437 protein-coding genes, 2 tRNA genes and 5 pseudogenes (1 of these 444 only partly in view) are annotated in these 455,142 nt (G+C 64.0%); 228 read left to right on the top strand and 216 right to left on the bottom strand.

From position 1 onward, the window contains the following. The 5 genes from QA649_RS28105 to QA649_RS28085 all read left to right on the top strand — a co-directional run. On the top strand, positions 1–163 hold the final stretch of the coding sequence (locus QA649_RS28105; RefSeq protein WP_283020042.1) for a lytic murein transglycosylase. Its footprint begins 653 nt before the window's first position; only the last 163 of its 816 coding nucleotides appear in the window; the start codon falls outside the window, past its left edge; its stop codon occupies positions 161–163. Between the two features lie 151 nt (positions 164–314). Then, positions 315–536 carry a hypothetical protein gene (locus QA649_RS28100; protein WP_008137329.1) on the top strand — a complete coding sequence of 74 codons (222 nt, stop codon included), beginning with the start codon at positions 315–317 and terminating at the stop codon, positions 534–536. 12 nt (positions 537–548) lie between these two features. Then, positions 549–971 carry a hypothetical protein gene (locus QA649_RS28095; RefSeq protein WP_283020041.1) on the top strand — a complete coding sequence of 141 codons (423 nt, stop codon included), beginning with the start codon at positions 549–551 and terminating at the stop codon, positions 969–971. A 389-nt stretch (positions 972–1,360) separates the two neighbouring features. After that, entirely contained in the window at positions 1,361–1,807 is a 447-nt protein-coding gene (locus tag QA649_RS28090) for a MaoC family dehydratase (RefSeq protein WP_283020040.1), read from the top strand. 92 nt (positions 1,808–1,899) lie between these two features. Further along, complete coding sequence (locus QA649_RS28085; RefSeq protein ID WP_283020039.1) at positions 1,900–2,409, top strand: hypothetical protein; 510 nt, start codon at positions 1,900–1,902, stop codon at positions 2,407–2,409. 136 nt (positions 2,410–2,545) lie between these two features. On the opposite strand, the gene QA649_RS28080 is transcribed toward QA649_RS28085, so the two are convergent. Together QA649_RS28080 and QA649_RS28075 are read right to left on the bottom strand one after the other, a co-directional pair. Continuing rightward, on the bottom strand, positions 2,546–5,749 hold the full coding sequence (locus QA649_RS28080; protein ID WP_283020038.1) for a multidrug efflux RND transporter permease subunit: 3,204 nt from the start codon (positions 5,747–5,749) through the stop codon (positions 2,546–2,548). A 163-nt stretch (positions 5,750–5,912) separates the two neighbouring features. Further along, on the bottom strand, positions 5,913–7,157 hold the full coding sequence (locus tag QA649_RS28075) for an efflux RND transporter periplasmic adaptor subunit (protein WP_283020037.1): 1,245 nt from the start codon (positions 7,155–7,157) through the stop codon (positions 5,913–5,915). A gap of 200 nt (positions 7,158–7,357) precedes the next feature. On the opposite strand from QA649_RS28075, the gene QA649_RS28070 reads away from it, so the two are divergent. Then, positions 7,358–7,963 carry a TetR/AcrR family transcriptional regulator gene (locus tag QA649_RS28070; RefSeq protein ID WP_283020036.1) on the top strand — a complete coding sequence of 202 codons (606 nt, stop codon included), beginning with the start codon at positions 7,358–7,360 and terminating at the stop codon, positions 7,961–7,963. Position 7,964: 1 nt separating this feature from the next. On the opposite strand, the gene QA649_RS28065 is transcribed toward QA649_RS28070, so the two are convergent. The 4 genes from QA649_RS28065 to QA649_RS28050 all read right to left on the bottom strand — a co-directional run bounded on the left by QA649_RS28065 (position 7,965) and on the right by QA649_RS28050 (position 13,236). Beyond that, positions 7,965–9,458 carry an amidase gene (locus QA649_RS28065; protein WP_283020035.1) on the bottom strand — a complete coding sequence of 498 codons (1,494 nt, stop codon included), beginning with the start codon at positions 9,456–9,458 and terminating at the stop codon, positions 7,965–7,967. A gap of 158 nt (positions 9,459–9,616) precedes the next feature. Beyond that, positions 9,617–10,984 (bottom strand): MFS transporter, encoded by a 1,368-nt coding sequence (locus tag QA649_RS28060; RefSeq protein WP_283020034.1) that lies wholly within the window; start codon positions 10,982–10,984, stop codon positions 9,617–9,619. Positions 10,985–11,059: 75 nt separating this feature from the next. Next, complete coding sequence (locus QA649_RS28055; protein ID WP_283020033.1) at positions 11,060–12,589, bottom strand: aldehyde dehydrogenase; 1,530 nt, start codon at positions 12,587–12,589, stop codon at positions 11,060–11,062. Continuing rightward, a complete protein-coding gene (locus QA649_RS28050) occupies positions 12,586–13,236 on the bottom strand; it encodes a GntR family transcriptional regulator (RefSeq protein WP_283026114.1) in 651 nt (216 codons plus the stop codon). The genes QA649_RS28055 and QA649_RS28050 overlap by 4 nt, the downstream gene beginning before the upstream one ends. A 144-nt stretch (positions 13,237–13,380) precedes the next feature. On the opposite strand from QA649_RS28050, the gene QA649_RS28045 reads away from it, so the two are divergent. The 5 genes from QA649_RS28045 (at position 13,381) to rnz (ending at position 19,108) form a co-directional block, all read left to right on the top strand. Next, on the top strand, positions 13,381–14,154 hold the full coding sequence (locus tag QA649_RS28045) for an alpha/beta fold hydrolase (RefSeq protein ID WP_283020032.1): 774 nt from the start codon (positions 13,381–13,383) through the stop codon (positions 14,152–14,154). Between the two features lie 369 nt (positions 14,155–14,523). Further along, the gene (locus QA649_RS28040) at positions 14,524–15,741 is read left to right on the top strand and encodes a multidrug effflux MFS transporter (protein ID WP_283020031.1); all 1,218 of its coding nucleotides are present in this window, start codon (positions 14,524–14,526) and stop codon (positions 15,739–15,741) included. A gap of 15 nt (positions 15,742–15,756) precedes the next feature. Continuing rightward, positions 15,757–17,154 (top strand): guanine deaminase, encoded by a 1,398-nt coding sequence (gene guaD, locus QA649_RS28035; protein ID WP_283020030.1) that lies wholly within the window; start codon positions 15,757–15,759, stop codon positions 17,152–17,154. A gap of 15 nt (positions 17,155–17,169) precedes the next feature. After that, entirely contained in the window at positions 17,170–18,153 is a 984-nt protein-coding gene (locus tag QA649_RS28030) for an antibiotic biosynthesis monooxygenase (RefSeq protein WP_283020029.1), read from the top strand. Positions 18,154–18,205: 52 nt separating this feature from the next. Continuing rightward, positions 18,206–19,108: a ribonuclease Z gene (rnz, locus tag QA649_RS28025; protein WP_283020028.1), complete on the top strand. Its 903-nt coding sequence runs from the start codon at positions 18,206–18,208 to the stop codon at positions 19,106–19,108. A 16-nt stretch (positions 19,109–19,124) separates the two neighbouring features. Here the strand turns inward: rnz and QA649_RS28020 are convergent, their stop codons facing one another. Then, positions 19,125–19,970, bottom strand: a complete 846-nt coding sequence (locus tag QA649_RS28020; RefSeq protein ID WP_283020027.1) for an IclR family transcriptional regulator — start codon at positions 19,968–19,970, stop codon at positions 19,125–19,127. Between the two features lie 120 nt (positions 19,971–20,090). Here QA649_RS28020 and QA649_RS28015 point away from each other — a divergent pair, with 120 nt between their 5' ends. Genes QA649_RS28015 through QA649_RS27990 form a run of 6 tightly spaced genes read left to right on the top strand, consistent with a single transcriptional unit; the run spans position 20,091 to position 26,793 of the window. Then, complete coding sequence (locus tag QA649_RS28015) at positions 20,091–21,014, top strand: dihydrodipicolinate synthase family protein (protein WP_283020026.1); 924 nt, start codon at positions 20,091–20,093, stop codon at positions 21,012–21,014. 27 nt (positions 21,015–21,041) lie between these two features. Further along, positions 21,042–22,478 (top strand): FAD-binding oxidoreductase, encoded by a 1,437-nt coding sequence (locus QA649_RS28010; protein WP_283020025.1) that lies wholly within the window; start codon positions 21,042–21,044, stop codon positions 22,476–22,478. A 2-nt stretch (positions 22,479–22,480) separates the two neighbouring features. Then, the gene (locus QA649_RS28005; RefSeq protein WP_283020024.1) at positions 22,481–23,587 is read left to right on the top strand and encodes a four-carbon acid sugar kinase family protein; all 1,107 of its coding nucleotides are present in this window, start codon (positions 22,481–22,483) and stop codon (positions 23,585–23,587) included. Beyond that, positions 23,584–24,621 carry a 4-hydroxythreonine-4-phosphate dehydrogenase PdxA gene (gene pdxA / locus QA649_RS28000; RefSeq protein WP_283020023.1) on the top strand — a complete coding sequence of 346 codons (1,038 nt, stop codon included), beginning with the start codon at positions 23,584–23,586 and terminating at the stop codon, positions 24,619–24,621. The genes QA649_RS28005 and pdxA (QA649_RS28000) overlap by 4 nt, the downstream gene beginning before the upstream one ends. 13 nt (positions 24,622–24,634) lie before the next feature. Beyond that, a complete protein-coding gene (locus QA649_RS27995; RefSeq protein WP_283020022.1) occupies positions 24,635–25,765 on the top strand; it encodes an iron-containing alcohol dehydrogenase in 1,131 nt (376 codons plus the stop codon). Between the two features lie 56 nt (positions 25,766–25,821). Continuing rightward, the gene (locus QA649_RS27990) at positions 25,822–26,793 is read left to right on the top strand and encodes a tripartite tricarboxylate transporter substrate binding protein (RefSeq protein WP_283020021.1); all 972 of its coding nucleotides are present in this window, start codon (positions 25,822–25,824) and stop codon (positions 26,791–26,793) included. 88 nt (positions 26,794–26,881) lie between these two features. On the opposite strand, the gene QA649_RS27985 is transcribed toward QA649_RS27990, so the two are convergent. The 3 genes from QA649_RS27985 to QA649_RS27975 are packed head-to-tail and all read right to left on the bottom strand — an operon-like array spanning position 26,882 to position 30,919. Further along, the gene (locus QA649_RS27985) at positions 26,882–27,853 is read right to left on the bottom strand and encodes a G1 family glutamic endopeptidase (protein WP_283020020.1); all 972 of its coding nucleotides are present in this window, start codon (positions 27,851–27,853) and stop codon (positions 26,882–26,884) included. Positions 27,854–27,875: 22 nt separating this feature from the next. After that, positions 27,876–28,964 (bottom strand): phosphatase PAP2 family protein, encoded by a 1,089-nt coding sequence (locus QA649_RS27980; protein WP_283020019.1) that lies wholly within the window; start codon positions 28,962–28,964, stop codon positions 27,876–27,878. Next, entirely contained in the window at positions 28,865–30,919 is a 2,055-nt protein-coding gene (locus QA649_RS27975) for a BTAD domain-containing putative transcriptional regulator (protein ID WP_283020018.1), read from the bottom strand. Before QA649_RS27975 ends, QA649_RS27980 begins: the two co-directional genes overlap by 100 nt. Before the next feature lie 562 nt (positions 30,920–31,481). On the opposite strand from QA649_RS27975, the gene QA649_RS27970 reads away from it, so the two are divergent. The 4 genes from QA649_RS27970 (at position 31,482) to QA649_RS27955 (ending at position 32,877) form a co-directional block, all read left to right on the top strand. After that, positions 31,482–31,802, top strand: a complete 321-nt coding sequence (locus QA649_RS27970) for a hypothetical protein (protein WP_283020017.1) — start codon at positions 31,482–31,484, stop codon at positions 31,800–31,802. Between the two features lie 186 nt (positions 31,803–31,988). After that, positions 31,989–32,062 (top strand) — tRNA-Gln (locus tag QA649_RS27965). 219 nt (positions 32,063–32,281) lie between these two features. Then, positions 32,282–32,557: a type II toxin-antitoxin system RelE/ParE family toxin gene (locus tag QA649_RS27960; protein WP_283020016.1), complete on the top strand. Its 276-nt coding sequence runs from the start codon at positions 32,282–32,284 to the stop codon at positions 32,555–32,557. A gap of 11 nt (positions 32,558–32,568) precedes the next feature. Beyond that, entirely contained in the window at positions 32,569–32,877 is a 309-nt protein-coding gene (locus QA649_RS27955) for a HigA family addiction module antitoxin (protein ID WP_283020015.1), read from the top strand. A 2-nt stretch (positions 32,878–32,879) separates the two neighbouring features. Here the strand turns inward: QA649_RS27955 and QA649_RS27950 are convergent, their stop codons facing one another. From QA649_RS27950 to QA649_RS27900, 11 genes are all read right to left on the bottom strand, one after another. Continuing rightward, positions 32,880–33,701, bottom strand: a complete 822-nt coding sequence (locus QA649_RS27950; protein ID WP_283020014.1) for a hypothetical protein — start codon at positions 33,699–33,701, stop codon at positions 32,880–32,882. Then, a complete protein-coding gene (locus tag QA649_RS27945; protein WP_283020013.1) occupies positions 33,689–34,519 on the bottom strand; it encodes a terminase in 831 nt (276 codons plus the stop codon). Before QA649_RS27945 ends, QA649_RS27950 begins: the two co-directional genes overlap by 13 nt. Then, on the bottom strand, positions 34,474–35,223 hold the full coding sequence (locus tag QA649_RS27940) for a hypothetical protein (protein WP_283020012.1): 750 nt from the start codon (positions 35,221–35,223) through the stop codon (positions 34,474–34,476). Before QA649_RS27940 ends, QA649_RS27945 begins: the two co-directional genes overlap by 46 nt. A gap of 160 nt (positions 35,224–35,383) precedes the next feature. Continuing rightward, complete coding sequence (locus tag QA649_RS27935) at positions 35,384–35,548, bottom strand: hypothetical protein (RefSeq protein WP_283020011.1); 165 nt, start codon at positions 35,546–35,548, stop codon at positions 35,384–35,386. A gap of 267 nt (positions 35,549–35,815) precedes the next feature. Further along, on the bottom strand, positions 35,816–37,975 hold the full coding sequence (locus tag QA649_RS27930; RefSeq protein WP_283020010.1) for an AAA family ATPase: 2,160 nt from the start codon (positions 37,973–37,975) through the stop codon (positions 35,816–35,818). A 72-nt stretch (positions 37,976–38,047) separates the two neighbouring features. Then, complete coding sequence (locus tag QA649_RS27925; protein WP_283020009.1) at positions 38,048–38,305, bottom strand: hypothetical protein; 258 nt, start codon at positions 38,303–38,305, stop codon at positions 38,048–38,050. 396 nt (positions 38,306–38,701) lie between these two features. Then, positions 38,702–38,905 carry a cold shock domain-containing protein gene (locus QA649_RS27920; RefSeq protein WP_283020008.1) on the bottom strand — a complete coding sequence of 68 codons (204 nt, stop codon included), beginning with the start codon at positions 38,903–38,905 and terminating at the stop codon, positions 38,702–38,704. Between the two features lie 119 nt (positions 38,906–39,024). Continuing rightward, complete coding sequence (locus QA649_RS27915; protein WP_283020007.1) at positions 39,025–39,645, bottom strand: hypothetical protein; 621 nt, start codon at positions 39,643–39,645, stop codon at positions 39,025–39,027. Positions 39,646–39,676: 31 nt separating this feature from the next. Next, positions 39,677–39,949 carry a hypothetical protein gene (locus QA649_RS27910; protein ID WP_283020006.1) on the bottom strand — a complete coding sequence of 91 codons (273 nt, stop codon included), beginning with the start codon at positions 39,947–39,949 and terminating at the stop codon, positions 39,677–39,679. 49 nt (positions 39,950–39,998) lie between these two features. After that, complete coding sequence (locus QA649_RS27905; protein ID WP_283020005.1) at positions 39,999–40,190, bottom strand: DNA-binding protein; 192 nt, start codon at positions 40,188–40,190, stop codon at positions 39,999–40,001. A 287-nt stretch (positions 40,191–40,477) separates the two neighbouring features. After that, entirely contained in the window at positions 40,478–41,755 is a 1,278-nt protein-coding gene (locus tag QA649_RS27900; RefSeq protein WP_283020004.1) for a site-specific integrase, read from the bottom strand. Between the two features lie 27 nt (positions 41,756–41,782). On the opposite strand from QA649_RS27900, the gene QA649_RS27895 reads away from it, so the two are divergent. The 7 genes from QA649_RS27895 to QA649_RS27865 all read left to right on the top strand — a co-directional run bounded on the left by QA649_RS27895 (position 41,783) and on the right by QA649_RS27865 (position 47,394). Then, positions 41,783–41,924: transfer RNA gene (locus tag QA649_RS27895), tRNA-OTHER, on the top strand. Between the two features lie 181 nt (positions 41,925–42,105). Continuing rightward, positions 42,106–42,468, top strand: a complete 363-nt coding sequence (locus QA649_RS27890; RefSeq protein WP_283020003.1) for a DUF1428 family protein — start codon at positions 42,106–42,108, stop codon at positions 42,466–42,468. Between the two features lie 301 nt (positions 42,469–42,769). Beyond that, positions 42,770–44,023 (top strand): ABC transporter substrate-binding protein, encoded by a 1,254-nt coding sequence (locus QA649_RS27885; protein ID WP_283020002.1) that lies wholly within the window; start codon positions 42,770–42,772, stop codon positions 44,021–44,023. Positions 44,024–44,086: 63 nt separating this feature from the next. Beyond that, entirely contained in the window at positions 44,087–44,950 is an 864-nt protein-coding gene (locus QA649_RS27880) for a branched-chain amino acid ABC transporter permease (RefSeq protein ID WP_212337636.1), read from the top strand. After that, a complete protein-coding gene (locus tag QA649_RS27875; RefSeq protein WP_283020001.1) occupies positions 44,950–45,921 on the top strand; it encodes a branched-chain amino acid ABC transporter permease in 972 nt (323 codons plus the stop codon). The genes QA649_RS27880 and QA649_RS27875 overlap by 1 nt, the downstream gene beginning before the upstream one ends. Beyond that, positions 45,911–46,678, top strand: coding sequence for an ABC transporter ATP-binding protein (locus tag QA649_RS27870; protein ID WP_283020000.1), 768 nt, complete (start codon positions 45,911–45,913; stop codon positions 46,676–46,678). The genes QA649_RS27875 and QA649_RS27870 overlap by 11 nt, the downstream gene beginning before the upstream one ends. Continuing rightward, the gene (locus tag QA649_RS27865; RefSeq protein ID WP_283019999.1) at positions 46,675–47,394 is read left to right on the top strand and encodes an ABC transporter ATP-binding protein; all 720 of its coding nucleotides are present in this window, start codon (positions 46,675–46,677) and stop codon (positions 47,392–47,394) included. The genes QA649_RS27870 and QA649_RS27865 overlap by 4 nt, the downstream gene beginning before the upstream one ends. Here the strand turns inward: QA649_RS27865 and QA649_RS27860 are convergent. Next, the gene (locus tag QA649_RS27860; protein WP_283019998.1) at positions 47,376–48,050 is read right to left on the bottom strand and encodes a TetR/AcrR family transcriptional regulator; all 675 of its coding nucleotides are present in this window, start codon (positions 48,048–48,050) and stop codon (positions 47,376–47,378) included. The two genes, QA649_RS27865 and QA649_RS27860, sit on opposite strands and share 19 nt — an antisense overlap. Before the next feature lie 107 nt (positions 48,051–48,157). Here QA649_RS27860 and QA649_RS27855 point away from each other — a divergent pair, with 107 nt between their 5' ends. Further along, on the top strand, positions 48,158–50,446 hold the full coding sequence (locus QA649_RS27855; protein WP_283019997.1) for an arylsulfatase: 2,289 nt from the start codon (positions 48,158–48,160) through the stop codon (positions 50,444–50,446). A gap of 151 nt (positions 50,447–50,597) precedes the next feature. Here QA649_RS27855 and QA649_RS27850 read toward each other — a convergent pair whose 3' ends face one another. The 3 genes from QA649_RS27850 to QA649_RS27840 all read right to left on the bottom strand — a co-directional run bounded on the left by QA649_RS27850 (position 50,598) and on the right by QA649_RS27840 (position 55,541). Further along, entirely contained in the window at positions 50,598–51,161 is a 564-nt protein-coding gene (locus QA649_RS27850) for an invasion associated locus B family protein (RefSeq protein ID WP_283019996.1), read from the bottom strand. 64 nt (positions 51,162–51,225) lie between these two features. Beyond that, positions 51,226–54,372 carry an efflux RND transporter permease subunit gene (locus QA649_RS27845; RefSeq protein ID WP_283019995.1) on the bottom strand — a complete coding sequence of 1,049 codons (3,147 nt, stop codon included), beginning with the start codon at positions 54,370–54,372 and terminating at the stop codon, positions 51,226–51,228. Then, positions 54,369–55,541, bottom strand: coding sequence for an efflux RND transporter periplasmic adaptor subunit (locus tag QA649_RS27840; protein WP_145831503.1), 1,173 nt, complete (start codon positions 55,539–55,541; stop codon positions 54,369–54,371). Before QA649_RS27840 ends, QA649_RS27845 begins: the two co-directional genes overlap by 4 nt. A gap of 387 nt (positions 55,542–55,928) precedes the next feature. On the opposite strand from QA649_RS27840, the gene QA649_RS27835 reads away from it, so the two are divergent. The 6 genes from QA649_RS27835 (at position 55,929) to QA649_RS27810 (ending at position 61,793) form a co-directional block, all read left to right on the top strand. Further along, positions 55,929–56,168 (top strand): hypothetical protein, encoded by a 240-nt coding sequence (locus QA649_RS27835; protein ID WP_027571757.1) that lies wholly within the window; start codon positions 55,929–55,931, stop codon positions 56,166–56,168. A gap of 227 nt (positions 56,169–56,395) precedes the next feature. Then, complete coding sequence (locus QA649_RS27830; RefSeq protein WP_283026113.1) at positions 56,396–58,798, top strand: TonB-dependent receptor; 2,403 nt, start codon at positions 56,396–56,398, stop codon at positions 58,796–58,798. Positions 58,799–58,800: 2 nt separating this feature from the next. Next, on the top strand, positions 58,801–59,490 hold the full coding sequence (locus QA649_RS27825) for a Fe2+-dependent dioxygenase (RefSeq protein WP_283019994.1): 690 nt from the start codon (positions 58,801–58,803) through the stop codon (positions 59,488–59,490). Continuing rightward, positions 59,487–60,467: a tonB-system energizer ExbB gene (gene exbB / locus QA649_RS27820; RefSeq protein ID WP_283019993.1), complete on the top strand. Its 981-nt coding sequence runs from the start codon at positions 59,487–59,489 to the stop codon at positions 60,465–60,467. Before QA649_RS27825 ends, exbB begins: the two co-directional genes overlap by 4 nt. Positions 60,468–60,470: 3 nt before the next feature. After that, on the top strand, positions 60,471–60,935 hold the full coding sequence (gene exbD / locus QA649_RS27815) for a TonB system transport protein ExbD (RefSeq protein WP_283019992.1): 465 nt from the start codon (positions 60,471–60,473) through the stop codon (positions 60,933–60,935). Positions 60,936–60,944: 9 nt separating this feature from the next. Beyond that, entirely contained in the window at positions 60,945–61,793 is an 849-nt protein-coding gene (locus QA649_RS27810; protein ID WP_283019991.1) for a TonB family protein, read from the top strand. Here the strand turns inward: QA649_RS27810 and QA649_RS27805 are convergent. The 3 genes from QA649_RS27805 to QA649_RS27795 all read right to left on the bottom strand — a co-directional run bounded on the left by QA649_RS27805 (position 61,781) and on the right by QA649_RS27795 (position 63,881). Then, positions 61,781–62,203 carry a hypothetical protein gene (locus QA649_RS27805; RefSeq protein ID WP_283026112.1) on the bottom strand — a complete coding sequence of 141 codons (423 nt, stop codon included), beginning with the start codon at positions 62,201–62,203 and terminating at the stop codon, positions 61,781–61,783. The two genes, QA649_RS27810 and QA649_RS27805, sit on opposite strands and share 13 nt — an antisense overlap. A 63-nt stretch (positions 62,204–62,266) precedes the next feature. Next, positions 62,267–62,947, bottom strand: coding sequence for a site-2 protease family protein (locus QA649_RS27800; RefSeq protein ID WP_283019990.1), 681 nt, complete (start codon positions 62,945–62,947; stop codon positions 62,267–62,269). Between the two features lie 67 nt (positions 62,948–63,014). After that, positions 63,015–63,881, bottom strand: a complete 867-nt coding sequence (locus QA649_RS27795) for a LysR family transcriptional regulator (protein WP_283019989.1) — start codon at positions 63,879–63,881, stop codon at positions 63,015–63,017. A gap of 89 nt (positions 63,882–63,970) precedes the next feature. Between QA649_RS27795 and QA649_RS27790 the strand changes: the two genes are divergently transcribed. Further along, positions 63,971–64,870, top strand: a complete 900-nt coding sequence (locus QA649_RS27790) for a DMT family transporter (RefSeq protein WP_283019988.1) — start codon at positions 63,971–63,973, stop codon at positions 64,868–64,870. Positions 64,871–64,878: 8 nt separating this feature from the next. Here the strand turns inward: QA649_RS27790 and QA649_RS27785 are convergent, their stop codons facing one another. The 6 genes from QA649_RS27785 to QA649_RS27760 form a co-directional block, all read right to left on the bottom strand. Beyond that, on the bottom strand, positions 64,879–65,271 hold the full coding sequence (locus QA649_RS27785; protein ID WP_283019987.1) for a GFA family protein: 393 nt from the start codon (positions 65,269–65,271) through the stop codon (positions 64,879–64,881). A gap of 3 nt (positions 65,272–65,274) precedes the next feature. Then, entirely contained in the window at positions 65,275–66,432 is a 1,158-nt protein-coding gene (locus QA649_RS27780; protein WP_283019986.1) for a serine hydrolase domain-containing protein, read from the bottom strand. 27 nt (positions 66,433–66,459) lie between these two features. Then, positions 66,460–67,206 (bottom strand): SDR family NAD(P)-dependent oxidoreductase, encoded by a 747-nt coding sequence (locus tag QA649_RS27775; protein WP_283019985.1) that lies wholly within the window; start codon positions 67,204–67,206, stop codon positions 66,460–66,462. A gap of 121 nt (positions 67,207–67,327) precedes the next feature. Continuing rightward, positions 67,328–68,059 (bottom strand): SDR family oxidoreductase, encoded by a 732-nt coding sequence (locus QA649_RS27770; RefSeq protein ID WP_283019984.1) that lies wholly within the window; start codon positions 68,057–68,059, stop codon positions 67,328–67,330. A gap of 136 nt (positions 68,060–68,195) precedes the next feature. Then, positions 68,196–70,022: an IlvD/Edd family dehydratase gene (locus QA649_RS27765; protein WP_283019983.1), complete on the bottom strand. Its 1,827-nt coding sequence runs from the start codon at positions 70,020–70,022 to the stop codon at positions 68,196–68,198. A 138-nt stretch (positions 70,023–70,160) separates the two neighbouring features. Next, positions 70,161–71,261 (bottom strand): LacI family DNA-binding transcriptional regulator, encoded by a 1,101-nt coding sequence (locus QA649_RS27760; protein WP_283019982.1) that lies wholly within the window; start codon positions 71,259–71,261, stop codon positions 70,161–70,163. A 205-nt stretch (positions 71,262–71,466) separates the two neighbouring features. Here QA649_RS27760 and ugpC point away from each other — a divergent pair, with 205 nt between their 5' ends. The 14 genes from ugpC to QA649_RS27690 all read left to right on the top strand — a co-directional run bounded on the left by ugpC (position 71,467) and on the right by QA649_RS27690 (position 84,406). Continuing rightward, positions 71,467–72,534, top strand: a complete 1,068-nt coding sequence (gene ugpC / locus QA649_RS27755; RefSeq protein WP_018645714.1) for a sn-glycerol-3-phosphate ABC transporter ATP-binding protein UgpC — start codon at positions 71,467–71,469, stop codon at positions 72,532–72,534. Positions 72,535–72,586: 52 nt separating this feature from the next. Continuing rightward, entirely contained in the window at positions 72,587–73,906 is a 1,320-nt protein-coding gene (locus QA649_RS27750; RefSeq protein ID WP_283019981.1) for an ABC transporter substrate-binding protein, read from the top strand. 64 nt (positions 73,907–73,970) lie between these two features. Beyond that, positions 73,971–74,924 (top strand): sugar ABC transporter permease, encoded by a 954-nt coding sequence (locus QA649_RS27745; protein ID WP_283019980.1) that lies wholly within the window; start codon positions 73,971–73,973, stop codon positions 74,922–74,924. After that, positions 74,917–75,843 (top strand): carbohydrate ABC transporter permease, encoded by a 927-nt coding sequence (locus QA649_RS27740; RefSeq protein WP_283019979.1) that lies wholly within the window; start codon positions 74,917–74,919, stop codon positions 75,841–75,843. Before QA649_RS27745 ends, QA649_RS27740 begins: the two co-directional genes overlap by 8 nt. A gap of 66 nt (positions 75,844–75,909) precedes the next feature. Then, on the top strand, positions 75,910–76,896 hold the full coding sequence (denD, locus tag QA649_RS27735) for a D-erythronate dehydrogenase (protein WP_283019978.1): 987 nt from the start codon (positions 75,910–75,912) through the stop codon (positions 76,894–76,896). 29 nt (positions 76,897–76,925) lie between these two features. Then, complete coding sequence (locus QA649_RS27730) at positions 76,926–77,900, top strand: sugar kinase (protein ID WP_283019977.1); 975 nt, start codon at positions 76,926–76,928, stop codon at positions 77,898–77,900. 10 nt (positions 77,901–77,910) lie between these two features. Continuing rightward, a complete protein-coding gene (gene eda, locus QA649_RS27725; protein ID WP_130362361.1) occupies positions 77,911–78,561 on the top strand; it encodes a bifunctional 4-hydroxy-2-oxoglutarate aldolase/2-dehydro-3-deoxy-phosphogluconate aldolase in 651 nt (216 codons plus the stop codon). A 60-nt stretch (positions 78,562–78,621) separates the two neighbouring features. Then, positions 78,622–79,791, top strand: coding sequence for an acetyl-CoA acetyltransferase (locus QA649_RS27720; protein WP_283019976.1), 1,170 nt, complete (start codon positions 78,622–78,624; stop codon positions 79,789–79,791). A 119-nt stretch (positions 79,792–79,910) separates the two neighbouring features. Next, positions 79,911–80,117: a hypothetical protein gene (locus tag QA649_RS27715; protein WP_018645722.1), complete on the top strand. Its 207-nt coding sequence runs from the start codon at positions 79,911–79,913 to the stop codon at positions 80,115–80,117. 126 nt (positions 80,118–80,243) lie between these two features. After that, on the top strand, positions 80,244–81,443 hold the full coding sequence (locus tag QA649_RS27710; protein ID WP_283019975.1) for a CoA transferase: 1,200 nt from the start codon (positions 80,244–80,246) through the stop codon (positions 81,441–81,443). 128 nt (positions 81,444–81,571) lie between these two features. Continuing rightward, the gene (locus QA649_RS27705) at positions 81,572–82,708 is read left to right on the top strand and encodes a thiolase family protein (RefSeq protein ID WP_283019974.1); all 1,137 of its coding nucleotides are present in this window, start codon (positions 81,572–81,574) and stop codon (positions 82,706–82,708) included. Next, the gene (locus QA649_RS27700; protein ID WP_283019973.1) at positions 82,705–83,064 is read left to right on the top strand and encodes an OB-fold domain-containing protein; all 360 of its coding nucleotides are present in this window, start codon (positions 82,705–82,707) and stop codon (positions 83,062–83,064) included. The genes QA649_RS27705 and QA649_RS27700 overlap by 4 nt, the downstream gene beginning before the upstream one ends. Before the next feature lie 485 nt (positions 83,065–83,549). Next, positions 83,550–84,077 (top strand): carboxymuconolactone decarboxylase family protein, encoded by a 528-nt coding sequence (locus QA649_RS27695; protein ID WP_283019972.1) that lies wholly within the window; start codon positions 83,550–83,552, stop codon positions 84,075–84,077. Between the two features lie 26 nt (positions 84,078–84,103). Further along, the gene (locus QA649_RS27690; RefSeq protein ID WP_283019971.1) at positions 84,104–84,406 is read left to right on the top strand and encodes a nucleoside triphosphate pyrophosphohydrolase family protein; all 303 of its coding nucleotides are present in this window, start codon (positions 84,104–84,106) and stop codon (positions 84,404–84,406) included. A 71-nt stretch (positions 84,407–84,477) separates the two neighbouring features. Here QA649_RS27690 and glsA read toward each other — a convergent pair whose 3' ends face one another. From glsA to QA649_RS27670, 4 genes are all read right to left on the bottom strand, one after another. Further along, positions 84,478–86,325, bottom strand: coding sequence for a glutaminase A (gene glsA, locus QA649_RS27685; protein WP_283019970.1), 1,848 nt, complete (start codon positions 86,323–86,325; stop codon positions 84,478–84,480). 21 nt (positions 86,326–86,346) lie between these two features. After that, positions 86,347–88,422 carry a TRAP transporter permease gene (locus QA649_RS27680; protein ID WP_283019969.1) on the bottom strand — a complete coding sequence of 692 codons (2,076 nt, stop codon included), beginning with the start codon at positions 88,420–88,422 and terminating at the stop codon, positions 86,347–86,349. Positions 88,423–88,459: 37 nt separating this feature from the next. Continuing rightward, positions 88,460–89,626, bottom strand: coding sequence for a TAXI family TRAP transporter solute-binding subunit (locus QA649_RS27675; RefSeq protein ID WP_283019968.1), 1,167 nt, complete (start codon positions 89,624–89,626; stop codon positions 88,460–88,462). A gap of 168 nt (positions 89,627–89,794) precedes the next feature. Beyond that, positions 89,795–90,016, bottom strand: coding sequence for an acetyl-CoA carboxylase biotin carboxyl carrier protein subunit (locus tag QA649_RS27670; protein ID WP_283019967.1), 222 nt, complete (start codon positions 90,014–90,016; stop codon positions 89,795–89,797). A gap of 94 nt (positions 90,017–90,110) precedes the next feature. Between QA649_RS27670 and QA649_RS27665 the strand changes: the two genes are divergently transcribed. The 6 genes from QA649_RS27665 to QA649_RS27640 all read left to right on the top strand — a co-directional run bounded on the left by QA649_RS27665 (position 90,111) and on the right by QA649_RS27640 (position 96,359). After that, positions 90,111–91,085, top strand: a complete 975-nt coding sequence (locus QA649_RS27665) for a helix-turn-helix domain-containing protein (RefSeq protein WP_283019966.1) — start codon at positions 90,111–90,113, stop codon at positions 91,083–91,085. Then, positions 91,015–92,574, top strand: coding sequence for a carboxyl transferase domain-containing protein (locus tag QA649_RS27660; RefSeq protein WP_283019965.1), 1,560 nt, complete (start codon positions 91,015–91,017; stop codon positions 92,572–92,574). The genes QA649_RS27665 and QA649_RS27660 overlap by 71 nt, the downstream gene beginning before the upstream one ends. 256 nt (positions 92,575–92,830) lie before the next feature. Continuing rightward, positions 92,831–93,325, top strand: coding sequence for a hypothetical protein (locus QA649_RS27655; RefSeq protein WP_283026111.1), 495 nt, complete (start codon positions 92,831–92,833; stop codon positions 93,323–93,325). 389 nt (positions 93,326–93,714) lie between these two features. After that, positions 93,715–95,124 carry a pilus assembly protein TadG-related protein gene (locus QA649_RS27650; protein ID WP_283019964.1) on the top strand — a complete coding sequence of 470 codons (1,410 nt, stop codon included), beginning with the start codon at positions 93,715–93,717 and terminating at the stop codon, positions 95,122–95,124. Between the two features lie 9 nt (positions 95,125–95,133). Then, positions 95,134–95,694, top strand: a complete 561-nt coding sequence (locus QA649_RS27645; protein ID WP_283019963.1) for a TadE/TadG family type IV pilus assembly protein — start codon at positions 95,134–95,136, stop codon at positions 95,692–95,694. Continuing rightward, positions 95,694–96,359 carry a TadE/TadG family type IV pilus assembly protein gene (locus QA649_RS27640; RefSeq protein WP_283019962.1) on the top strand — a complete coding sequence of 222 codons (666 nt, stop codon included), beginning with the start codon at positions 95,694–95,696 and terminating at the stop codon, positions 96,357–96,359. The genes QA649_RS27645 and QA649_RS27640 overlap by 1 nt, the downstream gene beginning before the upstream one ends. A gap of 205 nt (positions 96,360–96,564) precedes the next feature. Here QA649_RS27640 and QA649_RS27635 read toward each other — a convergent pair whose 3' ends face one another. Next, positions 96,565–97,740 (bottom strand): patatin-like phospholipase family protein, encoded by a 1,176-nt coding sequence (locus tag QA649_RS27635; RefSeq protein WP_283019961.1) that lies wholly within the window; start codon positions 97,738–97,740, stop codon positions 96,565–96,567. Positions 97,741–97,963: 223 nt separating this feature from the next. On the opposite strand from QA649_RS27635, the gene QA649_RS27630 reads away from it, so the two are divergent. From QA649_RS27630 to QA649_RS27620, 3 genes are all read left to right on the top strand, one after another. After that, positions 97,964–98,746 (top strand): acetoacetate decarboxylase, encoded by a 783-nt coding sequence (locus QA649_RS27630; RefSeq protein WP_283019960.1) that lies wholly within the window; start codon positions 97,964–97,966, stop codon positions 98,744–98,746. A gap of 111 nt (positions 98,747–98,857) precedes the next feature. Further along, positions 98,858–99,874, top strand: coding sequence for a transporter (locus QA649_RS27625; RefSeq protein WP_283019959.1), 1,017 nt, complete (start codon positions 98,858–98,860; stop codon positions 99,872–99,874). Between the two features lie 63 nt (positions 99,875–99,937). Next, on the top strand, positions 99,938–101,281 hold the full coding sequence (locus QA649_RS27620; RefSeq protein ID WP_283026110.1) for a carbohydrate porin: 1,344 nt from the start codon (positions 99,938–99,940) through the stop codon (positions 101,279–101,281). Here the strand turns inward: QA649_RS27620 and QA649_RS27615 are convergent. The 3 genes from QA649_RS27615 to QA649_RS27605 all read right to left on the bottom strand — a co-directional run bounded on the left by QA649_RS27615 (position 101,278) and on the right by QA649_RS27605 (position 104,930). Further along, complete coding sequence (locus QA649_RS27615) at positions 101,278–102,573, bottom strand: MFS transporter (protein WP_283019958.1); 1,296 nt, start codon at positions 102,571–102,573, stop codon at positions 101,278–101,280. The genes QA649_RS27620 and QA649_RS27615 overlap by 4 nt on opposite strands. A gap of 109 nt (positions 102,574–102,682) precedes the next feature. Then, positions 102,683–103,879: an acetyl-CoA C-acyltransferase gene (locus QA649_RS27610; RefSeq protein ID WP_283019957.1), complete on the bottom strand. Its 1,197-nt coding sequence runs from the start codon at positions 103,877–103,879 to the stop codon at positions 102,683–102,685. Between the two features lie 280 nt (positions 103,880–104,159). After that, positions 104,160–104,930, bottom strand: a complete 771-nt coding sequence (locus QA649_RS27605; RefSeq protein WP_283019956.1) for an enoyl-CoA hydratase — start codon at positions 104,928–104,930, stop codon at positions 104,160–104,162. Positions 104,931–105,079: 149 nt separating this feature from the next. Here QA649_RS27605 and QA649_RS27600 point away from each other — a divergent pair, with 149 nt between their 5' ends. Together QA649_RS27600 and QA649_RS27595 are read left to right on the top strand one after the other, a co-directional pair. Beyond that, on the top strand, positions 105,080–105,607 hold the full coding sequence (locus QA649_RS27600) for a PaaI family thioesterase (RefSeq protein WP_283019955.1): 528 nt from the start codon (positions 105,080–105,082) through the stop codon (positions 105,605–105,607). A 70-nt stretch (positions 105,608–105,677) separates the two neighbouring features. After that, on the top strand, positions 105,678–106,298 hold the full coding sequence (locus tag QA649_RS27595) for a TetR/AcrR family transcriptional regulator (protein ID WP_283019954.1): 621 nt from the start codon (positions 105,678–105,680) through the stop codon (positions 106,296–106,298). Between the two features lie 110 nt (positions 106,299–106,408). On the opposite strand, the gene QA649_RS27590 is transcribed toward QA649_RS27595, so the two are convergent. After that, on the bottom strand, positions 106,409–107,317 hold the full coding sequence (locus QA649_RS27590) for a LysR family transcriptional regulator (RefSeq protein ID WP_283019953.1): 909 nt from the start codon (positions 107,315–107,317) through the stop codon (positions 106,409–106,411). A 102-nt stretch (positions 107,318–107,419) separates the two neighbouring features. On the opposite strand from QA649_RS27590, the gene QA649_RS27585 reads away from it, so the two are divergent. The 8 genes from QA649_RS27585 (at position 107,420) to QA649_RS27550 (ending at position 116,848) form a co-directional block, all read left to right on the top strand. After that, positions 107,420–108,916: a CoA-acylating methylmalonate-semialdehyde dehydrogenase gene (locus QA649_RS27585; protein WP_283019952.1), complete on the top strand. Its 1,497-nt coding sequence runs from the start codon at positions 107,420–107,422 to the stop codon at positions 108,914–108,916. 129 nt (positions 108,917–109,045) lie between these two features. Next, positions 109,046–110,191, top strand: coding sequence for an isobutyryl-CoA dehydrogenase (locus QA649_RS27580; protein ID WP_283019951.1), 1,146 nt, complete (start codon positions 109,046–109,048; stop codon positions 110,189–110,191). Continuing rightward, positions 110,188–111,255, top strand: coding sequence for an enoyl-CoA hydratase/isomerase family protein (locus tag QA649_RS27575; protein ID WP_283019950.1), 1,068 nt, complete (start codon positions 110,188–110,190; stop codon positions 111,253–111,255). Before QA649_RS27580 ends, QA649_RS27575 begins: the two co-directional genes overlap by 4 nt. A 25-nt stretch (positions 111,256–111,280) precedes the next feature. Further along, positions 111,281–112,168, top strand: a complete 888-nt coding sequence (gene mmsB / locus QA649_RS27570; protein ID WP_283019949.1) for a 3-hydroxyisobutyrate dehydrogenase — start codon at positions 111,281–111,283, stop codon at positions 112,166–112,168. 128 nt (positions 112,169–112,296) lie between these two features. Further along, positions 112,297–114,012, top strand: a complete 1,716-nt coding sequence (locus QA649_RS27565; RefSeq protein ID WP_283019948.1) for an AMP-binding protein — start codon at positions 112,297–112,299, stop codon at positions 114,010–114,012. Beyond that, positions 114,013–114,492 carry a MaoC family dehydratase gene (locus QA649_RS27560; RefSeq protein WP_283019947.1) on the top strand — a complete coding sequence of 160 codons (480 nt, stop codon included), beginning with the start codon at positions 114,013–114,015 and terminating at the stop codon, positions 114,490–114,492. A gap of 224 nt (positions 114,493–114,716) precedes the next feature. Continuing rightward, the gene (locus tag QA649_RS27555; protein ID WP_283019946.1) at positions 114,717–115,634 is read left to right on the top strand and encodes an SDR family NAD(P)-dependent oxidoreductase; all 918 of its coding nucleotides are present in this window, start codon (positions 114,717–114,719) and stop codon (positions 115,632–115,634) included. Positions 115,635–115,672: 38 nt separating this feature from the next. After that, positions 115,673–116,848 carry a TIGR03862 family flavoprotein gene (locus QA649_RS27550; protein WP_283019945.1) on the top strand — a complete coding sequence of 392 codons (1,176 nt, stop codon included), beginning with the start codon at positions 115,673–115,675 and terminating at the stop codon, positions 116,846–116,848. Positions 116,849–117,102: 254 nt separating this feature from the next. Here QA649_RS27550 and QA649_RS27545 read toward each other — a convergent pair whose 3' ends face one another. From QA649_RS27545 to QA649_RS27535, 3 genes are all read right to left on the bottom strand, one after another. After that, the gene (locus tag QA649_RS27545) at positions 117,103–118,182 is read right to left on the bottom strand and encodes a D-TA family PLP-dependent enzyme (RefSeq protein ID WP_283019944.1); all 1,080 of its coding nucleotides are present in this window, start codon (positions 118,180–118,182) and stop codon (positions 117,103–117,105) included. Positions 118,183–118,290: 108 nt separating this feature from the next. Beyond that, on the bottom strand, positions 118,291–120,102 hold the full coding sequence (locus QA649_RS27540; RefSeq protein WP_283019943.1) for an ATP-binding cassette domain-containing protein: 1,812 nt from the start codon (positions 120,100–120,102) through the stop codon (positions 118,291–118,293). A gap of 2 nt (positions 120,103–120,104) precedes the next feature. After that, positions 120,105–120,608: a YaiI/YqxD family protein gene (locus QA649_RS27535; protein ID WP_283019942.1), complete on the bottom strand. Its 504-nt coding sequence runs from the start codon at positions 120,606–120,608 to the stop codon at positions 120,105–120,107. Positions 120,609–120,716: 108 nt separating this feature from the next. Between QA649_RS27535 and QA649_RS27530 the strand changes: the two genes are divergently transcribed. Next, a complete protein-coding gene (locus QA649_RS27530) occupies positions 120,717–121,517 on the top strand; it encodes a hypothetical protein (protein WP_283019941.1) in 801 nt (266 codons plus the stop codon). A gap of 99 nt (positions 121,518–121,616) precedes the next feature. Here the strand turns inward: QA649_RS27530 and QA649_RS27525 are convergent, their stop codons facing one another. Then, entirely contained in the window at positions 121,617–123,989 is a 2,373-nt protein-coding gene (locus QA649_RS27525) for a xanthine dehydrogenase family protein molybdopterin-binding subunit (protein ID WP_283019940.1), read from the bottom strand. Positions 123,990–124,203: 214 nt separating this feature from the next. On the opposite strand from QA649_RS27525, the gene QA649_RS27520 reads away from it, so the two are divergent. From QA649_RS27520 to QA649_RS27510, 3 genes are all read left to right on the top strand, one after another. After that, positions 124,204–125,277, top strand: a complete 1,074-nt coding sequence (locus tag QA649_RS27520; protein WP_283019939.1) for a Ppx/GppA phosphatase family protein — start codon at positions 124,204–124,206, stop codon at positions 125,275–125,277. 1 nt (position 125,278) lies between these two features. After that, complete coding sequence (locus QA649_RS27515; RefSeq protein ID WP_283019938.1) at positions 125,279–125,962, top strand: RlmE family RNA methyltransferase; 684 nt, start codon at positions 125,279–125,281, stop codon at positions 125,960–125,962. 106 nt (positions 125,963–126,068) lie between these two features. Then, complete coding sequence (locus tag QA649_RS27510; protein ID WP_283019937.1) at positions 126,069–126,332, top strand: hypothetical protein; 264 nt, start codon at positions 126,069–126,071, stop codon at positions 126,330–126,332. 110 nt (positions 126,333–126,442) lie between these two features. Here QA649_RS27510 and QA649_RS27505 read toward each other — a convergent pair whose 3' ends face one another. Further along, entirely contained in the window at positions 126,443–127,933 is a 1,491-nt protein-coding gene (locus QA649_RS27505; RefSeq protein ID WP_283019936.1) for an MFS transporter, read from the bottom strand. A 425-nt stretch (positions 127,934–128,358) separates the two neighbouring features. Between QA649_RS27505 and guaB the strand changes: the two genes are divergently transcribed. The 3 genes from guaB (at position 128,359) to QA649_RS27490 (ending at position 131,626) form a co-directional block, all read left to right on the top strand. After that, positions 128,359–129,852 (top strand): IMP dehydrogenase, encoded by a 1,494-nt coding sequence (guaB, locus tag QA649_RS27500; protein WP_283019935.1) that lies wholly within the window; start codon positions 128,359–128,361, stop codon positions 129,850–129,852. A gap of 303 nt (positions 129,853–130,155) precedes the next feature. After that, entirely contained in the window at positions 130,156–131,178 is a 1,023-nt protein-coding gene (locus tag QA649_RS27495; RefSeq protein WP_283019934.1) for an NADP-dependent oxidoreductase, read from the top strand. Positions 131,179–131,329: 151 nt separating this feature from the next. Beyond that, on the top strand, positions 131,330–131,626 hold the full coding sequence (locus tag QA649_RS27490; protein WP_283019933.1) for a hypothetical protein: 297 nt from the start codon (positions 131,330–131,332) through the stop codon (positions 131,624–131,626). A gap of 9 nt (positions 131,627–131,635) precedes the next feature. On the opposite strand, the gene QA649_RS27485 is transcribed toward QA649_RS27490, so the two are convergent. From QA649_RS27485 to QA649_RS27440, 10 genes are all read right to left on the bottom strand, one after another. Beyond that, a complete protein-coding gene (locus QA649_RS27485) occupies positions 131,636–132,700 on the bottom strand; it encodes a LacI family DNA-binding transcriptional regulator (RefSeq protein ID WP_283019932.1) in 1,065 nt (354 codons plus the stop codon). A 245-nt stretch (positions 132,701–132,945) separates the two neighbouring features. Then, complete coding sequence (locus QA649_RS27480; RefSeq protein ID WP_283019931.1) at positions 132,946–133,974, bottom strand: succinylglutamate desuccinylase/aspartoacylase family protein; 1,029 nt, start codon at positions 133,972–133,974, stop codon at positions 132,946–132,948. Positions 133,975–134,036: 62 nt separating this feature from the next. Further along, a complete protein-coding gene (locus QA649_RS27475) occupies positions 134,037–134,381 on the bottom strand; it encodes a RidA family protein (RefSeq protein WP_283019930.1) in 345 nt (114 codons plus the stop codon). A gap of 54 nt (positions 134,382–134,435) precedes the next feature. Further along, entirely contained in the window at positions 134,436–135,233 is a 798-nt protein-coding gene (locus QA649_RS27470) for a transporter substrate-binding domain-containing protein (protein WP_283019929.1), read from the bottom strand. 35 nt (positions 135,234–135,268) lie between these two features. Next, positions 135,269–135,997 carry an amino acid ABC transporter ATP-binding protein gene (locus QA649_RS27465; protein ID WP_283019928.1) on the bottom strand — a complete coding sequence of 243 codons (729 nt, stop codon included), beginning with the start codon at positions 135,995–135,997 and terminating at the stop codon, positions 135,269–135,271. Next, positions 135,984–136,634 carry an amino acid ABC transporter permease gene (locus tag QA649_RS27460; RefSeq protein ID WP_271580204.1) on the bottom strand — a complete coding sequence of 217 codons (651 nt, stop codon included), beginning with the start codon at positions 136,632–136,634 and terminating at the stop codon, positions 135,984–135,986. The genes QA649_RS27465 and QA649_RS27460 overlap by 14 nt, the downstream gene beginning before the upstream one ends. A 10-nt stretch (positions 136,635–136,644) precedes the next feature. After that, the gene (locus tag QA649_RS27455) at positions 136,645–137,304 is read right to left on the bottom strand and encodes an amino acid ABC transporter permease (RefSeq protein WP_212337483.1); all 660 of its coding nucleotides are present in this window, start codon (positions 137,302–137,304) and stop codon (positions 136,645–136,647) included. An 8-nt stretch (positions 137,305–137,312) separates the two neighbouring features. Next, positions 137,313–138,608, bottom strand: a complete 1,296-nt coding sequence (locus tag QA649_RS27450; RefSeq protein WP_283019927.1) for an amino acid deaminase — start codon at positions 138,606–138,608, stop codon at positions 137,313–137,315. Between the two features lie 142 nt (positions 138,609–138,750). Next, positions 138,751–139,593, bottom strand: coding sequence for a metallophosphoesterase (locus QA649_RS27445; RefSeq protein ID WP_283019926.1), 843 nt, complete (start codon positions 139,591–139,593; stop codon positions 138,751–138,753). Between the two features lie 68 nt (positions 139,594–139,661). Continuing rightward, a complete protein-coding gene (locus tag QA649_RS27440) occupies positions 139,662–140,285 on the bottom strand; it encodes an acriflavin resistance protein (RefSeq protein WP_283019925.1) in 624 nt (207 codons plus the stop codon). A gap of 158 nt (positions 140,286–140,443) precedes the next feature. Here QA649_RS27440 and QA649_RS27435 point away from each other — a divergent pair, with 158 nt between their 5' ends. Next, the gene (locus tag QA649_RS27435) at positions 140,444–140,866 is read left to right on the top strand and encodes an MAPEG family protein (protein WP_283019924.1); all 423 of its coding nucleotides are present in this window, start codon (positions 140,444–140,446) and stop codon (positions 140,864–140,866) included. A gap of 35 nt (positions 140,867–140,901) precedes the next feature. After that, positions 140,902–142,200 (top strand): RsmB/NOP family class I SAM-dependent RNA methyltransferase, encoded by a 1,299-nt coding sequence (locus QA649_RS27430; RefSeq protein ID WP_283019923.1) that lies wholly within the window; start codon positions 140,902–140,904, stop codon positions 142,198–142,200. Positions 142,201–142,433: 233 nt separating this feature from the next. Here QA649_RS27430 and QA649_RS27425 read toward each other — a convergent pair whose 3' ends face one another. The 3 genes from QA649_RS27425 to QA649_RS27415 all read right to left on the bottom strand — a co-directional run bounded on the left by QA649_RS27425 (position 142,434) and on the right by QA649_RS27415 (position 144,006). Next, positions 142,434–142,643, bottom strand: coding sequence for a cold-shock protein (locus QA649_RS27425; protein WP_008141931.1), 210 nt, complete (start codon positions 142,641–142,643; stop codon positions 142,434–142,436). A gap of 266 nt (positions 142,644–142,909) precedes the next feature. Next, positions 142,910–143,242, bottom strand: coding sequence for a DHCW motif cupin fold protein (locus QA649_RS27420; RefSeq protein ID WP_283019922.1), 333 nt, complete (start codon positions 143,240–143,242; stop codon positions 142,910–142,912). 392 nt (positions 143,243–143,634) lie between these two features. After that, the gene (locus QA649_RS27415) at positions 143,635–144,006 is read right to left on the bottom strand and encodes a nuclear transport factor 2 family protein (protein WP_283019921.1); all 372 of its coding nucleotides are present in this window, start codon (positions 144,004–144,006) and stop codon (positions 143,635–143,637) included. A gap of 150 nt (positions 144,007–144,156) precedes the next feature. Here QA649_RS27415 and guaA point away from each other — a divergent pair, with 150 nt between their 5' ends. Further along, positions 144,157–145,755, top strand: coding sequence for a glutamine-hydrolyzing GMP synthase (gene guaA / locus QA649_RS27410; protein WP_283019920.1), 1,599 nt, complete (start codon positions 144,157–144,159; stop codon positions 145,753–145,755). Between the two features lie 486 nt (positions 145,756–146,241). Here guaA and QA649_RS27405 read toward each other — a convergent pair whose 3' ends face one another. From QA649_RS27405 to QA649_RS27375, 7 genes are all read right to left on the bottom strand, one after another. Then, positions 146,242–146,985 carry a hypothetical protein gene (locus tag QA649_RS27405; protein ID WP_283026109.1) on the bottom strand — a complete coding sequence of 248 codons (744 nt, stop codon included), beginning with the start codon at positions 146,983–146,985 and terminating at the stop codon, positions 146,242–146,244. Positions 146,986–147,596: 611 nt separating this feature from the next. Further along, on the bottom strand, positions 147,597–148,016 hold the full coding sequence (locus QA649_RS27400) for a cupin domain-containing protein (protein WP_283019919.1): 420 nt from the start codon (positions 148,014–148,016) through the stop codon (positions 147,597–147,599). Positions 148,017–148,108: 92 nt separating this feature from the next. After that, positions 148,109–149,545: an MFS transporter gene (locus QA649_RS27395; protein WP_283019918.1), complete on the bottom strand. Its 1,437-nt coding sequence runs from the start codon at positions 149,543–149,545 to the stop codon at positions 148,109–148,111. Between the two features lie 76 nt (positions 149,546–149,621). Then, entirely contained in the window at positions 149,622–150,023 is a 402-nt protein-coding gene (locus tag QA649_RS27390; protein ID WP_283019917.1) for a hypothetical protein, read from the bottom strand. A 223-nt stretch (positions 150,024–150,246) separates the two neighbouring features. Continuing rightward, a complete protein-coding gene (locus QA649_RS27385) occupies positions 150,247–150,780 on the bottom strand; it encodes a DUF1993 family protein (RefSeq protein ID WP_283019916.1) in 534 nt (177 codons plus the stop codon). Between the two features lie 178 nt (positions 150,781–150,958). Continuing rightward, positions 150,959–151,534, bottom strand: coding sequence for a cytochrome P460 family protein (locus tag QA649_RS27380; protein ID WP_283019915.1), 576 nt, complete (start codon positions 151,532–151,534; stop codon positions 150,959–150,961). 367 nt (positions 151,535–151,901) lie between these two features. Next, positions 151,902–152,942, bottom strand: coding sequence for a hypothetical protein (locus tag QA649_RS27375; RefSeq protein WP_283019914.1), 1,041 nt, complete (start codon positions 152,940–152,942; stop codon positions 151,902–151,904). 685 nt (positions 152,943–153,627) lie between these two features. Here QA649_RS27375 and QA649_RS27370 point away from each other — a divergent pair. From QA649_RS27370 to QA649_RS27350, 5 genes and pseudogenes are all read left to right on the top strand, one after another. Next, positions 153,628–155,337, top strand: a complete 1,710-nt coding sequence (locus tag QA649_RS27370) for a GMC oxidoreductase (protein WP_283019913.1) — start codon at positions 153,628–153,630, stop codon at positions 155,335–155,337. Between the two features lie 79 nt (positions 155,338–155,416). Continuing rightward, positions 155,417–156,547, top strand: a complete 1,131-nt coding sequence (locus QA649_RS27365; RefSeq protein ID WP_283026108.1) for an efflux RND transporter periplasmic adaptor subunit — start codon at positions 155,417–155,419, stop codon at positions 156,545–156,547. Further along, positions 156,544–159,723: a multidrug efflux RND transporter permease subunit gene (locus QA649_RS27360; RefSeq protein WP_283019912.1), complete on the top strand. Its 3,180-nt coding sequence runs from the start codon at positions 156,544–156,546 to the stop codon at positions 159,721–159,723. Before QA649_RS27365 ends, QA649_RS27360 begins: the two co-directional genes overlap by 4 nt. Positions 159,724–159,793: 70 nt before the next feature. Beyond that, positions 159,794–160,243 (top strand): DUF983 domain-containing protein, encoded by a 450-nt coding sequence (locus QA649_RS27355; protein ID WP_283019911.1) that lies wholly within the window; start codon positions 159,794–159,796, stop codon positions 160,241–160,243. 8 nt (positions 160,244–160,251) lie between these two features. After that, positions 160,252–161,905: pseudogene (locus QA649_RS27350) on the top strand (glutamine--tRNA ligase/YqeY domain fusion protein); the annotation flags it as partial. Positions 161,906–162,079: 174 nt separating this feature from the next. On the opposite strand, the gene QA649_RS27345 reads toward QA649_RS27350, so the two are convergent. The 13 genes from QA649_RS27345 to QA649_RS27285 form a co-directional block, all read right to left on the bottom strand. Next, positions 162,080–164,287, bottom strand: a complete 2,208-nt coding sequence (locus tag QA649_RS27345) for a xanthine dehydrogenase family protein molybdopterin-binding subunit (protein ID WP_283019910.1) — start codon at positions 164,285–164,287, stop codon at positions 162,080–162,082. Between the two features lie 4 nt (positions 164,288–164,291). Beyond that, positions 164,292–164,747 (bottom strand): (2Fe-2S)-binding protein, encoded by a 456-nt coding sequence (locus tag QA649_RS27340; RefSeq protein WP_283019909.1) that lies wholly within the window; start codon positions 164,745–164,747, stop codon positions 164,292–164,294. An 89-nt stretch (positions 164,748–164,836) separates the two neighbouring features. After that, entirely contained in the window at positions 164,837–165,754 is a 918-nt protein-coding gene (locus tag QA649_RS27335) for an NADP-dependent oxidoreductase (protein ID WP_283019908.1), read from the bottom strand. A 65-nt stretch (positions 165,755–165,819) separates the two neighbouring features. Then, entirely contained in the window at positions 165,820–166,737 is a 918-nt protein-coding gene (locus tag QA649_RS27330) for an NADP-dependent oxidoreductase (RefSeq protein ID WP_283019907.1), read from the bottom strand. Between the two features lie 198 nt (positions 166,738–166,935). Further along, on the bottom strand, positions 166,936–167,430 hold the full coding sequence (locus QA649_RS27325; RefSeq protein WP_283019906.1) for a DUF3788 domain-containing protein: 495 nt from the start codon (positions 167,428–167,430) through the stop codon (positions 166,936–166,938). Positions 167,431–167,505: 75 nt separating this feature from the next. Further along, complete coding sequence (locus QA649_RS27320; protein WP_283019905.1) at positions 167,506–168,219, bottom strand: NAD(P)H-dependent oxidoreductase; 714 nt, start codon at positions 168,217–168,219, stop codon at positions 167,506–167,508. A gap of 44 nt (positions 168,220–168,263) precedes the next feature. Beyond that, complete coding sequence (locus QA649_RS27315; protein WP_283019904.1) at positions 168,264–168,809, bottom strand: peroxidase-related enzyme; 546 nt, start codon at positions 168,807–168,809, stop codon at positions 168,264–168,266. A 35-nt stretch (positions 168,810–168,844) separates the two neighbouring features. Further along, the gene (locus tag QA649_RS27310; protein WP_258769889.1) at positions 168,845–169,480 is read right to left on the bottom strand and encodes a nitroreductase family protein; all 636 of its coding nucleotides are present in this window, start codon (positions 169,478–169,480) and stop codon (positions 168,845–168,847) included. A gap of 709 nt (positions 169,481–170,189) precedes the next feature. Then, positions 170,190–170,567, bottom strand: coding sequence for a cytochrome c family protein (locus tag QA649_RS27305; protein ID WP_283019903.1), 378 nt, complete (start codon positions 170,565–170,567; stop codon positions 170,190–170,192). A gap of 25 nt (positions 170,568–170,592) precedes the next feature. Continuing rightward, a complete protein-coding gene (locus QA649_RS27300) occupies positions 170,593–172,353 on the bottom strand; it encodes a GMC family oxidoreductase (protein ID WP_283019902.1) in 1,761 nt (586 codons plus the stop codon). Positions 172,354–172,364: 11 nt separating this feature from the next. After that, positions 172,365–173,159 (bottom strand): gluconate 2-dehydrogenase subunit 3 family protein, encoded by a 795-nt coding sequence (locus tag QA649_RS27295; protein WP_283019901.1) that lies wholly within the window; start codon positions 173,157–173,159, stop codon positions 172,365–172,367. A 485-nt stretch (positions 173,160–173,644) separates the two neighbouring features. Continuing rightward, the gene (locus QA649_RS27290) at positions 173,645–173,845 is read right to left on the bottom strand and encodes a hypothetical protein (protein ID WP_283019900.1); all 201 of its coding nucleotides are present in this window, start codon (positions 173,843–173,845) and stop codon (positions 173,645–173,647) included. Between the two features lie 73 nt (positions 173,846–173,918). Beyond that, a complete protein-coding gene (locus QA649_RS27285) occupies positions 173,919–174,209 on the bottom strand; it encodes a hypothetical protein (RefSeq protein WP_283019899.1) in 291 nt (96 codons plus the stop codon). A gap of 355 nt (positions 174,210–174,564) precedes the next feature. Here QA649_RS27285 and QA649_RS27280 point away from each other — a divergent pair, with 355 nt between their 5' ends. Next, positions 174,565–175,941, top strand: a complete 1,377-nt coding sequence (locus tag QA649_RS27280) for a helix-turn-helix domain-containing protein (RefSeq protein ID WP_283019898.1) — start codon at positions 174,565–174,567, stop codon at positions 175,939–175,941. Between the two features lie 278 nt (positions 175,942–176,219). Here the strand turns inward: QA649_RS27280 and QA649_RS27275 are convergent, their stop codons facing one another. The 4 genes from QA649_RS27275 to msrB all read right to left on the bottom strand — a co-directional run bounded on the left by QA649_RS27275 (position 176,220) and on the right by msrB (position 178,755). Next, positions 176,220–177,248, bottom strand: coding sequence for a transaldolase (locus QA649_RS27275; RefSeq protein ID WP_283019897.1), 1,029 nt, complete (start codon positions 177,246–177,248; stop codon positions 176,220–176,222). A gap of 121 nt (positions 177,249–177,369) precedes the next feature. Continuing rightward, entirely contained in the window at positions 177,370–177,624 is a 255-nt protein-coding gene (locus QA649_RS27270) for a DUF2171 domain-containing protein (RefSeq protein WP_283019896.1), read from the bottom strand. Between the two features lie 163 nt (positions 177,625–177,787). After that, complete coding sequence (msrA, locus tag QA649_RS27265; protein WP_283019895.1) at positions 177,788–178,300, bottom strand: peptide-methionine (S)-S-oxide reductase MsrA; 513 nt, start codon at positions 178,298–178,300, stop codon at positions 177,788–177,790. A gap of 2 nt (positions 178,301–178,302) precedes the next feature. Further along, a complete protein-coding gene (msrB, locus tag QA649_RS27260) occupies positions 178,303–178,755 on the bottom strand; it encodes a peptide-methionine (R)-S-oxide reductase MsrB (RefSeq protein WP_283019894.1) in 453 nt (150 codons plus the stop codon). 325 nt (positions 178,756–179,080) lie between these two features. Here msrB and QA649_RS27255 point away from each other — a divergent pair, with 325 nt between their 5' ends. Beyond that, complete coding sequence (locus QA649_RS27255; RefSeq protein ID WP_283019893.1) at positions 179,081–179,767, top strand: redoxin domain-containing protein; 687 nt, start codon at positions 179,081–179,083, stop codon at positions 179,765–179,767. 100 nt (positions 179,768–179,867) lie between these two features. Here the strand turns inward: QA649_RS27255 and QA649_RS27250 are convergent, their stop codons facing one another. After that, a complete protein-coding gene (locus QA649_RS27250; RefSeq protein WP_283019892.1) occupies positions 179,868–180,908 on the bottom strand; it encodes a LysR family transcriptional regulator in 1,041 nt (346 codons plus the stop codon). Between the two features lie 478 nt (positions 180,909–181,386). Between QA649_RS27250 and QA649_RS27245 the strand changes: the two genes are divergently transcribed. The 3 genes from QA649_RS27245 (at position 181,387) to QA649_RS27235 (ending at position 183,530) form a co-directional block, all read left to right on the top strand. Continuing rightward, positions 181,387–182,391, top strand: a complete 1,005-nt coding sequence (locus QA649_RS27245) for a helix-turn-helix domain-containing protein (protein ID WP_283019891.1) — start codon at positions 181,387–181,389, stop codon at positions 182,389–182,391. Between the two features lie 190 nt (positions 182,392–182,581). Next, complete coding sequence (locus QA649_RS27240) at positions 182,582–183,127, top strand: carboxymuconolactone decarboxylase family protein (protein WP_283019890.1); 546 nt, start codon at positions 182,582–182,584, stop codon at positions 183,125–183,127. 115 nt (positions 183,128–183,242) lie between these two features. Next, positions 183,243–183,530 (top strand): DUF488 family protein, encoded by a 288-nt coding sequence (locus QA649_RS27235; protein WP_283019889.1) that lies wholly within the window; start codon positions 183,243–183,245, stop codon positions 183,528–183,530. On the opposite strand, the gene QA649_RS27230 is transcribed toward QA649_RS27235, so the two are convergent. The 8 genes from QA649_RS27230 to QA649_RS27195 form a co-directional block, all read right to left on the bottom strand. Then, complete coding sequence (locus QA649_RS27230) at positions 183,527–184,024, bottom strand: OsmC family protein (protein ID WP_283019888.1); 498 nt, start codon at positions 184,022–184,024, stop codon at positions 183,527–183,529. The two genes, QA649_RS27235 and QA649_RS27230, sit on opposite strands and share 4 nt — an antisense overlap. 19 nt (positions 184,025–184,043) lie before the next feature. Continuing rightward, complete coding sequence (locus tag QA649_RS27225; protein WP_283019887.1) at positions 184,044–184,730, bottom strand: antibiotic biosynthesis monooxygenase; 687 nt, start codon at positions 184,728–184,730, stop codon at positions 184,044–184,046. A gap of 249 nt (positions 184,731–184,979) precedes the next feature. Continuing rightward, entirely contained in the window at positions 184,980–185,726 is a 747-nt protein-coding gene (locus QA649_RS27220; RefSeq protein ID WP_283019886.1) for a ferredoxin reductase, read from the bottom strand. After that, positions 185,719–186,324 carry a sulfite oxidase-like oxidoreductase gene (locus tag QA649_RS27215; protein WP_283019885.1) on the bottom strand — a complete coding sequence of 202 codons (606 nt, stop codon included), beginning with the start codon at positions 186,322–186,324 and terminating at the stop codon, positions 185,719–185,721. Before QA649_RS27215 ends, QA649_RS27220 begins: the two co-directional genes overlap by 8 nt. A 111-nt stretch (positions 186,325–186,435) precedes the next feature. Continuing rightward, a complete protein-coding gene (locus tag QA649_RS27210) occupies positions 186,436–186,849 on the bottom strand; it encodes a cupin domain-containing protein (protein ID WP_283019884.1) in 414 nt (137 codons plus the stop codon). Between the two features lie 139 nt (positions 186,850–186,988). Next, complete coding sequence (locus QA649_RS27205) at positions 186,989–187,543, bottom strand: DUF1003 domain-containing protein (RefSeq protein ID WP_283019883.1); 555 nt, start codon at positions 187,541–187,543, stop codon at positions 186,989–186,991. A gap of 187 nt (positions 187,544–187,730) precedes the next feature. Then, positions 187,731–188,012 (bottom strand): DUF427 domain-containing protein, encoded by a 282-nt coding sequence (locus QA649_RS27200; RefSeq protein ID WP_283019882.1) that lies wholly within the window; start codon positions 188,010–188,012, stop codon positions 187,731–187,733. 423 nt (positions 188,013–188,435) lie between these two features. Beyond that, entirely contained in the window at positions 188,436–189,320 is an 885-nt protein-coding gene (locus QA649_RS27195) for a LysR family transcriptional regulator (protein ID WP_283019881.1), read from the bottom strand. Positions 189,321–189,572: 252 nt separating this feature from the next. Between QA649_RS27195 and QA649_RS27190 the strand changes: the two genes are divergently transcribed. After that, the gene (locus QA649_RS27190) at positions 189,573–196,001 is read left to right on the top strand and encodes an AAA family ATPase (RefSeq protein WP_283019880.1); all 6,429 of its coding nucleotides are present in this window, start codon (positions 189,573–189,575) and stop codon (positions 195,999–196,001) included. Here QA649_RS27190 and QA649_RS27185 read toward each other — a convergent pair. Further along, a complete protein-coding gene (locus tag QA649_RS27185; protein ID WP_283026107.1) occupies positions 195,967–196,356 on the bottom strand; it encodes a response regulator in 390 nt (129 codons plus the stop codon). The genes QA649_RS27190 and QA649_RS27185 overlap by 35 nt on opposite strands. A gap of 589 nt (positions 196,357–196,945) precedes the next feature. Between QA649_RS27185 and QA649_RS27180 the strand changes: the two genes are divergently transcribed. The 12 genes and pseudogenes from QA649_RS27180 (at position 196,946) to QA649_RS27130 (ending at position 205,703) form a co-directional block, all read left to right on the top strand. Further along, positions 196,946–197,140 carry a hypothetical protein gene (locus QA649_RS27180; RefSeq protein WP_212459340.1) on the top strand — a complete coding sequence of 65 codons (195 nt, stop codon included), beginning with the start codon at positions 196,946–196,948 and terminating at the stop codon, positions 197,138–197,140. A 264-nt stretch (positions 197,141–197,404) separates the two neighbouring features. Continuing rightward, complete coding sequence (locus QA649_RS27175; protein WP_259235281.1) at positions 197,405–198,040, top strand: response regulator; 636 nt, start codon at positions 197,405–197,407, stop codon at positions 198,038–198,040. 331 nt (positions 198,041–198,371) lie between these two features. Beyond that, positions 198,372–198,833 carry a transcriptional regulator gene (locus tag QA649_RS27170; RefSeq protein WP_283019879.1) on the top strand — a complete coding sequence of 154 codons (462 nt, stop codon included), beginning with the start codon at positions 198,372–198,374 and terminating at the stop codon, positions 198,831–198,833. A gap of 277 nt (positions 198,834–199,110) precedes the next feature. Next, positions 199,111–199,419 (top strand): hypothetical protein, encoded by a 309-nt coding sequence (locus tag QA649_RS27165; RefSeq protein WP_283019878.1) that lies wholly within the window; start codon positions 199,111–199,113, stop codon positions 199,417–199,419. Positions 199,420–199,709: 290 nt separating this feature from the next. After that, positions 199,710–199,898, top strand: coding sequence for a hypothetical protein (locus tag QA649_RS27160; protein ID WP_283019877.1), 189 nt, complete (start codon positions 199,710–199,712; stop codon positions 199,896–199,898). After that, positions 199,895–200,103 (top strand): annotated as a pseudogene (locus QA649_RS42970) (hypothetical protein). Before QA649_RS27160 ends, QA649_RS42970 begins: the two are co-directional and overlap by 4 nt. Positions 200,104–200,834: 731 nt before the next feature. Beyond that, the gene (locus QA649_RS27155; RefSeq protein ID WP_283019876.1) at positions 200,835–201,902 is read left to right on the top strand and encodes an ATP-binding protein; all 1,068 of its coding nucleotides are present in this window, start codon (positions 200,835–200,837) and stop codon (positions 201,900–201,902) included. Positions 201,903–201,932: 30 nt separating this feature from the next. Beyond that, positions 201,933–203,849 carry a Na+/H+ antiporter NhaA gene (gene nhaA, locus QA649_RS27150; RefSeq protein ID WP_283019875.1) on the top strand — a complete coding sequence of 639 codons (1,917 nt, stop codon included), beginning with the start codon at positions 201,933–201,935 and terminating at the stop codon, positions 203,847–203,849. Beyond that, complete coding sequence (locus QA649_RS27145; RefSeq protein ID WP_283019874.1) at positions 203,846–204,244, top strand: host attachment protein; 399 nt, start codon at positions 203,846–203,848, stop codon at positions 204,242–204,244. Before nhaA ends, QA649_RS27145 begins: the two co-directional genes overlap by 4 nt. A 256-nt stretch (positions 204,245–204,500) precedes the next feature. Then, the gene (locus QA649_RS27140) at positions 204,501–204,626 is read left to right on the top strand and encodes a hypothetical protein (RefSeq protein ID WP_260384358.1); all 126 of its coding nucleotides are present in this window, start codon (positions 204,501–204,503) and stop codon (positions 204,624–204,626) included. Between the two features lie 56 nt (positions 204,627–204,682). Then, positions 204,683–205,411: a sensor histidine kinase gene (locus QA649_RS27135; protein ID WP_283019873.1), complete on the top strand. Its 729-nt coding sequence runs from the start codon at positions 204,683–204,685 to the stop codon at positions 205,409–205,411. Between the two features lie 28 nt (positions 205,412–205,439). Beyond that, entirely contained in the window at positions 205,440–205,703 is a 264-nt protein-coding gene (locus tag QA649_RS27130) for a hypothetical protein (RefSeq protein WP_283019872.1), read from the top strand. A gap of 674 nt (positions 205,704–206,377) precedes the next feature. Here the strand turns inward: QA649_RS27130 and QA649_RS27125 are convergent. From QA649_RS27125 to QA649_RS27115, 3 genes are read right to left on the bottom strand one after another with little or no spacing between them, the layout of a single operon-like run. Then, positions 206,378–206,800: an MTH938/NDUFAF3 family protein gene (locus QA649_RS27125; protein WP_283019871.1), complete on the bottom strand. Its 423-nt coding sequence runs from the start codon at positions 206,798–206,800 to the stop codon at positions 206,378–206,380. A 6-nt stretch (positions 206,801–206,806) separates the two neighbouring features. Further along, a complete protein-coding gene (amrS, locus tag QA649_RS27120; RefSeq protein WP_283026106.1) occupies positions 206,807–207,604 on the bottom strand; it encodes an AmmeMemoRadiSam system radical SAM enzyme in 798 nt (265 codons plus the stop codon). Between the two features lie 54 nt (positions 207,605–207,658). Further along, positions 207,659–207,907, bottom strand: a complete 249-nt coding sequence (locus QA649_RS27115) for a hypothetical protein (protein ID WP_283019870.1) — start codon at positions 207,905–207,907, stop codon at positions 207,659–207,661. A 479-nt stretch (positions 207,908–208,386) separates the two neighbouring features. Between QA649_RS27115 and QA649_RS27110 the strand changes: the two genes are divergently transcribed. Continuing rightward, positions 208,387–209,256: an NAD(P)-dependent oxidoreductase gene (locus QA649_RS27110; protein ID WP_283026105.1), complete on the top strand. Its 870-nt coding sequence runs from the start codon at positions 208,387–208,389 to the stop codon at positions 209,254–209,256. Between the two features lie 337 nt (positions 209,257–209,593). Here QA649_RS27110 and QA649_RS27105 read toward each other — a convergent pair whose 3' ends face one another. The 3 genes from QA649_RS27105 to QA649_RS27095 form a co-directional block, all read right to left on the bottom strand. Continuing rightward, positions 209,594–210,877, bottom strand: a complete 1,284-nt coding sequence (locus tag QA649_RS27105; protein WP_283019869.1) for a S41 family peptidase — start codon at positions 210,875–210,877, stop codon at positions 209,594–209,596. Positions 210,878–211,062: 185 nt separating this feature from the next. Continuing rightward, positions 211,063–212,232, bottom strand: a complete 1,170-nt coding sequence (locus QA649_RS27100) for a saccharopine dehydrogenase NADP-binding domain-containing protein (RefSeq protein ID WP_283019868.1) — start codon at positions 212,230–212,232, stop codon at positions 211,063–211,065. A gap of 421 nt (positions 212,233–212,653) precedes the next feature. Further along, on the bottom strand, positions 212,654–212,779 hold the full coding sequence (locus QA649_RS27095) for a hypothetical protein (protein WP_283019867.1): 126 nt from the start codon (positions 212,777–212,779) through the stop codon (positions 212,654–212,656). Positions 212,780–212,791: 12 nt separating this feature from the next. Between QA649_RS27095 and QA649_RS27090 the strand changes: the two genes are divergently transcribed. The 5 genes from QA649_RS27090 to QA649_RS27070 all read left to right on the top strand — a co-directional run bounded on the left by QA649_RS27090 (position 212,792) and on the right by QA649_RS27070 (position 216,428). Continuing rightward, positions 212,792–213,175, top strand: coding sequence for an SPW repeat protein (locus tag QA649_RS27090; RefSeq protein WP_283019866.1), 384 nt, complete (start codon positions 212,792–212,794; stop codon positions 213,173–213,175). A gap of 930 nt (positions 213,176–214,105) precedes the next feature. Next, positions 214,106–214,327 carry a hypothetical protein gene (locus QA649_RS27085; protein ID WP_283019865.1) on the top strand — a complete coding sequence of 74 codons (222 nt, stop codon included), beginning with the start codon at positions 214,106–214,108 and terminating at the stop codon, positions 214,325–214,327. Between the two features lie 11 nt (positions 214,328–214,338). Then, positions 214,339–214,761, top strand: coding sequence for a hypothetical protein (locus QA649_RS27080; RefSeq protein WP_283019864.1), 423 nt, complete (start codon positions 214,339–214,341; stop codon positions 214,759–214,761). A gap of 8 nt (positions 214,762–214,769) precedes the next feature. Next, on the top strand, positions 214,770–215,324 hold the full coding sequence (locus tag QA649_RS27075; protein ID WP_283019863.1) for a thioredoxin family protein: 555 nt from the start codon (positions 214,770–214,772) through the stop codon (positions 215,322–215,324). A gap of 243 nt (positions 215,325–215,567) precedes the next feature. After that, a complete protein-coding gene (locus tag QA649_RS27070) occupies positions 215,568–216,428 on the top strand; it encodes an aldo/keto reductase (RefSeq protein WP_283019862.1) in 861 nt (286 codons plus the stop codon). A gap of 301 nt (positions 216,429–216,729) precedes the next feature. Here the strand turns inward: QA649_RS27070 and QA649_RS27065 are convergent, their stop codons facing one another. The 5 genes from QA649_RS27065 to QA649_RS27045 form a co-directional block, all read right to left on the bottom strand. Beyond that, positions 216,730–217,572 (bottom strand): DUF1194 domain-containing protein, encoded by an 843-nt coding sequence (locus QA649_RS27065; RefSeq protein WP_283019861.1) that lies wholly within the window; start codon positions 217,570–217,572, stop codon positions 216,730–216,732. Between the two features lie 665 nt (positions 217,573–218,237). Continuing rightward, positions 218,238–219,113: a hypothetical protein gene (locus tag QA649_RS27060; RefSeq protein ID WP_283019860.1), complete on the bottom strand. Its 876-nt coding sequence runs from the start codon at positions 219,111–219,113 to the stop codon at positions 218,238–218,240. Positions 219,114–219,220: 107 nt separating this feature from the next. Beyond that, positions 219,221–219,748 (bottom strand): hypothetical protein, encoded by a 528-nt coding sequence (locus QA649_RS27055; RefSeq protein WP_283019859.1) that lies wholly within the window; start codon positions 219,746–219,748, stop codon positions 219,221–219,223. A gap of 50 nt (positions 219,749–219,798) precedes the next feature. Further along, a complete protein-coding gene (locus QA649_RS27050; protein ID WP_283019858.1) occupies positions 219,799–220,560 on the bottom strand; it encodes a hypothetical protein in 762 nt (253 codons plus the stop codon). 455 nt (positions 220,561–221,015) lie between these two features. Beyond that, positions 221,016–221,786: an alpha/beta hydrolase gene (locus QA649_RS27045; RefSeq protein ID WP_283019857.1), complete on the bottom strand. Its 771-nt coding sequence runs from the start codon at positions 221,784–221,786 to the stop codon at positions 221,016–221,018. Positions 221,787–221,998: 212 nt separating this feature from the next. On the opposite strand from QA649_RS27045, the gene QA649_RS27040 reads away from it, so the two are divergent. The 8 genes from QA649_RS27040 (at position 221,999) to QA649_RS27005 (ending at position 230,374) form a co-directional block, all read left to right on the top strand. Then, complete coding sequence (locus QA649_RS27040; protein ID WP_283019856.1) at positions 221,999–222,961, top strand: AraC family transcriptional regulator; 963 nt, start codon at positions 221,999–222,001, stop codon at positions 222,959–222,961. Between the two features lie 251 nt (positions 222,962–223,212). Continuing rightward, complete coding sequence (locus tag QA649_RS27035) at positions 223,213–223,509, top strand: hypothetical protein (RefSeq protein WP_283019855.1); 297 nt, start codon at positions 223,213–223,215, stop codon at positions 223,507–223,509. Between the two features lie 294 nt (positions 223,510–223,803). Further along, entirely contained in the window at positions 223,804–226,062 is a 2,259-nt protein-coding gene (locus tag QA649_RS27030) for a hypothetical protein (RefSeq protein WP_283019854.1), read from the top strand. A 171-nt stretch (positions 226,063–226,233) separates the two neighbouring features. Then, positions 226,234–227,493, top strand: coding sequence for a serine hydrolase (locus tag QA649_RS27025; RefSeq protein WP_283019853.1), 1,260 nt, complete (start codon positions 226,234–226,236; stop codon positions 227,491–227,493). Positions 227,494–227,685: 192 nt separating this feature from the next. Further along, complete coding sequence (locus QA649_RS27020; protein ID WP_283019852.1) at positions 227,686–228,567, top strand: AraC family transcriptional regulator; 882 nt, start codon at positions 227,686–227,688, stop codon at positions 228,565–228,567. A gap of 159 nt (positions 228,568–228,726) precedes the next feature. After that, positions 228,727–229,389 carry an SRPBCC family protein gene (locus tag QA649_RS27015; RefSeq protein ID WP_283019851.1) on the top strand — a complete coding sequence of 221 codons (663 nt, stop codon included), beginning with the start codon at positions 228,727–228,729 and terminating at the stop codon, positions 229,387–229,389. Next, entirely contained in the window at positions 229,389–229,751 is a 363-nt protein-coding gene (locus tag QA649_RS27010) for a metalloregulator ArsR/SmtB family transcription factor (protein ID WP_283019850.1), read from the top strand. Before QA649_RS27015 ends, QA649_RS27010 begins: the two co-directional genes overlap by 1 nt. A gap of 173 nt (positions 229,752–229,924) precedes the next feature. After that, positions 229,925–230,374, top strand: coding sequence for a GNAT family N-acetyltransferase (locus QA649_RS27005; RefSeq protein WP_283019849.1), 450 nt, complete (start codon positions 229,925–229,927; stop codon positions 230,372–230,374). Positions 230,375–230,486: 112 nt separating this feature from the next. Here the strand turns inward: QA649_RS27005 and QA649_RS27000 are convergent, their stop codons facing one another. After that, on the bottom strand, positions 230,487–230,987 hold the full coding sequence (locus QA649_RS27000) for a peptide deformylase (RefSeq protein WP_283019848.1): 501 nt from the start codon (positions 230,985–230,987) through the stop codon (positions 230,487–230,489). A 78-nt stretch (positions 230,988–231,065) separates the two neighbouring features. Here QA649_RS27000 and QA649_RS26995 point away from each other — a divergent pair, with 78 nt between their 5' ends. Beyond that, the gene (locus tag QA649_RS26995) at positions 231,066–231,650 is read left to right on the top strand and encodes a TetR/AcrR family transcriptional regulator (RefSeq protein ID WP_283019847.1); all 585 of its coding nucleotides are present in this window, start codon (positions 231,066–231,068) and stop codon (positions 231,648–231,650) included. A gap of 102 nt (positions 231,651–231,752) precedes the next feature. After that, the gene (locus QA649_RS26990) at positions 231,753–232,340 is read left to right on the top strand and encodes a DUF308 domain-containing protein (RefSeq protein WP_283019846.1); all 588 of its coding nucleotides are present in this window, start codon (positions 231,753–231,755) and stop codon (positions 232,338–232,340) included. Positions 232,341–232,531: 191 nt separating this feature from the next. On the opposite strand, the gene QA649_RS26985 is transcribed toward QA649_RS26990, so the two are convergent. After that, the gene (locus QA649_RS26985; protein WP_283019845.1) at positions 232,532–233,128 is read right to left on the bottom strand and encodes a phasin family protein; all 597 of its coding nucleotides are present in this window, start codon (positions 233,126–233,128) and stop codon (positions 232,532–232,534) included. A gap of 469 nt (positions 233,129–233,597) precedes the next feature. Further along, a complete protein-coding gene (locus QA649_RS26980) occupies positions 233,598–234,473 on the bottom strand; it encodes an alpha/beta hydrolase (protein ID WP_283019844.1) in 876 nt (291 codons plus the stop codon). Between the two features lie 291 nt (positions 234,474–234,764). On the opposite strand from QA649_RS26980, the gene QA649_RS26975 reads away from it, so the two are divergent. Then, entirely contained in the window at positions 234,765–236,552 is a 1,788-nt protein-coding gene (locus QA649_RS26975) for a vanadium-dependent haloperoxidase (protein ID WP_283019843.1), read from the top strand. A 557-nt stretch (positions 236,553–237,109) separates the two neighbouring features. Beyond that, positions 237,110–237,958: an ABC transporter substrate-binding protein gene (locus QA649_RS26970; protein ID WP_283019842.1), complete on the top strand. Its 849-nt coding sequence runs from the start codon at positions 237,110–237,112 to the stop codon at positions 237,956–237,958. Between the two features lie 148 nt (positions 237,959–238,106). On the opposite strand, the pseudogene QA649_RS26965 reads toward QA649_RS26970, so the two are convergent. Both QA649_RS26965 and QA649_RS26960 read right to left on the bottom strand, forming a co-directional pair. Continuing rightward, positions 238,107–238,241 (bottom strand): annotated as a pseudogene (locus QA649_RS26965) (transcriptional regulator); the annotation flags it as partial. A gap of 81 nt (positions 238,242–238,322) precedes the next feature. Next, a complete protein-coding gene (locus QA649_RS26960; RefSeq protein WP_283019841.1) occupies positions 238,323–239,144 on the bottom strand; it encodes a phosphotransferase in 822 nt (273 codons plus the stop codon). A 421-nt stretch (positions 239,145–239,565) separates the two neighbouring features. On the opposite strand from QA649_RS26960, the gene QA649_RS26955 reads away from it, so the two are divergent. Beyond that, positions 239,566–241,548, top strand: a complete 1,983-nt coding sequence (locus tag QA649_RS26955) for a GAF domain-containing protein (protein ID WP_283019840.1) — start codon at positions 239,566–239,568, stop codon at positions 241,546–241,548. A gap of 280 nt (positions 241,549–241,828) precedes the next feature. Here QA649_RS26955 and QA649_RS26950 read toward each other — a convergent pair whose 3' ends face one another. From QA649_RS26950 to QA649_RS26940, 3 genes and pseudogenes are all read right to left on the bottom strand, one after another. Continuing rightward, a complete protein-coding gene (locus QA649_RS26950; RefSeq protein ID WP_283019839.1) occupies positions 241,829–245,155 on the bottom strand; it encodes an adenylate/guanylate cyclase domain-containing protein in 3,327 nt (1,108 codons plus the stop codon). A 946-nt stretch (positions 245,156–246,101) separates the two neighbouring features. After that, a complete protein-coding gene (locus QA649_RS26945) occupies positions 246,102–247,277 on the bottom strand; it encodes a hypothetical protein (RefSeq protein WP_283019838.1) in 1,176 nt (391 codons plus the stop codon). A 268-nt stretch (positions 247,278–247,545) separates the two neighbouring features. Then, positions 247,546–247,700, bottom strand: a pseudogene (locus QA649_RS26940) (transcriptional regulator); the annotation flags it as partial. A 333-nt stretch (positions 247,701–248,033) separates the two neighbouring features. On the opposite strand from QA649_RS26940, the gene QA649_RS26935 reads away from it, so the two are divergent. Next, positions 248,034–249,254 (top strand): MFS transporter, encoded by a 1,221-nt coding sequence (locus QA649_RS26935; protein ID WP_283019837.1) that lies wholly within the window; start codon positions 248,034–248,036, stop codon positions 249,252–249,254. Positions 249,255–249,275: 21 nt separating this feature from the next. On the opposite strand, the gene QA649_RS26930 is transcribed toward QA649_RS26935, so the two are convergent. Next, positions 249,276–249,662 (bottom strand): ester cyclase, encoded by a 387-nt coding sequence (locus tag QA649_RS26930; protein WP_283019836.1) that lies wholly within the window; start codon positions 249,660–249,662, stop codon positions 249,276–249,278. Positions 249,663–249,678: 16 nt separating this feature from the next. Further along, entirely contained in the window at positions 249,679–250,569 is an 891-nt protein-coding gene (locus QA649_RS26925; RefSeq protein WP_283019835.1) for a LysR family transcriptional regulator, read from the bottom strand. A gap of 104 nt (positions 250,570–250,673) precedes the next feature. On the opposite strand from QA649_RS26925, the gene QA649_RS26920 reads away from it, so the two are divergent. Beyond that, positions 250,674–251,399, top strand: a complete 726-nt coding sequence (locus QA649_RS26920; protein WP_283019834.1) for an SDR family oxidoreductase — start codon at positions 250,674–250,676, stop codon at positions 251,397–251,399. Here the strand turns inward: QA649_RS26920 and QA649_RS26915 are convergent. The 3 genes from QA649_RS26915 to QA649_RS26905 form a co-directional block, all read right to left on the bottom strand. Continuing rightward, on the bottom strand, positions 251,396–252,268 hold the full coding sequence (locus QA649_RS26915; RefSeq protein ID WP_283019833.1) for a bifunctional helix-turn-helix transcriptional regulator/GNAT family N-acetyltransferase: 873 nt from the start codon (positions 252,266–252,268) through the stop codon (positions 251,396–251,398). The genes QA649_RS26920 and QA649_RS26915 overlap by 4 nt on opposite strands. A 52-nt stretch (positions 252,269–252,320) precedes the next feature. Further along, positions 252,321–252,734: a cupin domain-containing protein gene (locus QA649_RS26910; protein WP_283019832.1), complete on the bottom strand. Its 414-nt coding sequence runs from the start codon at positions 252,732–252,734 to the stop codon at positions 252,321–252,323. Positions 252,735–252,811: 77 nt separating this feature from the next. After that, entirely contained in the window at positions 252,812–253,213 is a 402-nt protein-coding gene (locus QA649_RS26905; protein WP_211403111.1) for an Ohr family peroxiredoxin, read from the bottom strand. A 148-nt stretch (positions 253,214–253,361) separates the two neighbouring features. Between QA649_RS26905 and QA649_RS26900 the strand changes: the two genes are divergently transcribed. Together QA649_RS26900 and QA649_RS26895 are read left to right on the top strand one after the other, a co-directional pair. After that, positions 253,362–253,820 (top strand): MarR family transcriptional regulator, encoded by a 459-nt coding sequence (locus tag QA649_RS26900; RefSeq protein ID WP_283019831.1) that lies wholly within the window; start codon positions 253,362–253,364, stop codon positions 253,818–253,820. 77 nt (positions 253,821–253,897) lie between these two features. Beyond that, entirely contained in the window at positions 253,898–254,641 is a 744-nt protein-coding gene (locus QA649_RS26895; protein ID WP_283019830.1) for a fumarylacetoacetate hydrolase family protein, read from the top strand. Between the two features lie 12 nt (positions 254,642–254,653). Here QA649_RS26895 and QA649_RS26890 read toward each other — a convergent pair whose 3' ends face one another. The 9 genes and pseudogenes from QA649_RS26890 to QA649_RS26850 all read right to left on the bottom strand — a co-directional run bounded on the left by QA649_RS26890 (position 254,654) and on the right by QA649_RS26850 (position 265,433). Beyond that, positions 254,654–255,835, bottom strand: a complete 1,182-nt coding sequence (locus QA649_RS26890) for a VWA domain-containing protein (RefSeq protein ID WP_283019829.1) — start codon at positions 255,833–255,835, stop codon at positions 254,654–254,656. Next, positions 255,832–258,057 carry a DUF5682 family protein gene (locus QA649_RS26885; protein WP_283019828.1) on the bottom strand — a complete coding sequence of 742 codons (2,226 nt, stop codon included), beginning with the start codon at positions 258,055–258,057 and terminating at the stop codon, positions 255,832–255,834. Before QA649_RS26885 ends, QA649_RS26890 begins: the two co-directional genes overlap by 4 nt. Before the next feature lie 16 nt (positions 258,058–258,073). Next, a pseudogene (locus QA649_RS26880) lies at positions 258,074–259,149 on the bottom strand (AAA family ATPase). Beyond that, positions 259,146–260,576, bottom strand: a complete 1,431-nt coding sequence (locus tag QA649_RS26875; protein WP_283019827.1) for a DUF5691 domain-containing protein — start codon at positions 260,574–260,576, stop codon at positions 259,146–259,148. Before QA649_RS26875 ends, QA649_RS26880 begins: the two are co-directional and overlap by 4 nt. After that, a complete protein-coding gene (locus tag QA649_RS26870; protein WP_283019826.1) occupies positions 260,569–261,957 on the bottom strand; it encodes an SWIM zinc finger family protein in 1,389 nt (462 codons plus the stop codon). Before QA649_RS26870 ends, QA649_RS26875 begins: the two co-directional genes overlap by 8 nt. Before the next feature lie 98 nt (positions 261,958–262,055). Then, complete coding sequence (locus QA649_RS26865; protein WP_283019825.1) at positions 262,056–262,418, bottom strand: MmcQ/YjbR family DNA-binding protein; 363 nt, start codon at positions 262,416–262,418, stop codon at positions 262,056–262,058. Positions 262,419–262,462: 44 nt separating this feature from the next. Beyond that, positions 262,463–263,506: a low specificity L-threonine aldolase gene (locus tag QA649_RS26860; protein ID WP_283019824.1), complete on the bottom strand. Its 1,044-nt coding sequence runs from the start codon at positions 263,504–263,506 to the stop codon at positions 262,463–262,465. Further along, a complete protein-coding gene (locus tag QA649_RS26855) occupies positions 263,506–264,753 on the bottom strand; it encodes a dicarboxylate/amino acid:cation symporter (RefSeq protein WP_283019823.1) in 1,248 nt (415 codons plus the stop codon). Before QA649_RS26855 ends, QA649_RS26860 begins: the two co-directional genes overlap by 1 nt. Then, entirely contained in the window at positions 264,750–265,433 is a 684-nt protein-coding gene (locus tag QA649_RS26850) for a GntR family transcriptional regulator (RefSeq protein ID WP_283019822.1), read from the bottom strand. The genes QA649_RS26855 and QA649_RS26850 overlap by 4 nt, the downstream gene beginning before the upstream one ends. Positions 265,434–265,551: 118 nt before the next feature. Between QA649_RS26850 and QA649_RS26845 the strand changes: the two genes are divergently transcribed. The 13 genes from QA649_RS26845 to QA649_RS26785 all read left to right on the top strand — a co-directional run bounded on the left by QA649_RS26845 (position 265,552) and on the right by QA649_RS26785 (position 274,510). Then, positions 265,552–266,187 carry a PadR family transcriptional regulator gene (locus QA649_RS26845; protein WP_283019821.1) on the top strand — a complete coding sequence of 212 codons (636 nt, stop codon included), beginning with the start codon at positions 265,552–265,554 and terminating at the stop codon, positions 266,185–266,187. 15 nt (positions 266,188–266,202) lie between these two features. After that, entirely contained in the window at positions 266,203–266,640 is a 438-nt protein-coding gene (locus QA649_RS26840; RefSeq protein ID WP_283019820.1) for a hypothetical protein, read from the top strand. After that, positions 266,604–266,846: a hypothetical protein gene (locus QA649_RS26835; RefSeq protein WP_349254031.1), complete on the top strand. Its 243-nt coding sequence runs from the start codon at positions 266,604–266,606 to the stop codon at positions 266,844–266,846. Before QA649_RS26840 ends, QA649_RS26835 begins: the two co-directional genes overlap by 37 nt. Before the next feature lie 291 nt (positions 266,847–267,137). After that, complete coding sequence (locus tag QA649_RS26830; protein ID WP_283019819.1) at positions 267,138–268,802, top strand: acetolactate synthase large subunit; 1,665 nt, start codon at positions 267,138–267,140, stop codon at positions 268,800–268,802. A gap of 211 nt (positions 268,803–269,013) precedes the next feature. After that, on the top strand, positions 269,014–269,361 hold the full coding sequence (locus QA649_RS26825) for a Lin0512 family protein (RefSeq protein WP_283019818.1): 348 nt from the start codon (positions 269,014–269,016) through the stop codon (positions 269,359–269,361). A 4-nt stretch (positions 269,362–269,365) separates the two neighbouring features. Continuing rightward, positions 269,366–270,058: a GNAT family N-acetyltransferase gene (locus tag QA649_RS26820; protein WP_283019817.1), complete on the top strand. Its 693-nt coding sequence runs from the start codon at positions 269,366–269,368 to the stop codon at positions 270,056–270,058. A 73-nt stretch (positions 270,059–270,131) separates the two neighbouring features. Further along, positions 270,132–271,316, top strand: a complete 1,185-nt coding sequence (locus tag QA649_RS26815) for a serine hydrolase domain-containing protein (RefSeq protein ID WP_283019816.1) — start codon at positions 270,132–270,134, stop codon at positions 271,314–271,316. Between the two features lie 95 nt (positions 271,317–271,411). Then, positions 271,412–271,621 (top strand): DUF2892 domain-containing protein, encoded by a 210-nt coding sequence (locus QA649_RS26810; protein ID WP_283019815.1) that lies wholly within the window; start codon positions 271,412–271,414, stop codon positions 271,619–271,621. Beyond that, positions 271,618–272,139: a sigma-70 family RNA polymerase sigma factor gene (locus QA649_RS26805; protein ID WP_283019814.1), complete on the top strand. Its 522-nt coding sequence runs from the start codon at positions 271,618–271,620 to the stop codon at positions 272,137–272,139. Before QA649_RS26810 ends, QA649_RS26805 begins: the two co-directional genes overlap by 4 nt. Before the next feature lie 3 nt (positions 272,140–272,142). Then, positions 272,143–272,490: a carboxymuconolactone decarboxylase family protein gene (locus QA649_RS26800; protein WP_283019813.1), complete on the top strand. Its 348-nt coding sequence runs from the start codon at positions 272,143–272,145 to the stop codon at positions 272,488–272,490. Positions 272,491–272,519: 29 nt separating this feature from the next. Continuing rightward, entirely contained in the window at positions 272,520–273,185 is a 666-nt protein-coding gene (locus tag QA649_RS26795; RefSeq protein WP_283019812.1) for a DUF429 domain-containing protein, read from the top strand. Between the two features lie 147 nt (positions 273,186–273,332). After that, positions 273,333–273,716 (top strand): hypothetical protein, encoded by a 384-nt coding sequence (locus QA649_RS26790; protein WP_283019811.1) that lies wholly within the window; start codon positions 273,333–273,335, stop codon positions 273,714–273,716. Positions 273,717–273,805: 89 nt separating this feature from the next. Beyond that, positions 273,806–274,510, top strand: coding sequence for a glutathione S-transferase N-terminal domain-containing protein (locus tag QA649_RS26785; protein ID WP_283019810.1), 705 nt, complete (start codon positions 273,806–273,808; stop codon positions 274,508–274,510). Positions 274,511–274,512: 2 nt separating this feature from the next. On the opposite strand, the gene QA649_RS26780 is transcribed toward QA649_RS26785, so the two are convergent. The 3 genes from QA649_RS26780 to QA649_RS26770 all read right to left on the bottom strand — a co-directional run bounded on the left by QA649_RS26780 (position 274,513) and on the right by QA649_RS26770 (position 276,521). Then, a complete protein-coding gene (locus QA649_RS26780) occupies positions 274,513–275,295 on the bottom strand; it encodes a sulfite exporter TauE/SafE family protein (RefSeq protein WP_283019809.1) in 783 nt (260 codons plus the stop codon). A gap of 3 nt (positions 275,296–275,298) precedes the next feature. Beyond that, on the bottom strand, positions 275,299–275,931 hold the full coding sequence (locus QA649_RS26775; RefSeq protein ID WP_283019808.1) for a TetR/AcrR family transcriptional regulator: 633 nt from the start codon (positions 275,929–275,931) through the stop codon (positions 275,299–275,301). Positions 275,932–276,149: 218 nt separating this feature from the next. Beyond that, positions 276,150–276,521 carry a tRNA-binding protein gene (locus QA649_RS26770; protein ID WP_026312471.1) on the bottom strand — a complete coding sequence of 124 codons (372 nt, stop codon included), beginning with the start codon at positions 276,519–276,521 and terminating at the stop codon, positions 276,150–276,152. Between the two features lie 105 nt (positions 276,522–276,626). Here QA649_RS26770 and QA649_RS26765 point away from each other — a divergent pair, with 105 nt between their 5' ends. Beyond that, the gene (locus QA649_RS26765) at positions 276,627–276,980 is read left to right on the top strand and encodes an ArsC family reductase (protein ID WP_283019807.1); all 354 of its coding nucleotides are present in this window, start codon (positions 276,627–276,629) and stop codon (positions 276,978–276,980) included. Positions 276,981–276,984: 4 nt separating this feature from the next. Here QA649_RS26765 and QA649_RS26760 read toward each other — a convergent pair whose 3' ends face one another. Further along, positions 276,985–277,626, bottom strand: a complete 642-nt coding sequence (locus QA649_RS26760) for a PAS domain-containing protein (protein WP_283019806.1) — start codon at positions 277,624–277,626, stop codon at positions 276,985–276,987. 341 nt (positions 277,627–277,967) lie between these two features. Between QA649_RS26760 and QA649_RS26755 the strand changes: the two genes are divergently transcribed. The 7 genes from QA649_RS26755 to QA649_RS26725 all read left to right on the top strand — a co-directional run bounded on the left by QA649_RS26755 (position 277,968) and on the right by QA649_RS26725 (position 284,441). Beyond that, the gene (locus QA649_RS26755) at positions 277,968–278,723 is read left to right on the top strand and encodes an ABC transporter ATP-binding protein (RefSeq protein ID WP_008551999.1); all 756 of its coding nucleotides are present in this window, start codon (positions 277,968–277,970) and stop codon (positions 278,721–278,723) included. Then, on the top strand, positions 278,716–279,462 hold the full coding sequence (locus tag QA649_RS26750) for an ABC transporter ATP-binding protein (RefSeq protein ID WP_283019805.1): 747 nt from the start codon (positions 278,716–278,718) through the stop codon (positions 279,460–279,462). The genes QA649_RS26755 and QA649_RS26750 overlap by 8 nt, the downstream gene beginning before the upstream one ends. A gap of 39 nt (positions 279,463–279,501) precedes the next feature. Beyond that, positions 279,502–280,719: an ABC transporter substrate-binding protein gene (locus tag QA649_RS26745; RefSeq protein WP_283019804.1), complete on the top strand. Its 1,218-nt coding sequence runs from the start codon at positions 279,502–279,504 to the stop codon at positions 280,717–280,719. Between the two features lie 67 nt (positions 280,720–280,786). Then, positions 280,787–281,650 (top strand): branched-chain amino acid ABC transporter permease, encoded by an 864-nt coding sequence (locus QA649_RS26740; protein ID WP_145641006.1) that lies wholly within the window; start codon positions 280,787–280,789, stop codon positions 281,648–281,650. Between the two features lies 1 nt (position 281,651). Next, positions 281,652–282,620, top strand: a complete 969-nt coding sequence (locus tag QA649_RS26735; RefSeq protein ID WP_283019803.1) for a branched-chain amino acid ABC transporter permease — start codon at positions 281,652–281,654, stop codon at positions 282,618–282,620. 154 nt (positions 282,621–282,774) lie between these two features. Then, on the top strand, positions 282,775–283,419 hold the full coding sequence (locus tag QA649_RS26730; protein WP_027574217.1) for a DUF47 domain-containing protein: 645 nt from the start codon (positions 282,775–282,777) through the stop codon (positions 283,417–283,419). Between the two features lie 14 nt (positions 283,420–283,433). Continuing rightward, positions 283,434–284,441 carry an inorganic phosphate transporter gene (locus QA649_RS26725; RefSeq protein WP_283019802.1) on the top strand — a complete coding sequence of 336 codons (1,008 nt, stop codon included), beginning with the start codon at positions 283,434–283,436 and terminating at the stop codon, positions 284,439–284,441. Here the strand turns inward: QA649_RS26725 and sugE are convergent. Beyond that, complete coding sequence (sugE, locus tag QA649_RS26720) at positions 284,434–284,748, bottom strand: quaternary ammonium compound efflux SMR transporter SugE (protein ID WP_283019801.1); 315 nt, start codon at positions 284,746–284,748, stop codon at positions 284,434–284,436. The genes QA649_RS26725 and sugE overlap by 8 nt on opposite strands. Before the next feature lie 159 nt (positions 284,749–284,907). Between sugE and QA649_RS26715 the strand changes: the two genes are divergently transcribed. The 9 genes from QA649_RS26715 to QA649_RS26675 all read left to right on the top strand — a co-directional run bounded on the left by QA649_RS26715 (position 284,908) and on the right by QA649_RS26675 (position 295,033). Continuing rightward, on the top strand, positions 284,908–286,530 hold the full coding sequence (locus QA649_RS26715) for a peptide chain release factor 3 (RefSeq protein WP_018646087.1): 1,623 nt from the start codon (positions 284,908–284,910) through the stop codon (positions 286,528–286,530). A gap of 253 nt (positions 286,531–286,783) precedes the next feature. Continuing rightward, entirely contained in the window at positions 286,784–287,362 is a 579-nt protein-coding gene (locus tag QA649_RS26710; protein WP_283019800.1) for a hypothetical protein, read from the top strand. A 194-nt stretch (positions 287,363–287,556) separates the two neighbouring features. Next, positions 287,557–288,489 (top strand): transposase, encoded by a 933-nt coding sequence (locus QA649_RS26705; RefSeq protein ID WP_283026035.1) that lies wholly within the window; start codon positions 287,557–287,559, stop codon positions 288,487–288,489. A gap of 193 nt (positions 288,490–288,682) precedes the next feature. Further along, a complete protein-coding gene (locus QA649_RS26700) occupies positions 288,683–289,267 on the top strand; it encodes an NnrU family protein (protein ID WP_283019799.1) in 585 nt (194 codons plus the stop codon). 69 nt (positions 289,268–289,336) lie between these two features. After that, positions 289,337–290,929 carry a class I adenylate-forming enzyme family protein gene (locus QA649_RS26695; protein ID WP_283019798.1) on the top strand — a complete coding sequence of 531 codons (1,593 nt, stop codon included), beginning with the start codon at positions 289,337–289,339 and terminating at the stop codon, positions 290,927–290,929. A 167-nt stretch (positions 290,930–291,096) separates the two neighbouring features. After that, the gene (locus QA649_RS26690) at positions 291,097–291,750 is read left to right on the top strand and encodes a tetratricopeptide repeat protein (RefSeq protein WP_283019797.1); all 654 of its coding nucleotides are present in this window, start codon (positions 291,097–291,099) and stop codon (positions 291,748–291,750) included. 43 nt (positions 291,751–291,793) lie between these two features. Beyond that, positions 291,794–292,351: a hypothetical protein gene (locus QA649_RS26685; protein WP_283019796.1), complete on the top strand. Its 558-nt coding sequence runs from the start codon at positions 291,794–291,796 to the stop codon at positions 292,349–292,351. 46 nt (positions 292,352–292,397) lie between these two features. After that, the gene (gene der, locus QA649_RS26680; RefSeq protein ID WP_283019795.1) at positions 292,398–293,780 is read left to right on the top strand and encodes a ribosome biogenesis GTPase Der; all 1,383 of its coding nucleotides are present in this window, start codon (positions 292,398–292,400) and stop codon (positions 293,778–293,780) included. Then, positions 293,777–295,033, top strand: coding sequence for a TCR/Tet family MFS transporter (locus QA649_RS26675; RefSeq protein ID WP_283019794.1), 1,257 nt, complete (start codon positions 293,777–293,779; stop codon positions 295,031–295,033). Before der ends, QA649_RS26675 begins: the two co-directional genes overlap by 4 nt. 192 nt (positions 295,034–295,225) lie before the next feature. Here QA649_RS26675 and QA649_RS26670 read toward each other — a convergent pair whose 3' ends face one another. From QA649_RS26670 to radA, 7 genes are all read right to left on the bottom strand, one after another. Beyond that, positions 295,226–296,452: an ABC transporter substrate-binding protein gene (locus QA649_RS26670; RefSeq protein WP_283019793.1), complete on the bottom strand. Its 1,227-nt coding sequence runs from the start codon at positions 296,450–296,452 to the stop codon at positions 295,226–295,228. A 167-nt stretch (positions 296,453–296,619) separates the two neighbouring features. Then, positions 296,620–297,768, bottom strand: coding sequence for a hypothetical protein (locus QA649_RS26665; RefSeq protein ID WP_283019792.1), 1,149 nt, complete (start codon positions 297,766–297,768; stop codon positions 296,620–296,622). Between the two features lie 80 nt (positions 297,769–297,848). Further along, entirely contained in the window at positions 297,849–298,589 is a 741-nt protein-coding gene (locus tag QA649_RS26660) for an SDR family NAD(P)-dependent oxidoreductase (RefSeq protein WP_283019791.1), read from the bottom strand. 66 nt (positions 298,590–298,655) lie between these two features. Further along, positions 298,656–298,799 (bottom strand): hypothetical protein, encoded by a 144-nt coding sequence (locus tag QA649_RS26655; protein WP_283019790.1) that lies wholly within the window; start codon positions 298,797–298,799, stop codon positions 298,656–298,658. A gap of 15 nt (positions 298,800–298,814) precedes the next feature. Then, positions 298,815–300,338 carry an amidophosphoribosyltransferase gene (gene purF, locus QA649_RS26650; protein WP_283019789.1) on the bottom strand — a complete coding sequence of 508 codons (1,524 nt, stop codon included), beginning with the start codon at positions 300,336–300,338 and terminating at the stop codon, positions 298,815–298,817. Positions 300,339–300,366: 28 nt separating this feature from the next. Further along, positions 300,367–300,996: a CvpA family protein gene (locus tag QA649_RS26645; protein WP_018646074.1), complete on the bottom strand. Its 630-nt coding sequence runs from the start codon at positions 300,994–300,996 to the stop codon at positions 300,367–300,369. Between the two features lie 166 nt (positions 300,997–301,162). Next, positions 301,163–302,608, bottom strand: coding sequence for a DNA repair protein RadA (gene radA, locus QA649_RS26640; RefSeq protein ID WP_283019788.1), 1,446 nt, complete (start codon positions 302,606–302,608; stop codon positions 301,163–301,165). 225 nt (positions 302,609–302,833) lie between these two features. Between radA and QA649_RS26635 the strand changes: the two genes are divergently transcribed. Together QA649_RS26635 and QA649_RS26630 are read left to right on the top strand one after the other, a co-directional pair. Then, positions 302,834–303,970, top strand: a complete 1,137-nt coding sequence (locus QA649_RS26635; RefSeq protein ID WP_283026103.1) for an ABC transporter substrate-binding protein — start codon at positions 302,834–302,836, stop codon at positions 303,968–303,970. Positions 303,971–303,984: 14 nt separating this feature from the next. Continuing rightward, positions 303,985–306,030, top strand: a complete 2,046-nt coding sequence (locus QA649_RS26630; protein ID WP_283019787.1) for a sensor domain-containing phosphodiesterase — start codon at positions 303,985–303,987, stop codon at positions 306,028–306,030. 11 nt (positions 306,031–306,041) lie between these two features. Here QA649_RS26630 and QA649_RS26625 read toward each other — a convergent pair whose 3' ends face one another. The 9 genes from QA649_RS26625 to QA649_RS26585 form a co-directional block, all read right to left on the bottom strand. Then, positions 306,042–306,767 carry a sulfite exporter TauE/SafE family protein gene (locus QA649_RS26625; protein WP_283019786.1) on the bottom strand — a complete coding sequence of 242 codons (726 nt, stop codon included), beginning with the start codon at positions 306,765–306,767 and terminating at the stop codon, positions 306,042–306,044. A 236-nt stretch (positions 306,768–307,003) separates the two neighbouring features. Beyond that, entirely contained in the window at positions 307,004–307,921 is a 918-nt protein-coding gene (locus QA649_RS26620; RefSeq protein WP_283019785.1) for a ribokinase, read from the bottom strand. Positions 307,922–307,930: 9 nt separating this feature from the next. Then, positions 307,931–308,377 carry a ribose 5-phosphate isomerase B gene (gene rpiB, locus QA649_RS26615; protein ID WP_283019784.1) on the bottom strand — a complete coding sequence of 149 codons (447 nt, stop codon included), beginning with the start codon at positions 308,375–308,377 and terminating at the stop codon, positions 307,931–307,933. 67 nt (positions 308,378–308,444) lie between these two features. After that, on the bottom strand, positions 308,445–309,239 hold the full coding sequence (locus tag QA649_RS26610) for a transporter substrate-binding domain-containing protein (RefSeq protein ID WP_283019783.1): 795 nt from the start codon (positions 309,237–309,239) through the stop codon (positions 308,445–308,447). A 20-nt stretch (positions 309,240–309,259) separates the two neighbouring features. Next, the gene (locus QA649_RS26605; RefSeq protein ID WP_018646066.1) at positions 309,260–310,015 is read right to left on the bottom strand and encodes an amino acid ABC transporter ATP-binding protein; all 756 of its coding nucleotides are present in this window, start codon (positions 310,013–310,015) and stop codon (positions 309,260–309,262) included. A 1-nt stretch (position 310,016) separates the two neighbouring features. Next, complete coding sequence (locus tag QA649_RS26600; RefSeq protein ID WP_283019782.1) at positions 310,017–310,685, bottom strand: amino acid ABC transporter permease; 669 nt, start codon at positions 310,683–310,685, stop codon at positions 310,017–310,019. 7 nt (positions 310,686–310,692) lie between these two features. After that, a complete protein-coding gene (locus tag QA649_RS26595; RefSeq protein ID WP_018646064.1) occupies positions 310,693–311,376 on the bottom strand; it encodes an amino acid ABC transporter permease in 684 nt (227 codons plus the stop codon). Positions 311,377–311,386: 10 nt separating this feature from the next. Further along, positions 311,387–312,286, bottom strand: a complete 900-nt coding sequence (locus tag QA649_RS26590; protein ID WP_283019781.1) for an NAD(P)-dependent oxidoreductase — start codon at positions 312,284–312,286, stop codon at positions 311,387–311,389. 55 nt (positions 312,287–312,341) lie between these two features. After that, positions 312,342–313,082 (bottom strand): FadR/GntR family transcriptional regulator, encoded by a 741-nt coding sequence (locus QA649_RS26585; protein WP_283019780.1) that lies wholly within the window; start codon positions 313,080–313,082, stop codon positions 312,342–312,344. A gap of 302 nt (positions 313,083–313,384) precedes the next feature. On the opposite strand from QA649_RS26585, the gene QA649_RS26580 reads away from it, so the two are divergent. Together QA649_RS26580 and QA649_RS26575 are read left to right on the top strand one after the other, a co-directional pair. Further along, the gene (locus QA649_RS26580) at positions 313,385–313,753 is read left to right on the top strand and encodes a GFA family protein (RefSeq protein ID WP_283019779.1); all 369 of its coding nucleotides are present in this window, start codon (positions 313,385–313,387) and stop codon (positions 313,751–313,753) included. Between the two features lie 97 nt (positions 313,754–313,850). Further along, positions 313,851–314,666, top strand: a complete 816-nt coding sequence (locus QA649_RS26575) for a DUF4886 domain-containing protein (protein ID WP_283019778.1) — start codon at positions 313,851–313,853, stop codon at positions 314,664–314,666. Between the two features lie 113 nt (positions 314,667–314,779). Here the strand turns inward: QA649_RS26575 and QA649_RS26570 are convergent, their stop codons facing one another. Further along, positions 314,780–315,550 carry an exodeoxyribonuclease III gene (locus QA649_RS26570; RefSeq protein ID WP_283019777.1) on the bottom strand — a complete coding sequence of 257 codons (771 nt, stop codon included), beginning with the start codon at positions 315,548–315,550 and terminating at the stop codon, positions 314,780–314,782. 41 nt (positions 315,551–315,591) lie between these two features. On the opposite strand from QA649_RS26570, the gene QA649_RS26565 reads away from it, so the two are divergent. After that, positions 315,592–315,810, top strand: coding sequence for a hypothetical protein (locus QA649_RS26565; protein WP_283019776.1), 219 nt, complete (start codon positions 315,592–315,594; stop codon positions 315,808–315,810). Positions 315,811–315,821: 11 nt separating this feature from the next. Here the strand turns inward: QA649_RS26565 and alr are convergent, their stop codons facing one another. Continuing rightward, complete coding sequence (gene alr, locus QA649_RS26560; RefSeq protein WP_283026102.1) at positions 315,822–317,090, bottom strand: alanine racemase; 1,269 nt, start codon at positions 317,088–317,090, stop codon at positions 315,822–315,824. 46 nt (positions 317,091–317,136) lie between these two features. Beyond that, entirely contained in the window at positions 317,137–318,648 is a 1,512-nt protein-coding gene (locus QA649_RS26555; RefSeq protein ID WP_283019775.1) for a replicative DNA helicase, read from the bottom strand. 547 nt (positions 318,649–319,195) lie between these two features. On the opposite strand from QA649_RS26555, the gene QA649_RS26550 reads away from it, so the two are divergent. Beyond that, on the top strand, positions 319,196–319,402 hold the full coding sequence (locus tag QA649_RS26550; protein WP_283019774.1) for a transcriptional regulator: 207 nt from the start codon (positions 319,196–319,198) through the stop codon (positions 319,400–319,402). A gap of 3 nt (positions 319,403–319,405) precedes the next feature. Here QA649_RS26550 and QA649_RS26545 read toward each other — a convergent pair whose 3' ends face one another. Next, entirely contained in the window at positions 319,406–320,656 is a 1,251-nt protein-coding gene (locus tag QA649_RS26545) for a class I SAM-dependent methyltransferase (protein WP_283019773.1), read from the bottom strand. A gap of 276 nt (positions 320,657–320,932) precedes the next feature. Between QA649_RS26545 and QA649_RS26540 the strand changes: the two genes are divergently transcribed. The 3 genes from QA649_RS26540 (at position 320,933) to QA649_RS26530 (ending at position 323,035) form a co-directional block, all read left to right on the top strand. Next, on the top strand, positions 320,933–321,853 hold the full coding sequence (locus QA649_RS26540; RefSeq protein WP_283019772.1) for a hypothetical protein: 921 nt from the start codon (positions 320,933–320,935) through the stop codon (positions 321,851–321,853). A gap of 106 nt (positions 321,854–321,959) precedes the next feature. Next, positions 321,960–322,556, top strand: coding sequence for a TetR/AcrR family transcriptional regulator (locus QA649_RS26535; protein WP_283019771.1), 597 nt, complete (start codon positions 321,960–321,962; stop codon positions 322,554–322,556). An 11-nt stretch (positions 322,557–322,567) separates the two neighbouring features. Then, complete coding sequence (locus tag QA649_RS26530; protein ID WP_283019770.1) at positions 322,568–323,035, top strand: PaaI family thioesterase; 468 nt, start codon at positions 322,568–322,570, stop codon at positions 323,033–323,035. A gap of 116 nt (positions 323,036–323,151) precedes the next feature. Here the strand turns inward: QA649_RS26530 and rplI are convergent, their stop codons facing one another. The 4 genes from rplI to rpsF form a co-directional block, all read right to left on the bottom strand. Beyond that, a complete protein-coding gene (gene rplI, locus QA649_RS26525; RefSeq protein WP_018645361.1) occupies positions 323,152–323,751 on the bottom strand; it encodes a 50S ribosomal protein L9 in 600 nt (199 codons plus the stop codon). 47 nt (positions 323,752–323,798) lie between these two features. After that, complete coding sequence (locus tag QA649_RS26520) at positions 323,799–324,776, bottom strand: DUF2232 domain-containing protein (protein WP_283019769.1); 978 nt, start codon at positions 324,774–324,776, stop codon at positions 323,799–323,801. A 131-nt stretch (positions 324,777–324,907) separates the two neighbouring features. Beyond that, positions 324,908–325,147, bottom strand: coding sequence for a 30S ribosomal protein S18 (gene rpsR / locus QA649_RS26515; RefSeq protein WP_007592020.1), 240 nt, complete (start codon positions 325,145–325,147; stop codon positions 324,908–324,910). A gap of 5 nt (positions 325,148–325,152) precedes the next feature. Beyond that, positions 325,153–325,650, bottom strand: coding sequence for a 30S ribosomal protein S6 (gene rpsF, locus QA649_RS26510; protein WP_020607995.1), 498 nt, complete (start codon positions 325,648–325,650; stop codon positions 325,153–325,155). Positions 325,651–325,992: 342 nt separating this feature from the next. Here rpsF and QA649_RS26505 point away from each other — a divergent pair, with 342 nt between their 5' ends. The 9 genes from QA649_RS26505 to gmk all read left to right on the top strand — a co-directional run bounded on the left by QA649_RS26505 (position 325,993) and on the right by gmk (position 334,609). Then, positions 325,993–326,697, top strand: a complete 705-nt coding sequence (locus QA649_RS26505; protein ID WP_283019768.1) for a TetR/AcrR family transcriptional regulator C-terminal domain-containing protein — start codon at positions 325,993–325,995, stop codon at positions 326,695–326,697. Between the two features lie 3 nt (positions 326,698–326,700). After that, a complete protein-coding gene (locus QA649_RS26500; protein WP_283019767.1) occupies positions 326,701–327,726 on the top strand; it encodes a fatty acid desaturase family protein in 1,026 nt (341 codons plus the stop codon). A 173-nt stretch (positions 327,727–327,899) separates the two neighbouring features. Further along, entirely contained in the window at positions 327,900–328,859 is a 960-nt protein-coding gene (gene fabD, locus QA649_RS26495; protein ID WP_283019766.1) for an ACP S-malonyltransferase, read from the top strand. Between the two features lie 12 nt (positions 328,860–328,871). After that, positions 328,872–329,609: a 3-oxoacyl-[acyl-carrier-protein] reductase gene (gene fabG / locus QA649_RS26490; protein WP_211403045.1), complete on the top strand. Its 738-nt coding sequence runs from the start codon at positions 328,872–328,874 to the stop codon at positions 329,607–329,609. Between the two features lie 315 nt (positions 329,610–329,924). Then, entirely contained in the window at positions 329,925–330,164 is a 240-nt protein-coding gene (locus tag QA649_RS26485) for an acyl carrier protein (protein WP_008130699.1), read from the top strand. A gap of 109 nt (positions 330,165–330,273) precedes the next feature. Continuing rightward, positions 330,274–331,539, top strand: a complete 1,266-nt coding sequence (fabF, locus tag QA649_RS26480; protein ID WP_283019765.1) for a beta-ketoacyl-ACP synthase II — start codon at positions 330,274–330,276, stop codon at positions 331,537–331,539. A gap of 125 nt (positions 331,540–331,664) precedes the next feature. After that, on the top strand, positions 331,665–332,945 hold the full coding sequence (gene mltG / locus QA649_RS26475; protein WP_283019764.1) for an endolytic transglycosylase MltG: 1,281 nt from the start codon (positions 331,665–331,667) through the stop codon (positions 332,943–332,945). Between the two features lie 113 nt (positions 332,946–333,058). Next, positions 333,059–333,946, top strand: a complete 888-nt coding sequence (locus tag QA649_RS26470; protein WP_283019763.1) for a YicC/YloC family endoribonuclease — start codon at positions 333,059–333,061, stop codon at positions 333,944–333,946. Positions 333,947–333,949: 3 nt separating this feature from the next. Continuing rightward, on the top strand, positions 333,950–334,609 hold the full coding sequence (gene gmk / locus QA649_RS26465) for a guanylate kinase (protein WP_260384276.1): 660 nt from the start codon (positions 333,950–333,952) through the stop codon (positions 334,607–334,609). Here gmk and QA649_RS26460 read toward each other — a convergent pair. Next, positions 334,542–335,732, bottom strand: coding sequence for a hypothetical protein (locus QA649_RS26460; RefSeq protein WP_283019762.1), 1,191 nt, complete (start codon positions 335,730–335,732; stop codon positions 334,542–334,544). The two genes, gmk and QA649_RS26460, sit on opposite strands and share 68 nt — an antisense overlap. 1,028 nt (positions 335,733–336,760) lie before the next feature. Here QA649_RS26460 and QA649_RS26455 point away from each other — a divergent pair. After that, on the top strand, positions 336,761–336,928 hold the full coding sequence (locus QA649_RS26455; protein ID WP_283019761.1) for a hypothetical protein: 168 nt from the start codon (positions 336,761–336,763) through the stop codon (positions 336,926–336,928). Positions 336,929–336,944: 16 nt separating this feature from the next. Here the strand turns inward: QA649_RS26455 and QA649_RS26450 are convergent, their stop codons facing one another. The 11 genes from QA649_RS26450 to lptF all read right to left on the bottom strand — a co-directional run bounded on the left by QA649_RS26450 (position 336,945) and on the right by lptF (position 347,253). After that, entirely contained in the window at positions 336,945–337,181 is a 237-nt protein-coding gene (locus tag QA649_RS26450) for a hypothetical protein (protein WP_283019760.1), read from the bottom strand. A gap of 56 nt (positions 337,182–337,237) precedes the next feature. Then, positions 337,238–337,414, bottom strand: a complete 177-nt coding sequence (locus tag QA649_RS26445) for a hypothetical protein (RefSeq protein ID WP_283019759.1) — start codon at positions 337,412–337,414, stop codon at positions 337,238–337,240. Between the two features lie 208 nt (positions 337,415–337,622). Then, entirely contained in the window at positions 337,623–338,039 is a 417-nt protein-coding gene (locus QA649_RS26440; protein ID WP_283019758.1) for a phosphonate metabolism protein PhnM, read from the bottom strand. Positions 338,040–338,244: 205 nt separating this feature from the next. Continuing rightward, positions 338,245–338,472, bottom strand: coding sequence for a hypothetical protein (locus QA649_RS26435; protein WP_283019757.1), 228 nt, complete (start codon positions 338,470–338,472; stop codon positions 338,245–338,247). Positions 338,473–338,554: 82 nt separating this feature from the next. Beyond that, positions 338,555–339,613 (bottom strand): alcohol dehydrogenase, encoded by a 1,059-nt coding sequence (locus QA649_RS26430; protein ID WP_283019756.1) that lies wholly within the window; start codon positions 339,611–339,613, stop codon positions 338,555–338,557. Between the two features lie 22 nt (positions 339,614–339,635). Further along, positions 339,636–340,493 carry a 16S rRNA (adenine(1518)-N(6)/adenine(1519)-N(6))-dimethyltransferase RsmA gene (gene rsmA / locus QA649_RS26425; RefSeq protein ID WP_283019755.1) on the bottom strand — a complete coding sequence of 286 codons (858 nt, stop codon included), beginning with the start codon at positions 340,491–340,493 and terminating at the stop codon, positions 339,636–339,638. After that, positions 340,493–341,506 (bottom strand): 4-hydroxythreonine-4-phosphate dehydrogenase PdxA, encoded by a 1,014-nt coding sequence (gene pdxA, locus QA649_RS26420; RefSeq protein WP_283019754.1) that lies wholly within the window; start codon positions 341,504–341,506, stop codon positions 340,493–340,495. Before pdxA (QA649_RS26420) ends, rsmA begins: the two co-directional genes overlap by 1 nt. After that, positions 341,506–342,432 carry a SurA N-terminal domain-containing protein gene (locus QA649_RS26415; RefSeq protein ID WP_283019753.1) on the bottom strand — a complete coding sequence of 309 codons (927 nt, stop codon included), beginning with the start codon at positions 342,430–342,432 and terminating at the stop codon, positions 341,506–341,508. Before QA649_RS26415 ends, pdxA (QA649_RS26420) begins: the two co-directional genes overlap by 1 nt. A gap of 68 nt (positions 342,433–342,500) precedes the next feature. Next, a complete protein-coding gene (locus tag QA649_RS26410) occupies positions 342,501–344,990 on the bottom strand; it encodes an LPS-assembly protein LptD (RefSeq protein WP_283019752.1) in 2,490 nt (829 codons plus the stop codon). Then, the gene (gene lptG, locus QA649_RS26405) at positions 344,990–346,087 is read right to left on the bottom strand and encodes an LPS export ABC transporter permease LptG (protein ID WP_260384270.1); all 1,098 of its coding nucleotides are present in this window, start codon (positions 346,085–346,087) and stop codon (positions 344,990–344,992) included. The genes QA649_RS26410 and lptG overlap by 1 nt, the downstream gene beginning before the upstream one ends. Continuing rightward, entirely contained in the window at positions 346,084–347,253 is a 1,170-nt protein-coding gene (lptF, locus tag QA649_RS26400; RefSeq protein ID WP_018645393.1) for an LPS export ABC transporter permease LptF, read from the bottom strand. Before lptF ends, lptG begins: the two co-directional genes overlap by 4 nt. A gap of 338 nt (positions 347,254–347,591) precedes the next feature. Between lptF and QA649_RS26395 the strand changes: the two genes are divergently transcribed. The 4 genes from QA649_RS26395 (at position 347,592) to QA649_RS26380 (ending at position 352,228) form a co-directional block, all read left to right on the top strand. After that, positions 347,592–349,091, top strand: a complete 1,500-nt coding sequence (locus QA649_RS26395; RefSeq protein ID WP_283019751.1) for a leucyl aminopeptidase — start codon at positions 347,592–347,594, stop codon at positions 349,089–349,091. Positions 349,092–349,095: 4 nt separating this feature from the next. Then, the gene (locus tag QA649_RS26390; protein ID WP_018645396.1) at positions 349,096–349,548 is read left to right on the top strand and encodes a DNA polymerase III subunit chi; all 453 of its coding nucleotides are present in this window, start codon (positions 349,096–349,098) and stop codon (positions 349,546–349,548) included. A 166-nt stretch (positions 349,549–349,714) separates the two neighbouring features. Then, on the top strand, positions 349,715–350,212 hold the full coding sequence (locus QA649_RS26385; RefSeq protein ID WP_283019750.1) for a hypothetical protein: 498 nt from the start codon (positions 349,715–349,717) through the stop codon (positions 350,210–350,212). 411 nt (positions 350,213–350,623) lie between these two features. Continuing rightward, entirely contained in the window at positions 350,624–352,228 is a 1,605-nt protein-coding gene (locus QA649_RS26380; RefSeq protein WP_283019749.1) for a gamma-glutamyltransferase, read from the top strand. Between the two features lie 57 nt (positions 352,229–352,285). On the opposite strand, the gene QA649_RS26375 is transcribed toward QA649_RS26380, so the two are convergent. Both QA649_RS26375 and QA649_RS26370 read right to left on the bottom strand, forming a co-directional pair. Continuing rightward, positions 352,286–353,077 (bottom strand): hypothetical protein, encoded by a 792-nt coding sequence (locus tag QA649_RS26375; protein WP_283019748.1) that lies wholly within the window; start codon positions 353,075–353,077, stop codon positions 352,286–352,288. Next, the gene (locus QA649_RS26370) at positions 353,074–353,946 is read right to left on the bottom strand and encodes a DMT family transporter (RefSeq protein ID WP_283026101.1); all 873 of its coding nucleotides are present in this window, start codon (positions 353,944–353,946) and stop codon (positions 353,074–353,076) included. The genes QA649_RS26375 and QA649_RS26370 overlap by 4 nt, the downstream gene beginning before the upstream one ends. Positions 353,947–354,107: 161 nt before the next feature. Between QA649_RS26370 and QA649_RS26365 the strand changes: the two genes are divergently transcribed. Then, a complete protein-coding gene (locus tag QA649_RS26365) occupies positions 354,108–354,641 on the top strand; it encodes an Lrp/AsnC family transcriptional regulator (RefSeq protein ID WP_283019747.1) in 534 nt (177 codons plus the stop codon). A 151-nt stretch (positions 354,642–354,792) separates the two neighbouring features. Continuing rightward, a complete protein-coding gene (locus tag QA649_RS26360) occupies positions 354,793–355,758 on the top strand; it encodes a tripartite tricarboxylate transporter substrate-binding protein (RefSeq protein WP_283019746.1) in 966 nt (321 codons plus the stop codon). Positions 355,759–355,834: 76 nt separating this feature from the next. Here QA649_RS26360 and QA649_RS26355 read toward each other — a convergent pair whose 3' ends face one another. The 3 genes from QA649_RS26355 to QA649_RS26345 all read right to left on the bottom strand — a co-directional run bounded on the left by QA649_RS26355 (position 355,835) and on the right by QA649_RS26345 (position 358,503). Next, positions 355,835–357,697 (bottom strand): ABC-F family ATP-binding cassette domain-containing protein, encoded by a 1,863-nt coding sequence (locus tag QA649_RS26355; protein ID WP_283019745.1) that lies wholly within the window; start codon positions 357,695–357,697, stop codon positions 355,835–355,837. 156 nt (positions 357,698–357,853) lie between these two features. Then, a complete protein-coding gene (locus QA649_RS26350) occupies positions 357,854–358,027 on the bottom strand; it encodes a hypothetical protein (RefSeq protein ID WP_283019744.1) in 174 nt (57 codons plus the stop codon). 224 nt (positions 358,028–358,251) lie between these two features. Next, positions 358,252–358,503 (bottom strand): hypothetical protein, encoded by a 252-nt coding sequence (locus tag QA649_RS26345; protein ID WP_027576269.1) that lies wholly within the window; start codon positions 358,501–358,503, stop codon positions 358,252–358,254. Positions 358,504–358,815: 312 nt separating this feature from the next. Between QA649_RS26345 and ndk the strand changes: the two genes are divergently transcribed. Together ndk and QA649_RS26335 are read left to right on the top strand one after the other, a co-directional pair. Further along, positions 358,816–359,238, top strand: coding sequence for a nucleoside-diphosphate kinase (ndk, locus tag QA649_RS26340; RefSeq protein WP_018645406.1), 423 nt, complete (start codon positions 358,816–358,818; stop codon positions 359,236–359,238). A gap of 44 nt (positions 359,239–359,282) precedes the next feature. Beyond that, complete coding sequence (locus QA649_RS26335) at positions 359,283–360,143, top strand: TerC family protein (protein ID WP_018645408.1); 861 nt, start codon at positions 359,283–359,285, stop codon at positions 360,141–360,143. 4 nt (positions 360,144–360,147) lie between these two features. On the opposite strand, the gene ppx is transcribed toward QA649_RS26335, so the two are convergent. The 4 genes from ppx to QA649_RS26315 all read right to left on the bottom strand — a co-directional run bounded on the left by ppx (position 360,148) and on the right by QA649_RS26315 (position 365,311). Next, positions 360,148–361,650 (bottom strand): exopolyphosphatase, encoded by a 1,503-nt coding sequence (gene ppx / locus QA649_RS26330; protein WP_283019743.1) that lies wholly within the window; start codon positions 361,648–361,650, stop codon positions 360,148–360,150. 15 nt (positions 361,651–361,665) lie between these two features. Continuing rightward, positions 361,666–363,858, bottom strand: a complete 2,193-nt coding sequence (locus QA649_RS26325; protein WP_283019742.1) for an RNA degradosome polyphosphate kinase — start codon at positions 363,856–363,858, stop codon at positions 361,666–361,668. A 141-nt stretch (positions 363,859–363,999) separates the two neighbouring features. Further along, complete coding sequence (locus tag QA649_RS26320) at positions 364,000–364,677, bottom strand: DnaA/Hda family protein (protein ID WP_283019741.1); 678 nt, start codon at positions 364,675–364,677, stop codon at positions 364,000–364,002. Between the two features lie 91 nt (positions 364,678–364,768). After that, complete coding sequence (locus QA649_RS26315; RefSeq protein WP_018645412.1) at positions 364,769–365,311, bottom strand: CDP-alcohol phosphatidyltransferase family protein; 543 nt, start codon at positions 365,309–365,311, stop codon at positions 364,769–364,771. Positions 365,312–365,467: 156 nt separating this feature from the next. Here QA649_RS26315 and purM point away from each other — a divergent pair, with 156 nt between their 5' ends. Further along, positions 365,468–366,541 (top strand): phosphoribosylformylglycinamidine cyclo-ligase, encoded by a 1,074-nt coding sequence (gene purM / locus QA649_RS26310; RefSeq protein WP_283019740.1) that lies wholly within the window; start codon positions 365,468–365,470, stop codon positions 366,539–366,541. Further along, positions 366,541–367,194 carry a phosphoribosylglycinamide formyltransferase gene (gene purN / locus QA649_RS26305; protein WP_283019739.1) on the top strand — a complete coding sequence of 218 codons (654 nt, stop codon included), beginning with the start codon at positions 366,541–366,543 and terminating at the stop codon, positions 367,192–367,194. The genes purM and purN overlap by 1 nt, the downstream gene beginning before the upstream one ends. Positions 367,195–367,284: 90 nt before the next feature. Here purN and QA649_RS26300 read toward each other — a convergent pair whose 3' ends face one another. After that, positions 367,285–367,491 carry a cold-shock protein gene (locus tag QA649_RS26300; RefSeq protein WP_008551638.1) on the bottom strand — a complete coding sequence of 69 codons (207 nt, stop codon included), beginning with the start codon at positions 367,489–367,491 and terminating at the stop codon, positions 367,285–367,287. 372 nt (positions 367,492–367,863) lie between these two features. Between QA649_RS26300 and QA649_RS26295 the strand changes: the two genes are divergently transcribed. Continuing rightward, the gene (locus QA649_RS26295) at positions 367,864–369,051 is read left to right on the top strand and encodes an autotransporter outer membrane beta-barrel domain-containing protein (protein WP_283019738.1); all 1,188 of its coding nucleotides are present in this window, start codon (positions 367,864–367,866) and stop codon (positions 369,049–369,051) included. A gap of 66 nt (positions 369,052–369,117) precedes the next feature. Here the strand turns inward: QA649_RS26295 and QA649_RS26290 are convergent, their stop codons facing one another. From QA649_RS26290 to QA649_RS26280, 3 genes are all read right to left on the bottom strand, one after another. Continuing rightward, positions 369,118–369,693, bottom strand: coding sequence for an AAA family ATPase (locus QA649_RS26290; RefSeq protein WP_283019737.1), 576 nt, complete (start codon positions 369,691–369,693; stop codon positions 369,118–369,120). Then, positions 369,690–370,802, bottom strand: coding sequence for a hypothetical protein (locus tag QA649_RS26285; protein ID WP_283019736.1), 1,113 nt, complete (start codon positions 370,800–370,802; stop codon positions 369,690–369,692). Before QA649_RS26285 ends, QA649_RS26290 begins: the two co-directional genes overlap by 4 nt. Positions 370,803–370,970: 168 nt before the next feature. After that, positions 370,971–372,011 carry a LysR family transcriptional regulator gene (locus tag QA649_RS26280; protein WP_018645419.1) on the bottom strand — a complete coding sequence of 347 codons (1,041 nt, stop codon included), beginning with the start codon at positions 372,009–372,011 and terminating at the stop codon, positions 370,971–370,973. 74 nt (positions 372,012–372,085) lie between these two features. On the opposite strand from QA649_RS26280, the gene QA649_RS26275 reads away from it, so the two are divergent. The 5 genes from QA649_RS26275 (at position 372,086) to QA649_RS26255 (ending at position 375,647) form a co-directional block, all read left to right on the top strand. Then, on the top strand, positions 372,086–372,697 hold the full coding sequence (locus tag QA649_RS26275) for a hypothetical protein (protein ID WP_283019735.1): 612 nt from the start codon (positions 372,086–372,088) through the stop codon (positions 372,695–372,697). After that, a complete protein-coding gene (locus QA649_RS26270; RefSeq protein WP_211403002.1) occupies positions 372,684–373,304 on the top strand; it encodes a GNAT family N-acetyltransferase in 621 nt (206 codons plus the stop codon). The genes QA649_RS26275 and QA649_RS26270 overlap by 14 nt, the downstream gene beginning before the upstream one ends. Before the next feature lie 25 nt (positions 373,305–373,329). Continuing rightward, entirely contained in the window at positions 373,330–373,893 is a 564-nt protein-coding gene (locus tag QA649_RS26265; protein ID WP_283019734.1) for an isochorismatase family protein, read from the top strand. A 30-nt stretch (positions 373,894–373,923) separates the two neighbouring features. After that, positions 373,924–374,091, top strand: coding sequence for a hypothetical protein (locus tag QA649_RS26260; RefSeq protein WP_283019733.1), 168 nt, complete (start codon positions 373,924–373,926; stop codon positions 374,089–374,091). 173 nt (positions 374,092–374,264) lie between these two features. Further along, a complete protein-coding gene (locus tag QA649_RS26255) occupies positions 374,265–375,647 on the top strand; it encodes an aspartate aminotransferase family protein (RefSeq protein WP_283019732.1) in 1,383 nt (460 codons plus the stop codon). Positions 375,648–375,831: 184 nt separating this feature from the next. On the opposite strand, the gene rnd is transcribed toward QA649_RS26255, so the two are convergent. Both rnd and QA649_RS26245 read right to left on the bottom strand, forming a co-directional pair. Further along, entirely contained in the window at positions 375,832–376,980 is a 1,149-nt protein-coding gene (gene rnd / locus QA649_RS26250; RefSeq protein ID WP_283019731.1) for a ribonuclease D, read from the bottom strand. 353 nt (positions 376,981–377,333) lie between these two features. Next, positions 377,334–378,233 carry a LysR family transcriptional regulator gene (locus QA649_RS26245; protein ID WP_283019730.1) on the bottom strand — a complete coding sequence of 300 codons (900 nt, stop codon included), beginning with the start codon at positions 378,231–378,233 and terminating at the stop codon, positions 377,334–377,336. Between the two features lie 103 nt (positions 378,234–378,336). On the opposite strand from QA649_RS26245, the gene QA649_RS26240 reads away from it, so the two are divergent. Next, positions 378,337–379,326 carry a zinc-dependent alcohol dehydrogenase family protein gene (locus tag QA649_RS26240; protein WP_283019729.1) on the top strand — a complete coding sequence of 330 codons (990 nt, stop codon included), beginning with the start codon at positions 378,337–378,339 and terminating at the stop codon, positions 379,324–379,326. A 137-nt stretch (positions 379,327–379,463) separates the two neighbouring features. On the opposite strand, the gene QA649_RS26235 is transcribed toward QA649_RS26240, so the two are convergent. From QA649_RS26235 to QA649_RS26220, 4 genes are read right to left on the bottom strand one after another with little or no spacing between them, the layout of a single operon-like run. Continuing rightward, complete coding sequence (locus tag QA649_RS26235; protein WP_283019728.1) at positions 379,464–380,798, bottom strand: ABC transporter substrate-binding protein; 1,335 nt, start codon at positions 380,796–380,798, stop codon at positions 379,464–379,466. 11 nt (positions 380,799–380,809) lie between these two features. Next, a complete protein-coding gene (locus tag QA649_RS26230) occupies positions 380,810–381,679 on the bottom strand; it encodes a carbohydrate ABC transporter permease (RefSeq protein WP_283019727.1) in 870 nt (289 codons plus the stop codon). Continuing rightward, positions 381,676–382,626 (bottom strand): sugar ABC transporter permease, encoded by a 951-nt coding sequence (locus tag QA649_RS26225; RefSeq protein ID WP_283019726.1) that lies wholly within the window; start codon positions 382,624–382,626, stop codon positions 381,676–381,678. Before QA649_RS26225 ends, QA649_RS26230 begins: the two co-directional genes overlap by 4 nt. Position 382,627: 1 nt before the next feature. After that, positions 382,628–383,479, bottom strand: coding sequence for a phosphodiesterase (locus tag QA649_RS26220; RefSeq protein WP_283019725.1), 852 nt, complete (start codon positions 383,477–383,479; stop codon positions 382,628–382,630). Positions 383,480–383,670: 191 nt separating this feature from the next. On the opposite strand from QA649_RS26220, the gene QA649_RS26215 reads away from it, so the two are divergent. Next, positions 383,671–384,204, top strand: a complete 534-nt coding sequence (locus tag QA649_RS26215) for a transposase (protein ID WP_283019724.1) — start codon at positions 383,671–383,673, stop codon at positions 384,202–384,204. Positions 384,205–384,346: 142 nt separating this feature from the next. Here QA649_RS26215 and QA649_RS26210 read toward each other — a convergent pair whose 3' ends face one another. After that, complete coding sequence (locus QA649_RS26210) at positions 384,347–385,819, bottom strand: protein adenylyltransferase SelO (protein WP_283019723.1); 1,473 nt, start codon at positions 385,817–385,819, stop codon at positions 384,347–384,349. A gap of 208 nt (positions 385,820–386,027) precedes the next feature. Here QA649_RS26210 and aspS point away from each other — a divergent pair, with 208 nt between their 5' ends. Beyond that, on the top strand, positions 386,028–387,899 hold the full coding sequence (gene aspS, locus QA649_RS26205) for an aspartate--tRNA ligase (RefSeq protein ID WP_283019722.1): 1,872 nt from the start codon (positions 386,028–386,030) through the stop codon (positions 387,897–387,899). Positions 387,900–388,060: 161 nt separating this feature from the next. Here aspS and QA649_RS26200 read toward each other — a convergent pair whose 3' ends face one another. Continuing rightward, positions 388,061–390,034: a hypothetical protein gene (locus QA649_RS26200; RefSeq protein ID WP_283019721.1), complete on the bottom strand. Its 1,974-nt coding sequence runs from the start codon at positions 390,032–390,034 to the stop codon at positions 388,061–388,063. A 246-nt stretch (positions 390,035–390,280) separates the two neighbouring features. On the opposite strand from QA649_RS26200, the gene QA649_RS26195 reads away from it, so the two are divergent. The 3 genes from QA649_RS26195 (at position 390,281) to QA649_RS26185 (ending at position 394,463) form a co-directional block, all read left to right on the top strand. Then, positions 390,281–392,593 (top strand): NADP-dependent malic enzyme, encoded by a 2,313-nt coding sequence (locus QA649_RS26195; RefSeq protein WP_283019720.1) that lies wholly within the window; start codon positions 390,281–390,283, stop codon positions 392,591–392,593. Between the two features lie 80 nt (positions 392,594–392,673). Continuing rightward, a complete protein-coding gene (locus QA649_RS26190; RefSeq protein WP_283019719.1) occupies positions 392,674–393,639 on the top strand; it encodes an IS5 family transposase in 966 nt (321 codons plus the stop codon). A 371-nt stretch (positions 393,640–394,010) separates the two neighbouring features. Further along, positions 394,011–394,463 (top strand): DoxX family membrane protein, encoded by a 453-nt coding sequence (locus QA649_RS26185; RefSeq protein WP_018645435.1) that lies wholly within the window; start codon positions 394,011–394,013, stop codon positions 394,461–394,463. A 2-nt stretch (positions 394,464–394,465) separates the two neighbouring features. On the opposite strand, the gene QA649_RS26180 is transcribed toward QA649_RS26185, so the two are convergent. The 4 genes from QA649_RS26180 to QA649_RS26165 form a co-directional block, all read right to left on the bottom strand. Then, positions 394,466–395,020: a dihydrofolate reductase gene (locus tag QA649_RS26180; RefSeq protein ID WP_283019718.1), complete on the bottom strand. Its 555-nt coding sequence runs from the start codon at positions 395,018–395,020 to the stop codon at positions 394,466–394,468. Positions 395,021–395,029: 9 nt separating this feature from the next. Then, positions 395,030–396,055, bottom strand: a complete 1,026-nt coding sequence (locus QA649_RS26175; protein ID WP_283019717.1) for a polysaccharide deacetylase family protein — start codon at positions 396,053–396,055, stop codon at positions 395,030–395,032. Between the two features lie 167 nt (positions 396,056–396,222). Then, the gene (locus tag QA649_RS26170; RefSeq protein WP_283019716.1) at positions 396,223–396,792 is read right to left on the bottom strand and encodes a glutathione peroxidase; all 570 of its coding nucleotides are present in this window, start codon (positions 396,790–396,792) and stop codon (positions 396,223–396,225) included. Positions 396,793–396,939: 147 nt separating this feature from the next. Then, complete coding sequence (locus tag QA649_RS26165; RefSeq protein WP_283019715.1) at positions 396,940–398,550, bottom strand: L,D-transpeptidase family protein; 1,611 nt, start codon at positions 398,548–398,550, stop codon at positions 396,940–396,942. A gap of 204 nt (positions 398,551–398,754) precedes the next feature. On the opposite strand from QA649_RS26165, the gene QA649_RS26160 reads away from it, so the two are divergent. The 3 genes from QA649_RS26160 to QA649_RS26150 all read left to right on the top strand — a co-directional run bounded on the left by QA649_RS26160 (position 398,755) and on the right by QA649_RS26150 (position 400,545). Next, entirely contained in the window at positions 398,755–399,303 is a 549-nt protein-coding gene (locus QA649_RS26160; RefSeq protein WP_283019714.1) for a CreA family protein, read from the top strand. Between the two features lie 680 nt (positions 399,304–399,983). Then, positions 399,984–400,148 (top strand): hypothetical protein, encoded by a 165-nt coding sequence (locus tag QA649_RS26155; RefSeq protein ID WP_283019713.1) that lies wholly within the window; start codon positions 399,984–399,986, stop codon positions 400,146–400,148. 34 nt (positions 400,149–400,182) lie between these two features. Continuing rightward, positions 400,183–400,545, top strand: coding sequence for a hypothetical protein (locus QA649_RS26150; protein ID WP_026312261.1), 363 nt, complete (start codon positions 400,183–400,185; stop codon positions 400,543–400,545). Between the two features lie 12 nt (positions 400,546–400,557). Here QA649_RS26150 and QA649_RS26145 read toward each other — a convergent pair whose 3' ends face one another. Both QA649_RS26145 and QA649_RS26140 read right to left on the bottom strand, forming a co-directional pair. Further along, positions 400,558–400,803, bottom strand: a complete 246-nt coding sequence (locus QA649_RS26145) for a DUF6719 family protein (RefSeq protein WP_283026100.1) — start codon at positions 400,801–400,803, stop codon at positions 400,558–400,560. Positions 400,804–400,870: 67 nt separating this feature from the next. Further along, on the bottom strand, positions 400,871–402,340 hold the full coding sequence (locus tag QA649_RS26140) for a PLP-dependent aminotransferase family protein (RefSeq protein WP_283019712.1): 1,470 nt from the start codon (positions 402,338–402,340) through the stop codon (positions 400,871–400,873). Positions 402,341–402,415: 75 nt separating this feature from the next. Here QA649_RS26140 and QA649_RS26135 point away from each other — a divergent pair, with 75 nt between their 5' ends. From QA649_RS26135 to kynU, 5 genes are all read left to right on the top strand, one after another. Continuing rightward, the gene (locus tag QA649_RS26135) at positions 402,416–403,141 is read left to right on the top strand and encodes a pyridoxamine 5'-phosphate oxidase family protein (protein ID WP_283019711.1); all 726 of its coding nucleotides are present in this window, start codon (positions 402,416–402,418) and stop codon (positions 403,139–403,141) included. Positions 403,142–403,194: 53 nt separating this feature from the next. Continuing rightward, the gene (locus tag QA649_RS26130; protein ID WP_283019710.1) at positions 403,195–404,472 is read left to right on the top strand and encodes an ArgE/DapE family deacylase; all 1,278 of its coding nucleotides are present in this window, start codon (positions 403,195–403,197) and stop codon (positions 404,470–404,472) included. Between the two features lie 378 nt (positions 404,473–404,850). Then, on the top strand, positions 404,851–405,660 hold the full coding sequence (locus tag QA649_RS26125; protein WP_283019709.1) for an alpha/beta hydrolase: 810 nt from the start codon (positions 404,851–404,853) through the stop codon (positions 405,658–405,660). A 34-nt stretch (positions 405,661–405,694) separates the two neighbouring features. Further along, on the top strand, positions 405,695–406,534 hold the full coding sequence (kynA, locus tag QA649_RS26120; protein WP_283019708.1) for a tryptophan 2,3-dioxygenase: 840 nt from the start codon (positions 405,695–405,697) through the stop codon (positions 406,532–406,534). Positions 406,535–406,553: 19 nt separating this feature from the next. Next, positions 406,554–407,756 carry a kynureninase gene (gene kynU, locus QA649_RS26115; protein ID WP_283019707.1) on the top strand — a complete coding sequence of 401 codons (1,203 nt, stop codon included), beginning with the start codon at positions 406,554–406,556 and terminating at the stop codon, positions 407,754–407,756. 115 nt (positions 407,757–407,871) lie between these two features. On the opposite strand, the gene QA649_RS26110 is transcribed toward kynU, so the two are convergent. After that, the gene (locus QA649_RS26110) at positions 407,872–408,660 is read right to left on the bottom strand and encodes a cobalamin-binding protein (RefSeq protein ID WP_283019706.1); all 789 of its coding nucleotides are present in this window, start codon (positions 408,658–408,660) and stop codon (positions 407,872–407,874) included. 118 nt (positions 408,661–408,778) lie between these two features. Here QA649_RS26110 and QA649_RS26105 point away from each other — a divergent pair, with 118 nt between their 5' ends. Next, entirely contained in the window at positions 408,779–409,177 is a 399-nt protein-coding gene (locus tag QA649_RS26105) for a PaaI family thioesterase (protein ID WP_283019705.1), read from the top strand. Between the two features lie 152 nt (positions 409,178–409,329). Further along, complete coding sequence (locus tag QA649_RS26100) at positions 409,330–409,935, top strand: GNAT family N-acetyltransferase (protein ID WP_283019704.1); 606 nt, start codon at positions 409,330–409,332, stop codon at positions 409,933–409,935. 79 nt (positions 409,936–410,014) lie between these two features. Here the strand turns inward: QA649_RS26100 and QA649_RS26095 are convergent, their stop codons facing one another. The 4 genes from QA649_RS26095 to QA649_RS26080 all read right to left on the bottom strand — a co-directional run bounded on the left by QA649_RS26095 (position 410,015) and on the right by QA649_RS26080 (position 412,669). Then, positions 410,015–410,320: a hypothetical protein gene (locus QA649_RS26095; protein ID WP_063683963.1), complete on the bottom strand. Its 306-nt coding sequence runs from the start codon at positions 410,318–410,320 to the stop codon at positions 410,015–410,017. Positions 410,321–410,423: 103 nt separating this feature from the next. Next, entirely contained in the window at positions 410,424–411,110 is a 687-nt protein-coding gene (locus QA649_RS26090; RefSeq protein ID WP_283019703.1) for a DUF2161 family putative PD-(D/E)XK-type phosphodiesterase, read from the bottom strand. A gap of 96 nt (positions 411,111–411,206) precedes the next feature. Then, a complete protein-coding gene (locus tag QA649_RS26085) occupies positions 411,207–411,887 on the bottom strand; it encodes an SDR family oxidoreductase (RefSeq protein WP_283019702.1) in 681 nt (226 codons plus the stop codon). Positions 411,888–411,910: 23 nt separating this feature from the next. Beyond that, positions 411,911–412,669 carry a tyrosine-protein phosphatase gene (locus QA649_RS26080; RefSeq protein WP_283019701.1) on the bottom strand — a complete coding sequence of 253 codons (759 nt, stop codon included), beginning with the start codon at positions 412,667–412,669 and terminating at the stop codon, positions 411,911–411,913. Positions 412,670–412,740: 71 nt separating this feature from the next. Between QA649_RS26080 and QA649_RS26075 the strand changes: the two genes are divergently transcribed. Continuing rightward, the gene (locus QA649_RS26075) at positions 412,741–413,067 is read left to right on the top strand and encodes an MliC family protein (protein WP_283019700.1); all 327 of its coding nucleotides are present in this window, start codon (positions 412,741–412,743) and stop codon (positions 413,065–413,067) included. Between the two features lie 110 nt (positions 413,068–413,177). Here QA649_RS26075 and QA649_RS26070 read toward each other — a convergent pair whose 3' ends face one another. Next, positions 413,178–413,381, bottom strand: a complete 204-nt coding sequence (locus tag QA649_RS26070; RefSeq protein ID WP_283019699.1) for a DUF2735 domain-containing protein — start codon at positions 413,379–413,381, stop codon at positions 413,178–413,180. A gap of 539 nt (positions 413,382–413,920) precedes the next feature. On the opposite strand from QA649_RS26070, the gene QA649_RS26065 reads away from it, so the two are divergent. The 4 genes from QA649_RS26065 to QA649_RS26050 all read left to right on the top strand — a co-directional run bounded on the left by QA649_RS26065 (position 413,921) and on the right by QA649_RS26050 (position 417,414). Beyond that, entirely contained in the window at positions 413,921–414,955 is a 1,035-nt protein-coding gene (locus tag QA649_RS26065; protein ID WP_018644727.1) for a glutamine synthetase beta-grasp domain-containing protein, read from the top strand. Between the two features lie 196 nt (positions 414,956–415,151). Beyond that, positions 415,152–415,853, top strand: coding sequence for a GrlR family regulatory protein (locus QA649_RS26060; protein WP_018644726.1), 702 nt, complete (start codon positions 415,152–415,154; stop codon positions 415,851–415,853). Positions 415,854–415,873: 20 nt separating this feature from the next. Further along, positions 415,874–416,560, top strand: a complete 687-nt coding sequence (locus tag QA649_RS26055; RefSeq protein WP_283019698.1) for a substrate-binding domain-containing protein — start codon at positions 415,874–415,876, stop codon at positions 416,558–416,560. Between the two features lie 32 nt (positions 416,561–416,592). Next, the gene (locus QA649_RS26050) at positions 416,593–417,414 is read left to right on the top strand and encodes a tetratricopeptide repeat protein (protein WP_283019697.1); all 822 of its coding nucleotides are present in this window, start codon (positions 416,593–416,595) and stop codon (positions 417,412–417,414) included. A gap of 1 nt (position 417,415) precedes the next feature. On the opposite strand, the gene QA649_RS26045 is transcribed toward QA649_RS26050, so the two are convergent. Then, positions 417,416–417,874 (bottom strand): hypothetical protein, encoded by a 459-nt coding sequence (locus tag QA649_RS26045; protein ID WP_283019696.1) that lies wholly within the window; start codon positions 417,872–417,874, stop codon positions 417,416–417,418. Between the two features lie 96 nt (positions 417,875–417,970). Between QA649_RS26045 and QA649_RS26040 the strand changes: the two genes are divergently transcribed. The 5 genes from QA649_RS26040 to QA649_RS26020 all read left to right on the top strand — a co-directional run bounded on the left by QA649_RS26040 (position 417,971) and on the right by QA649_RS26020 (position 424,885). After that, positions 417,971–418,120, top strand: coding sequence for a hypothetical protein (locus QA649_RS26040; RefSeq protein ID WP_007591825.1), 150 nt, complete (start codon positions 417,971–417,973; stop codon positions 418,118–418,120). 242 nt (positions 418,121–418,362) lie between these two features. Continuing rightward, positions 418,363–419,067 (top strand): hypothetical protein, encoded by a 705-nt coding sequence (locus QA649_RS26035; protein ID WP_283019695.1) that lies wholly within the window; start codon positions 418,363–418,365, stop codon positions 419,065–419,067. Between the two features lie 258 nt (positions 419,068–419,325). Further along, the gene (locus QA649_RS26030) at positions 419,326–421,833 is read left to right on the top strand and encodes an arylsulfatase (protein ID WP_283019694.1); all 2,508 of its coding nucleotides are present in this window, start codon (positions 419,326–419,328) and stop codon (positions 421,831–421,833) included. A 1,156-nt stretch (positions 421,834–422,989) separates the two neighbouring features. Beyond that, positions 422,990–423,367 (top strand): VOC family protein, encoded by a 378-nt coding sequence (locus QA649_RS26025; RefSeq protein WP_283019693.1) that lies wholly within the window; start codon positions 422,990–422,992, stop codon positions 423,365–423,367. A gap of 237 nt (positions 423,368–423,604) precedes the next feature. Then, positions 423,605–424,885: an amidohydrolase/deacetylase family metallohydrolase gene (locus tag QA649_RS26020; RefSeq protein ID WP_283019692.1), complete on the top strand. Its 1,281-nt coding sequence runs from the start codon at positions 423,605–423,607 to the stop codon at positions 424,883–424,885. Between the two features lie 78 nt (positions 424,886–424,963). Here the strand turns inward: QA649_RS26020 and QA649_RS26015 are convergent, their stop codons facing one another. Then, the gene (locus QA649_RS26015; RefSeq protein WP_283019691.1) at positions 424,964–426,556 is read right to left on the bottom strand and encodes a winged helix-turn-helix domain-containing protein; all 1,593 of its coding nucleotides are present in this window, start codon (positions 426,554–426,556) and stop codon (positions 424,964–424,966) included. A 133-nt stretch (positions 426,557–426,689) separates the two neighbouring features. On the opposite strand from QA649_RS26015, the gene QA649_RS26010 reads away from it, so the two are divergent. Both QA649_RS26010 and QA649_RS26005 read left to right on the top strand, forming a co-directional pair. Further along, positions 426,690–427,889, top strand: a complete 1,200-nt coding sequence (locus QA649_RS26010) for an ABC transporter substrate-binding protein (RefSeq protein ID WP_283019690.1) — start codon at positions 426,690–426,692, stop codon at positions 427,887–427,889. Positions 427,890–427,935: 46 nt separating this feature from the next. Next, entirely contained in the window at positions 427,936–429,108 is a 1,173-nt protein-coding gene (locus QA649_RS26005) for an FAD-dependent oxidoreductase (RefSeq protein ID WP_283019689.1), read from the top strand. A gap of 54 nt (positions 429,109–429,162) precedes the next feature. Here the strand turns inward: QA649_RS26005 and sulP are convergent, their stop codons facing one another. Next, positions 429,163–430,917, bottom strand: coding sequence for a sulfate permease (gene sulP, locus QA649_RS26000; RefSeq protein ID WP_283019688.1), 1,755 nt, complete (start codon positions 430,915–430,917; stop codon positions 429,163–429,165). A 354-nt stretch (positions 430,918–431,271) separates the two neighbouring features. Then, complete coding sequence (locus tag QA649_RS25995) at positions 431,272–432,387, bottom strand: LysR family transcriptional regulator (protein WP_283019687.1); 1,116 nt, start codon at positions 432,385–432,387, stop codon at positions 431,272–431,274. On the opposite strand from QA649_RS25995, the gene QA649_RS25990 reads away from it, so the two are divergent. Both QA649_RS25990 and QA649_RS25985 read left to right on the top strand, forming a co-directional pair. Continuing rightward, on the top strand, positions 432,352–432,720 hold the full coding sequence (locus QA649_RS25990; protein WP_283019686.1) for a heme-binding protein: 369 nt from the start codon (positions 432,352–432,354) through the stop codon (positions 432,718–432,720). The two genes, QA649_RS25995 and QA649_RS25990, sit on opposite strands and share 36 nt — an antisense overlap. A gap of 137 nt (positions 432,721–432,857) precedes the next feature. After that, the gene (locus tag QA649_RS25985; RefSeq protein ID WP_283019685.1) at positions 432,858–434,480 is read left to right on the top strand and encodes an ABC-F family ATP-binding cassette domain-containing protein; all 1,623 of its coding nucleotides are present in this window, start codon (positions 432,858–432,860) and stop codon (positions 434,478–434,480) included. Positions 434,481–434,631: 151 nt separating this feature from the next. On the opposite strand, the gene QA649_RS25980 is transcribed toward QA649_RS25985, so the two are convergent. From QA649_RS25980 to QA649_RS25960, 5 genes are all read right to left on the bottom strand, one after another. Then, positions 434,632–435,165 (bottom strand): transposase, encoded by a 534-nt coding sequence (locus QA649_RS25980; RefSeq protein WP_283019684.1) that lies wholly within the window; start codon positions 435,163–435,165, stop codon positions 434,632–434,634. Positions 435,166–435,270: 105 nt separating this feature from the next. Continuing rightward, positions 435,271–436,683, bottom strand: a complete 1,413-nt coding sequence (locus QA649_RS25975) for a S8 family serine peptidase (RefSeq protein WP_283019683.1) — start codon at positions 436,681–436,683, stop codon at positions 435,271–435,273. 37 nt (positions 436,684–436,720) lie between these two features. Further along, on the bottom strand, positions 436,721–437,563 hold the full coding sequence (locus QA649_RS25970; RefSeq protein WP_283019682.1) for a PA-phosphatase: 843 nt from the start codon (positions 437,561–437,563) through the stop codon (positions 436,721–436,723). Between the two features lie 41 nt (positions 437,564–437,604). Continuing rightward, a complete protein-coding gene (locus tag QA649_RS25965; protein WP_283019681.1) occupies positions 437,605–439,407 on the bottom strand; it encodes an adenylate/guanylate cyclase domain-containing protein in 1,803 nt (600 codons plus the stop codon). A gap of 549 nt (positions 439,408–439,956) precedes the next feature. Continuing rightward, complete coding sequence (locus QA649_RS25960; protein WP_283019680.1) at positions 439,957–442,164, bottom strand: alkaline phosphatase family protein; 2,208 nt, start codon at positions 442,162–442,164, stop codon at positions 439,957–439,959. 255 nt (positions 442,165–442,419) lie between these two features. On the opposite strand from QA649_RS25960, the gene QA649_RS25955 reads away from it, so the two are divergent. Next, a complete protein-coding gene (locus QA649_RS25955; protein ID WP_283019679.1) occupies positions 442,420–443,295 on the top strand; it encodes an MBL fold metallo-hydrolase in 876 nt (291 codons plus the stop codon). A gap of 56 nt (positions 443,296–443,351) precedes the next feature. Here QA649_RS25955 and QA649_RS25950 read toward each other — a convergent pair whose 3' ends face one another. Then, positions 443,352–443,600 (bottom strand): hypothetical protein, encoded by a 249-nt coding sequence (locus QA649_RS25950; protein WP_283019678.1) that lies wholly within the window; start codon positions 443,598–443,600, stop codon positions 443,352–443,354. Positions 443,601–443,846: 246 nt separating this feature from the next. On the opposite strand from QA649_RS25950, the gene QA649_RS25945 reads away from it, so the two are divergent. Beyond that, positions 443,847–444,305, top strand: a complete 459-nt coding sequence (locus tag QA649_RS25945) for a cupin domain-containing protein (RefSeq protein ID WP_283019677.1) — start codon at positions 443,847–443,849, stop codon at positions 444,303–444,305. 163 nt (positions 444,306–444,468) lie between these two features. Here the strand turns inward: QA649_RS25945 and QA649_RS25940 are convergent, their stop codons facing one another. Then, on the bottom strand, positions 444,469–445,431 hold the full coding sequence (locus QA649_RS25940; protein ID WP_283019676.1) for an alpha/beta hydrolase: 963 nt from the start codon (positions 445,429–445,431) through the stop codon (positions 444,469–444,471). A 116-nt stretch (positions 445,432–445,547) separates the two neighbouring features. Here QA649_RS25940 and QA649_RS25935 point away from each other — a divergent pair, with 116 nt between their 5' ends. The 4 genes from QA649_RS25935 to QA649_RS25920 all read left to right on the top strand — a co-directional run bounded on the left by QA649_RS25935 (position 445,548) and on the right by QA649_RS25920 (position 448,505). Continuing rightward, the gene (locus QA649_RS25935; RefSeq protein ID WP_283019675.1) at positions 445,548–446,225 is read left to right on the top strand and encodes a nitroreductase; all 678 of its coding nucleotides are present in this window, start codon (positions 445,548–445,550) and stop codon (positions 446,223–446,225) included. 136 nt (positions 446,226–446,361) lie between these two features. Continuing rightward, positions 446,362–446,565, top strand: a complete 204-nt coding sequence (locus QA649_RS25930; protein WP_283019674.1) for a hypothetical protein — start codon at positions 446,362–446,364, stop codon at positions 446,563–446,565. A gap of 351 nt (positions 446,566–446,916) precedes the next feature. Next, positions 446,917–447,864 carry a helix-turn-helix domain-containing protein gene (locus QA649_RS25925; RefSeq protein ID WP_283019673.1) on the top strand — a complete coding sequence of 316 codons (948 nt, stop codon included), beginning with the start codon at positions 446,917–446,919 and terminating at the stop codon, positions 447,862–447,864. Between the two features lie 50 nt (positions 447,865–447,914). Beyond that, entirely contained in the window at positions 447,915–448,505 is a 591-nt protein-coding gene (locus QA649_RS25920; RefSeq protein WP_283019672.1) for an NAD(P)H-dependent oxidoreductase, read from the top strand. A 6-nt stretch (positions 448,506–448,511) separates the two neighbouring features. Here the strand turns inward: QA649_RS25920 and QA649_RS25915 are convergent, their stop codons facing one another. Continuing rightward, a complete protein-coding gene (locus QA649_RS25915; protein WP_283019671.1) occupies positions 448,512–450,593 on the bottom strand; it encodes a methyl-accepting chemotaxis protein in 2,082 nt (693 codons plus the stop codon). A gap of 135 nt (positions 450,594–450,728) precedes the next feature. Beyond that, a complete protein-coding gene (locus QA649_RS25910; RefSeq protein ID WP_283019670.1) occupies positions 450,729–451,169 on the bottom strand; it encodes a DUF1810 domain-containing protein in 441 nt (146 codons plus the stop codon). 193 nt (positions 451,170–451,362) lie between these two features. Between QA649_RS25910 and QA649_RS25905 the strand changes: the two genes are divergently transcribed. Then, the gene (locus QA649_RS25905) at positions 451,363–452,313 is read left to right on the top strand and encodes a DUF2778 domain-containing protein (RefSeq protein ID WP_283026099.1); all 951 of its coding nucleotides are present in this window, start codon (positions 451,363–451,365) and stop codon (positions 452,311–452,313) included. 66 nt (positions 452,314–452,379) lie between these two features. Further along, the gene (locus QA649_RS25900; protein WP_018644685.1) at positions 452,380–452,637 is read left to right on the top strand and encodes a hypothetical protein; all 258 of its coding nucleotides are present in this window, start codon (positions 452,380–452,382) and stop codon (positions 452,635–452,637) included. A gap of 210 nt (positions 452,638–452,847) precedes the next feature. On the opposite strand, the gene QA649_RS25895 is transcribed toward QA649_RS25900, so the two are convergent. After that, positions 452,848–454,704, bottom strand: coding sequence for a tannase/feruloyl esterase family alpha/beta hydrolase (locus QA649_RS25895; protein ID WP_283019669.1), 1,857 nt, complete (start codon positions 454,702–454,704; stop codon positions 452,848–452,850). Positions 454,705–455,142 lie beyond the last annotated feature (438 nt).

The following is a 455,142-nucleotide window of genomic DNA, read 5'->3' as shown; positions in this document are numbered from 1 at the left end:
TTTCCTCAAGGCCCACGGCTGGCGTGCGGGAGCCGGTTACCAGCCGGGCGAACCGAATTTCGCTGCGATCGAGGCCTGGAATGCCGCCGGCGTCTATCAGAAGGCAATCGCCTTGATGGGTCGGCAGATCGACGAGGGGGGAGGGGCGGCGGCCTCGCGCTGACGAGAGCCCGTTTCGAACGTCCACTTCGCTCGAAAACGCTCTTACTCAGCAAGGCGTGATGCACTGGTGCGAGAAAGTTGTTGCACTTGGGAACCGACGGCACGAGGTTTGCTTTGATCCGTTTCAGGGCTGGGCATGAGGAGACTCAACTATGGCAACCCAGATCGTGATGGACCAGACTGGCGACACCCGCCACGAGTTTGATCCTGGCAATGCCGAAGCGCTGGCGCGAGCCGAGCAGCGCTTTCGGGAGCTGACCGGAGCCGGCTTCACCGCCGCCTTCCGAACCGGACCCGGCGAAGTTACCCGTATCAAGTCGTTCGATCCGACCGCGCAGGAAACGCTGTTCTATCCCCGCTTGGTCGGCGGCTGATCTGAGCTGCTCATGTTCGCGGCACTCTGGTTCCGCGCGCCCGCGCGTGCCCGGTTGCACGCGCTGCGCGAACTCTACCGGCGCTTCTTCGGCGAGAACACGCCCGATGCGCGGGGCCGCCGGCTGCTGGCCGAGTGGCTGACGCCGGAGCAGCGCGCACAGTTCGAGCAGCACCGGTATTTCGACGTCATCGGCTGCGATACCGGCAAGCGGTATCGCATTCATTATGGCACTGCCGCCAACGTCCACGAAGTCGACGATGTCGGTCACGCGACGATGGGGTGGTGCTTCGTCCCGTCAGGCTTCCTCGTGCCCGGCGACGTGATGCTGGCGCAGAAGATCGCGCTCGAGACGGACGAAAAGGGGGCGCTTGCGCTCGCCAACAGGTTTCCGCCCGCGACGCATTCAGAACATTTTTACCGGCGGCCGTTTTAGGGCGCCGGTGCGACGCACTCAGTAATGCGTGGTGCGATAGGCATCCAGCGCATGCGCCGCAAAGATGCCGATACTGCAGAGGGCGAGGAGGGCGGAGATCAGCTCGATCATAGCTCGTCCTCCCGTGGCGACTGCGCGACGAGGTTCTGGCAGCAGGCATAGTCGTAGATCAGGTCGAGGAGGAATTGCATGGTGGCCGTCCCTGTATTTATTTTGACAACGACTTAACCGGCCATCTGTTTCAGGCGTGTTTCGTCGCATCGGAAAAGAGGTTTCGCGGGGGAACCCTGGGCTGGCTTGTTCGCGGCGGAGCCGTTACATCGCAATTTCGCTAAATCCCTTGAACCGCGCACTCCCGGCAGTGGCGTACGATATTGCGAGGCAAAATCATGGCGCAGGTCGAATGGTTCGACGATCTCACCATTGGAATGCGGTTCAAGTCGCCCGAGGTGGTGGTCACCGAAGCGGACATCAAGCGCTTCGCCGCCGAGTACGATCCGCAGCCGATGCATCTCGACCATGAGGCGGCGAAGGAGACCCTGTTCAAGGGGCTGGCTGCCTCGGGATGGCACACTGCCGCGATTGCCATGAACCTCGCGATCCAGTCCCGCCCGTTTGGCCCGCATCCGCTGATTGGCGCCGGTGTTGATGGGCTGCGCTGGACCATGCCGGTGCGGCCCAACGACCGCCTGCATCTGGTCGGGGAGGTCATGAGCCTGACGCCTTCGAAGTCGAAGCCGCAGGGCATCGCGCTGGTGAAATGGACGATGTTCAACCAGAACGACGAGGAGGTTTACACCTTCACCCCGATCGCGATCGTACCGCGACGCGGGTAGGGCCTGGCCGTTGTCTCGCCCGCGGCCCGAAACCCTTGCGAGCGGTCGGCAGAGGTGGTCATCTCGGCGTGGGGAACGCGCTGGAGGCTGACATGCAACGATCTCTTCTCGCCGCCGGAATTCTCGTGGGCGCCTTGAGCGCAGCCTTGAGCTCGAGGCCCGCGCTTGCGCAACAATCCAAGGTCGGCGACTGGACCATCGAGAAGCGGACGCAGGACACGCATTGCAATGCGAGCCGCGGCTACAAGGACAAGGAGGACGAGAACCGCGACTACGTCATTGTCATCACCTATTCCGACAAGGCCATCGTCATCGTGATGATCTACGACGGCTGGGAGTGGGACAAGGTCGGCGAGATCCTCCGCGCCGATGTCGGCACCGATGATGCCGACATCATGAAGAAGGCGAAGTGGGAAGTCATGGACAAGACCACCGTGCGCGGCATCTTCGAGTACGACCAGTCGATCATGGACCGCCTCTCCAAGGCCAAGCGCCTCACGCTCGATTTCGAGGATGACGACGACGACAGCATCGAGATGCAGATCCCGCGCGCTGGCGAGGCGCTCGCCGCGCTGAAGTTCTGCGAGGAGAACCGGAAGTAACTTGCCGACGCCGGCCGCGAAGCCGGTTCGGTATTCGGCGTGCTCGCCTTTCACCGGGTCAACGAGACGGTCTTTCGCAAGACCGTGCTCGTTCTGTTGCTGATCTCGGGGATTTCCCTGATCTAACGCCTTCGACTTAGTGTCCCTGGACTTCGTGATGAAGCCCCTGAACCGGCGCTGCGCTGGTGTCGCTGCTGTGATGCACCAGCGGCTTGTTGCCGGTGATGGTTCTGAGCAGCACATAGAACACCGGCGTCAGGAACAGGCCGAACACGGTGACGCCGATCATGCCGGAGAACACCGCAACGCCCATCGCCCGGCGCATCTCCGAGCCGGCGCCGGTCGAGAGCACCAAGGGCAGCACGCCCATGATGAACGCCATCGACGTCATGAGGATCGGACGCAGTCGCAACCGGCTCGCCTCGATCGCCGCCCGGATCGGCGTGCGTCCGGCGAATTCGAGCTCGCGCGCGAATTCGACGATCAGGATCGCGTTCTTGGCGGAGAGGCCGACGAGCACGATCAGGCCGATCTGGGTGAAGACGTTGTTGTCGCCCTTGGAGAACCAGACGCCGAACATCGCGGCGAGCAGGCCCATCGGCACGATCATGATGATCGAGAGCGGCAGGGTCAGGCTCTCGTAGAGTGCGGCCAGCACCAGGAACACCAGCAGGATCGCCAGCGGGAACACCCAGATGCCGGAATTACCGGCGATGAACTCCTGATAGGTCAGGTCGGTCCATTCGAAGGCGAAACCGGGCGGCAGCGTCTCCGCTGCGATCCGCGTCGCCGCCTCCTGCGCCTGTCCCGACGAGAAGCCGGGCGCGGCCGCCGCGTTGATGTCGGACGACAGGAAGCCGTTGTAGCGGATCGCGCGCTCCGGCCCCGCGCTCTGGCGGATCTTGAGCAGCGCCGACAATGGCACCATGTCGCCGGAGGACGAACGCACCTTCAACTGCCTGATGTCGTCGGCGCGGGCGCGGAACGGCGCGTCGGCTTGGACTCGGACTGAATAGGTGCGGCCAAACTTGTTGAAGTCGTTGACGTAGTAGGAGCCCAGGTAGATCTGCAGCGTGTTGAACACTTCCGTCACCGGCACGCCAAGCTGCAGCGCCTTGGTGCGGTCGATGTCGGCGAACAGCTGGGGCACGTTGACCTGGAAGCTCGAGAACACGCCGGCGATCTCCGGCGCCTTCTGCATCGCCGCCATGAACGCCTTGGTCGCCTCGTTCAGCGCGTCATAGCCGAGGCCGGCGCGATCCTCGATCTGCAGCTTGAAGCCGCCGATGGTGCCGAGGCCGTTGACCGGCGGCGGCGGGAACATGGCGATGAAGGCTTCCTGGATCCCGGCGTATTTCTTGTTCAACTCGGCCGCGAGCGCGGGACCGCTGAGCGCGGGATCCTTGCGCTCGTCGAACGGCTTCAGCGTCGAGAACACGATGCCGGCATTGGACGAGTTGGTGAAGCCGGAGATCGACAGGCCGGGGAAGGCGACCGAGCTCTCGACGCCGGGCTGGGTCAGCGCGATGTCGCTCATCTTGCGGATCACCTCTTCGGTGCGGTCGAGCGTTGCACCATCGGGCAGGCGGGCGAAGCCGACGAGGTACTGCTTGTCCTGACCCGGCACGAAGCCGCTCGGGACCTGCTGGAACAGGAAGGCGGTGAGGCCGACGAGCACCACATAGAGGCCCATCACTGCGGCCTTGCCCGAAATGACCTTGGTGACAGTGCCGCTGTAGCTCTCCGACGAGTAAGTGAACGCCCGATTGAAGCGGCGGAAGAACAAGCCAAGGCTCTTCTCCATGATGATCGTGAGCTTGTCCTTCGGCTCGTTGTGCCCCTTGAGCAGCAGCGCCGACAGCGCCGGCGACAGCGTCAGCGAATTCACCGCCGAGATCACGGTCGAGATCGCGATCGTCAGCGCGAACTGCTTGTAGAACTGGCCGGTGAGGCCGGAGATGAAGGCCAGCGGCACGAACACCGCGATCAGCACCATCGCGATCGCGATGATCGGCCCGGACACCTCGCGCATGGCCTGATAGGTGGCATCGCGCGGCGACAGCCCGGCCTCGATGTTGCGCTCGACGTTCTCGACCACGACGATGGCGTCGTCGACGACGATGCCGATGGCGAGCACGAGGCCGAACAGGCTGAGCGCGTTGATGGAGAAGCCGAACACGTGCATCACCGCGAAGGTGCCGACGATCGACACCGGCACGGCCAGCAGCGGAATGATCGAGGCGCGCCAGGTCTGCAGGAACAGGATCACCACAAGCACCACCAGCGCGATCGCTTCCAGCAGGGTGTGGATCACGGCCTCGATCGAGGAGCGCACGAACTGGGTGGGGTCGTAGACGATCTGGTAGGACACGCCCTCCGGCATGTTCTTCTTGATCTCGTTCATGGTGGCGCGGACGTTGTCGGAGATCTGCAGCGCGTTGGAGCCGGGCGCCTGGAAGATCGGGATCGCCACCGCCTGCTTGTTGTCGAGCAGTGAGCGCAGACCGTATTCGGACGCGCCAAGCTCGATGCGCGCGACGTCGCGCAGGCGAACGACCTCGCCGCGCGTACCGGTCTTGACCACGATGTCGCCGAACTGTTCTTCGTTGGCGAGACGGCCTTCCGCATTGACGGAGAGCTGCAGGTCGATACCCCTAACGTTGGGGGAGGAGCCGACCACGCCGGCGGCGGCCTCGACGTTCTGCGCCTGGATCGCCTTGACGATGTCGCTGGCGGTCAGGCCATGCTCGGCCGCCTTCTGCGGATCGACCCAGACCCGCATCGAATAGTCGCCGGCGCCATAGAGCTGGACGTCGCCGACGCCGTCGATCCGCGCCAGGCGATCCTTGACATTGAGCACCGCGTAATTGCGCAAGTACGTCATGTCGTAGCGGCCGTTCGGCGACAAGAGATGCACGACCATGGTGAGGTCGGGCGAGGACTTCTTGGTGATGATGCCGAGCTGGCGAACCACGGCCGGCAGGCGAGGCTCGGCCTGCTGCACGCGGTTCTGCACCAGCTGCGTCGCCTTGTCGGGGTCGGTGCCGAGGCGGAACGTCACCGTCAGCGTCATCGCGCCGTCGGTGGTCGCCTGGCTCGACATGTAGAGCATGCCTTCGACGCCGTTGATCTGCTCCTCGATCGGCGTCGCCACGGTCTCCGCGATCACCTTGGGATTGGCACCGGGATAGGTCGCGCGCACCAGCACCGAGGGGGGCACGACGTCGGGATATTCCGAGATCGGCATCGCGAACAGCGAGATCAGGCCGGCGAGGAAGATCAGGACCGACAGCACGCCGGCGAAAATCGGACGATCGATGAAGAACTTTGAGAGATTCATGGTCTTGCCCCTGGGCAATATCGTGCGGTTCTCCGCCAACTCCCCCGTCATTCCGGGGCGTGGGCGAAGCCCGCGAACCGGAATCCAGAGGTGAAGTCATCGGAGTTTCAAAAGCTCGGGATTCCGGGTTCGCGCTATGCGCGCCCCGGAATGACGGCAGGTATCAACGTTGCACCACGTCCTGGTTACTGTGGTTGGAAGCCTGCTGCGGACCACGCGCGCCCATCGCCGCGATCTCGGTCTTGAGAAGGGCGCCCGGACGCACGCGTTGCAGACCGTTCACCACGATACGGTCGCCGGGCTTCAGCCCCTCGGTGACAATGCGCAGTCCGTCGACCGCACCGCCGAGCGTGATCGGCCGGTAGACCGCGCGGCTGTCGTCGCCGACCGCCATCACGAACTTCTTGTCCTGGTCGGTGCCGATCGCGCGCTCGTCGATCATCACCAATGTCTGCTGCTTCGGCTGGCCCATGCGCACGCGGGCGAACTGGCCGGGGATGAGACGCCCGTCCTCGTTGCGGAACACCGCGCGGACGCGGATCGTGCCGCTTTGGCCGTTGACCTGGTTGTCGATGAGCTGGATGTGGCCCTTCGCCGAGAGACCGCCCGACGTCGCCATCTCCACCGGGATCTGGTCGAGCTTGCCGCGTTGGCCCGAGCCGTCTGCAATCGAGTTCAGCGCGCGCAGCACGACCTCTTCGTCCGCATCGAAGGACGCGTAGATCGGATTGACCGAGACCAGCGAGGTCAACACCGGGGAGGCGGTGCCGGCGGCGACGAGATTGCCGACGGTGACCTCGATCTTGCCGACGCGGCCGTCCACCGGTGCGCGCACCTCGGTGTAGTCGAGATTGAGCTTTGCGGTCTGCAGCGTCGCTTCGGCCGCCTTGACGTTGGCAATCGCCTCGCGATTGGCGTTGTCGCGCTGGTCGTAATCACGCCGGGTGACCACGGCGTTACCGACGAGCTGCGCACCGCGCTCGAGCTCGCTCTGGGTGAACACGACGCGCGCTTTCGCAGCTTCGAGCTGGGCGGCGGCCTTGTCGACCTCGGCCGCATAAGGCGCCGGGTCGATCTTGAACAGCACATCGCCGGCCTTCACCAGCGCGCCTTCGGTGAAGTTGGTCGACAGGATCGCACCGGCCACGCGCGGGCGAAGCTCGACGCGTTGGATCGCCTCGAGCCGGCCGGAGAAATCATCCCACAGCACGGTCTGCTTGGGTTCGATCAGCGCGACCGTGACGGGGACGGCCTGTTCGGCCGCAGCCGCCGTTGCGGTCGCCTGCGCGGCATGGAAGTAGCGGCCGGTCGCGATCGAGCCGGCCACGGCGAGGGCGCCCACGATGGCGACGCCGCCGAGAAGGCGGCGGATACGGCCGGCGCGGGAGGTGTTTTGGGAGGGGGGCATTTGCGCGCTCCAGATATGTAGTGTTCACTACAGATGTGGATCTGGATATCGCAGCGCAAGATACTTATGTACCGTTCGCTAAGAAAATTGTAGCCGCTTACCGCAAGAATTGGAAGGCGAAAGAGAAAATAAAGCGAGAACAAGTAGATAGCATCGGGCGTTGATTGGGGCGAAGCGCCGATTGTGAGGAGACCAAAGACATGGGCATGGGACGCCCCCGCGAATTCGACGCCGAATTGGCGTTGGACCAGGCGATGGAAGTGTTTTGGCGCCATGGCTATGAGGGCGCCACGATCGCCCAGCTCACCGAGGCCATGGGCATCAACCCGCCCAGTCTCTACGCCTGCTTCGGCAACAAGGAAGGCCTGTTGAAGGCCGCGCTCGACCGCTACACCAAGCTGCGCGGCGCCTGGATGGACGAGGTGGTGGCCGCACCCACCGCCCGCGAGGTCGCCGAGCGGATGCTGATGGGCATCGCCGACAAGCAGACCGATCCCGCCAACCCGCCCGGCTGCCTGCTCGTGCAAGGCGGCATCGCCTGCGGCTCCGGCTCCGAGAACGTCCCCTTCGAGCTCGCTGCCCGCCGCGCCCAGAACGAAGACCAGCTCCGCGACCGCTTTGTCCGCGCCAAGGCGGAGGGCGATCTCAGGGAAAGCGCCGATCCCGCCGCGCTCGCGCGCTATGTCTCGGCAGTGTCGGTCGGGATGGGCGTGATGGCATCGTCCGGCGCTGATCGCGAAGCGCTGCGGCAAGTGGCTGATGTCGCCGTGCAGGCGGTCGAGGCGCAGTCGGCTGACCGAACCTGATTCATCGCGGCTGCGCCGGCGGCGCAACGAAGCCGCCGAACTCGCGTTCGATCAGTCCGGCCAGTGCAATCGTCGTGCGGTCCTCCAGGTAAGGCCCGATGATCTGGACGCCGATCGGCAGGCCTGACGGCGTGCGCTCGATTGGAACGGCGGTTGCGGGTAGTCCGCAGGTCGAGGCGGGATCTGCCCAGATGAAGCACGCGTCGGAGTAATTGTAGAGCTTGCCGTCGATGTCGAACTTCCGCGCGTCGAACGGCTCGGAATGGTCGTGTGGAAAGGCCGGCACGGCGGCGACGGGATAGATCACCGCGTCGAACTCGCGGAAGAACTGATACCACTTCTGTTGCAACTGAAGGCGGGCTGCGTCGCTCGCCAGCCACTCGCGATGGATCATGCCCCAGCCGCGGGCGCGCTCGGCTTGCAGACTGCGGTCGTCGGGCGCGAGTGCCGCGGCAATTTCTTGTGCTTCCGCGAGTGCGGCCGCTGTCAGGCGTGGACTCCTCGCGCCGTTCAGCAGCTTCATGTAAAGCCGCGCGGATTCGGCGAGATCGGGCAGCGACGTGCTCGCGCGTGCGACATGTGCGCCTGATCGTTCGAGCCGTTCGGCCAACCGTCCGATGGCCGAGCGCACGGCGTCCCCCGTCGGCATCAGCGGATGGGTGTCGATCACCAGGATCCTGAAATCCCCGAGATGCTCATGCCGCGAGGTGGGCAACGCAAGGCGATAGCCGACGCCGTCGCGTGTCTCGTCGGGGCCGGCAATCACGTCGAGCGCCAGCGCCAGGTCCGAGGCGGTGCGCGCCATCGGCCCGACGACGGCGAGATCGCCCTGGCCGGGCACGGGCGGCGCCGGCGGCAAACTATATCCGCGCAGCGGGACCAGGCCGAGGCTCGGCTTGTGTCCGAACACGCCGCAGAAATGCGAGGGCACCCGGATCGAGCCGCCGATATCCGAGCCGATCGAGAGCGGACCGAACCCTGCGGCCAGCGCCGCTCCGCATCCGCCCGAGGAGCCGCCGGGCGAGCGGCCGAGATCCCACGGGTTGTTCGTCGTCCCGTGGATCTCGTTGTAGCTCTGGAAGTCTCTGAGGCCGATCGGGATATTGGTCTTGCCGATGATGACGGCGCCCGCCGCCTTCAGCCGCGAGACGACGAGGGCGTCCTCGGCCGCTTGGAAATCCCTGAAGTGCGGAAAGCCCCACGTCGTCGGCAGGCCGGCAACGTTGAACGGTTCCTTCAAGGTCACGGGGATGCCGAGCAGCGGCAGCCGCTCGCCGCGGCCGAGCGCGGCATCGGCGGCGCGGGCGGCGTCTCTGGCGCGATCGAAATCACGAACAATGATCGCGTTGATCGGCCCGTCCAGCACCTCGATGCGGGCGATGGTGTGCTCGAGTAGTTCCGAGGCAGATATCTTGCGCGCGTGCAGGGCGCCGAGGAGTGCGCCGATCGAGCCGTAGGTCAGGTCAGTGGCGTCTGCGGTCATCACGCGCTCCATTGTGTCCCGCAGACCTTGTAGCCCGGATGGAGCGTAGCGCAATCCGGGACATGTCTCGATGCCGGACCCCGGATTACGCTATCGCTCCATCCGGGCTACGGAGACGCGCGCTGAAGCGGGCGTCTCGAACCATGCAGGCCGTGCTCGCCCGGCAGCTTTCAGGACGCTTCCTTCAGCACCGGCGCGGCGGATTCCTCCGCCTTCAGCTCCTCGAGACTGCGATGCCGTGGCTCAATGCCGAGCGCCCAGACCGTGATGATCTGCACGACCAAGAGTCCGATCATCAGCGCCATCACGCCGGCTACGCCGCGCGACTCGAACAATGACACGACGAGGAACGGCGTGACGATCGTGGCACCGCGCCCCAGCGTATTGACGATGCCCGAAGCGCGCAGGCGGACCTCGGTCGGAAACAGCTCGGGGATGTAGATGCCGAACAGCAGCGCGACCAGGACGTAGATCGGCACCGTCAGCGCGAAGCCCACGGCCGGCAGCAGGATCGGGTCGGAGATCATGGGGTAGAGAATGCCGAGCACGACCGCGATCAGCGAGGCGCCGATGATGGTCGGCTTGCGGCCCCAGCGGTCCGCGGTCAATGCACCGATGGCCGAGCCGATGGGCGCACCGAGCGCCATCAGCAGCGAATAGCCGAATGAGGTTGCGATCGAGAGGCCCTGCTTGACGAAGAACACCGGCAGCCAGGTCACGAAGCCATAGAGCAGGGTGTTGATCGTGATCAGGCAGACCGCGCCGACGATCATTCGCGACAGCAGGGGCGCAGTGAACAGCGTGCCGAGATCGGGGGCTACGGGGGCCGGTATCGTGGGCGTCGGCGCGGGCAGGGGCTGGCCCTGCGCGGCCTCCTTCTCGATGGCCTGCATCAAGGCTTCCGCCTCGGCGGTGCGTCCCACGGCTTCGAGCCAGCGCGGGGATTCCGGCAGCGACTTGCGCATGTACCAGACGACGAGCGCGCCGACGCCGCCGAGCACGAACATCGAGCGCCAGCCGAATTGCGGCACCAGCACGGATGCGATCAGCAGGGCCGCGGGCAGGCCGGTCACCACGCACACGGCGGTGAAGCCGAGCCATTTGCCGCGGGTGCGGGCGGGCACGAACTCGGTCATCGTCGAATAGCCGACGACGTTCTCCGCACCTAAGCCAACGCCCATCACGAAGCGGCAGGCGATCAGGAAGGCCATATTCGGCGAGAACGCCGCGGCGAGAGAAGCGAGGCCGAAAAGCAGCAAATTGAACTGATAGGTGAAGCGGCGTCCGTAACGGTCGCCGAGGAAGCCGGTGCCGAACGATCCCAGCATCATGCCGACGAAGGTCGCCGAGATGAAGGCGGCGTTCTGGGCAAGGGTCGAAAAGCCCGTCTTCAGCGTCACGCTGAGCACGGTCCCGGCGATATAGATGTCGAAACCGTCGAAGAACATGCCGATGCCGATCAGCAGCATGATGCGGCGATGGAATGGCCCGATAGGCAGCCGATCAAGACGGCCGCCTGCGTTCACCGATGTCGACATGTACGCTCTCCCTTGACTGTTGTTCTGGTTGATGCGGCCCGCCTTCTGTGAGCGATCTGCCGCGTGCAGTGTCTGCTAGTTGAGGCGCTTCTGATTGGCCGTGTCGCGGTACCAGTCGAACGGCTGCTCGTGGGTCGCGACCATCACGCTCTTGGTGTTGAAATGGTCGTTGAAGCTCTCGGTGCCGCATTCACGGCCGATGCCGGAATCGTCGACGCCGCCCCAGGGCGAAGCGGGGTCGAGCCGGTGGTGATCGTTGATCCAGACGATGCCGGCCTTGACGTTTGCGGCGACACGGTGGGCGCGCGCGACGTCGCGGGTGCGGATCGCGGCGGCGAGGCCGAAGGGCGAGTCGTTGGCTAACCGCAACGCATCGGCCTCGTCCTTGAACGGTGTCACCGAGGTGAAGGGACCGAACACCTCTTCCTGGAAGATACGCATGTCGGATTTGACGTCGGCGAACACCGTCGGCTCGACGAAATAGCCGTTCTCATGGCCCGGCACCTTCGCGGCAACGCCGCCGGTGACGAGACGCGCGCCGTCGGCGTGACCATAGCCGGCGTAGGCGAGAACGCGGTCGCGCTGCTTGGCCGAGATCACGGGACCCATTTGCGTGCTCGGGTCGAAGGGATCGCCAACGCGGATCATGCGGGTCTTGGCCTGCAGCTTCTCGACGAATTCGTCATAGATCGAGGCCTGGACCAGATGGCGCGAGGCGCAGACGCAGGTCTGGCCGGCGCCGATGAAGGCGCCGAATGCGGCATAGTTGACGGCGCGGTCGACGTCGAAGTCGTCGAACACCATCACCGGCGTCTTGCCGCCGAGCTCCATGGTCTGGTGCGCGAACACTTTTGCGGCCGCGCTGCCGGCGATGCGGCCTGCCTCGGTGCCGCCGGTCAACACCAGCTTGTCGATGTCGCCGTGCTCGGCCAGCATCTTGCCCGTGCTCTGGCCGAGGCCGAGGACGATATTGAAGACGCCGGGCGGAAGGCCCGCTTCGGTGAAGATCTGGGCCAGCTTCAGCGTCGTCAGCGGCGTGTATTCGGACGGCTTGACCACGGTGACGCAGCCGGTCGCCAGCACCACGGCGAGCGACTTGCACAGGATCATCAGGGGATGATTGAACGGCGTGCAGTTGGCGACGATGCCGATCGGCGTGCGCAGCGTGTAGTTCAGATACGCGCCTTCGACAGGGATCACGGAGTCGCGGCGCGACAGCGCGACGCCGGCAAAGTAGCGGAAGAAGTCGGGCAGGCGGGAGAGTTGGGCGCGGGTCTCGTTGACCGGGCGGCCGTTGTTGAGGGTCTCCAGCCGGTACAGGCTTTCGAGATTGGCCTCGAACGCATCGGCGAGCCTGTTGACCAGTCGGGCGCGCGCACGCGTATCCATGCCGCCCCAGGCCTTGCCTTCGAACGCGGCGCGCGCGCTTTTCATGGCGCGGTCGATGTCTTCGGCTGTCGAATTGGGAATGCGGGCGATCACGTCGCCGGTCGCGGGATTGCGGATGTCCAGCATTGCACCATTGCCGGCTTCGACTTCACGTCCGTCTATGAAATTGCCGTGGATTTCGACGTCGATCGACGCGGGTTTCGATGGGATGTTCATGACGACCTCTCTTCCACGATGACGGCGTTGCGCTTGAGCGCCGGCAGAACGCGTTTTTCAGTGGCCCCGATATGGGCCTTGATGATGCGCGCGGCGGTTCGCGTCTCGCGCTTCTGCATGGCGTCGATCAAAGCGACGTGCTCGGCGACGAGCTTTGCCGGATCGTGGCCCTTCAGATTGGAGATGCTGACCCGGACCAGACGGTCGGCCTGACCGATCAGGTCGCACAGCGCGGTGGCCATGCGGCGATTGCCGGACGCATGGGCGAGTGCGGTATGGAAGCTGCGATTGTAGGCGATGAAGTCTTCGTGGTTGCCGGAGAAGCGGCGGAATTCGTCGAGCGACTTCAAGACGCTGTCGGGCGCGCTCTCGATGGCTTCGGCGACGCAGGCCGGCTCCAGCGCAAGACGGAAGCGCAAGAGGTCGCGGGCGTCCGAAAGCGAGATCGGCGTGACCCGATAGCCCTGGCGCGGCTGCACCGTGACGAGGTGCTCGCGCTGCAGCCGCAGGAGTGCATCCCGGACCGGTTGCCGGCTCACGTCATAGCGCTCGGCGAGGTCCTGCTCGCGCATTTCACCTCCAGGCGCAAGACGACAAGCTAAAATATCAGACCTGAGGCGGTCATAGATATCTTCGCGCAAAAGCATCATATTTCTTGTCTCCTTGGCATTAATATCTCAGTCGTGATATTTCACGTCAAGAGCTGAAAGCTTGAATTCCCTGACAGTTGATTTATCAGTCAGGGCCTTCGGGGCGCGCGAACGACCGATGAAGTGAGGGAAAGACCGCACATGGACAGGCTTCTTGCCAACGGGACCGTCAACGCCGCGCAATCGGGCGAGGGGCCGCCGCTGTTCCTGTTCCACTCGCTGTTGTCGGACCGGGCGAGCTTTGATGCGATCGTGCCGGAGCTCGAGAGGTCGTTTCGCGCCATCGTGCCGGAGTTGCCGGGGTTCGGCCGCTCACGCGCGGTCGAAGGCGGCCTTGCTGCGGTCGCGGACCGGATGGCAGAGGCTGTGAAAGACGCCGCGGGCGGTGCGCCGGCGATCGTGCTGGGCAATGGCTACGGCGGCTTCGTCGCCTTGCAGATGGCGATCCGGCATCCTGATATCGCGAGCAAGCTCATTCTCGCCGACAGCGGTGCGGCGTTCTCCGAGCCCGGCCGCGAGGCGTTTCGCAACATGGCGAAGGCGTCGCGCGAAAAGGGGCTGCAGGCCATCACTGACGTCGCGATGCGGCGCCTGTTCGCGCCCGCGTTTCAGGAGCAGCACCCCGAGCTGATGCGGGACCGTCGTGAAGCCTTTCTGCGGACGGACCCCGACGTATTTCGCGCCGCGTGCGACGCGTTGGCGAGCCTGGATCTCCGCGCCGAGCTTGCCGCGGTCAAGGTTCCGGTTCTCGTTCTGGTCGGCGAGCACGACGAGGCGACGCCTCCGCCGATGTCGCATGAGCTGGTCGCCGCATTGCCGCGCGCCGAACTCAAGATCATTCCGGGTTGCGCCCACGTGCCGCAGCTTCAATCGCCGTGGCAGTTCCTCGAAGCGCTCGAGGGCTTCCTGATCTGATCTGTGCTTGGCGGCAGCGATGGCTTCCGAACGGTTAATGGCGAAGCGCGATGGCATTCACGATCGCCGATCATGCCGTCGTGTGCCTGTTTCGCCCGACGTGTCAAACGTCCGCGCCGACGAGCTTTGCGTTATGCGGAACGAAATTCTTCAATGATTTGTACTGTGCATGGGGTTGTTTTCGCATTTTTGTTTAAGCGCCTCCGGGGCCGCATCAGCCGTCGGAACCCGTATCGAGACGGCCACCCCTAAGAGTTTTTACACACAGTTCTGGCACGCTCCGCGCGTCAATATCCGCAACCTGCATCGTCGCCTCTCATTGCGCGCACGATAAAGACAGGACCCGCGGGGATCGAGGGGGCGTAAGCCATGACTGCACTAGCTTCGGACGCCGGTCGCGCCAGGGGTGGGATCGTGCCGATCCTGTTGTGCGTCGTGCCATTCAGCCAGATTCCGCTCGATGCCTATACGCCGGGCCTGCCGCAGATGGTGGTGGACCTCGCGACCGATTCCGCCTCGATGCAGAACACTGTCACCGCCTACATGCTCGGCATGAGTCTGGCCCTGGTACCTGTCGGCATCGCCTCCGACACGCTCGGCCGCCGCAACGTCCTGCTCGCGGGGCTGTCGGTGCTGATCGCGATGAGCATCGCCTGCGCGCTCGCTACCAGCGCCTCGCTGCTGCTGGGCTTGCGCTTCCTGCAGGGCATCGGCGGCTGTACCTGCCTCGTCGTCGCCTATGCTGTCGCCGCTGATTGCTTCCGCGGCCGCGAACTCACTGCGATCTCCGGCCTGCTGGGTGCCGCCTGGGGGCTTGCGCCGGTGCTGGCGCCGGCGGCCGGCGGCTTCATCGTCGAGCTGACCTCGTGGCGTGGCGTCTTCGTCGTCATCGCCATTGCCGCCGCCATCGTCGCCGCGATCGTCGTATTCCTTCTGCCCGAGACACTGCAGGCCGATCGGCGCGCGCCGTTCGATCCGCGCCGCACCGCTGGCATCTTGCGCGATGCACTGGTGCGTCCGGGCTTCCTGGCATTCGTGCTCGTCTTTGCTGCGGCAGCCAGCGCGCAGCTCGCGTTCGGCGTGGTCGCGCCGTTCTTCTACCAGACCGGCCTCGGCTATTCCGCCGCCATCTACGGCCTCGTCGCGCTCGGCCTTGGCGGCGTCAATCTCGCCGGCGAGCTCGGCTGCGCGCATTTCGCGCGCTTCATGCCGGCCCGCGTGATGGGCTTCGGCGCCTTTGCGCTGTTTCTCGCAGGCTCGGTGGTCCTGACCGTAACCGGCATGACCCTCGGTCTCGATTTCATGTCGATCACGATCGGCGGCGCGCTGGTGCTCGGCGGCTGCGGCGTGCTCTGTCCGATGATGTACGGCATGGCGCTCGGCCTGTTCGAGCGCGACCACGGCCTGATCGGCGGCCTCATCAGCGCGCTCTGCTATCTCGCCGTCAGCGGCGCCATGGCGATCGCGGCGGTGCTGCCCGAGGCAACGCAGGCACCGATCGGATGGCTCTATCTCGGCCTCTGCGCCGTCGCCGGCACGCTGCTTGCGATCTCGCTGCCCTCGGCGCGGCAGGCCACGCAACCTTAAGGAAGGAACCAGATCATGGCGACTGTTGGTATTCGCGGCACGTTCTTCGACTTCGTCGACGACCCCTGGAAGCATGTCGGCAACGAGCAGGCCGCAGCCCGCTTTCATCAGGATGGCCTCATGGTCGTCACGGACGGCGTCATCAAGGCGTTCGGCCCCTATGACAAGATCGCCGCCGCGCATCCAGGCGTTGAGATCACCCATATCAAGGACCGCATCATCGTCCCCGGCTTCATCGACGGGCACATCCATCTGCCACAGACCCGCGTGCTCGGTGCCTATGGCGAGCAGCTCCTGCCGTGGCTGCAGAAGTGGGTCTATCCGGAAGAGCTCAAATACCGGGATCGCAACTACGCGCGCGAAGGCGTGAAGCGCTTCCTCGACGCGCTGCTCGCCTCCGGCACCACCACCTGCCAGGCCTTCACCAGCTCCTCGCCGGTCTCGACCGAAGAGCTGTTCGAGGAAGCGGCGCGCCGCAACATGCGCGTCATCGCGGGCCTCACCGGCATCGATCGCAACGCGCCAGCCGATTTCATCGATACCCCCGAGAACTTCTATCGCGACAGCAAGCGGCTGATCGCGCAGTACCACAACAAGGGCCGCAACCTCTACGCCATCACGCCGCGCTTCGCCTTCGGCGCCTCGCCGGAACTGCTGAAGGCGTGTCAGCGCCTCAAGCACGAGCATCCGGACTGCTGGGTCAACACCCACATCTCCGAGAACCCGGCCGAATGCAGTGGCGTGCTGGTCGAGCATCCCGACTGTCAGGACTATCTCGGCGTCTACGAGAAGTTCGACCTTGTGGGACCGAAATTCTCCGGCGGCCACGGCGTCTATCTCTCCAACAACGAGTTCCGGCGCATGTCGAAGAAGGGCGCGGCGGTGGTGTTCTGCCCGTGCTCGAACCTGTTCCTCGGCAGCGGCCTGTTCCGCCTCGGCCGCGCCACCGATCCCGAGCATCGCGTGAAGATGTCGTTCGGCACCGACGTCGGCGGCGGCAACCGCTTCTCGATGATCTCCGTGCTCGACGATGCCTACAAGGTCGGCATGTGCAACAACACGCTGCTCGACGGCAGCATCGATCCGGCGCGCAAGGACCTTGCGGAAGCCGAGCGCAACAAGCTCTCGCCGTATCGCGGCTTCTGGTCGATCACGCTCGGCGGCGCCGAAGGCCTCTACATCGACGACAAGCTCGGCAATTTCGAGCCGGGCAAGGAAGCCGATTTCGTCGCACTCGATCCGAACGGCGGGCAGATCGCGCAAGCGTGGCACCAGTCGCTGATTGCCGACGGCGCTGGCCCGCGCACGATGGACGAGGCCGCGAGCATGCTGTTTGCCGTCATGATGGTCGGCGACGACCGCTGCGTCGACGAGACCTGGGTGATGGGCAAGCGTCTCTACAAGAAGAGCTGAAGCGGACGGCCGCCTATGAGCGCATCTCCTGACACAGCCGGCCAGCCGGTCGCCCTCGTCATCCAGCGCCGCATCGCGGACGATGGCTTTGCCGCATTCGCGCGGTGGAACGGCGAGGTGGGTGAGGTGCTCAAGACCTGGCCCGGCTTCCTCAGCCAGGAGGTGGTGCCGCCGCAGCCGCCCGCGCATGTGGACTGGGTGACGATCGTGCGCTTTGCGAGCCCGGCCGCCGCGCGCGCCTGGCTCCAGAGCGAGGTGCGGGCGAAGCTGATCGCGGATGTGCAACGCTTCTTCGTCGGCTCGGAGGATGTTCATATCCTGCCCGACACCGGTGTTCAGCGCGACAATGCAGTCTCCGCCGTGATCTCGTTCAAGGTCCCTGATGGGCTCGAGGACGCGTTCCTGAAATGGCAGCAGCGCATCCAGGCCGCCGAGGCCGAGTTCAAGGGGTTTTTGCGCCACAAGATCGAACGGCCGATTCCAGGCCTGCATGATGAATGGATCATCATCCTGTCGTTCGACAGCGATGCCAATCTCAATGCCTGGCTCGACTCGCCGTTGCGGCAGACGCTGCTGAAGGAGGGCGCGCGCTTCAACGCCGGCATGAATGTGAAGCGGGCGAGCTACGGCTTCAATTTCTGGTTCCCCGCTGGCAAGACGCAGGCCCCGGAGCAGGGGCCGGGCTTCATCTGGAAGAGCAACCTGATCGTTCTCCTTGTACTCTATCCCGTGGTGTACCTCTGGGGCTATTTCATCAGCAGGCCGCTGATCGACGTCCACGGCGTGCCGGTCTGGCTGTCGCTGTTCGTCGGCAATCTCGTCAGCACCCAGTTGCTCGGCTGGTGGCTCGTGCCCGCCGCCTTTAGGGCGCTCGGCTGGTGGGTGGCGCCGAAGGCGGCGATCAGTCGCCAGATCGCGGGCTACGTGCTACTTGCCGCGCTCTACGCCGCGTCGATGGGCCTGTACGCGCTGCTGCTCGCGTGGCATTGGGGACGGTGAGGCCGTCCACCGTATTGTCGCGGAGAGGGGCGGTCTCTGGACATCGACGACCATGTTCGCCCTGACATTTCTCGGCACCTCGGCGAGCGTTCCCTCGGCGGAACGCAACCATCCGGCTCTTCTGGTGGAAGCCGCGGGCCAGCGCCTCCTTGTCGATTGCGGTGAGGGCACGCAGCGCCAGCTGCTGCGCAGCGGCGCCGGCTTTCGACGGCTCGACCGCATCCTGCTCACGCACGCGCATCTCGATCACGTGCTCGGCATTCCCGGCCTGTTCTCGACACTGGGCTTGCGGCAAACCTCCGACGTGATGACCATTCACGGCGGGGAAGGCACGCTCGATCTCGTCATCCGCATGCTCGCGGGCTTGTGGGGCGCGGGCAGGGCGCCGATCCCTGTGCAGTTCGCAGCCCTGAGCGAAGGGCAGGTCATCGACGCCGGCGACTTCACCATCGACTGCTTTCCGGTTCGCCACCGCGACACCGACAGTTTTGGTTTTGTCTTCCAGAGCCCCGCGCGTCGGCATCTTCAGTCCGATCGTCTCGCGGCGCTCGGTGTCCCCGACGGTCCCTTGCGCGGCGAATTGGCTGCCGGGCGGCCAATCGTCATCGATGGCCGCGCGATCGATCCGGAGGATGTGCTGGGACCGCCGAGCGGCGGCAAAAAGCTCGTCGTGATCGGCGACACCGAGACGACGGATGAGCTGTCCAAACATGTTGCCGACGCCGACCTGCTGGTGATCGAGGCGACGTTCCTCGATCGCGACGCGCCGACCGCGCGGAATTACGGCCATCTCACCGCGGCAGAGGCGGCCTCCTTTGCGGCTGCAAACGGCGTCGGCCAGCTCGTGTTGACCCATATGTCAGGGCGCTACGAAGACGAGGAGATTCTGACTGAAGCGGCAAGGATCTTTCCGAGCAGCCGGATCGCCGCCGACTTCGACCATGTGGTCATCTAGTCGCCGCGCCCCGTGTTCAGCTCGACAATCCCGACTTGATCGCGAGATCCTGCGCCTGGTTCGTCACCTGCACCAGCCGCGGCAGCGCCTGGTCGCGAAAAGACGGCATGTCCATTCGCATCGCATCGACGGTGACGCTCAATCCGGCGATCACCAGACCCTGCGCGTCGAAGATCGGCGTTGCCAGCGTGCGCAGGCCATAGGCGTTCTCGCCGTCGGAGACGGCATGGCCCTTCTTCTTCACCTGATCGAGCCGGGCGAGCAGGGCATCGAGGTCGGTGAGCGTTCGCTCCGACAGCTTGACGCGGGGGCGCAGCTCGAGCCGCGTGATCTGCTCGTCGCGCGCCAGATGCGCCAGCATGACATGGCCGAGCGCGGCGCTGTACGCGGGGATGCGCGTGCCCGGCCGGCGATCCATCTTGTGGCGGTCGAGGCCGGCACCGACGCGCGCAAGATAGATCACGTCTCCGCCGTCGAGGATGCCGAGCGAGGCAGCGTCGCCTACCGCAGGCACGAGTTCGCGCAGCAGCGGCTCGACGATGGTCCGCAAGGATCCGTGCGACAGCACAGTGTAGCCGAGATCGAGACAAGCGACGCCGAGGCGGAACCGGCGGCTCTGCGGAACCGCCTGGAGGTATTCGAGTTCGATCAGGGTCTGGATCAGGCGGAACGCGGTGCCGCGATCGAGATCGGCCCGTGCGGCAATCTCACTCAGGGTGAGCTCGAAGGCCTCGCTGGTGAAACTCTTGAGCACGGCAAACGCTTTGCCGACCGAAGCGACGTAATTCTTTGGATTTTTCGGGGTCGCTGCAGGTTTGCGCTTTGTGGCCTTGCTCGCAGTCTTGCTATCAGTCTTGGCCATGCCCGAATGCCCCGCCATGACAGCCGCCCTTGACGCGGCGGCAGCCTGCTCTTACCAACGGGGCAGATCATAACAAATGTTCGCATTCCGAACAATATCGATTTGACGATCGGAGGAAGTTTGTCGACATCATCGCTGCACCCTCATGGCGTGTTCTCCGCCGCGTTGACGCCCCTCGACGCCGAGCTCGCCCCCGATCATGCGCGCTTCGTCGCGCATTGCCGTTACTTGCTGGACGAAGGCTGCGACGGCATCGCGCTGCTGGGGACCACCGGCGAGGCGAATTCCTTCTCCGCGGCCGAGCGCATGGCCCTGCTCGAGGCGGCGGTCGCCGCGGGCATCGCGCCGCAGCGGCTTCTCCCCGGAACGGGCGTCGCCGCGCTCACCGAGACCATTGCGCTGACGCGTCACGCGCTCTCGGTCGGTGTCGATACCGTGGTGATGCTCCCGCCGTTCTATTACAAAGGCGTCAGCGACGACGGCGTCTACGCGTCTTACAGCGAGGTCGTGCAGCGCATCGGCGATGCCAGGCTCAAGGTCGTGCTCTATCACATCCCGCAGATGTCGGCGCAGCCGATCTCGCACGCGCTGATCGAGCGGCTGCGCAAGACCTATCCGGCCATCTTCACCGGTATCAAGGATTCCTCGGGCGACTTCGCCAACATGACCGCGATGGTCGAGCGCTTCCCGGGCTTCTCGGTTCTCGTCGGGGCCGATCCGCTGCTGCTGCCGCTACTGCGCAAGGGCGGGGCAGGCTGCATCACCGCGACCTCGAACCTCATCGCGCGCGACCTTGCCTATGTCTACAAGCACTTTCGCGACAGCGATGATGACGCGGCGCTCAAGGCGGCGCAGGCGCGTATCGTGAAAGCGCGCGAGCTGGTCTCGCGGTTCCCGCAGATGGCCTCGCTGAAGGCGATCGTCGCCGAGCGCACCGGCCATGCCGGATGGCAGCGCCTGCGGCCGCCGCTGGAATCCTTGCCGTCGGCCCAGGTGAAAGAGTTGCTTGCGGATGCGGCTGCATTCGCAGCCGCCACCGTCTAGAGTCAGCCCGGACGACGAGGCGAACCGATGTCCGATGCTTTCCAGGATGCGCTGGCCGGGCTCGCCGCTATCGTCGGCGACAAGCACGTCGTCGCGTCCGGGCCCGACCAGGAGCCTTATGTGGTCGACTGGCGCGGGCGCTATCACGGCCGTGCGGTGGCGGTGGTGAAGCCCGGATCGACGGCCGAGGTCGCCGCAGTCGTCAAATTCTGCGCCGCGAGGCGGCTCGCGATCGTGCCGCAGGGCGGCAACACCGGCATGTGCGGGGCGGCGACGCCCGACGATCACGCCGGCAATGTCGTGATCCGGCTCGATCGGATGCGCACTGTGCGCGACGTCAGCCCGCTCGCCAACACCATCACGGTGGAGGCCGGCTGCATCCTCGCGGAGGTGCAGAACGCGGCGCGCGACGTCGATCGCTATTTTCCCCTGAGCCTTGGCGCCGAGGGCTCGTGCCAGATCGGCGGCAACATCTCGACCAATGCCGGCGGCACCGCCGTGCTGCGCTACGGTCCGACGCGCGATCTCGTGCTCGGCCTGGAAGTCGTGCTGCCCGATGGTCGCGTCTTCAACGGGCTGCGCGCGCTGCGCAAGGACAACACGGGATACGCGCTCAAGCAGCTCTTCATCGGCGCGGAGGGCACGCTCGGCATCGTCACCGCGGCGGTGCTGAAGCTTTTCGCGCCGCCGCGCAGCTCGGCCCTGGCGCTGTTGAAGCTGCAGGGCGTCGAGCAGGCGCTCGAGATCATGCAGCGCCTGCGCGGCGCAGTCGGCGACCGGCTCGGCAGCCTCGAGATCATGTCGCGCTCGCAGATCGAGGCGATCGCCGCGACGGTGCCGCATGTCACCATTCCCTTTGAGCTGACGACGCCATGGTATCTGATCGTCGAGCTGACCGACACGCTCGCAGGCGTTGACCTCAACGAGCCGCTGGCCGCCGTTCTCGCGGATGGGATAGAAGCGGGGCTCGCCGAGGACGCCATATTGGCCTCCAATCTGGCACAGGCAAAGGCGATCTGGGCTGTCAGGCACAGCGTGTCCGAAGGCAACAAGCGCAGCGGTTACGTGGTCTCGCATGACAGCGTGGTACCGCTGGAACGCCAGGCGGCTTTCGTCAATAATGTCGAAGCCCGGATCAAGGCGGCCGTCCCGCATGCGAATGTCGTGATGCACGGCCATATAGGCGACGGTAACATCCACGTCGTGGCCTTGATTGACCGGGTGCATTGCCAGGACCCGGAAGCGACGGCGAGGCTGGTGGCTGAGATCAACGAGATCGTCGATGACGAGACCGCGGCGCAGGGTGGGGCGATCAGTGCCGAGCACGGCATCGGCATCACCAATCGCGGCCGGCTCGCGCGTGTCGCCGATCCGCTCGATATCGAGCTGATGCGCGACATCAAGCGCTTGCTCGATCCGCGTGGCCTGATGAATCCCGGCAAAATCTTCAGCGCGGGAGCCTGACAATGACGACCGTCCGCCTGCTTGCCGACGATCTCACCGGTGCGCTCGACACCGCTGCGGAGTTCGTCGGCCTGTGCGGACCGTTCGACGTCACCTGGCCGGAGGCACCCGCGACGTCCGGCTCCGGGAGCCTCGCGATTGACAGCGGCACCCGCGAGCGCTCGAAGGCCGAGAGCGTCGAGATCGTCGGGCGGCTCGCGCCGCAGCTTCAGGGAGCGACGATCGCCTACAAGAAGGTCGACAGCCTCCTGCGTGGGGCGTGGGCGGCCGAGCTCGGCGCCTGCCTGCGCAGCGGCCACTGGGCTTCTTGCGCGGTCGCGCCCGCCTTCGACTATCAGGGGCGCCGCACCGCTGGCGGCCAGCAATTCGCCCGCACGGTGCAAGGCGAGTGGCATCGTGTCGGTGACAATCTGCTGGACCAGTTGAGACAAGACGGCATCGAAGCCCGGCAGGGCAGCCCCGATACGCTCTCGCAAGGCGGCGTTCAGGTGTTCGATGCCGAGAGCGACATCGACCTCGATCGCGTCGTCGAGATGGGACGGCGCATGCCGGGGCCCGTGCTGTGGTGCGGAAGCGGCGGATTGGCCGGCGCGCTCGCGCGGAGTCACCGTGCCGATGCGCCGAGCCAATTGAAGCTGCCGGTGCTGGGGCTGTTCGGCTCCGACCAGCCCGCGACTGCCTCTCAGCTGGCTGCGTGCGGCGAAGCGACGATCGCGCTTGCGGAAGGCGAGGGGGCGACGCGCGTCGAGCGCAAGCTGGAAGACGACCGCGTAGCGCTGGTGAAATACTCTCTCGCCGAAGGCCTGACGCGGGCAGAGGCGGCGCGTCGGATCGCGCACGAAATGGCGGCATTGATCACGGCGCTCGAACCGCCCGGCACGCTGATCGTTGCCGGCGGCGAGACCTTGAAGGCCGCCTGTGTTGCTCTTGGCGCGCATGCGCTCGAGGTCACGGGACGTATCGTTCCCGGATTGCCGCGCTCGATCCTGCAAGGCGGGCGCTGGGCCGGCGTCGACGTCGTTTCAAAGTCCGGAGCGTTCGGCAACAGCGAGCTGTGGCGCGACCTGCTCCGGGACAATCATCTGCTCAGAATGGAGAGTCCGATATGACCTCTCGTCATCTTGCCATCACCATGGGCGATCCGGCCGGGATCGGGCCGGAGATCATCGTCAAGGCCTGTGTCGGGCTGAAGGAGCGGATCGCGAAGGGCGATCTGCGCCTGCTCGTCATCGGCAGCGGCGCGACGCTCGGTGGCGCCAAGGCCGCGCTCGGCGCCGACATTGCGATCCCGGAGGTCACGGCCGATGATCCCGAATGGCCAAACCTCTGCTACCTGCAAGCCGACGCCGAGGGTGATCCGATCACGCCCGGCGTGCTCAGCGCCGATGGCGGACGCTTCGCCTACAAGGCGATCGAGCAGGGCGTGCGCCTGACGCAGGCCGGCCGCACCGCGGCCATCGTCACCGCGCCGCTCAACAAGGAAGCCCTCAACAAGGCGGGCTATCATTTCCCCGGCCATACCGAGATGCTGGCGCATCTCACCGGCGTGCGCGGCTCGGTGATGCTGCTGGCCCATGGCAACATGCGCGTCAGCCATGTCTCGACTCATGTCGCGCTGGAGGACGTGCCGAAGCGCCTGACGCCGGAGCGGTTGCGCATGGTGATTGATCTCACCAACGACGCGTTGCATCGCCTCGGCATTGCAAAGCCCAAGATCGCGATTGCCGCGCTCAATCCGCATGCGGGCGAGGGCGGCCTGTTCGGCCGGCAGGATATCGACGTGTCGGCGCCGACGATCGCGAAAGCGGTCGCCGACGGCCTCGACGTCGTCGGCCCGGTGCCGGGCGATACCATCTTCGTCAAGCTGCGCGCCGGCCAGTTCGATGCCGCGGTCGCGATGTATCACGACCAGGGGCACATCCCGGTCAAGTTGCTCGGCTTCCAGGTCGATCCCGCGACCGGCCGCTGGCAGGAGCTCTCCGGCGTCAACATCACGCTGGGTCTGCCGATCATCCGCACTTCCGTCGATCACGGCACCGCCTTCGACATTGCCGGCAAGGGCATCGCCAACGAGCACAGCCTGATCGAGGCCATCGATTATGCCGAGCGGCTCGCCGCCGGCGCCTCCGCAGCCAAATCATGAGATCGAACGCACGATGACCAACGCCTTCACGCCCATCGAAATCCAACGTCCCACCGTCCTGGAGTTCGGCAACGGCACCATCACCGCCGCGGCGCGCTTTGCCGAGCGGATCGGCGCCAGGCGGCCGCTGGTGATCTCCGATCCCTTCAATGCGCGCCGCGTCGATACGCTGGCACTGCCGGGCGCCGTAAAGGTGTTCGGCGACGTCAAGCCCGAGCCGGACCTGCCCAATCTCGAGAAGGCGGTGGCAATGGCGAAGGAGGCCAAGCCCGATCTCGTTGTCGGCTTCGGCGGCGGCAGCGCGATGGATCTCGCCAAGCTGGTCGCGGTGATGTGCACGTCTGACGTGCCCTTTGCCGACATCGTCGGGCCGGAGAAGGTCGCCGGCCGCAGCGTCGCGCTGATGCAGATCCCGACCACGTCGGGCACCGGCAGCGAGGCCGGCACCCGCGCGCTGGTCACCGATCCCGTCAGCCAGAACAAGCAGGCGGTGCAGAGCCGCTTCATGCTCGCCGACATCGCCATCGTCGATCCTGACCTGACCATGACCGTGCCGAAGGAGGTCACTGCGGCAACCGGCGTCGATGCGCTGGCGCATTGCGTCGAGGCCTACACCAGCCGCAAGGCGCATCCGACGATCGACCTTTATGCGCTCGAAGGCGCCCGGCTGGTCGGACGCTATCTCAAGCGCGCGGTAGCGGATGGCAGCGACCGCGAGGCGCGCGCCGGCCTGTCCCTGGCCTCGCTCTATGGCGGCTATTGCCTGGGACCGGTAAATACCACCGCGGGCCACGCGGTGGCCTATCCGCTCGGCACGCGCCATCATGTTGCGCATGGCCTCGCCTGTGCGGTGATCTTCCCGCACACGCTGGCCTTCAACATGCCCGCGGTGGAGGAGAAGACCGTTGCGGTGCTGGGTGCGCTAGGGCTGCCCCAGCAACGCGATCCGAATCTCGCATTCGAGGCGACCTACGCGTTCTGCAAGGATCTCGGCATCGAGATGCGGCTGTCCGCGCTCGGCGTGCCCAAAAACGACCTCGGCGTGATGGCCGATGAGGCGCACGCCATCCGCCGCCTGCTCGACAACAATCCACGCGATCTCGGCCGGGATGCGATCCTGAACATGTACGAGGTCGCGTTCTAGCTACGCCCCGCCGCGCGCGGCCAATCAACAACACGATGAAAGTAGAGGAAATTTCGATGAGATCGATGTGGCTTGGTCTTGTGTCGGCAGTGCTGCTGGCGACGTCGCCGGTGCAGGCGCAGGATGGCTATCCGTCCAAGCAGGTGACGGTGATCGTTCCGTTCGCCGCCGGCGGTACCGCTGATATTTTCGCGCGCATGGTCTCGAACCATTTGCAGGTGAAGCTCGGCAAGCCCTTCGTGGTGGAGAATGTCGGCGGCGCCGGCTCGATCCTCGGCGTGACGCGGCTGGCGAAATCGGCGCCGGATGGCATCACGCTCGGTCTTGCCAGCACCTCCGCGCTTGCGATCAATCCGTCGCTCTATGGCCCGAAGCTGAGCTACCAGCCGGACAAGGATTTGGTGCCGGTTGCCCAGATCAGCGTCGTGCCCAACGTGCTCGTAGTGAATCCCAACAAGGTCGCGGCGCGCACCGTGCCGGAGCTGATCGCCTACCTCAAAGCAAACCCGGACAAGGTCTCGTTCGGCTCCGCCGGCGTCGGCACCTCGCAGCATCTGGCGGGCGAGCTGTTTCAGCAGATGACCGGCACCAAGATGGTGCACGTGCCCTACAAGGGCTCGAGCCAGATGCTGACGGATCTGCTTAGCGGCCAGATCGATCTCGCCTTCGACAACGTGCCGCTGCTGCTGCCGCAGGTGAAGACCGGCCAGCTCGCGATGCTGGCGACGGCAACGCCCAAGCGCGCGGACTTCGATCCGCAGGTCCCCGCGGTCGCCGAATTCCTGCCGGGCTTCGAGGCCGTGGCCTGGCATGGCTTCTTTGTCCCTGCGGGCACGCCGAAGCCGATCGTCGAGAAGCTCTCCGCGGAGATCCGCGCCTTCATGCAGCAGCCGGAGACGGTGCAGAAGATGGCCGAGCTCGGTGCCACCGCGGTCGCGGTGGATTCGGAGCCGTTCGCAGCCTACATCGCCGCGGAAACGGCACGCTGGAAGAAGGTGATCGAAGCGGCGAACATCAAGCTGGAGTAGGCGCGCAGCGTTGCTGGTCTTGCGATACCCGAGACGGGACGGATCACGCCGCTTCTGCGCGGTCCGTCCCCAAACGTGCGTTGCCCGTTTACACGGCGGGATCCTGGAACGTGCAACTGACGCCGATCGGGCCGTTTGGAGTCTCCTGCCGCAGCTCCGGACGCGACACGATGACGGTGCGCTCAGGATCGGCAAAAGTCTCCCGCATCTCGATCATGAGCGCGTTGTCTTCGAGCGTCATCATGCGGCCCGATCCGATCGCTCCGTCCGCAGCGCGGGCCACGCAGTACCTGAAGTTTACGGGATCATAGTCTGGAAGCGGGAACAGATCGCGGCTCTTCGGGTCTGTCGGCCGCTCCATGACCCATTGCACGGATGATCCGAGCGGCTCGATTTCGCCAGGCGGTGGTGGGGCCAGAAACGAGCGGAACTCGCCGGTGCTCTGGTTCTTGATGAAATAGAGAATGTCACCGCTGACCTGGACCGCCAGGCCGGCGAGGATCTTATGGCCTGTCTCGATTGCCAAATTGTCGATCAACGTGATCGCTTGTGGCTCCGGTGGCGCTGCTGCCGACTTGCCGGTCGCCTCGTCCGGCTGCGTGTTGTGCCACCAATCCCACCACGCAAAGTGCTTGGGCTTGCGATCGGGCCAGTGGCCGGTGCCGATCTGAGGCAGGGAAACATTCGGTAGCACGCCGTTGCGGCCGTCGAGCCCCACCCACAGCAGCGATTTTGGATCGTCCGCGTGCGTCCCCAGGGCCGACACGGATGGCCGACGCACGTCCGGCACATTCCATCCGGCCGCCGCAAAGACGATCTGCTGGGGCCAGGGTGTGGAAATGAGCGCCCCCGACCAATTCAGCATCGATTGAAGCGCTCCCCCGGTGGACGGGGGATCGATGTCGGCGAAGGTCGGCTGCTTTGCCGAAAACGGGGCCGAGACGAGCTCTGTCCAGAACTGGAACAGCTCCGGCTCCGTGACAACATCCGGCTTTTGCGGAATGCCGTAGCGATCGAGCTCGGCGGGGGACGCATTGAGAAGGTCGAAGCCGGCGGGCACGACCTCGTAGAGGCCGCACCGATCAGTCCCGGACATTTTTCTCTCCCGCGGAGATGCCGGCGTCCTTCCCATCGTCGAACACGCCGGTGTTCTCCCACTCGGCCTTGGCGTTGTCGACGAGCTTCGTGAACTTCGGCAGATACTCCCTGTCCAGGAGAATCTTGTCGATGATCGCGCCTGCGAGCTTCACCCCGGCCTTCGTATCGGACGGATAGTGAAGCCCGGCGATTTCCCGGTTCCGCGAAATCCGGTCGGCAAGAGCGCCCAGCGTCTTGTCGATCGTTGTCCGCCCCGCGAAGCCCGGGATGGGATCGGAGAAGCCGAGAGTTTGCGGCATGACTTTGCTCAGAAGCGCTGCGAAGACGTGGGCCTGAGTGGCGTGACCGCTCGGGAAGGACGCATGCCCGCCGTGCTGGATCGGCGACATGAAGCCGGGGACCACCTGCGTGGGGCGCGGGCGATTGAAATGCGCCTTGTAGTGCATGGTGATCAGCGCGGTGAGCGCATCAGCGACGATCAGCATGCGCGAGGTCGCGGGGTGTGTCGTCGCCGTCGCGGACACGAGATGCAGGAACTTGCTGATGAACTCGTCGGCCTCGGTAACGATCTCATCCATAGCGGTCGCGCGTTCATTGACGGCCATGTTTCTCAATATGGCAATGTCGTCGTCGAGAGCCGCTGCCCATGGGGTTGGGCCCTTGCCGAGCAGGGCAAATTCGCCGAGCCGCTTGAGCCAATCTGCCTGGCTGGCAAGATCGGACATCACGACCCACGAATACCACCGTGTCGACCACAGCCTCATGCCGAAGCCGGTGGCATCGAACCTTGCGCCCTTGACGTCGCGCTCGCTGACGAACGGGCGATCGACGCGGTCGGCGAACATGGCACCGCCCGATCCGCTGGTGCCGCCGTATCCTCCATAGCCCCCGTAGCCTCCATAACCCCCGTAGCCGCCATAACCGCCGTAACCGCCATATCCTCCGTATCCGCCCGCCATATGAGCCTCCTCTGTCAGGACTTGTTGGTGTTGCCTTGGGTGGTTCCGTGCCGAAGTGCCGGGGCCAGCCGTGCGAGCGCGGCTTCGATGCGCGCCAGCGCCGGCTTCGGCCATGGTGACCTCGCGATCCATTTCATGTCGAGCTCGCCGGCCGTCATGAGTGGCCCCGCGAAAGTCTGTGCATCGTCGAGACGTCCGCTTTCCACGAGCGCAGCGACGAGAACGCGCAGGTTCACCTGGTTGCTCGGCAGCAGCGTCGCGACCCGCCTCGCGTGTTCGATGGCCGAGTTGAGGTCGTTCATGGCAAAGTGAGCCTGAGCCGAGATCATCTCCGCAAACCACGCGTGCCTGTCTCGCGGCGAAAGACGCAGATTGAACGCGGCATCGCCGAGTGCGTCTTCATAGTGTTCGCAGCGAACATGCACGGCGGCACGATATGCGAATGCGAGCGCGAGGTTCGGGGTGAGCTCGATGGCGCGGTCGAGCTGTTTGAGGGCGCCGACATGGTCGTGCTTGCATTGCGACAGCGTGTAGCCGCCGACGGCATTGGCGAGCGGATCGGCCGAATTGCGCTCCAGCGCTCGTTCGGCGAGCGCTCGCGCGGTGTCGAGCTCGTTCGGCGCATTCGCGGACCACCCGCGGGCCACGCGCTGCATGTGCCAGATGGCGCTGTAGGACAGAGGTGGCGCCCAATTGGGGCTGAGGATGTGCGCCCGCTCGAAGTTGGTGCGCGCCGTCACGAATGTCGTGTAGTCCGGGCTGAACATCTGGTCGTAGCCGACCAGGGCCAACTGGTAGGCATCGAGATCGTCGGGCCGTTTTTGCATTGCGCGATGTAGCTCCCGGTCGCGAACTTGAGGCGCCAGCGAGCGTATGACCTCGACGGCAATGCGGTCCTGCAGGTCGAAGACGTCGGCCGCAGTCCCGCTGAGGCGATCGACACGAACGACTTCGACCGTCTCGGCGGCAACGAGTTCGGTCGAGATCCGGATCTGGTCGCCGGCGCGTTGAATGCTTCCGTGCAGCAGATATTGCGCATTGAGATCGCGGCCGATCGCGCGCAGATCCGGTGTCTGCGACATCGGGATCATGGTCGACCCGCGCGAGATCACGAACAGCTCTTTCAGGCTCGACAGGGCCTGCACGACGCTGTCGACGATGCCGATCGTGAATTGGGGCTCGAGCGTCGGCGACAGCGCGCGGAAGGGGAGGACGGCGACCGATGGCCGGCTGGCGGCAAATCCGGCCAGGCCAAGTGCGGGGGCCGCCGCAGAAGATACGACCGGTCGCGTGACTGTCTCGGGTTGTTGCTGTCGCAGGCTGGCAATCAGCTCCTGCGTGAGCTTGTGCGGCTCGATGTCGTAGATGTCTTCTAGCTGGCGCCAGAGCCGCGCATAGATCGCGAGCGCGGCACCGATGCTTCCGGCCGCGATGTGGCTCCTGATGAGAACGCGAATGGCGCGCTCGTTCTCGGAATCCAACCGGTAGATGGCCTTTGCCGCAGCCTCCGCGGTGGGCGTGACATCGGCTTGGCCCTCATCGGGAAGCAGCCTCGTGAGGGCATCGATCAGCCGTTCGTGGATCAGCGGTCGCGTCTCTGCAAGCCAATCCGAAAATGCGGGATCGACATTCTCTAGGTCGTCGAGAATGTCGTCGGTCAGGCGTTCGTGTGCAAACAGGATGGGATGGACGACGCCGCGCTCGGCATCTGCGATGATTTCCGTCAGGTCACAAGCGACGTGTTCGATATCGAGTGCCACGTGCATCTGATCGGCATGGAAATGCGTGCAGCCGTGAGTCTTCAGTTCGCGTTGGATCTGGCTCAGCGATTGACGCAGCGAACCCTTGGCGAGCGGGTCTTCCTTCTCGCTCCAGAGCAGGCCGACCAGTTTCGTCCTGGGCAACTGGCGGGCGGAGGAGAGCATCATGTAGCCGAGAAGCGCTTGCGCCTTTCGGCCGAGCGCGATCTCGTGTCCGTCCACCGCTGCTGAAAATGTGCCGATGATATTCAGCCGGAGGCGGCCGGTCTCGCTTCCGCCTGTGGCCTTGTCGCCGCCAACTCCCGCCATCTCGTCCCATCCCCCGTCGACATCGTCGACGACAATGCAGGAGGGCAGGTCCCGGGAGCTTAGGCTTGGTGAAATGCAGATAATCGGTTCGCGTTGTCCGCGAAGCCAATGACGCGTGAGCTCAGGAATGCAGCCCGCCGGATCTGGTGCAATGCAGAAATCGTACATCTTGGGTTGTCAGACGGTCAAGGGTTGCTGAACGATCGGAATGCGACCTTGCGGGCAAAATGAAAATCGCTCCTCACTTGGAGCCGACGCGCGTGAAATGAGCGTGAATGGCGAGTTTTCGCTCACCTGCACCAAGCGCGCGATGCGGTCGCAAGCCGTCGGCAACTCACACGCGAGTACGGTCTGACCTGGTCGCCGGCCGACATGTGTCGCGGTCCGGCACAAGCTCAGCCAGTCCCGATCGGTATCGTGTGGTGGCAAGCTTGTGGTCTTCGCCGCGGGAAGCTTGCCGGTTCGCCCGATTCACGGGCCATTCACGTTGCGCTTCGCTTCGCCCGCCTATGGTTCGCCCGCGATCGCAGGATCGCGCAACTTGGCGAGGGAGAGGTGCATCATGACTGTCCTGCTGAGAAACACCTTCAAGGCCTGGATCGACCGCGCACCCGGGGCGCCGCCCAGGCTGATCATGATTGGCGACGTGCGGGTCCCGAGCAATGGCTGGCAGGCCCGCCTGACCAGGCGCTCACCGCAGGGGATCAATCCGAAGATCCTGATCCTCGACATGAATGCGGAGCAGCCCGCCGACGCCGCGCAGGAGGAGATCACCACGATCCCGCTCCGCTACGAGGAGAGCCCGCCGCAGGACGAATATGGTCAGGTGATGATCGCCCATGGCCGGGGCGAAATCGTCGTCAGCATCGGCCGCATGCATTAGCGGAAGGTTCGCTCCGATCGTATCCCGGTCCCATCATTGGGCTGAAGAGCCATCCACCGGAGCGCTTGCCAGCCCAGATGCGAGCGGGTAGAAGGCTGCCACGCCTGAGCCGTGATTTGCGCCAAACGCGCTTCCGGCCACAGTCGGACAAATCAGTAAGTCATTGAATTTGTTCGACTATTCCGTTGGGGAATGGTGTAACGGTAGCACAACAGACTCTGACTCTGTTTGTCTTGGTTCGAATCCAGGTTCCCCAGCCAGCGCCTAAAAAACTGAAATACCTAGCAAAATTTCGATTTTCATCGCTCCGATTTTGCGATTTTTATGTTGCGCCTGTTGCGCATAATTCCTTAGCGTTTTCAATGATTCCGCTGCACTCCCGGCAAATCGGCGCAACATGAGGCGCAACATGCGAGACACGGAAGGACTGTCAACTAATTGTTGACGCGCTGTAAGCTTTTTGCTTACATGCTGTCGGAATGATCAAGAGCTTCAAACATAAGGCTCTTGCCGAACTCTTCGAAAAGGGAACGGCGGCCAAGATCGATGCCAAGATGCACAAGCGCATCCTCGTTCGGCTCGACGTGCTCGACAGCGCGACGACGCCGCAGGATATGGACCGACCCGGGTATGATTTCCATCCGCTGCGTGGGTTGCCAAGACGCTATTCGGTGCACGTCAATGGTCCTTGGTGCCTTACGTTCGAATTCGAGGGAACCGACGCCTACCGCGTCGACTTTGAACAATATCACTGAGAGGTGCAGCCATGACCGAGTATAAGGCGATCCGAGACAGGAACCGCGCGCCTTCTCATCCTGGCGCGGCGATCGATGATATCCTCGCCGACGTACGGGTGTCTAAGACGCAGGTCGCAGACCGGCTCGGTATTTCTCGTCAGCATCTGCATGACATTCTTGCCGGAAACAAGCCGCTTTCTGCTTCGGTTGCGGTCAGGGTTGCGGCCCTATTCGGCGGCAGCGCCGAGTCTTGGCTGCGCATGCAAGCGGCCTACGATGCATGGCATGCAGCTAGAGAGGTAGACGTTTCACACATCAGGCGCCTCGAAGTCGCCTGATATCAAATCCGCAATTCCCAGCTTTCCGAGCTGCGCTGGTTCGCCACGTAGAAGCAGCCCTGCATCACCGAGAGTAGCAAATCGTCATGGTGCGATTGCGCCGCGTTCCAGGTGGGCCGGCCGGTCGACGTCAATTGCCGCTCGAAATTCTTGACCTCATCGCGGAACGCTTTCGCTGCGTCGGTGTCGCCGATCACATGAACTTGTCGGGCGTCGACCAGTGCTTCGTAGTGCTCGACCAGCAACGTTTTCGGCACCGACCACGACCGGCCGTCGGTCTTGATGAGTTCGTTTCCGCCCGTGATGGTGATCCGGTGCGGGTAGAGCATCTCGGCGTCGAAGAATTCTAAGGCGGCATTTCCGACGCCGGTTGAGTCGACCACCACGCGGGGCTTAACGCCAAGCGTATTTTCAATCCGCTTGAGCGCTTCCCGCGTCTCGCGGGCGACGGTGGCATAAGGTGTTTTCAGCGGGATCTTGTAGAGGTCGAGAACGCGATAGACGATCAGCTCTTTCTCGCGCGAGCGTTGCTTTTTGACATCGTCCAGCCATTGGCCCGTGCCGGTCACAACATGGTTGATGAGGCTGGCCGCGCTGTTGTCCGAGAGCTTCCCCAAGTCAACCGACAGCACCCAGCGATCGATTTCACGGGCGGGGATGTCGCCCGGTAGACGGGATTCGCTCTCTTTGCGTTGCTTCGACGCTTCGATCATCTCGGCTAGCGTGGGCATATTGATTTGACGGGCTCGAATATCACCCGGTAGACGTGCGTCATTCGTTTCTCGATCTTTCGACGCTTCGATCATCTCGGCTAGCGTGGGCATAGCAGGTTGAGTCCTTTCAGGTCGTTGTCGAACATTGCGTCAATGCCGGCTACATCAAAGGCGGCGTCTTCGGACGGCAGCCAGGCCAACTCGAATTCTTGGCTAAATTTCCGCTGGCCCAGCAATTGGCGCTGATCCTCGATAAACTGCGGGTCGGCACTGAGCCGTTTCGATTTCCACCACGGCACTTCGATGCGATGCCAGGACGGGTCACCGTTGTGCCAAAGGTCGTGCCAAAAATTCTTGTCGCCGTTCGGTGTGCTGAGAAGGATCGTTTGTGGGTTCTCGACGCCGGCCTGCATCGGGGCCAGCGCGGTCAGGATGTCGCCGGCATCAGGGATAAATCCAACTTCGTCGAGGACCAGGCAGGCCACGGCCGAAAGACCCCTTACCGTGGCGGGGTCACTTGGAAGGGCGATCACGCGGGATTTATTTTCGAGCTCAATCCGAGTCACGGAGTCGCCGACCAGGCACGGCGTGTTCGGGTCGGTGCGGGACAGCCGGTCGTGCAGCCCTTTTATGGCTCGCACAAACTCCGAACTCTGACGTTGTGCTGGGCCGCCTATGACGGAAAGGCTGCCCGGGATCGAGACGGCGGTTTGCAGGCCGATCAGGGCGGCCGTGGTGCTCTTTCCTGACTGCCGGCTACAGGACGCGGCAACCTTCCGCGGGCGCTTCCGTAGCCATGCCGACTGCCACCCCTCAGCGATCAGGCCGCAGTCCAAGGCGAAAAGGCTCGGGTCGACCAGGCGAGCGATGTCCAGTGCGATGCTCATGCGGGCGCCGGCACCGGACAGCGCGGCAATGGCACCGGGCATGGGGGCAATTCAGGCTCGGCGGACACTTCCACAAATTCCGCCTCTATGGGCTCTGGGGCGGCCGGCTGCGGCGGGGCTATCTGTGCGGCCGCTTCCGCTTCGCCCGCATGCAGCGCGGCCGCAACGGTCTGGCGGTGCTCTGCGGGGATGGTGGCCAGTGCGGCCAGGAGGCGCTTCCGGAACGACAGGTAGTCAGCGCTCAGCAACACGTGCTGATGCGTATGGCTGATCTGGGTGGCAGCAAACCGGCCGATGATCTTGGCGCCGAGCGTCAGGTTGCGCCCGATCGCCGCTTCGGCCGCGATGGCGCCCGTCACGTCGCCGCCGTCACGGCACTGGTCGGCCAGCATGAACAGGCGAGCGCGCTGCTTGATGACGGCCGCCAGGACGCCCTCGCGCTCGACGTCGGCAAGCTTGTCGTATCCAAGGCCGCTGTCATCGGCCGCTGCGGCCGTGAGCAGAGCGGCGCGCTGTTGCGGCGTCAGGTGGTTCTTGGCATGGGCGGCAACGCTCCTGGCCGGAACGCCGAAGCGCTGTGCGATGCTGGCGTAGGAATGGCCGGACACAATGGCCAGGTCGATCGCATCGCGCCCGTGCGGCGAAAGGCATACGCCACACCGGCCAGCGCCGGGCTTGAGTTTGGGGATGTCGGGATTTCTGCGCATGTGGGTGAGAATGTTGCGGATTTTTGTACCATATCGCATAAAACAGATTTACGCAACACCGGCGCAACACGACAATATAACTTATTGATATTATTTGTATTTTTTATAGACTAACAGATAGATATTCGGTTGTTCAGCCCGGAATGACGCGCAAACCGGGCCGAATCCCAGCATGTTTTGATGATTGTGTTCGCCCGATTCAAGCATCGTCCGCGACCGGCGGATAAGGCGTTCGAACGCCAAGCTCAGCGAGGATTGCCTGCACCTTCGCCCGTTCCTCCGGAAGCAGCACAGAGCGGTCGTCCAGCTCGGTCGCGAGCGCCATCGTCGTCCGCGTCACAAAATCCATGTCCGGCTTTTTCATTTTCATACTGTCAACCTTTTGTTGAAGTGCCGCTCGATTGCGACCAGTGCATCAGAGCACGGGACGGACCATACGTCACGACTTGATCTCAAGTATTTTTCGTTTAAGCTATTGAAATCGCTTATGTTTATTGTCAACATAACGAGGGCGCACACACAGGGGACAAAGGACAATGTCGGACAAATGTCGGACAAATGTCCAGGGACACGAGGGACAGACAAGACAACCACCCATAGGGGTTGTCCTTGTTGTCCTTGTCCGACCATTTCAGCGTACCGGAACGAGCGGTAATTGACCGGCCGGAATATTCGACACCGGCGGCGGAGCCTTTCCTGCCCCGTGGTCGATAATTCGGACAAATCCGTCAATGACCAGGATGATGCCTTCGGCGATCAGGTTCACTTGCCGATTGTGCAAATCTCGCGTCGGCTTGGCAGCGTCGGGTGACACTCCGCCGTGTTTGAAGCAGGCGTCCAGCCATTCATTGATTGTAACGCACCGCGCGCCACCCATTTCCGACCGCGACTGTCCTACCGCCTTAAGCGCCTCGCCGAGCGCCTGCAGCGCCAGCTTGTCGTGGTTGGTCAGCTTTTTCGGTTTGCCGCCAGCCAACCCTGCGATCCCCTCATTCAGGCGAGCCACGACAAGGCTATTTCCGGTGCTCTGATATTCGACCAAGCGATACCATCCGTCCGGGCCGTCTTTCATCTTTGCGCAACTGATCCGACCACGGCGCAGCGGATCGCGTTTCGGATCGCCGTCGCGCTCGACCAGGAACATGAAATCGGACGATGCGCCGAAATAGACCGAACCGTATGCCTCGCCAGATTTATTGACATGATGGACGCCAACGGCGACGCCTCCGCCGATCTCGCCCAATTGCTGCAGGCGCTCCATAAATCCAGTGATGGATTTTCCCTCGTTGAAATCCTCACCCGGCAACGCGCGGCCGACCGTGTCGACCACGGCCATTTTGAACGCGCGACCGGCGCCGGCAACGGCTGCTTTCAGATCCTCGAACTGGCTGGCGTCGCCAAGGTTCGCGGGCGACCGCATGAATATCAATCGATCGGTATCAGCGGTTATGCCGTGATGCGCCTTGAACGCGTCAACGCGTTCCCTGAAACCGCTGGCGCCCTCCCTGGCGATATACAGGACGTCGATCGGTTGGCCGGGCAATTTCGTGCCGTGCCACTCGGGCAGGCCGTAAACCAGATGCAGAATCAAATCGAAAATGATGAAGGATTTTCCGCCGGCATATTCGCCATAGAACAACCCGACTCCCTGTTCGGGAATCCATCCGTCCACAAGCCACTTCGCGACCGGCAAGCGGCGGAGGTCTGACAGCGTCTCGAACAGGAAGCGCGGCGCTGCATCGACCACGGCGGGCAGGTTGGCAATTGCAGGAGTCCAGTCGATTTTATCCCGGATCGTGTGCGGGCAACCGGCTTCATTGACCATGTGCCGCAGCGTGCCGATTCCGATACCGTCACCGGGAGTGTACGAATACCAACGGTTGAACGCCGATTTGTCGACGGTCCGACCGTGACAGATGCGGCTGAAAAGACTCAATCCGGGATCGTCACCGAATTCGTCACGCAATGCCATGCCAGCTTTGCGCCAACTCTCGTCATTGGTGATTTTGTTGTTCTCTATCATCCAATCCAGCGCGCGGCGCGTGTTATCGGGGCAGGCTTTTCCGCGCGGCGTTGCAACTGCGGCGCGTTCGCGCGGCGTTTCCCAATGCGGTGCCAGGATGGCGCGCAGGTCGGCAACGCCTGTCCACTTGTCCCAAGGCTGCTTGACGGTGACGGGCTGGGGCTCGCGCGATCGACCGCGCTTTAGCTTGCTCGCGTTCGGCCAATTCAGCGCGCCGGGAACGCGCCACACGTGTCCGATATCGTTCGCGGCGTCGGCGCCGGTCGCGCGCTTGATGGCGTTGCCGAACGCTTTCGCCTCATCGGGCGGCAACGGTCGGTCAAGGAATAGGAAGTGTTGCAAATTGCCGCTGCTCGATTCGATGATGCAATCGGCCGGCAGCGGTGATGTCGGGGCGGCCCTGCCCTTGTCCGAGTCGCCATCGATGACAAAGCCGAATACCGCGGCGATATCCTTTTCGGCGCGCGTGCCCGGTTCGACGTCAGACTTAAAGACAACGAGCGGCGCATAAACGTTGTGATGCGGCATGCCATCGAATTGCATCGCGGCCTGAGCCATGCCCTCATGGTCACCGATGGCGAAATGCTGCACGCTGGTGACGCGCTCGCCAGTGTCCGGGTCCTCACCGTAGACCGCTAGGCACAGTTTACCGTTGGGGACGTTGGCGCGGGCTGCGGCGTGGTGCAGATGCGAGAAATGGGTGCGGATAGCGGTGGGATCGAAATTGCTAGTTGCCACAGCAACGTTTTCACGGTATTGATCGGTCATTGATTTTGCAGCCTCCAACGCTGCGGATCACAAGGTTACAGAACCCCGCGCTGCCAACGCGGGGTTTTCTTTTCAGGCGCTCTTGGCGCGTTCGTCTTCTTGCCGCCTTTTCAGTCGCGGTTGCCATGCTTCCAACGCTTGCGCGGCTATCAACGCATTGATGTCCGGATCACCGATCCACTGCGCTGCGCGACCGTGATCAATTCGAACGGTTAGTTTGCCTTCCGGTGTCGAGTACAGGGCCAGTCGCTTGAACACGACATTGGCAATCTCGACGTCAAATCGCAGATCGTTGTAGTGATCACCCGTGTAGACTTGGACGATTCTCATCTTTTCATCTCCGAAACTTCGGCGGCGGCGGGGGAAATTTCGGGTTCGACTCGGGCGGCAACTGCCGGGGCGGCGGCAGGCGATAATCGCGGCAGAAGCACAAAAAGCTAAGGTTTTCCGCCAACTCTTTCGCGCGCCGGTGCCAGGCGCCAGGACTGTGCAGCACTTCCGCGCGATATTCGGCGCAATGCCTTTCGAGCAGCTCGGCCGCGTGTGCGATCGCGGCGTTAAGTTCATTCTCGCTTATCATCGACCTCTACCTCTTCCGGAAAACGCCACGCGCGAAATTCCTCTTGCTCGCGCTTGTCCGGAATGGCTCGCGACCGGTACTGGGGCGATTCCAGCGCGGCAGCAATCCACGAACGCCGCTTCGGCTTTGTGCGAGGCTTGCTCACGTCAGATCACCGACACGCCGACGGCTTTCGATTTTCCGCGACGATCGTCGAACTTGATCTCGAAGCGCACGTTCGTTCCGACGATGGGATCGATCTGCGGCGGAAACTCCGAGATGTGAGCGAAGAGATCCGGCCCGCCCTCGCTGTTGCGAATCCAGCCGAAACCGCGTTCCGAATTCCAAGAGATGATGCGTCCAACTTTCATTTTCTGATTTCCGTTCTGTGGGAGTGTGAATGAGGGGCGGCAGCGAGCGGAAAGTGAATGGCGGGCACTTCCGCTCGCGCCACGATCGGCGACGTCGGGGATCACGCCGCCGCAGCCCGTTAAGCGGCCGGCGTGATCACGGTCGCGTGCGTTTCGATCGGCGTGCCGAACGTGCTGCGCGCGGTCTGCCTGTGCATATCGCGACACTGCTTCGCAGCGTCCAACGCAGAGCGATCGGCGTCGACCTTGGCCATGGCCGCGGGATAGAGCGAACGGCGCACTTCGTCAGTGAGCCGCGCGTGCTGCAACTCGCCGAGGGAAGTCAATTCGCGAGGCGCGCGAGCCAGCGCCATCCGCGTTGCCTCCGAGTTTTTCAGAAGTGCTTGCTGCTGCGCTTCGGGCAGTCGCTGGAAGTTCGAACGCAGCTCGAAATCGATCTGTGCCGCGCCAGCCGTCGCCGGCTGCTCGATCAGCGGAAGAGACCGCACAATGTCCTGCTCGGCTGCCTTGATCGCGTCGTCGAGCGCGCGTGACTTTTCGAGATGCTTGGATAGTTCGTGCCGCTTGGCTGCGGCTTTCACGTCGCCCGAAAGCTCGTTGTTCAGATTGATGGTTTTATTCGCATCGAGAACGTCGATGCGATCGAGGAGCGCCTGCTTGCCGAGATTGGTAGCTTTGCGCACGGACACGTGTTCGCTTGCCGAGCGCATTGCTTCGTGGAGTTTCTGTTCGAATGACATTTTCCGTTTCCTGCTTTCTGGTGGTGGTGGATCAGGCAGCGTCGGGCACCTCGACCTTGCCGGCGTTGGTCGCTGCGGTCTTCGCGGCGGCGGCAAGGGTGGCGAATGCGGACTTTGCGCTCGTCACGTCGGTGCCGGAGCCGGCGGCGAGATTGTCGAATTTGCGGTTGGTCTCGACGACGATGCGGTCGACGTCGACCCCGAAAGCGGCGACGCTGCCGACGCCGGGACGCTCGGCCCAATGAAGCTGCGCGGCCACAATTTTGCGGTTGCCGCCAGTGCTAATGTCGCTGAGTACAGACATGGATGGTTCCTTCGATGTGGGTGGGTGGAGGAAATGCAGGCGTGCGGGATCAGGCCGCGTTTTCGAACGCCGCGAAGAAGATGCGCGGGTTCAGACCCCAGCGCCCGGCGACCTTTTTCGCGCCTGGCAGCTTGCCGGCTTCGAGCGCCGCGAATGTCGATTTTTCGGAACGGCCGATAAGCTCGCCGATGGCTCGCGCGCCCCAGATAATTTGCGGCGACGCGTCGTGCGGAATTTGCATTTGCGCGAGTCCTTTGATGGGCTCGCCGCGGCAAGGCCGAGAGCGAGCACAAATGTTGTGCTTCTTGCTCCCGACAGCATCCCGCCACCGTAAGGGGCCTACGGCATCCCGCCGCTGGTCCCGTAGAGAACTTGAACAGTCCGCAATCTAGCAGAATTCCATTGAATGTCAACGGTAAATGACAGTTAACCTATTGATTTACTTCACTTTTATGTTGACAAACGCCCCGCGCAAATACCCTAACGATTTGATCGCACTTGAAGATTTTCGACATGGAGGGAGTACAATTACCCGAATTTTCCCTCTGCCGCGGCCAGCTCCGCCGAGTCATCGCTGCGCGGAAATATGTGGCTGTACAAATCGCTCGTGATCGCGATGTTGCTGTGCCCGAGCCTTTCCGAAACGATCTTCAACGGCAGCTCGAGTCCGCCGTCGACCTTGCGATTAACGCACCAACTAGCAAAATGGTGGCGCAGGGCGTGCAACGTATATTTGGCAACGAGCACAGGCTTGCCATGCTCATCGTGAACGGCTTTTCCGTCGTCGTCGAGCTTTCGTGCCGTCACGCCGGCCTTTATCAGGATCGGGTCGAACCCGCGTTGCTGGATATTCGCATACGATTCGACGTTACCGGCGCCGCTCGGAAACGCAAAATGCAGCTCGCCAATTGCTTCGCCGTGCGCATCCTTCCGTCCTGTATCGCGCCGCGGACACTTCAACCTCCATTCCTTCAAAGCGGCCAGCGTAGTCGGTGGGATCGGCACGGTGCGCTCGCCGGATTCCGATTTGGGCGGCCCGATTTTGTTGTACGCGTCGGCTCTTTGCCGGACATGTAATTCACCCCGCTTGAAGTCCACATCTTCCCAGCGCAGGCCGCGCAACTCGGACGCGCGCAAGCCGCACCGGATCGCGACGAGCAACAACGGTCGCCACCGGCCATCAGCCGCTTTCAACATAGCGTCGATTTCTGCTGGTGTCGGAATGTCGACACCGATTTTCAATTTGCCTTTTGCGCGCCGCTCCGCCCTGCGTTCTTTGCCGCGTCGGCGATTTGCCTTGAGGCTGCGAACGACGTTGACGCCAACGTGACCGCGCTCCTGTGCATCTGCCAGCAGCGAGCCTAGCGAGCCGGTAACACGCTTCACCATGTCGGCGGTGCGCGGTTCGGCTTTCTCTTGCCCCGGCGCGGGCGTGCCCTTACGAAGCCGATCCTGCCATTCGCGAATGGTAGGGACCGTCAGGGCGGACAATTTCAGCCCACCGAGGTACGGCTCAATGTGCAGGTCAAGGTGCTGCTGGTACCCGTCGCGCGTGGTGCGTTCTAAATCACCGCACGCGTCGATCCAGTTCCGGCCGGCTTCCGCGACCGTGATGCTTTTCGAGGCGGGAACGTGGACGCCCTTGGAAATGTCGACCGCGACGGTCGCCAAATGCGCGACCGCTTCCTTGCGTGTTGCGAACGAAGGAGCATAGCGGCGCCGCTTGCCGCGGGCGTCTTTCTCACTGGTCGAATATTGCGCAATGTAAACGGTGGCGTTTTTCAGAACGCGCTTTCGTATCGACATGCAATCCCCCGCAACGCTGTTGAATGCCGGGGAGTATAGCGGAATTGCCGGGATGCGCAACAGATGCGCAACTGATTGGCTAACATGACATTGAAATTGTGAGAGATTTTGTCCTATGTGAAAGACTCTGACTCTGTTTGTCTTGGTTCGAATCCAGGTTCCCCAGCCAGTTCCGGGCGGTTTTCCCAGATCCTGATTTTGTCGGCTCCGGCCCCGGCGCCGTACCATTTTGGAAACCGGCATCTCGCCCTCGCTCGCGACGGTTTGCCTCAGTGGAAATGGCGTCTTCGACGTCGGGCCGCCGCGCGCCCCGTCGTCCTTGGGACACATACAACCCAAGGAGATCTGTGATGCCCTATGTCGATGGTTTCGTGCTGGCCGTGCCGAAGGACAAAATCGAGGCCTACAAGGCGCTGGCGCGAACGGCCTGTGCGATCTGGATGGAGCATGGCGCGCTCGACTATGTCGAATGCATCGGAGACGACGTTCCCTATGGCGAGCTGACGTCGTTTCCACGCGCGGTGATGGCGAAGGAGGAGGAGGTCGTGGTGTTCTCCTGGATCGTCTATCGCGATCGGGAGACGCGCGACGCCGTCAACAAGAAGGTGATGGCGGACCCGCGGCTCAAGCTCGGCGACATGCCGTTCGACGGCAAGCGCATGATCTATGGCGGCTTCACGACGCTGCTGCGGGCGAGCGACATGGCGGGCTGAATGCACGCCTCGTAGGGTGGATTAGCGCAGCGTAATCCACCATCGTCGCCCCGCGGAGATAAAAGTGGTGGGTTACGCCAAGCGGACTGCGCTTCGCGCAGCCGCGAGGCTAACCCATCCTCGGGTCGTCGACACCGTCGCTGCTTGCCTATGCATCATCGTCGCAGTCCGTTTCACCTTGCCGGTCGCAGGCCCGGCATGCCATCCTCCCGCAACCAGGCATAATCAAACGGAGGCGGGCGTTTCGCCCAGGCTCTCCAAAAAATCTTGGTTGGGGAAACCCTTTGGGAGGTCTGATTTCATGACATTGAAGCAGGTCACGGGGCTGCTTTGCGCGGCCGCGATGTCGCTTGCGCTCACGGCTGGTGCGCAGGCGCAGGACAAGGTCGTCAAGATCGGCGTGATCATGCCGATGTCCGGCGGCACCGCCTCGATCGGCGCGCATGCCAAGGCGGCGCTGGATGTCGCAACCGACATCATCAACAATGCCCATCCCGAGCTCGGCAATTTCCCGTTGGCGAAGAACGCCGGTCTTGCCGGCCTCGGCGGCGCCAAGGTCGAGGTGATCATCGCCGACAACCAGGGCAACCCCGCAACAGGCCAGAACCAGGCGCTGCGCCTGATCACGGAAGAGAAGGTCGCGGCCGTATTCGGCTCCTATCAGTCCGGCGTGACGCTGACCTCGAGCGCCATCGCCGAGAAGTACGGCGTTCCGTTCCTGAACTCCGAATCGGTCGCCGCCAACCTGACCGAGCGCGGCTTCAAATGGTTCTTCCGCACCACCCCGATCGCCACCGACTTCGCCAAGATCTATGTCGACTTCCTCGCCGACCTCAAGTCGCAGGGCGCCAAGACCGACAGCGTCGCGGTGGTCCACGACAACACCGAATATGGCACCTCGGTAGCGAACACGATTTCCGGCGCCTTCAAGGAGAAGGGCCTGCCGATCGCGCTCGACGTCGCCTATCCCGTCAACGCGACGGACCTGCAGGGGCAGGTGCTCCAGCTCAAGGACAAGAAGCCCGACGTCGTCATTATGATCAGCTACACGTCGGACGCGATCCTGTTCGCCAAGACCATGCAGTCGCTCGACTACAAGCCGGCCGTGCTGCTGGCCGATGACGCCGGCTACTCCGATCCGTCCTTCACCAAGGCGGTCGGTAAGATCTCGCAAGGCGTCTTCAACCGCTCGTCCTGGGTCGTGGGTCCGGCCGGCTCGCCGTCCGCCATCATCGCCGACATGTACAAGAAGAAGAGCGGCGAGGAGATGGATGACACGGTCGCCCGCCAGATGCAGGGCTTCTTCGTGCTGGCCGATGCGATCGATCGCGCCGGCTCGACCGAGCCCGCAAAGATTCAGGCCGCGCTGAAGGCGACGGACCTCAAGCCCGAGCAGCTCATGATCGGCTTCAAGGGCGTGAAGTTCGACGACAAGGGCCAGAACACCCTGGCCTCGGGCGCCATCATCCAGCTTCAGGACGGCGAGAACTACGTCTCGGTGTGGCCGAAGGCCAATGCCGCGAAGGCGCCGATGCTGCCCTACAAGGGCTGGTGATCATGCGAGGGCGGGACCTCAAGTCCCGCCTTTTTCACAAGGCTTGGTAGAGCAGCGCAGCTCATGTCCTTTGTTCTCGTGCAGGTGATCGTCGGCGGCCTTCTGCTTGGCGCCGTCTACGCCCTGTTCTCCTCGGGCCTTACGCTGGTGTGGGGCATGATGAACATCGTCAATTTCGCGCATGGCGACTTCGTCATGCTCGGAATGTACGTCGCCTATGTCGTCTACACCCTGATGGGAGGAGGGCCGCTTCTCGGCGCCCCGCTGGCGACGCTGGTGCTCGCCACGCTCGGAATAGTGGTCTATTTCGGCTTGATCCGCGACATCATGAAGGGGCCGATGCTGGCGCAGATCCTCGGCACCTTCGGCCTCGCGCTGCTGCTGCGCTATTCGGTGTTCTGGTGGTTCGGTGCCAACTTCCTGTCGATGCCGCCGAACATCGTGGGCGGCACCTACGCCTTTGCCGGCCTGCGCATCGAGGCCTCGCGGCTGCTCGCGGGCGTCGTCGCGCTCCTGGTGACGCTCGGGCTGCATCTCTTGCTGACGCGCACTTCGCTCGGCTCGAAGATGCTGGCGGTGGCGGAGGATCAGACTGCGGCCCAGCTCATGGGCATCCGGCCCGACACCATGCAGGCGATCGCCTGGGCGATCGCGGCCGGCGCCACTGGGCTAGCCGGCGCGCTGATCGCGAACTTCTTCTACATCGTGCCGACCGTCGGCGAGACCCTCGGCATCGTCGCCTTCGTCACGGTGTCGCTCGGCGGCTTCGGCAGCGTGCCGGGCGCGCTGGTTGCGGGACTTCTGATCGGCGTCATCGAGTCGCTGTCAGGCTATCTGATCGGCGCGATCTACAAGGACATCGTCGTCTATGTCCTGTTCCTGTTCTTCCTCTGGTTCCGGCCACAGGGCCTGATGGGGAAGATGTGATGCGGCGCTGGATCTGGCTTTCGGTCGTCGCAGCCTTTGCGATCGCCTATCCGCTGCTGCTGTCCTCGCCGTTCCAGCAGCGCCTCGGCGCGCTGGTGCTGCTGTATGCCATTGCGGCCTCCGCCTGGAACATCGTCGGCGGCTATGCCGGGCAGGTGTCGGTGGGGCATGTGGTGTTCTTCGGCTGCGGTGCCTATGCCGCGATGGGCGCTTACGCCAAGTTCGGCCTGTCGCCCCTGTTCGGCATTCCCGGCGGCATCGTGCTGGCGGTCGGGCTCGCCGCGATCGTCGGCGTGCCGACGCTGCGGCTGTCCGGCCACTACTTCAGCATGGCGACCATCGCGGTTGCCGAAACGATGCGGCTGATCGTGACCAACACCGAATGGCTAGGGGCGGCCGTCGGTCTCTCCGGTCCGACCGTGCCGCGCAACATCTTCGATCTCTCGTTCCTGTCGGCGCTGCCGTACTACTATCTCTTCCTCGCCATTCTCGCGATCACGCTTGCGATCACCTGGTGGATGACCAACAGCCGCATGGGATTTTACCTGCGCGCGATCAAGGATTCCGAGCGCGCCGCGCGCTCGCTCGGCGCGCCCGCCAGCCGCACGAAGCTCTACGCCTACATGCTGAGCGCGGCGCTGACCAGCGTTGCCGGCGCGCTCTATGCGATGATGTTCGGCTTCGTCGATCCCGAGTCCGGGCTCGGCATCCTGATCTCGGTGAAAATCCTGATCATGGCGGCGCTGGGCGGGGCGGGGCTGCTGTTCGGGCCGCTGGTGGGTGCGGCGATCCTGGTGCCGCTGGAGGAGATCTCCAACAGCTGGCTCGGCGGCAAGGGCGCCGGTCTCACCTTCGTGGTCTACGGCGCGATCATCGTGCTGATCGCGCGCTTCCAGCCGGGCGGCCTGCTCAGCCTGCTCAGCCGGCGCGGCAAGCCGAACACGGATAAGGGAGCAAGCCATGCTCCTTGAAGCGCGCGGCATCACAAAAGCGTTCGGCAGCTTCAAGGCGGTGGACGACGCCTCCGTGACGCTGGAGCAGGGCGACATCCTCGGCCTGATCGGCCCGAACGGCGCGGGAAAGTCGACCTTCTTCAACTGTCTCACCGGCGACCTCAAGACCACCTCCGGCCGCGTGCTGTTCGAGGGGGCCGACATCACCGACGTCGCGCCGGAGCAGCGCGCCGCCCTCGGGCTCGCCCGCACCTTCCAGGTGCCGCAGACCTTCGAGGGCATGACGGTGCTGGAGAACGTCATGATCGGCGCCTTCCTGCGCACCTCGCATCGCAAGGAGGCGGAGACCAGGGCGCGCGCCGTGCTGGAGCGCGTCGGCATGATCAGGCTTGCGGAGGCGCCGGCGCGCTCGCTCGGCACGCCCGGCCGCAAGCGGCTGGAGATCGCCCGGGCGCTTGCGACCGAGCCAAAAGTGCTGCTGCTCGACGAGGCCATGGCCGGCCTCAACGCGCATGAGGTGAGGCTCGCGATCGATCTCGTCCGCGACATCCATCGCTCCGGCATTACGCTCGTCATCGTCGAGCACATCATGGAAGTGATCATGTCGCTCGCAAGCCGCGTGATGGTGTTCCACCAGGGCAAGGAGATCGCGCGCGGCTCGCCGCGCGAGGTTACGTCCAATCCGGCGGTGATCGAAGCTTATCTTGGCAAACGCGCGGCCAAGGCGGCCGCGGGTCACACGCCGGTCGAGCTGATGGGCGGACCGGACCTATGAGCGGGGCGCTTCTCAGGATCGAACATCTCGAGGTGCGCTATGGCGACCTCATCGGCGTCTCCGACGTGTCGCTGGAGGTGCCGGAAGGCAGCGTCGTCGCGCTGCTCGGCTCCAATGGCGGCGGCAAGACCACGACGCTGAACGCGATCGCCGGCCTCATTCCCGTGCATTCGGGATCGATCAGCTTTCGTGGCGAGGAGATCGCGGGCCAGAAGGCCTTTGCGATCGTGCGCAAGGGGCTGGCGCTGTCGCCGGAAGGCTGGCGGCTGTTCGTTCAGCAGAGCGTCGAGAACAACCTCATGCTCGGCGCGACGCCGCTGCACGACAAATCGCGTCAGGCGACGCTGCTCGAGCGCGTCTACGAGGTCTTCCCGCGCCTGAAGGAGCGCCGCAACCAGCGCGCCGGCACCATGTCCGGCGGCGAGCGGCAGATGCTCGCGGTCGGCCGCGCGCTGATGAGCGATCCGAAGCTCTTGATGCTGGACGAGCCCTCGCTCGGCCTCGCGCCGGCCGTGGTCGAGTCGATGTATGAGACCTTTGGCCGCCTGCACCGCGAGGGGCTGACGATCCTGCTCGCCGAGCAGTCGATCGAGCTGGCGCTGGAAGTGTCGGACTTCGCAACCGTGCTCCAGGTCGGCAAGAGCGTACTGTCGGGCACCGCGGCCGCGCTCGCGGAGGACCCGCAGGTGCAGAAGGCCTATCTCGGCGTGGACTGACCGACCTCCGCCCGGAGCAGCAGCGACAGGCAGCCGGCGAGCCGCGTCTCCATCTCTTTCGAGCGAAGCTGTAGCGGTCCGGGATCGTTGAGGATCGCGTTCACCAGCGTGCCAAGCACGACCTGGAAGCCGAAGGCAATGCTGCGGGTTTTTGCGGCTTTGCGGCCCTTGCCCATGGCCGGGAGCAGGAGAGGGGTGGCACGCGCGGTCGTCGCCTGGGCGAGGGCCTTGAACGGCGTCCATTTGTCGGGATGGGTGTCGTCATGCTGAAGCGCGGCACGCAGCACACCTTCATGGTTGCGCATCCAGGCCACGATGCCGCTGACGATGATGTGGCAGAGCTGGTCAAGGCTCGCTTCCGGTGACGGCCTCTTGATCTCACCCAGCCGCTGCTCGCCGTCGCGCGCGGCCAGCGCCATCAGTGCATTGAAATAGGCCTCCTTGCTCTCGAAGCGGCTGTAGAAGGCGCCGACGGTGGCGCCGACTTCCGCGCAGAGCGTTTCGATCGAGAGCTCGGCAAGGCTGCGTGCCCGCAGCATGTCGGCGCCGGCGCGCAGCAGCGCCAGCGTCGTTTCGCGACTGCGCTTCTGCCGCGACGGGGCGACGCCCGGCAGGTTGAAGTCGCGAGACTCGGGCTCTTTCAGCGATGACCGCATCCGCGCTTGCATCTGCCTTAAATCATAATCATAATTCTAATTATAATTTAGGTTGGGGGGAGCCGCGGGTCAACCGCCTCATCGCCGGCTAAAACAGGGAGGGTGAGATGAGCGCAGGCAGCGGCACGCCGTTCCGCGGCACCGTCGGCAAGACGGTTGCGGACTCGAAACCCTGGTGGCCGGAGGCCGTGAAGCCGCCCGAGGGCGCGCCGAACATCCTGGTGGTGCTGTTCGACGACGTCGGCTTCTCCGATTTCGGCTGCTACGGCTCGGCGATCACCACGCCGACCATCGACAGGCTCGCCGCGGAAGGCCTGCGCTATTCCGGCTTCCACACCACCGCGATGTGCTCGACCACGCGCGCCGCGCTGCTCACGGGGCGCAACCACCATTCGGTCGGCGTCGGCTGTCTCGCCAATTTCGATTCAGGTTATCCCGGCTATCGCGGCAAGATCGCGCGCGAGGCGGGAACGCTCGCCGAGATGCTGCGCGTGCACGGCTACCGCAACTACATGGTCGGCAAATGGCACGTCACGCCGCTGACCGAGAGTGGCGCCACCGGCCCGTTCGACGGCTGGCCTTTGGGCCGCGGCTTCGATCGCTTCTACGGCTTCCTCGATGCCGAGACCGACCAGTATGCGCCCGAGCTCGTCTCCGACAACACGCATATTGATCCGCCCGGCACCTATGCCGACGGCTATCATCTGACCGAGGATCTGATCGACCAGGCCATCCGCTTCATCGGCGATCACCATGCCGACCGGCCGGAGATTCCCTGGCTCACCTGGGTCGCGCTCGGCGCGTGTCACGCGCCGCATCAGGCGCCGGCCGATATCATCAGGAGCTACGACGCTGCCTTCGCGCATGGCTGGGACGTCGAGCGCGAGCAGCGGCTCGCGCGCCAGAAGGCAATGGGGCTGGTGCCGCCGGAGACGCGGATGCCGGCGCGTAATGACGGCGTCAAGGCCTGGGAGGAGCATTCGGCCGACGAGCGCCGCGTCTTCACGCGCCTGCAGGCGGCGTTCGCCGGCATGCTCGACCATTCCGACCGGCATCTCGCCCGCCTCGTCGCGTTCCTGGAGACCGCCGGCATCCGCGACAACACCGTGATCATCGTGATGTCCGACAATGGCGCGAGTCAGGAGGGCGGGCCGCTCGGCTTCGTCAACGCGATGGGGCCGTTCAACTTCAAGCCGGAGCCGATTGCCGAAAAGCTCGCCCGCATCGACGATATCGGCGGTCCCGATACCCACAGCAATTTTCCGCATGGCTGGGCGATGGCCTCGAACACGCCGCTGCGGCGCTACAAGCAGAACACCCATGGCGGCGGCATCCGCGATCCCTTCGTCATCAACTGGCCCAAGCGCATCGCAGGCAAAGGCGAACTGCGGCACCAGTTCGTGCACGCCTGCGACCTTACGCCGACACTGCTCGAACTGATCGGCATTGAGGCGCCCGGCGAGATCGCCGGCAGCCCGCAGATGTCGCTCGAAGGCGAGAGCTTTGCGCGCTCGATCAATGATGCGTCCGCGCCGTCAAAACGCTCGCCGCAATATTTCGAGATGTTCGGCCATCGCGGCCTCTGGCAGGCCGGATGGAAGGCGGCTGCTTTCCACCCATCGGGGACGCCGTTCGAGAACGACAAATGGGAGCTGTTCCATCTCGACGAAGACTTCTCCGAGACCAATGACCTCGCGACCAAGGAGCCGGAACGCCTGGCAGCGATGATCGCGACATGGTGGGCGGAGGCCGAGAAGCACAAGGTGCTGCCGCTCGACGATCGCTTCGGGCCGCGCTTTGCCGAGAACGCGGCTCGCTTCCACGGTGCGCGCCACCATTTCGTCTTCCATGCCGGCATGGGCCACGTGCCGACCGATGTCGCGCCCGACGTGCGCAGCCGCAGCTACACGATCGAGGCGCATGTCGAGATCGAGGAGCAAGGCGCCGACGGCGTGCTGATCTCGCACGGCGATGCGACGTCAGGCTACAGCCTCTACGTCAAGGACGGCCACCTCGTGCACGACCTCAATATCGGCGGCAGTCACCAGATCGTGCGTTCGGACCGCAAGGTGCCGTCAGGCGCGTGCCGGCTTGGCGTGCACGTCGAACGTCTCGTGCGCAGGGAGCCGCCGGCCAAGGGCTCGCGCACCGGCGTCACCGCATACACGCTGCTGATCGACGGCGAGCCGGCGGGTTCGCTCCAGACCCAGCTGGGCTTCCACACCCTGATCTCGTGGTCCGGCCTCGACATCGGCCGCGACCGCGGCAGCCCGGTCTCGCATTACGACGCCCCGTTCGAATTCGAAGGGCGGCTGCTGCGCGTCACTGTCACCATGCACGACGACCAGAAGCTCGACGGCGATGCCGTCGGCAACGCGCAGATGGCGCGGCAGTGAAAGAGAAGGGCCTCGCTGCATCCGCGCTGTCATTGCGAGCGTAGCGAAGCAATCCAGACTGCCTCCGCGGAAAGATTCCTGGATTGCTTCGCGACGCTCGCAATGACGAGGTGAGAGAGGCGTGCACTCCAACAGGAAGCGGGAGCAGCCCCTACTTGATCTTGTCGTAGGCCGAAGCGAAATCGCCGAGCGGCATCGGGATCGCGATCGTCTCCTTGGCCATGTTCTGGAAGGAGACCTTGAGCTGCTTGCCCGACCGCAAGGCTGCGAGCATGTCGGCCGCGATCGGCGTCGAGGCGTAGCAGCCGCGGTTCTCGCAGGTCTGGATCTGGAGGTCGACCGTCTTGCCCTCGTCGACCTGGAGCTTGGCGCCGACCGGCAAGTTGAGGCCGAGCGGCAATTGCAGCAGCGCGATCGGCGTGCGGGTGTCGGGCGCGATGCGGATGTTGATCAGGATGACGGTCTGGCCGGTCTTGGTCAGCACCGCGTTCTGCTCCATCGCGCATTCCAGCGGCGCATCGCGGCTGACGCTGGTGCAGCGGACGACCCATCCCGCCTGCTGCGCACCGTCAGCCTGCGGCTGCGTTGGCGCAGGCGAGGGCTGCGCGGCCGGGGCAGGCGCTGCGTTCTTCTTGGCGCCCTGCTGGGCATGCGCGGCGCCCGTCGACAACAGGAGGGCAGCGGCGAGGGCGACAAGTCTGGATTGCATGGGCATGGCGAAACCGCGTTGGCGTGAACCGGGGGTCTCGCTGTAGCGTCGCGGGAGCCGCGGCGCAAGCTTACTCGGCGGCTTGCTTGACGCTGCCGTGCTCTTGCGTCTCGTGGCCTTCGCCGTCACCCGTACGGCCCCAGCCCGAGAACCAGTTGTTGAGCTCATCGAGATAGAGATAGACCACCGGGGTGGTGAACAGCGTCAACGCCTGGCTGACGATCAGGCCGCCGACCATGGCGTAGCCGAGCGGCTGGCGGATCTCGGCGCCGGTGCCGTGGCCGAGCATCAAGGGCACGCCGCCGAGCAGGGCCGCCATCGTCGTCATCATGATCGGGCGGAAGCGCAACAGCGCGGCCTGGCGGATCGATTCCGCCGGCGTCTTGTGCTCGTCGCGTTCGGCGGCAATCGCGAAGTCGACCATCATGATGCCGTTCTTCTTCACGATGCCGATCAAGAGGATGATGCCGATCAGCGCGATCAGGCTGAAGTCGAAGCCGGCCGCCATCAGGATCGCGAGCGCGCCGACGCCGGCCGAGGGCAGGGTCGACAGAATCGTGATCGGATGGATGTAGCTCTCGTAGAGGATGCCGAGGATCAGATAGACCACGACGAGGGCTGCGAGGATCAGGAGCGGCACGGTGCCGAGCGACTGCTGGAACGCCTGCGCGGTGCCCTGGAAGCTCGAATTCAGCGTCGGCGGTGCGCCGAGCTCGGCCATCGCCCGCTGCACGGCTTCGGTGGCTTGACCCAGTGCGGTGCCTTGCGCGAGGTTGAAGCTGATCGTGATCGCCGGGAACTGGCCCTGGTGGCTGATCGAGAGCGGGCGGACCGGATCGGTGGACCAGGTCGCAAAGGTCGACAGCGGCACCTGGTCGCCGGTCAGCGGCGATTTCAGATAGAGCTTGTTCAGGCTGTCGAGATTGCCCTGCATCTCCGGCAGGATCTCCAGGATCACCTTGTAGGTGTTGAGCTGGGTGAAATACTGCGTGACCTGCCGCTGTCCGAAGGCGTCATACAGCGTGTCGTCGATCAGCTGCGGCTGGATGCCGTAGCGCGATGCGGTGTCGCGGTTGATCTTGAGCTGGACCGTGGTGCCCTGCGTCTGCTGGTCGGTGGCGACGTCGCGCAGCTCCGGCAGCGTCTGCATCTTGGCGAGGATTTTCGGCGCCCACTCGTTCAGCTCGCCGAGGTCGGCGTCCTGCAAGGTGAACTCGAACTGCGTGCGCGTCGGCCGGCCGCCGAGGCGGACGTCCTGGGCGGCCTGCATGTAGAGCCGGGCCCCCTCGACCTTGTCGAACTGCGGACGCAGCCGCGCGATGATCTGCTGAGCCGAGGCCACGCGTTTGTCGCGAGGCTTCAGCGTGATGAATATGTTGCCGTTGTTGCCGGCGCGGCCGCTGCCGCCGACCGACATGGCAACGCTGGCAACGTCGGGATCGGCGAGGATGATCTTGCCGAGCTGTTCCTGGCGCCTGACCATCTCCTTGAACGAGATGTCCTGCGAGGCTTCCGAGGTCGCGGTGATCAGGCCGACGTCCTGCTGCGGGAAGAAGCCCTTCGGGATCAGCACGAACAGGTAGATCGACAGGCCAAGCGTGGCGAAGAAGATCGCGAGTGTGGTGCGCCGCCAGGCGAGGGCATGATCGAGCACGTATTCGTAGCCGCGCAGCATCGAATTGAAGGCGCGCTCGCTCCATTGATAGAAGCGGCCGTGCTGCACCTCGCCATGGGCGCGCAGGAAGCGCGAGGCCATCATCGGCGTCAGGGTCAGCGACACGAACATCGAGACGAAAATCGTCATCGCCAGCACGACCGCGAATTCGCGGAACAGGCGGCCGATGATGCCGCCCATCAGCAGCAGCGGGATCAGCACGGCGACCAGCGAGATGCTGATCGACACGATGGTGAAGCCGATCTCCTTGGAACCGCGGAAGGCCGCCGCCATCGGCGATTCGCCTTCCTCGATATAGCGCGTGATGTTCTCGAGCATCACGATGGCGTCGTCGACGACGAAGCCGACCGCGATGGTGAGCGCCATCAGCGACAGATTGTCGAGCGAATAGCCGACGACCCACATCAAGGCGCACGCGCCCAACAGCGCCAGTGGAACCGTGACGGTGGGGATGACGGTGGCCCAGAAGCTGCGCAGGAAGATGAAGATGACCATGACCACGAGGGCGATGGTCAGCAGCAGGGTGAACTGAACGTCCTCGACTGCGGCGCGGATGGTGGTGGTGCGGTCGCTGATGAGCTCGATCTTGATCGCGGGCGGGATCGCGGCCACGAGACGGGGCAGGGTCGCCTTGATCCTGTCGACCGTCTCGATGACGTTGGCGCCCGGCTGCTTGAAGATCACCAGGAATACGCCGCGCTTGCCGTTGGCCCAGGCCGCCTGCTTGGCGTCTTCGGCGCCGCTGACCGCCTGGCCAATGTCGCGGATGCGCAATGGGCCGCCGTTACGATAGGCGATGATGACGTCGTTCCAGTCCTTGGACTGGGTCAGCTGGTCGTTGGCGTAGATGGTATAGGCGCGCTTCTCGCCGTCGATATTGCCCTTGGGGCTGTCGACCGTGGTGATCGCGATCTGACTGCGCACGTCCTCCATCGACAGGCCCTTGGCGACGAGCTTCGCCGGATCGACCTGGATGCGGATGGAAGGCTTCTGCTGGCCGCCGATGAAGACCTGCGCCACGCCCGAGAGCTGGCTGATCTGCTGGGCGAGCTGGGCGTCGACCGCGTCGCTGACGCTGGTCAGGGGCAGTGTCTCCGAGGTCGCCGACAGCAGCAGGATCGGCGAATCGGCCGGGTTGACCTTGCGGTAGGTCGGCGGCGAGGGCAGGTTCTTCGGCAACTGGCCGCTGGCGGCGTTGATGGCGCCCTGCACGTCGTTGGCGGCGCCGTCGATGCTGCGGTTGAGATCGAACTGGATGGTGATCGACGCGGTGCCGAGATAACTCGTCGAGGTCATCTGGGCGATGCCGGGGATCTGGGCGAACTGGCGCTCCAGCGGCTGGGCCACCGACGAGGCCATCGTCTCGGGGCTGCCGCCCGGCAGATTGGCGGTGATCTGGATGGTCGGGAAGTCCACCTGCGGCAGCGGCGCGACCGGCAGCAGGGGATAGGCGACGAGACCGACGAAGAGGATGCCGGCCATCAGCAACGAAGTGCCGATGGGATAACGGATGAAAGGTGCCGAAATCCCGCCCTCGGTCATTCCCGTCGTACCTTGTTCTGCGCCGGATCCGAACTTGCCACCGCCGTCGAGACGAGGCTTCCGGGCTGCACCTTGAATTGACCGCCAGTGATCACCTGCTGCCCGGGCGTGAGCCCTTCGTCGACAACCGAACGGCCGTCGATGGCGTAGCTGACCTTGATCTTGTGCACTTCGGCCTTGTTGTCCTGATTGACGGTGTATGCGTAGAGGCCGTTGGTGGAATGCTGGACCGCGTCATCCGGAACCACGGTCGCATCCTTCAGCGTCCGCACCAGAAGGCGGGTCGAGACCGACTGCCCGGGCCACAGCGTGTGGTCCTTGTTGTCGAACACCGCCTTGAGCCGAATAGTCCCGCTGGTGGTGTCGACCTGGTTGTTGATGACCGCGAGCTTACCCTCGGCCAGCGTCTTCTTGCCGTCGGTGGTGAAAGCGATCACCTTGAGCGCGCCGGCCTTCTGGCCTTCGCTGATGTAGGGAAGCTGGTCTTCCGGCGCGGTGAAGATCACCGAGATCGGCTCGACCTGCGTGATCGTGACGATGCCGGTCTGTGTCGAGGCGTTCACGATGTTGCCGACGTCGACCTGGCGCAGGCCGGCGACGCCGGTGATCGGCGCCTTGACCTGGGTGTAGTCCAGCTGGGTCTGGGCGTTGGCGATCGCGGCTTCGTCGGCGGCGATCTGGGCGGTGAGCTGGGCGACGGTGGAACGCTGGGTGTCGACCCGCTGCGCGGTGGCGAATTCGCCGAGCTTCATGGCGCGCTGGAGCTCGAGATTGGCATTGGCCAGGCTAGCCTCGTCCTGCGCCTTCTTGGCCTTGGCCTGGTCGAGCGTGGCTTGATAGGGGCGGGGGTCGATCGAGGCCAGCAGGTCGCCTTCCTTGGCGATCTGGCCTTCGGTGAAGGCGATCTTGTCGATCTGGCCGTCCACGCGGGTGCGGACCTGGACAGTGTTGAAGCCCTGAACCGTGCCGAGACCGGTCAGATAGACCGGGAAATCGACCTTCTGGACCGGCGCCACGCTCACGGGAATGGCGGGCGCGCGCGGCGGACCTTTCTGTGCTGTCTGGGATTTTCCGGCGTCCGGCGAGCCGTATTTCTGCCAACCATAGTAACCCGCGGAGGCCACGGCCGCGAGGATCAGAATCCAGAGGATCGGCCGTGTTTTTTTCATGTCGGCTCGTGTCGGCTCTTGTGCCCTAGGTTACGAATTTTGGGGCAATCGTAGGGTTCCAGGGCGTTTGTATAATACACGCCAAGTTCCAGTGTAAACAGCACTATCGGGTGAGAAATCTAAACAATTGGAAAGCTTTGCACCGCCTAGGCAACGCACTGGCGCGCCGGTGTGCAGTGCTGCATTTTCCTGCCGCGAGCGATCAGCGAGTAGAAATGAGGCAATGCTCGCGGAGGATGTTGCGAGCGCGGCGGAACTGGCGAAGCATCTTGGTCAGGCCGTGGGATGCGCGCTTTGCAAGAACGGTTCTAAATTGCGCCGGCCGCGTTTCGATTGTCAGGAGAATCGGCATCGTCCATATCGGCGCCGCCACAAGGGGAGCACAGGATGGACGAGCTGAATGGCAAGCTGATCGCGTGCCAGATTCTGATCACGGGATTGATTGCGCGCGTTGCCAACGAGCAGCGCGATCCCTTGCGCTTCCTCACGGACTTCCGCGACGAGATCAAGGCCGTGGTCAATGGCGTCAACATCGCCGGCATGGACAGCACCGATCGTGTGCGCGCCGTCGCGCAGAAGACCGTCGACGAATTGTTCTCGCTGATGAAGCCGCCGAGCAGCGATTGATGCTGTGAGCGCCACCGCTGATTTCGCGGTATTTTTCGCGCGCGCTTTAGAATGAGTCCAATCTAACTTTAGAACCGTTTCAAACTTCAGTTTAGAATCGTTTTGATCTGGACTTATTCAAGGGTTCTCGCGGCTTGCGCGCATTGACCCACTATTTTGCCGCCGATACCAACAGCCCAATCGCTCGTCGAAGTGAGTGAGCGAACATGAAGATGGGGCGTGTTGTAATGGGGCAGGTGGTCGCACCGAAATCGTTGCGTTCGGTGGCAGCATTCGATCCGGTGGATGAAAAGTCTTCGGGCATTTCCGGCAAGAAGGTCTCGGCCGTCGCGAGCTTGATCGCGGTGGCGTCGGTCTCGAGCGGCGCGGAGGCGCAGCAGTCGAACCTGCCGCCGGTGACGGTCGATGCTCCGGTGCAGCGTCCGCGTCCGACGGCGTCGAAGCCGACACCTGATCAGATCCGCGCGCGCAACGCGCTTCGCCGCGCCGCGCAGCGGCAGCAGGCGTCCCAGCAGGCTGCTCCCGCGGCACCGGCCGGTGAAGTGGACCGCAATCCCTATTCCGATCCGGCCGCGCCCTACAAGGTCGACCACGTCCAGGCTTCGGGCAAATTTCCCGAGAAGATGCTGAACACGCCCAAGTCCATCACGGTGCTCAGCAAGGAAGTGCTCGAGGACAAGAACGCCACGACGCTGAAGGAGATCGGGCGCTCGACCGCCGGCGTGACGCTCGGCTCGGGTGAAGGCGGCAACGCGTTCGGCGACCGCTTCTTCATCCGCGGCTTCGACGCGCGCAACGACGTCTTCATCGACGGCATCCGCGATCCCGCGGTCTCCATCCGCGAGAACTTCTTCACCGAGCAGATCGAGATTCTGCGCGGTCCGGCATCCTCCTATGCCGGCCGCGGCACCGCCGGCGGCGCCATCAACATCGTCACCAAGCAGGCCGGCGACCGCAACTTCCAGCGCATGGATACCGAGTTCGGCACCGACCGGACCAAGCGCGTCACGCTCGACGTCAACCAGGTGGTCGACCCGACCTTCTCGGTGCGCACCGGCGGCCTGTTCCAGGACGCAAACGTCGCCGGGCGCAACTACGTGACCGACAATCGCTGGGGCACCTTCATCTCGACGAAGTACACCCCGACCAACGACATCAAGATCACGACGAACTACGTCCACACCGACCTCAGCGGCCTGCCGGATTTCGGCGTGCCTTATTACAAGCAGGGCAACGTGCCGGTGACGTCGGCCGGCATTCCGCGTGGTAACTGGTACGGCTTCCTCAACCGCGACTTCCAGACCGCGCGGCAGGATTTCGGCACCGGCACGATCGAGTACAAGGTCAACGAGGCCATCACCCTGACCAGCAAGGTGCGCGGCGAGCACTCGGTGCTGAACTACATCGGCACGCTGCCGCAGAATCCGGTGACGGTCAGCGGCAATCCGCTGCTCTGGACCACGACGGCGAGCGCGCAGAGCCGCTATCAGGCCGTCGACGTGTGGGCCAACCAGAACGAGGCCACGTTCAAGCTCGACACCGGCGGGGTCAAGCACACCGCGGTGTTCGGCGTCGAATATAGCAACGAGGATATCTCGATCGACCGCTACGCAGGTCTCTCGTCGGAGCTGGCCGGCTCGCCCTTCACGAGCACCGGTGCCATCTCGGGCGTCAATCTCTATTCTCCTCAATACACTTATCTCTCGGGCTTCGGCACGCCCTCGCTGGTTGGAAACCCGACGCGCTATGGCGTCAACACCAGCAGCGTCTACGTCATGGACACCGCGAACTGGCAGGACACCATCATCGTCAATGGCGGCGTTCGCTACGACGGCTACAGCCAGAGCGCGTCCACCAACTCGGCCTACCTCAAGCAAAACAACGATCTGGTCAATTACAACGTCGGACTCGTCTACAAGCCGATGTCGATCGGCAGCATCTATGCAGCCTATGCGACCTCGGCCAATCCGTTTGGATCGGAGCTTGACGCGACCGGCACCGACTACGGCGGCGTTCCCGCCAACTCGACCATCCTGCTCGGGCCCGAGCGCAACAAGGCGATCGAGCTCGGCACCAAATGGGAGCTTGCCGATCGCCACCTGCTGGTGACCGGTGCGCTGTTCCAGACCACCAAGGACAACGCACGCGAGACCGTCAATGGCCTGCTGACCTCCGGCGCTGCCTACAGGATCCAGGGTATCGACATCGAGGCGGAGGGCAAGATCACCGACCGCTGGAGCATCTTTGGCGGTCTGGTGCTGATGCAGTCGAAGGTCACGCAGAGCGGCGTTGCCTCGAATCTCGGATTGCAGCTTGCCAACATTGCCCACCAGTCGTTCAGCATGCTGACCAAGTACAAGTTCGACGACGGCTGGGAGCTCGGCGGCCAGGCGGTCTATCGCTCCAAGGTCTATGGCGGCACCTTCGCGGCCAATACCAACGAGCTGCCGAGCTATTGGCGTTTCGATGCGTTCGTCGAAAAGAAGATCGACCAGAACTGGACCATGAAGTTCTACGCGCAGAACCTGACCAACAAGCTCTATTACGACTCGTTCTATCGCAGCAACGTACCGTTCGTGGCGGTCGCACCGGGTCGGGCCTTCTACCTCGTGACGACGGCGAAGTTCTGATCATGTTGACGTGCCTGCCTGGCATCCTGAGCAAAGATGATGTGGCGGATTTCCGCCGCATCATGGACGCCAGCGCGTGGGAAGACGGCCGCTCGACCGCGGGGGCGCAGTCGGCCATGGTCAAGCGCAACGAGCAATTGCCGCCGGACAGCGAGGTCGCGCGCAAGCTCGGCAACCGCATCATCTCGGCGCTGACGTCGAACCCGCGCTTCATCGCGGCGGCGATCCCGCTCCAGATCTTCCCGCCGCTGTTCAACCGCTATGCGGCCGACAGCGGCCACCATTTCGGCCTGCATGTCGACAATGCGATCCGCGGCGACCGTCTGACCGGCCTTCGCATCCGCACAGACCTGTCGGTGACGCTGTTCCTCGCCGAACCGGAGGAATACGACGGTGGCGAACTTGTGATCGAGGACACCTACGGTTCGCACGAAGTCAAGTTGCCAGCCGGCGACTGCGTGCTCTATCCCTCGACCAGCCTCCACCTCGTCACGCCGGTGACGAGGGGAACGCGGGTTGCGTCTTTCTTCTGGCTTCAGAGCATGATACGGGACGATCAAGCCCGGAGCATGATCTTTGACCTCGACACCGCGATACAGGCGCTGGTGGAACGGCTCGGGCGTGACGATCCCGAAACGGTCAAATTGACGGGTATCTATCACAACCTCATTCGCTACTGGGCCGAAGTATGAAGACCACAACCTTCCAAGCCAGCCTTGCCGCAGCCGTCCTTCTGGCGGCCGCCTGGCTCGCATCGCCTGTTTCCGCCCAGACACAAACCCAGCCGGCCGCGCCGGCGCCGGCCCAGTCGAAGGCTCAGCCGGCTGCGCCCGCTCCGGCGGCAGCGCCATCGGCGCCTGCGGCTGCGCCCGTGACCGCCCCCGTGGCGGCGGCGCCTGCAGCTCCCTCGGCTGCCGCGGCTCCCATGGCCGCCGCACCGGCGGCTGCGAAGTCCGAGGCTGTATCCACTGCGCCGGCCATGAAGGAATTGTCGCCCTGGGTGATGTTCATGTCGGCGGACGTCATCGTGAAGGCGGTGATGATCGGGCTCGCCTTTGCATCGCTGATGACCTGGACGGTCCTGATCGCGAAGTCGATCGAGCTGTCGGTCGCCTCGGCCAAGCTGCGTTCGGCGCTGAAGAAGGTCGCGGAGGCACGCTCGCTCGCCGAAGCGCAGATGGCGCTCGGCGCCAAGGAGGGCATCCTGCCGTCGTTCCTGGCGGCGGCGCTGCGTGAGGCGCGGATGTCGGCCGGCCTGTCCAGCGATGCCGGCATCAAGGAGCGTGCAGCCTCCAGCTTCCAGGAGATCGTGCGCGCGGAGGCGCGGCGCATCCGCATCGGCATGGGCGTGCTCGCCACCATCGGCTCCACGTCGCCCTTCGTCGGCCTGTTCGGGACGGTCTGGGGCATCATGAACAGCTTCATCGGCATCTCGAAGTCGCAGACCACGAACCTCGCCGTGGTCGCCCCCGGCATCGCCGAGGCGCTGCTCGCCACCGCGATCGGCCTCGTCGCCGCCATTCCCGCCGTCATCATCTACAATCACTTCTCGCGCGTGACGAAGAGTTATCTCGAGCTGGTCAGCCGTGCCTCGGGCGCGGCGGCCCGGCTGCTCTCGCGCGATCTCGACCGCAGCCACGGCAGCGTGCATTCGCGCGCAGCGGAGTGAACCATGGCCGTCTCGCTCGCAGACAATGATGACGACGACGATTTCTCGGAAACGCATGAAATCAACGTCACGCCTTTCATCGACGTCATTCTGGTGCTGCTGATCATCTTCATGGTCGCAGCGCCGCTCTCAACGGTCGATCTGCCGATCGACCTGCCGACCTCGAGCGCTGTGCCGCAGAAGAAGCCGGACAAGCCGACCTATCTCAGCATCAGACGCGATCTGACGATCGCCATAGGCGAGGAGACCGTCCACCGCGCCGAGCTGACCATGACCCTCGACTCGATGTCCGACATGAGCAAGGACAAGTACCTCTTCCTGCGCGCCGATCGCTCGGTGCCTTATGGCGAGCTGATGGGGGTCATGGAGCTGTTGCGCTCCGGCGGCTACACACGGGTGAAGCTGGTTGCACTCGAGGGGCCTCCCACGGCGGCGGGAACGCCTGCCGCGGGCCCTGCGCAGCCTTAGAGGTCAGTCATGTCTGACGCCGAGCTCGAACCCAGATCGTTCCGAAGGCTCTGGATTTTGCCTGTCGCCCTTTGGACGCTGGCTGCCGTCGCGGCGGTCGCCCTCCATGTGGGTGGCGCTGCGCTCGCGCTCGCAAATCTGAAGGCCGACGACGGTGACGAAGGGCTGGGCGCCGCGGGCGCGGAGTTCGCGGTCGAGATGACGTCGCCGCCGGTTCAGGAGTCGGACAGGGCACCCGGGCCCCAGGATTCCGAAGAGCAGGAAGAGCGGCCGGAGATGCCCGAGCAGAAGGCCGAGGTCAAGGAGACGGATCTTCCCCAGGACCGGCCGCAACAGGTCGAGGAGGCCGATCGGCTCGTCACCGAGAACAAGCCGAAGAAGGAGCAGGACGACGATCCCAAGATCGCCGCCGTCGAAACGCCGGCCATGGAAGCCGCGCAGAAGTCGATTGCGATGGAGCGGCAGACCTTCGAGGACGCAACCCGCGAGGCCGAGAAGGCAATGGCGCCGGTGATGGGTATCGGCAAGGACATCCTGAAGGTGACCGCTGACTGGAACCGCAAGATCAGCGCGCATCTTTCGGCGCACAAGGTCAATCCGGAAGGCAAGGACCCCAATAACGAAACGGCCAAGGTGAGCTTTGCGCTCAACCGGATGGGCAACGTGCTGTCGGTCGATATCGTGACGTCATCAGGCGACAAGGCCTATGATGCCGCCGCGATCGCCATGGTCCGCAAGTCCGACCCGTTCCCGCAGCCGCCGGCCGCGCTGACCGAGGATCGGATCGAACGCACCGTCGACATCGTGTTCAAGCCGGCGGACGAGAAGAAAAAGAAGAAGTCGGCTCAGCGCCAGTAAAACCGGATCCCGACATAGACCACCACCAGGCAGGCGAAGATCAGCGCCACCGGCAACGGCCGTTTCTGGGTTCCAGCGGCCGTGCCAGCCCCGAAAAAGCTGGTCGTCTTCGGCTTCGGTGCGGGCCGCCGGAAAGCGGTAACATTGTCCGCTGCCGGCTCGGCCTGGCGGGGGCGGACATCGGGCGGAGTTCCCCCGCCACCCATCTCGGCATAATAGGCCTTGTAGATCGCGGTGATGGTGGCCTCGGTGGCTTCGCCCTCGCTCATCTGCGCCAGCAGGTTCTTGTAGCTGCTGAGGAACTCCTGGGCCTCCGGAGGCAGCGCGGATGCCCCGTTGAGCTTGGCCATCATCTTCCAGGTGGCGAAATCGGCGCGGGCACGGGTATCCGCGCGTCGCGCGATCAGCATATCGGCAGCTTTGACCAAGTCGGCCTCTGGCCCTTCGGCGTGTGTTCGGAGTGGTCTGTTCAACTACGCATTGCCGGTCAGGAAGAGAACAGCCTGAATCACATAACCGGTCAACGTTCGCAGTATTGCTGAAATAACATCAAGATTTAGACCGAACTGCGAGCCCGCGAGCGGCAGCAGGATCAAGAGGCCGATCAGGATCAGCATACCGAACGGCTCGAGTCGGGCCAGCGGCAGAGCCAGGGGACGGGGCAGCAGCCCGACCGCGACGCGCCCGCCGTCGAGCGGCGGGATCGGCATCATGTTGAAGACGGCCAGGATAGCGTTGATGACCAGCGCATTCTTGAGATTGTCGAAGATCCACTGGGCCGACGCCGCCGGTGCCAAGGGCAGGGCGTGAAGGGCGAGGGCTGCTGCGAGCGCCAGCAGGATATTGGTCGCGGGCCCGGCCAGCGCCACCCAGACCATGTCGAGCCTGGGGTTGTTGAGCTTGCGGAAATTCACCGGCACCGGCTTGGCATAGCCGAACAGGAACGGCGAATGCGCAAACAACAGCATCGCCGGCAGGATCAGGGTGCCGAACGGGTCGATGTGCTTGATCGGATTGAAGCTGACGCGCCCGAGCTGCCAGGCCGTGTTGTCGCCGAGACGGTGCGCGACGAAGGCGTGCGCGGCCTCATGGAAGGTGATGGCCAGCACCAGCGGCAGCACCCACACCGATACGTCATAGAGGGAAATGTTCACGACTCGTCTATCCCGGTTTGCTCGCGGCCTTGCAGCCGTCCAGCCAAACCGGCCGTGCAGCAACGCTTCAGGGCAGGATATGGGACGCCGGTTGCGAAATCCCAAGCTGTAAATGATCGGCCAGCAGGGCCGCCGGACGCGGCAGCTTGCGTGCGCGGTGGAGGCGGATGTCCGCTCCCGGCAGCGGCGGCAGGCCGTCCGATAGGATATGCAGGCGGGGCGGCAGGGTGCCGGCTTTCACGACCGTAATCGCAAGGCCCTGCGCCGCGATGGCTTCCACTGCGGTAAGCGTGCGGCTGACAAAGGCAAGGCGCCAGGGCAGGCCGGCGGCTTCGAGCGCGTCCGCGGCCCATTGCCGGAACAGGCAGCCGGGCGGGTAGAGCGCAACGGCCAGCGTGTCGTGCGGCCGGACCGAATATGACGTCGCGGCGGCCCAGACCGCCTGCTCGCGCCGCAACAGCTCGCCATCGCCGTGTCCTTCCGGATGCATGGCGATCACGAGGTCATAGGCCTCGCCGAGCCGTGCCGGCATCGTTGCCGTCAGTCCGGTCTCGACCTCGACCCGGATCTCCGGATGGACTTTGGCAAAGCGCGCCAGCAATGGCGGAACGACGATCGTGCCGTAATCGTCCATCACGCCGAGGCGAACGACGGCCTCGTGCTTGCGCGCGCGGAGCGCATCGACCGCCTCGGCATTGAGGTCGAGCAGCCGCCGCGCATAGACGAGGAGCTCCTGACCGGCCGCGGTCAGCGCGGCGCCGGCCCTGGTGCGCTGAAACAGTTTTGCGCCGAGCCGCTCCTCCAGGCGCCTGATCTGCACGCTGACTGCCGATTGGGTCCGGTTGAGCGTCGCGGCTGCGCGCGTGAACGAGCGATGCTCGGCAACAGCGAGAAAGACCTTCAGCAGATCGGGATCGAGCAGAGGCGCGGTCATGACGAAAGCTTATCCTGGCATGACGAAAATTCCATTCCCTGTTTCGGCGCGCCTCCTATGCTGCTTTCAAAGCATTACCGGGAGGAAGCGTGGGCGAGATTTTTGGCGTTCTGGCCGCGGTGCTGTCGAGCGCGCTGGGCGGGACTTCGATCGGCGCGACGCGCTATCTCGTGGGCGACATCGATCCGCTGGCGATCGGCTCGTTCCGGTTCGGCATCGGTTTTCTGCTGCTGTTGCCTCTCACGCTGCTGCGCGGTGATCGCTGGCCGGAGCGAGGCGACTGGGCCGCCGCCGTCGCACTCGGCATTCTTTTCTTTGCGTTGTTCCCGATCCTGTTCAACGCGTCGCTGATCTTCACGACCGCCGCGCGCGGCGCGCTCGCTCTGTCGACGCTTCCTCTGTTGTCGCTCGTGATCGGAGCCGCGCTCGGCGCCGAAGTTCTGACCTGGCGCAAATCGATCGGTGTCGTGATCGCGACGTCTGGCGTTGCGGTCGCGCTGCTCTCCGACCTCGCCTCGGCGCCGTCGGGCGCCTGGCGCGGCGATCTCCTGATGATGGCGGCCGCGCTGTGCATGGCGCTGTACGGCATCTGGTCAAAACCGTTGATCCGGCGCTCCGGCCCGATCGCGTTCACGACCATGAGCATGGCGGCGGGCGCGGTCTGCCTGGTCCTGCTCTCGTATGTCCGCGGCAGCTTTGCGCCGGTCGCAGGCTTCGGCACGCCGCAATGGCTGGCGGCTGCCTATCTCGGTGCCTTCGGCGCGGCGCTGACTTTCTATCTCTGGGCCTTTGCGCTGGAGCGCACGACACCCACGCGGGTCGCAATCTCGGTGACCGTCAATCCGATCACCGCGTCGCTGGTTGGCGCCTGGCTTTTGAACGAGCCGCTGCGCTGGAATCTGGCCGCCGGCATCGTCGCGGTATTCGCCGGGATCTGGATCGCAACGACGACGGGACGGCGCGTCGCAGCGGCTGGCGCTTCAGGTTAATCGCGACCTCAGGTCGGGATGGTCGTCTGATATTGCGTCAGGCCGTCGTCGAGCTTCAGCCACGCCAGCTTTTCCGAGACCCAGATGTGCTCGGTCGGCGCAAAGGCGTTGCGGTCGTCGAAGGTGGCGAGCGCCACACCGGCCAGCGTGCCGTTGCGGCGCCAGGCGAACAGCCGCGTGCCGCAGCGCTTGCAGAACACGCGGTCGATGTTCTCGGACGACGCATAGCGTGCGGTCTCGCCCTCGACGGTGAGCGCGCGCTGGTCGAATTGCGCGCGGGCAAAATAGGGCGATCCCATTGCCTTCTGGCAGATGCGGCAATGGCAGATGCGGACGTTGAGCGGCTCGCCCTCCGCCTTGAACCGAACCGCGCCGCAGAGGCATCCACCTTCCCGGATCATGGCTCAGGCCACCCGCCATTCGCCGACCTGGCGCGCCATGTTCCAGTTGAGATTGTCGAGATCGCCATCCATGTCGGAATTCCCGCGTCTGGTGTTGGTGAAGGCGGCCCAGCAGAAGCCGCCATGGGTGCGCACGGCAATCGTGCTGGTGCCCGGCAGGCTGCCATTGTGCCACCAATTGCCTAATTTGTTGACGCAAAAACCCTTGGCGTAGTCCGGGCTGTAGCCGGGCGCAGTGGTCATCAGCTCGATCGTGCGCGGCCGCAGGATGTTCGCCGGCCTCGTGTAGCCGTCGACATGCATCAGGAATTGTACGAGATCCGCCGGCGTCGCGATCCAGCCGCCATGGGAATCCATCCGCCGGACATTCATGCTGTAGGGATTTTCACCCTGGCCGTAATAGACGACTTCGCCAGCCTGGCGCTGGTCGCGGGTGTTGCCGGCGATCGTCATGTCGGTGATGCCGCAGCGTGCGAGCACGTCGGTGCGGACATGCTCGGCATAGGGCCGGCCGGTGAGCTTCTCGATCACGCGGCCGAGCACGCAATAGCCGAAATTGGAATAGGCGTAGCGCTGGCCCGGCGGCCGGTCCAGCGGCCGGTTGGCGAGCGTCCAGGCGATCAGCTCGGCATGATCCATCCGCGGATGGGTGAACATGGGGTCGCGGTTGTCGTTGCTCCAGCCGCCGGCGGTGTGGGTCAAGAGATGCTCGAGCGTGATCTGGTCGATGCCGGCAGAGTAGGGCGGCTGTCCATAATCGGTGCCGAGCAGCGCGCTAGGTCCGAACACGCGATCCGTCAGCTTCAGGCGGTTCTCCTCGATCAGGCGGAAGATCGTGACCGAGGTGATCATCTTGCTGACGCTGGCAATCCGGAACAGATGCCGCGGCGTCACGCCCTCGTTCCGCTCGACATCGGCAACACCGAAGGCGTCCTCATGGACAACAGTGCCGGCATAGCCGACCGCAACGGACAGTGCCGGCACGCCGTACTTGTCCATGAAGCTGTGCGCGAGCCGTGCCATGGCGCCGCGCTCGGCCGGCGAGGGCGGGCGGACGCTCGGCGGGTTGGGCGCGAGTTGCGCTGATGTCGCCGATGACAGCAAGGGCAGCGCGCCTGCGCCCGCTGCAAGCTTCACGAAATCCCGACGACCGAATTGCATGATCCGCCCCCCTCGGGCGGCCATGCCTCAGTAGGTCGCCCGTCCTCCGGAAATATCAAACACCGCGCCGGTGGAGAAGGCACAATCTTCGGATGCGAGCCAGCTCACCATCGCGGCGAGCTCTTCCACCAGCACGAAGCGCGCCTTCGGGATTTTTGACAGCATGAAGTCGATATGCTGCTGCGTCATCTGGTCGAAGATCGCGGTCTTCGCGGCCGCCGGCGTCACCGCGTTGACGAGAATGTCGTGTGCGGCGAGCTCTTTGCCGAGCGACTTGGTCAGCGCGATCAGGCCGGCCTTCGACGCCGAATAATGCGATGCGTTGGGATTGCCTTCCTTGCCGGCGATCGAGGCGATGTTCACGATCCGGCCGTATTTTTGCTTGAGCATCTCGGGCACGATCGCCTTGCAGACGATGAAGGGGCCGTCGAGGTTGATGCGCAGAACCTTGCGCCATTCCTCGAGATCGGTCTCCCAGACCGGCTTGTTGACGCCGGCGATGCCGGCATTGTTGACGAGGATGTCGATCTTGCCGAAGGCCTTGAGCGTCGCATCGCGGGCCTGCTCGACGGCCGCTGTATCGGTGACGTCGACCTTGAAAACTTTTGTCTCGCCGCCGATCTCCTTTGCGGCCTTCTCGGCCAGCGCGGCGTCGAAATCCCAGATCGCGACCTTGGCGCCGGAGGCAACGAAGCGCTCGGTGATGGCGCGGCCAAAGCCCTGCGCGCCGCCGGTGACGACAGCGACGCGGCCGTTGAGGTCGATCTTGTTCATCGAGAAACCCTCCCTATCCCTCATGGTGAGGAGCGCGCACTTGGCGCGCGTCTCGAACCATCGAGCCCGTGGCCCATCCCTCGAGACGGCGCAGTCGCGCCTCCTCGGGATGGGGAGCTGATCAGAGCATGTAGCCGCCGTCGACGACGAGGTCGACGCCGGTGGTGAAGGCGCTCTCGTCGCTGCCGAGATAGATTGCCATGTTGGCGATCTCCTCGGCGGTGCCGAGCCGGCCCATCTTCTGGCGGGAGATGAACATCTCCTTGCCCTGCGGCCCTTGCGCGGCGGCGCGGTCGAGCATCGAGGGGGTCTCGACGGTGCCGGGGCAGATCGAGTTGCAGCGGATGCCCTTGGTGATGAAGTCGAGCGCGACCGCGCGCGACAGCAGCGACACTGCCGCCTTCGACGAGCTGTAAACGTAGCGGTTGGCCGGCGGCCGCAGCGCGGCGCAGGACGAGATGTTCACGATGCTGCCGCCGCCGCCCGCGATCATGTCGGGCAGGAAGGCCCTGATGGTCCGGTGCATCGATTTGACGTTGAGGTCGAACGAGAAGTCGAAATCCTCTTCCGAGCATTCGAGGATGGTGCCGTGGTGCACGAAGCCGGCCGCGTTGAGCAGGATGTCGATCTTGCCGATCCGCTTGGCGAAGGCGTTGACGTCGGCGGTGTTGCGAACGTCGAGCTTTGCGACCTCGGCGATGCCTTCCTTGGTCAGGCCAGCGATGCCGGCCTCGTTGATGTCGGTGGCGATGACGGTTGCGCCTTCACGCGCGAATGCGATAGCGCAAGCGCGCCCGATGCCCGCTGCCGCAGCCGTGACGACGGCGCGCTTACCCTTGAGGCGGTCTGCCATTTTCTTGTTCTCCTCGATTTTCCTCATTGCCGTGACGCCGTAGCCCGGATGGAGCGCCAGCGTAATCCGGGATCCTGCGTTCGCGGATGGTGAACCCGGATTTCGCTACGCTCCATCCGGGCTACACGTACCTAACTCAGTGATTATCCCGCGCCACACCAAAGGTGCCGGCGACGTTCTGGTAGCGCGTGGCGAGCTCCATGCAGGCGCCGGTCGATTGCTGGCCGACGGTGTTGCGGTAGATCTCCTGCCACGGCGTCTGGTTCGGCGGATGCTTGAAGCCGCCATTGGCCTTGAGCTCGGCGTGGCGCTTCTTCAGCTCCTCGTCCGAGATCAGGATGTTGGCGCTGCCCTTGTTGAGGTCGATGCGCACCTTGTCGCCGGTCTTGAGGACCGCAAGCCCGCCATTGGCGGCGGCCTCCGGCGAAGCATTGAGGATCGAGGGCGAGCCCGACGTGCCGGACTGACGGCCGTCGCCGATGCAGGGCAGGGACAGGATGCCGCGTTTGATCAGCGCCGCCGGCGGCTGCATGTTCACGACCTCGGCGCCGCCGGGATAGCCGATCGGCCCGGTGCCGCGGATGAACAGCACGCAGTGCTCGTCGATGCCGAGCGAGGCGTCGTCGATCCGCTCGTGATAGTCCTCCGGGCCCTCGAACACGATGGCGCGGCCTTCGAAGGCGTTGAGGTCCTTCGGGTTGCTCAAGTAGCGGTCGCGGAATTCCTTGGAGATCACCGAGGTCTTCATGATCGCGGAATCGAACAGATTGCCCTTCAGCACCAGGAAGCCGGCATCTTTCACCAGCGGCTTGTCGTAGGCCCAGATCACGTCGTCGTCGGGCTTGGGCGCATCCTTGCAGTTCTCGCCGATGCCGCGGCCGTTGACGGTGAGGGCGTCCTCGTGGATGCGCTTGTGCTTCATCAATTCGCGCACCACGGCCGGCACGCCGCCGGCGCGGTGGAATTCCTCGCCGAGATAGAAGCCGGCCGGCTGCATGTTGACCAGCAGCGGCACGTCGTGGCCGACCTTCTGCCAGTCGTCGATCGACAGCTCGACGCCGATGTGGCGGGCCAGCGCGTTGATGTGGATCGGCGCATTGGTCGAGCCGCCGATCGCCGAGTTGATCACGATGCAGTTCTCGAACGCCTTGCGGGTCAGGATGTCCGAGGGCTTGAGGTCTTCCCAGACCATCTCGACGATGCGCTTGCCCGTCTCGTAGGCGATCTGGCCGCGCTCGCGATAGGGGGCGGGGATCGCCGCGCAGCCCGGCAGCGAGAAGCCGAGCGCTTCGGCAAGGCCATTCATGGTCGAGGCCGTGCCCATGGTGTTGCAATGGCCGACCGAGGGCGCCGAGGAGGCCACGATCTCCATGAACTCCTCATAGTCGATCTCGCCGGCCGCGAGCCGCTCGCGCGACTTCCAGACGATGGTGCCGGAGCCGGTGCGCTCGCCGTCGTGCCAGCCGTTCAGCATCGGGCCGCCCGACAGCACGATCGCGGGCAGGTTGACGGTCGCCGCAGCCATCATGCAGGCGGGCGTCGTCTTGTCGCAGCCGGTGGTCAGCACCACGCCGTCGAGCGGATAGCCGTAGAGGATCTCGACCAGGCCGAGATAGGCGAGGTTGCGGTCGAGCGCCGCGGTCGGGCGCTTGCCGGTCTCCTGAATGGGGTGAGTCGGGAATTCCATCGCAATGCCGCCGGCCTCGCGGATGCCTTCGCGGACGCGGTGGGCGAGCTCGATGTGGTGGCGGTTGCAGGGGGAGAGGTCATTGCCGGTCTGGGCGATGCCGATGATCGGCTTGCCGGACTGCAGCTCGGCGCGGGTGAGGCCGTAGTTCAAATAGCGCTCCATATAGAGCGCGGTCATGCCCGGATTATGCGGGTTGTTGAACCAGTCCTGCGAGCGAAGGTGGCGGCGGGCGCCGTTACCGGGCGCGTGCCCATTGGTTGGCTTTTTTGTCATTGTTGTTTTCTCCTGCAATGCAAACGCACTGGCGTCAGTCACCGGCGCAAATCTTGGGTTGTCGGCTTGTGCGATGCCCAACGGCGTGAGCAATGGTCTGCCTGCCCGTTGGCGGGTCGTTTCCTCACAAGTTCGATACTAGTCATGGCTGTTTGGTAACGCTACCATTTTGTTCGGTGCAGCGCCGCCCGATAGGGCCGGTCTATTGTCCGGGTGCCGTGACGACGAGCTTTGCCGCTCTATCACCCTGAAGCCGAGGTCGAGCACCGGCTGCGCCGGGCGCCGTCCCTCGATCGCCTCGATCAGCATGGTGGCGGCCGTCTTGCCCATCTCGTAGCGGTTGGTGCGCACGCTGGTGAGGGTGGGGACGGCGGAGGCCATGAATTCGAGGTCATTGAAGCCGACGATCGCGATCTGCTCGGGGACGCCGATCTCGCGGCGGCGGCATTCGAACAGCACGCCGAGCGCAAGGTCGTCATTGGCGCAGAACACCGCGTCGAGGTCGGGCTCGCGCGCCAGGAGGTCGGTGAACAGGGCGCCGCCGAGCGTCACCGAGGTCGGCGTCGCGGTCGTGACGACGAGGCGCTGCTCGAACAGGCCGGCGTCCTTCATGGCGGAGACATATCCGTCCAGCCGCCGCTGCACCCTGGGATCCATGCGTGCGCCGACGAAGCCGACCTTGCGGTGACCTTGCGCGAACAGGTGAGCAATCGCCGCGCGTGCTGCATCATAGTGGGAAAAGCCGATCATCATGTCGACCGGATTGGGGCCGACCTCCATGATCTGCACGATCGGGCAGTCGGCCGCCTCCAGCATCGCGCGCGATTCCTCGGTCTGGTCGATGCCGGTGACGATCAGCCCGGCCGGCTTCTGCGCCAGAAACAGGCGCAGCAGCTTCTCCTCCTGGAGAATACTGTAGCGTGTGTTGGACAACTGGATCGAGTAACGGCTGCCTTCGGAGGCGTCGTAGATGCCGCGCAGCACGTCGGAAAACACGTTGTTGGTGAGTGACGGAATCAAGACACCGATCACCTCGGTGCGCTGCGAGGCGAGGGCGCGTGCCGCAAGGTTGGGCACGTAGCCGAGCTCCTTGGCCGCGCTTTCGACCCGCGTCCGCTTGGCCACCGACAGCGCCTCGGGATTGCGGAAGAAACGGGACGCTGTAATCGGGCTCACGCCGGCAAGCTCGGCGACTTCCGCCAGCCGGATTTTGCCTGACTTGGTGCGTTTTCGACCCATTTGCTGCTCTTAGCATAGCCACTGTCGCAAACAAAGGATCGTTGACAGCGCTACCAGCAACGACTAACCAAAGACAAATTGCCAAAGCCGTACAAACTGCCGACAATGTCGCCTGCTATAGCGTGGGCTTCGTTCGGCGAAGTTCGGAAAAACAAGACGGTGGCGGCGCCAGAGCTGCGCTGCCTGAGTCGGAGGAGGGAGCTAGATGTCGTCTGTGCAAATCCGCGACGTGCGGAAATCGTTCGGCAATTTTGAAGTCCTGCACGGCGTCACGATTCCGATCGAGGACGGCCAGTTCGTCGTCCTGGTTGGCCCCTCCGGCTGCGGCAAGTCGACGCTTCTGCGCATGCTCGCCGGCCTCGAGAACATCACCTCCGGCACGATCTCGATCGGCGACCGCGTCGTCAACAATGTCCAGCCCAAGGAGCGGGACATTGCGATGGTGTTCCAGAACTACGCGCTCTATCCGCACATGACGGTCGCGGACAACATGGGCTTCTCACTGAAGCTGCGGAATGCCGGCTCCGACGAGATCAACAAGCGCGTCAAGCGCGCCGCCGAGATCCTCGCGCTGTCACCGCTGCTCGACCGCTATCCGCGCCAGCTCTCCGGCGGTCAGCGCCAGCGCGTCGCCATGGGCCGCGCCATCGTGCGCGATCCCCAGGTCTTCCTGTTCGACGAGCCGCTGTCGAACCTCGACGCCAAGCTGCGCGTCGCCATGCGCACCGAGATCAAGGAGCTGCACCAGCGGCTGAAGACCACCACCGTCTACGTCACCCACGACCAGATCGAGGCCATGACCATGGCCGACAAGATCGTCGTCATGCATGACGGCATCGTCGAGCAGATGGGCACGCCGCTCGAGCTCTACGACAAGCCGGAGAACCAGTTCGTCGCCGGCTTCATCGGCTCGCCCGCCATGAACTTCCTCAAGGGTCATGTGCGCGTCAACGGCGTTGCGACCTTCGAGGGACCGAACGGCGTCAAGCTGCCACTCAAGACTGCGCCGGCGGCTTCCGACGGCCGTCCCGCCGTCTACGGCGTGCGGCCCGAGCATTTCACCATCGCCGATGACGGTGCCGAGGCCGAGATCATCGTGGTCGAGCCGACCGGCTCGGAGACGCAGGTGTTCGCCAAGCTCGGCGGCGAGCAGGTGGTCGCGGTCTTCCGCGAGCGTCACCAGTTCAATCCGGGTGACAAGGTGCGGCTGAAGCCCGATCCGTCGCTGGTCCATCTGTTCGACGATGCGACGGGCAAGCGCATGAATGCTTAGCGCACAAGACGACAAGTCATAAGACAACAAAAAGCATTACAGGGAGGACGACATGCAAGACTTTACCCGCCGGTCTCTGCTTCAGGGCGGAACGGCTCTGGCTGCCACCGGCATGCTGACCGGGCCGGCACTGTTCGATTTCGCCAGGGCCTGGGCGCAGAGCGCGCCCTGGAAGGCGGAGCCGGGCGCCAAGCTGACCGTGATGCGGTGGAAGCGCTTCGTGCCGGCGGAAGACGATGCGTTCAACGCGATGGTGGCGGCGTTCAAGGCCGCGACCGGCACCGAGATGAACGTGTTCAGCGAGTCCTTCGAGGACGTGCAGCCGAAGGCCTCGGTTGCGGCCAACACCGGCTCGGGGCTCGATCTCGCCTGGGGCCTGCACACGCTGCCGCAGCTGTTCCCCACCAAAGTCCTGAAGATGAATGACGTTGCCGATTATCTCGGCAAGAAATACGGCGGCTGGACCGATGCGGCCGCCAAGACCTGCAAGCTCGGCGACGACTGGCTCGGCATTCCCGTTGCGACCAACGGCGGCTACATGACGTACCGCAAGTCGGCGCTCGACAAGGCCGGCTTCAAGGAATTCCCGAAGGACTTCCCCGGCTTCCTCGAGATGTGCAAGGCGCTCAAGGCGAACAACACGCCGGCCGGCTTCGCGCTCGGGCATGCCTCGGGCGACGGCAATTCGTGGCTGCACTGGGTGCTATGGGGCCACGGCGCCTATACGGTCGACCAGAACGACAAGATCATCATCAATTCGCCGGAGACGGCGAAGGCGCTGGAATATTGCAAGGCGCTGTATGAGAGCTTCATCCCGGGCACGGCGTCCTGGAACGACTCTTCCAACAACAAGGCGTACCTCGCCGGCGAGCTCTATTGCACGGCGAACGGCATCTCGATCTATGTGGCCGCCAAGACCGACGCGACCAAGAAGGAGCTCACCGAGGACACCTATCACGCGCTCTGGCCGGTCGGGCCGGTCGGCAAGCCGACCGAGCTGCAGCTCGCGCTGCCGATCCTCGCCTTCAACTTCACCAAATATCCGAACGCATCGAAGGCCTTCGTCGCCTTCATGCTGGAGAAGGAGAACTACGAGAAGTGGCTGGACGGCGCGCAGGGCTATCTGACGCAGACCCTGAACGCCTACGAGTCGGCGCCGATTTGGACCGCCGATCCCAAGAACGCCGTGTTCTCGCAGGCCTCCAAGCGCACGCTGCCGGCGGCCGGCATCGGCACGGTCGGTGAGAAGGCGGCGACCGCGATCGCCGATTTCATCGTCGTCGACATGTTCGCCAACTACTGCACCGGCGCCAAGGATGCGAAGGGTGCGATGGCGGAAGCCGAGCGCCAGCTGAAGCGAATCTATCGCTGACGGTCACGGGGCGGGCGGCCATCCGGCCGCCCGCTCGTCAACATTTCGATCAGGGATATCGGGCATGGCTGATGTCGCAATTCCCCGGGCCAAGCCTCAGATGAGCGAGGACAACGCCTGGACCCAGCTCAAACACAATCGCAACTGGCTCGGCTTCTGGTTCATGGTGCCGGCCATGGCGTTCCTGATCTTCTTCCTGGCCTATCCGCTGGGGCTCGGGATCTGGCTGTCCTTCACGGACACCCGCATCGGCAGGGTGGGGCACTTCGTCGCGACCGAGAACTATGAGTGGCTGTGGGACGATTCCATCTTCTGGCTGTCGGTGTTCAACACGCTGCTCTACACCTTCGTCGCCAGCGCCCTCAAATTCGCGATCGGGCTTTATCTCGCGCTGCTGCTGAACGAGAACATGCCGTTCAAGGCGATGTTGCGTGCGATGGTCCTGATCCCCTTCATCGTGCCGACGGTGCTCTCGGCGCTGGCGTTCTGGTGGATCTTCGACTCGCAATTCTCGATCATCTCCTGGTCGCTGAAGCACCTCGGCTTGATCAACCAGAACATCAACTTCCTTGGTGACACGACCTGGGCGCGTATTTGCGTGATCTTCGCCAATATCTGGCGCGGCGTGCCGTTCGTGGCGATCACGCTGCTTGCGGGCCTGCAGACCGTCTCGCCGTCGCTCTATGAGGCTGCAACCCTCGACGGCGCCACGCGCTGGCAGAATTTCCGATACATCACCTATCCGCTGCTGACGCCGATCATCGCTGTCGTCATGACCTTCTCGGTGCTGTTCACCTTCACCGACTTCCAGCTGATCTGGGCCATGACCCGCGGCGGCCCCGTCAACGCCACCCATCTGATGGCGACCCTGTCGTACCAGCGCGCGATCATCGCCGGGCAGCTGGGCGAGGGAGCCGCGATCTCCAGCGCCATGATTCCGTTCCTGCTGGCTGCGATCATGGTCTCTTGGTTCGGCCTGCAGCGTCGCAAGTGGCAGCAGGGAGAGAGCAATGACTGACCTGCCCACCCGATCCATCGATCTCAAGAACGTGCTGTCGGGCTCGTCGCCTACGGCCGATCACAGCGAGGGCATGAGCTACCTGCAGTCAGTACCACGCCGGATCGTGACACTGTATCTGCCGCTTGCGATCATCGTCATCGTCCTGCTGTTCCCGTTCTACTGGATGGCGCTGACGTCGGTGAAACCCGACGAGCAACTGCTCGATCTCGACAGGTACAATCCGTTCTGGACCTGGAATCCGACGTTCAAGCACTTCCACAAGTTGCTGTTCGAGAGCTACTACCCGCACTGGCTCTGGAACACGATGTACGTTGCCGTCTGTGCGACGGTGCTTTCGATCATCGCATCTGTACTCGCGGCCTACGCCATTGTGCGCTTGCGCTACAAGGGCGCCAATCTCGTCGGCGGGCTGATCTTCCTCGCCTATCTGGTGCCGCCGTCGATCCTGTTCATTCCGCTCGCCACGGTCGTGTTCCAGTACGGCCTGTTCGATTCGCCGCTGGCACTGATCCTGACCTATCCGACCATCCTGATCCCGTTCTCGACCTGGCTGTTGATGGGCTATTTCAAGACCATCCCGTTCGAGCTCGAGGAATGCGCCCTGATCGACGGGGCGAGCCGCTGGCAGATCCTGATCAAGATCGTGCTGCCGCTGGCGATCCCCGGCCTGATCTCGGCCTTCATCTTCTGCTTCACCCTGTGCTGGAACGAGTTCATCTACGCCCTGACATTCCTGCAGTCGACCAGCAACAAGACGGTGCCGGTTGCGATCGTCAACGAGTTCGTTGACGGCGACATCTACCGCTGGGGCTCGCTGATGGCGGGGGCGCTGGCCGGCTCGCTGCCGCTCGTCATCCTTTACGCCTTCTTCGTGGAGCATTATGTGTCGGCGATGACCGGCGCCGTGAAGGAATGATCGCGGGGCTTGCCTGAGGGCGCGTCAGGAGCGGCGCGTTCCGGCCAATAAGAAGGAGTTGAGCTCTTGCACATTCTGGTTCTCGGCGCCGCCGGCATGGTCGGCCGTAAATTCTGTGAACGGCTGCTGCGCGACGGCCGGCTCGGCAAGAGCGAGATCACGAAGCTCACCATGCACGACGTGGTCGAGCCGAAGAAGCCCGAGAAAGCCGGTTTTGCCGTCGAGACGGTGTCGGGCGATTTCGCAGTCCCGGGCGCGGCCGAGAAGCTGATCGCCGGCCGCCCCGACGCGATCTTCCATCTCGCCGCGATCGTCTCGGGCGAGGCCGAGCTCGATTTCGACAAGGGTTACCGCATCAATCTCGACGGCACGCGGATGCTGCTCGACGCGATCAGGCTTGCCGGCGGCGGCTACAAGCCGCGCGTGGTGTTCACGTCCTCGATCGCGGTGTTCGGCGCGCCGTTCCCCGATGCAATCGGCGACGAGTTCTTCCACACCCCGCTGCTCAGCTACGGCACCCAGAAGGCGATCGGCGAACTGCTCCTTGCCGACTACTCACGCCGCGGCTTCCTCGACGGCATCGGCATCCGCCTGCCGACCATCTGCATCCGGCCCGGCCTGCCCAACAAGGCGGCATCGGGCTTCTTCTCCAACATCCTGCGTGAGCCGCTGGCCGGCAAGGAAGCGGTGCTCCCGGTCTCCGAGGACGTCCGCCACTGGCACGCCACGCCGCGCTCCGCGGTCGGCTTCCTGCTCCACGCCGGCACCATGGACCTCGCCACCGTCGGTCCGCGCCGCAACCTGACCATGCCCGGCCTGTCGGCCACCGTCGGCGAGCAGATCGCCGCGTTGAAGCGTGTTGCCGGCGAAAAGGTCGCCGCCCGCATCAAGCGCGAGCCCGATCCCTTCATCGTCGGCATCGTCGGCGGCTGGCCGCGCAATTTCGATGCGAAGCGGTCGCGCGAGCTCGGCTTCACCACCGCCGAGAAGAATTTCGACGATATCATCCGCATTCACATCGAAGACGAGCTCGGCGGCAACTTCGTCGCCTGACCTAACCGATGAACAGCGTGGATATGACGATGGCGAGCGTTGCTTGCATCGGCGAATGCATGGTCGAGCTCCGGCAGGCCCAAGGTGGCGCGTCTGCCGGGCAGGGACAGGGCGGTGGCCTGTACTCACGCGGCTTCGGCGGCGACACCCTCAACACGGCCGTGTATCTCGCGCGGCTCGAGGTCAAGGTCGACTATCTCACCGCGCTCGGCGACGATGCCTTGAGCGATGAGATGATCGCGGCCTGGAATGCGGAGAGCGTCGGCACGCGGCGCGTCGTGCGGCTGCCGGGCAAGCTGCCCGGCCTCTACATGATCCAGACGGATGCCAAGGGCGAGCGCCAGTTCTTCCACTGGCGCGACAGCGCGGCGGCGCGGCAGCTGATGAGCCTGCCGGAGACCGACGAGCTGCTCAACTCGCTGATGAGCTACGACATCGTCTATCTCTCCGCGATCACGCTCTCGATCTACGATGCGGCCGGGCGCGATCGCCTGTTTGCGGCGATCAAGCGCGCGCGCCTGCTCGGCACCCGCTTCGTGTTCGACACCAATTTCCGCACCCGCGGCTGGCCCGATCGCGATGTCGCGCGCGAGGTGTTTGCCGCGGCCTTCGCGGCCGCCGACATCGTGCTGACCTCGACCGAGGACCTGCTCGCGCTCTACCCCGGCGAAAGCCACGAGCAGCTGATGGCGCGCATTCCGACGCCCGAGCTGGTGTTCCGGCTGGCCGAGCCGGTGAGCCTCTTGCGCTTCCCCGGCGGGACCCACGAGGTCCGCGCCGAGCCCATGACCAAGCCCGTGGTCGACACCACCGCCGCCGGCGACAGCTTCGCCGCGGCCTATATCGCGGCCCGGCTTACCGGCGCCGAGCCGGTCGAGGCCGCCCAGGCCGGCCATCGCCTCGCCAGCCTTGTGATCTGCTATCCCGGCGCCATCATTCCGGGCTATGCCATGCCGCCGAAGAAGCGGCACCGGCCGGCGGCCTCTCGCCAAGCGACCAAATGAATCGAGACCCATGACCACGTCTGCCCAACAGAACCACCTCGTCGCGCTGTTCAAGGCTGCGACCGTCATTCCCGTCCTGACCATCGAGCGTATCCAGGATGCCGTGCCGCTGGCGCGCGCGCTGGTCGCCGGCGGCGTCCGTACGCTGGAGGTGACCCTGCGCACCCCCGTTGCGATCGAGGCGGCGAGGGCGATGATGGCCGAGGTCCCGGAGGCGGTCGTCGGTATCGGCACGATCCTCAATCCGGCCGACTTCACCCGTGTCGAGAAGCTCGGCGTCGCGTTCGGCATCAGCCCGGGCCTGACCCCGGATCTCCTGAAGGCCGCAGCTCACAGCTCCCTGCCGTTCGCGCCGGGCATCGCCACGGCCTCCGAGCTGATGCTGGCGCTGTCCCACGGCTTCGACGTCGCAAAATTCTTCCCGGCCGAGCAGGCCGGCGGCATCAAGGGCCTGCGCGCGCTCGGCGGCCCGTTCCCGAACGTGCGGTTCTGCCCCACCGGCGGGGTCGGCGAGGCCAATGCGGCGACCTGGCTCGCCGAGCCCAACGTGGTCGCGGTCGGCGGTTCCTGGCTGTGCCCGACGGCGGAGATCAGGGCCGGGAACTGGGCCGGCATAACTGCCATCTGCCAGCGCACCCTCCAGGCCCTTAAACCTGCGTGAAGTCTTGCCATCCCTGGGCTAAGACTTAGCTCAGGTGAAAGACCCCAGGGAGAAGAGACCATGACCGCCAGCATCGTCGGATGGGCGCATACGCCGTTCGGCAAGTTCGACACCGAAACCGTCGAAAGCCTCGTCACCCGCGTCGCCAACGAGGCACTGGCGGATGCCGGCATTTCGGCCAGCGACGTCGACGAGATCGTGCTCGGCCATTTCAACGCCGGCTTCTCGCCGCAGGATTTTACCGCCTCGCTGGTGCTCCAGGCCGACCCGAAGCTGCGCTTCAAGCCCGCGACCCGCGTCGAGAACGCCTGCGCCACGGGCTCTGCCGCGGTGCATCAGGGCCTGCGCGCGATTGCCGCAGGTGCCGCCAAGATCGTGCTGGTCGTCGGCGTCGAGCAGATGACCCGCACGCCGGGGCCGGAGATCGGCAAGAACCTTCTCAAGGCCTCCTATCTGCCCGAGGACGCCGACACCGTCGGCGGCTTCGCCGGCGTGTTCGGCAAGATCGCCAGCTCCTACTTCCAGAAATACGGCGACCAGTCCGATGCGCTGGCGCTGATCGCGGCCAAGAACCACAAGAACGGCGTCGCCAATCCCTTCGCCCAGATGCGCAAGGATTTTGGCTTCGATTTCTGCCGCGCCGAGAGCGAGAAGAATCCTTACGTCGCCGGTCCCCTGAAGCGCACCGACTGCTCGCTGGTCTCCGACGGCGCCGCGGCGCTGGTTTTGGCCGATGCCGAGACCGCCAAGGCCATGAGCAAGTCGATCGGCTTCCGCGCCACCGCGCATGCCCAGGATTTCCTGCCGATGTCCAAGCGCGACATCCTGCAGTTCGAGGGCTGCACGGTCGCCTGGCAGCGCGCGCTGGAGAAGGCGGGCGTGACCCTGTCCGATCTCTCCTTCGTCGAGACCCATGACTGCTTCACCGTCGCCGAGCTGATCGAATACGAAGCGATGGGCCTGACGCCGAAGGGGCAGGGCGCCCGCGCCATCAAGGAAGGCTGGACGCTCAAGGACGGCAGGCTGCCGGTCAATCCGTCCGGCGGCCTCAAGGCCAAGGGCCACCCGATCGGCGCCACCGGCGTCTCGATGCATGTGATGACCGCGATGCAGCTCGCCGGCCAGGCGCCCGAGGGCATGCAGCTCAAGAATGCCAAACTCGGCGGCATCTTCAACATGGGCGGCGCGGCCGTCGCCAACTACGTTTCGGTGCTCGAGCCACTGAAGTAAGGTAGGGTGGGCAAAGGCGCGAAAGCGCCGTGCCCACCTTTTTCCTTGCGTTAGATCATGGTGGGCACGCTTCGCTTTGCCCACCCTACGGCTCCTGATTGATTGGCGAGACGCGCATCATGAGCAATGCCTACGAAGATTCACTTTCTCTCGAAGCACTGAACGATCGCATCGCGATCCTCGAGGACAATATCCGCCAGCTCATTGAGCAGGCCGCGGCGGCCTCCGGCGAGCAGAACGAGTCGCGGATCGCCGACCGCATCAACCAGCAGAATGACGAGCTCGAGCGGCTGCTGAAGATCCGGGAATCCCGCCAGAAGAAATAGCGGCCGATATCGCCGCGCGGCGCATGCGGCCATACCCCGGCCGCCCTTGCGCGCGCGGCGTCCCTGTCTTTAGCTGGACCGAAATCGCCGGGCTGCTTCCAGAGCCCGCGCAATCGGGAGCGAACGATGGGGCCGCTGAAGGGCATCAAGGTCATCGACATGACCACCGTGCTGATGGGACCCTATGCGACCCAGATGCTCGGCGACTACGGTGCTGACGTCATCAAGGTGGAATCGCTCGACGGCGACGTCACCCGCCTGATCGGCCCGATGCGCCATGCCGGCATGGGCCCGGTGTTCCTCAACACCAACCGCAGCAAGCGCTCGATCTGCCTCGACCTGAAGAAGCCTGCGGGGCGCGAAGCCGTGCTGCGCCTGCTGAAGGACGCCGACGTGCTGGTCTACAACGTCCGTCCGCAGGCGATGGCGCGGCTGCAGCTCGGCTATGATGTCGTCTCCGCAATCAACCCGCGCCTCGTCTATGCCGGGGTGTTCGGCTTCGGCCAGGACGGGCCCTATGCCGCAAAACCCGCTTATGACGATCTGATCCAGGGTGCGACCGCGCTCCCCGCGCTGATGGCGCAGACCGGCGACGGCGTGCCGCGCTACGTGCCGAACGCGCTGGTCGACCGCATCGTCGGCCTCACCGCGGTCGGCGCGATCTGCGCCAGCCTCGTGCATCGCGACCGCACCGGGCGCGGCCAGCGTGTGGACATCCCGATGTTCGAGACCATGGCCGGCTTCGTCATGGGCGACCACATGGGCGGGCTCACCTACGAGCCGCCGCTCGACAAGGGCGGCTATGCCCGACACCTCTCGCGCGACCGTCGGCCGTACAAGACCTCGGACGGCTATCTCAGCGTCATCGTCTACAACGACAAGCAGTGGGAGAACTTCTTCAAGGCCACGGAGCGCGACGATCTCCGCACCGATCCCAAATTCGCCACCTTCGCCGGCCGTGCCGCCAATATCGATGTCGTCTATGCCGAGCTCGCGCGCATCTTCGAGACGCGCACCACGGCGGAATGGATCGAGCTGCTGACGAACGCCGACGTGCCTGTGATGCCGATGCACGACCTCGCCTCGATCCTGCACGACGAGCATCTGGAAGCGACTGGCTTCTTCCCGGTCGTCACCCATCCGACCGAAGGTCCGATCCGCAGCATGAAGGTGACGGCAAGCTGGTCGGAGACCGAGGCCGAGCCTGTCAGGCTCGCGCCACGGCTTAACGAGCACGGCGCGGAGATTCTTCGTGAGATCGGTTATTCCGCCGACGAGATTGCGGCGATGGTCCGCGATGGCGTCACGCGCGCGGCACCGGAATAGAGGGAAGCGATGAAAACGACTCTCTCGTTCGTCATTCCGGGGCGGTCCGCAGGACCGAACCCGGAATCTCGAGATTCCGGGTTCGATGCTGACGCATCGCCCCGGAATGACAACAGAGAGAGCGTGCCATGAGCTTCATCACCGGCGTCGGCCTCACGTCTTTCGGCAAGCACGAGGGCTCGTCCTCGCTCGACCTGATGAGCAAGGCCGCCCAACTCGCGCTCGACGATGCCGGGCTGAAGCGCACCGAGATCGACGGCGTTCTCTGCGGCTACTCCACCGTCTCGCCCCACATCATGCTCGCCACCGTGTTCGCCGAGCATTTTGGCATTCGCCCGTCCTACGCCCATGCCGTGCAGGTTGGTGGTGCCACGGGCCTGGCGATGACGATGCTCGCGCATCATCTGGCCGTGGCCGGAGTCGCAAAGCATGTGCTGGTCGTTGCCGGCGAGAACCGCCTCACCGGGCAGAGCCGCGACGCCTCGATCCAGGCGCTGGCTCAGGTCGGCCATCCCGACTACGAGGTGCCGCTGGGGCCGACCATTCCCGCCTATTACGGCCTCGTTGCCAACAGGTACATGCACGAATACGGCGTGACCGAAGAGGACCTCGCCGAATTCGCCGTGCTGATGCGCGCCCACGCCTGCACCCATCCCGGCGCGCAATTCCACGATCCCATCGAGGTCGCCGACGTCATGGCCTCGAAGCCGGTGGCGATGCCCTTAAAACTGCTCGACTGCTGCCCGGTGTCCGACGGCGGCGCGGCCGTCGTCATCAGCCGCGAGCGAACCGGGGAGACGGGCGTCCGCATCCGCGGCTGCGCGCAGGCTCACACCCACCAGCATGTCACCGCCGCGCCCGCTCTCAGCGAGCTCGGCGCCGAGATCTCCATCGCGCGCGCGAAGGACGCTACGGCCCTTGCGATATCAGACGTGCGCTACGCCGCCATCTACGACAGTTTTACGATCACGCTCGCGATGCTGCTGGAGGATCTCGGCCTTGCCGGCCGCGGCGAAGCGGCCGCCCGCGTCCGCGCCGGCCATTTCGGCCGCGACGGCGCGATGCCGCTGAACACCCATGGTGGCCTGCTCAGCTATGGCCATTGCGGTGTCGGCGGCGCCATGGCGCATCTGGTCGAGGCGCATCTGCAGATGACGGGGCGCGCGGCGAATCGTCAGGTGCGTGATGCCTCGATCGCGCTCTTGCACGGCGACGGCGGCGTGCTGTCGTCCCATGTCAGCATGTTTCTGGAGCGGGTGCGATGAGCAAGCGTCTAGCGGACTGGACCAAGGGTGAAGAAGCCATCACCTACCAGGCCTGCACCTCATGCAGCCATGTCCAGTATTTCCATCGCGCCTTCTGCGCCGCCTGCGGCGCATCCGATCCGCGCGAGCAACGCGCCAGCGGCAAGGGCAGGGTCTACGCGACCTCGCTGGTCTGCCGCGCCGCCACGCCCGAGACGCGCGCGCACGTGCCCTACAACATCCTGCTGGTCGATTGCGCCGAAGGCTTTCGCATGATGGCGCATGGCGACAACGGACTCGCCATCGGCGATGACGTCACGGCTAGCTTCAGGCCGTTCGCCGGCAAGCTCGTGCCGTTCTTCACGAAGGGAACGTAGTGGGATCCGTCATTCGGGGGCGGTCATAGGACCGAACCTGGAACGGGTATTCTGGGCCCGGCCTGTGCGAGAGCCACCCCGGAATGACGAAAACACGCTTACGACGCTTAACTCAACGCCCGTAGAACAAGATGCTGGCGATGACGAGCATCGCCGTCACCGCCAGCATATGCGCGAGCGCTCCCGAGGCCGCCCCCTTGGTGGCTTCCTTCATGCCGTTTTCTCCCTAGACTTGGGCGTGACTCATCGTTGCGCGGCGAGCGCGCAAGACGGCCAATTGTTTTTACTCGGAACACCCCTTGCGAGTATCCGCCGCGATTTGTCCCCACGCGGCGAATATCGACTGTGTCAGGGTCGATCAGCAATGCGGCGGCATTTTGACTCGATGATGTTGCTCCTGCGTCCGCTCGCAATTACAGTTTCAGGGAACTCTCGCCGATGGCGACAAGAAGCATCAAAGGATCAGGGAAAACTTCAGGAAAATCATGGCCCGCATTCAGTACAGCGACCCGTCCAAGGCATCCGACCGCACCCGCGAAATCCTCGAGAAGAACCGCCACGCCAACATCTTCCGGATGATGGCGCACTCGCCGAGCTACTTTGAGCAGTACTGCCGTCTTGGCGGCGCGATCAGGCACAAGGGCGAGCTCGATCCGGTCGTGCGCGAGCTTGCGATCACGCGCACCGGTATCCTGTGCCAGGCTCCGTACGAGATCGTCGCGCACAAGCGCATCGGCAAGAATGTCGGCGTCACCGACGAGCAGAACGAGGCGCTCGAGAACTGGCAGGCCGCGACCTGTTTCAATGACGTCCAGCGCGCGGTGCTCGCCTTCACCGACGAGATCGTGAAGCTGAACAAGCCGACGGATGCGACCTTCAAGGCGATCGCGTCGAAGCTGACGCCGGCCGCACTGGTCGAATTGCAGCTCTCGGTCGGCTTCTACATCATGACGTCAAAGTTCCTGGAGACCTTCGAGATCGATCTCCAGCCCGTCACCGAAGTGGTGGGCTGATCCGAAATCCGCAGCGAGGGATGCTCATGACGATCGATGAATATGCGGCCTGGGCCGCGAGCGTTGCGAAAGTCGACGAGCATCCGTCCAACGAGCGGCTGTCCTATCTCGGCCTCGGCCTTGCCGGCGAATCCGGCGAGGTCGCCGACCACATCAAGAAGCTGCTGCGCGACAACTGGCTCGACCAGGCCGGTCTCGTCGACGAGCTCGGCGACGTCATCTACTACTGGGCCTGCCTCTGCGCGGCGACCGGCCAGAAGCCGTCCGAGCTGCTCGAAGCGAGCGCGAAGAAAATCAAGCGGCGGCTGAGCGAAGCCGCGAGTCGTTGAAGCAAGCTGTGAGCCGGAGACCCGGATCACCTCTCCCCGACGGGGAGAGGTGAAGAGCCTCGCTCAGCTCACTACGTCGACGTCAGAATATCCACCTTGGCATTGGCGACGATCAGGCGGTCGGCCAGCAGCCGCGCGAGGTTGCGCATGATGCACTCGCTGGCGCGTGGGTGCTGCTCGCGGAAACGCTCAAAGTCCTTCAGCGGCACTTCGAACGCCGTCGCCGCCATGTCGGCGAAGACGTCCGCCGAGCGGGTGGTTTCGATCAGCGCCATCTCGCCGAACGCCATGCCGGCGGTGAGCGTTGCCAACCTGACGCCGTCGGGCAGCGTGACATGCACAGCGCCGCTGCGCAGGAAGAACAGAGCGTCGGCGGGATCGCCGGTGGTGAGGATTTTTGCGCCGGACTGATAGGTCCTGACGGTGCAGATTGCGCCGAGCTCGGCCAGCTCTTCCGTGCTGAGGCCCTCGAGCAGCGGCTGTTCGGCCAGCTCGGTGGTCTCATGAAAGTCGATCGAGCCGCCATAGCGGTACACGATCTGGTCTTCGGCCCATTCGATCGCGGTGTCGAGCAGGTAGAAGTCGCGCACGTTCTTCAGCTCCGCCGTCCATTCCCGCAAGCTGTTCCACTCCTTGGAGGCACGCCTGACGCCGGATAGCACGACCGTCACATTCAGCGCCGCCAGATCCTCGAATGCTTCGGCGACGAGCCGTGCGCCGGCGCGCGTGGTCGAGGTCACGCGGTGGAGGTCGAAGATCACGAATTGCGGCCGCGGCCGCCCCGCAAGCCGGCGCGAGACATAGTCGACCGCCGACAGCGACAGCGTGCCGACCAGCTCGATGATCCGCACCTCCTGCTCGTGCGCCGCGAGGATCTCGCGCTCCTGGGGCCGGCGCACGCGTCGGGACGGGCTCTTGCCGATGTCGTAGTCAGCAATAACCGCGTTGCGCGCGTCGTCGCTGCGATTGAGCATGTGCAGATCGTAGTGCGAGGACAGCGCCTCGCAGACCTTGATGCCGCGCACGCTGTTGCCGTGCTTGTCGAGCTTCGGCGAATAGCTGCCGAGGCCGAGGCGGGCAGGGAGCGAGGCCAGAATGCCGCCGCCGACGCCGCTCTTGGCGGGGATGCCGATCCGGTAGATCCATTCGCCGGCATAGTCGTACATGCCCGACGACGTCATCACCGACAGCGTGCGCGAGATCGCGTACGGCGTCATCACCTGCTCGCCGGTCACCGGATTGACGCCGCGATTGGCGAGGGTTGCCGCCATCACCGCGATGTCGCGCGCGGTGACCAGCACCGCGCATTGCCGGAAATAGACGTCGAGCACGGCGGCGACGTTGTCGGAGATCACGGCGTTGGTCTTGAGCAGATAGCCGATGGCGCGGTTGCGGTCGCCGGTCTGGCTCTCCGAGTTGTAGACCGCTTCATCCACGGCGAGATCGCGGCCGGCAAAACGGCTGAGGGCGAGCCGGATCTGCTCGAAGGCCTCCGTGCCCTTGCTGTCGTAGATCAGGCCGGTGCAGGCGATCGCGCCGGCATTGACCATCGGGTTGAACGGATGGTTGTCGGAATTGAGCCGGATCGAGTTGAAGGGATCGCCCGACGGCTCGACGCCGATTGCGCTCTCGACCTTGCTCGCGCCCAGCAGGTCCAGTGCCAGCGCGAACACGAACGGCTTTGACATCGACTGGATGGTGAAGGGCACCCGGCTGTCGCCGACTTCATAGACATGACCATCCAGTGTGGCGAGGCTGATGCCGAAATAGGCAGGGTCAGCCTTGCCGAGTTCGGGAATGTAATCGGCCACATGGCCTGACGTTTCGGCCGAGAATTCGCTGAGACAATTGTCCAGAAACCGCAGCAAAGGCGGTTTCGAACGCGTCCAGGCGGTGGCGAGAGGCGATTGCGGTTTCATCGCCTCTCTTGTGCAACGCAATCAGGGCGCACGCAACCCGTCAGGCACCATGGCCTGCCGCCGGACCAGCAGCAGGGCGATCAAGACCGTGGGCGCGAGGATGGCAAGGCCAAGCAGCGTCACCTGCATCTGCGACAACGGCATGATCCCGCCGCCCGGGGTGGCCACCACGAAGCCGCCGATCACCAGCAGCACGCGGATCGGCCATTCCAGCGCGCCGGTGCCGCGCAAGTCCCCGACGAAAGGCTGGTAGCCCTGGATGCCGCCGCAGATGAACAGCGTGCCGAACGCAGCGAGCCCCATCAGGCCGAGGCCGGCGAGATAAGGGCTCGATCCCTGCAGCACCAGCGCCGGATTGAGCACGAAGAAGAACGGGATGAAATAGATGATGCTGCCGACCCACATCGATTCCCATCCCGTCTTCATCGCCGGCGAACCGGCGATGCCGGCCGCCGCGAAGGAGGCGATCGCGACCGGCGGAGTGATCGACGACAGCATGCCCCAGTAGAAGATGAACATGTGCACGGCCATGCGGTTGAGCCCGAGCTTCTCCAGCGCGGGCGCGACCAGAATGGCGAGGAAGATGTAGCAGGCCGTCGTCGTCAGCCCGAGGCCGAGAATGAGACTGGTGAGCGCGCACATGCCGAGCAGCAGGAACGGATTGTCGCCGGCGATGTGCAGGAGGTCGTTGGCGAGACTCGAGACAACGCCGGTCATCGAGAACGCGCCGATCAGCAGGCCGCAGCCGGCGAGGATGCCGACCAGCTCGACGAAGGTGCGCCCGTTGACCTCCAGGAACTTGCCGATTGTGCCCAGCGTCCAGCGCGTGTCCTTGGAGAAGAGCTGGTTGAGCACCAGCAGCAGCGCTGTGGCGTAGAACGGTGCATGGCTCTCGCGCTTGAAGTAGAGCAGCATCACGATCAGAAGCGCGATGACAAAGACGTAGTACCAGCCGTCCTTGATCGTATCCATGATGCGCGGCAGTTCGGAGCGCGGAATGCCCATCAGCTTGTGGCGCGCAGCATAGGCATCGACCTGCATGAACAGGCCGACATAATAGAGCGCGGCTGGAATGATCGCGGCAACCGCGACGTCGGCGTAGCTGACATTGAGGAACTGCGCGATGACGAAGGCGGTCGCGCCCATCACCGGCGGCGCCAGCACCGCGCCGGTCGAGGCGCAGGCCTCGATCGCGCCGGCATAGGAGGCGCGGAAGCCGCTCTTCTTCATGACCGGAATGGTCATGGTGCCGGCGGTCAGCACGTTGGAGATGATCGAGCCCGACATCATGCCGAGCAGCCCGCTGGCGAAGATGCAGACTTTGGCCGCGCCGCCGCGGAAGGTGCCGCACAGCGCGAAGGCGAGGTTGATGAAGAATTTTCCGGCGCCCGTCATCATCAGCGCGGTGCCGAACACCAGGAAGCCGATCACGGTGTCGGCGAAGGCCTGGATGGGAATGCCGAGCAGGCTCTCGCCCGAGAGCACGTGATAGGCGGTCGCCTGTTCCAGCGTCGACTGGGTGCCGCGGAACGGCCCGAGCCAGCCGGTTTCGGCGAACAGCGGGTAGACGGTGAAGGGGAGCACGCTCAGCAGCAGGCTCCAGCCGCCGGTGCGGCGCAGCGCCTCCATCAGCATCACCCACATCACGAGGCCTGCCGCAATCACGGTGTTGGGCGCGCCGCCGAATTCCCAGCCGGCCTCCGCCGCCTTGCGCACGTTCGACATCAGCAGCAATGCCGCCGCGAATGTCACGACGAAGAAGACGAGGTCATACCAGGGAATGCGGTCGAGCGGCGCGCGCTCCGTGCCCGGAAAGATCAGGAACGTGAACGGCAGCATCAACGCGATCAGGAGATAGAAATACTCCGTGTTGAGCTGGGTGTAGCCGACGAAGAAGCGCAGCGAGAATTGCTGGTTGATGCAGAGCAGGATGGTCGCTGCGGTCGCAGCGATCAGCGTCCAGCGCCACGAGCCGCGCAACGCGCGCACGCGCGTCACCTCCGCCTCCTGCATGTTGCCGGCCGCGCCGTGCGGATCGTCGAACACGATCCGCTTGGCCTCGTCCTTCGGGCCGGTGGAGGTGGAAGCAGAAGACATTATCGACCCCGCGCGTGGGCTGGTAACAGCTGGTGGACTATTCCTCGAACCCGTTCGGCATGTCGGCCTTGGCCAGCGCCGCGGCGCGGGCCTTCATCCAGCCGTCCAAGAAAGCCTTCTCATCCGACGGCGGATTGGACTTGCCGTATTCGGTCCAGGCCGCGGCGAGCACTTCCTGACGCTTGATCAGCTTGTTGTTGTGGGCGTCCTGCGCGTCGCTCCATTGCCCGGCTTCCTTCAGCGCCTTCACGGCGCCGGGATGCACCGGCACCACCCAGTTCTTGGTCTGGCGATCGGCGGCAAGGCCGCCGGCGCCGGGCGCGGAGTCCTTGTAGGCGTCGTAATTGACGATCATCGCCTTGGTGATGGCGTAGACCTGGTCGGCCGGTTGCGAGGCATAGGCGACGAAGATCGGGTAGGGGTAGTTGCCGAGCTCGACCGGCTTCTCCGGCGAGATGCCGGCGCCGCAGGTCGCGACCTGCGGAAAGAAGAACGAGCCGACCTTCTGCATCCGCGCCCAGCCCTCCTTGTCCTTGGCGGGCAGCGGCGGCCAGATCAGGCCGCGCGGCGAGGTCTCGGCTTCCTTGGCGGGGCCGGTGATGGTGGTGCCGAAGGCGGCATCGACGTCGTTGTTGATCAGCCCTTTCCACATCGCGCCGTAGCTTGCGAACTCGACCGCCTTGACGTCCTTCTGCGTCAAGCCGGCGAAGGCGAGCACCGCGAGCGAGTTCTGGTTCAGCGCGGGCGAGCCGACCACGAAGCCGACGCGCTTGCCTTTCAGGTCTTTCAGTTCTTTCACGCCGGTGTCGGCAGCGACGCCAAGCGAACCGCAATTGCAATCGACCGTCGAGAGCATGATCTGGAGCGGCTGCGGTCCCCATTCCTTGGAGCCGAACTCGAACACGCCTTCCTGCGCGAAATAGGTGCCCGATCCCATCGCCGCGGAGGCCGCGCGCTTGGCGCGTAGCGGCGCGAGGCGGGCGACGTCGTTGCCGGCCGGCAGCACACGCACGTCGGTGCTGTACTTGTCCTTCATCATCTTGCCGACGCCGACCGCGATATTGAAGCCGGCGGTGCCGGTGTCATAGGCAGTGAACGTCAATGTCGCCGGCAGCTTGATATCTTCGGCGAATGCATAGCGTGTAGACGCAAAAGAAATGCCCGCCACCAAGGCAGGCGCGAGCATGAGCAGCCCACGAAACATGTTTTTCCCTCCAAGGATCCGCGCTTTGCCGCGAGGATTTTCTTTCTTTGTTTGAAACAAGATTTTGTTTGAATCGGATCATGTCATCCGTATCGGACGATAGCAACGCCGTACCGCGCATGTAGGAATACGACTGACAGATTGTCGCGGAAACCTGGGATAACGCAGTCAGTTCGCGACGGTCGCGATCGCCTGTCCCTCGGCGACGAGATCGTCGAGCTTCACCAGAAGCGATGTGATCGTTCCGCTGGCGGGCGAGGGCACCGGGATCTCCATCTTCATCGCTTCGACGACCACAACGTCGTCACCATCCGCAACGGTTCCTCCAACTTGCACGGGAGTTGCGCAGATGCGCCCCGCGACTTCGGTGACGATCTTTATTTCTGGCATGCCATCGCCTTTTTGTTGTCGTCGCAAAATGCCTGAGGTAGCGTCGTCTGCAAGTGGAATTTAATTCCGCAGAGCGGAACAAACGGTAGGGATCATGGGACGACGTTCGGAGCGGTTGAGTAGGCAAGGTGCGCTCGCTGGCGAAGCCGGTGAGGGTGATGTCATCCAGGTGGTGTCGCGCGCGTTCGATGTGTTGCGATGCTTCGAGGGCCACGAGGCGCGGCTCGGCAATCTCGAGATTTCAAATCGCTGCGGCCTGCCGCGCTCTACGGTGTCGCGGCTCACGCACACGCTGACGCGCATGGGCCAGCTCGTCTATCTGCCGCGCGATCAGAAATATCGCATCGGCCCGAGCGCGGTGGCGATGAGCGCCTCGATGATGAAGGGCGCGCAGCTGCGCAGCATGATCCGGCAGCGGCTTCAGGAAGTCGCCGAGCAACTGCCGGGCACGGTCGGCTTCGTCGTGCCCGATCGCTTCCATCTCGTCTATCTCCAGTTCGCGCGCTCGGCCTCTGCGCTCGGCCTGCACGAGGGTACGGGCAGCCGCATCTCGATGGCCTCGACGGCGGCGGGCGCGGCCTACACCGCAGCGCTGGCGCCGGAAGTCGGCGATGCCTTCATCGCGGAGATGGAGCGCGAAGCGCCCGAGGCTGCGAAGATCCTGAAGCCTCGCATCGAGGCCAACCGGGAGTCGCTGCGCGAGCGCGGCTATGTCGTGGCCTGCGGCCTGTGGAGCCCGCATATCAACGGCCTCGCGGTGCCGATCTGGTCGCCGCAATATCAGACCTTCGTCGTCATCACGATCGGTCTTCTTTCGGCGATGTATGACGAGCAGCGTCTGCATGACGAGGTCGCTCCGCTCATGCTCGCGCTCGGCCGTTCGCTCGGCAGCCTGATGGAGGGCGCGGAAGGCGACGTCTTCAACAACCGCATCTCGCGCAAACCGGTCGCAATGGCCGTGCACAACAATAACAAGCCGATCAACTCGGAGGGAGTGAATGAACTGGAAGCCGGAACTCGACGAGCTCGCCCGGCGCGAAGCCTTCGCGCGGAAGATGGGCGGCGTTGACAAGGTCAAGCGACAGCATGACCAGGGCCGGCTGACTGTTCGGGAGCGTATCGACAAGCTGATCGACAAGGGCAGCTTTCACGAGATCGGTGCCGTGTCCGGCATCGGTGAGTACGATACAAGCGGCGATCTGAAGAAATTGACGCCGGCGAACTGCGTGTTCGGTCGCGCGCGCGTCGACGGCCGCACCGTCGTCGTGGTCGGTGACGATTTCACCGTGCGCGGCGGCTCGGCGGATGCGTCGATCTCGGCAAAGCCGCTGATGGCGGAGGAGATGGCGCACGACTTCCGCCTGCCCATCGTCCGCATCATCGAAGGCTCCGGCGGCGGCGGCTCGGTCAAGACCATCGAGACCAAGGGCGCGGCCAATTTGCCTGGAGGTATCGGCGGCACGCGCTGGTACCGCTTCACGACGGAGAATTTGTCGCGCGTGCCCGTGGTCGCGCTCGGCCTCGGCTCGGTTGCGGGCTTAGGCGCTGCGCGGCTTGCCGCCAGCCACTATTCCATCATGACGCGGAAGTCCGCGATGTTCGTCGCGGGCCCGCCGGTGGTGAAGGCGCTCGGGCAGGATCTCTCGAAGGAGGAACTCGGCGGCGCCGAGATCCAGACCCGCGCCGGCGCGGTCGATCATGCCGTCGACACCGAAGAAGAGGCCTTTGCCTGCGCGCGGCGCTTCCTCTCATACCTGCCGTCGTCGGTTTACGAACTGCCGCCGACCTTGCCCTGCGCGGACAGTCCCGAGCGCGGCGACGATGCGCTGATGAATGCGGTGCCGCGCAACCGCAAGCAGGTCTACAAGATGCGGCCCATCATCGAGTCCGTCGTGGACAAGGGCTCGTTCTTCGAGGTCGCCAGGAACTTCGGCAAGCCGATCATTGTCGGTCTCGCGCGGCTCGAGGGCCGGGCGGTGCTGGTGCTGGCCAGCGACAGCTTTCATTATGGCGGCTCCTGGACGGCGGACGCCTGCCAGAAGGTGGTGCGCTGGGTCGACTTCGCCGAGACCTTCCATCTGCCGGTCGTCTATCTCATGGACTGCCCCGGCTTCATGATCGGCCTCGATGCCGAGAAGGCCGCCACCATCCGTCACGGCGTCCGCGCCATGGCCGCGGTCAACCAGACCACGGTGCCCTGGTGCACCGTGATCCTGCGCAATGCCTTCGGCGTCGCCGGTGTCGTGCATCAGCCGGCCGACCGCTTCTCGATCCGCTACGCCTGGCCGTCGGCCTATTGGGGCTCGCTGCCGCTCGAGGGCGGCATTGAAGCGGCCTACCGCGCCGACATCGATGCCGCCGAGGACAAGGGCGCAAAACTGAAGGAGATCGAGGAGCGGCTGAACAAGCTGCGCTCGCCGTTCCGCTCGGCCGAGAAATTCTGGGTCGAGGAGATCATCGATCCCCGGAAGACGCGCTCGCTGCTGTGCGAATTCGCACGTCTCGCCGAGCCGCTGCGCAAGGCCGGCCCGCCGGAGAATTTTTCGATCAGGCCGTAAGGCCCGGCCTGTCGCAGCGAACACCACCGTCATTGCGAATGTAGCGAAGCAATCCAGAGTCCCTCCGCGGAAAGATTCTGGATTGCTTCGCTGCGCTCGCAATGACGGGTTCGTAAAGCCGAGCTTGATCCTCAGGGCGGCAACGTTCAGGCAATCTCCGCAACATCTGTAAACATCTTCGTCAACTTGCTGCGGCTGTCCGGGTCTAGGACGAGCCAAGACTTTGCGACAAGACTTTACGAATCGGGATTTACAGATGTCATTGAAGTTCTGGGCGACGCGCGTGGGTGTCGGCGTAATTTGCTTTTTGCTCGTCGGCGCGAGCCCGTTGCAGGCAGAGCAGGTGTTCGACAGCCTGGCCGGCGCATGGTCGGGCACCGGCACCATGAAGCCGTCGGACGGCCCGCGTGAAAAGGTTCGCTGCAAGGTGGCGTACAACGTCACGCGGCCCGGACGGTCGCTGACACTGGACCTGCGCTGCGCGAGCGATGCGTACAAGATGGCCCTGTCCGCCAACATCGAGCAGAGCGGGACGGAGCTTTCGGGAAACTGGTTCGAAAGCGAGTACCGCCAGGGCGGCAAGGTCTACGGCACGAACAAGGATGGCCTGATCGAGGCCCGGATTGAAGGAAACACGGTGGCCGCGCTGGTGACGATCCAGACCAAGGCCACGCATCAGTCCTTCCTGATGGAAGCTCCGGGCTCCTGGATGTCGGAGGTCGCAATCGAATTGAACAAGGAAGTGAAGTGACCTCGATCTCCGCCTGCGCGGAGGCGCCTCGCGTTTCGGCACACAATCAATTGGGGCACGTCCGGCGCCCCCATACCGCCATGTCCTTGATGCGCGCCTCGAAGTCGCCCGGCGACCGGGGGCCGTCCGTATTACGCGTCCCTGCACGCCATCGCTGCAATCTCCGGGAACCTGTTTAATTGGCGTTAATGATGCCCTCTCAATAAGACACATCTCAATTTGTTGCGGTCCATGTTTCTGGATTGCCCGTAAGCGTTGATTAAGAAGCCCATCCTCATAGTCCGCCCGTGATCAGGCGTGGAATGGGCTGAAAACCCCTTATTCCGCCCCGATCTCACCAGTTCAGGGATGTGTCGCTGCCGCAACGACGGCAATCAGGGTTAAGGGCAATGCTCCGCCGCGCAGTGCTTGGTTTCGCCAGAGACCGGAAGGCCAATGTCGCCATCATCTTCGCCCTGATGATGGTTCCGATCATCTTTCTCCTGGGCATGACGCTGGATTACACGCTGGCCTTGCGCAAGCGCGAGCAATTGAACGCGGCCGCCGACGCGGCCGCGATTGCAGCCGTGCGGCCGGCGATGTTGACTCAAAGCGACGCCACGGTCGTCAAGGCGACCGCAGCAGCCGTGTTCGCAGCGAAGGCCAATCTTTCCGGTCTGTCGGCGGTGCCTACGCCGACGATCACGGTCACCGATTCCGGGCTCTCGCGCAGCATCACGGTGTCCTACACGGCGGACTCGGTCAACAATTTCCCCGGCGTGCTCGGCAAGCAGACCTGGCAGATCGGCGGTTCGGCGACGGCGAAGGCGTCCAGCGCGCCCAACATGAATTTCTATCTGCTGATGGACGACTCGCCGTCCATGGGCATCGGCGCGACCACGGGCGACATCAGCAATCTCATCAAGTACACTGCCCCCGCGTACCAGACAGCGAAGCCCTCGCAGAACTGCGGCTTCGCCTGTCATCAAACCAATATCGCTCACGACGGCGGGACCATGGACAACCTCGCGATCGCACGATCCTACAATATCAAATTGCGGATCGATCTCGTGACGAGTGCCGTCAACCAGTTGCTCAATACGTGGTCGAACTGCCCGCAGTCGGGTATTTCGGGCGGCGTCATGCAGTGCATGGCGGCCTTGAACAACACCACCTACAAAGCAGCGCTCTATACCTTCGACCTGACTTTGAACGAACTGGCCAAGCTGACCACCCCGAGCCTTGCCGGAGCCCAGGTCAACAACATCTCGCTGATGCCGGTCGCCTACCAGAACTGCGTCGTTCCGACAACCAACTGCAAGACCGACAACGGCACAGATATCGCCGGCACGCTCAAAAGCATCAACGACATCATGCCCACTCCCGGGCTTGGCAGTAACGCGTCGGGAGATACGCCGCAGGAAGTGGTGTTCCTCGTCACCGACGGCGTCGAAGACAAGATCTCCGCGACTTGCCCCAACGCGAGCTTCGCCTCCAACAGTCGATGCCAGCAACCGCTCGACACGACGATGTGCACGACCATCAAGAACCGGGGCATCAAGATCGCCGTCCTCTATACCGAGTATCTGCAGCTCATTGCCGATCCCGCCACCGGTATCCAGAAAACGGATAACTGGTACATGACCTGGATCGACAAGTACGACCAGCCTACTTCCTCAACCGGCAAGATTGCGCAAAACCTCCAGGCATGCGCCTCGCCTGGTTTCTATAAAAGTGTTCAGACCGGCGGCGATATTTCCGCGGCCTTGACGGACCTCTTCATCAAGGTCGCGTCCAGCACGGCCAGCCTGGTGCAGTAGGGAAGCGTTATGACCGGTCCGGACGTTGCAACAACCAAGAGACGCCGCAATCGCTGCGCTGCTTTCGCGCGGGACAGCAGGGGCGCCACGGCCGTCGAATTCGCGCTCGTGGCCGCGCCGTTCCTCGCCCTCATCATCGCGCTCCTTCAGACCTTCCTCGTCTTCTTTGCCCAACAGCTGCTCGAAAACATCGCGCGTCAGTCGGCGCGCCTGGTCATGACCGGGCAGGTGCAGTCCGCGCAGATGACCCAGGCCGCCTTCAAGCAGAAGGTCTGCGATCAGATCTCGATCCTGTTCACCTGCAGTGGTCTGATGGTCGACCTGCAGGTGGCCAACTCGTGGTCCGGCGCCAACACCGCCATGCCGACCTTGACCTTCAACGCTTCGGGAGCCGTCACGAACACCTGGCAATACAGTCCGGGTGATGCCGGCGACATCGTCGTTCTCCGGGTGATGTACGTATGGCCCGTCATGCTGGGGCCGCTCGGTTTCAACCTCTCGAACCTTTCGACCGGCAACCGGCTGCTCATGTCATCGGCCGCGTTCCAGAACGAGCCAGGAGCTTCCTGATGATCGCCGCCTTGTCGTCTCGCGCTCGGCGCCTGCTAGCCGACGACCGCGCTGTTGCCGCGACGGAGTTCGCCATCGTAGCGCCGTTCATGCTGGTGCTCTACGTCGGCGGCGTCGAGCTCGGCAACGGGCTGGCGATGAACGTCAAGGTCAGCGCCACCGCGCACAGTGTCGCCGACATGGTCACGCAGAACACGTCGCTCAGCACGGCCCGCATGCAAGCCATTCTCGGCTCGGCGCAGGCGATCATGGCGCCTTATGCCGTCAAGGATTCCAGCGGGGCTTCGCTGATTACGATCACGGTGTCTCAAGTCTCCACCGACGGCAGTGGAAACGCGACCGTGCAATGGAGCGAGTCGACCAATACGTCGGCGGCGAGAAAGAAGGGGGACCCGATGACCTTGTCCTCGTTCACCGCACCTGACCCGAACAATCCCAGCAATAAGAACATCTCGCTCATTCTGAGCGAGGTGAGCTATAATTACACGACGAACCTTGGCTACACCATCGCCGGCACCGTGAAGCTGAGCGACAGCTACTACCTGTTCCCGCGCTGCTCGACGAACAGCCCAACCTCGTCGAGCTTTCCGTACTACGACGTGAAGTATTGGTCGACGTCGACGACCTGCACCTGCATCCAGCACTTGCAGCAGAAGAGCTGCTAAGGCGTCGCGCACGGCGGCGCCAGCCCGATCACGCTCTTCTGCGGGAATGGCGGAGGAGGGATTCGGAATAGTCGCATTATGCCCCTGTTTTGCCCGACGGGTCAAATGACCTGGCGGACTCGCCAAGTCATTGATCCGCCACGCCCAGTCTACTGTGCATGGGGTTGTTTTCGCACTTTTATATTTGAGCGCCCCGCGAAGCGCGCTAGGCGCTCTCCGTCTCCCGGTGCACGTCGTGCACCACGAGGCCCATGCCTTCGTCCGGCATCTTGATCCAGTCGCGGCGCTTCAGGGTGCGCTTGGTGTCCTCAAAGCCGCTCGTCCAGTGCTCGCGCATCGACGTGCCCGAGAATTCGTGATCCTTGGCGTCGCCCTCATAGGCCTTCTGCTGGTAGATCAGATGCAGGATCGCGATCTCCGGCATGTTGCGCAGGCTCGCTTTCAGCTGGCGCTCCTCCTCGGAGAGCTGTTCGTCCGGCAGCTTCGCCAGCGCCTTGTAGAGCAGGACCTTGAGGTTGTGCGTGCGGCGGTAGACGTCGGTGTTGTGCCGCGTGCGCGAGGAATACATGATGTCCTTGTGGCGGGCCATAACGTCCTGGATCGAGCGCGGCAGCACGCCGCGGGCGCTGAACAGGTCGACCTGAAATACCAGCGAATTGAGCGCGTCCTCCTGGTCGAGCAGGTGCTGCAGCGGCGTGTTGGAGACGATTCCGCCGTCCCAGAAATGATCGGTACCGATCCGCACCATCGGCAGCGCCGGGGGCAGGGCGCCCGATGCCATGATGTGCTCCGGACCGATCTCGTCATGGGCGTTGTCGAAATAGATGAAGTTGCCCGAGAGCACGTTGACCGCGCCGACGGCGAAGCGGACCTTCTTCTCGTTGATGAGGTCGAAGTCGACGAGCTCGCGCAGGCTCTCCTTCAGCGGCATCGTGTCGTAATAGCTGGTGGCGGTCTTGGCGCCGACCGGGCTGAACCAGGGGTTGACCTGATTGGGCGTGAAGAAGCCGGGCTGGCCGAGGGTGGAGGTCATCCACGCGCTGGTGAGGTTGCGCCACTGGCGGAAGACGTCGCCGTCGGGCGTGTAGTGCCAGATCTTGCGGTTGGTGATGCGCTCCCAGAAGATGCGCAGCGCCTCCAGCCGTTGCTCCGGCCGGTTGCCGGCGATGATGGCGGAGTTGATGGCGCCGATCGAGACGCCGCAGACCCAGTCGGGCTCGATGCCGGCCTCGTGCAGCGCCTGGTAAACGCCGGCCTGGTAGGCGCCGAGGGCACCACCGCCCTGCAGCACCAGCGCGACGCGGTCGCAGCGCTCGGGGCGCCAGCCGCGTGAGGGAGGCTGATGCGTTGAGTAGGTCGGCTCCGATGTGCGGGCGTCCATGGTGATGCCTCCTGCGTGTCTACAACGATTGCGTCCTGCGGTGACGGCGTGATGACAATTTCGGCGCCGATGCATCGCCTGCATGCGCGTCAACCGGAACGGGAATGCCGGCGGTCGTGGGCCTGACGGAAATCCTTCACATCGCAGTCAACGAGTGCGGCTAGCAATTTGCATCACCGCCTGACGCTGCCGGGCGGGCATCACAGACATCAGGAGACCAGCGATGCGCAGGGAAGATGTGCTGAGACTTCCGTCCATGCCGGCCGCCGGGCCGAGCTATCCGGCCGGGCCCTACCGCTTCGTAAACCGCGAATTCCTCGTCATCACCTACGAGACCGACCCGGACCTGATCCGCGCCGGCCTGCCTGAGCCGCTGGAGCCGATCGACCAGCCCATCGTTCACTACGAATGGATCAAGATGCCGGACTCCTCCGGCTTCGGCAGCTACACCGAATCCGGCCTCGTCATCCCCGCGCGCCTCGACGGCGAGGAGGTCAACTTCGTCTCGCAGATGTACCTGGACGACGATCCGCCGATCGCGGCCGGCCGCGAGATCTGGGGTTTTCCCAAGAAGTACGCCCATCCCAAGCTCGAGATCGTCAAGGACACGCTGACGGGCACGCTGGAGTATGCCGGCCAGCTCGTCGCGATGGGCACGATGGGCTACAAGCACGAGAGCATGGCCGGCAACGGCGATCTCACCCGCGCCACCCTGTCGAAGACGCAAATCAATCTGAAGATGATTCCGGGCGTCGACGGTCGTCTGGAAGTCTGCCAGCTTGTCGCGATCAACCTTGTCGACATCGTGCCGAAGGGCTCCTGGATGGGACCCGGCAGGCTGCACCTGGTGCCGCACGTCAACGCGCCGGTTGCGGACTTCCCGGTCCGCCGCTGCCTCGGTGCGCACCACTACATCGCCGACCTGACGCTGCCGTTCGGCCGTGTCGTGCACGATTATGTCAAGGAAGCCGAAGCAATGGCGGCGACGGGGCTGGCCGCAGAGTAGGGCGCCATCATCAAACTGTAACACTGGCGTAATTGAGTACCCGCGTGGAGCCGGGCGATGCCGTCAGCCATCGTCCGGCGACGGGGCATTTGTTGACGGTTGGGGCTATCCATGGCTGAGCCGGCGAAGCTTGTCAGCGCGATATCGGACACTGACCCCGCCATTCCCGGCCTGGTGTGGGCGTTCCGCCTGCACAGCGACGGCAGCGCAGAGGCGCTGCCGATCGACCGGCCGATCGAGTTCAGTCATGACGGCCGCCTCTGGCTGCATTTCAACCTGACGGACGCGCGCGTGCGTCCATGGATTGCGGCGTCCAGCCTGCCGCCGCTGGCGCGCGATCTGTTGCTTTCGCACGACACGTTCCAGCAGCTCCACGTCATCGATCATTGCGTCTACGGCGTGTTCTCCGATCTCGTCCGCGAGATCGACAGCGCGACGGAGGAGACCGCGTTCCTGCGCTTCGCCATGACCGAGCGGCTCCTGGTCAGCGGCCGCCATCAGGCGCTGTGCTCGGCGGACGCGACGCGGCGTGTGCTCGAAGGCGGCTATCGCGTCGACAATGTCGCCCATCTCCTGGAAAAGATCGTTGACGAGGTCGCCGACACGCTCGACCGAATGGTCGACAAGCTCGGCCAGGAGATCGACGATATCGAGGAACGCATTTTGGCGGATGAGGCCAAGTCCGAGATGCGCCGCAACCTCGGCCGCCTTCGCCGCACCTGCGTCCGGCTGCATCGTCAGCTCACCGGTCTGCGCGTGCTGTTCCACCGCCTCGACCAGAAGAACACCGACCACCTCTCGCCCGCGCTTCGTATCCACGCCGGCAAGCTGGCGCAGCGGCTCGACGGGCTCGATCACGACATCGTCGAGCTGCGCGAGCGCAGCCGCCTGCTCGAGGAGGAGCTGCGCTTCAAGAACGAGGAGGAGAGCAATCGCCACCTCCACACGCTCTCGATCGTGACCTCGCTCTTGCTGCCGCCGACGCTGATCACCGGCATCTTCGGCATGAACACCAAGGGCCTGCCGCTCACCGACGTCGAGACCGGATTCCTCTGGGCGGCGGTGCTGATGGCCTCCTCGGTCGGCGCGGCCTATCTCTTCATGCGGCGCACGGGCATTTTCAAATAGCGCGCGCCGATCGTGAGTTGGAGTACCCGAAAATCTCTGGCGGCCGCGGTCGCGCTGACCAGCATGGCGGCAAGCACGAGCGCACTTGCCGGTGCCAAGGACGAGAGCGCGGCGGAATGGCTGTTTCCAAAATGGTTCAACGAATGGCATGACGGCCTCGCCAACAAGGGCCTCAATTTCGGCGCCACCTATATCGCGGACAACATCGCCAACATTTCCGGCGGCGTGAAGCGCGGCGCCATCCATTTCGGCCGGCTCGATCTTTCGGTCGATGCCGATCTCGACAAGCTGGTCGGCTGGACCGGCGGCCGCTTCTACGCCAATGGCTTCGTGATCTACGGCCAGGGGCTCTCCCGCAACTACGTGCAAAACCTCGCCACCATCAGCGAGATCGAGGCGCTGCCCGACCAGCGGCTCTACAACGCCTATTTCGAGCAGAGCTTCTTTGGCGATCGCCTGAACATCAGGGCCGGTCAGCAGGCCGCCGACGTCGAGTTCTTCGACAGCCAGACCGATGACCTCTTCATCAACGGCACCTTCGGCTGGCCCGCGATCAAGGCGAGCAATCTTCCGGCCGGCGGCCCGGCGCCGCCGATCGCGGTGCCCGGCATCCGCATCAAGGCGGCGCTGTCAGACCAGATCACCGCCTATGGTGCAGTGTTCAACGGTGATCCCTCGGGTCCGGGCGATCAGGACCCGCAGATTCGCGACCATCACGGCCTCGCCTTTCGCGTCAACGATCCGCCCTGGCTGATCGGGCAGGTCCGCTTCAACTACGACATCGACTTTGGCGGTCGTCCGCTCGCCGGCAATTTCACCCCGGGCGCCTGGAAGCATTATGGCTCGTTCGACAGCCAGCGTTTTACCGCGGAGGGGCAATCGATCGCCGATCCCTCGGGAAGCGGCATCCCGGCAAAGCTTCGTGGCAACTACGGCATCTTCGCGGTGATCGAGCAGGTGCTCTACCGCCCGCCGCAGGTGAAGGAGAACAGCACCTCGGCCTCGCTCCCGGGCATCACGGCGTTCGGCCGCATCGCCTACAGCCCGCCGGACCGCAATCTGATCGACCTTTATCTGGACGGCGGCATCGGCTTCGTCGGCTTCACGCCCGGACGTCCGCTCGACCGCTTCGGCGTGGCGATGGCCTATATGCGGATCTCGAACACCGCGCGTCATCTCGACGTCGATACGAATGTCTACACCGGCGTGCAGGGGCCGGTGCGCAGCGACGAGACGCTGCTCGAGATGATCTACGAGGCGCACATCAAGCCGGGCTGGCTGATCGCGCCTTACTTCCAGTATGTGTTTCGCCCGTCCGGCGGCGTCCCGAATCCGAACGATCCGACCGGAACCTCGCGGATCGGTGACGCCGCAGTGTTCGGCGTCACCACCACGATCAGGTATTAGGCCATCGCCGGCTTCGGCTCGACCTTCGGCTGCCGCGACAGCGCCAGCACGATCAGCGCGGCGAACACGCAGAGCGCCCCCGCAATGAAGAAGGCGGGCAGATAGCTCTGATAGACCGTCCGCGAGAAGCCGGCGCCGAACGCCGCGGTGCCCGCGCCGAGTTGATGGCCGGCAAAAATCCAGCCGAACACCAGATTGGCGCGCTCTGGCCCGAATTTCTGCGCGGTCAGGCGCACCGTCGGCGGCACGGTCGCGATCCAGTCGAGGCCGTAGAACATCGCGAAGATCGACAGCCCATAGAATGAGAAATCGCTGAAGGGCAGGAAGATCAGCGAGAGCCCGCGCAGGCCGTAGTACCAGAACAAGAGCCAGCGGTTGTCGTAGCGGTCCGACAGCCAGCCCGACATGATGGTGCCGAAGAAATCGAAGATGCCCATCGCGGCAAGCAGGCTTGCCGCCTGGACCTGCGGGATGCCGAAATCGAGGCACATCGGAATCAGGTGCACCTGCACGAGGCCGTTGGTGGAGGCGCCGCAGACGAAAAAGGTTGCAAACAGGATCCAGAACGCGGTTGACTTCGAGGCGTCGCGCAGCGTGCCGAGCGCCACCGCCGTGATCGAGCCGTGGCTCACGGGCGGTGCGGGCAGGGGCTCGGTGCCATCGTCGCCGAACGGGCGCAGGCCGACGTCGCTCGGCCGGTCGCGCATCACGAGCAGGACGGCCAGCGCCGAAGCGCCGAGCATGATGCAGACGAAGCCGAGCGCGAGGCGCCAGCCGAAGCGTTCGGTCAGGCTTGCGAGCAGCGGCAGGAACACGAGCTGGCCGGTGGCGACGCTCGCGGTCATGATGCCGACCACGAGGCCGCGGCGTGCTGCGAACCAGCGCGTCGCGATGGTCGCGCCCAACACCAGCGCGGTCATGCCGGTGCCGATGCCGATCACGACGCCCCACAGCGCGATGAGCTGCCAGATCTCGGTCATGCCGAGCGAGAGCACCAGTGCCGAGACGACGATGAGCTGCGCCGTCAGCGTGACGTTGCGCAGGCCGTAGCGGTTGAGCAGGGCGGCGGCGAACGGCGCCATCAGCCCGAACAGGATGAAGCGGATCGACAGCGCGGAGGAGATCTGCGCCGTGCTCCAGCCGAACTCCTTCTGCAGCGGAACGATGAACACGCCGGGCGCGCCGACCGTGCCGGCGCTGATCAGCGCGGCAAGGAAGGTCACGCCGACCATCACCCAGCCGTAGTGGATATTGCGGCGGGAAAGCGCTGCCGCGAGCCAGTTCGAGATCATTGGGCCTCAATGTTGTTGGCGAGCCTCAAGGACCCGCGCCATCGTTGCAATCTGACACAGTTGAGGGAAGTCTGAAATGCCAGACTTCCCTCAATTTCGGACATTGGCGCTAATGCGTCTGGCGCTCCACCGCGATCGCGGTGGCTTCGCCGCCGCCGATGCAGAGCGCCGCGATGCCGCGCTTGAGGTTTTGCGCCTCCAGCGCATGCAGCAGCGTCACGATCAGCCGCGCGCCCGTGGCGCCGATGGGATGGCCGAGCGCGCAGGCGCCGCCATTGACGTTCAGCTTCTCTCTGGCGATGCCGAGATCGCGCTGCGCCGCCATCGCCACCACGGCAAAAGCCTCGTTGATCTCGAACAGGTCGACGTCGCCCGCGCTCCAGCCGACCTTGTCCAGCAGCTTGCGGATCGCCGGGATCGGTGCCGTGGTGAACCATTGCGGCTCCTGGCTGTGGGTGGCATGGCCCTTGATCTCGGCGAGAACAGGCAGGCCGCTCCGATCGGCAAGCGAGCGCTTCGTCAGCACTAGCGCGGCGGCACCGTCGGCATTGGCCGAGGAGGCCGCCGGCGTGATCGTGCCGTTGGCGCGGAACGCCGGCTTCAGCCCGGGGATCTTTGCGGGGTCAACCTTCAGCGGATGCTCGTCGTTGGCGATGATGCGGGGACCCGCCTTCTCGGTCAGCGTGATCGGCGCGATCTCCGCCTTGAACGCGCCGCCCTCGACCGCCTTGCGCGCGCGGCTCAGCGTCTCCATCGCATAGGCGTCCTGGTCCTTGCGGGTGAACTGATAGGCTTCCGCAGTCGCTTCGCCGAAATCGCCCATGGAGCGGCCGGTCTCGTAGGCGTCCTCAAGGCCGTCCATCATCATGTGGTCGATGATGCGGTCGTGGCCGACACGATAGCCGCCGCGCGCCTTGGCGAGCAGATAGGGCGCGTTGCTCATGCTCTCCATGCCGCCGGAGACGACGATCTCGGCCGAGCCGGCGCGGATGATGTCGTGCGCCAGCATGGTCGCCTTCATGCCGGAGCCGCAGACCTTGTTCACCGTGGTGGCGCCGGTGGCATCGGGAAGCCTGGCCGCGCGCGCCGCTTGCCGCGCTGGCGCCTGGCCTTGTCCTGCCGGCAGCACGCAGCCCATGAAGACCTCGTCGACTTTCTCAGGCGCGAGTTTTGCGCGCTCCAGCGCCGCCCCGATCACGTACGAGCCGAGCTTGTGTGCGGGGAGTGGCGACAATTCGCCCATGAATCGGCCGAGCGGCGTGCGGGCGGCGGAGACGATGACGACGGGATCGGCGGCTTCGGCCATAATGGGGCTCCCTGGCGATGATGTGTAAGATTATGGTCATCATATGATGCGGCGCAAAAAATGCAACCGCGCGAGGGATGAGAAAATGTCGTGGGTCGGATGAGATTTGCTCGTGCGAGCGAGGGAGGCTTACCTACGGCACACTGTCATCGCCCGCGAAAGCGGGCGATCCAGTATTCCAGAGGCCATGCGGCTAGAACCGAGAGGCTGCTGCGTACTGGATGCCCCGCCTTCGCGGGGCATGACACCGTCTTTGAGGGAGCGCCTTCGTTCCTCGCGCCTACCGCTTCCTGTTCACGAACGCGCCCATCAACCGTGTCGGCTCGTCCGTCAAAAACGACTCGCCGAACACCTTCACGCTGAGGTTCACCGACTCCGTCAGCGGCAATTCCTCCCACTGCCGCAGCAGCGCCTTCTGCGATCGCAGCGCCTCGGGGCCGCATTCGAGCAAGGCTTTCACCAGGTGTTCGATCTCCGCATCCAGCCCGCCCTCCGGCGCGACCTTGTCGACCAGCCCCCAGGCGAGCGCGGTGGCTGCGTCGATGTTTTCGGCCGTCATCACCAGCCATCGCGCGCGGGCCCAGCCGATCAGGCGCGGCAACAATGCGGCATGGATTACCGAGGGGATGCCGACGCGGACCTCCGGCATGCCGAAATGGGCATCGTGCGCGGCGATGCGGAAGTCGCAGGCCGCCGCCACTTCGAGCCCGCCGCCGAGGCACCAGCCGGGCATGCGCGCGATCACCGGGGCAGGGAACTGGCGCACGGCCTCGCAGAGATCGCGCAGGCGGCTGATGAACGCTTCTGCGGATTTCTGGTCGAGCCTGGCCATCTCCTTGATGTCGGCGCCGCCGATCATGCTCTTCTCGCTCTGGCCGCGCAGCACCACGGCGCGGATGCTGCGGTCGGTGGTGAGCCTTTGCAAACCTTCGCGCACCGCGTCGGTCATGGGCGAGCCCAGGATATTCAGCGAGCCGGCGTTACAGATCGCGACATGAACGACGCCGCGCGCATCGCGCGTGATGCCGCAGTGGTTGTTGAGCATTTCCATCGTGGATCTCGCCTTCTTGGACAGGCGCGAAGCGCGCCGGCCGGGATCACTTCCGGGCCGAAACGCCCTCCTTGTCAAGCGGCGGGAGGGGGAGTTGCAAGGCCGAAGTCCGCAGCATAGTATGATGTATATCATCCAAAGAGGCTGCCATGACCGGTGACGATCAACTCGACCTGTTTTCGCGCGCGCAACGGCGCGAGCGCGTGGTGGACTGGCAGGTGCCTGCGCCGGTCGCCAAGGTGGCCATGGGCCTGTCAGGCATGGACGCCATGCTCGGCATTCGCGATGGCCGTCTGCCTCCACCGCCGTTCGCAAAACTGATCGGCTTCACCATGGCCGTGGTTGAGCCGGGCCGGATCGTGATGGAACTAGAGCCGCGCGAGGATCTCGAAAATACCATCGGCCTGCTGCACGGCGCGACCGCCGCCGCCCTGATCGATACCGCCATGGGCTGCGCGATCTCGACCCGACTGGAAGCTGGGCAGTCGTCCGTGACCCTCGACCTGAAAATGACGTTCCTGCGCCCGCTGTCGGTACGTTCCGGGCTGATCTCGGCCGAGGGCAAAATCATCAAGCTGGGGCGCCAGACCAGCTACACCGAGGGTTTCGTTCGTGACGGCAAGGGTGCGCTGGCGGTCCATGCAACTGCAACCTTTTCCATGATCGGCAATGTCTGAACACGAATTAATTCACCGTCCGGTCCATTCCTGTGTTATGAGATGATCTCCGACATGCAATGAGACGTCCATGCGCTATTCCCGGGAACACAAGCAGGAAACCCACGACCGCATCGTGAAGAAGGCTTCGGTGCGGCTGCGCGAAAAGGGCGCGCACGGTATCGGCGTCGCCGACCTCATGAAGGAGGCGGGCCTGACCCATGGCGGTTTCTACGCGCATTTCGATTCCCGCGAGGCGCTGGTGATCGAGGCCTTTGCCTATGCGATGGACCGCTCGATGGAGCACTGGCGCAAGATCACCGGCGAGGCCTCGCCGGAGAAGCGGCTGGCGCTGATCGCCGAGGCCTATCTCTCGGCGCTGCACCGCGACAATCCCGGCCACGGCTGTTCGATCCCTTCGCTCGGCGCCGAGATCGCCCGCGAGAGCCCGAAGACGCGCAAAGCGTTTGCCGGCAAGCTCGACGAGATGATCGAGATGATGACCGACTACGTCCCGAACCAGCCGCGCAAGGCGGCGCGCAAGCAGGCGATCGCGACGCTGGCGACGATGGCCGGCACCATGCTGCTGGCCCGCATCGCCGGCTCCAGCGAATTGTCGGACGAGGTGCTGAAGGCGGGGCGGGACAGCGCGCTGGGCGGCGTGAAGCGGGAGCCGGTGAAGGTGGCACCGGCCAGGAAGAAGCAGAACTAGGCGAGATGCCGTGGGGCGGGCAAAGGCGCGGCAGCGCCGTGCCCACGTTCTTTCCATGATCCTGAGATTTGGTGGGCACGCTTCGCTTTGCCCACCCTGTGAGACCTGCGCTACCGCCCCGCAAACAGCGCCCGCTCGCGCTCCACGATCTCGCCGATGTAATCCGCCACCGCCCTGATCCGCGCGAGGTCCTTGCTGTCGGCGTGCATCAGCATCCAGAACGTTCGCGTGATCGAGATCTCCTCCGGGAGCACGGCCACCAGCTGCGGATACTCGCTCGCCATGAAGTGCGGCAGCACGGCGATGCCGAAGCCGGAGAGGGTGGCGTTGAGCTGCGCGATCAGGTTGGCGCTGCGGAAGCGCGCGGAGATGCGCGGTGACACCTGCGGCAGATAGTCGAGCTCCGGCGTGAACAAGAGCTCCTCGATGTAGCCGACGAAGCGGTGCTGCACCAAATCCTGCCGAGACTCGATCTTCGGGAAGCGGTCGAGATAGGCGGGGGCGGCGTAAAGCCCGAGGCGGTAGTCGAGCAGCTTGCGGCCGACGATGCGGCCTTCCTTCGGCATGGTCAGGCTGATTGCGATGTCGGCCTCGCGCTTGGAGAGACTGAACAACCGCGCGGTAGCCACAAGTTGCAGATCGAGATCGGGATACCGGTCGGCGAAGGGCGTCAGCCGCGGCGCCAGGAACGCGGTGCCGAACCCATCAGGCGCGCCGATCCGCACCGTCCCGGTCAGCCGCGCCACCGAGCCGCCGACCTGTTCCTGGTTGGCGACGATGGTCGATTCCATCGCTTCGGCGCTGTCGGCGACGCGCTGGCCGGCCTCGGTGAGGAGATAACCGGTTTTGCGCCGGTCAAACAGCTTGGCCGAGAGGTGCTTTTCCAGCCGGTCGACGCGGCGGATCACGGTGGCATGGTCGACGCCGAGCTGTTTTGCCGCAGCCGACACCGAGCCGCCCCGCACGATGGCCAGCACGAAGCGAAAGTCGTCCCAATCGATAGCGCCTTGATCCAGCATTTTCGCACATCTATGGTGCATTATCTCAGACTTGAATCCTATAAAATGCAGGTCAATAGGATTTGTCAAAGCGTTCAAGCTCGCCCTCAAGGAGATCATTCCATGCGTTCAGTCGGACATTTCATCGGTGGCAAGGAGGTCAAAGGTACCTCTGGCCGCACCGCCGACGTTTTCGAGCCGATGACCGGCGACGTGCAGGCCAAGGTGGCACTGGCGTCCAAGGCCGAGGTCCGCGCCGCCGTCGAGAACGCCCGCGCCGCACAGCCGGAATGGGCTGCGACCAATCCGCAGCGCCGCGCCCGCGTGATGATGAAATTCGTCGAGCTGGTTCAGCGCGACTACGACAAGCTCGCCGAGCTGCTCGCGCGCGAGCATGGCAAGACCGTGCCGGACGCCAAGGGCGACATCCAGCGCGGCCTCGAGGTCGCGGAATTCGCCTGCGGCATCCCGCATCTGATGAAGGGCGAGTACACCGAAGGCGCCGGCCCCGGCATCGACATCTATTCCATGCGCCAGGCGCTCGGCGTCGTTGCCGGCATCACGCCGTTCAACTTTCCGGCGATGATCCCGATGTGGAAGTTTGCCCCGGCAATCGCCTGCGGCAACGCCTTCATCCTGAAGCCGTCGGAGCGCGATCCCGGCGTGCCGATGCTGCTCGCCGAACTCATGATCGAGGCGGGCCTGCCGGCCGGCATCCTCAATGTCGTCAACGGCGACAAGGAAGCCGTCGACGCCATCCTCGACGATCCCGATATCAAGGCCGTCGGCTTCGTCGGCTCCACGCCGATCGCGCAGTACATCTACGAGCGCGCAGCCCAGACCGGCAAGCGCTGCCAGTGTTTTGGTGGCGCCAAGAACCACGCCATCATCATGCCCGATGCGGACATGGACCAGGCCGTGGACGCGCTGATCGGCGCCGGCTACGGCTCGGCCGGCGAGCGCTGCATGGCCGTCTCGGTCGCGGTCCCCGTCGGCAAGTCCACCGCCGACCGGCTCATGGAAAAGCTGATCCCGCGCGTTGAGGGCCTCAAGATCGGCACCTCGATCGATCCGTCGGCCGATTACGGTCCGCTGGTCACGCGTGAGGCGGTCGAGAAGGTCAAAGGCTACATCGACATCGGCATCAAGGAAGGCGCAACGCTCGCCGTCGACGGCCGCGGCTTCAAGATGCAGGGCTACGAGAACGGCTTCTATCTCGGCGGTTCGCTGTTCGACAACGTCACCAAGGACATGCGGATCTACAAGGAAGAGATCTTTGGCCCGGTGCTCTCGGTCGTGCGCGCGCATGATTACAAGGAAGCGCTGGCGCTGCCGTCGGACCACGACTACGGCAACGGCGTTGCCATCTTCACCCGCGACGGCGACGCCGCGCGCGACTTCGCGGCCAAGGTCAACGTCGGCATGGTCGGCATCAACGTGCCGATCCCGGTGCCGATCGCCTATTACACCTTCGGCGGCTGGAAGAAGTCGGGCTTCGGCGATCTCAACCAGCACGGCCCGGACTCGGTCCGCTTCTACACCAAGACCAAGACGGTGACCTCGCGCTGGCCGTCCGGCGTCAAGGAAGGTGCGGAGTTCTCGATCCCGCTGATGAAGTAAGGCTGTAGCCCAGCCCGTCATTGCGAGGAGCCCTTGCGACGAAGCAATCCAGACTATCTCTGCGGAGGGATGCTGGATTGCTTCGCTGCGCTCGCAATGACGATGGAGTGAAAAGGTAGGCCGCCCAGCATGCAATTCGCTCTGAACGAGGATCAGGTCGCGATTCGCGACATGGCGTTGGCGTTTGCGGCGGAGAAGATCGCGCCGCACGCGTTGCGCTGGGACGAGGAGAAGCATTTCCCCGTCGACGTCATGCGCGAGGCGGCAGCGCTCGGCATGGGCGGCATCTACATCCGCGACGACGTCGGCGGCTCCGCGATGTCGCGGTTCGACGCGGCGCTGATCTTCGAGGCGCTGGCGACGGGCTGCCCGACCACCTCCGCCTTCATCTCCATCCACAATATGGCGAGCTGGATGATCGATGCCTTCGGCAGCGACACCCAGCGCCATCAATGGCTGCCGAAGCTCTGCACCATGGAGCTGATCGCGAGCTACTGCCTGACCGAGCCGGGCGCCGGCTCGGACGCGGCTGCGCTGCGCACCCGCGCGGTGCGTGACGGCGACCACTACGTCCTCAACGGCCAGAAGCAGTTCATCTCGGGTGCCGGCGGCACCGATCTTTTGGTGGCGATGGTGCGGACCGGCGGCGACGGCCCCGGCGGCATTTCGACACTCGTGATCGACGGCAAGACGCCGGGCGTCTCCTTCGGCGCCAACGAGCGCAAGATGGGTTGGAACGCGCAGCCGACCCGCGCCGTGATGTTCGAGAACGCCCGCGTACCCGTCGTCAATCGCTTGAGCGAGGAGGGCGTCGGCTTCAGGATCGCGATGGCCGGCCTCGACGGCGGCCGCCTCAACATCACGGCGTGTTCTCTTGGTGGTGCCCAAACGGCGCTCGACAAGGCGCGCGCCTACATGAAGGAGCGCAAGGCGTTTGGAAAGCGGCTCGACGAATTCCAGGCCCTGCAATTCCGTCTTGCCGACATGGCGATCGAGCTGGAGGCCGCGCGCACATTCCTCTGGCGCGCTGCTGCCGCACTGGATCGCAAGGACCCCGACGCCACCATGTTGTGCGCGATGGCCAAGCGGTTCGGCACCGATGTCGGCTTCGAGGTCGCCAATCACGCCCTTCAGCTTCACGGCGGTTACGGTTACCTCAGCGAATACGGCATCGAGAAGATCGTGCGCGATCTGCGCGTGCACCAGATCCTCGAAGGCACCAATGAAATCATGCGGCTCATCGTGGCGCGCAAACTGATCGAGGGCGCGCGATGAGCGGAGCGGAAGAGGGCGATCTGGTCGCCCGCGTCGAGGGCGCGGCGGGCATCATCCGGCTGAACCGTCCCAAGGCGATCAACGCCGTCACGCTGGAGATGTTTCGCGACATCGAGAAAGCGCTCGACCGCTTCGAGGTCGATCCGGCCGTCAGTGTGATCGTGCTGGAAGGCGCCGGCGAGCGCGGCCTCTGTGCCGGCGGCGACATCCGCACGCTCTGGGAGAGCTCGAAGGTCAATGGCGATCTCGGCAAGATCCTGTGGCGCGAGGAATACATCCTCAATGCCCGGATCAAGAAATTCCCAAAACCCTATGTCGCCTTCATGGACGGCATCGTGATGGGTGGCGGCGTCGGCTTGTCCGCGCATGCCAGCCATCGCGTCGTCACGGATCGCACGAAACTCGCGATGCCCGAGGTTGGGCTCGGCTTTTTCCCCGATGTCGGCGGCACCTATTTGTTGTCGCACTCGCCGGGCGAGATCGGTACCTATTTTGGCCTCACCGGCCAGATCATGAACGGGCCGGATGCGATCCACGCGAAGTTTGCCGATTGGGTGGTGCCCGCCTTGAGGCTGCCCGAGCTGCGCGCGGCACTGACGAGGGTCCGTTCCGGTGCGACCGCCGCCGAGGTCGGCAAGCTCATCCAGGGCTTTGCAACCGGCGAGACGGCAGGGCCGGTCGCGGCGAAGGAGCCGGCGATCGACGCGCTGTTCGGCTTCGACCGCATGGAGGATATCGTCGCGGCGCTGAAGCGTGACGGTTCCGACTTCGCGCAGGCCACGCTGAAGACGCTCAACGAAAAATCGCCGCGCGGCATGGTGGTGACGCTGAAGCTGCTAAGGCTGGCGCGCACCGCGTCGAGCCTGGAAGAATGCCTGGTGCGCGAATATCGCGCCGCGCTGGAAGTCTTCCGCAGCGACGATTTCCGCGAGGGTGTGCGCGCCGCCGTGATCGACAAGGACCGCAGCCCGACCTGGTCGCCGCCGCGGATCGAAGATGTGACGCCGGACATGCTTGCGCCGTATCTCGCCGAGATCGGCGCCGACGAACTGAAGTTCAACTAACAACGCGACAGCGGAGGAAACGACAATGGCCACGATCGCATTCATCGGTCTCGGCAACATGGGCGGCCCGATGGCGGCCAATCTGGTCAAGGCCGGCCACAAGGTGGTGGCGTTCGATCTCGTCGAGGCCTCCCGCAACCAGGCCAAGGCCGACGGCGCCGGCATCGCCGACAGCGCGGCGGGCGCGGTGAAGGGTGCCGATGTTGTCGTCACGATGCTCCCCGCAGGCAAGCACGTGCTCGGCGTCTGGAACGAGGTCGTGCCCGCCATGGCCAAAGGCGCGCTGATCATCGACAGCTCCACCATCGACGTCGAGAGCGCGCGCCAGGCGCACGCGCTTGCCGCCAAGAGTGGCGTGCTTTCGGTCGATGCGCCGGTCTCCGGCGGTACCGGCGGCGCCAAGGGCGCGACGCTCACCTTCATGTGCGGCGGTGACGACAAGGCATTTGCGGCGGCAAAGCCCGTGCTGGAGAAGATGGGCAAGAAGATCGTGCATTGCGGCGGCGCCGGCGCAGGGCAGGCGGCCAAGATCTGCAACAACATGATCCTCGGCATTTCCATGATCGCGGTCAGCGAAGCCTTCGCGTTGGCTGAGAAGCTCGGGCTCTCGCATCAGGCGCTGTTCGACGTCGCCTCGACTTCCTCGGGCCAGTGCTGGTCGCTCACGACCTATTGCCCGGTTCCAGGTCCAGTGCCGACCTCGCCGGCCAATAACGACTACAAGCCAGGCTTTGCCTCCGCGCTGATGGTGAAGGACCTGACCCTGGCACAGGACGCCGCCAAGGCCGCGGGCGCGGCCACGCCGCTCGGCAAGCATGCGCAGGAGATCTATCAGTCTTTCGACGCAGCCGGGCAGGGCGGGGTGGATTTTTCCGGAATTATCAAGCACGTTCGCAGCCTCGCTGGAAAATAGCGGGGCTTCGTAGCCCGGATGGAGCGAAGCGAAATCCGGGATAATTCCGTCCGGAGCCCTGGCCGGCCCCGGATTGCGCTTCGCTCCATCCGAGCTACGCTCGAAGATCAATTCGACGGGCTCTGATCATGACGACATTCTTGGAAGCACGCGCGTTTCTTCTGGCTCACCGCACGGACTACGAGACAGCGGTGAAAGGCTTCCGCTGGCCCGATCCGGCTCCCTTCAACTGGGCGCTGGACTGGTTCGATGAGCTCGCGAAAGATGCCGAAGCAAAGGACCGTCCCGCGCTCTGGATCGTCGATGCTGCGCAGGACAAACAGACAAAACTGTCCTTTGCGGCGCTATCGCGCCGATCCAACCAGATCGCAAACTTCCTCCGCGCGCAGGGCTTGAGGCGCGGCGATCATCTTCTGCTGCTGCTCGGCAATGTGGTTCCGCTGTGGGAGACGATGCTCGCCGCGATGAAGCTCGGCGTCGTCGTGATTCCCGCAACCACGCTGCTCACCGCCGACGAACTGCGTGACCGGCTCGATCGCGGCAAGGCGAAGGCGGTCGTCGCAGCACAGGATCAGGTCGCCAAATTCGCAAGCCTTGGTGCCGAGAATGTCGTGCGTATTGTGGTTGGCGCGGGTTCGGATGGCTGGCTCGCCTATGACGAAGCGGAAAAGGCTTCCGAAAGCTTCACGCCCGACGGTCCGACCCATGCCGACGATCCGATGCTGCTCTATTTCACCTCGGGCACGACAGCAAAACCAAAGCTCGTCCGGCACAGCCAGCGCAGCTACCCCGTCGGCCATCTCTCGACGATGTACTGGATCGGCCTGAAGCCCGGCGACGTCCATCTCAACATCTCTTCGCCCGGCTGGGCCAAGCATGCCTGGAGCTGTTTCTTCGCGCCGTGGAATGCCGGCGCGACCGTGTTCGTGGTCAACCAGCCGCGCTTCGACGCCAAGGCGCTGCTCGCCACCATCGGCCGCTGCGGCGTCACCACGCTGTGCGCACCGCCGACGGTGTGGCGGCTGTTCATCCAGGAGAACCTCGCGTCGTTCAAGGTGGCCTTGCGCGAGGTCTGCGGCGCCGGCGAGCCGCTCAATCCTGAGGTGATCGACCAGGTGCAGGCCGCCTGGGGTCTCACCATCCGCGACGGCTACGGCCAGACCGAGACCACCGCGCTCGCCGGCAACTCGCCCGGGCAAAAGATCAAGATCGGCTCGATGGGGCGGCCGCTGCCGGGCTATCGTGTGCAGATCAGCGATGCCGACGGCAACCCCGCGAGGGAGGGCGAGGTGACGCTGGTGCTGGGCGATGACCGTCCCGCCGGACTGATGCAGGGCTATCAGGGCGACGACGGCAAATTGTCCGGTGCCGAAGGCGCGCTCTATCGCAGCGGCGACGTCGTGTTCGAAGACGCCGACGGCTATCTCACCTTCGTCGGCCGTTCCGACGACGTGTTCAAATCCTCGGACTATCGCATCAGCCCGTTCGAACTGGAGAGCGTGCTGCTGGAGCATGAGCTGGTCGCGGAAGCCGCGGTGGTGCCGAGCCCCGATCCGATCCGGCTCGCGATCCCCAAGGCGTTCGTGCTGCTGACCTCGGGCGCGGAACGCTCGCCGGAGACCGCGCTGTCGATCTTCCAGCACCTGCACACGCGCCTGGCGCCGTTCAAGCGCATTCGCCGCCTCGAAATCGTCACCGAACTGCCGAAGACGATCTCTGGCAAAATCCGCCGCGTGCAGCTACGACGGCTCGAACGCGATGATGATCGCGGCGATCCGCTGCGCGGCCGGGAATTCCGTGAGGAGGATTTTCCGGAGCTGCCGAAAACACGGAGTGAGACCTAAGTGAACGAAGTCTGGAAGAAGCCGCCGATTACCCTGGGCGCCTATCAAGCCATGGTCGGCAAGGAGATCGGCGTGTCCTCGTGGCACCTGATCGACCAGCCCCGCATCGACACCTATGCCGACGTGATCGAGGATCACCAGTTCATCCACGTCGATCCTGAGCGCGCGAAGAAGGAGACGGCGTTCGGCACCACCATCGCGCACGGTTTTCTGACGATGTCGCTGCTGTCGATCATGTCGTACGAGGTGATGCCCGTGATCGCGGGCACCACGATGGGGGTGAATTACGGCTTCGACAAGCTGCGCTTCATCTCGCCGGTGCGCTCGGGCAAGCGCGTCCGCGGCCGCTTTGTGCTGGCGGAAGCGAAGCTCCGCAAGCCCAATGAGCTACAGTCCCGTACCAACGTGACGGTCGAGATCGAAGGCGAGGACAAGCCGGCGCTGGTCGCCGACTGGCTTGGCCTGATCTATTTCGCCTGACCTGAGGCGTCGTTGCCGGGCTTGACCCGGCAACCCATCGCTGCTCAAAAAGCGACACGAGCGGGGTCTTACCCTCTCCCCTTGTGGGAGAGGGTGCCTCGCGGAACGCGAGGCGGGTGAGGGGTCTCTCTCCGCGAGCGCACCTGCCGAGAGAGACCCCTCATCCGGCGCTTCGCGCCACCTTCTCCCACAAGGGGAGAAGGGAAGAATAGAGATTCTTACCCATGGCAATCAGGTTCGACGGACGCGTCGCCATCGTCACCGGCGCAGGCAATGGTCTCGGACGCGCGCATGCGCTGGGGCTCGCCAGCCGCGGCGCCAAGGTCGTGGTCAACGATTTCGGCGGCGCGCGCGACGGCACCGGCGGCTCGCTGTCGCCGGCGGAGGCCGTGGTCGAGGAAATCCGCAAAGCCGGCGGCACCGCGATGGCCGACGGCGCCGACGTGTCGAATTTCGAGCAGGTCACCGCCATGGTCGAGCGCGCCACCAAGGAATGGGGCAGCGTCGACCTCTTGTGCGCCAATGCAGGCATCCTCCGCGACAAGTCGTTCGGCAAGATGGAGGCCGCCGATTTCCAGAAGGTGCTGGACGTGCATCTCGTCGGCACCTTCTATTGCTGCAAGGCCGCCTGGGCCGGCATGCGCGACCGCAATTACGGTCGCATCGTGCTGACGACCTCGTCCTCAGGCCTCTACGGCAATTTCGGCCAGGCCAATTACGGCGCGGCGAAATCCGGCATGGTCGGCCTGATGAACGTGCTGGCCGAGGAAGGCCGCAAGACAGACATCCGCGTCAACATCATCTCGCCGACGGCGGCCACCCGCATGACCGAAGAGCTGCTGCCGCCGCAGGCGCTGCAGCTGATGAAGCCGAACGCGATCACGCCCGCGGTCGAGTACATGCTGAGCGAGGACGCGCCGACCCGCACCATCATGGGCGCCGGTGCCGGCTCCTTCGCGGTGATCAAGATCGTGGAGAGTGAAGGCATCAACCTGCCGGAGTCCGAGTGGACGCCGGACGCGATCGCCGCGCATTTCGCCGAGATCAGCGACATGTCGAAGGCCAGGGCGCTGCAGGGCGCGTTCGAGCAGACGCAGAAGTACGTGGCGCAGGCCGCGGCGCGGGCGGGGATCAAGCTCTGACCGACGTCGCCGTCATCGGTGCCGGTCCCGCCGGGCTGATGGCGGCGGAGGTGCTCGCGTCAGGCGGCGCCCGTGTCACCGTCTACGACGCCATGCCGTCCGCGGGCCGCAAACTCCTGATGGCGGGCCGGGGCGGACTCAACCTCACCCACAGCGAGCCGCTGCCGCAGTTCATGGCGCGCTATCGCGAGGCGATGCCGAGGTTGCAAGCGGCAATCGAGGCATTTTCTCCCGACGCGTTGCGAGCCTGGAGCGAGGCCTTGGGCGAGCCGACCTTTGTCGGCACCAGCGGGCGGGTGTTTCCGAAAGCATTCAAGGCGTCTCCGCTGCTGCGCGCCTGGCTGCGGCGGCTCGATGCCGCCGGCGTCCGGTTCGCCTTTCGCCACCGCTGGACCTGCTGGGACGGCGAAGGGCGGCTGCTGTTTCGAACACCAGATGGCACGTCGGCCGTCGCCGCTCGCGCCACCGTGCTCGCGCTCGGCGGCGCGAGCTGGCCGCGCCTGGGCTCGGACGGCAGCTGGGTCGACATCCTCGCGGCAAAGGGCATTGCCGTCTCGAAGCTGCGGCCGGCCAATTCGGGCTTCACGGTCGCCTGGTCCGATGTGTTCCGCGACCGCTTCGAGGGCCAGCCGCTCAAGGGCGTGGCGCTGACGATCGGCACGCACACGGTGCGCGGCGAAGCGATGATCACGCGGAGCGGCATCGAAGGCGGCGCGATCTATGCACTGTCGGCCGAGCTGCGCGAGGCGGTGCTGAATCTCGGGCAGGCGCGGCTGGGAATCGCGTTGCGGCCCGACCTCGATGCCGCCGCTCTGACCTCGCGGCTGTCAGGCACGCGCGGCAAGCAATCGCTGGCAAACTTCCTGCGGAAGGCCGCGCAATTGTCGCCGGTCGGCATCGGCTTGATGCAGGAAACCGCCATCGCCTCCGGCCGTCCGCTGGCCGCGTTCTCGCCGGCCGAGCTTGCGGAACTGATCAACGCCATTCCGGTTCAGCTCACCGGTGTCGCGCCGATCGAGCGTGCGATCTCGACGGCGGGCGGGATCAGCTTTGATGAACTCGACGACGGCTTCATGCTGCACAAACTGCCCGGCGTGTTCGCTGCCGGCGAGATGCTGGATTGGGAAGCCCCGACCGGGGGCTATCTGCTCCAGGCGTCGTTTGCGACGGGTGTGGCGGCGGGTGGGGGTGTGTTGCGTTGGCTCAACTGCTAACCGCCGTCATTGCGAGCGCAGCGAAGCAATCCAGAATCTTTCCGCGGAGGTAGTCTGGATTGCATCGTCGCAAGAGCTCCCCGCAATGACGGCTGGGAGAGATGCGCGCCTATCTTAGAAATCGTAGGGTGGGCAAAGGCGCGAAGCGCCGTGCCCACCATCTTTCGCAGTTACGAAGAGAAGTCGTGGGCACGCTTCGCTTTGCCCACTCTACGGCAGTTTGCCGCTCGAAGGATGCGCGGGCGCTCCGGCACCTAGCGCAACTTCCCCCGTGCCGCCACCGGCAGCGTGCCGATGATCTCCTCGCCGCGCACCATCACCACCTCGTCCATCATATTGACGACGACGCAGACGTGGTTCGGCACGATGCGGACGACATCGCCGACATTCGGCCGGGTATTGCTGCGGGAGAGGTCGAGGAAGCCGTGCTCCTCGGCGAATTTTGCGATTCTGGCCTCGGGGTGTTCCAGGATCAGGCCGTGGCCGTCGAGGCCGCCGGTGTCGGTCGTCAGCGTCTTCGAGCCGGCATCGAGAATGCCGCGCTCGGGCGCGGCGCGGCTGACCACGGTCGAATAGATGTGCAGCGCGCAGTCGTCCCAGGTGGCCGATCCGGCCGCGACCTGCATGCGGTCGTTATAGATGTAGGTGCCGAAGCGATGCTCGGTGCCGCCCTTGAGCTTGCCAATGTTGACGAGATTCGGCGTGCCGCCGGTCGAGACGATTTTTGCATCGAGCCCGTGCGCGCGCACGCCGGCCAGCGCCTCGTCGTAGAACTTTTGCGCGTCGGCCCAGCCGGTCTCGGTCGGGTAGAGCATGAAGCCCGCAAACTCCAATCCCTTGGACGCGGCGATCTCGCGCGCCAGCGCAATCGCCTCGGCCGGCGTCTCGACGCCGGCGCGCTTGCGCCCCGTGTCGCATTCGACGACGACCGAGAGCGGACGGCCCGAGGCCGCGGCGGCCCTCGGCAGACCGGCAACGACAGTCGAATTGTCGGCCGCGACCGTCATGTTGGTCTTGGCATTCAGCGCGCCGAGACGCGCCATCTTCTCCTCGCCCAGCAGGTTGTAGCTGATCAGGATGTCGTCGATACCGGCATTGGCCATGATCTCGGCCTCGCCGATCTTCTGGCAGGTGATGCCCTTGGCGCCCGCCGCGACCTGCATCTTGGCGATGGTCGGGTTCTTGTGCGTCTTGATGTGCGGACGGTTGGCGATGCCGGCGTCGTCGCAGGCTTGCTGGATGCGCGCGATGTTGCGCTCGACCCTGTCCATGTCGATGACGGCGCAGGGCGTGCCGTATTCACGGGCAATCTTGGCGGCAAGGGGAGTGGTCATATGATCTCTCTATTTCCGGACCCGTAGGATGGGTAGAGCGAAGCGAAACCCATCAGAACCAATTTCCGTTGTGCGATGGGTTTCGCTGCGCTCTACCCATCCTACAAGCTAAGCTTGCTCTATCTCTTCTCTAAGCATTTCGAGTTCGAGCCAGCGCTCTTCGGCGGCAGACAGTTCATCATGCGCCTTGGCAATCGCAGCCGAGGTGTCGTCGAATTTCTTGCGATCCTTGGCGTAGAGGTTGGGATCGTCGAGCACGCGCTGCAATTTTGCAATATCGGCGTGAAGCGTTTCCATCTTCTTCGGCAAGGTTTCCAGCGCGTGCTTCTCGTTGAAGCTCAGCTTCCGTTTCGGCGCCGACGACGGAGCAGGCGAGCGCTCCTCTTTCTTCTCCGCAACCGGTTGCGCCTTCGCTGTCTCGCGCTTGAGGTCGGCGCCACGTTGCGCCAGCATGTCGCTGTAACCGCCGGCATATTCGATCCATTTGCCGTTGCCTTCAGGCGCAATCACGGAGGTGACGACGCGGTCGAGGAAGTCGCGGTCGTGGCTGATCAGGATGACCGTGCCGTCGTAGTCGCCAAGCATCTCCTCGAGCACGTCGAGCGTTTCGAGATCGAGATCGTTGGTCGGCTCGTCCAGCACCAGCAGGTTCGAGGGCTTTGCCAGCGCGCGTGCCAGCATCAGGCGGCCACGCTCGCCGCCGGAGAGCACCTCCACCGGCGTGCCGCGTTGCTCCTGCGCGAACAGGAAGTCCTTCATGTAGCCGACGACATGCTTCGGCCTGCCGCCGACCATGATCTGATCGCCACGGCCACCGGTCAGGGCCTCGGCCAGCGTCGACTTGGGATCGAGGCTTTCGCGATGCTGGTCGAGCGTGGCCGTCTCCAGATTGGCCCCTAACCGCACGACGCCGGAATCCGGCTGCGCGCCGCCGGTGAGCAGATTGACCAGCGTGGTCTTGCCGGCGCCGTTCGGGCCGATGATGCCGAGCCGGTCGCCGCGCTGGATGCGGGTCGAAAAGTTCTCGACGATTTTCCGCTCGCCATAGGCCTTGGTGATGCCCTTGGCCTCGATCACCAGCTTGCCGGATTGCTCGGCTTCCGCCGCCGCGAGACTGGCGGTGCCGGCGGTGCCACGATAGTTGCGGCGCTGGGCGCGTAGCTCGTGAAGATTGGCGAGCCGCTTGACGTTGCGCTTGCGCCGGCCCGAGACGCCGTGGCGCAGCCAGTGCTCCTCGTCGACGATCTTGCGGTCGAGCTTGTGCTGGTCGCGCTCTTCTTCCGCGAGCACCTCGTCGCGCCAGGTCTCGAACGAGGCAAAGCCGCGGTCGATCTGCTTGATCCTTCCGCGGTCGAGCCAGGCCGTCGCGCGCGAGAGATTGGTGAGGAAGCGGCGGTCGTGGCTGATCAGCACCAGCGCGCTGCGTCGGCTGTCGAGCTCCTGCTCCAGCCACTCGATGGTGGAGAGGTCGAGATGGTTGGTGGGCTCGTCCAGCAGCAATATGTCGGGCGAGGGCGCCAGCACGCAGGCGAGCGCGGCGCGACGGGCCTCGCCACCGGAGAGATTGTGCGGGTTCTCCTCGCCAGTGAGGCCGAGCTGCTCGAGGAGGTAGCGCGCCTGATGATGATCGTCGCCCGGCGCGAGCCCTGACTCGACATAGGCCAGCGTGGTCTTGTGGTCGCCGAAGTCCGGCTCCTGCGGCAGATAGCGGACGGTCGCGCCGGGCTGCACGAAGCGCGTGCCAGCGTCGGGCTCGACGAGGCCCGCGGCGATTCTGAGCAGCGTCGACTTGCCCGAGCCGTTGCGGCCGATCAGGCAGACGCGCTCGCCTGGTGCGACATTGAGCTCGACGCCCGACAGCAGCGGCGTGCCGCCAAAGGTCAGCCTGATGTCTTTCAGTTGGATCAGCGGCGGCGCCATGATCAGCCTTGGCTCAAATTCTGGCTCGTTGCGGCCGCGTCAGTGCGGCGGCGCTGGATCCGGCGCAGCGTCTGGTCGAGCGCCGAGAGGAAGGCGGAACGGTCGCGCGGCGCGAACGATCGCGGGCCGCCGGTGACTTCGCCCGCGGAGCGCAGATCCGTCATCAGGTTGCGCACCGCCAGCGTCATCCCGATCGACTCCTCGGTGAACGGCTTGCCGTTCGGGGCGATTACGTCGGCCCCACGCTTCACGCAGCGGCTCGCCAGCGGAATGTCCGATGTCACGACGACGTCGCCGGGCTTGGCCCGCTCGGCGATCCAGTCGTCGGCCGCGTCCATGCCGGCGCCGGCCGCGATGCGCTCGATCAGCGGGTCCTGCGGCACGCGGATGAAATTGCCGGCGACCACGCTCACGGACACGCCGTGCCGGAGCGCGACGCGGTAGATTTCGTCCTTCACCGGACAGGCGTCGGCGTCGACATAGATGCGGGTGGGGGCGTCAGTCATTCCGCCGCGTGGTACCCCATTCGGGCCGCAAAGGCGAGGGGATTGACCGCTGTTCCCCTGACCCTACGATCGGGTCCGAAACAACAAGAAATTTGGGGAAGGCCAGCCATGCCGAACCGGCTCGAAACCTACCGTGTCGAGGCCCACAACACCGCAAAACAGTCCGAAAACAAGATGCACGACGACACGGTGGCCCGCCGCTTCGGCTTCGAGGGCGGGCTGGTCCCGGGTGTCGATGTCTTCGCCTATATGATGCACGTTCCGGTGGCGCGCTGGGGACGCGACTTCCTAAGCCGTGGGCTGGTCGAGGCGCGCTTCATCAAGCCGGTCTATGACGGCGAGGCTGCCGATGTCGACGCCACCGAGCACAATGGCCTGCTGACGATCGAGGTGTTCAGCCGCACCACGCTCTGTGCCACCGGGACTGCGTCGCTGCCGGCAGCCCTGCCAGCGATATCGCTGAGTGACTATGTCGAAGTCCCCGCGATCGCCGAGCGCAAGCCGGTCAGCCCCGCTACCTTCGAGACCGGCAAGTGGCTCGGAACGGCGCCGCGCCGCTGGGCCGGGCAGGATGCGACCGACTATCTCGCCGATGTCAGGGAGACCGATCCGATCTTCGCGCGCGAGGGGGTTGGCCATCCCGGCTTGATTCAGCGCATGATGAACCGCGCGCTGACCGATAACACCATCCTGGGTCCGTGGATCCACGTCGGCAGCCGCATGCAGCTCTTGTCCGCCGCACGCGCCGGCGACGAGATCACCGCGCGGGCGAAAGTGATCGCGAACTACGAGAAGAAAGGTCACCGCTTCGTCGAGCTCGACGCACTGGTCGTCGCCAACGGCACGACGCCGCTCGCGCACTGCCTGCACACAGCGATCTACCAGCCGCGCGAGCAGGCGGCGGCTTGATGACCAACTTCGTCATTCCGGGGCGATGCGAAGCATCGAACCCGGAATCTCGAGATTCCGGGTTCGGTCCTGCGGACCGCCCCGGAATGACGAATGCCCTTACGCCGCTTTTCCCTTTGCGTCCTCGATCGTCCGCCACACCCGTTCCGGCGTCAGCGGCATGTCGATATGCTTGATGCCGTAGTCGGAGAGCGCGTCGAGCACGGCGTTCACCACGGTCGACAGGCTGCCGGCGCAGCCGGCTTCGCCGCAGCCCTTGCTGCCGAGCGGGTTGGTCGTGGCCGGCACCGGGTGGTCACCGACGGTCATGAACGGAACGTCCTCGGCGCGGGGCAGGGCGTAGTCCATCAGTGAGCCCGTGATCGGCTGGCCGCTCTCGTCGTAACGGACATGCTCCATCAGCGCCTGGCCAATGCCCTGGACCACGCCGCCATGGAGCTGGCCTGCGACCAGCAGCGGATTGATCACCGTGCCGAAATCGTTGACCGCGCTGTAGCGCACGATCTGAACCACGCCGGTCTCCGGGTCGATCTCCACCTCGGCGACATGGCAGCCGTTCGGGAAGGCGGAGGCGACCGGTTCGCTGGTGTGGTCGACGTCGAGCGAGTCAGGGACGCCCTCCGGCACCTTGCCGTCATGCAGCTTCTTGGCGAGCTCCATGATGTCGATGCTGCGGTCGGTGCCGGCGATGGTAAAACTGCCGTCGGCGAATTCGATGTCGGCCTCGGACGCCTCCAGCATATGCGCGGCGGCGCGCTTGCCTTTTTCGATGACGAGCTTTGCGGCCCCCACAATGGCCTGGCCGCTGGCCATGATCGAGCGCGAGCCGCCGGTGCCGTTGCCGGTGTGGACGATGTCGCTGTCGCCCTGCACCAGCTTCACGCTCTCGAAGGGCACGCCGAGTTGCTCGCACAGCACCTGCGCGAACGGCGTGGCATGGCCCTGGCCGTAATCGAGCGTGCCGGTGATGAGCTGCACGGTGCCATCAGGCTCGAACACGATCTTGCCGAGCTCGGGGCTCGGCGGCGCGGTGACCTCGAGATAGGAGCCGACGGCGATGCCGCGCAGCTTGCCGGCCTTCTTGCTCTCCTTCTTGCGCTTGGCAAAATTCTCGTGGTCGGAGATGTCGAGCGCCTTGCTGAACACGGCCTGGAAGTCGCCGCTGTCATAGGTGACGCCGGACGACGCGGCGAACGGCATCTGGGTCTGCTTGATGAAGTTGCGCTTGCGCAGTGTCAGGCGATTGATGCCCATCTCGTCGGCGGCGCGGTCGATCAGCCGCTCCATGTAGTAGTTGGCCTCGGGGCGGCCGGCGCCGCGATAGGCGCCCATCAGCGTGGTGTTGGTCAGCACCGTCTTGATGTCGACGCCCATCAGCGGCGTGCAGTAGACGCTGGAGAAATTCTTGCCGGTGTTGAGCGAGAGTGGGCCCGGCGCGACGCCGGTGATGTAGGCGCCGAGATTGCCGTAGCCGGACAGCTTTGCCGCGAGGAAATGCCCCTCGGCATCGAGCGCGAGCTCGGCATGGATCTTCTGGGCGCGGCCGTGGCTGTCGGAGAGGAAGCTGGTGGAGCGCTCGTCGAGCCACTTCACCGGCCGTCCCAGTGCCTTCGCCGCGTACAGGATGCACATGTACTCGGGATAGTTGATGTTCTTCATGCCGAAGGAGCCGCCGACATTGGCGGTGAGGATGCGCACCTTCTCGTTCGGCACTTTCAGGTTCTTGGCGAGGTTGGCGCGGTTGCCCGCAACGCCCTGCGTCGGCACCTGAAGCGTGTAGCGCTCGGTCTTCTTGTCGAAGGAGGCGAGCCCAACGCGCGGCTCCATCGAGACCACGGCGACACGGGTGTTCTCGATGTCGATCCTGGTGACGTGGGCGGCGCCGGCGAAGGCCGCGTTGACCTTGTCCATGTCGCCATAATGGTAGTCGAGCGCGACATTGTTCGGGATGTGGTCGTAAAGCTGCGGCGCGCCGGGCTGGGCAGCTTCCTCGGGATCGGTCACTGCCGGCAGCGGCTCGATGTCGAGCTCGACGGCCTCGGCCCCGTCGCGCGCCTGGGCCAGCGTCTCCGCCACCACGAAGGCGACGGGATCGCCGACGAAGCGGACCTTGTCGGTCGCCAGCGGCTGGCGGTTGGTCTGGAGCAGCGGCGAGCCGTCACGGCTCTTCAGCGGCAGGCCGCAGGTGAAGGGACCATAGCCGGCGGCATCGAGGTCCTTGCCGGTCCACACCCCGAGCACACCCGGCATCGCCTTGGCGGCGTCGATACCGATGCCGCGAATGACGCCATGGGCATGGGTCGAGCGGACGACCACGGCATAGGCTTGGCCGGGCAGGTTGAAATCGTCGGTGTAGCGGCCCTTGCCGCGGACCAGGGTGTCGTCTTCCTTGCGGCGGACGGGCTGACCGACACCGTATTTTTGCAGTGCAATAGCGTTTTCGAGCGTGGACGATTTGGTGTGTTCTTGCATGGAATCGACCTGAAAAGCCGGCAAATGCGCGATTTCGCGGGGCGCTTGGAGGGGGCCGGACCCCCTTCAGATAGCCCACGGACCCGTTCACGACAACGCACGAATGGGCATGGTCCTATGTGATGCGATGTTGCGCAGGCCTGCCGCGCTGCTAATGTTTCAGGCGAAAAAGCAATTCCAGATCGGCCCGACCGGCCGCGGAAAGACAGTTTGTATGAATGACCACACGCGGCTCCGCGACGGCCATGCGCCGCACGGTGAGCTGGAGGGGTCGATGGCGGCGGTGGCGTTGGCCACCGAACCGGCCGTCCCCGCGCAAGTCGCGGGAACCGGCGTCTACGCGGCGCTGGACCTCGGCACCAACAATTGCAGGCTGCTGATCGCCTGTCCGACCCAGGACGGCTTTCGCGTGGTCGATTCCTTCTCGCGCATCATCCGGCTCGGCGAGGGGGTCTCGGCGACCGGCTCGATCAGCGATGCCGCGATCGAGCGCGCCATTGCGGCCCTCAGCATCTGCCGCGACAAGATCAATCTGCGCAAGGCGCGGCGGTTGCGGCTGATCGCCACCGAAGCCTGCCGCGCGGCGGCGAATGCGGAGGGGTTCCGCAGCCGCGTCGCGGCCGAGACCGGCATCGAGCTCGAGGTGATCGACCGCGAGACCGAGGCCGCGCTCGCCGTGCTCGGCTGCTCGCCGCTGGTCGACCCCAGGGGACGCGGCGCCATCCTGTTCGACATCGGCGGCGGCTCGACCGAGCTGGTGCGGATCGAGCGCGATCCCACCAATCCGGAGCCGCGCATAAAAGCCTGGATGTCGATCCCTTATGGCGTCGTCACGCTCGCCGAGCAGTTCGGCGGCCGCGACGTGACGCCGGAGATCTACGCCGCGATGGAGCGCGAGGTCGCAAGCCATGTCGCGCCGTTCGCCGGGGAGCACGGCCGCGATCTCGCCGACATGCACCTGCTGGGTACGTCGGGCACGGTGACGACGCTGGCCGGCATCCACCTCAACCTGCCGCGCTACGACCGCCGCCGCATCGACAGCATCTGGATGAACGATTCCGACATCACCGCGACCATCAACAAGCTGCTCGGCATGAGCTACGAGGAGCGCGCCAACAACAGCTGCATCAGCGTCGAGCGTGCCGACCTCGTGCTGGCCGGCTGCGCCATCCTCGACGCCATCCGCCGTGCCTTTCCGCTGCCGCGCCTGCGCGTCGCCGACCGCGGCCTGCGCGAGGGCATGCTGGTCGAGATGATGCGCGAGGACGGCGCGCTCAGGAGCTGGTGAGATGGCGAAAGACACCACCGGCCGCTTGCACGTCCAGGTCAAGACCGGCGGCAAGCGCAAGCTGTCGTCGAAGCTGTGGCTGGAGCGGCAGCTCAACGATCCCTATGTCGCGAAAGCCAAGGCGGCGGGCTATCGCTCGCGCGCCGCGTTCAAGCTGCTGGAGATGGACGACAAGTTCCGGCTGCTGAAATCAGGCATGGCCGTGGTCGATCTCGGCGCCGCGCCCGGCGGCTGGAGCCAGATCGCCGCCAAGCGCGTTGGATCCGTGGAAGGCAAGGGCAAGGTCGTCGCGATCGACCTGTTGGAAATGCCCGAGATCCCCGGCGTCGATTTCGCGCAGCTCGACTTCATGGACAACGACGCGCCCGAAAAGCTCACCTCGATGCTGGGCGGCGGCGCCGACGTCGTGATGTCCGATATGGCCGCCAATACGACAGGCCACCGCAAGACCGATCAGCTCCGCATCGTCGGCCTGGTCGAGACCGCGGCCGCGTTTGCCTGCGACGTGCTCAAGCCCGGCGGCACGTTCCTGGCCAAGACCTTCCAGAGCGGCGCCGATGCCGAGCTGCTCGCCCAGCTCAAGCGCGACTTCGCAACGGTGCGGCATGTGAAGCCCGCCGCGAGCCGGCAGGACTCGTCGGAGCGTTACGTGCTGGCGACGGGATTTCGCGGCGTGAACGAGTAGCCCCATACTCTGCTTTCGCCGGGACGACGGCGAAAGCATTTGAACCAACCTCCGATCCGGCCACACAAAACAGGCAGCCAATGCCTGTCTGCAGCCGGACGTCCGAATGCATTTCTTCATCTATGAGGTCGGCTATCGCATCGTCGCGCTCGCGGCTTGCATCTGGTGCGGCCGCAGGGTGTGGGACGGCGCGATCGAGCGAAAAATCACGATGTACAATACGGATTGGCTGGACTGGTGGACGCCGAACCTGGTCTTTCAGCGAGACGCCATGCCAATCCGCTACTGGATGACGATGGTGATGGCGGCGGGCAGCTCGGTCCTGTGCTTCCTTGCGGTGATCCTCGGATACTACCAGCCGGGCACCTGAGACGGTGCAGCCCCACGCTCCGTCATTGCGAGCGCAGCGAAGCAATCCAGAATCTTTCCGCGGAGGGACTCTGGATTGCTTTCGCTTCGCTCGCAATGACGGGGAGAGACCTACCCCAGCCTTTGATCCCGTACGTCCTGCGTATCCTCCGTCGCCGTCTTGACGGCGGCGCTGGCCGCGCTCTTGGCGGCGCCCTTGCGGCTTGCGACCTCGACGGCCTTGCGGCCGGAGATCTCCTGGCCGGCATCGGCGGGCATCTGCCAGAAGAACCAGCTCGAGGTCGCTGAGGTCAGCGCGATCACGACGAAGGCTGGCATAAACACGGTGGCGTTGAGCTCGCTGACATGGCTGAGCCACATCGTCGTCTCCACGGATGCTGCGCCGACGGCAACGCCGGCGGAGACCGCGAGCTGCTGGTTGACGCTGACCAGCGTGGTGGCGCGGCTCATCTGCGGGCTTTCCACATCGGCATAGGCGACCGTGTTGATGGCAGTGAACTCGAGCGAGCGGAAGAAGCCGCCGACCACCAGGATCACCATGATGATCAGCAGCGGGGTCGTCACGGTGAACAGCGCGCAGACGCCGAGGAAGAAGGCGCTGATGATCGCGTTCACCGTCATCAAATTGCGGAAGCCGAAGGTGCGGATGATCCGCGCCGCCAGCGTCTTCATGCCCATGGCCCCGAGCGAAGAGGCGAAAGTGACGAGGCCGGAATGGAACGGCGACAGGCCGAAGCCGATCTGCATCAGGAGCGGCAGCAGGAACGGCAGCGCGCCGATGCCGAGACGGAACAGGAAGCCGCCGAGAATCGCCGCGCGCAGCGTCGGCAGCTTGAGCAGCGAAAAGTCCAGCACCGGTGACCCCGTCCGCCGCGCGTGCAGGACATAGAGCGTCATCGAGATCGCGCCGCCCACGACCAGTGCGGCCACCGTGCTCCAGGGCAGGAGGTTGAGTCCGGCCACGGAGAGACCGAAAGCGATGCCGGCAAGGCCGATGCCGGCGAGCACCATGCCGTAGAGATCGAACGGCTCCTGCGTCTCGCTCTTGATCGGATCGATGAACTTCAAGGCCATGAAGATGCCGAGCAGCCCGATCGGGATGTTGATCAGGAAGATCCAGTGCCAGGACGCGTAGGTCGTGATGAAACCACCGAGCGGTGGCCCGATCACCGGGCCGATCAGGGCAGGGACCGTCACCCAGGCCATGGCATTGACCAGCGCGCTCTTGTCGACGGAGCGCAGCAGCACGAGGCGACCGACCGGCGTCATCATCGCCCCGCCCATGCCCTGCAGGATGCGCGCGAACACGAAATCGGTGACCGAGGTCGAGAGCGCGCAGCCGACCGAGCCGACCATGAACACGCCGACGGCGATCGCGAACACCATCCGCGCGCCGAAGCGGTCGGCGGTCCAGCCGCTCGCCGGGATGAACACCGCGAGCGACAGCAGGTAGGAGGTGATCGCGAGCTTCAGCGTCAGCGGGCTGGTGCCGATGTCGGCCGCAATCGCCGGCAGCGAGGTGGCGATGACAGTCGAATCCATGTTCTCCATGAAGAGAGCAGTGGCCACGATCAGCGGAATGATGCGTTGCTTGTCGACCATGACGGATCGGTAATGAAAATCAGAAAGAGGGTGGACTTGCGGCTTATCACCGTCGCCTTGTGCGGACCATTGCGGATCAACGCATAGCACCTAAATCCTGCGTAACAACGGTGTGACCCTCCCTTCAGGGTTGCGCCCGATGGCGGGACACGTCGTTCAGCTCTTGCGTCATTCCCGGGGGCTCGCGGCTTCGGCGCGCCCCGGAATGACGGTGGGCATGGGCTATCCACGCCGAATTTACCCTAAAAAAGCCTGTGCATGGCTGGCCAACGGCTCGAATTGCTTTGATTCGTCACGCGGGCGTGCTATCGACCCGCGTCAACCCCACCGATGGGCTCCGATTCTTAAGGCGATGCCGCAAGGTTCGCCGAGGGCGGCGCTCATCCATAGCTATTTGCGGCAGGGCCGCAGGAAGGAGTTGGCAGATGGCCACGGTGCAACTTCAAGGCATCCGCGAAGCCTTTACGTTCGACGACGTGCTGTTGAAGCCGGGCCTGTCGGACGTCATGCCGGGCGAGGTCGACATCCGCTCGCGCGTCACCCGCGCCATTCCGCTCAACATTCCGATCATGGCCTCGGCCATGGACACGGTCACCGAAGCCCGCATGGCGATCGCCATGGCGCAGGCCGGCGGCCTCGGTGTCATCCACCGCAATTTCGATCCCGAGGGGCAGGCCGCCCAGGTGCGGCAGGTCAAGCGCTATGAGTCGGGCATGGTGGTGAACCCGCTCACCATCAGCCCTGAAGCCAGCCTCGACGACGCGCTCAAGCTGATGAGCGATCACGGCATCTCCGGCATTCCCGTCGTCACCGGTGCGAGCAAGACCACGCCGGGCAAGCTGGTCGGCATCCTCACCAACCGCGACGTGCGCTTTGCCACCGACCGCCGGCAAAAAGTCTCCGAGCTGATGACGCATGAGGGCCTCGTCACGGTGCGCGAGAACGTCAGCCAGGACGAGGCGCGGCGGATGCTGCACCAGCATCGCATCGAGAAGCTGCTCGTCGTTGACGAGCAGTATCGCTGCGTCGGCCTCATCACCGTGAAGGACATGGAGAAGGCGGTCGCCCATCCGCTCGCCTGCAAGGACGCGCAGGGCCGCCTGCGCGTTGCCGCCGCCACTACGGTCGGCGATACCGGCTTCGAGCGCACCGAACGCCTGATCGATGCCGGCGTCGATCTCGTCGTCGTCGACACCGCGCACGGCCATTCCCGCCACGTGCTGCATGCGGTGAACCGCATCAAGCGTCTCTCCAACTCGGTGCAGGTCGTCGCCGGCAACGTCGCGACCTCGGAGGGCGCGCAGGCGCTGATCGATTCCGGTGCGGATTGCATCAAGGTCGGCATCGGCCCGGGCTCGATCTGCACCACGCGCATCGTCGCCGGCGTCGGCGTTCCCCAGCTCACCGCGATCATGGATGCGGTCGAGGCTGCAAAGAAGTCCGACATTCCCGTCATCGCCGACGGCGGCATCAAGTTCTCCGGCGATCTCGCCAAGGCGCTCGCCGCCGGCGCCGACATCGCCATGGTCGGCTCGCTGCTCGCCGGCACCGACGAGACGCCGGGCGAAGTCTTCCTGTGGCAGGGCCGTTCCTACAAGGCCTATCGCGGCATGGGTTCGGTCGGCGCGATGGCGCGCGGCTCGGCCGACCGCTACTTCCAGCAGGACATCAAGGACTCGCTCAAGCTCGTGCCTGAAGGCATCGAGGGCCAGGTGCCCTACAAGGGTCCGGTCGGCAACGTCATGCACCAGCTCGCCGGCGGCTTGCGCGCCGCCATGGGCTATGTCGGCGCCAAGGACATGAAGGAGCTGCACGAGAAGGCGAACTTCGTCCGCATCACTGGCGCCGGCCTGCGCGAAAGCCACGTCCACGACGTCACGATCACGCGCGAGGCCCCGAACTATCCGGGCGGGGGTTAGTCGCTTCACACGCCGCTGTCATGCCCCGGCTTGACCGGGGCATCCAGTACGCCGCGGCTTCTCGGTTCGATCACAGCCGCCTCTGGAATACTGGATCGCCCGCCCCAGTGCGCAATTGCGCACAAGGCGGGCGATGGCATCGAGTTCGTGACGCGCACCTGCCACAAGCTCGTCATTGCGAGGAGCTCGCGACAAAATTGCGTAGCAATTTTGCGCTGATGCGACGAAGCAATCCAGAGCTTTTGTGTTGACGCGACTGGATTGCTTCGCTTCGCTCGCAATGACAGAAAAGTGGAGGAAGCCATGTCCCAAGGCAAACGCATCGTTCTCGCCGCGCGTCCCGTCGGCGAACCCAAACCGTCCGATTTCCGCATCGAGGAATTCGCAGTGCCGACACCCGGCGCAGGCGAAGTCCTGCTGCGCACGATCTGGCTCTCGCTCGATCCCTATATGCGCGGCCGCATGAGCGAGGGGCCGTCCTACGCCGCGCCGGTGCCGATCGGCGGCGTGATGGAAGGCGAGGCGGTCAGTGAGGTCGCGGCCTCGAACAATCCCGACTTCGCCAAAGGCGACATCGTCCGCATCCGCTCCGGCTGGCAGACCCATGCGATCTCGAACGGCAAGGGCCTGATCAAGGTCGATCCCAAGCTCGGGCCGATCTCGACGTCCATCGGTGTGCTCGGCATGCCTGGCATGACGGCGTATACGGGCCTGCTCGACATCGGCAAGCCGCAACCGGGCGAGACCGTCGTCGTCGCCGGCGCCTCCGGCGCAGTCGGCTCGGCCGTGGGGCAGATCGCGAAGATCAAGGGCGCACGCGCGGTCGGCATCGCCGGCGGCAAGGACAAGTGCGACTACGTGGTGAAGGAGCTCGGCTTCGACGAGTGCCTCGATCATCGCGAAACCGATTTTCCGGCCAAGCTGAAATTCGCCTGCCCGAACGGCATCGACGTCTATTTCGAGAATGTCGGCGGTGCCGTGTTCGAGGCGGTGTTCCCGCTGCTCAACCCGTTCGCCCGCGTGCCGGTCTGCGGCCTGATCGCCCATTACAACGACACCGAGGCCAAGCCGCCGAAATGGGCAGCATCCATGATGCGCGCGACCCTGACCAAGCGGCTGACCTTCCGCGGCTTCATCGTCTCCGACTTCGCCAGTCGCCACGGCGACTTCCTGCGCGACATGTCCGGCTGGGTCCGCGACGGCAAGGTCAAGTACAAGGAGTTCGTCACTGAGGGCCTGGACAGCGCCCCCGGCGCCTTCATGGGCCTGCTGAAGGGGGCCAATTTCGGCAAGCAGCTGGTCCGGGTCGGGCCGGACAAGGCCTGATCTGGCCGCATCCAGCCCCCATCGGGCGGTGGATGGTTAAGAAAGAGTCACCAAATGGTCACACCTGCCCGCAAAAGCCGCAGGTGTGACCGCGTGTTCATTGACGGACCGGCGAAGGCATTGAATCATCGCGCATATTTCAGGTGCTGCGATGTTAGAGATTGTTCTTTTCTGCGTAATCCTCCTGGCCGCCGGCTATTGGGCGACGATGTTCGTCATGGGCCGCCGCGACGACGTCATCCATGGCAAGTTCGTTCATGCCGAGGAGGAAGAGGGGGATTTCACGCCAGCCGCGATGCCGGCGCCGCCGCCGTTCCCGAAGCGCCCGGTGAAAGTTGCGCAGCGCGCCAGCATGCAGCCCGCGATCGCCGACTCCAAGCCGGTGGACAGCGCAACGCTGCAATCCCTGCTAGCTGCGATCCAGCAGGATCTCAAGACCGTCGCTTAAGTCCCGCGCTCAGACGCTGCCGCGCTCGATCAGGGACAATTCGACCGCGAGCCGCTGCTCGGCTGCCGGCGCGCCGGCGAGCCGGGCCAAAAGCAATTCCCCCGCAATCCGCCCCAGGGCCGTCGCATCGAACGAGATGGTGGTGAGGCCAGGCGTGATCTGGTCGGCGACGTCGTTGTCGCCGAAGCCGAGCACGGCGAGATCGCGCGGCACCGACAGGCCGCGGGCGCGGGCCTCGATCAGCGCGCCGGTCGCCAGCAGATCGTTGGCGCAGAACACGGCGTCGACCTCGCCGCCGCGCGCGAGCAGGGCGGTGAAGGCGGCACGGCCGTCGACGAGGCCCGTGATCTCGCCGACACCGATCTCATGGACGATCTCGAGGCCGAGCTTTGCCGCTGCCGTGCGAAAACCGTCGCGGCGGAGCGCGCCACGGCCGCTGTTGCGGCCGATGAAGGCGACGCGGCGATGTCCGGCCTCCGCCAGCCTCTGCGCCGCCATGGCGCCGGCATCCGCATTGGGCAGGCCGACCAGCATGTCGATGGGATCGCGCGGAAACGCCCAGGTCTCGATCACGGGAATGCCGAGCTCGGCCAGCGCTGAGCGGTTCTCCTCGAGCTCGATCACGCCGGTGAACATCACCGCGGCGGGGCGGATGCCGCGCAGCGACTGGATCATCGCGACCTCCTTGGCATAGGAGTAGGAGGTCTGGCCGACCAGCACCTCGAAGCCTTCCGGCTCCAGCGTCGCGGCGAAGCTGCGCACCGCGAGGCCGAACTGCTGGCTGAGGATGTTGGAGACGAAGGCGACGACGACGTTCGACCGGCCCGAGCGCAGCGCGCGCGCATGCGGGTTGGAGGCGTACCCGGTCGCCTCGATCACCTCGAGGATGCGCTCGCGGGTCTTTCGATTGACCTTCTCGGGGTGGCGCAGCACCCGCGACACCGTGATCGGCGCGACGCCGGCCCGCTCCGCTACTTCCTCGATGCGCGGCGGCCGTCCGGTCGCATTGCTGCGGCCGGGCGGCGCCGGAATGCGCACCACGTCGTCATAGCCTGGCTTTGCCGGATCGGTCATCGAATCCCTGAAGAGTCCAACATAGCTTAGAGCATGGTGAGATCAGAGTTCATTGCAACCTCGACGACGCTGCGCTCCCTCCCACGCTTGCGGGGGAGGGGTGGGGAGAGGGTGTCTCCGCGTCGGGATCGTCCAAGGCTTACGGACGAAATCCCCAAGAGGAGAAAACCCTCACCCGGATCGCTTTCGCGACCTCTCCCGCAAGCGGGAGAGGGGCAGCGAGTTCGCCGCGGCACCTGTTCACGTCACCGCGCAGGCAACTCCTCACGCGACAACGCACGGCCGACCTGGACGAGACAGTCGCCGCTCTGGCTGTCGGTGTGCAGCCGCTGCGAGATCACGATGCCGTCGGCGGGGAAGCGCAGCACCTCTTCGGCAAGCTCGGGACGCTCGAAGTCGTGATACCAGCCGGCGATGTCGCCGGCCTTGACCCGCGCACCGACGGTGACGGCGGGCTCGAACCAGCCACGGCGCGTCGCGAACACCGCCTGGGCGTGGCTCTGCAGCGCCAGCAGTTCAGTGGCGCGCTCGACCGGCGCATGCGGCCCCAGCACGGGCGCCTGGACGAGGCCGAGCGCGAGCAGCAGGCGATCGACCGCGCGCGCGGTGAACGCCATGGTCTGCGGCGTGACGGTGCCGCCGCCGCCGAATTCGCCCGACAGCCCGATCGCGCCGGCGCGCGCGGCCGCCGCCATCGAGGTCGGCGCCGTGGCGCCGTTCTCGGCGACGAAAGCGAAGGGCATGCCGAGCCCTTCCATCAGGCGCAGCGCGTGGCCGAACATCTCGGGCGGGCCCTGCCTTTCGATCAGCGCGCAAGGCACATGCGCCATCGAGGTGCCGCCGGAATGGATGTCGAACACGACGTCGTGGCGCGGAAACAGCTCGTGCTCGAGGAAATGCGCCAGGCGGAAGGTCGGCGTGCCCGCGGCATCGCCCGGGAAGGCGCGGTTGAGATTGCCCTCGTCGAGCGGCGAGCGGCGGCGCGCTGCCATCACGGCCGGCCAATTGGCGAAGGGCAGGATGGTGATCTCGCCCTTGATGTCCTTCGCGTTGAGCCGGCGGTACAGCCGCGTCAGCGTGATCTCGCCCTCATATTCGTCGCCGTGATTGCCGGCCATCAACAGCAGTTTTGGTCCGGCGCCGTTCTTGATCCGGAAGATCGGGATCTTGAGCTGGAAGTAGGGGGAGCGGTCGATCGAGAAGGGAATGCCGAGATGGCCGGACCATTTCTGGTCCTTCTCGAAGTCGATCTCGTGAAAAAGTCCGGTATGCATGGCTTGCCTCGAGGCCGCGTCGTCGCCGACGCCGGCCGAAGGTTGAAGAAAAAGCGGCGCCGTTACAGCAAGGCGACCGCGGTCATCTCGACGCGCAAATCGGGATCGGCGAGCCGGGCTTCGACGCAGGCGCGCGCCGGCGGGTTGGCCGGATCGATCCAGGCGTCGTAGACCGAGTTCATGGTGTCGAAGTCGGTGATGTGCGGCAGGAAGACGTTGACCGCGATCAGCTTGGAGCGGTCGGTGCCGGCTTCCTTCAGGAGCGCGTCGATCTTGGCCAGCACCTGCTGGGTCTGCGACACGATGCCCGCCTTGCGGTCATCTGCGACCTGGCCTGCGATATGCACCATGCCGCTTGCGGCGACGGCCTGGCTCATGCGCGAGCCGACGACGTAACGCTTGATCATCTCAATTCTCCTCGTGAAGGTCGGCTCCCGCTGATGCGGGAGCCGTGTGCGAGCTTACAGGGTCGGAAGCGACTGCTCTTCCTTGAACCATTTCAGCTGAAGTGCGCCGAGCTTGCCGTTCAGCTTGTTGAAGAAGATGTCGGTGTTGATCCAGTTGAGCAGGTTCTGCTCGCCCTGGCGCACGCCGACATGGGCCGGCGACTGGCGGATCAGGAATTTCAGCTCGACCTCCTTGGTCGGGTTCTGGTCCTGGACCTTCAGCGCAATGGCGCTGTTCTCCGCGAACGTGTCGGCCTGTCCGGCGAGATAGGCTGCGATAGCGGCCGGGGTGTCCTCGAAGCGCACCAGCTTTACCTTCGGGGCGTTGTCGGTGAGCCAGACGTCGAGCGTCGAGCCCTTGGCCACCGCAACGCTGCGGCCGTCGAGATTGTCGGGCTTCTTGCCGGTGGCTGAGGGAAGCGATTTTGCGCCATAGACGCCGAGATTCACCACGGCGTAGGGCTGCGAGAACATCACCTGCTGGGCGCGCTCGGGCGTTGCGCCGAGGCCTGCGATCAGCATGTCGATCTTGTCCGACAAGAGGCTCGGGATGCGAGCGGCGCCCGTCACCGGCACGAGCTCGAGCTTCACGCCCATGTCGGCGGCGATCAGTTTTGCAAGATCGGCGTCGAGGCCGGCGATTTCGCCCTTGTCGTCCTTGAAGCCCCACGGCGCGGCATCGGTGAGGATGCCGACGCGAATCTTGCCGGCGCCGAGCACGTCCTGGAGCTTGTCGGCCTTGGCAAGGTTCGGTGCGGCGAGAACGGCAAGCGCCGCGGCAGCGATGGTGAAGAGGGACTTCAACTTTCTCATAGCTCTCTCCTGGTGACGGATTTGGTGGACGATGATCATTTCGCGGAAGCGATGAAGCTTGCGAGCTCGGGAGTTTCAGGGTTGGCAAACAGTTTGGCCGGCGGTCCCTGTTCCCAGACGCGGCCCTGGTGCATGAAGACGATGCGGTTGGCGACGTTGCGGGCAAAGCCCATCTCGTGGGTGACGAGGATCATGGTCATGCCCTGCTTCGCCATCGCCTCCATCACCTTCAGGACTTCGCCGACGAGCTCGGGGTCGAGCGCGGAGGTCACCTCGTCGAACAGCATGAGGTGAGGGGACATGGCGAGGCAGCGCGCGATGGCGACGCGCTGCTGCTGGCCGCCGGAGAGCTGCTCCGGCCAGGCGTCGATCTTGTCGGAGAGGCCGACGCGGGTGAGCACATCCTCAGCCAGCGCACGTGCTTTCGCTTTCTCGATACGCCCGGTGAGCAGCGGGGCGAGCGTGATGTTGCGCTCGACCTTCAGATGCGGAAACAAATTGAAGGCCTGGAACACGATGCCGACGCGCTGACGGAATTTCTTCAGGTCAGGCATCTTGGCGTGGACCTTCTGGCCCTCGACCCGGATCTCGCCGGAATCGACGCTCTCCAGCGCGTTAATGCAACGGAGCAGCGTCGACTTGCCCGAGCCGGAGCGGCCGATGATGGTGACGATCTCGCCTTCCTCGACATCGAGCGAGACGCCCTTGAGCACCTCGACCTTGCCGAATGTCTTGTGCACGTCGCGGATTTCAACGAGAGCCATCGAGGCGGGCCTCCAGGGAGCGGGACCAGAGCGTGAGCGGCAGGCACAGCGCGAAATAGATCGCAGCGACCAGCGCGTAGGTGAGCAGCGGCTGGAACGTCGCCGCGCTCACCACCTGTCCGGCGCGGGCAAGCTCGACGAAGCCGAGGATCGAGGCGAGCGAGGTGCCCTTGATGAGCTGCACCAGGAAGCCGACGGTCGGCGGCAGCGACAGCCGCAGCGCCTGCGGCGCGATGATGTGGCGGAACTGCTGCCAGGCGGAGAGGCCGAGGCAGGCGCCGGCTTCCCATTGCGCCTGCTTCACGGCCTCCAGCCCGCCGCGCCAGATCTCGCCGAGGAAGGCGGCGGTGTAGAGCGTGTAGGCGACGGTCACGGCGACAAGCGCCGGCACCTGGATGCCGAGGAAAACCGGCATGCCGAAATAGAAGAAGAACAAGAGGCCAAGCAGCGGCACGCTCTGGATCACCTGGATGCAAGCCGCCATCGCCCAGCGCAGGCCCGCGAACCGGCTGATGCGGCCGAGCGCAAGCCCGAGCGCCAGCGGCGCGCCGAAGGCGAGCGCGAGCGCGACGAGTGCGACGGTCCAGCGCAGTGCTGCGAACAGCGAGACGAAATCGATGAGGGAGAAGGATCGCATCGCTGGTCCCTCAGCGCCGCCGCGGCCAGCGGAAGGCCGCCAGACTGATGATGGCGAACAGCGCCTTGAACGACATCGCCATCGCGAAATAGACCGCGCAGATCACCGCATAGACCTCGAAGCTGCGATAGGTGCGGCTCTCGATGAAGCCGGCGACATGAAACAGCTCGTCGGCGGCGACCTGCGAAGCGAGCGAGGTTCCGAGCAGCAAAAGGACGAACTGGCTGGTCACGGCCGGATAGGCGTTGCGCAGCGCCGGCGGCAGGATGATGTGGCGGAACACCTGCCAGCCCGACAGTCCGAGGCACTGGCCGGCCTCCACCTGGCTGCGGGGAATGGAATCGAGGCCGGCGCGAATGATCTCGACGGAGTAGGCGCCGAAATAGAGCGACAGCGCGACGGCGGCGGCCTCGAAGGCCGGCAGCTTCAGGCCGAAGTTCGGCAGCACGAAAAAGACGATGAAGATCTGGATCAGCGACGGCGTGTTGCGGAACAGCTCGATGTATCCGCGCACCAGCCAGCGCAGCGGCGTGATGCGCCCCTTCAGCGCGACCGCGCCGGCGATGCCGATCACGAGCCCGGCCAGCGCCGAGATCACCGTCAGCTCCAGCGTGACGATGGCGCCGTCGATGAGCTGGTTCTGATAGCGCCAGAGCGGCAGGAAATTCATCGCCGCTCTCAGCCGAACTGGGTGGGAAGGGCGCGCGTCACGACGCCGTCGACGTCGAGGCCGAAGATGACGCGCCAGCGGTCGAGACAGGTGCAGGGATGCGAGATGCCGAAGGCGATGATGTCGCCGACCGCAAGCGCACTCTCGGGCGCAACCGACAGGAACGCATGCTGGTCGTTGAGGCGGGTGACCGACAAGGTCTCAGCGAGCCCGTTCCGCTCGACACCGTCGCGGAAGATGCTGAGCGGCACCGGCAGTCCCTGATCGAAGGAAGCATCGCGCATGCCGAAGCCTGCAATCGCGAGACCGGCCTCCGGCCGCGACAGCACTTCGGCCCAGAGCGTCAGCGCGGGGCGAAAACTGTCGGACGCAGAGTGTCGTATGCCGTCGATGAGAAGACCGCCGCGCCGGTCGAGTTCGGCGAAGGCGCGGCCATAGATGCCGTGATCGGCGAAGAACAGCGCACCGGAGCGCAGCACGACGGTCGCGTTGCCGTCGGCCTGGGCGACTGGCGCGAGCGCGCGGGCCACGACATCGAAATAGGCCGAGCCGCCGGCGCTGATGATCAGCGGCAGGCGCGGCGCGGCGGCGCGTACCATGGCCAAGGCCTCGATGGTCCGTTTCATCAGCGCTGCGATCGCGTGCATGGTATTGTCGGCGTCGGGCGTGGCGACCGCGCCCTCGTAGGTCGCGACGCCGCCGAGCACGAGTCGGTCGGCCGCGAGCACCGCGGCAATCGTTGCCTCAATCGCGGCGCGGTCGCGCGCGCCGGCCCGGCCCGCACCGAGTTCGACCAGCACGGACAGCTCGCGCCGGTTCGCGACGCGCGCCGCCTCGGCCAGTGCTGCGACCGCTGCCGGTGAATCTGCGAAGGCGTGAAACTCAACGTCGGGATAGGCGCTGAGCAGCGCGCCCAGCCGCCGGCCGGCCGCGAGCCCGCCAATCTCGTTGGCGAGGAGCAGGCGCCGCTCGCCGCTCGCGAGCAGCACGGCGGCCTGCTGGATGTTGGCAACCGTCGTGCCCCAGGCACCAGCTACGCGCAGCGAGCGCGCCAGCTCCGGCGACATCGGCGTCTTGGCGTGGGGCGCGACGGCAACGCCGGCGCTCTTGCACCATTTCAGGAAGAGGTCGCGGTTGGCGGCGAAGGCGGCTTCATCAAGGGTGAGAGCGGGCAGGGCGAGATCGCCGCGCGCGGGCGACCAGCGCTGGCTGCCGATGTCCTCGGTGGCGACGCCATCGACCAGGGGAATGCCCCGAATGGTCGTCGAAAGGCGTTGGCTATCCCACCGGGACAAGAACTGCATCGTCGCTCCCTCAGCGGCCCTTGACCGCTGGAATGAACGATATGTTCGTATGACAACGTTGTCATTAGCCAAATATAGCCAATCTGGGGACAAATTCGATGCATTACGGTATTTAGATAGGGGTTCGTGCCATCGGATTGAGCTAATGCTCGCCGCCCATCTGGAGGAGGACTTCCTCGATATCGATGTCGGCCTGGCCTGCGGCCCTGACGTGGCGGACCTCGAAACTGTCCGGCCGGAAGCGGTACTCTACGAGGCCGGTCTCCTTGATCGCGATGCGGTCCTGGCGGGCATCGTTGATCCTGAAGCCCACCGACGGCGCCCAGACGTGGCGCGTATAGCGGAAGGTGAAGTCGCGGCGCTGATGCACGTGACCGCTGGCGATGAGGCGCAGATCGACACGCGCGAACATCTCGATCAACCGCGCCCGCGCCGGCTGCGGCACGTAGCGGATCGAGGTCTCCGGCGTCTCGGGATCGTCGGGCAGGTTGAGAAACAGCGGCTTATGCAGGAACAGCGCGACCGGCCCGCCGTTCACGCGCGCGATCTCCTGAGACAGCCAGTCGAACTGTTCGGTCTCGAAGGCGAGGCCTGAGTTCATCACCAGCGTGTTGAGGCCGATGAAGCGCCAGCCGGCGGCTTCGAACGACCAATGGTCTTCGCCGATGATGTCGCAGAACTGCCGACGATGCGCTTCCGTGACCGGCGGCTTCGGCGCAGGCCCGATCGCAGTCGGATTGTCGCCGATGTCGTGATTGCCGGGGATGTAGCGACAGGCGACGGGCAGGGCGTTATGCAGACCCTTCGCGAATTCAACATCGTCGCGGCTTGTCGGCCCGTCGAAGGAAACGTCGCCGGTGTTGATGACGAGATCGGGCCGCTCGGTGTCGATGTGCGCGCAGACACGATGGAAGTTTTCGATCAGGCCGGGGAAGCGCCGGCCGAGATGGGTGTCGGAAATCTGCGTGAGGCGAAATTCGGACATGGGTGAAGTATCGACCGGCGAAACGTCGGAACGATGACACGCGCGCAAAATCCGAGACCGAACAAAGTTTAAAGCACGCGATAACGGATCGTGTAGGCGTCCTGCGGAGCGACGCTGCCAGCCAGCGGCGAGGCAATGCGGTCGGCGAGGTGCCAGGGGCCGAACTCTACGGTGCGATGCGGCTCGGCAGGCAGGCGCAGGCGGAATTCGAACGTGCCCTTGCCGGGCAGGTTCACGACCAGCACGCGGTCCGCGGTGCGGTGGTTGAGCCCGACCGCGCCGCGCAGCACAGCGCGGCCGTCGGCGAGATCGCGCACGCCGTCGACCAGCGCCAGGGTCTGGTTGCGGTCGGTGTGCAGCTCGATCTGGCTGTCGTTCACCGCCGCCAGCGTCTCGCGGGGCATGCGGATCTCGAACTCGACTGCCGGCTTGGACGGGTTGAGGCCGAGATAGGCGAGCGCGGCGTGGCGCATGTCGTAGGCCGCAAAGGCGAGGAGGACGACGGCGGCGAGCGTGGCGAGGCCGTGCCTGGCGACGTCGCGCCAGGTTCGGTAGCTGAGGCGGAAATACACCGTCATCGCCAGCGCCACCGCGAGTGCCGTGGCGATACCTGCCAGCGCCGACATCACGATGCCGCGCCGGCCGTCCGAGGATTCGGCCAAAGTGCCCATCAAGCCGGACAAGGTGTTCATGGCGCTGGTCTCACCTTGCGCCCCAAAGGGGGCGAAATTGCTTTAACAATCAGCGGTTGGTCGCAAGAGCGGGAACACCGGTTCAACTCGCTGATTGTCAGCGTGAGAAGTCGCGGCTAATGACGGTCCGCGGCGATCCGCCTTACGGGAAAGTTCCGATGTCCGTCCAAATGGTCCTGCTGCCTGTCTTCGTGCAGGTCGGTCTCACCTTCGCGCTCCTGATCGGGATGGTCTTCGCGCGCCGCCGCTCGCTGGTCTCGGGCGAGACGAAGATCCGCGACATTGCGCTCGGCGAGCCGAACTGGCCCAAGGACGCCACCCAGATCGGCAATTGCTACCGCAACCAGTTCGAGCTGCCGGTGCTGTTCTACGCCCTGATCGCGCTGGCGCTGCCCTTGCGCCACGCCGATCTCTTCATCGTGCTGATGTCCTGGGTGTTCGTGGTGGCGCGCTTTGCCCATGCCGGCGTGTTCGTCTCCTCCAACGATCTCGGCCGCCGCTCCACGGTCTGGCTCGCCGGCGCGCTGGTGCTGCTGGCGATGTGGATCTATTTCGCGCTGAGAATGCTCCTGGTGATCTGAGCCTTATGCGCCGGATCTAATCTGAAAGATTTGAAATGACCCCCGCTGCCCGGCTGTCCGCAGCCATTGAACTGATCGACACCATCGAGAGAGACCGTGTGCCCGCGGCCAAGGCGCTGAAGGAGTGGGGCACCGCGCACCGCTTTGCCGGCTCGGGCGACCGTGCCGCCATCGCCGGCCTCGTCTGGGACGTGCTGCGCCGCTACGCCTCGAGCGCGTACCTGATGGACGCCGACACCGCGCGCGCGCGGTTGATCGGCATGCTCCGCCTCGAGCGCGATATGGATACGGCGACCATGGCCGCGTTGTTCGACGGCAGCCGGTTTGCGCCGACGCCGCTGACCGGGGCCGAGGAGGCTGCGCTCGCCTCGCGCTCCCTGAAGGACGCCCCTGCCGCTGTCGCCGGCGATTATCCGGAATGGCTCGATCCGCATTTCGCAAAGGTGTTCGGCGATACCCGCGCGGCGGAGACGGCCGCGATGGCGAGCCGGGCGCCGCTGGACTTGCGCGTCAACACGCTAAAATCCAATCGCGACAAGGTGCTGAAGGCGCTTGCTCATCTTCATGCGAAACCGACGCATTGGTCCGCAACCGGCCTGCGCATCGAGCTTTCGGCCGATGCGCGCAACCCCGGCATCCAGGCGGAAGAGGATTTCATCAAGGGCGCGATTGAAGTGCAGGATGAAGGATCGCAGCTTGCGGCCCAGTTCACCGCGGCAAAACCCGGCGAGCAGGTGATCGATCTCTGCGCCGGCGCCGGCGGCAAGACGCTGGCGCTCGCGGCCCTGATGCAGGGCAAGGGCCGGCTGATCGCGACCGACCGCGACAAGCGCCAGCTTGCCCCGATCCACGAGCGCCTCTCGCGCGCCGGTGTCCACAATGCCGATATCCGCACGCCCAAGGGCGAGGCCGATCCGCTTTCCGACATCCGAAGTTCCGCCGACCTCGTCGTGATCGACGCGCCCTGCTCGGGAACCGGAACCTGGCGCCGCAACCCCGACGCCAAATGGCGCATGCGTCCGGGCGCGCTGGAGATCCGCCTGCGCGACCAGGCCGAGGTGCTGGAGCGCACGGTTCCCTTGGTGAAGCCGGGCGGCCGCATCGCCTACATCACCTGCTCGGTGCTGTCGGAAGAGAACGGCGAGCAGGTGAGGGCGTTCGTCGGCCGCCATCCCGAGTTCACGGTGGTGCCGCCCGAGCAGACCGCGAGCGTGCTCTGGGACAAGGCCGAGGCGTTCGCCGACGCCGCGCTGCAGTCGGCCGAGGGCTGGCTGATGACGCCGCGGCGGACGGGAACCGACGGGTTTTTCGTCTCGGTGCTGAAGAGGGCGTAGGTCTCGTAGGGCGGGCAATGGCGCGCCCTTCGCGCGCTGTGCCCACCATCTCTCAAACATCTGAGAAGGACGTGGGCACGCTTCGCTTTGCCCACCCTACGGCACCACGGCACCAATGATCGACGTTGTCATTCCACCCAAAAAGCAAAAGCCCCGCAGACCGGTCCCGGTCGCGGGGCTTTCGAGTTCTGGCGTTCTGCCGGTACGTCCGTGGTCAGAACGCTGCGCCGGCGTTAGCCGACGCGGAGATTGTCAGCCGACGACTTGCCGCTGCGGCGGTCGGCGACGATGTCGAACGAGACCTTCTGACCCTCGTTGAGGGAGGAGAGGCCAGCGCGCTCGACGGCGCTGATGTGCACGAACACGTCCTTCTGGCCGTCGTCCGGCTGGATGAAACCATAACCCTTTTGGGTGTTGAACCACTTCACGGTGCCCATAGCCATGGGAATTTCCTTCAATTAGTTAGAGACAGTACGCACGTGGACCGGTACGCGTCGCTGCGCCCATAGCCCTGATGAGTCGATGTTTTGGAGAAGTCATCTGAAGCGTGCGCGCCTGTCTTAGACGAGGCGAAGCGGCCCAGTCGTTCGGCCAAGTATCGATGATCACAATATAGCGAGATATTTGGACTTCTTCAAGGCACCACCCGTGGTCCGGCGCGTCCCGGAACTTTGCTATTTTGCGGTGCAAATACACCGCGAGTCAGCCCTCAATCGACGATGAAAAGCGTCGCGCCGGTGGCCGTCGAGGACCGGTGCGCGGCGTCGCCGAAGTCCGAGACCTGGTAGCTCATGCCCGCCGTCAGCTTGAACTTGCGGCCGTCGCGCAGTTCCGAATCGAGCTCGCCCTTGACCACGAAAATGACGTGGCCGCGGTCGCACCAATGGTCGGCGAGATAGCCCGGCGAATACTCGACCATCCGCACCCGCAAGTCGCCGATATTGAGCGTGCGCCAGAGGGCCTGTCCGGTCTCGCCGGCATGTGTCGTCGGCGCAACCTTGCTCCAGTCGGTGACGGTGAAGGGGGAGGCGGGGAGTTTCATCGGGGGATCCTGTGTCAGAGCCGGCAGTGTTTTTGTTATCGCACGCCGCGCCCGCAGTCTCCGTCATTGCGAGCGTAGCGAAGCAATCCAGAAATGCATCCGCGGCGGCAGCCTGGATTGCTTCGCTGCGCTCGCAATACGCTTGTGGCACGCCCGCGCCTCGCTCTCGCTGTCATCGCCCGGTTCCCCGCTTTCGCGTGGAATGACAGCGGTGGGTGGGGCGCGCGCACTGTCCGCACATGCCAATCCCGTAGGGTGGGCAAAGCATCCGGCTTCGCTCGAATAGCGAAGGCGGATGCGTGCCCACGGCTCTTCGCGATCCGGAAAGAGCTCGTGGGCACGGCGCAAGTGCGCCTTTGCCCACCCTACGAGGGCTGCGGAAAGGCGAGCCGTCAGCCCGCCAAATGGTTCGCCGACCCCTGCACGATCAGCCCGGCATCGTTCACCCGCAGATACTCGCAGATCTTCTTGCCGCGCTCGTTGGCGTAGAACACCACGACACTGTCGGGGCTCACGAACACATCGATCAGCGAAAAGTGCAGCTCCGGCAAAAGCCCCAGTGCCTTGCCCCAATACGCCCGCAAGCTCTCCTTGCCGCGCACCGTTCCGCTGGCGTCGAATCCCATCACCGGAATCCGGTCCGAGGTCATCACGGCCGCCTCGTCATAGAGCTTCAGCACGCGTTCGAGGTCGCGCGCGTTCCAGGCCTCGACCCAGGTCCGGCCGAGCGCGGCGAGCGTTGATGGCTGATGGTGCTGTGACATGGCAAATTCTCCCTGATCGGCCCCTGTCGCTGGCGGGGCAAATTAGGTCAATAATACTTACCTATATCGATTTGTCCATGCCCAAAGAAGAATGTGGGCGCGTGGGCCAGCGCGGTTGCGGGGAGGGGCCGTGTCGCGTATCTGCTTGCCATGACAGCAGCACAGAACGACCGCTCCGCGTCGACGTCCTCCGTGGCCTCGGCGCATGACAAGATTCTCATCGTCGACTTCGGCAGCCAGGTGACGCAGCTGATCGCGCGTCGCGTGCGCGAGGACGGCGTCTATTGCGAGATCGTCCCGTTCAACAAGGCCGAAGCGGCTTTTCTGGAGATGAAACCGAAGGCGGTGATCCTCTCCGGCGGGCCGGAGTCGGTGCATGAAGCCGGCTCGCCCCGCGCCCCGCAGCTGATCTTCGCCTCCGGTGTGCCCGTGATGGGGATCTGCTATGGCCAGATGACCATGGCGGAGCAGCTCGGCGGCACCGTCGAGGGCGGCCATCACCGCGAATTCGGCCGCGCCGATGTCGAGGTGAAGGCGCAGAGCAAGCTGTTCGAGGACGTCTGGTCCTCAGGCAGCAAGAACCAGGTCTGGATGAGCCATGGCGACCGCATCACAAAAATGCCGCCGGGCTTCTCCGTCGCCGGCACCTCGCCGAACGCGCCCTTCGCGATCATCCAGGACGAGAAGCGCAAATATTACGGCCTGATGTTCCACCCCGAAGTGGTGCACACACCCGACGGCGCAAAGCTCATCCGCAACTTCGTGCGCAAGATCGCCGGCCTCACCGGCGACTGGACCATGCGCGCCTTCCGCGAGGAGGAGATCGCAAAGATCCGCCAGCAGGTCGGCAAGGGCAAGGTGATCTGCGGCCTGTCCGGCGGTGTCGATTCGGCCGTGGCGGCCGTGCTGATCCACGAAGCGATCGGCGACCAGCTCACCTGCGTCTTCGTCGATCACGGCCTGCTCCGCCTCGACGAGGCCAAGACGGTCGTCGACCTCTTCCGCCACCACTACAACATCCCGCTCGTGCACGTGGACGCGTCAAAACAGTTTTTGGGCGAGCTCGAAGGCGTCACCGATCCCGAAGTGAAGCGCAAGACCATCGGCCGCCTCTTCATCGAGGTGTTCGAAGCTGAAGCCAAGAAGATCGGCGGCGCCGACTTCCTCGCGCAGGGCACGCTCTACCCCGACGTGATCGAGAGCGTCTCCTTCACCGGCGGACCTTCAGTCACCATCAAGTCGCACCACAATGTCGGCGGCCTTCCCGAGCGCATGAACATGAAGCTCGTCGAGCCCTTGCGCGAGCTGTTCAAGGACGAGGTGCGCAAGCTCGGCCGTGAGCTCGGCCTGCCCGAAATCTTCGTCGGCCGCCACCCGTTCCCGGGCCCGGGCCTCGCCATCCGCTGCCCCGGCGACATCACCCGCGACAAGCTCGACATCCTGCGCAAGGCGGATGCCGTCTACATCGACCAGATCCGCAAGCACGGCCTCTACGACGAGATCTGGCAGGCTTTTGCCGTGCTGCTCCCGGTGAAGACCGTCGGCGTCATGGGCGACGGCCGCACATATGACTACGTCGTCGGCCTCCGCGCCGTCACCTCCACCGACGGCATGACCGCCGACTTCTACCAGTTCGACATGAAGTTTTTGGGCGAGACCGCCACGCGCATCATCAACGAGGTGAAGGGCGTGAACCGGGTGGTTTACGACGTGACCAGCAAGCCGCCCGGGACGATAGAGTGGGAGTAGTGCGTCCTGCTGATATCGCGTAGTTTAGCGTGGTCTGGTCGAGTTGTTCTCGCTTCCTTCGCATTGAGAATTCTGACCGAAGTAGTTGGCTTGGCTTATCCCGGTAGAAGTCCAAAATCCATTGCGTCTTCACTAATGAAGTATCGCAGCGCGTTGGATCGTACAGAAGGGCCGGGTCCCCAAAGCTTAGCTTCGAGCACCGGCAGGCGTTGGCGCAAGCGGCCCGAATTTGATTGGCCACGCTGTTCTTGGCCGTTGTTGGCTGAAACTGGCCATGATGGATTGGAACGAGAGTTTTAGTTTTCCAATTAGCTAAATGGCGGCGTGTGCACGACGTGTGTATCGAGAAGCCCAAGAAAATCGAGGGACAGCCAACTTGATCAGGCTGAATCGAACACGTTGCAGCGTCGCCAGGGCCCGCGGATGATTAGGGAAGCCGCGAGTTTGCACGGATCCTGTTCCGAGTGTCTTCGAAAGGACTACTCGCTACTCTTGCCCAACGGAGGCCGCCGCCGTAGTGCTCACCAAGAGACCCTGTTGCGAGTTGGGCGTTAGCTCGACCACCGCGGCGTTGGGGCTGCCCAGCTGAGCAACTTTGTCGGTAGTGATGAGATTAGTCACTCGCAATTCCTCCCGAGAGAGCTCATGTAAATCTTCCCACGGCGGAACGTTTAGCGACAGTGACAACAAATCACCCGCGCCGCCCATGTCGAAGGTGTATTTGGCGAGACGTCCGATATCGCGCTCAACGGTCATGAGATCATATGCGCTGTAGCTCGCGGCTCGAGCATTGTCAGCGCGGTCGCCCATCCAGATCTGATGCACGCGGACATGCGCTTGTTCAGGCACGTAACGCGACTTGCCCGACAGCAGCAGAAAAACGCACATGGATTCGCAGTAGGCCTCCGGCGACACGTGGGCGCGCTCGCCATGTGCGCCGGGGGTAAGCACGCTCGCCCCGACGGTCGTGAACATTTCGAGCGCCCGGAACCGCCGTCCGAGCGCGATCGCGTCGTTGACCGAGCCGCCGCCGGAATCCAGCACGACGGTTTCGCCCTTGAGCCGATAATCGCGTGCGAATGCATCGAAATCGCTTGGGGTCGCGGCGGTGACGATGCCGACTGCGCTGATCCATCCTCGGCAATTCGGCTGGCAAGCGACCCAGCTGAACTTCATGGGCAATTGGCGTTCCTCGAGGGCGGCGCCGGCGTACGCCGAGCGGCCCGGCATGGCCCCAAGGCCGAGCAATGCGATGCAACAGGTGGCGACGCTGAGCAACGTCCAAGCTCGGGTAGTCGCTCGGCGAGCGAGCATGAATCTCATTCCTGGGCTGGATATCGGGTGGAATGAACCGCGTCACAACGGCTTGGGTACACCGGCGACTCCTGGTGCCGCCGGGTTGGTCGGTACAGATCCAGAATCGAATCTTAGCCGGGACTGATGTTTGGTGCGCCATTGCGGGCCGGGGCCACGCATGTAGTGCAGCTCGGGTCGGTAGCTGTCGCGCACGTCCATAATCAGGTTGTGAATGACACTGGCGAGGTCGGAAGCAAACTCAGTCATCCTACGAGCAAAACATGAAAATGCGGTTGCACCCATTGTTATCATCGATGAACCTCTCCTATTTCTCTCGCCGCTAAACACATCGGCCGTTAGGCCCAAGCGTAGGCTCCGAGAGATGGGCCAAGCCATTGCACAGAGGTTGATCCCCCCCTGACCTTTGGCTGAGAAGAGCACACCAAGGCTTAGGCCCTGCGCACGAGGGCCCTGCGACTGATGGGAAGGTCGCAGGCCAGCCGCATGTGAAGACGGCCCTTGTTCATCTCAATGCGCCTGAAGGTTCATTTGATGGGCGTGGTCAGAGGGCCGTCGTAGGTATCGAGGACGAAGACAGCGAGCAGCTTTGCTGACTCGGTGTTGCTCGCGTTGCGGCTGGTCGAATGGATAGCGCCCGGCGGTTCGGACCAGCTCTCGCCTGCCCGATAGATTCGCGTCTCGCCGTCATTCACCTTCGACTCGATCGCGCCCGAAATCACATAGGCGTAGATGAAAGCCGACTTCGCGTGGGTGTGGGGCAGGGAGGCCGCGCCGGGCGCGTAATCGACTTCCACGGCGATCAGCGACTTGCCAGGGACATTGGGAATAGCCGCCTCGAAGTTCTTCGTGACGGTTTGCGCTTCGCTATCATGGGCGTTGGTGGGGCCGGCCATCGAGAAAACGAGGGCGGTGCAGGTGGCGGCGGTGATGATTCGGATCTTCATGGGCTTTCTCCTTCTGCCTATAGGTTGGTCTTCGTTCTTCATTTTTTCTCATCCCGGCCTTGCCGGCCTGCTGATTACGAACACCGAACGGGTCAGTCTCGCGGGATGAAGTCGACGTGGCGCCCCGGCTCGATAATGAACACCGCGAGCGTGGCAAGAACGCACGCGACCGCGGCGACAGCCATCGCCATGTGGAATCCTGAGAACAGCCGAGGACCGCCTTGCTGCAGGACGCCGCCGAGCAGGGCGATGGCGAAGAGGGACCCGGCGCGCGAAACTGCGCTGTTGACGCCAGATGCGGTTCCGGCGCGATCGGACTCGACGGAGGTGAGGACGAGGGTCGTCAACGGCGCGATCGTCAGGCTCATGCCCAGCGCCAGCAACAGGATGGGGGGGAAGATATCCGCCCAATAGGTCGCGTTTGAACTGACACGGAGCGCCATGGCGCATCCCAAGGCGACGACGGCGCCGCCGGCGAACAATGGCAAGCGCCGGCCGAATCCGCGGCAGAGCATGCCGGCGAGCGGTGAGATGACCGTGATCAGCACTTGCAGGGGAATGAAGGCCAGGCCCGCCACCAGCGTCGGCAGGTGCGCGCCCCGGATCATCACGAACGGGATCAAGGTTAGCACGACCGTGAACGCTCCGTAGAGGAGCGCGGTGAACAGGTTTGCGCCGATGACCGACCGCGAGGCGAAGAGGGACGGGGGCAGCATGGCGTTGTCGCCTAATCGCCGTTCGGTCACGATGAGGCAGGCTAAGCCGCCCAGACCGACGATTAGGGTGACGAGCACCCCAAAATTCACACCGGAACCGTTGGTCAGGCTGGTCAGCCCCGCGCCCAGCCCGCCGAGCCCGACTGTCGAAAAGACCGCGCCACCGATGTCGATCCGGGCGTGGCTGGTCGGGGAGTCCTTGGGTATCCACGCGGTACCGATAGCCAGCGCGCCGGCGACGACGGGCAGGAGCATCAAAAAGGTCGTCCGCCAGGAGCCGTGATCGAGGATCGCGCCGGCGATTGCGGGCGCGATGCCGCTGGCGACAGCCGCGGCGGCGGACCAGATGCCGACCGCACGTGCTTTTTTGTCGGCGGGAAAGGCCTGCCCAAGCACGGACAGGCCGTTGGGCAAGATCAAGGCTTCGCCCAAGCCTTGCAGGAAGCGGCCGACGATGAGTGGGGCGAAACTCGGCGCGAACCCGATCGCGGTAGCGCCCAGGCCATAGAGAGCGATCCCGGCGAGGAAGATCCGCTTCTGTCCGAACCGGTCACCCAGGGCGCCGGCGACCAAGGTCAAGGCTGCGAGCGGCAGGAGCTCGGCGTTCAACACCCACTGCAAGTCGAGTGGCGACAGGCGCATGTCTCGGCCAATCGCCGCGAGCGCGACGGTGACGACGGCGCTGCTGACGAACACGAGGCCGCTGCCCAGGCTCGACGCGGCGAGCACCTTCGTGCTGCCCTGCGCGCCAACAGCCTTAGGCTCGGTGAGCGCCAGGCTGCGGTCGGTCACGATCAGGGACGTGCTGCTCACGACCTAATCCTCAGGTTGGGTCGAGCGCTGCGCGGCGCGAGCTCGAAGCCGACGAGCTCGACGCCGGCACAGCCGTTCAACCCGCCGTGCGCGTGTCCAATCGCGAACGCGCCTCGACGGGCTTCTCCGGCGCGTTAAGGACTGACGTCGTGAGCAGGACGGCGGCGGCGAGGACCCAGTAGTACCAGGCGTCGAGCCCAACGAATTTGAAGGCAAACGGAGCGATGATAAACACGACCCCGACGGCGCGATCGACCCAAAGGTGGAGCCAGTAGGGAATGATGCGGACGAGCCCGGTGGGATGGTCGGTCAGGGCGGCCAAGAGTAGCGCCGCGACACCGACGACAACTGAAAGCCACATTGCGACCGGTCCGCTCTGGCCGAGCTTCAGCGCGAACGGCGCTCCGATCAAGACGATCGCGACGGGATAATCGATTAGGTAGGCGTGGATAGACTTGGTGATGAAGCGGAACGACATCAGTGACTCCTACGTTGTTGGTTGCTCGACCGGGTCCTTGCGACGCGGAGAGTGCATCCAGGCAAGAGGATGATCACCGCCTTATGCTGGCAGGCACCCCGCACAACGTCACAGGTCAGCCCGGTTAGATGCACAGAAAAGCTATGCCGGCACGCTAACCTTTGGAAATGTCCGGTCGTTATGGTTTCCATTCCACTCGCCCCGCGCCATGGAAGCGCGCCTCTTACGAGTAGTCACCGCCGCTTTGCTGAGTGAGGTTGCCGAGGTAGTCACGCTTCCCGATCGTCGCTCCAAGGTGCCGGAGGATCGCGTGCGCAATCGAGATGTGGAAGAAGAAGTCGGGCAGCACCAGGTGCCGGATGTAGTCTTCGCCGCCGAACCACCCGCGCACGATAGGCGGCGTCAGTTCGTATGTGTGGGACTGCGCGCCGGAAATCTCGTCGGGCTGCACGTTTTGAAGGAAACCGCGAGTCTCAAGGAGCCGCCTTTTTAACGCTGGATACATCATCGGGGTGTTTCTGGGTGCTGGCGGATCATGCTGCATCAACTTCGCCACATGCGCCTCGACCTTGTTGCAGCTTACGGAGAACTGTTCTCCGAAAGTAAGCATGTTGGGCGCGAGCCGCTCGCCAAGAATCCTCCCAGGCTCAAACGCCTTGGTCCGTTCAAGTGCTTGGGCGTGGTCGAGATAGTCGTCCATTACGTTCAGTCCATGCACCATGACAGGGACTGTGATGTCATAGACCGAGAAGGACACGCCGAACTCCATGCGCTCGTTTGTAGTCTGAAAGTCGGTCGGACCCGACAGGTCGATAACCGAAGTGAATGGTCACAATGACTCCTCCTGTCTCACGGCTTGCCACACCAGCTCGCCGGACTCGACAGTGGCCTCCGCGAAACAGCAGCAGGAGGAGAGCGCCTACGCATGCGGCCGCCTAGTCACGCAGGACGGGATATCCGTTCACGTAAATCCAGTCGGTGGCCTTGGCGGGCACATGGCACCCCTGGCAATCGGTGTGGTAGTCGGTAGAGGTAGTCTTGAGCGGCTTGTCCGCGTCGAACCACGACCATCCCCACCCGTCGCCCCACAACGGGTTGTCGGGATGCGTTCCCTTGTTGTCCTTCACCATGACGAACCAGCCCTTGAGCTTGTCGGCGTGGCTTACTGTGCCGGTGGTCATCTCGTTCGTCGAGGTCGCGAAGACCTCTTTCACCAGAACGGCGCCGTCCGGGAAGTGTCCCGTCTTTTGGTAGGCGTCGATCGCCCCCGGGGATGCGTAGACGGTGTGCATTTCCTTCGAGCCCTGGCCGCTGTCGGCGGCAATCGCCCAGCTCCCCAGCGTTTGGTAGACGGTTCGGTAGTCTGCCGGCACGCGCAGGTGCCCGGAGGCGTCCACCACTTTCGCGGTTGGGCCGGCCGGAGCCGCTCCGCTGATCTGAGCGAGCGCCGCCACGGTGCCGGCGACCAGCGAAATGGCGACAGCCAGGCCGACAGTCCTCGATAATTTCATTGGGCGCTCCTTTGCTGCCCGCGCACGGCACGGCGGCTCGGCGCAATGGCTTCAATCAATGTCGGGGCAGCCGCGTGTTCGGCCGACCAGTGGACCTCAGGATCGGACGCAGCCGGCGAAATGAGAAATTCCGTTTGGACATGCATTCGATAAGCGCGGGGTATCATTGCCTAAAAGCGCTGTGCGCGTGCGTCCCGTCTGACTTCGATCAACCGTCGAGGACGCCGTACAACACCGCCTTGAGGTCAAATGACAGCGAATCGGAGAGGTCAACCGCCACGTGAGCGGCGGCAGGCCACCCAGGTCGGGGATTCCCGCGAGCCTTGCGCAGAACGGCGTATGCGACCGCGATAATCACGTTCGCAAGTCACGAAGCCAATGCACCGATCCTGACGCCGCACATTCCCGCGATGATCGCGGCCGCGACGATGGCGCTCATCGCGACGCAGACACTCCAAAGGCGATTGGCATTACGTTCGTCTACACCGTGCGCGATCAGCACCACTCTGAGCCCTGAAGCAAGGTGGCTCAGGACGAAGAAGGCCCCGAGCGCGTAGTGAGGCAGCAGACGGATATTCCATGCGTCATGAATGAGCCCAGTCGGGGCTCCGATCGCGAAATTCCAATCTGTCGGTATGCCGAGAAAGCTTCGCGCGTAGACGAAGACCGAGTTCATGTGGCCGAGAATGTACACTGAGAGATAGGCTCCCGAAGCGACCTGATAGGTCCGCTGGGGGTCATGCGCTGCGGCGCTCCAGCGCCAGGCCAGAAAGAGGCCGGTGCCGATTTGGAAAAGCATGGCCGCCACCAACAGCGGTTCACCTACGGCAGAGCGATAAACCACGCGTCCGATCGTCATAACGGCCGCATGCGCATCCGGCCCTATCAGGCCGAACAGATGATTGGTGAGATGAAACACCACGTATAGGGACAGGACCGCGGCCGTCACCCCGTGGACCACCCGCCAGCCCCCGACTGCAGGCGCAGCTGCGGCGACCGGGTCTCGGGCAGACTGCGACCAGATCGCGATTGCGAGCCAAATCGCGCACCAGACGACCTCGTCGGGAATAGGGCTTTTGATCAAGGTCTGGACAACGCCGAGAAAGACATAAAGCGTTGGCGACACCACGCTGGCATAGGCGAGGCGTCTTGAACCGGGATTGGACGTCGGACGACAAGCCAGAGCGATCCCAAGAAACGGCACGACGAACGCCACGACCAGGATGAAGGTCGCGCTGACGATTGCGAACGGCGGCGGGCTTACGGCCTGCGTGCCGACGATGGCATGAAAAGCATTGAGCAGAAATGGATAACAAATCGCCGCCGCTGCGGGAACCAGAGCCAAATAGTCAAAGTACTTCTCAAGAAACCTCGTGCGGTTCTGCCGGCGAACGAATGCTTCCATCATAAACCTATAATGCCACAACAAAGAAACCAGCGTACGAGACGACTTCCAAGTCAGGTTTGAAAACTTGCCTACGCGTATTGCTGGCGGCCGTGCCGTCGAGCTAGTGAGTGCTCCGATCTGTGTCAAGGCAACGGGCGATGGTTGCTTCAGCCGAAGCTTCCGCAGAGTCTGGTCATCTCCTGAGCAATCTTCGAATGCGTTGGCGCGCAAAATGACCAATTCGTTCAAGAGGGGCTAGGTCGTGAAAATGCGTTTGAGTTATTCATGCGGATCATGAATGTCCACAGCGCCCCGCGCGCTTCTTGCCGTTCTCGTGCGTCATGTACGAACATCTCTCGGGGCTCACTGCACAAAGTTCGCGGCACCCAGTTGTGCAAGCCGCGACGGCATTCATTGCCGATTCAGCGACTGAACGCGGCTTAGAAGTCTCTGCAGAACGGAAACGTCACTTTCGCAAGCCATGCGGGCTCGTGGCATTCCTCGGTACGGCATCACGCCGCGCGGCGAGCGGCAATAACGATCGTCTATCGACTCCATGGCGAGAGGTGATTTCCCTCGCCGGCGTTGCATGGTCACTCTCGAAGCGCATGGTTCAATCAATCTCGGGATCAGGCACCGCGATGGCGCGCCGCCAGTCACGGGTGTTGATTGAACGACACAAATGGCGCGAAAGAGAAAGACGCTGATGTCCCAAAAAGCCTACGACATTGTCATTGTTGGTGCGGGCGCGGCCGGCTGCGTCGTTGCGAGTTATCTCGCCGTACACACCGATGCTTCGATCGCGCTGATCGAAGCGGGCGATACGGATCGCGATCCGTTCATCCACATTCCTGCTGGCTTCGCCAAAATACTAGCCCACGACCGGCATGTCTGGAAATACGAGACGGTTCCTCAGCACGGCACCAAGCGAGCATATCGTTCAGGCAAGGTGCTCGGCGGCGGCTCCTCGATCAATGCGATGTGCTACGTCCGTGGCCAAGTACGCGACTACGCCGCGTGGCAGGACGCGGTCGGCGACACCGGCAAATGGTCGTATGAAGACCTGCTTCCCGTCTTCATGGCGCAGGAAGACAACGACACCTTCCACGACGAATATCACGGCATCGATGGTGGTCTGGCGGTCCAGCTGCCCAAGGGCATCAACGAGCTGAACCAGTATTGCCTCAAGGCCTTCCAGGAATATGGGCTTCCCTATAACCCCGACTATAACGGCAAGAGCCAAGTCGGCGTCTCGCCGGTGCAGTCAACGGTCGGAAATCAGCGCCGGTGCAGCGCGGTCGACGCTTATCTGCGTCCGCACCTCGCCTCAGGCCGCATCACTCTTCTCACCGGCAAGACGGTCGCTCGCATCCTCGTCGAGAACAAGCGGGCTGTCGGCGTCGAGCTCATGGACAACGGCCTTGAGACGATCATGGCCGGCGAGGTTGCGCTGTCGGCCGGCACCGTCCATAGCCCGAAGATCCTTATGCACTCGGGCATCGGGCCGGCCGAGCAGCTGCGCCAGCACGGTATCGCGGTGATCGTCGATTCTCCGGAGGTGGGCGAAAATCTCCACGACCACGCGATCGTGCCGGTCCGTGCCTACGTAAAGGGCGATCTCGGCTATCAGGCAGCCGCGCAGGGCCTCGGCAGCGTGAAGGCGGGCCTGCGCTATTTCGCCACCAAGGATGGCCCGGCGTCAGGCAACGGCATCGAGACGGTTTCCCACTGGAATCCGTCCGACTTCACTGCCGATCCTACGATCCAATGCTATCACGTGCCTATCATCGCGGCCGATGGAATCAGCCCGACGGGCGATCGATCCGGCATCACCTTCGAACTCGTGGTGCTTCAGCCCAAGAGCCGTGGCTGGGTGCGGCTGGCCGACAGCGACCCGACGTCGATGCCGCTCATCAACCCGAACTTCATGGGTGAGGAAGAAGACCTGAGGGCCGCGGTGGAATCGGTGCGCGCAATCCGCAAGGTCATGGCGCAGGAGTCGCTGGCGCCGGTGATCGCGGAAGAGATCGAGCCCGGCCCGCGCATCCAGTCGGACGCCGAGATCGGCGAATGGGTGAAGCGTGCCGTGACGACGATGTTTCATCCGGTCGGCACGTGCCGGATGGGCCAGGATGCGCGAGCGGTGGTTGACGCAAGGCTCAGGGTCCGCGGGGTCGATGGCCTCCGGGTGATTGACGCCTCGATCATGCCGAACATCACTAGCGGCAACACGAACGCCCCGACCCAGGCGCTCGCGCGCCACGCCGCGGCAATGCTGGTCGAGGATCTGAACCGGACTTGGGGAGCTCCGGCGCAAGCTGGCGACGGCGCTGGCAGCAGTCTCCCAGCCCGTCAATCTCTCCTTGTCAATTGCAACATTCTAAGTCCTTGGGGAGACGGAAGTGAGTGTGCCTGACAGAACGGAGTATCCGGCTCCGGCGACCCGGCTCGATCGCGGTTCGTTTCGCCGCCTTGCACGATGCGGCGGCGCACCGATCGGTCTGCTGTTCGCGCTCGCGCTCGCTGGCTGCGACGAGAAGGCGCAATCGCAGGCGGCCGCGCCTCCGCCGCCGTCGGTGACGGTGGCACAACCGGTCAAACGGAGCGTCACCGACTGGGACGAGTTCACCGGCCGCTTCGAGGCGATCCAGGAGGTTCAGATCCGTGCCCGCGTCGGCGGCTTCGTTACCAATGTCGAGTTCAAGGACGGCGACATGGTTTATGCCGGCGACCTGCTTTACATCATCGACCCGCGGCCGTTTGAGGCGGTGGCCGAGCAAGCCAATGGCCAGCTTGCCGATGCCCGGGCAAAGACTGAGCTTGCTAAGCGCGAGCTCGATCGCGGGCTGAAGCTTGTCCAGACCAGCGCAGTCTCCGAACAGGTCGTCGACCAGCGCCGCCAGGCCTTGCAGGCCGCGAACGCCGCCGAGACTATCGCCGAGGGTGCGCTGAAGGCAGCCCAACTCAATGTCGAGTTCACGCATGTTGTGGCGCCGATCACCGGCCGCGTCAGCCGCCATCTCGTCAGTGTCGGCAATCTCGTCAGCGGCAGTGACAATGGCGCATCCACATTGCTGACCACCATCGTTTCAATGGATCCCATCTACATCTATTTCGATGTCGATGAGGCGACCTACCTGAAGAACAACAGACTGTGGTTCGAGGGCAAGAGGCCGAGCTCGCGCGACACGGCCAACCCCGTGCAGGTGACGCTCACCGGCGAGATGAAACCCTCGCATGAGGGCAAGATGGATTTCCTCGACAACCGGCTCGACGTGTCGACCGGCACGCTGCGCAGCCGCGCGATCATCCCCAACCACGATCTGTCCATTCTGCCCGGACAATTCGGTCGCGTGCGGCTGATCGGCTCCTCACCCTATGAACCGTTGCTGTTGCCGGATACGGCGATCGCGACCGACCAGTCGCGCAAGATCGTATTCGTGGTGAAGGATGACGACACGGTGGAAGCGCGAGCGGTCGAGCTCGGGCCTTTGGATGAAGGTCTGCGCGTAGTCCGTACGGGCCTCAAGCCGGAAGATCGCATCATCATCGACGGCATCCAGCGGGCCCGCGTCGGCGCCAAGGTCGCACCGAAGAAGGCCGAGAGCGGCGGCAAAAAGTCATGAATCTCGGGCGTCTTTCCATCAATCAACCCATCCTGGCGATGGTGCTGTCGATCGTGCTCCTGATCGTGGGAGCGATCGCCTACAGAACGTTGCCCGTCGCAGAGTATCCGGAAGTGGTGCCGCCGACCGTGGTAGTGACCGCGCAATATCCGGGCGCCTCCGCGCAGACCATCTCGGATACCGTCGCCGCTCCCATCGAGCAGCAGATCAACGGCGTCGAGGATATGCTGTACATGTACAGCCAGGCGACCTCGAATGGCCAGCTTACCATCACCATCACCTTCAAGCTCGGCACTGATCTCGACAAGGCGCAGGTGCTGGTGCAGAACCGCGTAGCAATTGCGCAGCCGCAATTGCCGGAGGAGGTGCAGCGCAATGGCGTCGTCACCAAGAAGGACTCGCCCGACATCCTCATGGTCGTGTTCATGCTGTCGCCCGACGATTCGCTCGACCAGCTATACATCTCCAACTATGCTTTGCTGCAGGTGCGCGACCAGTTGCTGCGGCTTGACGGCATCGGCGACATCCAGATCTTCGGCGCGCGCGATTATTCGATGCGGCTGTGGCTTGATCCCGACAAGATCGCGAATCTCGGCCTGACTTCGAACGATGTGGTTGCGGCGGTCCGCGCCCAGAACCTGCAGATTGCGGGCGGCCAGCTTGCGAGCCCACCGATTGCCGACCGCGCCTTCCAGCCGAATCTAACCTTCGTTGGCCGGCTGAAGGATCCGTCCCAATTCGAGGACATCGTCGTCAAATCGGGCCAGGACGGCCGCATCGTGCGCCTGCGCGACGTGGCGCGGATCGAGCTCGGCGCGCTCGACTATTCCACCAACAGCTTCCTGTTCCGCAAGTCAGCGGTGGCGTTGCGGGTGACGCAGCGGCCAGGGTCGAACGCGCTTGCGACCGCCAAGGGCATTAAGGACACGATGGAAAAACTGAAGGTCGGCTTCCCCAAGGGGCTCGACTACAATATCGGCTACAACCCCACCGAGTTCATCCGGCAGTCCATCAGCGAGCTGATCAAGACCATCTATGAAGCGATGGCACTGGTTGTCATCGTGGTGCTGGTGTTCCTGCAGGGCTGGCGTCCGGCGATCATCCCAATCGTGGCGATCCCGGTGTCGCTGGTTGGTACCTTTGCGGCCATGGCAGCCCTCGGCTATGGCATCAACAATCTCACGCTGTTCGGACTTGTGCTCGCAGTTGGCATCGTGGTCGATGACGCCATTGTCGTGGTCGAGAATGTCGAGCGGCATCTCGCGCAAGGCTTGAGCCGGCGCGATGCCGCGCTGAAGACGATGGAGGAGGTCGGCGGCGCGCTGGTGTCGATCGCGCTGGTGTTGTGCGCTGTGTTCGTGCCGACCGCGTTTCTCGGTGGCATTACCGGGCAGTTCTTCCAGCAGTTCGCGGTCACCATAGCGGTCGCGACAGCAATCTCCTGCTTCTGTTCGCTGACCCTGTCGCCGGCACTGGCTTCGCAGATCCTCCTTCCGCACGCGAAGAAGCGGCCACCGGCTGCCTGGAATTTGATCGCGCGCGGCTGGGAATGGTTTACCAGTCTGTTCAACCGCGGCTTTGATTGGCTGTCGCATTTTTATGCTGACGTCGCACGCTTCGTGATCCGGCATCGCGTGGTGATGCTGCTCGTCTATATGGTCCTGATCGGCAGCGCCGGCTGGCTGCTTGTCACCACGCCCCAAGGCTACATTCCGCCACAGGATCGCGGCTACGTGATCATATCGGCGCAATTGCCAGGCGCGGCATCGCTGGCGCGGACCACCGAGATCGTTCGCAGGATCGAGAGCATCGCGCTCGATACGCCTGGAATTTCGCATATTGCGGTCTTTGCAGGTCTGTCTGGAGCGACCCGCACACAGGCGAGCAACTCGGCGGCGTTGTTTCCGGTGTTCGAAGAACCGGAGGTGCGCCTCAAGAAGGGACTGAACGCGCGGGTTATCACGGCGGATCTGCGCAAGCGGCTGTCGGCCATCGAAGGTGCGTTCATCATCGTGATCCCGCCACCGCCGATCCCCGGCATCGGCACCGGCGGCGGCTTCACCATGCGCATCCAGGACCGGCAAGGCCGTGGTCCGAAGCTGCTGGCGGCGGCGACCGACGAACTCGTCGCAGCGGCGCGCAAGTCGCCGCTGCTCCTCGCCCCTACTGTGTTCTCGCCATTCTCCGCGAACACGCCGCAGGTCTTCGTCAACATCGATCAAGTCAGGGCGCAGAAGCTCGGCGTTCCCATCCAGAACATTACCGACACGATCCAGACCTATTTCGGCTCGACCTATGTCAACGACTTCAACCTGTTCGGCCGCACCTATCACGTCACCGCGCAGGCCGACCTGCCGTTCCGGAAGGAGCGTCCTGATCTTGCGCGGCTGCGGACCCGCAACGTCAATGCCGACACGGTGATGCTCGGCAGCGTCATAGATTTCAAGGACGTCGCGGGTCCCGATCGCGTCGCCCGCTACAATCTCTATCCGGCGGCCGAGCTGCAGGGCGAAGGCTTGCCGGGGACGAGTTCGGCGACCGCGATCGCCGCTATGAGGAAGCTTGCCGAGAATACACTGCCGAGTGGCGTTTCCTTCGAGTGGACCGACCTGTCCTATCAGCAGGTCACCGGCGGCAACACCGGATTGTTCGTGTTCCCGATCTGCGTGCTGTTCGTTTATCTGGTCCTGGCCGCGCAATACGGGAGCTGGAGCTTGCCGTTTTCTGTCATCCTGATCGTGCCGATGTGCTTGCTTGCCGCCACTATCGGGGTGCGCATCCTGGGCCAGGACGTCAACATCCTCACCCAGATCGGCTTCATTGTGCTGGTGGGATTGGCCGCCAAGAACGCGATCCTGATCGTCGAGTTTGCGCGGGACATCGAGCTCGAGGGCAAACCGCGCCTGGAGGCGGTGATCGAGGCTTGCCGGTTGCGACTGCGGCCGATCCTGATGACCTCGTTCGCCTTCATCCTCGGCGTGCTACCGCTGGTGATCTCCACCGGCTCCGGATCGGAGATGCGCCAGGCGGTCGGCGTCGCCGTCTTCTTCGGCATGCTCGGCGTCACGCTGTTCGGCCTGATCTTCACGCCGATCTTCTACATGGTGGTGCGCGACCTCGCGGAAGGCAAGAACGAGCGCAAGCCGACCCGGACGACGGCGGCTGCAGCGGAGTGAGTTGCGGTGACGCCGATGCGCGATGAAGCCGGAATAACTCATGCTGCCGTGTGAGGCAGGAGGACGGGCGATGGCCACGACAGTTGAAGGCAATGTTGGAAGTCACGACAACGACTGGACGTCTGCAGAGACTGCCGCGGGGCGTAACGTTAGCCTCTCCCTTTGGAGGGGCGTTCGAGGAAGGTGCCCGCGCTGCGGGCGCGGTCGCCTGTTTTTTGCGTTTCTCAAAGTCGACGACCACTGCTCTGTCTGCCGCCTCGATTTCACCGGCCACCGAGCCGACGACCTGCCGGCCTACTTAGTGATTGTCATCGTCGGACACGTCTTGATCCCGGTGATTCTCTGGATCGAGGTGGACTATGCACCGTCGCTGGCGTTTCAGCTTGGCGTCTATCTTCCGATTACAGCCTTGGCCTCGATAGTTCTCCTGCAGCCGGTCAAGGGCGCCGTCGTTGCACTGCAATGGGCGCTCAGGATGCATGGCTTCGGCGCGCACCCGCCCGACGAACTCCAGGCGTGAGGCGGAAGGTGCCTCAACAGAACGACGTCGGAGAAGCGGGCGCGAGCGCCAGCAATTTCGTCCGCGGCCTCATAGCGTCTGACGTCGAGACCGGCTGCACGCGTGTCGTGGTCACGCGCTTTCCACCCGAGCCGAACGGCTTCCTCCACCTGGGACACGCGAAGTCGATCGTCCTGAATTACGAGCTTGCGAAGGAATTCGGCGGCCGCTGCAACTTGCGCCTCGACGATACGAACCCGGCAAAGGAGAGGGTGGAGTACATCGACGCGATCAAGCGCGACGTCCAGTGGCTCGGATTCGATTGGGCGCAGGGCCTCCACTTCGCCTCCGACTACTTCGAGCAGCTCTACGCGTGGGCCTGCCATCTCGTTCGCATCGGCAAGGCCTACGTGGACGACCAGTCCGCACACGATATCAGAGAGGGCAGGGGGACATTGACGAGCCCTGGCCGGAACAGCCCGTTCCGCGACCGCAGCGTGAAGGAAAATGCTGAGTTGTTCGCGCGGATGCGCGCCGGCGAGTTCAGGAACGGCGAGCGGGTTCTCCGCGCGAAAATCGACATGGCGTCAGCGAACGTCAACCTGCGCGACCCGGTCATCTACCGTGTTCTCAACGCCAGCCATCCCCGCACCGGCACGGCCTGGCACATCTACCCGAGCTATGACTTCGCGCACGGCCAGTGCGACGCCATCGAAGGGGTGAGCCACTCGCTGTGCACCCTCGAGTTCGAGGATCACCGACCTCTTTACGACTGGTTCCTCGATAACCTCCCGGTGCCATCGCGACCCCGACAGTGAGTTCGCTCGCCTGGGTATTACGCATACCGTCCTCTCAAAACGCGTGCTGACGGAGCTAGTGCGCGACGGCCGCGTGGCGGGCTGGGATGACCCGAGGATGCCGACGCTTGCAGGCCTGCACCGACGTGGCGTGCCCCCCGAGGCGGTGCGTCGGTTCATACGCGGCATCGGAGTTTCGAAGGCCAACAGCACGGTCGACGACGGTGTCCTGGACGCAGCGATCCGGGATGTCCTTAATGAGCGGGCTCCCCGACGACTGGCGGTGCTCAAGCCGCTCAAGGTGACAATTGAGAACTACTATGTCGGCCGGATAGAGGAGTTAATTGCTCCAAACCACCCGGCGGACCCGGCCTTCGGGACGAGAGTCGTCCGGTTCTCCCGCGAGGTGTACATCGAGCAAGACGACTTCCACGAGGCACCACCACATGGTTTCCGGCGCCTCGCGCCGGGCCGCGAGGTGAGGCTCCGCTACGCCTACCTCGTCACTTGCCGTGATGTCGTGAAGGACGCAGCAGGCCGTGTGGTCGAGCTACGCTGCACCTACGACCCCGACAGCAGGGGTGGCGCCGGCGGGCGAAAAGTCGGGGCGACAATCCACTGGATCAGCGCCGTTGATGCTTTGCCAGCAGAGGTCAGGCTCTACGGCCGGCTCTTCTCAGCAGCAAGGCCGAGCCCGACGGACCTCGCGGCCGACCTCAACCCACATTCCATACATACGCTACGCGGCTGCCTCGTCGAGCGCGCAACCGCCTCCGATCCCCATGGCGAGGCGTTGCAGTTCGAGCGCCAAGGCTATTTCAGCCACGACGATGATTCCCGACCCGAACGGCTGGTCTTTAATCGAACCGCCTCGTTGCGCGAGAGCCCGGGAAAGCCACAGCCCCCCGGAGCAACTCCTTGCTACAACCCAAGCAGCGCCGTACTGTCTAAGGCCACTCCCTCGAGTGGTGCATCTCGCGGAATCATCCCATTTGGGGCCAGTCGGCTCCGGACAGTCATCCCGTGCGCGCTGCGACGCGCACGGGATGATGGGCAAGGACTATGACGACGACTTCAGCAAATCCGTGTCGAACGGCAGCCTGCGCAAGCGCTTCCCGGTGGCGGCGAAGATCGCATTGTTTACCGCAGCACTGACAATGGCCGTCGGGGCTTCACCAATGCCACCTGGAGCTTCTGCGTTCTTGATCAAGTGCGTCTCCACCACCGGCACCTCGTCGATACGCATCGGCAGATAGCTGTCGAAATTGCTCTGCTCGACGCGTCCATCCTTGAAAGTGATAGACCCATGGAGCGCAGCGGTCAGCCCGAAAAGCGTTCCACCCTCAACCTGTGCTTCGATCGTATCCGGATTGACGTACATGCCGCAATCAACCGCACAGACGATCCGCTTTACCTTGACAGAGCCGTCGGCCGCCACTTCGACCTCGGCGACCTGCGACAGGTAACTTCCAAATGCGAATTGTACCGAAATCCCGCGGCCATGCCGTGCGGGAAGTGGTGATCCCCACCTTGCTTTTTCCGCGGCAAGGGACAGAACACCAAGCGCTCGCGGATTGTGACCGAGCAATCCCTTGCGATAAGCGACAGGATCCTGCTTTGCGGCATGCGCGAGCTCATCCATGAAGCTTTCGACCACAAAAACATTGTGAGTCGGTCCGACGCCGCGCCAGAAAGCCGTCCGGACACCAGGGGGCTCGACCCGGACATAGTCGACGTGGATATTGGGCAGCGCATATGGCGGCTTGGCCGCCGCTTCTACGGCATCGAGATCCAATCCGTCCTTGAACCAATAGGGAACATAGCGAGCGGCGATTGAGGAGCCGGCGATCCGATGCGTCCAGGCAACCGGCTCGCCGACCGCATCAAGTCCGGCCGACAGTCGATCGAAGTAGTACGGCCGATACATATCGTGCTGGATGTCTTCCTCGCGGCTCCAGATCACCTTCACCGGGCCATCGACGTGCTTGGCGATCTTGACGGCCAGCACCGTGCCATCGGCCTCCAGTCTTCGGCCGAAGCCACCGCCAATCAGATGATTGTGAATCTTGATCGCATCCCTTGGCAGACCGCTGAGTTCGGCGACCAGAGACTGCGTGAGCGATATCGCCTGCGTCCCGACCCAAACGTCGCAACGATCCTTCTGCAGATGAACGGTGCAGTTCATCGGCTCCATCGCCGCATGGGCCAGGAAAGGCACCTGATAGACGGCTTCGAGCCGTTGCGCCGCTTGAGCAAGAGCCTTCCCTGCATCGCCATCTCTACGGGCAACTGCGCCCGGCTTTTTGGATTCCTCCTCCAATTGCTTGACGATATCGGCGTTGTTAACCGTGCCATTCGGCCCATCGTCCCACGTGATGGCGGCAGCCTCGAGCCCCTTCTTCGCCGCACCCATGTGATCCGCCACGACTGCAACAGCTTCATCGATATTGACCACCCGCCGGACGCCCTTCACTGCCAGCGCAGCCTTCTCGTCCACCATTTTCGCCTTGCCACCGAGCACAGGCGAAATAGCAACCGCGGCAACCTTCATACCCGGCAATCGTGCGTCGATGCCGTAGAGTGCGCGCCCATCGACCTTTATCGATGAATCTACGCGCTTCGCACGCGTGCCGATCAGGGTGAAATCCTTCGGATCCTTCAACCTAACACTTGCTGCGGGCGGCACCGGCAATTTCGCTGCAGCCTTCGCAAGTTCACCGTAGCTCAGATGCTTCGAGCCGGACGCATTGAACACGATGCCGTTCTTGGCATGGCAAGTCGCTGGATCGACATTCCACCGCTTGGCAGCAGTCGCAATCAGCAGATTACGACCCACTGCGCCTGCCTGACGCAGCGGCGTCCAGAAGGCACGTACGGAGGAGGAAGCACCTGTAGTTTGAATGTGCAGGAACGTGTTGGCGTAAAGTGCATCATTTGCCGGCGCATGCTGAACCTGAATCTGGTCAAGCTCCACTTCCAGTTCTTCAGCCAGAAGCATTGAGAGCGCCGTGTAAACCCCCTGTCCCATCTCGGCCATCGGCATCATCAGGGTCACGGGGCCGGTTGGATTGATCCGTATAAATCCATTCGGCGCAAAAGTACCCGTGACATCGTTTTCGACCACCCGCGAAGCAGGCGCCGCGAAGACGGACGCCGTGCTTGCACCGGTCAGCGCAAAACCAAGCAGCAAACCTGTGCCATGAAGAAAGGCGCGCCTCGACACCGCTGTTTCCTCGGCAATCCGCTCTCTCAGAATAGGCCCATCCATGATCTCAAGCTCCCGCGGCGTGCTTGATCGCAGCGCGGATGCGCTGATACGTGCCGCAACGGCACACATTGCCTGACATGCCGGCGTCGATGTCGTGATCGGCCGGCTTCGGCGTGTCCTTCAGCAGCGCCGCCGCCGACATGATCTGGCCGGACTGGCAGTAGCCGCACTGCACCACCTCCAGCTCCAGCCACGCCTTCTGCAAGGCCGCGCCCTGCGGCGTCTGGCCGATCGCCTCGATCGTGGTGACGGCGCTCTCGCCGACGCTGTCGACCGTGGTGATGCAGGACCGCGTCGCCGCGCCGTCGACATGCACGGTGCAGGCGCCGCACAGCGCCTTACCGCAACCGAACTTGGTCCCGGTCATGCCGAGCACGTCGCGCAGCACCCACAGCAGCGGGGTGTCGCCGTCGACGTCAACCTCATGGGGTGTGCCGTTGATCTTTAACATGAAAGCCATGACTGCCTCTTGGTAGCAGCGATTGATAGGATGCCGCCCGCCGACTGGACAGCGCCGGCCGGCCGCGTGCATCGATGGACGCGTGTCGCTCACGGACGAACGCGGATGACTGTCTTCCCGTTGCGTCGCTCGGTCGCGTTGAAGGTGGCGACAGCCTCGTCGAGGGTCGAGACGATGCCGATGTTCGTCCGCAGTCGTCCGTCCCGCACCCGCCGGACGATCTCACTCAGTTGGGCGCGATCGGACTCGACAACGAAGTCGACCGCCAGGCCGTCGGCGGGCCGCGCCTCGGTCGGACCGACGATGGACACCAGCGTTCCTCCGGCTCGAATCAGGCCTGCGGACCGCTTCTGGATGTCGCCGCCGATGACATCAAACACCAGATCGACTCTGCCGACGTCTTCCAGGGCGTCGTTCTCGAGGTCGACGAACTCTTTCGCGCCGAAGTCGAGCGCCTTCTGACGGTCGGCGGCGCGTCCGGTGCCGATGACGTGGGCGCCGGCCTCTCGTGCGAGTTGCGTCACCATCGACCCGACTGCGCCGGCCGCGCCGTGCGCGAGGACGCTCTGCCCCGCCCGGAGACGGCCGTGCTCGAACAGTCCCTGCCACGCGGTTAGGCCTGAGATCGGCAGGCTCGCGGCCACCGTGAAGTCGACGTCGCCCGGCAGCGGCGCGAGGTTGCGTGCCTCGATGGCTACATACTCCGCCAGGGAGCCGTCGCGATACCAGTCGGCGAGGCCGAACACCCGCTGACCTACCGACAATCCCGTCGTGCCGTAGCCGAGAGAGGTAACCACTCCGGCCAGCTCGTGGCCGGGGATCGACGGTGTTCGGTCACGGTCGCGGCGATCGGTCCAGGTCGGGGGCCACGTCAGCTCAGTCGGGACGAACCCCGACGCATGAATCTGAACGACGACGTCGTTTATCGCTGCCTGCGGCTCGGGCCGCTCCGCCAGCTTCATCCCGGCCGTTCCCGCAGCCTGGTCCGTTACAACGATCGCCTTCATGTGAATTGTCTCCTCGGTCATTTGTCTCTTTGGTGGAAGTGTCGCAGTGACAGGCGCATGTCGCCTCACGGACGAACGCGGATGATCGTCTTCCCGCTGATCCGCTTGGTCGGATTGAAAGCGGCGACGGCATCGTCGAGGGTCGCGATGTTGCCGATGTTCGTCCGCAGTCGTCCGTCCCGCACCCGCTGGACGATCTCACTCAGTTGGGCCCGATCGGACACGAGAACAAAGTCGATCGTCAGGCCATCGGCCGGCCGCGCCTCGGTTGGCCCGGCGATGGTCACCAGTGTTCCTCCGGCTCGAATCAAGCCTGCGGACCGTTTCTGGATGTCGCCGCCGATGACATCGAACACCAGATCGACTCCGCCGACGTCTTCAAGGACGTTGTTGTCAAGGTCGACGAACTCCTGCGCGCCGAAGTCGAGCGCCTTCTGACGGTCGGGGGCGCGTCCGGTGCCGATGACGTAAGCGCCGGCCTCTCGTGCGAGCTGCGTCACCATCGAACCGACTGCGCCGGCCGCGCCGTGTACGAGGACGCTCTGCCCCGCCTGAAGATGGCCATGCTGGAACAGCCCTTGCCATGCGGTCAGGCCCGGCATCGCCACGCTGGCGCCCACCGTGAAGTCGACGTCGCTCGGCAGTGGCGCGAGGTTGCGTGCCTCGATGGCCACATATTCCGCCAAGGTGCCGCCGCGATATGAGTCCGAGAGGCCGAACACCCGCTGTCCGACCGACAGCCCCGTCGTGCCGTAGCCGAAAGCGGTGACCACTCCGGCCAGCTCCTGCCCAGGGATCGACGGTGTTCGGTCACGGTCGAGGCGATCCGTCCAGGTCGAGGGCCACGTCAGCTCACCCGAGGTGAATCCCGACGCATGAACCTGAACGACGACGTCGTTTATCGCTGCCTGCGGCTCGGGCCGCTCCGCCAGCTTCATCCCGGACGTTCCCGCAGCCTGGTCCGTTACCACGATTGCTTTCATGGGAATTGTCTCCTCAGAGATTTATTGGTTCGGGGTAAATTACAGGCGCGGAAGGTCTTTTCGATCTCTCACGCAACTGTTTATCGGCTCGACGCCTTCCGCGACGACCTTGATGTCGAATTCCTGTGTGATGTCGGCTAGACCGCTGATCGCGTTCCTCGGAGCCATCGCGCGGCGAACCCAGCATTTTTGCGAACTTCAACCGCGCGACGGTGGCGGGCGCTTCAAAGTGAGAAGCTCCGCCACATCGTGCAGATCATCCGCCGATGAGATGGCAACTGTCAGCCATTTTCCGTCGATGTATGTTTTGGCTTCGTCATAGAGCTTGACCAAGTGCGGACGCCAGACATAACGCCGCTCCTCAAACTTCTCTCGTTCAGCTCCACCCATGACCACCACGGTCGAAAACAGCCGATATTCCGGCACCAAGGTGCAGAACGCCCTGGTCTTCTTGTAGCGCAAGGACCAACCGCGGTTTCTGCCACCGTAGAGCCAGTCCGGCGCGAAAACTCCAGGGTAGAATTCGACGATCCAGTTCCGCAGCTCGGTCCAATACCCGAACGACTTTGGTCCGATCCACTCGCGGACGGCACCGTCATCGGGCGGTGCTGATTTGTCGGTGATCCTGTCGCCGATTTTGGGAAGCGTCACGCCATCGGCGGCTGTTACTCTCGTTCCGATAGGTAAAATCATCAAAAGACCTCGTGTTCATGGTCCGGCGGAGGCCGGAGGATTATGATGCGGGCGTGCCTAGCGCTTGCGGCGCCCTTAGTGAGCTCCTGGTACGACGCTCTCCGGAGCATGGGGGTGTGCCTCGCGATGCGGTTTACCGGTGCCTGAGGGCACTGCAGGGCAGCCATCGACGCCTCGAAGCTGTCCCATGACAGTCAGATCGAGAGCGGCAAGCGCTTTCTCCCTCGCCAATGGAGCTTGCTCTCGGTCGAGGAACGCGGTGGCCTCTAGAGGGATAAATTGCTGGGTCTTCAGCCCAATGGAACTAAGTGCCAGCGACAGATATGGCGTGAGGAAGTCCGGCTGGTTGGCTCGGTCGCCGGTAAAGACGCCGCCAGAGGCGACGCCGATGAACACCGGACGATCCCGGAGCATTCCCACCTTTCCGGCGGGCGTCGACATCATCGTGCGACCGACGCGCAAGATTTGATCGATCCACGCTTTGAGGACCGAGGGAATAGCGAAGTTGTGCATGGGCGTTCCGATGACAACAACATCGGCCGCTTCGACTTCCCGGATAAGCGCTTCGGAAATATCCAGAGAACCCTTCGGCGGGGCGGCTAACGTGGCGGGCGACGCCAACGCGGCGGCATAGTTAGCCACGGTGTGGGGCAAGGGTTCGAACCCTAAATCACGCCGGGTAATGCTCGCCCCGGGCGCAACCTCGAGAAGCTTTTCGGCGATCGCGGCCGAAAGCTCACGGCTATGCGATTCTCGACGCGGACTGCTATCAATATGGAGAATGTGCATGCGATCGATCCCAATGGCTTCGACAAATTGCGAGGGGACAAAGCTCAGATCGAGCCGGCCGGCGCAACGGCAGGAAAGTCCTTCTCGGGATCGAACACGTTGTTGAAGAAATTCGTCAGGGAGTACATAGCCACCAGCGCGACGATCTCCATGACGTTCGCATCCGTGTAGCCCGCATTGCGCACGGCTTTCAGATCGGCGTCACTGACCTTGCCGCGGGTCTCGATGACTTTGCGCGCAAACTGGACGGCGGCGTCTCGCTTCGGGTCGCTTGCATGGCCCTTCCGAGCGAGAATGATTTCATCGGCCGGCAGCTTGGCCATATGGTCGGCCGTAAAGCTGTGAACTGTCAGGCAATAGTTGCAGCCATTCACTTCGGAGACAGCAAGGCCGATGCTGTCACGCGTCTTCACGTCCAGCGCCTTGCTCAAGGAGCCGAGCAGGGCGGCCCACGCGTTGAACGCGATCGGGCTATGCGCGAAGGTCGCCAGCATATTTGGGGTAAACCCGATGTTCTTGGTGATCGTGTCGAGGGTCGGTTTTGAATCGGCCGGCACCTGTTCCGGCTTTAGAGCTGCACTTCTTGGCATCGTAGTCTTCCGTAAGTTGTGGGCTTTACTAATACTCAAACGAGATCCAGCACGTCGGCGACCGGACGGCGCGGCTTCTGCGCCCAGTTTCCCGGACGCTCCGGCCCCACGGACAACAGCATGACCGGTACTTCGTCCTCGGCCAGTCCGAACTCGCGGTGCACCGCTTCGGCGTCGAAACCGATCATCGGCGTCGAACCCAAGCCCAGTGAGCGGGCCGCATAGATCATCGCCGCCGCGCCGAACGTGCCGGTGCGTACTGCCTCGTCGCGCTGGCGCTGCGGGTATTCCATGTACAGATCGCGTGCGGGGATTTCCCATTCCGGCACCATCTTTGCCGGCATAATGCCCGCTTCCACCAGCGGTGCCAGACGCTCTGGTACTACGCTGGAATCGGCCAACTGGCCGCAGACGATGAAGGTAACGGCTGCTTCGGTGATCGCGGGCTGATCCCAAGCGAGCGGACGCAACCGAGCCTTTGCTTCAGGCGTGCGTACGGCGATGAAGCGCCAGTTCTGCAAGTGGAAGGACGTCGGCGCGGTGGTACCGATTCTCACCAGCTCGCGGATTTGTTCGTCGCTCAAGGTGGCGGCAGGATCGAAGTACTTCGTGGCGCTGCGGCTCAGGATGCATTCGATGACGCCGTTGGTCATGGTGATTCCGTCAGTCATGGTGATTCCTATGGGTGAGGGGATAGGTTGAGGTACGAGAGTGCTTTCGCTTTCTCTGTTGAAAATGCTGCGGCGATGGGTCCGTTCGACATCTAGTGCCGGGAGCCATGGGTAGTTTCCGAAAGCGAAGGCAGAACAGTGTGACCTCGCTTCCAGAACTGGTGTCGGTCGGCGGCTTGACCAGTGACACATCAGCGTCCACTACGTTCGCGGTCGGACCGGCTGAAACCGCTTCGCTCATCTACGCGTGCGCCGCCACGGTGGCCGCGACCAGGGAGACCGCAACAACTGGGTCGACGGTCCTAGGTGATTTCATGGGGGGCTCCTTTGTTGCCCGCGCGCGGCACGGTGGCTCGACGCAATGGCTTCATGCGATGTCGAGGCGGCCGCGTGTCCGGCCGACCCGGTGGCCTCAGGATCGGACGCAGCCGGCGAAATTAGAAATTCCGTTTGATCATGCATTCGATAAGCGCGGGGTATCGTTGTCTAAAAGTGCTGTGCGCGTGCGCCCCGTCGGTCTGGACAGGGAAACGCATGGCGTAACCGCCGCTGCGCTCGAAGCACACAGGCGGCCACACTCGTAACGCATGGCGGTGAGCATTTCAGACAGAGCATCACGCAATTCCGACGCCTGCACACATTGGTCGGCGGCATCGATGTTTTGCGTGCGAATGCATGGCGTCTCGCTGACGCCTCGCTCAACGAGCCGTTACTTCAACGTAGCGAGATAGGCAACGAGGTCCGTCCGGTCCGTCGGGTTCTTCAGCCCTGCGTAGGGCATCCTGTTTCCGGGAACCACTTGCTGTGGCGATTCCAGATACGCATCGAGGATCTTCGTATCCCAGACAATGTCGGACTTCTTCATCGCGCTACTATAGCTGAAGCCGGGAACCGTACCCGCCTTCCTGCCGTTGATTCCCCCCAGGCCCGGCCCGGCGCGACTGGCATGATCTGTCGCATGGCAAGCTGCGCAAGCTTTGAAGATGGTTTTTCCGTGCTCGGCGTCCTGTGCGTAGCCGCGATTCGCGGTTGGTCCCGCAAGTACGAGCACCGCGATAAACGCGCCAATCTTTCCCGCGCTTTTCATAGGGAACGTCCTTTTTAGGTCGGGATCAGAGGTGGCGCGGCCGCGCCACATAATCGTTGAGGTCGTCGCCGAGTCGAAGCGCGAGAGCCCCTAGCGGGCCTGTCGGGTTGTAGCCTGCATTAAAGGGGTAGACGGATGCACCGACGACAAACAGGTTTTGCGCATCCCAGTGCTGCAGGTGAGGGGAGACGACGCTCGTCGCAGGATCGCTTCCCATAATCGTGCCACCAGTGACGTGGGTGGTCTGATACACGCGACTATCGTACGGCCCCTTGCGGGGGGCTGTCGGCGGTGCGATGTCGGCACCGGTCGCTTTGGCGATCTCGTCGATCTTTTTCGACAGATATACCGACATCTCGCGCTCGTTCTCGCGAACGTCGAACGTCATCCGCAAGAGCGGTTGCCCGTAGGCGTCGACATAGGTCGGGTCGAGGTCGACATAATTCTCCCGATGCGGATACCAGCTGCCATGGGCAGTTATGCTGAAATTATGGGCGTACCAATCGGCGTTGGCTTTTTTCCACTCCGCGCCCCATTTCGGCGTGCCGGGCGGCACAGCCCGGCTCGTAATCGGCCGTCCGTTCGTCACGTTGGCGTAGATGTAGCCGCCTCCGAAGAAGCCAAGACCGCTGTGGTCGAAATTGTCCCCGTTGAACTCGTCGATCACGGTCTGTGACGCACCGGACGCCAGGAACGGGTTGATCCAGCGGTCCTTGAAGAAGACACGCGTGCCGAACATCGTCTGGTGGCAGAAACTCTTGCCGACCAGCCCGTGACCAGTCTTGGGATTGTAAGGCGTCCCAATCCCCGCCATCAGCAGAAACTTGGTATTCGACATCGTGAAGGAAGAAAGTACGACGACGTCGGCCGGCTGTTCGTACTCCTCGCCGGTTACGCGATCGATGTAGCGAACGCCTCTCACGCGTTGTGCCTTACGATCATAAAGAATATCGAGAACATGCGTTTGCAGACGCAAGTCGAAGCTCTTGCGCTTTCTCAGCATCGGATAGAGCAGAACTTCGGGGCTAGCCTTGGCATTGGCTTCGCAGATGAAGCGCTCGCAATGGCCGCAGAACTGGCACTGACCAAGCTGCATACCATCGGGATTGGTGTAGGCCTCCGGCGAATTCGCCGCCGGCATGGGAAAAGGGTTGTAGCCTAGCTTCTTGGTTGCCTCGCTGAAGATCACGCCCGCTTCGGTGATAGGCAGAGCGTTTTGCGGAAACTCGTTCTGCCGTGGTGCCTCGAACGGATTTCCGCCCTCCTGCACCTTGCCACGCAGATTTCCTGCCTTGCCGGCAATGCCGAACAGCTTTTCGAACTGATCATGATAGGGCTCCATCTCTGCATAGGTGACGCCCCAATCCTGGATCGCCATTTCAGCTGGAATGGCCTTCTTTCCATAACGGTTCTCAAGGTGGGTACGCAAAACAGGGTCAGACTCGCTCCAGCGCCAGGTCTGCCCGTTCCAGTGATTGGCCGCACCGCCCATTCCTTCGCCGGGTTTGAACGCCTGGAGACGTCGTATCGGCAGCGCCGTTTCGCCGCCATTATGGCGAAGCGTGTAGGTCTGGACTGACCAATCCTGAAAGAGGTCACCATGCACGTCCCAGCGCAGCTCGTCGCGCTGCGACGGCAAGCTTGTTGCGGCGGTGTGGGTGCGGTCGATTCCCCGTTCAAGGACGACGACATCGACGCCCTTGGCCGTCAACTGGCGAGCAGCCAGCGCCGCCGTGAATCCTCCGCCAACGAAAACGACGGTGCGATGTTTCAAGCGTGTAGGCATGATTGTTTCCCTTAGGCGAAGTCGGCGATGGATTTCGGATCGGCGGCACCCGGGAAGGGCTTGCCACGGAAATCGACCATGTCCTGGGAATGAACCGCGGGGAGACCTGGATAGCCGATCGCCTTCCAAAAAACCTTGCCGACATTGCCGCCGTAAACGGGATCGGCGAAACAAGCTTGTTCAAATAGCGGATAGACGAGTTCGTTGAACCACGAGGCGAGCTGGACGCGCTCGTCTGTCACCTTGCCGTTGGCAATTTCATGGAGAAATCGGTCGGCACCACTCTCATCTAATTCACTAAAGGCCTTGCCATTGAGTTTCTGGCAGGCCGCATCCGCGGCAGCGAGGCCCGCCTTGAAAAACTGCTCGGGTGTGAGTGGCAATTGATAGCCCAGTTCAGGCTTACCCTCTCGCCAGGGGCCGCGCATATAGAGGCGCGCGCCCTTACCGAAACCGCCTGCCAGTTGTCGGTCGATGTAGGCTGCAAGACCGCAATCGACGCCGCCGGGTGTCAGCGTATCCGCAGGACACATCACGTTCACCATCACCTCGACGAAGCCGGCTTCGTCCGGGCCGAATGGCAGATAGCCGGGCACTGGCGACGGCAACTTGGCAGCGACAGTACTCGCGGAAGCATCCACGGATTGGGAGGAGGCGGGTTCGGATACTTCCGCGAGCGCCGTGGTTGTCGCCGCGGTTCCTATCAGGACACCCGGAGCCAGCGAAGCGGCGCCCGCGGCAGCGGCAACGCCGAGAAAGCCCCGACGGTTCGGATGGAAGGTTTTGTCGCTTTTGTCATTGGTCATCGGGGTTGCGGTCCACTTTTTTATCGCGGCATAATCGCGTGATCATCCATGTGCGAGTCCCTCTGTGCGGCGGAAGCGCGGGTCGCCTCATGCGGAGTTCAGTCTGCATGACGCGCGTTCGCGGTCGGGCCGGTTGGAGCCGCTCCGCTGATCTACGCTAGCGCGGCCACAGTGGTGGCGCAGACCCAAAGATCGGACGCAGCCGACGATAATGGAAATTATCTTTGGTCATGCATTCGATAGGCGGAGGTATCATCGTCCAAAAGCGCTGTGCGCGCGTGCGTCCCGTCCGTCTTCGATCCGCCATCGAGGAGCTCGCCGTACTCGAGGTGTCGGGCGGCGTAGGAAGACATGAAGGGGAACTTCGCGATCACCCATTTTCCATCGCGTCACAACGCTTCGAAAACGCCATGTGCCAGCCGCGATCCGTACCTTGGCCGGACAGCTCTTGCGGCACCTCCGTGTGGAGCAGGGCGAGGCGGCTTTTAGTAGGCGACTGCGAGCGCGCCGTCGCCGAAGGGCATTTCAAGCCGGTTCATTGCCGGATTGTCCAGGATACCGCCGCGGCAAGCGGGGCGAGCCGTGTGTCTGGACGAACGGCGACGGATGCGTGGTTCTTCGCGCATGCCGCTCATCGCCTCCGCAGCGTTGATAATCAAATTGAGGATTACTTGCTGTAGTTGCACCCGATCTGCTTGGACAGTCGGCTAGGGCCCTGCGAAGTGCGTCAGCACTGATACGCCGTTTCTCGTCACCTCGTCACGCGCCAGCTTGAGCAGGTCGCGGATCGCCCCATTGATCTACACACGCACCTTCTTCGGTGGCGCCTCCTTGAAGAGGCCGCAGCCCGCGGATCCGGTAGATCACGTCACTGGCTCGATAAGCGTCCCTCACGATGCAATCGAGCGCTTGTCGTACCTCGTCTAGGTCTGGCGGCCGATGAGCCAGAAAGTGCCGAGCGGCCTGAGCGTTAGCGACTATCGTCGCAATGCGCTGCGTCGCGTCAGCAATATTGTCTGACTCGGCGCCCACATATCCAGTGTCGATCATGGCGTTCTCCTTTGGATGTTCGGAGCGGAACACAAGACCGCGAAGATCTGTCCGACGGCTGAGCATGCAACAAATGGTCTAGCCACTCTTGGAGGGATTTGATCCGGACCGGAGGCCCTTGCTTTTTTACCCGGAATTTCGATCTATTGTTGCGTCGGGATCACCATTGCTAATTGGGTTCCGTTGCGGCGATTGCGGGGGCACTCCGCGCGGTGTACCTTGATGCTGGTGCGACAATGCTTTTTGGCATCGCGGTGCTTTGAGGGCGCCGTTCGCCACGGCAGCGCGTTTCGCCACAGTTTGAAACTGGTCGGCGCGCGCCAATGCTATAAGCTACCATCGCGAACCGGGTGCGATGATGGGACTCTCGGAGCGCTCTGCAAGCTCTCTCGGCACTATTGTGGGACACGCTGAACACGTTTGTTCTGTTGCCGAGGGGGCGACGCCTCCGCCGGGGATAGAAGCGGTATCAAGTTCTTGGCAAAGATCAGCAAATAAATACGGCCTCGATCCAATCGATAGCAAGGCGCCACGTATCCTGACGCCTGCTGAACTGAAAAATTTTTGCGAACCGCTCGATAAGCTCATCTTCAGCGCCCAACAAGAGATAGATCAATTGTACGGGGTTGTCCGCGAAGCTGGATATACCGTCTTGCTCTGTGATAACTCCAGCGTCGCAGTCGCGCATCGCGGCGAACAAATGCGGGCAAGGGAGTTCCAATACTGGGGAACTTGGCTCGGCGGCGTGTGGTCCGAGGAGGTGGAGGGCACAAACGGAATCGGCACCTGCATCATGGAAGAGCGGCCTGTCACTGTTCACAGAAGCCAGCATTTTAGGTCCAGACACATCAACTTGAGCTGCTCTGGTGCGCCAATCTTCGGGGTTGATGGGGGATTGATTGCAGTGTTGGACGTCTCTGCCGTCGATCCTGAACTCTCGGAACGAGCGCACGCGCTCACTGGTGCGCTCACACTGCGATCGGCGTGCGCGATAGAAGAGCGATTTTTTCGTGAGAACTTCCGTCGAGAGTGGATCGTCGCCATAGCGCCGCCGGAGAGAGGCGCTCAAGGCATGTTGCTGGCAATTGACAGCAACCAACGTATCATGGGCGCAAACCGGTTCGCGCGCACGTCCCTTATGCTCGATGATCTTGGACTACGGGCAGGTACCAGCTTGTGGTCGATTTTCGAGCGAAACGTCGACATTTTCCGGCACCGCGACCGGACCGATTTCTCTGTGCGGTTACTGATCGCCGGCAGCAATGATACTCGGCCCGCGCTTGTCACTCCACCCGATCGCCCCGTGACTGCCTCAAACAATCCAACGAGCCATGACCTGCACACGCGGCCGCGCCTGGGCTCGTTTGATGTTTCGACCCTGCCGCCAGCACAGCAAGCATGGGGCGGATTGTCGCCGGGCGCAATGCGTCGGGTGCGGGAATACGTGGAAGTGCATTTGGGCGAAGCTATCGATCTGTCGATGCTGGCTGGAGTTGCCGGACTATCAGTACATCATTTTGCACGACAGTTTAAGCAATCCGCCGGGGTGACGCCGCATGTCTACCTCACGCAAAAGCGCGTTGAGCGCGCCCAGGAGATGTTGGTTCGGACGGATCTTCCGTTAGCGGAAATTGCGTTCGCCGTGGGCTTTTTCGACCAGGGTCATCTAGCACGTCATTTCCGTCATTTGCTCGGTAAGACCCCTCGGGAGTTTCGGTGGTCGCAACGCTAGAAGCAAAGAGCGTTTGCATCGCCGAAGATTTGCTGAGGAGTAGGTCTGCCGTATGGCCACCACGCTACCGGAGACGCGATCGGGGAATCCGATGCAGCCTGACGCCGGCCTTCACTCCGCGAGAGCGACGCGCGCGACCGCGGCGAGATACGCTGGACGCACTGCAGCCCGAGATCCGCGAGCAGCCATGGGAGGCTTTGAGGCCTCGAGTTGTTCAGGTGGTGCATCACGATCATCACGGCTCTGCGTTCGCCGTCGGCTGCGGCGACGTCGCGGGCTCACAGGAGGCGTTCTGCGGTCCTGCGGCGGAGCGTCTTCAGATCGTTCGCGAGCTCGCGAATGCCCTCGGACAGCTTCTCGGTCGCCATCGCGTCCTCGTTCATGATCCACCGGAAGGTTGTTTCGTCCATCGGACCCGCGGGGTCCAGGTGTTTTATGTCGACGGCGTCTTCGCTCACGAACCAGTGGCAGATCCCGTCTTCCGCCGTACGAAGGGAGCGTGGCTCTGCGGCGGTGGGCGCCAAGACGCGTTTGAGCTCGCCCCCCTCGGACGCAAGCGCGTCCATGAGGGCTGGCGTGATCGCCAGCCGATCGCATCCGGCCAGCGCCTCGATCTGGCCGGTGTTGCGAAATGACGCCCCCATGACGATCGTCTCGATGCCGTTCGACTTGTAGTATCCGTAGATGTCCCGCACCGACCGGACCCCTGGATCCTCCGCGGCGTCGAAGTCCTTTCCACCAGACTTCTTGTGCCAGTCGTAGATGCGGCCCACGTACGGCGAGATCAGGAAGGCGCCAGCTTCGGCGCTGGCAATCCCCTGCGCCCGGTTCAACAGCAACGTCATGTTGCACTTGACACCCTCGCTTTGGAGGATCTCTGCAGCGCGTATTCCCTCCCACGTCGATGCGAGCTTGATCAGCAGGCGATCGGGTCCGACGCCGCGCTGCTTGTAGGCGTCGATAGTCTGGCGCGCCCTCGCGATCAATGCTCCGATATTGAACGACAGGTTGGCGTCCACCTCGGTGGACACAAAGCCTGGCACGAGTCGCAAGAGCTCGACGCCGACGGAGACTGCGAGCCGGTCGGCAGTCGCGGCGGCGACGCGTGCAGCGTCGCCGCTCCGTTTTCGTCCCCATGTCAACGCTTCTTCGACAATATTCGTGTACTCGGGATTGTCGATAGCTTTCAGGACGATCGTTGGATTCGTCGTGCAGTCTGCCGGCTTGAGACGCGCCACCGCACCAAGATCGCCCGTGTCGGCGACCACCGTTGTCATTGCGCGTAGTTGATCCAGCTTCGACGCCAAGGCCTTTTCCTCTCCAGTCGGCTCAAGCAGTGCATGCACCATGCCTGCGAAACGGTTTCCTGTCGTCGGTTCGCGCTTTTTTATGCCTCGCGCGTGGCCAGGGTCGTCGGGTCTTCTTTCGTCAGACGGGCTTTCCCGATTGCTCCTCTTCGAACGTCACCGCTACCGCCGCGTTTGCCGAGAGGCGAACCCTTTGCCCCTCGACGTCGGCGATCAGCCCGAGGTCGATGAAATGCGCGTGGCCCTTGTGCTGGCCCTCGCCGCTGTCGCGCTTGGCGAGCCTGATGCGACCGTTGGCGACACCGTCGACATTGCCGACGTGAACACCGTCCGCGCCGATCACTTCCATGTTCTGGACGATCTTGTTCGTGGTCATCCCGTCTCTCCTTGTGGTTTCGCCGGCTATGGCGAAGCTAAGCGTGCTCCGCCAGACGGAGACCCGCGGAAGCGCGGGTATTGGCGAGGGTGCGTCGCACCGCTCGTTTCACGAAGCGAAGTAAGGCTGCGTCCGGCACCGTCCACACGTCCCTGCGCCGCCCTCAGGCGGCGCTTCTGCGCGGAAGCTTCCACTGCGGGCGGACGAAGTGGCAGGTGTAGCCATTCGGGTAACGTTCCAGGTAGTCCTGGTGCTCGGGCTCGGCCACCCAGAAGTCGCCAGCGGGCGATACCTCCGTCACCACCTTGTCCGGCCACAGCCCTGAGGCCTCCACGTCGGCGATGGTGTCCTCGGCGACGCGGCGTTGTTCCTCGCTCGTGTAGAAAATCGCCGACCTGTAGCTCGCGCCTCTGTCGTTTCCCTGCCGGTTGGGGGTCGTCGGGTCGTGGATCTGGAAGAAGAACTCCAGCAGGTCGCGGAAGTTCGTCTGACCCGGGTCGAACGTGATCTCGATCGCTTCTGTGTGCGTGCCGTGGTTGCTGTACGTGGCGTTCTTGACGTCGCCGCCCGAGTACCCAACCTGCGTTGAGACGACACCGGGCAGGCGTCGCACCAGTTGCTGCATTCCCCAAAAGCACCCCCCTGCCAGGATTGCGCGTTCTGTAGTCGCTGCCATCGTCAGGCCTCCTGCTTTGCGAAGAGCTTTGCGTACGCGCCGTAGCCCTCGCTCTCCAATTGGTCGCGGTGGATGAATCTCAAGGAGGCCGAGTTCATGCAGTACCTCAACCCGCCCTTGTCGCGCGGCCCATCCGGGAAAACGTGGCCAAGGTGGCTGTCGCCGTGCTTGGAGCGAACCTCCGTCCGTGCCATGCCGTGCGAGCTGTCAACGTTCTCGACGACGTTTGCAGCCTCCAGGGGCCGCGTGAAACTCGGCCATCCCGTCCCGCTGTCGAACTTGTCGAAGGATGCGAAGAGCGGCTCGCCGGAAACCACGTCGACGTAGAGGCCAGGCTCCTTGTTGTCCCAGTATTCGTTGGCGAAGGGGCGCTCGGTCCCGGCGGTCTGCGTGACGCGGTACTGCTCGGGAGTCAACTTCGAGACGGCTTCGAGGTTTTTCCTGTAGATCGCCATTCGCCGTACTCCTCTTTGTTCATCATTGAGGATAGGCACCGGGTGGTCGACCGTCCAATCACCTCCGGCTATCGAAACGATGCCATGCGGATCGACACCTGGAGGTGTTTCAATCTGCCGGGACCGATTTATCGGCCCGGGCGACGGGTCTGGGAAATGCGGGAACAGGACTTTGAATCGGCGCTCGCCCGACTATTCCTAAAGATAATTCGTCAACGACTTCCATTCCAAAGTTGAATTTTAGTTTCCCGGAACGGACGGTCACCATGCAAGAAACATACGCGGACAGGTGCTGCGAGGGGCCCCGTTGGGGGGGAGAACCAGAATGGACGACGAAGTTTCGAAGGGGCGCCCGGTTAGTACGACAATCGAACCCTCCGCGGAGACCTTGAGCAGTTTTCGCACGCTGGATATCCGAACCGACCGGCTGATTTCATCATGGCTGAGAGAGGCGGGGGTTCCTGACGGCGCCCTGAAGGTGAACGAATCTGCGCCCGATTTCCTTCTCCCCGACGCAAATGGAAAGCTCGTCTTATCTTTGGAATTGCGACAAACTGCACCGTTGATCGTCACCTTCGTTTACGGGACATGGTCCCCATTGTGCGCAGCTGGACTACGGGTTCTTCACGGGGCCACCTCCAGAATCCGCGCTGCCGGCGCCAGAGCAATTGCCATAACGCCCGATACTGGAGACTTGCCACGCAATCTCAAATGCGATCACCGACTGGATCTGGAAATCCTCTCCGACCTGGATCTTGGGGTGAGCCTTTCGTTCGGCCTGGTGTCCGTGGTGCCAGCCGAGATAAAGAGCCGTCTCTTGCAGCGCGGCCTTGATCTCTCCGCTCCCCATGGCTTCTCCTTTTGGATGTTGCCAATGCCGGCCACCTATGTCCTCGACCAACGAGGGATCATCCGTCGAGTGTGTATCGGGCCGGGCTCCATCACGGGAGCGACGACCGAAACCGTGCTTGCTGCCCTGTCCGAATTGGATGGGCCTAAGCCTCGCCCTTAGGCTAACCGGAAACGGACGAATCAAATTCAGGAGGCTTCGCGTGGGTGACTGCAACTGCGTCGTGGGTTTGTCCCTCGGCCATCAACGACTTCGCGCCACTTTAGCAACGACGGTTGGATGCCCGCGACAAGCTCGGGCGTGAGGAGGCGGGACCGGGACCTGTGATCTGGATCGAGGAGCCTGCACCTTGTGCGTCAACCTTGCGAACATTGACATTGCTTGAGGCAGGGGCAGACGCGCAGCGGAGTTTGTCCAGTGCACTCGTCCAGTCACGAACACGAGCGACCTTGACAAAGGCGTCAAGCGCGGGCGAATACTGCCTCCCCGCCACGGCCAGAAGCTGCACCTCGCGCCGGACGGGGTCGCCCTCAATTGGAATAGCGGCGAGTGACGGCAGCCTTGGAGCGTGCTCTGGCGCCAGAATGGCCCCAAAACCGGCGGACGCCATTTCGGGAAGATGGCTTTCCTGATCGCTCCTGTGCACAACCTTGGGGCCTGGCTGGTCGGCAAAACAAGCCTGTTTGAATCGGCCGGCGACGTCGCATCCGACCCTTTCGAGAAATTCCACCTCATGCAAGTCTTTGAGCGGGATAACGGTTTGCCTCGCCATCGGATGTTTCAGAGACAAGACGAGCACGTACCGCTCCTCGAACAGCCGCCAGCGATCGATACGCTCAGGTAGCTCCACGGCGTCACCGACGAGTGCGGCATTGATCTCGCCATCCAAAAGCATCGCAATGAGCCCGTTGGCATCCGCCTCGCGCAGATCGACTCGCAGGTCAGGGATAATCCTGGCGACTTCCCGGAGCAATTCCGTAATGAGTGCGGCGGAGACTGACGGCACCAACCCGATCTTGAGCGGGGCGATTGTCTTCTTTTGATAGTCTCGCGCCTGAAGCCGTACCGCCTCGGCGGCGGCAAATATTTTCTCCAGTGTGGGCAAAACCATCTTGCCCAGCTCGGTGAGCTGGGTGAGGTGACGCTCACGGTGAATCAACGCGCCACCGAGTTCTTGCTCTAACTTTTGTACTGCCTTTGTCAGCGCGGGCTGCGTTACATTGCATTGCTCCGCAGCCCGCGTAAAATTGAGTGTCCTTGCTAGAGCTAAGAAATATCGCACCTGATAAAACTGGAGCTGCATACTCATACTCGAAAGACTTGCCCTCGTTCGGACCGTTCCAGTTCGTTGCCGTAACAGGCAGAGCCGATGGCAAAGCGGTTTGTCGCGGAGTTTCCGCGGAAACCGATATTGTGCGCCGGCTCGGAATTGTCGATCCGCGTCTTGCGCAAAGTGTTCTCACCGACGCTGTTTCCTATTAACGCCGCGGTTGCGTACAACATCATAGGCGAGACCAGTCATATGTCAGGGTTTGCGTCGGGATCGGCTCGGTCGTCTTTTCATCAAGTGCTTTTTGCTCATTAGGATCTCCTAAGGTCTCAGTTCTGAGACGTCGGAATGAGGGCGGCAAGCCCACGTTCGTCAAAGAGGTTCCCAGCTTCCACCCAGGCCGCCGGTCAGGGCGCAGACGCGCACCGTCTTTGCCATAAAGCAGTACCAAGATTTGCAATTGTCCTGTCCCAAGAATAGGACATCAGCTCACCCCGAGAGTCCGAAACAAATGTCCGATCGTCCAAATCTTGTATTGCCTCGATCCGATCTCGACGTACTGATGGCAACTTTCGATGTCGAAGTCATTGGGCTCATCGAGTGTTTGGTCAGTCCAGGTTGGCGCCTGTCATTCGAGAGCGCGGACGCGCCGGCTATCCACTACAATCTTTCCGGGACCGGACGAATGGTTGTGAGTGGTTTCTCCGCATTTCCTCTGGTACCTCACACCCTTGTCATCACACCGCCCAAGAAGCCGTTTCACATCGAGGTTGATGACCGCACAGCGGCCAAAACGGTGAATGTGGTCGAAGCTCAATGGGATTCTCGCTTCGGCGAGGGTATCCAGCGATTCGTCGCCGGGAACGTCGACCCGGCGGTGATGCTGATCTGCGGGTACTTTCGCGCCACCTACGGCTCGTCGATCGACCTCTTTGCTGACCTTTCCACGCCGATTGTCGAGCGCTTCGAACCCGACGACGAACTGGGGTCAAAGTTGCAGGCTGCGTTGGCAGAAATCAGCGGCCGGCAGGTTGGAATGCAGGCGATGACGACCGCCATCCTGAAGCAGGTGCTCGTCACGCTCATCCGTCGGAGTTTGAATTCGACCAGCGTTTGGCTCGAGCGCTTTTCTATCCTGAGTGACCGTCAAATCGCCCATGCGTTCGCCGATATGGTGGCGCGGCCATCGGCCGATCACTCCGTCATGGCCTTGGCGCAGAAGGCTGGCTTGAGCCGATCCGCATTCATGGCGCGGTTTGTGCGCGCAATCGGAAGTTCGCCGATGGTCGCGCTCCGGCAAATGCGGATGAAGCGCGCAGCCGATATGCTCGCAGCGAAGACATTTTCAGTTGAGCAGATCGCGCGGGCGGTCGGTTATAGGAGCTGCAGCAGCTTTCTCCGTGCTTTTCGCCAGGTGCATGGATACGTCCCGGCAGAGTCCGAGGGTAAGGGACGCTCCGCGGATGGTCAGCGCGGCGGGCCGGGCGCAGCTGAGGAAGAAGACCGGGAGACGTGACATTGGTGCGCCGGTCGGTGCTCAGTCGATGACCTGCTGTTATCGATTGCATGATCAAGAAACATGCCCGCCGCGGCGTGACGCGCGCTAGCTTTCGAGGCACTCCAGTGGCCACCACTGGCTCAGACGGTCGGAGTTAGTGACGACCTGCAACTGAATAATCGTTCGCGGTCTACGGTAGGAGGATCAAATGCCGCGTATTGCCATTCCGAAACGTGAGGACGCCCCCGCGGAGTCCAAGCCGATCCTCGACAACGTTGACAAGATGCTGGGCTTCGTACCCAACCTGCACCGCCTCATGTCGATCAGCCCTAACGCGCTCTCCGGCTGGGCTACCCTGATGGGATCGCTCGCGAAGACCCTGGACGTCAAGACGAGAGACGGGATCTCGCTGGCGGTGTCGGAGGCGGACGGGTGCGACTACTGCCTGGCCGCGCACAGCTTCATCGCGGGCAACGTGGCCAAAATCCCGGCGGACGAAATCGGGCTGAACAGGGAGGGCCGCTCGAGCGATCCCAAGCGCCAGGCTGCGGTCGCCTTCGCGAAGGCGCTCATCGAGACGCGCGGCAAAGTTTCCGACGCCCAGTTTGCAGCGGTCAGGGATGCTGGGTGGACAGACGCCAACATCGTCGAGATGATTGCGCTGACTGCCCAGTTCCTGTTGACCAACTTCATGAACAATGCGGTGCAGACCCCGATCGATTTTCCCAAGGTCAGTCCCGCGAGGGCAGGCTAACGCGAGGTACCTTCCTTTAGAGAGGGGAAGGCTGGTGAATCCAATGTCTCGACGGTCCCCGCGGCCTGGTGTCAAGCGCGTCAACAGCCGCCCGAGGCCTCGGACGGCATAAGGGGTGCTCGTCGACCGCATCTGGCCGCGCGGGCTCACGAAGGAGCATGCCAGCAGTAACGTGTGGAAGGACATCGCCCCGAGGGCAAGCCTCAGGACCTGCTTTGGCCCTGACCCGAAGCGCTGGCGCGAGTTTCACAAGCGATACTTCGAGGAACTCCGCGCCAATCACGCCGCAGTCGAGCACCTGACGGATCTTGTATCGACGGGTGAAGTCACGCTGCTCTTCGGCGCGCACGATACCGGGCGCAACAACGCCGTGGCGCTCGCGGACTATCTCGCGGCACACTAGTCGGGGTCGATGTACGGGATCGGAAGCTCGCTCAAGTCGTCGTCATAGCTTGCCGCCGGCGCGACGCCGACGTTATCGGTGGTGCGGATGTCGGCGCTGAGGCCGAGCGTCCGCCCGACGGGACACATGTTCGCAGCCTGCATCAGTTGGGTGCGCTCCTCGTCGCCAAGGTTTCCTTCGAGCCTGATGGAGCGCTCGAAGGAGTCGCGGCCGCCATCCCCGCCATGGTGGTACGACACGGCGACCTCGACGTGGGAAAGCGGGATTTTCTGCCTTCGCGCCTGCAGCCGTATCGTCATCGCCGTGCACGCCGCGAGCGAAGCGCTTAGCAACTCGTAGGGGTTCGCCCCCGCCGCCGTGCCGCCTCTGCCGTCGGGGCCGGCGATCGAGAACGCCGATGCGCCGGCACGGCCGTTAAGCGTGCCAGCGCCGTCAAGGTCTCCGGCCACCTCAGCCTGTGGGCGAGGAGCTCTATCGTCGTTCGAATTCGTCATCGTGCTTTCCGGAGCGGTGTCAGGTGTGGAGGGTCTCGCCGCCTTTGGCGTCTGCGTAGTACTGAGGCGCCTCGCGACGGTCGTATTTCCCGTAGTCGCGCACGATCCGCACTCTACGGACCCTTGCCTTTTCATTCGGCTCGGAAGCGTCCTCGTAGGCCTGCGCTGCAGCGGCGTCCTTCCAGGATATAAGGAGAATCAGCTCGCCGGGCGTGAGTATGGCGTCGAAGATGTCCCAGGACGTGCAGTCGGCGGCCCACGGGTTCAGGCCGAGCCACTCGGCGCAGTCGTACGGGTTGTTAGTCTGCTTCCACTCCGCGGGGCGTGTCGCGTTGATCAGCGTGACCGTCGTTCCGTCCCCGACTTCGGTCTCGTCGAGCCTCTGCTCCGTGAGGGCGTACCCCGGCGGCACTTGATTGTCAGCAGTGATCTGGCCGACTCGCAGGTGGTAGTCAGCGAGGATTTCGTCGCGGGCCTTCTGCTGAACCTCGTGATGGCGCACGTGGGTGCGCCAGCGGACGAGCGACTTTTCGTCCCGCCAGTTCGAAACCGAAAGGATCCAGCCCTCGCGGGTTAGGCTCTTGTAGCGGACGTTGTCGACGAAGCCATCGACCTGCTCCAGATCGGGGCGCAGCATCTTGGCGTTGTCGAGGTAATCATTCCAGTTCTCTTTATTCGGGAGGACTTCAAAAATCACTGAGAACATGTTGGTATCCCGCTCTTAGAGTGTGCGACGCAGTCGATTTCGATGTCGAATTGCCCAGGCTAGGCGCGCTCTTTACGGCAGAAGACCTCCAAGCTGTCATCATCGATCGTTTTGGCCAGCATCCACGCGGCTCCCGTTTCGTTCACTGTTGCGTCTTCTTGCATTCGGCGCGACCCTAATCGCCACAGGCCACGCGGATAATCTGGCCTTTGCGAAACTATCCTCTCGCAAAGCGAGAGGAGTCGTCTCTCAAGTGCCGTAGCGTTCGGTCTTGATCGCCCTCGCTTCCAGTCCCAAGGCGAGGGCGGCGTCCGCCGCGATGTCGACGAAGGCATTCGACCCGCACACGAAGGCGCAGCCGGGAGACATAGGCAGCCGTGCCGCGACGTCAGCGACCATCCTGGTGTCGATCCGCCTGCTGAAGTCGGTGCGGCGCGTCGCAGGCTCGCGTGTCAGCGCCAAGGCGAGCGCGAAATCGGGAAGCGAGCTCTCGAGCTCGAGGAGCTCGTCCCTGAACAGCACGTCACCCCAGGTCCTGGAGGAGAGCGACAGCGCGACAGGCACCGGCTCGCCGCTGGCCTTCCGATACCGGATCATGGCCATGAGCGGCACGACGCCGGAGCCGGCGCCGATCAAGAGCACTGGCTTGTTGGAAGGCCCCGGCCAGAGAAAGTGTCCGCCGAGCGGCCCGCGAAGCTCGATCATGTCGCCTACTTGGGCGACGTCGTGGAAGAACGGGGAGACCTCGCCGTCCGGGAGGCGCTCGATCGCCAGCTCGATCACCCTGGAATCGCTCGGGGCCGAGGCGATCGAGTAGCTGCGCATGGCAGTGTAGCCGTTGGGCGCGGTCAGCCGCACGTCAACGTGCTGACCGGCCGTATGGTCGAACGTTTCGGAGAGGCGGAGAAAGAAGCTTTTGATAGCCGACGTCCTCGTCGCAATCTCGACAATCGCGCAGCTCTGCCATTGCGCGGCTGCGGCAATCGCTTCAGTCATTCGTGTATCGCTGCTCATGCCACGGATCGCCGTACATGTGGTACCCTCGCAACTCCCAGAAGCCAGCCTCGTCACGTTCCGTGAACTGAAGCCCGTTCACCCACTTCGCCGACTTCCAGAAGTAGAGATGTGGCACGAGCAGGCGCGCCGGTCCCCCGTGGTCGCGCGGCAGCGGCTGGCCTTCGTACCTGAGCGCGACCATAGCCTTCCCCGTCGTGAGGTCCGCGAGTGGCACGTTGGTGGAGTATCCGTCGTAGCAATGTGCAAGCGCAAACGGAGTGGGTGCGGTAAGGCCAGCGTCGGCGAGGATGTCGTCGACGGCCACGCCCTCCCAGGCGGTGTTGAGCTTCGACCACGAGGTCACACAGTGGATGTCTCGCGTCATCCTGGTTCGAGGGAGCGCGTTGAACTCCGACCAGCTCCACGCTTTGACCGGACGAGGGCCGACCTTTAGCGTGAAAGTCCAGTCCGCGGACTCGATCTGCGGCGTGGGGCCGGCCGTTAGCACCGGGAAATTGTCGACGAGGTGCTGCCCCGGGGGAATCCGGTCCGATGGTTCGGATCCGGATTGGCGGCCTGTGAAACCGCGAGTGACCATGGTGGATTTCCTCCGTGCCGGCGCGTGGCATCAATCATCTGGCGGTCGCGAGCGGCCGGCGCCCGGACCGCGCGCGCACGGTCACGAACGCCGCGCGCCGCGGTCGCCGCCCTAGGGGAACGTCAGGCCGAAAGCGGCCGGATCGGGCTGCACGCCTTTCCGGGGGACTAAGAAGCGCTCCAGCCCACCCGGCACGAAGCTGAGCAGCAGGGTCGCCTGGTCGCCGACCACCTCGATCGTATGCGGCACACCGCGGGGAAGAGCTGCGTAGGCGCCCGGTCCCACCTCGACACGGGCATCGCCGACCCGCGCGATGAGCTTGCCCTGCACCACGTAGAGCAGCTCGTCCTCGCGCGAGTGGGTGTGCAGCGGCGGCTCCTCTCCGGCCCGCACCGTCCACATGACAGCGCCATATTCGCCTCCGGACTGGCTGCTCTCCACTTTCATCTCGATGCTCGAGCCTCCGCTCGAGGTCACTGTCTCGCCGCCGTGTGGCGGCGTGAGAACCGGCTGCTGGACTGACATTTGTAGACTCCTGATTGTTGGACCCTTATTCGACTTCGCAGTGGCGGCGAAGGGTCGCCGCTCACAACGTACCGTGAAACATGGTATTCCGGGCGGCGAATGGGAAATGACGTCACGCCATGAAGTCGATAGCCGCGCGTTATGACGGCCGTCCGCCTTCCGCATCGGGCTCGCGTGCACCCGACGCCGACCGCTCCAGCAGCTCGGTTAGCGTCCTGACGGCCTCCGTTAGCTTCAGGACTTCGCGCTCACGCAGTTGGTCGATCTTCTCGTGCAGCAACTCTATCTCGAGCTCTGCCTTCACATTGATCCGATAGTCGTTCTCCGCAGCCTTGCGATCAATGTCCTGCTGCCGGTTCTGACTCATCATGATGACCGGCGCGGCGTAGGCCGCCTGGAACGAAAGCGCGAGATTGAGAAGAATGAACGGGTAGGGGTCCCAGTCCCTCATGGCGCCGACCAGGTTGGCGGTTATCCAGACGAACAGGATCGTGCTCTGGACGATGATGAAGCTCCACGATCCCATGACGGTGGCGACCGCGTCCGCTATCCTCTGTCCCAGTGTCAGGCGCGCAACCGCCGCGGGCTCATCCAGGTCCTGAAGCCGAAGCGAGCGGCGTGCTCGCCGTAGGTCGGCGAGCAGGTCGTGCTCGGCCTGCTTCATGCTGTCCTGGTCTTCCGCCTTCTCTTCCACGCTACGAGGACCCGTTCCGCTCGATTGCGGGGTCGACGCGGCCAGTGCCCTGCCGCGATCTGATCGCGTCGTTCTGCCGTGGAGTTTCGCGGCGGTCTCTGCAATGGCGCCCCTGGTACCAGGCGCCGGCAAGCTCGTTCTCGCTCGGCTGCTGCCGCGCGCCGAGCCCGGCGGTCGTCGTCGCGCACTACCTGACGTCAACCCCGTTCCAGAAAGCCACGTAGTCCTTGATGTTCGCGGCCGCCGTCGACGGCTCCGGGTAGTACCACGCGGCGTCCTCGTTGGTCTTTCCGTCCACCACCAACGAGTAGTACCTCGCCATACCCTTCCACGGACAGCGGCTCGTCCTCGAACTCTGCTGTAGGAATTCCTTGCGGATGCTCCCGGGCGGGAAGTAATGAGTTCCCTCGACGACGACAGTCTTCTCCGATTCCGCTATCGTCGCGCCGTTCCAAGTCGCCGTTGTCATTTCCTGTTCCTGTCCTGCTACGTTGTCGCGATGACTCCGACGCTATTGCACGCCGCGGCCTCCGCGAAATAACGATCGGGAATGGATTGCATAGCGCTACGATACGCCGGGCCGCGCCACTGTGACGCAAGCGTCCCGACCGGTCGAGTTGGATGCCATCCGGAGCTCGCCCTCAGCCGCCCCAGGGCCTGCAGCACCTTTCATTCCGAGGCTGCCAGAGCAGCTGCCTCGGAAGAAACTTCAGGACGAGGGGACCGTTGCGGCGCAGCTGCTCGGAGGAGTGGAGACGGCCGTTGGCGCCCGGAATCGGTAGGGCGTCAGGCTGCGGATCGATTGGCTGAAAGCGGTTGGCCGCCAGCGCGCGCGTCGTGGTCATGCGGGCGCGCTCGCCACCTCCGAAAGGGTTGCATGCAGCATGCCCTTCTAGGGGACATCGACCGACCAGTCGCGAAGCCGCGCGACCTTGACGAAAGCGTCCAGCGCGGGCGAGTAGCGGCGCCCCTGCACAGCCAGCAGCCGCACCTCCCGCGAAACCGGGGCGCCTTCGAGCGGAATGCTCTTGAGCGTCGGAAGGTGCGGCATGTGCTCGGGCGCGAGTATCACGCCGAAGCCGGCCGCGGCCATGTGCTGCAGGTGCAAGTCGTGACCGCTGCAATAGCCGAGCCGGAGCGGCTCCTCGGGGAAATACGACCGTTGGATCTTCGGGGCGACGTCGCATCCGGCGCGTTCCAGCAAGACGGTCTCGCGGAGGTCGTCGATGCCGATCGAGGGACGGTTTGCGAGCCGGTGTGTCGGCGCAAGAACCACGACGTAGCGCTCCTCGAACAGTAACCAGTCATCGATGCGGGCAGGCATGTCCTGCACGTCCCCGACCATTGCGGCGTTGATGTCCCCCTCAAGCAAGAGGTCGACGAGCTTCTCCGCTGCGCCCTCACGCAGCTCGACGTGAAGCCCAGGGACTAACTTTGCGATCTCCGCGATCGGATCGAGGACGAGCGACGCCGAGATGGAGGGGGCGAGGCCGATCTTCAGTGGCGCGACCTCCTTGCGTTGGAACTCCTGGGCTCTGCGACGCACCGCCTCTTCCGAGGCCAATGTGCGCTCCAGCATCGGAAGGACTTCCTTCCCAAGGTCCGTGAGCTGCGTCAACTGGCGCTCGCGGTAGATCAACTGGCCGCCTAGCTCCTGCTCGAGCTTCTGAACCCCCTTGGTCAGGGCGGGCTGCGTGACATTGCACTGCTCGGCTGCGCGGGTGAAATTGAGTGTGGACGCGACGGCGAGGAAGTAGCGAACTTGATGAAGCTCCATGGATTGTTCTCTTTCCTTCCGGGTCGCAGTTGCGCTCCGAGTTCCCTTGGAACCAGCGGGCAGGGCACTTATTGACCCGTGTGCGCCGCCGCAGCGAGTAAAGCCCGGCAAATCGCTCCAAATTGCTGCTAAGAGAAGGAAGATCTCCGTCCGCGCATCCGGCAAAACTAAGGGACGGGAGGCCGCGCGTGTGGCGCACGAAGAGCTTGATCAGCCGACTTCAAGCCGAAGCCCGACGTCGGAGTCTGACAGATGGTGCAGCAGTCGCTGAACGTCGCGTACTCGGACGGTAGCTCTCAGGTGTTGTGGGAGGACGGCGAGCACGTGTTGAGCCGTGGCTGGCGACTGGACGACAATGGCAACCGGCTCGCCGTGCTGCTTGATGCCCGTGCCATCGACCAACCGTCCCGCTCAAGACTCGAACGCCTCGCTCACGAATTGAGCTTGAAGGATGAGCTGGACGCAGCCTGGGCTGTGCGACCGCTCAAGGTGGAGCGCGGCAGCGGCCGCACCATGCTGCTGGTGCTCGAGGATCCGGGCGGCGAGCCGCTCGCTAGGCTGCTCGGCTCACCGATGGATTTGGGAGGCTTCTTGGCCCTCGCGATCGGTGCTGCAACAGCTATAGGCAAGCTCCACCAGCGCGGCCTCATCCACAAGGACATCAAGCCAGCTAACATTGTGGTGCACTGCGCCGATGGACACGTACGGCTCACCGGATTTGGCATCGCATCGCGCCTGTCCCGCGAGCGGCAGGCGCCTGAGCCGCCCGAAACCATCGCCGGTACGCTCGCCTACATGGCACCCGAACAAACCGGGCGGATGAACCGCTCGATCGACGCCCGCAGCGATCTGTACGCCCTAGGCGTCACGCTGTACCAGATGCTCACGGGCGTCCTGCCCCTAACGGCGGCCGATCCCATGGAGTGGGTGCACTGCCATATTGCCAGAAAGCCGATTCCGCCAAGGGAGCGGTTGGAGAGTGTCCCGGCGCCCGTCTCGGCGATCATCATGAAACTGCTCGCCAAGACACCCGAGGATCGTTACCAGACCGCCGGCGGTATCGAGCGCGATCTGCGACGCTGCCTGGCGGAATGGGAAGCGCGCCGCCGCATCGATGACTTCCCGCTGGGCCTGCAGGACACGCCGAACGAGCTGCTGATCCCCGAAAAGCTGTACGGACGAGATCGTGAGATAGCGACGTTGCTTTCGTGCTTCGATCGCATCATCAACACCGGTGTGCCGGAGTTGGTGCTGGTCTCAGGATATTCCGGCATCGGCAAGTCCTCAGTCGTCGATGCACTACACATGGCGCTCGTGCCGCAGCGCAGCCTGTTCGCGTCTGGCAAATTCGACCAGTACAAGAGCGATATTCCTTACGCGACACTGGTGCAGGCTTTTCAAAGTCTCGTCCGGTCTCTCCTCAGCAAGGGCGACACCGAGTTGGCAAGCTGGCGGCACGTGCTTTTAGAGGCGCTTGGATCGAACGGGCGACTCATGATCGACCTCATACCCGAACTCAAGCTAGTCATCGGAGACCAGCCACCGGTTCCTGAGTTGCCGCCACAACAGGCACAAAGCCGTTTTCGACTCGTATTTCGGCGCTTCATTGGCGCACTTGCCCGCTCGAACCGGCCACTGGCGCTCTTCCTCGACGACCTGCAGTGGGTCGACGCGGCGACGCTTGATCTGCTGGAGGACCTGTTGCGGCCAGATTCGGAGCACCTCATGCTTATCGGTGCCTATCGCGACAACGAAGTCGCTGCGGCCCATCCGCTAACGAGAAAACTCGACGCCATCAAGACCGCTGGCGGAAAGGTCGCAGAGATCAAGCTGTCGCCGCTCGCCCAAGAGCACCTTGGGCAGTTGGTTGCGGACGCACTTCGCTGCGAGTTAGAGCGCGCAAAGCCGCTTGCGAAGCTGGTACAACTGAAGACCGGCGGAAATCCGTTTTTCGCCGTTCAGTTCCTGTCTTCGCTCGTCGAGGAAGGACTACTCAAATTCGATCATGATGGCGCGCGCTGGTCCTGGGATATCGACCGCATTGAAGCCAAGGGCTACACCGATAATGTCGCTGATCTTATGCTCGGCAAGCTAACCCGCCTGCCGACCGAGGCGCAGAATGCATTGCAGCAGCTGGCTTGTCTTGGAAACATTGCCGAGAGCACAGTCCTTTCGATGGTACTCGGGATTTCGGAGGAGCAACTCGATACGAGTCTGTGGCCGGCCCGCCATCAGGAGTTGGTCGAGCGTGTGGCAGGCGCTTACCGGTTCGTCCACGATCGCGTTCAGGAGGCCGCCTATGGGCTGATCCCGGAGCAACTGCGCGGCGAGGCGCACCTTCGAATAGGGAGACTGCTCGCGGCACGGACATCTCCGGAGAAGCGAGACGAGGCGACCTTTGAAATCGTTAATCAGTTCAACCGAGGTCTTGGTTTGATCACATCGGTCGATGAACGCGAGCAGGCCGCGGAATTGAACTTGGCAGCAGGCCGGCGCGCCAAAGCGTCGGCTGCATACGTTTCGGCGCTCAGTTACTTTATCACCGGTCGAGGCCTATTGGCAGAGGGATGCTGGGAGCGCCGGTGGGCGCTCATCTTCGCACTCGACCTCCATCGCGCCGAATGCGAGCTCTTGACTGGCGCGCTGTCGGACGCAGAAAGCCACTTGGCTGCATTATCTGCTCGCGTCACGGATATGGCTGATCGAGCGGATGTGGCGCGCCTCAGAATCGACCTTTACCTCACGCTCAATCAGCCCAGCCGCTCGGTTGCCGTCGGTCTCGAGTCCCTAAGGTACCTCGGCATCAGCTGGTCGCCGCATCCGACGGATGAGGAGGCGCGCCAGGCGTATCAGCATGTCTGGTCGGAGCTCGGCCGGCGCGCGACCGAGGAGCTGATGGCCCTTCCCTTGATGACCGACCCGGCAGCGCTCGCCGAGCTAGATGTCCTGAACCGGCTCTCTTCGTCGGCACAATACACCGACCTCAACCTCTACACGCTCGTCGTCTGCCAAATGCTGCGTCTTACCTTGGATCGTGGCAACAGCGACGCGTCTGCTGTCGCCTATGGCCGGCTTGGAATGATCGCCGGGCTGCGGTTCGGCGAGTACGAGGGCGCGTACCGCGTCGGGCAACTCGCTTGTGAGCTCGTAGAGCAGCGTGGACTATGGCGTTTCCAGGCGGGTGTGTACCTGAATTGCGGAAATATGGTCATGCCTTGGACAAGGCATATCAGAACATGCTGCGAACTCATTGGCCGCGCATTTGATGCGGCGCAGAAAACCGGCGACCTCGTGTATGCGGGGATCTGCTCCGGGCTGAGGGTCCTGAATCTTCTTGCAGTCGGCGATGCGCTTGCCGACATCGAACGTGAAGCTGAGAGGGTACACTTAGGCCACGTACAGCTTGGCACAAACCTCGAAATCATCGGTGTGGCACTCGCTATCGTACGAATGCTACGCGGCGCAACGGCAAGATTCGGCTCCTTGGATGACGGGCAGTTTGATGAGCAGCGAATCGAACGCGATTTCGCGAACACTTCGGACGTGACGGCCGGCCAATGCTTGTATTGGATCTGCAAGTTGCAGGCCCGCTTTTTGGCCGGTGACTATGCGACGGCGGTTGATGCTGCATCGATGGCGCAGCCGCTTCTGAGCATGTCCCTCACGATCATGGAGGCGGCCGACTATCACTTCTACGGCGCCTTATCGTACGCGGCGTTTTGCGATTCGATGCCCGCCGGCCAGCGGACGTCGACTCTGGAGGCCTTGGCCCCTCATCACCGTCAGCTCGCCAACTGGGCCGCGGCCTGTCCTGAAAACTTCGAAGACCGCGCAGCGTTGGTTAGTGCGGAGATTGCCAGGATTGATGGTCGCGCGTTCGATGCCATGAACCTTTACGAGCAAGCCATCCGTTCGGCACAGGCAAACGGCTTTGTCCACAACGAGGCGCTCGCCAAAGAGCTGGCGGCACGCTTTTACACCGCGTGCGGCTTCGATCAAATCGCGCACCTATATCTGAGAAACGCCCGCGACTGCTATCTGCGCTGGGGCGCGGACGGCAAGGTGCGCCAACTAGATGCGATGTATCCGCGCCTCAGGATGGAAGAGCCCGCACCTGCTTCGACAAGCACGATCGCAGCGTGTGTCGAGCAACTCGACCTCGCAACGGTGATCAAGGTGTCGCAGGCCATCTCGGCCGAGATCGTGCTGGAGAAGCTGCTCGAAATGCTTATGCGCACGGCGCTCGAACAGGCTGGCGCCGAACGAGGCTTGTTGATTCTTTCACGCGGAGCTGAGCAACGGATCGCCGCCGAAGCCACGACGGACGGCGATTCGGTGACCGTGCATCTGCGCGACGAGGAGGTGGCTGCGACAGTGCTGCCGGAGTCGGTGCTCCACTATGTCCTGCGCACCCGGGAAAGCGTTATTCTCGACGACGCGTCATCTCGCAATCCATATTCTGACGATCCCTACATCGTCGAGAATCATCTCCGTTCTATTCTCTGTTTTCCGTTAATCAACCAGGGAAGGCTTACAGGCATCCTCTACCTGGAGAACAATCTGACGCCCATGGCCTTTACGCCCGATCGCGTCGCCCTGTTGACGGTGCTTGCGTCGCAGGCGGCGATCTCACTCGAAAATTCGCGGCTTTATCGCGACGTCGCAGACCGCGAAGGGAAGATTCGGCGTTTGGTCGACGCGAACATCATTGGGATCATCATTGCCGACCGCGAGGGTCGAATTCTTGAAGCCAATGACGCGTTTCTACGTATCGTAGGATATGACCGTGAGGACTTGGTTTCGGGCCGCGTGCGCTGGACCGAGCTGTCCCCGCCGGAATGGCGCGAGCGGGACATGTTGACCCTGACGGAACTGAGCTCAACCGGGATGGTGCAGCCCTTCGAGAAAGAGTATTTTCGGAAGGATGGCAGCCGCGTTCCCGTGCTTATTGGCGCCGCTCTGTTCAGAGAAGGAGGCGACGAGGGCCTAGCATTCGTGCTCGATTTGACAGAGCGCAAGCGCGCGGAGGACCGCCTCCGCGTGCAACACACCGTCGCGCAGGTCTTGGCGGAAGCGGCCACGATCGAGGAGGTCACTCCGAGAATACTGCGGGCCATGGGCGAGTGTCTGGGATGGGACGTAGGCGCGCTCTGGCGTGTGGACCGGGAGGCCGAGGCGCTGCGCTGTGTCGAGCTTTGGCATAAAGCGTCGATAGAAATCCCCGAATTTGAAAGAGCCGATTGGCAGTTCACCTTCAATCCGGGGGTGGGACTACCGGGCCGGGTGTGGTCCAGCCTTAAGCCCGTATACATACCGGATGTCGTTCCTGATAAAAATTTGCCGCGCGGACCCATCGCCGAACGCGAAGGACTACACGCGGCCATCGGCTTTCCTATCCTGCTCGGGAGCGAAGTCTTGGGCGTGATCGAGTTTTTCAGCCGCGAGATCAAGCAACCCGATCAAGAGCTGCTCGACATGGTGGCCACCATTGGCAGCCAGATCGGTCAGTTCATTGAACGCAAGCGCGCCGAGGAAGCTCTGATGCGAAGTAAGGATTATTTGGCCGAAGCGCAGAAGCTGACGCATACAGGCAGTTGGGCTTGGGATCCCCGCACGGAACAGGTGCTGTATTGTTCCGAGGAAATGTTCCACATTTACGGCCTGGATCCACGGTCGAGCCTACCTTCTCGAGAAAACTTTCGACTGCAGATCCACCCCGAGGATCGCGAGTGGGTAAAGGAGAGATTTGAGGAGTCGCTTCGCAAAAAAATTGACACCTATGCCGAGTACAGGGTTGTGCTGCCAGACGGAACAGTTAGGCACATCAGTGCCTCAGGTCATCCGGTTCTCAACGAAGACGGCGAGCTCATCCAGTTTGTCGGTACCGCTGTAGATGTGACAAAGCGCAAACAAGCTGAGGAATCATTGCGGGAAAGCGAGGCGAATCTCGCCCACATGAACCGCGTGAGCACGATGGGAGAGTTAGCAGCCTCGCTGTCGCACGAAATCGCGCAACCGATCGCCAGCGCACGCAACAACGCGCGGGCGGCCCAGAATTTTCTGAAGATGCAGCCGCCGGACCTGGGCGAGGTCAGGGAAGCGCTTTCCTGTGTCGTCGGAGATGCTGATCGGGCAGGAGAAATCATCGATCGCATCCGAGAGCAAATCAAGAAAGCGCCGCCGCGAAAAGAGTGCTTTGACCTCAACGTGGCAATCAACGAAGTGATCGTATTGGCTCGAAGTGTGACCCTCAGGAATGGCGTTTCGGTCCAGACCCGGCTTGCAGAGGGACTAGTTTCGGTTCTGGGGGATCGCGTTCAACTGCAACAGGTCTTGCTGAACCTGATTCTGAATGCGGCTGAAGCAATGGGTTCGATGGAGGAGGGGGCGAGAGAGTTGTTGATCAGCACAGAGGAAGGCCAAGCAGGCGCCGTCGTGGCCGTGCGCGATTCTGGGCCGGGCATTGATCCGGAACATCTCGACCGGGTCTTTGACGCCTTCTACACCACGAAGCCCAATGGAACGGGCATGGGGCTGTCGATCTGCCGGTCTATCATCCGCGCTCATGGCGGCAAGCTATGGGCGGAGGCGAACGAACCCCGCGGCGCCGTGTTCCAGTTCACACTGCCGGGGGCGGAACGGGAGCTCACGACCCCTTCTCAGGCGAGCCTGCCGACCTGAGAGCCGCGCAAACGCATCGTGTGAGATGGTCCTCATCCACCGGCTTACGCAGGTAACACAAGACCCCATCGTTCAGGGCGCAAGCCCGATCAGCATCATTGGGAAAGGCCGTCACGAGGATTGTCGGTATCGCGTTGCCCGTGTCGATAAGATGCCGGTAGAGTTCGAGCCCGGTCATAGCAGGCATATGGATGTCGGCGATCAGGCAAGCTGTTTCGGCAAGCCGCGGGGAGGCGAGAAAATCCGCTGCAGACGCGAAAATTTCGACCGTATAACCCAGCGATCTCATGAGCCTGTACATGGACTCACGAAGGAACCGATCATCTTCGACGACCGAAACTAGTACCTTTTTCATCATACCGCCCATGGCCGTTCGCTGGACGCGTCTGCGGGCAGATAATTATCCAATTATAGTGACACTCACATTGCTTGATATCTGAGAGAATGCCACCAGTGGGCCGCCTGTGCCCCGTAAACTTTGGTTTATCTGGACGATGATTGCGAAGCCTATCCGGCATGACTTGCGATCGAGGCTTCGGCCGGACGAAAGCAGTCGAGGGATCGCAGCGGGCGAACTCTAGGACTCGCCCGAGCGCCCTAAGCCTTCGTATCATCGTCCCGCCCCCTTTGGATGTCCGAGCTCAACCCGCGCTCAATTGAGCCGTTGGTGACAATCCTCTTAGTTTTAGTGCATCCGAAATGCGCACAAGCCAAAAGGAGCAAACAATGACTTACCGCCTAGAAAGTCACGGGTCCGACAAGGCCGTGCGATGCGCAGTCTGTGAGGGCAAGTTTGGTCTCGTCCGGCATTATTCGTGGCGAACGCCGCTTTGCTCCAGGAAGTGCGTCGATCGCTTCAAGGCGCGCCGCCAAGGTGACCACAATTGGATGGGCTGGTTCCAATTCGCTTTCGACCAGTCGCCCGAAAACCGCGCGAGGGCGTCATGACGCTTCAGATCTCACAACGAGGCAAGGAATATTTGAAGGCCGCGCAGACTTTGCTTCACACTGCCAAAACCATGACGGACCAAGCCATTGCGGCTCAGCTTAGGGCTCTTGCCGACGACTACGAGCGGCGAGCCGAGAGGGCTACGCTCGACGATGCAGCTAAGGCGTTGGCTCGATCCGCCGAGCGCTGAATACGCGTGGCAAACATGAGCTGATGGGCAGCTTCCCTCAGCAGCTATCGGGCCGACTAGAGATCGAACTTTGACCGAAAGTCGACCCGACCGTCGGAGGGGAGCGAACTGTGTCAGCGCGCGTAAGGTTTGGAGTAGCCGGCGCGTATCCTTCAGAAAAAAGGGGCTGTTCAGGTTCCACGATTGGGATTAGAAATGCGCGGTCCGCCGGACCTGCAAACCAAGATGCAGGCTGATTTTCGTGATCTCTTCCGAGTGGCAGCGATGTCTGACGCAACCTCCACCGTGTTGGTCATCGACGACGATCCGGATCTCCGTGCGTCGGTCGGGCGCCTGCTGCGATCGCTCGGCATTGACGTTCAGCTATTTGCCTCCATTTCCGACTTCCTCAAGTCCGATCCACCGGATTGCCCCACCTGCCTGGTGCTCGATATCAGATTGCCCGGCCAAAGCGGCCTCGATTTCCAGCGCGAGCTGGCTGCGGCAAACAGGGAGATTCCGATCATCTTCGTCACAGGCCACGGCGACATACCGATGTCTGTGCAGGCAATGAAACGGGGTGCGATCGAGTTCCTGACCAAGCCGTACCGCGACCAGGATCTTCTCGATGCCATTCAGCTTGGCTTCGCCCGCGATCGTGCGCGGCGGGAGAATGACAAGGACATGGTCTCCCTTAGGCAGCGTTTCGCCTCCCTAAGCCCCCGGGAGCGCGAGATCGTAATTCAGGTGGCGCGCGGCCGCCTGAGCAAACAGATTGCCCACGATATCGGCATCGCCGAAGCCACGGTGAAGGTGCATCGCAGCAGGGCGATGCAGAAGATGCAGGCCGGTTCGCTTCCAGAACTCGGCCGGATGGCTGACAAGCTCAAGCTGGTGCCTGACATGCGGCAACGCTCTTAAAATGTGCGTTCTTGCTCGATGTGCTATTCGCACGGCCAAATGAGTTGAGCAGTCGAGCAATTTGCAAGCAAACCAGGAGAAAAGGCGGCGGGCGCTACGCCGCCGATATTCTCTTGCAACTGCTGGCTCGCGGTGATCCCGCCATAGCACTTACAATCTGTCCGCCCGATTGAAGCCGCGTCCCGGCTTGTAAATCTAGGTTTAGGCAGTGCAACCAAATCTGTCATTGCGCGCCACCCGCGTGGAATAGCTCGCAGCACTCCAAATCGTCAGATTACGGGTCACTAGCATCTTTGCGGGGATTAACCCTGCAAAAGCAAGCGAGGTCATTATGCGATCGACTGCAGCTTTCGGACGCATGGAGCAATTTCATCTCGAACCGAAGCTTGACGTCGGACGCGTCGTTCAGCGTCCGGATGCGGCCAGGCAACTCTTCGAGAGACGAACCGAACCAGCCGGCGCAACGCCAACAGAAGTGTCGTTCGGACCGTTTCGTCTGCTTCGAACGCAGTTCCTTTTGCTGGAAGGCGACAAGCCCGTGACTCTCGGAAGTCGCGCTCTGGAAATCCTGACTGCTTTGCTTGACCGCCACGGAGAGTTGGTCAGCAAGCAGGAGTTGATGGCTCGCGTTTGGCCCAATGTGTTCGTTGAGCCCGCCAATCTCACGGTTCATATGTCAGCACTGCGTCGCGCGTTGCGTGACGGCCAAGATAGGAATCGCTTCATCGTCAACATCCCCGGACGCGGCTACTGTTTCGTCGCCTCTGTCGTTATATCGGCTCACGAGAATTGAGCGCAACTGGCCGAAGCACCGAGAAATTCGGGTGAGGCATTACCGTTGTCGCGACAATAGCAGAGCAGCCGTTCACTGTAGCGAATACTCCCGTCAGCTCGCCAGGAAGGTGAGAGCGGCGCCCCCTCTTCCGGCATCCGAAATCGTCACTCGCTTTTTATAAGCCAAGGTTTATGTGGCGCAACTACAGCCGTACACCGAACAACCCACGTGCAATAGAAGACGACCGGCAGAAATGTAAGTCTCCTCGCAACAACTCGCGTTCTGGAGTCCGCTCATGAGGAGAATCACTGTTCTCATCGCTTCTGCTCTGATCAATGCATCTACAATTCCCGGACTTGCGGCGGATTCCACGTTAAACAAGGATGTTAACGTCGCTCGCGCGGTCTCGGCGACTGTAAGCAGCAAACCCGCTAATGCGGCCGACAACGAGAAGGCTTGTCGCGCCTACGCCGCCTCTTTTTATAAGTCCGCGATGCTGCGGCAAGCCGCTGCTGGCCGCGTCGACGGCGCGTGGGTGTTAATTGCGCTCGAGTCCGTGATTGAAGCTTTCAAACACCTGTCCGCGACGAAATGCGTCAGCTGACCCTCACTATTCTCTGACAATGCGATGCACGAGGTCTGCACATGATTATCTTCCCGCTCATAACCACCTGGATGTGGTTTCAAATCATCACCGCGTCACCGCTCCCATCTTCGGGCCGTCCGGTCGAGGACAGCTCTGACGCCAACGCCTCGTTGAGTTCCGTCGGAGTGTTATTTGAACGAGGTGGAACATGACCCAGGCCGATTTCACAGCTCCAACACGAAGAAGGTTTTCGCAGATCGCCGCGGCGCCGTATGAAATGAGTATCGTAATATAACAGGAGTGAAAACGTGGGTGACGTCATTCGATTTGCCTCAAGGTCCGAGAGGGAGGGAGCTAGCCTTATTCGAGAAGCCCGAGCGATCTACGACAGCGTCTTTCCGCCATCTGATCCCCTCCGCGAGCAGCGGGACAAGGTATCCGCAAGCCATATGCGCATCGGCGCAGACGTTGATCACGGCGAGGGGGGCCCATCATGATCGCGATCATCGCCGTGCTCTGCAGTTTGTCTTCTCCGGCAAATTGCCGCGAGCAGACCGTCACCACCTCGGACTTTGCTGACGTCTCGATGCAGTCCTGCTGATGGGCGCACCGCAGCTCGCCGACTGGATGAATCAGCATCCGACTGAGCGTCTTGCGGCATGGCGCTGCGTGATCGGTCAAAAGGACGGCCGGGGTACTTAGGGTGAAATGTCGACCAGCTCGCAAACTCGGAGCGTAATGTATCATGGCGTCGAGTTTCGGAAGATCGTTTCGTGGGTTTGTCCTTGCGGCTCGTCCGGTTGTTCGTCCGCAGGACTCGAGCTCGAAGACCTTGCGGACCGTTGGCAGTGGCGTGTTCAATTGGCGCGCCGCAACTGAAAGGCTGCCGGTCTCGATCGACATCAGCGATATCGCGTTCTCTTGGGCCGCTCGTAGGCAGCCTCTCATAGCGAATGTGGTCGAGCCAATGGCATACGCATTCGGCACGATTTGCTGAGATTTGGATTGCTTTACTCGCACTGACGTTCCTCGTCGGATACCAATTTGCCTCACGGAGGCGGACAGCTTCCCAAGTGCTCGGCGCGCGGCGATCCCCCTTCGCCGCGGTTCGCCCGCGGCCGGTCCTTCCCTCCCGGGGACCGGCCGCTCCTCCTCAGGGGCCGTCGGGCAACGGCGCTGGATCGGATAGGCATGGGGCACTTGAATCGACGAGTGTGGGAAGTCCAGTCGTCGAGCGTAAGACGGATGGAGATTCACCGCAGCGCGCCAGGCGTCTCTCAGCAATTCCGATAACGCTCGGCTATCGACTCCATGGCGAGAGGTGATTTTCCTTTAGACCGTCATAGACTCAAACTTCGAGCTGTCGTCGCCCGCTCTCGTGTACGGGCCGAAGTCGGCGTTCCGTTGAACGATCGCAAACTAGGAGGTCCGACATGCAGATCAAAGAGACGCCCGACGTTTCCTTCCCCGGCGTGGTCGAGAGCTCCGCGCTGGAGGACGTCGTCGTGCTCGCGGACAGCGCCGGCGTCTCGCTTGGAGCGCAGCGCGCATTCAGCGCGAGGGTGCGGAGCGTCCGCGATGATGGCAGCGGCCTCATCGCGTCCAGGTGCGTGGAGATCCCGCTCGTTGGCAGCGACGGCGAGATCTCCGGGGTCTTGTGTCTGACCGCCCCACAGCCCGACAGGCGCGGCGTGTTCTCCTCCCGGAGGCCGCAGGGGACGAGGGCGATCGAGGACGTGGCGCAGTTCGTGGTCCACGACATCAACAACCTTCTCGCTGTGATTGGCGGCGGCCTGCGGCTGCTCGAGTGCCAGAGCGACGCCGCACACCGAAAGGCCATCATCGGCAACATGCAGCACGCGATCGCGCGAGGAGCGCTGCTCAGTCGTCAGCTCCTCGACGTTGCGCGACCATACCCCGAGTCGATCGGCGGGTTCGTCGCAGGCAGCCGCCTCGCAGCGCTGGCGGGTTCGCTGGACCAGGCGTTGCGTTCCGACATCACGGTCCGCACCGATATCGCCCCTGATTTGTGGGACTTCGACGCTGACCCGGAGGAGCTGTACTTCGCGCTGCTGAACCTCTGCCGAAACTCGGCCGATGCCATGCCTGGGGGCGGCGCGATCACCGTCGCGGCGCGGAACGTCGAACCTTCCGGTGGCGTGGCCCGGGGATTCGTCGAGATCGTCGTCGCCGACGACGGGGAGGGCATGCCCGACGAGGTTCTCTCGCAGGCATTCACCCCGTACTTCACGACAAAGGCCGCGGGCAGCGGCACCGGCCTCGGGCTCCTCCAGGTCAAGCGCTTCGCCGAGGGACGAGGCGGCGCGGTCTGTATTGAGAGCGAGCGGGGTGGCGGCACGCTGGTGCGCCTCTTCCTCCCGCGCGTGCACGCAGCTGGGCTCCCCGGCCGTATCGTCGGCGCGGAGATTGCGTACACGCCGTCACCCAACGGCGGCGTATTCCACGTCGTCAACCCAGCGGCGGCTGCGCCGACCTCGTAGCCGGCGCTAACACCTGAGATCGGTTCAGCGATGCAGCTCATGATCCCGCCCGGCCGCCTCGACCGTCCGGTCGACCACGAGAGGGACCACGTGCTCGGTCCCACCGATGCCGAGATCACGCTTGTCGAGTACGGCAGCTACGCGTGCCCGCACTGCAGGGCTGCCAACGAGCGCATCGCGCAAGCACGCGACCAACTTGGTGACCGCGTCTGCTACGCCTTCCGCCACAGGCCGCTCACGGACAACAGCCTTTCGTTTCGGGCCGCCGAGCTCGCCGAGCTTGCCCGGACGCCCGAGGCGTTCTGGGCCGCGCACATCAAGCTGATGACGAGGTCGATGCAGCTCACAGAGGATGACCTCGTCGCGGTGGCCGCCGATCTTGGCGTGAACGCCAACTTCGCGCTCGGCGACAGCGACGCCGTGCGGCGCGCGACAGCGAGGGTGGAGGCGGACGTCGCAAGCTCACGCGCAAGCGGGGTGAGATTCACGCCGACCTTCTACATCAACCGCCGGCGCTACGACGGACCGTGGGACGAGAGCTCTCTCGTCGACGCGATGCTTGGCACGCTCGGCCACCGCGTCCGTACGGCAACCCTGGATTTCGCGAGCTGGGGGCCGTCCGCCGGCATTTTGCTGATCCTCGCGACCGTGGCCGCGATGGTCTTGACGAACTCGCCGATCGGGCCGTCGTTCGAGGCGCTCTGGCGCCAGGAGGTCGGCGTGAGCTTGGGCGACGCAGCCTTTCAGATGTCCATCCTCCATTGGGTCAACGACGGCCTGCTGACGATGTTCTTCCTCGTCGTGGGATTGGAAGTGAAGCGCGAGATGACAGTTGGTCATCTCGCAAGCCGCCGCTCCGCAGCGCTTCCGATCGCCGCCGCGCTCGGCGGCATGGTCGTGCCGGCGCTTCTGTACGCGCTGGTCATCCCTGCGGGGCCGTGGTCGCACGGGTGGGGCGTTCCGATGGCGACCGATACTGCGTTCGCGATTGCCTTGATCGCCGTGATGGGCGCCCGCGTTCCCGTCGAGCTGCGCATCTTCCTCACCGCGGCGGCCATCGTCGACGACATCTGTGCGATCGTCGTCGTCGCTGTGTTCTACTCCGGCGATATCCATGCGGCATACCTGGCCGCCGCCGCGGCGGTCGTCGTCGCGCTGGCGCTGCTGAGCCGGTCGAGAGTCTACCTTCTCTCGCCGTACATCCTGTTGGGCATCGCGTTGTGGACATTCGTCTACGCGGGCGGTCTCCACGCGACGCTGGCCGGCGTGGTACTGGCGCTGTTCGTTCCCACGCGCCCGCCCGCCAACCTGGCTGCCCTGATGACGCAGGCCAGCACCATCATCGCCTCCGAGGCCGGGCACGAGGGTGAGGTTCTCAGGCACGGCCCCTCCACTCCGGCGCTGCACGCGCTTGATGCAATCTTCGACAGACTTGAATCGCCGGCTGACCGGCTGCTGCGGCACGCCGGCGCGCGTTCGAGCTACGCTGTCCTCCCGATCTTCGCACTGGCGAATGCAGGGGTGGCGATCAATCCGGGCGTCTTTGTTGGGCATGGCTGGCTCATGGCCGCGATCGTTGCTGGCCTCGCCATAGGAAAGCCGCTCGGCGTCTTCCTCATGGCTGCTGCGGCCGTGCGCGCAGGCATAGCCGTCAAGCCGGCGGAGTACACGTGGCGGCAGTTGGCCGGGGCGGGAGCCCTCGCTGGTATCGGCTTCACGATGTCGCTCTTTATCGCCGGGCAAGCGTTTCCAAGCGCTTCCGACTTCTCGGCCGCCGAGATCGCTGTGTTCGCTGCGTCGATTCTTTCGGCCGTCGTTGGGACAGCCGTGCTCTGGGGAGCTTCGCGTCAGGAGCTTGTCGAAGAGGCGCCGCGGTGCGCCAGCATGCAAGTATCGCAGTCCGCGGGGGCGTTTATGCAGGATCGTGAACAGGAGATCTTTGAATGATTCTACCTGCCGGTACGACAGTTGCAGTCGCTGATGGCGCGACGGTCCGTCTATTCCGCAATACGGGTGTGAAACCTGGGGTGCATCTGGTCGAGATCACGGCGGCTCTGCCTGCGCCCACCCACTCGGGTGCGCGCCATCACGCCGGCTCCGTCAACCCCGATGGTAGGCGGCTTGACGAGGACGACTTCGCGGCAGCTACGGCTTCGTTCCTTAACAAGCTCAGCCTGGACGGGACCATAAAACACCTGGTCGTCGTATCCGACCCCAAGACCCTGGGGGAGATGCGCAAGCATTTCCACCGCGACCTGAGAGGCAAGATCATGGGCGAGTTCGCGAAGGACTTCAGCCGGCGTCCGCTCGAGGACATCGCCTCATTGATCGCTGACGCCTGAGCGCCTCTGTAAGCGGCTGCTGGCGCAAACCTGTCCAGTCATAACCCGCGCGAATAACTCAAAGTTTCGGCGACGACTACTGGTCTCGACCAATCTCAACCAAATCAACCGTCTAAATGGATCAGCAATGGACAAGATAGTCAAAGCTGCCTCTGGCATTCCAAGCAGCATCAAGAGGAAGCAAGGTTCTGCTGACCTCGGTGTCACGTTCCAATCTCTCGACTAACCGGAATCTCACATTAGGAGGAGCCTCCGCATGACCTATTACCTAATCGCCTCACGCGCCGCGATCATCTTCTGGACGAGCCTTGCAATGGTGCCAACCGAGATCCTCTTTGACGCGTTAAAGACCGAATTGGAGCGCCGCGGCGAGGAGCCATAGGGGGCCCTGCTTGGTCCTGCGGCACGTGCCAGAGAGAAAGATCGTTGGAGCCCGAAATGACAAAGCACATTGCACCGTTACCGAATCCCGATGGATCGTTGCTTCTTCGTGAGTTGAACCACAGAGTAAATAACGAGCTTACTAGCACTATCTGCACGATTTCAGCCAAAGCGGTGGCGTCGGATGACATGGCAGTCAAGGCGGCGCTCCTCGATGTGGTAGACCTTCTCCATGATTACGCTGATGTTCACAAGGCACTACGCATGCCGGATCCTGGGCACCTGACCGACGCCGCAAGGTACCTCCAGCATCTTTGCTTCTCCTTCACGAAATACCGACTGGACCGGCTGAGTATACGTCTCTTGTGTTCGGCGGATGATTTGCGGCTTGAGGGCGAACGCTGCTGGAAGCTTGGGTTGATCGTATCCGAGCTGCTCACCAATGTGGCACGACATGCTCGATTCGACGATAGACAGCCGGAAGCGAAAGTGAAGTTGCTGCTTGCAGGTAACGTCGTAAGGTGCGCGGTCTCTGACAATGGCTCGGCATCTGATCTCAGTGTGCGCGGTCGCGGGCTAACGATCGTCGGCGAGTTGGTCAGCAGTTTGGGTGGCCGCGTTCATCCGTCTTGCGCTGCCGAAGGGGCTTCCTTCCTTCTCACCTTCCCATTGACTGAATCCGAGCAACGTGCCGCCGGCGCAACTCATGTTGTCTTGAAGCGAAGGAAGGTGCGTCGTTCTCGCGGCTTGCAGGTCCCAGGAGCGGAAGATGCAGCGGCTGGCTAGGGCATCGTCCCACTGAAGAAGGCCGAAAATGCCCCAGGTCCATTTCCATTGCTCCGACACCAGGAAAGATTTCGTCGACTATTGCGGCGCCGTAGCGGACGATCTCGCTGAGGCGGGGGATCATGCGACGCGCGTCGTGGAATCCTTCACCTGCGAGCGCCGCTTCGATGATTTGCGTGACCGGGTTCTGCACGTCAGTGACGACCGAGGTGATGAGCTCTTTATTGTCCCCTTCACTTTCGTGCTCGGCAAGGCGCACCGACGTCAACATGCTCAGAACTCAGCCAGATGAGTGATCGCCCGCGTCGCAGAAGCGGCCCTGGCAGGTCTTGGCGCAAAGCGGACCTGTTTCGATAGAGCGCAGTAGTGGGGTGAGCGGTGTAGGGAACCATCGGACGAGCAAACCAGCGCCTTTCTGATCTCTGACGGTATATGAAGCTACGTCGTGCCATTACGAGCAGTGGCGATTTCCGCGACGTATGCAGGGCTATTCAGTTGATTGACTCCGATAGGTAGCGGAATCGCCAGTATTCCGAGCGGCACAAATTATTCTGTGAATTCAAGACCGAAAGATACGGCGGGTATACCGTCGGGATTTGTCCGTCAGACTTGAAGATTTGTGCTTGTAGATCAACGACGGAACGTCGTCCTAAATGATTGAGTGGGAGTAGGGCGGCCGGCTGCTATCGCGCAGTTTGGCGTAGTTTTGGTGAGGCTGTTCTCACTTTCTCTCATATCCGAGCGCGGACCCGAGTTGTGACCTCCACTTAACCCCGATCGGTGTCTGAATTCCACCGCGTCCACGACCCAGAGTATTGTGGCGCATTACAGCGTACAGAGTAGCCGGAGCCTGTGAGGCGACGCCTCAGTTTGAGGGATCGGCAGTAATTGGCGCAAAGCGGACATTCAGCCAGAGTCGCAAGCCCGAGATGGGCCACGGACATACACTCAATGCTGCCCTAACTTTCAACAAGTCACGTGAAAGAGTCCGATTCTCTTTTCGTGCGAGCGGTTGAACGTCCGGATGGCGTCGGGTGTCGGCTCTAACACGACCTCGCAGCCCTTTCTTTCGAAATAGGCTTCAGCTTCCGGCGATAGGTGCACGTTGCCCATCTGACCCGAGCCAATGACGACCTGGTCGCACCCTTTCTCGAAGAGAAACTTTGCCTCGTCTTCTGAAAGCACGTGCGAGGTACCATAAAGCCTCTTTGATAGCTTCTTTTTCCGCTTCACGACTTCGCCGGAAAGGCGAACGACCACGTCGTGCTCATACGTTTTTCCGTCAATCGTAATCGCGCCGAATATGGTGCTGTCAATCTTCATCGTGACCTCCTCATCAGACTCCCGCTCCAACAGGGCGACAGTGAGGCGGCCCAATGTCGGCGTCATCCGCGCTCAGGAGCGTTGCAGTTTGCCGATCCGGATCGGCACGCGCCGGCGCCCCCAGTTGCCCGGACGTGCGTCAAACAGGCCGGGGATCGCGGTGAAGCAAATGCCGCAGCGGCCGTCGCCGGTGAGCCGCCAAGTGATGATGTCATACCGGTCTCGGCCGATGACCCGCTCACCACAGCCTGGACAGTACGTGCTTTCGCCCATCTCGTCATGGACATTCCCGGTGTAGACGAAGTGCAGCCCAACCTTGCGCGCGATATCGTGAGCCGTCGTCAGGGTGGAAGCCGGTGTATGGGGCAGATCCAGCATCTTGTAGTCAGGGTGGAAGGCGGTGAAATGCAAGGGCACGTCAGGTCCTAGCCTTGCCATGACCCATTCGCTCAGCTTTTTCACCTCCTCCGGGCTGTCATTGTGACCCGGGATTAGGAGCGTCGTGATCTCGAACCAGACCTTCGTCCTGTACTTCAGATACTCGAGCGTCTCGAGCACGGCGCCGAGATGGCCGGTGCACAGGCGGTTGTAGAACTCCTCGGTGAACGCCTTGAGGTCGACATTGGCGGCGTCCATGAAAGTGTAAAGCTCCTCTCGCGCCGCCGCGTCAATGTAGCCCGCTGTGACCACGACGTTCTTGATCCCGCGGCCGCGCGCCACCTTTGCAACGTCCACGGCATACTCGAGGAAGATGACTGGGTCATTATAGGTGTAGGCGATGGAGCGCGAGCCCGTGGCAATTGCGGCCTCGACAACATCTTCCCGCGAGGCTGCGTCCTGGAGCCGGTCGAGCTCTCGCGCTTTGGAGATGTCCCAGTTCTGGCAGAACTTGCACGTCAGATTGCACCCGGCGGTACCGAAGGACTACACGGGAGTTCCGGGCAGATAGTGGTTCAGTGGCTTCTTCTCTATTGGATCGACACAGAATCCCGAGGAGCGGCCGTAGGTCGTGAGCACGATCCGGTCATCCTGCCGGCCACGCACGAAACATAAGCCACGCTGACCTTCGTTGAGCCTGCAGTGGCGCGGGCAGACATCGCACTGGATACGCCCGTCTTCGAGCCGGTGCCAGTAGCGGCCAGGAACGCCTTCCAAACGCTCGGGTTCGATCATAGAATCTGTCGCCTGGGCTCGCTGGATAAACCTCAGCCTCTTTGCTAACGGGCGTGGGAGAATTTCCGCCGGCCGGCCCACTGAGGGGCACGAACGCCCGCAGGTGTCGACTGAGCTTATTCCTGATAGGTGCAGATGGTAGCCGAACCGTGGACAATCTCGGCCGCTGAGTTCCAGGAGAGTTCCCAACGCTGCAGCATTGTTGCGGGCGACGCCCACGCTGTGCCGGCTCCTTCGTCTTGACGTTCAATCGTGACTAATAGCGGGCAGTGGCTTCTGCAGGCCTTCGAAGGTCCCGAAAGAGGGAAAACTTGCGGGGAGGGCCGCTTTGGCGGAAAGCGGACGTCTGACGAACGCGCGAGTTCAGCTAAGAGGACCCCAGGTAAGGTGTGCGAGCATTGGGATGTCTATCGACACTTGCCATACCGGAGTATACATGCCGCCGACGGCAGCCGATCATGGGCGGCCTAGAGGCTCTGATGTCATCTCTCAAAGGCAAGACGCTGTTTATCTCGGGTGCGAGCCGCGGCATTGGGCTTGCGATCGCGCTGCGCGCAGCTCGCGACGGCGCCAGCGTTGCGATCGCCGCGAAGACCGCTGAGCCGCATCCGAAGCTGAAGGGGACCATCTTTACCGCCGCCGACGAAGTGCGCGCGGCCGGCGGCAAGGCGCTGCCAGTCATCTGCGATATTCGCGACGAAGCCCAGGTGATCGGGGCTGTTGACAAGACCGTCGCCGAATTCGGTGGCATCGATATCTGCGTCAACAACGCCAGCGCCATTAGCCTGACCAACTCTCAGGCAACCGATATGAAGCGGTTCGACCTGATGATGGACATCAACACCCGCGGCACTTTCATGGTGTCGAAATACTGCATCCCGCATCTGAAGAGGGCGGAAAACCCGCACATCCTTATGCTGTCACCGCCGCTCGACATACAGGCGAAATGGTTCGAGCGCTCCACCGCCTATACCATGGCGAAGTTCGGCATGAGCATGTGCGTGCTGGGACTGTCGGCCGAGCTGAAGAGCGCTGGCGTCGCGGTCAACGCGCTGTGGCCGCGCACGACGATCGCTACCGCCGCGGTCGGCAATCTCCTTGGGGGCGATGCCATGATGCGCGCGAGCCGTACGCCGGAGATCATGGGAGATGCGGCTTATGTGATCCTCACGAAGCCGTCGCGCGAGTTCACCGGGCAGTTCTGCATCGATGACAAGCTGCTCTATGCCAGCGGAGTGCGTGACTTCGAGCGCTATCGCGTGGATCCCTCTGTCCCGCTGGCGCTGGACTTCTTTGTGCCCGACGACGACGTGCCGCCGCCTGGGGTTGCGGTAGCGCCCCCGCGCTAGCGCGCCGCGTTTGCCCAATGCATCGACCTCAGCCGGGGATCCGGAAATCCCGACCGGCGTAAGTTCGCCTGGTCCCTCGTTTTGATCGGTCCGATCCGTGCTTATCCTGGCAATGACCTGTATTGCGAACCGGGCAGGCCATTCTCTTATGGCAGCCCTTGGCGGGCGCAAACTGGACATTCGGCTGGCCCCGAACGTCTCACAGGGGCCACGAGCGGTACTAACTCTAGCCTGGCTGCCGTTGGAGCGAATGCTCTAGCAAGAAACGCAGCATTTCACTTGTGGCGTCCGGTCCTCGCGGATCAGGGTCAGAGCTGGCAGGTTTGCCTCCCGAGGATCAGGCCACGGATAGGACTGCGATTGCACGATTGAGTTGAGGATCACCTAGACCCATGGAGGCCGGGTCAGCTTGGACCTCGATCGTGGGGGCGACGCCAACGCCTTCCAGCCGCTCGCCGTCGACCTGCACGTCCCCGACCGCGAGCAACAGCAAGCCGCCGCCAACGAGGAATGCCGTCGCAGCGAGGACAGCTCCCTCGGTCCGGCTACCGATGACCTCGCCGAGCCGATATTTCTTGAAGCCATAGGCCAGGATCTCCTTGCCGCTGCGGGTGCCACCGTTGACCAGCATGGCGACAGGCTTGCGCCACTTCACGTTCGCGAGCTCGCTGGCGCCATTGCGATCAGTGACCTGCATCGTCGGCGCTCGCGTGTTGAACAAATCAAGATACTCGGGAATCGCGCCGCCCCAGCCATCTCGCAAGTCCCAGATCAGCGCGTCGGCGTCGTTCAGCGGACTCTGCGATAGAAGATGCTCGAGCGTCCGCTGATACGCGGAGCCAGCGTAGCACCAGACATGAACGTAGCCGATCCGTCGGCCGTTGGCCGGTATTATACGGGCACTGGCCTTCAGGCCGTCCAAGAACATTTTGTTGGGCTCAATTTCAACCGCAGTAACCGATAGTTGCTCAAACGCGCCGGCACGACGCAGCCCCAGCATAATTTCCTTGCCGACCTTGCCACGGAATGACTGTACCGGCTGAAACGGTGCACCATCGGCGAACACGATCACATCGCCAGCGAGCAGGCCGGCTTGTTGGGCCGGCGTGCCTTCTATGACACCGGTGATCAGGCTGCGGCCTTGCATGTCGATACGCGAGAGGACGCCAATGCCGGGATAGGAGATACGGCCACTCGGAAAAACGCGTTCCAGTCCGCGCCGCCTTAACGCACCAGCAAAGATATCGGAAAGCTGGTAGTACCCTGGTTCGTACGGTGTGTAGTAGCGGGTGTGCGAAGCATGCAACTCAGACAGCATGCTATTGATGACGCCAGCCAGCGCCTCTTCGGAGCTCGCCCGCGTGGCGTCCGGCAAGTAACGTTCCCGGACCGCCGACCAATCGAGCCCGTGCAGGTGCGGATCGTAGAACCGGTCTCGCACGGTCCGCCATACCTCCTCGAACGTGGCGATGCGTGCGGGCACGGCCTGGGACGTGGCCGAATCCGCTGCTTCTTGTTGCTCGGCCCACAACACCGTTGGAGTCAGAGCTGATGCCGCGGCCATGGACGTCAGCCGCAAAAAGTGGCGGCGCGACTGTGCTGAGTTGACTACCTTCTTCATCGTGAAACCTTGCGATGGAGCTCGTCGCTGTCCCGATAATCGGACATTCTCAGAGCCCAGAGGGGACGTCTCAAACGGGCCGAAAGCGGCCATTGAACCGGATTTGAGGCCGCGGACACCAGTCCGCGCTTTCGTTGGTTACGATCCGCGTAATCCAGCACGCTGCTGCAGTTCTGAGCATTACCTCAACGCGCGCTGAAGGTGAGGCCAGCGCGCTCCGTCAGACGCTTGCGCAACGCCGGACCCATCAGCGCGCCCGGCGTCCAGATGCCGCCCTCGCCCTGCACGTCGCGCACGAGGCAGAGAGCGCTCTCGGCGATCATCTTGCTGGTCGAGCCGTAGCCCGGATCGCGGTCACCCGTGACGACCGCCTCGACGTGTCTGCCATCCGGCAGCTCGCCCAGGAAGAGGATGTCGTAGAAGCCCTTCTCGCGCTCTTCCCGAGTCGGACCGGCGCCGGGTTTGAGACCGCCGATCCGGAACAGGGAAACCATCGTAGCGAACGTGTCCGTCGTCACGCTTGCGATTTCCCCAAATCCCGGCGCGACCATCATCTCGTCGTAAACGAAGTCGGTACCGTAGGGATGACCCAACAGGAAATTCGTGCGGTGCACGTTCTTGGTGTTGATCGGCGCCATAGGGAACGGCACGAGCCACATGTTCATCCTCGGGTCGTATTCGGGGATGAGGCCCGCTGGCTGAGATGGCCCGGTGAACCCCGGCGTCAGCGCGAAGGGATCGGTCAGCAGCCGGATCAGGGCCGGGTCGCGCGCGGCGGCGGCCAAGGTCGCCTGAGCGCTCGCCGCGGTGCCGCCGGACATGCCGCCTTTCACCTTGCGCAGGCGGGCTTTGACCCGCCGCGCCGGGCGTCCGAATTTCTCGCGCGCCTTCTCCTGCAACGTGAGCACGCCCAGATCGAATGGGATGGAATCAAAGCCGCAGGAGAACACGATGCGCGCGCCGGTCCGTTTAGCCTCTTCGTGATGGTCGTCGATCATGCGCCGCATCCAGGCTGGTTCGCCGCACAGATCAACATAGGCCGTGCCGGTGGCCGCGCAGGCCGCCACAAGCTCCGGACCGTGGAGCTGATAAGGCCCGACCGTCGTGACGATCACGGCCGCACGCTCGCACATCGAACGCAGGCTGGCCGCCTCGGCGGCATCCGCCTTAACCAAAGGCAAATCGTCCGGTGCGCCGATGTCGGCACGCACCTTCTGGAGCTTGTCGGTCGAGCGTCCCGCGATCGCCCAGGACGGCGCGTCGTCGCCGCGACAGGACGTCGCCAGATATTCGGCGATGAGACGGCCGGTGTAACCCGTCGCGCCATAGACGATGAGGTCGAAGTCTCGCTTCACGATGCTGGTCCTCCTCGAGGCCCGGGAGAGCGCTGTCCCTTACGGACCGGTCTTCCGCCGGCTGGATCACGTTAGCTGCCGGGCGCATTCATTCGATCGCCTCGTCGGCGCGGGCCGAGTAACGCCTAGGAGGTGGGGATGCCAAGCCATTTTGTGCTGTCCCGGAGCCCGGCGAGGACACGAGGACCCGCAGCAAGTGCCAATCGAGGGGCAGCCGCTTTCATTGAACCGCCCCATCGCGTTGACGGAGGATACCACGGTTCCTGTCTTGGAACGCGCAACTTCTGGCTGCAGTGAGGACGCCATTTTTACCGCGGGCGAGCCACTTCCGGTTTACCTCGATAAGCGGACAGTTTTCGGGCCGGTTGGCATGTCCCAAACGGGCCAGGAAGAGACTCGTGCACTGCAACAAACTGCATCGCTATTCGATCACGTCGGCGCGGCCGAGCAGCGACAGCGGCAGGCGCGGCAGGTCCACCGCTCCCTTGCTATTATGCCGCGGGCCGCGAGGGAAACCGGCGCGGCGATCATACGGTTGATTTGGCATGGAAAACCTCCAATGGAGGGTATCATGCAGAATTGGCTAGAGAATTGGACGAACGCAAAATTTTGTGACGTCGCGAACCTGATCCTCGGCGCGTTTCTGTTTGTTTCGCCCTGGATATTCGGTTTCGATGCCGGGACGGTCTCTCAAAACGCCAATATCACCGGTATAGCCATCGCGATCCTTGCGATTGCGGCGCTGGCGGCATTCGCGGTGTGGGAGGAGTGGCTGAACCTCATCGTCGGCTTGTGGGCGTTGGTATCGCCCTGGGTATTGGGCTTCCAGGGAACCACCGCGATGACGGTGCATGTGATCATCGGCGCGGCGGTCGCGATCCTGGCAGCGATCGAGCTCTGGATGATGTCCCAGATCCCGCCGCGGCTGACCACCGGCCGCTGAGAGGCTGAGGTCGTTTGGCTCATGGCATAGCTTCGCCGTCAGCAGCAAAACCATGTCCGGGCAACACGGACGGAGTCGTTGCTTCAGGGCATAGACGGATTGACGAAACCTCGGTGTGTCGAGGGAGGCAGCCGATATGCGGCAGGCGCTCGGCTCAATCGCCGGTGGCACCTGACAAGCTACTTTTGCGAACGATTGCCTGCAGAGCGGCTCGCGTTGTGCAAGCGGTCGGATGTCCCGGTTGGGTCATTCACGACCAGGTCGCGCCAATAGCAGCCTGGCCTAAGTCAGTCATGCCGCCGAAAGCGGAAGTAGATCCAGCACTAGCGGCGCGGCGGTCGCATACACAATGGCATCTTTTGGGTCCCAAGTTCAGGTGTGCCATGCAGGGATCTGAGTACGGTCAGGGCGTGCCAAGCGACGCTGGATATCATCAGTCAGAGATTTGGAAGCGACGTAGCAAAGATCGTGGCCGACTGCACGGACTCCTTGAGCGAGCCGAAGTCGGCCTGGCGCCCGCGCAAAGAGGCCTACCTTTCGATTTTGCCAACCAAGCCGGCATCGTCGCTTCTCGTCTCCCTTGCCGGCAAGGTCGACAACGCCGAGGCCATTCTGAACGACTACCGAAGTATCGGCGACGATCTGTATGGCCGCTTCACGGGTGGCCGCGCGCCGGGACCGTTTGATACTACCGCAAGCTCAGTGAGATCTTCGATGCAGCCTTGCTTGGGGGGCACTGGCTCGGCAACTCGCGGTGACGGTTTCTCACTTTCCGGCCTGACAAAGTCAGTTCCGCATTGCTTCAGTGGCCCCTTCGGAGCCGCCCAGCTCCGGCGTTCGCGATCGAATCTTCCTCTCTTGCAACTCCGCGGCGTCGGCCGGATACTGGATCGGAGGTCCTTGGCCATCAGCATTCCGAGGAGGGCGATCATGGCAATCCAGATCGTGATGGACCGTACCGGCGACAGCCGTCACCCTTTCAATCCGAGCGACGCGAAAGAACTGGCGAGGGCGGAAAAGCGCTTCAACGAACTGACCAACGCCGGCTTCACCGCCGCGGTCCGGAGCGGCCCGGGGCAGGTCTCCCACATCCGGTCGTTCGACCCGATCGCGGAAGAAACCCTGTTCTTTCCGAGGCTGGTCGGCGGCTGATAGGCAGCGCCATGTGGCGTCTTGAGCGGTCTCGCCCAGGCGAACGCTCGCGCTTGAGAGCGATAAGGGCTCTGTTCGTCGGGCACGGCGCGGAGAGAACTCCGGAAGGCCGGTCGCTGCGGCTCTTGCGCCACTGGCTGTCGCCGGCGCAACGGGTGCAGTTCGCGGAGAAAGGCTATTTCGAGGTCGTCGGCGGCGATACCGGCAGGCAGTACAGGATCTATGCCGGCGCCGCGACGAATGTGTGCGAGATCGACGAGAACGGCCGTCCGAAGGTGGGGCTATGTTTCCTGCCACTTGGCGATCTGCCGATCGGAGACGTAATGCTCGCGCAGAAGATCGCGCTGGAGAGCTGCGAGAACGGTGCGCTCGGGGTGGCCAGAAGATTCGCTCCGACCGGTTTCTCGTTTCGGCGAAGCCGGCTTATTGGCTGAGGTGCGATATGGTGGCAACAGCTACACAAGTTGTTCTTGATACGCTGGCGCCGGAATTTCGGCTTCCGGCCACCGACGGCAAGACTTACGCACTGGACGACGTTGCGGGCAAAAAAGGCACGGTCGTCGTCTTCATCTGCAACCATTGCCCCTACGTCAAAGCGGTGATCGACCGCATGATTGCGGACGCCTGCGTGCTGATGTCGGAGGGCGTCGGCTTTGCAGCGATTTGCTCGAATGATGCTGCGAGCTACCCCGGAGACTCGTTTGAGAATATGAAGCGTTTCGCGAAGGTCCATGATTTTCCGTTTCCCTATCTTCGCGATGAGACCCAGACAGTCGCACGGGCGTATGGGGCGGTCTGTACGCCGGACTTCTTCGGTTACAATGCCGACCGCAAGCTCAAGTATCGTGGCCGGCTCGATGAAGGCCGCACAACTCCGCCTCGCGCGGGAGCGCCCCGAGAGCTTGTCGAGGCCATGCGTGCGATTGCGACCACCGGTGTGGCGCCGGCTGACCAAAAGGCGTCTATCGGCTGCTCGATCAAATGGAAGGACGCATAAGACCGAGCCGTTGTCATGGCCTCCCACCTGCGGGATCTGAAGAGCACCCGCTCTCTAGGTTGAACCGACCTCGACCGCCCGAGCGGCCGGGACCGTCCATCGTTAGGCCAATGCGCAGTCTGGTTTCCCTTGAACTGCCGACCGACTCGGCAGATGCGGCCGTAGTGGCTATGGCGTAAGCTTGAAGCGCCATTGTCATCACACCAACAGCAAACGACGCTTTCGCCTTGGAGAGGTCCAGCGATGCCCGCAAATCATGAAACGCGCCCCTTGGGTCGAACGGGCATCCGTGTGCTGCCCTTGGGCATCGGCACAAACAAGTGGCGGCGTGCCGATCGCGGGGCCGTGCTGGAAACGTACAGGATCATTCATGATGCCGGCCCATGCATGATCGATACGGCCGAGATCTATTTCTCGGAGCGCGTCGTGGGTGATTGCTTGCGCGCCGGTCCCGCCGGCGCGGTGATAGCATCGAAGTTCCTTCCCTTTCCGGGCCGAACCTCTCCGCGCCGCCTGATAAGCGCGCTTGACGGTTCGCTCGCGCGCCTGGGTCTCAAGACAATCGATCTTTACTATGTCCATTATCCGCTGCCATTGATCGATGTGCGAGTGTTCGCCAAAGGCCTCGTCGAAGCGGTGAAGTCCGGCAAGGCACGCGCGGTCGGCGTGGCAAATTTCAGTGCGGAGCAGATGCGCCGCGTGGCCGATCACCTCGGAAGGGCAGGCGTTCGGCTCGCAGCCAATCAGGTCAACTACAGCTTGGTCCGACGAGCAGCGGAAACAAATGGGGTGCTCGAAGCCTGCCGTGAGCTCGATGTGGCGCTGGTCGCGTATTTTCCCCTTGCGTCCGGCCGCCTCACGCAGCCGTCGGACGGCATGGACGCGAAAGCGCTGCTAACTTGTCTCACCGAGATTGCCCGCGCGCATGATGCCAGCATCAGCCAGGTCGCCTTGAACTGGCTGTTGGCGCGCGACAGTCACGTGATTCCCATCCCGGGCGCGACCAAGCCTGATCACGCCAGGGTCAATCTCGATGCACTGAGTTGGCGGTTGAGTGAGACTGAGTTCGACGCGATCGACCGAGCCTCAGCACATGGCGGATGATTCCGGCGCCCATCAAGACCGCTGGCCAGGGTACCCGTTCGTCCACTCCATTATTTTGGAGTAACCGATGATGTCGGCTGGCGGCGTTGTAGGCCGTGAACCCATAAACGCGTCGGGCGGACGGCTTGCCTGAGTCCGCTGTGCCCCCCGATAGCCGACGTATTGTTGCATAGCAACGAAAACGACGCGATGGGCCACGAACGGACGTTAGCACCTCCAATGCTCCGGCGCGTGGGCGGCGACCATGATACCGCTGTCTAAAGTTTGTTCGTCCGGCGGCTCTGAATGATTGTCTCGACACTCACCGCCGGCCGCGCTCCTGCGATTTTTTTTCGCCGATCAGACAGGGCACCCGGGGCTCTTTCTCGGCGGCTGGGACGATCCCGCTCTCTGGCGTGAAGCCTGCAACTTCGCGAGCAAGCTTGGTCCGGATCGCTTCCTGGAATTTTTCGCGTTCTTTGATCGTCATGATGAAGGCGCCCGGCCCTCCGATCACGCAGTCCTCGTAATAGAGATCGAGATTCTCGATATCGGTCGTCGAGAGGGATGGCTCCTTCACCATGATCGGGAGGCCGTTGATAATGATGCCTTTCTCTAGGGCAGCGTCACGCGCGCCGGTTACGGGGGCTCCGTCGTTGTTCGGCCCATCGCCGGAAATGTCGATGACGCGCCGCAACCCGCGATACGGATTCTCTTCGAACAGTCGCAGTGCGAAATTAATCGCCCCGGAAATCGAGGTACTCGAACCTCGGCGAACCGGCGTTTTCATGATCTCGGCGGCCACTGCATCCGCCGATTCCGGACCGTCGATCATGCGCCAGGGAACGATGATCTTCTCGTCGCCCGACATCGACCACTCGAAATAGGTCACGGCCACCTTGCTGCCCGGAACGGCCCTCAGCGCCTGAAGGAAGTCTTTCGAGACGATGGCCTGTGCATAGCCCTCGCGCTGAATAGCAAGCTCGTCCATATCCATCGAATAGGAGACGTCGACGGCGATAACGAGCTCGACATTGACGGGCTCTACACTGTGGTTGGTGTTGGCGAATCGAGAGTTCGGGGTCGGCGCGGCAATGCCAGCAACGTCACCTCCGACCATCGCCCCCGCAACAAGCACCGCCCCGACCGAGACACACCAGCGCATGGCGGCCCTCCCGTCCTTTCACGAGCATGGTGACACCCAAAACGCGGCCCGAAAAGCGGAAACATGCAATTGTCGTCCTCGTTCGCAGCGATCGATGCGTGCTCTGGACGAAGAGTAGAAGCCCGGAACTGCCTCGTGCTTCCGGGTCGCGCCAACCCCAAAGGCGCTGCTTGTCCGGACACCGATGAGACTTCCCAGTTTCCAATTAGCAAGATGACTGAGCAGAATCTCGACGCCCTCGTTGCCTGGTTGTGCACCATTCCGCCGATCGAATAGAGGTGAAGCCGTTGGCGCAAAGCGGACCGAGCTGTCTAGGGACGGAGTGGTCCGGTGAGCGGTGCGAGCGATCACCTCATAAGCCAACCACGGTTTTCCTGATCATGACGGTATCGGAAGCAAAGGCGCGCGAGTGTGGCGGTGGCCCTTACGGCCAAGCACTCGCGTCCACCTAGTCGATTGACTCCGATACTTGCCGAAGGAGCCATTGCTCCGAGCGGCATGAATTTTCCTGTGAATTCAAGATCAAAACGTTAGCACGGATATACCGTCGGGATTTGACCGCCAGCTTTGACGAATTGTGCTTGCAAATCAACGCGGTAACGTCGTCCTAAATGATTGAGTGGGAGTAGTGGGGACGGCAGTGGATTCTGCCAGGTGACTTGGCCCTACTGGGGAGCTCTGTCGGAGAACGCGAATGTCCAATTCTCGTCCTCTTCCCGACGGTATCGCAGATTCATGCTGACGCCCGGAAGTATCTTTTTCCACATTGCGCTGAACGTTCGATACTTTCTGGGATCGAAGTTACCTGCTTCGCCTCTTGCCGTTAAACTTAGCAGGTAGCTTCCATGATCTTGTCGTTCAACAGCGAGTTCTCGCCACGTAGTCCTGCAAAAGTCGTGGACCATTGCATCAACGTTTCCTGCTTTCTTTATAGCTGTTACTCGGCGCAGCCCACAAATCTCTCGGAGTTGCTGGAGATATACGCCTTGTCCAGCAACAAGTCGGCTCACCTTTGCTTCACTTGTTTGTAGGACCGCCCAGCTATTGCTCGCTCCTAAAACAACTCCAACCGGGTTGTCAGTATCTGAAGCGGCGGGAAAAAATATCTCAATGACGTTCTCGACAAATTGCTTCCCTCTGCATGTACCAAAGTTCTTTCCCCTAATCGCGAAAAGAATTTGCTCGCCGACTGGATCCTGGGCGTGATGAAGGAGCACCGAAACATAGTTCTGATGAATTTCAACAACGCGCTTGCCAGATTCAACTAATAGGCCACCTTGTGCGTCTCGGCCTTTTATCAATCCTGATAACATCAATCCAAGTGGCAAATAGAATTCGGAGCCATCTTTCATCTTGTGCGCAAAAGGGCGAAAATATGCAAAAGCCTTGGCAAGCTGAGATAGGCGCTCGCTGGAATCTTTGTTGGCGATACTGGCTAAGATTTGCACGGGAGTATCAATTCGTATCTTTCGATTGTACCGCTCGCTATTCCACCTGATAAAATTGCGCCAAACTCCCAAGCAAAAGGAATAGTTGATCAAGAATGACAACCTAGGGAGTCCAAGGGCGTCAATTTGAGCGGACGCAGCATACAAATCTCGATAGCCCCAATCCACCGTCTCTTTCGATTGAGATCCGATGGCAGCCTTTATCTAGGAGTTTCGTGATCGCTCGTTACCCCGAGTTTGTTCGCGACGCGATTTTTGAACCTCGTTGCCCATTGATCCATGCCTTCGAGGCCTTCCGCGCCCAGGACCTGAGCGAGCGAGTCAATCGCGGGCCAAATCCGCGAGACGGGCATGCGAGCAAAGATCATTACATTTATCATATCGGAAGGGGTCATCGTCTCGCTGTCGCGCATGGCGACAAGTAGCCTTGAAACGAGACGCGATCGGCGCTCATAAAACGTATCTTCGGTTGTCTTGAAAGCAAATATGACTTCCTTACCGACAACGCTCTTTAAGCCGATAGGATAGTTTGCTTTGTAGATACGGGCGATGTCTTCTTCGCCGCAAGAAAGAAAACCGGTAACGATGCCGTTCTTGTCGGCGTCTTGGACGGCAGGCTCTCCCCCATTCTGCAAGACGGGCGTCTTGAAGCCGGTTGGCTTTCCATCTAACAGGTAGCCAACGACGGGCAATTCGGAATATGGAAGTTTGCTTGAAGATGACTCCATTTACGGCTCACTCAGCCCAGTGCAGTAGTCAATAGAACGAGAAATCTCGATCAGCGCGTTCCAAAGGGATGATTTGTCCGATATGACCTCATCCTCATATGTTTCGTATCGTATGCCAGTTTCCTTAAAAAAAGTCTGATCTCAGGTCTATCAAGATAACCGAGTGGGATGATGATTGCCGCCACATTCGTCTTATCAACGAGCGCTGGCGCTTCTGCTTGAATCTCAATCGTAGCTGCCGGTGGATCGAATTCTGGTGTTCTTCTTGACGCCAAAACGAGTCTGGCCCATGCCGTGAGCAGGGGCTGTTCACCTGCTTCGGTCGGCCATGCACAAAACTTGGCATTGATGTAATTCTTGTTGTCGCCGAAAAAACAGGTAACAAATTTCCCGATCGCCTTAAAATCCTTGGGAATTTCTAGGAAGTCAATGATTGCGCTAACTGTATTTGTTTCCATTAGAGCAGCAAAGAATTCGGAATATCTTCCCGAAATCAGCCCACCAGTGTCGAACGGAGCGACTCTCATCAGAGAAGGCAGCCCGGCGGCGTGGTAAGCTAACGAAACCTCGTTGATAACGGAGCCGCCCGATTTGAGCGTGTACGACGGCTTTCCATAGAAAAAGAAAATACTTCCGTCTCGGTCCGCGCGCGCGGTGATCGTTCGCTGTAGGGCGATTGCTGAAAAGGCTGTGCCATTCGTGCTGTGAAAAACTCCTATGTAGGGTGCGGAGTCGATTTCATTGTTCAGAAATTTTGTAAGTGTCACCGGCAAGACCTGCGCTACTTTTGGGCGAGTAAAAATATGCAGCACCCTAGGCTTGTGTTCAACAATATTCTAGAACTATTATCTTCTTAAGCGCCGTCTCCGCTCAAACGGAGCAAATAGAGACTGCGGGAGATCGCCGTCTCCAAAACCCCCGACTGGAGACGCGGCTTTGCGCCGGCCCCGGGGCTGCGCTTTTCCCTACGGAACGGGTCGTTCCGTAGGTTTCTTAGTCTTCTTGCGCGTGAGACGACAATCGCCAACTGGTGCCAACGACGACTGTTTGGCGTAGAGCAGCCAGCTCGTAGGATGGGTGGAGCGCAGCGAAACCCATCGCACTTGCAAAACGAAATTGATGGGTATCGCTGCGCTCCACCCATCCTACGATCTGCTGGCCTTTATGCCAGTGCGCGGGCCGGATGGTCATCTCGCAAGCGACCTCCCATCTTCCTCCGGGCAAACGTGCGGCTGCTCCCGACACCGACGCGCCGGGAGCAGGTTCGTCACTTCGCGAGCGCGGCCTTTTCGATCACCTCGGCGACTTCCTTCGCATGGACGACGAGCGAGGCATGGCTGCCGGCGACTTCCGTCGTCTGCGCCTTGATCCTGGCTGCGAACGACTTCTGGGCCTCGGGCGCGATCACCTTGTCCTTGGTGCTGATGACGTAGAACGTCGGCTTGTCGTGCCAGGCCGCGATGTCGACCGGCGCTTCGAACGCAACGTGATTGAGCGGAAGCTGCGAGTTGGCGAGGTGCGTCGCGATCTCCGGAGGAAGGTCAGCCGCGACGGCCGACGGAAACACCTTGGGGTCGATGTACAGATTGCCCTTCGCGTCGGGATGGATCGCATTGCCGCCTTCGGTTGGCGGGCCGGCCTTTGCCAGCGATGCCAGGGATTCGCCGACCTCAGGCGCGAAGGCGGAGACATAGACCAGCGCTGAGACCTTGGGATCGTTGCCGGCTTGCGTGATCACCACGCCGCCCCATGAATGGCCGACGAGAACGGTCTTGCCGTCCTGCTTCGCGAGCGCCTGCTTGGTCACGTCGACGTCGGCTGTGAGCGAAGTGAGCGGATTTTCCACCAGCGTGACGTTGTAGCCTTTCTTCGAGAGAATATCGGCAACGGGCTGCCAGCTCGTCTGGTCCACGAAAGCGCCGTGCACGAGCACGATGTTGCGGGCTGCTCCCTTGGGCAGTTCGGCGGAATGGACGGAGCCGACCAATGTCGTTCCGGCCAGGAGGACGGCGGCGGCTGTGAGAAGAATATGTCGCATTGATTGTTCCTGTTGGCATGTCGGACGGAAATGAGGTCCGGGGGAATGGTCGGGCGCTTCCACTGCGGTTTCTTCCATCCGCCGCTGGCGAAATGGTTGCCGCTCGTGACGTCGGCCCGCCGCGAGATGAACTAGTCCGCGGACTTTCCGGACGATAGGGATCAATCGTCCGGATGTTGTGTCCGATCGTCCGCCGGACTAACTTCGGCGTCATGGACATCCTCGCCCAAGTGCTCGATCGCGTTCGTCTCGGCGGGACGTTGCTGTTTCATTTCGAGCTCGGCCATCCCTGGAATCTGGAGCTGCCGGCGCGCCCCTACGCGCTGTTTCACTATCTCAGCCGGGGCTCGGCGACCCTCGCGCTCGGACAGGACCAGGAAATCCAGATGACCGAGGGCGATTTCGTCGTGATCACGCGCGGCGAGCCCCATGTGTTCTATTCGGATCGCGGGGCCACGCCTTTGCAGATCATGGATATCGATCGATCGTCGTCACGTCTTGGCGTCGTTCGTCACGGCAGCCGGAGAAAGCCGTTCTCGACCATGATCTGCGGCAACTTCACCGTCTCACGGCCGCTGTTCGGCAGCGTGCTGGAGCTGCTTCCGCCCGTGCTGCTGCTGAAGCCGACGGCGGACGGCGGCTGGCTCGAGGCGATCCTGCGCCGCATGGTGAGTGAGTCCGCGCTCGAACGTCCCGGCCAGCGCGTCGCGCTTTCACGGCTGACGGAAGTGCTGTTTGTCGAGGTGCTCCGAAGCTGGATCGCCTCTCTCAGTCCCGGACAAGGCGGCTGGCTCGGGGCAATCTCGGACCCGCATATCGGACCGGCGCTCAAGCTGATCCACGAAAATCCGGAGCGGTCCTGGACGCTGAGCGAGCTCGGCCAACGCGTGGGGCTCGGCCGCTCGGTATTTTCGGCGCGCTTCACCAAGCTCGTCGGGCAGTCCATGCACCGTTACGTGATCGAACGCCGGATGGCGGAAGCGGCATTCCAGCTCGAAACCACCGATGAGCCCATCGCACGGATCGCGAGCCGGGTCGGTTACGAGACGGCGGCGGCGTTCTCAAAACTCTTTCATCGACATCATGGCCTGTCGCCCGGCCGCTACCGGACCGCTCAACGCCTCGATGGAAGCCAGGGGCAACCGCGCGATGCGGACGTGAAAGTCTCCGATTGATCGCGCGTCAATTGGCGGGCTTGGCTCCGCCGCGCTTTCATCTCGCTCTCACCCCGGTGCCCAATTTGTCGCACCCCTCGCTGTGAAATCGTTCACACACACGCTCACATCAATCATGCCACAAAATACCTGCTGTGATTGTGCGTGGCAAATCGCCACCACATCAGCTGAAATGAGCTGCACACGCCAGAACGACATGTTGAAATAGCCTCCAATCGGCCATTCGGCCGATGGAGCTATGGAGACACGCTATGGCTGACAAACTCGGACAGAGCATGGTTGGTACGTGGACCAAAACCACGGCGGCTGCGTGCGCAGACAAATATCCCGCCAGCCTCACATTCTCGACCGGCACCTACCGCGGCCTGCGCGGCGAGGGGCAGGGCATGGTGTGGTGGGATGCGGGTATCTACCGTCTCGAAGACGCCAAAACACTCGTCGTCGGGACGGCGAACGATGAGCTTGTGACCTATCACATTTCACTCGAGGCCGACCGATTTGAGTTCACGGATTCAGAGGGCTGTCTTGTGACGTACCGGCGCGCCTGAAGCGCGATGAGATTTGGATGCATCGTCATCGCGCTTTAGGTTGTTGTTTGCGCATGATCTTTCCGGAAAACCGCTTCGCACTTTGCGCTAACGCGGTCCTTCGGGTCCGGATCATGCTCTAGGATTGCGCGCCGGATTTTTTTCACGCCCGATTTTTTACGCCCTGGCCAACAAGAAACTGGCTTCAACCGCCAACGAGCCCGCTGCTCATGTCGATCGCCTCCACGTTTTCAACGAGGAGATTACGACATGTGCAATTGCTCAGAGCATGAATCGAGCGGAAGCCTTTCGAAGATGACCGCGGCTTCGGTCGCGCCGGCCATGAAGCCGCTCGTTCCCCTGTCGCGCCAGATCAGTTTTGACGACGATGCCGGCGATCATGCGGCCTCGACCGATCTGCAGCCGATTCCGCCGTTCAGGCTCTGCAGGCTCGACTTCCGCGAAGGCTGCTACCAGATCAATTTCAGGCCGACGGCGAGCCTGGTGTCCTTCGAAGGCACGCTGCGCGTCGATCGCTCTGCGCCCGACGGCGGCGCGGACCATCTGATCGTCAGCGGCGATCTCTACTCGCGCCTGCCGGTGATCAAGCCGCCGATCCCGCCGATCCCGCCGTTACCGCCGATCCCGTCGATCCCGATCCCGCCGGTGCCGCCTGTGGGTAACAAGGACGAAGATGAAGCAGCGGCGGCCTCGGGGCTGACGAGCCTCGCCGGTTCGCTCAGCGCGGTCGACGAACCCGTCATTCCTTCTCCGATCCTGAAGCCGAGAATCCCCATATTTCCCCGCGCGCGCTATCATTCCTATCTCAGGGTGACCAGCGTGTCCGCGCCGGTTGCGGTCCCGGTGCCGAAGAAGTGCGAGCTCACGATCGTCGCCGAGCAGTTCAATTATACGCAGCCGCCGGCCGGCCAGTTCAAGGGAACGTTCCCGTCGACGCCGTCGCGCACCGTGACGATGAAGCTTTCAAAGATGCCGGCGCCGTTTCCGTTCTCCCTGACCGGCGGGCCGTTCTACCAGGGCCGGCTGTTCGAGGGCGGCGTGGACAAGGGCAGCATCACGCTCGCCTGGGTGTCGAAGTTCTTCCGCCGCTGCACGCTGGAGATCGACACGCTGGCCGGCGCCGTGCGGCCCGCACCCGTGCCAGATGGGGCGGGCGGCACGGAGTTCTTCGACACGGTCTTTGCGAAGACCGGCTGGCAGCTGACGGTCGTGCAGGACCAGCAAAACGTCCCGGTGCCGGCAGGCGTGGTGCCGACCAATTGCTGGAGCTCGGCGGATCTGCACGCGCTGATGACGAGCGTGCGCAATCCCGCGACCAATCTCGACAGCGAATGGCGCGTGCACATGATCGTCGTGCCCGCCAAGCTCGGCTGCTCGCGCGGCATCATGTACGATACGATCGGCGTGCCCCGCGAAGGCTGCGCCAGCTTCTCCGACGACGGCTATCCGGTCTCGGACTCCTCGAACTTTGGCCTTGCCGCCAACAAGAAGCAGCGCGACGTGCCGCGTGCGTTCCTGCGCAGCGCGACCCACGAGCTGACGCACACGCTGAACCAGATCCATCAGGAGCAGGAGACGGCGGCCGACAACTCGATCATGACCACGACGCCGAGCGTCGCGGACGTGCTCGGCGGTCCCGCGACCGGTGCGCCGGGCGTGTTCCCCGATCAGATCAAGCTCGCGCACAACACCAACGTCCGGCATCATCTCAACCACATGCCCGATCCCGTCATCCGTCCGGGCGGATGGCCGTTCGCAAGCTGGTTCCCGACCGGCGCGCCGCAAGCCGCCGACCGGCACGATTTCGAACCTTCCGAGCTGGCGCTGACGGTGACGGCCGCAACCGACCGCGTCGCGCTCGGCCAGCCGCTGGACCTGACCTGGACGATGACGAACACCAGCGGCGTGTCGCTGCGCGCGCCGAACGACGTCAGCATCGAGGCCTTGTTCGCTGCGATCACCGTCACCGACGGGGAAGGGCACGAGCGCCCCGTGCGGCCCTTCGTGATCCTGTGCGAGCACGCGAAGGTGGCCGAGCTCGAGCCCGGCAAGAGCGTGACGGCCTCGGCGAAGGTGTTTTGGAGCACGTCCGGTTTCGCGTTCGAGAAGCCGGGCCGCTACCGCGTCGAGGTCGCCGTATCGTGGTCGGCCCAGGGCGTGATGGTGGGCGTGCAGTCGGGCATCGAATTGTTCGTCGATTATCCGACCAGTTCAGCCGACAACCATTCGGCCAATCTCGTGCTGCATCCCGAGGTCGGCAAATGGGTGGCGCTCGGCGGCGATGCCTATCATCTCGGTGAAGCGTGCCGGCGGCTGCAGGCCCTGAGCCAGACCGAGGCGCCCGCAGCGATGGACGCCGGTGACGGGGCGCCCACGCCAAGCGTGCTCGCCGGCTTTGCCGACCTGCTGCCCGACCGTGCCAAGCTCGCGAGGTTACGCCCCGAGCTCACTGCCGATGCCGGCGGCCGCGCGCCACGCGGACCGGCGCGAGCATCGGCTCCCGGACGCAAACGTGCGACGAAGGCCAAGAAGCGCACGGGGCGACGAGGGTAGGGCGGATCGCCCAACCTGGTGAGACCATTGGCGCTTGAATGACGGCCGCACCTGCGACGAAGTCGTTGCAGGTGTGGCGCCTTGTTGCGCACGTGCCCAGCGCTTGCGTCGGATGTGCGCCATACCCGTCCATGCTACGACATCTGCATCGTTCCTCCGGAGCCAGTGTTGATGTCCGTCCAGCCCACCGCCGCCCACTCGACTGCCACCGCGACCGAGACCGATCCCGAAGCCCTCGGCTGGATGCGCGGCTTTCCGCCGGCACCGGAGCGGACGATCACTTTCCAGAATGGCTCGTTCCGCAGCTTCCCCGAACTGCGCTGGGCCTGGAGCAATGTGCGCCAGCTGGTGCCGACCGTGAATGTCTGGCGTGGGGCAGGGCCCGCATCGGTGTTGCCGCGCGAGGACCATGACATCGGCGCCGTCGCTTCGACGACGATGGACGGCCGCCCCATGACCTTCGCAAACATGCTGGAGGAGACCTACACCGACGGCATCGCGGTGCTGCATCGGGGCAGGCTGATCTATGAGCGCTACTTTGGCGCCTTGAAGCCGCACAAGCCGCATATCGCGATGTCGGTGACGAAGTCGTTCACCGGCGTGCTCGCGGGCATGCTGGTCACGGAAGGCAAGATCGATCCGCAGGCGCCGGTCACGGACTATGTACCGGAGCTGAAGGCCGGCGCGTTCGGCGATGCGCGCGTGCACGAGGTCATGGATATGACCACAGGGCTCGAATACACGGAAGTCTACACCGACAAGAACTCGCACGTCTGGGGCCTCAGGCGCGCCAACGGCATGGCGCCGATCCCGCCCGGTTATGACGGCCCGACCAATATTTTCGATTTCCTCGTCGCGCAGAAGAAGCAGGGCGAGCACGGCAAGGCCTTCGCCTACAAGACCGTCAACACCGACGTGCTCGCCTGGATCATCCGGCGCGCCAGCGGCATGACGCTGGCCGATCTGCTCTCCGAGCGCATCTGGCAGCCGATGGGCGCGGAGGAGGACGCGCATTATCACGTCGACCGCATCGGCACCGAGAGCGGCGGTGGCGGCCTGTCCACCAGCTTGCGCGATCTCGCCCGCTTCGGCGAGACCATGCGCAATCACGGCCGCTTCAACGGCCGCCAGATCGTGCCGCCACAAGTGGTCGAGGACATCGCCCGCGGCGGCGATCCCGAAAAGTTCAAGCCGGCCGGCTACACCACGCTGCCGGGGGCCTCCTACCGCAATCAATGGTGGGTCACGCACAATGAGCACGGCGCCTACATGGCGCGCGGCGTCTACGGCCAGGGTATCTATGTCGATCCCAGGGCCGAAATGGTGATCGCGCGCTACGCCTCGCACCCCGTCGCCGGCAACGCCGCCAACGATCCCGTGACGCTGCCGGCCTACATGGCGCTGGCGAAGCAACTCATGGCGGGCGGGTAGGCGCCTCCTGGTAGCCCGGATGGAGCGAAGCGTAATCCGGGACAGACCAACGCATCGCGCGCAACTGCCTGTGTGGTAAGAATCCCGGATTGCGCTTCGCTCCATCCGGGCTACGGGGCTGCCAAACCGCAAGATCGGTCGAGCGCGTCACGGCCGTCTGCGGCTAACTGCAGCCGCCACGGAGGAGGGACCATGAAGGCGGCGCTGCAGAACTATCAGGCCCGGATGCGGCGGGTGCTGGAGCATATCGACCGGCATCTCGACGATGATCTGGACCTGGAACGCTTGAGCGCTGTTGCAGCCTTCTCGAAATTCCATTTCCACCGGCAGTTCACAGCGACCTTCGGTCTATCAGTGCATCGCTACGTCCAGCTCGCCCGCATGAAGCGCGCGTCGCGTCAGCTGGCCTACAGTGACGCCCTTGATGTCACCGACATCGCGATGGATGCCGGCTACGACGCACCGGACGCCTTCGCCCGCGCCTTTCGGCAACGGTTCGGGCAATCTCCGTCGTCGTTCCGGAAATCGCCGGACTGGGAACCGTGGCTTGCGGCCTTCGGGCCTCTCGATATCGCCAGGAGCAAGCTCATGCAGAAGACGTTTACCAGCGACGACGTGACCATCCGCGATGTGCCCACCACGAAGGTGGCGATCATGGAGCATCGGGGCGACCCGGCGACGCTGCCGACCACCATCCAGCGCTTCATCGCCTGGCGCAGGAAAGCCGGCCTGCACCCCAGCACGAGCCCGACCTTCAATGTCTGGCGCTCCGAGCGGCGTCCGTCGACGCCCGCCGATTACAGCGTGGACCTCTGCGTCGGCACCGACCAGCCGATCGCGGCCAATGGCGAAAGGATCAAGGCCGGCGAGATCCCCGGCGGCCGCTGCGCCGTGCTGCGCGTCGTCGGCTACACCGACAATCTGGAGCCCGCCGCGCTCTACCTCTATCGCGACTGGCTTCCCGCCAGCGGCGAGGAGGCCCGCGACTTCCCGATCTATTGCCAGCGGCTGAGCTTCTTTCCGGAGGTGCCGGAGCATGAGACGGTCGCGGAGCTGTTCTTGCCGCTGAAATAGCGCGCTCGGACAGGCGCCTCACTCATACGCCTCCTGCCAGTGCGGGTAGGTGGTTTTGCCTCGCGAGGCGGATTGACGCAGCCAGTCCTAATATAAGTATTGACTTATATTAGATGAGGCCGATATTCATCCTCGCACAAAACGATGAGGAGCAACGCTATGGAGATCGACGTCGCCAGGGTCCTGGGGCTTGTCACGCGTTCGGTGAAGAATTTCGAGAAGGATGGAAAAGCGGCCAGTACGGTGACGCTGGCGCGGCTCTACGACACGAGCGTCGACGATCTCTGGGAGGCGGTCACCAGCCCGCAGCGCATTCCGCGCTGGTTCCTGCCGGTCGAGGGCGACCTCCAGCTCGGCGGACGCTACCAGCTCAAGGGCAACGCGGGCGGCACCATCACGGCCTGCACGCCGCCGACCCATTTCGCAGCGACATGGGAATTCGCCGGCGCGGTCAGCTGGATCGACGTCAAGCTCGCAGCAGAACGGAGCCAGGCGCGTTTGACGCTTGAGCACACCGCGATCATCGAGGATCATTGGAATCAATTCGGTCCGGGTGCGGTGGGCATCGGCTGGGACCTCGCACTTGCGGGACTCGAGCGATATGTTGCGACCGGAGCTACGGTCGATCACGAGACGGCCGAGGCATGGATGGGTTCGCCTGAGGGCAAGGACTTCATGACGATGAGCGGCGAATATTGGCGTGCGGCGCACGTCGCAAGCGGGGTGGACCCGGCTTCGGCCAAGGAGCGGTCAGATCGCACCATCGCGTTCTATCGCGGCGAGATGCCGCCCGACGTCGCACATCCGGGCACGGGAAGCTGATGCACGTGTTCGAAGTCCTTGCCGATCCCGTGCGCCGTCGCATCCTCGAGCTGCTTGCGCCCGGGGAGATGGCGTCCGGTGAGGTCGTCGAGGTGATCGGAGCAGAGTTCGGAATCACCCAGGCCGCCGTCTCGCAGCACCTCAAGGTGCTGCGAGAGAGCGGCTTCGCAACGGTTCGGGCGGAGGCGCAACGGCGCCTCTATTCGGTAGATGTCGCGGGGCTTCAGGCGGTGGACGCGTGGATCGGCCGGTTCAGGACATTCTGGGAGCCGAAGCTCGACGCGCTGGCAACCGAGATCGCGCGCGGCAAACGGGAGCGCCGCAACGCGCCGATCACCAAGCGGAGAGGGAAGAGGGCGTGAGATTGTAGGGCTCGTCAGGCGGATTAGCCGAAGGCGTGATCCGCCGCTTCTCATCGTACCGTGCTGATAGATGGCGGATTGCGCTCCGCTGATCCGCCCTACGGTCGCGCTTGAGCTCACCCGCCCTACGATTCGATGGTATCCTGCAAAACCATGATCCGCGGTGCCGCCACATGACCGAAGCCATCGTCCGCGCAGCAGCGGAGCAGGAACTGTCCGAGCTGCTGAACCTTTACCGGCACCTCCATCTGCACGATCCGCAATTGGAGCCCGCGGCCGCCGAGCGCGTCTGGTCGACATTGCTGACATCGGGCTTCATGACCGTGATCGTGGCGCAGGCGGGAAAGCAGCTCGTATCCTCTTGCACACTCGCGATCGTGCCCAACCTGTCGCGGGGCGGTCGATCCTATGGGGTGATCGAGAATGTCGTCACGCACGCCGACTACCGCCAGCAGGGGCTCGGCCGACGGGTCCTCGCTCATGCGCTCGATCTTGCCTGGCGGGAGGATTGCTACAAGGTCCTGCTGGCGACGGGGTCGCAGCGGAAGGCTACCCTGCGCTTCTATGAGGGCGCGGGCTTCGTGCGCGGCGGCAAGACCTATTTCGAAGTGCGCCGGCCCTAGCGCGTAGGGTGGATTAGCCCGCGGCTGCGCGAAGTGCAGTCCGGCGGCGTAATCCACCATTCTCTCGTTACGTCGTGCTCAAACTGGTGGATTGCGCTGCCGCCAATCCACCCTACGAACCCCGCGACAACTTCTCGAACTTCTTCACCAGCCGCTCCCGCTTCAGCCGCGACAGCCGTTGGATCCAGAATAGGCCGTCGAGCTGGTCGATCTCGTGCTGATGGCAGACGGCGCGCAGGGCCTCCGACTCCTCGGTCTGCAGATTGCCGTCGAGATCCCAGTAGTTGATCTGCACGCGGGCGTGGCGCTGCACCTCGTCGTTGACGCCGGGCATCGAGACGCTGCCCTCGCGGTGCATGATCATCTCGGCCGAAGCCCATGTGATTTCGGGATTGACGTAGGTCCGCGCGCCGTCCTTCGCGTCGAGCTCGAGCACCACGACGCGCAAGGGCACGCCGACATGCGGCGCCGTGATGCCGATGCCGGGCGCGGCGCGCATGGTGTCCAGCAGGTCCGCAGCAAGCTCGCGCAAGCCGTCGTCGAAGGCGGTGACGGGGCGGGCCGGCATTGCGAGACGGCGGTCGGGGTAGCGCACGATCGGACGAATGGTCATGGAAGGCTCCTACCACTCACGGATGGTTGAAGCACCCCATTCTTGACGTCCTACCAACTGGAAGGTAGTTAATCCGCCATGACCAACGTTTCCTCGACCGCCGATGACATCTTGGCCTGCGCGCGCAGCCTGATCATCGCGGGCGGCTATAACGGCTTCAGCTATGCCGACATTGCTGACGTCGTCGGCATCCGCAAGCCGAGCATCCACCACCATTTCGCCAGCAAGGTCGATCTGGTCCGCACCCTCGTGTCGCGTTACCGCGAAGAAGCGGAGGCGGGACTGGCTGCCCTCGAGCGCAATGTCCCTGATCCGCGTGAACAGCTCAAAAGTTACGTCGGGTATTGGGAAGCGTGCATCACCGATGCGACGGCGCCATTCTGCGTCTGCGCGCTGCTCGCCAGCGAGCTTCCGATCCTGCCGGAGGAGGTGGCGCTCGAAGTCCGTGCGCATTTTCGCGCGCTGGCGTCGTGGCTGACGTCGGTGATGGAGCGCGGCAAGCGGAAGGGGCGGCTTCACCTCTCGAGCTCAGCCAAGGTCGAAGCTGAAGGATTCATGGCAACCATTCACGGTGCGATGCTGTCGGCGCGCGCGTATGGCGATCCCAAAATGTTCGGCGTGATCACGGGCCCGCTGCTGGACCGGCTGTCCACCAGGCACTGAAGACATCGGCGAGACGACAACGACACGCCCGCAGGCGAGCTGGGGGCGGGGTGATTTGCTGCGTACGGAAACTACCAACTAGTAGGTAAAGGAGAGGGTGCAATGACGTATCATCAACAGGATCTCGTTCGTGCCGATCGCGAGCGATGGCTGAGGCAATACTACTTCATCCGGGCGGCGTTCTCCGTCGCCTGGGTCGTTGCCGCGTTTGCCATCGGGCCGTCGTCTGTGATCGCAGGCGCGTTGCTCGTCCTCTATCCCGCATGGGATGCGGCGGCGAATGTGGTGGATGCGCTCCGCAGCGGCGGCTTGAAACAAAACCGCACGCAGGCGCTCAACGCTCTGGTCAGCCTCGCGACCACCGGCGCGGTCCTCGTCGCCTTGCAGATGAGCATGAACGTTGTGCTCGCGGTGTTCGGGGCCTGGGCGATCCTGTCCGGATTGCTCCAGCTCGGGACGGCAATCCGTCGCTGGAAGAGTTTTGGAGCGCAATGGGCCATGGTGCTCAGCGGTGGCCAGTCGGCGCTGGCCGGCGGCTTCTTCATCTTTCAAGCCTCGACACCCGCGGTGCCGTCGATCGCGACCGTCACAGGCTATTCCGCCGTTGGCGCGGTCTACTTCCTGGTCTCGGCAATCTGGCTCAGCGTCAGCGAATGGCGTCAGCGCGCGAGGCAAGCTCAATTGGGATGATTGTGCTGTGTCCTGGCCTCGCATCGTACGATGACGGGGCTGGGATGCCGTCCAAACGCAGCGAGGACGTGCGTCAACCGTCGAGCATGCGGATGGCTCGCCAGGCATTTGGATCCGATTCGCGGGCGTCACAAGTTACAAGCGCGGCTGAGATTCCGCCGCGCACTTGCGCCATGATTGCGTAGCCGCGCCTAAGCAGCCTGCCGCGTGCGTTCGATGCTTTGAGTTATATGATTTCCGGCATCGTCAGCCATCTTCAGGGACAAGTCCGAGATCCGGCGGCTGGTATCCAAGGCGCTACTGATCGTGTCGCGCATCAGATCGGTTTGCACAGCCGCCCAATCGTGGGGAGTTCGGCAGCGCCAGAGTTCATTCATGCGGTCCATGGTCCTCTCGGTCTGCTGTCGAATGAAATCGAAGTACTCGCGCGAAGCAGCGTTCATTCCTTTGGCGACCGCGGTCGTAGAGTACATGATTGCTTCGGCATTGCGGACCGAGCGTTCCGCTGCCCGCTGCGCTTCGTTGCCGGTCAAACCGAACGTGCGACCTAGCTGATCCGTCGAGCGGCCCATCATTGCCGTGGCCATGTCGACGCCGAAGCGCCAAGCGTTTTGCAACATCTCGGTATTTTGTCGCAGGAGATGGCCGCTGGCTTGCGACACCTCCTCCCCGGCCTCGGCGGTAGCTAAGCCGATCCGTCTGGTCTGCTCAGCGGTCCTCTCGCCGGCGCGGCGGATTGTGTCCTCGGGGCGTTGGGTGGACTTTTCCTCTTGGCGTGGATTGGCCATTCGTTGCTCCATCGTTCTTGTGAGGTCGGATCCTATGCCCTCCGTCACAGGTACGATCCTTAGCGAGCAAACGTGAGCATTTCTGGACCGTTCCGGGCGAGCGATCTTTTAATCAATCCTCCTCCATTGCGCGCAGGAACGAGCGCTTCAACCTCCAATTATTCCTTGCTTGGCCCGTCAGCTCCGCGCTGAGGGGCAGATGTTTTTGGCCCTATATCTCAAGGCTCAGTAATGACCGCCGCTGAAACCGTACTGCTCATCGCTGCCTTGTTGTTGTCGCTATCGCGCTCGGTATGCGGAAGGATTATCCGATCCGGGGCCTTGTGCTTGCGTCCGGGTACTACTTCCCGACCGTCCGATTGGACGTGTGGTTGATGTCAGGTCCAGCCATACCGGTCTTGGGCGACTTGGTCAGCTACACTGTCGCGCCTATCATCTCGTGGGCCATATTGCCGGGAGCTGACCTCGCTCAGCGCGATGCAGCGCGAATTTCCGCGATGGTCTGTTCGGGAGCCTGGAGGTGAGGGTAGTGGCCGACGCCCGCAAGCACGTGCAGCTTCGCGCGAATGCGTTCGGCGAGCTCGACGCCCATGTCCTTCGTGATGTAGAGGTCGTCGCTGCCCCACACCACCTTCACCCGCGTCGTCAGCCGCGCGAGGTTCGCCTCGAAATGGTCCTGGTCGCGGGTGAACGAGGCGTAGTAGTGGTAGAAGGCATCCACGACGGTCATCCCGTCGCGGCTCCATGCGCTCGCCACGTCGTCGCGAAACGCCTGCGGGATATCGTAGTGCGCCTCCTTCGGCAGGCCACGAAAGAAGGTGTTCTGCAGGATCTCGTCGCGGCCGGCGTTCATCGCGGCACGGACATGGTCCGATGACGGCTTCGACTTCAGGGCCTGCAGGTTCTGCCACATCAGCCCGGGCCGGTTGAAAGGCGCGAAATCGCCGACGATCAGGCATCTCGCGATATCGGGCTCATCGAGTGCCAGGAGCAGGGCCGGCAGTGCGCCGATGTCGGTCGCGTAGATCGTGAGCTTCGTGCGATCGATGCCTGCTGCCACGATATAACCTTTCAGCACGCGGGCATAGTCTGCGGGTGCATAGGCGAAGCGTTCGACCGGCGGACGCGACGAGAAACCGAAGCCGGGCCAGTCGAAGCTGTGAACGTCGTGGTCGTCGGCCAGCGCGAGCGAAATGCCTGTCCACGCATGGACGGTCTCGGGAAAGCCATGCAGCAGAAGCGCGGTTCGCTTCGGCGCGTCACTGCGGACCAGCATCCTGCGTAGCGTGAGGCCGCCGTCGATCGCGATAGTCCCGATTTCCGGTCGTTCAGCTTGCCTCGACATGATGCTTTCCCGATCCCGCCGGCGAGCAATCGATGCAGGGTGCCCTTCATCTTATCGGAGACGCGCAGCGTCTCAAAGGCGACGTCATTGCTCCGGTGGGCACCTGCGTTGTGCAAAGACACGGCGGGCGGTGGTTCCCGCCGGTGCACAATTGGTCTGCTCGACTCACCATTGATCTGAGTCAATCTCCTCTGTGTTCTCCCGGTGAAATGATTTCGACTGCAGCATGCAAGTGATCGGACGGCTCCGGCGCAATTCTGCCGAAACTTTCCCGCGAGGGAGGAGGCCTCCATGGCTGACCATTCCACCGCTCCAACTGAATCCTGCCTGGCGTCGGCGAGCCCGTCGACCGCGATCACTCGCCGCTCGCTGCTTGGCGGGACCGGCATTGCGGTTGGCGCCGCCGTGCTTGCGTCTCCGCCGAGCATACCCGGGTTCGCCCCGGCGCTGGCGCAGCCCGTGAGCGCGGACGCCCGACCGCTCGACGCGGCGTTCAAACAACGGGCCTTCGAAGTCCGCGGGGTCTGTGCGGGCAACAACGAGAAAATTCCCATCGCGCCCCACCCGACGAATGGCGACGAGGCGCGCTACAGTAACAAGATCGGTTCCGATTCACGTGGCCTGCCGCACGACAAACGCGGCGAAGTGACACCAGAGGCGTGGCAGGCTCTCTATGCCGCCTGCCAGTCGGGCGATCCCGCCGATTTCGAAAAGATCCCGCTCGGCGGCACTCGCAAGCTGGTCAATCCCTTGGGCACGCTGGCAGTCAGTCTCAGCGGCATAAACCCTACTCAGATTGGAATACCCCCGGCACCGGCTCTTGCAAGTGCGGAGCGCGGCGGCGAGGCGGTCGAGGTCTATTGGCAATCCCTGCTTCGTGATGTTCCGCTGACCGAGTTGCGCGACGACACCTCCAATCGGGACGTGCTCGTAGCAACCGAGGAGATCAACAAGCTTGCCGATTTCCGAGGGCCGAAGTCCGGTGGGCGGGTCACGCCCGGCACACTGTTCCGCGCCAATGCGCTTTATTTCGACGCCGGCGACCCGAAGGGCCGCTCCGTCACGCCTCCAGGCGTTTTGGACGGTCCGCTGATCTCGCAGTTCCTGCTCAGGGACGCGCCCTATGCCGCGCAGTGGATCAGTGCCCAAGTTCGCACCGTGTCGCCCGCCAATGAATTCCTGACCGACTACGAGGAGTGGCTGGCGATCCAGAACGGCGCCGCACCGAAACGCCAGTTGCAGTTCGACGCGACACCGCGATACATCACGACAGGACGAGATCTCGCAGAGTATATCCACACGGGTCCTGCACTTGGGTGGGCGGCAGCGCTGCTCCTTGCAACCCCGGGAGGCGGGGCGGACAAACGCTACTCCGGGATCTATCCGCCTGCAGAGCCCGTGTCCTACCCCTCGAACCCGTATCGGAAATCGAAAACCCAGGTCCCTGCGGGTGCTACCTTCGGGTTGCAATACGTCCAGGCACTGCTCGCCACGGGGATCAGCAACTCCGTCCGCGCGGCTTATTGGCAGAAGTATTTCGTGCACAGGGCTGTGAGACCGGAAGCCTACGGCGCTCTGGCGCACCATCGCCTCGCCAATGGCGTGAGCGACTACCCGCTGCATGATGATTTCCTGAAATCGGAAGCCCTCGCTCGCAGCAAGGCCAAATACGGCACTTATCTGTTGTCGCAAACCTATCCGGAGGGCGCGCCCTTGCACTCCACCTATCCCGGCGGGGCCACGAGCGTCGGGGCCGTCACGGCAACCATATTGAAGGCGTTCTTCGACGAGAGCCGCGTCATCGCCAATCCGGTGCAGCCCGATCCGGCTGACCCGACAAGGCTCGTGCCCTATGACGGCCCACCGCTCACGGTCGGCGGAGAGTTGAACAAGCTCGCCGTGAACTTCGGTTTCGGACGCAATTGGGCGGGTATCCACTGGCGTTCCGACGCCTCCGCCTCAATGGCGATCGGTGAGGAAGTGGCCATCTGCATGTTGCGGGACGAGCGCGCGACCCTTCGCGAGCCGTTCGACGGCTTCTCCTTCACGCGTTTCGACGGTAGCCGCGTGACGATCTGACAGCAGACGGGCGGGCGTACGCTTACGCAATGTCAGCACAGAGGCTGCTTGAGTCTCCTTTCAGTCGCAAGTGCGGGGATTGCGGCCAGCGCTCTGTTGGGGCTCGCAGGTCTCTCTCCCCGGCACCGGCTCACGCGGTGATCTACTGCACGTATGTTGGTTATCCGGCGGGCTGCGTCGCGCGGGCCGATGTCGTGCTCAGGCCTCGACCTGTAGCGCGCTGCAGTCCGTCATAACGCCGGTGGCAACTAAACGGCGGTGTCAATCGAGTTGGAGTGCGGCGGTGCAGCTTTGTGACCCGCTAGGCCCGAATGCGAAGTATGGCGCGTCTCCGAAAAGGTCGGCTTGTCAGGGTGAACCGGAAGTGGCTCGGCTCCGGCCAGACCGACGCGATTGACCCATAGCGGTCTACCGGTGCTTGGGCTACCTTGCCTTTCAACGCTTCTTGCCTGCGCCGATGAGGTATTCGAATGAGGCGGCGAGAGTTTTGTCTGGGGCTGTCTGCCACAATGGCAGTGCTCCCGCAGTCCGCGAAGGCGCAGAAGCCGAGAAACCCGGTGATCGGCTGTCTCGCGTTGGGCTCGCTCGAAAATGGCCGCAAGACGTTCGAATGGGTGCGCGGCGGGCTAGCCGAAACCGGCTATGTCGAGGGACGCGATTTCGATTTGGAGCTTCGTGCTGCGGACTACCAGGCAGAGAGGCTTCGCGAGCTTGCCGCCGATCTGGTCGCGCGCAATGTCGCCGCTATCGTGGCGCTCACAACCCCCTCCACGGCGGCCGCACTCGCCGTAACAAAATCGGTTCCGATTGTGTTTCTCACTGGCGTTGACCCCGTCGCGAACGGCTTCGTCAGCAGTCTCAATCGTCCCGGTGGTAACGCCACAGGCATTTTTATCCTCGGCCAAACGCTCAGTACGAAGCGGCTGGAGCTGCTGCACGAGATCGCTCCGACGGCAAATGTCGTCGCGATTTTGATCAGTTCGTCCATTCCCGGCATAACGACGGAGCTGTCGGATGCGGCGGATCGCCTAGGCGTTCGAACGATCATCCAGGTTGCGAACAGCCGTGATGAGTTCGCGGCCGCGTCGAGGCAATGGTTCGAGACGACTGCCGCGCGCTTTATGTGCCTGGCGATGCCGTCTTCAACAACAATGCTGCCGCCGTTGTCGCCTTGGCCGCGAAGTATCGGATCCCAGCTATATATCCGTTTCGAGAATACGCGGCGGCTGGCGGGCTGGCCAGCTACGGGCCAAATTTCGCCGAGGGCTATCGGTTTATCGGAACCTATGCTGGTCGCATTTTGCGAGGCGAGCGGCCCGCCGAGTTGCCCGTGCAGCAAATCACGAAGGTCGAATTGGTCCTTAACGCCAACGCAGCCAAAGAACTGGGCCTCGAACTCCCATTGAGTTTGCTCGCCCGAGCCGATGAGCTGATCGAATAGTGCGCATAGTTGCGCCGCGAGTCCGGAAATGGCCCATCGCGACATACTGCACTGCCGCACGAACCCGGTTGCCATGGGAGCAAAGCGGACGTGGTCACCAGTCACGTTCATAGCTAACCGGCCTGGCCCGGATAGGGCGTGCCGGCCTTGTGCACGAAGCAGCCGTCGGAATTGGCGCTCATCATGTCGATGTCCGAGCATGTCGTGAGATCGCCAGGCGCGCGCGAGCCGACTTCGAGATAGACGGCCCTGTCTTGGAGTCTGATGCCGTCTGCCCCGAAGCCGACGCCGGGCAGCCGCATCGACGGCCGCGCGCGCAGATGCAGGGTTCAGTCCTGCGAGCGCAGGGTCGCTTCGGCTCGCTGCATCATCCGCCGCCATCGCTCGCTCGTCGGCCCGCCCATAATCAGGAAATAGCGGACGATCGCGATCGGCAGCCAGGGCTCCATCGCTTGCCTCAGCGCTGCGACCGGCTTGCCGGACAGCCGCGCGTATTCGGATTGCGCGGCTGCATTGACCGCAAGCGGCCGCTGCGGATTGTCGGTGACGTCGAGGGCAAACTCGGTCAGGCCGATGTGAGTGAGCCCATGATCGAGGGCCGCAGGCGCGCGGATCGCAAAGGTCCAGTCGATCAGCCGCGGACCGTCCGCCGTCATGATCACGTTGTTAGGATGGATGTCGCCATGGCACAGCCCGTCCCCCGGCTGCTGCAGGCGGTCGATCAGCGCGAGGATGCCGGAGGCGATGTGCTCAGGCACGATGTCGCCCGAGCGCCTGAAGGCGCGGTCCATCCAGCCGCGTAGATGGAAGGCCTCCGGCGGCGGCGGCATCCTGTGAACGCACAGGCCGAGGGACGCAAGGACTGCACCCGCCTGAGCGAAAGTCACGGTGCCGCTGCGCGTGACTTGCAGCAGTGTCGGTCCGTCCAGGCGGGCGAGCACGATGCCGAAGCGTCCGTCGAGCGTCACCTCGCCGAACACCTCCGGCGCAGGCATGCCGGCGGCAAAGACTGCCTGGGTCATCCGCGCCTCTCGCTGGCCGAGCCGCGGGGGGAAACCTTCCCTGAACAGTTTTACGACCTGACCCGGCGCCCAGGCGTGGATGTCCGCCGTGCCGCCCTGGTTGATCTTCTCACCGAGGGATCCCCGCATCGCCCGTCCTCCCGCCGGTCGCAATCAAACACCGACGGCGGGCAAAAGAGAACGCTTCCGCAATCCTGGCTGCCAGCCATGATCGTGGCTTGTCCCCGGGGCCGGCGTTTGCCAGAATCGCGACGCGCGGTTGGAGACAAGTCCGGTTATGGCCCGTGGTTGACCGCCGCTGTGGGCGTCGCACTCTCGCTTCCGAGAGGTGAGCAGAATAGCGTCATGCAGACTTCCCAGGGCAGCCTTTGACCCAGAGCCGACATCGGCCTGGCCGTTTGGCAAGGGGTAATTCTGGCTATACCTGCCCTTCCAGAATTGTGGCCTGACCCGATAAGATGCGCCTCCTGACCCCAGGGGGGAAGATTTGGCGCGGCCATCAAAAACGAGAGGCAAGAGGGCCGCGGCGAAAACCCGCAAGGCGAACTCTATGGGCGGCCGCAAAAAGCCCATTGAAAATAGGCGCCGCATTTCTCCGATCTCCGATGTGACCAAAGAGTTGCAGGAGGCCCGCGAGCAGCAAGCGGCTACGGCCGAGATATTGAAGGTCATCGCGAGTTCGCCATCCGAGGTGCAGCCGGTATTCGAGGCCATTGCGGCTAGCGCAAATCGTCTGATCGGCGGCTTCTCGACTGCGGTGCTGCGCTTCATCGACGGCATGGTGCACCTTGCAGCCTTTACGCCAACCAATCCGGATGCCGACGCCGTCCTGACGTCAAGGTTCCCGACATCGACGGCTACCTATCGACCTTTTGCGTTGGCGGCGCGCGGCGAGCCGGTCCAGATCGCGGACACCGAAGCGGCACCGGATGAAGAAGCCAAGCAGATTTCGCGCGCGCGGGGCTGTCGGAGCCTGCTGCTTGCACCTCTGATGAGCGGCGGCCAGGCGATCGGCACAATTGGCGTCACGCGTGCTACCCCGGGCGCATTTGCCCCTCATCACGTGCAACTGCTGCAGACCTTCGCCGATCAGGCGGTGATCGCCATCGAGAACGTGCGCCTGTTCAACGAGACGCAGGAGGCGCTGGAGCGGCAGACCGCGACGGCTGAAGTGCTGCAAGTCATATCCAGTTCGCCTGGCGACCTTGGGCCGGTGTTCGAGGCCATGCTGGAAAATGCCGTGCGCATCTGCCGCGCCAGTTTTGGGACGCTGCTCCTGTACGAAGGCGACAGGTTGCGGCGGGTGGCGCGAATGGCCGCGCAAAACGTGCCGCAATTGTATGCGCCCGACCAGGAAACGCCGCCACATTTCATCGCGCCGTTTGATGGGGCGCCTTCGCTGCGGCGCCTCGTCGAGACCAAGGCGCTGGTTCACATTGCCGATATTGCGACAGAGCATCCCGACGATCTGATCTACAAGGTCGCCGCAGCCCGCACCGTTCTGATTGTGCCGATGCTCAAGGAGAGCGAGCTTGTCGGCGCCTTTGCCGTCTACCGCAAGGAGGTGCAAGAGTTCAGCGACAAGCAGGTCGAGTTGCTGAAAAATTTCGCGGCACAAGCGGTGATCGCTATCGAGAATGCCCGGTTGCTCAACGAACTACGCATGCGCACGCGAGAGCTGTCGCAATCCCTCGAGGACCTCCGTACCGCGCAGGATCGCCTGGTGCAGACAGAAAAACTCGCTTCGCTCGGCCAGCTCACCGCCGGCATCGCGCATGAGATCAAGAACCCGCTCAACTTCGTCAACAATTTCTCGGCGCTGTCGGCGGAACTGACCGACGAGCTGAACGATCTGCTCAAACGCGCCGCGCTGACTGACAAGATGCAGGAGGAGGTCGATGAGTTGACCAGATTGCTGCAGGAAAACCTGCAGAAGGTGGTGCAGCATGGCCAGCGCGCAGACTCCATTGTCAAGAACATGCTGCTGCATTCGCGCGAGGGAAGCGGCGAGCAGCGGACTGCCGATATCAATGCAATCGTCGAGGACAGCCTCAATCTCGCCTATCACGGCGCGCGAGCAGAGAAGTCAGGCTTCACCATCACGCTGCGGCAGAACCTGGACCCGCGCGCTGGAGCGGTCGAGCTGTATCCGCAGGAGATCACACGGGCGCTGCTCAACCTAATTTCCAACGGCTTCTATGCCGCGACTAGGCGCAAGGTCGAGACGGGCGACGAGAGCTTTGAACCAGTTCTCAGCGCTTCCACGAGGAACCTTGGCACGACAGTCGAAATCCGTATTCGCGACAACGGCACCGGCATCCTGCCTGAAGTACGCGAAAAGATGTTCAATCCTTTCTTCACCACAAAGCCGACAGGGGAAGGAACGGGGCTCGGACTCTCGATGACCCATGACATCATCGTCAAGCAGCACGGGGGCCGGATCGACGTCGAGACTGAGCCTGGCGTCTTTACCGAGTTCATCATTACGCTGCCGCGCGACAACGGCATTGCCACCCGCCCGAGGTCCGAATGACCGCTTATGGCCCGTGGCTGACCTCAGCTCAGGGCGCCCGCGACGTCTGCTTGTTGAAGGTGACCCGAACAAGGGCATGAAAGCTGCCTAGGCAGCCTTTGACCCGAAACGGTAATTCCGACAGCATGGAGCGCATGGGGTGGCATTCGCATCCGATCCTTACACTTAGCGTTGCCGGCGACGCGCCGCGGATGACGCTTCATGAGATCACGGACCAGAGCCCGGCAAGCCTTGGAGTGCAGGCAAAGCACCTATCCCGTGACGAAAGACATGAACTGACTCAGGTCAGCTGTTCGAGCACCGCCCTGGCGTCCCTCAGGACCGGCGTGTCGAAGCCTTCGGTGAACGAGCGATATCGCAGCACGAGGAGATCATGAGCTTCCGCGCATTTGCCTTGGTCACGCCACAGGCAAGCGAGGCTGGTCGCAGCGCGCAGCCCTAACGTCTTCGCGCTCTGGCGCTCCGCCACAGCGAGGGCTCGATGATAATTCTGCTCTGCCGCTGCCTGGTCGCCTCGCGCATTCATCATGTCGCCTCGAAGTCGATGCAACTCGGCCTCACCGGACCGCTCTTGAGTCGTCTCGATGAGCTGCGCAGCCTCGACGAGACATTTCTGTTCCTCCTGAAGATGCCCGACCTTGGCGTGAGCCTCGGCGAGAAAGCAGAGCGCACGCGGCGTGTGCACCACAGCTCCGGCACCACGAAGCACCGAGAGCCCTTTCGCGAGCAAGGCGAGACCGTCCTGCGCCTGTCCAACGGCAGTCAATGAGCGACCATGTTGGAGAAGTCCGAGGCCCAACCAGAGCGGAAAGCCATGCTCGTTCGAGAGAGCCACCAGTTCTTCTGCATGCCGTAATGTGTCATGCGACATGCCGGCCGCCGCCTCCACTGCACACACCTTGCTCAACACAAAGGCCACCGTGAACGGATGGTCGAGCAAACGGGCTTCTAACAACGCCTCGTTGGCGCGCGCGCGTCCCTGATCGATATCGCCCAGAAGCGCCAACGTCACCGCCAGGTGACCCCGGCTCGCCGCGCGCGGATCGGCCACCGCTATGGCGGCGCAAATCGCGCGAGCGGCCGGATCTCTCAAGCCATCACACAGCTCGAGAAGGCCGCGCGCTGTCACAAACTCCCCGCGATAGTGGCAACTGGCGCCGTGGATATAGTGACCCAGCAGCAGAGTGGCTTGATCTTTTCTTGTCTCGCCCAATTTCTCCATCTGCTCGGCAAGGGACACCGCCAGGTCGTGCTCGGCACGAACCGAATGGAAACCCCATTGGAAATAGAGCAGCGGAGCGAGACGGTCCGGTCGATCGAACCGCTCAGCGAGCGCCCGCGCCCTGACAAGGGTATCGGCTACCGCCGGCGCCGAATACCCTCGGGCCGCCATCAGGGCCCGCCCGAGGGCAATCTCAAGGTCGAGCTCGTGCTGTGCGGGCCGCGACTCCTCGGGCATGTTCGCCAGCAATTCGAGCCCCTTCTGCAACTGCGCCACCGCTTCCGTCATCGCCGATCGCGCGACCGCCTGCTGGCCCGCTTTGAGCCGGTAGCCGACCGCCTTCTCGTTGAAACCGGCCTCCGTACAATGGTGGGCCATGAGTTGGGGCTGAGCGGCCACGATTTTAGGGAACTCGCTCTCTAACGTCGTCGCAACGCGAGCATGGATCTGCTGGCGTCGACCGCGCAGCATGGTGCTATAGGCTGCATCCTGCACCAGCGCGTGCTTAAAGGTGTACTCTGCATCGGGCGGGGTCCCCCGCTGGAAGACCAGTTCGGCGCTTACGAGCTGCGCCAAGGCCCCGTCCACCTGTTGCGGCGGCATGGCTGCGACGGCGCTGATCAGCTCATGCGAGAACGACCGCCCAAGGGCAGCTCCGATCTGCGCCATCTCGCGCACGGGCGCCAAGCGATCCAGCCGTGCCAGGAGCGAGGCGTGGAGCGAGGTAGGGATGGCAAGCCGAGGTACGGGTCCCCTCGCATCAAAGCGGTCGCCGGCGTCGGCCAACATGCCGCTCTCGATCACCGCCTTGGTCAATTCCTCGATGAACAGCGGTATGCCATCGGTCCGATCGACGATTCCTTCGACGATCTCTTGGGGCAACGCCTTGCCGCCGGTCACCCCCATGATCATCTCGGCGCGCTGTCGATGCGGGAGCCGACTGAGACTGATCAATGTCACGTGCGAGCGCCCGATCCAGGCTGGCGCGAACTCTGGCCGAAAAGTGATGATCAGCAAGACGCGGAGGGTGGCCACGCGATCGACGATGCGGTCCAACAGGTCGAGCGAGGTGGGGTCGATCCAGTGCATATCCTCGAACACCATCAGCACGGGCCGGCGCGCCGCCAGTCCCTCGAGCTGGGCCAGGAGAACCCCAAGCGTCTTCTCCTTGCGCTTCCGAGGGGTGAGGCTGAGAGGTGGATAGCTATTGCCGATCGGCACGGACAGCAGGTCCGCGATCAGAGGGACGGCCTCGCTGAGGTCAGCGTTTGCCTCCGCGAGCAACGCTTCGAGCTTGTCCAACCGTTGCCGGTCCGTATCGTCGCGCCGGAAACCCGCCGCCCGCTCGAGCTGTGAGATGGTCGGGAAAAGCGCGCTGTCCTGATGGTGCGGCGAGCAGAAACGGCGCAAACGGATATGTGGATCATCGCTCAGCCGCTCCAGCACGGTCTCGGCGAGGCGCGATTTGCCGATGCCGGGCTCACCCGATATCAACACGACCGAGCCATCGCCGCGTTTTATCTGCTGCCAGCGGCGCATCAGCAGCTCGATCTCTTCATCGCGCCCGAGCAGTGGCGTTCTGGCTACCCGCAAGGCCTCGAAGCGGCTATCGACCGCGTTCGCACCGATGACTCGCCAGACCGGCACCGGGGCGCTGAAGCCTGTGATGGACACGCTCCCGAGAGCGAGATACTCGAAGAGTCCACCGACGAGGCGGCGAGTGCTACCGTCGATGACAATCGTATCCGGCTCGGCCAGCGCCTGCAGACGCGAGGCCAGATTGGGGGTCTCACCGACCACTCCATGCTCCTGCGCTGCGCCATCTCCGATGAGATCACCGACGATCACCAAGCCCGTGGCAATGCCAACTCGCACTCGCAATCTTGCCGACGGGCCGACATCGAGTCCTGCCACGGCCGCAACCAATGCTAGTCCGGCGCATACTGCGCGCTCAGCATCGTCTTCATCGGCCCGCGGATAGCCGAAATATGCGAGCACGCCGTCGCCCATGTATCTGGCGACGAATCCGCCAGATTTTTCGATTTGCTCGGCACAGCAGCGGTGGTACTTGCCAATGATTTCCCGCAAGTCCTCAGCGTCGAGCCTAGTCGAGAGCGCTGTCGAGCCAACAAGATCAGCGAACATCACCGTGAGTTGACGTCTCTCGGCCGCGGTCCAAGGAGTACGCACGGGTCTCGGTCCGGTCTCAGCGAACTCCGCAATCGCGCGCAATATCTTCTTGCGATGGCCGAGCGAAACACCGATTTTTTCGAGGTCAAAGTCGGTCAGATCGCGCAGAACGCTTGGATCAATGTCGTTCTCGGCAAAGCGTTGCGCGTATTGCCCTAGGCCAAGGATGTTGAGCCAGTCCGCAATCTGCTGCATTGGCTCCCTCGACTGTCTGATTGACGGCGAGCCGGACTTTGGACCACGGCAAAGTAACGTTATCCCGATCCTTTCAGCATAGCATGCTTTAGCTCGTGGCGTTCGGCCGCGGCAGGCCCTCAATCCTTGCCAAAATGGTGCAACAGTACAGGCGCCCGCTACTAAGCCGCGAGTGGCACGATAAGAGCAACTGGATTGCCGTATGCGCCCGATTTCGGTGGCAACAGGCGAATTTTTGAAGACGCGGCTTCAGATCGCGCATCGAATTTGCGCAGCGCGGCAGAAGTCGCATTGCCATCAGGTCGACGGTTGTGCTCTCTTTGGCTGCGCGACCTCTGCTTATCATTTCAGCTCCAGCCGCTTGGTGGCCTCGAGAGGGAGCGCTGTCCCGGCGTTGATTCCGACGATTCGCGCCGGTCGCCTTGTTCATGAGTTCACCTGGAGTGGCAGCCATGGTGCAGAACCTAGTAGCCGGATTGGTCGTGGTGGCTTTGATTATCATGGGCGTGCTTGCCTACGCCCAGAAACATGAGGGGTGCGTGCACGGGCGCTCGCTCCAAACCTTTAAGCCCTGCGGATCAGTTGGCGTTGACATGTAGCGCTGGCCGCGACGCTGCGCCCAACCTCGCGCGATTTTGCGCCCATGATCCCGGGCGAAACCTGGTTCGCCTATTTCCGTCTGTGCGGGCCGAGCCGAGCCATTTCTTCAACCGAACGTGGGTTCTTGACAAACTGAGCAACTGATCAGGTGTCGCGTTGGGCTCGCTTCCAAAGTCTGTTCATGGCCCTAAGCTGCCTCTCGGTTTCAACGCCCTGACGTCGGCTTGCGGGGGGCGAGCGGACCGAGGACGAAAATCGCCGCGACGCCCGCTTATGACCCTTCGCGGACATATCGAAATCAAAAAAGACCAAAAGAGAGGCCGAGACGAGAAGCATCGCGGCTCAACTACGGAAGTCCTTTTGTCATCGTAAAGGGATTGAACCCACGTTCCGCGAGGGCAGCCCACGAAGCTGCGCCAAGATGTGACAATCGGAAATAGAGTCGCGGCTTGGTCGGGTCGGTGTCCAACACGAACCCCGTCGGTAACTCGCGGACAGTCGTGGCATAGAACCCACCATCGGGCGACCTCTGGGATTCGATTACAGCGATCAACGACTCTGCCCTCTCAGTCCTGCCGAGCAATTTCATCAAGAGAGCCATTTGGCCCGTCCCTTCGGTCCACACACCGTCCCGGTCTTCACCGTAAGAAAAGCCCCCGCCGACACTCATTCGCTGTTCGGCGGTCGTCATTGCTGATGAAAATGTCCCGGCCGCTCCGTGAAGCGCTGTTAAAGGCCAGATCTGAGCATCCAGAGCCAAAATCGGATTGTGCGTGACGCCGTCTTCAGCTGTCCCTGCGGCGAAACAGGCGCATGCCGAATCCCACATCGTATTTACGAAGTGCTCAGCAGCCGTTGCCTTATCACGCCAACGCGAATCGCCTGTACGGATCGCAAGAAGGCCAAACGCGGCGGCGAGGTCAGTATTATGTTCAGTCGATTTCCACGTCCGCACTTCCGGCGTCGGTTCGTGCCCAAACGTACCGCCCGTGAAACCGCCAGTACCGCGCGTATCGGCCCATTGCGCGACCCAGGCGCCAAGCCGTGCTGCACCATCGCGGAACCGAAAGCCGGTGTTCACATCATCAAGCGACAGCAACGCCAACATGGCCCATGCCATGTTACCATTGTCGCTGCCCACCTGATATCGATCCTCTAACCATTTGTTCTGAGCATTGTCCCACCACCCCGGAAGTTTGACGGGGCCATTCGCCGCCACACCCGCGGCGTAAGCGTTCCTGAGCCGTCCATCATGCCAGGTGCGGTCGTTGTCGATGGCCCAGAGAATCGCCGAGCCAATCCGATACGCTTTGTCTTGCTCACCGCAACCGACCAATGCGATGGCGGCTACCGCATTGTCATAGAGGTAGGCGGAGCCATGCAGAGGCCCCGATTCGACGGTCGGATAGCTGGGCAGGAACAACCGCTCTGATGGCGGTGCCTGATCAATTAGACCAGCGAGGTATCCGCACGCTGACGTTTTTGGTGCTGTTGAAGCCTGCAGTGGAGCGGCGGCCATCATGATTGCGAAAGTCGCGACGACCCAAGTGTGAAGGCAGAGCCCGCGACAACGGTAGAAGCAATAAGTGATTGGTGCCGGTAGCATTTCGCTGCCTCTCGCGCCTTTTCAACCAAGATAGGCTTTGGGACATCGGAAAGAAAGCCGGTCAGGATCGAGTAAGAACATCGCGCCTTCATCTTCAACGGCAGTTTATGGCCCATCGCGACATACTGCGCTGTCGCACGAACTCGGTCGCTCCAGGAGCAAAGCGGACGTAGTCACCAGTCACGCCCGGTGGCAGGCGCATCAGATTGACGCCGAAATCGGAAAGGCCGCCGGCATTGCTTAGACGCTTGCGAATGCGCTCGGCGTAAGGAGCGTCGAAGGGCGCTGGATAGCCCGAGCCGTGCGGACCGGCACAGTGGCGACGTCGATCTTGGGCATGGGAACGTTCCGTTCAAGATCAGCACGTTGAGCGCGCACCGGGCGGCGACCGTGCGCCATGATCGGCGAGCGTCCGAACGTGCTGCGACTATGTTGGCGGGAGGATGACATCATGCCAGTGTTTTGCCCGACGGGTCAAATCGCTTCCGGTCACCGCCAGTCACTGGCCTCGTAAGTCATTGATCCCACAGCTGTCGGCTACTGTGCATGGGGTTGTTTTCGTACTTTTTGCTGGCAGGTCACAAAAGCGTGCGGCAAAAAGGATGTGCCGCTGTCGGCCGGCGCAGTTCCCATTCGTCTTCCACCCAGACAAATCTGACGGGAGACCAAAAGATGCTTCGTTCCCACTATCGCTGGGTGATCGTCGCCGCGGGCGGCCTGCTCGGCTGCGTCGCGATCGGCGGCATGTTCTCGTTGCCGGTGTTCCTGCAGCCGATTGCCAAGGACACCGGCTGGTCGGTGACCGGCATCTCCAGCGCGATGACGATCGGCTTTCTGGCGATGGCGTTCACCAGCATGGCCTGGGGCACGGCAACCGACAGGTTCGGGCCGCTGCCGGTGGTGCTGACCGGATCGACCGTGCTGGCGCTGAGCCTGTTCGCCGCGAGCCACGCGACCTCGCTGATCGTGTTTCAGTTCGTGTTCGGCCTGCTGGTCGGCGCGTCCTGCGCGGCGATCTTCGCACCGATGATGGCGACGGTCACGGGCTGGTTCGACACCAATCGCAGCCTCGCGGTGTCACTGGTCTCCGCCGGCATGGGCATGGCGCCGATGACGATGGCGCCGCTCGCGGCCTGGCTCGTCTCCGGTCATGACTGGCGCACCTCGATGCAGATCATCGCGCTGGTGGTTGCCGCCATCATGATCCCGGTCTCGTTCCTGGTGCGCCGTCCGCCCGCGCTCGCGCAGGCCGCGGCGGCACCTGCGGACGGGGGCGCTGCGCAAAACGAGATGTCGATGGGCGAGGCGCTGCGCTCGCCGCAATTCTTCATTCTGCTTGCCACCAATTTCTTCTGCTGCGCCACCCATTCCGGTCCGATCATCCATACCGTCTCCTACGCCGTGAGCTGCGGCATCCCGCTGGTCGCTGCGGTGACGATCTACAGCCTCGAGGGGTTTGCCGGGATGGGCGGCCGCATCGCCTTCGGGCTTCTCGGCGATCGCTTCGGTGCCAAGCGCGTGCTGGTCTCGGGGCTGCTGCTGCAGGCGTTCGGCGCGCTCGCCTACGTCTTCGCGCATCAGCTCGCGACGTTCTACGCGGTCGGCGCCGTGTTCGGCTTCATCTATGCCGGCACCATGCCGCTCTATGCGGTGCTGGTGCGCGAGAACTTTCCGCTGCGGATGATGGGTACGGTGATTGGCGGCACGGCGATGGCCGGCAGCCTCGGCATGGCGACGGGCCCGCTCGCCGGCGGCCTGATCTATGACGCGTTCTCCAGCTACGCCTGGCTCTACATCGCCTCCTGGGCGATGGGCTTGGGGGCCTTCCTGATGGCGATGACGTTCCGTCCGTTCGCGAAGCCGCAAGGGGAGGTGGCGCCGGCGGCGGCATGAACGTGAGATCGAGGCGCGGCGTCAGAGCTGCGTCTCGATCGCTGTCTTGTCGATGATCGACCACACCTGCCGGATCTTTCCCTCGCGGAATTCGTAGAACACGTTTTCGCAGAAGGACACGCGCCGCCCGTTGACGGCAAGTCCAAGGAAAGTCCCCACTGGCGTGCAATCGAATCTCAGCCGCGCCGCGATCCCGGGTGGGTCCGACGCCAGCAGTTCGACGTTGAAGCGCAGGTCCGGGATCTCGCGAAAATCCTGTTCCAGCATCGCGCGATAACCGGAGAGCCCGAGCGGCCGCGCGTTGTGGACGACGTCGTCGTGCACGAACTGTCCGAGCGCCGGCCAATCCTGCCGGTTCAGGCAGGCGATGTAGCCGTGATAAATGGCGGCAAGCTCGTTCCTGGTCACGGCGGGTTCCTTCGGCTCATGCGCGCCGCTGCACGTGCTCGATCAGTGCGCGCAATTTTGGCGCCACGTTGCGGCGGCTCGGATAGTAGAGATAGAAGCCGGCGAAGGAGGGGCAATAGTCCTCCAGGATCGGCACCAGCTCGCCGCGCGCGATCGCAGGCCGGAAGCTCGCCTCCATGCCGAAGGTGATGCCGGCGCCGGCCACCGCGAGCTTGATCATCAGCGCCATGTCGTTGGTCGTGATCTCGGGTGCGACCGCGACGCTGAACTCTTTTGCGCCGTCCGAAAACTCCCAGCGATAGGGCGTGACGTTCGGCGCCGGACGCCAGCCGATGCAGCGGAAGGATGCGAGCTCGGACGGGTGAGAGGGCACGCCGAAGCGATCGCGAAAGGCCGGTGCGCAGACCGCGAGCTGGCGTTCGTCGCCGGCGATCGGCAGGGCGATCATGTCCTGCTCGATCACCTCGCCGAGCCGCACGCCGGCATCATAGCCGGCCGCGACGATGTCGAACTCCGCGTCGGTCACCGTGATGTCGAGCTGCACCTGCGGATTGGCTTCGGCAAAGGCGGCAAGGAACGGACCGGACAGGAAATGCTCGGCGATCGAGGAGACCGCAAGCCGCAACAGCCCGCGCGGCCGCCCGCCCAGCGCCTCGGTGTTGCCGAGCGCGGCGCGCATGTCCGCAATCGCAGGGGCGATCTCCGCATGCAGCCGTTCGCCGGCCTCGGTCAGGCTGACGCTGCGCGTGGTGCGCTGAATCAGTGCGATGCCGAGCGTTTCCTCCAGCCGCCGGATGGTCTGGCTCACGGCCGAGCGCGTCACGCCGAGACGGTCCGCGGCGGCGCGAAAATTCCGCTCTTCGGCGACCAGCGCAAAGACGGCGAGGGCATTGAGGTCGGTTTCCATCGGTTAGCGCAGCTTGCCAGCGTGGTTAGATATGATCGTCTTATCACAGCAAAGGCGTCGGTCCATCTTCCCGCAATCACTCCGAACGCAACGGGAAGATCCTCATGCCAATCGATAAAGTCATTCTCATCACCGGCGCCTCCAGCGGCATCGGTGCGGGCATTGCACGCGAGCTGGCCGCGGCCGGCGCCAAGGTCCTGCTGGGCGCGCGGCGCACCGACCGCCTGAAGGATCTCGCGTCCGAGCTGAACGCGGCCGGCGGCACGGCGCTCGCGCATCCGCTCGACGTCACCGACCGCGCCAGCGTCGCCGCCTTCGCCGATGCCGCGCGCGGCGTCTGGGGCCGGGTCGACGTCATCGTCAACAATGCCGGCGTGATGCCGCTGTCGCTGATGGCTTCGCTGAAGGTCGAGGAATGGGACCGCATGGTCGACGTCAACATCAAGGGCGTGCTCTACGGCATCGCCGCGGTGCTGCCGGAAATGGTGGCGCGCGGATCGGGCCAAATCATCAATGTCGCCTCGATCGGCGCCTTGAGCGTGTCGCCGACGGCGGCGGTCTATTGCGCGACCAAATATGCGGTGCGGGCGATCTCCGACGGCCTGCGCCAGGAGCACGACAACATCCGCGTCACCTGCATCCATCCCGGCGTGGTCGAGAGCGAGCTCGCCGATACCATCACCGACCCCGTGGCCGCAGCGGCGATGAAGACCTATCGTGCCATCGCGCTTCAGCCTGACGCGATCGCCCGCGCGGTGCGCTTCGCCATCGAGCAACCCGACGATGTCGACGTCAACGAGATCGTCGTGCGTCCGACGCGGACGACCTAGAGCCGCTTTTCGAAGAACAGGTCCGGGTAGGGATCGTCATTGAAGCGCGGAATCTCGCGCCAGCCGGTGGTGCGGTAGAGCTGGCCGGCCTCCGGCAGCGCGCTGTTGGTGTCGAGCCGCAACAGGGCGATACCGAGCTCGCGCGCTGCGACCTCAGTCGCGTCCATCAGGCGCCGGCCAAGCCGCAGCCCGCGCGCGGCGGGGGCGACCCAGAGCCGCTTGATCTCGGCATAGCCGTGGTCGGTTCCCTTCAGGCCCACGCAGCCGATCGGCAGCGTGTCCGACATCGCGACAATGAAGGTGCCGCGCGGCCGGCGCATGTCCTTGGCGTCGGGGTCGCGCGACAGCGAGACGTCGAAGCCCTGCTTGAAGCGGCGACCGAGGTCGGCATAGTACTCGCCGAGGCAATAGCGTGCCTGTTCGGATTGAGGATCGCTCTCATCCAGCGAAACGCGCTCTCGCGTCAATGCGGATGCGATCAGGTCCATCGCCGCCAGCAAGGCCTCGCGCTGCGCATGCTGCGCTAGGAATCCCTCGGCCTGCGCGTTCGAGAGCGCCTCGTAGGCCGCGAACTCGCGCCGGCCAGTGCGCGTCAGCTTTGCCACACGGCGGCGGGCGTCGTCCGAATGCGTACTGGTCTCGACCACTCCCTCGTCCTCGAGGCTGCGGAGCAGCCGGCTCATCAGCCCGGAATCGAGCCCGAGATAGTCGCGGATATCGGCGACGTCCGAACGCCCGTGTCCGATCGCATTGAGCACGCGCGCGGCACCTAGCGGGCGCCCGCGCCCGAGGAACGAGTTATCGAGTGCGCCGACGGCAGAAGTGACGGCACGGTTGAAGCGGCGGACGCGGGAGACGGGGTCGAGCATGATATCTGACTTTAGTCAGATATCATGCGCAGGTCAATCGGGGCGGCCGGCCTCACTTCGCCAGCGTCAGCAGCGGCTTGTCCTTGGCGACGATATAAGTGGCAAGCTCGCTCGCGGTCTCAGCGCCGACATTCTTCGCCGCATGCACCGTGCCGGCGGGGATGAACAGCACGTCGCCGGCCTTCAGCGTGACCGGCGGCTTGCCCTCGACGTCGTATTCGATGGCGCCCGTGAGCACGTAGATGATCTCTTCGCCTGGATGAGTGTGCCGGCCGAACGCCACGCCGGGAGCGAGGTCGACGCGTACCTGCACTGCCTCGCGCCCGGGCGAGCTGAGATCGTGGCGCTGCAGGTCGGTGCGCGTGACGCCGGCCTGCGCCGCTGCGGCCGGCAGGGTGAACAGGTTTGCCGCGAGCAGGACCGCGCTCGACAGCACGCGGAGGGTTCGCAGATGACGATGGCTCATGGTCGGCTCCTTGTGGTCACTGGATTGTCCGCGCCGCGCGGGCCCGGCCGATGCCGGCCGGTCCGCGTCGTGGCGCTTCAGACGAGAGTGGTGGTCACCTCGATGTTGCCGTGCACCGCCTTGGAGTACGGACAGATGCCGTGCGCAGCCTCGATCAGTTCCTGCGCCACCGCGCGATCGACGCCGGGGACGCTGACGTCGAGACGGGCGCGCAGGAAGAAGGCGCCGCCGGCGTTGTTCAGGTCGATCGCGGTGTCGACCGACGGCTCGCTCGGCAGCTTGACCTTGCGCTGCGCAGCGGCGAGCCCGAGCGCGCCGAGATAGCAGGCCGACCACGCGGCGGCGAACAGGTTTTCGGCGGCCGGGTGCGGCTGGGCCAGCTTAACGTTCAGGAAGCCGTCGCTGGAGTGCGCAGCGCCGTCGGCGCCCGAGGTGACGTGGGTCTTGCCAGTGAAGAGAACCTTCGCAGCGGATGTCATGGTCGTATCCTTCGGTTGAATTATTAATCGTATCCGATCTAATCGGATGCGCGTCGAAATAGTCCCGCTGCATTCCATGGTCAAGCTCTTCCGATTTAATCGGATGCGATTTATATAGGTCCGCAGATCACGAATTGCGGAGGTTCCCGTGGGCCGTTCCCCCAAAACTGCCGGCAAAGGCCGAAAACTATCGAATTTCCTGTGCTTTGCGGTCTATTCGGCCAATCTCGCCTTCGGCCGCGTCTATAAGCCCCTGCTGGATAAGGTCGGGCTCACCTACACGCAGTACATCGCCCTGGTGGCGCTGTCGGACGAGGACGAGCAGACCGTCGGCACGCTCGGCGAGAAACTGTTTCTGGAATCCAACACGCTGACGCCGATCCTGAAGAAGCTGGAGCAGATGGGGCTGATCAAGCGCCACCGCGATCCCGCCGACGAGCGGCAAGTGCGCCTCAGCCTGACAGCTGCGGGGCGCAAGCTGATCGAGCAGGATCTCGGCGACTCCGTGATCGAGGCGACAGGTCTTGGCGACGAGTTTCCGATGGTGCAGAAGACGGTGAGCCGTTTGCGCGACAATCTGCTGCGCGCGACCAAGGTCGACGACTAACGTATCGAGACACATAAATCGAGAGTTTCGGCCGCGGCACGTCCGTCGCCGAGGCTGGCCCTACTACGGAGGACATCGTGGGCAATGCGAGTGAAGCGGCGGACAGGTTGATCGCAGCGAGAAGCAGCAGACAGGCGGTCGACTGGCGCGACGTTCTCCCGTCGGATCGTGCCGGCGCCTACGCCATCCAGGATGCCACGCTTGCCCGGATCGGTCCGGTCGGCGGCTGGAAGGTCGGCGCGTCGGGCCCGGACGCCGAGCCCGTCTGCGCGCCGCTGCCGGCGTCGGGCCTGCTTCGCTCAGGCGCGCGGCTCGGCCCGGAATTCCGCCTGCGCGGTGTTGAGGTGGAAGTCGCGCTCAGGGTCGGGCGCGCGCTCGCGGCTGACGACGCCGCGTTGCCCGATCGCGAACTGGCACGTGCGTTCGACGCGGTCTATCCCGTCATCGAGGTGGTCGAGACGCGCCTCGAGGATTGGACGAACAGCGCTCCCCTGGCCCAGCTTGCGGATTTGCAGAGCCACGGCGCGTTGCTGATCGGAGTAGCCGCGACAGTCAGCCCTGCTGCCATCGATCTGAGGAGCGTCGAGGCGGATCTCTCCATCGGCCAGGACATCAGCCGACGAACCGTTGGAGGCAATCCCGCAGGCGACATCTGGCGTCTGCTGCGCTGGCTCATCCGCCATTGTGCGGACCGGAGTGTGCCTCTCTTGCCGGGCCACATCGTCACGACCGGTTCCTGCACCGGCATGGTCTTCACAGAAGCGGGGACCAGCGCCCGCGCACGCCTTGTGGGGTTCGGCGAGGTTGCCGTCGACTTCTGAGGTCGCTGATCTCTAGCCCTCGGGCCGGATCAGCTTGATGTCCTGATCGGCAGCCCAGGCGGCGACGTCCTCGCGCTTCAGCGCCGTCGCCATCAGATCCGGAAACTGGTCCGGTGTGCAGGCGAACACGGGAATGCCGAGGTTTGCGACTTTTGCCGAGAGCACCGGGTCGTACGACGGATGGCCGGTATCGGTCAGCGCCAGCAGCACGATCACGTTGATGCCGCGCGTTGCGAGCCGGGCCAGCCGGTCGACCAGCGCATTCGCATCGCCGCCCTCGTAGAGATCGGTGATCAGGATCAGATGGGCTTTCGCCGGCCGCTCGATGCGCTCCTCGCAATAGGCGACGGCGCGGTTGATGTCGGTGCCGCCGCCGAGCTGGACGCCGAACAGCACCTCGACGGGATCGGCGAGCTCCTCGGTCAGGTCGACGATCGCGGTGTCGAAGCAGACGAGCTTGGTCGCGACCACCGGAAGCGAGGCCATCACCGCCGCGAAGATGGAGGCGTAGACGACGGAAGTTGCCATCGATCCCGACTGGTCGACGCAGAGGATGACTTCCTCGAGATCGACGATGCGGCGCTGCTGGCGCAGGAAGCCGATCAGCCGTTCGGGCACGACCGTGCGATGCTCCGCCTGATAATGGCGCAGATTGGCCTTGATGGTGCGCGGCCAGTCGATGTCGGCAAAGCGCGGGCGATTGGTGCGCAGCGACCGGTTCAAGGCGCCGCGGACCGCATCCGCCGTACGCCGCTCCAGCCGCTCCATCAGCTCGGCCACCACCTTGGCGATCACGGTGCGGGCGGTGTCCTTGGTCTTCTCCGGCATCACGCCGCGCAGCGCGACCAGATCGGCGATCAGGCTGACGTCAGCCTCGACGGTTGCGAGGAATTCGGGCTCGACCAGCATCTGGCGCAGGCCCTTGCGCTCGAAGGCATCCTTCTGGATCACCTGGACCACCGGCGCAGGGAAGAACTCCCTGATATCCCCGAGCCATTTTGCGACGCGCGGTGCCGAGCCGCCGAGCCCTCCGCGGCCTTTCTTCGGGGCCTCGTCGCCGTCACCATAGAGCGCCGTCAGCGCCTCGGACATGCGGCGATCGCTGGCGGACAGGGCAGGGCCGTTCTCGGTACCTTCGGCGTCGACGCCGAGGGCGAGTGTCCAGCGGCGGCTGCGTTCATCGGCCTCGCTCATCGCGCAGTTCCCGCTGTTAGGAGTTCGAGCACGCGGGCCTGATGCGCGGGCCAGAGAACGTTTGCGCCGGCAATCAGCCGATATCCCTTGGCGGCATCGGTGCCCCGCGCGAACAGAGCGTCCATCAATCGCCTGCGTTCGGTCCGGTCCAGCGCCGAGAAGACGCGGCGGAATAGCGGCAGGCTGGCGGTGAAAGCCTCTTCGTCCAGCGTCGTCAGCCAGGCATCGACGGTGCCGCGGAGCGTTGCATCGTGGATCAGCCGCTGGCCGGCGCCCTCGAAGAAACCTTCGAAGAAGCCTGCGGCGTCTGCAACGGGCGTGCCGGGCGAGAGCATTCTCGTCAGCAGGTCGGCCGCATGATCGGCGCTGAGCAGCTCGGCCTCGTAGAGCAGCCGCGCGGCCGTGCCGGCGATCAGGCGGGTCGCCTGATCGTCGTTCATGAGTGCCCGCAGCGCATCGCGCCAACCGGCGACGACGTCAGTCTCGATCTGGGCGAGCTGGATCGCGGCGTCGGCCGCAAGGAGCGCACCGCGCAGCTTGGCCGCCGCCGGCGCGTCGAGATTTCGCGCGGCATAGGGCAGGGCGAGCGCTGCCTGCACCACAATGCGCGGCATCAGGGCCGCCAGATGCTCGACCGTGCCGGCGCGCGCCTCGCCATAGCGCAGGATGTCGGCCATCGGCGGCAGCGCGTCCAGGAGAGACTGTCCGTCGCTCGTCAGCGCCGCCTTGGTCTCCAGGGCCGCGATGCCGAATTCGGTGGCTCGGGACAGGTCGGCGATCATGGCGTTGCGCACCAGCGTTGCCAGCGGGCCAAGCTCGGCCTCCTTGCCCATCGCCTCGATCAGGCGCCCGCCCGCGGCTTCCGCGATGGTCGAACCGTAGAGGAGGTTTTCCACCAGCCTGACCGCGAATTCCGGCTCCCAGCGCAACTGCCAGTTCTCGCGAAACGTCCCGCGGCTGCGCCCCGCATCCATCAGACGTCCCCAGGGCACATCGAGCGCGTTCAGCCGATGCAGCAGCGTCGAGCGCATCAGCCCGCTGTCGCTGCGCAGATCCAGCGTCAGCGGCCGCTCCAGCGCCTCCGGCTTCAGCCGCGTCGCCCTCTGCTGCCGCTGGAGATCTTCGAGCAGCGGCGCGAGCGGGGTCGCTGCCGGGATCGCACCGACACCCGCGCCGATCAGGAGCTCGGCGGAGATATCGTCCCACATGGCGCGCTCGCCATTGCAGAGGCAGGCGATCGCCGCCTCGCGCAGCTCTGCGAAACCCGGTGCGGGGCGCCCGCGCAGCGCTGCGAGTGCCGTGCCGAGACGCTGTGCCTCGATCACCGAGGCGGTCGATACGAAATGGCCGCGATCCCGCAGCACGCGCGTCACCTTGGTGAGCCACTCGGCGGCGCGATCGCGCTCGCGCATGTCCCAGACATGGGCGCACCATCCCGGCGCCACCACGCCCGCGCCATAGCCGCTCGCGCGCGCCAGGCGCGGCGCAGTCCACGGCGCCCATGTCGCCTTGATCTTCGTCTTCGGCCGGCCCTTCAGCAATTCGCGATCGGCGGCGAGGCTGCGGCGCTCGGCGAGCGCCGGCACGTGCCAGGCGCCGCACACGACTGCGATGGCGCCGTCGTATTCCTTCGCCGCCTTCGCGATCTCGATCCGCATATGCGCTTCGCGCGCGGCCTCGCGCGCCGACAGCGATTTTTCGTCGGCGCGTAACGCCGTCATCGCGTCGGCGACGGCTGCGAACACCGGCCCCGTCGCAGGATTCTCCTCGATGACGTCGGACCACCAGGACTCGCCGTCGTCATAGCCTGCGGCGGTCGCGAGCGCGCCGATCGGATCGTGACTGACCGGATCGGCCTCGGCCCTTGCCGCGATTTCCTCCGCGATGTCGCCGTCGCTGGCACCCAGACGGTCCGATGCCGGCAGGTCGATGAAGCGCAAGGCTGCGGCGTGACGCACCGCCCAGCGCGCGGCCTGGTATTCCGGCGAATAGTCGGCGAAGGGAAAGAAGCTGGCGTTCGCCGGATTGTCCTCGGCATAGGTGAGCAGGGCCACCGGCGTCACCATATCGGGGTCGGCGAGCATCGGCAGCAGGTCCGAAGCATCCGCCGGGCCCTCGATCAGCACCGCGACCGGATTGAGCGCGTCGAGCGCTTCCACCAGCCGCCGTGCAGAGCCGGGGCCGTGATGCCGGATGCCGAAGAGGGAGACCTGGCCTGCCATCGGTCGCGCCGTGCTGTCAGATCAGGTCGGTCAGCGAAGCATAATAGCCTTCGAAGCCACGCCGCTTCTTCAGCACGGTCTCCAGATATTCGCCGAGCACGGCCGTGTCCTGCACCGGATCCTTCACAACGGCGCCGATCATGTTGCTGGCGAGCGTTTCGGGTGTCAGCTTGCCGTCGTTGAAGAAGGTTGCCTGGCTGATCCCGCCGATCATCACTGCGATCGCTTCGGCCGTCGACAGGCCGCCCGAGGGCGACTTCAGCGCGACCTTGCCGTCCTCGGTCGAGCCCGAGCGCAGCTCGCGGAAGATCGCGACCACCCGCGCAACCTCGTCGGCGACGTTCTTCGGTGCGGGCAAATCGAGATTCTCAGCCATCTCGCCGACGCGCTTGACGATGATCGCCACTTCCTCTTCGGCGCTGTCGGGCAGGGGCAGCACGACGACGTTGAAACGGCGCTTGAGGGCAGAGGACAATTCGTTGACGCCCTTGTCGCGGTTGTTGGCGGTCGCGATGATGTTGAAGCCGCGCTGGGCGTAGACGGCGGTGTTGAGCTCCGGGATCGGCATCATCTTTTCAGACAGCACCGTGATCAGCGTGTCTTGCACGTCGCTGCCCATGCGCGTCAGCTCTTCGAACCGGCAGAGCTTGCCGCTCTCCATCGCACGCATCAGCGGCGTGGGGACCAGCGCCTCGCGGCTCGGACCGTGTGCGAGCAATTGGGCATAGTTCCAGCCGTAGCGGATCTGGTTTTCATCGGTCCCTGCCGTGCACTGGATCACGAGGGTCGAATGCCTGTGATGCCCGCGGCGAGATGTTCAGAGACCCAGGACTTGGCTGTGCCGGGGACGCCCAAGAGCAACAAGGCGCGATCGGTCGCGAGTGTCGCAACGGCGGTCTCGATCAGCCGCTTGTCGCCGACATATTTCGGCGTGATGACGGTGCCATCGGCCGCCTTGCCGCCCATGAGATAGGTCACCACCTGCCGCGGCGAGAGCGCCCAGCCTGGCGGACGATGCCCGTCGCCCGCAGCCAGCGCCTTCAGCTCCGCGGCATAGCTCTCCTCGGCGGGCAAGCGCAGTTTCTCGCTCATGGCTTCGCTCCCTTGTCGTCCAACGCGGCGTTGAGCCGCAGCATGTCGAGGCGCGGGTCGCCTTGCAGCAGGCCCGCGGCCGTCAGTCGTTGCAGTGATTGTCGTGCTCCCTCGCGCGAGGCGATGAGGCCTAGCGCATGAAGTTCTGCGACATGGTCAGAAGGCTTCGTATCCTCGCGCTGGAGCGCGACGAGCAGCGTCTTGCCGGCAGGCGCGGACAACGGGTTATCCAGCCGCGCCGCCGGTCCCGCGATCAATTGTGCCAGCTCGAACCGGATATTGTGCGCGTTCATGGCCGCTTCGGCATGCCTCGCGCGGTCTGCGGGGGCCAGCCGCGGCGCCAGCGTCACGACGAGACCAGCCGCATCGTGTTGGTTGATCGCCTCTGCCGCTTGCGCGACGTGCGCATCGGTCCCGGTCGCCACGATCAGATTGATCAGCGCCAGATCCGCGGCGTGGTCCAGATTCCACTCCCAGGCGGCGATCAGCTCCTGCGGCGCAAGGCCGAGCGCGCCGCAAAACGAGGCGAGGCCGGCGCTTTCGAACAGCGCCTTGCGGCGTTGCACTTGCGCCGGCGTCTTGAGCGCTTCGGCCTGGACCACGCGCGAACGGCGCAGCAGCCCCTTGGTCTTGACCGAGAAGAACCCGGCGAGCTCGGCAATGTCCTCGCCGGCCGCGGGACCACGGCCGAGACGCGCCAGCAGCGAGGCCGCGAGCGCCTTGACCTTGGGAGCGCGATCATCCGCAGCGATGCCTTCGAGGAAGGCGATGTCGTCGTCCGATAGGCGCTCCGACATCAGTGAGAGCAGGCGCAAGCGCGTGTCGGCATTTTCGCTGGCGAGCTTGGCCTCGAGCACTTGGCGCGCCGTGAAAGGATCGCGGCGCCGGAGCTCGGCGAGTGCAGCCTTGCGCGCGGCCGGCCAAAAATCCTCCCAATTGTCGGCGGTGAGGTGGTCGTTCGCCTGCTGCCGCGTCGCGCTGTCGGAGGCTGCAATCGCCGCCCAGTCGCGCCATGGTGCGTAGATGTCGGGCGCATCGTCAGCGTCGGCTTCCGGCATCCAGTCGGCGGGATGCACGGTCCAGCCGCGTTCGGCGAGGAAATGAACGAGCTCGGTCCCGACCTGAGCCTGCTTCCTTGCCGCGAGAATGCGGCGCACGAGTGGACGCTGCGCCTCCTGGATCGTCGGCAGTGCGAGCGCTGGAATATCCGGAAGGAGGCGGAGCGCCGCGGCCGGCTCCATCACCACTGCGGCGCCGAGGAACTGGCCCGAGAGGGCAAGCAGCCGCAGCTCGGCCTCGGCCGGATCCTCGCCAAGTTCGGCACGCCAGAAGGAGGCTGCGGGCGCGGCCGCCGATCCCATGGTCCAGCGCGTCAGCACCGCGCCCATGGCATCAAAGATCGCCTCGGCCTTGATCGGATCAGTCATGGCCGCCGATCCGTCCCCAAGGGGTCTGCGCGGCGAGGATCGCGAGCCGGTTGCCCGACCAGATCGCCGCGCTGCGCGTGAGGTTGGTGCCGCACAGAATGCCGCTGACGTCGGCGGCCACCGGCAACGTCGTGATGCCATCGACTGATCGCCACCACGTATGTCCGGCAGCGTCGCGCGCGATGCGTCCCTGCGGCAGCAGCAGCGGAACGTCGATCGCCCACGGCTCGGCTAGCAGCGGACGGGTCAACGCATCGGAGAGTGTTTCGTCCGGCGAGGGCCATTCCTGGGGCGGCCTGTCCTGCGCGCCGTCGCGCCGCACGAGCAGGGCGCGGAGCGGTCGCGTCGATGGATAGAAGACGAGCTCGCCGTGAAAGCTCTCGCCGGGCGTGAACACCGAACCGCGCCGCCCGGCGCTTGCCGGGAAGAAATCGAGCAGCATCGCGAAGCGCGGGCCGGTGGCGGTAAGATTGAGCAGCCACGTCGTCTGCGACACCAGCCCGTCGCGGCGCGTCTGCACCCGCTCGGCGAGGACCTCCCAATCTGCATCGATCCGTAGCGCGGCCGGGTCGGCCAGCACCGCCTCGCGCGTCTCCGATGTCGCGACGGCGCGGCGGATCTCGCTATCGCGCGGCGCGGTGCGGAAGGCGCGCGCGAGCAGAACCAGCTTGCCGAGCTCGACCACGGCGCCGCGCGGCCGGTCGCCTGCGGGAAGTGCGAGGAGGCGGGATGGCAGCTCGTCGATCCGGCCGGCAAGCACCGCGGCCTTGCCATCGACCAGCCGTGCCGCGATCCGCCGGCATCGTGCCGTGGCATCGTCGATGAAGCCGGACAATCCCATGCGAAGCTGGTCGCCGATCCATTGCTCGAGTGCATCCAGCGCGTCGAGGATGGCGCGCTCGGTTTCCTCGTTTCGCCGGGCCGCCTGAGCCTCGCGCCGCGCCACATCCCTGGGGTCCTCGGCGATTTCAGGTTCGTCGGCGCGCGCGGCACGCAGATCCTTCTCGCCGTCGGACGGCGCACTGCTTGCAGGCTTTGCCGCGGACGTGCCGCGCCGGCGGCCGAGCCAGTCGCTGACCCAGGCCGGCGTGTCCGCGGGTGTGAACGGCACTATCGCCTCTGCATTCAGCCACAACAGGCCGAGCACGTGCTTGCAGGGGAATTTGCGTGACGGGCAGGTGCATTTGTTGCCGAGGTCGCGGAGGTCGGCCATCACCCGGTACGGATTGGCGCCGGAACCCGCGCATTCGCCCCAGATCAGCGCGCCGTCGTGGCTTCCGCCGACACCGGACCATTTGGCGGGCTTGGCAAGGCCGGCGGCGGCCTTGAGCGAGGATTGATCGGTTGCGAGTTGCTCGACCGCTTTCAGATCAATCGCCACGCCGATGCCCTAAATCGAATCCAGGGTCGCCAGTATATCGGGGAGGCATGAAAGCTCAATGTCGCCGCGAGCGCACCTTGTGCTGCACGCGGGGATGGTCATTCCGGCGGGGCGAGCCCCAGCGCCTTGCGAGCCTTGCGCGTCAGCCTTGCCACGATCATCGCATGGGCCTGCACCAGATAGGCCGTGAGCTCGGCGTCCGACAGCGCATTGTTGCTGACGAGCTGTACCCATTTGGCGCGGGCGAGATACGGTGCCGGTCGCGCCAGGCCGTGCTCGATCAGCATCCCGTAGGCCATGTCCGAGACCTTGAACATGTAGCCGCCGGAGCCTGCGGCAAAGCCGCCACCGAGCGCGAACATCTTTCCGCCGACCTTGAACACGGATGTGCCTTCCCACTGCACCACCTTGGTGGCAGCGGGCAGGCGCAGGCAGCGCGCTTCGAAGGTTTTCGGAGTCATGGCGCGAGCGATACCACGCCAAATGCGGCTTGCAAGGCCGCCGGCTAGCGGGCGACCGCTGCGAAGGCGGCGATGGTGCGGTCGACTGCGCCCTCGTCGATGTGGCGATGGGTGACGAGCCGGAGCTGCGAAGGGCCGCTCGCCTGCACCAGGATGCCGTGCTGTTTCACGCCCTCGGCCCATGCGGCGGCGTTGCGCGCAGTTGCGGAGACATCGACGCGGAGGATGTTGGTCTGCACGTGGTCGGGATCGGCGAGCGCCGGGTCGAGCCAGTTCAAAGCCGCGGCGAGCCGCTTCGCGGCCGCATGATCCTCGGAGAGGCGGTCGATCATCGTCTCCAGCGCGACGAGGCCCGCGGCCGCGACGATCCCGGACTGGCGCATGGTGCCGCCGACGATTTTTCGCAAGGCTCTGGCCCTTGTGATGAAATCGTTGGAGCCGCACAGCAGGCTGCCGACCGGCGCGCTCAATCCCTTGGACAGGCAGACCATGACGCTGTCGGCATGCGCGGCGATTTCCGCCGCAGGCACGCCGAGCGCGACCGCGGCATTGAACAGGCGCGCGCCGTCCAGATGCACGGGAATCCCGCGTGCCTGCCCAAGCGCATGAATTCGCGTCATGTGCGCCAGGGGCAGCACGGCGCCGCCGGCGCCATTATGCGTCGTCTCCATCGCGATCAGGCCGGGGCGCTGCGACGAGCGGATCGCGTCCGCGAGCGCCGTCTCGTCCATTGCGCCGCGGCGGCCCGGCATCGGTTTGGGCAGGAGCCCTGCGATCGTCGCAACGCTGCCGAGCTCGGAGTTGAGCAGATGCGCACCGCCATCGGCGAATACGTCCGCGCCGCGCTCGGCATGGGCGAGCATCGCCAGCAGATTGCCCATCGTGCCGCTCGGCACGAACAGCGCGGCCTCCTTGCCGGTCAAGGCGGCGCCGTGCGCCTCGAGCGCGCGGACCGTCGGATCGCCCTCGCGGCCGTCGTCGCCGAGCGGGGCGCGCTGCATGCGCTCCAGCATCGCCGCGGTCGGCAGCGTCACGGTGTCGCTGCGCAGATCGACGATGCCGTCGCTGCCGCTCTGTGGCGTCGTCATCAGGCGTCCTGCACTTGCAGGCCGGTCAGCGCCGGCTGGGTCTCATCGGCCACGTTGCCGGCAAAGCGTTCCACCAGCTTCACCGCAACCGTGTTGCCGAACACGTTGATCGCGGTACGGCCCATGTCGAGGAAGGCATCGACACCGGCGATGATCGCCAGCGCCTCGATCGGCAGCCCGATCGCCGACAGCACCATGGCAATTGCAACCAGCCCGCCGGAGGGAACGTTGGCGCTGCCCTTGCTCGCGATGGTCGTGACCATCACGATGGTGAACAGCGTCGACCAGGTCAGCGTCACACCATAGGCCTCGGCGAGGAAGGTGACGGCGAGCGCGAAATACATGATGGCGCCGTCGCGGTTGAAGGCATAGCCGAGCGGCAGCACCACCGAGACGATGCGCTCCGAGGCGCCCATCGCCCGCAGCTTCTCCATGTGCAGCGGCAGGGTCACTTCCGAGGAGCGGGTGGAGAAGGCGAGGATCATCGGCTCCATCACCGCTTTGGTGACCGCAATCGGCTTCTCGCCGATCGCAAGCAGCATCAGCCAGAAGATCGCGACCATGATGGCAAGGCCGAGATACATGACGCCGACGAGCTTTGCGAGCGCGACCACGGTGGCAAGGCCTTGCGTCGCGAACAGCCATGCCATCACTGCAAAGATCGCGATCGGGGCGAGCGAGGTGATCCATTTGGTGATCTTGAACATCGCCGCCATCACCGCTTCGAGCACGGCAACCATGGGCTCGCCGACCTTGCCGATCGAGGCCAGCGCGAGGCCGAACAGGATGGCGAAGACCAGCGTCGGCAGGATCTTCTGCTCGGCCATCGCCGCGACGATGTTGGAGGGGATCATGTCCATGAAGAACTTGATCCAGTCGACCGACACCGCGAGGTTTTGCGGCACTTTGCCGGTTGCGGCCAGCGGTGCGCCGGCGCCCGGATGGAAGGCGGCGTTGAGCAGGAGGCCGATCAGGATCGAGATCACGGTGGCGAGGTAGAAATAGCCGAGGCTGATGGCGGCGACGCGGCCCAGGACCTTCAGCTCGCTGCCCATCCGGTAGAGGCCGAGCGTGACCGCCGCAAACACCACGGGAATGACGATCATCTTCACCGCCTCGACGAAGGCGGTGCCGATCGGCCGCAGGCTTGCGCCGACATCGGGCCAGAGCAGGCCGACGCCAAGACCCAGCACCAGGCCGAGCAGCATCTGGACCACGAGGGGCAATCTGAGCAGCGGCCGGATCATGCGTGATGGTCTCCTTGTCCCGGATATTGCGTGCGGATGGCGCCGAGCGCGGTGAGGCGCGCCTCGAAGGCGGACGACAGATGCCGCCACATGCGCTGCTGCGCGGCATCGGGATCGTGCGCTTCGATTGCCGCGTAGATGTCGAGATGCTCGCTGACGGCCTGGCGCGTACGCTCGACGCTGTATTGCCTCATCTTCTGCAGGGCGAGGCCGCTCTGCGCGCGCAGATTGTCGTAGGACTGCGCCAGCCGGCCGTTGCCGGTGGCGCGAAACAGTTCGTCGTGGAAGGCCCAGCCGATTTGCTGGGCCTCTTCGACATCAAGCGTTGCGCCTGACTGGATCCGGCGCAGCTCCTCCGCGCAGTGTCGGAGCGGCTCCGTCGGCCCGCGCGTCGCGGCGAGATAGGCCGCCATGCCTTCGAGCGCGAGCCGCAATTCGTGGATCTCGCGCAGATCGTCGAAGGACATCTGGCGCACGAAGGTGCCGCGCATCGGATGGATAGTGAGAAGACCGTCCTTGGCGAGCGCCTTCAGGGCCTCGCGGACCGGCGTGCGGCCCAGGGCCAGCCGGCTCGAGAGGCTGCGCTCGGACAGCGGCTCGTCCGGCGCGAACTCGCCGGAGATGACGAGGTCGCGGAGCAGGGAATAGGCGCGGTCGCGGTCCAGGGAGGTCGTGATCATGACTGACATACCAGCGGCATGTCAGAGGTGTGTCAAGCCTGAGTGCTGATTTTGCTGTGCCTTGCGCTCTAGTCTCAAAACGTATCTTACGATATATCTAACAATGGAGACGTAAGATATGTTTCGAGACAGGAATCACGGCAGACACGGGCGGGACGATCGGGAATTCCAGTTTGCCTTTGCCATGGGTCGGCACGGCGGCGGGCGGCATCGCTTCGGCCGCGGCGGCCACGGCTTTTTCGGGCGCGGCGGCGACGACTTTCCCGGCGCCCGTCGGCTGTCCTCGCAGGACCTTCAGCTCGTGATCCTGGCGCTGCTCGCCGAAAACCCGGCCCATGGCTATGAGCTGATCAAGATCATCGAGGAGCGCTCCGACGGCTTCTACACGCCGAGCCCCGGCGTGATCTATCCGGCGCTGACCTATCTCGAAGAGGTCGGCCACAGTAGCGTCCAGCAGGACGGCGGGCGCAAGCTCTATAGCATCACGCCACAAGGCGAGGCGCATCTGGCCGAGCACCGCGCGACGGCTGACGCGATCCTGCAAGCGCTGTCGCGGATCGGACGCCGCATGGACGAGGTGCGCGAAGCCTTCGCCGGCGTCAGCGATCTCGACGGGGGTGCCTCCGATGAGCTGCACCGTGCCCGCCACAATCTCAAACGCGCGCTGCGCAGCAAGCACGGCAGCGACTCCGCCGAAGCCCGCCGCATCGCCGCGATCCTGGATCGCGCGACTGCGGAAATCCTCGGCAAGTGATGGAGGACGCCACGCATGAATGATCGGCCCCACAGTCCGATTCAAGATCCCCGCGTCAACGCCGTGATCGCGCGCCTGCAGGGCGCGCGGCAGCGTCCATCAGGCGGCGGGCCGCGCGGCTCTTTCAACAGCCGCGACCCCCACGCCTATGCCGCGCAGGGCTTTTCGATCCATCCCGAGCAGGGGGAGTTGATCTATCTGATCTGCCGCGGCCTGCGCGCAACGCGCGTGGCGGAATTCGCGACATCGGTCGGCATGTCCACGCTCTATTTCGCGGCGGCGCTCCGCGACAATGGCGGCGGCACCGTGATCGGCTCGGAGATCGTGCCGGCCAAGGTCGAGTCGCCAGACGCAATCTTGCGGAGGCGGGCCTTGCCGACTACGCCGAGATCCGCGAGGGCGATGCGCGACAGACGTTGCGCGATCTCGGCGGTCCCGTCGACTTCGTTCTGATCGACGGCTGGCCGGGCGAGGGAGGTCCTTCGCTGGCGCGCGAGGTGATCGAGATCGTCGCGCCGCAGCTACTGATCGGCGGCTACGTCATGAACGACAATGCCGAGCCCGACTACCTCGACTTCATCCGCGATCCCCGAAACGGCTTCGTCTCGATGACGCTGCCGCTCAAGGGCGGCACCGAGCTCAGCCTGAAGCTGGCGTGACGGAATTGCTGTTTGCCGAGGCGGAACTGTAGAAGGAGCGTCATCAGCTTGCAGCACTTCGTAGCCCGGATGGAGCGAAGCGCAATCCGGGACCGCTGTGTCCGCCGACGAGAACCCCGGATTACGCTGCGCTCCATCCGGGCTACGATTCGAGTTGGTGAGAGGCGTTTCCACTCGCAATGACGATTTTGATGCAAATGCGCGCCTCTTTGTGAGTTGTGCCGCGGCTGCAGACCGCTACCATGCGCCCGCTTCAGCAAAATGCGGGGCCAGTACGGCGAGGGAGGCGACATGAGCGGGCAGGACCACAAAGTGAAGGGATCGGACCTGTTTGTTGCGGCCCTGGAGAACGAAGGCGTCGACCGCATCTTCGGCGTTCCCGGCGAGGAGAATCTCGATCTCGTCGAATCGCTGCGCAACTCCCGGATCGAGCTGGTCCTGACCCGCCACGAGCAGGCCGCCGCCTTCATGGCGGCAACACACGGGCGGCTGACCGGCAAGCCCGGTGTTTGTCTCTCGACGCTCGGCCCCGGCGCGCTCAATCTGTCCACGGGCGCTGCCTATGCGCACCTCGGCGCGATGCCGATGATCCTGATCACCGGCCAGAAGGCGATCATGAGCAGCCGGCAGGCGCGCTTCCAGATCGTGGACGTGGTCGCGACCATGAAGCCGCTCACAAAATTGTCGCGGCAGATCGTCAGCGCCTCCAGCATTCCGACCGTAGTGCGTGACGCCTTTCGCGTCGCGATGGAGGAACGGCCGGGCCCGGTACATCTCGAGCTGCCCGAGGACATCGCCGGCGACGAGGTGCCGGCTGTCCCCGTGGTCGCGATCCATCCGATCGAGATCCCGGTCGCCCATCGCGCCGCGCTCGACCGTGCCGCCGAGATGATTTTGGCGGCGAAGCGCCCGCTGGTGATGATGGGCGCGGCAACGAGCCGGCCGCGCTCGACGCACGGCATCGCGAGCTTCGTGCGACGCACCGGCATTCCATTCTTCACCACGCAGATGGGCAAGGGCACCGTGCCCGGCGGCACCAATCTCTACATGGGCACGGCCGCGCTCTCCGAGCGCGACTATGTCCATGATGCCATCGACGCCGCCGATCTGATCGTGGCGATCGGTCACGATCCGATCGAGAAGCCGCCGTTCATCATGGGGCCGTCGGGGCCGAAGGTGATTCACGTCAGCTACACGTCGGCCAGCGTCGAGCAGGTCTATTTCCCGGATGCCGAGGTCGTCGGCGACGTCGGCCCGAGCCTGGAGCTGCTCGCCGACCGCCTCGAGGGCAAGTTGCCGCAGGCCGCGGCGCTGCTGCCGCTCAGGGAAGGAATCCTTGGCCATATCGCCGACCGCGCCACCGAGGCCCGCTGGCCGCCGACGCCGCAGCGCATCGTGCACGACATCCGCCAGGTGATCCCGGAGAACGGCATCGTCGCGCTCGACAACGGCATGTACAAGATCTGGTTCGCGCGCAACTACCGCACCCGCGTCGCCAACACGCTGCTGCTCGACAACGCGCTGGCGACCATGGGCGCAGGCCTGCCGTCGGCGATGATGGCCGCGATGCTCTATCCCGATCGCCGTGTGCTCGCGGTCGCCGGCGACGGTGGCTTCATGATGAACAGCCAGGAGATGGAGACCGCGGTCCGCCTCAAGCTCAACCTCGTCGTGCTGGTGCTGGAAGACAATGCCTACGGCATGATCCGCTGGAAGCAGGCCGTCGATCACTTTGCCGATTATGGCATGACCTTTGGCAATCCGGATTTTGCGCTGTACGCAAAATCGTACGGGGCCAGGGGGCACCGCATCGCAAGCATCGACAGCTTTGGCCCGACGCTCGAGGCGGCGTTCAAAGAAGGCGGCGTGCACCTGGTCTCGATCCCGATCGACTACTCCGAGAACGTGCGGGTGCTCGTCGACGAGCTGCGCGCGCACGAGAAATCGAAAGCGTGATTGATGCGGCGAGACTGTTCCCACATCGTCATTGCGAGCGCAGCGAAGCAATCCAGGCTGTCTCCGCGGAAAGATTCTGGATTGCCTCGCTGCGCTCGCAATGACGGAGGTCTCGGCGCGGACCTCCAGCCAACATGAGCGCCGCACTTGTACTGCGACCACCTATCGCCGACATTCGTAACGATCACTCAACCAACCACAGGACTATAAAATGACTCGCGTTCGTTGTGTCACCGAGATGGGGATGGGCGTCGACGTCCATGGCAGGGACGCCACCAAGGCGGCGAAGCGGGCGGTGTCGGATGCCATCCGGCATTCGAGCCTCGGCTTCTTCCGCATGATCGGCAGGACCGCGAACGACATGTTCGTCGACGTCACGATCGGCGTGCCCAACCCGGAGGCGGTGGACAAGGAAGCCGTTGCGAAGGAGCTGCCCTACGGCACCGTGACCGTGACTGCGGTCAAGGGCGGGCTGGAGATCCCCTCGGCTACGGAAGTCGCCAACGACCCCATCCTCATCGCCAACGCCGCCGTCATCGTCAGCTTCGACAAGGACTAGGCCGGTGTCCGACAGTGATGTGGCGCTGCTGGATCGTCCGATCTGGAGCGCGTTGACGACGAGCCAGATGCATCTGGCTGAGGGTGGCCCGAAAGCGCTGCGCTATCCCGTGGACATGACGCCCTTTGCCGACATGGTCGACATGTCCGCAGCAAGCTTTGCCGCGCTCGGCGATCTCATGTCGCCCACGCAGGTCGCCGCGCTGTTCACGCCGGAGCCGGTCGAAGTGCCCGCCGGCTTCAAGGTGGTGCTCGCCGAGACCGGGGAGCAGATGATCGGCTCGCCCGCCGACAGCCCGCTGCGCGATGCCGAGATCGTCACATTGGGCGCTGCCGACGTGCCCGCGATGATGGCGCTGACGGAGCTGACCAAGCCCGGGCCGTTCGCGCTGCGGACCCATGAGCTCGGCACGTTCCTCGGCATCCGCGCCGGCGGCGAACTGGTCGCGATGACGGGCGAGCGGATGAAGCCGGGAAAGTTCGTGGAGATGACGGCCGTCTGCGTGCACCCGGACTATCGCGGGCGCGGCTATGCGCAGGCGCTGCTCGCGGCGGTCGCGCGCCGGATCGAGGCGCGCGGCGAAATTCCGTTCCTGCATGTGTTCTCGAACAATACGTCTGCGATTGCGCTGTACGAGCGGCAGGGCATGCAGATCCGGCGTCGCCTGCACGTCACCGCGCTCATGAAACAGGGATGAGCGTTTCTCGGCGGGGCTTCATATCCGCCGAATTCGCGCTATATCGATCCCAACCATAATTTGGGGGAAACACGTGGACGCCAGAACGACAGATTTTTCCGCCGCACGGACGGCAATGCAGCGCTACGTCGATCAGGAGATCATTCCGGGCGTATCCTGGGCGGTGCTGCGCGGCCGCGAGGTCGTCGATCAGCAATGCGTCGGCTTTGCCGACCGCGAGGCCAAGACCGTGCTCCGGCCCGACCATATCTTCCGTGCGTTCTCGAACACCAAGATCTTCGTCACCTGCGCGATCATGCTGCTGGTGGAAGAAGGTCGCATCGGGCTCGACGATCCGGTCGAGAAGGTCCTGCCGCAGCTTGGCAATCGCAAGGTCCTGAAGCAGGGCGCGACGGGCCTTGCAGATGTCGAGCCGGCGAGGGGCCCGATCACGATCCGCCAGCTTCTGACCCACACCTCCGGCCTCAGCTACGGCATCTTCGATCCCGGCACGGTGCTGTTCAAAGGCTACAACGAGGCGCGCGTGCTCAATCCGCTGACGCCGCTGTCCGACATGATCGACAAGCTTGCCGATCTGCCGCTGTCCTATCATCCCGGTGCGGGCTGGGAATATTCAGTGGCTACCGACGTGCTCGGACGCATCGTGGAGGTCGTCTCGGGCAAGTCTCTCGATGCCTTCCTCAAGGCGCGCATCTTCGATCCCCTCGGCATGACCGACACCGGATTCTACGTCCCCGAGGCGCAGCAGGGCAGGCTGGTCGCGCTCTACAATGGTGCCGACGTGCTCGACCCGATGAAGCCGGGCCTCACGCGCGCCGACAATCTTCCCTTTCCGCAGGCCTATCGGCGGCCGTTCCCGCGGCTCTCGGGCGGCGGCGGTCTGGTCTCGACCCTGCCGGACATGCTTGCGCTGGTGCGCGCTTTGTTGCCCGGATCGGACACGCTGCTGAAGCCGGAAACGCTGCGGCAGATGATGACCAACCAGCTGCCCGCAGGCCAGACCATCCGCTTCGCCAATCTCGGCCCGATCCCCGGCAAGGGCTTTGGTCTCGGCGGCGCCGTGACCTTCGCGCCGACGCCGTTCGATCCGCCGAACTCCACCGGCGAATTCCAGTGGGGCGGGCTTGCCGGCACCCATTGGTGGATCTGCCCACAGGCCAATACAGCGGGTGTCCTGATGGCCCAGCGCTACATGGGCTTCTGGAATCCGTTTTTCTTCGAGTTCAAGCGCCTGGCCTATCAGGCCGTCGGAGGCTGATCCGGAAAAAATTGTCGGCTGCCGCGAATCCTTTCGGGTCGTCGCGCCCTCTTGATAATCGAGGCATTTTGCTTCGGCTCATCTCGGAGGAAGTGATGGCATTTTACAGGAAGAACATCGGTGGCCTGCATCAGGCGGTGCGGATCGCCTTGGGCGTAGCGGTCGCGGGCGCGGCGTTGGTTTATCTGGCCGGCGCGACGGCGTGGCTGGTGGCGTTCGGTGGCGCAGGTTTCGCGCTGACGGGGCTCGTCGGCTATTGCCCGATGTGCGCGATGGCGGGGATCGGACGAGGAGGCGTGTCGTGAGCGCGGCTGCGATCTCGCCGGACCTGTTCGAGGCCGCGCGGCTCGGCGATCCCCATGCGATCGCGCGCCTGCTCGAGACGGCGCAGCCGGATATCCGCCGCTTTGCGCGCGCGACCTGCCGCAGCTCGGCGGACGCCGAGGATGCGACGCAGGAGACGCTGTGGATCCTGTTCCGCCATGTCGGTACGATCCGCTCGCTGCTGACGTTCTCGGCCTGGCTGTTCAGCGTGGTCCGTCGCGAATGCCTGCGGCTTGCGCGCAAGGCGGGCCTCGTGCCGGCTGTCGATGAGAGTGAGGCGGAAGCCGCACTGCTCTCGCGGCCAGAGGCCGATCTGCGGCTCGACGTGGCCGCGGCCTTCGAGGCGCTGCCGCCGCACTACCGCGATGTCGCGCTGATGCGCGACATCAAGGAGATGACGATCGATGAAATCGCCGCCGCGCTCGGTGCGACCAGGCAGACCGTGAAGGCGCGGCTGCATCGCGCCCGCGCCTTGATGCGCGAATATCTGACGAGATAAGACATGACCGATTATCAAAACCCCGATGATCTGAAATCGATTCCGGCGTTCGTTGCGCTTGCGCCGGTCGAGGCCAACGCGTTCCTGGCGTTCAATCGTGCGGTCGAACGCAAGGACGGATCGATCCCGCCGAAATATCGCGAGCTGATCTCGCTCGCGGTCGCGCTCACCACGCAATGCGCGTATTGCCTCGATGTGCATACGGCGCGGGCGGCCAGGGCCGGCGCAACGCGCGAAGAGGTCGCGGAAGCCGCGCTGATCGCGGCGGCCGTGCGGGCCGGCGGCACACTCGGCCATGCGCTGCTGGCGCAGCGCCTGTTCGAGCGGCATCGAGACGGCAGCACGGGATGAACGAGCGTCGGCAGGGCTGATTCGTGCGCGTGAATAGCTATCTCGGCCTCGATGGATTTCGCTTCGGCTGGGTCGCAGCCTGGATCGACGAGCACGGCGATCACGGCTTCGATTATTCATCCGGCTTGATGCGCTTGCTCGCGATCCCGCACCTACGCGCGATGATCGACATGCCGATCGGATTGCCCCTGAGCGGCTATCGCGCTTGCGATCTGCGTGCACGCGAACTTGTCGGGCCCGCCGTGTTTCTCGGCGCGCGCCGGGACCTCTGGACCTTCCCGGACATGGCCGCGGCCAATCGCCATTACTGGGAGCACGAAGGCAAGGGCAGGGGTGTGTCGGCGCAGCTCTGGAACATCAGGGACAAGATGAAAGAGGTCGACGAAGCCATGACGCCAGCGCGGCAGGCGGCGATCGGCGAAGCGCATCCGGAGCTGATCTTCTGGAATCTCGCGGGGCGCGTCCGTCTCGCAAGCAAGACGTCGGCGCACGGTCGCGAACAGCGCATCGCGCTGCTGCAGCAGCGCGGCTTTACGCGTTTGCCAAGATGGTTGACGCTGCGTCATGGCACAGGCATCGGCCGCGACGATCTCATCGATGCCTGCGCCTGCGCGGTCGCGGCACGCGACAGTACGCAGCGTATCGGTGGGGAGGAGACCGATCCGCGCGGATTGCGGATGGAGATCAATTTTTGAGGCCGATCGGCCCTCCCGATCGCCTTTGCCTTCGCGGTGGCAGCGACTATTGCGAACCGGATTCGAGGGAGGCGCCCTCGTCGTCCAGTCTTGTTGCTCGCGCTTCATACTCGTCGGCCATCGCTCGCACCGTTGTGCGGCTTCGCCATGAGCGAGTTCGTTCGCGACGCAGCGACAGCGTTCAGCGTGGTCGAGCAGGGCGCGCTTCTCGATGTTCATCCAGCGACAACGCTCGAAGGCGCCATTGGTCCCTGCGTAGGCAGCCGGAACCGCGCGATGACCTCGCAGCGGGCGTCGGGAAAAACTGGCAATATTTTCATGTCGCCTCGGAACGTGGCGCTTGAGCCGACGTTTACACCAAAGGCTGTTGAGGGACAAAATACCATGTACGACGTGTGCCAATTGGCGACCGCGATTCTCGCGATTGCCTTTACGGCCCTGCTGTTGGTCACCGGTCAACGGTTCATCGAGTATCGACTGCAGCATGAAGCAATGACCCCGATCGTGGCGATGGCAACGCTGCCGCGATAGCTGTGGGTTCGCCGGGACGAATCGTGACTTGCGCGGTGCAGCATCTCGCCTAGATTGAACGCGCCTCAGTCCATGCACCAAAGGTCCCGATGTCCGATCTCTCCGACTTTCCCATCACCAAGCGCTGGCCGGCCAAGAATCCCGAACTGCTTCAGCTCTATTCGTTGCCGACGCCGAACGGCGTCAAGGTTTCGATCATGCTGGAAGAGATCGGACTGCCATACGAAGTCCACCTCGTCGATTTCGGCAAGGACGACCAGAAGACGCCGGAATTCCTCTCGCTCAATCCGAACGGCAAGATCCCGGCGATGCTCGATCCCAACGGTCCCGGCGGCAGGCCGCTGGCGCTGTTCGAATCCGGTGCGATCCTGCAATACTTGGCGGAGAAGACCGGCAAGCTGCTGCCGCAGGGCGCTGCGCGGCGCTACCAGACCATCCAGTGGCTGCATTTCCAGATGGGCGGCATCGGGCCGATGTTCGGCCAGGTCGGCTTCTTCCACAAATTCGCCGGCAAGGATTTTGAGGACAAGCGGCCGCTGCAGCGCTACGTCGACGAGTCCAAGCGGTTGCTCGGCGTGATGGAGACGCATCTTTCCGGTCGGCAATGGTTCATGGATGACGACTACACCATCGCCGACATCTCCATGCTCGGCTGGGTGCGCAATCTCATCGGCTTTTACGGCGCGGGCGAGCTCGTCGCGTTCAGCCAGTTCAAGTCGGTTGCCGCCTGGCTCGAACGCGGACTGGCGAGGCCGGCGGTGCAGCGCGGCCTGAACATTCCGAAGCGGCCGTAAGATCAGCTCAGCGCCTTGTAGGTCATGTAGAGCGCCATCAGCGAGACGAGGGCGATCATGGCTCGGCGCAGCGCGGCTTTGCTGACGCCGTTGGCCGCGCGTGCGCCGAGATCGGTGCCGACCCACAGGCCGGCCAAGATGCCGAGGATCGCCGGCCAGCCGACCATGAGCCCCTTGCTCCAGTAGATCGAGGCGGCGGGAATGTTGGTCGGGATCACCGAGAAGATCAGGCTGACGAGTTGCGCCTGATGCTGCGGCACGCGCAGGCCCGCGGCGAGGCCGACGGTGATCGCGAGCCCGCCGCCGATGCCCATGAAGCCGGAAGAAAATCCGGCCAGCGTGCCGATGAGGAGCAGGGGCAGCCAGGGCAGTTCGTGTTGTGCGCCAGGCTCGCTGCTGGCGTCCTTACGGTCGCCGCGCAGAAGCAGCATTGCGATCAGCGCGACGAGATAGACGACGTAGGTCCATTGCAGCGCTGCGTCGGACACCGCTGCCGCGGCATGACCGCCGCCCGCGCCGCCGACGAGAAATCCGAGGCCGATCCAGGCGATCCACGCCAGAGGACTACGATTGCCGCTCTGCCAATAGCGACGCGCGCCGGCAAGGCCCGTCGGAGGGATCTGCGTGATCAGAGACGTTCCCTGCGCGACGTGTTGTTCTGCCCCGAGCAACAGCACGGAGAAGATGACGAGGCCGCCACCCGGACTCGTGCCCGTGAAGCCTGATGCCAATCCCGCGACGAGACCGACGCCGCCGCCGGCGAGGAGTTCATGGATCCAGCTCATCGCTCATGTCCTGGTCCGTCGCTTGACGTCCGGGCTGGTCGTGCGCAGACCGTCGATCACGCCATCGACCGCCGCCATGCAGGCTGCGACATCAAAATCCCCGCCCCAGCTTTTCTGCAGCATGAAGCCCTGGAAGATAGCGATCAGCATGCGCGCGATCGCTTCGGCGCCGAGGTCGCGCTTGATGAGACCGTCATGCTGACCACGTTCGACGAGTGCCACGATCAGGGCGCGCGGCATGTCGATGCCTTCGACGACGCTGTTGCGGACGCGGCGGTTGCGCAAGGCCTCGGCCCAGCCATGGATGCCGACGCGCCGACGCGCCTCGCCGGCGGGATCGGTGAGCCATTGCGCGTAGACGCGAACCAGCGCGTGCAGTCCTTCGATCGGATCGCCCGATCCCTGCGCGACCGAGTTGAGCACGGCCTCGCGCCGATGCCGGTCGTCGGCCAGCGCCTCGATCAGATCGTCCTTGCTCTGGAAGTAGAGATAGACCGCGCCGTGGCTGAGCCCCGATCGTTTCACGATGTCGGCCATGCCGGTCTGGTGAAAGCCGTCTTCCGCGAAGCAGGCGAGGGCGGCCTCGAGGATCTGCTGCCGCCGGCTTTCACGCTGCTTGTCGCTGATCTTGGGCATTGGGCTGTCCCTCAATAGCTGACCGGTCGATCGTTTTAGCTGCCGGGAGTTCTGGCTGCCATTCTCCGCCACCGAAATAAAAAGCGATCAGTCAGTCATTTTTATTACCAAAGAGAGCTTTTGTCAAGTCCTGGCCGTCGGGGACGAGAAACAGGGGGATTATGCCGTTGCGACCGCGCGGGGCCGGAGCGGGGCTGCGATCCGTGGCCGCGTTGCGGCTAGAACAGCCGTCCGCCGTTCGGCACGGGCTTGCTCGGCTGCACCAGGACGACCTTGCCGTCGGCATCGGGGAAGCCGAGCGTCAGCACCTCCGAGACAACGGGTCCGATCTGGCGCGGCGGAAAGTTGACGACCGCCGCGACCTGTTGTCCCACCAGCGTCTCGAGCGGATGGTTCTCGGTGATCTGCGCCGAGCTCTTGCGCACGCCGATCGCGGGGCCGAAGTCGATCCAGAGACGCCAGGCCGGCTTGCGCGCCTCCGGGAACGGCTTGGCGTCGACGATGGTGCCGACGCGGATGTCGACCGCGAGGAAGCTGTTGAAATCGATGGTCGGCGAGGCGGCGGCCGCGGGATCGTGGGTGACGTGCATCATGTGTCCGTTTCGCAGAGCGGGCTTCGTTTGCAATATTGTCGCGCGAAGCGGAGTTTCGTACAACGCCGCTGCCGAAGCATCACGCATGCGCGAGGAGTTGTCTTGCCCAACATCATCTACGGCATCAAGAACTGCGACACCATGAAGAAGGCGCGCACCTGGCTCGACAGTCATGGCGTGACTTACGACTTCCACGACTACAAGGCCGCGGGCGTCGAGAAGGACAAGCTCAAGCAGTGGAGCGACAAGGTCGGCTGGGAGTCGCTGCTCAATCGCGCCGGCACGACCTTCAAGAAGCTCCCCGATTCCGACAAGGAAGGCCTCACCGAGAAGAAGGCGCTGGCGTTGATGCTGGCGCAGCCGTCGATGATCAGGCGGCCGGTGCTGGAAGTCGGCGGCAAGCTGCTGGTCGGCTTCAAGCCCGACATCTACGCCAAGGAAGTCAAGGGCAAGTAGTCGGCTAGTTCAGCTCGATGATCTCGGTGGCCTCGCCAGGCTGATCGGAAAACTCGATGATTTCTGCGGCCGCGATGCGGCCGGGAGTGCGATGAAAGAGATCGCGGTCGATCACGGCGCACAATTTGGGGCGCGGCAGCGCGTCATTTCCGCGCATCAGATTCCTGATCTCGAAGCCGCCGTCCTCGCAGAAGGTCTTGAGCGATGCGATGACGTGACAGACCTTGTCGTCGGTCAGGAACGGCAGCAGCAGGCGCTCATAGGCGACGACGCGCCCATAGATGTCGTCGACGTCGGCAACGCTGTAGACCGGAAGCCCGCGCGCGACGCATTCATGATAGACGGGCATCACTGAGGGCACGAGCCGCGGCCCGATATATTCATCCAGCGGCACGCCCTTGCCGGTGTGCCCGTAGGCGTGCGAGATGCGCGTGCCTTCGCTCTGGATGATGAGGCGCGGGTGGGCAGCCGAATTGTCCACCGTATAATAGATGAGATCGGACAGCTCTTCCTCGAGCCGTGCCGGCTGGTACTCCCAGATCGCCGGTGCGATCTCTTGGCGCGCGTAAAGTCGCAGCCACGTGTTCAGCAGATCTCTCTGCCTGATCGACTTGACGACGGAGGGAGCGGCGCTTGCGAAATCCAAAACAATATTCCCGGCAGATATACCCGCAGCATGATGCCGCCTGCGGGAAAATATTCTATGAAGGCTGGCGCGCGGGGCGAAAGACCGTTAACGACGGCTTGATGGCCGGTGCTTTTGCGAACCGGGAGGCCGGGCAGGCACGACATCAAACATCTCCGACTAAGGGAGCATTTGTATCCCAGCCGGAGGCCTGATCTGCTCAGCTTTCCACCTTGCCTAACCCCCGTCACCTCCGGCATATTCCGCGCCCGGAGGCGGCGTTCCGGACGGGCTCCAAGACCTCCGGAATGCCGAAGCAACAAGGACAGCCACGCGCGTTGCGCGGGCAGGGGGAAATCTGTTTGGCCGATGAGTTCATTCTCGAAACGGAAGGCTTGACCAAGGAGTTCGCGGGCTTCTTCGCCGTCCGCGACGTTGCGCTCAAGGTTCGCCGTGGGAGCATTCATGCGTTGATCGGCCCGAACGGCGCCGGCAAGACGACGTGTTTCAATCTTCTGACCAAGTTCCTCAAACCGTCTGCCGGAAAGATCCTGTACAAGGGGCAGGACATCACCGCGATGGCGCCGGCGGACGTCGCCCGCATGGGACTTGTCCGTTCATTCCAGATCTCGGCGGTATTTCCGCATCTCACCGCGCTTGAAAACGTCCGTGTCGCGCTTCAGCGCCAGCACGGCAGTTCCTTCGATTTCTGGCGCTCGAAGTCGGTGCTCAACCGTTTCAACGATCGCGCGCGAGAGCTGCTGAACGATGTCGGCCTGAGCGAGTTTGCCAACACGCCCGCGGTCGAGATGCCCTATGGGCGCAAGCGTGCACTGGAGATCGCAACCACGCTCGCGCTCGACCCCGAGATGATGCTGCTGGACGAGCCGATGGCCGGCATGGGCCACGAGGACATCGACAAGATCGCGGCGCTGATCAAGCGCATCTCCGCGAAATATACCATCCTGATGGTCGAGCATAACTTGAGCGTCGTGGCCAATCTCTCCGACATCATCACCGTGCTGACGCGCGGGCAGGTGCTTGCGCAAGGCCATTACAGCGAGCTCACCAAGGACGAGCGCGTCAAGGAAGCTTACCTGGGAGCCGGTCATGCCTGACACTGCGATCGCCGAGGCTCCGGCAAGGACTGCGACCGGCGGAAACATCCTTCAGGTTCGCAACCTGGAAGCATGGTACGGCGAGTCCCACATCCTGCACGGGATCAACTTCGACGTGAATGCGGGTGAGGTCGTCACCCTGCTCGGGCGTAACGGCGCCGGCAAGACCACCACGCTGAAGTCGATCATGGGCATCATCGGCAAGCGTGCCGGGTCGGTGAAGTTCAACAACCAGGAGATCATTCGCGCCACCTCCGACAGGATCGCGCGGATGGGCATCGCGTTCTGCCCGGAAGAGCGGGGGATATTCGCCAGCCTCGACGTCCGCGAGAATCTGATGCTGCCGCCGGTGGTGCGCGAAGGCGGACTGCCGCTGGAGCAGATCTTCGATCTGTTTCCGAACCTGAAAGAACGGCTGAGCAGCCAGGGCACGAAGCTGTCCGGCGGCGAGCAGCAGATGCTGGCGATCGCACGCATCCTGCGCACCGGCGCGAGCTTCCTGATGCTGGACGAGCCGACCGAGGGCCTCGCGCCCGTCATCATCCAGCAGATCGGCCATACTATTGCGCGGCTCAAGAAGGAGGGCTTTACGATCCTCCTCGTCGAGCAGAACTTCCGCTTCGCATCCACCGTCGCCGATCGCTACTACATCGTCGAGCACGGCAAGGTGATCGACGGTTTTGCGAACTCAGAACTGTCTGCGAATATGGACAAACTGCATACTTATCTCGGCGTCTGACGCCCCGAGTCATTCAATAGAGGATTTCCCGGAGGGAATATGAAACAGCATTTTTCTGCACTTCTTCTCGGCATGGCGTTGGGATTCGTCGCAAGCGGCGCGTCGGCACAGGACAAGACCGTCAAGATCGGCGTGCTGACCGATAATTCCGGTCTCTATTCCGACCTCGGTGGCGCGGGCTCCACGCTGGCTGCCCAGATGGCGATCGAGGATTCCGGGCTTGCCGCCAAGGGCTGGAAGATCGACTTGATCTCCGCCGATCATCAGAACAAGCCCGATATCGCCACCACCATCGCGCGCCAATGGATCGACGTCGAGAAGGTCGACATCTTCATGGATGTGCTGAACTCCGGTGTCGCGCTCGCGGTCAACAATGTCGTCAAGGAGAAGAATTCGATCCTGATCGACACGGGTGCGGCGACGTCGGATCTCACCAACGCCCAATGTTCGCCGAACACGATCCATTGGGTCTATGACACCTACATGCTGGCCAACAGCACCGGTCAGGCGCTGGTGAAGGCTGGCGGCGATTCCTGGTTCTTCCTGACGGCGGACTATGCGTTCGGCGCGGCGCTGGAGCGCGACACCGCGGCGGTGGTGCAAAAGGCGGGCGGCAAGGTGCTCGGCAGCGTCAAGCATCCACTCAATTCCTCGGACTTCTCCTCGTTCCTTTTGCAGGCACAGGCCTCGAAGGCGAAGATCGTCGGTCTTGCCAATGCCGGCGGCGATACCACCAATTCGATCAAGCAGGCCGCCGAGTTCGGCATCGTTGCCGGCGGGCAGAAGCTTGCGGGGTTGCTGTTGTTCATCACCGACGTTCACTCGCTCGGCTTGAACGTGGCGCAGGGGCTCAATTTCACCGAAACCTTCTATTGGGATCTCAACGACGGAACGCGGGCCTTCTCCAAGCGCTTTTCGGAGCGCATGAAGAACAAGGCGATGCCTTCGATGGTGCAGGCCGGCGTCTATTCGGGCTTGATCCATTACTTCAAGGCGCTCGAGGCGATGGGCGGCAATCCGCATGACGGCGCCAAGGCGGTCGAGAAGATGAAGTCGATGCCGACCGACGATCCGCTGTTCGGTCAGGGCAGTATCCGGGTCGATGGCCGCAAGATTCACCCGGCCTACCTGTTCGAGGTCAAGAAGCCCTCGGAATCGAAGGGGCCGTGGGACTACTACAAGCTGGTGGGCACCGTCCCCGCTGACCAGGCGTTCCGGCCGCTCTCCGAGAGCGTCTGTCCGCTGGTGAAGAAATAACTCTCGTGGCCCGCCGGGCGGTCGTGCCGCCGGCGGGCCTTCATTTTGGTGGCGGAAGCTAATCCCGATGCAGGCTCTCTACGCACAGCTACTGGTGGGACTGATCAACGGCTCGTTCTACGCGCTGCTCAGTCTCGGGCTTGCCGTGATCTTCGGCATGCTCAACATCATCAACTTCGCCCATGGCGCGCTCTACATGATGGGCGCCTTCGTCGCCTATTTCCTGCTGAACCTCGGCGGCATCAATTACTGGTGGGCGTTGCTGCTGGCGCCGATCATCGTCGGCATCTTCGGCATGATCCTGGAGCGGACCATGCTGCAATGGCTCACCGGGCTCGACCATCTCTACGGCCTGCTCTTGACCTTCGGCATCGCGCTGATCGTGCAGGGCGTGTTCCAGAACTATTTCGGCTCCTCGGGCCTGCCTTACGCCATTCCGGATCAGCTCAGGGGCGGCATGAATCTCGGCTTCATGTTCCTGCCGATCTATCGCGGCTGGGTCGTCGTGTTCTCTCTGGTCGTGTGTCTTGCCACCTGGTTCCTGATCGAGAAGACGCAACTCGGCGCTTACCTGCGCGCCGCGACCGAAAATCCGACGCTGGTCCGCGCCTTCGGCATCAACGTGCCGCGCATGATCACGCTGACCTACGGTCTCGGCGTCGGCCTTGCCGCGCTCGCCGGCGTGCTCTCGGCGCCGATCAACCAGGTGCGCCCGCTGATGGGCGCCGACCTCATCATCGTCGTGTTCGCCGTGGTGGTGATCGGCGGCATGGGATCGATCATGGGCTCCATCATCACCGGCTTCGCGCTTGGTGTGATCGAGGGCCTGACCAAGTATTTCTACCCCGAGGCCTCCAACACCGTCGTGTTCGTGCTGATGGTGCTGGTGCTGCTGGTGAAGCCGACGGGATTGACGGGAAGGGCGGCCTGATATGACAACCCTGACGGACGATACGCTGCGTGCGACCCCGCGTGCGATGCGCGACGAGATGATCGCGTTCGTGGTGATGGCGCTGCTGCTGGCGGCGGTGCCATTCACCGGGGTCTATCCGTTCTTCGTGATGCAGGCGCTGTGCTTTGCGCTGCTCGCCTGCGCCTTCAATCTTCTGATCGGCTATGGCGGCCTGTTGTCGTTCGGCCACGCGATGTTCCTGGGGACCGCCGGCTACTGCAGCGCGCATGCGCTGAAAGTGTGGGGGCTGCCGCCGGAGCTCGGCATCCTCGTCGGCGTCGCCGCGGCTTTCGCGCTCTCGATCGTGACCGGCTACATCTCGATCCGCCGCCAGGGCATCTATTTCTCGATGATCACGCTGGCGCTGTCGCAGCTGCTGTACTTCATCTACCTCCAGGCCCCGTTCACCCATGGTGAGGACGGCATCCAGGGCATTCCGCAGGGACACATGTTCGGAGTCCTCGATCTGTCCAAGCCGACGGTTCTGTATTACGTCGTGCTGGTCGGCTTCCTCGCCGGCTTTTTGCTGATCTTCCGCATCATCAATTCGCCGTTCGGTGAGGTCCTGAAGTCGATCCGCGAGAACGAGCAGCGCGCCATATCGCTGGGCTACCGGACCGACCAGTACAAGTTTCTGGCCTTCGTCCTGTCCGGAACGCTGGCCGGCTTTGCCGGTTCGCTGAAGGTGTTCGTGGCGCAAAATGCCTCGCTCACCGACGTGCATTGGTCGATGTCGGGCGAGGTCGTGCTGATGACGCTGGTCGGCGGGCTCGGCACCATCTTCGGCCCCGTGGTCGGCGCCTTCGTCATCATCGCCATGCAGCAATATCTGGCGAGCTTCGGCCAGTGGGTGACGGTGATCCAGGGCTCGATCTTCGTGATCTGCGTTCTCACCTTCCGCCGCGGCGTCATCGGTGAAATCGCGCATTACTTCCGAAGGTCGCTCTAAGTAATTGATTTTACGGAATATTATCTGTTTCTTGAAAGCGGTGGATGATCGGCTCCGCGGGCGTGAGGTGGCACGCGCGCGGATCGAAAATGGTCTATGACAGTTTTGTGACGGCCCATCCGGGCCGGGCCATTTCCAACCGGTAGTCTCTCCCATGATGCGATGGTTTCGCGCGTTCCTGCCCAAGGAAGAACGGTTCTTCGACCTGTTCGACCGCCATGCCCAGACCGTGATCCAGGGCGCGATCGCGCTTCAGGGCATGCTCAATGGGGGCGAGGAGACGCCGGTCTATTGCCAGCGCGTCAATCAGTTCGAGAACGATGCCGACAATATCACCCGCGAGGTGCTGACGGCGGTGCGCCGCACCTTCATCACCCCGTTCGACCGCGGCGACATCAAGAACCTCATCACCTCGATGGACGATGCCATCGACCAGATGCAGCAGACCGCCAAGGCCGTGATGCTGTTCGAGGTCCGCGCCTTCGAGCCGCCGATGCGGGAGATCGGAGGGCTTTTGATCGAATGCGCCAATCTGGTCGGCCGCGCGCTGCCGCTGATGCAGTCGATCGGTCCGAACGTCGCCATGCTGACTGCGATCACGGAGGAGCTGGGCAAGCTGGAGGGGCGGGTCGACGATCTCCACGATATCGGGCTGAAGGAGCTGTTCCTCAAGCATCGCGACGGCAATGCGATGGACTTCATCGTCGGCGTCGAGATCTACGACCATCTTGAAAAAGTGGCCGATCGATTCGACGACGTCGCGAACGAGATCAACAGCATCGTCATCGAGCAAGTGTAGGGCAGGGCCTCGCCGTGGATGCTGCGTTGGGTGTTCCCGTCCTGGTCGGACTGATCGCCGTCGCGCTGCTGTTCGACTTCCTGAACGGCCTGCACGACGCCGCCAATTCGATCGCGACCATCGTGTCGACCCGCGTGTTGCGGCCGCAATTCGCTGTGTTCTGGGCCGCGTTCTTCAATTTCGTCGCCTTCATGGTGTTCGGCCTGCACGTCGCCCAGACCATCGGCACCGGCATCATCGATCCCTCGATCGTCGATGCCCAGGTGATCTTCGCGGCCCTGGTCGGCGCCATCGTCTGGAACCTCGTGACCTGGGCGCTCGGTATTCCCTCCTCGTCCTCGCACGCGCTGATCGGCGGCCTCGTCGGCGGCGGCATGGCGAAGGCGGGGATTTCGGCGGCGGTGTGGAGCGGATTGTCCAAGACGGTGCTGGCGATCGTGCTGTCGCCGCTGGTCGGCTTCCTGCTCGCGATGATGCTGGTTGCGATCGTGTCCTGGGCCTCGGTGCGCTCGACGCCGTTCGCGGTCGACCGCGCCTTCCGCATCCTGCAATTCGCCTCCGCCTCGCTCTATTCGCTCGGCCATGGCGGCAACGACGCGCAGAAGACCATGGGCATCATCGCCGTGCTGCTCTATTCGCAGGGCCATCTCGGCAGCGAGTTCTCGGTGCCGTTCTGGGTGGTGCTGTCCTGCCAGGCGGCGATGGCGCTGGGCACGCTGATGGGCGGCTGGCGCATCGTCCGCACCATGGGCCTGCGCATCACCAAGCTGACGCCGATGCAGGGTTTTTGCGCCGAAACGGGCGGCGCGGCGACCCTGTTCATGGCGACCTTCCTGGGGGTTCCCGTCTCGACCACCCACACCATCACCGGCGCCATCGTCGGCGTCGGCGCGGCCCGCCGCGTCTCGGCGGTGCGCTGGAACGTCGCAAGCTCGATCGTCTATGCCTGGGTGATCACGATCCCGGCCTCGGCGATCGTCGCCGCGCTGACCTGGTGGGCGGTCCAGATCTTCGTCAGGTGACGAGCTTCAGCCCGACGATGCCGGCGACGATCAGTCCGATGCTGGCCAGGCGAAAGGCCGTGGCCGGCTCGCCGAACAGGACGATGCCGAGCGTTGCGGTGCCGACCGCGCCGATCCCGGTCCAGACCGCATAGGCGGTCCCGACGGGCAGCGATTTGAGCGCGAACCCGAGCAGGATGACGCTGCCCGCCATCGCCGCGAGCGTGATGACGGAGGGAACAAGCTTGCTGAAACCCTCGGTGTATTTCAGCCCGATCGCCCAGGTAATCTCGAGAAGACCGGCGACGAACAGGATGCTCCAGGCCATGACGACCCTCCATTCACGGCAGGGTCGTCCCCGCGGCTGATATGCTGGTGGGATAGGAGGGCCGTCCCTCCCATCGGCCGATATGGGGCTGGCCAGAGGGCTCTGCAATCACCAAATGAGGCTTGATCAGGCCCATTTTCCCTGCCAAACGCTCCCGCCATGTCCGACATCGCCACCACCACAGCCGAATCGCCGGCCCGTTCCCCGCTTGCCACCGAGGTGGCGCGGCGGCGGACCTTTGCGATCATCTCCCACCCCGACGCCGGCAAGACCACGCTGACCGAGAAGCTGCTGCTGTTCGGCGGCGCCATCAACCTCGCCGGTCAGGTCAAGGCCAAGGGCGAGCGGCGCAACACGCGTTCGGACTGGATGAAGATCGAGCGCGAGCGTGGCATCTCGGTCGTGACCTCGGTCATGACCTTCGAGTTCGAAGGTCTGGTCTTCAACCTCCTGGACACGCCCGGCCACGAGGACTTTTCGGAAGACACCTACCGCACGCTGACGGCGGTCGATTCCGCCGTGATGGTGATCGACGCCGCCAAGGGCATCGAGGCGCGCACCCGAAAGCTGTTCGAGGTGTGCCGTCTGCGCGACATCCCGATCATCACCTTCATCAACAAGATGGACCGAGAGAGCCGGGACGTGTTCGAGCTGCTCGACGAGATCGAGAAGACGCTGGCGCTCGACACCACGCCGATGACCTGGCCGGTCGGCCGCGGCCGCGACTTCCTCGGCACCTATGATGTCGTCAATGGCGGCGTGCGTCTGCTCGAAGGCGGCGGCGCCAAGACCGGCGCGGCACAGCAGATCGAGATCGCCGAACTCGCCAAGCTCAACGCCAACCTCGACGTGTCCGCGGTGAAGGACGAGCTCGAGCTCGTCACCGAGGCCTCGAAACCGTTCGAGCTCGGCGCCTTCCGCGAAGGCCATCTGACGCCGGTCTATTTCGGCAGCGCGCTGCGCAATTTCGGCGTTGGCGACCTCCTTGAAGGTCTCGGCAAGTTCGCGCCTGAGCCACGCGCGCAGGAGAGCGACCAGCGCAAGGTCGAGGCGACCGATCCGCGCATGAGCGCCTTCGTGTTCAAGATCCAGGCCAACATGGATCCGAACCACCGCGACCGCATCGCCTTCGCGCGCCTCTGCTCGGGCAAGCTCAGCCGCGGCATGAAGGCCAAGCTGGTGCGCACCGGCAAGAGCATGCCGCTGTCGAGCCCGCAATTCTTCTTCGCGCAGGACCGTTCGGTGGCGGACGAGGCCTTCGCCGGCGACGTCGTCGGCATTCCCAATCACGGCACGCTGCGCATCGGCGACACGCTGACCGAAGGCGAGGATTTCACCTTCGTCGGTGTGCCCAGCTTTGCGCCGGAAATCGTCCGCCGCGTCCGTCTCACCGACGCGATGAAGGCGAAGAAGCTGAAAGAAGCGCTGCAGCAGATGTCGGAAGAGGGCGTGGTGCAGGTGTTCCGCCCGCGCGACGGCGCCCCGGCGCTGGTCGGCGTCGTCGGCGCGCTGCAGCTCGACGTGCTGAAGGCGCGCCTGGAAGCGGAATATTCGCTGCCGGTCGAGTTCGAGGTCAGCGAATTCCAGCTGGCGCGCTGGGTCTCGTCGGACGATCGCAAGAAGCTCGACACTTTTATTGCCGCCAACACCTCGAGCATCGCCGACGACGTCGACGGCGATCCCGTGTATCTCGCCAGGAACGAGTTCTATCTCGGCTACACAAGGGAACGGGCCGAGGGCATCGAGTTCACCAACGTCAAGGACGTCAAGAAGAAGGGGTAGGGTGGCGCTGCGCTCTCCGCAGCGCAGCCACATCCTCCGCTGCGCAACCCAGCCTCCGCTGTCGTGCCCCGGCTTGACCGGGGCATCCAGTACGCCGCAGCTCATCGATTCAATCACTACCGTCTCGGTGTACTGGGTCGCCCGGTCAAGCCGGGCGACGACAGCGGGGCGAACGCGAGCATGTGAACGCGCGCGGACTTGACGCGTTCATGGACAATGCCACTTGCTTCTCATGGCATCGTGAGCTCACTCCATGTGGCGCGGCATCCTCGTTTTCCTTCTGCTGGCAGTATCAACAGCGGCCGCCGATGCGCAGCGCCGCCAGATCAATCCGATCCCGTTTTCGCACGAGCCGTGCAGCGTACTCGACTATCGGCCCTGCACGCCCTCCTATTGCAGTCCCCTCGAGCCCGGCCCCTGCATTCCCGAGATCGACTACCCCTACGGCCAGAACCTCCAGCTCACGATCGAGAGCGTGCCGTCCGAGGCCGATCGCGCAAAATACCAGAAGCCGGATCACGATCTCGACACGATCGGCGACCTCTTCGCCGAGCTGCGCACCTGCTGGTCGCCGCCGGCGGACAATGCCCGGGCGGGCATGCAGATGGCGGTGCGCTTCAGCTTCAACAAGGCGGGCGCCCTGATCGGCCCGCCGCGCCTGACATATGCGACTGCGGGCGTGCCGGCCGCCACCCGCACGACTTATCTTGACGCGATCAATTCATCGTTGAAAGCCTGTCTGCCGCTGAAATTCACCAGCGGCCTCGGTGGTGCCCTGGCCGGCCGACCGATCGCGATCCGCTACGTCGATAACCGGGAGCTCGGAAAGTAGCTCTATCCCCTCATCCTTGTAAGTTTCGACTCACTGGATCGGATAGAGTGTCCGGTGCGGTAGCGGACGGGAGACCGCCTCATCCCAGGGCTTTGAAGCCCGAGCCTCAGCGCGGCGCCCCGTCCGTTGTTCCATTGAACCCGAACAGTCGCGAGGGCCGCCTGGCGAGCCCGATTGCGCAAGGATGGGTGCAGATGGACGCGATCTATATTGGCATTGATGTATCGAAGGACCGGCTGGACGTGCATTTGCGTCCGAGCGGGGAAGCCTTTGCCGTGGCGCGTGACGGCAAAGGCTTGGAAGACCTTGTTGCTCGTCTGCAGGCCTGTTCGCCAACGCTGATTGCAGTGGAAGCGACGGGCGGCTTCGAGACCATTGTCGCGGCGGCGCTGGCCGGCGCCCAACTGCCGCTGGTGGTGGTCAATCCGGCCCAAATCCGGCACTTCGCGCAGGCCGTTGGCCAGCGCGCCAAGACCGATCCGATCGATGCGGCAGTCATCGCGCGGTTTGTCGAGGCGGTGAAGCCGACGCCGCGTGCCATGCCAGATCAGGAAGCCCGGCTGCTGGCCGAACTGGTCAGCCGCCGACGGCAGATCATCGAGATGATCGTTGCCGAGCGCCAGCGCGAGAAGCGGGCCGAGAATGTCCGCGTTCGCAAGAGCCTTGCCCGCCACATCAAGGTCCTCGAGAAGGAGCTGCTGGAGATCGACAACGACATCGACACGCTGGTGCGCGGTTCGCCGGTCTGGCGCGCCAAGGAGGAGTTGCTGGTGAGCTTTCCGGGTGTAAGCAACACGCTCGCCCGCACCTTCCTGGCCGAGGTGCCCGAGCTCGGCACCCTCAATCGGCGCCAGATCGCAAGCCTCGCCGGCCTTGCTCCGTTCACCCGCCAATCCGGCCGCTGGAAGGGCAAGAGCATGATCGGCGGCGGGCGAGCCGCACTGCGCGCCGGGCTCTACATGGCCGCTCTCTCGGCCAGCCGACACCATCCGCAGCTCAAGCTCTTCTATCAACGCCTGCTGATCGCCGGGAAGCCGAAGATGGTGGCCCTCATCGCCGTCGCTCGCAAAGTCCTCACCATCCTCAACGCCATGCTCAGGGACCAAAAACAATGGCAACCCGCTTGACGAAGAACACAGTCGCTGAGGAGCGCGTTCTTCACGCGCGTCTCGAAGGAAAGGTCCCCGTTGTCGCGACAGCCGGGCCTGCATGGTTCGAGACGGCGCAAGGGCGCGCTCCTCAGCATGAGGGGTGAGAGAGTTGCGACCATCGGCCAATCGATGATACCTCAGGGCGGGGGCTGCTTGAGGGGAGGATGTCATGGGTCTGCTGGTCATGATCCTGGGGCTGGTGCTGTTTTTCGCGGCCCATGTTTTCACGACGAAACGCGAGGCGCGCGCGCAGGCCATCGGCAGGCTGGGCGAGGGGACCTACAAGCTCCTCTACGCGGTGGTCTCGCTTGCGGGACTGGCGCTGATCATCTGGGGCTTTTCCCATTATCGCAGCTCCGGCTGGATCGACGTCTGGTATCCGCCGAAGGCGCTCAAGCACATCACGCTCGTGCTGATGCTGCCCGCCGTCATCCTGGTGGTCGCCTCCTATTTGCGCGGCCGCATCTATGCGACCTTGAAGCACCCGATGCTGGCCGGCATCAAGCTGTGGGCGGCCGCGCATCTGCTCGCCAATGGCGACCTCGGCTCGATCATCCTGTTCGGCTCGTTCCTGGGCTGGGCGGTCTACGACCGCATCTCGCTGAAGCATCGCAAGGATGCCGGCGGCCCGCCGATTCCGGTCGGCGGCGTCACCAATGATCTGATCGCCGTTGCCGTCGGTGTCGTTGCCTATCTGGCGCTGGCCTTTGCGTTCCATCCCGTCGTGATCGGTGTTCCCGTCGTGGGTGTCTAGCCGATCAGCGCAAGACAGCTCGGTATGCCCGTGCGCGGAAGGTGACAAAGCAACAAGCCGAGGCCTCCGATGGACTGGTCGCATTCAAAAATCCCGCCGATGCACCTCGAGGCGCGCTTCGGCGATCGGGTGGTGCCGGCTTTCTGCGACCGGCCGGCCAGTCTCTGGGCGATGATCACGGACGCCTGCGCCCGCAATCCCAATGGCGAAGCGCTGATCGCGGGCAATGTCCGGCTGAGCTGGCGGCAGGCGGTGGAGCGGGCCGCGCAGATCGCCGCGGGCTTGCGCAAGCTCGGTCTGCAGCGCGGCGATCGCGTTGCGATCCTGCTCGGCAACCGCATCGAATTTCCGCTGCTGCTGTTCGCCGCCGCGCATGAGGGCCTCGTCACGGTGCTGCTCGGCACGCGCCAGCAGAAGCCGGAGATCGCCTATGTGCTTGCCGATTGCGGCGCGAAGATCCTGATCCACGAAGCGGGGCTCGCCGAGCGGCTGCCCGAGGCGCCTGATGTCCCCGACGTCATCCACCGCATCGCTGTCGATGACGATCCGCATCTGTCGCGCTTTGCGGTGCTCGCAGACAATCCACCAGCGCCAGCCCCGGTCGAGACGAGCGAAGAGGACACCGCGATGATCCTCTACACCTCGGGCACCACAGGCAAGCCGAAGGGCGCGATGCTCGCCCATTGCAACATCGTGCATTCCTCGATGGTGTTCGTGTCCTGCCTGCAATTGACAGAAGCCGACCGTTCGATCGCAGCCGTGCCGCTCGGCCACGTCACCGGCGTCGTCGCCAACATCACGACCATGATCCGCTGCGCCGGCGCGCTGATCATCATGCCGGAATTCAAGGCTGCCGATTATCTCAAGCTTGCCGCGCGCGAGCGCGTCACCTACACGGTGATGGTGCCGGCGATGTACAACCTCTGCCTGCTGCAGCCCGATTTCGACAGCTACGACCTGTCGAGTTGGCGCATCGGCGGCTTCGGCGGCGCACCGATGCCGGTCGCCACCATCGAGAAGCTCAAGGCGACGATTCCCGGCCTGAAGCTGATGAACTGCTACGGCGCGACCGAGACGACGTCGCCCTCGACGATCATGCCGGGCGAATTGACGGCGAGCCATATCGACAGCGTCGGCCTGCCGTGCCCCGGCGCGCGTATCGTCGCGATGGATGCGGACGGGCGCGAGCTTCCCCCCGGCGAGATCGGCGAGCTCTGGATCCAGAGCGCCTCCGTCATCAAGGGCTACTGGAATAATCCGAAAGCCACGGCCGAAAGCTTCACGAGCGGTTTCTGGCACTCGGGCGATCTCGGCTCGGTCGATGCACAAGGCTTCGTCCGCGTCTTCGACCGGCAGAAGGACATGATCAATCGCGGCGGCCTGAAGATCTATTCGGCCGAAGTCGAATCCGTGCTCGCCGGGCATCCCGCGGTGATCGAAAGCGCGATCATTGCCAGGGCCTGCCCGGTGCTGGGCGAGCGCGTCCACGCTGTGGTGGTGACCCGCGCGCCCGTTGCCGACGCCGACTTGCGCGCCTGGTGCGCCGAGCGGCTGTCCGACTACAAGGTCCCCGAGACCGTGGCGATCACCTCCGAGCCGCTGCCGCGCAATGCCAATGGCAAGGTGCTGAAGCGGCAGCTGCGGGAGCGCCTCGGAACCTGAGCGGGGCAGGTGGCTCCTGGCTTCTGCCGGGTGGTTAACGCCTTGATCGGGCTCGCTTTGCCTTGCCACCGCCATATCGTTAGGGTACCTCGCCGCCACACGGGGGACGGGATTCCTGACGCGAATGCCTTGGCGCGCGCACCCGGACGGGCATGGGATTAGCATAAGTGTCTGAATTATTTGACGAAGTCGACGAGGAAGTACGTCGCGAACAGCTCAAGAAGCTGTGGGACAAGTATTCGATCTACTTCATCGCCCTGATGGTGCTGGTCGTTGCCGCCGTCGGCGGCTGGCGCGGCTACCAGTATCTGGAGGCCAAGAAGGCCGCCGAGGCCGGTGCTGCCTTCGAGAAGGCCGTCGAGCTGTCCGAGCAGGGCAAGCACGCCGAGGCCGAGACCGCCTTCACCGAGCTCGCCGCCAAGGCCCCCTTCGGCTATCGCACCCTGGCGCGGCTGCGCGCTGCGGCCGAGGCGGCCAGCCGCGATCCCAAGGCGGCCGCCAAGCTGTACGACGACATTGCCGCCGACCGCGGCGTGGGCGGCGAATGGCAGGATCTGGCCAGGATCCGCGCCGCCGGCCTCCTGGTCGACAGCGCCTCCTATGCCGACATCCAGCAGCGGCTGGAGGCCTCCGCCACCCCGAAATCGACGTTCCGCCACACCGCGCGCGAGATGCTGGCGCTGTCGGCCTGGCGCAACAACGACATGACTGCGGCCCGCAAATGGCTCGACACGATTGCCGAGGACGGTGAAACGCCAGCCGGCCTGCGTTCTCGTGCCGAGGCGCTGGCGGCTCTGCTGCCGCCCGTCGCCAAAAGCTGACCAAGAGCTGACCGACGGGCTCTCTGACCTGACGAGATACGATATGCGCCGTACGCCACGCTTGATCGCAGCCGCCGTCCTGATCGCCTTCACCGGCGTCCTGGGCGGCTGCTCCAGCTTCGATCCAAGCGACATGCTCGACTTCCTCGACACCAAGAAGAAGCTGCCGGGCGATCGCAAGCCGGTCTTCCCCGAGGGCGTTCCGGGCCTCGAGCAGGGTGTCCCGAAGGACATGTACAAGGGCGCGCAGCAGCAGCCGGATCCGAATGCGCCTGCCGTCGCAGCTCTGCCGACCGAGCCGCCGCCGCCCGAGCCGGCCAAACCGGCCAAGGGTGCCAAGGCGAAGAAGACCCATCAGCCGGCCGCCGCTGCCGCCGCACCGGCTGAGGCGGCCCCCGGCGAGGTCGATGGCGAGGTCCAGCCCGAGGCCGCGCCGCCCACCGCCGCGCCTCCACCCAAGCAGAAGATCGTGCGCAAGCGCACCACCGCGCCGCCGCCGGATCAGCCGGTCCAGCAGGCGCAACCGACCCAGACCACACAGCAGCAATCGCAGGGCGGCTTCCCGGCGCCGCTGCCGAGCGGCGGCTTCACGCGCCAATAACTTCATTGAATTGACAGGCGCGGCCTTCGCAGCGCACGAATGACCGATGTCCTTCACGATCGCCATCATCGGCCGGCCCAATGTCGGCAAATCGACGCTGTTCAACCGCCTGGTTGGGCAGAAGCTCGCGCTCGTCGATGACCTGCCGGGCGTCACCCGCGACCGCCGCGAGGGTGAGGCCAGGCTCGGCGATCTCGAATTCACCATCATCGATACCGCCGGCCTCGACGAGGGCGCGAGGGGTTCGCTGACCGCGCGCATGCAGGAGCAGACCGAGGCCGCGATCGCGCAAGCCGATGCGCTGTTCTTCGTCATCGATGCCCGCATCGGCCTCACGCCCACCGACCGCGCCTTCGCCGATTTCGCCCGCAAGGCCAACAAGCCGGTGCTGCTGGTCGCCAACAAGAGCGAAGGCAGGCATGGCGATGCCGGCGCGATGGAATCCTTCGCGCTCGGTCTCGGCGATCCCATCCAGATCTCGGCCGAGCACGGCGAGGGCATGGGCGAGCTCTACGATGCGCTCGCCAAGCTCATGCCGGAGCCCGTCGAGGACGACGAGATCGAGGACGACGAGCCGCTCTCCGAGGAGGAGGCCGCAACGCGTCCGATCCGGGTTGCCATCGTCGGCCGGCCCAATGCCGGCAAGTCGACGCTGATCAACCATCTGCTCGGTGAGGAGCGCCTGCTGACGAGCCCGGAAGCGGGCACCACGCGCGATTCCATCGCGGTCGAGATCAACTGGAAGGGCCGCGATTTCCGCGTGTTCGACACCGCCGGCCTGCGCCGGCGCTCGCGCATCGAGGAGAAACTGGAAAAGCTCTCGGTCGCCGACGCGCTGCGCGCGGTGCGCTTTGCCGAAGTCGTCGTGCTGATGATGGACACGCAGAATCGCTTCGAGGAGCAGGATCTCCGTATCGCCGATCTGATCGAGCGCGAGGGCCGCGCAATCGTGCTTGCCGCCAACAAATGGGACCTGATGGAGACCAGGGGCGGCGGCGCGATCTCGAACTTGCGCCGCGATGCCGATCACTGGCTGCCGCAGGTCAAGGGCGTGCCGATCGTCGCCGTCTCCGGCCTGATGGGCGAGGGCATCGACCGCCTGATGCAGGCGATCCAGGACGCCTATGCTGTCTGGAACCGGCGCGTGCCGACCGCTGCGCTCAATCGCTGGTTCGAGCAGGCGATCCAGGCCAATCCGCCGCCCGCAGTGTCCGGCCGCAGGCTGAAGCTGAACTACATCACGCAGACCAAGGCGCGTCCGCCGAGTTTTGTTCTCTTCTGCTCGCGGGCGGATGCGGTGCCGCAGTCTTACTTGCGCTATCTGACCAATTCGATGCGCGAGACGTTCGAGCTGCCGGGCACGCCGGTGCGCATCACCCTGCGCGAGAAGGCCAATCCCTTCGCGCACAAGCGCAAGCGCCCGTCATGAGCGACGGCGCCGGGGAGGCGACGGCGCAAGGCGCTGCGCCGGTCCGGCGCGGCGCGGTCGCATTCATCTTCGTCACCATCCTGCTCGACATGGTCGCGCTCGGCGTCATCATGCCGGTGCTGCCGAAGCTGATCGAGGGCTTCGTCGACAACGACACCGCGCACGCGGCCCGCATCTTCGGCCTATTCGGCACCGCCTGGGCGCTGATGCAGTTCGTGTTCTCGCCGGTGCTGGGTGCGCTGTCGGATCGCTTCGGACGGCGGCCGGTGGTGCTGCTGTCGAATTTCGGCCTTGCCGCCGACTACGTGCTGATGGCGCTGGCGCCCTCGCTCGTCTGGCTGTTCATCGGCCGTGTGATCTCCGGCATCACCTCGGCCAGCATCTCGACTGCCTTTGCCTATATCGCCGACATCACGCCGCCGGAGCGGCGTGCGGCGATCTTCGGCAGGATTGGCGCAGCCTTCGGCGCCGGCTTCATCCTGGGCCCGGCGCTCGGCGGCCTTTTGGGCGACATCGATCCGCGCCTGCCGTTCTGGGCAGCGGCGGCGTTGAGCTTCGCCAATGCGCTGTATGGATTGCTGGTGCTGCCGGAATCGCTGGCACCGGATCGGCGTGCACCGTTCCGCTGGACCAGCGCCCATCCAATCGGCGCCCTGCGTCTGCTCCGCAGCAACGCGGTGCTGGCCGGGCTGTCGATCGTCAACTTCATCGCGCAGGTCGCGCATGTCGTGCTGCCCTCGACCTTCGTGCTCTATGCCACCTATCGCTATGGCTGGGATTCCAAGACGGTCGGACTGACGCTCGCGATGGTCGGCATCTGCGCCATGGTGGTGCAGGGGCTCGCCATCGGCCCGATCGTGCGCGTGCTCGGCGAACGAAAAGCCCTGATGCTCGGCCTGTGCTGTGGCGCGATCGGATTCGTGATCTTCGGCGCCGCGCCCACCGGGCCGCTGTTCTGGATCGGCATTCCCGTGATGTCGCTGTGGGGCATTTCGGGCGCCGCCATGCAGTCGCTGATGACGCGGCTGGTCGCGCCCGATCAGCAGGGCCAGTTGCAGGGCGCGACCGCGAGCGTGCAGAGCGTGTCGCAGCTCGTCGGCCCGTTCCTGTTCACGCTGACGTTTTCGTATTTCATCGGCGCCGGTGCGCCGCTGCATCTGCCCGGCGCACCGTTCCTGCTCGCGGCGGTGCTGATGGTGATATGCGTGGCGATCGCGGTGCGGGCGCTGGCTGCAACGAAGATGGTCTCGTAGCGACGAAGACGGCCTCGTAGGGTGGGCAAAGGCGCGTAAGCGCCGTGCCCACGATCCCTACGTGATCGCAAAAGGCGGTGGGCACGCTCCGCTTTGCCCACCCTACGGCAGCGTTTTCCATGTTTCCAAAACGCAATGCCCGGGACAAGCCCGGGCATGACGTCGTTGGAGCTGAGTGCGACCGCTACGCGGTCACTTCTTCACCAGCGGGCAATCGCTCGCCTCGAGCGGCTTGGCCGCGTCTTCGGGCGCGATGGTGGCGACCAGCTTGTAATAGTCCCACGGGCCCTTCGACTCCTCCGGCTTCTTCACCTCGAACAGATAGGCCGGGATGAGACGGCGGCCGTCGGCGCGCAGCGGGCCCTTGCCGAACAGCGGATCGTCGGTCGGCAGCTCCTTCATCTTTGCGACGACCTTGGCGCCGTCATGCGGGTTGGCGCCGAGCGCATCCATCGCCTTCAGGTAATGCAGGATGCCGGCATAGAGCCCCGCGACCGTCATCGACGGCATCGAGCCCTTGGGCGAAACCTTCTGGAAGCGCTTCGACCATTCGCGGGTCTGGTCGTTGAGGTCCCAGTAGAAGGACTCGGTGAAGGTCAGGCCCTGTGCGGTCTTCAGGCCCAGCGAGTGCACGTCGTTGATGAACAGCAGCAGCGCCGCGAGCTTCTGACCGCCGGAGACGATGCCGAATTCGGCGGCCTGCTTGATCGCGTTGGTGGTGTCGCCGCCTGCATTGGCAAGGCCGATGATCTTCGCCTTCGAGGACTGCGCCTGCAGCAGGAAGGACGAAAAATCGGAGCTGTTGAGCGGGTGCTTGACGCCGCCGAGCACCTTGCCGCCATTGGCGGTGACGACGGCGCTGGTGTCGCGCTCGAGCGCATGGCCGAAGGCATAGTCTGCTGTCAGGAAGAACCAGCTGTCGCCGCCGGCCTTGGTCAGCGCCTTGCCGGTGCCGTTGGCGAGCATGTAGGTGTCGTAGGTGTAGGAGACGGTGTTCGGGGTGCAGGCCTTGCCGGTGAGGTCAGCGGTGGCCGCGCCCGAATTGAGCAGCACCGAGTTCTTTTCCTTGACGAGGTTGTTCACCGCGAGGGCCACGCCCGAGCTCGGCGTGTCCGAGATGACGTCAACCTTGTCGTTGTCGATCCATTGCCGGGCGATGTTGACGCCGATATCGGGCTTGTTCTGGTGATCGCCGGAGAGGACCTCGATGGTCCAGCCCTTGGCCTTCAGGCCGGAATCCTCGACCGCCATTTTCACGGCGGCGACCGAGTTCGGGCCGCCGATGTCGGCATAGAGGCTCGACATGTCGTTGAGCACGCCGATCTTGATGGTCTTGTCCTGCGCGTAGGCGGATGTTGCAAAACCGAAAGTGGCACAAGCCAGAAGGGCCGCAGTGCGGCGCGCGAACGTCGTCGTCATAAAAGGTCTCCTCCACTGTCAAATATTCGGACGGCTCTCTTGCGGAGCCTTGTTCCTGTCGATGGCTCTACCGTGTCCCGCGGTTTGCGGCAATGCGCCTAAATGCGGATGACGCTGCGTCGTAGCGTCATCCGTCGGTTAACTTTTGGGCAAAATGCGTTGAGACGCTATTTGAGCGCGTCCGAGGTCAGCTTGAATTTCTGGATCCGCTTTCCGGTATCGACCTCGGCGGTATAGACGTTACCCTTGGCGTCGATCGCCATGGCATGGACCCAGTGGAACTGGCCGGCGTTGCGGCCGCTATGCCCGAAGCTGCCGACCACGCTGCCGTCGTCGCGCTTGATGACCCTGATCTCGTTGTTCTCGCCGTCGGCGCTGAGCAAATAGGTCTGCTTCGGATCGGGCCAGATCGCGATGTCCCACACCGCGCCGTTGCCGAGCGTGTTCTTCTCGAAGAAGAACTCCTTCACGAAGGTGCCGTCCTTCCTGAACACCTGGATGCGGTTGTTGATGCGGTCGCAGACATAGACGAGGCCGTCTTTGGCGAGTTTCACGCAGTGGACGGGATTGCCGAATTGCTGGGCGACCGGGGCCTTGGGGTCGTAGGGACCCTGCTTGTCGTCGCTGGGCTTGTTGCCGTAGGCGCCCCAGTGCCGCTTGTAGGCGAGCGTCGTCGCGTCGAACACGATGACGCGGCGGTTGCCGTAGCCGTCGGCGACGTAGATTTCGTTCGCGTCCTTGTCGATCGCGGTCTCCGCGGGCTTGCCGAGCTGCGCCGTGTCGTTGCTGCCGAGGCTCGGCGCGATCTTGCCGATCTGCGCGACGAACTTGCCGTCGAGCGTGAACTTCAAAATGGCGTTGTCGTTGTCGGCATTGCCGCCGACCCAGACGAAGCCGCGCTCGTCGACCTCGATGCCGTGCTCGCGGCCGACCCATTCATAGCCTTCGCCCGCGCCGCCCCATGAACGCAGCAAATTGCCGTCGCTGTCGAATTCGAGCACGGGCGGCGCCGACACGCAGCATTTCGAGCGCGGCGGATTGAGGCTCGCGCCTTTCTCGTCGTCGGTCAGCGAGCGCGGACGATGGATCACCCAGATGTGGCCCTGCCAGTCGACGGTGATGCCGCCGACCTGGCCGAGGATCCAGTTGTTCGGCAGCGGCTTTGGCCAGGAGGCATCGACCGCGAAAGTCGGGACGTCACCCGCAGTCGCCGTGCCCGAAAGCACGAATGCGATGGCCGCGATCAGGATGGAAAAGGCGTGAGAGATATATGCGAGCGCACGCGCAGAGCCTGCGCGATCATGCCATGGCGCCATGGCAGCCTCCCTTTTTGTTGGCTTGCGGCTTGCTGCCGCCTGAGCGCGGGCAGTCAATCGCGGGGAGGCGCCTTAGTCAATCAGGCGGGCGAGCGGAAGCTCATCAGGCTGCGGGTCTTGTAGTCGTAGAACTTGCCGGTCTCGGTCCAGTCGGGCGCGCACAGCGGCACGATGAATTCGGCGACCTGCTCGGGCGTGTCGAGCGTCTCAGGGTCTTCGCCCGGCATCAGCGTGGCGCGCATGCGGGTGCGAACCGGCCCCGGATTGAACAGGTTGACGCGCAGAGGCGTGTTCGCGGTCTCCTGCGCCCAGGCGCGCACCAGCGTTTCCAGCGCGGCCTTGGAGGCCGCGTAGGGGCTGACATAGGCGGTCGCCTTGTTGGCGGCGCCCGAGGTGATGAACACGGCGCGGCCGGCGTCGGACTGCTTCAGCAGCGGCTCCATGCAGCGGATCAGCTGGAAGTTCGCGGAGACGTTGACGGCCATCACGTCGTTGAAGGCCTTCAGCTCGATATGACCGATCGGCGAAGAGGGGCCGAGCACGCCGGCATTGCCGACGAGGATGTCGAGCTTGCCGTAGCGCTCGTACAGCCCTGCGCCCAGCCGCGCGATGCCGTCGGAATCGGTGAGGTTGAGCGGCACCAATGTGGCGCTGCCGCCGTCCTTGCGGATCTCGTCGTCGAGCTCCTCCAACCCGCCCTGCGTCCGCGCCGTCGCAATGATATGCGCACCGGCCTTGGCCAGCGCCTTTGCGGTGGCGAAACCGATGCCGCGCGAGGCGCCGGTGACGAGAGCGATGCGGTCAGCGAGGGGCTTTGTCATGGCGGGGTTTTACAGGCGTGGATGGCCGGGACAAGCCCGGCCATGACGGAATTTTGCCCTTGAGCTTTAGCTACCGCCGCCCGACTGAATATTGTCGCTGTTGGTTCCGTTTCCCGAGCCGTCGGGGGGTACCTTCATGCCTTGCCTGAAGGCGAAGACAATAAAGCCGACCAACACCACTCCGCAAAGGATGGCGATGGTCAGCTGCATCGTCGCGGCCTCGCGTCAGCTCGCCTCCGCCAGCAGCGACAGCTGCCGGGGCTGCTGCTCGGTCTGGGTCTGGTCGGTGAGGTGGGTCGGATAGGCCCCGGTGAAGCAGTGATCCGAGAACTTCGGATTGGCGGGGTCGCGGCCGGGCTCGCCCATGGCGCGGTACATGCCGTCGATCGACAGGAAGGCGAGCGAGTCGGCGCCGATGATCTCGCGCATCTCCTCCAGCGAATGCGTCGCTGCGAGCAGGCCGCCGCGGTCGGGCAGGTCGATGCCGTAGTAGTCGGGATAGAGGATCGGCGGCGAAGCGAGGCGGAAGTGGACTTCCTTGGCGCCGGCATCGCGCATCATGCGCACGATCTTCTTCGAGGTGGTGCCGCGCACCAGCGAGTCGTCGATCAGGATGATGCGCTTGCCTTCGATCGCGGCGCGGTTGGCCGAGTGCTTCATGCGCACGCCGGATTCGCGGATCGCCTGGGTCGGCTGGATGAAGGTGCGGCCGACATAGTGGTTGCGGATGATGCCGAGCTCGAACGGCACGCCGGAATACTGGCTGTAGCCGACCGCGGCGGGCACGCCGGAATCCGGCACCGGCACCACGACGTCGATCGGCACGTGGCTCTCGCGCGCGAGCTGCGCGCCGAAGGCCTTGCGCACCTCGTAGACCGAGCGGCCGTGGACGATGGAATCCGGCCGGGAGAAGTAGATGTATTCGAAGATGCAGGGGCGCGGCGCCATCGGCGGGAACGGCTTGTGGATGTCCTGGCCGTTCTCGTCGAACACGATGACTTCGCCGGGCTCGATGTCGCGCACGAAGCGCGCGCCGATGATGTCGAGCGCGCAGGTCTCGGAGGTCAGGATCGGGCAGCCGTCGAGCTCGCCGAGCACGAGCGGGCGGATGCCGCGCGGATCGCGCGCGCCGACCAGCTTCTTGTTGGTCAGCGAGACCAGCGCATAGGCGCCCTCGATCTCGCGCAGCGCGTCGATATAGCGCTCGATGAAACGGGCGCGCTTGGAACGCGCGACCAGGTGCAGGATCACCTCGGTGTCGGTGGTCGACTGCATCATCGCGCCGTGCTTCACGAGCTCGCGGCGCAGGGTCAGGCCGTTGGTGAGATTGCCGTTATGTGCGACCGCGAGGCCGCCGGCGTTGAGCTCGGCGAACAGCGGCTGCACGTTGCGCAGGATGGTGGCGCCGGTGGTGGAATAGCGGACATGGCCGACCGCGACATTGCCGGGCAGGCGGTCGATCACCTCGCGGCGGGAGAAGGTGTCGCCGACGAGGCCGAGGCGGCGTTCCGAGTGAAAGCGGCTGCCGTCGTAGGAGACGATGCCGGCGGCCTCCTGGCCGCGGTGCTGGAGGGCGTGGAGGCCGAGTGCGGTGATGGCGGCGGCGTCGGGGTGACCGTAGATGCCGAAGACGCCGCATTCCTCGCGCAGCGTATCCCCTTCCAGATCGTCCTGAAGCTCCAGCGCGGACGGGCCCAAGCCGGCCTTGGCGTCGAGATCAAGTTGAGCGTCCTGGTCAGGGTGTCGCATCTCGTTCGCGCCTCTCTCTGGGCTCAAGTCAACGTGCCGCGGGTTTCTCGATCAGTTTCTTCAAACTGTCACGAGCCGGTTTACTGTATCCGTCGCCACCGCCCGAAGGCTGCTGCTCGGAATCAGCTTGATCATCATCTGGTTTGTTTTTCTTGAATCTCTTCAAGATGGTGTTCTCGGGGTCGTCAGGCAAGAGGGCCATCAGCCAATCCCCGGTTCCCTGGAGCACGACACGGGATTTCGCCCCCGTGACCCAGTCCGGGCGCTGCTTGTCCGGCACCAGCCAGGTGAAGAACAGGAAGGCGACCACCACGATCAAAAGCCCGCGAGCCAGGCCAAACAGGAAGCCGAGGGTGCGATCCAGCGCGCCGATGCGCGAATCCAGGATCATGTCGGAGATCCGGACCGTGATCACGGACACCACGACGAGGGTGCCGACGAACACGCCGGCGACCACGACCACGCTCGCCACCGTATCGTTGTTGAAATAGGTCTTCGCGGTCGGCAGCAGCTTCGAGAACGAGTAGAGCGTCACGATCGCAGCGGCGCCCCAGGCCGCGATCGACAGGATTTCGCGCATGAAGCCGCGGACCATCGCGAGCAGGCCCGAGATCAGCATCACACCGAGCAGGATCAGGTCGAGGAGTGTTACTGGCATCGGCTGGTCTGGTCCGCTCGTACTTCAAAGGTGCTCAGCGAATCGGTGTTTGGCCGCCGCCCTAAAAGAGGGGTAGACGGCGTTCCCGGCAAGGCCGCAACCACGCAATCCCATGCTGCTTTTGTGACGGCTGTATAGCGGCGGTGGCCTCCGACGTCACCTCCGGCTACCCCTCTGAACGGCGGAATCTTGCCGGTGTGGCATTTTTCTCTGCCGGTGCGCTGGATTCGCCCCGGCGGGAGCCCCGGGCGGCGATCTCGGCCACCAATGTGGTCAGGCTGTTGACCGTGTTCAGGGACAGTCCGGCGTCGCCGCCGGCATCGCCGCGGGCCGATTCGGGCATTATGGCGCGCTGGAAGCCGAGCTTTGCCGCTTCCTTCAGCCTTGCCGGGGTCTGTGCCACCGGGCGCACCACGCCCGACAGCGAGATTTCGCCGAAATAGACCGCATCCGTGGGTAACTGCGCATTAACCAGCGAGGACACCAGTGCCGCCGCGGCGGCGAGGTCGGCCGCGGGCTCGTGGATGCGCAGGCCGCCGGCGACGTTCAGATAGACGTCGTGGCCGGACAGCTTGACCCCGCAATGGGCCTCCAGCACCGCCAGCACCATCGAGAGCCGGCTCGGGTCCCAGCCGACCACGGCGCGGCGCGGGGTGCCGAGCGAGGTCGGGGCCACCAGGGCCTGCAATTCGACCAGGACGGGCCTCGTGCCCTCGATGCCCGCAAAGACTGCGGTGCCGGGCGTGCCCAGATCGCGTTCGGAGAGGAACAGCTCGGAGGGGTTGGTGACCTCGCGCAGGCCAAGGCCGGTCATCTCGAACACGCCGATCTCGTCGGTCGGCCCGAAGCGATTCTTGACGGCGCGCAGGATGCGGAATTGCTGCGAGCCTTCGCCCTCGAACGACAGCACGGCGTCGACCATGTGCTCGACCACGCGGGGGCCGGCGATCTGGCCGTCCTTGGTGACGTGGCCGACCAGGATGATGGCAGCGCCGGTCTTCTTCGCAAAGCGGATCAGCGCCTGCGCCGAGGCGCGCACCTGCGTGACCGTGCCCGGCGCGGATTCCACCGTGTCGGTCCACATGGTCTGGATCGAATCGATCACGATCAGCCGCGGCACCGCGCCCTCCGACAGCGTCGAGACGATGTCCTCGACCGAGGTCTCGGCGGCGAGCTGCACCGGCGCGTCCGACAGTCCGAGCCGCTCGGCGCGCAGGCGCACCTGCGCGACCGCCTCTTCGCCGGAGATATAGACGATGCGGTGGCCGGCGCGCGCCATCATGCTGGTGGCCTGCGTCAGCAATGTCGATTTGCCGATGCCGGGATCGCCGCCGACCAGCAGCACGGAGCCGCGGACAAAACCGCCGCCGGTGACGCGGTCGAGCTCGGTCATGCCTGAGGACAGGCGCGGCGCATCCGGGCTCTTGCCGGCAAGGCTCTCCAGAGCAAAGGTCCGGCCCTTGCGCTTGGAGCGGATCGAGACCGGCACGCTGCCGCTGGTGTCTTCTTCGGCGAGCGTATTCCACTCGCCGCAGGACTCGCACTTGCCCTGCCAGCGGTTATAGGCCGCGCCGCAGTTCTGGCAGACGAAGGAAAGCGTGTTCTTGGCCATCGGGGATATTGAGTCGGAGGCTTCAGGGGTCTGCTGATAGCACGAAATGACGGGCCCTGAGCCCGATCATCCCGTGTCGCATATCGCAATTCAACACGACCGGTACACGCTTTGTTAGCTCTAGGGAGCCGCGCCGCACCGGACTTTGCCAAATGTTAGCGGACCCAGGTCTAGTTTCGGAACCGATACGGGATGGCGCGAATAATGACGATATTTTTGCGGATAATGCTCGCCGTGGGCATGACCTGCGGCGTGCTGGCGCCGGCAGGCGGTATCACCGTGGCCGATGCCAAGTCCCTCGATATCGTCTTCGTGAGCCCCGGCAAGACCGGCGAGGTCTACTGGGACATGGTTGCCCAGACCATGCGGGCCGCCGGCCGCAAGCTCGATGCGCATGTCGAGGTGCTGACCAGCGAGCGCAACTACCGCACCATGCAGGAGCTCGGGTTCGGCGTGGTGGCGCGGGCCGACAAGCCCGACTTCCTCATCCTCTCGAACGAGGAATCCGCCGCCGTTCCGATCCTGGAGGCGGCCGAGGCCGCCGGGGTCAGGACGCTGCTGCTGTCGAACACGCTGATCGGCGAGGACGCGAAGCGTCTCGGGGCGCCGCGCCAGAAGCTCAGGACCTGGCTCGGCGACATCACGACCGATCTTCAGACCGCGGGCGCGCGGATGGCGAATGCGCTGATCAGCGCGGCGCGTGCCGAGAAATGGCAGAGCTCGGACGGCAAGATCCACATTCTCGGCATCGGCGGCGACGAGATCACGCCGGCCTCGATCGCACGCAACGCCGGTCTCAAGCTTGCTGCGGACGCTGCGCCCGACGTGGTGGTGGACCGGATGCTGTTTGCCAACTGGACACAGTCCGAGGCCGAGCAGGTCACGGCGAATTATCTTCGCTGGGCTGCGCGCAAGGAAATCCGGCCCGCCGGCATCTGGGCCGGGAACGATCCGATGGCGCTCGGCGCGCTCCGCGCGATCGCCGCTGCCGGCCTCATGCCCGGTCGGAACATCGAAGTGGTCGGCCTCAACTGGTCGGATGACGCGCTGCGCGAGATCAAGGCCGGCCGCCTTCTGCTGACCGACGGCGGGCACTTCCTGCTCGGCGGCTGGTCGATCGTCCTGCTCCGCGACTATGCCGACGGCTGCGATTTCGCCGACGCTTCGCCCCGGGTCGAGGTCAAGACATCCGCCATCACGCGCGACAACCTCGCATCGGTCGGCGACCTCATCAAGACGCGCGCCTTCGACCGGATCGATTTCACGCGGTTCAGGGCGAAGGCGGGACATTGCGGCCAGTATGACTTTTCCCTCGATGCGCTGGTCTCGTCCCTGCCGCTTCCGGACGGCGTCGGCGATTGATGAAGCGTGAGGCGATGACCGATCCGGACGGCAACGGGCAGGCAGCGCCGCCGCGCTTGCGCTCGGTCGTCCGCGCGATGATCTGGGCCACCGTGCCGGTCCTGCTGCTGGTGCAATTGCTCGCCTCCGCCGGTGTCGAGGCCACCAGCTTCTGGTCGCAGATCCGGCAGCTCGATGCCCGCATTGCCCGCACCGCCGAGAGCCGCGCCGAGCTGATCGCCGAGCCGCTCTGGAAGATGCGTTACGACCAGGTCACGGGCGTGCTCAACGAGATCATGCACGACGAGACCATCGCGGCGGCGGCCGTCTATGACGACACCGGCGTTGCGATTGCCCGCGTGGTGGCGCGCCCCTCGGACCAGGGGGTCGCGGAAATCTCGCGCCCCATCAAGTACAGCAACGGCAACATCGCCGTGCAGGCCGGACGCATCGCGATCGCCTATTCCTATGCGACCGTGTATGCCGATACCGGCAGCCGGCTGATGCTGCTGCTCATCGTCGGCCTGCTCGCAACGCTCGCCACCGTGGTGGCGATGCGCATCTCGGCCAACATCTTTATCGGCAGGCCGCTCGCCGCGATCATGTCGGCGATCCAGCGCAGCAAGCAGGACGGCCGCGCCTATCCGGCCGAGATCAGATCCGCGAACGAATTCGGCCAGCTCGCGCAGGCCTTCAACGCCATGCAGCACACGACGTCGGGCGCGCTCGACCGGCTCGGGCACATGGCATCGCACGATCCGCTGACGGGCCTGCCCAACCGGCGCTCGCTGTCGGAGCGCCTCGTGACCTTGAGCGGCGATGCCGGCTCGCCGGACTCCCTGATCGCCTTCTGCTTCATCGACCTCGACGACTTCAAGGGCATCAACGACACCTTCGGCCACGATGCCGGCGACAGGTTCCTGGTCCACATCTCCGAACGACTTCGCGACGCAGTCGAGCCGCAGGATTGGGTCGCGCGGCTCGGCGGCGACGAGTTCGTCGTGATCCGTCCCGAGGTCAGCAATGAGACGACCGCGCAGGTCTTCGCGCGCCAGCTGCTGGATGCGATCTCGGAGCCGGTTCGGCTGCACGACAAGCAGGTCGTGCCGCGCGCCAGCATCGGCCTTGCCGTGCGCCGCGCCGGCGATCCCGAATTGTCGCATTTGCCGGCGCTCGCCGACATCGCGCTCTACCATGCCAAGAGCAAGGCGCCAGGCACCGTCGCGGTGCTGGACGAGGCGCTGCAGCGCGACTACCGCCGCCGCAGGGATCTGGAGCTTGCCATTCCCGCAGGGTTTGCCGAGGGACAGTTCGAGGTCTGGTATCAAGGCCAGGTCGACCTCGAGAGCGCGGCCGTCGTCGGCCTCGAGGCGCTCATTCGCTGGCGTCACCCTGACCATGGCGTGATTGGCCCCGGCGAATTCCTGCCGCTGATCGAGCGCAGCGGCAACAATGCCCGGCTGACGCGCTATGTGCTGACCGACGCCTGCCGCGCGCTGCAACGCCTGGCCGCCGCCGGCAGGCCGGATATCAGGATCGCGATCAATCTGCCGCCGTCAGAGCTCGCCGACCATTCGCTGGCCGCCGAGCTGCGCGCGACCTGCGCGCGCTTCGATGTCGCGGCATCGATGCTCGAGCTCGAGATCACCGAGGGCTCGCTGATCAACAACATCGCCAGCGCGTCCGAAACGTTGCATCGCCTGCGGCGGCTGGGAGCCACGATCGCACTCGACGATTTCGGCACAGGCTACTCTTCGCTCGCCCATCTGCGGCGCTTCCCGCTCGACAAGGTCAAGATCGACAAGGCCTTCATCAGCGAGATTCCCGATAGCGCCGAAGACAAGGCGATCGTCGGCGTCATCGCATCGCTCGCCGGCACTTTGGGGCTTACGCTCGTCGCCGAGGGCATCGAGCGGGCCGAGCAGGCCGAGGCCATGCGCGAGATGGGCGTGACGCTTGGGCAAGGCTATCTCTACCACCGGCCGCAGCCGCTCGCGGCCGTGCTGCAATGGCTCGAAGGGCAGGCTGCCGAGAGCCGCGTCACCGACAGCCCCTCGATTGCGCCCGAATTCGCCGCTTGAGCGCGGCGTGATCACGGCTGCGCCGCGTTCCAGAGCATCGAGAGCCCGGCCGCGATCATGATCGCGTCCATCAAGAGGCGGAACACGTCCGGCTTCAGGTGCAGCACGAAGCGTTTTGCGATGAAGGCGCCCGACATCAGCGAGCCCCCCGCGATCAGGCCTTTGAGGAACACGTCGCCGGTCAGCGCGCCGAAACGTTCGAACGTCACCGATTTCGCAAAATAGAGCCCGAGCGAGGAGGCGGCCTCGGTGGCGAGGAAGGCGCCTTTGGAGAGGCCGTAGAACAGGAACAGCGGCACGCTGAGCGGGCCGGTTGAGACCACGATGCCAGTGAGATAGCCGATGATCGCGCCGCCGATCGCGAGATGCCAGAGATTGGCCTTGAGGTCATGCCGCGCCAGCCAGTGTCGCACCGGCACCATCACGATCAGGAAGGTGCCGATGGCGAGATCGACGGCGTGCGCGGGCAGGGCCAGCAGCGTCCGCGCGCCGAGCGCGGCGGCCGGAATGCCCGTCACCGAATAGGCCGCGCAGGCCCGCCAGTCGACCTCGCGCCACCAGGCCAGGATCCGCGAAAAATTCGCCATCACCGAGGCCACCGCCATGATCGGCACGGCCTCCTTCGGCCCGTAGGCATAGACCAGCACCGGCATCAGCATGATCGACGAGCCGGTGCCGACGATGCCGGAAATGGTGCCGGCGATGAGGCCGACGGTGAGGACGAAGAGAAAGGCCAAGGGCAGGGCTCCGGGAATCGGACGAGTGTAGCCGGAGCAGTGTTGCAGGTGAATGCAGCTGCCGCATGGTTGATATCGTCCCGAGCTGCACCGGGGCGTCATTGCGGAGATGTTGCGCGAAGCCGCTTCCACTCGTCATTGCGAGCGTAGCGAAGCAATCCAGGCTGCCACCGCGGAGGAATTCTGGATTGCTTCGCTGCGCTCGCAAGGACGGAACATGGGCCGCAGCGCTGCCCTCAGGTCAGCGATGAGATCGCGCCACGCATTGGCATGCCGGCCTGCGCGCCCGGCGTGAGGCACTTCTGGGCCGCCGCTTCGCATCCGACCTGGAGGGCGGTTTGCAGCGGAACCTTCTCGCTGAGCATCGCCGCAAACGCGCCGACGAAGGTATCGCCGGCCCCGGTGGTGTCCACCGGCGTGATGCGCGGGGCGGGCGCGCGCAAACGGGTTCCGTCCGCTGCGACCGCGAGAGCACCTTGCGCGCCGGCCGTCACGACGCAGGTGAGATCGCCGGCCCTCGCGAGTGCCGCGGCTGCGGCTTCATAATCCGACGGGCCCATGTCGACGGCTGCGGCGGCATCCAGCGCCTCGTGCTCGTTGACGAGAAGATAGTCGGTGACCGCCAGAAGCTCCGTGACCATGGTGCGGGTCATGGTCTCCGGAACCGGCGCGAGATTCCAGATAACGGTGCCGCAGGACAATGTCGTCCGGCGCGCCGCTTCCAGCGCCTCTGCGAACGGCACCTCCATCTGCAGCACCAGCACCGTGTCGGGACCGAAAAGCTCGGCCGGCAGGTCAGCGGCGCTCGCGGCCATGTTGGCACCGCTGGCCACCGTGATCGCGTTCTCGCCGGATTGATCGACCGTGATGAAGGCGCAGCCGGTCGGCTCGTCGCACCTGACGACGAAAGCCGTGTCGATGCCGTTCTCCCGGAGGTTCTCGATCGCGCTGTCGCCAAATCCATCCCGGCCGACGCGGCCCGCCATCCGGACTTGTCCCGGTCCAGCAATCCGCGCGGTGGCGACGGCCTGGTTGGCGCCCTTGCCGCCGAAATGGGTCTGGTAGGACGGGGCGAGCACCGTCCGGCCGGGACCCGGAATGACCGGGACCTGTGCGACCAGATCGATGTTGAGCGACCCGAACACCAGGATCATGGCAGGCCGTCAGCCTTGCTCGTCCATGACGCGCAGTTTTTCGACGCGGCGGCGGAAATCCTCGTCGGTGGAGAATTCAGCGGTGAGGTAGGATGAGACGAGGTCCACGGCGAGCCAGGCGCCGACGATCTGTGCGCCGATGCACATGACGTTCACATCGTCATGCTCGACGCTCTGATGCGCCGAATGCACGTCATGGCAGACCGCGGCGCGGATGCCCTTCATCTTGTTGGCGGCGATGGAAGCGCCGACGCCGGTGCCGCACACCATGATGCCACGGGCGGCTTCGCCCGAGGTCACTTTCTGCGCCACCGCCCGGGCGATGTCGGGGAAGTCCACCGGCTTGTCGTCATAGGAGCCGACGTCGACGATGTCGTGGCCGAGCTTGCGGATATGGTCGATGACAGTCTGCTTGAGCGGCCAGCCGGCGTGGTCGGATCCGATGACGAGACGCATGTGATGTCCTTCTTGATTTGGCATTGTCCGTGACAGCCGCAAAACGGCTGTCACGGTTCTCGTGGTTTCAGCTACGCATGTCCGCCGGCAGATCGACGCCGTGGAATTTCTTGTAGATCGCGTTGAGCTTGCCGTTTTTGACGTTCTCGGTGATCCAGGCGTTGAGCTTGTCCATCAGGCGCTGCTCGCCCTTCTTCAGGCCGATGGCGAGGTCGAAGGTCGCCAGCGGAATCCGGGACTCGAATACGCGCGAGGGATTCTTCACCCCGATCTGGTTGATGATGGTCGCGGACGAGCCGACGCAATCGACCTGGCCGGACACGGCCGCGGTCACCATGGTGGCGTCGTCGTCGTAGCGGGCGATCTTGAGGTCCTTGTCCTTCATGTTGGACAGGGTGGTGTCCTGCGTGGTGCCGCGCGAGACGCCGATCGACTTGTCCTTCAGGTCCGGCCAATCCTTGACCGTCGACGACTTCATGCAGCCGACGTCGGATTGCAGCGTCGCATAGCGCTTGGTGAAGTCGATCACCTTGGCGCGTTCGGGCGTCACCGACAGGGTCGAGATGATGATGTCGGCCTTGCCGGTGAGGACGTTGGGGATGCGGGTCGCCCCCGTGGTCTGGATGAACTCGAGCTCGAGCCCCCAGTCCTTGGCGAGCAGCTGCGCGACCTCGACGTCCGAGCCGGTCGGCTTCATGCTCGAGTCCATCATGCCCGAGGGCGGGATGGCGAGGTCGGTCGAGATGCGGATCTTCTTCGCCTGCGTGATGTCGTCGAGCAGGTCGGCGGATGCCGGCGTCGCCGCCATCATGATGAGGCCGCACAATGCGGCGGTGGTGCCCAGCAATGTCTTGTTTGTCATTCTTGGTTCTCCTCTCCCTGTTATGATTTTAGATTTCCCGTCCCCACGAATTGTGTGAGTTCGGGTGTGGTCGGCGACGTCAGGATCGAGGCGGGTCCGGTCTCGTGGACCTTGCCGCGATGCATGAACACAATCCGGTCGGCGATGCCTTTGGCAAAGCCCATCTCGTGGGTGACCATCACCATGGTCATGCCGTCCGCCGCGAGTTGCTCGATCACCTTCAGCACCTCGGCGGTGAGCTCGGGATCGAGCGCGGACGTGACCTCGTCGAACAGCATGACCTTCGGCTGCATCGCCAGCGAGCGGGCGATCGCCGCGCGCTGCTGCTGGCCGCCGGAGAGCTGCTCGGGATAGGCGTGCAGCTTCTCCTCGAGCCCGACCTGCGCCAGCACTTTTCGCGCGAGATCCCTGGCCTGGGCCGTTGCCATGCCCTTCACCGCGCAGGGCGCGAGCGTGATGTTCTGCTCGATCGTGAGGTGCGGAAACAAATTGTAGCTCTGGAACACGATGCCGACGTCCTGGCGCAGTGCGCGCAAATCGACGTCGGGGCGGTCGACGCGGTGGCCGCAGACGACGATCTCGCCGCCGTCGACTTTCTCGAAGCGGTCGATGCAGCGCAGCGCCGTGCTCTTGCCGGAGCCGGAGCGGCCGATCAGCGCCAGCACTTCGCCGCGCTCGACCGCAAAGGAGACGCCGTCGAGCACTCGCAGCGGGCCGAAGCTCTTCTGCACGTTGCGGAGCGAGACGATCGGTTCGGAGGAGGAGTTCTGCTGCATGTCAGGCCGGTGCGAGGTTGGACCTGCCGCGCCCCATCCGCCGCTCCAGCCTCTGGCTGAACAGCGACAGCGGATAGCACATGGCGAAATAGGTGACGGCGATGATGGCGTAGATGGCGAACGGCTCGAACAGCGAGTTGTTGACGATCTGGCCCGAGCGCATCAGCTCGACGAAGCCGACCACCGAGGCGAGCGAGGTGTTCTTGATGATCTGCACCATGAAGCCGACGGTCGGCGGCGTCGCGATGCGGATCGCCTGCGGCAGGATCACCTTGATCATGCGCTGGGTCCGGCTTAATGCGAGGCCTTCGGCGGCCTCCCATTGCGGCTTCGGCACGGACTGGATGCAGCCGCGCCAGATCTCGCCGACATAGGCGGCGACATAGAGCGTGAGCGAGGCGCTGGCGGCCGTGAGGGGCGAGACCTTGAGGCCGATCGCGGCGAGGCCGAAATAGCCGAGGAACAGGATGACGAGCAGCGGCGTGCCCTGAACGAGCTGGACATAGGTTGCGCTGGCGAGCCGCACCGATTTCAGCGGCGAGATCCGCGCCAGCGCGATGATGAAGCCGACGATGCCGCCGCCGATCAGCGCGATCACCGACAGGCCAATGGTCCACAGCGCGCCCTGGCCGAGGAACATCAGATGGTTGATGTTGAGATGTCCGCCCATGTTCATCTCACAGCGGCGTGCCGAGCCGGCGCCGGCGCGGGAACAGCACGAGGCCGAGGCCCCAGAAGCCGGCGCGCATCACCAGCGACAGGATGACGTAGAGCACGGCGACGATGATGTAGGTCTCGAACGCGCGATAGGTGTCCGACTGGATGTAGTTGGCGACCGCGGTGAGCTCCTCGGCCGAGATCTGCGAGCAAACCGAGGAGGCCAGCATCAAGAGCACGAACTGGCTGGTCAGCGCCGGATACACCTTCTCGACCGCCGGCAGCAGGATGATGTGCCAGTAGATCTGGAGCCGCGACAGCGCCAGCCCTTCGGCCGCCTCGATCTGTCCGCGCGGGATCGCCTCGAAGCCGGCGCGCATGATCTCGGCGGTGTAGGCGCCGACATTGATGGTCAGCGCGGCCACGGCGACCGCGAAAGCGGAGAATTTCAGCCCGAGGCTGGCGAGGCCGAAATAAACCAGGAATATCTGCACCAGGAGCGGCGTGTTGCGGATGGTCTCGACATAGGCCTTGCAGGCGCCCGCGATCAGCGCGTTATGCGTTCCGCGTCCGACCGCCGCGAGCGTGCCGAGCAGGGCGCCGAGCACCGTCGCGAACGCGGCAAGCTCCAGCGTGAGGACGGCGCCGGCGAGAAAACTCGGCCAACGCTCCAGCACTGCGGGAAAGTCGAGTTGCAGGCTCATCGCCGTCGCTTCAGCCGGTGGTCTGGTTGGTCATGCGATCATAGACGCGGAACAGCGCCTGGTTGCCGTTGCTGCCTTCGCCATGGGCGCGCGCATCGACATATTGGCTGGTGACCAGCGCGGTGCCGGGCAGGGGCACGTTCAGGGCCTGCGCGTGCTCCTGCACCAGGCGGAGGTCCTTGAGCTGCAGATCGATCCGGAAGCCGGCGGAGACGTCGCCCGCGATCATCGCGGGGCCGAGCTTGTCGAGCATCCAGGAGGCGGCGGAGCCACCGAGCAGCACCCGGCGCAGCAGATTGAGATCGAGGCCCGAAGCGCGTCCGAGCGCCAGCGCCTCGCAGATCGCCTGGATGTTGATGCCGCAGATCAGCTGATTGCAGAGCTTGACCGTCTGGCCGGCGCCGGACGCGCCGACATGGGTGATGGTCGTGCCCATCGCGCGGAAGAACGGCTCGGCCTGCGCGAAGGCAGCCGCATCGCCGCCGGCCATGATCGAGAGCGCGGCGTTCTTGGCGCCGACTGGCCCGCCCGAAACCGGTGCATCGATGAAGCTGACGCCAATCTTCTGCAGGTCGCCATGGATGCGGCGGACCGCGACCGGCGAGATCGTGCTCATGTCGACGATCAGCTTGCCTGACGGCGGTGACTTCAGGAGGCCGTGCTCCCCGTAGATGGTCGCCTCGACATGGGGCGTGTCGGGCAGCATGGTGATGACGATATCGGTGCCTTCCGCAGCATCGGCGGGACTCTTGGCGCGCGTCGAGCCGTCCTTGACGCTGTCGGTCAGGGCGGCCTCGTTGAGATCGAAGACGCGGACCGCGTGGCCGGCCACCAGCAGGTTGCGCACCATCTCGCGGCCCATCGTGCCGATGCCGATGAAGCCGACCTTGCCCTTGTCGTTCCGTCCCATGTTATCGATCCGTTTCTTGGCTAGTTTCTTAGCTAGTTTCTTGGTTCGTCCGCGATCAGCCTGAAGCGTTGGTCTTGTCGATGTCGCCGACGACGGCGCGCCTGCGGTATTCGTCGCCGATGGCAAAATGCTTGCGCAGCGTCGCATCCGCCCGTTCGGGATCGCGCGCGATCACCGCTTCGAAGATGCGGCGGTGGTCGTCGATCAGATAGGTCTTCATCGACGGGAAGGCCTGCACCAGCTCGCGGCGGCTGCGATGCGAATGTGTCAGCAGGCCCGCCATCGAAGAGTGCAGCACCGTCAGCGTCTCCGAATGCGATGCGACGACGATGGCGCGATGGAACTCGAAGTCGGCCATGCCGCCGGCATCGGCCTCGTCGATCGTCTCTCCGATCTTGGCGAGCGCGCGCTGCAGGCGTTCGAAATCGGCAATGTTGGCGCGCTCGCAGGCGAGCCGGATCGCCTGGCATTCGATCGCGACGCGCGCCTGCATGACGTCGTCGAGCATGTCGGCCTGCTGGGCCAGCGCGAAGGTGAAGAAGTCATTCAGCACGGAGACATCAGGCCGGGTCACCACGGTGCCGATGCGATCGCGGATCTCGACGATGCCGAGCACGGTGAGGGCGCGTAGCGCCTCGCGGACGATCGGCCGGCTGACGCCGAGCAGGGTGGCCAGCTCGCGTTCGGAGATGAGGCGGTCGCCGGGCTTGAGCGAGCCCGCAAGCAGGCGTTCGCGCAGGAAGGCGAACACCTTCTCGAACCCTTTTTCGCCTTCGGCGGTCCGCTTGAGCTCCATCCCCCGTCCCGTTTGGTCTGATCTTGGTCAGACCAGTATGATGACCAAGCCGCGGAGGTCAAGGGGCCCGGATTATCCGACTGGGGAGTGGACAAGGCGTCTTCGCGAAAGCGTCCGCTAAGGCATTGAATCGATTAGGCCCGGCTACTGTGCATGGGGTTGTTTTTCGAGTTTTTGTTGGACCGACCTGGGAAACCGCTCGCCCCCGCACATTCCAGTCGCGGAGGCGGCCTTGCTGCTGACAGCATGTTGGCAGCAGCGGCCGGCTACGACCATCTCCTGACAAACGGGGAGAGCGGGTCATGCCGATCGAGGCAAGCTGTCATTGCGGGGAGACGGTGTTCGAGGTGACGGAGGCGCCCTCCAGCGTCACGCGCTGCACCTGCTCGCTCTGCGCCAAGCGCGGGGCGCTGTGGGCCTATTACACGCCGGCGCAGTTTCGCCTGCTGTCACCGGTGGACAACGTCGCGACCTATCTGTGGGGCAGCCGCACGGTCAAACATCATTTCTGCGCCAGTTGCGGCTGCGGCACCTTTTCGGAATCGCCGGACTGGTCGAGCGGCAAGCCCGATTTCGACAATCCCAAGGTCGCGGTGAACGCGCGCCTGTTCGACGATTTCGATCTCGATGCGGTGCCGGTGAACATGATCGACGGCAAGAATCTGTGGTGAGCATGAGGGCGCGCGCCTCTCGGCTGCGCGCCCGTCCTCTTGAGGCCCGGTTGAAAAGCTGGTTTGTTTCCACCCCTAGAAAAAGGGGAGGAAACCCATGATGCGTCTTTTTGCGCGAGTGGTGTTTGCAATGTGTCTGGCCGTTGCAGCCGGCTTCAATGCACAGGCGCAGACCAAGCCGAAGGTCACTTCGCTCGGACCCGACTTCCCCAAGGCCGCGCTGTTCGTCGGCAACAGCTTCTTCTACTACAACAACGGCATGCCTGGACATCTCACCTTCATGGAGCGGGCAGCCGATGCCGAGAGCAAGGCCGCCTATCGCAACACCATGGTCACGATCGGCGGCTCCGGCCTCGACTGGCACGACATGGAGAATCTGCTGCGGCCGGCCGGCATCGGCGCCTATTCCTTCGACGAGCAGAACGTCGTGATCTTCAACAAGCCTGGCAGGCAGTACGACGCCGTCGTGATGATGGATTGCAGCCAGTGCCCGATCCATCCGCAATTGAAGGACGCGTTCACGACCTTCGCGAAGAAGGACAGCGAGATCGTCCGCGCCCACGGCATGCGGCCGGTGCTGTTCATGTCCTGGGCCTATGCCGACAAGCCTGAGATGACGGAAGCATTGGCCGAAGCTTACACGACCGCCGGTAATGCGAATGATGCGCTCGTCATCCCCGCCGGCCTCGCCTTCGCGCGCGTGCGCAAGCTTGCGCCCGAGCTCAATCTCTATGCGCCGGACAAGCGGCATCCGAGTCCCGCAGGCACGTATCTTGCGGCGTGCGTGACGTTCGCCGCGCTGAGCGGCCGCACGCCGGTCGGCAATTCCTACAACATGGGGCTCGATGCGGAGACGACGCAGCTCTTGCAGAAGGCGGCGTGGGACACGGTGCAGGAGTATTACGGGCGCTGATCGGGCGCGATCTCGTAGGGTGGATAGGCGAAGCGTAATCCACCACTGTTCGGATCCGCGGAGACAGAAGTGGTGGATTACGCCTTCGGCTAACCCACCCTACGAGATCACAGCTACTTCAACACCACCCACGCCGGCGCATGATCGCTCGCGCCATCCTCGCCACGGACCTTCTTGTCGACACCCGTCTTCGCTAGGCGTGGCATGAGGGCAGGGCTGAGCAACAGATGATCGAGCCGCAGCCCCGCATCGCGCGGCCAGCGGTTTCGCTTGTAGTCCCAGAACGTGTAGATGCGCTTCTCCGGATGCAGCTCGCGGATCGCATCGCACCAGCCTTGTTCGACGAGTGAAGCAAAGGCTGCTCGGCTCTTGGGCTGGATCAGCGCATCCTTGTCCCACGAGCGCGTCGGGTAGATGTCGATTTCTGTCGGCGCGACGTTGTAGTCGCCGGCGAGCACCACCGGCAGGTCCTGCTTGATGAAGGTCCTTGCGTGGCGCTTGAGGCGTGCGAACCAGTCGAGCTTGTAGTCGAATTTCGGCCCCGGCTGCGGATTGCCGTTGGGCAGGTAGATGCTGGTGACGATGATCCCGCGGACGGCGGCCTCGATGTAACGGGCTTCGTGATCGTCGCGGTTACCCGGCAGGCGATCGCGCGTGAGCACCGGTTCGGTGTTGCGCGCGAGGATGGCGACGCCGTTCCACGTTCTTTGTCCACACCACAGTGCGCCGTAGCCGGCCTTTTCGATGGCTGCGGCCGGAAATTCGCCATCACTTGCCTTCAACTCCTGAAGCGCGACGACATCGGGCTTTGCCGCGCGCAGCCATGCCAACAGATTGGGCAGGCGGCGGTTGACGTTGTTGATGTTGAATGTCGCGATCTTCATGTAGAGCTACCGGCTCCTGCCTTCCGTCTTCCGGAGATACAATGTCCAAGTTGAGCTTTGCCGCTATTGCATTCGTTGTCGCGTTCTCCGGGGTCACTTCGGCACAGTCAGCCGAAACGCGCGGCGCGTGCAAGGCGGACTATGACAAATTCTGCGCCGGCCTCGCGCCGGGCGGCGGCATCGTCGCCTGTCTCAACGCCAAGCGCGACCAGCTCAGCGCGACCTGCAAGGCAGCGCTGGACAGCAGGAAGAAGAAGTAGGTGCGGGTGGTTTAGCCCGGCAGCGGCGGCGGGCTTGCAGGCTCCGCGATCGGCGGCGGCTGCTCGGCTGCCGCCGCCGGAGCCGGCTTTGTCAGCGGCTCGACCACGTTGCCGCCCTTGTAGACGCGGGCGTAGCGGTGACCGAGGCTGGTCAGCACCTCGTAGCCGATGGTGCCGAAATGATGCGCGAGCTCGTCGACGGTGATGCCTTCGCCGAGCAAGGTCACCATGTGGCCGCGCCGCACCGCGTTCGGCGGCAGATCGGTGACGTCGATCGCGATCAGGTCCATGGAGACGCGGCCCGCGACCGGGCAGCGTTTGCCCGCGACGATCACCTCGGCGCCGCGCGTGCCGTCGTTGGAGCTGGCGGCGCGGAAATAGCCGTCGGCATAGCCGACCGCGATGATCGCCAGTTTGGTCGGCCGGCGCGCGGTCCAGGTGCCGCCATAGCCCACGCTCTCGCCGCGCTCGACGTTGCGGATCTGCACGATGCGCGCCTTGAGGTCGACGACCTGCTGCATCGGATTGTCGGCCTCCGGCGTCGGGTTGACGCCGTAGAGCGCAGCGCCCGGTCGCACCAGGTCGAACTGGAAGGGGGCGCCGAGGAAAATACCGGACGAGTTGGCGAGCGCCGCAGGCACGCCCGAGAATTCGCTGGCGATGGCGCGGAAGGCAGCGAGCTGCTTGGCATTGACGGGGCTGTTGAGCTGCTCGGCCGAGACCAGATGGCTCATCACCAGCGTGATGCCGTGATCGCCGGCGTTGATGCGGGGAATGATGGCCTGCGCTTCCGATAGCGTCAGCCCGAGCCGGTTCATGCCGGTGTCGATGTGGATCGCGGCGCCGCCATTCCAGCCAGTGCGGCGGCAGAACACGTCCCATTCGGCGAGCTCGTTGAGATCGCCGATCACCGGACGGCAGTTGATCTGGGCGTAGTGCTCGCCGGTGTTCTGGAAATAGCCGCCGAGCACGTAGATCGTGGGCTCCGGCACGGCCGCGCGCACCTTGCGCGCTTCCTCGATGGTGGCGACGAAGAAGGTCTTGCAGCCGGCCTTGCTCAGCGCGCGCGCGACCTGCTCGGCGCCGCAGCCATAGGCGTCGGCCTTGATCACCGCCGAACATTCGGCCGGCACCGCCGTCTTCTCGAGCTTGCGCCAGTTGGCGATGATCGCGTCGAGATCGACGGTGAGCACGCCGCCGTAGGCAGCGAGCGCGGCAGCCTGATCGGCCTCCGCGGAGAGAAGGCCGGATTGCGGGTTCATTTTCGGGTCGAACGCCATTGTCATGGCGCCGTTTTACGCAAGAGGCGGGTCTGGTTCAAGAAACTCAGTAGTCGTTACCGCTGCGAGCCGGCAGCTGACTGTCAGGCGCGAGATCGCCGAACCGCGTGACCGAGGCTTCGAACGCCAAATCGACGGTGCCGGTCGGGCCGTGGCGCTGCTTGCCGATGATGACCTCGGCTTTTCCGTGCGCAAGACTCATGTCAAGCTGCCACTTCTCGTGTTCAGGCGTGCCTGGGCGGGGCTCCTTCATCGCGAGGTAATATTCCTCGCGGTAAACGAACAGCACAACGTCGGCGTCTTGCTCGATCGAGCCGGATTCGCGCAAGTCGGAGAGTTGCGGCCGCTTGTCGTCGCGGGATTCGACCTGGCGTGAGAGCTGGGACAGCGCGATCACGGGAACGTTGAGCTCCTTGGCGAGCGCCTTCAGGCTGGTGGTGATCTCCGTGATTTCCTGCACGCGGCTGTCGCTGGCGCGCTTGCCTGAACCGGACAGCAGCTGGATGTAGTCGATCACGAGCAGATCGAGGCCCTTCTGGCGCTTGAGTCGGCGCGCGCGTGCCATCAGCTGTGCGATCGACAGGCCGCCGGTGGCGTCGACATAGAACGGCAGCGACTGCAGCTCGATCGAGACATCCCGGATCTTGTCAAAATCGGCTTCCGAGATGCCGCCGCGGCGGATGTGGGAGGAGGGAATGCCGGTACGCTCGGCCACGATACGCGTGGCGAGCTGGTCGGCCGACATTTCGCAGGAGAAGAAGCCGATCACGCCGCCATTGGCGGCCTTCATGGTGCCGTCGGCTTGGACCTCGCCGACATAGGCCTTGGCGACGTTGTAGGCGATGTTGGTCGCCAGCGACGTCTTGCCCATGCCCGGGCGACCCGCCACGATGATGAGGTCGGAGTGCTGCAAGCCGCCCATCTTGGTGTCGAGGTCGCGCATGCCCGTCGAGATGCCGGACAGCTTTCCGTCGCGCTGGAACGCCTTTGCGGCGAGATCGACGGCGACCGCCAAGGCTTGCGAAAATTTCTGGAAGCCGCCGTCATAACGGCCGGACTCGGCGAGCTCGTAGAGCTTTCGCTCGGCGTCCTCGATCTGCGCCCGTGGCTGGAAATCGACCGGGGCGTCGTACGCGACATTGACCATGTCCTCGCCGATGCCGATCAGGTCGCGCCTGAGCGACAGGTCGTAGACGGTGCGACCGTAGTCCTGGGCGTTGATGATGGTGGTCGCTTCGGCCGCGAGCCGTGCCAGATATTGCCCGATGGTCATGCCGCCGACATCGGTATCGGCGGGCAGGAACGTCTTCAGCGTCACGGGCGTGGCGATCTTGCCCATGCGGATCAGGCTGCCGGCGGTCTCGAAGATGGTCTGGTGCAGCGGCTCGAAGAAATGCTTCGCCTCCAGGAAGTCGGAGACGCGGTAGAAGGCATCGTTGTTGACCAGGATCGCGCCCAGAAGGCTCTGTTCCGCCTCGATATTATGTGGCGCGCTCCGGTAGGCGGGAGTTCCCGGCTCGGGCGCGAGTTTGAGGACGTTCGAATCAGTCAGGGCCATGGTCGGACGTGCTTAGCAATTTTCTTGGGCAGATGCGGGGCCCGGGATAAAGCGCCGCCTCAAGCCAAAGCGGAAGCGAAAGCTGTCCGCTATCAACCGCTCAGTTAAAATGGTGGATGATTAGCAGCCGCAGCACGCGCCGCGCTTGACGGATTTTGGCGGAACTCGCCCGTCCCAAAGGCAGCCGCCCCTGGTCATGGAAAAATCCTGAAACCATGAACCTTATGGATTGGCGCGCAGACCTATCTGGAAGCGCGCGAAATGACGCGCACTGGCCGCTTTCGGCTCGGCTTCAGACCAGCAGGAGGTAGACCAGCGCAACAAGCGCCGCCCCAACGCCCGTGGCGATCAGGGCGTAATCGGTGCGGAGGTCGTCCTGCACGTCAAATGAGGTTTGGGTCTCTTTGCTCATGGCGACGGTCTAAGCCGGACCCGACCAGACTTATGTGAAGCAGATCACATCTCCCCGGAATCTTTCGGGGTAGGGCCGGAACAGGCAGGCGGGCGGGGGATTGTCCCAACCCGCGACGGGAAGACGAGGCGAGCGATGCGGCCAGAACGGCAGCAGCAGATCTGGCGGAGCGAGGCAGGCAGCCGACTGTGGCTGTCCGGGCTGATCGCGGCCATGCAGCACGCCGAGCGCCCCGAAGTGCGCCGCCAGCCGATCGCACCCGAGATCCTGGACGAAGTGCGGGCGCAATTGGGGTTAACGGCCTCTTTCCGCGCGTCCCCGATATCGATGCTGCGTCATTAGAACCTATTCACCTGCGAGCTTCAGCCTTGTCCTGGCGCCGCCTTCGATGGCGCGCAGGCGGGATTCATTGCGTGCGATGTAGTCACGGGTGATCGGCACCACGCCCTGACGCTTGGTGAGCTGGATCTGGAAGTTCATCATGGCCTGCTTGCGGAACGTCATCTCGCAGGCCGCCAGGTAAAATTCCCACATCAGCGCGAAGCGCTCGTCGTAGAGCTGAACCGCCTCCTCGCGCCGGGCCATGAAGCGCTCGCGCCAGGCTTTCAGCGTCTCGGCATAATGCAGACGCAGGATCTCGATGTCGCAGACCAGAAGGCCCGCACGCTCGATCGCCGGCAGCACCTCCGACAGCGCGGGGATGTAGCCGCCGGGGAAGATGTATTTGGCAATCCAGGGATTGGTCGAATCCGGCCCTTGCGAACGGCCGATCGAGTGCAGCAGCATGACACCGTCCTCGTTCAGGAGTTCGGCGCAGCGCTGGAAGTAGGCGTCGTAGAACCTCGCCCCGACATGCTCGAACATGCCGACCGAGACGATGCGGTCAAATGGCCCCTCGATGTCGCGATAGTCCTGGAGCAGGAATCGGGCCGATCCGGTCAGGCCCTTTTCGGCCGCGCGCGCATTGGCGATCTGCAACTGCTCGGTCGACAGCGTGACGCCGGTGACGTCGGCGCCCGCGATCTCGGCGAGATAGAGCCCGAGCCCGCCCCAGCCCGAGCCGACGTCGAGCACGCGCTGGCCGCGCTTGATCAGCAGCTTTGCTGCGATGTGGCGCTTCTTGGCAAGCTGTGCATCGTCGAGCGTCGCGTTCTGCGTCTCGAAATAGGCGCAGCTATATTGCTTGTCGGCGTCGAGGAAGAGCGAATAGAGCCGGGCGTCGAGATCATAGTGATGGGCGACATTGGCGCGGGAACGCGAGCGCGGATTGAATTGTTTCAGGTGCCGCTTCAGGTAGCGCAGGTGCCACCAGGGCTTCGCCCACTGCGGCAATAGGTCGGGTTGATTGAGCAGGATCGCGAGGGCATCAGCTATGGTGCCGCGTTCGATCACGAACTCGCCGTCCATATAGGCCTCGCCAAGCCCGAGCTCGGGATTGACGAGGATCCTCCGCTCCGCCTCCGGGGTGACGAAGCGCACCGCGACCGGCTCGCCAGAGCCGTCGCCGACAGTGAACTTCGACCCCGCCGGCGTGGTCACCGTCATCGACCCGCGGCGGATGAATTGAGACAAGAATCGACGCAACAAACGGTCCATCGACACCTTCCTCTCGAGCGAACCCGAAGAGATGCGACTAAGCCGGTCTTCACATCTGACGCTCAGGTCCCGCTCGGGTTCCTATGCGTTTGCATTCAAATTTAGGGAGAGTGTTCCGGACCCGCTATTGCGTTGTGTTCAATGCGGATATTCGAAAAGCGCTTAACCACATCCTTGCGCGGGCAGCTGCTTCCATTCGCGGCTCAATCCGCTAAAAGGTGACCCGCTGGCGCGCCGGATTGCCGGCTGCGCGGAAAATCAATGGAGATGATGGGAATGTCGAGCCGAGCGCTTAGCCTCGCGACGGTATTGCTTCTGATCGGCTTCGGTGCGACCGATGCCGTCCTTGCGCAGGCGACGAACCTCGAGGCCGGCAAGACCCCGTCCCAGCTCTTCGCGCAGACCTGCAATGCCTGCCACAAGAGCCCGCGCGGGCTGCTGAAGTCCGTGGCGCCGGGCTCGCTGCCGGGCTTCCTGCGCCAGCACTACACCACGAGCCCGGACATGGCGGGCGTCCTCGCCTCCTATCTCGTCTCCAACGGTGCCACCGACACTCGCTACCAGGCCAAGGACGGCAAGAGGGACGGTGCCAAGGAGAAGGAAGCCGCCACGGCACCAGGCCAGACGCCCGAACATCAGGGCCGCCGTCAGCGCTCCCAGGAGGCCGCCACGCCGGAGGGCGAGGGCGCAACTCCACCCGCTGAGGGGCGCCAGAAGCGTGCCGCGCGGCCTGCCGAGGAGGGTGCCAAGCCCGAGAGCCAGCCGGCGCCAGAGGGACGGAAGGCTAAGCGTCGCGGCAAGCCCGGGACCGAAGACGCAGCGAAGGTCGATGCCGCTGCGCCGGCCACTGAAGACAAGAAGAGCGAGCCAAAGGCGGACGCCAAGCCCGAGACTGCGAAGGTGGACTCCGGTGAAGCCAAGTCCGACAGCAAGCCCGCCGAGGCCAAGCCTGATACCGCCAAGGTCGAGCCGCGCGATCCGGTGCCGCAGGTGACTCCGGCTCCGCCGGCCGCCGCAAAGCCCGCCGAGCCGGCCGCGCCCAAGGCGGCGGAAGAGGCGGCTCCCAAGCCGGCTGCGCCTGCCGCAAGCTCCGAACCGGCGGCCAGGCCGCAGGAGCCGGCGCCCGCGACCGCGACCGCTGTGGCCCCGCCGGCGGTGGAATCCTCCGGCCCGCCGACCCCGCCGATCTCGCGGTAAGCCCCACATCCTGCGATCAACTTGCGAAGGCCGCGTCATCGCGGCCTTCGCGTCGTCTTGACCGCAATTGGAGCAATACTCTAGAGTGTTGCTCCAGGAGGAGTCGATGACGGCCAGCGTGCGTGACGATCTGTTGGCGGCGGGGCTCGCCGTGTTCGATCGCGTCGGTTTTGACGGCGCGACGGTGGCGGCGATCCGCAGCAAAGCGCGCGCCTCCAACGGCAGCTTCTTTCACGCGTTCAGCTCGAAGAAGGAACTGGCCGGCGCGCTGTTCCTCGAGGTGCTAAGGCACTATCACGCCGCGGTGCTGGCGGCGCTCGACCCTGTTCCCGATGCCGAGCAGGGCATCGATCGCCTGATCCGCGCGCACCTCGACTGGGTCGTCACCAGCCGGCGCGAGGCGCGCTATCTCTTCGAGATCTCGCGCAACGACTGGGGCGAGGACGTCCGCGATGCCCAGCGCGCGCAGAATGCGCGGCTTGCCGAGGGCATCGAGCGCTGGCGCGCGCCGCTGGTCACAAATGGCGAGCTTCTGCCGATGACGCCGGTGATGTTCGTCAGCCAGCTGATCGGCCCGGCGCAGATTTTTTGCCGCGCCTTTCTGTCGGGGCGTGATCGCGCCGATCCACGTAGCGAAGCCGACACGCTGATTGCCTGTGCCAACCGCGCGCTGCGCCCGTCCGATCGTATCAAGAAGCAATAAGGAGAGGCCTCATGCGAACCGAAGCAGATCCCGACTTTGCGCCGATCGCCGAACGCATCCACGCCAATGTCGGCCAGCAGGGCTTTATGAACCTGGTCGGCGCCGAATTGGCGGATCTGTCGCGCGGCACATGCACCATCGCGGTTGAGCGGCGGCCGGAGCTGCTGCAGCAGCACGGCTTCTTCCACGGCGGCGTCACCGCCTTCCTGGTCGACAATGCCACGACGATCGCGGCGGCCGCCTCGTGCGGCCAGCCGGCGCTGACGGCGGAATACAAGCTCAATTTGTTGTCGCCCGCGGTCGGCGACAAGCTCATCTGCCGGGCCAGGGTGATCAAGCCGGGCCGCCAGGTCTCGGTCGTCGCCGCCGACGTGTACTGCGTCAGCGATGGTGTGGAGAAGCATACGGCAACCGCACTCGCCTCGATCGCGATGCTGAGCGAGGACGTCGGCGCGAAAACGAAAAGCCCGGCCGCCTGAGGCGACCGGGCTGACTTTCTATGGTCGTCATTCCGGGGCTCGCGAAGCGAGAATCCGGAATCTCGAGATTCCGGGTTCGGTCCTGCGGACCGCCCCGGAATGACGAACTGACTTGCTTACTTCTCTTCTGCAGCCGGGGCCGGCTCGACTTCGTCGTGCTGGGCTTCCGGATCGAAGAACTCGCCAGCGGCGGCGATCGCCTCGGCGGCCGCGTCGCGGTCCTCGTTGCGGGTCGAGATGTCCTCGCCGCGGTTGATGCGCTCGGCCTCATCCTGGCTGCGCGCAACCGTGACGGTGACCTCGACCTCGACCTCGGGGTGAACGGCGACGGTGATGCTGTGCTTGCCGATGGTCTTGATCGGCGCGTCGAGCTGCACCTGCGGACGGGCGAGCGACACGCCGTCGGCTTCGAACGCGACGACGACGTCACGCACCGTGACCGAGCCGAACAGCTGGCCGGCTTCGGAGGCCTGGCGGATCACGATGATGTTCTTGCCTTCGATCTTCTCGGCGACCTTGGACGCTTCGGCCTTGGAGGCGAGGTTGCGCGCCTCGAGATCGGCCTTCATGCCGTCATACTTGGCACGGTTGTCGGCGGTGGCGCGCAGCGCCTTGCCGCGCTTGAGCAGGAAATTGCGGGCATAGCCGTCGCGAACCTTCACGACTTCGCCCATCTGGCCGAGCTTGTTGACGCGTTCCAGCAAAATGACTTCCATATTCGTTCTCCTTTGAAGTGCTCTGGGTTTCAGTTTCAGGGTTGGACTTAAGGGGTTGGCAGCGGCGGCGGCTGCCGGTTGCGCAGGAAGCGCTCGCGGAAGCCGAACACGGCGTCCGCAAGACCGAGGATCACCATCGCGATGACGGGCCACCCGAACACGACCACGACGGCATAGGCCGAGCCGAGCCAGAAGGTGCGGCTCTTCAGCGCCAGCGTCAGCGTATGCAGCACGGCAAAGCCGGTGAGTGCGTAGCCCATCATCAACGCCGCCGTGGTGATCTGCGCGACGATCGCGAGCAGCCCACCGGTGAAGCAGAAGGCGAGCGCGACGCAGAGCGCCACCAGTGTCATCGGCGGCAACTCCGCCGTCTTCAGATCCGGCCAGGGACGGCGCAGCCGGCCCGATGTCGCCGTCACCTTGGCACTGAGCCAGAGGTTGAGGGTGAGCGTCATCATCGCGACGATGGTCGCGGCAGCCGGCGCGATGCGCACCAGCGCGTCGACGAGCTGGCTGGCCTCGGCGGAGGTCTGGGGATCGGTGGAGCGGAGGATGCGCAGCAGGCCGCGCTGCAATGTGCCGGTGATGGTCTCGGCGTCGGTGCCGAGCGTGAGCAGGGCCGCGATCGTGGTCAGCGTGGCGAAGCCGGCGATCCACAGCAGCAGACGTCCAACCGGATACCACTCGAGTTCGGGCTCGACTGGCGGCTCGGTAGCCGAGGCGGGTGCAGCGACCGATACTTGCCGGCTGAGCAGAATGAGATGCCCGAGCCACCAGGCCGGCAGCGCGACAGTGACGGCGAAAGCGATGCAGTAGGGCAGGCCGAACAGGGCGCCGAGGCCGATCGCGGCCGTGATGCCGCCAAGGCTCGCGCAGAGCGGTCCCCAGCCGATCGAGGCGACCATCAAAGGCAGCGGTGCGAGATAGAACAGGACGAGCGAGATCAGCGCGCCCGAAACGATCGAGGCGAACATCAGGGCCGACGCAGCGCCGGCGATCAGGGCTATCAGTCCAAAGGCCATCATCAGCTGTCCCGCTCCCTTCGAGCGGTTAGAGGCGTCCTGCCCCAACCATCGGCGACCGGATGACCCGGAAGCCTTATGAGTTCGAAAAAGTGGCAACCGGCGGCGCTATGGCCGCCGGTCGAATTGGTCGATCAGCGAATGACGTAGGGCAGCAGGCCCAGGAACCGCGCGCGCTTGATGGCGCGGGCGAGCTCACGCTGCTTCTTCGCGGACACCGCGGTGATGCGGCTCGGCACGATCTTGCCGCGCTCGGAGACGTAGCGCATCAGCAGCTTGGAGTCCTTGTAGTCGATCTTCGGAGCATTGGCGCCCGTGAACGGGCAGCTCTTGCGACGACGGAAAAACGGACGGCGTGCACCAGCTTCAGCCATTGATCTTACTCCCCATCCGTCGTGGTTTCAGCTTCTTCGCGCGGACGGCGCGGACCGCGATCACCGCGGAAGCCACCGTCGCGATCGCCGCCACGGAAACCGCCCTCGCGGTCGCCACGGAAGCCGCCTTCACGCTCGCCGCGGAAGCCGCCGCCACGGTCGTCACGCTCGCGATCGCGGTCGGCCTTGCGCATCATCGCGGACGGGCCTTCCTCGAGTTCCTCGACGCGGACGCTGAGATAGCGGATCACGTCTTCGCTGATGCGCTCCTGGCGCTCGATCTCGGCGATCGCCGCGGACGGCGCGTCGATGTTGAGCAGCACGAAGTGCGCCTTGCGGTTCTTGTTCATGCGGTAGGTGAGGGAGCGCACGCCCCAATTCTCGGTCTTGGTGACCTTGCCGCCGAGACCCTCGACGATGCCGGTCATCTGCGCAGTCAGCTCTTCGACCTGCTGCGGGCTCGCGTCCTGACGCGCGAGAAAAACATGCTCATAGAGAGCCATGGTGGTCCTTTCCTCATGTTGGCGCATCGCCCGGCGTCAAGCCCTTAAGAGACCTTCGGAAAGGACTCTGGGATGAAGCTCAGAAGGCGGAAACACGGGACGACGGGCCGACTGGCCCTGCCACACCAAAATCACGAATGATTTGCTGAGACCGTCCGTTCAGCTCCCGGCCGGGGTCTGCGGATGCGCGCCTTATACGGATTTTGGCCGGCTTTGCAAGGTTGGGGGCCAGGTCTTGGCCCGGGTCGCCGGTGCCGGACCGGGGATCGGTCCTCTTATACCACATCTAGCTTGATCTATTTGTTTGTATAGCATACAAAGAATTAGAGCGAGAGAGCCCCCATGGCGGAAAAGTCGGTCCATGAGCCGTTTGAGGCGGCTGGCGACCCCAAGCATGCGGCGCGTGCCACCCGTTCGGCCGGCCGCAAGATGCGCTCACTGCTGCTGGATGCGGCAAGCCCGCTGTTCCGGGAGCGGGGATTGTCGGGCGCCTCGATCACCGACATCGTGGCCGCGGCGAACGCATTCCCGAGCCAGATCACCTATTATTTCCGCACCAAGGAGGCGCTGTTCGTCGAATGCGCCTGCCGCGACCTCCTCTACCTGGCCCGTGCGACCGAGCAGGCTGCGCTGAAGGCGCGCACGCCGCGCGAGTACACCCATGCGCTGGCGGAAACGGTGACGGCGAGTGATTCGGTCGCCTTCTTCGCGGAGGCGCTCACCCTGACACGTCGGCGCCAGGATCTGGCGCCGCTGGTCGAGCGCACCATCGAGCGCCTGCACGCCGAGGGCGCGCGGGCCTATGCCAGCCAGGTCGCACGGCATGGCTGGCGCTCCCTGCGCGCGCCCGACGAAAGCTCGCGGCGGTTCTGGGCCGTCGCGATCGGCGTCATTCTCGAAGGCTACGCCATGGGCCGTTCGCCGGACGAGCTCTGCGCCGAGATGCTGCGCGTTCTTGGCGAGCAGGCGAAGTCTACCGGCGAGGCCGCGCGGCTGCGCCTTGTCGACGACCGCGATGCATCGACCCCTTCGGACGAGGAGAGCTAGGCCATGACCGCGCTTCGCATGCGTGCCCGTGATTTCCTGACCGACGATCAACTGGCCGACGTGCGCCAGCGCGTGACCTGGAAGGGCGTCGCGCTGATCGCTCATGCCTGGGCGCTGATCATCGGCGCGATTGCGCTGGTCGCGTGGTGGCCAAATCCGCTGACGTATGTCCTAGCCGTTGCCATCATCGGCTCGCGCCAGCTTGGCCTTGCGATCCTCATGCATGATGGCGCCCACGGCTGCCTGTCCGCCGACGAGAACACCAATCTGACGCTGAGCCAATGGTTCTGCGCCTATCCCATCTTCGCGGAGACGCGCGCCTATCGCCGCTATCATCTGCAGCATCACGCGCGCACCCAGCAGGAGGACGATCCCGATCTCGTGCTGTCCGCGCCCTTTCCGATCACGAAGCTGAGCTATCGCCGCAAGTTCATGCGCGACATCACCGGGCAGACCGGCTACCAGCAGCGCAAGGCGCAATTGCTCAATGCGCTCGGCCCGAAGGACTGGCCGTGGCGGCAGCGTCTGGTGCATTTCTGGGACAAGCTCGGTCCGCAATGCATCGTCAATGGCATGATGTTCGCAGGTCTCGCGGCAGCCGGCGTATGGTGGGCCTATCCGCTGCTATGGCTGGTGCCGCTGCTGACCTGGATGATGGTCATCACCCGCATCCGCAACATCGCCGAGCATGCCGTCGTCCCTGATAGCAGCGATCCACTGCGCAATACCCGCACGACGCATGCGAATTTTCTCGAGCGGCTGTTCATCGCGCCGTATTACGTGAACTACCACCTCGAGCATCATCTGTTGTTCTACGTGCCCTGCTACAACCTGCCGAGGGTGCATCGGCTTCTCAGTGAGAGCCGCCATGCCGGTCGCATGGAGGTGCAGCCGAATTATGCCGCCGTGCTGCGGCTTGCCACGGCCAAGCCGAACCGCGACGACCGGCCGGGACAACTGGTGAGCAGCGTGCGCCGCGCGCGGACCGGCGCCGAGGTCGGTGCGGATCAGAAGGCGGGCGGGTTTTGAGGGACCGCATTCCCGGTTGAATGCCCGTCGAACTTCCCTTCTTGGCTTGACATTCCAGCCTCGGACGGTGTCTACGGCCCCCTTTGGAGCATGATCGGGAACCAAGGCTTGGGCCGGACGTAGTCGGCTGCCGGCTCTCGATACAACGGCTCAAGCGATCCAGGGGAGCGCCGATGACGGCAGCATTCACATTTCCGGGGCAGGGGTCCCAGGCCGTCGGTATGGGCAAGGCCCTGGCCGACGCCTTTCCGGTGGCACGCGCCGTGTTCGACGAGGTCGATGCCGCGCTTGGGGAGAAGCTCACGGCCACCATCTGGGATGGTCCGGCCGAGACCCTCCAGCTCACCGAGAACGCCCAGCCGGCGCTGATGGCGGTTTCCATCGCCACCCTGCGCGTGCTGGAGGCTGAAGCCGGCTTTTCCGTGGGGCGGGACGCAGCCTTCGTCGCCGGTCACTCGCTCGGCGAATATTCGGCGCTGGCCGCGGCCGGCAGTCTGACCATCTCGGACACCGCGCGGTTGCTTCGCACCCGCGGTCTCGCAATGCAAAAAGCCGTGCCGGTTGGCGCCGGTGCGATGGCCGCGCTGCTCGGCCTCGACTACGAGGCCGCCATGGAGGTCGCGGGCGAGGCGGCGCAGGACCAGGTCTGCCAGGCCGCCAATGACAATGGCGGCGGGCAGGTGGTGGTCTCCGGCGACAAGGCGGCGGTCGATCGCGCCGTCGAGATCGCCAAGACCAAGGGCGCCAAGCGCGCCATGCTGCTGCCGGTGTCCGCGCCGTTCCATTGCAAATTGATGCAGCCGGCGGCCGACGCTATGGCGGAGGCGCTGGCGAAGGTCACGATCAAGGCGCCGGCCGCGCCGCTGGTGTCGAACGTGCTGGCGAGCGCCATCACTGATCCGGACGAGATTCGCCGCCGCCTGGTCGAGCAGGTCACCGGCACGGTGCGCTGGCGCGAGTCGGTTGCCTATATGGCAGGGCAGGGCGTGACCCGTTTCTTCGAGATCGGCGCGGGCAAGGTGCTGACGGGACTGGTCAAGCGTATCGCCGACGGTGCCGTCGGCGTTGCCGTGGGCGGACCGAACGACATTGCCGCCGCCAAGGATGCATTGGCCGCTGCGAAGCAGGCCTGAAGGAGCTTATCGATGTTCGATCTGACTGGCCGAAAGGCGCTCGTCACCGGCGCGACCGGTGGCATCGGCGGCGCAATCGCGCAGGCGCTGCATGCGCAGGGCGCCACCGTCGCCATCTCGGGGACGCGCAAGGAGGTGCTGGATGAGCTTGCCGGCAAGCTCGGCGAACGCGCTCACGTGCTGCCCTGCAATCTCTCCAAGGCCGACGAGGTCGAGGCGCTGGTGCCCGCCGCGGAAGCGGCGATGGGGCAGGTCGACATTCTCGTCGCCAATGCCGGCATCACGCGCGACAACCTCTTCGTGCAGCTTCGCGACGAGGACTGGGAGGAGGTCATCAACGTCAATCTGACCGCGACCTTCCGCCTGGCGCGCGCCGCCACCAAATTGATGATGCGCAAGCGCTTCGGCCGCATCATCGCGATCACCTCGGTGGTCGGCGTCACCGGCAATCCCGGGCAGGGCAACTATACTGCATCGAAGGCGGGCCTGATCGGCATGATCAAGACTCTAGGTGCCGAATATGCCAAGCGCGGCGTCACCGCGAACTGCATCGCGCCCGGCTTCATCAAGACGCCGATGACGGATGCGCTGAACGACAAGCAGCGCGAGACGATCCTGACCAAGGTTCCGGCTGCCCGTCTGGGGACGCCCGAGGACATTGCGGCGGCCGCCGTCTACCTGAGTTCGAACGAAGCAGCCTACGTCACCGGCCAGACCATCCACGTCAACGGCGGCATGGCCATGATCTGAAGCCCTCGTTCCGCACCGCCCACATGGGCGGCCCAGGATGCGGCAAACGGCCGTTTCCGGAGCGAAATGAGGCTTGTAGTCAAGGCTATTGAAGTATGATAACCGGACCTTCAACGGATGGGCAAAGAACGCCATTGCAGGTTTTTGAAACCCTGTATATTGGCGATGCGGAGCCTTGGCCGTCGTTCGCCGGGCCCTGCATCGGTTGAGATGGGGCCAAATCTAAAGTTCGTAAGCAAAGGCAAGTAACACGACCACGACGGCTCGTATCGTCCCGGGGGGTCGGGTCTACAGGGAACAACACGAGGTTAAGCAATGAGTGACATTGGCGAGCGGGTTAAGAAGATCGTGGTCGAACACCTTGGTGTTGAGCCCGAGAAGGTTGTCGACGCTGCGAGCTTCATCGACGACCTCGGCGCCGACAGTCTGGACACCGTCGAGTTGGTGATGGCGTTCGAAGAAGAATTCGGTTGCGAGATTCCGGACGACGCTGCGGAAACGATTCTCACCGTCGGCGACGCCACGAAGTTTCTCGAGAAGAACGCGAAGAGCTAAGGCTCTTCATTTTCGCGGGGACAACAGTTGAAACCGGACGGGCCGCTTCGCAGCGGCCAGCCGGTTTCTTGTTATTGGCCGTGAATCTTTCGATGCGGAGTTTTCGGATATGAGGCGGGTTGTCGTCACTGGTCTCGGCATGGTGTCGCCACTCGGCTGCGGCGTCGAGCCAACCTGGAAACGCATCCTCAACGGTGAGAGTGGTGCGCGAGCGATCGAGAGTTTCGACGTCTCCGATCTGCAGACCAAATACGCCTGCACTGTCCTGCGCGGCGACGGCACCAACGACACCTTCAATCCGGACAAGTGGATGGAGCCGAAGGACCAGCGCAAGGTCGACGACTTCATCATCTTCGGCATGGCTGCCGCGGGGCAGGCGCTCGACGACGCCAACTGGCATCCCGAGACCGAAGAGGACAAGTGCGCGACCGGCACCATGATCGGATCGGGCATCGGCGGCCTCAACGGCATCGCCGACACCGCGATCCTCCTGAAGGAGCGGGGACCGCGCCGGGTGTCGCCGTTCTTCATTCCGGGCCGCCTGATCAATCTCGCCTCGGGCTACGTTTCGATCGCGCACGGGCTGAAGGGACCGAACCATTCGGTGGTCACGGCCTGCTCGACCGGTGCGCATGCGGTCGGCGATGCCGCCCGCCTGATCGCGCTCGGCGATGCCGACGTCATGGTCGCCGGTGGCGCCGAATCGCCGATCAGCCGCATCGGCATTGCCGGCTTCAACGCCGCGCGCGCGCTCTCGACCGGCTTCAACGAGACGCCGGAGAAGGCCTCGCGTCCCTACGACAAGGACCGCGACGGCTTCGTGATGGGCGAGGGCGCCGGCGTCCTGGTGCTCGAGGAGCTCGAGCACGCGCAACGTCGCGGCGCCAGGATCTACGCCGAAGTGATCGGCTACGGTCTGTCGGGCGATGCCTATCACATCACGTCGCCGTCGCCCGATGGCGATGGCGGTTTCCGCAGCATGTCGGCCGCGCTGAAGCGTGCCGGCCTGACGCCGTCCGATCTCGACTACATCAACGCGCACGGCACCTCGACGCCGCTTGGCGACGAGATCGAGCTCGGCGCGGTCGAGCGTCTGCTCGGCAATGCCGCTTCCAGGGTTGCGATGTCCTCGACCAAGTCGTCGACCGGCCATCTCCTCGGCGCGGCCGGCGCGATCGAGGCGATCTTCGCCATTCTCGCGATTCGCGATAATGTTGTGCCGCCGACCATCAACCTGGACAACCCGTCGGTCGAGACCGCGATCGATCTCGTGCCGCATAAGGCGAAGAAGCGCGAAGTTAATGTCGCGCTGTCGAACTCTTTTGGTTTTGGCGGCACCAATGCGTCGGTGATCGTCCGGCGCCTGGCCAGCTAGTTTGCGTTTGAAACAAATCCACCGTTTTGCCGTATTCGGCGATAGTCATAGAAGTGGGCGCGTGCATTTGGCTGGGCAAGCGATTGTCAGGCCGCGATTGAACCGGCAGGATTCAGGTTGCTTCGATGAGTGAAAGGCCGCCCATTTCGCCCCGGAGCCCGCGGGCAGCGCTCGAGCCCGAACAGGTTCCGCCGCCGCCGAAGCGATCGGAGCGCGCGCGCAACCCCTTCGTGGTCGTCGGCAATGCCATCATCACCCTGCTGCTGATTGCCATGCTCGGTGCCGGCGGCGTGTATTATTACGGCCGGCAGGTGCTGGAAGCACCCGGGCCGCTGAGGGAAGACAAGATCGTCAACATCCCGCAGCGTGCCGGCAAGCGCGACATCGCCGAGACGTTGAACAAGGAAGGCGTGACCGACGTCAATCCGTGGGTGTTCATCGCCAGCGTCGCCGCGCTGAAGGCGAGCTCGGACCTCAAGCCGGGTGAGTATTCGTTCCAGAAGAACGCATCGCTGCGCGACGTCATCGCCACCATCGTCGAGGGCAAGGTGGTGCAGCATGCGGTGACGATCCCGGAAGGCCTGACCTCCGAGCAGATCGTGGCGCGGCTCTCCGACAACGACATCTTCACCGGCAGCGTGCGCGAGCTGCCGCGCGAGGGCACGCTGTTGCCCGAGACCTACAAATTCCCGCGCGGCACCACGCGCGAGCAGGTGATCCAGCGCATGCAGCAGGCGCACAAGCGCGTGCTGGCGGAGATCTGGGAACGCCGCAATCAGGATGTTCCGGTCAAGACTCCCGAGCAGCTAGTGACGCTGGCCTCGATCGTCGAGAAGGAGACCGGCAAGCCGGACGAGCGCAGCCGCGTTGCCGCGGTGTTCGTCAATCGCCTGAGGCAGAAGATCAAGCTGCAGTCCGATCCCACGATCATCTATGGCCTCGTCGGCGGCAAGGGCACGCTCGGCCGTCCGATCAAGCGCAGCGAGATCACGCAGCCTTCGCCCTACAACACCTATGTGATCGACGGCCTGCCGCCGGGCCCGATCTCCAATCCCGGCCGCGCCTCGCTGGAAGCGGCCGCCAACCCGGCCCGCACCCGCGACCTCTATTTCGTCGCCGACGGCACCGGCGGGCATGCCTTCACCGAGACCTACGACGCGCACCAGAAGAACGTCGCCAAGCTGCGCGCGATGGAGAAGCAGATCCAGAACGACACGGTCGAGCCGGCCGAGGATGCGCAGCCCCCGGCCGCCGCCGCGCCCGGCGCCGCCGATGCGCCCACCGCGACCACCCCCCGTCCCAATCAGCAGAAGAAGCCGCCGGCGACGCGCCCGGCCAATCCAGCCAATCCCGCACCGGCCCGGCAGGGCGCGGTGCAGTCCTCGCCGCCGGTGGTCCAGCGCTAGGCAGCGCAGACCTGCCTACGGGACTTTGCGGATTCCACTTTCCTGCAAAATAGTCTTAAGATTCGCGTGGCTTGATGCCTCGCGAATCCTTTCGTTCCGGAGAATCTGACCTGATGGCGCTGTCGTCCATGACCGGCTTTGCGAGATGCCACGGCGCGAGCGGGCCGTACACGTTCGAATGGGAATTGAAGTCGGTCAACGCCAAGGGCTTTGACCTCAGGGTGCGGCTGCCGCAGGGGTTCGATGAGCTCGAGGCCCATGCCAAGAAGCGCGCCGGCGAGCTGCTCTCGCGCGGCACGGTCTACGCCAATCTCAACGTCAAGCGCACCAATGCGGCCGCCACGGTCCGCGTCAACGAGGACGTGCTCAATGCGGTGCTGAAGGCCGCCGTGCTGATCTCCGGCAAGGTCGATGCCGTGGCGCCCAGCATCGACGGTCTGCTCGCCATCAAGGGTGTGGTCGAGGTCGCCGAGCCCGAGGGCGACGAGGAGGAGGACAAGGCGGCCCGTGCCGCTGCCGCAGAGGCCTTCGACAAGGCGCTCGACGAGCTCGTCGCGATGCGCAAGCGCGAGGGGACTTCGCTCGGCCAGATCCTGACCCAACGGGTCGACGAGATCGAGACGCTGGCGAAGAAGGCGGAAGGCTCGCCCGGCCGCAAGCCCGAGGCGATCAAGGCGAGGCTCGCCGAGCAGATTGCAACCCTGCTCGACACCTCCGACCGTTTCGATTCCGACCGCCTGATGCAGGAGGCGATCCTGATCGCGACCAGGGCCGACATCCGCGAGGAGCTCGACCGCATCGCCTCGCACGTCGCGCAGGCGCGCGAGCTGATCGGCAAGGGCGGCCCGATCGGGCGCAAGCTCGACTTCCTGGCGCAGGAGTTTCACCGCGAGGTCAACACCTGCTGCTCGAAGTCGAACGACATCGAGCTGACCAATACGGGACTCGCCATGAAGAACGTGGTCGAGCAGTTCCGCGAGCAGGTCCAGAATCTGGAGTGATCGATGACGACGGGCGGTCACGGAACTGACGGTGTCGAGCGGCGCGGCTTGATGTTCGTGCTGTCCTCGCCGTCGGGCGCGGGCAAGACGACACTGTCGCGTCTCCTGATCAAGCAGATGCCGGGCCTGCGAATGTCGGTGTCCGCGACCACGCGCGCGATGCGGCCGGGCGAGGTCGATGGGCGCGACTATCTGTTCGTCGACAAGGCCAGGTTCGACGCGATGGTGAAGGCCGACGAATTGCTGGAATGGGCGACGGTGTTCGACAACAGCTACGGCACGCCGCGCGCACCGGTCGAGGCGGCGCTGTCGTCGGGGCAGGACGTGCTGTTCGACATCGACTGGCAGGGCACGCAGCAGCTGCGCGAGAAGGCGCGTGCGGACGTCGTCAGCGTCTTCATCCTGCCCCCGTCAGCGGCCGACCTCGAGAAGCGGCTGCATTCGCGCGCGCAGGATTCCGACGAGGTGATCCGCAAGCGCATGAGCCGCGCCAGCCACGAGATGAGCCACTGGGCCGAGTACGACTACATCGTCATCAACCACAATGTTGATGAGGCCTTCGCCGAGGTGCAGTCGATCCTGAAGGCCGAACGGCTCAAGCGCGAGCGGCGGACGGGCCTCGTCGGCTTTGTGCGAGGGCTGCAAGCTCAGCTTCAGGGCTAGGCTGCGACAGTCGCGGCCCTTCCTTCAGCAGCCGTTCCAGCATCGTCGTGATGATGTCGATGTCGACCGCATCCTGACTCCGGTCACCACGCTGCTCAGCGGTAGTCTCGTTCGCAGCCAGTTGGGGCGCTCGGGTTTCGATCTCGAATTCGCGGTCGAACACCGGGATCTCGTCCGCATCGCGCTGCGCGGCCTCAGTAACGGCCGGCGGCTCGTGCGCTTCGATCACATCGATCCTGCGGTTGATCGCGGCAAGTTGCGCGGCCTGCGGACGCACGGCATCGAAGTCGATCGGGCGCGGCTGCCGCGCGCGCGGCGTGGGCGGCATCTCCTTGAGCCAGGGCGCGCGGTCCTGATTTCGGTGCTCCCGATCGTCCCAATTCACGCGGCGGTGTTCGCTCGCCTGGGCGCGGATGCGCCCGCCGGCGAAGCGGTAGATGACGCTGGCGAGGATGCCGGCGAGCGCCAGCGCGCCGCCGATGACGAGCAGCAGCATCTGGAGCGAGCCGGTCGGCTTGTCGACGCTGCTGTCTGCCGCGGCAAGTGCCACGGAAGGCGCGGATTTTGACGGCTTTGCGCTCGCCTGCGCGGCGGCAACCGCCGTCGGTGCCGGCTCCTGCGCGGGTGGGGTGGACGCTGCAGGGACATCGGGCCAGGGTGCGGCGCTTGCCGGTTGCTGCGCGTTGCCGTCCGTCGTCTGGTCGGAGGATTGTTGCGGCGGTGTCGCGGTTGCGGCTTGCGCAACCAGGGCCGGCGTCTTCACGGCCGCAGCACTCCGGGGCGTCGGATATTCGGCGCGTGCGTCCTGAACCGGATGCTGCTGTGGCGCCGGCGACTCTGCCAATGGCGTATCGCTTGTGGCCTGCGCAATCTGCACGGGCTTCGCGCTGTCCTTGCCGCCTTCGGCACGCAGATACCAGCATTGCCGCTTGGTGCCGCGCTCGACGCGATAGTGCCAGTGCTGCCCCTGCGGCGCGGAACCCTTCGGCGAGGCGAGGCAGTCGCTCGCGGCACCGGCGGTGCTCGATGCGCTCGGCGCGTTCTGCGACACGGCGGCGAGTGGTGCGCCGGCAATGATGCTGCCAACAAGCGCGGATACGAATTTCGCGGTTCGGTTGCCCATCCTGGTCTCCCGGTTACGCATTACGCAACTCTTAACCATCCCTTTCTCGTCAAAGAGTTGGGTGGCAATGAGCCGCAAATCCGGAGAGGATGTGGCTTGAATTGGGCCTGCGGCGCGTTCGTTCCGCCGCGCTGCCGACCTTTTTCGGCCAGACTTTTACGACGTCAGATCCAGGTTCCCGAGAAGCGGAAGGTCGCGGCAAGACCGCTTGCATGAGAGTTCCCCATGGCTTCGCGATCCCGCGGCAAGTCTTGCCCGAGGCTTGCTCTCGTTCATCGCCCGTTGGATGCCAAAGGGCGCAGGGAAGGCCGGGCGCCGGCTGGCACCCGCAGATCCGTGCGCTGCGAAAGATGCACACGGGGTGGATCACAGGTGATGCCGGTCGCTCGGCCTTCCCTGCGCGGATGGTTTTAACGGTGTCCTTCGTGCTCTCCCCGGGGAGCGATGCACTATTGCCCCCGTCGCCTTGCAGATGACTGATGCGCGCACCCGGTCGGGCCGCCACATCACCGCAAGCCTTGACGCACAGACCCCGGGCGTCAGGACCACACGACTTCTCCGTCCGCGGACGGCTTTGCCGGATCATCGGGGGCTGGCGCGTGCTCACCCAAGATGACCAACACAACCGCTGCAACTGCGCCGTGTCGTACCGCGTCGCGTGAGACTCACGGTCGCCCGCGCTGTCGTCACACGGATCGCGCCGACGCTGCCGCGTCCACCGCCACCCGGCCCGCATCTCGTGACGGTCGCGAACGCCCCTTTGGCAGGGCCGAGGTGAGGGGTGTATGCCATAAATCCGAAATTCGGGAAAGTGGAATATTTTCGCGAGGAGGGATTGACGGGTGTTTTGCCCGACGCCTCGCGAGGGGCCTGCCCAATCTCTCCCCTCATTGCCGGGCGCGGAAGCGCGAACTCGGAATCTGTCGTGCGGCAGAACGTGTCGTCCGACGGATTCCGACCCTTTGTGCTCCCGCACGCATAGAAACTTCTCACCCCTGCCGCCGTTGAATGGCGGCTGAGGAGATTTCATGCCGGTCAAGGATCAGATCAAGAATTTTGCCAAGAAGCTCATCGAGGACCAGCCCGACGCGGCGACGCTGCGTGATGGATTTCGGAGCTTGGCGGCGGGTGCCGAGAAAGATGGCGCCGGCCGACAAGCACGGTCACAAATACGGAGAGCGACCTTAGGTAAGTGATGAGCTTCGCAAGAGCTCAGCCTATCCTACGGACTTTCCACACGCGCGCCAGCATCAGCGCCAGAAGCCCGGGCACTGCGCTGACGAGACCGACCATCGCATAGGACTGCGCAAAGACACCTGTCTGCACAAAGACCTGTGCCGCGATGGCGAAGCAGATGGCGGCGAGAAGCAGGCAGGCGCAACCGACGATGATCGACAGATAGCGTATCGCAGCTGCGACCGGCCGTGCGGGGAATGCGGGATCGCTCATGCAAATGACACCGGCATTGATGACTGGAGGTTCCGGTTTCGACGTGCGCGGAGAGATCAGTCGCGTGCGCAGCAATCGACCAGTGCGCGCCAGATGCGTTTGACTTCGACGGTCCTCTCAAGCTCGAGGACGTGGTTCTCGCTCGCCTGGGACGATGTCCTCTCTTGGCGCGGTTCGCGCGGCGCGATCCAGCGCTCGGAGATGGGATCGTACCACTTGCCCAGATTGACCAATTCGTTTCTCCTCTTTTCGATCCCCCATGCGTGATCGTTCGTCCCACGCGCCCGCTACCGGTGTTTTGCGTGTTCTTCGGAGCAGGCGGCGCCTGCTCCTGTCATCGGCTCCGACCCGGTCGTTGCCTTGATGGAGAGCCAACGCGCTGGCGGCGCGCGACGTTCCAATGTCGCGCGCGAAGTGGAATCTGCGAAGAGAATCTAGGCTCTAGCGCCTCGGCGCGTTCCGATCGTCGGTCGAGGATTCGCCGGCCGTCGTGCGCTTCTCGCGCGCGCGGAGGTCTTCGGACACCGTCGCCGGCGATCCTTCGCCGTTTTCGGCTTCGGGCGGCTGGCTGGACTTGCGGTACTTGTTGACCAGCCGCTTGATGTCGTCGACCGCCTGGAGCAGCGGCGGCGTCAGCGAGAACAGCGCGCCCATCGCAATGGCAATGATGGTGTGGCGAAGCGAGACCTTCTCGTCCTCATCGAAAGGATAGGCGTTCGGCTCGATGGCTGCCGGTGCGAGGCCGGCCGATGAGCGCGGATGATCCGGCTTCCGCGGCTTGCGCGGCGGCATCATGATGACGACGAACAGCACGTTGATCAGCAGCCAGATGCCGAAGATGATGAGAAAAGTTCGCATTCCAGAAAACCAAAAAATAACGCGGCGTCGGCCTAAACCGCCATTGAACGGCCATTCACGGGCCGATGCAAGTTGTGGTTTTCGCGGCGGCAAGTCCCGGTCGAGTGAGGCATGACGAAATCACTATCGGAATCCGGCAAAACCCTGGAGCGGCCAGTGGAAAGCGATGGCTGCATGGGCGAGCTGAGGGCGACGTTGCCGTCGGTCATCCGAAGCGCGCGTCCTGCGGCCGGCTCCTGGCCACGTGCGCGCGCCAGGCGCCGATCGCCCGGTTCGCGAGCATCAGTTGCCGGCGTTCGCCGGTCCTGAGCTGAGCTTCAATGAAGTCGAGAAGAAAGTTCGCAGTCTCGTCCGGTGCGCCGAGCTCGCCGCTCTGCTCCAGGCAGCTCCAGGCAATGAAGAATGCGCTCTCGACGGTGCAGCGGATGGACATGTGCTGCCAACGCAGCGCGGGCGTCGGCGTTCCGCGGCGAGACCTTCGATCTCGCCGCAGGGAGGCTCAGGTTCCTCGCATCCTAGTTCTTCAGCACAATGCGGCCGACGACCTTGCCGGCGCGAAGCTCGTCGATCCATTTCTGCACGTCGCCCATCGGCTCCTCCCGCATCGGCGTCGGCTTGATCTTGCCGGCGCGGGCGAGCGCCATCAGCTCATGGCCTTCCGTGAGCGTTCCGACCATGAAGCCTTCGACGGTCAGGCGCTTGTAGACCCATTGCACCATCGGCAGCGTGAACTGGCCGCCCATCAGGCCGGAGACCACGACCTTGCCGCCGCGCGCGGCGACCGCGACCGCAAACGCCATCGACTTCTCGTTGCCGGCGAAATCGACCACCTCGTCGAAGCCGCCCTCGGTTTCCTTCAGGATGCGCTTGATCACGTCGGGCTCGGACGGATCGTAGGCGACGGCCGCGCCGTTCTTCAGCGCGGTCTCGCGCGCGGCCGGTGAGAGGTCGGCGACCGTGATCGGTTGCTTGAACATGGCCTGCGCGAACGACAGACCCATCATGCCGACGCCGCCGAGACCGATCAGCAGCAAATTGCGCTGGCGCGGACGGTCGACGAGGCGCTTGAGCGCGCCGTAGGCGGTGACGCCGGAGCACATCAGGGTCGCGGCCTGATTGACGGGCAGGGGATCGTAGTCGAGCAGGTATTTTGCGTCGGGCACCAGCACATGGGTGGCGAAGCCGCCGTCGATGGAGACGCCGAGGAAGCGTTGCTTGGCGCAGAGATTCTCGTCGCCATTGGCGCAGTCGCGGCACTGGCCGCAGCCGATCCAGGGAAACACCGCCTTCTTGGCGCCGACCAGGCCGGCGGGAACGTCAGGGCCGACTTCGTCGACGATGCCCGCGATCTCGTGGCCGAGCGTGAAGGGCAGCGTCATGCCGCGCGTGGTGTCGAGCTTCTTGCCGCCGCCGAGATCGGCATAGCCGTCCTGGATGTGCAGGTCGGAATGGCAGAGGCCGCAGCGCTCGATGCGCACCAGCACTTCGCGTCCTTGCGGCTTGGGCGTGTCGACGATGGTTTCGCACAGCGGCGCATCGAACTTGACCAGGGACTGCCGACGCATCAACGCCATATTCCTTCCTCCGAAATTCCTATTATTGAGCCTCGCTGCGTATATCGGCCAATTCACGGGCCATGGCAACAAAGCCCGATATCGGGATCGTCTCGGCGCGCCGCGTCGCATCGACCCCGGCCGCCGCGGCAAGTCGCGCAGGATCGACACCCAGTGATTTCAGGCTTTGCCGCAGCATCTTGCGACGCTGGCCGAAGGCGGCGGCGGCGACCTGCTCGAGCAGCTTGCGATCGCAAGGCAGCGGCTCCGCGCGCGGCTTGAGGCGCACGACGGAGGAGGTGACCTTCGGCGGCGGCACGAAGGCGGACGGCGAGATGTCGAACAGGATCTTTGTCTCGCAGCGCCAGTTGGCGAGCACGCCGAGACGGCCATAGGCCTCCTCGTCCTCGCGTGCGACGATGCGCTCGCCGACCTCGCGCTGGAACATCAGCACCATCATGTCGTACCAGGGCGGCCAGGGTTCGATCGTGAGCCAGTTGATCAGCAACTGGGTTGCGATGTTGTAAGGCAGATTGGCGACGATCTTTGCGCGTTCGCCCGAGAGCTGCGGGCGCGGGTCGAAGGTCATGGCATCGCCATGCACGATCTCCAGCCGGCCGGGATAGCGCGCGGAAATATCCTCCAGCGCCGGGATCGCGCGCTCGTCATGCTCGATGGCGATGACGCGCCGGGCGCCGAGCGCGAGCAGCGCGCGCGTCAGTCCGCCCGGGCCCGGGCCGATCTCGACGATGGTGGAGTCCTCCAGCGGCGCGGCCGCGCGGGCGATGCGCGCGGTGAGGTTGAGATCGAGCAGAAAATTCTGACCGAGCGATTTGCGGGCCGACAGCGCGTGCTGGCGGATGACCTCGCGCAGCGGCGGGAGGTCGTCGATCGCGCTCATCAGGTTGTCGCAGCCGCCATGCGGCTCGCAAGCTTCAGCGCGGCAATCAGGCTTGCGGGGTTCGCTTTACCGGTGCCGGCGATGTCGAAGGCGGTGCCGTGATCGGGCGAGGTGCGGATGAAGGGCAGGCCGAGCGTGACGTTGACCGCGTCGTCGAAGGCGACGGTCTTGATCGGGATCAGGGCCTGGTCGTGATACATGCAGACCGCGCAGTCATAGAGGTTGCGCGCGGCCTCGTGGAACATGGTGTCGGCGGGCAGCGGGCCCCTGGCCTCGATGCCGTCGTTGCGCAGGACTTTGAGCGCCGGCGCAATCACCGTCTGCTCCTCATGGCCGAGCGAGCCGTCCTCGCCGGCATGCGGATTGAGGCCGGAGATCGCGATGCGCGGCCGCGCGATGCCGAAGCGGTATGTCAGCTCGGCCGCGACGATGCGCACGGTCGAGACGATCAACTCGCTGGTCAGCTGGCCCAGCGCCTCGCGCAAGGAGACGTGGATGGTCACCGGCACCACGGCAAGCCGCGGCGACCACAGCATCATCACCGGCTGCGGCACGCGGCCGCCGTCGGCGGCCAGCTCGGCGAGGAATTCGGTGTGGCCGGGATGGCGGAAGCCGGCGCGGTAGAGCACGCTCTTGGCGATCGGATTGGTGACGACGGCGCCGGCGCGCCCCTCGCGCACATCCGTGACTGCCTGGCGGATCGAGGCGAGTGCGGCGGGCGCGCTTGATGCGTCGGGCTTGCCGGGCTCGGCCGTCGCGCGCTCGCCGGTCGCGACCACCGGCAGGGCCTCGGCGAAGGCGGCCACGGCCTCGCTGGCGCTCACCGGGGCGAGCCGGATCTCGGCGCCGAGCGCTTTGGCGCGTTGCGCGACGAAGGCTTGGTCGCCGAGCAGATAGAAGGCGGGCAGGTTCAGCTCACGGCGGCGAAGCCAGGCCGCAATCGCGATGTCGGGGCCGATGCCCGCGGGCTCTCCCAGGGTCAGGGCGAGGGGCTTGATCGGGGCGTCGGCCATCAGCGGTTGCGGTACTCGATCATCGCTGCCTTGCGGAGCTCGTCGAGATAGGCCTTCTGGGTCTTCTCGTACTTCTCCTGGTACATCTTCTCGCGGACCTCGCGCTTCTTCGGCGTGTCGATCATGGTCGGCTTGCGCGAGCACAGCACCACCATCTCGATGCCCGCCTTGGTCACCTCCGGCGCGGTCAGATGGCCGATCGCCGTGTCGTCGAGCACCTTGCGCAGCGCCTCGGGCAGGTCCGCCGTCGTCTTGGTGACGGTCTCGCGAATGGTGGCGTTCGGCGTCGAGCGGAACAGCGAATTGGCTTCCTCGCAGCTGCCGACGCGGGAGCGATATTGCTCGGCTTCCTTCATCCGCGTCTCCTGGAAGGCCGGGGACGAGCCGCGCGGCACGATCAGCACGATCGGCTGCATCTTGTATTCGGTGCCCTCGACCTGCAGCTTGTCGCCGGTCTGGGCCTGCACGGCCTGCGCGACGTCGCGCTCTCCCACCATCAGCTTCTCCTTGAAGCGGCCGCGCACGAGGCTGGTCCAGACCATCTCGGCCTTCATGCGGCCCTTCAGGGTTTCAGGGCGGACGCCCTTGGATTCGAGGGACTTGGTCAGCTGATCCGGCGAGATGCGCATGCGCTGCGCCATGCCCTCGAAGGACTGGTTGATGTCGCTGACACCGGGATCGACGCCGTATTTCTTGCCTTCCTTGAGCTTCACCTTGTCGTCGATCAGCTCGTTGATGACGTCCTGCCGGCCGGGAGTCTTCTGCGTCGTCAGCTGGTCGAGCTTGGCGCGCTGGTCAATGTCGAAATCGGTGATCGGATCGCCGTTGACCATGACCACGATGTTCTGCGCGCGCGACGGCGTGCCGGCCAGCAGCAGGGCGCCGACGACGAAGAGGAGGCGGAACATAGGCAGGGCAGTCGTCATGGATCTCGCTCGCATGTCAGCCGCGGTGAACCTGCGATTGGGACAACGCGGCCGGCACTTCAAACCGTTTACTGGAGGCCGCCGGAACTGCTGGTCGCCGATGAGGTCGCCAGCGTACGCAGCCCGAACGTGAACATGTACGCGTGGTTCAGCACTGGCGGCGCAGCGCCTGCCGAATAGCTATACGAAGTTACATAGTTCGCCGCCAGAACGAAGCAATCGTCGACATAACCGGCGCCGAGCACATACTGGTTGATCTTGTTGGCCTCGAGGTCCCAGCGCGCCGAGCCCGACACCACCCAGTTGGTCGCGACCTTGAGCGAGCCCGAGGTCAGGATGCCCTCGCGGCGCGTCAGATAGCCGAGTTCCGGCTGCGGCGCGTAGTTGCCGTACAGCACGCTGACCGACCAGCGGTCGAAATTGGCGCGGCCTTCCGCCTCGAAGCGCTGCACGTTCCAGGTCTGCTCGTCCATGCGGGAGCGGACGCTGAAGGTGTAGGTGCGGTTGGGCGAGTAGCTGGCGCTTGCCACGTAATCCGAGCGCGGCTTGTCGAGACCGGAATCCAGGCCCGTGTTGATGGAGTCCCGGACCGCGAAGGAGTTCAGGCCGAACAGCTGGTAGGACTCGCCAAACAACACCTTGACGGCACCGCCCCTGTCGAACTGCGTGGTGGACTGCACGCCGACATTGGCGCGGCCGCCGCCCTCGACGCGGTCGTAGCCGGAGAATTTGTCGACGCTGAACAGGGTCGAGGCGTCGAACACCATGCTCTGCGCGTCCTCGTTCGGCAGCTTGCCGGCATAAGTCTCGTTCGGACGGATGATGATCTGCGCGATCGGCTCGATGGTGGTCGAGCCCCAGGGCTGAACGTTGATGAAGGGGTAGCGGTATTCGAGGCCGACGGTCGGCATCAGGCGGAATGCCTGGGTGTCGCCGACCGGCAGATAGTTCGATACGCCCGGCTGATTGGAGACCGAGGAATTGATCGCGTCGGCGCGCAGGCTGGCGAACGGCGTCCAGATCTGGCCGAACGGATCGGTATAGGACTTGCGCCACTGCGCTTCCGCGGTAAGGCGGGTGTAGGTGCCGGGGAAGCCGCGCAGCAGGCACTGTGACGGCGTGCGCGCGAGCGGATCGGCCGAGGCGGTGGTGCACAGGCCGTTGGTGTTGGCGAGCGTCGTGATCGGATCGAACACCGCGTTTTCGCGCGAAAGGTTCACGAAATTGGTCTTGTAGCTGAACTCGCCGCCGAAGACCGGATAGTTGAGCACGTTCGAGTAGTCGATCACGGGATAGACGACCGGAACCTTGTCCTGGTTGCCCGAGAAGCTCAGCCAGTACATCGTCCGTGCGTCGAAGAAGCTGCGATTGCCGACGCCGGTCAGATAGAGCTGCGACAGCGCGTCGGTCGGCAGGTTCAGGAACGAGCCGAGCGGGTCTTTGTAGGCCGCGAGGCGATAGTCCGAGAAGAAATAGTAGTCGGACATCAGGACGCCGTCCCAGCCCCAGACCCATTTGTCGTTCAGCGCGAACTGACCCTTGGTGTCGACGGCACCGCGGAACTGGCGGTCGCCGGGCTGCCCGGCAAAGGCGCCGGGGTCGAGCTGGTCGATGCCGTAGGCGCGGATCTGATAGGCGCCGTCGATCAAACGCTGACGGAATTCGCCTTGAAGGAGTACGCCCTGTCGCGACATGAAGCGTGAGGTGAAGGTTGCGTCCATGTCGGGCGCGATCGCCCAATAATACGGAATTTCGGCGCCGAAGCCGGTGTTGGTCGTGCCCGGAAAGTAACCGGGCATCAGGAAGCCGCTCTTGCGCTTGACGGTCGGATCAGGCGTCGAGAAATAGGGCATGTAGGCGATCGGCACGCCGAAGAACTCGAGCTGCGCCGTCTCGAAATACAGCATCTTCTCCTGCTGGTCGTGGATGATGCGGGCACCCTTGACCTGCCACAGCGGCGGCTTCTTCGGATCGTCCTTACACGGCGCGCAGGCCGTGTAGACGCCGTTATCGAACACCGTGTAGTTGCCGCTGGAGCGGTCGGCGCGGCTCGCCGCCATGCGGGTCTGGTCGGCGGTGTCCACGCGCAGCGAATCGACGAAACCGTCGCGGTAGTCGTCGGAGAGATCCATGATCTCGGCGTAGGTGATCTTGCCGTCGGCATCCGTCATGCGGATGTTGCCTTCGGCATGGAGCCGCTTGGTCTTCTGGTCGTAGATGACCCTGTCGGCCTCGACGCTGGTGCCGTTGTAGAACAGCTGGACGTTGCCGACCGCGGAGACGCGCGAATTGTTGTAGTCGTAGTCGACCTCGGTCGCCTGAACCAGCATCTGGTTGTCGTTGGCGACCTTCGGCGGCTTCGGGCGCGGCGGCAGCGGATTGTAGGTGAAGCTCTGGGCGGAGGCGGGGGCCACGGCGGCAACATCCACCAGCCCGCCGAGCGATGCCACGGCGGCAACAGCGAGCAGGAGCCTGCGAATAGACAAGCCGCACCCGTTCGCGCGCACCACAGTACGCCGCGTCAAACGAGACACGCTCCCTCGTTGGACGGCAGTCACTAACCGTCCTCCTGATACAACAAGGCCAAAAAGCCGGTCAGGCCGCCCACCACCACGGGCAACCACGCCGCAGCGATCGGATGCATCAACTCAGCCTTGCTCAAGTCTTCAGTCACTTTCGACAGAACGTAGAGCAGAAAGCCTGCGCCCACGCCACTCAAAACCATCTTCTGCACGCCGCCCATCCGGAAGAAGCGCAACGACACCGAGGCCGCGAGCATCACCATGGCGGCGAGCAAAAACGGCTGTGCCAGAAGCTTCTGATACTGGAGTCGATAGCCGGCTGTCGCGAAGCCTGAGCTTTCGGAGGAGCGGATGTAGCTCGGTAGTTGCCAAAAGGACACAGTCTCCGGTGTGGAAAAGCTGTTGCGGACCTGGGCCTCGGTCAGTGTCGTCGGAATCTCCAAACTGGCCTGGTCGATCGGCGGCGCATCCAGCGAGAAGCGGCGGACGCCCTTGAACAACCAATGGCCCGCCTCGAGCGTGGCTTCGCGCGCCTCGACGCGTTCCTTGAAGTGTTGCTGTGTGTCAAACCGGAACAGCGTGAGCCCCGTGAGCCGGATGCCCTGCTGCTCGCTGCGCGCCGCGTTGATGATGGTCTGGCCGTCGCTGGTCACCTGATTGAGCCAGAAGCCGGAGGCATCCTGGATGCCGCCGCCGGGCGCCGAGCCGAACAGCTCGGCCTCCATGCGCTTGGAGAGCTCGCGCAGATTCGCCGACATCGGATTGTAGGCGACGGTGGCGACGACCCCGATCAGGAGCGCGCTGCCGAGCGCCGGCGCGATGAACTGCCAGGCCGAGATGCCGGCGGCGCGTGCAACCACGAGCTCGAGCCGGCGGGAGAGGGCGAGATAGCAGGTCATGGCGCCGATCAGCATGCAGAACGGCGTCAGCTTCTCCAAAAGCTGCGGCACCCGGAACAGCGAGGTCTCGGCGACCATGATCGCGGAGGCGGATGCAAGGCCGGAGGTCTTGCGCACCATCTCGATGTAGTCGACCAGCACCAGCAGCAGGAAGATGCTCGCGAACACGCCGAGCGCCGCGACGACGAAGCGGCCGGCGAAATAGCGCCCGAGTGTGTTGGTGAGCATGCTCATGCGGTGGCCGGCCGTCCGAACAGCCGCGCAATGCGCGCGTTGGACTTGTTGATGGCCTCCATGAGGCGGGGAGGCAGCTCGACCACGATGCCGCCGATGATCATCCACAGCCCGATGCCGATGGCGCCGACGACCATTGCGTACTGAACGAACACCGCCTCTGGCGATTTCACCGCCATCACCGAGCAGGCGAAGCCGGCCATGCGCAGGCCGAACACGGCGAGGATCGAGGAGCCGATCGAGAAGTTGCGGCTCTGGCGAGTGGTGCGAGGCGCACCCAGGAAGGCGAAGGTCAGCACGGCAAAGGCGAAGGGATAGACCGGAGCCAACAGGCTGTCATGCAGGGCCGAGCGGAACTGCCCGGGAATCTGCTTGTAGACGGGATCATCCTCGGCCGGCGAGAACAGCTCCCAGAGATAGCGCTCGCGAATGCCGAGGGTGACGTCGCGGCCCTGGCCCGAGAATTTGGACATGTCGAAGCCGTAGCGGCCGAACGCCACCAGCGCGGGATCGCGCTTGCCGGCCTCGAAGCGCTGGAGATTGCCATCCTTCAGCACCAGGAAGGAGCCGTTCTCGTTCTTCACGACCTCGCCCTGCTCGGCGACGATCGAGACGCGCTCATTCGGATCGCGGCGGTCGTCGATGAAGATGCCGGCAAGGATGCCGCCGGGCTGCCGTTCGCGAATCCGGATCGTCAGGTTCTTGTCGAGCTGGGCGAAGCGGCCGGGCTGGAGGATGTTGGTGAGCACGTCGGCGGTGATCTCGGCGTCCCACTGCTTGATCCGGCGCATGCCGTCGGGCGCAAGATACGCCGCGATGAAGGCGACCAGCAGCGCCACCACGCAGGTGGCGTAGAAGAACGGATAGAACAGCCGGAACGGCGAGAAGCCGGCGGCATTCATCACGATGATCTCGGAATCGGTCGCGAGCTTGTTCAGCGTGTGCGAGATCGCGATCATCAGCGCGATCGGCGAGATGATCAGGACCAGCGCCGGAATGACGAGGCTGGTGATGCCGAGGAAGGTGAGGATGGTCTGACCCTGGCTCGTCATCAGGTCGATGCCGCGCAACGCCTGCGTAATCCAGATCACGCCGGTGAGGCTGACCAGGACGAGCGCAAACGACGCCAGCGTCGTGCGGAAAATATACCTATCGATTGACCCCATGCGCTACCGCACGAATCCCACCAAGCCCCACTGCAGGCCGGAACTCCGGCTGTCCAACCAATCCCGGTCAGGGGATCCCCAAGGTCGGCCAACCACCGCTTCCGCCGGCTTACTCTCTCACTACCATCCCTTTGATCCGTCAACAAAATGGCTGCCCCGTGGCACCCTCAATATATGGTTAATATTTCGCGCGTTGTGGCCTGGCGGCCACGGCGGTGCTTGGCATCTGCCGGGGCGGTGGCCCATAGTAGATAAAGTCCAGTGAATCGCCGTTCAGCTCCGGCCTGTGGCCGGGACCGCCGAACGGCAAAAAGCCCCATGTTTTGGAGGAGTTACCCATGTCCGATGCCATCAAGGTCGGCTTCGTCCCGTTGTCTGCCGCCGCCCGTGGCATCCTGATCGTGTTCTGTGACGACGGCCTGAAGCTCGGCCCGGCGACGGCCAAGGCGCTCGGGAGCGCTGCCGATCTCGTGAAGCGGGCGGCCTCTGCCGCCGGCTTCAAAGGTAAAAGCGGGGCTGCCCTGGACATCCTGGCGCCGGAGGGCGTGAAGGCCACCCGCCTGGTGGTGATCGGGGCCGGCAAGCCGGCGAGCCTGAAGACGAGCGATTTCCTCAAGTTCGGCGGCGTGGCGGCGAGCAAGCTCACGGCCGGCGCCGCCGCCATGACCATCATGGCGGAATTGCCCGGCGGCGCCATGACCAGCGAGCAGGCGGTCGCGATCGCCTCGGGCCTTCGTTTACGCGCCTACAAGTTCGACCGCTACAAGACCAAGAAGAAGGACGGCGAGGAGGGCGGCTTGCGCGCCGACATCTCGCTCGCGGTGGGCGACGCCATCGCCGCGAAGAAGGCGTTTGCCCCAGCCGGCCACGTCGTCGACGGCGTCGTCATGGCGCGCGACCTCGTCAACGAGCCGCCGAACGTGCTTTTCCCCGAGGAGTTCGCGCGCCGCGCCGGTCAGCTCCGCAAGCTCGGCGTCAAGATCGAGGTGCTCGACGTCAAGGCGATGCAGAAGCTCGGCATGGGCGCGCTGCTCGGCGTCGGCCAGGGCTCGGCGCGGCCGAGCCGCACCGTGATCATGCGCTGGGACGGCGGCAAAAAGGGCGAGGCACCGGTTGCCTTCGTCGGCAAGGGCGTCTGCTTCGACACCGGCGGCATCTCGATCAAGCCGGCCGGCAGCATGGAGGACATGAAGGGCGACATGGGCGGGGCGGCCTGCGTCGTCGGCCTGATGCACGCGCTGGCGGCGCGCAAGGCCAAGGCCAACGTGGTCGGCGCCATCGGCCTCGTCGAGAACATGCCCGACGGCAATGCACAGCGGCCGGGCGACATCGTCACCTCGATGTCGGGCCAGACCATCGAGATCATCAACACCGATGCCGAAGGCCGCCTCGTGCTCGCCGACGTGCTCTGGTACGTCGCCAAGAAGACCAAGCCGAAATTCATGGTGGATCTGGCGACGCTGACCGGCGCGATCGTGGTCGCGCTCGGCACCGAGCACGCCGGCATGTTCTCCAACAATGACGAGCTCGCCGAGCGCCTGCTCGCGGCCGGCATCGAGAGCGGCGAGAAGGTCTGGCGCCTGCCGCTCGGCCCCGAATACGACAAGCTGATCGATTCCCAGTTCGCCGACATGAAGAACACCGGCGGCCGCCACGGCGGCTCGATCACAGCCGCGCAGTTCCTGCAGCGCTTCGTCGACGGCACGCCCTGGGCGCATCTCGACATCGCCGGCACCGCGATGGGCGCGCCGAAGACCGACATCAACCAGAGCTGGGGCAGCGGCTATGGCGTCCGCCTGCTCGACCGGCTGGTCGCCGATCATTACGAGCGCAAGTGACCAAATGACCGAAGTGCTGTTCTACCATCTGCAAAACATGACGGTGGAGAACGTGTTGCCGCCGCTTCTCGAGAAATCGCTCGAGCGCGGCTGGCGCGTCGTGGTGCAATCGACCTCGGAGGAACGCGCCGATGCGCTCGACGCGCATTTGTGGACCTATCGCGACGATTCCTTCCTGCCGCACGCGACGTGGCGGGTGAACGACGCCGCCGACCAGCCGATCGTGCTGGCGATCGAGGAGGGCAATCCCAACGGCGCCAACGTCCGCTTCCTGGTCGACAACGCCGCATTGCCGCAGGATGCCCAGGGCTATGAGCGCATGGTGCTGCTGTTCAACGGCGACGATCCGGATGCCCTCGCGTCGGCCCGCAGTGCCTGGACGGATTGCAAGGCGCGGGGATTTGATGTCACCTATTGGCAGGCCGACGAACGGGGCCGGTGGCAGCGTCGGAATTAGCGGCCGTTCGCAATTAATGATAATTTGCACTTTTCGGGCGATGCTGGCTTCTGTCACCTTCGTGCCGCAAAGTGATGTTGGGACAAACGCTTAGGGCTCGTCCTTCATGCGGGGAATTTAGTTTATCGTGCGACATCAAAAGCTTCCCAGCTCGCTCGTAATTGCGTTGGCTGCCGTAGCACCGCTGGTCGCGGGCTGTTCGGGCGGGACCGATCTGCTGGCGTCTGCCAAAGACGCCGAATGGTTCCAGCGGCCGGGCCGTCTCTTCATCAAGAATATCTCGATCGAATCGCCGCCGTTGACCCCGGACAAGCCGGTGGCGGCCGAGGATCTCGTCAGCGCCGACGGCGCCTGTCCCGGCATGGCGTCGCCGCCCGGGCCTGCCGATGCCAACGCGTCGACGACGGCCCCGGCGCCGGTGGGCGGCACGGTCGCGCTCGGCCACACCGAATGCGACGTGGTGCGCGGCATCGGCGCGCCTTCGAATGTCAGCCTCTCCGGTGATGCCGCCGGCAGGCGCGTCGCGGTGGTCACCTGGAGCACCGGTCCGCGCGCCGGCATCTACACCTTCACGTCCGGCCGCCTGTCCTCGATCGAGGGCAATCCCGAGCCGCAGGTCGTGCCGAAGGCGACCAAGCCGAAGCCGAAGAAGAAGCAGGCGTAAGCGGGCGCCTATGGCGGTCCTTTCATCGCATCCTCGTGCGACAGAATCCGGCCGCTTGGTTCCTGCGAGTTTCTCGGGCCACTTCTTCTCGATCTAGCCGAGTAGATGGCGGACGAGCCGCTTCCAGTCCCCCCAGGCTCTAAAGATTAGATGCTGAGGATCACGCCCTCAGCACGCCGCGAATGTGCGCGAGCCAGGGCAAGCACTCATCAAACGGTCGACCGACTGATGTCTGGCCATCCATCAAAAGCCGCGACGGAGGGTACATTCGCAAATGGTCCAAGAGCCTTCATGGCTCGCCACGAGAGGCGCTTACCTGCAGGTTTGCTTTGGATCATCCCACTCGGATCAACGGCGTTCGAATAACTGGCTATGTTCCAAAACCTAACAAAAGCCGGCGGGGGAGTTGGCATGAACGGGAAACGTCCGACAATCTATTCGAGGCGTGGCGTAGTAGCGGCCGCGCACCCCCTGGCGGCATCAGCGGGTGCAAAAATACTCTCGAGCGGCGGCAACGCATTTGATGCCGTCGTGGCAGTGGCATCGACTCTGAGTGTGGTCGAACCATTCATGTCGGGCCTTGCCGGAATGGGACTGGCGACATGCTGGTGCGCGAACGAAAACACGGTTCGCACCCTAAATTTCGTGCCGCCGATACACGCGAATTTCCCCTATCGGAAATTCTCAAATCGTGAAGAGATGAAGCGCGGCGCCCAGGCGGTCGGGACTCCGGGCAATCTTGCCGGCTGGGCGGAGTTGAACAAGCGCTATGGCAAATTGTCGTTCGGCGATTGTCTGCAGTCGGCGATAGCTGCTGCAGGCGACGGCTACGGCATCACCGAATTCAATGAGTTTGAAACCAATATAACATCTCCAGAAATTGCAACGCACCCAGCGCTCTATGCTCCCTGGTCAAAGAATTACACCGACGGCTCCGGCAAGGTGCGACTCGGTTGGGTGCTCAAACAACCAGACCTCGCCAAGACGTATGAGGCGATTGCCAAGCATGGCCCGGACCATCTCTACGCCGGAGCGCTCGGCAAAGCCATGGTCGAGCACCTCTCGGCGGTGGGCGGCTCGGTGACAATGGCAGATCTCGAAGCTGCGACCACGACGATCGCAAATTCATGGAGCGATCCGATCTCCGCCCAATATCGCGATCTGACCGTGAACTTGCCGCCACCACCCTGTGAGGGCTTCCAAATGTTGTTGGCGCTCCGCATTCTGGATGGCTTCCAACTTGGCGCATTGGACAACAATGGGGTCGAGCATGTCGATACCGTGTTGCGTGCAATTCGCCTCGCGGCCGGCGACCGCATCGCGCACAACAATCCTCAGCCGGCGAAGCTGGCCGAACTTTTGTCGGACGCCCACATTGCTGATTTGCGGGCCCAAGTGCGCTCCGGCGTCACCATCGATGGGCCGACGGAGCAGTGGTTGGGAATGCCTGTCGCCGAACATCACACCACTTCGATGTCCATCGGCGATAGTGACGGCAATCTCGTTTGCCTAACCAACAGCATCGGCTCGCCGTATGGCTCCGCGGTGATCGTGCCACGTACGGGCGTGACGTTGAACAACTTCATGTATTGGGCCGATGTGCAGCCGCATTCGCCGCATCGCGCAAAGCCAGGCGATGCATTGCCCATATGCATGGCACCAACGATATCGACCCGCAACGGATCGCCGGTGCTGGCGCTTGGCACTCCGGGCAGCTACGGCATTTTGCAGACGCAGGTGCAGGCGTTGGTCCAACATGTCGATTTTGCTCATCCTTTGCAGCAAGCTATCGAACAGCCGCGCATACGTCTGTGGGACGGTCGACAGATCGAGCCGGAAACGCGGTTAGCGCCTGACGTCCTGGCCGCTCTTGCCAAGCGCGGCCATGCCATCATTCCGAGCGAAGATTGGGGCATGCGTGTTGGCGGGATGCAAGGCGTGACGCGTGATCAATCAACTGGGTTGATGAGTGGCGGCTGCGATCCCCGCCGCGATGGTTATGTCGTGCCGGTCTAGTGAACGGTGTCGCGGTGTGCCGCTACAGAGTCATCAAATATGAAGGCGCCACCCTGGTTAGCCCAATGATGATTCTGCAGGCTTCAACATCTGCCCGCGCTGGATGAAGCGAAGCGCAACCGTCTGCACCAGTAGCGTACTCGCAATCGCGGCAAGGAAACCGGCAACGACGCCTAGCGTTGTCAGACAGAGTCCAAGAACGAAGAAGAATGTTGCGAAGCCGTACAGGGCCAGCACCATTCCGCGGAGCACCTGCATCGCGGCTGAGGCCCCACTCATACGGTGCGCAAAAATCGCCAGGACGGCGCCGAACACGGGAAAGCTCGACAGGATGCCGGCTGTCTTTGCTCCGACCAATGTGGCGGCTGCGGTCAGGGTCACGACAATGACTGTCGCTATCAGCATGCGGCCCGGCAGATCCCACCACGGAGCAGCAATCGTGCTGGGCGCGAGCGTGCGATGGGGAAGAAGATGTGCCGACGCGCTGAGCGTGCCCAGAGCAAAGAGGAAAAACCCCCAATGCGGGAGTGGCAGCGGCTGGAATAGAAAGCCGGCTGTTGCATAGGCGGTGGTTCCACCCAACAACGCGATGATCCAGCCGTGTCGGGCCAGCAGAGCATAGCCAAGGCTGAAACAACTTTGCGCGGCGGTGCCGACCAGCGATCCATCGGTGGCGCTTGCAGCGAATTCCGCACCGTACTGAACAGCAAGGAAAGCGGAGACGGGGCCGGAAGTCAGGGGGAGACCGACCAACCAGCCGCCAATGGCATTGCCCCATCGGCGCCCGGCTAAAGAGGCGGACAGAATGAGAACGGGCGGTAAGACCAGCTTCAGAACGATCAAGCTCATTCGTGCGGCACCGCTTCCTCAGCTTTGCGCCCAGTGGCAACTGCGAGCGCGAGACCGAAAAGAATCAAGACGACGCCGGCACTGAATAGGATCCCAAGAGTGTCACCGAACATCACGGCCGCTGCCGCGATGCCGAACACGGGCTGAAGATACTGAACGCTCGCCGCGACAGGAGCCGAAACCGTTTTGAGGATGTACAGCCAAAGGAATAGTCCGGCGACACTCACCGCCACTCCTAGGTAAGCAGCCGCCGCAAAGACCCCCGCCGTGAGATGCAGTTCGCTGTGCGATAGCTCCCAGGCGCACCATGGCATCAGCGCAAGGAAGCCGAACAGCGTGCTCCAGGCCGCTACGGCGGCGGTGTCGTACTCGCGGGTAAGTTCGACGCTCCAGACATAGTAGAACGCAATTGCGACGGCGGAGAGCAGCATCCAAAAAGCGCCTGCCACGTCGGATGCAGCCACCGCACCGGTTGCCTGATCACGTCCGAGCGCAACCAGACCAATACCGGCAAACGCAGCCAAGAGGCCAAGTTGTTGGCGGCCGGTGACGCGCTGCCCGAGTCGAAGGGCCGCAAATACGACGACGAAGATCGGAATCGTGGCCGAAATGATGGTGCCGACAGAGGCGGTCGTGCCCTGGATACCGAACGCCTGGGCGACCTGGCCGACGCCGATTCCCAAGACGCCGAGGGCAGCCGCCCGAGGAAGTGCCCTCAGGGCGAGCGTCGGCTTGCCGATTGTGCAGAGGAAGAGCAGCAGCACTGCGATGGCGAACCGCATTGCGGTCAGGGTCAGCGGGGGAACAAATTGCAGACCGTACTTCGTAATGGGGATCGAAAGGCCCCACATGACAGCGAGCAGGAGCATCCAGGCGACACCCTGCACAGACAGGCCGCTCAGGCCAAGCAGCTTCGATCTTTCCAGTCTGAGTGCCGGAGAATTCATGAGGCAGAATTACCTCATTGTGAAACCACCGGGATTTCTTTTTTCACGTGATTTTATGAGGTCACGAGCCTAAAGATAGCCGCATGAAGAAATCTAGACCCACAAAAAAGCCAAAAGACTTTCAGAAAGGAAAGTCAGACGCCGCCAGAGGCTTTGTGCTTGACGAGATTGACCGGCGGATTCTGCGGTCTTTGCAGCAAGATGGACTGATTGCAAACCAAGTCTTAGCAGATGCAGTCGGCCTTTCGCCTCCAGCCTGCTTGAAGCGCGTGCGCCGCCTGCGGAGCGCGGGGATTATCGAACGCACAGTCTCTCTGCTGTCCGCTGAAGCCCTGAGCTATCCATTGCTAACCGTTGTGCGCCTGAAGCTTGACGGGCCGACCGAGGCGATGATGCACACGTTCGAAACGCGAATGACGGCTTCTCCGCGCGTGATGCAATGTATGCTGATCGCCGGCGATACCGACTACATCCTGCTGGTCCGCAGCCGTGATGTTGCGCACTATCAGGAGTTTGCGCGGCGCATGTTGAAGGTCGCTCCCGGTGTTCGCGCCTACACAAGCGAGATAGTTCTGGCTTTGACCAAGTCTACAACAGAACTGCCTGTTGATTCCTGATCAACAAGTCCGCCTTGGGGCAGGCTGGACAAAGCTCAAGGCCCGCGGTGCTACGCTTCGTTCAAAGTCGGCTGGAGCCCAGAGCATTTTCATGATGGTCGCGCTGCCACGAATACGCTTTGATGGCGCCAACAACAATCTGGAGGAGACTATGCGGTTCATTGCCCTCGTGTCGGCTCTGCTCTTGCCGCTTGGCGCGGCGGTCGCCCAGGACTATCCGTCGAGAACCATCACCGTGCTGGTGCCATACGCCGCCGGCGGGCCGACCGACACCATCGCGCGCCTGACCGCGGCAAGCATGGCGAAATCGCTGGGACAGCAAATCATCGTCGAGAACGCGACCGGCGCCGGCGGCACGATTGGCGCGACCCGCGCGGCGCGCGCCCAGCCGGATGGCTACACGCTGCTGGTCCATCATGTCGGCATCTCGACCGCGGCCACGCTGTATCGCAATCTGAGCTACGACACGAAGACCGCCTTTGCGCCGATCGGGCTCGTGACCAATGCGCCGATGACCATCATCGCGCGTCCGGATTTCCCGGCCGACACGCTCAAGGACCTCGTCGCCTACGCCCAGCAGCAGGGCGACAAGCTGACTTACGCCAATGCCGGGCTGGGTGCGGCATCGCATCTCTGCGGCATGCTGTTCATGACGGCGATCCAGAAGCAGCTCACGACGGTGCCGTACAAGGGCAATGGTCCGATCATGAACGATCTGCTCGGCAAGCAGATCGATCTCACCTGCGACCAGGCCACCAACACGACCGGCCCGATCACGGCCAAGCAGGTCAAGGCGTATGCGGTCACCACCAAGGAGCGGCTGAAGAGCCTGCCAGACCTGCCAACCGCCGATGAGGCCGGCCTCAAGGGGTTCGAACTCGGCGTCTGGCACGGCCTCTATGCCCCTAAGGGCACGCCGCCCGCGGTCGTTCAGAAGCTGACGGTGGCGCTCCAGGCCGCGCTGAAGGATCCCGCGCTGATCGCCCGGTTCAACGACATCAACACCGAGCCGGTCCCGGAGGACAAGGCGACGCCCGAGGCGTTGGGCGCGATGCTGGTGAGTGAGGTCGATCGCTGGGCGCCCATTATCAAGGGCGCGGGGCAGTATGCGGATTAGGTTTACCGTTCAGTGATTTGTAGTAGGGTATTTTATTACCTGTACTGTGCATGGGGTTGTTTTCGCAATTTTGAATCTACCCCGTCGCCTCGTCGAACTGCGCGCTCGCCTCGAGCCATTGCTCTTCCGCGCGCGCCAGCGCGTCGGCGGCATTGGCGCGCGCTTTCGAAAGCTGCGCGGCCTGCTTGGGATCGCGCGTAAAGATGTCGGGCAGGGCGAGCGCCGTGTCGATCTTGGCGATGATGTCGCTGACGCGGGCCATCTCGGCTTCGGCCTCCGCGATGCGCTTCTTCAGCGAGCCGCGATTGTCCGACTTCGGGCGCTGCGGCTTTTCGCTTGGCGCATTACGCTCGCGCGGGGCGGGTTCGGCATTGCGCGTCGACAGAACGAGACGGCGGTACTCGTCGAGGTCGCCGTCGTAATTGGTGACGGTGCGGTCGGCGACGATCCAGAGCCGGTCGGCGCAGGCTTCGATCAAATAGCGGTCGTGCGAGACCATGATGACGGCGCCGGGGAATTCGTTGATGGCCTCCGCAAGCGCCGCGCGGCTGTCGATGTCGAGATGGTTGGTCGGCTCGTCGAGGATGATCATGTTGGGGCCGAAGAAGGTCGCAAGGCCCAGGAGGAGTCGCGCCTTCTCGCCGCCCGACAGTTTGCCGACCTTGGTGTCGGCCGCCTTGCCGGAGAAGCCGATCGCGCCGGCGCGGGCCCGCACCTTGGCTTCGGGCGCATCGCCCATCAGCTTGCGGACGTGGTCGTAGGCGGAGCCGTCCTCGTTGAGCTCGTCGAGCTGGTGCTGCGCGAAATAGGCGATCGACAGCTTGTCGGCGCGCGTGACTCTCCCCGAGAACGGCGCCAGGCGCCCGGCGAGCAGCTTCACGAGCGTCGACTTGCCGTTGCCGTTGGCGCCTAACAGCGCGATGCGGTCGTCATTGTCGATGCGCAAGGTGACGCGGCCCAGCACCGGCGTCGACGGATCGTAGCCGACGGAGGCGTTGTCCACCGCGATGATCGGCGGTGACAGGATCTTCTCCGGCGCGGGAAAGCTGATCTCGCGCACGTCCTCGGTGACCAGCGCCGTGATCGGCTTCAGCCGCTCCAGCATTTTCACGCGGGACTGCGCCTGGCGGGCCTTCGAGGCCTTGGCCTTGAAGCGGTCGACGAAGGCCTGCAGGCGGGCGCGCTCGGCCTCCTGGCGCTTGACCGCCTTGGCATCGAGCAGCTCGCGCGCGGCGCGCTGCTCCTCGAAGGAGGAGTAGGTGCCCTTGTAGAGCGTGAGCTTGCCGCGCTCCAGATGCAGGATCTGGTCGACCGAGCTTTCGAGGAGATCGCGGTCGTGGCTGATCACGATCACCGTGCGCGGATAATGCGCCAGGTGATCCTCCAGCCACAGCGTTCCCTCGAGGTCGAGATAGTTGGTGGGCTCGTCGAGCAGCAACAGATCGGGGGCGGCGAACAGCGTCGCGGCGAGCGCGACGCGCATGCGCCAGCCGCCGGAGAATTCGGCACAGGGACGGAGCTGATCGGTGGCGGAAAAGCCGAGGCCGGAGAGGATCGCAGCCGCGCGCGCGGGCGCCGAATGCGCGTCGATGTCGACGAGGCGGGTCTGGATCTCCGCGATCCGGTGCGGATCGGTGGCGCTCTCCGCTTCGTGCAGCAGCGCGTCGCGCTCGAGGTCGGCCTTCAGCACGACCGTGATCAGGCTTTCGGGGCCGTTCGGAGCCTCCTGCGCAAGGCTGCCGACGCGCCAGCGCGGCGGCAGGGTCACCGTGCCGTGTTCGGCCGCCAGCTCGCCGCGGATCACCTTGAACAGGGTCGACTTGCCGGTGCCATTGCGCCCAACCATGCCGACGCGCGATCCGGGCGTGATCTGCACGGAACTCTGGTCAATCAAAAGGCGTCCGGCGAGGCGGATGGAGAGGTCGGTGATGGAGAGCATGCGGCCTTGTCACCGCAAGGCGCGCCGAACGCAACTCGTTTTTCCGTCAGATTACCGTTGGAGCATGATCTCCGCGCAAACGCGCTCCGCGTTTGTCGCGTGGGAAAACCGCTTCGCACTTTGCGCTGGCGCGTGCCCTTCGGGTCCGGATCAGGCTCAGTGCGCCTCGCGCTCGCGCCGCTTCAGCTCGTTGAGGAGCTGCTCGAGATGCGTCGGCAACCCGGGTTCGGGCCGCAGGCTCTGCTGGAGCCGTTCTCCCACGGCATCGCAGATCGAGCGGCTGGTGCGCCGATCGATCTGTTCGCTGTCATTGGCGAGAAGGCCGGTCATAACGAGGTTCCATGTTGCGGAGTAACGACACGGTACCAAGTCATTGACCCCCCGAATGGTTTCGCCATTCTTGGGGGATGTTCGGCGCTCTAGCAAAAATTGTATGAATTCGTCGTAGCTGCCCAAAAATGAGGCCCCGGCGGGGGGATCGCCAGGGCCTCTCCAGGGGGTACCTGGGGGGCTTAGGTACCGTTGGAAGGTGCTTTGGGAAGGTGCTGTCGGGCTCAGTAGCAGCGGTTGATCAGCCGCCAGCGGGGTCCCCAGGGGGTCGGGACCAGCCGGCGCACATAGCAGCCGCCATAACCGTAGGAGACGGGGGCATAGAAGCGCGGGCCACCCCAGCCGTAGCCGTGGTGCCAGCCGCCACCGTGCCAGCCCCAGCCGCCGCCATGCCAGTGCGCGGAGGCCGAGGTCGGTGCCAGCGCGGCACCCAGCGCAACCGCGGCGACGGCGGCAAGCGAAAGTTTCCTCAACATGGTGATCTCCTCAAGACTGCCGGCGCGGGGCTATCGCGTCGATGGAAAGGCCGCCGAAACGTTCCGCCTCTTGATCAGGCTTCAGTTTCGATAGGCCCGACCTTACGCCGGCGAGGCTGAACCAAACCCTGAATGGCGGCTTCAGATTCGGTTCATCTGGGTGAAATCTCGGTAATCCACCCCTAAATCCGATTGGGCAGCCCTGCGGCGAAGCGCCCGTGAGAGGGGTTTGGCGGTCGCTTGCCGTCCGGCAAAGGCGCCGATATAAGCCCCGCAACTCCGAACCACCGCTTTCTTTCCAAGGACAAGATTATGGCCATCGAACGCACTTTCTCGATCATCAAGCCCGACGCGACCGCGCGTAACCTGACCGGTGCGGTCAACGCCGTGATCGAGAAGGCGGGCCTGCGCATCGTCGCGCAGAAGCGCATCCGCATGACCAAGGAACAGGCCGAGACCTTCTATGCCGTCCACAAGGCCCGTCCGTTCTTCGGCGAGCTCGTCGAGTTCATGACCTCGGGCCCGGTCGTCGTGCAGGTGCTCGAAGCCGAGAACGCCATCGCCAAGTATCGCGACGCCATGGGCGCGACCGATCCGTCCAAGGCGGCCGAGGGTACCATCCGCAAGCTCTACGCAAAGTCGATCGGCGAGAACTCCGCACACGGCTCGGATGCACCGGAGACCGCCGCGATCGAGATCGCGCAGTTCTTCTCGGGCAACGAGATCGTCGGCTGATCCATCAGCCGAAAAGTTGAGACGACGGGGGATAAGGACGCATTGTGAATTGGCTCTGGCAGATCTTCGATCCCGCTACGATCGGGGCATTCTTCACCCAGTTCCGCAATGAGATGGCCGAACCGACCTTCTGGATTGCGGTCGGCAAGATCATCTGGATCAACATCCTGCTCTCCGGCGACAACGCGCTGGTGATCGCACTTGCCTGCCGCGGCCTGAAGCCGCGGCACCGGCTGTGGGGCATGATCTTCGGTGCCGGCGCGGCGGTGTTGCTGCGGATCATCTTCACCGGCATCGTCGCGAGCCTGATGGAGCTGCCGTATCTCAAGCTCGTCGGCGGTCTCGCGCTGATCGTGATCGCGGCCAAGCTGCTGGTGCCGGAAAACGAGGACGAGGACGACGTCGAGTCCGCCTCGCATCTGTGGCAGGCGGTGCAGATCGTCGTGGTCGCCGACATCGTCATGAGTCTCGACAACGTCATTGCGGTCGCCGCCGCGGCCAATGGCAGCGTACCTCTCCTGATCCTCGGCCTTGCCATCAGCGTTCCGCTGATCGTCGCCGGTGCAGCGCTGATCATGGCGCTGCTCGCAAAGCTGCCGGTGCTGGTGTGGGCCGGTGCCGCGCTGCTCGGCTGGATCGCGGGCGAGGTGATCGCGACCGATCCCGGCGTCGCGCCGAGGCTGCACACGCTGTTCGACGGCCCGCTCGGTGCCTCGCTGGACAAGATCCTCGCCGGCTTGCGCATCCCGCTGCAATTCGGCCATGGCGGGTCGGGCGGCGAATATCTCTGTGCGGCGCTCGGTGTCGTCGTAGTGCTGGTCGTCGGCACGATCTGGCGCCGGCGTAGCCTGAGTGCGGCCGCGCTCGAATCCTCCGAGCGGCACGCCAAGGCGTCGGCGGAGTAGTTCTTTAGCGCCGGACGATCGAGCCGGCGCGCCCGACCAGGCGGGCGAGCTGGCGGAAGCGGCTGCCGACGCGGTCGGCGACGAGGTCGACGAGCCGGTGCTCGAACACCAGCATCAATTTGCGGCCCTGGGTGCGGAAATGCGTGGCGGGCAAGACGCCCGGCCGCGCCGCCGAGATCAGATGCGCGACACGGAATGCCGCGCCGAGCAGGCGGGCGCGCTCGAGCTGTGCCGGGGTCAGCAATTCCTGCATGGTGGCGGGCGGCTGGTTTTCCTCGCTGAGACCGGCATAGCGATAGAACACGGACAGGCCGACGAAGGCGCGCTCGGTGTGGGTGATCGCGCCGAAATTGCCGTTTACGACGAGGCTGAGCGTCTGCTCGCCGCGGTGATCGGGATGCACGCGCCAGCCGATGTCGGAGAGCAGGCAGGCGGTGTGACGCAGACGGCGATCCTCCTCGGTCTCGCGCAGCTTCACGACGCGCACGAGGCGATCGGTCCAGGCGATCAGCTCGCGGGCGTGCTTGGCCGAGCGTGACAGCAGCTGGTTGAGCTCCTCGGCTGCGCAGATCAGCCCGTCCTTGTTGCGCTCGGCCTCCGGCAGCTTCTCGTGCAAGAGGCCCTCGCGCACGCCGAAGGTCGAGAACACGATGTTCTTGGGTTTTGCGACGCGAATGATGTGCTCGAGCACCAGCGCCGCATAGGTGAGGAGAGGGCGGCGCGCGTCGGCGACGATCTCGATGTCGGCGAGCATGTCGGCGGCCGCAAGCCGGCGCAGGCGGCGCGAGAAGTCGAGCGCCTCGGTCGCGGAAATGGAATAGCCGTGCATCACCTGGAGCGGATAGCCGCTCTGGATGATGTGGATGCGCGCGAGCGCGCGCCAGGTGCCGCCGACGGCATAGAAGGTGCGGCCGCGACCAGCAGTGAGCAACTGCACCTCGTCGATCTCCTCGCGCACGATGCGGTCGGCGCGCTTGAGCGATTTGTGTGCGAGGTCCTGCAGCGCAAGGCCGCCGAGCGGCAGCGTCACGCCGCTGCGCACGCTGTTCCTGCGCACGTCGATCAGTTCGAGCGAGCCGCCGCCGAGATCGCCGACGATGCCGTCGGGATGGTGGATGCCGGAGATGACGCCGAGCGCTGACAGCCGCGCCTCGCGCGGGCCCGACAGGATCTCGATCTTGACGGCGCAGATGCGCTCGGCTTTCGCGATGAAGTCGGGACCGTTGGAGGCATCGCGGCAGGCGGCGGTCGCGATCGCGAACACGCGCCCGACCTGCATCACGCGGCACAGCGCACGGAAGCGCTTGAGCGAGGTCAGCGCCTTGTCGACGGCATCAGGGGCGAGCAGGCCCGTGCTCTGCACCTCGCGCCCGAGGCCGCACAGCGTCTTCTCGTTGAAGATCGGAATGAGGCTCCGCGTCAGTCCTTCGTAGACGACGAGACGGACCGAGTTGGAACCGATGTCGATGACCGCGACAGTGGCGCCGCGCTTGCGCGGCTTCGTCACGTCAGGAATCCCGGATCAGGATGGATGACGTTCGTTCCGGCGCGTGAGACGACGCGGCGAGGATTCCTTGAGCGACTTTCCACGGCCAGACAGACTCGGATTTGTCATGAAGTAGTTGTGGACGTTGAAAGGCTCCTCGCCCTTCGCGGCCTTCATACGCGTTGAGGACCCGTCCGGCAACAACTGCCAGCTTTGCTCATTGTCCTTCAGATTTGCGACCATGATCTGCTCGAGAACCTGCTGATGCACCGTGGGATTTTGCAGCGGACACAGCACCTCGACGCGGCGGTCGAGGTTGCGCGGCATCATGTCGGCGGAGGAGATATACACAGCCGCTTTCGCGCTCGGCAGGCCCTGGCCCATGCCGAAGCAGTAGATTCGGCCGTGTTCCAGGAAGCGTCCGATGATCGACTTGACGCGGATGTTCTCGGACAAGCCGGGGATGCCGGGCCTGAGGCAACAGATACCGCGCACCACGAGCTCGACCTGCACGCCGGCCTGCGAGGCCTCGTAGAGCGCGTCGATGATGTCGGGGTCGACCAGTGCATTCATCTTCATCCAGACCGCGCCGGGACGGCCGTGCCGCGCATGCGCGGTCTCGCCCTGGATGTGCTCGATGATGCGCTTGCGCAGCGTCAGCGGCGATACCGCCATCTTTTCCAGATCGCTCGGCGCGGCATAGCCGGTGATGAAGTTGAACACGCGCGCCGCATCGCGGCCGATGGTCGGATCCGACGTGAAGTAGGAGAGGTCGGTATAAATACGTGCGGTGACCGGGTGGTAGTTGCCGGTGCCGGTGTGAACGTAAGTGGTGAGGCTACCGCCCTCGCGGCGCACCACCATCGAGAGCTTTGCGTGCGTCTTCAATTCGAGGAAGCCGTAGACGACCTGCACGCCGGCGCGCTCGAGGTCGCGCGCCCAGCGGATGTTGGCCTCCTCGTCGAAGCGCGCCTTGAGCTCGATCAGCGCGGTGACGGACTTGCCGGCTTCGGCGGCTTCCGCAAGCGTGCGCACGATCGGCGAATTGTTGGAGGTGCGGTAGAGCGTCTGCTTGATCGCGACGACGTCAGGATCGCGCGCGGCCTGCTGCAGGAACTGCACCACGACGTCGAAGGATTCGTAGGGGTGATGGACGACGAGGTCCTTCTGCCGGATCGCAGCAAAAATGTCGCCGCCATGCTCGCGCACGCGCTCGGGGTGGCGCGGCACGTAAGGGGTGAATTCGAGGTCGGGCCGGTCGAGGCGGGTGAGCTGCGAGAGCTCGTTCATCGCCTGCACGCCGTCGACCAGGAACACCTCGTCGTCGGCGGCCGAGAGCGCGTGCTGCACGAAGCTGCGCAGCTCTTCCGGCATCTTGGCGTCGATCTCGAGCCGGATCACCGATCCGCGGCGGCGGCGCTTCAGCGCGGTCTCGAACAGGCGGACGAGGTCTTCGGCCTCTTCCTCGATCTCGAGCTCGGAGTCGCGGATGATTCGGAAGGCGCCCTGGCCGTGCAAATTGTAGCCGGGGAACAGGCGGTTGATGAACAGGGCAGTAGCCTGTTCCAGCGAAATCAGCCTGACGGCTTTGCCTTCGGACGGCAGTCGGATGAAGCGGTCGATCTTGCCGGGCATGCGGATCAGCGCGTTCATCTGCTTGCCGTCGGCGGCGCGGGTGAGCTGGAGCGCGATGGTGAAGCCGAGGCTCGGAATGAACGGGAAGGGGTGGGCCGGGTCGATCGCCAGCGGCGTCAGCAGCGGGAATACGTTGTTGAGGAAGTAGTCCTCGACCCAGGTCCGTTCCGCCTTGGTGATGTCCTTGCCGTCGACCAGGACGATGCCGACATCGGCCAGCGTACTGCGCAGGTCGCGCCAGATCGCTTGCTGGTCGGAGGCGAGCTGCGAGACGGTGCGGTTGATCAGCGCGAGCTGCTCGGAGGGCGTCAGGCCATCGGGGGCGCGCTCGGCAATGCCCTCGCGCACCTGGGCCTTGATGCCGGCGACGCGAACCATGAAGAACTCGTCAAGGTTATTCGCTGAAATCGACAGGAATCGCACCCGCTCCAGCATGGGGTGGCTGGGATTGACCGCTTCCTCCAGGACGCGGCGGTTGAAATGCAGCCAGGAGAGCTCGCGGTTGATGAACCGTTCGGGGCTCGATGCGATCGCCGGAAGGCCCTCGATCTCTGGGGCTTTTTCTTTGATTTCAACGGCTTGCACAGAGTCCATGAGAAGTCGGTCCATCCAGTTCACCCCAATTTGCGACTTATGCGCAAAACCGGCGGGAGCATGTGTTAGAGCGATGACGTTTCGATGACATTGATGTTCCGCCGCTCGGCGCCGTCAAGCGGTGTTGAACCCGGGCGGGGGTCAGGCGTCCCGCAGCAGCTCGACGGCCAGCGCCCGGGTGACGGGACGGCCGAGGCGCAGGGCCTCGCTGTCCAGCAATTCCACGGCCTGCCGGGCGGCCGCCGAAGACCGCTCCAGCCGGGTGGCGAGGTAGCCGACCACTGTCTCGTCCACGGTGAGCTGACGGTCGGCGCAGAATTTGACGATCAGGCCGCGGAACAGCTGGTCGTCGGGCGGCAGCAGCGTGACGACAGGCACGGCGCGCAGCCGTGAGCGCAGGTCGCGGAGGTCGATCTCGAGCGAGGCCGGGGCGTTACGTCCGGTGAAGAGGACGTAGGCGCCGTCCTCGCGGGCGAGATTCATCAGGTGGAAGAGGGCGCGTTCGTCAAAATCCCCGGCCTTGAGATCCTCGACCACCAGGGCGCCGGTGGCGAGTGCGGCCGGAACGCCCGCGGCGCTCAGCGCATTGGCGGTGGTCGAGCGGGCGCCGGCCTCCTCGGCCCAGATCGCGGCGAGATGGCTCTTGCCGCTGCCTTCGGGGCCGGCCAGCCACATGATGCGGTTCGGCCATTCCGGCCAGCCGTCGATCAAGGCGAGGCCGGCGGCGTTGGCGGGGCCTTCGAGGAAATTGTCCCGGCTGAGGCTCTCCGCATGCGGAAGCGAAAACGCCAATTGTCGGGGGTGAACGCGGCCTGCCACGCTTGCTTTACTCCATGCCGGCGTGCCGGCTTCGTTCAGAGATTCGACTTCATCGAGCGGGAGTTGGCCGTTTGCGGGGCCGTGTCCCACCTCATTTGGCCTCGATCGTGCTCATGTGCCGCAGCCACTCGACGAGGTAGAGCGACACGGAGGAGAGCGTGAAGACCGTGACGAGGCCCATCATGATCATATCATAGGGCGCAGGCTTGAAGCCGAAGGCAAGAGACGCCAGCACCAGGGCGGCGTAGGCGACCTGCGCGGCTGTGTTTAGCTTGGATACTTTCGACGGCTTCATCTCGACCGGCTTGTCGAACAGCCAGGACACGATCACCGCAGTGACGATCATGATGTCGCGCGACACCACCAGGATCACGACCCAGCGCGGGATGTCGCCCCAGATGCCGAGGGCGAGATAGATCGAGACCAGGAGCGCCTTGTCGGCGAGCGGATCCAGCAGGGCACCGAGCTCGCTGCGCATGTTGAAGCGCTTGGCCAGGAAGCCGTCGACGGCGTCGCTGATACCAGCGATCAGGAAGACGGCGAACGCCACCTCCATTTGGCTCGACACGATGGCCCAGACAATGATCGGGACCAGCATGATGCGGCCCAGGGTAATGATATTCGGAATACTCACGCGGCGCTTCCCGGCACCCGGCCTGACCTCGAATCCGGCCCCATGGGAGGCTGAACCGGTTGATATCTCTACATAGTATAGGGCGGGGCGCCACGCTTGCCATTGCGCGTCCCCGGAATTCGACGTAACCAGCCGCAAACCCACTGGAAATCGGGCATGACCGACCGCAAAAACGGCCTCACTTACGCCGATTCAGGCGTCGATATCGATGCGGGCAACCGCCTGGTCGACCTGATCAAGCCGATGGTGCGCGCCACCGCGCGCCCCGGCGCCGAGGCCGAGATCGGCGGCTTCGGCGGCCTGTTCGACCTCAAGGCGGCCGGTTTCAAGGACCCTGTCCTGGTTGCCGCCACCGATGGCGTCGGAACCAAGGTGAAGATCGCGATCGAGACCGGCCTGCATGGCGGGATCGGCATCGACCTCGTCGCCATGAGCGTCAACGACCTCGTGGTACAGGGCGCCGAGCCGCTGTTCTTCCTCGACTATTTCGCCTGCGGCAAGCTTGACCCGGAGGCCACCGCCGCGATCGTCGCGGGCGTTGCCGAGGGCTGCCGCGAATCCGGCTGCGCCCTGATCGGCGGCGAGACCGCCGAGATGCCCGGCCTCTACAAGGACGGCGATTACGACCTCGGCGGCTTTGCCGTCGGCGCCGCCGAGCGCGGTACCTTGTTGCCGCGCAAGGATATCGCCGCGGGCGACGCCGTGATCGGCCTCGCCTCGTCGGGGGTGCACTCCAACGGCTTCTCGCTGGTGCGCAAGATCGTGGAACAATCCGGCCTCGGCTTCGAGGCCCCGGCGCCGTTCGCACCCGTCATGACACTCGGCGGCGCGCTGCTGACGCCGACGAAGCTCTACGTCAAATCCTGCCTGCGGGCGATCCGGGAGACCGGCGCGGTGAAAGGGCTCGCCCACATCACCGGCGGCGGCTTCACCGACAACATTCCGCGCGTGCTGCCGAAGGATCTCGGCGTCGGCATCGACCTCGCGCGCCTGCCGGTGCTGCCGGTGTTCAAATGGCTGGCGGCGCAGGCCGGCATCGCCGAGCTCGAGATGCTCAGGACCTTCAACTGCGGCATCGGCATGATCGCGATCGTCGAGCCCGACAAGGTCGACAAGGTGATCCAGGTGTTCACCGACGCCGGCGAGACCGTGGCGCAGCTCGGCACCGTGATCCCGGCCGAGGGCGAGCACCGCGTCGTCTATAACGGTCACCTCGATCTGGCGCTGTGATGAAGCGCCGCGTCGCCATCCTGATCTCCGGTCGCGGCTCCAACATGGCCGCGCTGATCAAGGCCGCAAGCTCGGCTGATTTCCCGGCGGAGATCTCGCTCGTCATCTCGAACAAGGCCGATGCGCTCGGGCTCGAACGGGCCAGGGCGAGCGGCGTCAAAACGCTGGTGATCGAAAGCAAGCCGTTCGGCAAGGACCGCGCCGGCTTCGAAAAGGTGCTGCAGGCCGCGCTCGACCAGCATGGCATCGAGCTGATCTGCCTCGGCGGCTTCATGCGCCTGTTCACGGCCGAGTTCACCAGAGCCTGGTACGGGCGGATGCTCAACATCCATCCCTCGCTGCTGCCGTCGTTCCCCGGCCTCGACCCGCACGGCCAGGCCCTGCGCGCCGGCGTGAAATTGTCCGGTGCGACCGTGCACTTCGTCATCCCCGAGACCGATGCCGGCCCGATCGTGATGCAGGGCGCGGTTCCCGTCGGCGACCACGACACCGCGGACACGCTGTCGGAGCGCATCCTCGAAGTCGAGCATCGCATCTATCCCGAAGCGCTGCGGCTGCTCGCGACCGGCAAGGTCCGGATCGAGGGCGACGTCTGCAGGACGGCGGGTAGTGCTGCGTCGGAAAATTTTCTGGTCGCGCCGGTGGTGAGCTGAAGCGCCATCGCGCTTTGCCTGCCACAAACAAAAACCCCCGGCAGAGCCGGGGGCAACGTCATGATCTCTCGCGCGTAGCTCAGAGAGAAATCAGGAGACCTTGAGGTTTTCCGCGGATGATTTGCCGCGGTTTTCCACGAGGTCGTATTCAACCACCTGGTTCTCGTTGAGGGTCGAGAGTCCGGCGCGCTCTACGGCCGAGATATGGACGAACACGTCCTTGTCGCCGCCGTTCGGCTTGATGAACCCATAGCCCTTGGTCGGGTTGAACCATTTGACGGTGCCCTTTTGCGGCATCGCTAGTCTCCTCCACTAGATAGAAAAAAGACGCGGCCGCTTTTTCGCGTGCCACGCCACAAACGGGCTTCCGGAAGTCTGTTCGAGTCTCATCGTCGCGAAACGCACAGTCGAGCGGCCAATTCCGATTGTGTCGGATATTGCAACATGAAAATCGCGCGTTAGCAAGCAGCGCGCGATTTTCAAGAGCCGGGCGGGTGCCATTGTCTGCTATTTGCGACCTGTGGCCGCGGAACCACAATCGAGGCAATAGGCTCGGTAACGGCGTGCCAACAGGTTGACCCTCCGTGGCAGTTCGGCACAAATCGCCGCACACGCGAGCCGCTCGTGTTGCATTTTTGCGGACCGCCCTTTGCTTCGGGATTAGTCGTCATGCGCTGCACCTCGCAGCCCACAGGAATACGGCAGACGATCGGGCTGGACCGCGTCCGCCGGATCGCGGCAGCGGTCGCCAGGATCCTCGCAGCCAAGACCTTTGCAGTTATGGCGCTTGCGCTGGTCGTGACGATCTCGGCAGCGGCCCCAGTCCTCGCGCAAAGTCCGACACCCACTCCGACCCCGACGCCCACGCCGTCGCCGACCCCGGTCCCGATGCCCACCTCGACGAACTACGATCAGTCGGCCGGCAACAGCATGCTCAATTTCGGCTCGGGATTTCTGGAGCGGCTGGGCAACCAGGCTTCCAATGGTTTCGACCGGTCGTTCCGGACCAATCCCGGCGGCGGCGGCGCGTCCGCGGCCACGGAAGATCCGCGCTACCGCACCTGGTTCGAGGGCTACGGCATATCGGTCCGCACCGACGCGCAGGGCGACTTCGTTGGCGACAAGCGCAAGACCTTTGGCGGCGTCGCCGGCTTCGGCGCGCGCCTCGCACCCGGTGTCAACATCGGCTTCTCGATCGACCAGAGCCACACCGACATCGACGTGCCGCTCGCGCTGCAGTCGGCAACGCTCGATCTGACCCAGCTCGGCTTCAACGGCTCGGTCGACAAGGGCCCGTGGACCTGGGCCTTCGCGGTGGTTCATGGGTTCGGCAAGGTCCGTTCCAGCCGGGATACTGGATTTGGTTTCGCGACCGCCGGCTATCGCGCTGCCGTCGACGGCGCGCTGACCGAAGTCAGTTACTTTTGGACCAAGGATCAGATGCGGATCGTGCCCAAGGGTGCGCTCGAATATGTCCGCGCCACCAGCGCGGCGTTCCAGGAGGCCGGCGGACTCGATCCGCTCAATGTGGGCTCGACTGCGCTCTCGCGCGCACGCGTGATGATCGGGGCGGAGGTCGGGCGCTATTTCATCTTCGACCAGAAGATCCTGGACCTGTCGGCTTACGGCAAGTTCGTCGACAATTTCTACCAGAACCTGGGATCGGTGCAGGTCAGCCTCGGCACCCAGAGCATCGTCGTTCCCGGCATCGGCGAGAGCCGTTACGGCATGGATGCGGGTGGCTCGGCCTCGCTCAGCCTGACCAACACCGCGCGGCTCTACGTCAACTACGATGGCAAGTTCCGCAACGAGCTCACCTCGCACCAGGGCACGGTCGGATTCGAATACAGATGGTGAGCGCGAGAGCAGCGATTCGTTGTTCAGAGAGACAAACGCAACCGGTTGTGGGTCGTCTGTGCATTCTCATTTTATCTGTGTTGGGAGAGGAAGGCCGAGCTCAGTCAATGTTTGGATGACAAATTCAAAAGCGTTCTCTCGAGGTACAATGAAATACTTTCGGCCAGAGCGTTTCAGCACTTCTTCAATTTCGTCGGCGATCAACTGTGAGCTAAGGTTCTCAATCGCTCGAAATTTGTCGTGTGCAAGTTGATACGGAAATTTGCAAAGGAAAACGATGTCGTAGATTCTTGAGTGTGCATGGAGGAATTGTTCGACAGCTGATCTGTCGATTGGCCATGGATCGTCTGCTGCATTCCTCAGACGGAAATAGGCGATCAAGTCGTATGCGCATCGATCGAGAATGACGACCTCATTGTAGTTGCGTTCTCTCGTCTCAGCCAAAATTTGGAGGGCTAGCACCTCCATATTTAGCGCGTTGCACAGATTCCCCGCGGTAAAATACAGGCTGCTTCTAACTGCCTCCGGTACAAGGCCAGCAGGGATGCCTTGGCGCCTAAGATATCCTGCTAGCGAAAATGCCAGCGTAGTCTTGCCCGCCAGTGGAGCACCCGAGAATGCGATGGAATATGAGGTCTTCAACTTAGCTTCTCTTCTATCCATCTTGCGAAATCGCCAAGAGAACCTGCCACCAACCGTTGCAGCAATCGACCATTCGCGTTGTAGTGCTTTAGTGCGGCGGACAATACTGTCGTAATGGGACTTAGGGGCATTCCCGTAGCCAAGTTCGCTACGGGTCCCACAGCGCCAAGTAGGGTTTGCTGAGGGACCGAAGATCTTTCATTCAGCTTGCGAGTTGCGTCGCGTTCTGCAGCCAAAATGCTCTCGTAGGTGTGCGTGTCGTCTTGTGTGGCCCGATCGAGCGCTCGAAGGTACGCCCTTAAACGCTTGCCCTCCCGCAGTTGAGCCTGCGCTTCGATTGCAAACTCTGGGGAGCAGTGGTCGAGCTTCCGGAGCACAGAAGGACTACAGAAGGGCGCTATCACCGCGCGGATAAGACTTGGATGAAACTTATGATGATAGTTGGAGCCGTAGATGTTTCGATGTCCAAGAACGGCTAACGCAGCCGTAGTCGGATACGAGTGTAAACCTCCCGAAAAGCTGTAAGTCAGGTAGGGTCGCCAGAGGAATTTGAATACCGTGTCTGGCTTTGGGAAAAGTTCTTTCTTTGTATCTACGACCAGAGCCTCTGTCTCAATCGTACCGGTAAATTGGCTGGCGTACTCTATTGCGTTAGCGGCGTGACCAGCGTCAGCGCGCCGTCGTAGCTGGCCGAGGGTAGAGTTGAGCGTCTCGGAGACGCTCGTTCTTCGCTCATCGATCTTTCGGCTCTGCTTTTCCGCGTGAATATAGAGGTCGAATAGCTCGCCGTTTGGGGCCGTCTTGATATCGAGCTCAGCTAGAAAACGCAGATATTCCTGTGGGAACGATGGGCCGTCGTCGTAGGTAATGACCTTTTTCTCCCGCACGAGGGCTTGGACAAAGGGGGAGCGTAGGAAATCCCGCAATGACGGGTCGATAATGACGGAAAGGGTGTATCCGGGAGCAATTATGATCTGATCGAATACGAACAGCAAATATCGAAGATAGGTTTGAAGTTCTTCGCTTTTTGGTGCTGGCTCGTCAAATCTGATCCGATAGGCGGTCTCGAATTGGCTGAGGTGGGGAAAGACGACTTGCCTTGCATTCACGGCCGATCTCTTATCAAATTATGACATAGCGTCGGGCATCAATGCCGTTAGACTAGTTTACAATTTTGGCGTGTTGCAAGGGTTGTTTGCGACTAGGTATTGAGAAAATCCCGTCCAGGTTTAAGGTAACCCTTTGCGCGGCGAGCGTAAGGATTGGTCCCTGCGGGCTCAGGTCGGCGTTGCCGCGACGTAGCCGGTCAATCCAAACCCCTCGCGCGCGGCCGTCATCATCGGCACCAGCGCGTCCGGATGGATGAACTCGTCGCGGAAGCAGGGATAGGTCCTGGGATCGAAGATCTTCTTCAGCCAGTCGACCACGATCTTGTGGCGCTCGGAGGCGCGAAACTCCCTGTGATAGGTGAGCCAGAGATCGGCGTGGTGGCTGACGCCAAGATCGACCGCAACGAGCGGCGCGCCGAGCGCGATCGACACGGTCGGCAGGAAGCCGATGCCGGCGCCGCGCTCCACCGCATAGAGTACGCCGACCGACGAATTGGTCTTGATGCCGACGATGCCCTCGAGCGATTTCAGCCCGAGCACGCGGGCGTAGGCGCCATCGTCGACCTGCGGCGCGCTCTGCTTGATGATGCGATGGTCCTGCAGATCGGCTAGCGTTGCCGGCAGGCCGTAAAGCTTCTCGTACTCCCTGGAGACGAAGGGATAGATGTGCAGGCGGCCGAGCTTGGCGACGATCAGATCGGGATTGGTCGGCGGCTCGAGCTGGATCGCGATATCGGATTCGAGCCGCGCGACGTCGGCCTGCTCCATGGCACAGCGCAGGTCGACGGTGATCTTGCGATAGGTCTTCTGGAAATCGATCAGGCGCGGCAGGATCCAGAAATTGCCGGGACCTTCCGTCACCGCGACGCGCACGGTGCCTGTCGTATCGTTCGACGAGCGCGAGGCGCGGCGGAAGACGTTGAAGGCGTGACGCTCCATGTGCGCGACGTCGGCAATCATCGCGGTGCCTTCGTCGCTGAGCGTGAGCCCGCTCTGGTCGCGCAGGAACAGCTTGCAGCCGATGCTCTCTTCGAGCCGATCGATCCGGCGCATCAGCGTCGTGGAGGTGAGACCGAGCTCCTCGGCGGCGTTGCGGAAACTTTTATATTTTGCGCACGCTAAAAACAGCTTCAAATCATCCCAGGACGCGCCCAGGGCTTCTTCACGGTGCTGCATCATCGCAGCACCCCGGTGCAATAACTGCTGCATACTCCTGATCCCCAACCGCTAAGCTCGTCGTAGCGGGGCATGAAAGCCGCAAACGATAGAGGGACGATCTGGGTATGGAAAGGGGCTCGTTTGCCGCAAGGCATGATTTCGACGCGCTGCCGCTCAGTCCCGAGGTCGACGTCCGCTGCGCGCAATTTTCCGAAATTGCGGCGCTTTCGGAGATGGCGCACCGGCTGGTGCCGGGCGTGCAGATCGGGACCGCGGAGCTTGCGAAATATTACACGTTTGATCCCCAGAGCATCCTGACATTCAGCCGGAAGGGCCGTCTGCTCGGCGGCATGGCCTTCCTGTTTCTCAACGACCGCGGACACGATGCGCTGCTGCTCGACGAGATCTGCCTCACCGCGCCCGAGACGCACTATCTCGCTTCCGCGCGGGAAGACGTTGCTGCGATCTATATCTGGGCGATCGCCGCGACGGGGCGCGGCATCGCGGGTCTCGGCAAGGCTGCGGCTCATCTGCGACAGCTAAGATTTCGCGGCGCGGATTGCTATGCGCAGCCGTCAACCGTGGCCGGACGCGACATCATGAAAGCGACCGGATTCGAGCCGGTCCCGAGCTTCCAACCCGACCTGTGGTGCTACGAACGCCCCTGGCATCGGCAGCCGATGCACATGCCGGGCGCGATCGTCCAAGCAAGGAGTTTTGCAGATGCACGGCACTAGGATTCCTCTCGCCAAGCCCGACTCTCGCGCCATCACCATCCGCCTCGCGCGCGATCCCGGCGATCTCATGCTGGTCACCGCCATCCGCTCGGCGGTCTATCTTGCCGAGCAGGATTGTCCGTTCGAGGAGGAGTTCGACGGCAACGACATGGTCGCCGCGCATTTCATCGGCTATGTCGGCAACGAGCCCGCGGGTTGCCTGCGGGTGCGCTTCTTCGGCGATTTCGCCAAGGTCGAGCGGCTCGCGGTGCGGCACCAATACCGGCGCTCGCGCGTCTCCTTCAAGCTGGTGCAGGCGAGCGTCGACTATGTGAAGCGCAAGGGCTTTCGCAAGATCTACGGCCAGGCGCAGGACCGGCTGGTCGATTTCTGGGCCCATTTCGGCGCCAAGCCGCTCGGCCACAACCGCAAGATCACCTTCTCGGATTTCTCCTACACGGAGATGCTGCTCGAGATCGAGCCCGGGCCGGACGCCATCACGCTGGACAGCGATCCTTACGTGATTATCCGTCCCGAGGGCGATTGGGACCGGCCGGGCGTGCTCGACGCCTCGGCGGGGCGGGCGGTGACCTCGCCGCTGCGAGACCTCGCACTCGCCGATCGCTGAAACTGGTGCAGCCAAACGCAAGACAATGCTGGCTTCCATCACCGACGACCCGCCGATCCTGATCTGTGCGGATCTCCAGGTCGAATATCTGACCCCCGGGCGGCGCCACGTCATCCTCGACGGCGAGGTGGCCACCATGCGCTGCCTGGAACTCCTGGCGCTATGGCGCGACAAGCTCTGGCCCGTGATGCATCTGAAGCGCATTGCCCAGGCCGCCTGGTTCAATCCGGCATCGAGGCTGACCGATTGGATCGCCGAGGCGAAGCCGCGGCCGGGCGAGATGACGTTCGAGCATCCGCTCCCCTCGGCCTACAGCTCGTCGCGGTTTGTGGACTACATGTCCAATATCCGCAATGCCCGCTGCGTGCTGATCGGCTTCTCGCTGGACGAAACCATCCTGGCCACCGCCGTCGACGGGTTTCACCGCAGCCATCGCTACCAGGTGGCAGCCGACGCCGTGGCCTGCCGGCAGCCGGGCATGGGCGATGCCGCCGCCTATAAGCAGGCGGTGGTGAATGTTGTCGGAAATTTTGCTACAATCCAGTCCAGCGCCGAACTGATCAAAACCAGCGGCGCCGTTGCGGTGTAGGCGGCCGCGGTCGGCGGGTGGGGTGGGACATTGTCACGGGGAGAAGAGCTCAAGGAGCTGGCGAGCGAGCTGTCGCGCGCAGCCGAGAGGGCGCGCCGCATCGGCTTGCCCACGACGGTCTATCTGCTTTCGATGGCGCTCGTCGAGGTGAGGGAGGCTGCCGCCGAAGACGATGGCGATGACGACAGCGCGGCCTGAGAACTGCCAAATCTGCAAGCTACTTGTGTGCGGCTTTGTGCAACGCTGCTGAGCGCTTGCTGCCGACGAATTGGCGTTGCAAGTTTTGCCTCGTCGCAATAGCCAAGTAATTCGATCATCACGAGACGAAGCTGGCCGCGCCCGGCGACGCGACTATTCGAAGGATTTCGCAAATGTCCATGCTGCCCAATTCGCAAGAGGCCCGGGATGTAGCCTACCAGCTCCATCCCTACACCAACGCGCGCACCCATCAGCAGGCCGGTCCCCTGGTGATCGAGCGCGGCGAGGGGCCTTACGTGTTCGATGCGGCGGGCAAGCGCTATTTCGAGGCGATGGCGGGCCTGTGGAGCGTCGGGCTCGGCTTCAACGAGAAGCGTCTGGTCGAGGCGGCGCACAAGCAGATGCAGGCGCTGCCGTTCTATCACACGTTCTCCGCCAAATCGCACGGACCCTCGATCGATCTCGCCGAGAAGCTGGTGGCGCTCGCGCCTGTGCCGATGAGCAAGGTGTTCTTCACCAATTCCGGCTCGGAAGCCAACGACACCGTGCTGAAGCTGATCGCTTATCGCTCCAATGCGCTCGGCCAGCCCCAGCGCAAAAAGATCATCAGCCGCCTGCGCGCCTATCATGGCGTCACCGTCGCGTCCGCCAGCCTCACCGGTCTTCCGAACAACCACCGCTCGTTCGACCTGCCGCTGCCGAACATCCTGCACACGGGCTCGCCGCACTTCTACAAGGACGGTGCGCCCGGCGAGAGCGAGGAAGCGTTCGCCACGCGCCGGGCCGAGGAGCTCGATGCGCTGATCCAGAAGGAAGGCCCGGACACGATCGCCGCGTTCTTCGGCGAGCCGGTGATGGGAGCGGGCGGCGTCATCGTGCCGCCGGCGACCTATTGGGACAAGATCCAGGCGGTCCTCAAGAAGTACGACATCCTGCTGGTCGCCGACGAGGTGATCTGCGGCTTCGGCCGCACCGGCAAGATGTTCGGCTGCGAGACCTACGGCATCAAGCCCGACGCGATGGTGGTCTCCAAGCAGATCACCTCGAGCTATTTCCCGCTGTCGGCGATCATGATGAACGACCGCATGTTCGAGCCGATCGCGGACGAGAGCAACAAGATCGGCGTGCTCGGCCACGGTTTCACCGCGGGCGGCCATCCGGTCGGCTCGGCGATCGCGCTCGAGAACCTCAAGATCATCGAGGAGCGCGGCCTGGTCGCGCATGCCGCCGAGCTCGGCGGCTACATGCAGGGCAAGCTGCGTGAGCTCACCAGCCACCCGCTGGTCGGCGAGGTCCGCGGCGTCGGCATGATCGCAGCGCTCGAGCTCGTGCTCGACAAGGGTCGCAAGACCGCGGCGGCAACGCCCGGCGCGGTCGGCGGCATCGCCAGCCGCATGCTGCAGGAGCGCGGCGTGATCTCCCGGAACATGCTGGATGCCATCGCCATCTGTCCGCCGCTGATCACGACCAAGGCCCAGATCGACGATCTGGTCACCGCGATCGCCGGCGTGCTGAACGACATGAAGGCGGAAGTGGCGAAGCTGACGCCGGCGTAAGGGTCGAGTGTGTCAGTGTGGCCGGAGCAGCCGGCCACATCCACCGGTGTCGTCCTGGCGAAAGCCAGGACCCATACCGCGTGATCTATCTGTGGAGTTGGTAGAAGTACCGGACGGCGAGTCTTCGCCAAACGCCTCCCTGGGGTAATGGGTCCTGGCTTTCGCCAGGACGACATTGGGGAAGCTACGCCCGCTGAACCCCGATCACGCGGCCCTTCTCGATCGCCAGCGCCAGCTCGCCGCGCTTGAGTTTCAGTGCGGCCTCGCCGAACAGCTCGCGGCGCCAGCCGCGCAAGGCGGGCACATCGGCTTCGTCACTGGCCGCGATCTCTTCGAGGTCGTCGACCGTCGCGATCACCTTGCTCGCCACCGCATGGCGCTCGGCGGTCATGCGCAGCAACACCTTCAAAAGCTCGACGATGGCCGCGCCGTTGGAATTGTTGCGCGGCTTTTCCAGCTTCGGCAGCGTCGCGAAATCCCGCGCCAGCCCGCGCTCGACCGCGGCGACGATGTCCGCGCCCCATTTCGACTTCTCGAAGCCTTTCGGCACCGAGCGCAGATGGGCGAGCTTCTCCAGCGTGTTCGGCGCGTGGGTGGCGATGTCGGTGATCGCCTCGTCGCGCAGCACGCGGCCGCGCGGCACGTCACGGCTCTGTGCCTCCTGCTCGCGCCAGGCGGCGACCTCCATCAGGACGGCGAGGTCTTTGGGCTTGCGCACGCGCGTCTTCAGCCGCTCCCAGGCGCGCTCGGGGTGGAAGTCGTAAGTGCGCGGCGAGGTCAGGATCTCCATCTCGATCGAGACCCATTCGCTGCGGCGGCGCTTCTTGAGGTCGGCATCGAGCGCGGCGAAGACGTCGCGCAGATGGGTGACGTCGGAGACCGCGTAGTGCATCTGCTCCTTGGTCAGCGGCCGGCGCGACCAGTCGGTGAAGCGGTGGGTCTTGTCGGGGCGGTGGCCGGTAACCTTCTCGACCAGCTGGTCGTAGGCGATGCTGTCGCCGTAGCCGAGCACCATCGCGGCGACCTGGGTGTCGAACACCGGGTGCGGGATGATGTTGGCCTGATGCCAGATGATCTCGATGTCCTGCCGGGCGGCGTGGAAGACCTTCAGCACGCCCTCATTGGCCATTAGTTCGAAGAACGGCTTGAGGTCGATGCCCGGGGCGAGGGCGTCAATGACCACGGCTTCCTCGGCGCTGGCCATCTGCACCACGCATAGCAGCGGGTAATAGGTGGTTTCGCGCAGGAACTCGGTATCGACGGTGATGACGGGGTGCTTGGCCAGCCGGCTGCAGGCAGCCGCGAGGTCAGCGGTGGTGGTAATCAAATCCATGAACGGCCCATGACACTTGACATCAGCCGTTCTGCCGAAAGTGCTGTGATGTCAAGGGCCTTGGAGCGAATTCGAGCCTTGCATCGGGCCGGAATCGGCTCTTTCCGACGAAATTCCTATTCGTAGCGGATCCGGTGCGAGGATTTGCGGGCGCAGGGCAGCGCCACCACGACCACGCACATGGCGACAAGGGCGAGCCCCAGGAACTCGAAAACCAACAGATCCACGGCGAAATCTCCAGAAACATTGATAGATTTGTCGGGTGCGCGTTGAGGGTCTGTTAATTCCAATGGTTACCGCCGGCGGGCCGGGCCGGATGGTGGACGGGGAGTTAATGGGTCGGCGGCCCGCCGTCAGGTCATTAACTTCGGCAGGGCCGCAGCGAGGCTGTCCACGGCGGTGCGGACCTTTGGCGACAGCCGGGGCGAACGGGGCCACAGCGCGTGGCAGTCGTAGAGGAATTCGCCCTCGTCCCTGAGCAGACCGACCAGCGCGCCGGTGTCGAGGCGTTCGCGGATCAGCCAAAAGGGCAGCCAGGCGAGGCCCATGCCTTGCGCGGCGGCATCAGCGATGGCTTCGAGATCGTCGAGCCGCAGCCGTCCCGATGGCATGATCTCGTGTGGAAGCTGGCCTTCCAGCGGGAACAGCCACGGCCGGACGCGCCCGGAGCGTCGATAGATGATCGCCTGGTGCGCGGCGAGATCGTCGATCGATTTCGGCTTGCCGTTGGCTCGCAAATACGAGCGCGCGCCACACACCACCATGCGCTGGCTTGCGATGCGCCGCGTGATCAGGCCGGACTGGTCGTCGAGATCACCGGTCCGGATCGCAAGGTCATAGCCGGCCTCGACGATGTCAGTGATCGGGTCGCCGAAGGAGAGGTCGAGCTCGATATGCGGATGTTTGCGCGCCAGCTTCATCAACAGGGGCGCGATGCAGTGACGCCCCAGCAGCGCGGGCATCGTTACGCGCAGCCTGCCGCGCGGCTCGGACATTTCGTCGGCAACGACGGCGTCGGCCGCTTCAGCCTCGCTGAGCACGGCACGGCAGCGCTCGTAATAGGCCTGGCCGGCATCGGTCAGGCTCTGCCGCCGCGTGGTGCGGTTGAGCAGGCGTGCGCCGAGGCGCTCTTCGAGGAAGCGCACATGCTTGCCGACCATCGGCCCCGACATCTCCAGGGCGTCGGCTGCGGCCGCGAACGAGCCGAGATCGACGGCCTTGACGAACACGGCCATGCTGGTCAGGCGGTCCATGATTGAAAACTCCTGGTTTCGACTGTTCGTTTCCTTGGGCGATTTATCCACTTCCCAGGGATCGGCATAGCTCCATTCAGTTCAACTGTTTTGGAGTGTATCCATGGCCCGCGTCGTTCGCTTTCACCGGCATGGTGGACCCGAAGTGCTGCGCATCGAGACGGTCGATGTCGCGCCGCCCGCACGGGGCGAGGTGCAGATCCGGGCCAGGGCGCTTGGCCTCAACCGCGCGGAGGCCCTGCTCCGGAGCGGGATCTATATCGAGACCGCGGTATTTCCATCGGGTCTAGGTCTGGAGGCAGCGGGCATCGTCGAGGCGATCGGCCACGATGTCTCGGGCTTTGCCCCTGGTGATGTCGTCAGCATTGTGCCGCCGCAGTCGATGGTGCGGTGGCCGGCCTATGCCGAGCTTGCGACGTTTCCGGCCGAACTCGTCGTGAAGCATCCGCGGGAGCTTGGCTTCGAGGCCGCCGCTGCGGTCTGGATGCAATATCTGACGGCTTATGGCGCGCTGGTCCACATCGCGCGGCTCGGGCGAGGGGACGTCGTCGCCATTACGGCGGCGTCGAGCAGCGTGGGGCTGGCTGCAATCCCGATCGCGAACCGGATCGGCGCGATCCCGGTCGCGCTGACCCGGACCTCGGCCAAGCGGCAGGCCTTGCTCGATGCCGGCGCTGCCCACATCGTCGTCTCGGATGAAGAAGACATCCGCGCGCGGCTGGAGGCGATCGCCGGTTCAAACGGCGTCCGTGTGGTGCTGGATGCGGTCGGCGGCCCTGCGTTCGAGCCGCTGACCGCGGCGATGTCATCCGGCGGGATCCTGATCGAATATGGCGGACTGAGCCGCGAGCCAACGCCGTTTCCGCTTCCCAACGTGTTGACCAAGAGCCTGGTCCTGCGCGGCTACCTCGTGCACGAGATCACAGGCGATCCCGCGCGCCTCGAGCGGGCCAAGGCCTTCATCCTCGATGGGCTCGCGGACGGCACGTTGAAGCCGATCATCGCCCGAACGTTCCGGTTCGAGGACATCGTCGAGGCGCATCGCTTCCTGGAGTCGAATACGCAGTTCGGCAAGATTGTGGTGACGATCTGAGCCAGTAGGGTGGATCAGCTTCGTAAGGTGGGCAAAGCGACTTGTCCGCCGTAGCTCCGAGAGCGAAGCGTACGGTGGATTGCGCCCGCGGACTGCGCTTTCGCGCAGCCGCGGGCTGATCCACCCTCCAAAGCCCCTTACGGCAGCTTCAGCGAGGTCTCCGCGTTGTACGGCTTGAGCGTCTCGTCGGCGGCCTTCTGGGCGGCGACGAGGGCCTCCTTCGGCTGCTTCTTGCCGTTGAGGACCAGCATGACCTCGTCCTCGAGGTTCTTGCGAACCGGGACGGTCTTGTAGGTGGCGAACCAGGGCTTTGCGACGTCGAGCTGCTCGACGGCGGTCTTGGCGTCCGGGTTCTTGCCCAGGAAGTCGACCATCTCTGGCGTCTTGTAGGCGGCGATGTTGGGCGCGAAATAGCCTGTCGCGCGGCTCCACCAGCCGCTCTTCTCGGGCGAGGTCATCCACTTGATCAGCGTCCAGGCGGCCTTCTGCTTGTCGGCTTCCTGGCCGGCCGGAACGATCAGCGAGGCGCCGCCGATCGGCACGGCGTTGCGGACGTTGCGCGGGATGAAGGCGACCTTGTAGGCGAACTTGGCGTTGTCGCGCACGTAGGTCAGCGAGCCCGTCGAGAGCATCATCATCGCGGCGTTGCCGGAGATGAAGGAGGTGCTGACGGCAGGGCCGGGCGTCGCGCCGGGCGGATGGACCTTGTGCTTGGCGACGAGGTCGTTCCACCAGGTCAGCGCGCCCAGCATCGACGGCGTGTCGTAATAGACCTCGCCGCCGAACTCCTCGTTGTAGTAGCGCCCGCCATTGCTCATGGTGAGCGTTTCCATCATCCAGCCGCAATAGTCGTAGGCGCAGGGGATCGCGATGCCCCACTGGGTCACCTTGTCACCCTCGCGCTTGGTGAGCTTCTTGGCCCAGTCGGTGAGCTCGGCCCAGGTCTGCGGCGGCTTGTTCGGATCAAGGCCGGCTTCCTTGGCCTTGTCGGCATTGATGTAGAGCAGCGGCGTCGAATTGTGGAAGGGCACGCCGTAGACCGAGCGGTTGATCACCGCATTGCCCTGCAGCGCCGGGAAGAACTGGCCGAGGAACTGATCCTTGGTGGTGCCGTCGGCGGCGATCAGGCTGTCGAGATTGGTGAGCTCGTTCTCGATCTGCATGTCGAGCAGGAAGTTCGCCGACATGATCACGGCAGCCGGCGGCTTGCCGGCCTTGATCGACGCGCGCGTCTTGATCAGCGTGTCGTCATAGGAGCCGGTGTAAACGGCGGTCGCCTTGATCGCGGGATGGGTCTCGTTGAACTCCTTGATCAAGGTGCCCATGTCGCGGGCGAGCTTGCCGTCGACGGGAACGGGAAAGAACAAATCGATCTCGGTCGGACCTTCGCCGGCGAGCGCCGGGAAGGTGAGGGCGCCTGCCATGGAGCCTGCCATGGCAAGGCCAAGCATGAGCCTGCGGGAGAACAGCATCGGAAAATCTCCTATTTGATGCCTGAGGTGACGAAAGAGCTGATGAAGCGCTTCTGGAAGATCAGGAAGGTGACGAGCAGCGGCGCGATCACCATGAGCGTGCCTGCGGCGATGGTGCCCCAGGCTTGCGTGCCTTCGGCGGTCTTGGTGAACACCGAGAGACCGACCGTGAGCGGCCGCTTGTCGGGCGAATTGATCACCATCAGCGGCCACAGGAAGTCGTTCCAGTGGCTGGTCACGGAGATGATGGCGAACGCGGAGAAGCTCGGCATCGACAGCGGCACGTAGATGTGGCGAATGCGCTGGAACAGGCTGGCACCGTCGATCAGCGCTGCGTCTTCGAGCTCAGTCGGGATCGCCTCGAACGCCTGGCGCATCAGGAAGGTGCCGAAGGCCGAAGCGAAGAACGGCATCATCACGCCGGCGAGCGTGTCGTAGAGGCCGAGCTGCGCGACGAGCTTCAGGTTGGGCACGATCAGCAGCACCGGCACCAGCATCAGCTGCATCAGGAACAGGTAGAAGATCAGCGTCTTGCCGGCGAAGTTCAGGCGGGCGAAGGCAAAGCCTGCCAGCGTGATCGTGAAGAACTGCACCAGGAGGATGCCGGTGCAGATGATCGTGGTGTTGAGGGTGTAGCGCGGGAAATCGCCGATCTCCCAGGCATCCCTGATATTGTCGAGCGTGGGCTTCAGGCTCGGCATCAGCTCGGCCATGGCGTTGATGCCGTCCGAGGCGGGGCGCAGCGTTGCCACGCCCATCCACAGGAACGGGATCAGCCAGACGATCGCGAGCAGCACGGTCAGGAGGAAGCCGAGCTTGGGCGTGATCTCGCCGCGGGTGGCGAGCGGTGCATCCTTCCAGAGCGCATCGATCAGTTTCATGGCCCGCCCTCGCGGTTCGCCATGGTGCGGAAGGACAGCGCGGTGAGTCCCATCAGCGCGGCGAGCGTCAGCAGCGTCGCCGCCGAGGCCTTGCCGACGTCGTAGTGCTCGACCGCCTGCTGGTAGATGTAGAACAGCACGAGATTGGTCGAGTTGGACGGCCCGCCCTGGGTCATGACGAAGACGTGGTCGACCTGCGTCACCGCGTTGAGGATCGCGATGACGGTGACGAACAGGAAGGTGGGCTTGAGCTCCGGCAGGATGATGTGGCGAAACCGCTGATTGGGCCCCGCGCCGTCGAGGTGCGCCGCCTCCATCACATCCTCGGGCACGGCCTGCAGGCCGGCGAGGAAGAACAGCATGTAATAGCCGGCGTTTTTCCAGATCGTGATGATCATGATCGCATAGAGCGCGATGTCGGGATCGCCGAGCCAGTTCGGCAGCACCGGCAGCAGCCGGCCGATGTAATAATCGAGCAGGCCGACATTGGGCAGGAAGATGAACAGGAACAGCGCGGATGCCGCGACCATCGGGATCAGCACCGGCAGGAACAGCGCCGCGCGTAGCGCGCTGTTCACGGCATGGGTGCGCGTCAGCGCCAGCGCGAACAACAGCGCAAGTCCGATGCTCGGGACCGCCGTGCCGACGGCGTAGATCAGATTGTTGACGACGGCGCCGGTGAAGGCGGGGTCGGCGAGCACCGCGCTGATATTGTCGAGGCCGACGAACCGCACCGGCGCCTTGGGCGTGGCGCGCTGATAGAGCGCGTCGATGAGGACGCGTCCCATCGCGCCATAGGTGAACAGCGCGAGGAACACCAGCGAGGGCAACAGCAGCAGATAGGCAGGCAGCGAGGCTTTGAGGCGGCTCGAAAACCGCTTCAGGACGTGCAGACGCGTTGCCGCCGACGTCGCGACCGGGAGAGCCGCGGGTTCAGCGAGGCTCATCTCATCGCGCCGGGAAATTGAGCGCATAGTCGCGGCCATCCACTCCTGCCGGTGGCTCGAAGGGGAAGCGCAGACTGGTGTCGAGGAAGTCGTGGCTGTGCACGACGAGGTTCTCCCCGTCGATCAGCACGACGCCATAGGCCGGCGGCTCGTGGCTGGCGAGATGGTCGGTCGCGGCAGCGTCGAGCTCGAACCAGACCTGGTGGTTGGTGCCGCGCAGCGTCGAGAACGGGATCTTGCCGTAGCTGCCGAAGATCGGCCGGTGCACGTGGCCGAAGAAGAGATGGCGGATGCGCGAGCGATAGGGCGCGATGACCTCCGCGAATTCGGCGCTCTGCTTCAGCGCGATCTCGTCCATCGCATGGACGCCGACCGGGAACGGCGGATGATGCATGAACACCACGAATTGCTGGTCCGCCGGCGCGGCAGCCAGCGTGCTCGCGAGCCAGCCGAGGCGCCTCTCGCACATCTCGCCGGCGTGGCTGGTCTCGTCCAGCGTGTCCAGGAACACGAACAGGCCGTGCTCGGTGGTGCGCGTGCCCTGCACGAAGCCGTTGGCATCGCGCGGCGCGGCTTTCAGGCTGTCGAGACAGGTCACCCGCTTGTCGTGATTGCCGACCATGGCGATGTACGGAATTTTCAGCGCGGCCATCGCCTCGGCGAAATTGGCGTAGGATTCAGGTTCGCCCCAATGGGTGAGGTCGCCGGTCACGACCGCAAACGCAGCATCGGACTGGTGCTTGTTGATGTCGGCGATCGCCGCATCCAGCCGGGCGCGCGGATCGAGGCCATAGAGCTTCAGTCCCGGGTTCGCGAGATGCGTGTCGGTGATGTGGATGAATTTGAAGGACATGGCGCGCTTTGTCGGGACGGTTGGAGGATGGGCGCCTCCGGCAAGACGGCGCTGCCAGCCCGTTAGAGCGCGTGTGTTTCAGTTTGATGACAGTGGTTCCCGCGTCCACAACGGCCAAGGCCGTAGGGTGGATTAGCCGAAGGCGTAATCCACCGCTGTGAGCCAACTTCAAGTTGTGCTATCGATAGTTCATGCCTGACTACCGCCGCGCATTCGTTCCCGGAGGATGCTGGTTCTTCACCGTGAATCTGCTTGATCGGCGGAAATCTCTTTTGACCGACGAGATCGAGAGCTTGCGGGACGCAGTCGCCGCAACGCGCCGGAGCTATCCCTTCGAGATCGATGCTTTCGTGGTTCTGCCGGATCATCTCCACGCGATCTGGAAGCTGCCGCCGGGCGATGCCAATTTTTCGGTGCGTTGGCGGTTGATCAAGGCACGTTTCGCGAAAGCCCTACCGGCCAATGAGCGGCTGAGCGCAGTTCGTGCCGCAAGGGACGAACGCGGTATCTGGCAACGCCGTTTCTGGGAGCATTTGATCCGTGACGAGGCGGACTACGCGCGCCATATCGAGTATTGCTACTACAATCCCGTCAAACACGGGCGCGTCTCGAAAGTGCGTGATTGGCCTTATTCGTCGTTTCATCGCGATGTCCGCGCGGGGTTATTTCCGGAGGATTGGGGCGGTGATACGAAGTCCATAGGCGAGGTTGGCGAGCGCGCGTAGCGGTCGTGTCGGCTCGTAGGGTGGATAAGCGAAGCGTGATCCACCTCTTTACTTTCCGGGTGTTGAGAGAAGTGGTGGATTACGCCTGCGGACTGCGCTTCGCGCAGCCGCGGGCTAATCCACCCTACGCACCGAGCCTGCCTCAAGTCCCGCAGAACGTCTGCAACACCCGCTGGTCCGGCAACGGCGGATCGGCGTAGGCCGCATACTGCGGCTGATCCTCGTACGGCTTCGCCAGCACCTTCACCAGCTCCTCGAACGGCGCGTAGTCGTCGTTGTTCACCGCGGCCTGGATCACGGCCTCGACGCGGTGGTTGCGCGGGATGAAGATCGGATTGACGGCGTGCATCGCGGCTTGCCGCTCGGCGGCGGATTGCGGCTCCAGGGCAATACGCTCGCGCCAGCGCCCAGCCCACTCGTCGAACGCGCCGGGCTCCATGAACTGCGCGCGCACGTCGGCGCCGTCGTCGCCTGCGGCGTCACCAAGCTTGCGGAAGGTGAGGGTGAAGTCGGCCTGGTTCTTGGCCATGGCGTCGAGCAGGTCCTGGATCAGCGCCTCGTCGCCGTCATGCTCCGTGAACAGGCCGACCTTTTTGCGCAGGCCGGCCTGATAGGCGGCACTGAATGTTTCGGCGAAGGCGCCCAGGATGTCCTGGGCTTCCGCGACGGCCTTCTCCTGATCGTCCGAGAACAGCGGCAGCAGGCATTCGGCGAGGCGCGTCAGATTCCACAAGCCGATGCGCGGCTGGTTGGCATAGGCGTAACGGCCCATCTCGTCGATCGAGGAAAACACCTGCGCGGGATTGTAGGCATCCATGAAGGCGCAGGGGCCGTAATCGATGGTCTCGCCCGAGATGGAGCTATTGTCGGTGTTCATCACGCCGTGGATGAAGCCGACCAGCAGCCAGCGCGCGATGAGGTCGGCCTGGCGTGCGACGACGGCACCGAGCAGCGCGTGATAGGGCTGCTCCACGTGGAGTAGATCAGGGTAGTGCCTGACGATGACGTGATCGGCGAGCCGGCGGATCGCCTCGGTATCGCGGCGGACGGCAAAGAACTGGAAGGTGCCGACGCGGATGTGGCTGGAGGCGATGCGGGTCAGCACCGCGCCCGGCAGCGCGGTCTCGCGGATGACGTGCTCGCCGGTGACGACGGCGGCAAGCGAGCGCGTGGTCGGGATGCCCAGCGCATACATCGCTTCGCTGACGATGTATTCGCGCAAGACCGGCCCAAGCGCGGCACGTCCGTCGCCGCGGCGGGAGAACGGGGTGGGGCCGCTTCCCTTGAGTTGGATGTCGCGGCGGACGCCGTCCCTGTCGATGACCTCGCCGAGCAGGATGGCGCGGCCGTCGCCGAGCTGGGGCACGAATTGCCCGAACTGGTGGCCGGCATAGGCCATGGCGATGGGATCGGCCCCGGCGGGAACCGTCTTGCCGGCCAGGATCTCGGCGCCCTCCGGGGTCTCCAAAAGGTCCGGGTCCAGCCCGAGCTGGACCGCCAGCGGCCGGTTCAGCTTGATCAGCCGGGGCGCGGCGACCGGGGTCGGCGCGACGCGGGCAAAGAAGCTGTCCGGCAGCGCCGAATACGAGTTCTGGAAGGGGAAATGGACCGTCATGGCCTCAAGATAGGGCTGGAACGGTCATCGGCAAAGGCTCCGGCCCCGATTAGCCAAAAATGGGCGCTTCCAGCCCAAATCGGGCCGTTCCTTGGTTGCCGCCTCGGGTTGCTGCTTTGGGCCTCGTCGGGTAAACCCTGCCGCAACTTCGGACCGGTCGTTTCAGGCCGTCCGATTCGCTTCCTCCGACATTGATTTTGGGACGACCATGCATCGCTACCGGTCACATACATGCGGCGCGCTCCGCGAGAGCAACATCGGCGAGACCATCCGCCTCTCGGGCTGGGTCCATCGCGTTCGCGACCATGGCGGCGTGCTGTTCATCGACCTGCGCGACCATTACGGCCTGACCCAATGCGTGGTCGACCCGGACTCGCCGGCATTCTCGCTGGCCGAAAAGCTGCGCTCGGAATTCGTGGTCAAGATGGACGGCAAGGTCCGCCGCCGCCCCGAAGGCACCGACAATGACGATCTGCCGACCGGCAAGATCGAGATCTATGTCAGCGAGATCGAGGTGCTGGGACCCGCCGGCGACCTGCCGCTGCCGGTGTTTGGCGACCAGGAATATCCCGAAGACATCAGGCTCAAATATCGCTTCCTGGACCTGCGTCGCGAGAAACTGCACCAGAACATCATGACGCGCGTCGAGATCATCAAGTCGATGCGCCGGCGCATGGAGGGGCAGGGCTTCTTCGAGTTCAACACGCCGATCCTGACCGCGTCCTCGCCGGAAGGCGCGCGCGACTTCCTGGTGCCCTCGCGCATCCATCCCGGCAAGTTCTACGCGCTGCCGCAGGCGCCGCAGCAGTACAAGCAGCTGCTGATGATGTCGGGCTTCGACCGCTACTTCCAGATCGCGCCCTGCTTCCGCGACGAGGACCCGCGCGCCGACCGTCTGCCCGGCGAGTTCTACCAGCTCGACGTCGAGATGAGCTTTGTCACGCAGGAAGACGTCTTTGCGGCCATGGAGCCCGTCATCACCGGCGTGTTCGAGGAGTTCGCCAAGGGCAAGCCGGTGAGCAAGAACTGGCGCCGCATTCCATTCGCCGAGGCGCTGCGCAAGTACGGCAGCGACAAGCCCGATTTGCGCAACCCGATCGAGATGCAGGACGTCTCCGAGCACTTCCGCGGCTCCGGCTTCAAGGTGTTCGCGCGCATGCTCGAGGACCCCAAGAACCAGGTCTGGGCGATCCCGGCCGCGGGCGGCGGCAGCCGCGCGTTCTGCGACCGCATGAACTCGTGGGCGCAGGGCGAGGGCCAGCCCGGCCTCGGTTACATCATGTGGCGTGGCGGCGAAGATACCTTGGATGTGTCCAAAGCAGACGAAAAGGCCACGGCCGACAAGGCTACCGCCTTAGCCAAGGAAGGTAAGGTCATCGAGGCCATCAAGACCCTCCAAGGCGCAGGGCCGCTCGCGAACAATATCGGTGCGGAGCGTACAGAAGCGATTCGCGCGCAGTTGGGGCTAAAGGCGGGCGATGCCGCCTTCTTCGTCGCCGGCGATCCTGATAAGTTCTGGAAGTTCTCCGGCCTTGCCCGCAACAAGGTCGGCGAGGAATTGAACCTCACCGACAAGGAGCGGTTCGAGCTCGCCTGGATCGTCGACTTCCCGATGTACGAGTACAACGAGGACGACAAGAAGGTCGACTTCTCGCACAACCCGTTCTCGATGCCGCAGGGCGGTCTCGAAGCGCTGAAGGGCCAGGACCCGCTGACCATCAAGGCGTTCCAGTACGACATCACCTGCAACGGCTACGAGATCGCCTCGGGCGGCATCCGCAACCATGTGCCGGAAGCGATGGTGAAGGCGTTCGAGATCGCGGGCTATGGCGAGCAGGAAGTGGTCGACCGCTTCGGCGGCATGTACCGCGCCTTCCAGTACGGCGCCCCGCCGCATGGCGGCATGGCCGCGGGTGTCGACCGCATCGTGATGCTGCTCTGCGGCACCACCAATCTGCGCGAGATCTCGCTGTTCCCGATGAACCAGCAGGCGATGGATCTGTTGATGGGCGCGCCGTCGGAAGCGACGACAAAGCAGCTCCGCGAGCTGCATGTGCGAGTCAACCTGCCGCAGAAGTGATGCTCTTTGCCTCTCCCCGCGTGCGGGGAGAGGCGCGCTCTTTCCACATCGTCATTGCGAGCGCAGCGAAGCAATCCAGAATCTTTCCGCGGAAGGACTCTGGATTGCTTCGTCGCAAGAGCTCCTCGCAATGACGAGGAGGAGAGATCCGCTTTTCTCGCCTACAACCCCGTCGACGCCTCAATCCTGAATTGCGCCAGCGCAACGATCGGCTCGTGGTTCAGGGCGTCCATCAGCTGAACCACCGGCACCTTGCCGAGTGGCGTCAGCTTGATGGTCAGCGTCTGCCCCGACGTCTCGACGAAGCCGGCGAGGGCATCGACTGCGACCCGGGCGTCGAGATTGGAGGCCGCGATCTTCTCGCCCTGCGCGCGGATCATCTCGACGATGGCGCTGCGCGCGGCATCGCGGCTGAGATTTTGCATCCGCGCGAACTGTGCCACAACGAGATCGACAACGCCGCGGTCGCGCAAGGACAGCTCGATCGCGCCGGTCTCGATCTGCGCCAACTGACCCATCGCCTCCAGGGAATCCGTCGTGGTGAAGAGGTCGCGCGGCACCTTGGCGAGCGCCAAGCTCGCCTGCGCCCTGGCGAGGTTGCCGAGATCGATGGTGGCCGGCGCGAGCGCGAAGGCCCCCGACGATTCCGTCCAGGCCGCACCGAGATCGAGGTCGATCGCAAGCTTGTCCACGCCCGCCATGATCAGCGGCTGCAGCGCCGGATTGGCGGGATCAGTCGGCGTGACCATCTTCACGACCAGATTGGCCTTGCTCGGGATCGACCCGACCAGCTGGCCCCAGTTCAGGCTGATCGTGTCGATGGTGAAGAGCTGCCGCGTGTTCTTATAGGGCGAGACCACGCCCTTGATCTCGGCGCCTTCGAGCACGCGGAACAGGCCCAGCATCTGATCAGGCGAGGGGGCTTGTCCGGGATTGGCGAGGCCGGCCGCCCAGCGGAGCAGGTCCACCGTTCTGAACGATTTGAGCGCGAAGCGCTCTACCTTCAACTGGCCCTGAGGTGTCGGCGCATCAAGGCCTTCCAGGGCGAATTCAGTCTGATCGTATTTTACGGCCCTCAGCCTTGCCGTCCCTTGTGGCGTCTCGACCGATTGCTTGCCAATTTCGATCTTGCCAATCTGAAGACCTTCAAAGAAGTCGGCGATCTTCACCATCGAGGCGCGCGACTGCGCCGGCGTCAGGATCGCGCGGTCTTCCGGCACCAACGCCATGATTTCAGCCGGGCGGAATTTCGATGGCCGGATCGCAATATCGTCGACGATGATGCTGTCGGTCTGCACGCGCACGGCCGGTCCCGCCGTCACTGTATAGGAATCGGCTGAGAGGCGCCGGTAGATCCTGTGGAAGCTGTCGTCACCGGACTGTTGCGGATCAAGTGCGACCGCGACGGCGCTTGCGTCGAAATCGTAGGCCGCCACGCCGGACAGCTCGCCGGTCATCTTCGCGGGCTTGCCCGGCTGGGTCGGGTCGAGTGTGTAGGTGATGCGGTCCGTCTTCGCCGTTTCGACCTTACCGCGATTGATGTTCTGGATCGCCAGACCCGAATAGACGAAATCTCCATTGCCCGCTTTGCCGGTGCCGGCATCGACGTTGACGGTGATGGTCGGGGCCATGATCGAGGACGCCGAGACCGTCGCGTATTGCACCAGCGCGAAGCGGTACATGTCGATCAACGAGCCGGACAGCGGAGCGCCGTTGGCTGCACGAGTCGGACCGGAAAAGTTGCGAGCTGTAATCTGGGGAATTTTGTAGGTCGCCTTCACCTTGGTCCGATCGGTGTAGGTGATGGCGACTTCGACTCCTCCCAGCTCGACGCTGTCAGCCGAGAAACGATCCTCGTCGGCCTGACTTACCCCAAGCGCAGTCACCTTTGCGATTTTGAGGAGAGCCAGCTCCGGCAGGCCGGGCTCGATCACGACATCCTCGATCGTCAGCGTCCGGGTCGCGAGCTCGAACCCGATCTTGCCATGGCCCGCCTTGCCGCCACCCGAGCGCATCCGCTCGAACGCGGCCTCGACCTCGCTCGTCGCCCGGTGCTGGACATAAAGGTTGAAGCCGAACCATCCGCCCGCGGCGAGCACGGCTGCCGCGATCAGGCCGATCAGGATGCGCTTCATTCCCAGCTCCAGTTGCCCGTTTTGCACTGCGCAACCTGCCATATTCGCCAAACGCCGCGCGGTCCAGGGAAAGCTATGATTTTCAAATATTTGACCGCGCGCCCTGTTGATGGGGGCGCAATCCGATGTTGCCACCGGGGCGCCGGCCGTGCTTCATCCCGTTTCCACGACCCGGAAATACCCTCCGCTTGGACGATTGCTCCGGATCGTGCATTTTGAGGCCGGTAACGCGAGGCGAGACACCGCATGTCGTCCTATTCTGATGATCTCCACCAGGCGGCGCTCGCCTACCATCGTCTGCCGCGCCCCGGAAAGCTCGAGATCCAGGCAAGCAAGCCGCTTGCCAACCAGCGCGACCTCGCGCTGGCTTATTCCCCGGGCGTTGCCGCCGCCTGCACCGAGATCGCCAAGAACCCGGCGGAAGCCGCGACCCTGACGACCCGCGCCAATCTGGTCGCCGTGGTCTCGAACGGCACCGCGGTCCTCGGCCTCGGCAATATCGGCCCGCTGGCCTCCAAGCCGGTGATGGAGGGCAAGGCCGTCCTGTTCAAGAAATTCGCCGGCATCGACGTGTTCGACATCGAGATCGCCGCCGACACCATCGACCGCGTGGTCGAGACGGTGGCGGCGCTCGAGCCGACCTTCGGCGGCATCAATCTGGAAGACATCCGCGGACCGGAGTGCTTCGAGATCGAGGCGCGGCTGAAGGAGCGCATGAAGATCCCGGTCTTCCATGACGACCAGCACGGCACCGCAATCATCGTGGCCGCCGCCATCACCAACGGCCTCAGGCTGAACGGCAAGAAGCTGTCCGAGGTCAAGATCGTGGCATCGGGGGCAGGGGCGGCCGCGATCGCGACGCTCAACCTGCTGGTGTCGATGGGCGCGCAGCGCAAGAACATCTGGGTCTGCGACATCGACGGCCTCGTGCATGAGGGCCGCAACACCTCGATGGACCGCTGGAAGGCGGTCTATGCGCAGAAGACCGACAAGCGCACGCTGGCCGACGTCATCGGCGGCGCCGACATCTTCATCGGGCTGTCGGCACCGGGCGTGCTGAAGCCCGAGATGGCTCAGGCGATGGGCGAGAAGCCGCTGATCATGGCGCTCGCCAATCCGACCCCGGAGATCATGCCGGAGGAGGCGCGCAAGGTGCGCCCCGACGCCATGATCTGCACCGGCCGCTCCGACTATCCGAACCAGGTCAACAACGTCCTGTGCTTCCCCTTCATCTTCCGCGGTGCGCTCGACGTCGGCGCCAGCGCCATCAATGAGGAGATGAAGCACGCCGCGGTCGAAGCCATCGCGCAGCTCGCGCGCGAGGCGCCGTCCGATGCCGTCTCCCAGAGCAGCCTCGACACCGGCGAGACGGGCGGCTTCGGCCCCGGCTCGCTGATCCCCAGCCCCTTTGATCCACGGTTAATTCTACGTATTGCGCCGGCGGTAGCGAAGGCGGCGATGGAGTCCGGCGTCGCGACGCGCCCCATCACCAATTTCGACGAGTATCGCGCGCTGCTCGAGCGTTTCGCCTTCCGCTCCGGCCTCGTCATGAAGCCGATGTTCGCGAAGGCCAAGACCCAGCCCGTGCGCGTGATCTATGCCGAGGGCGAGGACGAGCGCGTGCTGCGCGCCACGCAGGTGGTGCTGGAGGAGAAGTTGGCGACGCCGATCCTGGTCGGCCGTCCATCGGTGGTGGAGGCGCGCATCAAGCGCTTCGGCCTGTCGATCAAGGCGGGCAAGGATTTCGACCTCGTCAATCCCGAGGACGATCCGCGCTATCGTTCCTACGTGCAGTCCTATGTCGAGGTCGCCGGCCGCCGCGGCGTGACGCCGGATGCGGCGCGCACGGTGGTGCGCACCAACAACACGGTCATCGCCGCACTCGCGGTGACGCGCGGGGAGGCGGATGCCATGCTCTGCGGCGTCGAGGGCCGCTACATGAGCCATCTGCGCCATGTCCGCGAGATCGTCGGCTTCTCGCCGGGGATCAGCGATTACGCCGCGCTGGCGCTGCTGATCACCAGCAAGGGCGCCTTCTTCATCGCCGACACGCAGGTCCGCCCCAATCCGAGCGCGGAGGAGCTCGCCGAGATCGCCTCGCTCGCCGCCGTCCACGTCCAGCGCTTCAACATCAAGCCGAAGATCGCCTTCGTCTCGCATTCGGATTTCGGCAGCTACGACACCGAATCCTCGCGCAAGATGCGCCGCGCGACCCAGCTCTTGAAGGATAAGCATCCGGAGATCGAGGCCGATGGCGAGATGCAGGGCGACACTGCGCTCTCCGCCGCTGCGCGCCGCATGGTCCTGCCGCACTCCAAGCTCGAGGGTGAGGCCAACATCATGATCATGCCGACGCTGGACACCGCCAACGTCGCCTATCAGATGATCAAGTCGCTGGCGGACGCGCTTCCGGTCGGCCCGATCCTGGTCGGCCCGGCGCGCCCGGCGCACATTCTCACGCCGTCGGTGACCGCGCGCGGCATCCTCAACATGACCGCGGTTGCGGTGGTGGAAGCGCAGGAGCGTGCGGCCCGGCAGCAGCCGACGCTGTTTACGTAAGCCGCTTTCTTACCCTCTCCCCTTGCGGGCCTGTTGCGTAATTCGCCAGTTGTGATTCCCTAGGGCAAAGCCTTGAGGGGATGACGATGGCGGTTAAGCGGACGGGACAGCCGAGCTTTGTGGAAGCACTGATGCCGAAGGGGGCCGGCGCCAATGCAGCGCTGGATCGGCTGGCTGGCCTGGTCAAGTGGTACCGGTTCGAGAAGCTGATCGGCCATCTGCGGGATGAAGGGAGCCCCGGTCGTCCAGGCTATCCGGTGCTGGTGCTGTTTCGTGCCGTGCTGTTGCAGTCGCTCTATGGTCTTTCGGAACGCGAACTCGAGGAAGCGTTGGGCGACCGGTTGTCGTTCAAGCGCTTCGTCGGTTTGAGCCTGGAAGATGCGACGCCCGACCACACGGTTCTGAACCGCTTCCGGAACCAGCTCGTCGAACAAGGGCTGTTGGAGAAGCTGTTTGGCGAGCTGGATCGCCAGCTCGAGAATGCCGGGGTCATCCTCAAGCGCGGCACGATGCTGGATGCGACCTTGATCCAGGCGGTGTCAGCCCCTCCGAAGCAGGATCGTCCCTCAAACGACCCAGATGCCCGGTTTACCAAGCGGCAGGGCAAGGGTGGTTCGACCTTCGGCTACAAGGCTCACATGGGTGTCGACGAGGGATCCGGCCTGATCCGCGCAGTCCTGACCACGCCCGCCAATGTCAACGACACAACGCCGGCCGACGAACTGATCCGTGGCGATGAAGCCGTGGTGTGGGCCGATGCAGCCTACGACACCCATGCCCGACGGGCTCGGCTGAAAGCGGAAGGCAAGAAGCCCCGCATCGCCCGTCGTCCCAACCGACATCACCCGGAGCTACCGCCTCGGCTCAAACGCTACAACCTCCTCATCGCGCGCCGACGAGCCCAGGTCGAGACCACCTTCGCCACTCTCAAACGCCGCATGCGGCTGACCTGCATCCGCTATGTCGGTCTCATGAAGGCAAGCGGGCAGGTCCTGCTTGCCTCCATCGCGTTCAACATGAGGCGCTGGGCCGCGCTCGCCGCCTGAGACGCCCGCCAAGGGCACCAAGTACAGATCTCGGCCTGACAATCGGCGTCAACACAGCCCTCTCTCCCTACGTCTCCTGCCTCAAAAGGCAGTAGCGCAACAGGCCCCTCGTGGGAGAGGGTGGCTCGCCGCGTAGCGGCGAGACGGGTGGGGGTCTCTATCAGCGAGTTATCTCACCATTGACGTATGAGGATGCAACCCCTCATCCGGCGCTTCGCGCCACCTCTCCCACAGGGGGAGAAGGGGTACCGCACGTGTGGCGCGCTTTTGAATTGCTCGCAGTTCGTCATTTCCCCGTTTGAAAACCGCAGACGGACTCTTCATAATCCTGGGAAGCGACCCGCGCTTAGCGTTTTGCCAAGAGGCCGATCATGCCAGCGTTCGTGACTTTCGGACGGATCCTGTTCGCCGTGCTGTTCATCTACACGGGCGCCACCAAGCTCTTTGCCATCCAGGCGACCGCCGATTTCATCGCGACAAAGGTCGTGGTGCCCGACATCGTCGCGCCCTACGCCAAGCAGATCGAGACGGCGACTGCGATGACGACACCCCAGCTGCTGGCGATCGCGGTGGGTGGGCTCGAGGTCATCGCGGGCCTGATGATTGCGCTGAACTTCGGCGCGCGCTTCTTTGCGATGCTGCTGATCATCTACGTCGCGGTCGCAACCGTCCTGTTCTACGATTTCTGGAACCAGGTGCCGCCCGACAATGCCAAGATGCTGGTTGATGCGCTCAAAAATCTCTCGATCATCGGCGCGCTCTGCATGATCATCGGCTACGGCCGCACCACGCGTCCGGCCGAGGCGGCCTACGGGGACGTGTAGGGCTAGTTCACCCTACGCCACGGCGTGACGGTCACTTCATGCGCTGCATCGAGCAGGTAGGGCGCGCCCGGCCTCATTCCGTGGGAGGCCAGCACCTCATGCGGTGTCCGCTCGGGCACGCCGACAAAACAGCCTTCGCCGCCGGGTAGCCGCACATGGGGGGCTTCCGACAGCCAGAACGTGTCGTAGCGGTCCATGAACATGTCGAACACGACGGGGCCGCCGATGATCGCGACGGTGCCGGAGGCGACGTCGGCGAAGGCGCAGGCCTCCGCGAAGCTCGCGCGCTCCGGATTCCACAGCGTTGCGTTCGGCATCTCCGGATCGACGGTGAGCGCCTTGATCTTGCGGGTCAGGATCAGGCGCTTGCGCTTCGGCGAATTCGGCTGCTGCTCGTGCGAGCGCCGGCCGTGCACGATCAGCGCGGCGCGATCGAGCGCCTGCTCGAAGAACAGCTTGTCACCTTCGAATTTCAACGTCTCAGGCATGATGTGCGAGGGATCGGCGAGCATGCCGTCCGCGGAGACGATGACGTAGCCTTCGATACGGAAAGACAATTGCGACGGCTATTCGGAAACGGTCGTCACCACGGAATTGACCGGGCGCTGGCTCACCGTCGGCAGCTTGACGTCCTTGAGCAGCTCCTGGTCGTATTCGGGCAGTGTCGATGCCGGGAATTTCGCGCGCATCGCCACCACCTTGTAGCCGCCGGCCTTCAGGCGCTTGAGCAACTCGGGCAGGGCTTCGGCGGTGTGCTTCTGGAAGTCGTGCATCAGGATGATGCCCTTGCCCTTGGCGTCGAGCTTCTTCATCACGGTCTCGATCACCTTCTCGGGCTTCGAGGCCTTGAAGTCGAAGGAGTCGATGTCGCAGGAGAAGATCGCGGTGTTTCGGTTGCCGAGATAGGTGACCATCTCCGGTGGATGCTGGAGCGCCGGGAAGCGGAAGAACGGCGAGGGCGAGATGCCGCCGAGCGCCCACTTCACCGCGGAAAGACCCTTCTCGATCTCTTCCTTGCGCTGCGCTTCGGTAAGCTTCTTGTTGTTGAGGTTGGCGTGCGACCAGGTGTGGGTGCCGACCGTGTGGCCGGCAGCATAGACCTGCTTCAGGATCTCCGGCTCGTAGGTGGCGTGCTTGCCGATCGAGAAGAAGATGCCGGTGGTGCATTCATCGGCGAGCGCCTTCAGCACGGCGGGCGTGTTCTTCGGCCAGGGACCGTCGTCGAAGGTCAGCACCACCTCCTTGTCGCGCAGGAAGTCGAGCTCCTTGAAGTGCTCGAAGCCGAAGCCCGGACCGCCCGTGGTGTCGATCTCGACGGTGCGGGCGACACCGAGCGCGCCTTGCGTGTTGCAGGCCGCGCGCGCCGGCTGCGGCGCCTGTTTCGGCGGGGGTGGATTGACGAAGCCTGCCGGCGCGGCGGCTGCTGCGGGTGCAGCTGCCGGAGCCGCAGCGGGTGCTGCGGCGGCCGGTGCCGCCGCCGGTGCGGCTTGGGTGGCGGCGGCGGGCTTGGCAGCCGGCGTCTGCGACCACGCCGCGCCCGTCATCGCTAGAGACATCGCGCTTGCCAAAATCAGTCCTGCCGCCACGCGCATGGTGTTGTCCCTCGAGATTGATCCCGTTGTTCGGCCGTGGCTTTTCACCTCCGGCCAAACCTTCCCGCCCCAAACGATCCTAGCCTAGATGGTGGGCCCTCGCCATTGCAACGGCTCTTTGGCGTCCCGCCACAATTGTGCCCAACCCGATTGGGCCCCGCGAAGTGTCAGCTGACGGCCAGCGTCTTGGCGACCGCCGTTTTGACCCGCGTGTCGGTCGGCTCGACCGCGGAGGGAAACACCTCCGCGATATAGCCGTCACGGCCGATCAGGTATTTGTGGAAGTTCCAGCGCGGAACTTCCCGCGGGCGCGCCTCGGCCGCCCATTTGTAGAACGGATGCGCCTTCGCGCCGATCACCACGGCCTTGGCCGCGATCGGGAAGGTAACGCCGTATTGGTGGTGCGCGGTCTCCGTGATCTCGCCAGCGCCGCCGGGCTCCTGGCTGCCGAAATCGTTGGAGGGTACGCCGATCACGGTGAGCCCGCGCTCGCGAAACTCGCCCCAGAGCTCCTGCAGGCCCGCATATTGCGGGGTGTAGCCGCAGAGCGACGCGGTATTGACCACCAGCAGCGGTTTGCCCGTGAAGGCGGCAAGACGGATGTCGTCGCCGGACAGTGCCGGGAAGCTGAAGGCATAGGCCGAGATTCGGCTCATGCCGCCCTCGGCATAGGCGCGCGTCATCGGCGCGGCTGCACCTGCAAGCGCCGCGATGAGCAGTGTCCTGCGATTCATCATGACGGTGTCCCCCGAAATGATCCGCGACGGATGTTACTCCACCGGCACAATCGGACCGCTCAACACCGCGTTATCGGGGGTGACGCGAACTTTTATTTTGACGCGTTTTCTTGACGCGAACCGGTGCCCACTTCGCTCGAAAACGCTTTAGTAGAGGCGGACGATGAAATCGGTGCCTTCGCCGGTCTCGCCCTGGTTGATGCCCTGGTCGGAGACGATGATCGAGCCGCCGGAGGTCAGCATCTCGTTGATCTTCGCCATGGTGTCAGCGGGGACCGAGATGCGATCGAGCGCCTCAGTCGGGCTGTCCGGCGTCACCACCGGCTTTGCGGCGACGGGGATCACGGCGGCGCCACCCTTGCGGCGCGCAACACGGCCGTCATCCTCGCGTGCGGCGGAGCGAGCGGTGACGGGCAGCGACACCACCGACCAATGCAGCGCATTGGAGTCGGCCTTGTCGATTTCGGCGGTGAAGACATGCGTGCCGAGCGGCCGGTCGCTCGCTGAGATCGTGACCGGTACCTCGAACAGCGGCGCAAAATTCTGCCGAACGTAGAGCTTGGAATCCTTGCGGCTGATGAAGACGGCGATCTGGCCGGCCCGCTTGGGGGTATCAGGCTTTGCGACCGGCGCGGGCTCGGCGAGGCGGGTCTCGTCCTTCTTCGCATCCGGCCCAGGCGACGCGGCCGTGACGGCGGCATCGGGCTTCTTGGCGGACTCGGCAGCTTCAGTCTTGGCCGTCTCGGACTTGGCCGCTTCTGACTTCGGCGTGTCAGACTTTGGTGTGGCGCTCTTGGCAGCCTCGACCTTGTCGTCGGTCGCCGCCGGAGCCTTGGGCTCTTGCGCGGCCTCGGCGGTCTTCGTCTCGGATGTCGCCTCGGTCTTAACCGCCGTCGCATCCGCTTCCGCGCGGGCCGGTGCATTGCCCGTCGTGATGTCCGACATGACAGTGTGGCCGACCGACGAGCGAAGCTCCAGCGCCGCTTCGGCGCTGGCCGTCTTGGTCTCGAGCGGCTTGGCTTCAGTGACCTTGGCGGCGGCGCCCTTGTCGGCCTTGTCGCCGACATTGGTCTGCGGCTCCAGGCTGGCCGCGGGCTGCGGCGGCACGCGCAACGAGGCGAGCAGCGGATGCTGGAAGCTGTGCGGTGTCATCTCGCCGGGGGAGACGATGACGCGCGCACCCATCTTGGTCCAGTTCCACATCTTCACTGCGAACGCCATCGGCATGCGGATGCAGCCGTGCGAGGCCGGATAACCCGGCAGCACGCCGGCATGCATGGCAACGCCGGACCAGGTGATCCGCTGCATGTACGGCATCGGCGCGCCGCTATAGATGTTGGAGTGGTGGAATTTGTGCTTCTGGATGACGCTGAAGACACCCATGGGCGTCGAATGGCCCTTCATGCCGGTCGACACCGGAGATTCGGCGAACACGCCGTTGGTGTCGTAGATCGTCACCTTCTGCCGGTCGATCGAGACGACGATGACGAGGGGACCTTGCGGCTTGCTGCCGGCTTCCTTCTCGGCGACGATCGCTTTCTTGCCCGCGGCGCCGCGCTTCTGCGGCGGCTTCTGGCGCGGAATGTCGGGATGCCGATCCTGCCGGGCGTAGTAGGACCCGTCGGAATAATCCGTCCAGTAGTAAAACGCTGCGTCAGCCTGGCTAGCCGTTCCGATCGCACCGGCCGCCGTCAAAATGGCGACCTGCCAAATCCGCGCTGGCTTGGCAGCAAAACCGGACACGTTCACGCTGTTCATCCTCGAATCCATAATCCAAATCATTAGTCTCGCAGAGGGGATACGCGTTCACCAGCAGAGCGGTTCTGCCATCAGCTACTTTTGTCCAAGACGTAGCAAAAAAGCCTCACGGACCGGTAAACGGCGGCCGTACCCGGCCTGCCGTCGTCTTCCTGACCGGCCAGCCGATGCCTACATTGCTGGGACTTGTTACCGGAGAACTTCATGTCATCTCGTTTCCCCGGTCTTTCCAGCATCCGCTTGAAAGGCCTCACTTTATTCCTCTTGGCCCTGGTCGTACCGCTGGCTTCCGCATCTGCCGCCGATGAGCCCGATCTGATCTTCCGCCGCTCCACCGTGTTCAAATGGATGAGCCCGAATGACAAGCTCGCGACCTATGGCCTCGACGACCCCGAGGTCGAGGGCGTCGCCTGTCATTTCACGGTGCCGGAGAAGGGCGGTTTCAAGGGCTGGCTCGGCCTTGCCGAGGAGGTCTCGGATGTCTCGCTGGCCTGCCGCCAGGTCGGCCCGATCAAGTTTAGGGGCAAGATGGAGCAGGGGGACGACATGTTCCGCCAGCGTCGCTCATTGTTCTTCAAGAAGATGCAGATCGTGCGCGGCTGCGACGCCAAGCGCAACGTGCTGGTCTACATGGTCTATTCGGACAAGCTGATCGAGGGCTCGCCGAAGAACTCGACCTCGACCGTGCCGATCATGCCGTGGGGACCGGCTGACGCCAACGTCCAGAAGTGCGGTGAATTTTTCACTCAGTAACGCACTTGCGTTCACTCCGGTGGCGCTCTTGCGTTCACTCAGTGACGCACTTGCGTTCACTCGGTGACGCGTTCGCGGCTGACGCGCGGTTTTGCCAGATGCGAGCCGGTCAGCCGCACGAACATCTGCGGCGCGGCTTCGAAGCCGCGGCTTGATTGCAGTGCCATTTCGTTCGCCGAAGTGGCGCTGCTGCGAACAGGTCGTTGATCCCCACGGTCCGTCCGCAGGTCTGCCTCGCGCGGCGTTGCGCGATCTTGCGCCATCATGATGGCTATTCCTCACGTGGATGCGCCCGGTGATCCCGGCGTCTCGGTTTCGATGGCTTGGGTCGCGGCCGAAGCGCCTCCGGTTCGATGGGACCCAGCCTTCGTTGGCTTCTCTTCAGCAGGAAAACGTAAAACGCATGTGAAGCGTGCAAGGCGGGCGCATGACGATGCCGGCGTCCGGTACCGTTGCGCACCGCCAGAGCGCCTTGCGAGGCCGCTTTGAGCTGCGGTGCAACGTGACTGAAATAATTGGCATTTTTCGAGAATTGTTTCGTCGCCTCGAGCGGGACGAAACAATTCGCACGCGGATGAAACCATTTTCCGCGTTTGGCGCATCACGCGCGAAACGGCCCATGGTTATCAGCTTCACAACGACGACGGCGCACTGCCGGCACGGAATTGAGGGACAAGACCATGCGCGCGCTCAGCTTTATCCTTGCTTTCGGCTTTGTGCTCGCCGGTTCCTCATTCGCGGGCATGCCCGACGGCAATCTCCCTGGCATCGGTACTTTCCAGTACACCGGCTCGCCGGTCGTGACGCCGGCGCCGCAGCCGATCGTTGTGGCCGCACGCTTCTGATCGCGAACGAAACAATCAGCCGGCAAAGGCCATCATGTTGCTTCGTTTCTGCGCCGCAGCGTTTATCGCCCTTCTGACGATCAATTCCGTGCAGGCGCAGGTGCGCGCGCCCTCGCGGCTGCCGGATCCACGCAGTGAATTCGTGCGCCAGTGCGCGCCGCGCATGCTGGGACGCTGGGAGCATCCGGAAGAAGTCTGCGGCTGCCTGCACGACCATGCCGCCGCTGTGGTCGAGGACCGCGATTTGCGCGAAGCGCTGCTGCGCGGCATCAGCGAGACGGGCGTGCCGACGATCGAGACCGATTGGGTGCCGACGTCAAAGCAAAGCGAGATCGGCCCGACCTTCACCAAGATCGCCAAGCCGACCTTGCAGTGCATGTTCGATCCGGCGAAGTAGCTTCTCAGCTCATCATTTTGTTTTCGGCCCTTGCCGCGGCACGCAGGAACTCGTGCGCGAGACGCCCTTGTCGGTCATCTTTGCGCCGCGCACTTCCTTGACCTGTCCGGCCGGGCAGGTTCCGTCGTCCACGAGCACGCGCTGGCCGAGCTTCAGATCCACGATGTCCTGCTCGCGTCCGATGGTGGCCGCGCGTGCCGTCGAGGCAAGCGCGATGGAGATCAGGAGCGAGAAGCAGGTCGCGTGGCGCAGCAGCATGATGTGAGGTCCCAGCATCGATGCCGCAATCTAGGGAGCGGCGGGCGATTCTCATAGTGAAGCTTCGTCACGCCCGGCGGGCCGACTTGCTCCTTGCGCCCAAGGCCGCGCGCGATTCCCGGGCGAGCCGCTCGGCGGATGCCACGAGCTGTGGGACCGCATGCCCGGAAAATCCCAGCACGAAGCCGGGTAGGGGCCGTGCGCGGGAATAGGTGTCGGCGAGCAGCCAGCCCTCCGCCCCGGCGGCCTGCTTGGCCGCTGCTGCGACCGACAGTTCAACCGATGGATCGAACCGGGCGACAAGATGCAGGCCCTGCGACGGCACCGGCACGGACAGCAAGCCGTCGGATGCGGCTTCCAGGGTCCCGGCCAGCGCATCGCGCGCCTCGCGATAGAGCTTTCGTACCCGCTTCAGGTTCGCGGCGAAGGCGCCGGAATTGAGCATGTCAGCCACCGCGCCTTCCATCAGCGTGCCGGGAAAGCGGTCGAGCGCGGCCCGCGCGGCGGTCACGTCGCCGATCAGGCGCTCGGGCAGGGCGCAATAACCGATGCGCAGGCCGGGAAACAGCGTCTTGGCGAACGTGCCCATGTAGATCACGCGCTGGAGGTGATCGATGCCGGCAAGCGACATCAGCGGCGCGCCGTCATAGCGGAACTCGCTGTCGTAATCGTCCTCCAGCACGAAGGCGCCGGCCTGCCTCGCCCAGTCCAGCAGCTCCAGCCGCCGCGGCATCGACATCTGCACGCCCAGCGGAAACTGATGCGACGGGGTCACATAGGCCGCGCGCGCGGACGGCGCCGCAGTACGTCCCTTGGCAATGCGCATGCCGTGCTCATCCACGGGGACGGCCACGGCCCGATAGCCGCAATGCGCGATGGTTTTTCGCGCGGCGGGGTAGCCAGGGTCCTCGCACCACACTTGATCGCCGGCCTTCAGGATCGCACTGAGCACGATGCGCAGTGCGTGCAGCGTGCCCGAGGTCAGCATGATCTGATCGGGATCGCAGCGCAGGCCGCGCGCCGACAGCAGGTGGTCGGCAATCGCAGCACGCAGCTCGCGGCTGCCGCGGGGATCGCCATAGTGCAGGTGCTCCGACCCGAATGCGCGCATGCGGCGGCCGACGAAAGCGCGAAAACGCTGCACGGCGCGCTCGTCGATATGGGTGCAGCCGAGTGCGAACGCGCCTTGCCGGGGCGCTTCGACTGTTACCTTTGGCTTCTTCGGCCCAGTCGCGCGCGCCGGAATCCGCGCGGCGACGAAGGTGCCGGAGCCGACGGTTGCATCGGCAAAGCCGTCGGCGATCAGGCGCTCATAGGCGGTGACGACGGCGTTGCGTCGAAACCCCGTTTGCGCCGCCAGCGTCCGCGACGGCGGCAGCGGCTCGCCGGGCTTGACGAGGCCGGCAACGATCATCTCGCACAGCGCCTGGTACAGCCGGTGCGCGGCGGAGGCGCCAGCCGTGATGTGCGCCCCGGTAAGATCGAGCGGCAGCTCGGCTTTGGTGGGCGCGGGAGAATTGGTTGGAATTTTTCGCATGGAATTGGCACTATCGCAGACCAAATCGGCCGCTACAACTGGTCTGGAATTGTTCCAAGCCCGACAGGAGTGGCCGTGAGCCAGACCGAGAGCCAAAATTCCTATCCGACGTCAACGCGCAACCAGGTCAAGCGCCGTCACGACCGCGGCTTCTACGATCACGACACGGTTCATCGCATCCTGGATTCCTCGATGCTCTGCCACGTCTCCTATGTGATCGACGGCCAGCCCTATTGCACGCCGACCTTCTTCTGGCGCGAGGGGACGAGGCTCTATTGGCACGGTTCGAGCGCGAGCCGCATGTTGCGTAACCAGACCAAAGGCGAGCGCGTCTGCCTGACGGTTGCCCACCTCGATAGCCTCGTGCTGGCGCGCTGCGGCTTCAACCACTCCGCCGATTATCGCGCAGTCATGGCGTTCGGCACCGCCTATCTCGTCACCGATCCCGAGGAAAAGGAGCGCGCGGTGATCGCCATGGTCGACCGCTTCTTCCCGGATCGCACCGCGAGCCTGCGGGCGAGCAGCACGCAGGAGATCAAGGCAACCTCCTTCATCGCCATGGAGATCGAGGAAGCCTCGGCAAAGATCCGCGCCAAGGGCGTTGCGGACGACGACGAGGATTATGCGTTGCCGATCTATGCCGAGCGGATCCCTGTGCGCACCGTGCTCGGCGCGCCGGAACCTTGCGCGCGCCTGCTCGACGGCGTGAGCCGGCCAGCGACGCTCAATGGCTATTCGGAAGGCCGACTGCTCGAAGATGCATTGCGGGATGCATATTTTGTGGAGTACCCGAACGGCTGAAATCGGCTAGCTTGCGCGCTCCTAGGGATCATTGAAGTGCCAGGAGTTGCCTGATGAATGCCGATACGCAGCAGAGGATTCTCGACGCCGTCGATGCCGGTTTCGAAGCCCAGCTTGCGACCACACGTGATTTCGTCGCGATCCCCTCGACCCGCGGGGCGGAGGGACCGTGCCAGGACATGATCGGCGACCTCTTGCGCGAGCGCGGCTATGAGGTCGATGACTGGCACATCAATGTCGACGATCTCAAGGATCTGCGCGGCTTCGGCCCGATCGAGCACGATTTCTCCAAGGCGCGCTCGGTGGTGGGCACCTACCGTCCGCAAACGAACGGCGGCAAATCGCTGATCCTCCAGGGCCACTGCGACGTGGTGCCTGCGGGGCCTCTGGAGCTGTGGGACACGCCGCCGTTCTCGCCCGTCATCAAGGACGGCAAGATGTTCGGTCGCGGCGCCTGCGACATGAAGTCGGGCACCATCGGCGCGCTCTATGCGCTCGATGCGATCAAGGCGGCGGGCTTGAAGCCGACCGCGCGGATCCATTTCCAGTCCGTGATCGAGGAGGAGAGCACCGGCGTCGGCGCGCTCTCGACGCTGCAGCGCGGCTATCGCGCGGATGCCTGCTTCATCCCGGAGCCGACCGGCGGCAAGATGGTGCGCTCGCAGGTCGGCGTGATCTGGTTTCGGCTACGCGTAAAGGGCCATCCCACCCATGTCGCCTTTGCCGGATCGGGCTCCAATGCGATCATGGCGGCCTACCATCTCGTCCATGCCCTGCAAAAGCTCGAGATCGAATGGAACGAGCGGGCCAAGGCCGATCGTCATTTCAAGACGCTGAACCATCCCATCAACTTCAACCCCGGCATCATCAAGGGCGGCGACTGGGCGTCCAGCGTTCCGGCCTGGTGCGACGTCGACTGCCGTATCGCGATCCTGCCGGGCTGGTCGGTCGCCGATCACCAGAAGGAGATCGCGGCCTGTGTCGCCGCCGCCTCGCGCAATCACCGCTTCCTCGCCAACAATCCGCCGCAGATCGAATGGTCGGGCTTCTTGTCGGAAGGCTATGAGCTGACCGACGCGGCGGAGCCAGAGGCTGCGTTCGGCAAGGCCTTCAACAAGGTCTATTGCGGCATGCCGGAGGATCTCGTCTTCACCGCGCTGACCGATACCCGCTTCTACGGCCTGAACCACGGCATCCCCAGCCTCTGCTTCGGCGCCAGCGGCGGCGAGATGCACGGCTTCAACGAGTATGTTGAGCTGGACTCGCTGAAGAAGACGACCAAGGCGATGGCCTTGTTCATCGCGGAATGGTGCGGGGTGGAGAAGGCGTAGGCCTCTCCGCCGTCATTGCGAGGAGCCCTTGCGACGAAGCAATCCAGGCTGCCAATGCGGAAGGCAGACTGGATTGCTTCGCTGCGCTCGCAATGACGGATGATAGTCCTCTAGGGTGGGCAAAGGCGCCCTTGCGCCGTGCCCACGAGTTCTATCCGACATGACCAGGTGCGTGGGCACGCTTCGCTTTGCCCACCCTACGGTATCTCAGCTGGGGCAACCTTTGCCCAATCCACCGGCTCCCCCAAATCCTTTAAGCTTAAAATAAAGACTAGGATGCCGGCCGCGCCGGTGGCAGACTGGCGCCCGGCTTGTCCGCCGTAGCTCGAAGAGCGAAGGCGGATTCGCAGGGCCTTGAGTCCGCCGAGGGAAGTCACGATGCGCGATTGGGATGATGCTTACGCCAATTCGGCCCATATCCCGGGCTCGGACAAGATGCCGGCACAATGGGCAGAGCGGGCGGCAGCCTACCGTGCTGGACTGAAGGATTTTCGCGCCGACATCGCCTATGGCTCCGGTGAGCGCCAGACGCTCGACCTGATCCTGCCTGACGGCGACAGCAAGGGCCTCGTCGTGTTCGTCCATGGCGGCTACTGGATGCGTTTCGACAAGTCGACCTGGACGGATCTGGCCGAAGGCGCGCGGCATCATGGCTGGACCGTGGCGCTGCCGGGCTACACGCTGGCGCCAGCCGCGCGCATCTCCGACATGACAGCCGAAATCACCGCCGCGATCGCCAAGGCCGCCTCGCTCGTTTCCGGCCCGATCCGGCTTGCCGGGCATTCGGCCGGCGGCCATCTCGTCACCCGCATGCTGTGCGACGACAGCCGGCTCGAACCTGCCGTCTTCAACCGCATCGCCGGCACGCTCTCGATCAGCGGCCTGCATGATCTGCGGCCGCTGCTCAAGACGAAGATGAACGACACGCTGCGTATGACCATGGAGGAGGCGACGCTGGAAAGCGCGGCGCTGCATCTGCCGCGCGGCCATTCGCCCGTGACCGCCTGGGTCGGCGGTGGCGAGCGACCCGAATTCATCCGCCAGTCCGACCTGCTGGCCAATGTCTGGACCGGTTTCGACGTGCAGACGCACCTCGTGATCGAGCCTGCGCTGAACCATTTCACCGTGATCGACGGGCTCAAGGATCCGTCGTCGCAGATCACCGCGCGCCTGATCGGCCTCGATTGAGCGGGCCGGGAATGATCGATCGGGAGGGCCAGCCATGACGTCCAGCGATTACGATCCCTCAAGCGAAGGCGCCGAGACCGATTTCGCAAAGCGCATGTCCTATGGCGACTATCTCGCGCTCGATGCGATCCTCGGCGCGCAGCACCCGCTGTCGGAGGCGCATGACGAGATGCTGTTCATCATCCAGCATCAGACCACGGAGCTGTGGATGCGGCTTGCCATCCACGAGCTCAGCGCCGCACGCCGCGCCATCGCCAAAGACGAGGTTGCCCCTGCGATGAAGATGCTGGCGCGGATGTCGCGGATCTTCGAGCAGCTCAACAACGCCTGGGACGTGCTGCGGACCATGACGCCGAGCGAGTACACACGTTTCCGCTCGCAGCTCGGCCAGTCCTCGGGCTTCCAGTCCCGCCAGTACCGGCTGATCGAATTTTTGCTGGGCAATCGCAACCATGCGATGCTGAAGCCGCACGCGCACGATGTGGAAACGACAAAACTGCTCGAATCTGAGCTGGCGACCCCAAGCCTCTATGACGAGGTGCTCAGGCTCGCCGACCGCAACGGGTTGAAGATGCCGGCGGCGGTCTTGGCGCGCGATGTCCGCGAGACCCACAGCTTCAACGAAGGTGTGCTGCAAGCCTGGCGTATCGTCTATGAGGCGCCGGAGACGCACTGGATGCTCTATGAGCTTGCCGAGAAGCTGGTCGATTTCGAGGATTATTTCCGGCGCTGGCGCTTCAACCACGTGACCACTGTCGAGCGCGTCATCGGTTTCAAGCGGGGCACGGGCGGAACCGGCGGCGTCAGTTATCTCAAGCGCATGCTGGAGGTCGAGCTGTTTCCCGAGCTCTGGCGCGTCCGTACCATTCTGTAGAAATGTCCAAGAAATGTCTATGACCAGATATCGCGTCTATGACGACACCAAGGCCCTGTTCCATCTGCCTGACGGCGTGATCTATCTCGATGGCAACTCGCTCGGCGCGCTGCCGCTTGGCGTCGCCGAGCGCGTCAATCGCGTCATCACGACCGAGTGGGGCAATGAGCTGATCCGCGCCTGGAATACAGCGGGCTGGTACGCGCAGCCGCGTCATGTCGGCGATCGCATCGCCCGGCTGATCGGCGCGGAAGCCGGCTCGGTGATGGTCGGCGACACGCTGTCGCTGAAGGTCTACCAGGCGCTGGCGGCGGCGCTCGACATGAACGCATCGCGCAAGGTCGTATTGTCGGACACCGGCAATTTCCCGACCGATCTCTACATGGCCGAGGGCCTGATCGCGACGCTCGGGCGCGGCCATCAATTGCGCCTGGTGGCACCGGAGGAGATCGAGGCGTCGTTGTCAGAGGAGATCGCGGTTCTCTACATTACCGAGGTCGACTATCGCACCGGCCGCCGCCACGACATGGCGAAGCTGACGGCGAAAGCGCATGCGCTCGGCATCGTCACGGTCTGGGATCTCGCCCATTCGGCCGGCGCGCTGCCGGTCGAGCTCGCCGGCTGCGGCGCCGATTTTGCCGCGGGCTGCACCTACAAATACATCAACGCCGGCCCCGGCGCGCCGGCCTTCCTCTACGTCGCGCCGCGCCACGCCGATACTGCGCGCGCGGCGCTGTCGGGCTGGATGGGGCATGCCAAGCCGTTTGCATTCGAGCTCGCTTATGCAGCCGCCGGCGGCGTCGAGCGCATGCGCGTCGGCACGCCGCCGGTGCTGGCGATGGCGGCACTGGAGGCTTCGCTCGACATCTGGGACCGCGTCGACATCGCCGAGGTCCGCGCGCGATCACTGGCGCTCGGCGATCTCCTGATTGCGGAAGTCGAACGCCGCTGCCCGCAGCTCAAGGTCGTCACGCCGCGCGAACACGAGCGCCGCGGCTCGCAGGTCTCGTTCGCCTTCGACGGCGGTTACGCCGCCATGCAGGCCCTGATCGCCCGCGGCGTCATCGGCGATTTCCGCGCGCCCGATATCATGCGGTTCGGCCTCACGCCGCTGTATATCGGCGAGAGCGAGATCATGAGGGCAGCCGAGATCATCGAGGACGTGATCGCAGGCGAGGTGTGGCGGCGGCCGGAATATCAGGTCGTGAACGCCGTGACGTGAGCAACGGTGCCCGCCTAGCCGTCATTGCGAGGAGCTCTCGCGACGAAGCAATCCAGGATCCTTCCGCGGAGGCACTCTGGATTGCTTCGCTGCGCTCGCAATGACGGCGGATGGATCAGGAGTGGGTCCCCCACAGCGCCGTCACGATCGCATCGAGCCCGTCCGTCAGCGCCGCCGGTCCCGGCTGCAATATGAGCGGCGACTTGATCTCGACGATGCGGTCGTTGCGTACGGCGGGGATGTCGCTCCAGCCATCGCGCGCGCGGATGCGGGCAGGGACGACCTTCTTGCCGCACCATGAGGCGAGGATCATGTCGGGTGCCGCCTCGCGCACCGCCTCCGTCGAAACGATCCGATCCTTTGCCGCCTGCCGATGCCGCAGATCCGGGAAGACATCCACGCCCCCGGCGATTTCGATCAGCTCGGACACCCAGCCGATGCCGGAGATCAACGGATCGTCCCACTCCTCGAAATAGACCTTTGGCCGCGTCGAGGGGCGGGGCGTTGCTGCGATTGCGTCGAGCCGCCGCTCAAAACTCCGAGCGAGATCCTCCGCGCGTTCGGCCGTACCGACCAGCGCACCCAGCGTCCGGATCATCGCCAGGATGCCAGCAACATCACGCTGGTTGAAAACGTGGACGTCGACACCGGCCCGCACGAGATCGGCGACGATGCCGGCCTGGAGATCGGAGAAGGCCAGCACCAAATCCGGCTCCAGCGCCAGGACCTTCGGGATGTCCGCGGAGACGAAGGCCGACACCCTCGGTTTTTCCCGCCGCACCTGCGGCGGACGGACGGCGTAACCGGACACGCCAACAATGCGGTCCTGCTCGCCGAGCAGGTAGAGTGTCTCGACCGTCTCCTCGGTCAGGCAGACGATACGGCGGGGCGGGTAATGGCGCATGGTGGACCATATGTGCTCATGCCGCAGCGGATGTCACGGCGGCCATTACCTCGGACGTCATTGCCTTGCCGCGCGAAGCAATTCACGCTGAGAACACAACGAATTGGGAGGAGATCCGATGACGCCGCTCGAGAAACTTAAAGCGATGAAGATGCCGTTCGCCGAGCTCAAAGGCGTCGAGTTCGTCGAGGCCGAGAAGGACCGCGTGGTGGCGCGGATGACGGTCCGGCCTGATCTCTGCACCCTGCACCACACCATCCATGGCGGCGCGGTGATGGCGCTGGCCGATTCCGTCGGCGCCGCGGCGACTGTGATCAACCTGCCCGAAGACGCCAAGGGCACCACGACGCTGGAGAGCAAGACCAATTTCATCGGCGGGGCCAGGGAGGGGGCCACGGTCATCGCCATCGCCACGCCGGTCCACCGGGGCCGGCGGACCCAGGTCTGGACCACCCGGCTGGAGACCGAGGACGGCAAGCTGGTGGCTGTGGTGACCCAGACGCAGCTGGTCCTGTAAGACTACGGGGCCTTGATTTTGTTAACGAAATAGTCGTTCCCGATGCCGCTAAGTTGGGCAGGTTCCCGCCTTGAAAAGCGTGTTGCGATGCACAATATAGGGGGCCTAGGGATTCGAACGCCTCCTCGAGGGACACCAAGAGGAGTTTTGACGTGGTACTTCAAGAGACCGTCCGCACCGCCCCGGGCTATGTGCGGACCCTGATTCAGCAGGAAGAATTGGCGCTTCTGCGCGATCACCTGCTGAGACTCGATGCCGAAAGCCGGCACGACCGTTTCAACGGCTTTCTCGACGACAGCTTCATCGAGCGTTATGCCGCCCGCTGCGCCGAGGACGGCACCGTCATCGTCGCCTATATCGTCGACGGCGTGGTTCGCGGTGCGGCCGAACTGCATCCGCCGGAAGACGGTTCACTGCCCGAGGTCGCTTTCAGCGTGGAGGGCTCCGCACGCCGCCAGGGCGTCGGCACCGTGCTGTTCCGTCGCCTGATCGCGGAAGCGCGCTGGAAGGGCTACAAGCAGCTGCGTATCACCACCGGCGCCGAGAATCACGCGATGCGGGCGCTCGCCAGGAAGTTCGGCGCGCATCTGGCCTTCCGCCACGGCGAATCGACCGGCACGATCGATCTCGCCAAGACGCCCGAGGCCGAACTGGCGGATCTCGCGGCAGCGCCATTTACGGCGGGCCGCGCGCTGCTCAGCTTCAACTCGACCTGCTGGAAGCTCATCTCCAGCATGTACGGCAATCGCGCCGCCTAGTTCGAAGCGCGGACTGGAATCAAAAAGCGGACCGGCAAAACCGGTCCGCTTTTGTATTTTCGGATCGAGAAATGAACGCTCAGGTACCGGTGCGCGTGGCGGTGCTGAAGCGGCGAACGACGCGGCGTTCGACCACCACCGAGCGCTGCGCGCCCTGTTCGCCGGCAATCACGCGCGTGGCTGTGATGCGGCTGTTGGTGCGGGCCTGCTTCTTCACCTCGGCCTGGACGACATCGAGCGGCATCCCCATCAGAGCTGCGGCGATCTCGGCCTGCTGCTCCTGGTCGTCGGTGATACCGACGGCGGCAAAGATCGCCTCGTCCAGGGTCGGCGGATCGTGACGCACGCGCCGCGTGCCATATTTGGTATTCCAGTCTGCGCTCATGGTAGCCTCATTTCGATCCGGGATACCTAGTGCTGCATATGTTGCATTGCAATATGAATTTGGTGTGGCATCTCAGCTATTCACCGCTTGCATCGATCCGGCATCAGGACGGTGACGGAGCACCGGCATCGGCCTCGATCCGGTGCTGCGGCCAGCGCTTCAGGGCGGCGTGTCCAGCCTCGGTGAGCCCGTAGATTCCCCGCTCGGCACGCTCGAACCAGCCATACACATTGTTAAGCAAGATCTTGCCGGCATCGGGACACCGCACACGCAGCTCGCGCACGGGCCGCGGGCCTGTCGCGAGCTCTGATGCGCAAGCCAGCGCCTGCTGCCGGTAGGCCGTCATGATCGGCGCGCGCGTGCTGCCGCCGAGTACGGGATCGCCCTGGCGGCGCTGATGCTCGGCAACGAGTCGTGAGCGAATCTTCGGCTCGCGGCGCGGGGCCGCCGTCGGCGGCTTCACCAGCACCTCGATCTGGCCGCGGTCGGTGACGCCGAGCATGCCGAAGCCGAGGCGGCGGCAGAGATTGCGGTAGCGCGCGTCACTTTCGCGTCCCTTGCCTCGCGCGGACATTTTTGCGGCGATCCAGACCTCGTCGCCCGCCGGCGCGCGGTCGACCGCCTGCAGGATCAGCTCGAGATTGAAGGCGAGCTTCAGCTCGCCGATCACCACGACAGGCGGATCGCCGGCGCTGAGGCCGACGAGATCGCAGCCGCCAATCTCGCCCTTCACGGTGAAGCCGAGCTCTTCGAGGAAGCGTTTGACGGGCAGGTAGAGCGCGGTTTCCACTTGTGGTCCGATCGAAGAATCAGTTGCGGGCAGTCTAGAGCCTTCTCGGCTCCGATTGAATCCGGGCCTCGCCCGGACGTTCCGATCTGAACGCAGCTACACCCGCCCGCCGACCGGGATCAGCGCGCCGGTGATGCCGCTCGCGGCATCGCTGGCGAGGAACAGGATCACCTCTGCGAGCTCCTGCGGCGTCACCCACTTGGAAAAATCCGCCTTCGGCATGTCGGCCCGGTTGGCCTTGGTGTCGATGATCGAGGGCAGCACCGCGTTCACGGTGAGCTTGCCCTTCCACTCACTGGCGAGCGCCTCGGTGAGCCGATGCACGCCGGCCTTTGAGGCGGCATAGGGGCCCATGCCGGAGCCTGCCTGGAGCGCGCCCATGGCACCGATATTGACGATGCGGCCGGCCCTGGACGCGGCGAGATGCGGTAGCGCTGCGCGCGAGGTGTTTAGCGCCGTCAGCACGTTCAACGCATACATGCGTTGCCACGTCGTGATGTCGCCGTCGCCGACGATCTCGAAGGCGAATCCGCCGGCGATGTTGATCAGTGCGTCGAGCCGGCCGAAATGCTTCGCCGCCGCATCGATCGCCGTCGTCGCCTGAGCCGCGTCGGACAGATCGACGCCGCCGATCTCGATGCGCTCGGGCGTCGCCGCTAGTTGCGAGGGCGCATGATCGATGCCGGCGATGAGCGCGCCGCGGGACTGCGCGATGTCGGCAACCACTTTGCCCAGCGCGCCGAGCACGCCGGTGACGACCAGAACCTTGCCTTGCATCATCGTTCTCCCGGCGCGGTGGCTTACGCTTGCAGATAGCGCGCCTTCAGTGCGGTGCGCTCTGCTGTGCCGAGCTTGAGCCCATCGCGCAAGTAGGTTTCGAGATCGCCATAGTCGCGCCCGACGGCTTCGAAGGCGGCCGCCAGGTACGAGGCCTCGACCGAGCCGATCGCGTCGATAACGTCGGCGGGAAGATCGGCGGCGTTCGACGGGTCGCGCTTGTAGTGGCGGTTGGTCAAAAGGTAATCCTCGGCAATGACGTCGTCGGGGACGCCCAGCGCATGCAGGATCAGCGCGCTGGCAAAGCCGGTGCGGTCCTTGCCGGCGGTGCAGTGGATCACGAGCGGCGCGCGGTCTTCGAGGAGATGACTGAACAGCGCGCGAAAGCTGTGCGTGTTGTGGCGAACATAGTTGCGATAGGATTCGCGCATGAGCTCGAGCGCGACCGGTGCGGTCAACGTGCCCTGCGCGAGCTCGGCGCGCAGCGCGGCGACGACGGTCGGCTCGATCGGCAGCGAATACACCGTGATCTCGTTGACGACGCAGACGCCGGCCGCGCGCTCCTCCACCCCGCGAAAATCGAACGCGCTTTTGACGCCGAGCGCGCGGACGATCTCGACATCGGCTGCGGTGAGCTGCCCGAGATGATTGGAACGAAAGATGTGCCGCCAGCGCGTGGTGCGGCCGTCGGCGGTCCGATAGCCGCCGAGGTCGCGAAAATTGCTGGCGCCTTGCAAGGCGAGATGGCGGGTAGGGGAGTCTTTTAGGGAAGAGTCTTGCATGAGATCAGCTTGGGTTATGGTTCCAACGGACGCACGGCGGGCGTCCTTGAGGTCTATTACAGGGGGCGATCATGGGCCGGCACAAGGCCATTGTTTTGGCGATCAGCATGTTGGCGGGCGGAATTTTCGGTGCGCGGCAGGCCGACGCGCAGACGTTCAAGACCTACCGCTGCGCCGATGGTACGCAGTTCATCGTGGGATTTTATGACTACGACAAGCGCGCCTTTCTGCAGATCGATGGCGAACCTGTCACACTCGCCAAGCGGCTGGCGATTTCGGGGGCGCGCTACTCGGGGGCGGGGATCACACTGAGGATTCCCAAGACCGGGCCCACCACGGTCAAGCATCTGAAGCGGCCGGTCACGGCCTGCGCGGTGATCGAAAAGCCCGGGATCTAGCCGGGGGACGACTGGAATCAAAAAGGGCCGAAACACCGTTGTTTCGACCCTTTTTCAAACTGCCACCGGCTGCTTGCGAGAGCGCGGCGGTACCAAACCAGCAGCTGGCATTAGCGTTCCCATTTGGGCTTGGCTTCGTCGACCGCGTCCTGGTGGTACCAGCTGTCGCTGCAGATCGAGACATTCGCGGGAAGCGAAGCGTGATCGGCGGGAAGGCGGGTATCGCCATAGCGGCGTCCGGCGAGAGCCGCGCGGCCCCCGACAGGGAATTGGTAGATCTTCGCAGATCCGTGACTCAGACCATTGTTCATCATTGTGATTCTCCTTGGTCGAAGCGCCTTGGCCTCCATGGTGCGCCCGACTCGTTCGATTGTGGTTACTGGAATCCCCATATCGGCCGCGCATCCCGAATTGGAAAGTGCTGAAAAGGAGATCAGTTGCGGCCTATTTTGTAGGCACGCAGCTGCCTGCACCCCCAAAGGCACCGTATGAGTGGCTAACGCCTAGGCCATTCCAAAGGTTGCTAGGCAGGGGCCCGGGGCTTTACGAAAATTGCCGAACGTTGATGCGCGTTTCATCGGCAACCCCCGGCACTGGTCGGCCTGCTCCAGAATCAGGCGTTTTCCGCGGGATTTTTGCGGTGCAGCTTCACGCGAAGGTGCGCGGCTATGACGCAGGTCGCTGTGGACGGTTTGCCGGCGTCGCGGCGAGGCCGGCGGCCGTGGAAAACCTCCCGCACTGCGGCTTTTTGGCACGTTAAATGCTTGTAGAGGGCCGGCCGATGATGGCCGGGTACAAAACGTGCGGGGGCCCCAGGGCCCCCAACCTTTCGCATCATCTACAGAGAGGCTCAATGACCAAGTATAAGCTCGAGTACATTTGGCTCGACGGATATACGCCGACTCCGAACTTGCGCGGCAAAACTCAGATCAAGGAATTCGCGTCGTTCCCGACGCTCGAGCAGCTTCCGCTCTGGGGCTTCGATGGCTCCTCCACCCAGCAGGCCGAAGGCCACAGCTCCGATTGCGTGCTGAAGCCGGTCGCCGTGTTCCCGGACGGAGCGCGCACCAACGGTGTGCTCGTGATGTGCGAAGTCATGATGCCCGATGGCAAGACCCCGCACGCCTCCAACAAGCGCGCCACCATCCTCGACGATTCCGGCGCCTGGTTCGGCTTCGAGCAGGAATACTTCTTCTACAAGAACGGCCGTCCGCTCGGCTTCCCCGAGTCCGGCTATCCGGCTCCGCAGGGCCCGTACTACACCGGCGTCGGCTACTCGAACGTCGGCGACGTCGCCCGCAAGATCGTCGAAGAGCATCTCGACCTCTGCTTGGCTGCCGGCATCAACCATGAAGGCATCAACGCTGAAGTCGCGAAGGGCCAGTGGGAATTCCAGATCTTCGGCAAGGGCTCCAAAAAGGCCGCTGACGAAATGTGGATGGCCCGCTACCTGATGCTGCGCCTCACCGAGAAGTACGGCATCGACATCGAATTCCACTGCAAGCCGCTCGGCGACACCGACTGGAACGGCTCGGGCATGCACGCCAACTTCTCCACCGAGTACATGCGTACGGTCGGCGGCAAGGAGTACTTCGAGGCGCTCATGGCTGCCTTCGACAAGAACCTGATGGACCACATCGCCGTCTACGGCCCGGACAACGACAAGCGTCTGACCGGCAAGCACGAGACCGCGCCGTGGAACAAGTTCAGCTACGGCGTTGCCGATCGCGGCGCCTCGATCCGCGTTCCGCACTCCTTCGTCAACAACGGCTACAAGGGCTATCTGGAAGACCGCCGTCCGAACTCGCAAGGCGACCCCTACCAGATCGCTTCGCAGATCCTGAAGACGATCTCGTCCGTGCCGACCGACAAGAAGGCCGCGGCCTAAGATCCTCCCGGCCCGGGCTGGGGGGCTGGCCCGGGTTGGCTCACAATCCGCCGGAGCGAAGGCTCCGGCGGATTTTTGCATTCTGATGACAGCCATCCCCAACGATGCGCCGGGCTCCGCCGCGCGAAATTTGTCCGCCGCCGTCGAAAGCGGATAGAGTGTCCCTGGATGCGCGCTGGGGCCGGGGACACGGCTGGTGTTTGAGGGTTTCTACAAGGTGCGGTTTCAGCTCGGCGACGCCGTCGGCCGGAGCGTGATGCATGCCGGCAACGGCAAGATGCTCGGCGGCAATTCGGCTTTCGCCCATATCGGCACCTACGAGAAGACCAATGAGGGCGTGGATGTCGTGATCAAGACGGTCCGGCACAATCCCGATCCGAACTACCGCGCCATGGCCGGCACCGATGATGCGACCTTGCTGGCGAAGGGCTGGGCCGACGGCGATCTCTATCGCTTCAAGGGGGAGCTGAAAGAACTGCCGGGCGTGCCGTTCCAGTCGGTGATGACGCCGATCACGGAGGACGAGGTGCCGATCGCCGGCGGCGTCGGCGAGGGCGGCATCGCCGATGGCCTCTACTCGGTGCATCTGCGCATGCTCGACGGCATCGACGGCGGTCTCACCGGCGTGGTGCTGCTCAACCAGGGCCGCATCCTCGGCGGCGATGCGGCGTTCTACTATCTCGGCAGCTACACCGCCGCGAAGGGCCGCTGGAAGGGGCAGATCCTCAACCAGGAGCACACACCGGCCAAGGACGATCCGATCTTCGGCGGCCACGAGGTCGGCATCGGCTTCTCCGGCAGCTATGACGCCGAGGAGGCGGTGCTGGAGGCGACGGCGCTTGCGGGCAAGCGATCCTTGCGCCTCACCGCCGCGCTCAAGCTGATGCATCGCGCCTGAACGCTACCCTGGGAATACCTATGGCAAATACCATTCGCATGCTTTCGACGCTCGGCCTGATGGGCGCGATGCGCAGCCTGTCGTCTGCCTTCGAGACCGCCAGCGGCATTCATGTCGATGCCGACTTCGCGCCGACCCTGGCGTTGCTCAAGCGGCTGCGCGAGGGCGAGGCCGCCGATCTCGTCATCCTCACGCGCGAGGGGCTCGACGAGATGATCGGCGAGGGCCGCGTCGTTGCCGAGAGCGCAGCCGATCTGGCGCGTTCCTATGTCGGCATTGCCGTGCGGGCAGGGCAGCCGCATCCCGCTATCGGCGACGAAGCCGCGCTGCGCCAGACGCTGCTCGCCGCGCGGTCCGTTGCCTATTCGCGGCTGGGTGCGAGCGGCGTGTACTTCGCCCGGCTGATCGTGCGGATGGGGATCGCGGCCGAGATCAACGCCAAGGCCACCATCGTCGAGCAGGGTTTCACGGCAGAGCGGCTGGTCAGCGGCGAAGCTGATCTCGCCGTGCAGCAGATCAGCGAGCTGAAACAGGTCGGTGGCATCGAGGTGGTCGGCCCGATCCCGCATGAGCTGCAAACGCCCGCCGTCTTTTCCGCCGGCCGCATGGCGAACGCGAACAATGCCGTCGCGGCCGATCGGCTGCTGCAATACCTGGCCTCACCGCAGGTCGTGCCCGTCCTCCGCCAATCCGGACTCGAGCCTTGAATTTGCCGGGGCGGGGACGCAACGTGTCGTCCATGCGAACTCATCTCCTTGCCATCGCTCTCGCGCTCGCTGCGCCCCTCGCGGCGCATGCGCAGTCGGCCGACCTCGTGCTGTGTGACCGAGTCGCGGCCGATCCCAGCGATCCCGACAAGCCGGCCGACGTGAAGGGCGTTGCGGAGATCGCAGCTTCCGACGTCGCGACCGCCATCAAGTTCTGCAAGCAGGCGGCAGGCTCTTCTCGGCGCGCGATGTTCGCGCTCGGGCGCGCCTATGCGGCGAACCGACAGACGGCGGAGGCGATCGCCGCCTGGCGGAAGGCGGCCGACAAGGGATCGAGTGCGGCCATGGTTGAGCTCGGTGTGCTCTACGGCACCGGCGCCGGCGTCGCCAAGGACGAGGCGCAGGCGCGAAAGTTGTTCGAGAAGGCGGCGCAAGCAGGCAATCCCCGCGGCGTCAGCAACCTTGCCGCGCTCGGCAGCGCAGGTGGCGCGGCACCGGCCGATCCCGCGCAGGCGCGCGCGCTGCTCGGCAAGGCCGCCGAGACCAACGCGGAGGCGCAGTACCAGCTCGGCCTGATGCTGTCTGAAGGCGATGGCGGCGCAAAGGACGACGTCGCGGCGCGCGCGCTGTTCGAGAAGGCGGCGGCGCAGAACCATCCCGGTGCGCTGGAGCGGATGGGCGCCTTCGCGCAGGAAGGCCGCGGCGGGCCCAAGGACAAGGACGCCGCCAAGGCCTATTACGAGCGCGCCGCAGCGCTCGGCGACGAGGACGCCAAGAAGGCGCTGGAGCGCATTCGCTGTCCCTACGCGATCAAGGACAAGCAGGGCAAGCTCGTCACCACGCTGTGCTTCTAGCTCACTTCATGTAGTAGGCGAGATTGTTGCGGGCGTCGCGATAGGTCGTCTCGAGATAATCAGGATACTCGGCGGCGGCCCGCGCCACGGCGCGCACGACGCAGGCCCAGAAATCGCCGTCCCATTTGAAATGCGCTTCCGTCGCACTCTCGAACTTGACGGCGGTGATGATGGCCTGCCGGATCGCCTCATCGTCGGCATGCGGATGGGCGCGCTTCACGTAGCCGAACATCGGCCCTTCATGGGCGTGGTCGCGGTCGTAGCGATATTTCTCGGCCATCTGCTGCGGCGTCAGGGTGCGATTGATGCGGACCTCTTCGGCGGTCGGGCGCCCCTCGATCGAATCCAACCGGTAGCGCCAGCGCCAGAGTTCGAAGGCGGCATCGAGCAGCGGCTGCTTCCCCGCGCTGGCGACGAATTCGGCGATCTGCTGTTCGGGGGATGGCTCTGTCTGGTTCATGCCCCTTGGTCGTGCGCCTGTGCCTGACGGTTCGAAGCAGGGGAGGAACCAGCTCCGGCACCGGTCGTTGAACCCCGACAAGCGGGAGGCCCGATCATGATCCGCAAGCTGGCATCCGGCGAATATCGCCTCTATTCACGCAAGGTGAATCCGAAGACCGGCAAGCGCCGCAACCTCGGTACGTTCAGGAGCCGTGCGGCCGCCGAGAAGCACGAGCGCGAGGTGCAGTATTTCAAGCGCCACTGAGGCCCCAAAACAAAAAGTCGAAAAACAACCCCATGCACAGTAGCCGGGGCACTGAAATCGCAGCGAAATCCCGGTCTGCTGATTTTACGAAATTTGTTTGACCCGTCGGGCAAAACAGGGGCATAATGGCACCATGGCAGAGCGCGGCCTCCCGGGGGGCCTGCGCGGAAAAGCCGGTGGAATCGATGCGGCCGCAATGCTAGGTAGCCCGCGATTCCTTTTGATTTTGCGGGCGAATTGCATTGCTGGACGGACTCTACAAGGTTGAATACGGCGTCAACGATGCGTTCGGGCGCAGCATCATGTGCCTGCATGACGGCAAGATGCTGGGCGGCAATTCGGGTTTTGCGCATCTTGGCACCTATGTCGAGCGGGACGGCGAGATCAGCGCCGAGGTCATCACCGAGCGGCACAACCTCGATCCCAACTACAAGCCGCTGATGGGGGCGGACGTCGCCAAGATCGGGGCGCGCGGCCGGCTGCACGGCAACGAGATCCGTCTGCAGGGCGGCGCGGACACGATGCCGGGCGCCCATTTCTGGGCCAACATGACCCGGCTCGACGACGGGGCGCTGCCGCCGCGCGGCACGATCGGGCGGAGCGGCATCGCCAACGGGCTCTATGGGATGAGCCTGCGCGCGCTCGACGGGGTCGATGCCGGATTGTCCGGCGTGATGTTGCTGATCGACGGCCGCATCCTCGGCGGCGATGCGTTCTTCTATTATCTCGGCTCCTATTCCTCGGCGGACGGCCGCTGGAAGGGCGAGATTCTGAATCAGGAGCATACGCCGGCGAAGGGCGAGAACCCCGTGTTCGGCGGCTACGAGGTCGGGATCGGCTTCTCCGGGACCTGCACGGAAGACAGCGGCGAGCTCGAAGGCATCGCGCTGGCCGGCAAGCGCAGCCTGCGCCTTGCGGCCTCGCTCAAGCTGATGCGGCGGGCGTAGGGCACGGACAACAAATGTCCGCTTCTTGAGATGAAGCAGGCTTCATGCGTCGCCTCAGCGATGACAGCAAGTGACCCATAGCGGTCCTTCGTTGATTTGGATCAACAACCGGTGGCAGCGCTGGCCAGATATTCTAGCTTGACGACTTGGATGCGTGCCTTCGCCTTGTCGCACCGGTAGGCTTTTTTCGACAAGAGCCGGTGCCAGGCGGAGATTCCGCATGCTGAATGAGAGGCTTGAGCGAGAGGAGTGGCACAGATGAGTAACTCCATGCCGTTGCAGACCTTTTCAAAGCAGACCGGGACAAGAACGTTGCTTGCGGCATGCTCGCTATTGACGCTGGCAACGACTGCTCTTGCTCAGCAAATCACGGGTACGCCGGGTACGCCGGGTGCCACGATCACACTCGATGGCAAGCAGCTTCCGCCCGAACCTCCAAAGTTCGGCGGCGTGATCAAGGAAGAGGCCACGGACTCAAAACCATACTGGCCACCCTCCGTCGTGCCGCCCAAAGGCGCTCCAAACGTGCTGCTCATTATGACCGACGACCAGGGTTATGGCGTGTCCGGCACTTTCGGCGGTGTGGTTCCGACCCCTGCGATGGATCGCGTCGCCAAGGCTGGCCTGCGCTATACACAGTTTCACTCGACGGCGCTCTGCTCACCGACACGGGCGGCGCTGATCACCGGCCGCAACCACCATTCGGTCGGGTATGGCGTGATCGGTGAAATGTCGACCGGCTATCCCGGTTACAACTCCGTCATTGGCCAGGAGAGTGCCACGATCGGGACCATTCTGCGGGACAACGGATTTGCCACCTCGTGGTTTGGCAAGAACCACAACACGCCGACCTATCTGTACAGCGCCGCCGGGCCATTCGACCAATGGCCGATCGGGATGGGATTTGAATATTTCTACGGCTTCATGGGCGGCGAGACCGATCAGTGGACGCCTTACCTGTTCCGCAATACGACCCAGGTTTATCCCTGGATCGGCAAGACCGGCTACAACCTCATCACCGACATGGCGGATGAGGCCATCAACTACATGAACGGGCTGAACGCGGCAGCGCCCGACAAGCCGTTCTTGGTTTATTACGTGCCTGGCGGCACCCATTCGCCGCACCAGCCGAAAAAGGAATGGATCGAGAAGTTCAAGGGCAAGTTCGACATGGGCTGGGAGAAGCTGCGCGAGCAGATCTTCGCCAACCAGAAGCGCCTCGGGGTCATCCCCGCGAACACGGCGCTCACGCCCTGGCCGGATACCCTGCCAAAGTGGGACTCGCTCTCACTCATTCAGAAGAAGCTGTATGCGCGCGAAGCCGAGGTGTTTGCCGCCTACGCGGCCTACACCGACAATGAGATCGGCCGCGTCATTCAGGCGGTCGAGGACATGGGCAAGCTCGACAACACGCTGATCATCTATATCAGCGGCGACAACGGCACCAGCGCGGAAGGCACGCTCGAGGGCACTCCGAACCAGATGACCGCCTATAACGGCGTTCTGAAACTGCCGGAAGCCGAGCTGATGCTGCACTACGAGAATTGGGGCTCCGACAAGACCTACCCGCATATGTCGGTGGCATGGTCATGGGCCTTCGATACCCCGTTCAAGTGGACCAAGCAGGTGGCGTCGCATTTCGGCGGCACCAGGCAAGGCATGGCGATCTCATGGCCCGGCCACATCAAGGACGTCGGTGGCATTCGATCCCAGTTCCACCACATCATCGATATCGTGCCGACGATCCTCGAAGCCACGGGCGTCGCGGCGCCTGCGACGGTGAATGGAATCGCACAAAAGCCCATCGAGGGCGTGAGCATGGCGTATACGTTCGACCAGTCGAACGCGAACGCACCATCAAAGCGCACCACACAATATTTCGAGATGTTCGCGAATCGCGGCATCTACCACGATGGTTGGTATGCATGCACGACGCCGCCCGCGCCGCCATGGCTGTTGGGAACCGCAAAGCTGCCTGATGTCACCAATTACAAATGGGAGCTTTACAATATCGCCGAGGATTTCTCGCAGTCCAATGACCTGGCAGCCAACAATCCCGACAAGCTGAAGGAGCTTCAGACATTGTTCCTGAGCGAAGCGGACAAATACCAGGTCTTGCCGCTGGACAATTCAATCCTGCCACGTCTGATCACGCCGCGTCCGAGTGCGACCGCGGGGCGAACTGAATTCACCTACAAGGGAATCAGTCCCGGCATCCCCGAAGGTAATGCACCCAACATCATGAACAAGGACTACAAGATCACCGCCGAGATCACCGTCCCGCAGGGCGGGGCCGAGGGAATGATCGTGACGCTCGGTGGTCGCTTCAGCGGCTACGGCCTCTATCTGCTGAAAGGCAAGCCGGTCTTTGTCTACAACATGCTGGATTTGAAACGATACCGCTGGGAATCCGGCGTGGGCGCACGCGACTGGTTGGGCACCGCGCTCAAGCCGGGCAAGCACACCATCGCGTTCGATTTCAAGTATGATGGGCCCGGCTACGGCAAGGGCGGCACCGGCGTGCTGTCGGTCGACGGCAGGGAGGTTTCCCGCCAGTCGATCCCGCACTCGATTTCGTTCTTGATGACGATCGACGAGTCCTTCGACGTCGGCGTTGATTCCCGCACGGGCGTGGATGACAGCTACAAGCTGCCGTTTCAGTTCACCGGCAAGATCGACAAGCTGACATTCAAGCTTGGACCGACGCAAGTGAGCAGCGATGATCAAAAGCTCATACGGCACGCGCTTGAAAAAGCGAGAGACTGAGCGCGGCGTTGGTCTCGTGGACTTAGGTGTCTTAAACGCTGGCTCGCGCGATGTCCGTTCATGGCCCGAATGCGAAGTCCGGGCGGCGTCCTCAGTTGTCGGCTCATCGGGGTAGATCGGAAGCAACCGGCCGACGTTGCAAACGGAGGGGCATGACCCATAGCGGACTTTAGGAAAGCCGGGCCGATTGGAACGACCCATTCCACACGGCTTTTACGTGCGATGGATGATCTGCTGAAGCGCGCCGACCGAGCTATTGAGGATAGCTATCGGGTCAAGGAAGAAGCGATAGAGCACCTGATACGGGCCCGAAGGGTAGCACGGGCGGTGAGAGCAACTATCGTTCGTGCCGAAAGCGCTAGGTCTCGGTATCGTCAGCTTGGGCTGGAAACGGCTGAAAGGCAGGGCGCGTTTTTCAGGAAAATCCTGCGGGTACCTCACCCTCCGATCAGCGGGACTGAAGCCCAACAGTCGTCTAGCGGATATCTGGTCCAGCAGGCGTTTACGCGCTGCAGAAACGGCCGCCGCCAGCTGTTTGGAACGCTGTATAGCGGCCTCGGCACGCGCGAAGAGTGTCTCCAGGTCCTGTGCCATGCCGGATAACGCGGGGGGGGGGGGCGCCGTTCCGGCAAAGGCGCCTCAAGTCAACCGCCGCCAGCTTCGCGGTGCGCGGGCACGTGATGCCTCTGCAACGGTATGATATCCGACCAGACGGACGGCCTTGGCAGGTGCGCTATTGGCTTCCGAAAAACTGGCCTGTGTGGATGACAAGGGATCGATAGTCGCGCTCGTCCATCATGTAACTGAGGCGACCGCAGCCGTTCTGATGCGAAAGACCAACGCGACCGCATCTGGTCTGACGAGTCCAAACGCATGTTTCTTAGACCCTCTTGCAAAGAGCCGATAAGGCAATTTTGGAAGCACGGGAGACCAAAAGGGAAACGCAGGAAGCCATTTTGAGAGCCCGCGCCGAAATGGACTATCTGCCTTCCAGAGGTTGTTGAAGCCAACATGATTTCGATTTGATGTTCTTCGCATGTTGCCCCCAAGCGGTCATCTGGCTGTCGCAATTCCTACTCTCTAACTCCCACCTTAAGGTGACAAACCTTGAGAAGAAGAGCGGACGAAACTTCTTGCATAACGTCGGGGTGAACTAATGAGCCCTTCGGGAGCCTTGATCGCGATCCTGCCGTGTAACGATCTTGATGCGTCGGAGCGGTTCTACAATCGGCTGGGCTTTACGCGGCCGGACGGCGAAAGGCTCGCTCCGGGAGAGCCAGACACCTATCGCATGCTGTCGAACGGGAAGGGCGGATATCTGCATCTGACGGACGCGGTCGAGGGATGGCTAACGCCGGGCAGAAACCCTTTTGGGCTTTATCTTTACCTCGAGAGTGTCGACGCCGCGGCGCGCGAATTTCAGCAATCGCCCGAGGACAAGCCGTGGGGGATGTACGAATTTGCGATCTCTGACCCAGATGAGACGTTGGTCCGTGTCGGGTGGCCAACCCATCTCCGCGCCAAAGCGCAATAATTCGCCCGCTTCTGGCCCAATCGGGGCCGGCGCGGCTTAGTCGAAACTTGTTTCGAAAGGTTCATGCACTCCCGGAAGATTTTGTGGCTCCTCAGCGCCGATGAGCAGTCATAGGATTGGATTGTTCGGGGCGAAGCGGCCCCAGTTCCAATCGCACTCATTTTGAACGGATGCAGCGAGTCGTCGGCGGATATGCCCGCCGGCTGCCGCGCGAGAAAAAAACACAGGGGGGTTATCATGTCCGCGTTGTCACGCCGCGATTTCCTTGCACTTTCGACATCTGCCGCAGCCATCAGCCTCGCCGCGCCTGCGCGCGCCGCGATGGGACCGAACGACAAGTACGACCTGGTGATCCGCGGGGGAGAGGTCCTCGACCCCAGCCAGTCGCTGCGCGCCAAACGCGATATCGGTATCCGCTGGGGCGTGATCGAAACCGTCCAGGAGACGATCCCTGCCGAGCGCGCCCTGAAGAGCATCGACGCGTCGGGCAAGCTGGTGATGCCCGGCCTCATCGATCTGCATTGTCACGTTTATCCCTACGGCTCGGCGATCGGTATTCCCGCCGACGAACTGGTGCAATTCCAGGGCACGACGACCGTCGTGTCGGCGGGCGACGCCGGGGTCAACAATCTGGCTGCGCTGCGCCGTTTCATCGTGGCCCAGACGCGGGCGCGGATGTACGCCTTCGTCCACATCGCCAACAACGGCCTTTCGGCGTTCCCCGTCGCCGAGCTCTACAATATCGACTCCGCGCAGACCGAGGCCTGCGCGATGGCGCTGGCCGAGAATTCGGACTTCCTCCTCGGGGTCAAGGTGAGGATGTCGGAGAACGTGATCTACAAGCACGGGCTCGAGCCGCTCAAGCGCGCCATCCAGGCGTGCGAGATGTGCGGCTGGCCGGCGAAGATGATGGTGCATATCGGCGGCGTCGAGTCCAAGGAGCTGATGTCGCAGATTCTCGACCTGCTCCGCCCGGGCGACGTGCTGACGCATGCCTATTCGGGCGCCCCGAACATGTCCAACGTCTTCACCAATATCGTCCAGGAGGGCAAGCTGCTGCCTGCGGCCCTGGCGGCCAAGCAGCGCGGCGTCATGTTCGACGTCGGTCATGGCGGTGGCAGCTTCGATTTCACCGTGGCGGAAGTGGCGATCCCCGGTGGATGCGTTCCGGACACCATTTCCTCCGACATCCACGTCTTCTCCGGCAATTCGCCGGGCATCCCCTTCCTGCCCAATGTGATGAGCAAGTTCATGGCGCTTGGCTTCACGCTGGAGCAGGTGGTGGCAATGGCCACGACAGCCCCGGCGAAGATCATCAGCCGCGCGCCGAAAATCGGCACGCTGCAGGTCGGCGCGCCCGGTGACGTCGCCATCATGGAATTGGTGGAGGGGCCGGTCAGCTTCGTCGACACCCGCAATAACAAGAGGGACGGGAAGGCCCAGCTCAAGCCCATCCAGACCATCATCAACGGTGTGCCGTTCGGCCGGCCCTATCAGGCGCCGTTCGCTGTGAGGTAGCGAGCCGGCAGGCGCTCAGTGACTCCAAGGTAGACGTTGGAGGCGGCCCGGGGCTGCCGATCCTCTCGCACGCTCGCGTCACCCCTCCGGCACGCCGGCGAGGCGCAAGCCCTCAAAATAGCGCTGGCGACGTGCGAGATACACCGGATTGTCGCCTTTGGCGTTGATGCGGTAGCGGCGGATCGTGAAGCCGGGATCGAGGGCAAGTCCCGCTTCGGCGATCGATCGCGCCTCCTTCAATTCCCCCACCAGCGCCAGGGCGGTCGCGAAGTGAAAATGCGAGAGGGCGTGATTGCGGTTGAGTTCGAGGCTGCGCCGAAACCAGCCGATGGCTTCATGGTCCTGCTTGATGCCCAGCTTGGCCAGCCCGACGAACATGTACCACAGAAAGGCGCGCGTATCGCGCGGGGACAGCCGGAGCGCCTCCTGAATGTGACCCTCGACTTCCTCGCTATGGCCGGACTGATATTTGCCGAGGCCGATGAAGCCGTGGGCATCGGCCAGATTGCGGTCAAGCGCGAGTGACCTGCGGCATTGGGCGATGCCATTTTCGATGCGGCTCGTCTGAATCTGCACGGCGCCGAGCAGCATGTGGGCTCTGGGATGATTGGGGGCATGAAGCAACGCGCCATTCAAAGCCGTCTCCGCGGCTTGAAAATGTGTGTTGACGTCATCGGCCATGAACGCCGATCCTACGGACACCTCGACCTGGGCTGCCGCGACCGCGGCTTCGATGTTGCCAGGATCGAGCGCCAGAGATCGCGTGAAGAAATCCCTGGCCTGCGTCAGGAGCGCGCGAGTGACGCCTCTGTTTTGGAGCGCTCGGCCCTGGAAATACAGATCCATCGCGTCCGGGCGGGGCGATCGTGCCGCGCGTCGCGCTTCGGCGGCGATGAGCTCGGCATTCAAGGTGTTGGCGAGGTGCGATACGATCTCGTCCTGCATGTCCAGCAGTTCGGCCGCGGGCTTGTCGAAGCGGTCGGCCCAGACATGGCTTCCGGTCTCGGTGTCGGTCAGGTGCGCATTCAGGCGAAAACGGTTGCCGCCGCGTTGCACCGAGCCTTCCAGCACGTAGCGCACGTTGAGATCGCGGCCGATTTGCCTGGCGTCGACGGCCTTTCCCTTGAAGGTGAACGCGGTGTTGCGGCCGATCACGAACGAGCCGGCGATACGCGACAAATCCGTCGTCAGGCTCTCCGTGACGCCATCGACGAAATAGTCCTGCGCGGGATCGCCGCCGATGTTGGCGAATGGCAGCACGACGATGGACAAATGCGGCATCGCAGCCGCTGGCAGCTCTGCGGTATCGGATGACCGCGGCGTGTCGCCGGAAACGACGGTGGCATCGATCGGCTTTTCATCGACGACCAGGATGTAGCCTCGGCGAGGCAGTGTCTTCAGGGCCGAGCGGCCTGCATCTCCCAAAGCGCGCCTGACGTCGCCGATTGCCTGGACGAGAGAATCCTCCGTGACCTCGGCGTCCGACCAGACCTCGTCCATGATCTCGTCCTTGCTGATCAATTGCCCGGGTCGTGTCGCAAGCAGCCGCAGCACGGCCCAGGCGCGCGGGCGCAAGGGGACGATGTCGCCGCGTCCGTCGCGCAAGGTTTCACGAACCAGATCCACCATCCGGTCGCCGACGAGGATCGGGGGCTGCGATGATTTCAACAAGAACCCCTCGTGGAACTTGCTTTCGGAAAATTTCGGCGGAGTTTCGGGACGCTGGGACGATTGTACAGCATTATCTTACAGCCCGGGATGGCAAAACGGCGCCGTCAGGGGCGCCAGCACGAGGTAAGCCTCCATGATCCGGCCTCTGATCTTGACTGCGTTGAGCCTTTCGATCGTCGGCCTTTCACCCGTCACTGCGGCTGACAAGAAATACGGCCCCGGCGTTAGCGACACCGAGATCAGGATCGGGCAGACCGCTCCCTACAGCGGCCCGCTCTCGTCGCTGAGCCGCTTCGGTCGGATTGAAGCGGCCTATCTCAACATGATCAACGCAGCCGGGGGCATCAACGGCCGCAAGGTGACGCTCGTTTCGCTCGACGACGCCTTTTCGCCGACAAAGACGGTGCAGCAGACGCGAAAACTCGTCGAGGACGACAATGTGCTCGCGATCGTTGGATCGATCGGCACGCCGACCAACCTTGCCGTGGCGAAATATCTCAACAGCAAGCAGGTTCCGCAGATATTGGTGCTCGCCAGCACCCCGAAGCTCGACGATCCCGAGAACCTGCCGTGGACGACCACGTTCATGATGCCGCAGCCCGTCGAGACCAGGATCTATGCCGAGTATCTGCTGAAGACCAAGCCCGACGCGAAGGTCGCCGTGATCTATCAGAACGACGATCTCGGGAAAGGCAATTTGGCTGGCTTCAAGGCTGCTCTCGGATCGAAAGCCTCGACCATGGTGGTGGCAGAGGCGGCCTACGACATCATGGAGCCCACGGTCGATTCACAGATCGTGGTCCTCAAGTCGTCCGGCGCCGACACGCTATTCCATGCCTCCAATGCCCGCTTCGCCGCGCAGGCGATCCGCAAGGCGCATGAGCTCAACTGGAAGGTCCAGCATGTGCTGCTGTCCGGTGTCAGCAGCATTTCGGCGGTCCTGCGTCCGGCCGGACTTGCCGCATCGACGGGGGCGGTCAGCGCGTTCTGGCTGAAGACATCAGAGGATCCCATGTGGGATGACGATGCCGGCATGCGAGAGTTTCGGGCCTTCATGAAGCAGTGGGCACCGAACGACGACATCGAGGAATCGATCTTCCCGTATGCGACCGCTCAAATGATCGTCGAGGTCCTGAAGAAGTGCGGCGACGACCTGTCGCGGGACAATCTGATCAGGCAGGCCACTAGCGTCCAAGGGCTGCAACTGCCGACATTTCTGCCCGGGCTGACCATCAACGTCACCCCGTCGAGCCGGATCGGCTGGACAAAGGCCAGGATGGCGCGTTTCAACGGCACCCGATGGGTGCTGCTCGATGATGTCGTCGGCAACTGACAACAGATCGAATTTTGAAAACGACGCTGTTCGAGGGGATCGCGGTATGACCGGCCGGCTGAATGTCGCGATTGTCGGCGCGGGGATCGGCGGATTGTCTGCGGCGCTCGCGCTGAGCGCGCGGGGCCTGAACGTCACCGTCTTCGAGGGAGCAGAGTCGCCGCGTGAGGCCGGGGCAGGACTCTCCATCCCTCCGAATGCGCTGACGCTGCTCAAACGCACCTCGCTTTGCGAGGCGATCGAGCAGATCACCACTCGGAGCCACGGGCTGTCGCTGCGCACGTCGCAGGGACAGCCCGTTTCGAGGCCGGGTGCGCCCATGGCGCTGAGCTACCAGATTCACCGCGTCGAGCTGCTCGAGATGCTGCTGGGTGTGGTGAAAGGACCGGTCCGGTTCGGACATCGCTGCGTGGCCGTCGCTGACACGGAGCACGGAGCGCGATTGACCTTTGCCAATGGCGTGGTCTGCGACGCGGACGTGGTCATCGGTGCTGACGGCATCCATTCGGTGGTCCAGCGGCAGATCGGCCTGCCGGCGCGTCCGACCAGCGAAGGCGTCGTGGCGTACCGCGGCCTGGTGCCGGCGGAAAGGCTCGCGTCGGGCTCGGAGCTGCGGGGCCTCAACATGTGGATGGGGGATGGTCGCAGCTTCATCTGCTTTCCGGTGTCGCAGGGGCGATCGATCAACATCGTCGCGTTCGTCCCGAGCATGCGTGACATGGAGGAGACCTGGTTCGCGCTGGGCGATGTCAGCGCGCTCGCGGGTGAGTACGAGGGGTGGGATGCGCCGGTCGAGGCCCTGATCGCGGCGCTCGATCATACCTTTCGCTGGGGCATCTACGATCGGCCGCCCCTGCCATGTTGGTCGCGCGGGCATGTCACGCTTCTCGGTGACGCCGCCCATCCGATGGTGCCGCATTTCGGCCAAGGCGCAGGACAAGCCATTGAGGACGGCTTCGCGCTTGCCGTCCTGCTGGAGCATGCCGGACGCGGCGAGATCCCGGCGCGACTGAAAGCTTACCAGGATCTGAGGCTGGAGCGGACCAGCCGCGTGCAGGCAGCCTCACGCCTTGCCGGCCTGTTCTACCGATCCTCCGGCGGCGATCCCGCGGAGCAGGCGCAGAGGATGCGCGGCTGGATGTCGGCGGCCGAGTGGATCTTTCCTTACGACGCGGAGAAGGCCGCTGCGGCTTCGCTCAGGCTGATGCGAAGGGCGTAGGCCCTTCACTCATGGAAATCGCGTCCGCTTCTGCCAAGAAGCGGAGTTGAAATCTCAGCCAGGCCCAGCTTGGGCATTTCGGCCCGCGAGTGGTGCGGAGTCCTGCTTGGTTTGATCCTCCCAGTCGTCCCACTCAACTTTGTTGATCTCGACATAGCGGGAGACGGCCACACCGATGGTCGGGAAGAAGTAATGTTCGCCAAGCTGCGCGAACAGGCCAAATCGCTTCAGCTTGTCCTTCACGGGGTCCTTGAGTTCGGCAAAGCAGAGCTCGATGCCCTGCGCGTGCAACGTCTGGTCCAGTTCGGCAACCACATCGCAGGCGGTGACGTCCACGCTCGTAACGGGCTCCGCGGCGACAACCAGCCAACGCACAGGCGTTGGCGATGTCGCGACGGCATTCAGGACGCGCTCCCTGAAGAATTCCGCGTTGGCGAAAAACAGCGGCGCATCCCACCGAAACAGGACCAGTCCCGGAACCCGGCGAGCAGCCGGATATCTCGTGATGTCGTGATAACCTTTGACGCCCTGGGCGCGCCCCAAAACTGCGGAGTGCGGCCGCCAGCCGTCCCACAGGAATTCGATGACCGCGAGTACGATCGCAAGACCGATCCCTGGAATGACGCCGAGCACCGCCACACCGACAAAGCAGACGATCGCCAGCCAGAATTCCCATCGCTGAATGCGATAGATCCGCTTGAGGTCGGCAACCTCGATCAGGCCAATCGCCGCCGCAATGACGACAGCGGCCAATGCGGCGGTGGGCAAATGCTCCAGCAGATTTGGCGCGACCAGCAGAAGCAGGGCGATGGCCAGCGCGCCGACGACGCTCGTGAGCTGGGTGCGGGCGCCGGCGGCTTCTGCGACGGGGGTACGCGAGCTGCTGCTGCTGATCGGAAACCCCTGGAAAAAGCCAGTCGCCAGATTGGCTGCGCCAAGCCCCACCATCTCCTGATTGGGATCGACCCGCATCCCCAATCGCGCGGCGTAGGCGCGTGAGAGTACGCTCGTATCGGCAAACGAAACCATTGCTATTGCGCAACCGCCGAGCAGCACCGGGACGATGTCGCTCGAGGTGATCCATGGGATGACGAACCCCGGCAGCCCCTGAGGCAGCGGCCCCAACACCTTGACGCCGTACCGCGTCCCGAGACCGAGCACCCCGACGACGACGGTCGCCGCAACGACGGCAATCAGGATGCCCGGCAGCCTGGTGTTCTTGAGAAGGATAATCGTGGCCAGCGTCGCGAAGCCGATCGCGAACGCGACCCAATTGATCTGCCCGTCAAGGATCGCGTTGGCGATCGCCCACAAGCTCCGCAACGGTCCTTCGCCGTCGATGGAAAAGCCGAAGAGTTTGGGCAATTGGCTGATCAGGACGGTCAACGCAATTCCGTTCATGTAGCCGTAACGTATCGGCTTGGAGAGAAGCTCGGTGACAAAGCCCAGACGCGCGATACCGGCCAGGATGCAAGCCAAGCCGGAGACGATGGCCATCATGCCGGCCAGCGTCACGGCGCGTGCGGGATCGCCGTGTGCCAGCGGCGCGATGACGCCGAGCAGTATTCCTGCCAGCGCCGAATCCGGGCCGAGGACGAGAATGCGGCTAGGGCCGAACAATGCGTAAGCCAGCAGGGGAACGATCGTGGCGTACAAGCCATAGATGCCGGGCAATCCCGACGCGACGGCGTAGGCGATTCCAACCGGGACCAGCATCGTCGCGAGGACCACGCCGGCGAAAATGTCGTGCGGAAGCCACGCGGCTTCATATCGACGGAGCGTATCGAGTCCGGGCAGCCAGTGCTGCATCAGTCGTCACTCCCGCGCTCAAGACGCCCCGCTGTTTCCGGCTATTGGCGGTCAATCTTCCTCAAAGTGCCCGATATTGCGTTGTGCATCCAGTTCAGTCGTGCTGCGCCGCAACGTCATCCCACGCAGCAAGTTCTCAGGCTCTGCGATGACAATCGTAGAGTTTTGATCAAGATCAATGCATTGGATGTCGCTCAATGACCGCGGCGAGCCTGTGCGGTCGAAGGCAACGCGCTCGCCGGCAAGCGCAGCCTGGGCCCCGCGGCCTCGCTCAAGCTGATGCGAAGGGCGTGAACGTCAATTTACGCGATCGCGGTTGAGTACGCCGGAGCGGTCTTCGCCGGGAGGCAGTCGTCAAATCCGCTGGGCGGACAGCCGCGCCACGAGGAATTCGATGGCGGCGCGGACCCGCCGAGGCATCCCGCCAGTTCCTCGCTTGGGCCAGACGATCTGGAGCGGGATGGGGGGCGGCTCGTGGCCGACAAGGATCTGCTCGACGATCCCCTGATCGATAAGTCTGCGGACCTGCCAAAGCGGGGCGATCCCGATGCCAAAGCCGGACGCGACGGCCGCGTTGCGTGCCGCGGCGCTTTCCGACCGAAAGCGACCATGGACTTCGATACGCTTCCCGTCGCCGCCGAATGCCCATCTGTCATCATCACCGGCTCGCAACACGCATTCATGACGGGATAGTTCTTCTGGATGCTCGGGCCGACCATGGGCCGCGAGATAGACTGGCGAAGCGAACACGGCCCAGCTCAGTCCACCGAGGCGGCGAATCCGCAAGTTCGAGTCCGGCAGATTGCCGATGCGAACGGCGAAATCGAGCTTCTCGGCGACGAGATCGACGCGCTCGTCGGACAGGACGAGTTCGAGATCGATCTCCGGATTCCGCGTCAGGAATTGGCTCAGCACGGGAGTCACATATTCAGGGCCGAACAGGCTCGACGTGCCGACGCGGATGGTGCCGGCAAGCCGCCGGTTGCTGGCGAGCAGGTCTTCACGCGCGGCATCGATGGTTGTGAGCGCGAGGCGGATCCGATCGGAAAATTCGAGGCCCGCCTGTGTCGGATTTAGGCGCCGCGTCGTCCGCGACACGAGCTCCACGCCAAGGTCGTCTTCGAGCCGCGCAAGCGAACGGCTCACCGATTGCAGCGATCTGCCGAGACGCGTTGCCGCGGACGTCAGGCTTCCCTCGTCGAGGACAGCCAGAAACACCGCGTAGTCTGCAATCGAGGCCACCGTCATTCTTCCGAAAAAAGAGATAATATATCCATATCTCCGCGCATTATCATCATAGATGTGATGTGTTGTGAATGGGCTCCCGACCACCTGGAGCTTCTCATGACGAAACCGGATTCCCGCGCAGCAAACGTCCCTCAGGCCCTGACCCCTCTCTATGGCGCGCCGATCGCGCTCGACGAGGCGAGGATCGTGGCCGATGCGGCGCGTGCCGAAGCGCAACGTCATGGCTGGCCCATGGTGATCGCCATTGCCGACAGCGGCGGCCATCTCGTCCTGCTGTATCGTCTCGATCAGGCGCAGCATGGCAGCGTGCTCGTCGCGCAGCAGAAGGCGAAGACCACCGTCGATTTCAGGCGGCCGACCGGGGCGTTCGAATCCGCGCTGGCGGACGGCGGCCTTCACTGGCGATTGCTGGGCATGACCAATCTGACGCCTCTGGAGGGCGGCCTTCCAATCCTCCGCGACGGCAGGGTGATCGGAGCGATCGGCGTCTCGGGCATGCAGTCAACCCAGGATGCGCAGGCCGCCGCGGCAGGCGTTGCGGCGTTCGGAGCTTGATGGCTCCGGCGTCCGATCGCGGCGCGGAACAACGGCTCTGCGCGGCTGGGGATAGCGAAATCCGTACCCGCCGGGCTTCCCCTGAGGGGCCTTATGCCCTATGACGCTGCAACGCAAAAATCCCCCCAAAAGACCCCATGATCCGCCTCGACAACGTCAGCAAGCAAGCCGGCCACCAGATCCTGTTCATCGAAGCCTCCGCGGCCCTCAACAAGGGGGAGAAGATCGGCCTGGTCGGGCCGAACGGCGCCGGCAAGACCACGCTGTTCCGCATGATCGCCGGCGAGGAGCTGCCCGACGAGGGGCAGGTCTCGACCGATCGCGGCATCACCATCGGTTATTTCAACCAGGACGTCGGCGAGATGTCCGGCCATAGCGCCGTGGCCGAGGTGATGAACGGCGCCGGTCCCGTCAGCGAGGTCGCGGCCGAGCTGCGCGCGCTCGAGGCCGATATGGCCGACCCTGACAAGGCCGACCAGATGGACGAGATCATCTCGCGTTATGGCGAGGTACAGCACCGGTTCGAGGAGCTGGACGGCTATGCGCTCGACGGTCGGGCGCGCGAAGCGCTCTCCGGCCTCGGCTTCAGCCAGGAGATGATGGACGGCGATGTCGGCAAGCTCTCGGGCGGCTGGAAGATGCGCGTGGCGCTGGCGCGTATTCTCCTGATGCGTCCCGACGTCATGCTGCTCGACGAGCCGAGCAACCATCTCGACCTCGAAAGCCTGATCTGGCTGGAAAAATTCCTGCACGACTACGAAGGCACGCTGCTGATGACCTCGCATGACCGCGAGTTCATCAACCGCGTGATCTCCAAGGTGATCGAGATCGACAGCGGTTCGCTCACCACCTACACCGGCGACTACGAATTCTACGAGCAGCAGCGCGCGCAGAACGAGAAGCAGCAGCAGGCGCAGTTCGAGCGCCAGCAGGCCATGCTGGCCAAGGAGATCAAGTTCATCGAGCGCTTCAAGGCGCGCGCCTCGCATGCGGCGCAGGTGCAGAGCCGGGTGAAGAAGCTCGACAAGATCGAGCGGGTCGAGCCGCCGCGCCGCCGCCAGAGCGTCGCCTTCGACTTCCTGCCGGCGCCGCGCTCGGGCGAGGACGTCGTGGCGCTGAAGAACGTTCACAAGGGCTATGGCGCCAAGCGCATCTATGACGGCCTCGACTTCATGATCCGCCGGCGCGAGCGCTGGTGCGTGATGGGCGTCAACGGCGCCGGCAAGTCGACGCTGCTCAAGCTGGTTGCCGGTGCGAGCGAGCCCGACCAGGGCACGGTGGCGCTCGGGGGCAGCGTCAAGATGGGCTATTTCGCCCAGCACGCGATGGACCTGCTCGACGGCGAGCGCACCGTGTTCCAGTCGCTGGAAGATCAGTTTCCGACCGCGGGGCAGGGCTCATTGCGCGCGCTCGCCGGCTGCTTCGGCTTCTCCGGTGACGACGTCGAGAAGCGCTGCCGGGTGCTCTCGGGCGGCGAGAAGGCGCGGCTGGTGATGGCCAAGATGCTGTTCGATCCGCCGAACTTCCTGGTGCTGGACGAGCCCACCAACCACCTCGACCTCGCCACCAAGGAGATGCTGATCACGGCGCTCGCAGATTTCGAGGGCACCATGCTGTTCGTCTCGCATGACCGGCATTTCCTGGCGACGCTGTCGAACCGCGTGCTGGAGCTGACGCCGGAGGGCATCCACCAGTATGGCGGCGGCTACACGGAATACGTCGCGCGCACGGGGCAGGAGGCGCCGGGGTTGCGATCGTAGGGGGCTTGTAGCCCGGATGGAGCGCAGCGCAATCCGGGATTTCTGCCCGCATGCGGTTGTGCGATGCGGATGGTCTGGCCCCGGATTTCGCTTCGCTTCATCCGGGCTACGAGCGCGCTGACGGGATTCCGTAGCCCGGATGGAGCCGGGATCACTCTCCGCGTTCGCCAAAATTGCCGGTGATCTCGCCGCTGCCGCCCCAATCGGCGGGCAGGATGCCGGCACGAACGTAGCGATGGAGCGAAGAGTAGGGCCAGTCGATCGGTGACGCCACGAGGCTGTGCTTGACGGGATTGAAATGGATGTAGTCGGCGCATCGTTCGAAATCCGCGTCGTCGCGAATGGTGTGCTCCCAAAATCGTCGCTGCCACAGGCAGAACTCGCCGCGATGATTGCGAACAACTGGTACGCCGGAAGCGACGAGCCGGTGCGTGAACAGGCTCTTGATGCGTCGCCATCGACCGGAGAAGTCCGAGTCATTTTCCGGCAACGTCATGATGACGTGGAGATGGTCAGGCAGGATCACGATCGTGTCGATCGTGAACGGCTTTTCGATCCGGGTCGACTTAAATGCCGCGCGCAGCTGCGCGACGTGGTCCACCAAGGCGGACGATCTTCGATCGTCCAGCGTCGCGGTGAAGAAATAGGCGCCGCCGGGTACGAAATTTCGCCGATAGCGAACCATGCGAGAGTTTCCCGGATTGCGCTTCGCTTCATCCGGGCTACAACCAAATCGAGAGAGTTGCAATGAACTCGCTCGCCTGCACGCATCGGCCGGCGATCGGCCCGCTTATGGTGGAATGATGCCCAGGCTGCGGCCCGCCGCCACCGGCCGGACGATGCCATAGCCGTAATCGTAGTTCGGCACCGCGCCGCCCTGGGGCCGCGCCGTCGCCTTCAAGACCGCAATCATGGCTGCCGGATCCGTCGCCATCGGCGATTGCACGGTTCGCAGCGCGGCGATGCACCCGGATGCGACGGCGCATGATGTCGACGTTCCCGTATCCGGCTCGAAGCCACGCGGGCCTCGCAGGACCTTCGAGCCGAGAAACTGCGTATAGGCGGTGATGTCGGGCTTCCGCGGCGACATGCCCGCGATCGACGGTCCTTGCGAGGAATAGCAGACGCGCGCGTCCTGGATGTCGCAACCGGCGAGCGTCAGCACTTCGTCGTAGGCGTTGGCGCCCATGATCATGCCCTCCGTCCGCTGCAGACACACGGCATTGGGGCAGCCGTCGCCGCAATTGCCGGCGGCGAAAACCACGTCGGCTCCGAATGCCGTGAGCAACCAGATGTACAGTCTGAAGGGGTGATAGGGATTGTCGATGTAGCGCCTGGGATCACCGGGCGGAAAATCGTCGAGACTCGGATGAAAGATGCCCCAGCTGTTGTTGACCACGAGCGCGGTCTGCGGAATGGCGCCAGTGACCGCCCAGCGCCAGATCAGCATCAAGTAACCGCGCATCATTTCCGAGATCGTCGCACTGACGGTGTGCTCCCCGGCCGGCCGCCCGAGTAGCAAGGGATAGTCGAGCAGCGTCACCTTCGGGGCCACCGCGAGCACGCCGTAGGCGCACATCGTTCCGTGTCCGATGCGATGGAATCCCGGTGTGGTCGCCACGGTCGGAGGCGTCCACGAATTGCCGACATCCAGGTTCGGGTTGAAGCCGAACCGCGTCTCAAGATGTGACTTGCAGATGCCGGTATCAACGATGGCGACGGCAACACCCGCGCCGTGAAGGCTGTTGTGCTGCAGCGTCGCGGTGTTGAGATCCTGCCGAACCATCTCGATATCGCCGGTGGCCTTGTTGGCAGGGGGTAAAGCAAGCTGGCCGCGTACATCAGGATCCAACCAGACTGGCTCGCCATTGTTGAAGCCCGGGTTGGCGAGGCTCTCGGGAGAAACGTAGGCGCGGATCAGGAATTTCTTCGATTTATCGAGCGCGAGGAGCGCGGACGCTTTTTCGCCCCTGTCCCTGCTCGAGACTGCAGGTCGCTGATCGGCGCCATCCCAGATCGGCAAGGCGCCGAACTCACCGTCGATCAAAAAGTCGGGCGCCGCGTTCCTTTGAATGTATTCGCGCATCGCGCCGACCGGACTATCGCCCTTGAGCAGGTCGTTTGCCGCACTCACGAGCATGCCATTCTGATTGCGTTGCGCCAGCACCCGCACATAGCCGGTGCGCAATTCCCAAGGCGTCATGGTTGCCTCCGCTGCCGTGGTCAGGTTGCGCGTGGTCTCACTGCCATTCGGTCTTCGCGAGTTTGAGCGTGGCCGCGTAGAACGGGCAGGCCGTCAGATAGGGTTTCAGGGCGACCGCGGCCCTGGCGCCCGCGTCGATGTCCTCGCGATAATGCAGTCCCGCGATCATCCGATTCATCCCGACTCGCGCGGCCAGCGCGCGCAAGGCCTCGGTGTATTGAGGCAGCATGTCGGCCAGGCATTCGGAGGTGAGCGTGCCAATGAGCGCGTGCCCGGCCGGATAGGCGGGGTGCCCCGGGACCTGGACCGGCGGATACAGCGTCGGGCAGACCTGGCTTGGTCGCGGCTGGTACCAATAGGGTGGGGGCGCGGCACCAGCCCGATTCGGATATTGGAGCTTGAGTTGGACCATCGCAAACTCGCCGACCCGGGCCATGATCTTCATCAGCAGGAACGTTTGCGGGTGGGACGTGGCGGTGATGTTGAGCAGCTGCAGCCAGCGCAGCTGAAAATTCTGGTTCTCCTCCACGATCTCGCCAAGCGCTTCCGGCCGCTCCGCGACAGCCAGCACCTGGACCTCGTCGATCATGTTCGCGGTGACGGGGTAGGTGGGTGGCGGCAGCGCGACCGCCGCCTGCCATTGCTTGCCGCCGATGGTCTGGGCCAGAAACTCCGGCATGATCGCGATGGCGCGCAGATCCGGATCCCATTCAGAGTCTCGGAACTTGGCGTAGTAGTCCCGCGTGATGGCGACCTCGGCCAGCGGCCGATCGGCCCGCATCGCGAACACGGGCGATCCGCCGCCGCCCGAGCCGCCTGACCAATTTCCTCCGAACCAATTGCCACCAAACCAGTTGCCTCCGAACCAATTGCCCCCCATGACGGGATCCTCCTGTGGTTCGCTGCAAATGCAGCATGGTTTCAATCCGGCAAGCCTGCCTCTCGCAAATGGTCGATGAAGCGTTCCCGCAAACCGATTTTGAACGGGCACCGCTCACGATAGGCTGAAAGCTTGAACCGAGGTTGTATGTCCAGAAGCATCCTGGTGATGCCTCGGGCCTCTTCGTTCTGGCCCTTCGCAATATAGGCCGCTGCCAGTACACGCAGGTTGGCGGACAGCCGTCCGTTCAGAGCTGCGGTCTTGCGGGCCCACACGACCGCCTCGTCGTAATTGCCGTTGATGTAATGCGCTTGGCCGAGGAACATCAGGTAGAAATATGCCTGTGTATCGGCCGGCGACAGCCGCAATCCCTGTTCAGCGCGCGTGATCGCTGATTGGCCCTCCTCAAGGTAGCCGTACACGCCACTGCTAAGGGTCCAAGCCATAGCATTTCCGGGCGATGCGCTCAACGCTCTGTCAAAGAGGTCGAGCGCTGCGTCGTAGTCCTTGAACAACAGCGCCTTGGTGTGTCCGAGAACGGCGAGCGCGAAGCCATCTGCCGGCGCACGATCGACCGCCGCCGTGGCAAGGCGCGCCGCTTCCCCCGCATCGGGGCCGCCCTCGGCGCCCCAGCCCTGCGCGACATTGTGAATGTGCCAGAGCGCTGCATAAGCATAGGGCGTAGCATAGCTAGGATCCGCAGCGATCGCGGCCTGCAACAGCTCGCCCGCACGGCCGAAGTCGAAGAAATTCATGCGATACATGAAGTCGATCGCCTTCATGAGCAGCTCGTAGGCATTGAGATTGTCCGAGCGCTTTTGCAGCGCGCGCTTCAGCTCTGCCTCGCGGACCTGGGGCGCGATGCTCCATACGATGCGTGTCGCAATGCGGCTCTGAAATTCGAACAGTTCGGAGACATCGCCGTCATAATGATCTGCCCACAGCAAGATCCCCGCTTCGACGTCCTGCAATTCCACGCCGATGCGGAGCCGCTTGTCGGCGCGTCGGATGCTGCCACTCAGGACGTATCGGACGCCGAGCTCCTGGCCGATCCTCTGGCTGTCGATCGGTCCGCTGCGATAGGGAGAGGTGGACATGCTCGAGATGACGAACAGCCCGCGGAGGCTCTGAAGCGCCACGACGATCTCGTCGGCCGTCCCGTCGCCGAAGTAATCGTCCACAGGGTTCGCTCCCTGCGTACGAAACGGCAGCACCGCGATGTAGGGCACCTTGGCCTGGCGGCTCGCCTTGCGGCGGTCGCCCGAGGGCAGTCGTTCGGCCTCAGGCAGCAGGAGAGAATAGGCGTGAACGGGGCGTGCGAGATGCTTGAGCCGGAGCACGCCCAGGTCCTGGACTGGCACGTCGAGCCGGTCCTTGATCTGCTGGAACATCTCGTCTGAAAGCACCACGCCGCCAGCCGGCGCCGACTGCTCGAGTCTCGCCGCGATGTTCACGCCCTTTCCGAAGATGTCCTCGGATTCGACGATGGTCTGCGCAACGTTCAGACCCATTCGAAATTGTATCTTCCGATCGTATCCTTCCCGGGTCTGCGCGGCTGCGACTTCGGCTTGCAAGGCGACCGCACAGCGCGCGGCATCAAGGGAGGAATCGAACGAGGCGAGAAAGCCGTCTCCGGTATTCTTCACGATCCTGCCGCGGAAGGAGACGATGCACGGGTTGATCACGCCGAAGCGAAGCGCTCGCAGGCGGATGTGCGTTGCCTCCTCCGCCACCTCGGTCAGGCGAGCATAGCCCACGACGTCGGCGGCCAGAATTGCAAGTACGCGCCGCGATGGCGGGGCCGCCTCTGCAACATCAATCCCCGGATGGTTCACCTTGACCACCCCGCTACTTGGCAGAACCGGGGCAGGATAGCAGACCGTGGCGTTGATAGCGTCTGCCGGGCACCTTGCGCTCCAAACAAAGTCAACGCCCGCTTACGCGTACGCCGACATTTCGCTGAATGACGCGGCCCCCAGATCATCTACAGCAAACCTCCCGCCCGGTGAGTGCCATGTCAGACGAGACCAGGTCGTCGTGTCTTCCTGGTGCGCAAGGGCAGCGAACCTTTGGGAAACGCGCGCCCCGAAACGGGTAGTGGGCCTGAGCCTGGCGGCCTTTGGCCAATCTGCATGGAGCCAAAATCAGTTTCAGCAATTCGACCGCGAAACAGGAGGCCCGAGAACCACCGCGTTGCGCAGCCGCATTTTACAGCCAAACTGGAAAAAGCGCTGTGAATTAAATCATACATAAACAAAAATTAATGCCACCGGCCCGGCGGTTGTATTTCGCCGATCTGCTCGCGTCGACCGGAGCGAACGCCGTGACGTGGACGGACATGGACATGCGGGATGGGCGCTGATCGGCGCCCATCCCGTGCGGCCGTTATTCAGCTACCGCAAGATCTCGCGCAGCACCTCGCCATCGACCTGGTGCGGCCGGACGCCCAGGAGTTGCATGATGGTCGGCGCCACGTCGAGGTTGCGCATACGATGGATCGTCGTGTTGTTGCGGATCTGGGGGCCGGCGGCGATGAAAGTCGCGCTCATCACCGGCAGCTTTGGATCGTGGCCGTGGGCGCCGTAGAAATTCGGCATCGACAGCGTGGTCGTCGCGGCGTTGAACGGCGCATCGCCGAGGCGGGCGACGCCGGGGTTCTGGATGCCGTCGAAATTGTAGCCCGGAGCCATCAGCGCGAACACGTCGCCGAAATCCTGGCCGATGGTCTTGCTGGTGCATTGCCCGATGCCGGCCTCGCACTGGAGCGGACGGGTCTCGACCACGGCGAAGAGTCGTCCGCCCTCGAGCGAGAAGTTGAATTTGGGATTGGGATCGACCGCATTCTTCACCGCGTCGGTGATCTGCGTGACCAGCGCCGTGTAGGTTGCGGGGTCGACGGTGCCGCCGGACTCGCGCTGCTGCAGGTTGACGTAGATGTTGACCGCCGGACCCGAGGTGCGGATCGCCAGCTTGCTGGTGTCGATGCCGGCATTCTTCAGGATGTTGGTCATGCTGACCGAGGTGTGGAACGGGGCGAAGCCGTGGTCCGACACCACGATGATGTTGCTGTCCGGCCCCGCCGCCTCAGCGATCTGCTTCACCGCCTTGTCGGCGGTCTGATAGGCGAAGCGGATGTACGATTTGTAGCGCGCGACCTTGGCGGCGTCTTGGCCGGCGCCGACCGAGCTCGGGTCCTTCGGATTGGTGCCCTGGCGGGGATCGGTGAGCAGGAACTGATGCTCGGAGCCGTCCGGCTGCTCGATATAGATCATCACCAGATCGGCGTCGGGATGGTTCTTGATCGCGCGCTCGCCGATGTCGGCCTGGTAACGCACAAAGGTCTTGACCATGTCCTCGTACATCGCCTCGATCTCGATGTCGGGGAAATCAGTGAAGCCCGGGCTGAGGCGCTCCGGAATGCGGAAGTCGGCCTGCGGGCGCCAGAACCCGATGCTGTTGTTGATGTCGTCGACGTCGGCCAGCACGGGCGTATTGCGCGGGATGTAATTGGCGCCGTAGCGGGCAAAGCGCACCACGGACAGATCGGGCGCGAGCTGCGAGACGAAGTAGGCGGCCCCGACCCTGGCGCCGCTGCCCTCGAAGAAGAACGGCGCGTTCTCGCCGCCGAGCTTGGCATAGGCAGGTCCAGTCGCCGGCGGCTTGAACGGCCCGGCCGTGATGCCGCGCGTGGCGTCGAAGAACACGAGGGTGTCGTAGTTCACCTTGTTGTCGTTGGTGGTGTCGAGCGCTGCCACCCGGATCGCGTATTTGAGGTCCTGCGTGGCCGTGCTGGTGCAGGTCGCGGTCTGCACCGAGGCGCACGAGAACGTCTCGATCGGCGTGGGCGTTGCCAGCACCGGGCTGAACGAGAAGCGGCCGGCCGCCTGCAGAGCCGCGGCCACCGCCGGATCGGGCGCGAAGTTCGTCTGCGTCAGCGAAAAGCCCTGCGCGCTGAGCCCGCCGAACGCACCGAACGGCACGGTGTAGTCGGTGACGCGGATCGGTTGGGCCGGCTGCACCACGGTGCCGTTGATCGAGATGTCGGCGCCGTCGCCGCCCGGCCACGTCGCGGTGACCACTTTCTTGCCCTGCTGACGCAGCTGCACCCACAGCGGCAGCGCCGACGGCCGCGGCGAGGGCCCAAGCGGGCTCTCGCGATAGCCGCCGATCGGCGCCGCAAAGCCGCTGAGGCTCGATGTGATCGGGCCGACGATCGCCTGGAAGGTGTTGGAGGGGATGTCGTTGTGAACGGCGGTCGAGCCGGTGGCGATCTCGATATGGGAGACCGCGGTGAGCGAGGGCGAGGCCGTGATGTTCTGCAACGCCACAGCGCCATGGCGGCTCAGCCGCGCCAGTCCGCCATCGCGCGGCAGTACGCCTTCCTCGATGAATTGCCGGATGAAGTCGGGTTTTGCGCCGTCGAGCGAGATGAGGACCACCGGCGATCTGCGGCCGTGGTGATGGCCCCGATCATGGTCGCGATCACGGACATTGTCGAAACCGCGGCCGCTGTCATCCTGATCGGCGTGCGCTGTCGCTGCAACGCCAGTCAGCGTTGCGGCGAGCGATAACGAAGAGATCAGGGAGAAGAGCTTTTTCACGTGAATGCCCCGTGCTTTTTGTTGCGCAACCTGTGCGCGATCAATCTGGAATGGCGCAGAGATTATCGAGCGTGGCCGACGACGCGCGTGTGACGCCAAGGCGACGCATCTGCGTCGCTGTGTGAATGCTGTCGCAAGACTCCAATTGGAGCTCTGTCGCGCGAGCTATGGGAACTCGTCAACGCAAGTACACGCCCGTGTGTGTTGAACGCTGCGAACTCGTTCGCTACGCTGGAGAAAATCAGGGGAGGGCGCGTGAAGCAGCTCAGGATCGGGGACATCACCATCGATGCGGTGATCGAGCGGGAGGGCCCCTGGCGGCGGCCGCAAGATTTTTTTCCGGCTTATGACGACGGCGTGTTCAGGCGTCATCTGCCGACGATGGAGCCGGAGGTGTTCGATGTCGCGCGCGGCATGATGGTCATCACCTACCAGACCTTCGTCGTGCGCACGCCGCGCTACACCATCCTGGTCGACACCTGCACAGGCGAAGACAAGGGTCATCCGCCGCCGTTCGATTTTCCCGGCAAGGAGCGCTGGCGCAACGAATTGTTCGCGCTCGGCGTCGGCTTCGAGCAGATCGATTATGTGTTCTGCACGCATCTGCACATCGACCACACCGGCTGGAACACGACCTTGCGCGACGGCCGCTGGGTGCCGACGTTCCCAAACGCAAAATACGTCTTTCACAAGGGGGAGTACGCTGCCTGGGAGGCCGAGCACGCCAAGGGCAACAATCCGCCCGGCACGGTCTTCCGTGATAATTGCCTGCCGATCGTCGAAGCCGGGCAGGCATTGCTGGTGGATGACGACTACGCGCTGGATGATACGGTCACACTGACGCCGACGCCGGGGCATTCGCCCTGCCATTGCTGCGTGAATATCTCTTCGAAGGGCCAGCGTGCGGTGGTCGCCGGCGATCTCATGCACCACCAGATCCAGTGCCGCGAGCCGGACTGGTCGGCAATGCCGGATTGGGATGCAAAACAATCAGCTGTGTCGCGGCGGAAGTTCTTTGCGTCCGTTGCGGATACGGACACGCTGATCCTGCCGATCCATTTTCCGGCGCCAACGGTGGGGCTGATCAGGCCGCTGGATGGGGCGTTCGATTATCGGTTCAGGCGGGAGTGATGGCGCTTCACCTCGCCCCGCTTGCGGGGCGAGGGGACCGAGGCATCGCGGCGCGCTTAAGCGCCGACTTCGCACTTCTTCATGAAGCTGTTCTTGGCGGCGCCGGCGAGCGGCTTGCCGTCGGCGCTGACGGCCTTGGGCGCGCAGGCGTCGGCCTTGCACTTCTTCAGGAACGAGGTCTTGGCGGCGCCGGCCAGCGGCTTGCCGTCCTTGCCGACCGCCTTGCTCTCGCAGGTGTCCTCCGCGAAGGCCGAGCCCGCTGCAAAGGTGGCAACGATCGCAGCCAGGAAGATTCGCTTCATCATGGGTGTCTCCTAAACCAGAAATGGCTTGCGGATTGGAGCCGGGAATCGTGGCGCAATCAAGCAGGATCGGCGTTGCCCGGTTGTGGTGTGCGGATATTTTCGGCGTGCGATGAATGAGTCTCGCTTTGACGCGCACGGCGGCGGGGCTGCTTTGGGGTTCTTGCCAGCTGCTTGCTGCACTGCGCGCTGACCGCGCGGTGCGAACCTGCTAGGCTCATTCCATTGCAGCAGGAACGGAGCGTTGCCATGGACGCCGTGACGAGCCCGCAGACCGCCGACCGGCATTCCCATCTGGTTCAACCTCAGGCCATGGAATGGCAGAAGACGCGCTTTCCCGGCTGCGAGGCCAAGACCTTGCTGTTCGATCGCGGCACCGGCCTGATGACCGCCTTGATGCGCTTTGCGCCGGGATCGGTGCTGCCCGATCACGAGCATGTCGGCATCGAGCAGAGCTACGTGATCGAGGGCGCGCTCGTCGACAAGGAGGGGCCCGCCCAGGGCATCACCTGCAAGGCCGGCGAATTCATCTGGCGCGAGGCGGGCAGCCGGCACGCCGCATGGTGCCCGGACGGGGCGCTGATCCTTGCGATCTTCCAGGTGCCCAACAAGTTCTTCGAGGCCGATGGCCGCGTGGTCGACGCCTCCGGCCAGGACTGGGACGAGGCCTGGGGGCACACGGCGGCGCAGCGGGCACGGAGCGCCTAGCGAGTCTCGTAGCCCGGATGAAGCTAGCGGGTCGGCGCGATGCGCCGGCCGATAGCGTAATCCGGGGCCAGACCAACCGGATCGCTCGACCGCCCATGTGGCTGGAAACCCGGATTACGCTTCGCTCCATCCGGGCTACGGGCTACGAGCTTCGTCGCATCCCCTATACGCCGCGCACGAGCAGCGCCTTGAAATCGGCCCGCGCGCGCTGCGCCTCGGTGCGCGCGACGTCCGAGGCGTCGCCCATGCCGAAATAGCCATGGATCAGGCCGGGCCCCTCGTGATGCTTGACCCGCACGCCGGCGGCCTCGAGCGCCCGCGCATAGGCGGTGCCCTCATCACGCAGGGGATCGAACCAGGCGGTGGTGACGATCGCGGGCGCGAGGCCTGCGAGGGATGGCGCGCGCAGCGGCGAAACGCGCCAGTCGCTCGCGTGAGCGGGATCGGCGAGATAGTGGCCGCAAAACCATTCCATCGTGGCGCGCGTGAGGAAGTAGCCTTCGGCATTCTCGGCACGTGAGGGAAAGCGCGCATTCTCGCCCGCATCGGCGTAAGCCCCGACGACGTCGGTCACGGGATAGACCAGCAGTTGCGCGGCGAGTTTGATGCCGGCATCGCGGCAGGCGATCGCCGTTGTCGCCGCGAGATTGCCGCCGGCGCTGTCGCCGGCAACGCCGAAACGTTTGGCGTCGCCGCCAAATTCCGCGACACGGCTAAATACGTCGCGCACCGCGGCAAAGGCATCTTCGAAGGCGCCGGGAAAGCGCGTCTCCGGCGGACGGCGATAATCGACGGAGACGACGACCGCGCCGGTCTCGATCGCGAGATTGCGCGCTTGTCGGTCATGGGTCTCGAGATCGCCCGCGACCCAGCCGCCGCCGTGGAAGAACACCACGGTCGGTGCCGGCGTGGTGCCGACCCGGTAGACCCGTGCATCGAGCAGGCCCGCGCCGCCGTTCACCTTGATATCCTGTACACGATCGACCGGCGGCGGCGGGATTGCGGCGCGCGAAGCAGCCAGTGCGCGCAAGGAATCGCGGGCGCTCTGTGGCGTCATGACCGCGGGATCGCGCATCGGCATGAGCGGAATGATCTGGGCGATGACGGGATCGAGCGGCGTGGGCATGAGGTCCTCACAGGGTTCTTGGTCTTGCTTGCGGGTTAGCATAGATTTTGCGCGCCGCATCGGCAACCGGCCACGTGTTGTGATGCGCAGGGATGAACGGGTAGGGAGGCCAAGGAGTGGAATTCGAGACGCTGATCCAGTCGCGCCGCAGCGTGCGCGGTTTCAGGAACGAGCCGGTGCCGCGCGCGGTGATCGAGGCGATCATCGAGAGCGCCAAGCGCGCGCCGTCGTCGATGAACACCCAGCCCTGGCACGTTCACGTGCTCACGGGGCGTCCGCTCGAAGAAGTACGCCGCCGCAACATGGAGGAGATGATCGGTGGCGCCAAGGTCAAGCGCGACATCGTCAGCCACGGCGAGTATCAGGGCGTGCATCGCTCGCGGCAGGTCGACATCGCCAAGAAGCTGTTCGGCGCGATGGGGATTGCGCGCGACGACAAGCCGATGCGCCAGGACTGGGTGCTGCGCGGCTTCCGCCAGTTCGACGCGCCGGTCTCGCTGGTGCTGACCTATGACCGCGTGCTCGATCCCGGCGCGGTCTGCCATTTCGATCTCGGCGCGCTCTGCTACGGCATCGTGCTCGCAGCCTGGGACCGCGGCCTCGGCTCCGTCATCAACGGGCAGGGCATCATGCGCTCCGACATCGTGCGCGAGGTCGCTGATATTCCGGACGACGAGGTCATCATGACCTGCGTCGCGATGGGCTATCCCGACGACCGCTTTGCCGCGAACGCGGTTCGCTCAGACCGCGAGCACAACGATGAGTTCGTGCGTTACGTGGGCTTTGCCGACTGACGCAGACTTGTGCGGAGGAGATTATTCTCTCATCGAAATTTTTGGTGCGGAGTCCATGCCGCCTCTTGCAATCTCGATCGTGCAGGAGGAACAATGTGCAGACTGAAAGGTTTGTTGCTGGCGCGAGGGAATTGATATGCGGCGGCTGGCTAGCCTGGTGCGACGGTTGTTCGGCCCGCGAGTGCGGCGTCCAATCGATGATGATCCCAGTCTTCCTTTCACATCCGACGAGTTCGGGCGGCTGATCCGGAGCGGCAAACGCGAGGACATGAAGCTGCTGGCCGAAGGTCTGGCCTGCAACTCGATTCCCCGCCGCGCCAAATACCGGGCCACGCACTAGCATCGGATGGCAGCGCCATCCTTGCCCGGCAGGACGTGACGAGGCGTTGGTGGTCATCGTTCAACATGACTTGCTGGACAGTCCGATCGGAACTCCAGAGAGCGGCCGCGCCGTGAGCTTGGATTCTAGGCAAGCCTCCCTTGGTATCTCTGCACCGCCTGCCGAGCTGGAAACGCTATCGAAATTCGGCAGGACGCGAACCGTCAGCTTGTCCTTTGCATTGGACCCTCGCCAATTGGCCAGGACGGGCTAGGATGATTCATTCGATCTGACGGCCGCCGCTGAAAGGGGAATCCAGATCGGCACGATTGCCGGCTACGCGTCATTTTCCGACGCGGTTTTTCATTGGTCATGAGCAACAACGATGATGCGCCGGGATTGGCGCCAAAGATATTTCGTTTCACCGATGTCGACGAGTTTCGCAGTTCGATACGCGGGTTGAACATCGAGTTTACGCCGTTCGTGCGACGGATTGCGACCGAGCAGGTGATCTTGCGCCTGCCGGGCTGCGACGTGAACGTGACGCGCACGTTTCCGCGCGTGGCGGACGCGCAGCTGGTTGCCGACTGCACGGCGGTCGGTTTCGCGATGGACGATCTCGAAGTTCCCATTCGCTTCAATGGCGCGCAGCGCGACCGCGCGGTCGTCGTCATCGGCAGCAGCGGCGCTGCCTACAACACCATCGAGGAAGTGCAGAGGCAGATCGGCTCGATCGTGTTTCGCCCCGAGGTGAAGGATCGCGGCTGGCCCGAGACGCAGTTCAGCTTCAAGATTTTCGAGACCACCATGCCGGCACTGCTCCGGCTGCGGAAGGTGGTCCGGGAGGTGCTGGCGGCTGCGTCCGAGCCGATTGATCGCGCGCAGGTTCCGTTGACGGGGATGGCGATGAAGGAGTCCCTGTTCGGCGCCGTCGACAACGTCTTTGCCAATCTGGTGGCCGCGCGATGGACAGTGCGGCCGAACGACGGGCGGCAGTTCAAGATGTTCCAGAACATCCGCACGCTGCTGTCCGAGGACCTCTCGCAGCCGATCTACAGCGAGGAGATCGCGCGCAAGCTCGGCCTGTCCGTGCGCACCATGCACGACGTCGTCCGCCGCTATCGCGGCATGAGCCTGCACCGCTATTTGCGCCTGCGCCGGCTCTGGCTGGTGCGTCAGCGGCTGCTTGCCGGGGCGGATAGCGTCAAGGCTGTCGCGCTCGCCTTCGGTTTCTGGCACCTCAGCGATTTCTCCAGAGGCTACCGCGATCAATTCGGCGAGACGCCGTCGCAAACGCTGGACCGCGGACGCGGAAGATAGCGCGACAAATCGATCGGCGCGCCGCCTGCTTTCGTGCTAGCTTGCCGCCCATGAGCAATCGCATCCTCGTCCTCTACGGTTCCTACCGCTCCGACCGCATGGGCATCCGCCTTGCGAATTTCGTCATCGATCGCCTGCGCAGTCGCGGCGAGGACGTCGAGTTCATCGACGCCAAGGCCATCGGCCTGCCTATGCTCGACCGCATGTACAAGGAATATGCCAAGGGCGCCGCCCCCGAGGCACTGGAGAAGCTGGCCGGGCAGATCCGCGGCGCCGACGGTTTTGTCTTTGTCACCGGCGAATACAATTGGGGCATTCAGCCCGGATTGAAAAACCTGACCGACCACTTCCTGGAAGAATGGTTCTGGCGCCCGGCCGCGATCGTGAGCTATTCGGCCGGCCGCTTCTCGGGCGCGCGGGCCGCGACCGCCTGGCACGGCACGCTGTCGGAGATGGGCATGGTGGTGGTGTCGAGCACCATCGGCGTCGGCCCGATCGCGCAGAGCTTGTCGGCGGACGCCGAGCCGATCGGCGAGGGCGGCAAGGCGCTGGAACGCGCGTTCCCGCGCTTTGCCGATGATCTGTCGTGGTGGATCGAGGCGGCCAAGGCGCAGCGGGCGCGCAAGGCGCCGCCGTACTGAGTTTGCTTACGCGGCCCTGACCTCACCGAGGAAGCGGTCGAACTGACCGGCGAGATCGCGCGACTGGGTCGAGAGCTGCTCGGCCGCGCCCAGCACTTCCCTGGCGGCAGCTCCGGTGTCGTCGGCGGCGCGCTGCACGCCTGAAATGTTGGTGTTGACCTCCTGGGTGCCGCGGGCGGCTTCCTGGACGCTGCGGGCGATCTCCTTGGTGGCCGAGCCCTGTTCCTCGATCGCAGCCGCAATCGCGGTGCCGATCTGGTCGATCTCGGCGATGACGTCGGCGACGTTGCGGATCGCGGCCACGGTCTCATCGCTCGCGCTCTGGATCGCGGTGATCTGCTCCGAGATCTCGGTCGTGGCCTTGGCGGTCTGGCCGGCCAAAGATTTCACTTCGGAGGCAACCACGGCAAAGCCGCGGCCGGCATCGCCGGCGCGCGCGGCCTCGATGGTCGCATTCAGCGCCAGCAAATTGGTCTGCTCGGCAATGCTCTGGATCAGCGTGACAACGTCGCCGATCTTCTGCGCGCCTTCGGCGAGAGCGCGCGCGGTGTCACCGGTACGGCGGGCATTATCGACGGCGCGGGCGGCGATCTCGGTGCTTTGCGCGACCTGACGGCCGATCTCGGAGATGGAGGATGTCAGCTCTTCGGTGGCGCTGGCAACCGTCTGCACGTTGGTCGAGGTCTGCTCGGAGGCGGCGGCGACGACCGCGGCCTGGCTGTTGGTCTGGGCCGCCGTCGAGGTCATCGACTGCGCCGTGCTCTCCATCGTGGAGGACGCCCGGGACAGGCCGCCGACGAGCTCGGTGACCTTGGCCTCGAAGGCGCGGGTGAGCTCGTCGAGCGCCTGGGCGCGCCGCATCTTGCCGTCGTTCTCGGCCTGCTTCTCCGCCGCGAGCCGCTCGGCCCGGATCATGTTGTCCTTGAACACCTGGACGGCCGCGGCCATCGCGCCGATCTCGTCGGAGCGCTCGGCGCCGGGGATGGCTTCCGCGACTTCGCCATCGGCCAGCCGCGACATCCGTGTCGTCAGATTGACGATCGGCGCGCAGACGCGGCGACGGACGGTCGCGACGAGGCCGATGCTGGCGACCAGCACGGCGGCAAGGCCGAGCAGGGCGATGATGAAGCTGGTGCGTGCAGCCGACGAGGCGCCGGCGAGAACCTGCTCGGCGTTGTCGTAGAAGGCGTCGCGGACCTCGATGATGGTGCTGAGGCCGCGCTGCGTCGAGGCGTAGTAGGTGTCCATGTCGTGTTCGTACTTGCCGCTGACAGCACCGTCCTTGACCAGCTTGAGCTCGCGGCCGAACTCCTCGACATAGATCGAATTGAATTTCTCCAGCGCGGCGGCGACGTTCGCCGGGGTTGCCGGATTGCCGCGCAATTCCAGCAGCGACATCACGATCTGGTCGTTGCGGCCCTGCGAGCGGCTGATGTCTGCCTTCTCGGCGTCGGTCGCCGGCTTCTTGCCGCCGACGAGGTTCTTGTGCAGGCTGGAATTGAAGCCGCCGACGTCGCGCAGCGTCATCGCGATGTTGGCGTAGCTGGCCTGCCGGTAGGCGTCGCCGTTGAGGATCGCCATGCGGCGGACCTGCTCGTTGAGCAGCGCGGTCACGCCGCCGTTCAGCACGGCATTGTCGGCGACGATCTTCTTGGCGGCGTCCTTGCGCGCCTCCGCCGGCCCGGCCAGCGCCTTGTCGATCGCGTTGCGCAGCGCGGTGAACTTCGCATTGATGCCGTCGATGTTGCTGCCGATCGTGGTGCCGTCGTCGAACGGACCAGGCAGCTCCTTGCGCAATGCGTTCATCTTGTCGCGGGCGCCGTCGGTCTGCTTGCGCAGCTTGTCCTGCTCGGCAAGCAGCGCGGGGTCGATGCTCGCAGGTCCGTAGAGGATGTTGGTGGAAAAGCCGCGTTCGGGATTGAGATAGCGCGGGATGTCGCTGACGGCGCGGACGATCGCGAGCCGCCCCTGGGCTTCGGTGATGCGCTCCATCGTCTGGTATTTCGTCACGGCGACGTAGACCGCGAGGCCGCCGCCCACGGTCGACAACGAGACGATGGCGGTGGTCAGGAGCGTACCGATTTTCATGGGCATTCCGGCAATTGGCGCGGGAGGAGAATTATTTTGCCCGAACGATAGGCAGCCGGCGTTAATCCGCGGTTTACGCTGACGGCCGGCATGCCCCGCGCGCATGCGTCCATTCGTCCGGATGCAAGGGGCGCGCTAGTGCGCCGACCGGTCGAGCCTGGCCAGGATCTCCAGCGTCGCGGCGTCGCGCTCGCCTGCGAAATAACGGGCGAGCGCCTGATCGAAGACGGGCTCGTCGGACACGGCGCCGAACAGCGTCATCGACGAACGGAACTTGGTGTCATCGGGCGCGCCGAGGATCGCGTTGATGGTGCGCCCTTCGACGGCGAGCACGAGCCGCGTGCATTCGATCAGGCGTGGCCCGAGGACAGGGTGCGCGAGGTAGGCCACAGCCTCCGCGCGCGAGCCGATGGCGTAACGCTGCGACATGGCGCTGAAGCCGAGGCCGGCTACTTGCGGGAAAACGAACCACATCCAGTGGCTCTGCTTGCGGCCCCGCGCCAGCTCGCCCTGGACGTCGCGAAAAACCGGGTTTTGGGCCTGGACGAACCGTTCTAGGTCGAAAGTATCGGTCATTGGATACCCCCGGAGCTGTCTCACCGGCCGCGATTATGCCTAACTTTTGGCTCCCAATGTGGTAGCTGGTATAGAGTCTCTCCGGGTGGGGGTTGGGTCCCCCGGGGGTCGATTTGGGGATCTGATGGTTTCCGACGCAGCACACGCCGAAAGGCTGTTGTCGCGCCGCCGTATTGGGCGAGCGGAGACGATACTGCTGTCCTTGGCTGCCGTCGCGCTGGCGCTGGGCGCTGCCGCCTGGGTCGTCGATCTCGGCGATTCGACCCCGCTGGTCACCGCCGCCCTGCCGCCGGCCAATACTCCCTCGTTCGAGGACCGTTTCGCATCGGCGTCTGGCAACCCGCCGGCCCGCGAGCTCGGCCTGCGGACGCTGGAGCGCTCCGCCGTGAACGCGGTCCAGCTCAAGCTCCGCGATGCCAAGGCGATGCTCGCCCAGAAGCTTCAGGGCGACGAGTGGCGCTCGACCCTGACCGAGGACGATCGGACCGCAGTCGAGGAGCCGCGACCGGCGCAGCGTGCCGATGCCGTCCCGATGCCGCGCTCGCGTCCGGTCCAGGCGGACTTCTCCGCCCAGATTGCCTCGAGCCAGTCCTATGCCGAGACCAATCCCAGGGTCGACAACCGCAACTTCTTCGAGAAATTCACCGACAAGATCAAGCTGGCCTCCCTGACCCCCGGCGACGGCTTGCTCAGCAAGGCGCCGGACCTCGCCGCGCTCGGTTATGATTCGCGCACGGCGGTCTACGACATCTCGGCCAAGGCGCTGTACCTGCCGAGCGGCGTCGCGCTGGAAGCGCATTCGGGCATGGGCGCGCTGATGGACGACCCCCAGCATGTCGACCAGCGCATGGTCGGTGCGACCCCGCCGGCGACCTATGATCTGAAGCCGCGCGAAAAGCTGTTCCACGGCGTCCGTGCGCTGCGCCTGACCCCGACCGATGGCACCAGCGCGCTCGGCCGCGTCGGCCTGCTCACCCACAACTACATGCTCGGGCCGCGCGGCGATTCCAACGGCTGCGTCTCGATCAAGGACTATGATCGCTTCCTGAAAGCCTGGGACAATGGCGAGTTCAACCGCCTGGTCGTGGTGCCCAGCCTGAGCGGATCGGCGACCGCCTCGCAGCGCGCCAGCACCGCCTCCTGATATTTGCTAGGCGCGGCGGGGCTGCCGTTTCCCCTTCGTTAAGCCGTCATCGTCCAGAAGCAGCCCATGAGTGATCCAGCAAGCTCCGAAACCCCGCTGCGCACAACGTTCAAGATCAAGCTGAACGGTGACACGCTGGCGATTGCGACCGTCGGGCAGGCCTATCAATTCCTGACCAATTTCAAATCGGTCGAGTGGATGGAATTCCGCTCGCTGCATGAGGACGCCGTCGCGGCCCTCGAAGGCGCGGCCGGCAATGCCATGCTGGCGGTGCAGGCGACCAACGCCGTGCGCGCGCTGTTCGTGAGCGCCAAGCTGCTCTGAGTGGACGTTCCGTCCACTCCGCATCATTGCGAGCGATGTTTCCGCATCGTCATTGCGAGCGCAGCGAAGCAATCCAGACTGTCTCCGCGGAGGGACTCTGGATTGCTTCGCTGCGCTCGCAATGACGGAGATTGGGGCGCGACGTGCGCACTCTTGAGCATGCGACGCGCGGTGACACCGCGCGCCGTGTTGTTCGTGATCTCGCGCCGCTCACTGCCTGTTGTCGCCGCGCCCGTCGTCATCGTCATGGAAGTCGTGGTCGCCGCCCGGCCTGAAGCCGGCGTCGATGCAGGCGAAGCTGCCGGCGTCGTTGGTTAGGCCGCTGCCCTTGTAGGCGGCGATCTTCGGATAGACGCAGAGCGGCCGCGTGCCGCTGGCCGGGAAGTTCTGGGCAATGCGCGGATCGAACAGTCCGCCGGCCGGATAGGGCGAGGTCGCGTTGGTGTTGGCCGCGACGATGCGGTCCGGCGCGATGCCCTTCTCGACCCAGTCGGTGATGGCCTTGAGCTGGTTCCCGGCGAAGCTCGCCGTGGCCGCGCCGCCGCCGCAATGGGCCATGTTCGGCACCATGAACAGCCGCGCGAAATCGCTCGCGCCCCCGCTCATATGCCGGTCCATGTTGCGATACCAGCGGGCAATCGCGGCACCCGAGAAGATGCCGTCATTGACGGAGGAGGAGATGATCAGCTTGCCGCCGCGCGCCCTGAACGGCCGCAGGTCGGTCGCGGTCGCGGCCATGAAGTCCATGCTGCTTTCGGGATAGGCCGCCGTCTTCGTGAAAATCTTCGGCGCGTCGGTGTCGAAGTTGAACTTGAACACGAAGGCTTCCTGGCCGTTCGGGCCGCCCACGGGCGTGACGACCGGCGGGGTCTGGAAGATCATCGGGATCGCGCCGGCGCCGAGCGTCAGGTTGATCGCGGTGTTGACGTTCGGGACCGGTGCGGTGACGACGTTCCAGAGCTGCCAGCCCGCGCCCGGTGCGGTCGGCGGCGTCCAGATGCCGGCATCCCAGAACCAGTTCGAATAGAGCCGCTGTCCCCTGGAGTTCACGGGCCCGGCATAGATCTTCTTGAGCGCGTCCACTTGCGCGCTGGTGAGGCAGGTGCCGCCATGCGGCGTGCTGCCGTGCGAGCCGGTGCCGCAGGTGTAGCTGGCGAGCGCCGGATACACCTTCCTCGCCGTGCAGGCGTGATAATTGTCGATGATGCCGTCGACCAGACCGTCGAGGGCGTCGCAGGCGCTCAGGATCGCGGCCGAGGCCACCTGGAGATCCTGGACGGGAAACGTGTCGGGAATGAACGGCTGCCCGTTGACGTCCTTGCTGGTCGAGAGCGTGCCGAGCACCTGCTCGTTCCAGGCCTCCGCAAGACCCGCCTGCGGCAGGTTGAAGCCGGGATTTTGCGAGATCACGCCGTCGAACAGCCAGGGGAAGCGTTGCGAGGCCATCATGGCGTCACGTCCGCCGTTCGAGCAGCCCATGATGTAGGAATGGACGGTGTCGAGGCCGTAGAAATAGGAGATGATCCGCTTGGAGATCGTCGCGGTCTTCTCGATGCCGTTGTAGCCGTAGTCCCTGCGTGCCTGCGCGTCGATCGCGAAATGCGCGGAGCCGCCGGCATTGGGATCGTCGTCCTGATGTCCGCCGACGACATTGTTGGCGTTGTCTTCGTGACCGCCGTCATTGGCGGCGACGGCCCAGCCCTGGCCGAGCTCGACGCCGGCGGCACCCTGCGGATCGGCGTTGAGGCTGCCGTCGGTGCCGCCGCCGCCCATCATCTCGAAGCGGCCGTGCCATGTGTTGGGCAGGTTGAGCGAGAAGCCGATGCCGTAGGTGAAATGATCGGGGTCCTGCGTCGAGACGCGCTTGTTGATGATGCCGATCACGTTGCAATAGCCGGACTTCTGCGTCGCGCTCAGGATCTGCGTGTTCGGCAGCGTGAGGCCGGTGAGGGCGGTACAGGACGCGCGCGGCGCGACGCCGCTCGGAGGAAATCCGTGTGCGATGGCGTGCGTGCCGAGAGCGGCACAGCCGGCCACGATCGTCGATGCGAGAAATAGGCGTTTCATCTCAGTCCCTCCCAGTTTCATCAATGATGGTCGAGCGGACGCTCCGCATGAGGTCGCGTCCGTTCAGGCAGTGTCGTTGACGATGTCGTTGCCAAAGCAGAGGTGACGGTGCGCGATGTGCACGCAACGCGCAGAGGCGTGCTGCGCGAGTCGATCGCACCGCGATGCGTAAGCGCACGCAGCTCGGCGCCCATCTCTGATGGAAGCACGGACGTCATCCCCCTAGGCCCCGCTCGTGTCACGGCGGGCTTTCACGATCCTAGGGCGGGCGATGTTGCCGTGTCAACATGACGCGGCGCGCGAGTGCGCAGCGCAACCTGTCGTAGAAGCTGTGCTCGCAAGGCGCGCGATCCCGCCCGGCTTCTCGATCCGGTCTGGCTGCGATAAACTCAAGCGTCGAATCTCGGATGGCCGGGACGGATGCCGCAGCAACGGCTT

This window comes from Bradyrhizobium sp. CB1717 (genome assembly GCF_029714325.1).
Classification (GTDB): Bacteria; Pseudomonadota; Alphaproteobacteria; order Rhizobiales; family Xanthobacteraceae; genus Bradyrhizobium.
The sequence above is the reverse complement of the archived record's forward strand: the minus strand, read 5'-3'. Positions and strand labels throughout refer to the sequence as shown.

Bases quoted from the DNA above. Each gene is read 5' to 3' on its own strand.
- aspS (WP_283019722.1), top strand. From the start codon at position 386,028: ATGCATCGCTACCGGTCACATACATGCGGCGCGCTCCGCGAGAGCAAC.
- QA649_RS26470 (WP_283019763.1), top strand. From the start codon at position 333,059: ATGGCGCTGTCGTCCATGACCGGCTTTGCGAGATGCCACGGCGCGAGC.
- QA649_RS26750 (WP_283019805.1), top strand. From the start codon at position 278,716: ATGCCTGACACTGCGATCGCCGAGGCTCCGGCAAGGACTGCGACCGGC.
- QA649_RS27580 (WP_283019951.1), top strand. From the start codon at position 109,046: ATGCAATTCGCTCTGAACGAGGATCAGGTCGCGATTCGCGACATGGCG.
- QA649_RS27295 (WP_283019901.1), bottom strand. From the start codon at position 173,159: ATGACCAATGACAAAAGCGACAAAACCTTCCATCCGAACCGTCGGGGC.
- QA649_RS26645 (WP_018646074.1), bottom strand. From the start codon at position 300,996: ATGCCAGTAACACTCCTCGACCTGATCCTGCTCGGTGTGATGCTGATC.
- QA649_RS26065 (WP_018644727.1), top strand. From the start codon at position 413,921: ATGACCAAGTATAAGCTCGAGTACATTTGGCTCGACGGATATACGCCG.
- QA649_RS26355 (WP_283019745.1), bottom strand. From the start codon at position 357,697: ATGCTCTCCATCACCGACCTCTCCATCCGCCTCGCCGGACGCCTTTTG.
- QA649_RS26055 (WP_283019698.1), top strand. From the start codon at position 415,874: ATGGCAAATACCATTCGCATGCTTTCGACGCTCGGCCTGATGGGCGCG.
- QA649_RS27660 (WP_283019965.1), top strand. From the start codon at position 91,015: ATGAACTGGAAGCCGGAACTCGACGAGCTCGCCCGGCGCGAAGCCTTC.
- QA649_RS26160 (WP_283019714.1), top strand. From the start codon at position 398,755: ATGTCATCTCGTTTCCCCGGTCTTTCCAGCATCCGCTTGAAAGGCCTC.
- pdxA (WP_283020023.1), top strand. From the start codon at position 23,584: ATGACCTCTCGTCATCTTGCCATCACCATGGGCGATCCGGCCGGGATC.
- QA649_RS27455 (WP_212337483.1), bottom strand. From the start codon at position 137,304: ATGAATTTCCTGCCGCTCTGGCGCTATCAGAACCAGCTCATCGACGGC.
- QA649_RS26270 (WP_211403002.1), top strand. From the start codon at position 372,684: ATGCACGGCACTAGGATTCCTCTCGCCAAGCCCGACTCTCGCGCCATC.
- QA649_RS26225 (WP_283019726.1), bottom strand. From the start codon at position 382,626: ATGAGCCTCGCTGAACCCGCGGCTCTCCCGGTCGCGACGTCGGCGGCA.
- QA649_RS27255 (WP_283019893.1), top strand. From the start codon at position 179,081: ATGGACGACGAAGTTTCGAAGGGGCGCCCGGTTAGTACGACAATCGAA.
- QA649_RS27745 (WP_283019980.1), top strand. From the start codon at position 73,971: ATGGCTGATGTCGCAATTCCCCGGGCCAAGCCTCAGATGAGCGAGGAC.
- QA649_RS27925 (WP_283020009.1), bottom strand. From the start codon at position 38,305: ATGAGAATCGTCCAAGTCTACACGGGTGATCACTACAACGATCTGCGA.
- QA649_RS28080 (WP_283020038.1), bottom strand. From the start codon at position 5,749: ATGAATCTCTCAAAGTTCTTCATCGATCGTCCGATTTTCGCCGGCGTG.
- QA649_RS25900 (WP_018644685.1), top strand. From the start codon at position 452,380: ATGAGTGATCCAGCAAGCTCCGAAACCCCGCTGCGCACAACGTTCAAG.
- QA649_RS26130 (WP_283019710.1), top strand. From the start codon at position 403,195: ATGAATGCCGATACGCAGCAGAGGATTCTCGACGCCGTCGATGCCGGT.
- QA649_RS26610 (WP_283019783.1), bottom strand. From the start codon at position 309,239: ATGACAAACAAGACATTGCTGGGCACCACCGCCGCATTGTGCGGCCTC.
- purN (WP_283019739.1), top strand. From the start codon at position 366,541: ATGAAGCGCCGCGTCGCCATCCTGATCTCCGGTCGCGGCTCCAACATG.
- QA649_RS27825 (WP_283019994.1), top strand. From the start codon at position 58,801: ATGTTGACGTGCCTGCCTGGCATCCTGAGCAAAGATGATGTGGCGGAT.
- QA649_RS27200 (WP_283019882.1), bottom strand. From the start codon at position 188,012: ATGACAACGGCGACTTGGAACGGCGCGACGATAGCGGAATCGGAGAAG.
- QA649_RS26280 (WP_018645419.1), bottom strand. From the start codon at position 372,011: ATGCAGCAGTTATTGCACCGGGGTGCTGCGATGATGCAGCACCGTGAA.
- QA649_RS26915 (WP_283019833.1), bottom strand. From the start codon at position 252,268: ATGCTCGACCCCGTCTCCCGCGTCCGCCGCTTCAACCGTGCCGTCACT.
- QA649_RS28085 (WP_283020039.1), top strand. From the start codon at position 1,900: ATGCAACGATCTCTTCTCGCCGCCGGAATTCTCGTGGGCGCCTTGAGC.
- QA649_RS27490 (WP_283019933.1), top strand. From the start codon at position 131,330: ATGTTAGAGATTGTTCTTTTCTGCGTAATCCTCCTGGCCGCCGGCTAT.
- QA649_RS27175 (WP_259235281.1), top strand. From the start codon at position 197,405: ATGTCTGACGCAACCTCCACCGTGTTGGTCATCGACGACGATCCGGAT.
- QA649_RS27805 (WP_283026112.1), bottom strand. From the start codon at position 62,203: ATGCTGATCGCGCGACGCGCGGATACCCGTGCCCGCGCCGATTTCGCC.
- QA649_RS26590 (WP_283019781.1), bottom strand. From the start codon at position 312,286: ATGGGACGGAACGACAAGGGCAAGGTCGGCTTCATCGGCATCGGCACG.
- QA649_RS27555 (WP_283019946.1), top strand. From the start codon at position 114,717: ATGGCAATCAGGTTCGACGGACGCGTCGCCATCGTCACCGGCGCAGGC.
- QA649_RS27220 (WP_283019886.1), bottom strand. From the start codon at position 185,726: ATGACTGAAGCGATTGCCGCAGCCGCGCAATGGCAGAGCTGCGCGATT.
- QA649_RS27970 (WP_283020017.1), top strand. From the start codon at position 31,482: ATGACTGTCCTGCTGAGAAACACCTTCAAGGCCTGGATCGACCGCGCA.
- QA649_RS27010 (WP_283019850.1), top strand. From the start codon at position 229,389: ATGCACGTGTTCGAAGTCCTTGCCGATCCCGTGCGCCGTCGCATCCTC.
- glsA (WP_283019970.1), bottom strand. From the start codon at position 86,325: ATGAAACCGCAATCGCCTCTCGCCACCGCCTGGACGCGTTCGAAACCG.
- QA649_RS26925 (WP_283019835.1), bottom strand. From the start codon at position 250,569: ATGGAAACCGACCTCAATGCCCTCGCCGTCTTTGCGCTGGTCGCCGAA.
- QA649_RS25910 (WP_283019670.1), bottom strand. From the start codon at position 451,169: ATGACCGATACTTTCGACCTAGAACGGTTCGTCCAGGCCCAAAACCCG.
- QA649_RS27850 (WP_283019996.1), bottom strand. From the start codon at position 51,161: ATGCCCATGCAATCCAGACTTGTCGCCCTCGCCGCTGCCCTCCTGTTG.
- QA649_RS26665 (WP_283019792.1), bottom strand. From the start codon at position 297,768: ATGGCGCCATGGCATGATCGCGCAGGCTCTGCGCGTGCGCTCGCATAT.
- purM (WP_283019740.1), top strand. From the start codon at position 365,468: ATGACCGACCGCAAAAACGGCCTCACTTACGCCGATTCAGGCGTCGAT.
- QA649_RS26825 (WP_283019818.1), top strand. From the start codon at position 269,014: ATGACTCGCGTTCGTTGTGTCACCGAGATGGGGATGGGCGTCGACGTC.
- QA649_RS27595 (WP_283019954.1), top strand. From the start codon at position 105,678: ATGCGCTATTCCCGGGAACACAAGCAGGAAACCCACGACCGCATCGTG.
- QA649_RS27860 (WP_283019998.1), bottom strand. From the start codon at position 48,050: ATGCGGTCATCGCTGAAAGAGCCCGAGTCTCGCGACTTCAACCTGCCG.
- QA649_RS27565 (WP_283019948.1), top strand. From the start codon at position 112,297: ATGACGACATTCTTGGAAGCACGCGCGTTTCTTCTGGCTCACCGCACG.
- QA649_RS25915 (WP_283019671.1), bottom strand. From the start codon at position 450,593: ATGAAAATCGGTACGCTCCTGACCACCGCCATCGTCTCGTTGTCGACC.
- QA649_RS27975 (WP_283020018.1), bottom strand. From the start codon at position 30,919: ATGGCGGGAGTTGGCGGCGACAAGGCCACAGGCGGAAGCGAGACCGGC.
- QA649_RS25970 (WP_283019682.1), bottom strand. From the start codon at position 437,563: ATGGGGGGCAATTGGTTCGGAGGCAACTGGTTTGGTGGCAATTGGTTC.
- QA649_RS27830 (WP_283026113.1), top strand. From the start codon at position 56,396: ATGGGGCAGGTGGTCGCACCGAAATCGTTGCGTTCGGTGGCAGCATTC.
- QA649_RS27180 (WP_212459340.1), top strand. From the start codon at position 196,946: ATGACGCTTCAGATCTCACAACGAGGCAAGGAATATTTGAAGGCCGCG.
- QA649_RS27405 (WP_283026109.1), bottom strand. From the start codon at position 146,985: ATGCCGGGCCGCTCGGCGTACGCCGGCGCCGCCCTCGAGGAACGCCAA.
- QA649_RS28060 (WP_283020034.1), bottom strand. From the start codon at position 10,984: ATGTCGACATCGGTGAACGCAGGCGGCCGTCTTGATCGGCTGCCTATC.
- QA649_RS27380 (WP_283019915.1), bottom strand. From the start codon at position 151,534: ATGAAATTATCGAGGACTGTCGGCCTGGCTGTCGCCATTTCGCTGGTC.
- QA649_RS26240 (WP_283019729.1), top strand. From the start codon at position 378,337: ATGGCCCGCGTCGTTCGCTTTCACCGGCATGGTGGACCCGAAGTGCTG.
- QA649_RS27960 (WP_283020016.1), top strand. From the start codon at position 32,282: ATGATCAAGAGCTTCAAACATAAGGCTCTTGCCGAACTCTTCGAAAAG.
- QA649_RS26660 (WP_283019791.1), bottom strand. From the start codon at position 298,589: ATGACAAAGCCCCTCGCTGACCGCATCGCTCTCGTCACCGGCGCCTCG.
- QA649_RS27045 (WP_283019857.1), bottom strand. From the start codon at position 221,786: ATGCGACATATTCTTCTCACAGCCGCCGCCGTCCTCCTGGCCGGAACG.
- purF (WP_283019789.1), bottom strand. From the start codon at position 300,338: ATGCGACACCCTGACCAGGACGCTCAACTTGATCTCGACGCCAAGGCC.
- QA649_RS26440 (WP_283019758.1), bottom strand. From the start codon at position 338,039: ATGCGAACTTTTCTCATCATCTTCGGCATCTGGCTGCTGATCAACGTG.
- QA649_RS27710 (WP_283019975.1), top strand. From the start codon at position 80,244: ATGGGGCCGCTGAAGGGCATCAAGGTCATCGACATGACCACCGTGCTG.
- QA649_RS26435 (WP_283019757.1), bottom strand. From the start codon at position 338,472: ATGTCCATCCGCTGCACCGTCGAGAGCGCATTCTTCATTGCCTGGAGC.
- QA649_RS26685 (WP_283019796.1), top strand. From the start codon at position 291,794: ATGCGCCGTACGCCACGCTTGATCGCAGCCGCCGTCCTGATCGCCTTC.
- QA649_RS27690 (WP_283019971.1), top strand. From the start codon at position 84,104: ATGACGATCGATGAATATGCGGCCTGGGCCGCGAGCGTTGCGAAAGTC.
- QA649_RS27305 (WP_283019903.1), bottom strand. From the start codon at position 170,567: ATGAAAAGCGCGGGAAAGATTGGCGCGTTTATCGCGGTGCTCGTACTT.
- QA649_RS26950 (WP_283019839.1), bottom strand. From the start codon at position 245,155: ATGCAGCAGATTGCGGACTGGCTCAACATCCTTGGCCTAGGGCAATAC.
- QA649_RS27330 (WP_283019907.1), bottom strand. From the start codon at position 166,737: ATGAAAGCAATCGTGGTAACGGACCAGGCTGCGGGAACGTCCGGGATG.
- QA649_RS26905 (WP_211403111.1), bottom strand. From the start codon at position 253,213: ATGACATCCGCTGCGAAGGTTCTCTTCACTGGCAAGACCCACGTCACC.
- QA649_RS27785 (WP_283019987.1), bottom strand. From the start codon at position 65,271: ATGATCCGGGAAGGTGGATGCCTCTGCGGCGCGGTTCGGTTCAAGGCG.
- QA649_RS27840 (WP_145831503.1), bottom strand. From the start codon at position 55,541: ATGAAAAAAACACGGCCGATCCTCTGGATTCTGATCCTCGCGGCCGTG.
- QA649_RS27105 (WP_283019869.1), bottom strand. From the start codon at position 210,877: ATGAAGAAGGTAGTCAACTCAGCACAGTCGCGCCGCCACTTTTTGCGG.
- rnz (WP_283020028.1), top strand. From the start codon at position 18,206: ATGTTCGCCCTGACATTTCTCGGCACCTCGGCGAGCGTTCCCTCGGCG.
- QA649_RS27355 (WP_283019911.1), top strand. From the start codon at position 159,794: ATGGCCACGACAGTTGAAGGCAATGTTGGAAGTCACGACAACGACTGG.
- QA649_RS26705 (WP_283026035.1), top strand. From the start codon at position 287,557: ATGGACGCGATCTATATTGGCATTGATGTATCGAAGGACCGGCTGGAC.
- fabG (WP_211403045.1), top strand. From the start codon at position 328,872: ATGTTCGATCTGACTGGCCGAAAGGCGCTCGTCACCGGCGCGACCGGT.
- QA649_RS27605 (WP_283019956.1), bottom strand. From the start codon at position 104,930: ATGGAAATGCTCAACAACCACTGCGGCATCACGCGCGATGCGCGCGGC.
- QA649_RS26695 (WP_283019798.1), top strand. From the start codon at position 289,337: ATGGACTGGTCGCATTCAAAAATCCCGCCGATGCACCTCGAGGCGCGC.
- QA649_RS27445 (WP_283019926.1), bottom strand. From the start codon at position 139,593: ATGTCCGAATTTCGCCTCACGCAGATTTCCGACACCCATCTCGGCCGG.
- QA649_RS26390 (WP_018645396.1), top strand. From the start codon at position 349,096: ATGACCGAAGTGCTGTTCTACCATCTGCAAAACATGACGGTGGAGAAC.
- QA649_RS27280 (WP_283019898.1), top strand. From the start codon at position 174,565: ATGATGGGACTCTCGGAGCGCTCTGCAAGCTCTCTCGGCACTATTGTG.
- QA649_RS26245 (WP_283019730.1), bottom strand. From the start codon at position 378,233: ATGGACCGCCTGACCAGCATGGCCGTGTTCGTCAAGGCCGTCGATCTC.
- QA649_RS27155 (WP_283019876.1), top strand. From the start codon at position 200,835: ATGCAGATCAAAGAGACGCCCGACGTTTCCTTCCCCGGCGTGGTCGAG.
- QA649_RS27950 (WP_283020014.1), bottom strand. From the start codon at position 33,701: ATGCCCACGCTAGCCGAGATGATCGAAGCGTCGAAAGATCGAGAAACG.
- QA649_RS27665 (WP_283019966.1), top strand. From the start codon at position 90,111: ATGGGACGACGTTCGGAGCGGTTGAGTAGGCAAGGTGCGCTCGCTGGC.
- QA649_RS27190 (WP_283019880.1), top strand. From the start codon at position 189,573: ATGGTGCAGCAGTCGCTGAACGTCGCGTACTCGGACGGTAGCTCTCAG.
- lptF (WP_018645393.1), bottom strand. From the start codon at position 347,253: ATGGGGTCAATCGATAGGTATATTTTCCGCACGACGCTGGCGTCGTTT.
- QA649_RS26595 (WP_018646064.1), bottom strand. From the start codon at position 311,376: ATGAGCCTGCAACTCGACTTTCCCGCAGTGCTGGAGCGTTGGCCGAGT.
- QA649_RS26030 (WP_283019694.1), top strand. From the start codon at position 419,326: ATGAGTAACTCCATGCCGTTGCAGACCTTTTCAAAGCAGACCGGGACA.
- QA649_RS27140 (WP_260384358.1), top strand. From the start codon at position 204,501: ATGACCTATTACCTAATCGCCTCACGCGCCGCGATCATCTTCTGGACG.
- QA649_RS26830 (WP_283019819.1), top strand. From the start codon at position 267,138: ATGAGCGGGCAGGACCACAAAGTGAAGGGATCGGACCTGTTTGTTGCG.
- QA649_RS27055 (WP_283019859.1), bottom strand. From the start codon at position 219,748: ATGGAGTCATCTTCAAGCAAACTTCCATATTCCGAATTGCCCGTCGTT.
- guaA (WP_283019920.1), top strand. From the start codon at position 144,157: ATGACAGCAGCACAGAACGACCGCTCCGCGTCGACGTCCTCCGTGGCC.
- QA649_RS26565 (WP_283019776.1), top strand. From the start codon at position 315,592: ATGTCCAAGTTGAGCTTTGCCGCTATTGCATTCGTTGTCGCGTTCTCC.
- QA649_RS28065 (WP_283020035.1), bottom strand. From the start codon at position 9,458: ATGGAGCGCGTGATGACCGCAGACGCCACTGACCTGACCTACGGCTCG.
- QA649_RS26985 (WP_283019845.1), bottom strand. From the start codon at position 233,128: ATGGCCAATCCACGCCAAGAGGAAAAGTCCACCCAACGCCCCGAGGAC.
- QA649_RS27225 (WP_283019887.1), bottom strand. From the start codon at position 184,730: ATGTTCTCAGTGATTTTTGAAGTCCTCCCGAATAAAGAGAACTGGAAT.
- QA649_RS25940 (WP_283019676.1), bottom strand. From the start codon at position 445,431: ATGCCCACGCCGCTCGATCCCGTCATCGCCCAGATCATTCCGCTCATG.
- QA649_RS26075 (WP_283019700.1), top strand. From the start codon at position 412,741: ATGGGCCGGCACAAGGCCATTGTTTTGGCGATCAGCATGTTGGCGGGC.
- nhaA (WP_283019875.1), top strand. From the start codon at position 201,933: ATGCAGCTCATGATCCCGCCCGGCCGCCTCGACCGTCCGGTCGACCAC.
- mmsB (WP_283019949.1), top strand. From the start codon at position 111,281: ATGGCCACGATCGCATTCATCGGTCTCGGCAACATGGGCGGCCCGATG.
- QA649_RS27575 (WP_283019950.1), top strand. From the start codon at position 110,188: ATGAGCGGAGCGGAAGAGGGCGATCTGGTCGCCCGCGTCGAGGGCGCG.
- rpsF (WP_020607995.1), bottom strand. From the start codon at position 325,650: ATGGCTCTCTATGAGCATGTTTTTCTCGCGCGTCAGGACGCGAGCCCG.
- QA649_RS27115 (WP_283019870.1), bottom strand. From the start codon at position 207,907: ATGATCGAACCCGAGCGTTTGGAAGGCGTTCCTGGCCGCTACTGGCAC.
- QA649_RS27065 (WP_283019861.1), bottom strand. From the start codon at position 217,572: ATGCGCTGGTGTGTCTCGGTCGGGGCGGTGCTTGTTGCGGGGGCGATG.
- QA649_RS28020 (WP_283020027.1), bottom strand. From the start codon at position 19,970: ATGGCCAAGACTGATAGCAAGACTGCGAGCAAGGCCACAAAGCGCAAA.
- QA649_RS27475 (WP_283019930.1), bottom strand. From the start codon at position 134,381: ATGATCAAGCGTTACGTCGTCGGCTCGCGCATGAGCCAGGCCGTCGCC.
- msrA (WP_283019895.1), bottom strand. From the start codon at position 178,300: ATGGCAGCGACTACAGAACGCGCAATCCTGGCAGGGGGGTGCTTTTGG.
- QA649_RS26275 (WP_283019735.1), top strand. From the start codon at position 372,086: ATGGAAAGGGGCTCGTTTGCCGCAAGGCATGATTTCGACGCGCTGCCG.
- QA649_RS25945 (WP_283019677.1), top strand. From the start codon at position 443,847: ATGGACGCCGTGACGAGCCCGCAGACCGCCGACCGGCATTCCCATCTG.
- QA649_RS27360 (WP_283019912.1), top strand. From the start codon at position 156,544: ATGAATCTCGGGCGTCTTTCCATCAATCAACCCATCCTGGCGATGGTG.
- QA649_RS25920 (WP_283019672.1), top strand. From the start codon at position 447,915: ATGAGCAATCGCATCCTCGTCCTCTACGGTTCCTACCGCTCCGACCGC.
- QA649_RS26415 (WP_283019753.1), bottom strand. From the start codon at position 342,432: ATGACGACTGCCCTGCCTATGTTCCGCCTCCTCTTCGTCGTCGGCGCC.
- QA649_RS27145 (WP_283019874.1), top strand. From the start codon at position 203,846: ATGATTCTACCTGCCGGTACGACAGTTGCAGTCGCTGATGGCGCGACG.
- QA649_RS27990 (WP_283020021.1), top strand. From the start codon at position 25,822: ATGAGATCGATGTGGCTTGGTCTTGTGTCGGCAGTGCTGCTGGCGACG.
- QA649_RS27625 (WP_283019959.1), top strand. From the start codon at position 98,858: ATGGCTGAGCCGGCGAAGCTTGTCAGCGCGATATCGGACACTGACCCC.
- QA649_RS27005 (WP_283019849.1), top strand. From the start codon at position 229,925: ATGACCGAAGCCATCGTCCGCGCAGCAGCGGAGCAGGAACTGTCCGAG.
- QA649_RS26215 (WP_283019724.1), top strand. From the start codon at position 383,671: ATGCCTGACTACCGCCGCGCATTCGTTCCCGGAGGATGCTGGTTCTTC.
- radA (WP_283019788.1), bottom strand. From the start codon at position 302,608: ATGGCCAAGAACACGCTTTCCTTCGTCTGCCAGAACTGCGGCGCGGCC.
- QA649_RS27615 (WP_283019958.1), bottom strand. From the start codon at position 102,573: ATGATCTCGAACTGGCTCGCGGCAGCGCTTTCCCGCCGCAATATCCAC.
- QA649_RS27530 (WP_283019941.1), top strand. From the start codon at position 120,717: ATGCCGAACCGGCTCGAAACCTACCGTGTCGAGGCCCACAACACCGCA.
- QA649_RS26195 (WP_283019720.1), top strand. From the start codon at position 390,281: ATGTCGTCCTATTCTGATGATCTCCACCAGGCGGCGCTCGCCTACCAT.
- QA649_RS27505 (WP_283019936.1), bottom strand. From the start codon at position 127,933: ATGGTCGACAAGCAACGCATCATTCCGCTGATCGTGGCCACTGCTCTC.
- QA649_RS25985 (WP_283019685.1), top strand. From the start codon at position 432,858: ATGATCCGCCTCGACAACGTCAGCAAGCAAGCCGGCCACCAGATCCTG.
- QA649_RS27390 (WP_283019917.1), bottom strand. From the start codon at position 150,023: ATGTCGTTCCGCTTCATCACCAAGTCTATCCACGCCTACCTAATCGAT.
- QA649_RS27635 (WP_283019961.1), bottom strand. From the start codon at position 97,740: ATGGACGCCCGCACATCGGAGCCGACCTACTCAACGCATCAGCCTCCC.
- QA649_RS27515 (WP_283019938.1), top strand. From the start codon at position 125,279: ATGGCGAAAGACACCACCGGCCGCTTGCACGTCCAGGTCAAGACCGGC.
- QA649_RS27585 (WP_283019952.1), top strand. From the start codon at position 107,420: ATGCGTTCAGTCGGACATTTCATCGGTGGCAAGGAGGTCAAAGGTACC.
- QA649_RS26005 (WP_283019689.1), top strand. From the start codon at position 427,936: ATGACCGGCCGGCTGAATGTCGCGATTGTCGGCGCGGGGATCGGCGGA.
- QA649_RS27210 (WP_283019884.1), bottom strand. From the start codon at position 186,849: ATGTCAGTCCAGCAGCCGGTTCTCACGCCGCCACACGGCGGCGAGACA.
- QA649_RS27550 (WP_283019945.1), top strand. From the start codon at position 115,673: ATGGCGGCGGAGGTGCTCGCGTCAGGCGGCGCCCGTGTCACCGTCTAC.
- QA649_RS26175 (WP_283019717.1), bottom strand. From the start codon at position 396,055: ATGCGCGTGGCGGCAGGACTGATTTTGGCAAGCGCGATGTCTCTAGCG.
- QA649_RS27310 (WP_258769889.1), bottom strand. From the start codon at position 169,480: ATGACTGACGGAATCACCATGACCAACGGCGTCATCGAATGCATCCTG.
- QA649_RS27700 (WP_283019973.1), top strand. From the start codon at position 82,705: ATGAGCAAGCGTCTAGCGGACTGGACCAAGGGTGAAGAAGCCATCACC.
- QA649_RS27540 (WP_283019943.1), bottom strand. From the start codon at position 120,102: ATGGCGCCGCCGCTGATCCAACTGAAAGACATCAGGCTGACCTTTGGC.
- QA649_RS27885 (WP_283020002.1), top strand. From the start codon at position 42,770: ATGACATTGAAGCAGGTCACGGGGCTGCTTTGCGCGGCCGCGATGTCG.
- QA649_RS26235 (WP_283019728.1), bottom strand. From the start codon at position 380,798: ATGCTGTTCTCCCGCAGGCTCATGCTTGGCCTTGCCATGGCAGGCTCC.
- QA649_RS26710 (WP_283019800.1), top strand. From the start codon at position 286,784: ATGTGGCGCGGCATCCTCGTTTTCCTTCTGCTGGCAGTATCAACAGCG.
- QA649_RS27015 (WP_283019851.1), top strand. From the start codon at position 228,727: ATGGAGATCGACGTCGCCAGGGTCCTGGGGCTTGTCACGCGTTCGGTG.
- QA649_RS26885 (WP_283019828.1), bottom strand. From the start codon at position 258,057: ATGGCAGGCCAGGTCTCCCTCTTCGGCATCCGGCATCACGGCCCCGGC.
- QA649_RS26585 (WP_283019780.1), bottom strand. From the start codon at position 313,082: ATGGAGCTCAAGCGGACCGCCGAAGGCGAAAAAGGGTTCGAGAAGGTG.
- QA649_RS27470 (WP_283019929.1), bottom strand. From the start codon at position 135,233: ATGAGAAAGTTGAAGTCCCTCTTCACCATCGCTGCCGCGGCGCTTGCC.
- QA649_RS27030 (WP_283019854.1), top strand. From the start codon at position 223,804: ATGACCGCGGCTTCGGTCGCGCCGGCCATGAAGCCGCTCGTTCCCCTG.
- QA649_RS27250 (WP_283019892.1), bottom strand. From the start codon at position 180,908: ATGCAGCTCCAGTTTTATCAGGTGCGATATTTCTTAGCTCTAGCAAGG.
- QA649_RS27480 (WP_283019931.1), bottom strand. From the start codon at position 133,974: ATGCATACCGGACTTTTTCACGAGATCGACTTCGAGAAGGACCAGAAA.
- QA649_RS27905 (WP_283020005.1), bottom strand. From the start codon at position 40,190: ATGCAAATTCCGCACGACGCGTCGCCGCAAATTATCTGGGGCGCGCGA.
- QA649_RS26890 (WP_283019829.1), bottom strand. From the start codon at position 255,835: ATGAGCGAGGCCGATGAACGCAGCCGCCGCTGGACACTCGCCCTCGGC.
- QA649_RS26125 (WP_283019709.1), top strand. From the start codon at position 404,851: ATGCGCGATTGGGATGATGCTTACGCCAATTCGGCCCATATCCCGGGC.
- QA649_RS27450 (WP_283019927.1), bottom strand. From the start codon at position 138,608: ATGCAGTTCTTGTCCCGGTGGGATAGCCAACGCCTTTCGACGACCATT.
- mltG (WP_283019764.1), top strand. From the start codon at position 331,665: ATGAGTGAAAGGCCGCCCATTTCGCCCCGGAGCCCGCGGGCAGCGCTC.
- guaD (WP_283020030.1), top strand. From the start codon at position 15,757: ATGGCGACTGTTGGTATTCGCGGCACGTTCTTCGACTTCGTCGACGAC.
- QA649_RS26800 (WP_283019813.1), top strand. From the start codon at position 272,143: ATGACCGATTATCAAAACCCCGATGATCTGAAATCGATTCCGGCGTTC.
- lptG (WP_260384270.1), bottom strand. From the start codon at position 346,087: ATGAGCATGCTCACCAACACACTCGGGCGCTATTTCGCCGGCCGCTTC.
- QA649_RS27865 (WP_283019999.1), top strand. From the start codon at position 46,675: ATGAGCGGGGCGCTTCTCAGGATCGAACATCTCGAGGTGCGCTATGGC.
- QA649_RS26620 (WP_283019785.1), bottom strand. From the start codon at position 307,921: ATGATCCTGGTGTTCGGGTCGCTCAACATCGATCTGGTCGCACAGGTC.
- QA649_RS26150 (WP_026312261.1), top strand. From the start codon at position 400,183: ATGTTGCTTCGTTTCTGCGCCGCAGCGTTTATCGCCCTTCTGACGATC.
- QA649_RS27345 (WP_283019910.1), bottom strand. From the start codon at position 164,287: ATGGATGGGCCTATTCTGAGAGAGCGGATTGCCGAGGAAACAGCGGTG.
- QA649_RS27855 (WP_283019997.1), top strand. From the start codon at position 48,158: ATGAGCGCAGGCAGCGGCACGCCGTTCCGCGGCACCGTCGGCAAGACG.
- QA649_RS26325 (WP_283019742.1), bottom strand. From the start codon at position 363,858: ATGGACTCTGTGCAAGCCGTTGAAATCAAAGAAAAAGCCCCAGAGATC.
- QA649_RS27375 (WP_283019914.1), bottom strand. From the start codon at position 152,942: ATGATGGAAGCATTCGTTCGCCGGCAGAACCGCACGAGGTTTCTTGAG.
- QA649_RS27900 (WP_283020004.1), bottom strand. From the start codon at position 41,755: ATGTCGATACGAAAGCGCGTTCTGAAAAACGCCACCGTTTACATTGCG.
- QA649_RS28045 (WP_283020032.1), top strand. From the start codon at position 13,381: ATGGACAGGCTTCTTGCCAACGGGACCGTCAACGCCGCGCAATCGGGC.
- QA649_RS27910 (WP_283020006.1), bottom strand. From the start codon at position 39,949: ATGTCTGTACTCAGCGACATTAGCACTGGCGGCAACCGCAAAATTGTG.
- QA649_RS27545 (WP_283019944.1), bottom strand. From the start codon at position 118,182: ATGACCACTCCCCTTGCCGCCAAGATTGCCCGTGAATACGGCACGCCC.
- QA649_RS27520 (WP_283019939.1), top strand. From the start codon at position 124,204: ATGAATGACCACACGCGGCTCCGCGACGGCCATGCGCCGCACGGTGAG.
- QA649_RS27090 (WP_283019866.1), top strand. From the start codon at position 212,792: ATGGAGGGTATCATGCAGAATTGGCTAGAGAATTGGACGAACGCAAAA.
- QA649_RS26995 (WP_283019847.1), top strand. From the start codon at position 231,066: ATGACCAACGTTTCCTCGACCGCCGATGACATCTTGGCCTGCGCGCGC.
- QA649_RS26975 (WP_283019843.1), top strand. From the start codon at position 234,765: ATGGCTGACCATTCCACCGCTCCAACTGAATCCTGCCTGGCGTCGGCG.
- QA649_RS26370 (WP_283026101.1), bottom strand. From the start codon at position 353,946: ATGCTCCTGCTCGCTGTCATGTGGGGCCTTTCGATCCCCATTACGAAG.
- QA649_RS28090 (WP_283020040.1), top strand. From the start codon at position 1,361: ATGGCGCAGGTCGAATGGTTCGACGATCTCACCATTGGAATGCGGTTC.
- QA649_RS26295 (WP_283019738.1), top strand. From the start codon at position 367,864: ATGCGCTGCACCTCGCAGCCCACAGGAATACGGCAGACGATCGGGCTG.
- QA649_RS26110 (WP_283019706.1), bottom strand. From the start codon at position 408,660: ATGCGCCATTACCCGCCCCGCCGTATCGTCTGCCTGACCGAGGAGACG.
- QA649_RS26670 (WP_283019793.1), bottom strand. From the start codon at position 296,452: ATGACGACGACGTTCGCGCGCCGCACTGCGGCCCTTCTGGCTTGTGCC.
- QA649_RS26105 (WP_283019705.1), top strand. From the start codon at position 408,779: ATGACGCCGCTCGAGAAACTTAAAGCGATGAAGATGCCGTTCGCCGAG.
- QA649_RS26840 (WP_283019820.1), top strand. From the start codon at position 266,203: ATGAATGATCGGCCCCACAGTCCGATTCAAGATCCCCGCGTCAACGCC.
- QA649_RS26360 (WP_283019746.1), top strand. From the start codon at position 354,793: ATGCGGTTCATTGCCCTCGTGTCGGCTCTGCTCTTGCCGCTTGGCGCG.
- QA649_RS27535 (WP_283019942.1), bottom strand. From the start codon at position 120,608: ATGACTGACGCCCCCACCCGCATCTATGTCGACGCCGACGCCTGTCCG.
- QA649_RS26450 (WP_283019760.1), bottom strand. From the start codon at position 337,181: ATGAGCGATCCCGCATTCCCCGCACGGCCGGTCGCAGCTGCGATACGC.
- QA649_RS27620 (WP_283026110.1), top strand. From the start codon at position 99,938: ATGGCGGCAAGCACGAGCGCACTTGCCGGTGCCAAGGACGAGAGCGCG.
- QA649_RS26775 (WP_283019808.1), bottom strand. From the start codon at position 275,931: ATGCCCAAGATCAGCGACAAGCAGCGTGAAAGCCGGCGGCAGCAGATC.
- QA649_RS27125 (WP_283019871.1), bottom strand. From the start codon at position 206,800: ATGACGCCGACATTGGGCCGCCTCACTGTCGCCCTGTTGGAGCGGGAG.
- QA649_RS26085 (WP_283019702.1), bottom strand. From the start codon at position 411,887: ATGCAAGGCAAGGTTCTGGTCGTCACCGGCGTGCTCGGCGCGCTGGGC.
- QA649_RS26375 (WP_283019748.1), bottom strand. From the start codon at position 353,077: ATGAGCTTGATCGTTCTGAAGCTGGTCTTACCGCCCGTTCTCATTCTG.
- QA649_RS26600 (WP_283019782.1), bottom strand. From the start codon at position 310,685: ATGGGCGGACATCTCAACATCAACCATCTGATGTTCCTCGGCCAGGGC.
- QA649_RS26200 (WP_283019721.1), bottom strand. From the start codon at position 390,034: ATGAAGCGCATCCTGATCGGCCTGATCGCGGCAGCCGTGCTCGCCGCG.
- QA649_RS27135 (WP_283019873.1), top strand. From the start codon at position 204,683: ATGACAAAGCACATTGCACCGTTACCGAATCCCGATGGATCGTTGCTT.
- QA649_RS26990 (WP_283019846.1), top strand. From the start codon at position 231,753: ATGACGTATCATCAACAGGATCTCGTTCGTGCCGATCGCGAGCGATGG.
- msrB (WP_283019894.1), bottom strand. From the start codon at position 178,755: ATGGCGATCTACAGGAAAAACCTCGAAGCCGTCTCGAAGTTGACTCCC.
- QA649_RS26550 (WP_283019774.1), top strand. From the start codon at position 319,196: ATGCGGCCAGAACGGCAGCAGCAGATCTGGCGGAGCGAGGCAGGCAGC.
- QA649_RS25895 (WP_283019669.1), bottom strand. From the start codon at position 454,704: ATGAAACGCCTATTTCTCGCATCGACGATCGTGGCCGGCTGTGCCGCT.
- QA649_RS26540 (WP_283019772.1), top strand. From the start codon at position 320,933: ATGTCGAGCCGAGCGCTTAGCCTCGCGACGGTATTGCTTCTGATCGGC.
- QA649_RS27075 (WP_283019863.1), top strand. From the start codon at position 214,770: ATGGTGGCAACAGCTACACAAGTTGTTCTTGATACGCTGGCGCCGGAA.
- QA649_RS26095 (WP_063683963.1), bottom strand. From the start codon at position 410,320: ATGAGCGCAGACTGGAATACCAAATATGGCACGCGGCGCGTGCGTCAC.
- QA649_RS26740 (WP_145641006.1), top strand. From the start codon at position 280,787: ATGCAGGCTCTCTACGCACAGCTACTGGTGGGACTGATCAACGGCTCG.
- QA649_RS26485 (WP_008130699.1), top strand. From the start codon at position 329,925: ATGAGTGACATTGGCGAGCGGGTTAAGAAGATCGTGGTCGAACACCTT.
- QA649_RS26955 (WP_283019840.1), top strand. From the start codon at position 239,566: ATGGGCGGCCGCAAAAAGCCCATTGAAAATAGGCGCCGCATTTCTCCG.
- QA649_RS26140 (WP_283019712.1), bottom strand. From the start codon at position 402,340: ATGCGAAAAATTCCAACCAATTCTCCCGCGCCCACCAAAGCCGAGCTG.
- QA649_RS27955 (WP_283020015.1), top strand. From the start codon at position 32,569: ATGACCGAGTATAAGGCGATCCGAGACAGGAACCGCGCGCCTTCTCAT.
- QA649_RS27460 (WP_271580204.1), bottom strand. From the start codon at position 136,634: ATGCGATCCTTCTCCCTCATCGATTTCGTCTCGCTGTTCGCAGCACTG.
- QA649_RS27440 (WP_283019925.1), bottom strand. From the start codon at position 140,285: ATGAACACCTTGTCCGGCTTGATGGGCACTTTGGCCGAATCCTCGGAC.
- QA649_RS27420 (WP_283019922.1), bottom strand. From the start codon at position 143,242: ATGAAACTCCCCGCCTCCCCCTTCACCGTCACCGACTGGAGCAAGGTT.
- QA649_RS27750 (WP_283019981.1), top strand. From the start codon at position 72,587: ATGCAAGACTTTACCCGCCGGTCTCTGCTTCAGGGCGGAACGGCTCTG.
- QA649_RS27945 (WP_283020013.1), bottom strand. From the start codon at position 34,519: ATGCCCGGTGCCATTGCCGCGCTGTCCGGTGCCGGCGCCCGCATGAGC.
- QA649_RS28005 (WP_283020024.1), top strand. From the start codon at position 22,481: ATGACGACCGTCCGCCTGCTTGCCGACGATCTCACCGGTGCGCTCGAC.
- QA649_RS26530 (WP_283019770.1), top strand. From the start codon at position 322,568: ATGCGAACCGAAGCAGATCCCGACTTTGCGCCGATCGCCGAACGCATC.
- rpsR (WP_007592020.1), bottom strand. From the start codon at position 325,147: ATGGCTGAAGCTGGTGCACGCCGTCCGTTTTTCCGTCGTCGCAAGAGC.
- QA649_RS26935 (WP_283019837.1), top strand. From the start codon at position 248,034: ATGCTTCGTTCCCACTATCGCTGGGTGATCGTCGCCGCGGGCGGCCTG.
- gmk (WP_260384276.1), top strand. From the start codon at position 333,950: ATGACGACGGGCGGTCACGGAACTGACGGTGTCGAGCGGCGCGGCTTG.
- QA649_RS26300 (WP_008551638.1), bottom strand. From the start codon at position 367,491: ATGCCGCAAAAGGGCACCGTCAAATGGTTCAACCCGACCAAGGGCTAT.
- QA649_RS27730 (WP_283019977.1), top strand. From the start codon at position 76,926: ATGGCGAGCGTTGCTTGCATCGGCGAATGCATGGTCGAGCTCCGGCAG.
- QA649_RS27285 (WP_283019899.1), bottom strand. From the start codon at position 174,209: ATGATCGACACTGGATATGTGGGCGCCGAGTCAGACAATATTGCTGAC.
- kynA (WP_283019708.1), top strand. From the start codon at position 405,695: ATGACGTCCAGCGATTACGATCCCTCAAGCGAAGGCGCCGAGACCGAT.
- QA649_RS26220 (WP_283019725.1), bottom strand. From the start codon at position 383,479: ATGTCCTTCAAATTCATCCACATCACCGACACGCATCTCGCGAACCCG.
- QA649_RS27465 (WP_283019928.1), bottom strand. From the start codon at position 135,997: ATGGCTCTCGTTGAAATCCGCGACGTGCACAAGACATTCGGCAAGGTC.
- QA649_RS26635 (WP_283026103.1), top strand. From the start codon at position 302,834: ATGCTCGCCGTGGGCATGACCTGCGGCGTGCTGGCGCCGGCAGGCGGT.
- QA649_RS26210 (WP_283019723.1), bottom strand. From the start codon at position 385,819: ATGACGGTCCATTTCCCCTTCCAGAACTCGTATTCGGCGCTGCCGGAC.
- QA649_RS26875 (WP_283019827.1), bottom strand. From the start codon at position 260,576: ATGACTGATCCGATCAAGGCCGAGGCGATCTTTGATGCCATGGGCGCG.
- QA649_RS27340 (WP_283019909.1), bottom strand. From the start codon at position 164,747: ATGGCTTTCATGTTAAAGATCAACGGCACACCCCATGAGGTTGACGTC.
- eda (WP_130362361.1), top strand. From the start codon at position 77,911: ATGACCACGTCTGCCCAACAGAACCACCTCGTCGCGCTGTTCAAGGCT.
- sugE (WP_283019801.1), bottom strand. From the start codon at position 284,748: ATGGCCTGGAGCATCCTGTTCGTCGCCGGTCTTCTCGAGATTACCTGG.
- QA649_RS26040 (WP_007591825.1), top strand. From the start codon at position 417,971: ATGATCCGCAAGCTGGCATCCGGCGAATATCGCCTCTATTCACGCAAG.
- QA649_RS27600 (WP_283019955.1), top strand. From the start codon at position 105,080: ATGACCGGTGACGATCAACTCGACCTGTTTTCGCGCGCGCAACGGCGC.
- QA649_RS26255 (WP_283019732.1), top strand. From the start codon at position 374,265: ATGTCCATGCTGCCCAATTCGCAAGAGGCCCGGGATGTAGCCTACCAG.
- kynU (WP_283019707.1), top strand. From the start codon at position 406,554: ATGACCAGATATCGCGTCTATGACGACACCAAGGCCCTGTTCCATCTG.
- QA649_RS26455 (WP_283019761.1), top strand. From the start codon at position 336,761: ATGCCGGTCAAGGATCAGATCAAGAATTTTGCCAAGAAGCTCATCGAG.
- QA649_RS25925 (WP_283019673.1), top strand. From the start codon at position 446,917: ATGAGCAACAACGATGATGCGCCGGGATTGGCGCCAAAGATATTTCGT.
- QA649_RS25930 (WP_283019674.1), top strand. From the start codon at position 446,362: ATGCGGCGGCTGGCTAGCCTGGTGCGACGGTTGTTCGGCCCGCGAGTG.
- QA649_RS27995 (WP_283020022.1), top strand. From the start codon at position 24,635: ATGACCAACGCCTTCACGCCCATCGAAATCCAACGTCCCACCGTCCTG.
- QA649_RS27495 (WP_283019934.1), top strand. From the start codon at position 130,156: ATGTCCCAAGGCAAACGCATCGTTCTCGCCGCGCGTCCCGTCGGCGAA.
- QA649_RS26580 (WP_283019779.1), top strand. From the start codon at position 313,385: ATGCCGATCGAGGCAAGCTGTCATTGCGGGGAGACGGTGTTCGAGGTG.
- QA649_RS26185 (WP_018645435.1), top strand. From the start codon at position 394,011: ATGCCAGCGTTCGTGACTTTCGGACGGATCCTGTTCGCCGTGCTGTTC.
- QA649_RS27425 (WP_008141931.1), bottom strand. From the start codon at position 142,643: ATGGCTATGGGCACCGTGAAGTGGTTCAACACCCAAAAGGGTTATGGT.
- QA649_RS27080 (WP_283019864.1), top strand. From the start codon at position 214,339: ATGTGGCGTCTTGAGCGGTCTCGCCCAGGCGAACGCTCGCGCTTGAGA.
- QA649_RS26845 (WP_283019821.1), top strand. From the start codon at position 265,552: ATGTTTCGAGACAGGAATCACGGCAGACACGGGCGGGACGATCGGGAA.
- QA649_RS25980 (WP_283019684.1), bottom strand. From the start codon at position 435,165: ATGGTTCGCTATCGGCGAAATTTCGTACCCGGCGGCGCCTATTTCTTC.
- QA649_RS27645 (WP_283019963.1), top strand. From the start codon at position 95,134: ATGACCGGTCCGGACGTTGCAACAACCAAGAGACGCCGCAATCGCTGC.
- QA649_RS28095 (WP_283020041.1), top strand. From the start codon at position 549: ATGTTCGCGGCACTCTGGTTCCGCGCGCCCGCGCGTGCCCGGTTGCAC.
- fabD (WP_283019766.1), top strand. From the start codon at position 327,900: ATGACGGCAGCATTCACATTTCCGGGGCAGGGGTCCCAGGCCGTCGGT.
- QA649_RS27510 (WP_283019937.1), top strand. From the start codon at position 126,069: ATGCATTTCTTCATCTATGAGGTCGGCTATCGCATCGTCGCGCTCGCG.
- QA649_RS27435 (WP_283019924.1), top strand. From the start codon at position 140,444: ATGTCCGTCCAAATGGTCCTGCTGCCTGTCTTCGTGCAGGTCGGTCTC.
- QA649_RS26780 (WP_283019809.1), bottom strand. From the start codon at position 275,295: ATGAGCTGGATCCATGAACTCCTCGCCGGCGGCGGCGTCGGTCTCGTC.
- QA649_RS26735 (WP_283019803.1), top strand. From the start codon at position 281,652: ATGACAACCCTGACGGACGATACGCTGCGTGCGACCCCGCGTGCGATG.
- QA649_RS26770 (WP_026312471.1), bottom strand. From the start codon at position 276,521: ATGCACGTCACCCACGATCCCGCGGCCGCCGCCTCGCCGACCATCGAT.
- QA649_RS28040 (WP_283020031.1), top strand. From the start codon at position 14,524: ATGACTGCACTAGCTTCGGACGCCGGTCGCGCCAGGGGTGGGATCGTG.
- QA649_RS26945 (WP_283019838.1), bottom strand. From the start codon at position 247,277: ATGATGGCCGCCGCTCCACTGCAGGCTTCAACAGCACCAAAAACGTCA.
- QA649_RS28055 (WP_283020033.1), bottom strand. From the start codon at position 12,589: ATGAACATCCCATCGAAACCCGCGTCGATCGACGTCGAAATCCACGGC.
- QA649_RS25975 (WP_283019683.1), bottom strand. From the start codon at position 436,683: ATGACGCCTTGGGAATTGCGCACCGGCTATGTGCGGGTGCTGGCGCAA.
- QA649_RS28030 (WP_283020029.1), top strand. From the start codon at position 17,170: ATGAGCGCATCTCCTGACACAGCCGGCCAGCCGGTCGCCCTCGTCATC.
- QA649_RS27655 (WP_283026111.1), top strand. From the start codon at position 92,831: ATGTCATTGAAGTTCTGGGCGACGCGCGTGGGTGTCGGCGTAATTTGC.
- QA649_RS27695 (WP_283019972.1), top strand. From the start codon at position 83,550: ATGGCCCGCATTCAGTACAGCGACCCGTCCAAGGCATCCGACCGCACC.
- QA649_RS27070 (WP_283019862.1), top strand. From the start codon at position 215,568: ATGCCCGCAAATCATGAAACGCGCCCCTTGGGTCGAACGGGCATCCGT.
- QA649_RS27770 (WP_283019984.1), bottom strand. From the start codon at position 68,059: ATGGCAGACCGCCTCAAGGGTAAGCGCGCCGTCGTCACGGCTGCGGCA.
- QA649_RS26345 (WP_027576269.1), bottom strand. From the start codon at position 358,503: ATGTTGAGGAAACTTTCGCTTGCCGCCGTCGCCGCGGTTGCGCTGGGT.
- QA649_RS26365 (WP_283019747.1), top strand. From the start codon at position 354,108: ATGAAGAAATCTAGACCCACAAAAAAGCCAAAAGACTTTCAGAAAGGA.
- QA649_RS26555 (WP_283019775.1), bottom strand. From the start codon at position 318,648: ATGGCCCTGACTGATTCGAACGTCCTCAAACTCGCGCCCGAGCCGGGA.
- QA649_RS27680 (WP_283019969.1), bottom strand. From the start codon at position 88,422: ATGTCTTCTGCTTCCACCTCCACCGGCCCGAAGGACGAGGCCAAGCGG.
- QA649_RS27035 (WP_283019855.1), top strand. From the start codon at position 223,213: ATGGCTGACAAACTCGGACAGAGCATGGTTGGTACGTGGACCAAAACC.
- QA649_RS28070 (WP_283020036.1), top strand. From the start codon at position 7,358: ATGGGCATGGGACGCCCCCGCGAATTCGACGCCGAATTGGCGTTGGAC.
- QA649_RS27720 (WP_283019976.1), top strand. From the start codon at position 78,622: ATGACCGCCAGCATCGTCGGATGGGCGCATACGCCGTTCGGCAAGTTC.
- QA649_RS26460 (WP_283019762.1), bottom strand. From the start codon at position 335,732: ATGGGCAACCGAACCGCGAAATTCGTATCCGCGCTTGTTGGCAGCATC.
- QA649_RS27845 (WP_283019995.1), bottom strand. From the start codon at position 54,372: ATGACCGAGGGCGGGATTTCGGCACCTTTCATCCGTTATCCCATCGGC.
- QA649_RS27890 (WP_283020003.1), top strand. From the start codon at position 42,106: ATGCCCTATGTCGATGGTTTCGTGCTGGCCGTGCCGAAGGACAAAATC.
- QA649_RS26865 (WP_283019825.1), bottom strand. From the start codon at position 262,418: ATGACTCCGAAAACCTTCGAAGCGCGCTGCCTGCGCCTGCCCGCTGCC.
- pdxA (WP_283019754.1), bottom strand. From the start codon at position 341,506: ATGGCCGACGCCCCGATCAAGCCCCTCGCCCTGACCCTGGGAGAGCCC.
- QA649_RS26045 (WP_283019696.1), bottom strand. From the start codon at position 417,874: ATGAACCAGACAGAGCCATCCCCCGAACAGCAGATCGCCGAATTCGTC.
- QA649_RS26190 (WP_283019719.1), top strand. From the start codon at position 392,674: ATGACGATGGCGGTTAAGCGGACGGGACAGCCGAGCTTTGTGGAAGCA.
- QA649_RS26020 (WP_283019692.1), top strand. From the start codon at position 423,605: ATGTCCGCGTTGTCACGCCGCGATTTCCTTGCACTTTCGACATCTGCC.
- guaB (WP_283019935.1), top strand. From the start codon at position 128,359: ATGGCCACGGTGCAACTTCAAGGCATCCGCGAAGCCTTTACGTTCGAC.
- QA649_RS26145 (WP_283026100.1), bottom strand. From the start codon at position 400,803: ATGCTGCTGCGCCACGCGACCTGCTTCTCGCTCCTGATCTCCATCGCG.
- QA649_RS26960 (WP_283019841.1), bottom strand. From the start codon at position 239,144: ATGCGGGGATCCCTCGGTGAGAAGATCAACCAGGGCGGCACGGCGGAC.
- QA649_RS26675 (WP_283019794.1), top strand. From the start codon at position 293,777: ATGAGCGACGGCGCCGGGGAGGCGACGGCGCAAGGCGCTGCGCCGGTC.
- QA649_RS26700 (WP_283019799.1), top strand. From the start codon at position 288,683: ATGGGTCTGCTGGTCATGATCCTGGGGCTGGTGCTGTTTTTCGCGGCC.
- QA649_RS27930 (WP_283020010.1), bottom strand. From the start codon at position 37,975: ATGACCGATCAATACCGTGAAAACGTTGCTGTGGCAACTAGCAATTTC.
- QA649_RS27705 (WP_283019974.1), top strand. From the start codon at position 81,572: ATGAGCTTCATCACCGGCGTCGGCCTCACGTCTTTCGGCAAGCACGAG.
- fabF (WP_283019765.1), top strand. From the start codon at position 330,274: ATGAGGCGGGTTGTCGTCACTGGTCTCGGCATGGTGTCGCCACTCGGC.
- QA649_RS27935 (WP_283020011.1), bottom strand. From the start codon at position 35,548: ATGAAAAAGCCGGACATGGATTTTGTGACGCGGACGACGATGGCGCTC.
- QA649_RS27430 (WP_283019923.1), top strand. From the start codon at position 140,902: ATGACCCCCGCTGCCCGGCTGTCCGCAGCCATTGAACTGATCGACACC.
- QA649_RS27320 (WP_283019905.1), bottom strand. From the start codon at position 168,219: ATGCACATTCTCCATATTGATAGCAGTCCGCGTCGAGAATCGCATAGC.
- QA649_RS27270 (WP_283019896.1), bottom strand. From the start codon at position 177,624: ATGACCACGAACAAGATCGTCCAGAACATGGAAGTGATCGGCGCGGAC.
- exbD (WP_283019992.1), top strand. From the start codon at position 60,471: ATGGCCGTCTCGCTCGCAGACAATGATGACGACGACGATTTCTCGGAA.
- QA649_RS27715 (WP_018645722.1), top strand. From the start codon at position 79,911: ATGAGCAATGCCTACGAAGATTCACTTTCTCTCGAAGCACTGAACGAT.
- QA649_RS27920 (WP_283020008.1), bottom strand. From the start codon at position 38,905: ATGAAAGTTGGACGCATCATCTCTTGGAATTCGGAACGCGGTTTCGGC.
- QA649_RS27165 (WP_283019878.1), top strand. From the start codon at position 199,111: ATGAGGAGAATCACTGTTCTCATCGCTTCTGCTCTGATCAATGCATCT.
- QA649_RS26920 (WP_283019834.1), top strand. From the start codon at position 250,674: ATGCCAATCGATAAAGTCATTCTCATCACCGGCGCCTCCAGCGGCATC.
- QA649_RS26050 (WP_283019697.1), top strand. From the start codon at position 416,593: ATGCGAACTCATCTCCTTGCCATCGCTCTCGCGCTCGCTGCGCCCCTC.
- QA649_RS27325 (WP_283019906.1), bottom strand. From the start codon at position 167,430: ATGATTTTACCTATCGGAACGAGAGTAACAGCCGCCGATGGCGTGACG.
- QA649_RS26010 (WP_283019690.1), top strand. From the start codon at position 426,690: ATGATCCGGCCTCTGATCTTGACTGCGTTGAGCCTTTCGATCGTCGGC.
- QA649_RS27370 (WP_283019913.1), top strand. From the start codon at position 153,628: ATGTCCCAAAAAGCCTACGACATTGTCATTGTTGGTGCGGGCGCGGCC.
- exbB (WP_283019993.1), top strand. From the start codon at position 59,487: ATGAAGACCACAACCTTCCAAGCCAGCCTTGCCGCAGCCGTCCTTCTG.
- QA649_RS28050 (WP_283026114.1), bottom strand. From the start codon at position 13,236: ATGCTTTTGCGCGAAGATATCTATGACCGCCTCAGGTCTGATATTTTA.
- QA649_RS26980 (WP_283019844.1), bottom strand. From the start codon at position 234,473: ATGTCGAGGCAAGCTGAACGACCGGAAATCGGGACTATCGCGATCGAC.
- QA649_RS26500 (WP_283019767.1), top strand. From the start codon at position 326,701: ATGACCGCGCTTCGCATGCGTGCCCGTGATTTCCTGACCGACGATCAA.
- QA649_RS27775 (WP_283019985.1), bottom strand. From the start codon at position 67,206: ATGAACAAGATCGACCTCAACGGCCGCGTCGCTGTCGTCACCGGCGGC.
- sulP (WP_283019688.1), bottom strand. From the start codon at position 430,917: ATGCAGCACTGGCTGCCCGGACTCGATACGCTCCGTCGATATGAAGCC.
- QA649_RS27630 (WP_283019960.1), top strand. From the start codon at position 97,964: ATGCGCAGGGAAGATGTGCTGAGACTTCCGTCCATGCCGGCCGCCGGG.
- QA649_RS26785 (WP_283019810.1), top strand. From the start codon at position 273,806: ATGTCCGATCTCTCCGACTTTCCCATCACCAAGCGCTGGCCGGCCAAG.
- rsmA (WP_283019755.1), bottom strand. From the start codon at position 340,493: ATGAGCGCGATCGACGACCTCCCGCCGCTGCGCGAGGTCATCCGCCAG.
- QA649_RS27915 (WP_283020007.1), bottom strand. From the start codon at position 39,645: ATGTCATTCGAACAGAAACTCCACGAAGCAATGCGCTCGGCAAGCGAA.
- QA649_RS27870 (WP_283020000.1), top strand. From the start codon at position 45,911: ATGCTCCTTGAAGCGCGCGGCATCACAAAAGCGTTCGGCAGCTTCAAG.
- QA649_RS27780 (WP_283019986.1), bottom strand. From the start codon at position 66,432: ATGCAATTCGGTCGTCGGGATTTCGTGAAGCTTGCAGCGGGCGCAGGC.
- QA649_RS26430 (WP_283019756.1), bottom strand. From the start codon at position 339,613: ATGGCGTTGATGCGTCGGCAGTCCCTGGTCAAGTTCGATGCGCCGCTG.
- rpiB (WP_283019784.1), bottom strand. From the start codon at position 308,377: ATGCGTCTCGTCATCGGATCCGACCACGCCGGCTGGCCGCTCAAGCAG.
- alr (WP_283026102.1), bottom strand. From the start codon at position 317,090: ATGGCGTTCGACCCGAAAATGAACCCGCAATCCGGCCTTCTCTCCGCG.
- QA649_RS26855 (WP_283019823.1), bottom strand. From the start codon at position 264,753: ATGATCCGGCCGCTGCTCAGATTGCCCCTCGTGGTCCAGATGCTGCTC.
- rnd (WP_283019731.1), bottom strand. From the start codon at position 376,980: ATGGATTTGATTACCACCACCGCTGACCTCGCGGCTGCCTGCAGCCGG.
- QA649_RS26790 (WP_283019811.1), top strand. From the start codon at position 273,333: ATGAGCGAGTTCGTTCGCGACGCAGCGACAGCGTTCAGCGTGGTCGAG.
- QA649_RS28100 (WP_008137329.1), top strand. From the start codon at position 315: ATGGCAACCCAGATCGTGATGGACCAGACTGGCGACACCCGCCACGAG.
- QA649_RS26850 (WP_283019822.1), bottom strand. From the start codon at position 265,433: ATGATCACGACCTCCCTGGACCGCGACCGCGCCTATTCCCTGCTCCGC.
- QA649_RS26535 (WP_283019771.1), top strand. From the start codon at position 321,960: ATGACGGCCAGCGTGCGTGACGATCTGTTGGCGGCGGGGCTCGCCGTG.
- QA649_RS27170 (WP_283019879.1), top strand. From the start codon at position 198,372: ATGCGATCGACTGCAGCTTTCGGACGCATGGAGCAATTTCATCTCGAA.
- QA649_RS27610 (WP_283019957.1), bottom strand. From the start codon at position 103,879: ATGGCCGAAGCCGCCGATCCCGTCGTCATCGTCTCCGCCGCCCGCACG.
- QA649_RS26910 (WP_283019832.1), bottom strand. From the start codon at position 252,734: ATGAGCCATCGTCATCTGCGAACCCTCCGCGTGCTGTCGAGCGCGGTC.
- QA649_RS26730 (WP_027574217.1), top strand. From the start codon at position 282,775: ATGATGCGATGGTTTCGCGCGTTCCTGCCCAAGGAAGAACGGTTCTTC.
- QA649_RS27765 (WP_283019983.1), bottom strand. From the start codon at position 70,022: ATGACAAAAAAGCCAACCAATGGGCACGCGCCCGGTAACGGCGCCCGC.
- QA649_RS27675 (WP_283019968.1), bottom strand. From the start codon at position 89,626: ATGTTTCGTGGGCTGCTCATGCTCGCGCCTGCCTTGGTGGCGGGCATT.
- QA649_RS26395 (WP_283019751.1), top strand. From the start codon at position 347,592: ATGTCCGATGCCATCAAGGTCGGCTTCGTCCCGTTGTCTGCCGCCGCC.
- QA649_RS27085 (WP_283019865.1), top strand. From the start codon at position 214,106: ATGGCAATCCAGATCGTGATGGACCGTACCGGCGACAGCCGTCACCCT.
- QA649_RS27640 (WP_283019962.1), top strand. From the start codon at position 95,694: ATGATCGCCGCCTTGTCGTCTCGCGCTCGGCGCCTGCTAGCCGACGAC.
- QA649_RS27040 (WP_283019856.1), top strand. From the start codon at position 221,999: ATGGACATCCTCGCCCAAGTGCTCGATCGCGTTCGTCTCGGCGGGACG.
- QA649_RS27095 (WP_283019867.1), bottom strand. From the start codon at position 212,779: ATGCCAAATCAACCGTATGATCGCCGCGCCGGTTTCCCTCGCGGCCCG.
- QA649_RS26080 (WP_283019701.1), bottom strand. From the start codon at position 412,669: ATGCAAGACTCTTCCCTAAAAGACTCCCCTACCCGCCATCTCGCCTTG.
- QA649_RS26070 (WP_283019699.1), bottom strand. From the start codon at position 413,381: ATGATGAACAATGGTCTGAGTCACGGATCTGCGAAGATCTACCAATTC.
- QA649_RS26810 (WP_283019815.1), top strand. From the start codon at position 271,412: ATGGCATTTTACAGGAAGAACATCGGTGGCCTGCATCAGGCGGTGCGG.
- QA649_RS26520 (WP_283019769.1), bottom strand. From the start codon at position 324,776: ATGATGGCCTTTGGACTGATAGCCCTGATCGCCGGCGCTGCGTCGGCC.
- QA649_RS27795 (WP_283019989.1), bottom strand. From the start codon at position 63,881: ATGACCGCGCCTCTGCTCGATCCCGATCTGCTGAAGGTCTTTCTCGCT.
- QA649_RS27740 (WP_283019979.1), top strand. From the start codon at position 74,917: ATGACTGACCTGCCCACCCGATCCATCGATCTCAAGAACGTGCTGTCG.
- QA649_RS26170 (WP_283019716.1), bottom strand. From the start codon at position 396,792: ATGATGAATCGCAGGACACTGCTCATCGCGGCGCTTGCAGGTGCAGCC.
- QA649_RS27670 (WP_283019967.1), bottom strand. From the start codon at position 90,016: ATGCCAGAAATAAAGATCGTCACCGAAGTCGCGGGGCGCATCTGCGCA.
- QA649_RS26165 (WP_283019715.1), bottom strand. From the start codon at position 398,550: ATGAACAGCGTGAACGTGTCCGGTTTTGCTGCCAAGCCAGCGCGGATT.
- QA649_RS26860 (WP_283019824.1), bottom strand. From the start codon at position 263,506: ATGACGACGCCACAGAGCGGCAGCGACGGCATCGTCGATCTGCGCAGC.
- QA649_RS26630 (WP_283019787.1), top strand. From the start codon at position 303,985: ATGACCGATCCGGACGGCAACGGGCAGGCAGCGCCGCCGCGCTTGCGC.
- QA649_RS27185 (WP_283026107.1), bottom strand. From the start codon at position 196,356: ATGAAAAAGGTACTAGTTTCGGTCGTCGAAGATGATCGGTTCCTTCGT.
- QA649_RS27760 (WP_283019982.1), bottom strand. From the start codon at position 71,261: ATGGGTCGAAAACGCACCAAGTCAGGCAAAATCCGGCTGGCGGAAGTC.
- QA649_RS27110 (WP_283026105.1), top strand. From the start codon at position 208,387: ATGTCATCTCTCAAAGGCAAGACGCTGTTTATCTCGGGTGCGAGCCGC.
- QA649_RS27980 (WP_283020019.1), bottom strand. From the start codon at position 28,964: ATGGCCGAAGCCGGCGCTGGCGCGCATCGAAGCCGCGCTCGCACGGCT.
- QA649_RS27415 (WP_283019921.1), bottom strand. From the start codon at position 144,006: ATGTCACAGCACCATCAGCCATCAACGCTCGCCGCGCTCGGCCGGACC.
- QA649_RS27025 (WP_283019853.1), top strand. From the start codon at position 226,234: ATGTCCGTCCAGCCCACCGCCGCCCACTCGACTGCCACCGCGACCGAG.
- QA649_RS26605 (WP_018646066.1), bottom strand. From the start codon at position 310,015: ATGCAGCAGAACTCCTCCTCCGAACCGATCGTCTCGCTCCGCAACGTG.
- QA649_RS27245 (WP_283019891.1), top strand. From the start codon at position 181,387: ATGTCCGATCGTCCAAATCTTGTATTGCCTCGATCCGATCTCGACGTA.
- QA649_RS26745 (WP_283019804.1), top strand. From the start codon at position 279,502: ATGAAACAGCATTTTTCTGCACTTCTTCTCGGCATGGCGTTGGGATTC.
- QA649_RS27020 (WP_283019852.1), top strand. From the start codon at position 227,686: ATGAAGGCGGCGCTGCAGAACTATCAGGCCCGGATGCGGCGGGTGCTG.
- QA649_RS27590 (WP_283019953.1), bottom strand. From the start codon at position 107,317: ATGCTGGATCAAGGCGCTATCGATTGGGACGACTTTCGCTTCGTGCTG.
- QA649_RS27195 (WP_283019881.1), bottom strand. From the start codon at position 189,320: ATGGAGCTTCATCAAGTTCGCTACTTCCTCGCCGTCGCGTCCACACTC.
- ugpC (WP_018645714.1), top strand. From the start codon at position 71,467: ATGTCGTCTGTGCAAATCCGCGACGTGCGGAAATCGTTCGGCAATTTT.
- QA649_RS26505 (WP_283019768.1), top strand. From the start codon at position 325,993: ATGGCGGAAAAGTCGGTCCATGAGCCGTTTGAGGCGGCTGGCGACCCC.
- der (WP_283019795.1), top strand. From the start codon at position 292,398: ATGTCCTTCACGATCGCCATCATCGGCCGGCCCAATGTCGGCAAATCG.
- QA649_RS25950 (WP_283019678.1), bottom strand. From the start codon at position 443,600: ATGATGAAGCGAATCTTCCTGGCTGCGATCGTTGCCACCTTTGCAGCG.
- QA649_RS26265 (WP_283019734.1), top strand. From the start codon at position 373,330: ATGCTGGCTTCCATCACCGACGACCCGCCGATCCTGATCTGTGCGGAT.
- QA649_RS27300 (WP_283019902.1), bottom strand. From the start codon at position 172,353: ATGCCTACACGCTTGAAACATCGCACCGTCGTTTTCGTTGGCGGAGGA.
- QA649_RS27525 (WP_283019940.1), bottom strand. From the start codon at position 123,989: ATGCAAGAACACACCAAATCGTCCACGCTCGAAAACGCTATTGCACTG.
- QA649_RS26545 (WP_283019773.1), bottom strand. From the start codon at position 320,656: ATGGACCGTTTGTTGCGTCGATTCTTGTCTCAATTCATCCGCCGCGGG.
- QA649_RS27335 (WP_283019908.1), bottom strand. From the start codon at position 165,754: ATGAAGGCGATCGTTGTAACGGACCAGGCTGCGGGAACGGCCGGGATG.
- QA649_RS28075 (WP_283020037.1), bottom strand. From the start codon at position 7,157: ATGCCCCCCTCCCAAAACACCTCCCGCGCCGGCCGTATCCGCCGCCTT.
- QA649_RS27875 (WP_283020001.1), top strand. From the start codon at position 44,950: ATGCGGCGCTGGATCTGGCTTTCGGTCGTCGCAGCCTTTGCGATCGCC.
- QA649_RS26575 (WP_283019778.1), top strand. From the start codon at position 313,851: ATGATGCGTCTTTTTGCGCGAGTGGTGTTTGCAATGTGTCTGGCCGTT.
- QA649_RS27835 (WP_027571757.1), top strand. From the start codon at position 55,929: ATGGACGAGCTGAATGGCAAGCTGATCGCGTGCCAGATTCTGATCACG.
- QA649_RS26350 (WP_283019744.1), bottom strand. From the start codon at position 358,027: ATGACCGGCCTTCTCGCCAATGACAGCGAACAGATCGATCGGCGCACC.
- QA649_RS27000 (WP_283019848.1), bottom strand. From the start codon at position 230,987: ATGACCATTCGTCCGATCGTGCGCTACCCCGACCGCCGTCTCGCAATG.
- QA649_RS28010 (WP_283020025.1), top strand. From the start codon at position 21,042: ATGTCCGATGCTTTCCAGGATGCGCTGGCCGGGCTCGCCGCTATCGTC.
- QA649_RS27240 (WP_283019890.1), top strand. From the start codon at position 182,582: ATGCCGCGTATTGCCATTCCGAAACGTGAGGACGCCCCCGCGGAGTCC.
- QA649_RS27130 (WP_283019872.1), top strand. From the start codon at position 205,440: ATGCCCCAGGTCCATTTCCATTGCTCCGACACCAGGAAAGATTTCGTC.
- QA649_RS27230 (WP_283019888.1), bottom strand. From the start codon at position 184,024: ATGACGAATTCGAACGACGATAGAGCTCCTCGCCCACAGGCTGAGGTG.
- QA649_RS27810 (WP_283019991.1), top strand. From the start codon at position 60,945: ATGTCTGACGCCGAGCTCGAACCCAGATCGTTCCGAAGGCTCTGGATT.
- QA649_RS26025 (WP_283019693.1), top strand. From the start codon at position 422,990: ATGAGCCCTTCGGGAGCCTTGATCGCGATCCTGCCGTGTAACGATCTT.
- QA649_RS27485 (WP_283019932.1), bottom strand. From the start codon at position 132,700: ATGACCGATCCGGCAAAGCCAGGCTATGACGACGTGGTGCGCATTCCG.
- QA649_RS26380 (WP_283019749.1), top strand. From the start codon at position 350,624: ATGAACGGGAAACGTCCGACAATCTATTCGAGGCGTGGCGTAGTAGCG.
- QA649_RS25995 (WP_283019687.1), bottom strand. From the start codon at position 432,387: ATGACGTTGCGCTTCGGCACGCGCCGCATCGGCCACGATCCTCGCCTC.
- QA649_RS26655 (WP_283019790.1), bottom strand. From the start codon at position 298,799: ATGCAGCTGACCATCGCCATCCTTTGCGGAGTGGTGTTGGTCGGCTTT.
- rplI (WP_018645361.1), bottom strand. From the start codon at position 323,751: ATGGAAGTCATTTTGCTGGAACGCGTCAACAAGCTCGGCCAGATGGGC.
- QA649_RS27650 (WP_283019964.1), top strand. From the start codon at position 93,715: ATGCTCCGCCGCGCAGTGCTTGGTTTCGCCAGAGACCGGAAGGCCAAT.
- QA649_RS26570 (WP_283019777.1), bottom strand. From the start codon at position 315,550: ATGAAGATCGCGACATTCAACATCAACAACGTCAACCGCCGCCTGCCC.
- QA649_RS27940 (WP_283020012.1), bottom strand. From the start codon at position 35,223: ATGCGATATGGTACAAAAATCCGCAACATTCTCACCCACATGCGCAGA.
- QA649_RS26155 (WP_283019713.1), top strand. From the start codon at position 399,984: ATGCGCGCGCTCAGCTTTATCCTTGCTTTCGGCTTTGTGCTCGCCGGT.
- QA649_RS26230 (WP_283019727.1), bottom strand. From the start codon at position 381,679: ATGAAACTGATCGATGCGCTCTGGAAGGATGCACCGCTCGCCACCCGC.
- QA649_RS27880 (WP_212337636.1), top strand. From the start codon at position 44,087: ATGTCCTTTGTTCTCGTGCAGGTGATCGTCGGCGGCCTTCTGCTTGGC.
- ndk (WP_018645406.1), top strand. From the start codon at position 358,816: ATGGCCATCGAACGCACTTTCTCGATCATCAAGCCCGACGCGACCGCG.
- QA649_RS26715 (WP_018646087.1), top strand. From the start codon at position 284,908: ATGTCCGACATCGCCACCACCACAGCCGAATCGCCGGCCCGTTCCCCG.
- QA649_RS27315 (WP_283019904.1), bottom strand. From the start codon at position 168,809: ATGCCAAGAAGTGCAGCTCTAAAGCCGGAACAGGTGCCGGCCGATTCA.
- QA649_RS27215 (WP_283019885.1), bottom strand. From the start codon at position 186,324: ATGGTCACTCGCGGTTTCACAGGCCGCCAATCCGGATCCGAACCATCG.
- QA649_RS27400 (WP_283019919.1), bottom strand. From the start codon at position 148,016: ATGAAGATCCGAATCATCACCGCCGCCACCTGCACCGCCCTCGTTTTC.